The following is a 461373-nucleotide window of genomic DNA, read 5'->3' as shown; positions in this document are numbered from 1 at the left end:
GTAAAAGGTTAAAAACTCGAGGTTATTTTCTTTAAACCCACTAAGCGGCACTTTTACCCAATAACCTAATGCTTGCGGGGCTTCTACCCAGTATATGAGTGGATCGGTTTGGCTAATACGCACCCGCGCAGAGCCATTTAGCTGCTCAGACATACTACGCGATAATACCGAATATTCGCGACTTTGCCCCAAACCACTGCGCATTGCTTCATGCTGAGTCATGACTTCAATACCGGTAATTTCAAAAAACTTATCCGATACTTCATTGGTTACTTCAACACCATCTTCCCAGTCAATAAATACGGTTTTAATTTGCTTAGCCAGCATTAAATTAACTTGCTCAATGGTAGGTTTTACTACGTATAAGCTCACCGTTACGTAAGATACTATTTGATTTATTAACAGCAAAGCCGCCACTAAAAAAACGGTTTGCCCAAATGCACTACGCGGAAATAGTCCCATATAAATTACTTTTCACCATCGGGAACAAATACATACCCTAAGCCCCAAACGGTTTGAATATAACGTGGGCTGGCGGCATCTAACTCAATCATGCGGCGAAGTCGCGACACTTGCACATCAATACTGCGCTCCAGTGCGCTGTAATCTCGCCCGCGCGCTAGGTTCATCAATTTATCACGGCTCAGCGGCTCACGTGGATGCAAGACCAGCGCTTTAAGCACTGCAAATTCGCCACTGGTTAAGGAAATTGTTTTATCGCCTTCGCTCATTTCGCGAGTGGCTAAATTAAGCGAAAATCGCCCAAATTCAATCAAGTTTTCTTCTGCAGCAGGTGCGCCCGGCACTTCTTTGGCACGGCGTCGTAAAATAGCTTTTATTCGCGCTAACAGCTCTCGTGGATTAAATGGTTTTGGAATGTAGTCGTCTGCTCCCAATTCAAGGCCAATAATACGGTCAACCTCATCACCTTTAGCGGTAAGCATAACAATTGGAATGTCGTTTTCTTTTTGGCGTAAACGACGACAAATAGACAAACCATCTTCACCCGGCAGCATTAAATCGAGCACCATTAAATGAAAGTTTTCACGTTCGATAAGCCGATCCATTTGCTCTGAATTACCCGCTGTTCTTACAATAAAGCCTTGCTCTACTAAATAGCGCTCCAGTAAGCTGCGTAAACGCATGTCATCATCTACAACCAATACTTTTGTCGTTTCGTGTCCCATTGTGTTTCTTATTTTTATAATCTATTACCCATTAATATAAATGAAAAAACCTGTAAGCAACAATTTATTAGCCGCTTAGATTGTTACTGAACATTTCAAACTCATTTGTGCGCGTGTTTTATTAATAATACACTCGACAAGTTTGGGTTATTTTAATACCTTGCTCTGTATGAGTATTAAAAAAGAACATGGCGTGAAAACAAACTTAATTACCCGCGAAGGCTACTTACAATTACAACAAGAACATACCCATTTATGGAATGTAAAACGCCCTGAAGTCACCAAAATAGTAAGCTGGGCGGCCAGCCTAGGAGATAGATCTGAAAATGCAGATTATCAATATAATAAACGGCTTCTACGGCAAATAGACCGCCGTGTGCGCTACTTACGTAAGCGCATACCCGACTTAAAAATTATTGATTATTCGCCTGTGCAAGATGGCAAAGTGTTTTTTGGTGCTTGGGTTGAAATTGAAAATGAGCAAGGCGAGACTAAAAAGTTTAAAATTGTCGGTCCCGATGAAATTTACGAGCGTAAAGACTATATTTCGATTGATTCACCAATGGCGCGAGCGTTGTTAAAAAAACAAGTAGATGACGAGTTTGACGTTATCACCCCTCAAGGCAAAAAACAGTGGTACGTAAATAGCATTAGCTATCAAAAAAATAGTTAAGCTGCTTTGATTCAGATCATATTAACTTTTTATTGTGTAACTTAATGCAATGAGCTATAACTGATTTAACTCAAGTTACACAATTTTAATTTGAGACTCGTTAATTAAGGTCGTATTTATGTCAAACATAGTATCGCGCATATTAAGTAATGCCGTATTGTTTGCACTCTTCATGAGTGTAAGTTTGACCTTGCATGCTAGCCCTAAAAACACACAACTAGACTCAAGTATAGTTACTCCCCACTTTATTGCTTGTGACACTCCTGATCAAACAAATCCCGACATAGACTTTGATTCTCATGCCTATGTTATTAGCCTTAGGGTACTGCAACCACTCCCTAAAGCACCCTACTCTTATTACCAGAGTACTATTTTAGACAAACCTTTTAGCTGCGCGCATCAGCGAGGCCCACCTAGCTATTTAATTTAATAACTTACTTTTCAAACTATTAAATTTTATAACTAAATAAGGTGACTAATATGTCTAACTTTAAAGAACTTCGTATTCAAGATATTTCTCATGGCGTTATTGCTAACACGTTTGCTGTTGAACAACCGCTTATTGATTTAACCTCTCCTGCTATTAAAATGATTAATAACTTTACGAATAAAATACCAGTGCGTGCATCATTCGATACAACCATTGAGCAAGCGCTAAAACAACTTAGTGTGCAACCTTCAAACTTTATTTTAGTCACCGACGAGCAGCATAAGCTAATAGGCATTGTTTCGAGTGCAGACTTACAAAGCTCAAAAACAATGATAATAGCCCAGCGTATAGGCTTGCCGCGCAGCGAAGTTAACTTACACCACTTAATGACCCCGTTAACTAATTTACTCGGTGTAAGCATGCAAAGCTTAAGCTACGCATGTATTGGCGATGCACTACAAACAATGGAGCACCGTGGCGCTATGTTTTTATTAGTGACTACTGCTAATAATGAAATATGTGGCTTAATTTCAGCTCGCGAAATTGCCAAAACACTGCAAATACCTGTGCACATAACCCCTATTGCTAACTCATTTAGTGAAGTACTAGAGAGCGTAGATCACCCCCATTAAAGCGCTTTACAACAATTAAAGTTATCGCTTTGATTGTTACATCTTAAAGCAAGCAAAATAGCTTGCTTTAAGACCTTTTTATTACCCTCCCCTGTGATATTATTCAAGCAATTGACCCGCCAGTTAAGTTAATTTAACTGGTCTTATTTTTGTTTTATAAGGTTTTTGCATGAGCGATATCTCTGCACGTTTAGCCAGTGAGTTAAACGCACAACAGCAACAAGTTGTTGCAGCAACAAAGTTACTTGATGAAGGCGCAACGGTTCCTTTTATTGCCCGTTACAGAAAAGAAGTAACCGGCGGACTAGACGACACGCAACTGCGGTTGTTAGAGCAAAGGTTGTCGTATTTACGAGAGCTTGAAGAGCGCCGTAGCTTTATTTTATCAACTATAGAGTCACAAAAAAAACTAACTGCAGCGCTAAGCGCCGATATTAATGCTGCACAAAGTAAAACTGAGCTTGAAGATTTATACCTGCCTTATAAAGCAAAGCGTCGTACCAAAGGGCAAATAGCAATAGAGGCGGGATTAGAGCCGCTTGCCAATGCACTATTTAATGATGCCAACCTAGATCCAGAGCAGCAAGCTGAGCAGTTTGTAAGTGCCGATAAAGGCATAGCTGATACAAAATCAGCCCTTGAAGGTGCTAAGTTTATTTTAATGGAGCGTTTTGCCGAAGACGCCAAGTTACTCGCGAAGTTCAGAAGCTACATTAGTCAAAATGGGGTTATTGAAAGCAGCTTAATTAAAGGCCAAGAACAAGCTGGCGCTAAATATCGTGACTACTTTGAGCATCAAGAGGCTCTTAAAAAAGTACCTTCGCACCGTGCGCTTGCTATGCTTAGAGCCCGTAATGAAGGCATTTTACAGCTTAATATTAATCCTGAACCAAGCTCAGAAAATTCAGCGCAACTTTGTGCTCAAATGATAGCTGATCATTATCGCTTAGATATTAAAAACCAAGCAGCTAGCAGCTGGCTATTAACTGTGGTGCAATGGGCGTGGAAAATTAAACTAGGCTTACACTTAGAAAATGAATTTTTAGCGGCTATGCGCGAAAAAGCCGAAACCGGTGCAATTGATGTATTTGCTAAAAACTTAAAAGACCTACTCATGGCCGCACCAGCTGGCCCGCGTACTACTCTAGGGCTCGATCCTGGTCTACGTACCGGTTGTAAAATTGCGATTGTAGATAGCACTGGCAAACTTTTAACCACACAAACTATTTTCCCACATGCGCCACAAAATCACTGGGAAAAATCTGTACGCACCTTAGAGTTACTTTGTCGTCAACATAAGGTTGAGCTTATTGCGATTGGTAATGGCACCGCGTCTCGCGAGTCTGATAAGTTAATTGCTGAACTAATGAAAGCTAATGCCGAGCTTAAACTTAATAAAATTATGGTTAGCGAAGCGGGTGCATCGGTCTATTCTGCCTCAGAACTTGCTGCTAATGAATTTCCTAATTTAGACGTTTCTCTAAGAGGCGCGGTTTCTATTGCCCGTCGTTTACAAGACCCTCTAGCTGAGCTGGTTAAAATTGAGCCTAAAGCCATAGGTGTAGGTCAATATCAGCACGATGTATCGCAAAGCCAATTAGGGCAAAGCCTGATCTCAGTAGTAGAAGACTGTGTAAACTCTGTAGGCGTAGATTTAAATATGGCCTCGGTGCCATTACTAACCCGCGTTTCTGGTTTAAACAAAACCTTAGCGCAAAATATTGTTAACTACCGCAATGCTAATGGTTCGTTTGCAAAACGCAGTGAGCTTAAAAAAGTAGAGCGTTTAGGGCCAAAAGCGTTTGAACAAGCCGCAGGGTTTTTACGTATTAACAACGGCAGCGATCCGCTAGATAACTCATCTGTTCACCCTGAGGCTTACCCTGTTGTTAAGCGTATTTGTGAGCACAATAGCATTGATGTAAATAGCTTAATGGGTAACAGCGACTTTTTAAATAAGTTAGCCGCTAACGACTACATTGACGATAAATTTGGTTTACCTACCGTTACCGATATTATTAGCGAGCTTGATAAGCCTGGGCGCGATCCTCGCCCTGAGTTTAAAACTGCTGAATTTAAAGCCGGCGTAGAAAAAATAAGCGATCTAAAACCAGGAATGATTTTAGAAGGTGTTGTATCTAACGTTGCTAATTTTGGTGCTTTTGTTGATGTAGGTGTACATCAAGATGGTTTAGTACATATTTCATCAATTACTAATAAGTTTATCTCTGATCCGCGTGAAGTTGTTAAAGCCGGTGACATTGTAAAAGTTAAAGTAGTTGAAGTTGATGCCGCACGTAAACGCATTAGCTTTACCATGCGCCTAGATGACGACATTGATACCACTAATAAGCCAGCAGCTCCTGCTGCGCAAAAGCCACGCGCTAACAACAACTCACAGCCAAGAGCTGCTAAGCCAAAGCGTGATAATGGTAATGCGCTAATGGGCAATGCGTTTGCTGATGCATTTGCTAACGCTAAACTGAAAAAGTAATACTTATATAGCTCCGAATAAATCTAGCTAAAAATAAAAAAACCGCGTTAGCGGTTTTTTTATTTGGGTATTTTGATAAGAGCTTTAAGCTCAGTATTGCTTAAGCTACATAACTAACCTGATCTCCGGATAATAAACCTATCTCAAGCAGCTATTTTCAGCGCTAACTGCGTTGAATTTACTTGCAATAGGCCAGCTATTGACGCGTAAACTCGCCTTATTTTCACTGAAAATCTCTGGCTAGAGAAAATAAAGTTAAATATAATTATAAATTCAATACGTTAGTAAATCTCTTAACCAGAGTTCAGGTTAACTATATTTGCGCTGAAAAACCGCTGTTGCTTTCGGGCGATGTCGCCATTTGATAAAAATTAGCAATGCGCCCAGCGCGTGCTTCAACTTGTGTATCGCGAGTTTGCTCTGCACTTTTTGCTATTTTTTCTTCACTGCTATCATTACTTGAAAGTGAAGCGGCTGCTTTACTTGTTGTTTTTTCGTCTTCATTACTTTTTGGGCTTGCAAGTTCAGCCTGTGCGGTGGCTATTTTTTGCGTGGCATCGGCAGCAATTGCTCTATCTGCACCCGATGGTTGAGCTGGGGCAAGTGCTGCTGCACGTACTGTTTGCATTTTTTCTATGGTTGCTTGTGGATCGCCACTTATAGCCCCCACATCTATTTGCACTTCGCCACCCACAGCGTAATTAGTGCCATCTGGGCCACGCTGATACTCATAACTAGGCGAGCCCGCATGTTGCCCACCCACTGCTGCATGCGCTTGTTCGTGCACACGTACTTCGGTATCACGCGCTTTAAGCTCTTTAATTTGTAGTGCTTGTTGCGCTAACTGCTGCTCTTCTTTGGCTGCTTCTTGTTCTGTTGTTTGGTTTTTTTCTTGCTCGTTTTCTTGCTCAGCATTATCTGAATTGCCTGAACTTTCGTCACGTGCCTCAACAGACTTTTCACCGGCCAGTTTTCCTTTCGCGTCGTAAGTAGCTGGGTCACTGTTACCCGGTAATTTAGCTTTTTCGGCATCACTTTGGGCTTTATTTTCGGTGCTACTAGCCGTACTTGATGCTGGCGGGGGAATAACTTCTCGCAACTGATTATCACGCCGTGCAGTTTCGGTATAAACATTTGCGGTGTTTATATTAATAGACGGGAATGGCGTGACAATATTCATAATATTTAAACGTTTATATCAATTAATGTGCCGAGCACATCATCGGCAGTTTGAATCGATTGCGTATTCGCTTTAGCGTTAAACTCTTCAACTTTTAAGTTTACCAAAGCTTCATCAATACGGGCAGGTTTTGCTACTGGCGCAGTAACCGCTTCTTCTGAGCGAGCAGCCGTAAGTTGGCGCTGCTGTGCTAGTTGCGCATCGTCTTGTTGTTCAATACTGGCACGGTTAATTTCTGCGCTGGCTCTTTCAATTCCTTGGCTAGCTCGGTTAAACCCTTCTAGGCCACTATTAAATGCAGATCCTATTGGCATATTAAATCTCCATTAAAATAAATATTGTTTAATTATCGCTCAACTAATGCGCAAAATAAAGCTTTAACCTGCGCTATTCGTCGCTCTATTTTAAAGCATTGATTTAACGGCAGATATAAATTCATTTTTATGAGAAATAAAAGGAGCATGTGACGCTTTATCTAATACTTCATACTCAAACTCAGTATTAAGTGCTGCCATTTGGGCAATTGCTCTATAAGGAACAAGTGCATCTAAACGACCAAATATAGCGCTTATAGGCACAGGGCAATGAGTAAATAGCGCTCGTAAATCTTCATTTTGTAAAATATCTAAACCCGCAGTCAAAGCCTCATTTTCAGGGGCTTTATATTGATTTAGCAATTGTTTAAGTTGTTTTACGTCATCACGAGCCGATTCGCTGCCCATTGCCTGAATAGCTAAAAATCGTTCTATGGTTTTTTCACCATGATTAACAAGCTGCTCTTTAAATTGCGTTAAAACCTGTGCTTTTATACCCGGCCACGGCGCTTGCTCTGCAAAAAAGGGGCTAGCAGCAACAAGTATCACTTTAGCTACTTTTTCGGGCCAATGTTTAGCAATATATAGTGCAAATAACCCACCTAAAGACCAACCCATTAAAATAGAGTGTGGTTTTAACTGCTCACTTAAAAGTGCTGCAGCGCTGTGTAAGGTATAAGGGTTTGGGCATGTTTTACTACTACCGTAGCCAGGTAAATCAATACTGCGTACGTTGTTATTATGAATAAATGCTAGCTCTGGCTGCACTAATTGCCATACACCTTTGTTCATACCCCAACCATGTAGTAACACTAATTCATTTTGCATATTTGCCAAACCTTAACCAAACTGAAGTTTATAATAACGTTTAACTAGGCGATTGTAATGAGTATATTTACCCAATGAAGCACGCATTTATAAATTGGCTGTTTGAGTCGCATTGCGTACTTTGCCAAGGCCCAGTCCCAGCCGCGCTCGGCTTGTGTGAGTATTGCTTAGAAGATTTACCATTATTTGATTTAAGCGAGCAAAAAAACTTGCTATATCGCCCTGATATTATTGAAATGTTTCCTAACTGCGAATTTGATAAGTTATTTTCCTGTGCGTTTTACCAGCCCCCTTTTGAGCAATGGCTGAAGCAACTTAAGTTTAAGAATCAAATACATTATAAAAATGCATTACAACAAGTTATTACTAAACAATTGAGTACTTTTTTTACTCCTGATTACCCGCTGCCCGATACCTTTATTATATTACCACTGCATAAAAGTCGATTTTTTCAGCGCGGTTTTAATCAAGTAACACAAGTATGGCAACCGTGTTTATCATCTTTTAATTTACTTAGTGATTCGCTGTTACGTAATAAAAAAACGCACGCACAATCTAAGCTAACTAAAGCTAAGCGGGTTAAAAATTTAAAAGACGCATTTATATGTACTGCAGATATGAGTGGTAAAACGGTGGCAATTGTTGATGATATTATGACCACAGGCGCTACACTTAATGCAGCCACCCAGGCTTTAAAACAGGCAGGCGCTAAACAAGTGTGGGCTTTTACCACTTGCTTAACGCCTATTTAAAATTTTAATAGTTAGTCGCCACTTACCCGAAACGTGTGGCCAAAAAACAATGCGTTACTAAGTAACCTACTCGTACCGTACCAATAACCTCTAAACACCGGATCGTCGGTCATACCAATTACTGCTCCACGCCCGTAAGAGTGCGCAATTAAGCCTGCTGCGCCGGCAACTTGAGTAACATTTACAGCATCGGTAAAGCCCGCAAGTAATGGCTGCTCAGTATAGGTAAGCACATTAACAAACGGTGCCTCTGAGGTCTCCAGCAACCAAGTGCTATTTTTAAATACAGGTAGCGTATTACGTGGTAATGAAAAGGTAAGTGGGTGAGTTAAATCTACATGGGTATTAAAAATAGCGCCTGCAATACGCTGACGCCCAGCTAAATGCTCTTTATCAGCATAGTTTAAACCGTCGGTTTTAAACGCACTGGCTACTTCTTTGCGAGACAAGTAGCTGGCTTTTAATAGTTGCTGATCCGCTAAAAATTTAGCACCGCCTTTGTGACCCCAAATAACACCGCCTTTTCTAACCCAACCTTTTATGGCCACTTTATCAGCGTCAGATAAACCACTGTAGTTACCATGAGCCAGCACAATATGGCTGTAATTACTTAGCTCAATTGAGCCCAAACGCTCTAGCTCAACAATGGTTGGAGCAACACCTACAAAACGGTCTAGGTAGTACCACACTTCTCCAGCTTCATATTGGCTTACCCCTTTACCGCCTAACAGCAGCACTTTGGGAGCGCTAAGCACCGCCATTGAGCGTGACCCTAAATCGGCACCTTTACTGGTTAATCCTGACGTTATTGGCTTAATAGCAATGCCAAACTCATTTTGCGCCTGATTAAGCTGTGCTATCCAATCACTATTTGTTTGTAACCCTGCAGGAATAATAATACTCCCCGCTGCAAAATTTACTTCTTCGCTGTTTACTGACTTAGCCGTTAATGAATTTAATGCAACACGGGCTTTTACCCCTTGCTGCAGTAAACTATTGAGCATTTTTGGCGCCAAGGTATCATCCCACGAAAAGCCAAATGCATACCCTTCATTAAGTTGTGCAAAGCGCGGTGTAGCGGCTTGTTGCCATGCGTTATCAGCAACTTTTAATCCCCAACTACTGGTTACTTTAGCAAAGGGTAAATTAAATGCATGCGCTAGTGTCCAGCCAGATACATCGTAAAAAGTGTTATCGGCAAAGTTTTTTTGTTCGCTAAAAATAGCTTTAACTAAACGGTATTGTGGCTGTGCTAAAGGCACAAAATAGCTATTGCTAGAATAAGTTTCACCACCTGCTTTTAGCTCTTTTGTTAAAGGGTAAGCGTTAATTTGGTGCTGTTGCAGTATGCTTAAAAAGTCGTTAACTCGGGTGTTATCGGCTGCACCTGCAACTACATAACCTTGAAAGCTTTCATCGGCTGCTAAATCTATCGCCTGGTTATAAAACTTAGCTTGGTAATCGAGTAAGGCTTGGCGGTTGTCTATCGCGGCTTTAAATGTTGATAAACTAGTAAGCAGCTGGTTTTTAATAGTAAAAGCAAAGCTGAGAGGCCCATTTACGGTCTCTTGAATATGCCCGCGCGAACTGGCTTGTTCAAATAAAATACCTACGCCACCATTTACGTCTCCTAAATTCGGATAATAAGTGCAATTTCTCAGATTAGATGGCCAGCTGTTATAATTCGGCCATTTTCTCGCCAAAGGAAATTGCTTTAATGAAATATAAACAGCTGACACAAGAAGAAAGATACCAGATTTACGCGTTAATAAAAGCAGGAAATAACCAAAAGCAGATAGCTGAAGAACTAACTCGTTCACCGTCATCTATTTCTAGAGAGCTAAAACGCAATAAAGGACTTAAAGGCTATCGGCCTAACCAAGCCAATAACTTTGCTGAACAAAGACGTAAGTCATCTTTCAAAGCAAGTAAGTTAACAGAGGACGTCACTCACTGGATTAATAAATTGTTGCATGACGGACTTTCCCCTGAGCAAGTGGCAGGCCGCTTAGCTTTAGAGAAACAGGTCGTTTTACATCATGAAACAATTTATCAATATATTTACAGAGACAAGGCTCGTGGTGGCAAGCTACATAAGACACTCACTCGTGCATGTAAAAAGTATAAAAAACGCTATGGAAGCTATGATAAACGTGGACAGATAGTTAATCGAGTCAGCATTGATGAACGCCCAAGTATTGTGGATTCAAAGTCTAGGATTGGTGATTGGGAGGGCGATACAGTGATAGGTAAAGGGCGTAAAAATGCGCTTGTCACAATGGTTGAACGTAAAACGTTATATACAGTCGTTCACAGAATTGAAAGCAAGCATGCGAAAATAACAGCCGATGCGCTGATCAAGTGTATGACACCATATAAAGATAGGGTTATTACCGTGACGTTAGATAATGGAAAAGAGTTTGCTCACCATGAGCATGTTGCACAAGCATTAGAAGCTGATGTGTATTTCGCTCATCCCTATTCATCATGGGAGCGGGGCATAAATGAGAATACCAACGGCTTACTTAGACGCTTCTTCCCCAAGGGAACTGACTTTATGGCGCTAAGTGAAGCAGAGATACAGGCGGCAGTTGATAAGCTCAACCATCGGCCAAGAAAAACAAGAGGGTATAAAACCCCTCATGAATTATTTACGGGGCAATCAGAAATACTGGTGGCTGCATAATGATTGCACTTAATACTTGAATTCGAGTCTGGGTAAGTTGAGCCTTTACCGTAATAAAAGTCATCAAAGCTTTCTTCGGTGAAGTATAGCGCATTATTTTCGTCTAATGTTTTAGCATGATAATTTGCAATTGCTTTAGTTAAGCTGACATTTTCATCAGGCGTAATAGGGTGTTTGCGCGATGGAATACCGGGCTGAAAAAAGTAACTGCTGTTTGGCCCCATTTCATGAAAGTCGGTTAAAATATTTGGTTTCCACTGATGAAACTTTGCAATACGCGCACGCGATTCTGGGTGTTGTAGTAATAACCAGTCGCGGTTTAAGTCAAACCAGTAATGATTAGTACGGCTACTTGGCCAGCTTTCCACGTGTTCTCGGGTAACGGGGTCTGACGATAAGTTCATACCACGATTACTATTAGCCCAATTAGCAAAACGAGCTAAACCATCGGGATTAAGTGAAGGGTCGAGTAAAATAACGGTATTATTTAATAACTCATTTATTTCATTACCTTGCGCTGCGGCTAAGTAATACGCCACCAGCAATGCAGAATTACTGCCCGACGACTCATTACCATGTACGCTGTAACCCATCCATACAACACCAGGCTGCTCTGATGATTGCGTGTTGCTAGGCGTTAAACGCGCTAAATGGGCTTGGCGAATTTGCTCTATATTTTTTAATTTATTGGCGGCGGTAATAGTCAGCATCACTAATGGTCGCTGTTCGTGCGTGCGCCCTATTACTTCAAAATTAATTCGATCACTTTTTTGTGCTAGTATTTCCATATAACGCACCAACTGATCGTGCCTTACATGCCACTCACCTACTTGATAACCAAGCACTTGCTCTGGAGTGGGTATACTTGGATCAAACTCAACATCCTCTGCAAAGTAGTAAGACAATGGTTTAGCTTGAGTTGAAAAACTCAGTATTGCCACCATTATCATTAATGTTATTTTTATTATTATACGCATATAATTTACTCATAAAATGTTTGTTGTTCGCACGCTAGCATTGCTTAAAATAGATGCCAACTTTTTACGCTCAACACTAGCCGCAACACGATGAGCGGGGTATGATATGCAGTATCCGAGTAATTTAGTCAAGTATAGACGGTCTTATGATTTCAATTTCCGAAACAGCACAAGCGCATTTTGCTAAACTATTAGCAGATCAAGCACAACAAACCAACATTCGTGTTTTTGTTGTAAACCCTGGTACATCACAAGCGGAATGTGGTGTTTCTTATTGTCCAGAAGACGCTGTAGAAGACAGCGATATTCGCCTAAACTTTAATGGTTTTGACGGCGTTGTAGATGCAGAAAGTGCACCCTTTTTAGAAGACGCTGAAATTGATTTTGTTACCGACAAAATGGGTACTCAGTTAACACTAAAAGCACCTAATGCTAAAGCGCGTAAAATTAGCGGTGATGCATCGTTAAACGAACGCGTACAACACATGCTAGAAACCGAAGTAAATCCACAACTTGCTAACCACGGTGGCCAAGTAAGCTTAGTGGAAATTACCGCTGCAGGTATTGCTGTATTACAGTTTGGCGGTGGTTGTAATGGTTGTTCTATGATCGATGTCACGTTAAAAGAAGGCATTGAAAAAGAGATGATCGAAAAGTTTGAAGAGATCACTGGTGTTGCCGATATTACTGAGCACCAAGCGGGCGATCATTCTTACTATTAATAAGCATTTTTAATGCTAAAGTCGCTTATATATAGCTTAGGGAGCAGCCCTAAGCTTAGCTTAAAGCGTTTTTTTCGCGGCGTAGCACTGTTTGTGCTAGCCGTGATATTTATTTTTTTAGGCTATTACAGTCACTACAGCTTGCAAATTATTGGCGTTGTTATTTTAGTGCCAGCTTTGTTTTTTGCTGCTTGGGGCTACAGCGGTATTTTTGCTAATCGCTTTTCACAAGTACTTAAAAATATTGAGCCTAAAAACCACGACCCCGACCTATGGAAATAAGCCACCAAATTACCTTAATCTAATAGCTGATTATTTGCCTTTAACTTTTGGTATTTCACTATTAATGTTACTCCTCGCATTAGCATAAAGCAGCTCATTGCTAACCATAAAGCATTATTCTCCCACTGATGAAACACTGCAAATACACCAAAAAAACCAACACTTGCTGAGAGCAACATACTATTTCGCATTGCCTTTGCCCGGGTAAGTCCAACAAATACACCATCAAATAAAAAGCAACTCATTGCCAATAATGGCAAGGCTATAATCCAAGGCAAGTACAGCGTAGCCGTGGTGATCACTTCCGGCACATTAGTTAATAGCGTAATAATATAGCGGCCAAATATAGCAAAAAACAAACTGTATGCTAAGGCAAATAGCGCGCCCCAAAACACACTTATTTTTACCCAAAGCTCAATATTTTTACACTTTGTTGACCTTTAGCATGCCCTACTTTTGCCTCACTGGCATAAGCAATGCCGTCGAGTGCAAAGCTTACCAACATTAAAAAGTTAAGTAATACTGCATTTGCTGCTAGCGTGGTTTCGCCAATTCGTGCGCCGTAAAAGGTCATAAAGCTAAAGCAGAGCTGTAAAATAAATGAGCGAATAAAAATATCACGGTTTAAGCTTAGTAGGTTTGCCATTTTTGTAATGCTAAACCAACCTGGTACGCTTAGTTTTATGCCGCGTTTTTTAGCTAATTTAATAACTAACACCACGGCAAAAACTAACGCGGTGTAATCGGCAATAAGTGACGCCCATGCAGCGCCTGCTACCGCCCAATCTAGGTATACAACAAAATATATATCGAGCACTATATTGGTAATATTAGTCACTAATAATAAATAAAACGGCCCACGGCCATAATGCATACCTAGCATCCAGCCTAATAGTACTAAATTACATAAGGCCGCAGGCGCACTAAAAATACGAATACTAAAATACTGATACGCTTGCGTAAGCACGTCGCTATTGGCCGCCGATAAAAATGCAATGGCGTGTTTTATTAAAGGCGATAAGGCGATAAGCAATACGGCAACAAAGCAAGAAAGCACTAAGCTGCGTTTTAATAACGCCGCCAATTGGGTTAAATCGTTTTGCCCATAAGCTTGTGCCACTAACCCTGTGGTGCTCATTCTTAAAAAGCCTGCGAGCCAAAATAATATTGATATAACCGCAGATCCCAGCGCAATACCGGCTAAATAATGAGCGCTCCCTAAGTGGCCAATTACTGCAGTATCAACAATTCCTAACAGTGGGACGGTAATATTTGATAATATCATCGGACCCGCTAACAACAACAAGCTTTTATGGTGTGCTTTATTATGTATAAGAAATTGTTTCATTTAGTATTATTTATCCTTATTAGTATTTCACTGCGCGCTCAAGCAGCCGTTATTTTACAGTATCATCACGTTAGTGAAACCCTTCCGGCGGTAACCAGTGTTAGCGCGAGCACTTTTACTGAGCACTTAAGTTATTTAAAAGAGCATAACTTTAATGTTATTCCTTTAGATGAGCTGATAACTGCGTTGCAGCAAAAACACACTTTACCAGATAAAACCGTCGCTATTACTTTCGATGATGGTTACAACAATAATTACGAGCAAGCAGCGCCAATTTTAGAAAAGTTTGGCTATCCGTACACAATTTTTGTCAATCCTAAGCTAATAGACGAAGGTAAAGGCTATGTAATGGGCTGGGATAAACTCCAAGAGCTAGCAAAAAAAGGCGCACTTATTGCCAATCATAGTGGCCAACACGATTACTTACACCATATGCTTGCAAACGAAAGCGATGCACAATGGCAAGCCCGCATTAAACAAGACATCCTACATTCACAGCAGCGTATAAAAACAGAAATTGGCCATGATTATAAATATTTAGCTTATCCGTATGGCGAGTTTAACAATAAGTTACAAGCCCTAGTAACCGAGCTTGGTTTTATTGGTATAGGTCAGCATTCTGGCGCTGTAAATAAAGATTCTAACTTTAGTCGCTTACCGCGTTTTCCGGCTTCGGGCTTTTATAGTAAATTAGATACGCTAATCACTAAATTGAATTCTCGCGCATTTAATATAACCGCGCTCACTTATGAAGACAGTGTAACGGCGCAAAACCCACCCAAACTCACTATTGAGTTTACTATGGGGGATTTTCATAAAAGTCAGTTTGCTTGTTATGTATCGAGTGTTGGCCAGGCTAATTTAACCTGGATAAATAAAAACACAGTAGAAGTCACCTCACCTAAAGCGCTCAATAAAGGTCGTTCGCGCTTTAATTGTACCGCCCCTGCAATTAACAATGCTGGTAGCTATTTTTGGTTTTCGCAGCCTTGGGTTATTGAATAGTTTTAATTACAGCAGTAAAAAAGGAGCCTAGGGCTCCTTTTTAATTTACTGTTTAAATAACTAGTTTTTATAATAATCAGCTATTTTTTTAAATTCTTGAGTTAACTCTTTGGAATTTATTAACGGCACGCTACCTTGTTTAAATTCAGGTTTAAATATAGCTCTTACCGCCCCATTGCCATCGACCATAGCCACTGAAGCACTATGATCAACTGCATACTCTGACTCGCTACTATCACTTATAGCGTAAATTAAGCCTAACCCTCTCACCATAGGAAAAAGCTGTTTGTGCTCCCCCGAAACCGCTAAAAAATCGGGATTAAAGTAATCAATATAGTCTTTGCGTTTTGCTGGGGTATCTCGTTTGGGATCTACCGATACAAACCAAATTTGCACTGGGTAATCACTACGTAAATTTTTATACACCGCATTTAGTTTAGCCAGTGTTAACGGGCAAATATCGGGGCAGCTGGTGTAACCTAAAAACACTAAATTCCATTGCCCTAAAAATTGCTGCTTAGTAACCAATTCGCCATGTTGATCATCTAAACTAAAGTCGGCTAAAGGTTTAGCATTCTCGTACACTAAAGCATTAACGTCTGGCGGTGCATTATCATCTGAGCACGCCGATAAAAACAGTGTTAAAACAATAGCTAACCCTAGCCATAATTGCTTCATAATAATAGCCATTTATCTATAAATAATATGATAAAGAGTACCATTAAATGAATAATTGAAAAGCGAAATAAATCCATAGCAGTGTCGTCGTTAGCGGCTAGTTTTAATTTAATCGCTTTATAAATAAAGACCGCATTTAATCCAGATGCGCCGATTAAATAAATTAACCCCGACATTCCTATCAAATAAGGAAATATACACACAATTGCCAGTAACGCAGAGTAAGCAACCACACAGGTTTTAGAAAAATCGATACCATGCGTAACCGGTAACATAGGAATTTTAGCCCGTGCGTAATCGCTCTTACGAGCTATAGCTAAGGCCCAAAAGTGCGGAGGGGTCCACGTAAAAATAATCATTACTAATAGCCAAGGTGCAGCTGCCATTTGCCCTGTTTCAGACACCCAACCCAATAAGGGTGGCATAGCGCCAGCAAGGCCACCAATAACAATATTTTGTGGTGTAGCGCGCTTTAAAAAAGAGGTGTATACAAAGGCATAACCCACCAGCGCAAATAAGGTTAATATGGCGGTAAGTGTATTTGCCCATAGCATTAGCATAATAAAACCTGCCACACCTATTATTGCTGCAAAACTCAGTGCATGTGCCTTACTTAAGCGGCCTTTAGCTACTGGGCGATGACGAGTACGCGCCATTTTGCTGTCTATTTCGCTATCAACAACATGGTTAATTACCGCTGCTGCTGCTGAAAGCAATCCTATGCCAAGTAAGCTTATAAACTGTACACCCATGCCTCTGCCTACATCGGGTGCTAGCGCCAAACCAACCCACGCGGTCAGTACCAACATAGCGACTACTTTAAATTTACTAATGGCTAAATAATCTTGTAGTAAATTATAACTACGTGTAATTAGCGGTAGTGTATTTATAGGTTGTATTGCTTTTTTATCTATTGTAAGTGCCATAACAACGCTCCTTTCTATTTGTAATTTTAGGTTCGTGCTTTTAAGTTCGTGCTTTGAGGTAATAGCATAATCTAATTAAAGTTAATAACAGTATGGCAGCCATTAAGTTATGTGCCAGTGCCATACTTAACGGAATATGCCAATGCACCACTGCGAGGCCTAAAGCAATTTGGCAAAATAAGACAACTAACACGCTAACGGCGCAGCTTTTTATTTTTTGCGAGTAGGCACGGCTGTATATTCGCCACATAATTAATGCCAATACTATGCAAGTAATTAATGCCCAAATACGGTGTAATAAATGAATCGACATACGTGCTTGCTGCGACAGGACGCCAAACTCGTAGTTACCATGCTCAAGCGGGAGCTGAAACACACTACTAAGCGAAAATGGCTGGGCATTACTACATAAAGGCAAGCCATTACAATGCGGAGCAGCGTAATTTGCAGCCAACCAACCTCCTAACGCTATTTGTATAATTAGTACGCTAAGCGCCACTAGGCTTAAAGCAAAGTAGCGTCTTGCACCTGCATCCCCCCCCATTATTGGCTTGGCGTTTAATCGTAAATATAATAAAGTGAGCAGCGCTAAAATACTAAAGCCACCAAGTAAGTGACCCATCACTATTAACGGCTGTAAATTCATCGTAACCGTCCACATACCTAATGCAGCCTGAAATATCACTAACAATAACAGTAGTAATGGTAATTTAACTGGCGTTGTTGGCGATTGACGTTTTAAAAAAGCATATACAAATAAGGCTAATATGAGCAAGCCTAGCGTACCGGCAAAGTAGCGATGAATCATTTCTTTCCATGCTTTAGCGGTTTCAAACATCATATCGGGATAACTTTGTGCTGCTTGCGCTATATCGGCTTCATGTTTGGGTACAGTTAAAAAGCCATAACATCCTGGCCAATCTGGGCAACCCAACCCGGCATCACTTAAGCGAGTATAAGCACCCAACGCCACTACTATCAAAGCCAATAAGCCCGTTATTAATACCCAGTTTTTATAATTTTTATACATGGCATCTTCCTACTTAGCTCGAACGAGAATAACTCAGTAATTTTTTTAGATCTTTTAATAGTCCTTTTTGTACTAATCTATTTTCCTGTGGCTGTGTTTTAAATGGATACTCAAGCACTACAAGCCCCATATGGTCGATTAAATACAAACTAGCCGGTTGTAAGTTTGGTTGCGCATCTATACTTTTCCACGGGGAGTTGGCAGCTTTTACTTCGCCTATCACGGCGACATCTACTTTATTCTGGTTTTTGCCTAGCGCTATGTATAAATTATTTAGTGCGGCTAATTGCTCACTACAAGGCGTAGTACATCCATTGGAGTAATTTAGGGCAATAGTCCATTGCTTATGATTGTTTTGCGGCCAATTTTCATATTTAACCTGTTGCTGTAAAAACTCACCATTGTTAGTAATGGCGGTAGGTAACCAATCTAATTTAAGCGCGCTGTACGCTAAAATTAGCGGAATAGCGCAGCAAATGACAAACAGTAAAAGGGGGTTATTTTTCATTATGTGTCCTTTTTTTACTTGCAAAAATAGCCACTAAAACGCACGCCAGAGCAATTAAAAACCATTGCACCGCATAAGCGTGGTGTTTTTGTGGACTCATAACAACCGCGGTATAGTGAGGTATACCTATTGCATCGCCGCTACCTTGGCGATACGCCATAAAATTAACTAATAATTGCTGGCTTTCTTCGCTCAACTTATTTAATTCAATTGTTTGCACTCGCTTTGGTAAATCAATGTTATTGGTTTTACTCTCGAGGCTAAAAGCAGTGAGGTTATTTTCTTTTATTTGAGCAGTAAGCGTAAAAGCGTGTTTAGGTAGGGTTACTTTGGGTAATGCATTGCGCGATAGGGGAGCTTTTATCCAGCCTAAATTAACCAAAATGGCATGTGTTTCGTTATTTGGCTTTAACAGTGCCAGTAAGTCATAACCCACCTGCCCGTTATAAACTTGGTTGTCTAAAAGCCAATATTCATCGTTAATAAAATGCCCTGTTAACTCAACTAACAATCCTGTTTTATTCCAGTTACTAGGTAGTTTAAGCATTTGCTGCCAGCTCATTACACCGTGCGTTTGCAGCGTTGCAATAGAAGCTAACTGCTGTTGTTTGTGTGTCGCACGTTCTAACTGCCAAAAACCTAAACGCACACACACCAAAACTACAATCACTACCATACAAATGGTGATTATTGAGCTAAACTTTTGTTCACGCCATCTAATTAACTGCATAAAGGGTCAACCTAGTGATGATTAAAATTTTTATTGTATTGTTGTTATTATTTATACTTTTTAACTTGTTTCGCGCTTTATTTATTATGGTCTCTGGAAAAACCCAAGGACGACCTATGTCTCACTTTTTAGGTCGTCGCGTATTATTTTCTGTGGTGGTATTAATAGTTGTTATTGCCGCACTAAAACTTGGCTTTATTAGCGGCAATAACGCCCCTTTAATAACTACAGCACATACACAAATATAAATAAGCATAACCAAACTACATCAACAAAATGCCAGTACCAAGCCGCCGCTTGAAAAGCAAAGTGCTTATCTTTAGTAAAGTGTCCTTTTAAAATTCGTAAAAATACTACCAATAAAATAATAGTTCCTAAGGTCACATGCATGCCATGAAAACCCGTAAGTAAAAAGAACGTGCTGCCATAAATACCGGCATCTAATGTTAAGTTTAAATCGTTATACGCATGAATATATTCTTCTACTTGTAGGCCTAAAAAAACTGCACCCAATAAAATAGTCAGTCCTAAAAACACTTTTAACTGGCCGCGTTTATCACTTTCTATTGCCACATGGGCAAAATGCAAAGTAACTGATGAGGTCAATAAAATTAAGGTGTTAATCAGCGGTAGACCTTGCCATCCCATAGCTTGGGTAGTGTCGCCCCCTGGCGTGGTAATTAATGGCCACACAGCTTCAAATGTAGGCCAAAGCACTTCGTTAGTCATGGCATTGTTATCGGCACCACCAAGCCAAGGCACAGAAAGCATACGGGCGTAAAAAAGTGCGCCAAAAAATGCCATAAAAAACATTACTTCAGAAAAAATAAACCAACTCATTCCTTGTCGAAAAGAGCGATCCATTTGCGCCGAATATAAGCCTTTCCCGGCCTCATCAATCACGTTTTTAAACCAGCTAAACAACATATACAGCAGTACTGCTATACCTGCGTACAAAATATAAATGCCACTGCCACCTTCTTTACCGGCACTCATTACGGTTAGAGCTGCACCTACTGCAATAAAAAATAATGCTACTGCGCCAACAATCGGCCATGGGCTTTGATCTGGTACATAATAATGCTCATATTCTTGCTTCATTTTATTTGCTCCTGGTTGTCACTAGTTAGGCTAGTTGTTATTGGCTGCTAGCCGCTCACTAATATCAAATACCGTATAAGATAAAGTTAACTCTTCAATGTCACTTGGTAGTGCGGTATCAACATAAAAAAGTAACGTAAACTCTAGTTCTTCACCTGCTTTTAATGGCTGTTGATCAAAACAAAAACACGCTATTTTATGTAAGTATTTTGCTGCTCTACCGGGTGATACCGAAGGCACTGCCTGCATTACTTTATCTTGGTCACTATTATTTTTGGCGCTAAACATTACCTCACGCATAGCACCGGGCTTTACCGCAACACTGTACTCTTTAGACTTCACAGCAAAGGGTGCACCGCTTTGTGCATGCGTGGTAAAGCTCACACTTATTTCGCGATTTTGTATTACTTGCGTGCTTTGCTTTGCTTGCTCTAATGATGGCTTACCGTTAATGCCGGTAATATCACAAAACACGTCATACAAAGGCACTAACGCAAATGCAAATGCGAACATGGCTAAGCAAATAACAACTAAGCGCTTAAGTAGCGGTGCGTGTATCATTATTTAATTTCCGGTGGTGTTGAAAATGTATGGTACGGAGCAGGTGAATCTACCTCCCACTCCAGTCCTTCTGCGCCTTCCCACACTTTTGCAGGAACCTTGTCGCCGCCGCGTGCGCATTTAATCACTACAGCTACAAACAACAACTGCGATAATCCAAAGGCAAAGCCGCCAATACTAATAATGGCGTTAAAGTCAGCAAACTGTAGCGCATAGTCGGGTATACGGCGTGGCATGCCTGCAAGCCCTACAAAGTGCATAGGAAAAAACAATACATTTACGCTTACCAGCGATAACCAAAAATGCCATTTAGCCAGCGCTATGTTATACATATTGCCAGTCCATTTAGGCAGCCAATAATACGCGCCTGCCATAATAGAAAACACCGCTCCCGTTACCAGTACATAATGAAAATGTGCCACTACAAAGTAGGTATCATGGTACTGAAAATCAGCCGGTGTAATGGCCAGCATCAATCCCGAAAAACCACCTAAGGTAAACAACACAATAAAAGCAATACTAAACAGCATGGGGACTTCAAACGTAATTGAACCGCGCCACATAGTGGCTACCCAATTAAATATTTTTACTCCAGTGGGCACCGATATCAGCATAGTCGCGTACATAAAAAATAGCTCGCCAGCCACCGGCATACCGGTAGTAAACATATGATGCGCCCACACTGTAAAACTCAACAACGCAATTGACGCCGTGGCATATACCATGGAGGAATAACCAAAAAGTTTTTTACGCGAAAAGGTAGGAACTATAGTAGAAATAATGCCAAAAGCCGGCAAAATCATTATGTATACTTCGGGGTGGCCAAAAAACCAAAATATGTGCTGAAACATCACCGGATCACCGCCACCAGCTGCATCAAAAAAGCTGGTTGCAAAGTATTTATCGGTGAGCACCATGGTCACTGCACCTGCGAGTACCGGCATAACCGCAATTAATAAAAATGCCGTTATCAGCCAAGTCCATACAAACATAGGGACCTTCATCCAAGTCATGCCTGGGGCACGCAAGTTAACTATGGTTACAATTACATTAATTGCCCCCATAATGGAGCTAATACCCATAATATGCACAGCAAATACAAACATGGCGGTATTGTCATTACTGTAGGTTGTGGACAGCGGCGCATAAAAAGTCCAACCAAACGCAGGACCGCCACCGGGCATTAATAGCGATGATAATAAAATTAAAAACGCGAATGGTAAAATCCAAAAACTCCAGTTATTCATTCGGGGTAAGGCCATATCAGGCGCGCCAATCATTAATGGCACCATCCAGTTAGCTAAGCCAGTAAAGGCCGGCATAACGGCACCAAATACCATAATCAACCCATGAACCGTGGTCATTTGATTAAAAAAGTGAGGATCGACTAATTGCAATCCTGGCTGAAATAACTCAGCGCGGATCACCATAGCCATAGCACCACCAATAAAAAACATAGTTAGCGAAAAAATTAAGTACAAGCTACCTATATCTTTATGATTTGTGGTATATAACCAACGCTTAAAGCCTTTAGCAGGATGATGAGCGTGGTGAGCTTCATTAATGTCAGGTTGTTCTACTATGCTACTCATTAGTTCGCCTCCCCATCGGCATCAAGTGCTGCCTGTATTTCACTTGGTTGAATTACATCACCGGTATCATTACCCCATGCATTACGCTTATAAGTAATTACCGCTGCTAATTGCTTTATAGAGAGCTGTTTAGCAAAGGCTTGCATGGCTGTGCCGGGGCTTCCGTGAATAACAATATCAATGTGGTCTTTTATATCGCCAAGCACTATCGGGCTGCCTTTAAGTGCAGGAAAAACGCCTGGCAAACCTAACCCTGTGGGCTGATGACATGCAGCACAATTGGCCATATACACTTGCTCACCCAAAGTCATTAATTCTTCTTTAGGGAGTGTTTGGTCAAGTAATGCAGCATCTGCTGCTGCTGCTTTTTGCTTTGCTTGTTTAGCATCTGCTAGCCAAACTTTAAAATCGGCCTCTGACTTAGCCTCTACTACCACTGGCATAAAGCCATGATCTTTACCGCATAGCTCAGCACACTGACCGCGATAAATACCGACTTCGTTTATGTTGGTCCACGTTTCGTTAATAAACCCCGGGTTTGCATCTTTTTTAATAGCAAAATCGGGCACCCACCAAGAATGAATAACATCGTCGGAGGTCATTAAAAAGCGTACTTTTTTATTGATCGGTAATACCAGAGGCTTATCTACCTCAAGTAAATAGTTGGGGTTTTTATCGGCTAGGTTAGCAATTTCATTTTGCGGTGTGGCAAGTATTGAGTAAAACTCAACATCTTCCCCCATATATTTGTAATGCCATTTCCATTGTGAACCAGTTACTTTAATAGTGATATCCGCTTTACTGGCATCTTCCATCGCTATTAATGTTTTAGTTGCGGGGACTGCCATTGCTATTAAAATAACAAATGGAATTGCTGTCCAGAGTATTTCTACTTTGGTACTTTCGTGAAATTGAGCAGCAACTGCTCCTTTAGATTTACGATGATGAATAAGTGCCCAAAACATAACGGCAAATACAATCACGCCTATTACACAGCATATTAAAAATATGGTCATGTGTAGTTGATAAACATTATTACTTATATCGGTTACGCCTTTGCGCATATTATATTGGCTATTTGCCAATGCTAACTGCGGAAAAACAAACAATATAAGCCACAAGGTAGAGCTCAATTTACCCATGTGACAGCTCCTTTAATACTGTTGCGAGTGCAAAACAAAAAGACATAAGCTTTAAATGCCAATTTGTTATTTTTTATTTTTGTATTGCTGCCGGATATATAAATATATTTTCTCAAAACTAAAGCTGTGAGTTATTGTTAGTCCAGCCTATTAACAATTAGTTAATAATTGAACAACTAGCAAGTTTTAGTTTGAAAAACAATCAAATAATATTAGGGGATTAGCGTAAATATGGGATTTATTTAATTTTGTTCTAAGCAGGAAGTGAGCAACAGCAAGGGTTACAAATAAAAAGACAGCGATAACGAGTATTAAATACTTAAATGATAAAAAACATAAACTTAATATAATTTTTTCATTGCAGCGGAATTTTCACAAAAAAAAGCAAAAAAAAGCGCACTAAAAAGTGCGCATTAATTATCTGAGCTATTAAATTATGCCGATATTTTACATAGCTATAACAGCTTAATTGTCACATCCAGTCAGCATTACGAATAACCCCAACAGCTAAGCCTTCAATATTAAAAGATTCCTTTTCAAGATCCACTTCTATCGACGAAAATTCTTTATTTTCAGCATGCAATAATACTTTTTTGCCTGCTTTTTCTAAGCGTTTTACCGTTACATCGTCATCAACGCGGGCAACAATAACTTGGCCATTTTCGGCAACTTGAGTGCGATGAACAGCCAGTAAATCACCATCCATAATACCAATATCTCGCATACTCATACCATTTACACGCAATAAAAAATCGGCAGCGGGTTTAAACATTAACGGGTCAATTTTACAATGGCTCTCAACATGTTGTTGCGCCAAAATAGGTTCGCCGGCAGCTACACGGCCTATTAACGGTAAACCAAGTTGTTCTGGTTCATCTTCTTCAATAAGTTGAATACCACGGCTAGCGCCTGGTTTCATTTTAATAGCGCCTTTTTTAGCCAGCGCTTTTAAATGCTCTTCTGCTGCATTAGCACTTTTAAAGCCTAATGTTTGTGCAATTTCTGCGCGTGTAGGAGGCATACCAGTGTCTTTAATAAACACTTTAATAAGTTCGAGTATTTGCGCTTGGCGGTTAGTTAATGGTCGCATACAACTGGTTTTCCATACAGTACATTTAACTGTGAGTATATACAGTTATCTGAAAATCGCAAATTTAAATTACTCCTCGCCTTTGCTGCCAAAGGTGGCATTGGTCTAAGCTTAAAATTACCAAGTAAATTACAGATAAAATTACGCAGATCACGATAGTGTTAGTTTTACGTTACATTAATTACATAACTACTAAGTTGTTGCTGTTATTAAAAATTAGTTAGCTATCGTTTTTGTAATGGGCCTTAACTTCATCAATGTGAATTAACGGAGAGTGTTATGAATATCACTGTAGCGGTAATAATTAACGGTCCTAAACGTAAAGTATGGGCGGCAATAACTGACATCGAAAACAGTGCCAATATGCTGTCACTTACCGCCGCCGAACCTAGCACCTGTTTAACCATGACTTTTTCTGATAGCTCTGAGTCTATTTGGGTAAAAATGCTCTCTGCAGTGATAGGGTTTTTTCTTAAAAGTTCGATGCGTAAAATGCTAAAAAAAGACCTCGATGAAATTAAGCACTATGTAGAAAGCAAAAAGTAGCACTGTATTACCATGCAGTAGCTGCACTAATTTGGCTATCATATCGCCATGAAAAATCGTATTATCGGTTATCGTTTTCAACCTTTAAAGGAGTAACAATGAGTATTTGGCATCAACCTATTACTTTAGCGTTTTGTAAGCAGTTAGACCAAGGCATAAATGGCCAAGGTACACTGATGAAAACCATGGGGATTGAAATAACTGAAATTGGTGATGATTACTTAGTTGCCACTATGCCAGCAATTCCTGCGCACCATAACCCTATAGGCATGGTGCATGGCGGAGCAAACGTGGTTTTAGCCGAAAGTGTTGCCAGCTACGCGGCTAATTTTGTGGTCGACTTCACTAAATTTTATTGTGTAGGGCAAGAGATCAGTGCCAGCCATTTAAAAGCCTCGCGTAATGGCACCTTAACCGCCACCGCAAAAGCGTTTCATATTGGCAAGCGTAGCTCAGTATGGGAAATAAAAATAACGAATAGTCGCGGCGAGCTTTGCTGCGTATCAAAAATGACCGCAGCTGTTGTAGAGCGCAAAGGCTAAGGCTATTTTTCTAGCGGGTAAATAGTAATTTCCATGCCTGCACCAATTGCCGATATACGTAATAATGTATCGGCGTGCAGCGCTTGGTTAAAACACTTTGGCGAAGTGCCCGATTCAAAACCAATATCAAAGGTACGGCGCGAACAACTCAACCATTGCTTAAGTGCAGCCCGCGAGCATGACTCTACTAACTCACATAAGTGGTTAATTGCTTTATCCGGTGAAGATATTTCGCCTGTTACTTCTATACGCGCTAACTGACGGTATTCGTCTTTATCATAATGTAAAATAGTGGCGATTTTTTTTAGGTCAGCTACAAGCACGCTAATATCTTGCTTTGACTCAAGCTCTAGGTCTACATTTAAAAATTGAATTTCCGACATTGTCTACTGTTTATCCTCTAATTAGTTCGCTGTAAACTTTAACGCAGTTTTACGCTTATACCAAATCAACTCTGCAATATTCACCTTTTTTATCTGAATAGTCGGCTATTTTTACGCATTTATTGACGCTTTACTTACTCTTATTTCACGAATAAAAAATATTTAAGCACCAAAAGCTCACTATTATAAAAGTGCTGAGCTAGATCAATAAAAATAGCTAGCTACTCGCATTTAAAATTTAACCACTATTTTTTATTCTAAATGTTTAAATCGACTTAAGTGCTGCTTTAACATTTGGTTTTCAGCAATCAACTCATCCCGTTCATCCAATAATTGTAAAACCAAAGCAATAGCAGACCAATCTAACGATAAGTCATGCTGAATACGCGCAGCCTTTTTAACTAAGATCACTGTTGATATCGTAAATTGCCATTCTGTAACGCGCTCGCCCTCAATAGGAATAGCAATGCTGTGCTCAACCAATTCATATAATATGGCTTCGCTAATATCACTACTCACACACAATTCTTGGCTAGTGAGTAAATTGCCTTGTGGTGCCTCGATAATTTTCATTATGACTTGCTCCAATTGCTACGGGGGTCAAAATGGGCTTTTTCGGCCAGCTCTTGCCAAAGCTTTTTGCTAACATCATCACTCAATGCTGGATTAACAATTTTAATCACAGCAAATAAGTCACCTTTGGCTTTTTTACTAATTAACCCTTTACCTTTAATGCGTAAACGTTGACCCGATTGACTATTAGCTGGAATAGTTAGTTGGATTTTTCCGGCTAATGTAGGTAAATTTATTTTAGTGCCCAAAGCAGCTTCCCATGGTGCAAGAGGTACCACTATGTTTAGGTTATGCCCCTCAACGTCAAATAATGGATGAGGCACTAAGCGAATTTGCAAATACAAATCGCCATTAGGGCCATTTGCCGAACCTAATCCACCTTGGCCTTTTAAGCGAATGCGTTCACCATTAACCGAGCCTGCAGGAATTTTAACTTTAAGCGATTTTTTAACTTCAGATACACGGCCACTACTGTCTCGCTGCGGCAGCATAAACTCAATTGGTTTAACGGTATCGACTAACGTTTCTTCAAGAAATACCGGGAATTCAATTTCCACATCTTGTCCTTTTTGCGCACGAGCGCCACCAGTTCTGCCCTGCCCGCCATGGTTAAACCCACCTGCGCCGCCAAACATTGAATTTACAAAATCAGAAAACTCCTGTTCGGCTTGGGGATCACCTTGCTGATAGTGGTTTTGTGACGAGCCATAGCTACCGCCATAATTTGCTTGCTGCTGAGCACGGTTTTGTTGATTACGACGTAACACATCGTATTTAGCGCGCTCTTCTTTGTTGTGAATAACTTCGTAAGCTTCACCTATCTCTTTAAACTTTTCCTCGGCTTGAGGTTCTTTACTTACATCTGGATGATATTTTCTAGCTAGCTTTTTATAAGCTACCTTAACCGCTTTATCGTCTGCATCGGGCGATACTCCAAGCACGGCATAATAATCTACAAATTTCATTCGCAATCCAAATCACAAACTTATGAGCTTTCATCATACTCTTTAAGTAACAACTTTTGTTTATTTAAACAACAATTTAAAGTAGATAACCTGAGCTCCGGATAATAAAACTAAATATAACTATGATTCAATACGTTAGTAAATCTCTTAACCAGAGCTAAGGTTAAATACTAAAGAACGGTAAATATGGCTTTAAGTAAACTTTATCTTTTAGCTTCAAGTCATTAAACTAGCCGCTCCTGTAGTTCACGTATGTGATGGATATGACTCGATTTATTTTAGCCTTGTTGGCTTTTTTTGTATGCTTTTCGCTATCGGCTGAAGAATTCACTCGGTTTTCAACCGCTAAAAGACACCTAATTAAAACCCTCCCTAGTAATGCTAAAAGTATTTACTGTGGCTGCGATATAAAAAAACAGGGTAAAAAACTAGTTCCCGACCCCACTAACTGTGGCTATGTGCCACGCAATACACATACCCGCTCAGGTAACGTAAATGCACGCGCTTTACGCATAGAATGGGAGCATATTGTGCCTGCCTGGGAGTTTGGCCACCAATTACAATGCTGGCAAGATGGCGGGCGTAAAAACTGCCGTAAAGTAAGTGCTAAGTTTAGAAAGATGGAAGCCGATATAAACAACTTAGCTCCTGCTATTGGTGAAATTAACGCAGATCGTTCTAATTATCGATTTGGAATGCTTAGTGAAAGCGCCACCCAATACGGTCGCTGTGAAGTTAAAGTTAACTTTAAACAACGAGTAATAGAGCCTCCTTTTTATGCCCGTAAACAAATAGCCGACGCCTATGCCTATATGCAAAAAACTTACGGCTTAAAAATATCAAATAAACAACAGCAGTTATTTAATGCTTGGCAACAACAAGCGTATGCCGCGCAAACCAATACCAAAAAGCTTTAATTTAAAGGTATTAGGAGCCAGTTTAATATTTAACTGCACAAAAAAGCGCGCTATTGGTTGAAGTAATTTCCAATAGCGCGCTTTTTTAATTTAGTTTTATTTTATAAGCATTACAGGTCTTGATGCGGACCAAAAATTTCGTAATGAATGTGTCCGTTATTAACGCCTAATTCTAACAGTTGTTTTTTCACAAAGGCCATAAAATTAGCGGGTCCACACAAGTAAAAGTCGCCGTTGCTCAGTGGCAATTGCGCTTGTACTGCGTGTAAATCCATAAAACCGGTAAAATCAGCTCCTGCATCGCCTTGATTAAACCAAGTCATGGTTTGTAAGCGCGGGTAAACAGTGCTTAGTTCATTTAAATAATTAGCAAATGAGTGCTGCTGAGTATTTTCGCAAGCATGCAAATACATAATATTTTGATTAGAAGTATCGCTTAATAGCGTCTCTAACATTGCTACCATTGGCGTTTGCCCAACACCCGCTGAAATAAGCACAGCAGGGCTGGTGTTATTTCGTAAAAAGAAATCCCCTGCAGGCGGATATAGCTCTACTATTGCGCCTTGCTCTAGTGAGTGTAAATGGTTAGACACCATGCCAGGGTTTGGTAATAACTCTTTTTTAACGCTAATACGGTAGTTTTTACCATTACTTTTTTGCGAAATAGAATACTGGCGGATCTCTTCATATTCACTAGCCTCTGGCTTAACTTTAATACCTAAATATTGACCCGGTTTATGGGCAATTACTGCATCGCCATCAACTGGCGTAAGCGTAAAGCTAGTTACCAGCTCTGACTCTGCCTGCTTATTAGTTATTGCAAACTGACGTGTGCCTGCCCAACCGCCTAAGTTATTTTTGCTGTGCTCGTATAAAGCAGCTTCCTCAGTTATACAAATATCAGCAAGTACGCCATACGCTTCACGCCAAGCATATTCAACATCTGGCGTGAACTGCTCAGGAATAAGCTCTTTCAGCGTGCCAATTAAATGTGCACCAACAATTGGGTAGTGCTCCGGCAAAATATTTAAACTAGTATGTTTATGGTTAATACGTCCAAGTGCCGCTTTTAACACCTCTAAATTATCAATGTTTTGTGCATAAGCAGCCAATGCGTTAAATAATGCAAATTGTTGACGGCCGGTATCTTGGTTGCTCATATTAAAAATATTTTTAAGCTCAGGATTATGACTAAATAAACGCTTGTAAAAATGATCAGTAACAACCGTACCTGCCTCTGCTAATAAAGGAACAGTACTTTTAACAATTTCAATAGTTTTATCAGATAACATCTAGGTTTTCCTACGTGTGAATAATACCCAATTAATAAAATAGGTATAGGTTAACCACGACGCCCATCAACACGACGCTGTGTTAAAATAGGTGTGCAGTGAATTAAAAATAATAAAAAGGCAATTAGCCACAGCCCAGCACTTAGCTGCCAAGCTAGGTGTGGCCCAATAACAAAAGGCAGTAAAGAACGAGTAATCCCAGCCACTAACACTAAAGCAAAAGCAACCGCCATATAATGTGGAATAGTCAAAGAGCGCCCGGTATGCCCATGAGATACGCGTGTCATCATGGCTAAAATCATCATCCCTATGGTACTTATGGTAATGAGGTGTAATGCATCTTTAAATAAAATAACACTGCTGTAAAAACTCACGGCTACCAGCATTAAACCTACACCTAGTGCCAAGTACGAAAAATGCAAAGACCATAACAAAGGAACTTTAAGTACGTTTTTATCCCACCAATAAAAACTACGAATTAAATGCAGCACAGCAACAACAGCAAGTGCCCAGCCTGGGTTTAGCTGATTAAAAAATAACTGACTAAGAAAAAACACCGCAATACTAAAAACGCTCATATACAGTAATACTGAGTCAACGTTAGCTGTACGTACCTGCGCTGTTAAACCAAGGCCTTTACTGGTAAAAAATGGCAATACACGCCCTGCTACTATGCCAATTAATAAGGTCATCAGTAATACTGCTGTATCAACAATGGCGAGCGCAAACTGCATGTTTTGTTCAATCAGCAGGGCCAAGTAAACAATATTTAACGTACACAGCGCCGCTAATAACACTAAAAATTGATAGTTATTTTTGCTTTTAGCGGTTAATAACATATTAGCTAATGCTGCAATAACACCTAGCCACCATGCGAGCTGTAACACTAACACCGCATATAAATTAAATTGTGCAAAAGCAGGCAAAGACACAAAAAATGCGCCTCGCGCCCCAAGCCATAACAGCGTTAATAGCATTAACTTTTTGCCACTAATGCTAGGTACTCCAGTCCAAGTTTGCGCGGCGGTAAGTAAAAAACCCACTGCAACAACACCTGCAAAACCAAATAACATTTCATGGGCATGCCATAATGTAGCGGGGATTGTTAACTGCCAAGTTGCACTACCCGTTAAAATTAATAACCAGTAGCCTATTGAACTAAAAGCCAACAAGCCTGCGGCTAAAAAATAGGGTCTAAATGGCAGCATCCATACTGGCCACTGCGTTATTTGGTAAAAGCGAATATTAGCCGGTACCGGCTGAGATAAATTAATAGGTCGCATTAACGAACTTCCTTCCCCATGCCATGCAGTGCGATACAACGCAGCACATAGCTAATTTTTAAAATAGCAGCAATAACAATAGTGCTAATATGTGCCGAAATTTGCACCGGTATAGAAAAGTAATCGGCAAAAGGGTAGCTAATTAAAATACTGGTTATTAGTAATGCACAACTAGCTGCTAATAATGAGTTTGCCACTAGCAGTAGTTTTTTCAGTAAACAAGCTGTCTCAATTTTGTAGCTTGGATTATGTATAACCAAGGTGTTCATAACGGCCTCAACAACTAATGCACTTAACTACCTATTACACTTATCGTGCCAATAAAATAAACATATATATTTCAATGAACTAACTTATCCACCTTTGCTTTTTATGTCTTTATGACCTACCATAAATCAAACCAAAAAAACATATAAGAGTCATTTTGACATGAACAGCGCAGTTAACTTCACTGCCGTAGCGGTAAAGCTGGCTCAAAGCACATTAGATAAAAACTGTTTTGAGCAATTACTTACTGTCCTTGAAACAGTGATTGCCAGTGATGCCAGCGCACTGCTTGAGCTACAAGGTGAGCAGCTCAAGCCACTTGCAATTAAAGGCTTAATGCCAGATAGCCTAGGGCGGCGTTTTAAGCTTAGTGAGCATCCGCGCTTAGAAGCTATTTGTAATACTCAGCAACCACTGCAATTTGCCCATGACTGTCCATTGCCCGATCCGTACGACGGCTTACTACTAGCAAAAACTGGCGACATTCCGGTACATGCTTGCTTAGGTTTACCCTTATTTTATCAACAACAGTTATTAGGTGTGATTACGTTTGACAGCCTAAATGCCAATGCCTTTAACGCTATTAGTGCGCAAACGCTTAGCACCTTACAAACGCTATGCAGCGCACATTTTAAAACGGCATTACAGCTGGCTCATTACAAATTACATGCACAGCATTCTAGCGCCTTAGTGCAAGAGCTTAACCGCGAAGCACTCACCCGTGATGGCGGCGAAATTATTGGTCAAAGCTCAGCAATACAAGCACTTAAAAATGATATAAAACTTGTCGCCGCCTCTAATTTTAGTGTGTTAATTTTAGGCGAAACCGGCGTAGGCAAAGAGCTGGTTGCACGTAATATTCATTTACACTCGAAACGCAGTGAGCAGCCACTTATTCATTTAAACTGTGCTTCGCTTGCTGAAAATCTCGCCGAAAGTGAGTTTTTTGGCCATGCTAAAGGCGCTTTTACTGGGGCGGATCATGCGCGCCAAGGTAAGTTTCAGCTAGCGCACGGTGGTACTTTATTTTTAGACGAAATAGGCGAGCTACCACTGGTACTACAAAGTAAATTGCTACGGGTATTACAAAGTGGCGAAATACAAACAGTAGGCGAAGACGAAGTGAAATATGTTGATGTGCGGGTTATTGCTGCTACTAATCGTAATTTAAAAAAAGAAGTAGCCGAAGGACGCTTTAGAGCCGATTTATACCATAGATTAAGTGTCTACCCGCTAACGGTAGCGCCGTTACGCCAGCGTGAAAACGATGTGGTTTTATTAGCTGGCTTTTTTGTTGAGCAAACCGCACGAAAATTAGCAATAAAACAACTTAAGTTAAGTGTCGATGCACAATTATTGTTAACCCAATATCAGTGGCCGGGTAACGTACGGGAGCTAGAACATGTAATTAGCCGCGCAGCACTAAAGGCCAAACAAAGCCAATGGCAACAAGCCATTATTACCATAAAGCCCGAGCACTGTGAGCTAAACCTTAGTGCGAGTAATACAACACAGTTATCATTACCTGCTAGTACCACAAACACCACCACTGGCAGTAGCACTAACATAGCAGAGCAAAATTTATCACTTAAGCAAGCAACCGATACCTTTACCCATCATTTAATTAGTCAGCAGCTTGAGCAACATAATTATAACTGGGCAAGTGCAGCACGCACCTTAAAAGTAGACCGTGCAAACTTAGTTCGCTTGGCTAAACGCTTAGGTATTTCAGTCAAAAAGTCGCTATAAAATAGCTATAAAACCGTCAGTTCATCTAAGTTAGGGGCTTTACAGCAAGTAGCCCCCAGCAGAGCAGCAAGCGATTGATAGTGCGGCGAAAAATACAGTAACACTTCACAATGCAGTCCACTTTTTGCGTAATATTTAACGTAAAGTGGTGCGTTGGTAGCCATTGCTAGCTGTTTTATTTTAGCCAGCTCTGCATCTGCAAACATAGCATCTCCTAAGTTTTTATAATGCCACATTAGCTTGCTTTATTGGTTTGAAAATAGGTTTTTAACAATTGGCTAAACGCCTGTACCTTTGCGGTACGATGCACCAAATGATGCGTTACTAGCCATATATCAGTACACCAGATTAATTCATTAGATAAAATGGGTACTAAATTAGCGTATTGAGCCGCAACATTGTGCTGTAACCCACCAATTCCTAAGCCTTTAATTACAGCACGCGTAGCTTCTGAGGTTTCTGACACACGCAGTTTTATTTGCGGCGCTGCAATATGCTGATCTACCCATTCAAAATACGGCACCCGCGCATTAAAGCCCGCCACGCCAGAAATAAAGTTATGTTGCTGTAAATCACTCAGCGATTTAGGCATACCATATTTATTAATATATCGCTGATTAGCATATAAACCCGAGTTAAGCTGAGCCAAATGCTGTGCAATATAGTCGCCTTCATCGGGCCTTGGCCCTGCCCGTACGGCAATGTGCGCCTGACCGTGATCGAGCCGTAAACGCTTTTGCTCTAAAATCATCTCAAGCTGCACTTGTGGATGTAGCGCCTGAAATTGCTCGCACACATCGCCAAGCACATCCATAAAGCCACTAACCGTGGTTAACAGTAAACTGCCACGCAGTGTGCTATCAGCCGCAGCAATATCATTATGTAACTGCTCAAGAGAGCTGTCGATCACTTGTGCGGTACTAAACAGCTTAGCGCCTGTTTCTGTTGCTTTATAGCCACGAGCATGGCGATGAAACAAACGTGTGTTTAAGTTTTTTTCAAGATTATTAATTCGCCTAAGCACTGTACTATGGTGCACATTAAGCGCCTCTGCCGCCGCAGTTAAGGTACCTAAACGTGCAACCTCAAAAGCCACTTTAACATCTTGCCAATCTTCAAACTTAACCGCCATACTGTGCTACCTTAAACTTATGTGCATATACGCACATAAGTGTTGCGTTTATTCGGGTTTTCTTCAAGTCATTTTTTGGTAAAGTAGCCCCATATTATCTACATTAACCTGAACTCTGGTTAAGAGATTTACTAACATATTGAATCATCGTTATATTTAATTTTATTTTCTCTAGCCAGAGGTTTTCAGTGAAAACAAGGCGAATTTACGCGTCAATAGCTGGCCTATTGCAAGTAAATTCAACGCAGTTAGCGCTGAAGACAGCTGCTTGAGATAAGTTTATTATCCGGAGATCAGGTTACATTAGCCCGAACTTTGGTTAAGTGATTTACTAACACATTAGCAGGATAAACCATGACAGCACCAAAAATTATTGCTTTAGCAGGTAGTTTACGTAAAGACAGCTTTAATCAACAACTGATCAATGAAGCAGCACGCTTTGCATTAGAAAGTGGTGCAGAAGTAGAAATAATTAAACTTGCCGATTTAAATATCCCACTTTTTAATCAAGATATTGAAGCGCAAGGTACTCCTGCCGATGTGCAGCTGTTAAAAGAGAAGTTACGTGCTGCAGATGGTATTTTATTAGCCAGCCCTGAATACAATGGCTCTATTACTGCAGCGCTTAAAAATGCAATCGACTGGGCTTCTCGCACAGAGCAAGGTGCAGTACCTGCTTTTCGCAATAAAGTAGTGGCGTTATTTGCAGCATCGCCCGGTGGATTAGGTGGTCTACGTGGCTTAAACCACGTGCGTGATATTTTAAGTGGTGTTGGCTCATTAGTACTTGCCGATCAGCTAGCAGTACCGGCTGTGCATACTGTACTCGATGAAAATGGCCAAATTAATAACCCAAATACAGCAGAAAAAGTGTCTGCATTAGCACAACAATTAGTAACTGTTGCCAGCAAGCTTAGCTAACCTGCTAAAGCTCTATTTTGTCGCCGCAATTTTAGCGGCGATAAAATCTACATGAGTTACATATAACAAGCCTGCCACTTTACGTATTACGTACTCTTCTTGCGGATCAATCTCACCATCGGCATAGGCTAAGCGCCATAATAACTCTATTATTTCAATGCGCTGCGCAGCACTACAATGTTGGTTAATTTGTTTTGAAAACTGAAAATAATCTGTCGCGCTATCCACGCTACTGTTTGCATTATTTAGCAGCTCGTTTACGTCTGCATCGTTTAATGCAAAATAGCGTTTTAAGGTAGTCGTTAAAGTATGTTGTTCATCATCATCTAACTTAGCATCGGCGCGCATTACCTCAATTAATAATGCAGCAACCGCTGTTTTTAAATCATGCTCTTGCATACTTGGCTGTTGCTCATCGAATACAGAAAAAAGTTGTTTTATTTGTTTGAACATCACACTTTCCCTTATTGGGTGTTAAACTTAATATAAATAAATAGCGCTTAATACTGATAGTATTAATGGGTATAAAGTTCGCAAATTAAAGGAATTATTTATGCAAGGATTAAACATTAGCTTAGTTATTGGCAGTGCTTTGCTAGCTTGTTCAAGCGTAGGCACAGCTTTTGCCGAACAAGCAAAAGCAGAAAAACTCTACGACTTTGATAATAAAGTACATTATTACCAAACAAAACTCGACGATGATAACTATAAAATAGAGATCCAGTCAGACGATTACAAACACTTTGCAAATCAGAGTGTATTTTTACTACGCCATGCTAATCGCTTGTGCCTTAATAAAACATTTATGCTTAAAGTGCTGGATGGCGTGCAAGAGTACGAAAGTATGCCTACTAACCCTAGAGCTTACCAACCAGCATTAAGTGTTTTACTACAGTGCGAAGATGAATAATTTTAGTCTGTATATCCCCAAGGGGCTGCTGGCGGAGTGATGGGTTTAGTTAAATCAAAATCCACTTTAAATTCGCGGCCTTGACGAATTAAACGATAAGTAAATACCTCAGGATAAATATACATTTGCCAAGTATTACCTACCGACTGTGCTATCCCTTGTGCAACAAATAATTCTTTTGAATATTGATCGGCAGGAAACGACTGCATTTGTGCAAAGCCAGCATCATTTGTATGCCCGCCATACATAGTTGAGATGTCGTTAGAACCATTTTTATGGCGATGGTCGTGCTTTAAGCTTAAGCCACTGCCCGTTTTAGTAATAATCCAAGTGCGCGATGCATCATCACCCACATGAAATGGCACTTGCAGCTCACTGTCGGTACATTTACGTACATGCATTACTAATTTTTTGCCCGCAAATGAGCTTGGTCCCGCGGCGTTATCAACACTTACCTTGCCTTCATAAGCTTTACCGCAATGTGCAGCAATATTACTAAAAAACGCATCGTGGCTAGCAATAGACACCAAAGGCGCAGGGCTTGCTACAACAGTTGATGAAGCCAATAATAAAGTGGCTGCAGTTAATAATTTCATCACATATTCCTTATAATAGTTTTTAGTACCATAGCCCTTTAACTCACTTAAAGGAAGTAATCACGATGAACCACCAAAGTGCAGGAGTAACCAACAAATGATACTTGCAACTCGCTGATAATTTTAAAATATAAATTGTTGCAAAAAAATATAATAATTAAATACTGCCAACTGTAAAATTAATAACTAGCATGGAGCGCAGAACCAAATGACAAATTATATAGGCTTAATAATAGTCATATTATTATTGATTTTACAAAATCGTTATTACCTTTCCCTATGTAAATACCTAGCTCAGCAACACCCAAATGAATGGCAAAAGCTTACCCAAAACTCTTTAGATGGAACAGCACATGCCAACCTTGCTGAATCATTTAAAAATGGCTTTTTTGCGACCATAGATGACTCGAAAGTAACCCGTTTTCAAACCTTTAAAAGGATAAACTTATTAATAATAGCAGCCATTTCCGCCGCTAGTTTAGCTACTGCATTTTTATTTTGAACAAATTGATAAAACAATTAATGTGTTGCCGCTAAAATAAAAAAGCGCAGCTTATGCTGCGCTAAATACGTCTTTTAATTTATTTTAACAACTTACTGCCAAGAACGCTCTGCAGCAAGTTGCTGCTCAAACGCGTCTATTTGTGGGTTTAGCGTTTCGGTTACGCCAATAAAGTCTAGGCCGCTTAATAGACGCTCTTTTACGTCTTTGCGAATATCAAAACTAATGGGGGCAAATTTAGTGCTAGTCAGTGTTTGATTTTCAAGATCGATATCGATATGAATATCGTCATGTTGCTCACTTAACACAAATAATTGCTCTAGCGTATCGCCAGGCAGTGCAATGGCTAACATCTGATTATTGCCACAGTTATTGAAGAAAATATCGGCAAAGCTTTCAGCCAAAATCACTTCAAAACCATATTGCTTTAGTGCCCATGGCGCGTGTTCGCGTGATGACCCACAACCAAAATTGTCGCGCGTTAGTAATATTTGCGCGCCTTGGTAGCAAGGGCGATTTAAAATAAAATCAGGGTTTGGCTCGTCATTTTCTAAATAGCGCCAATCATAAAATAACGCGGCATCAAAGCCTTCGCGGCTGGTTGAGGTTAAAAACTGCTTTGGAATAATTTGATCCGTGTCCACGTTGTTTTTATCCAATGGGGCCATTAAGCCACTAAAATAAATGCTCATTAGGCTTCTCCTCTAATATCAACAAAGTGACCATGTATAGCTGCCGCAGCGGCCATTGCAGGGCTAACCAAATGGGTGCGCCCGCCACGGCCTTGACGTCCTTCAAAGTTACGATTTGAGGTGGATGCACAGCGTTTACCTGCACCTAAGCGGTCGTCGTTCATTGCTAAACACATTGAACAACCCGGTTCACGCCACTCAAAGCCAGCTGCTTTAAAAATATCTGCTAAGCCTTCGTCTTCGGCTTGTTTTTTAACTAAACCAGAACCCGGTACAATTAACGCTTCAATACCGGCAACTACTTTTTTGCCTTCGACTATTTTTGCTGCTGCACGTAAATCTTCAATACGACTATTGGTGCACGAGCCAATAAACACGGTATCTACTTTTGCACTTGATAACTTTTCGCCCGCTTTTAGGCCCATGTACTTTAATGCACTGCGGATCGCATCAGCTTTAATTAGGTCAGGTTCTTTATCAGGATCAGGAATACACTCGTCTACGCCAATCACTTGCTCTGGGCTAGTGCCCCAAGTAATTTGTGGCTGAATGCTGCTGGCCTCCAGCTCAACAACATGATCAAACTGCGCACCGTCATCTGTTTTTAATGTTTCCCAATACTTAACAGCTGCGTCAAAATCAGCGCCTTTAGGAGCAAATGGGCGACCTTTTAGGTAATCATAAGTGATTTGGTCAGAAGCAATTAAACCTGCTTTGGCACCCATTTCTATACTCATATTACACAACGTCATACGTGCTTCCATCGACAACGCTTCAATTCCTTCACCGCAAAATTCTGCAACGTAGCCCGTGCCACCCGCTGTACCTAACTTACCAATAACCGCCATAATTAAGTCTTTTGCAGTAACGGTGGGACGCAAACGGCCATTTATTTGAATTTTTAACGACTTAGCCTTTTTTTGTTGCAATGTTTGCGTTGCTAATACGTGTTCAACCTCTGAGGTGCCAATACCGTGAGCAAGCGCACCAAATGCACCATGAGTCGACGTATGGCTGTCACCACATACTATGGTAGTGCCAGGTAAAGTTATACCCTGCTCTGGCCCCATAACATGCACTATGCCTTGGTTAATTGAGTTTAAATCGTAAAGCACAATGCCAAACTCTTTACAGTTTGCATCTAGCGCCATTAATTGATTTTTCGACACTTCGCTAGCAGCATCCAATGAGCGACTTTTGGTCGATACATTATGATCCATAGTAGCAAAGGTTTTTTCTGGGCAGCGTACAGTGCGGTTTTTTTCACGCAAACCAGCAAAGGCTTGTGGTGATGTAACTTCGTGTACTAAATGACGGTCAATATAAAGTAAATCGGTTTGCTCGTTGATGCTGGCAATTGTATGTGCTTGCCAAATTTTGTCGTATAACGTTTGGGCCACTTGCTAATCCCCTAATCTGTTTTGAGCCGCAGCCTAACGGAGCTGCGGCATTAAAATGTGTTTTTAGTTAAATGCGCGCAACAATCGCTGCAGCAACATCATTGGTGGTATAGCCAGCGTTTGGAAATATATCTGGCGTACCTACGCCCGCTGCAACGGCTTCAGCTACTGCTTTTTCAATGGTGCGTGCAGCTTCGTCTTGGCCCAATGAGTAACGCAGCATTAGTGCGGCACTTAAAATTTGTGCAATCGGATTTGCCACGCCTTTACCTGCAATATCGGGGGCTGAGCCACCGGCTGGCTCGTATAAACCAAAGCCCGACTGGTTCAAACTAGCCGATGGTAATAACCCCATAGAGCCGGTGATCATCGCGCACTCATCAGACAAAATATCGCCAAATAAGTTATCGCACAGTAATACATCAAACTGGCTTGGTTGTTTTACAAGCTGCATTGCTGCGTTATCTACGTAAATATAATCAAGTTTTACTTCTGGGTAGTCTTTACTTACTTCGGTAACAACTTCGCGCCATAGTACGCTTGATGCTAAAACGTTGGCTTTATCAACCGAAGTAACATGGCTACTACGCAGTTTTGCGGCTTCAAAGGCAAAACGTGCAATACGTTCTATTTCTTTACGTGAGTATCTTTGCGTATCGAATGCTGATTCATTTTCGCCTTCGCCGCTGCGCCCTTTTTCACCAAAATAAATGCCACCGGTTAGCTCACGTACACACAAAATGTCAAAGCCTTGCTCGCTAATATCAGCGCGTAATGGCGATGCGGTGCTTAATGCTGGCAATAATTGCGCTGGGCGTAAATTACAAAACAAGCCAAAGTGTTTACGCAGCGGTAACAGTGATCCACGCTCAGGTTGCTCATCGGGCGGTAAATGTTCCCACTTTGGACCACCAACAGCACCAAATAAAATAGCATCGGCATTTTCACAGGCTGTAACTGTACTTTGTGGTAAGGCTTTTCCATGCTTATCGATGGCTGCCCCACCAATTGCATGGTGTTCGCGGTTTAGAGTAAAACCAAACTTATTGCTCACTGCATCCAGTACTTGCTCTGCTGCTGCCATTATTTCTGGGCCAATACCATCACCCGCTAATACGGCTACACTGTAGTTTGTTTTACTCATCCTGCTTTCCTTTGTTGTTTTAAATCAGACACTTTTTGTGCGCGATAAATTAAATTATAAACACGAACCATAGCGCGTACCGACGCTTCTACCACATCTGCTGCTATGCCCGCACCGTGATAAGGGCGGCCGTTAAATTTAGCAATAATGTTTACCTGCCCAAGTGAACTTGCACCTTGGCCTGTGGCTTCTAAGTTATACTCAATCATTTCTACGCTCATTCCGGTTAAGCGCTCAATAGCAGCAAAAGAGGCTTCAACTGGACCATTCCCCGTTGCTGCTTCTTGTTTAGCTTCGCCATCTATCAACATGCCAATAGTAGAGCTGGCTACCGATTGTGAGTTAGATACCGAGTTAACAAATTCTAATTGGTACTTTTCGTCTTTGTCGTTAATTTGATTAAAGTAAATCATCGCTTCAAGGTCGTAATCGTATACAGTACCTTTTTGATCAGCCAAGGCTATAAAACTTTCGTATAGACTATCCATATCGTAATCAGACTTTTGATAGCCTAATTCTTCTAAGCGATGTTCAATAACATGGCGTCCAGAGCGTGAAGTCATATTTAATTGGTTGCTCGGTACTCCTACACTTTCTGGCGACATGATTTCGTAGGTGTTTTGCGCTTTTAATACGCCGTCTTGATGTATACCTGAGCTGTGTGCAAAGGCGTTCTCGCCCACAATGGCTTTATTAGGCTGTACTGGCATATTACAAATTTTAGCCACTTGGCGAGATGCGCGATAAATTTCTTCACTTTTAATATCGGTATACACGTTTAAGTGGTCTTTGCGCATTTTCATGATCATTGCCACTTCTTCAAGTGAGCAGTTACCCGCACGTTCACCAATGCCGTTAATAGTACACTCAATTTGGCGAGCACCCGCTTGCACAGCAGCAATAGAGTTGGCAACAGCTAAGCCTAAATCGTTATGGCAATGCACACTTAAGCGTGCTTTATCAATATTTGGCACATTGTTCATTAAATGGCGGATCATGCCTGCGTATTCGTCCGGCGTTACAAAGCCAACTGTATCGGGTAAATTAATAGTAGAAGCACCGGCTTTAATTGCCTGCTCTACAATGCGGCATAAATCCCAATGCGGTGTACGTCCGGCGTCCTCACACGAAAACTCCACATCATCGGTATAGTTACGTGCTAATTTAATTGATTTAACTGCCATAGCAGTGGCATCGTCTAAGCTCATGCGTAACTTGTGCTCAAGGTGCAAAGGACTGGTAGCAATAAAAGTATGAATTCGACTTTGCTGCGCGTTACGAAGTGCTTCGCCACATGCTTCAATGTCTTTAGCAACTGAGCGCGCTAGGCCACAAATAATTGGCCCTTTAACCTCGGTAGCAATACGCTGCACGGAGCGAAAATCTGCTGGGCTCGATACCGGAAAACCCACTTCCATTACATCTACATTTAAGCGACTAATGGTGTGCGCTAGCTGAATTTTATCATCTTCGGTAAGGCTTGCTTTAAGCGCCTGCTCACCATCACGTAATGTGGTATCAAAAATCCATACTTTATCTTGGTCTTGCATAACAGCCTCTCATTCCAATGCTATTTATTGTTAACTTATCCTACCGCGAGATAAAAAAAACCCCGCAAGTGCGGGGTTTTTTTATGTTTAGCTCAATGCAAACACACTAATCCCCGCTCACTTGCCATAGCAGTAAGAGGTTCAGTTTTAGTGTAATTAAACGAATAATATGCATCTTGCTTTCTTATTTGTGTCGAGTGAGGCTTATTTTTAACATTACCATGCACAAGGTGCAAGCATAAAAATTCTAATTTTTGTATTTAACATCGCTTTAAACAGAAATAATTATGCACTAAAGTAAGGTTTGGTGAGGTTTTTTAACAATAAAGCACCACAAAGTGCTTAAATTACTAAGCACTGTAAAGCACAGTGCTTAGATTAACTTTTTACTCTGTTTAAATCTCTTTATTTGTTTCTCGCACATAATGCGTTGCACCACGAGTAATGTAGCGCAATTGCCAAATAACACGCTCTACTAACTCATCTCGTTGTAAGCCCTCTAAATCAAGCGCTTCTGCTCCAGCATTAAATACCAGTGTTACCATGGCTTCAGATTGAATATACGCATGGGTGGCATCGCATTTTGTTTCGCTTTCTAGGTAGTGCGCCAACTCTAAAATAAAGTGCTTAACTTCGCGTGCTACCGCCGCTCTAAACGCTTTTGAAGTACCAGATCGTTCGCGCAGTAATAACCTAAATTGATTACTCGAGTTGTCAATAAACTCCATAAAGGTCACCACCGAGGTATTTATTACGCTGCCACCGCTGGCAATGCGTCGGCGCGCTTGGCGCATAAGTTGACGCAGGGTTAAACCCGCTTCATCAACCATGGTTAAACCCAGTTCGTTCATATCTTTAAAATGTCGATAGAAAGAAGTTGGTGCAATACCGGCTTCACGCGCAACTTCGCGTAAACTTAAGTTTGAAAAGCTATGATCGGCACTCAACTGATTGAATGCCGCCTCAATTAACGCTTGTCGTGTTTTTTGTTTCTGTTGCGCTCTAACACCCGACATCAACAGCTCCCTGAATGAATTTATAGCAAATTTTGATTAAAATAGTTTAATTACTCAGTCTAATACTTGACGCCAAGAGTTTGAAATATTATTTTAGCTTACAGTTGTACGCTGAGATAGAGAATTATGAACAAACCACCACTTATTTGGACCAACGTCCTATTTTTTAGCCTTACTTTTTTGGCCGCGATAACGCTTGTGCCTTGGTATGGTATTAACTACGGATTTTCTAGTGCCCACTGGATTGCCTTTGTCGGCTGTATGTTTTATGCAGGCTTATCAATTACTGCCGGTTACCACAGATTGTGGGCACATAAAACCTATAACGCCCATCCGGCGGTTGAGTTTGTGTTTGCCTTAGGCGGTGCATTTGCACTGCAAAACAGTGCACTACATTGGAGCAGCGACCACCGTGTGCATCACGGCCAAGTTGACGACCCAATAAAAGACCCTTATGCCGCAACCAATGGTTTTTGGTATAGCCATATTGGCTGGATGTTACGTGACTATCAAGCTGATAGCTACGGCGATTACAGTAACTGTCGCGATTTACAACGCAATAAAATTGTAATGTGGCAACACAAACATTATTTAAAGTTAGCTCTTTTAATGAATGTAGGCCTACCTCTTACGCTAGGATTACTAGTTGGCGATGTATGGGGCATGTTATTACTTGCCGGTTTACTGCGCTTAGTACTTAGTCAGCACTTTACCTTTTTTATTAATTCGGTAGCCCATATTTGGGGCTCTCGTCCGTACACCGAAAAAAATACCGCCCGCGACAACGGCTTTTTAGCCTTATTTACATATGGCGAGGGGTATCATAACTTTCATCATATTTTTGCCAGTGATTACCGTAACGGCATTAGGTGGTTTCATTATGACCCCACTAAATGGGTTATTCGCTCGTTAGCTGCCCTTGGTTTAGCCAGTAAACTAAAGCGCACACCGGTTGAACGCATTGAAAAAGCTAAGGCCGAAACTTTAATGAGCAAAACACAAGTTCGTCTTGCAAAATTGCCTTTAGCACAAGATAAGCTTACATTATTACAACAAGAATATGATTTACTGCTGAAAAAACTGCAAAATTATTGTTCACTACAAAAACAAGTGTTAGAAGTTAAAAAAAATAACATGGCAAAGCAGTGTGAACGTTCAGCATTAATGGCACAATACCATGAGCTGGAAGCCGCCTGGGAAAACCAAAAGCAGGCATGGCTAGCACTTAATGCGAGGTTATTAAAAGCCTCTTTTAGTTAATATAGGAGTGGCTGTGGCCAAACAACCAGAAAAGAAAAAAACACCCGTGACATACCAATATGATGCAGTAATTATTGGCACGGGTCCTGGCGGTGAAGGTACCGCTATGAACCTTTCAAAAAATAACAAAAAAGTGGCTGTTATTGAACGGCACGAAGCCGTAGGTGGGGGCTGTGTACATTGGGGAACCATTCCCTCTAAAGCCCTACGTCACTCGGTTAGCCGTTATATAGAATATAAAACAAACCCTTTATTTAATACCGGTGATCGACTTGCTCGACTCACTTTTCCTGACATTTTACGCCATGCCAGCTCAGTTATTTCTAAGCAGTCTAATTTACGTAGCAGTTTTTACGACCGTAACCGTATTCAAATGTTTCAAGGCGACGCGCGTTTTATTGATAAACATACAGTTGAAGTAACTCGCCAAGATGGTTCAACTGAGCGTTTAACGGCCAAGACTATTGTTATTGCTACAGGTTCGCGCCCATACCGTCCGCCAGAAGTAGACTTTACCCATTCTCGTATTTACGACAGCGATACTATTTTAGGGTTAACCCACGATCCACATCGCGTACTTATTTATGGTGCGGGTGTAATTGGTTGTGAGTATGCCTCTATTTTTAAAGGCTTAGGTGCCAAAGTTGATTTAGTTAACACTCGCGACCGCCTACTTGCCTTTATGGACACAGAAATATCTGACGCGCTGAGTTATCACTTTTGGAATAGCGGTATTGTAATTCGTCATAACGAAGAGTTTGATCATATTGAAACCCGTGATGACTGTGTAATTATGCATTTAAAATCGGGTAAACGCGTAAAAGCTGACTGTATTTTGTTTGCTAATGGCCGCACCGGTAATACCGACAAGCTTAACCTTGAAGCAATTGGCTTAAAACCTGATAGCCGTGGTCAGTTAAAAGTAAACGAAACCTATCAAACCGAAATTGACAACGTATACGCTGTAGGCGATGTGATTGGTTACCCAAGCCTAGCGAGTGCCGCATTTGACCAAGGCCGTATTGCAGCAGATGCAATTTCCTGTGGCAACTGTGATGAAAAGCTGATTATTGATATTCCAGCGGGTATTTATACTATTCCTGAAATGAGCTCAGTAGGTAAAACCGAGCAGCAACTTACTGCTGCTAAAGTTCCGTATGAAGTAGGTCGTGCGCAATTTAAACACCTTGCGCGTGCGCAAATTGCGGGTACTGAAGTGGGTACTTTAAAAATATTATTTCATACAGAAACCAAAGAAGTACTGGGTGTACATAGCTTTGGTGAGCGCGCCTCAGAAATTGTCCACATTGGCCAAGCCATAATGGAGCAAAAAAATGGCGGCAATAATATTGAATACTTTGTAAATACCACTTTTAACTACCCAACTATGGCTGAAGCCTACCGAGTTGCAGCGTTAAATGGATTAAATCGCTTATTTAAGTAAAGCTTTTAAGCTAGGAATAACCTATGTAATGTGGTTATTTGATAAATAGGCAATAACGACGCATAAGTGCCAAACACGCCTTATTAAAAAGCCCGCTTACTAAAAATAGTAAGCGGGCTTTTTGTTGTTTAGCTGTTTTGTCCTTAAATGTGTTTACACATTTAAGACTTATTTATGAAAAGTAACACACTAAACACTCAGTACTTTATTTGGTATTAATTACTTATGGTATTTAGCACTGAACTCATGCACGGCATTAATAAACACACCCGCATTTTCAGGGTCTACATCTGGTGTAATACCATGGCCAAGGTTAAATACGTGGCCATTACCTGTGCCAAAGTCTTCTAAAATAGTCGCTACTTCTTGACGAATACGCTCTGGCGTACCGTGCAGCATTGACGGGTCCATATTACCTTGTAATGCTACTTTGTCGCCTACACGGCGCTTAGCATCGCTAATATTAATGGTCCAATCAAGGCCGATAGCATCACAACCAGTTGCTGCAATTGCTTCAATCCATTGGCCACCATTTTTAGTAAACAAAGTAACTGGTACTCTACGGCCATCGTATTCACGAATTAAACCATCAACAATTTTGTGCATGTACTGCAATGAAAACTCATTGTAGTCGCGCGGGCTTAATACACCGCCCCATGAGTCAAACACCATTAACGATTGTGCACCGGCTTTAATTTGCGCATTTAAGTAATCGATAACCGAATCAGCTAGTTTATCGAGTAATAAATGTAGCGTTTGCGGCTCTGCAAATGCCATTTTTTTTATTTTGCCAAATACTTTGCTGCTGCCGCCTTCAACCATATAAGTCGCTAACGTCCACGGTGAACCCGAAAAACCAATTAATGGTACTTCGCCTTTTAGTTCACGACGAATAGTACTAACCGCATTCATTACATAACCAAGATCGTCGTTTGGATCTAGCTTAGGAATTTTTTTAACATCGGCAAGCGATGAAATTGGACGCTCGAACTTTGGACCTTCACCCGTTTCAAAGTACAGACCTAAGCCCATAGCATCTGGAATGGTTAAAATATCACTAAATAAAATAGCGGCATCTAACGGGTAGCGGCGTAATGGTTGTAGTGTTACTTCGCAAGCAAGCTCAGCATTTCTACACAGGCTCATAAAATCGCCCGCTTGTGCACGTGTAGCACGGTATTCTGGTAAATAGCGTCCTGCTTGACGCATCATCCATACTGGAGTTACATCAACAGGTTGTTTTGCAAGTGCACGTAAATAACGGTCGTTTTTTAATTCGCTCATAGCGTAAAATAATCCTAATGCTTATAGAAATTGAGCAAGATTGTACCACCATATTCATTACCTCTCTATCGCTAAGCGATTAAATTGACAGCAACAGGAGGTAGATCAAGATGTTTTGAGTTTTTAACTGTTTTTGACTATTAAACAAGCAAACAGTAGCAACATTTAAAACTTTTCATTAATATGTTTGCAACATACTTAAATCCTTGGTATTGTTTATCCCGCGTTAACAAAAACAATAATAAAAATCTTAAAACAATAAAAATAAAAGTTTTAAAATAACAATAACAAAAATCTTCTAATAAAAATAAGAAAGCTTGTTACAACAAGCCATAGAAAAAAATTAAGCCACCGTAACAGGTGGTTTTTTCTTGCCTGCAATAAATTATCAATTCCCTACAAATAAAATAAACTGCTTCTAGATCATCTATTTTACTAGTTGATATACACATCAATTAACTATATCTTGAGGTATAAACAATTTTTACTTTTAACTAAAAAACCAACCCAGCTTAGGAGAACGATTATGCTGACGCGTGTAGAAAATGCTCAACAAAAGTGGGGGGGTAGCCATACTGTAATTGATAAATGGCTAAACGAGCGACAACGCCTCATTGTGCTTTATTGTAAGCTAGCTGGGTTTTCACCTTCTGATAAAAAAGATCATGCCCTGCCTGAACCACAACAAATTGAAACGTTTTGCCAAATTTTAATGGATTACTTATCTGCCGGTCACTTTGAAATATACGATGACATTGCTAAGGCTTGTGAAAGTAAAGGCCCAGAAAGCCAATTGCTAGCAAATGCTATTTACCCAAAAATAACAGATACCACCGACATTGCGCTAGATTTTAACGATAAATACGCTGAAGTTGATAAAGAAGATTTACTAGCAGGCTTTGACAATGACTTATCTGTTCTTGGTGAAGCACTTGAAGCGCGCTTTGCGCTAGAAGATGAGCTTATTGATAACTTATTTGCTAATCATACGGATTAACAAGCGCACCGTTATTTATACGCATTAAAAAAGGGACTTAAAGTCCCTTTTTGTATATGTAGGCTAAATTATTTTTAGCTTATCTCTTATTTACTCTGCTGCTGCAGCATCTGCATCACTTTGAATTTCTAATAATTCCACTTCAAATACAAGTGTTGAATTAGCAGGAATTTTACCTAAATCACGGTCGCCATAAGCTAGCTCAGAAGGAATTGTAAATTTATATTTAGAACCAACAGGCATAAGTTGTAAACCTTCAGTCCAACCAGTAATTACACGGTTAAGAGGGAAAGTTGTTGGCTCGTTACGTGAATATGAGCTATCAAATTCAGTGCCATCTAAAAGTGTGCCTTTATAATGTACTTTAACTACATCAGTTGCAGCTGGTTTTTCGCCATCACCTTGAGTAATCACTTCGTACTGTAAGCCAGACTCAGTAACAATAACGCCTTCTTTTTTAGCGTTATCAGCTAGGTATTTTACACCCGCTTCTTTGCTTTTTTCAGACTCTACTTTTGCTTGTGCTTCTTGCTTAGTACGCACTGATGTATCTAACTCAGTTAATACTTCGCGAATTTTTTCTTCGTCAATTTTTGCATTACCAGCAAGTGCATCTTCAAAACCACGAATTAACAGCGCTTGGTCTAGTTCAATACCAATTTCTTTTTTATCGGCTAAGTCTTTATTTAAAAAGTTACCTACCGATGCGCCAATACCGTATGCTTGTTGCTGCGCTACAGTGTCTAGTTTAACTTCAGCTTGCTCTTTTTTTGCTTCTTGATTACATGCTGTAAGCGCTAAAACTGACGCTGCAATCAATGACAATTTAATCGTCTTTTTCATTTTAAATCTCCGACACACTTTGCAGTTGCCATTTATTGTATTATTACTAGTTAAAGATTAACGACCTACATGATAGGCTGCTTGTTTAATAACTAAAATTTACGTTGTTAGCTAAACTAAAAACATATCCAGTGATTAGACAAACAACCTAGGCCTTCAACGAGACCTAGTCTAACCTCTCAATCACTAAGAGTTAAGAGGAAATGCTTGTAATATGCCGTTATTTCGTACTTTTTTTATCGTGTTTTGCTGTTTATCGGCCATCGCCTGTAGTGATGAAAAACAACAAGCTGTTGCCAGTTATGAGCATGCTGCACAAGGCGCGTTTTCATCGGCGCTATCGCATGATGGTAAATACAGCTTAGTCTCCTCCATTAACCATGGGGTCGCGCTGTGGGATAATCAACAGCAAGCACTTAAATACCAATGGTTTCAGCAACAAGCCCAAGATAGCCTGGTTTATGCCGTTGCGATCGCTTTTGACAACAGTGTGGCTGTTACCGCCGAAAAAACCACCTTTGCGGTATGGGATATTGCCACCGGCGAAAATAAAGGTTACTACAAAATACAAAAATCCAGTATTCGCGATATTGCTATAAGCAATCAAGGCCGTAGCGTACTATACGGGCGCAGCGATGGCGTAGTAGTGTTTATTAACCTTGAAACTGGCCGCCGTATTGAGTTTTTAGGCCACCAAGAAAAAGTAAACACGGTCGATCTTGCCCCTAACGGGCGCTATGCTTTAAGTGGTTCAAACGATTACGTTGCTTACTTTTGGGATACGCGTACAGGGCAAGTGATTCATCGCTTTAACCACCCTACTCGTGTTACTCAAGTTACGCTTGACCCACAAGGTCGCTATGCATTTACGGCCGACAGTATGGCACAAGCAAATGTATGGAAGCTGACTACAGGTGACCTTGTAAGTAAACTGAAGTATATTGCGCGTCAGAAAATTTTTACGGCGGTACGCTTTAACGATCAAGGTGATTTGCTGGCAACTGGGTCGCCTAATAAACGCATTGATTTATGGCAAATATCGAGCGGTGAAAAAATTCAAACTTGGCAAGTGACACCACGTGAAGGCAGTAAGCCTAAATCGGCCGTGGTGCTCGATGTAACATTTACAGATAACGGCAGGTCGTTATTAACCGAAAGCTCCAGCGGTATCGCAGAGCGATTTATTATACGAGAGAATAATGAACACAATTGAACATCGCTTAATGGAACTTGAGGCCAAAGTGGCTTTTCAAGACGAAACAATTGATATTTTAAATGACGAAATAAAAGTTCACCAGCAGCTGTTGGCAAAAATGAAACGCCAAACAGAGCTACTGGCTGAAAAAATTAAAGAATCGCAGTCATCATCATCGATGATGTCAAACGAACCTGAGCCACCGCCGCCGCATTATTAATATGCAGCTATGCAGCAAAGGATTTAATCTCCTGGTTTAAACACGCCTATAACTTGTTCAAACTGGCGTGTTGACGCCTGCACAGCCTGTTCCGGCTGTGCCATTTTATGGCCGCACTCTACACATTCTACTTTTTCTACATCATGCTCTTTGTAAAGCATTAACCTATCCATGGCTTTACATTCAGGACATGTTGCCCCAGCTATAAATCGCTTCTTTTGTTTCACGAGATTTTTCCCACAGTTTGACCTAATGTTATTTTATCGTATTACGTGATGCGTTGATACGGTTGATATGCCCAATACGATCCGTGTTATCATATTGGCAATTCAATTAGGGCACAGTAAAGTAACGCATTTATGATCCAAATCTCAGAAATAGAACTTCTTCGTGGCGGTAAAGCTTTATTAAAAAATGCATCTGCTACGTTATTTCCAGAGCATAAAGTAGGCCTAGTAGGCGCTAATGGTTGTGGTAAATCAACCCTATTTAGCCTCCTCAAAGCAGAGCTACAGCTCGATGGCGGTAACTTTACTATACCTAAAGACTGGTCTATAGCGTCAGTAAAACAAGAAACTCCCGCACTGGAAATAAGCGCAATAGACTATGTACTACAAGGTCATCCGCAGTATTACGCCATGCGTATTGCACTGCGTGAAGCCGAGCAAGCTAACGATGGCGACGCACAAGCTAAAATACATATTCAGCTTGAAAACATTAAAGGCTACAGCATTGAATCAACCGCTGGTGAGCTATTACATGGTTTAGGCTTTGCTAATAACTTAATAGAAAACCCGGTAAGTTCATTTTCGGGTGGCTGGCGTATGCGCTTAAATTTAGCCCAAGCGCTTATTCGCGATGCCGACCTGTTATTACTTGATGAGCCCACTAACCACCTTGATTTAGACGCAGTATATTGGCTTGAACGTTTTTTACGTGCTTATACTGGCACTTTAGTGCTGATATCGCATGACCGTGAGTTTTTAGATGCCGTAGTTGATCAAATTTGGCATATAGATAAACAACTTATCAACGTGTACAAAGGCAACTACTCGCAGTTTGAGCGTCAAAAGGCCGAGCGCATGCTACAGCAGCAAGCCATGTTTGATAAGCAACAAGAGCAAATTGCTCATCTAGAACAGTTTATAACTCGCTTTAAAGCAAAAGCCAGTAAAGCTAAGCAAGCACAAAGCCGCGTGAAAGCACTTGAGCGTATGGAAAAATTAGCTCCAGCACATGCCGACTCACCATTTAACTTTGAGTTTGCCGAGCCAAAAGCATTACCAAACCCACTAATGACAATAGATAAAGCCAAAGCGGGATATGGTGATATCACCATTTTAAATAATATAGAATTAAACTTAGTACCAGGCAGCCGCATTGCTTTACTTGGCCGAAATGGCGCGGGTAAATCAACGCTAATTAAACTGCTTTCGGGTGATTTAGAGCCTCAAGCTGGCGAAGTTATTCAGCACCATGGGCTAAATATTGGTTATTTTGCGCAGCATCAACTTGAATCTCTTGATTTAAAAGCCAATGCAATAACACATATACAACGACTAAACCCAAAGGCTACTGAGCAATCACTGCGTGATTTTTTAGGCGGATTTGCCTTTATTGGTGATAAAGCGCTTGAGCCAGTAGCACCCTTTTCGGGGGGCGAGAAAGCACGTTTAGTACTTGCCATGCTGGTATATCAAAAGCCAAATTTATTACTACTCGATGAGCCAACCAACCACCTTGATTTAGAAATGCGCCATGCACTTGTTATGGCACTGCAAGGCTTTGAGGGCGCTATGGTTACTGTATCGCACGACCGCCATATGCTTAAAAACACCGCCGACGAATACTACTTAGTCGATAACGGTGAAGTAACTCAATTTGGCTACGACTTAGACGAATACTATCAATGGCTACTCAACGCCAACAAAGAAGCGGCAAAAGCCACACAAGCTGACGATGAGCCAAAAGCAAACTCACAAGTAAATCGTAAAGAGCAAAAGCGCCTCGAAGCCGAGTTTAGAAAAGCTGTTCAACCACTTAAAAAGCAAATTGAAAAGCTTGAAAAACAACTTGATAAACACTCAGCAGAACTTAGCGAAGTGGAAGTTGCACTTGGCGATAACGAGCTTTATAACGATGACAACAAAGCGAAATTAAAAGAGTTAATTAGCAAACAAGCGACATTAACACCCAAAGTAAATGACATCGAAGAAGAGCTACTTATGGCCCTTGAAGAGATGGAAGAAAAAGAACAGGCCTTTGCCGATGAACTTGCTTAACAGCAACGATTTTTGGCAATTTGCATGTCATCTTTACAGCACAGGCGACATGCAAACGCGCCTGTTGGCTTATCAAAATCAGCAAGGTAAAAACGTCAATCTGTGCTTACTGCTTTATTACCTAGATTCTCTCAATCTAGTAATTAGCCAAGCCCAGCTAAACAAGCTTGAACAATCAATTAGTGAGTTTGACCAACAGCTATTAAAGCCCCTACGCGCCACCCGCGGCTATTTAAAAACCAATCAAACCGAAATTGCAGATTATGCTGCAATTCGTAAAGAACTGCTCAGTGCCGAGCTTAAGCTTGAAAAACAACAACAGCAATTGTTGATAACCACAATTAATAGCTTTGCGCTAACACCTTGCAGCACGCCACATAACACATCGTTATATTTGTAAAAGTTCTCATGTAGGTCGTGCTTTAGCGGGTTAATTTTAATAACGAAATAATTCATGGCTAAAGCTATTTCCTACGGGTAACCAAATTTTTCATTCCCCCTCATTTACTTCTCATTCCCTTCTCTTTGTGCAAAAAGATCTTAAAGTGATTTATTCACAAAGAAGTCAAGAGACGCTTCGCTTAAGAGTAAAGCAAAGCCGTGATTTAGCTTATCACTTTACTTCAAAAAAATTATCGCCATAAATCGCCATAAATGACGACCTACAGAAATTTATTACCTTGTAACTGCTTTTCTATCATTAACTCAGCGCCGTCGAACTCAGATAAAGTAGACACTGTACTTTATAGAAGAGCCAGTAAACCCCTATCATTACACCCCACTTTAATATCGTATATCATGCTACGTATTGGTCGCCCGATATTGAAATACCTCCTCTAAAGGTAACTTAAAGACGGCGGCAATTTTAAAGGCGACTTCTAATGACGGTGAGTACTTATTTGCCTCAATCGCCATCACAGTCTGACGCGTTACCCCAATAGCATCGGCGAGTTGCTTTTGGGTCATTTCATTGTATAAAAACCGTAATGTCCGAATAGAGTTACTGATTGCATATTCACTCATAGATATCACCCGTTCTACCTTTATATAACTGCGCTATGTAGTTCGTTATTTCAGCAATTAAAAAAGCACCTACCATCACATGCATAGGTAAATAAGGAATGTTGTATTCAATAGCAGGCCCCCAACCATTCGCTTCAATTTGATATTGAAAAATAGCAATACAAATACCCACTTGTAAAATTACCGCTTTATACTTATAACCAATTAAATTTATTTGTTTTTCCCTAACATCAAGTGGCTGTTTTAACTCGTTATCACTAATGAATGCGAGCAATAAATAGCTCAATACCATAAGTACCACAGAGTAAGTTAATACCTGTAGCAGTAACCCTGACAGCCAAGAGACCGAAGCGAGCTGCTCTGTAGTTGCGTTAATTAAGCTGTCTACATAAAAAAACGAAATATATACACTGACCAATAAATCGATACTAAGCGTAAGCTCTCTGAAGCTTATACTTTGTAAAAGCTCTTTCAACTTTTCTGAACGAGTCATATATAATCAACTCCAAGTAAAATATTTTTGACACCAACTAAGTTAAGGCTGTTTTTGAACATGTCAAACTTTTTTTACTTCAATTTTGTTTTACTTTACTTTATCTAACCCCTCCTTACCGGTCATTCCGCCACTTGACTTAACTTTATTGATCCAAATCAACTTCTCAATCACGCTTTTTATAATCAACAAAATAGCTTGATCTGGATCATATCAGCCTCTGCCAACTCGCACTATGATTAACCCATAGACATTAGGAGGCAAGTTATGGACGTATTCTTCAGAGATTTTTTTACCGACCCAGTACTGTTCTTATCGTTTGGTTTTCTGGGGATCGTTATTAGCTTGTGCCTTTTCTTTGTATACTACTTTATTAAGAAAGTACAAGAAGCAGAAATTCCTGACCAAAATTAAGCACGACGCACAAAGCGCCTATCAGTTTACTGATTAGGCGCTTTTTATTTTCCTAGCCGAAAAATTTGCTACACTAGCGCCTCGTTTATTGCAAAGTGTGTAGTACAAACATGATCCATAAGTTCAAACCCGCATGGTGGATGACCAACCGACACGTTCAAACCATAATGCCGCGTTTTTTTCGCCCTTTTCACCATACTCGCTACGAACTTGCGCAACTTGATACACCCGATGGTGACTTTATTGAGCTTGCTTGGTCACTCCCGCATAACGAAACGGCGCCGCTCGCAGTGGTACTTCATGGACTTGAAGGCAACATAAATAGTTTTTATGCCAAAGGCATGATGAAAGCATTAAAAAAGCAAGGGTTTGCAGTGGTGCTAATGCACTTTAGAAACTGCTCAACCGAAGTCAATCGCCTGCCAAGAGCCTACCATAGTGGCGACACTGCCGATTTAGCTTTTTTTATAAACCATTTAAAACAGCAATTTCCAAAGCGCCCGATTGTAGCGGTTGGCTTTTCATTGGGTGGTAATGTGCTGGCTAAATATTTAGGGGAAGAACACATTCACTGCCCGCTTAGTGCAGCTGCTGTGATATCTGCGCCCTATGATTTGTCATCATCCAGTGATGTTATTCGTAAAAGCTTAGGTAAAATTTATCAAAAATATTTGCTCGATCGGATGAAAAAGTCGATGCAACGCAAACTGCCACAAATTAAACAGCAAATACCGATCACCACCGATCAGTTAATGGAAATTGACGATTTATTAGAATTTGATAACCAGCTTACAGCACCGCTACATGGCTTTGAGAATGCACACGATTACTACAAAAAAGCCAGTGCCATGCCGTATTTAAAAGATATTGTGACACCCACACTAATTATTCATGCCAAAGACGACCCTATGCTGTCGATTAAAGCAGTTCCAAGTAGTCAGGATGTAAGTGAGCATGTTACGCTGCGTATCTCAGAGAAGGGCGGCCACGTAGGTTTTATTAGCGGTAACAACCCATTTAAACCCGTGTTTTGGTTAGAGCAAGTGGTGCCTGATTATTTTAAGCAATGTGTATTTAATAACACCGATAAAGAGTGGCTATGATTATTCCTTTTGAACAACTTGATAAAGACACACTGTACAACCTAATTGAAAGCTACGTTTTGCGCGAAGGCACAGATTATGGCGAACAAGAGTTCAGTATTGAAAGCAAAGTGGCGCAAGTAAATCAGCAATTAAAAAGCGGCGAAGCTATGGTGTTTTTCTCTGAACTGCACGAGTCGGTCACCATTATCTCGAAAAATGAATTCAAAGCACTACAAAGTGAAGAGCGACATCAGCAGCAATAACTATAAATTAAAGCTTAATTGTTGCTTTAATTTACTTGCTTGACGACGAGATATTTCAACTTGCGCACCATTACTGAGCTTTGCTAATAGCCCATAGTTAATAGTTTCTTCGAGTTCTATTATCGCGTCTAGTCGTATTATGTCACTGCGGCTTGCTCGTAAAAAGTAATCTGGATTTAAGCGAGCTTCAATTTTAGTTAAAGAGCTATGAATATAGGCCTTCCCGAAAGCAGTATAGATCGCCGCATGATTACCAATACTTTCAAACCTTAAAATATCTGCCAATTTAATAATTTTCATGTTCTCAGAAAATTTAACCATCAATTTAAAGTTATCATCTAAGTAACTAACAGGGCGCTGTGTCAGTTGCCCTTCCAGCTTTTCTAAGGTGCCTTCTAAACGCTCTTTTACAATGGGCTTTAGTAAATAGTCAACGGCATTAAGACTAAAGGCATCTACAGCAAACTCGTTGTAGGCTGTGCAAAATATAATAGGTGTCTCACCTGCAAGCTGCTCTGCAAGCTCAATACCTGTGCCGCCCGGCATTTCAATATCAAGAAAAACAACATCAGGCTTATGCTTTTTTATTAATTCATTGGCATGGCTAATATTTTCAGCCTCATCAATTATATCTATGTGCTTATAAGGCTTTAATAACCGAGCTAACTCATTTCGAGCAAGGAGCTCATCATCAACAATTAATGCTGTTATGGTTGGCTTATTATGCAGCATAGGGCACCTCCAAAGTTGCATTAAACTGACCGCTCTGTTTTTGAATGAGTAATTTACCTCGTTGCGCAAACATTAGTTCAAGTCTTGATTGAATATTCTGTAATCCTAATTTGGTGCCGGACTTAAGTTTCGTTTCATCAAAAGGGTTACTCACTGTAATCGTGACAGTTTCCCCTGTTCTGACTACATTTACTTTTATTTCTCCACCCTCTTCTAAATGAGCAATGCCATGCTTTGTAGCGTTTTCAATTAAAGTTAATAAAGCCATACTCGGTAATACGACTTTTTTTAACGCGTCATCACACTGCATTGAAACTTGTAGCCGTTTACCAAACCTTACTTTTTCAATCGCTAAATAATGTTCACATACCTTCCACTCTTGATCAAAGTTGACGTGGGTTTGTAAGTCTGTGGTGAGGTTATATCTAAATAACTCCGAAAGCTGAGTAACAATATCAGCAGCTTTATCTTGATCTTGGTAAATCATGCCGCGAATTGTATTTAAAGTATTGAATAAAAAATGAGGGTTTATTTGGTTTTTAAGGCTTTCAAGTTGCTGCTCTTTCAGCTGGCTCATAATAAGCTTTTTCTCTCTTCGCGATACAACAGCTAAGTAACAACCACTCCATATTAAACTCATTACTAATGCATTTAAAAAGCTTGAGATTATTCCGGTAAACTGTTTCTCATTCAAATCTACGGCTGTTTCTCCATACATTTGTATGCTCATACTCGACGCGCTCTCAGGTAAAATGAAAGGCGTAAAATAAATCACATTCAGCGTCTGCATTAGCGCTAACAAAATAGACAATGCACTTAGCAAAAAAATATTGAGTCGTGCTATTTTTAACTTACCACATAGCCTGTTACCTAGGGTGTAAAGGATAAAATGTGTCAATAAAACAAATACAGATGCATGCGAGATAGTCCTTAACAGCAAATTAGCATGGTGCTCAATTGACGTATTTAATAACGCAACTCCTAAACCATAATTTATAAGCACAATACTAATAAAAACTAAAAACTGACAAAGCCAATAAGTTCGCATGGGTACACTCCTTTGATAATACACAGTATTGTACCCAAGCTATGTTAGTTTGCTACTCAAAACTTTGATATTAAAGTAAAAAACATTGATTGATTATTACCTACACTTAGGTAACCCGCGCTAAATAAAGCATATTTTGCCTTGGTTGTCTCAAGTGCCAACTTATACCCAGTCTCGTTTTTTAACGCATCACGATGCTCTAGAGCCGCATTCACCACAAAATCCTTATAAAAATTATATTTGCCACCGAGACGCGTAATATTAAATGTTTGAGAACCAACGCGATTATTAACTTCAAGTTGCTGCTTCATTAATGCACTTTCGATATAAAAATGTGTCTTATCTGAATATGCCCAATTAACCCCTAAGGTGATTTCGGTTTGAGTTAAATTAGATTTACTGCCCTCTTCATTTATTTGGTGCTGCAAACGCCCATAAAGATCAACCTTACCATTAAGCTGGTCTTCTGAAAGCTCGCTCAATGAAGCTTGGTAATTAATACCAACACCGTTACCATCAAACACGTCTTTTATTTTTGCTGTTTGAAAGTCAACAGAGAAACCCTCATGGAATTTAAGCACTAAATCGGTTTTATCATCTGTTTCATTGGCGTAACTAATTGATGACAATCCCAGTAATAATACTGCTAAGGTTGATTTTAAAGATAGTTTGTACTGCTTATTGTTGATAGTAAATTGCATAGTGATGCCCCTTAAATTGCAGTACGCCTTAGATGCATACTGAGTCTTTGTTGGCTAGAACTATAACGATTACGCTTGATACCTTAGGGTAATAAGTGATTAATGGCTAAAAAAGAGGATAAACGGATAGTAGGCAGGACGAATCGATTGTTGTTACAATCATTAGCATTATTATAATAAAACAGGTAAGAACATGAAATTACGTCTAGCACTTAGCGCCATCGCACTCACCGTTGCAGGGGCACACGCTACGCAAGTTACTCCCTCGGATAAAGCAATTAAGCTTGCACACGATACCATTTTAATCGATACCCACATTGATGTACCTTACCGTATTCATGATAAATGGGCGGATGTGACTAAAGCTACTGATGGCGGCGATTTTGATTACCCTCGTGCAGTAAAAGGCGGTTTAAACGCGCCATTTATGTCGATTTATATTCCTGCTCATTTAGAGTTTGAAGGCAAAGGCAAAAGCTTTCAATTAGCGAATCAACTTATTGATGGTATGGAAGCAATTGCACAACGTGCACCTGACAAGTTTGCCATTGCCAGCTCAACAAGCGATATCGAAGCACAATTTAAGCAAGGTAAAATGTCGATTGCTATGGGCATGGAAAACGGCTCACCCATTGAAGGCGATTTAAACAACCTACAGCATTTTTTTGACCGTGGTGTGCGTTATATTACCCTAGCTCACTCGCAAAGCAACCATATTTCTGACTCATCATACGATATTCGTCGCAAGTGGAAAGGCCTAAGCCCATTTGGTAAAGAGCTAGTAAAAGAGATGAATAATATCGGCATGCTGATTGATGTATCACATATATCTGATGATGCGTTTTACCAAGTTATGGCGCTGTCGAAAACTCCTGTTATTGCATCACATTCATCACTACGTAAATACACACCAGGTTTTGAGCGTAATATGAATGACGACATGTTATTAGCTCTTAAAAAGAACGGTGGTGTTATTCAAATTAACTTTGGTTCAAGCTTTGTTACTGCTAAAGCAGGTACGTGGGGCAAACAGTTAAAAAGTAATAAAGAAGCGGTAAAAAAAGATGGTACTAAGTTAAGTAAAGATTTTGATGCGATGTACCGCGCTAAAAACCCTTACCCATTTGCAAGCTTAGAGCAAGTGCTTGATCATATTGATCACGTTGTGAAGTTAATTGGTATAGAGCATGTTGGTATTGGCTCTGATTACGACGGCGTAGGTGACTCACTGCCTATCGGCTTAAAGGATGTATCTAGCTACCCTAACCTAGTTCAAGGTTTGATGGACAGGGGCTACAGTGATACCGACATTAAAAAGATTTTAAGCGGCAATACACTACGCGTTTGGAAACAAGCCGAAGCGTATGCGAAAAAGCATTAGGCTCTAGGTACCAGGTATCAGGTATCAGGTATCAGGTATCAGGTTAGAAAAGCATAGCGAACACTAACTTTAATATATAACGCGGCCAATGGCCGCGTTTTTCTATCCTCAACTTGCATAAGTCTAAGCCAACAACGCCACCCTCATACTTTATCCTCGAGGTTCGTAAGCCTCAACCCACGCTACGACGATAAAGTTAACACCGCTCTGCTCTACCTGAAGCCTCGTACCTAATATCTAAAACCTAATACCTGAAACCTGAAACCTGCACTTTATTACAGGCATTAAAAAAGGCCACCTAAGTGACCTTTTTCTAACAATTAACTTAAACGTTAATTATTACGCTACGATGTTTGCAACAACACCAGCGCCTACAGTACGACCACCTTCACGGATAGCGAAACGAAGACCTTCGTCCATCGCGATTGGCGCGATTAGAGTAACTGTCATCTTAACGTTATCACCAGGCATTACCATTTCTACGCCTTCTGGTAACTGTACGTCACCAGTTACGTCAGTTGTACGGAAGTAGAACTGTGGACGGTAACCTTTGAAGAATGGAGTATGACGACCACCTTCATCTTTTGAAAGTACGTATACTTCTGATTCAAAAGTAGTGTGTGGCTTGATTGAACCAGGCTTAGCTAGTACTTGACCACGTTCAACGTCTTCACGCTTAGTACCACGTAAAAGTGCACCAATGTTCTCACCAGCACGACCTTCGTCAAGCAGTTTACGGAACATTTCAACACCAGTACAGATTGACTTAGTTGTATCACGGATACCAACAATTTCAATCTCGTCGTTGATGCGGATAATACCAGCTTCAACACGACCAGTTACAACAGTACCACGGCCTTGAATTGAGAAAACGTCTTCGATAGGCATGATGAATGGCTTATCGATGTCACGCTGTGGCTCTGGAATGTAAGAATCAAGTGCGTTTGCAAGCTCAACAATCTTATCTTCCCACTCTTTCTCGCCTTCAAGCGCTTTAAGTGCTGAACCTTGAATTAGTGGTAAGTCATCACCTGGGAAATCATATTCTGAAAGAAGTTCACGAACTTCCATTTCTACTAGCTCAAGTAGCTCTTCGTCATCAACCATGTCACATTTGTTCATGAACACGACGATGTAAGGAACGCCAACTTGACGAGAAAGTAGGATGTGCTCACGCGTTTGTGGCATAGGGCCATCAGTCGCAGCAACTACTAAGATAGCGCCATCCATTTGAGCAGCACCAGTGATCATGTTTTTAACATAATCGGCGTGACCAGGACAATCTACGTGTGCGTAGTGACGAGTAGGCGTATCGTATTCAACGTGAGACGTTGAAATTGTGATACCGCGCTCGCGCTCTTCTGGAGCGTTGTCGATTGATGCGAAATCTTTAGCAACACCGCCGTATACTTTTGCAAGTACGTTAGTGATTGCTGCAGTTAATGTAGTTTTACCGTGGTCAACGTGGCCAATTGTACCTACGTTAACATGCGGTTTTACGCGTTCAAACTTTGCTTTTGCCATGACGGAACCTATCAGTTTTGTGTATCTATATTACATATGAAAATAATCCACCATAGGTAGATTAAGTTGATTTTTTCAAATTTCAAATAGTTTTTTCTGACAGATAAAGGAAGCGCTTAAGGAGGTTCTTAAAACTGGTGCTGATAGGCAGAGTCGAACTGCCGACCTCACCCTTACCAAGGGTGCGCTCTACCAACTGAGCTATATCAGCATCACCATAAACTGGAGCGGGCAGCGGGAATCGAACCCGCATCATCAGCTTGGAAGGCTGAGGTAATAGCCATTATACGATGCCCGCGTTAGGAACCTGTTCTTAAAATACCTCTAACCGTCAAGAATAAAGTGGTGGAGGGAGCTGGATTCGAACCAGCGAAGGCTGAGCCGTCAGATTTACAGTCTGATCCCTTTGGCCGCTCGGGAACCCCTCCACGATAATTCTTTACTAATGCACTTTCGGTAAAAAGGAAAGTGGTGCCGACTAACCGAGTCGAACGGTTGACCTACTGATTACAAGTCAGTTGCTCTACCAGCTGAGCTAAGTCGGCACTGCTTTAGTACGGGGCGAGATATTAGAGTAAGCTTTATTGGGATGCAACTATAAAATTAAAATAAATGAGAATTTATTGTTTAAATGCTCACAATTCAGGCAAAAACCGGCTTTTTTATAATTTATTGCTGTTTTCATCTAATTCATACCAATAATTTAAGCCTTTAATAACCAGCATGGGATCAAAAATACTCTCTTTGAATTGCTGTTGTAATAACGAACCATAACCACCGGCAAAAATAATTTGCGTATTTTTATCATTTAAATAAGGTTTAGCTTGGTTAATTGCTCCTATGGTGGCAACCAAGGCACCATTTTTTAAACCATTTGGGGTGTTTATTCCCAGTTGATTAGTAAATGGCGTATTTTCATCATCAAAAACGCGCTGGGTATTTTGCGTTAACGAGCGGGTCATTAAATCAAGGCCAGGTAAAATCCAGCCACCTAAATGCTGCCCGTCACAATTGAGTACATCAATTGTGGTAGCCGTACCGGCATCAACAACTATGCAGGCCTTATTTGGATACAAGGTAAAACTTGCAATAAGTGCCAGCCATCTATCTATGCCTAAATTATTAAAATGCTCGTAAGCACAGGTGAGCCCACCTAGCGTTTTAGTTACTTTAGCTTCAAAGCAGCTAATACTATTAAAGGCGGCTTGCGCTAAAATAGCATTAAGTAGCTCACTGCGCCCTACGCAAGCATAAATAACGTGTGTAATTGCATGCCAAGGTAAATTATTTAAATCACATGCTTGAACTTGCTCGTTTTGCCACAGCTTAGCTTTAAGTGAAGTATTGCCTACATCTATGAGTAATTTCATAGTTGCGCCTTTCTGAGCGATATTTCGCCGCCGTAATAGCTTTTTACTTCACCATCTTGGCGAATACGAATTCCGCCTTGTGGGTCTATTCCCTCACATATTCCGCGCCAACTACGATGTCCGGTATTTAGCTCTACACATTCACCAGCAAATGCATTTAAAGCATTCCATTGCTGATGCATGCTCTGTAAGCCACTTTCACTATACTGCTCTAAACGCTGCTCTAAATAATAAGTAAGCGAGGCAACCAACTGATTTTTATTAAGCTGCTGCGTATGTTGACTTAAATCAGTCCATGCTTGATCAATGTGCTGACTAAAGCTCTCTGGCATTTGTAAGTTAATACCTATGCCTATAACTAACTGACAAGGACCTTGCGGTTGCGCGTCGAGCTCAACTAATACGCCAGCGAGCTTTTGTTTATTGAGGTAAATATCGTTAGGCCATTTTAGCTCTACTTCTATGTTGTATAGCGCTTTAATAGCATCATATACAGCTAAGCCAACCACTATAGATACGCCCATAGCGGCTTGTATGCCATCATCTAAACGCCAAAAGTAACTATAATATAAGTTGGCTCCAAATGGCGACTGCCAAACCCGGCCCCGACGCCCACGCCCCAACTGCTGCATTTCGGCCACAATAACAGTACCCGATTCAAGCTCAGTTTTTGCTTGTATGCGGCGCATTAGCTCACTATTAGTGGAGTCTATTATGGGGTGTACTTCTACTTTGGCGGTAGTTGCACCTAACGCTTGATAGTGTTGTTGTATTTGCGCTTGGTTTAACAGCCCGACTTGGCTATTTAAGCTGTAACCTTTACCAGTTACCTTAAAAATATCTAAACCCATTTCTTGTAAGCTTTTAATATGCTTACTAATAGCTGCGCGGCTAATACCCAGTTGCTCGCCTAATACCTGCCCTGAAATAAAACCACCTTGATTGAGGGCATTTAAAATGGCGAGTTTATTTCCATCGGGTGCTTTCATGGCGTTGGCTCCGCTGTAATATGGCATTCACTATTGTTATTAATTAAGCGTACTTCGTGCTCTAATATAATGTTGTAACGAGAAAATACGCTGTGTTGAATATGTTTAATCATCGCAATTAAATCGCTTCCTTGGCTTTGGCCGTAATTTACTAGCACTAGGGCTTGTTGTTTATGTACCTCAATACCTGCAATGCGGTAGCCTTTTAAACCCGCTTGCTCTATTAGCCAACCCGCAGCCACTTTATGGTGCTTTGCACCGTGTTTATAATGCGGTAAATCTGCAAAGGTAGTTAATAAGGTAGCTAAACATTGATTAGTAATAATGGGGTTTTTAAAAAAACTACCTGCATTAGGTAAGGTATAAGGATTGGGCAATTTGCTGTTACGTGTTGCTATTACTTGCTCAAATACCGCTTGTGGCGTAACGGCTGCAAGTTGCTGCAGCGGTCCATAACTCAATACCGGCTGCCACTCTTTAGGCAAGGCTAAATGCACAGTAGTGATCACCGCTTTATTTTTTAACGCGTGTTTAAAAATAGAATCGCGATAGCCAAATTCACATTGCGCATTATTTAAGGTATTAAAGGTTTTGTTTGCTATATCAAAATACTCAACCGACTCTACAAATTTAGCCAATTCAACTCCGTAGGCACCAATATTTTGCACCGGCGCAGCACCCACAGTACCGGGAATAAGCGCTAGGTTTTCAAGCCCGGGAATGTTTTTAGTCAACAGCTCGCTGACTAGTTGATGCCAGTTTTCGCCAGCGGCCACGCTAATTAAGTAATCGTTTGCGCGCTCTTTTATTTGTACACCTTGAGTTGCCATTTTAATAACAGTACCGGTGTAATCATTTAAAAATACCGTATTACTGCCCTCGCCTAATAGGCAAAATGGAGGCTTAAAGCTTTGCGTTTTAAGCTGCTCTAGGTTATTAATTTTAACAAATTGTTGGCATTGGCTGGTTAATGCAAATGTATGTAACGTTTGTAATGAGTGCGCCACAAAGCTCTCTAAATATACCGGTAACTAATCGCGTTAGTTTAACGCATTGTCGCAAATAGCGCATCTGAATGTAAAAATTGCTCAACCCGCCTCGCCAATCATGATATAAAACCAACACTTATTTATTTGTGTTCAGGGTAATTATGAAAATCACACCTCTTTTTTTAAGCCTAGCTATGGCTGGTATGTGCTCACAAGCAATGGCCAATGCTATTGATCAAAACTCGTATGCTAATCTTAATGACGTTATTACTACGCATTTAAACCTTGATTTAGATGTCGACTTTGCCGACAAGCAATTAGAAGGTTTTGTTGAGCACACCCTAGAATGGCAAAATAACAACAGTAAAACTCTAGTGCTCGATACTCGCGATTTAGATATTGATAAAGTAATGTATCAAACGCAAAACGGCACATGGCATAAAGCTAAATTTAGTTTAGCAACACGCGATGATGTTAAAGGCTCAAAATTAACTATTACTTTTAAAAGCCAAGCGCCAAAAGTACGTATTTACTATAATAGCCGCCCTGAAGCGTCTGGCCTACAATGGTTAACACCAGAGCAAACAGCCAGCAAAACACACCCGTTTATGTACAGCCAATCGCAAGCAATTCATGCACGTAGCTGGATCCCAGTACAAGACACGCCAGCAATGCGAGTAACGTACTCAGCGCGCATTCATACCCCTAAAGATATACGTGCGGTAATGAGTGCCGACAATAAAGACGCACTTTATAAAGATGGCGACTATATTTTTGATATGCCACAAGCTATTTCGCCTTACTTAATTGCTATTGGCGCAGGTAATTTAGAATTTAAAGCAATGTCGCATCAAACCGGTATTTTTGCTGAGCCAACTATTTTAGATGCTTCAGTTGCCGAATTTAGCGACACCCAAGCGATGATCGATAAAACTAACGCACTTTACGGCGATTATGCATGGGGTCGTTACGATTTGCTTATGCTACCGCCAAGTTTTCCGTTTGGTGGCATGGAAAACCCACGCCTTTCGTTTATTACCCCAACCGTGGTTGCAGGCGACAAAAGCTTAGTAAATCTAATTGCCCATGAGCTTGCTCATTCTTGGTCTGGTAACTTAGTTACCAATGCAACCTGGGAAGATTTATGGTTAAACGAAGGTTTTACCTCGTACGTTGAAAACCGCATTATGGAAGAAGTATTTGGTCGCGACCGCGCAGTAATGGAACAAGCTCTTGATGCAGCAGGTATTCGCGCGCAAATTAAAACGCTTGATGCACCAGACACGCGCCTTAACTTAAAGCTTAATGGCCGCGATCCTGATGATGCGTTTAGCTCTGTACCTTATACCAAAGGGCAGTTATTCTTAATTTACCTAGAAGAAAAATATGGCCGCGATAAGTTTGACGCCTTTGTAAAAACTTACTTTAACGAATTTGCCTTTAAATCTTTAACCACTGCACAATTTGTTACTTACCTAAAAGCTAACTTAATTGATAAGTACCCTGGTATTGTGAGCATGGATAAAGTAAATGAATGGATTTTTGCGCCAGGCTTACCAAGCGATACACCTAACCCAACATCAGATGCTTTTGATAAAGTAGATACAGCAACAGCTACTTGGTTAAATGGCGATATCACAGCAGCGCAATTGCCTACAGCTAATTGGTCGGTGCATGAATGGTTGCACTTTTTAAATAACTTACCGCGCGATTTAAGCCAAACACATATGAGCGAGCTTGATACTGCGTATAACTTAACGCAATCAACTAACGCTGAGCGTGCATTTGCTTGGTTTATGCTAGCGGTAGGTAATGGCTACCAGCCAATTTATCCGGCGCTTGATAAGCACTTAACCAGTATTGGTCGTCGCAAGCTAATTGTCCCGCTTTATAAGTCACTTATTGATAACGGCAAAAAAGACTGGGCACAAAGCGTGTACTTAAAAGCACGCCCGGGTTATCACCCACTAGCACATGGCACTATAGACGCATTATTTGAATAAATTATTCAAATAATAACGAGCTTAATAAGCGAGTGTTTAAAATACAAAAAGGGCCGACATTCGGCCCTTTTTAATTGCATAAAAAAGCTACTTGGTTACTTTTTCTAAAAAGGCTTGTTGTTGAGCTGGGGTTGCTTGTTGCCACCAAAAGTCGAGCATTGCTGCTGCGCTGGGCATGCCTTTACCATTAATAGGTGCAACGAGTTTACTTACTTCGCCGGCGCTTGTTGCCATTGCCGTTGTATTACTAACTTGCTGTACTGGCACAGTGTTTGTAAGCTGGGCATTAGAAATTACACTTAATGGCGCAGCCAGTGCACTTCCTTTTGCTTTTAAGCTTACTTGTGGCGACTGTGCAAATATTTTAGCCGCAACCGCATTTTTGGCACGATTAAACTCTAAAGTATAATCTTTACCCGCTTCAATAGTTACATTTACCCAAAATGGTTCAGACTCTACCACTTCGTGATCGTCGTAACCTAGGTCATACAAGTCAGTGTATTTAAGCTTTAATTTATAACTACCCGGTGCTAGCTCTATGTCATCAACACGGCTAAATATCGAGCTTTCAATAATACGTTCCCCAACTTGCAGAGGCACAAACTCTTCAGGAAAGTGAATATTTTCTGCCATGCTCGACACACTAAACAATAGCGCTGCGGCACTACCTAATAATATTGATTTACGCATATTTTCTCCTTTATTTGATTTCAGTTTGACACTGCTTGTAAAGTTTGTCATTAGTGGAGCTTACTTTAATCATACTTAATTAGGGGCCATATAATGAGCCAAGAGACTATTTTTACTAAAATAATTAATCGTGAGATCCCAGCTGATATTATTTATGAAGATGAGCATACTCTCGCCTTTAAAGATATAAACCCTCAGGCGCCATTTCACGCGCTTATTATCCCCAAAAAGGCAATTGCTACTATTAACGATGTAACGCCTGAAAACTCGCATTTAGTAGGTAATTTATATGTAGTAGCGGCTAAATTAGCCAAGCAACTAAACTTTGCCGACGATGGCTACCGAGTGGTCATGAATTGCAATGAACATGGTGGCCAAACCGTATATCATATTCATTTACATATGCTTGCAGGTAAAGAGATGGGCTGGCCTCCTTATCAAAACACCAAAAAAGTGGCGCTATAAACAGCTATTTATTTTATACAATTAGTTATAAGCTTTTTAGGTTGTTTTATTTTGTAATCGCAATCAATAAATAATTACTTATTTGCAACATTTTATGTTTAAATAATCATAATATCGTACTTGCTTTTTGCGTTACAACGCGACTTTCTAATACAAAAGGTGTGGAGGTCGTGGTAAACTTAATCATAAGCTTTATAAAAGAGTAAAAATAATATGAGCAGTTCAGCCTTTTTGTTATTAGATGAAGAGCCCATTAACACTATTGGTATTAACGTTTTAGAACCTTTGTTAAAAACGCAAGGTATTAGCGTAACCACAGGCACCAATATTTTAGATGTGCCTGTAGGAACACGACTTTTGTTTATCGAAACATCGAGCAAAGATGCGTGGGGAAAATTAAAAGAGCAACTGGTTAATTTACGGATTAAATGCGATATCGTATTATTTAATTTGGATGAAAACCCAGAGCTTGCTAATCGTGCCTTACTTAGCGGAATTCGTGGTGTATTTTACACCACAGATAACGCCGATGTATTGATGAAAGGTATTCGCTTACTACTTGAAGATCAACTTTGGTATCGCAGAGATATAATGTGTAATGCATTAAATCGTATGTTGCAGTTTAATAAAGATGCACTGCATAAGCTTACCGAAGGCGATATTGAGCCAGTTAAACTTACCAAGCGCGAAAAAGCCATAATTTCATTAATGAGTAATGGCTCAAAAAATAAAGAAATTGCTGAAGAGCTAAGCATTAGCCCACACACAGTTAAAACTCATTTATACAGCGCATTTAGAAAAACAAAATGTCGTAACCGTATTGAGCTACTATCGTGGGCACAGCAGCATATTCCAGACGAAATACGTTAATTTAAACTTTAGTTTAAACACAAAACAGGCACATACGTGTCTGTTTTTGTATCTGGGCAAGCTTAATCAGCAAGCTCAAATTTTAAATAATAAGTCGCTCCCCAGCGAATAAAGTATACGTTTTAATTTCAATACAGCTCAAGGTGTTAAACAATATATTGAGCTATTTTCGGTTAAGTAATTATTGTTATACTTTTAATCTAATAACACGCTATTGGTGCCTCAATGCTCGACTCTTTTACCCTATATTTTGCCAGTATCGCCGTTATGGTTGTAATGACCCTGCTAAATTTTTTAACCTGGCGCACCAATAAACACACTCCAGGCACTCTGCTTTATATTTTTTATCCTGTTTTATTGCTCGGCGTTATTATTGGCTTTACTCTGATCGGGCGAGTCCCTGAACTTGTCGCCATTAGCATTGCCAATATATTGATGTTTGCGGCCTCAATTGTGCATTGCCTTGCTATTAGCCAGTTTTTAGATTATCGCGGTATTGGCTTTAAACTTGTTTGTGCATTTACTGCTTTTAGCAGCGTAATGCTGGGTTATTACAGCTTTTTGTCGCCATCTATTCAAGATAGGCTGTTTATATCTGATATACAGCATATAGCTGAAGCTGCATTTTTACTGTTTATATTTATAAAGTATGCACGTAAGCCCTATCCCAACGGCAGCATTGTTTATATTATAATTTTAACTTTAGTTGCCGTAAGCTTTATTGCCCGCTCGATATTTATGCAAAAAATTGAGCAACATGACACCCTATTAAGCCCTTGGTTTAGCTCGTTACTTTTTTTAAACGGGGTTATAGCACCTATGTTTTATGCCGCTGGCATGGCACTGTTGTGTAATGAGCGCAGAGAGCAGCATCTTAATAAGCTCACTAAAAAAGCCCGTAAAGATCTAGAAATACGTGGGTTGTTTTTATCAACTATCAGCCACGAAATTCGCACCCCTTTAAACGGCATTTTAGGCAGTGCTCAGTTAGTTATGAACCAAACAAGTGATGCTCGCAATAAAGCCTATTGCGAGGCAATTATTAACTCTGCCGAATCCCTTAATTTACTGGTTGATAAAGTACTCGACTACGCCAGCCTTGATCAAAGCGACGAAGCTCTTTACGAAGAAGATATTGAGTTTAAAACTTGGATACAAAATTTATGCTTATTACTAAGCCCTCTGGCAGAGCAAAAGCAACTAAAGTTTGAGCTACTTTGCAATATACCCGATCAAGCCTGTTACTACTGCGATCAGCAAAAACTCAGACAAATTATTATTAACCTTGTGGGTAACGCAATTAAATTTACCGACCAAGGTAGCGTTAAAATTCAAATTGATCTAATCACTGAAAAACAACTTGAACACACTATTAAAATAAGCGTAAAAGACTCAGGCCCCGGCATCGAGAATGACGAAATAGCCTACCTAACCGAACCCTATGTGCAAAGTAGCGCCGGAAAAGAAAAAGGCGGTACAGGCCTTGGTTTAGCAATAACCAGCCGCTTACTCGAAAAACTGCATAGCAAGTTAGAAATAGCCAGTAGCCTAGGGAGTGGCAGCGTGTTTAGCTTTGATATTACGTGTGCGCTGGGCGAACTCAGCCTAGTAGCGCAACGTCATCAAAGTAAAGATTATTTAACCGGTTTAAAGGTGTTGTTAGTAGAGGATTTAGATTTAAATCAAAAAATAGCCGTAGAATTTATGGCCGACGACGAACATAAAATTAAGTTAGCAAAAGACGGTAAAACTGCAATAGAGTTAATGCAAGCGCATCATTTTGATGTAGTGCTGCTCGATATGAACCTACCTGATTTGACCGGCCAACAAGTACTTAAAACATTGGCTAAAATTGAGCATAAAAACCAGCGCACTCCCGTACTAGCCTTTACTGCAAGTTTAAGCCCTAGTGAGGTAAAAGAGTACTTAGCGCTGGGTATAAAAGACATTGTAGGTAAACCTATTAAACACCAAAAATTGCGCCAAGCACTAAGCGATTCACAGTCAACTAAAACGGCTACTGTAGCTGTAGATTTGGTTGATACTTTATATGACGCAAGCGCTAGCGAAACGCTTACCAGCTCTTTTAGTATTGATGAAGTGTCGTCTATTTATAACGAGTTTGTGCTCTCTACCCGCAGTAAACTAAATCGCTGCCAAGCGCTCGTAGAACAACAGCCCGAGCAATGCATTAAATTATTACATCGCCAAGCCAATACCGCACTACAGCTGGGCTTTAACCGTTATGGTTTAGCGCTGAAAAAAATAGAGCGTCGTATGCTTGATAAAAAGCCGCTAAAAAACGCCATCAATGAAGCGCTCGACCTTTGGCAGCAAAGTTTAGAAGAGTATTTAAGGTGTGTACGCAAAGGGCTGCAGTAAAGCGTTGTTAGTTTCTGCCATATTTATCATCAAACCGTTCAATGTCGCTTTCATCTAAAATAGTGCCTGTTTGTACCTCAATTACTATTAACGGCGCATTTTTATTATTAGCCAAACTATGAATTTGCTTAGCGGCAATATAACAAGACTGATCTGCACTGAGTGTTAGTGCTTGCTTATCAATGCATACATCGGCAACCCCAGATACAACTACCCAATGCTCGGCACGATATTGATGGCGCTGCGTAGAGAGCTTAGCGCCGCTGTTTACGGTTATTTTTTTAACCTTAAATCCACTGCTTTCTACCAAGGTACGATAATTTCCCCACGGCCGATAAACAACTTGGTGGTGGGTTAACTTGTCTGTTTGCGTAAGCGCTACTTTTTTGAGTAATAACGGCAGTGCATCAAGCTCATTTTGATTCGCAATAAGTGTGGCATCGTGGGTATGAATAACAGCTAAATTACTTACCCCTAAGGTGGCAATAGTATGATCGGTTTCGCTTATTATTAGATTGTTTTTACTGTTTTGCGCTACATAATTAGCATTTACATTGTTGCCTTGCGGATCTTTTTTTAGCAACTTAGCAAGTGATGAAAAACCACCTACGTCACTCCAGTTTAAGGCAACAGGCATGACAACTACGTTATCACTGCGCTCTAAAATAGCATAATCTATGGAGTCACTCGGGCAAGCTTCGAGCGTTTTTGCACTGGGGCGTGTAAAGCCTAAGTCCTGACTAAAATTGGCGGCGTTAGCCACACAATTGGCAATTTTAGGTGCAAAGCGAGCCAACTCTTGTAAATACGCTGCAGCAGTAAACAAAAACATACCGCTATTCCAACTATAACTTCCATCTAACAGGTAGCTTGTTGCGGTGGTTAAGCTGGGTTTTTCTTTAAATTCAGCTACTTCAAAGCAGTCAGTACCGGTAATGGCGCTTCCTTGTTTTATATACCCGTAACCTGTGTGTGGCTCGGTAGGCGTAATAGAAAAGGTAACTAATTTACCTTGCTCAGCTAATATTGTCGCGCCGTGTAACTGCTCGGTGAGTAAGTTAAAATTATTTATATGATGATCCGCTGGCATAACTAACAGTGGCCCTGTTATGCCATTTTGTAGCGCATAATGCGCAGCTAAAGCAATTGCTGGGGCAGTATTTTTACCTGTGGGTTCTAAAAGTAATGCGCGCGGATTTGCACTAGCAGCTTGCTCAGCGGCAATAAATCGGTGCTGTTCGTTACACACTAAAATAGCTCGATTGAATACCCTACCGGTTACCCGTGTTAGGGTATTTTGTAATAACGACTGCCCAGTAGGTTCAGCATCGAGTAAGGGTAAAAACTGTTTTGGCATTGCTTGGCGCGACAACGGCCATAAACGAGAGCCAATGCCGCCCGCTAAAATAACTGGAGTGATTAAAGAGTTGTTCATAGTGCTGCCGCCAATAAATATCAGCGGCTATTTTAACACTTAATTAGCCGCTGGCTAATTTAACACTTAATTAGCCGCTGGCTAATTTAAGCTGCTTTATACTAAGTTAAAAGCATCCGCATCTAAATGCGCCGGAAATTTAGCCTTAAAGTCATTTAATGGTGCTTTGTGCAAAGTAATGGTTATTAGCGCTTGGCTATTATCTGCAGCTTTTACTAAAGCATCACCTTTAAAGTCATATACCGCTGTGCCACCATTGTGAGCAACACCATTGGCATCATCACCAATGCGATTTACCCCAACCACATAACATACATTTTCCATCGCTCGCGCCATTAATAATGTATCCCAAACATGGCGTCGCACTGCGGGCCAATTAGCAATATTAATCATTACATCGTAATCGTTGTTATTGCGCTGAAATACCGGAAAGCGTAGGTCGTAGCACACTTGTGGTAATAGCTTAAAGCCATTAATAGTAAACACTTTGCGCGCTTGTCCTGCTACTACAAAGTCGCCTTCGTTGCCTAAACAAAACAAATGACGCTTATCGTAAAAGTCTACTTCTCCATTGGGCTGCACCCAATAAAACCGGTTGGCCTTTTTACTGCCTTGCGTAACAAATACTGAGCCTGCAATTACTGCATTATGTTTATGCGCTTGCGCCTTTAACCAGGTAAGTACTTTGCCGTTTTCAGGCTCAGCGCAATCTAAGTTTATTGCAAAGCCTGTGGCAAAGGTTTCGGGCAGTAAAATCAAGTCTGACTGCTGAGTCACTGCATCTAACTGCTTATTAAACATAGCTAAATTAGCGTCTTTATCGAGCCAGTGTAGTGAGCTTTGCAATAATGTAAGTGTTAAAGTTGACATAGCTTTGTGCCGCCCTCTTTTAAGTTTTTAGTGTAACCTGAACTCTGGTTAAGAGATTTACTAACGTATTGAATCATATTTATATTTAACTTTATTTTCTCTAGCCAAAGATTTTCAGTGAAAATAAGGCGAATTTACGCGTTAATAGCTGGCCTATTGCAAGTAAATTCAACGCAGTTAGCGCTGAAAATAGCTGCTTGAGATAGGTTTATTATCCGGAGATCAGGTTAAGTATAAATGACCAACTTAATTGTTATTAGAGTTTGATAAAACATACCTTATGCTGGTAGCTTAGTTATTAACACTCTATATCCTTAATTGTGGTTTTGCACGCAAAGCGGTGCTACCATCACTTAATATAGAAGTTTAGCCGTCTAAATACAATTAACTGATGCTCGTTTGTGAGGAATATATGCAAAACAACAATACCGCTATTTCGCAACTTATTGAAGCTGGGAAGTGGGTTAGCCAAAAAGAGTGGATACCCGCAACCGGTGGGAATTTTTCAGCAAGAACTGAGTCGGGCTTTGTAATAACAGCTAGTGGCCAAGATAAAGGCAAGTTGACCAATGAGCACTTTTTACAGCTAGATCTACAAGGCAAGCCTTTGGCAGGAACAAAAAAACGCTCAGCCGAAACACAACTGCACTTGAGCTTGTATCAGCTAATTCCCGAAGCGCAATGTGTACTGCACACGCATTCTGTTGCGGCTACCGTGCTTTCGCAAATAACAAAAAGTCATAAACTCGATTTAACTGGCTACGAAATGCAAAAAGCTTTAACCGGTTTTACCTCGCATTTAGAAACCCTAAGCATTCCTATTTTTAATAACGACCAAGACATAGACCATTTAAGTTTATTGGTAAGCGACCATCATTTACACACTCCTATTGAACACGGAGTGCTTATACGTGGCCATGGTTTATATGCTGTAGGGCGAAATATTGATGAAGTTCGTCGTCACTTAGAAGTGCTGGAATTTTTATTTAGCTGTGAATTAGAGCGTTTAAAAATTACCGGCATTCAAGCAAATAATAAATAAAATTAAGGCCCATTGTTATATTACGTAACAATGGGCCTTAATTAATGACCTAATAAATATTGAGTGCATAAAAAAGCAGCTTAGTTTAGTGCGCTTAAGCACTCATATATTTAATGCTCACTGTGTTATTTATAATTTTCGTAAATTTTATCTAATGGCTCTGAAAGACCACTTTCTTGAACTATACGCACATGTTCACGTTTTAACTCTCGCGCACTAGATACGCCGCACGAGTGCGCGATTAAGCCCGCTCCATAGTGCACATACTTATTATAGTTTGCCACACGCTGTGCTTTGTCTGCCACATTTAAGCCACGTTGCAGGCGCTTGTCGTGCGTGGTGATCCCTGTAGGGCAAGTGTCTTTATTACATTGCATTGCTTGAATACACCCTAGTGCAAACATATGGCCGCGAGCAGATACAACAAAATCAGCCCCCAGTGCTAATGCCCATGCAACTTTAGAGGGTACGATTAACTTACCTGAGGCAATAACCTTTACTCGCTCTCTGAGCCCATGTTTTTCTAACAAGTTAATTACTAATGGCAAGCTTTCTCGCAGTGGTAAGCCCACTGAATCTAATAATGACTGTGGTGCGGCGCCTGTGCCACCGTCTGCACTATCAATAGTAATAAAGTCGGGCGCTGACTCAACACCGCGATGATTTATTTCAGCGAAAAGAGTTTCTAACCAAGTATACTCACCAATTACCGCTTTAAAGCCGGTTGGTTTACCGGTTGCGTTACGTACGGTTGCCAACATATCAAGAATATCTGACGGCTTTTTAATTTCAAGATGGCCATTAGGGCTAATTGAATCTTGCCCTTCGGGAATACCGCGTATTTTTGCAATTTCAGCGTTAACTTTTCGCCCAGGTAACATACCGCCTTTACCTGGTTTAGCGCCTTGGCTTAGCTTTATTTCAAACATTTTTACTTGTTCGTGAGCTGCTATTTCTTTTAATTTAGCAGGGCTTAAATTGCCATTATCGTCGCGAACACCGTATTTAGCAGTACCAATTTGAAATACAATATCTCCCCCGCCTTCTAAATGATACGGGCTTAAACCGCCTTCACCGGTATTATACCAACAGCCAGCAAGCTTAGCTCCTTTAGATAAAGCACGTACTGCAGGTTTTGACAAAGCACCAAAACTCATACCTGAAATATTAAATATTGAATTAGTGGTGTAAGGTGTTTTACAGTAAGGGCCTAAAGTCACATTACTAGGATCGAGCGCTTCTTCATCTAAAGTAGGAAATGCACAGTTCATAAACATCACTGTACCGGTTACTTCAAGGCTTTGAGTCGAGCCAAACGCAGCAGTATGATCAACATCTTTTGCAGCGCGATATACCCAACTACGTTCAGCACGATTAAACGGCATTTCTTCTCTATCAAGTGCGAAAAAGTACTGGCGGAAAAATTCGCCTTGGCGCTCAAAAAAATATCGAAACCGACCAATTACCGGATAGTTGCGCCTAATTGCATGCTTTGTTTGGGTTATATCTCTAAAATAAAAAATAATAACCGATAAAACTATAAACCCTAATACAACAATAAAAAGGCTCGCAAATACATTAATACTTAGAACTATAAAATTGTTCACTCAAAACCCCTCTGCAGTACTTTTTCGCCAATAAAATAAAATGGCTTTAATAGACAAATGCGCATATCACTTATTATAGATGATATGCGCATTTTATTAATTTATAACCTTAGAGCATATTAACCTTAAAGGTAAACACGCTCTCATATAAGCCATTACGATTGATGCGGATTAATTAAATATCCTGTTTAGCTAGTTCGTTTTTAATATACAAACGAATTTGCTGCTCAAGTACAGATAACGGTACTGAACCATGGCGTAGCACTTGATGATGGAACTCTCGCACATCAAATTTTTGGCCAAGGGCCTGCTCCGCTTCTTTACGTAAGCGCTTAATAGTTAATTCTCCAATTTTATACGATAACGCCTGCGCAGGCCATGAAATATAACGATCTGTTTCAGTTTTAACGTTGTGCAACGACAAAGCAGTGTTATCGCCCATAAAGTTCATCGCGCGTTCACGGCTCCAGCCATACATATGCATTCCCGTATCAACAACTAAACGTGCAGCGCGCCACATTTCATAGGTTAAACGTCCGAAACGGCTATATGGGTCTTGATAAAACCCAGCTTCTATTCCTAAGTACTCAGAATAAAGCCCCCACCCCTCGCCAAATGCTGATAAATAAGCATCACGACGATAACTCGGCAAATTTTCTAGCTCAGCATTAAGTGATATTTGTAAATGGTGCCCTGGTACAGCTTCATGCAGCGTTAACGCCTCTAGCGCGTAAAGAGGTCGCTTATCTAGCGCATAAGTGTTTACCCAGTAATAACCAGCTTGATCGTCGCGGTTCGAACCCGAGTAACGCCCTGTAGTATATTTAGGAGCAATATTGGCGGGAACAGCCACTACGCCATAAGGTTTGCGCGGCAAGGTATGAAATAATCTAGGCAGTTGCGCATCCATTTTTTTAGCAATATAAGCAGCTTCTTTTAGTAACTGCTCTGGAGTAGTTGCGTAGAACTGCGGATCAGTACGTAAAAAGTGGATAAATTCAGCGAACGTGCCTTTAAAACCAACTTCTTTTATTACCTCTTCCATTTCGCTACGAATACGTGCCACTTCTTTTAGGCCCAACTCATGAATTTCTTTTGGGGTCATATCTGTAGTGGTGTAATGCTTGGCGCGATTAGCATAAAAAGCAGCCCCATTAGGCGTTGCCGAAATACCAATACTGTCTCGAGCACCTGCTTGATACTCTTCAGTAAAAAAGGTGAGATAATCTTTATATGCTGCTATTACTTGTTCTTTAATTATTGTTTTAGCTTGGAGTTGCAGCTCATAAAATTCGCTGCTACTTAAGCCTGCAGTATTCGTTAAAAATGGCTGATAAAATTCAGATTGTGTTACATCATCAACAATATAAACACTAATTGAATCTTCATAACCTTTAAGTACAGCTTTAGGCTGCGTTAACCCTATTGCTAAACCTTGTTTCATCCAATAAATATTTTGCTCAAAAAAGCGTGGTACCTGAGCTAATCGCGCTAAATAATTTTTATAATCTTGTAACGTTTTATATTGTGAACTTTTAACCATAAACGACAAGCTTGAATGAAACCCATATTCAGATGTAAGCGGCATATAGTGGGCATTAAATACATACTCATCCACGCTATTTTGCACTTGAGCACGCAAAATACTAAAGTTAATCCGATTTTCATCACTTAACTTATCAATGTTTACCGTATCTAAATCGGCAAGTAGCTGGGTATTTTTTTTATATTCTTGCGCTAAATACTCGGCAGTTAAGTTAGGTAGTAAGTAGCCATCTACCCCCTGAGGATTATTACTGTAGGGGCTAGCATCTTGTCTATTTTGCACAATGTTTTCGGCAACTTGAGTAAATTGCTTATCAGCATTAAGTGAGGTTGTTTGGCATGCACTTAAGGTGCATAAAAAAGTAATTCCCAGTAGCGAGTGGCGTAATGGTCGAGATAAAAGTTGATTCATTATTATATAGCTTCACAATTAAATAGGTTTTGTAAACCTATCGCAGGCTAAATAAATAGCAAGATAAATACGACCAAGCACGCAAAAACTAATACGACTGATATAAGCAGGTTGGTATTTAATAACCAGTAATAAAACATGCTTTTGAATAAAACAAAAAGTAATTGATGATAAAAGCAGCCATTATGTTGCTAAAGTTACAATTTAGATAACTAACTGTCGTTTTTACTTTTAAATAACCGATATAATGATTATGGTACAAGTGCTTGGATGCGAAACGCTTCATTGGATGAGTTTATAAATTAATACGCATATGTATTTAGTTGGTATTTGCAAATGATGTTCCATGACTCTATGGCTGTAGCACAAGATAAAATGACAAAAGTGTGTGTATTTTTAGAGCGCCATGTTTTGCCACCTACACCACTTAATTATCAGGTTGTTTATACTTATATTAGCCAAGTAAACAACGACCTTAATAGCGCCATTGAGCGCGCTATTGCAAGTAACACTCTTATTGACAGTTTATTTACCGAGCAACTCTACTTTGAGCACTTAAATCAAGGCCATGCCACTGAAGTGTCGATGATAGAGAATGTTAATGGGGTAATTAACTCGCTGTCTAAAAGCGCACAACACACTGAAAAACAATTTATTAATTTTGCCGGCCATATTAGCGAGTGTATGCATTCGCTTGATGAAAATAACATTAAAAATAGCCGGATCGCACTTACAAGGCTAGATCAGCAAACAGCAACACTGTTAACGCAACACAAACAGTTTAAACAACAATTAAGTAATGCTAAACAACTCCACGAAAAAACTAAAAAGCAGCTTAACACCCTGCGTAAACAACATATTATTGATAGTCAAACTGGCTTGTATAAACGTCATTATTTAACCAAGCAAGTGCAAATATGGGCAAATCAACATAAACCGGTTTGTGCTATTGCTATTCAAATAGACAATTTAGATCACTTTATTGATAACTTTGGCGATGTAATCGCAGAAGCAATTTTAAGCAAAGTGGCTAAACAAGTACAAAAATATGTGTTTCAAAGCGGCCTAGCGGGGCGTACTGCAAAAGATCAATTTACTGTACTACTTACCGACGTAGATTGTGAAACAACCAATTTAATTGCAGAAAAAGTACGCGCTGGTGTTGCAAAGCTGCGCTTTATCAGCTCGAAAAACGCGCTGGCATTACCTGCAATTAAGCTCTCTTTGGGGATTGCACAGCAACAACAAGCTGACTTTGAGCAATTAACCAAAAGTGCTTCTAATGCGGCATTTAAAGCACGCTCTTTAGGGCAAAATAGCTTTACTGCGGAGCATTAATTAGCTGATAAATCATATTCAAATTGCACCTTCAGGGCACAATCAAGTACACTAGTCTTTATTACCACGATAGAGATTAATGATGAGCGAAACACCACAAAAGACCACGCATTTTGGCTATAAAACGGTAGCCGAAAACGATAAAGCCTCAATGGTTGCAGACGTATTTCATTCAGTTGCGGCAAAATATGACGTAATGAATGACTTAATGTCTTTTGGGGTACATCGTTTATGGAAACGTCAAACAATAGCCAGCTCTGGCGTTCGTAAAGGCCACCATGTTTTAGATTTAGCCGGTGGTACGGGCGATTTAACTGCAAAATTTAGCCAACTAGTCGGAGAAACCGGTCAGGTTATACTCGGTGATATTAACTCGTCTATGTTAAAAGTGGGCCGTGAAAAACTCCATAATTTAGGCTTAGTTGGCAATATTGACTACGTGCAAATGAACGCTGAAGCCTTACCATTCCCAGATAATAGCTTTGATCTGATCACTATTGCATTTGGTTTACGTAATGTAACCGACAAAGACAAAGCATTACGTTCAATGTACCGCATTTTAAAACCAGGCGGGCGCTTACTGGTATTAGAGTTTTCAAAGCCAGAGCATGAAATACTCAGTAAGGCATACGACTTTTATTCATTTAACTTATTACCAACTATGGGTAAGTTAGTGGCAAACGACAGCGAATCGTACAAGTATTTAGCTGAGTCGATTCGTATGCATCCAGATCAAGACACGCTTAAAAGCATGATGTCTGATGCAGGCTTTGAGCAAACCACTTATCAAAACTTAACCGGTGGTATTGTTGCGCTGCATCGCGGCTTTAAATACTAAGGTAAATAATTATGGCGCTTGAGCAAGCAACCGAAAAAAATTCTACTGAGGCTCCCTCAACTGATTTTTTTATGTTACCCAACTTAGTACTTTCGCTCGTGGAGCGAATACTTAATCAAGCACTTAAACTCGATACAAGCCTATCGGGAATGTTGGCAGCAGTTAAACATCAGCGCTTAGTCGTTGATGTTAGGGGCTCTCAGCTAAAGCTGCTGCTAGTGTTTAGCGACAAGCAACTTCATTTATATAGCGCAACCAGTGATACAGACGCAGATTGCATGATTAGCGCCGACCTTAACACCCTGCTTGCGCTAAAAAACCCAGCCATGCTTACCCAGCTAATTCGCCAAGACAAACTTGATTTACAAGGCGATTTAAACATAGCTCAAACCTATAGCAATGCATTTTCAACACTAGATATAGATTGGCCTGAGCAGCTTTCATCGCACCTTGGTGATGCTCCCGCACAGCTATTATATTTACACTTCAAAACGCTCCAGCAACACGGCAATAAAGCAAAAGCGCAGTTAAGCCGCACCCTAACAAGCTTATGCCAAGATGAATTGGCAATTACCATTCATCCGTTAGAGCTTAAACAATTTAAACAACAAAACCGTGAGCTTAAAGGCCAAGTTGCTGCTATAGAACAACGTATTAATGCCTTACTAACCACTTTGACTACCCGCTAAGGATTTTTTGTGTCAACTGCACGACTGTATTACATCACTAAAACACTGCTTAGCTACGGATTAGATGAGTTAGTACCAAAACATAAAATCCCTTGGTTTGCGAAAATAGCCCGAGGTAGTTTATTTTGGCTGCGTAATCAGCATAAAGATAAGCCCGCAGGGCTGCGATTACGTTTAGCCCTACAACAGCTTGGCCCAGTATGGGTTAAGTTTGGCCAAATGCTTTCTACGCGTCGTGACTTACTGCCGCACGAAATTGCATTAGAGCTGGCATTTTTGCAAGATCAGGTTGAACCTTTTCCCGGCGAACTTGCACAAAAAATAATAGAAAAAGCTCTCGAAATTAATGACATAAGCGAGCGTTTTAGTGAGTATTCACAAACACCACTGGCGTCGGCATCAATAGCACAAGTACATACCGCAACGTTAGTTGACACAAATGGTATAGAGCAAGATGTAGTTATTAAAGTAATCCGCCCTAACATTAATCAACAAATTAACGCCGACTTAGCCTTAATGGAAAAGCTCGCTAAGGTGTTAGCAAAAGTACACCACGAGTCAAAACGTCTGCGTCCTGTGGAAGTAGTAAAAGAGTACAAAAAGACTCTACTTGATGAACTTGATTTAATGCGCGAAGGTGCAAACGGCATTCAACTTAAACGTAACTTTGAAGACTCAGATTCGCTTTACATCCCTACCGTTTATAGCGATTACAGCCGCCATAATATATTAGTAATGGAGCGTATTTATGGTATTGCGGTATCAGATACTGATGCTTTATTAGCGCAAAACACCAATATGAAACTACTGGCTGAGCGTGGCGTTGAAGTGTTTTTTACCCAAGTGTTCAGAGACAGCTTTTTTCATGCTGACATGCACCCAGGTAATATTTTTGTTTCTCGTGAGCACCCCGAAAACCCTAAATATATTGGTATAGATTGCGGTATTGTAGGCACCTTAAACAAAGAAGATAAACGCTATTTAGCGGAAAACTTTATAGCCTTTTTTAATCGTGATTATCGCCAAGTTGCGCAGTTGCATGTGGACTCGGGTTGGGTACCGCCCGACACCAGTATTGAAGAGTTTGAATTTGCTATTCGCACTGTCTGCGAACCTATATTTAATAAGCCTTTAGCTGAAATTTCGTTTGGTCATGTATTGGTTAATTTATTTAATACTGCAAGGCGCTTTAATATGCAGGTACAACCACAATTGGTATTACTGCAAAAAACCTTACTGTATGTTGAAGGTTTAGGCCGCCAGCTTTATCCACAATTAGATTTATGGAAAACCGCTAAGCCCTTTTTAGAAGACTGGGTTAAGCAACAAGTTGGTCCGTTATCGGTTATAAAGCAAATGTATGCACAATTACCCTTTTGGGCCGAAAAAATGCCAGAGCTGCCCGATCTAATTTATCAAAGCTTAAAACGCCCACCACAAATTCAAGTACAGGCTCCGAAGGGATCTCATAAACCTTTGGTTTTAGGTTTGTTTAGCAGTGCGGCTATGGTTATTGCTGCATTATTTTATTTACAGCACGATTTAATTGCTGCAAGTATCGCTATAAGTAGCGCTATTATTGGTTTTATAGCAGCATGGCGTAGCACATAAACTAAGTGCTATTTACGTTTTTAGGCGTATAATTAGTATTTAAAATATACACTTTATAATTATGAAAACGGGAGATAAACATGGGATTTGGCGGTATTAGTCTTTGGCAGTTATTGATTGTATTAGCAATTATTGTACTTTTGTTTGGCACTAAAAAATTACGCGGTATTGGTGGTGATTTAGGTGGAGCAGTTAAAGGCTTTAAAAAAGCAATGTCTGACGAAAAAAATACAGATAAAGAAAAGCCAGAGCAGATTCAAAAATCAGAAGAAAGTGCACCGCTTGATTCTGCCCATACTGAAAAAAATAAAGACAATAACAAGGTTTAATTAGCATGGGGATGTGGGAGCTAATTGTTGTTTTAATTGTTGGTTTAGTGGTGCTTGGTCCAGAGCGTTTACCTGTAGCAATTAGAACGGTAAGCCGATGGATAAAAACTGCAAAGTCGCTTGCTAACTCAGTGAAAGCTGAAGTGAGCGAAGAGTTGCGTGTGCACGAATTACACGAAAACCTTAAAAAAGCGGAGCAACAAAACTTAACCGATTTAAGTCCTGAACTACAAAGTTCACTAACTGAACTTCAACAGGCCGCTCAGTCTGTGACCCACAGTTATAAAAAAAATCAAATCGATCCCTCTAATAAGCAAAATATTGATGATACAAAGTGAAATTAATTTCTCACTTTGTGGTCAACTTACTAAATGGTATAAAAAATAATGGCTGAGGAAGTAAAATCGGGGTTTGTCGCGCATTTAATTGAATTACGCGATCGGCTGATTAAATCACTATTAAGCATTTTAGTTATTTTTATTGCAATAGTGTATTTTGCAAACGACATTTATACATTTGTTGCAGCGCCATTAATTTCACATTTGCCAAGCACTGCAACCATGATAGCAACTGATGTCACAGCGCCATTTTTTGCCCCTTTTAAACTAACGTTATTTGTCGCATTATTTGCCTCTATTCCGTGGATATTACACCAGGTTTGGGGTTTTATAGCTCCGGGATTGTATAAGCACGAAAAACGCATGTTAATGCCAATACTCGCCTCAAGCATCTTTTTGTTTTATGGTGGTATTGCCTTTTGCTACTTTGTAGTACTGCCAATTATTTTAGGCTTTTTTACCAGTGCGGGTCCTGCAATGCTCACCTTAGCACCGGATATTAGTAGCTACTTAGGGTTTGTACTAAAACTATTTTTTGCCTTTGGTGTCGCTTTCGAAATTCCAGTAGCCATTATGCTGCTGTGCTGGAGCGGCGCTACAACAACGCAAAGCTTAAAAGAAAAACGTCCCTATATTGTAGTGGGTGTTTTTGTAGTAGCGATGTTTTTAACACCGCCCGATGTATTGTCACAAACTTTATTAGCGCTACCTATGCTTATTTTGTTTGAGCTAGGCCTAATTTTAGCTAAATTTTATACCGCTAAACCACAACAAGAACCTGAGGAATAACATGAACAAAAAACTACTCTCACTATTAGTTTTGTTAAGCGCACCGACTTTTGCAGCCACAGCTATTAACGAGCAAGCACTGCAAGCATGTAGCTTTATTGAAAACGACTTTAACCGCCTGCTTTGTTACGATAATACGGTTGCCGGTAAACCGCTGAGCAAGCCTACTGTAAATAAAACACTCTCACCAACAAATACAGAAGCCACCGCACCTGTTGCTGTAGCGGTAACACAAGCAGAAGAGTTTGGTTTAGAGCATAAAAATATTGCGAAAGAAAATGACAGCTCTATTAGCTCAACTGTATCAGCCATTAAAGAAGCAGCTTATGGTGAGTTAATTATTACTCTAGAAAACGGCCAACAATGGCGCCAAATTGGATCTGACGGCATAACGCTAAAAGAAGATGACAACGTGGTTATTAGTCGTGGTGTATTTAATTCTTTTTTATTAAAAAAAGAAGGTCAAAACCGCTCTATACGCGTTAAACGTACTCAATAATGCCATACAGCTTAATTGATGCTGGGGTTAATTTAACTAACCATCAGTTTGATAAACAGCATCAAGATATTATTGCCCGCGCTAATGCTGCGGGAGTAAAGCATATGCTGATTATAGGCTGCGATGTAGCAGCCAGTGAGCAGTCGCTTGAGCTGGCTATAGAGCATCAGCAATTTTCTACAGCAGGCGTACATCCTCACGATGCTAAATCGGCTACTGATGAGCTTGAGACACAACTCTCTCAACTTGCAAGCCATAAACAAGTTATAGCCATTGGGGAGTGCGGCCTTGATTATAACCGTGATTTTTCGCCTCGCGATGTACAACGAAGCGTGCTTAGGCGCCAGCTTGCCCTAGCTGAACAGCTAAACTTACCTGTATATTTGCATGAACGTGATGCCAGCGAAGACATGCTCAGTATTTTAAAAGAATTTAATGTACGCGGCGTATTACATTGCTTTACAGGTAACGCTCAGGCATTAAAAAGCTACTTAGCGTTAGGGCTTTATATCGGCATTACCGGCTGGGTTTGCGATGAACGCCGTGGAAAAGAACTACAACAATTAATCCCCAGTATCCCTCTTAATAAACTGTTAATAGAAACTGATGCGCCTTTTTTGATTCCGCGCACCGTTAGCCCAAAGCCTAAATCTCGCCGTAATGAACCTGCATTATTAACTTATGTGTGCGAAACAATTGCCCAATTATATAACCTTACTCCTGAGGCAATAGCGCAGCAAACTACTCTAAACTTTTATAATGTTTTTGGTTTAAAAGCTAAGTAATGAAAGTTATTGGGGTGTTATTAAGCTTATTAACTATCCTTTTTGCTGGTTTAGCAGCCGCTAATACGATAGAGATCGATGAGCAGTTTACATCTGAAAAAATTAACTCTGTTTATTATTCTTTTGCGCCTACATCCATAGCAACTGCCCAGCAGAGCGATCTTAAACAGTGGCAAACGTTAACCAACAAACCACTTAATTTAGGGATTGAACAACGCCCTGTTTGGATCCAATTTACAATTAAAAATACGCTCAATACGCGTGTAACGCCAATACTCTCTATCGATAATCCGCTATTAAATGAAGTACAGGTATATCACTTACTCGATAAGCGACGATCCTCCTCAATAAATATTAATGCCCCTCCTTTACTGCCACAACAACAAATAAAAAACGAACCTTTGCTGGTAAAATTAACGCTTCCTGCTCGCAGTAATACCACTGTTATCGTTAAAGTGAGCAATAGCTCAGGGTTACGCGTGCCTTTAACCTTATGGCAGGCAGATGCGCTCTTTACATATAAAAGTAAGCTTAATTTGCTTTACGGATTATTAATTGGCTTTGTTTTTTCTTTAGCGATTAGCTGTCTTATTTTGTATGCTTTTTCGCGTAAGCAATACTTTGCTTACACGGGCGCTATAACATTAATGCTCAGCATCTTATTATATTTTATTTGTGGCTTTAGTTTCATCCACACACGTTCTGCGGGCACAGTACAACTTATGATCCCCATGTTGGTGATGCTGATAACGGTACTTTTCTTACCTCTACAGCAACAGGTATGTCAGCCTAAAACCGTTACATGGTTTAAAGTGCAAAAAATTATAATAGCTATATATGCACTGCTTATTGCGTTTGTTTGGCTTTTTCCCACACTTGTTGTCACCTTATTTTGCTTTATTACCACTCCCATTGTTTTAGGCTACTATGTTGTAACAACCTTACTTTGTATTCGCCAAAACCCATCTGAACCCCAAAAAGCACTTTTGCTAGCTTTATGCAGCTTTTTAGCCGCAATTGTTTATTTTATTATTACTGTTTCAGGGCTTTATATATTTACAAACAGTAGAGTGGCTTTTGTGTTTATTTGCTCTCTTAGCTGCGCTTTCTCCCTTGGATATGCGGTGATGAAACTCTTTATTTTACAGCGCGATGAACAAGTAACTACTCAACAAACCTTAATAGCCAAAAGTGCTGCCCAAGATGCCTTATTACATGAGCGGCTATCTTTACAAGAAAGCGTGCGTCAAGAGCTCGAAACACAAGTAGATGAGCGTACTTTTGAGTTACAAGTAACACTAAGAGAACTAGAAGAAAAAAACCGTGAGCTTGAACAGCTAAACATGGAAGATCCCTTAACTGGTATTAAAAACCGGCGCTTTTTTGATAAAAAATTAGTGATGGAGTTGCGCCGCTCGCGTCGCGAACAAACACCATTAAGTGTTATTATGCTTGATATAGACAAATTTAAGGTAATAAACGATACCTATGGCCACCTAACTGGCGATCAGGTTATTCGTACTGCTGCTGATACTATTAAAAAGCAATTACAGCGCCCGCTTGATGAAGTAGCACGTTACGGCGGCGAAGAATTCGTGGTGTTATTACCCAATACCCAAAATGATGGCGCGATAGCCATTGCTGAAAAAATTCGCCACGCTATTGCTACTAATAATGTGCATGTGGCTGGCACTACTATTTCATTTACAATCAGCGCGGGAGTGTATACTAGCGTTGCTGAAGATATAAATAATCCTGAAATTTTTACCGAACGTGCCGACAAAGCACTGTATTTTGCCAAGCAGCATGGTCGTAACCAAGTGATTAATTTTCCAATCCCACAATCCCAAAGTAGGAGCGTATAAATATGGCCCAATCTGGTCTAGATCTTTTCCCATATACTCGCATGCGCAGAATGCGCCGCGATGATTTTTCACGCCGTCTTATGGCTGAAAACCAGCTTAGCGTTAATGATCTTATTTATCCGGTATTTGTACTCGAAGGTAAAAACCGTCGTGAAGCAATTGAATCAATGCCCGGTATCGAGCGCTTATCAATTGACTTACTGCTTATAGAAGCCAAAGAACTGGTTGAGCTCGGTGTGCCCGCCATTGCTATTTTCCCGGTAACACCGGCCGACAAAAAGTCATTACATGCTGAAGAAGCGTATAGCGATGATGGTTTAGCACAACGTACAGTACGTGCATTAAAAGAAGCATTCCCTGAGTTAGGTGTAATTACTGATGCCGCGCTAGACCCGTTTACCACCCACGGACAAGACGGCATTATTGATGAAAGTGGCTATGTAATTAACGACATCACAACTGACATACTAGTTAAGCAAGCACTGTCGCACGCCCGAGCAGGTGCTGACGTTATTGCCCCTTCTGACATGATGGATGGCAGAATTGCCGCTATTCGCGAGGCACTTGAAGCCGATGGCTACATTCACACTCGCATTATGGCTTACTCAGCTAAATACGCCTCAAGCTATTATGGCCCATTTAGAGACGCGGTAGGCTCTGCCGGTAACTTAAAGGGTGCTGATAAAAAAACCTATCAAATGGATCCAGCTAATTCTGACGAAGCTATTCGCGAGGTCGCGCTTGATTTGCAAGAAGGCGCCGACATGGTAATGGTTAAACCTGGCATGCCATATTTGGATGTTGTACGCCGAGTTAAAGATGAGTTTGGCGTGCCAACCTTCGCTTATCAAGTAAGTGGGGAATACGCTATGCACAAAGCTGCTATTGATAACGGCTGGTTAGCTGAAGAGGCCACTATTATGGAGTCGCTACTGGCATTTAAACGTGCTGGCGCCGACGGTATTCTTACCTATTTTTCTAAGCAAGCTGCACAATACTTAGCTAAAAAGTAAGCTTTACAAGGCGGGCAACAAGCCCGCCTTACTTTATTTTTAATTACAAACTTAAATAGTGCTACATCATTTTTACGCTGCTATAACTCAACAAAAACTGCTACCTACATAACCAGTATTAGCCCTCCTCTTTGCTTTATTTAATTGGGATTAATTTTGTACCAATTAAAACCTAATATATACAAATGTAATTCAGACAAGCTTCAGTAAACTTTGTGTACTATCCGTACTAAATCTACTCACTCTCGTATTTAGCCTGTAAACAACAAAGCATACTTGAGCCTTTTTATACGTTTATTATTAAAAGTACCAATGAAACAAATTAATAAATCGATATTAATCTTAACTGTAAAAATAAGTCATGTTTTTATAAAGGAACGAAAATGAAAGCACCAATTCACCTAATATCAACATGGAAAAAAGCCTCAGTACCATTACTTAGCTTGTTTCTTGTTTTTTCAGCTCAGCAAGCATTTTCCGCTACGCTTGACGTTGCCATCCCGCAAGACAGTTTATTTGATGTGATCAGCGCCCGCGCTCAAAAATTAGCGAGTGAGGAGTATATTGCCCCTAAAAACATCGAGCTAGATGCGCTAAATAATATTGAATATCAAGATTATCGCTCTATTCGTTTTAAACAAGACAAGTCAATGTGGAAAGATGAAGGTCTTTACGAGCTACAGTTGTTTCACCCCGGCTTTTTATATAAAACACCAGTAACAATTAATACAGTTGATAGCGATTCTAAACTTAGCCGTTTGCCGTTTAGTACTGACTTTTATCAGTACGATGATACTGCAGCACCTTTAAAAGATGAAATAGCCAAGAGTATTGCCAATAAACAATTAGGCCATGCTGGATTTAGGCTGCATTACCCAATTAATACCACTGAGTACAAAGATGAAGTAATGGTGTTTCAAGGTGCTTCTTATTTTAGAGTTGTTGGGCCTAATCAAGTGTATGGCCTATCGGCGCGAGGGTTAGCAATTGATACTGCTGAAGCGTCTGGTGAGGAGTTTCCTGTGTTTAAAGAGTTTTGGCTAGTAAAACCACAGCCAGAACAAACCAACATTATCATTTTTGCACTGCTTGATAGCCCATCGGTTGCCGGCGCCTATAAGTTTAGTATTGACCCTACCACCAACACCAGCGTTAAAGTAGATATGCAAATTTTTGCCCGTAAAGACGTGAAAAAATTAGGCGTAGCACCACTAACAAGCATGTTTTATCACGGCGAAAACAGCACTAAATTTTTTGACGATTACCGCCCAGAAGTGCATGACTCAGACGGACTGTTAACCCAATCTCAGGATAACAACTGGATTTGGCGTCCGCTTAATAATCCGTCGCAACTTAGCGTAACCTCTTTTTCATACGAGAACCCTAAGGGATTTGGCTTAGCGCAACGTGATCGTGAATTTAATAATTACTTTGATATTGAAGCGCATTATCACAACCGCCCTAGCCTGTGGATAGAGCCTGAAGGTGACTGGGGAAATGGTCGAGTAGAGCTGGTAGAAATACCGACAGATACAGAAACAAACGACAACATAGTGAGCTACTGGGTACCTGAAAAACCATTTAAAGCAGGCGATTCGTTAAAGCTAAGCTATAAAATGACCACCTTTAATGCTTACTTAACTCAGCATGATAAGGCACGCGCAGTTCGCACTCGCATTGGTAGCGCGGCATTACCGGGTGAAGATAATCCGCCACCTAAAAGCCATCGCCAATTTACGGTTGATTTTGCTGGGCCTGATATAAATAAGCTTTCAGAAAAGTTAAATTTAAATGCCGACATCCAATTAACAACGGGTGAGGTTAGAGATGTAACTGTGCAAAAATTACCTGATTCATTAGGCTGGCGAGTTGCTTTTAAAATAGCTCCACAAAACGGCAAACCTGTAGACATGCGCTTATCGTTAAAGCTGCATGATAAAGAAATTAGCGAGGTATGGAGTTATGTTTGGTATCCAAATGACATCAAGTAAACAAACCACCAAAATATCTATGCCCTTTAAGGCACTTCGTATTTGGTTATTTGCCATTGCCGCAATTGGTATATCTGCGTATGGCATCTCTATTATGTTTGAAATTTTAAACTCAAATGGTATGACACCACTTGAATATGCTTTGCTGGCATTATTTTCAATTACCTTTGCATGGATTGTTACCGCATTTTGTAGTGGTACTATAGGGTTTGTACTGCAGTTACTGCGTATTGATCCGCTTACCCTTAGGCGCATAAAACCTATAAAGCTTGATAGTCAGGCATTTTCTCAGCAAAAAACTGCCATAGTAATGCCTATTTATAACGAAGATACACACCGTGTTATTGCAGGCTTTGAAGTGAGCTTACAGTCATTAAAAGAGACTGGGGAATTAGCCAACTTTGATTTTTATTTACTCAGTGATACACAAGATCCAACAATAGCTAAAAATGAACTAAGTGCTTGGCATGCTTTGTGTGAGCGCCTAGGCGAGACATCAAAGCAGTTGTTTTATCGTCGCCGCGAAGATAATAAACACCGTAAAGTAGGTAATTTAACCGACTTTTGTGAGCGCTGGGGAAGCCAGTACGATCATATGATTGTGCTTGATGCCGACAGCGTTATGACAGGTAAATGCATGCTAGAGCTAACGGCAAGCATGATTAACAACCCGCAAGTAGGACTTATTCAAACCATTCCTATTCCGGTACGCCAAGATACCTTTTTTGGTCGTTTTTTACAGTTTGCTTCGGTACTTTATAGCCCTATGCTGGCAACAGGATCGGCATTTTGGCAAACCGATAAAGCAAACTACTGGGGCCATAATGCCATAATTAGAGTAAGCGCATTTATTGACTGCTGTGGTTTACCCACACTTAAAGGCAATGCTCCTTTTGGTGGTGAAATACTCAGCCATGACTTTGTAGAAGCATCATTACTACACAGTGCAAATTGGGAAGTATTACTACTTGCAGATATTGAAGGCAGCTATGAAGAAGTCCCAAGTAATATTTTAGATTATGCCGTGCGCGACAGACGTTGGGTACAGGGTAATATTCAACACATTGGATTACTCCCGTCACCAAAGTTAAAGCTGATGAGCAAATTTCACTTTTTACTTGGCGCTACCGCTTATATTTCGTCATTAATATGGTTACTTATGCTCGCGTTAAGTACGGTTGATGCCGTAACACGTGCTTTAAATAGCGACGTTTATTTTAACCGCGCTTATCAATTGTTCCCTACTTGGCAAATAGCTAAAACCGATTTAATTGATGCTCTGCTCTATCTTACTATTGTTATTTTATTGCTACCAAAACTAATGGGTATAATCGTAACCTTGGTGCACAGAAAAAACCGCTTCGGTGGTGCTATTAAGCTTACGTTAGGCGCAATTATAGAAACAGTTTTTGCTATTGTCATGGCTCCATTAATGATGGTGTTTCATGCTTATTTTGTTGTTTGTGTGTTTTTAGGCAAAAAAGTTAAGTGGGATGCTCAACCACGAGAAGGCCGTATGGTGCCATGGAGAGAAGCGTTTAGTTATACGTTATTTTCTACTTTGGTCGCTATTGCTTGGGGTAGCACAGCGTATTACTTCACGCCGGTATTTTTTTGGTGGCTATCACCTATATTACTAGGTTTAGTACTAGCTGCACCTATAGTGCGTTATTCAAGCAGTATAAAACTGGGGGTTAAACTCAGAAAGCTAGGTATATTTATCTGCCCTAGTGAAGTAGATAACGATACCATGCTAGAGGCACTTAAAGTGCACCTTAAAGAGATTTCGGTACCCACCGCAGGGCAATACCCTTTAACTATACCCGCATTGCCAAAAGAGCACTTGGTTACCATGCCAATACAAAGCTTTAATAAGTCACGCTCGCCAAAGATGAAAGCGCTAAAAGAAAAGCTAATTAAAAAGCTTAGCTAGCGCCACACTTTAAAATAAACAAGGAGCTACAAATAGCTCCTTTTTTATTGTCGGCAATTAGCTGTTTACACCTTTTTTATTAATTGTATTAAATTAGTAACGTTTATAGGCAAAGGTATACCACTCAACAATAATATCATGGTGTATAGCGCATCATCGTAATACTCCTCCCACTTGCATACGCACAGCTAAGTTAACAACTCACTTAGCTCACTGTAGCCGTTATATTTAACGCCAAATTAACGCATGCTGGGCATTTATGCGCCGTCATTACCTAACCTTAAAAGGAAACGCAATGCTGTAAATTTAACCTCGAAAGATAAGCACACCCTAATATATCAATTTTATTATGGGCAATAAAAAACCCGCAACATGTGCGGGTTTTTTTAAAGAGTTAAGGTGCTAATTACTTAGCAGCTTTTTTCTCTTTTTCTGCAGCGATTACAGCTTCAGCAACGTTATTAGGACATGGTGCGTAATGTGAGAACTCCATAGAGAACTGACCACGACCTGATGTCATTGTACGTAGTGAACCAATGTAACCAAACATTTCTGATAATGGTACGTCTGCTTTAATACGAACGCCTGTTAAACCAGCTTCTTGGTTGCTTAGCATACCACGACGACGGTTAAGGTCACCGATTACGTCACCTACGTTGTCTTCTGGCGTGAACACGTCAACTTTCATGATTGGCTCAAGAAGTTGTGCACCCGCTTTAGGGATAGACTGACGGAAAGCGCCTTTAGCAGCGATTTCGAACGCGATTGCTGATGAATCCACTGCGTGGAAGCCACCGTCAAACAGTTCAACTTCAACGTCAAGTACTGGGAAGCCAGCTAGAACACCTTCGTTCATCATTGACTTAAAGCCTTTCTCAACTGCAGGCCAGAATTCTTTAGGTACGTTACCACCAACAACAGATGATTTAAACGTGAAACCAGAACCCACTTCGCCAGGCTTGATACGGTAATCAATTTTACCAAACTGACCAGAACCACCAGACTGTTTCTTATGCGTGTAGCTATCTTCAACTTCTTTAGTGATAGTTTCACGGTAAGCAACCTGTGGTTGACCAACAATAAGGTCTACGCCGTAAGTACGCTTAAGGATATCTACTTTGATATCTAAGTGCAGCTCACCCATCCCTTTAAGGATAGTTTCGCCAGAATCTTCATCTGTTTCAACTTGGAAAGATGGATCTTCTGCAACCATTTTACCAATTGCAACACCCATTTTCTCATTACCGCCTTTATCTTTAGGCTGTACAGCAATCGAGATTACTGGAGTTGGGAATACCATTGGCTCAAGTGTTACTGGGTGCTTAGGATCACATAATGTGTGACCAGTTTGCACGTTTTTCATGCCTACGATAGCAATGATGTCACCAGCTTGTGCGCTAGTTAATTCGTTACGGTCGTCTGCTTGCATCTCAACCATACGGCCAACACGCTCAGTTTTACCAGTAAACGCGTTAAGGATAGTGTCACCCTTGTTAAGCTTACCTGAGTAAATACGTACGAACGTTAATGCACCAAAACGGTCATCCATTATTTTGAATGCTAACGCTTTAAATGGTAGGTCTGTAGATACGATAGCAAACTCGCCATTTTCGTTACCTTCTTCATCCATAAGAGGTTGAGGGTTAACTTCTGTAGGAGCTGGTAGGTAATCAACTACTGCGTCAAGAATAAGTTGCATACCTTTGTTTCTGTATGCTGAACCACAGTATGTTGGGAAGAAAGCTAGCTCACGAGTACCTTTACGGATACAACGCTTGATATCTGCTTCTGAAGGCATTTCACCTTCCATGTACGCTTCCATTAGGTCATCATCTTGCTCTACAGCAATCTCGATAAGCATTTCATGGTATTCTTCTACTTGGTCAACCATGTCCGCTGGAACATCTTTAATTTCGTAGTTTTCAGGCTGACCTGAGTCATCCCACACGTATGCTTTTTTAGTTAAAACATCAACTACGCCTACAAACTCGTCTTCTCTACCAATTGGTAACGTCATTACCAATGGCGTTGCAGCTAGTACGTCTTTAACTTGCTTAACTACGCGGAAGAAATCAGCACCCATACGGTCTAATTTGTTTACGAAAATACAACGTGCAACGCCTGACTCATTCGCATAACGCCAGTTAGTTTCTGATTGTGGTTCAACACCACCAGAGCCACAGAACACACCGATACCGCCATCTAATACTTTAAGTGAACGGTAAACTTCTACTGTGAAGTCAACGTGTCCAGGAGTATCGATAACGTTAAAACGGTGATCTTTCCAGAAACAGCTTACAGCCGCAGACTGAATAGTAATACCGCGCTCAGCTTCTTGGTCCATGAAATCTGTTACTGTTGTACCGTCGTGGCTATCACCACTTTTGTGGATCATACCAGTAAGCTTTAGGATACGCTCAGTGGTGGTAGTTTTACCCGCATCAACGTGCGCGAAAATACCAATGTTTCTGTACTTCGATAAATCTGCCATTTAGTTTACTCTTAATAAAGTCGAAAAATTATTCGGCCGGAGTATAACATCACTTAAAGCGAACATCACCATAGAAGTCGCTTAAAATGCAGTCAATTTTAGAAAAAAGTTATGCGCGGTTTGAAATCGATATTTTTTGCGCTCTAAGTTACCAAGCAATTTAGCTTCATAGTTCGTTAGCTGCGCGCTATGCGCTTTATTTTATTAACGAATTTTATAGCAACGCTCTGGACGACCAATACTGCCATAGCTTTGATCCGCTTTAACTTGTTCAGCTTCCAGCATATATTCAAGATATCGCCGCGCAGTCGATCGGCTTACACCCACTAAATCACCCATTTGCTGAGCTGTAAATGCTGTTTCTTTATGTTCATTAAATGCAGTTATTATTTTTTTAAGGTAAGCGAGTCGACTCCTTTGGGTAAGCGTGTTGTGGTACTAACACGCTCTTTTGAACCAAATAGGGTATCAACCATAGACTTCGTCACCTCAACAGCAGCCGAAAAACATTGTTGGCGAGCTTCAAAACGTGCCAGAGCTTGATCTAACCTACTTAACATGAGTGGTTTTATAATAAATTGGTAGCTTTTTAAGTTATAAAAAACCCGCAACAATGCGGGCTTAATTAATAAGCTATTATTAAAATGTCATTTCGGGTGTGTTTTTAGGGATAATTAAACGCCCCTGTGTTTTCGCTTGAATTTCTTCTACGCTCACTCCGGGGGCGCGCTCTAATAAATGAAATGCACCATCTTTAATTTCCAGTAAGGCCAAGTCGGTAATTACTTTATTAATACACCCCACACCGGTGAGCGGTAAGCTGCACTCACTGAGTAATTTTGACTCACCATGCTTATTAGCGTGGGTCATGGTACAAATAATGTTTTTTGCACCAGCCACTAAATCCATCGCACCGCCCATACCTTTTATTAACTTATTGGGGATCATCCAGCTAGCAATATTGCCGTTTTGGTCAACCTCAAAGGCACCCAATACGGTTAAGTCAACATGACCGCCGCGGATCATCGCAAAGCTTTCGGCTGAGTTAAAAATTGCTGCGCCAGTGGCGGCAGTAACGGTTTCTTTACCGGCGTTTATCATATCAGCATCGAGCGCATCGGCAGTAGGATACTGCCCCATACCCAGTAGGCCATTTTCTGATTGCAGCATTACTGCAATATTATCGGGGACATAGTTAGCTACTAAGGTAGGAATACCAATGCCTAAATTAACGTAATAGCCATCTTGTAATTCCATCGCGACTCGCTTGGCGATTTGTTCACGTGTTAATGCCATTAGCTTACTCCTTATTGCTTTGCTGCTTGGGTGGTCACTTTTTCGATGCGTTTTTCAAACACCCCTTTTATAACCCGATCGATATAAATACCGGGAGTGTGTATTTGGCTTGGCTCTAACTCCCCAGGCTCTACAATTTCTTCTACTTCGAGTACAGTTATCTTACCTGCGGTGGCGGCCATAGGATTAAAGTTCATCGCGGTATGGCGATAAATACAATTACCAAAGCGATCCGCTTTCCAGGCTTTTACAATGGCAAAGTCACCGGTAATACTGTGTTCTAACAAGTAGTCTCGACCATTAATATTGCGCGTTTCTTTGCCCTCAGCCACTGGCGTGCCTACTCCAGTGGCGGTATAAAAAGCAGGAATACCTGCACCACCAGCGCGCATTTTTTCAGCCAGTGTACCTTGTGGAGTAAGCTCTATATCTAGCTCACCACTAAGTAGTTGCTGCTCAAATAAGGCATTTTCGCCCACATACGAGGCCACCATTTTGCGTATTTGTTTATCCTCTAGTAACACGCCTAAACCAAAACCATCTACGCCACAGTTATTAGACACCACAGTTAAGTTACGAATACCTTGGCGTTTAATTTGGCCAATAAGTCCCTCCGGTATACCGCACAAGCCAAAACCACCGGCAATCACTGTCATGCCATCCTCAAGCCCTGCCATTGCTTCGCTGTAACTGCTTACTACTTTATCGAATCCTGCCATTGTTAGCTCCTATTGTGCGGTCCAGCCGCCATCTATTACTATAGCTTGTGCGGTAATGTTTCGCGCCGCATCAGCCATTAAAAAGGTTACCGTATGGTGTATTTCATCTAAACCAATAAAGGCTTTTTTTGGCATGGGTGCTAGCATAATAGTATCGATAACTTGTTGCTCAGATAAACCATGCTCTTTGGCTTGTGCGGCAATTTGCTGCTCTACTAGCGGAGTTTTCACATACGCGGGGCACACGGTATTAATGGTTATATTGGCATCTCCTGTTTCAAGCGCTATGGTTTTACTAAAGCCAATTAAGCCATGTTTGGCGGCCACATAGGCCGACTTATATTTAGAGGCCACCATGGCATGAATAGAGCCAATATTAATAATTCGGCCAAAATTTTGTTCCCACATTTTAGGCAATACCGCTTGGGTCATCATTGCGGGCCCAACTAGCATTACTTGCTGCAAAAATTGCCATTTATCAGCCGGAAATTCTTCAAGCTTTGCTACGTGCTGAATGCCAGCATTATTTATAAGTACATCAACAGCTTGCGGTAACTGCTTAAAAAAGCGGTAATTGCCTCGCTGTCGGCCACATTTAATGCATAACCTTGGGCTTTTCCGCCATTAGTAACAATATCTTCTGCCGCTTCTTTTGCGTGCGCTGCATTTAGGTCGGTTACTATAATATGATGACCCGCTGCGGCTAATTGCTGTGCTATATATAAGCCAATACCGCTGGCTGCACCGGTTATTAAAATTGTTTTGCTCATGCAGGCCTCCTAGTTGGCTAAAAACTCACTAATTTGCTGCGCTTTAGGCGCAATCGAAAATAGCTTTTGAAATGTCGATTCAAGAAACCACTATTAAGCAGCATGTTTCTGCTATTTTACGCAAACTCAACGTTTATAACCGCACCCAAGCTGGCATTTTATTTAACCAGCTATCGCAAGTCGGTAAGTTAGAAGTAAACTAGCCCACAAACACTACACCGTTAACTTACTTGGTTAGTCGCTTAATCATACGCTTTAATGCCGGTGCTTTTAGCGGTTTATACAATAGCGGATAACCAGCATCAAGCTCTTGCTCACGTATGCTTTCATCATGATTTGCTGTATTTACAATTACCGGCAAGTTAGTAAGCTGCGCCTTATTAAGCACCTCAAGCCCGGTTACACCATCATCGAGCTGATAATCAATAATAAGTAGTTGTGGTAATGCAGCGCTTGCTTTTAATTGCTCAAGCTCAGCTAAATTAGTTGCCGTGGCTATTTCGCAGCCCCAGTTTTGCAGGAGTTGCTTAAGTGCATCAAGCACATTTTTATCGTTATCAAGCAGCCAAATACGCAAGCGACCTAGTTCGGTATCGGGGTTAAGCATTACCCGCTGAGTAGGTTGTACCGCTTTACTTACTGTGCATGCCATCGTGAGCGTAAATTGCGTTCCTTTACCTAGCTCAGAACCCATAACCAAAGGTATTTGCAGTAAGTCGCAAATACGCTTAGTGATCGACAGTCCTAACCCTAGGCCTTCGGCATTGGGCTTTTCGCCCAGCTGCTTAAACTCTTGATAAATACTTTGCTGATCGCTTGCGGCAATCCCCACACCGGTATCTTCAATAACAAACGACACATGGCTGTCATGTTCAAGCAACACTTTTAAGCGTACCTCGCCGCGCTCGGTATAGCGTATGGCATTACTAAGTAAATTACGTAATACCCGCCGCAACAGTGCTTTATCTGTATGTATGCGTACATCGCATTGCTTTACAATAAATTTAAGGCCTTTTTCTGCTGCTAATGCCGAATAATCGTTGCGTAGCGGCTCAATTAAACTACTAACATCAAACTCGCTGGCCTGCACTTTAAATGAGCCAGAATCTAACTTGGTTAATTCTAAAATACTGCTAAGCAGCTCTTCTGCACTGCCTAATGAGTTTTTAATATTGAGTGCTAGCGCTTTTAGCTCAGAGCTTTGTGCTTTTTCGTTCATTAAAGAACAAAACAAGCTGGCGGCATTAAACGGCTGCAATAAATCATGGCTGGCCGCCGCAAAAAAGCGGGTTTTGCTCACAGTAGCTTGTTCGGCTACTTGTTTTGCCTGCGATAACTCTTGGTTAGCTTGCGTTAATGCTGCGGTACGAGTTGCTACTTTTTCCTCTAGGCTTACATTGGCTAGCGTTAGTGCTTTTTGTTGTTTTACAAACTCGGTAATATCGGTATAAGTAGTTACAAAGCCACCACCGGGCAATGGGTTGCCTTGCATTTCGAACACTAGGCCATCGCTGTGCGAACGCTGAAAATTATAAGCACTGCCTTGCTTTAAATACGCTAAGCGCTTATCTATTTCAATGGCAATATTACTGCTATTAAATAACCCTCGCAGCGCATTAAAGCGAATAATATCGGCTACTGGGCGGCCAATATATAAAGCATCGTCTGGGTAAGTAAACATACGTTTATAGCCTTTATTCCACGCCACTAAACGCAATTCACTATCTACCACACTTATACCTTGTTGAATGTTTTCAATTGTAGATTGTAAAAGATCGCGGTTAAATTTAAGTACTTGGCTGGCCTCATCTACAAACTCGGCCACTTGCTCTAATGGTTGGCGTTGCTCATTTTTAGCTACGTCTAAAATAAGCCGTGCCGATGCACCGCCTATTACTGCCGACATTTCACGCTCTACCAATAACTCTAACTCGGCTTTAGCCGGGCTTTTCCATTGGCTTTTATCATCAGGAAAATAATGATTAACTAACGATTGGCTGGCCTCTTTTTCAGCAAAACGCTGCAATAAAGCCCCCAGGTCATGATAACTCAACGGATGCAATGTAGTGTCTAGGCGTGAATCATGGGGTTGTGCAATAAATTTATTACTTTGTAATCGCTCAGCAAGAGTGGCTTGGCTAAAAAAGGGCATTAATAAATACACTAAGCAATTTGCACCTAAAGATAGCAATAACGCTTGGCTAATACTCTCCAAACCAAGCGACAATAAATCGGTAGGTGCCAGCCAAGCTATTTGCCATGGCCCTTCTGTTAGCCAACTACTTTGGCTACCCAGGCCACTGGCCAAGTTTGGTAATAGTAAGGTATAACCCAAAATAACAAAGCCGGTTAAAATACCCAGTTGCGCGCCTCTGCAAGAGGCATGTCGCCACCACAAACCAATTATCATGGTAGGTGCAAACTGCGCCACTAAAGTAAACGACATTAAGCCCACTGTGGCTAAAGTACTGGTTTCTCCAAGTACTCGGTGAGTAAAGTAACTAAGTAGTAAAATGAGTACAATAACAATTTTGCGCGCATGTAATAAGTTGTTTTTATCTAACCCACGGCTACTTGAGGTAAGCTGCGAGCGACGTAAAATAAACTGATTATTGACATCCTCCCCCACCTCGCTTCGCGCCCGACAAGTCGGGAAAGGAGGGGATTCCTGTTTCATAGCGTATCGCTTTAAATTCAAAAGAATCTAAAGTCTTACTTACGCTCCACAGGCTAACACTGTCTGCCCGACAGCTTTAATATTCAGTGCCGCATTTATGTCGCGGTCTAGCTCGCTAGAGCATTGAGGACACGACCATTTGCGGATATGTAACGGCAAGGGATCGACAACGTAACCGCAGCAATTACAGCGTTTAGAGCTTGGATACCACTTATCAATCTTAACTACAGTTCGACCGTACCACTCAGCTTTGTAGGTAAGTTGGCGCACGAACTCGCCCCAGTTGGCATCGCTAATTGCTTTAGCAAGTTTTCGATTCTTGACCATGTTTTTTACGCTCAGACTTTCACAGCTAATCACTTGATTATCGTTTATCAATTGGGAAGTCAGTTTGTGGGTGAAGTCGTGACGACAATCAGCAATCTTTGCTTGAACGCGAGCGACTTTCTTTCTGGCTTTGTGGAAGTTAGAAGAACCTTTCTTCTTCTTCGATAGCACACGTTGAGTCTTAGCTAGTTTACTAGCGTAACGCTTGGTGTGACGGGGATTTCCAGACTTGAAACCGTTGGAGGCAATAACAAGGTCAGTCAAACCTAAATCAATACCGACTGTATTTTTACTAATCGATAGTGGTTTTGGCTCGAAGCGACACAGACAAGATACAAAGTAGCGACCCGCACTGTCTTTGCTAATTGTAATGGTGGTTGGTTCGCTAGGCAGCTCTCGCGACCAACGAACATTTATAGGTTGCTTAGATTTAGCCATGAACAACTGACCATCAGTATATCTGAATGCTGCTTTGGTTAGTTGTGCGCTTTGTTTCGAGCGCTTCTTTTTGAAAGTTGGGTATTTAGCTCGACCCTCAAAGAAGTTCTTAAAAGCAGTTTGTTGGTTTCTGATTGCTTGCTGCAAAGGAACGCTAGAAACATCATTAAGCCAAGGGAACTCAGGGTTTTTCTTGAGTTCAGTTAGATAGCTTGATGCTTTGCTGTAGTTAATCTTGATTTGCTCATTGTAGTAAGCATCAGTACGCCAACGAAGAATAGAGTTGTAAACAAAACGCGTACAGCCAAACGTCTGTTCAAGTAAGGTTACTTGCTCAGGTGTTGGGTAGAACCGTTGTTTAACCGCTATCTCTTTCATGCCTTACAAGATACACAGTGTTTTTGTAAGATTCAAGCTCTATTGTTAGCGCGTTGCGCTAAAACCTTACATCCCCGACCTAAAGGACGGAGTTTTTCGGCTCAAATGATAAAATCATTAGTGATCATTACCGATAATACAATCGACGATACAATCACCATGCTGGTTGCTGCCGAAAACCCACCTAAAAATGCCAAACGTTACCAGGGTATTGTTTGCCGCCATAGGCAATGCTAATACAAAAGAATCGTGGCCAATATCATTGCCATTAAAGTAAACCAAGCCGGCGTAAGCTATAGGTAAAATAAATAAATTAATTAGTAGCAAATAAAGTGGAAATATCCACCGCGCTTTGGCCAGTTCATTGTCGTTATTGTTTTCAATAAAGCTCATATGAAACTGACGCGGCAAACATAACGTAGCTAAAAGCCCTAGTAAGGTGTGCGCAACATATACATAAACAGGGCTTTGCGTAGCGGTAACTTGGGTGGGTAGTTTAAGCTCATAGGCTTTTTCGTATAAGGCGACTGGGTTATCAAATAGTGCAAAGCAAACATATAAACCCACTGTAATAAATGCCAGTAACTTTACCACCGACTCAAACGCAATACTGGCGATAAGCCCTGGGTTATGCTCGCTTGGGCGTAACCGCCTAGCACCAAATAAAATAGCAAATAAAGCTAAAAGCAAGGTGATATAAAAAGTACTGTCGGCCCACACTGCATTACTTTGCGTGGGTGCTCGGTCGGTAAGCAAGTTAATACTTTGCGCCGTAGCACTAAGCTGCAAAGAAATATACGGCACAATTGCAATCACCGAAATAAGCGACACCAAACCCGACAAACTCGATGATTGTCCATACCGAGTGGCTATAAAGTCGGCCATTGAGGTAAGTTTTTGTTGCCGACAAATATGCGCAATGCGGCAATATAGCTGCCAACCAAAAATAAATAATATAATAGTGCCCGCATAAGTAGGGGCGAGCCACCAGCCATTACTTGCAGCCTGTGCGGTAGTGCCAAAAAAAGCCCACGAGGTACAATAAACCCCTAACGACAAACCATAAGTTAAGCCTTTAAAAGGTAAAACCTTACGCTTATCGGCCCACCCTGCAACAGCAAACAATATGCCTAAATACACCACGGCAATTAAGCTAATCGACCAAATAGAAAACATTGTTTTATTCTTTTAATTATTTTTATAATTATTTATCTAGCATATGTGTTTTTGCAGAAAAAAGCAGCACCCACTTTAGTGCTAACAATTCAAAACATGCACGACAAAATAAATAAGAATTATTTGCATTTAGGTGTTGACACAAACCTAAATCTAATTGATAATCACTATCAACAAGAAAGGAGTACATCCTAACTTGTTACGAAATAAACTGATTTGTTTCTCGACCCTGGAACAACGTGTAGCGCACGTTAACTGCTATGGTTACTTGTAAATTCAACACAACGCCCCTTGATGTTGATAACGAGTAACCGCCCTACTATTTTACTTGCTACATTGCTCATATCGGTGACGGTAGATATGAAACTAAAAAAGCCCTTACGGGCTTTTTTTATGTCTGTAATTTAGCTATTAAATTACTTTCAGTTATCTAAATTCAGGTTAATTATTAACGACGATTTTTACGCGCTCGCGCTCGGCGTTGTAACTTTTCGTCTTCTTTGGCTTGCTTTTTAGCCGCCGCAGCCGCACGTAAACCAGCAACCATTATCTCTTCCTCCTCACGCATTTGTGGGGTTTCCATAGTAATGCGGCCAATAATGCCATCGCGTAGTTCGTTAATTAAAATTTCCGACATTTTGTAAGTGTCTATTTGGTTACCACCACGAATACAACCACGCTTTTTACCCGCTAATTCAACAAACTCCCAGTCACTCTCTGGTAGTTCATCTATTTTGTAGCGTGTTTTTAGTAGCTCAGGGTACGCCTTTATTAAATACTCAGCTGTGTAGCTCGCCACTTCTTCATACTCAAGTGCTGTATCGCGTATTGCGCCAGTTGCGCCTAAGCGGTAACCCGAGTTTTCATTTTCAACTTTTGGCCATAGCATACCCGGCGTATCGTAAAGCATAATGCCGTCTTCAAGCTTAATACGTTGCTGCGCTTTAGTTACCGCAGGCTCGTTACCTGTTTTAGCAACTATACGCCCAGCTAACACATTAATTAACGTAGATTTACCCACGTTAGGAATACCCATAATCATGGCTTTAATTTGCTTATCGGCACCCACCTTGTGAGGCACTAACTTTTTACACAGCTCATTAATACGGTGTACTTCAGCCGCTTTATCATTACCAAAAGCAATTGCTTTTACGCCGTTTTCTTGCTCAAAGTAATCTTTCCATATTTGAGTCATTTTTGGATCGGCTAAATCGGCTTTATTCAAAATTTTAATTACCGGTTTACCTTCACGCAGCGTCGCCACCATAGGGTTTTCGCTACTATAAGGAATGCGCGCATCAAGCACCTCAATAATCACATCCATTTGCGGCATTATTTCTTTAATTTCGTTGCGGGCTTTATTCATGTGCCCAGGGAACCACTGTATTCCTGCTCTACTCATTTGATTTTTATGACCTTTAATTTAAGGCCTTAGGCCATGGGTACTAATGTGGGTACTAAAAGTAAAACTATGCTTTTGTACTTTTCGATATTGATGTAAGTTTACTACATTACTTGAAGTTATTGCAGGTGCTTGTGTTATTAGATGTTTAACGATGCCAGCTAACGACATTTATCATTTTAGAATCATATATGTATTAAAAATAATAACTTTACGTATACCAACAAAAGCAAATACATAGCAAAGGAAAGCTTGCATGAAAGAATATGAAACTGACTTAATCGATTTTCCAATCACTACAACCACTTATAAGCGCATTGAAAAGTATGCTGTTGGCTTTGATGATACGCCTGATAAAACAATTGTTCGCCTCTTAGACATCATAGAGAACCTTAACGATACAAACATCAAAACACAAAAACCTAATAAACCAGAACTATCATTTCACCATAATTCAGGGAGTGAGTTTGAAGAAGAGCTTATCAAATCAAAAATGGCAGAGGTAGTTATACATTATCGCGATGGTAGTCATAAGGTAAATATATGGAATGCCTCACACTTCAATGAAAGATCTGATTTGAGAGCGCACTTGTGGTCTGAGTATCTAAGTGATTGGGAGGAGGAGAAAATTATCAAGGCTGAATTAGACACTTATAACTCTGTGATAGAAAAAACCATTGGTATAAGCAATCACATACGCAAGCAGTGAACGTTGCACTGAATGTTCCATATAAACAACTAATTAAGCATGAAACTCATATAGTTCGTCACGATAGCCCAACACCTCATTTGGCTATTAGTTTTAACAATGGCGTGCCGACTTACGCAAATGAATGTGGATTTGAACCTGATGATAGCTGCTACTACCTAACAGAAGAAGATTTAGGCATTAGTTTATAAATTGCGGCATAAGGCCGATGCATTAGCATCGACTTATTAACTTTAAAGAGAAGCAACATGGAATTATACAAACAAGAATTTGGTCAAAACTTTGACCTAGGCTTTGACTTCAAAGATCACCCTTATCTAATAGATAAAAGCTGGCATAACGATCAATGTCCAAGCTTTTATTTCAAAGTAGGTGAACAGTACTACGTGTTATGGGTAGATTATGCTGACGTAGAACAAAGAGAAGAAGATACGCCTAGATATGTAATTGTAGAGGCAATTAATGAGGGAACTAGTGAATTACCGGAGGTTTATGCTGGTGGAGGTAAAATAGTATTTGAGTGTGAGGGTTACACTGATTTGAAACTATTTTTAGCATGCTCACAACAAAGCCACGTAACTCACTGATTAAGTAAAAAAGAACATGACCGTGGCTAGCGGGGTAGTGTGACAATTTCAGACACAAGTTGTTGAACATTTCCTATTCTTTTCTGAGAGTCATATCTGTATTTTCAATACTAACTTCTACCGTTTTATTTAACATATTTATTAATAAGATACTTCTAATATCCCCATCAGGCTCTTTGTAAATGGCTTCAATATTTTTAAAAGATAGATTGTTGACATGAACAACGTCTCCTGATTTGGGTACTAAATTCTCTACTGTACGGTCACGCATTAAACTATTAATTAACTCACTTGGTATTTTTTGATATCTAGATCCATATGTTACGAAACCATTTACTCCACGAGTATTTTTAACCCCTGAAAAATTACCATTCTCATCGTCTAGACAAACAAATAGATAGCCAGGGAATAAAGCCGACTCCTTAGTGGTTTTTCTTCCTCTTTGAAGTCTTTCTGTGGTTAGCTTTGGATAAAAGCACTCTATTTCCTGATTACATATATTAGTAACGGCCCTATCTTCCTGACGTGACTTACAGGTCACTAAGTACCACGTTTTCATATAACCCCTCAAAAAAGTTAAATGGTAACAAATTAGTTATTCAGTATTAAGAGATTTTATTTCAGTTAAGTAATCTTGAACTCCACGTTTCAAGTCTAGTGGTTCTAAAGGATTACAGTAAAGACCCCCAACTAAAGAGTTTAAGCACTTATAGTAAGCTTTCTTTTTACCAGGAAATAAAACAATTGCGCCTACAGATTTCTTTATCGCATGCGTATATGTGTGCATCTTATCAATATCATCTTTCTTCACCTGATACTTGTAGTGCCTATACTTTGCATCAAGATGTAAATAGGATATTTTATCATTTCTATCTTTTAGCTCGATTGTATAATCAGGATCATAACTTTGTGAGTAAGTATCACTTCCACCTTTAAAATTCTTTTTAAAGTAGAGAGTAAGGGAGAAGTCGCAATACACTCCAATTGGGATAGCTATGGATTTATCAATAACCCAACCTGACTTCTCCTTTTTGATTAAATTTTTGATATTCTCGGTTGGAACATCATAATCCTTTAATAACCGAATTAAGCAGTAGTATTCATAAAGATTTTCTAGGGAATTGATATCCAAATAAACCAAATTATGGCTACTTAAAGTCTCAAAAGACTTTCGCATTTTAAGGTATAAATCAAGCAGATATTTAAGATGAAATTGGTTATGCAATTTTAACGATGTGAAGTCAATCTCTCCTGTAAACTTAACATTATCCAAAACTTTATTCCTCAGAAAAACATTAAAATTCAACTTAATCTTTTTATTTTTTGTTTGTTTACTCTCTAAAGCTCGAAGTGTATTTTCTAATAAAAGAATATTATTGTTGTTACCTTCCAACTTTGCAATTTGAATTTTTCGTTTCAGTTCAGCTATTTCAATGCCTTGCCTAATAATTCGCTTTTCTAATAAATTAAAACAAAACGATAAGAAAAACTTGATAAAGCGCATCTCTATAACGTTATGAGTTTGCGATCTCATCACTGTATCAATTTTAGTCGGAATGACCTTACCGTTATGACATATAAATGATCTAGTAGACTTGCCTAAATGTTGAAAGTCAGCGCTAGATAATACACCACCTTTAGTTAAGTCCTTTTCAATGCTTTTATTAAAAAAGCCAAACTTAGGGTTTTCAAATAAAAAACGAAGTACGCAATGAAGCTTTCCATTATTCCATGATTCTAATAAAAGAGAAGTCGCAACATCTTCTAGGAAAGAGCCATGAGTCAACGCAAGCGTTTCTTCTAAACCATTGGATGATATTAGTAACTGCTTCTCAATCTCCGCTATTTCGTCTTTTACTTTATTAAAAAAATCATCACCAAGCTTAGAGCGAACCCTAATATCAATATTCTTTAATCGAAATACTGCAACCTTGTTTGTGCTTGTTATTATTGCAAGATTTGGAGATAACCAATCACCAATCGTTGTAAACTCTTCTGGTTTCAATGCCCCTGTTTCATCAATAACTTTATATTTTCTGTTTTCTTCTATGACGAACTCATTATTGAGGTAACCAATCTCGCTCTTACTTTTGATATCAACTATTCTGAATAACATAGTTAAACATTCGCGAAGTTAACAAAGCCGTTCTGTGTATAATATTTATACATTCTTTGTAATTTATTCAGTGTTTTTGGATAGCTTTGCAGAGACATATCAGCTGTTAGAACATGATCAGAATTATTCAATACTCCTAAAGTAATAGTTGATACAGTATGCAATATACTTAATTCCACCCTTTCATCTGCCCCCATTAATTTAGGTATTAGCTTTTGACAAAATTGAAGATCTAAGGCCTCTTCAGCTAAACTTTCATCGTTACATTCTGCAATATAATTATTAATGAAATGAGTAATTTCAAATATTGACCTGTGCCCCATATTTGTCCTGTACGGAATTAATCCATCATTAATTGCATATATCAACTCGATAAGTTTAGGTTTTTTTTGAGCAAGTGCTTTTGCACTGTTTATAGTTGGTAATGCCGTTATTTTTGAAAAAGTATGACTTAATTTATCAACTTTCAGGGTGCCACCTTGAGCAACTTGAGTATTTAAAATATCTATTGATACATTATTCATCTCAATCGTATTTGCTCTATCCAATACCTTACTACTAAGCGCATGTGTTGATTCGTCCATATTAATTGTGCCGATGATATAAAGGTTTAAAGGAATTTCCATTCTCTTTGGGGCGCCATTAGGTATCTTGTAGATTTCAAGTGAGTGTTGTGCTATTTCTCCACTTTTAGTGTGCTTAAGTAATGAGTGAACAATATCTTCTGATAACTCATTCAAGTCGTAAGTTCTAGTATTAGATAATTTGGCTTGATTTGGTCCTAGATGTTGAAAAAACTTACCGGCTAACCTATCAGGAATCTGGGTGCCTTTAACTTTGCTATTAAACTCTGTTTTGAATGGAGTTTGAAATCCCCTATCTTTTGTTGACGAGTATGTTTTTGAATAAGTTTGTACCCAGCGCTCTACTATGGAGTGCTCTCTCAAAATGGTTCTGTCGAAAGTGTCATTAATTTTTAAGTCACCCTTTTCAACTAAATCAAAAAACGCGGCAATTACCGCTTGACTTAATGTCTTCGGAGTTAGCTCAACTACCTCACTCTCCCAATCTTCTAAGTCATGGTTAATAGTGCGAATCAATCTACGGCTCTCTAAACATGACAAGAAATCAGAAAAATAATGCTCAACAACGGATAAATTCATTTCATCCAATATTAAAAAATATGGGTTATCTTGGTCGCTTTCAGCTTTTACCATGAAGTTATAAAAGTCTGATGGTACAAATTGCCCATTCAGATAGTCGTAAAACCCCATCAAGTCTGATGGCGCAGTCCAGTTGGGTCTAACAGGTACAAAACATAGGTGCTTATCTAGATCCAAACCATTTTTATCACAAATAAAATCCGCATATAACTCTGCTATTTTAGACTTCCCTGTACCTGATGGCCCATAAAGAATGGTAAATGGCTTTGTTTGCAAGCAGCAGTGGAAGTTATATAAGGTATCATCGTCAAAATAGAAGTTTTTCTCTAAACAATATTCTTGAATATTCATAAAATAAATTCGTATATGCGTTAAGTAGTTGCAAATATTATTAAACAAATTCATATATTTATCTAGCCTTCATTAGGCTTCTAAGGTTAGAATGAAATGAGCGGATATATATAAAGAACCAAGTTATGAACGATTCAAATTTTATTAAAACAACTGAGGTGGCTAAGATTCTAGAAAGGTCTGAAGCAACTATTAAGAGATGGGAGTCTGAGGAGAAATTAACCTCATATAGGAATGCCAGCAACCATCGTTTATTTTGTAAAAATGAAGTTTTAGGGTTAAAAAACATTTTGAATACAGAAATTAAAAAAACATCTCATACTATTCCAATCTCACGAGCCATTTCACCAAAGTCACATCCCGCACATTACTTAATGCATAAGTATTGGGGTAGAAAGCCTCATAATGTAGTGTCTGAATATATAGCAGCCCATACCCAAAAAGGTGAACGAGTTTTAGACCCATTCATGGGCAGCGGTGTAACTGTTATTGAAGGTGCAAAACTAGAGAGAGAAGTTATAGGTGTAGATCTAAACCCTATGAGCAAATTCATTGTCGATAACACTGTAAATAAAGTTAATATTCCAAAGTTTCAGCTTGCATTTGAGTCCATCTACGAAAAAGTTTTCGAACAATATCGGCATTTTTATATCACAAAATGCTCAAAGTGCGATGCCGATGTTGAGCTATCTTCCCTTGTATGGAGTGAGGAAGGGCTAGAAACAATAAGGCAAAACTGTCCATGCTGTAAAAAAGTTATTCAAACTGCCACAGCTATAGATATTAAAGTTTATGATGACATAGTAGGAAACTTTGAACTGTTAACTAAAGGTAATGCTTTTCCTACTGATAAAGTTCTTCAGTATGTGAAACGCAGTGGAAATGAAAGAATAGATGAACTTTTTTCAAAGCGTGCTTTAATTATTTTATCCTCTTTTCTTAGAAACATTAATGAAGAAAAAGATGAAGCCGTAAGAAACCTGCTACTTTTTGTGTTTTCCTCAGCACTACCAAATTGCTCTAAAATGCTCCCTGGAGATATCAAAACAGCATCTTACAAATCAGGCTGGGTAATAAGTAAATTTTGGGTTCCCAAAGTCCATACTGAAAGAAACGTATTTGAGTGTATTCAATTAAGATATAAAGCAATTCTTAAAGGTAAAAGTGAAACAACGCAAATTGATTCTAAATTTGTTAAAACATACAACCAAGATTCGAGATTCCTAAGTCAGATAGATGACCAATCAATTGACTATATCTGGACTGATCCACCATATGGTGAAAGTATTGCATATTTAGGCCTAAGTCATTTATGGAACTCATGGCTTGGCTTTGAGCCTGATTACTCTAACGAAATAATTATAGATCCTTTTCGTAAAAAACGAATAGATAGTTTCGAAGAGGGGATGAATGGCGTTTTCAAAGAGCTAAATCGCGTACTAAAAAAAGGTAAGTACTTATCTTTCTCCTTTCACAATAGAGATTTGAAGGTGTGGAAGGCGATTGTTGAACCTCTATTAAGAAATGGCTTTCAATTAGTAAATGTTGTTATGCAACCTCAAGCTGTATCATCAGGCACTCAAGGAATAAATAAAAATAACACTTTAAAAGGTGACTTCATTTATAACTTCATGAAGGTAGATGAACCAGCGAACACTGTCTTTACACATCATCCAAATGCTTATGCCCTCATAAAAGGTATGGCATTTGACTACCTACAGTCGCATAAACAGTGTACAGCAGCTGAATTATATGAGTTTCTTATCCCTCAAATTATCTTAAATCACGCTTTTATTGATGAAAATAAAAAAGTTATTGATATTGAAAACTTATTACAAAAAGAATTTATTTATTTTGAAGAAAATAATAACTACTACTGGAAGAACAAATCAAAACCAAGCAACAAACCTTTGGGCGTATTAGATCTTTTTGCTGGTGCAGGTGGTTTTTCAACAGGCTTTAAAAAGGCCAACTGCACTATTGTAGCAGCTGTAGAATTTGATAATGAAATAGCAAAAACATATAGTAAAAATCATCCTGAAACCATTTTACATAATGTCGATATTAGAAGTTTACCAACTGAAACAATAGTTAACAACTTTCAAGAGAAAGGCATTGAGTGTGACATTATTATTGGAGGCCCCCCTTGTCAGGGCTTTTCAATGTCAGGCAATAGGATTCGTAAAAGTTTCGAGGGTAAGTTCGACGAAAGAAATGAATTGTTTATGGAATTCTTCCGGTTTGTTAAAGCTTTAAACCCCTCTTACTTCATTATTGAGAATGTAGAAGGGATATTAAACTATAACGGTGGAACGGTTAGAGATGAAATATACAATCTTTTCGAAGGAATTGGATATAAGCTTGACTCTAAGGTGCTTCTTGCTGCTGATTACGGCGTTCCTCAACTCAGAAAAAGAGCCTTCTTTTTCGGTACGAGAAAGTCAGTGGATCCTAAGTCACTAATTCCCTCACCTACTCATAGCCCAGGAGACTATACTTCAACTTGGGATGCTATTAGCGATCTACCACCTATAGAGAGTGGAGAAGGGGTTGATTTGTTGGTTAAAAGTAACCACGCAGAATACACAAGCTACCAATTAAAGCTTGGGGCTCAAACTCAAAATATAATCTACAATCATAAAGCATCTTCTCATAGCAAAGAAACTATAGAGAAACTGAAACTAATTAACAGTGGAAAAAAACAATCTGACCTACCAGAGCATATGCACACAAAATCAGTTCACAGTGGCTCTTGGGGCCGTATGGAAAAACATAAACCAGCCTTCACATTAACAACTAGAATAAACACACCATCGGTAGGCAGAATCGTACATCCTGAAAAGAATAGAACCATCACGCCTAGAGAGGCTGCTAGGATTCAATCTTTTCCAGATGATTTTGTTTTTATTGGGGGAATTACAACTATCGGAAAACAAATTGGTAATGCGGTATCACCATTGTTAGCGGAGCAATTAGCAAAACAAATACTAAATATTGAAGAGCAATTAGGTTTAAACTTCTCCTAAGCAGTATAATTCGATGCACTTCATTTGAGTGTATCGAATTAAAATTTCAGAGAAGAAATGAGCTAGTTGTTGATATATACCTTTTAAGAAGTTGCACACTCTTAATTCATCATTTGTTGCAGTAACAACTTTAATCCCTGTAATGTTGCTCAACACTTTCTCTAAGCACGACAACACTTTACCTTTGTTTAATGGAAGATTCATTAGCCTCTCCCCCTAACTTTTTCTTCAATCCACTCATCAACTTCGGCCTCAACCCAAGCCACCGATTTGGCACCTAGAGAAACTTGCTTAGGAAATGTGCCTTTAGTCATAAACTCATAAATTGTTGAACGGCCAAGTGACGTTTTTTGAATAACTTCTTTTAATTTGATTAACCGCATTTTTCTATCTCCGTTATAGGTTCAAGAGATATGTCAGTTATGTAGAAAGTTACTTTTTAAGCTGGTGGCAAAATCAAAAATATTGAAGGCATATATCACTCAAGTGTATTCATTACCCACCTGAGGACTTGATCATGGCTTTAATTAAAACCAAGCAATACGAATCACAATATAAATGTTTAGAAGATAAAATTTTAGAAAGAGCAGCTGAAATAATGCAGCAAAGGTATGCTCGCCTAGGAGCCCTTAACAGCCCGTCTACGGCCATAGACTTTTTAAAGGCAAAACTAGGTGTGTATGAGCGAGAAGTATTCGCTGCGTTGTATTTGGATAGCCAAAATCGGATTATTGATTATCAAGAACTCTTTTTTGGGACGATTAATGCTGCATCGGTTTATCCGAGAGAGGTAGTGAAATCTGTGCTTAATAAAAATGCCACCAGCGTTATCTTTGCTCATAACCACCCTTCAGGCGATCCCACGCCGTCACAAGCAGATAAACTCATTACAAAGAAGCTGGAAAGTGCTTTAGCGCTAATAGACGTGACAGTGCTTGACCACATTATCGTAGGTGAAACATGTGTTTCTTTTGCAGAAAGGCAGCTATTGAGTTTAGACAGTAATAACTAAGAGGAGGGTATATTGCTAAATACTAATACGGTAAAAATCATTATTCATACGATTGCTATATTGAAAATAATTCAGAAAATCTATGAAGATGATATTAAATAAACCAGCGCCCTATCTGGGGCGCTTTTAATAGCAAGTCATTAATACTGTTTAGGTATGTAACTGGTTCCAAAATTCCTATTACCGGTACCATAAACTTTTGTCTTATTTTTTGCTAAGTAGTTTAATCGAGATACAGATGTATCCCTTTGTGATAGATAATTTTTAGAATTGCTTTCAATCCAATTACACGCCTTGTCAGGGAAGTTTACAAGGCTTTTCGCTTCATCCACGGGGATATCGAGTGCACTAGCCCATGCTTGTATAATTAGTGAAGCAAGGCTACCAGAATTACTGTCATAGCTACCTAAAGAGTGGAACCTGTCTTTATTAATAAAAATAGCAATATGATAGTGCTCTTTACCAGCAATCTCTCCAAACTCTCTCGCCCAGACATAGTACAACTCCGTGTCATGAACTCTATGCCCTAAACGTCTACGCTGTATTGCGTCACTGCTAAGCCTTGCTTTTAATGAAGCAAAGAACCTTGATATTAAATTATTCGCTACTGCTTTAGGTGTATCAAGACACTGATAATAATCAGGGAGGTATAAGTCAAATCTTACTACATTCAATCGAGGGTATTGCTCAATGGCATGGTTTAAAACTAATTCGATACGTTGTTGGTATCCTGGGTTATATATTGGTTGTTTGATCATCTTTAGTGCTCTTTGTTTTGTAAGTATACAAAGAGGCACTTATGTATTTTATTACATCATCAATACTTATAAATAACTAAGTTAAATAGGTATATCTTACCTATCCGACATACAACAAAAGAAAGAAACAAAGACCTTTTAACACTTTTTAGAAAAGTAGCCTTTCATACCTTTAAGATAATTTTATCATTCACTCTGGAGTTATGATCCCTATTTTAATAAAACTTCAATAGCATTGTACCCAAATGGTTTGTTTTACTATTGTCACTCCAAAGATTAAAGCCAAGTAGATTTAAAGTAGGTAATGGCTTCTTCTTCTTATAAATCATGTTTGCCTCTGCAACCCCGTATAAAATATAAATATCAGGCTCATCCATCAATTGGAGCGGATTCAAAACTGTTAGATAGATATCTTCGCATTCGAACACTTTAGCTAACATTCGAGCTACTGCGCTCTCTATTGATGTAATAATTCCCCTGAAAATAATATTCAATAATTCAGTTAGCGACGAAGCACCACGTCCTGTTACACCTTTCCCGATCTTCATAAATAAACTTTCAACGAAATCAATACCATCTATACCTACCGACCATTCCTTGTTACCAACAAAGCAGCTAACTATCCTTTTTCCTATTTCTTCATTTATGAAATATCTAATATTCTTATCATCTTTAATAAGTCGAAGTAGTTCAAGAATCTCTCTTGTTTTTTCGTATGTTAATAGCTCTTCAATACCTGAATAGCCAGGCCAATTGAAAAATGACTTACTAATTGCCAAATCAAAATAATTTCGCTGCTCGATATTTAAACTAAATTTATCATTTTCTAACTGTACTTTTGTTATTTTTAGTTTCTGAATAACTAAATTAAGGATCTTATAGAGCTCAAAATTTAGGGACGCATTATAGCGTTTTGTAAATGCATAAAAATTGGAGGGGCACTTATAGTCATTTTTCTGTTTGACATCTAATCGTTTTGGTAAGGTTTTGTGTGAACTAACAATTACAGCTTTATAAGGGGATAAAACTTTATTTAAACTTCCTATTTCAGTAGTTTTTCTATTACTTAACTCCTCAACTGTCGATTGAACTCTACGCTCTGTAGCTTTCAAAAATAAAGAAACATCCTTAATTTTGACTATTCGTACTGAGTAGTCAGCATACTCAAAGTACCGAAAACTTAAAATAATAGCGCGCTGAAAATTATTTAAAGATTCATCGTTTCGTACCTTTACAATATCCTTTAAGAAAGAGTTTAGTACTTTTTCTGAAGGAATACCTAAAAAGCTTCCCACTAGTTTTTCATCTCTAAAATAGATTTTACGAGGGCTGCCTTGACTCTGACTATATTGAGTTTCAATTAGTAATAGCGATTTTTTCTCTAGCAAAGTTAATGCTTTCTTACATGCTTGCGCATCAATTTTAAAGAACTTTGAAATACGATTAATTGATGTATATCTTTCCAAATCAATTTTATTTTCACTAAAGAAATATAAAAAAAATAAAAACTCTTTGTGCCCTAACCCCAATGCAATTCTCATAAAAACACCTAATACACGGCCACAAAAACCACTTTCAATACTAGTAACACATACTAGCAACATATACTAGCAACATATGCTGGTATGCTGGTAAATTATACTGTAAATTAGAGTGATCATGTTTTATTTGGAAGTATGCTTAGTGAAATTTCAAAAATGTTCAAATGGGAAAGGGTGTGATTGGTGTAAAGATAAAACACCCGATAAAGCTAGTTGGTTTTCAAATTATCTTGGAAAGATAAAAGGTACGACATTGTACGGTACTAAACCACTAGTACCTTGCATAAAAACTGCCTATTCATTACCTAACTCATCTGAAAAATTAGCAAAAGCAAATGCTATGCAAGCTTGGCGACAATATAAAAACAGAAAAATAAACGCAACAAAAGTTCAAACTAATTACACTCTTACTAAAGAGACTATTAAAATACTAAGGCAGTCAGCCACTCAAGAAGGTAGACCTCTAAACCTCGAACTTGAGATAATTATAAATACTTACCTTAAAATGAAAGCTGAAGGTAAACTTGATCACGAAATATCACTGATAGTTCTAAATAAGCTTATTCCCCTTCAAAATATTAATTAGACATCGAACTATTTATAAATTCACTCCACCATCCCATAATTGACCTTCGCTGCTCTAAATAATCGGAGCGGTTATACGCCGCTCTTGTTTCATTTTCATCTGCATGGGCTAAACAGGCTTCAACTAACAGGCTATCGTATCCCTTCTCATGAAGTGCTGTAGAGGCTACAGAACGCAGTCCATGGGCCACTAGCTTATCTTTGTAGCCTAAGCTTCGCTTTATAACTGCATTGACCGTGTAGGTGCTTGCATGGCTATCTTCATTACGTTCACTTGGGAAAACATACTCATGATGGCCACTTAAGGGCTTCATTTGCTCAAGTATTGCTAAGGTAGCAGGTGTTAAAGGCACTCTATGAGTCCTTCTGCGCTTCATTTCTTCAGCAGGTATAACCCATACAGCTTCTTCTATATTAATGTCTGCCCACTTAGTGCCTGCGGCTTCCTTTGAGCGAGTCATTGTGTGCAATTGCCACAAGGCTAAAAGCTTGGTTTTGTTCTGGATGGTTTGTGAGCCATTCAGAGCGGTTAAAAAATCAGGAAGCTCTTCAGGCCTTATTGTAGCCATGTGCTCAACCGTATTTTTAGTAAATACTTTTATGATTTTTGCTAGTGGATTGGCATTAATAAAACCATGGTTTACTGAGTAATCCATGACCTGGTTTAAGCTTTGGCAAATACGCTTAATTGTGGAGTGTTTACCGTCAGACTCTAGTGGCCTGAGTATTTCAATTGTGCCTATCGCTGTAATGCTTTCTAACGGTATATCTTTCATCTTAGGGAATATATACATTTCAAGCGCTCGCCACTCTCTAGCTGCGTGATGCGCGGTCACAGTAGGTTGTTTTCGTTCAAACCAAAGCTCTGCGGCAGTTAAAAATGTATTGGCTGCTTTTCGGCTTTCTGCTTTCTTTTTAGCTAACTCATGTTCTTTTGGGTTAATACCTTGCGCTAGTAGCTCCCGATACTCAATTGCTTTAGTGCGGGCGTTAGCAAGTGATAGAGATGGATATATCCCAAGAGGCATTCTGTTGAACTTTGCAGTTATTGGATTTTTGAACTTAAACTGCCAAGACTTAGTTCCCGTAGGTAAAACTCGTAATTGAAGTCCGCCACCATCAGAAAGCGTTTGCTCTTTGTCGGAGCTAGTAATTGATTTTATTTTCTTATCCGTTAAACGAACTACAGGCCTTGCCATAATAAGCTCCACAATACTAATTATGACTAGTATATATAGAACACAGCCTCATGGGTACTAAGGTGGGTATTAAAAATAGTGGAAATAACAAGATGAGGCTGGACTGCTACGGAACAAAAACAAAATAAACCATTGTTTTTATACGGGGTTAAATACAACTCAGGATTATTTCGGAAGTTAATGCATGTGCCCAGGGAACCACTGTATTCCTGCTCTACTCATTTGATTTGCAAACCTTTTATTCTAACCCATAACGCCATGGGGTACTGTGTGGGGTACTAAAGAGTACAATTACACTTTTTGTACTTGGCTAATAGTGTCAGTTTACTACACAAAGAGGATTTAATTCTTCTTAAAATAAACTAGCCGTTGAAATTTTAATCATGCTATCGCGCTTAAGCTTTGATAGAAAAATATCTTATTTACGCTCGGATAAAAAGTATGTGGCAACATTGAGCAAATTTTCTTTATTTTTCAGCCTATAAGGTATACAACTAATAAAATAACCTCATGCCCAATACAAACTAAAAACAAAAAATTCAATCCCATGAATAAAACCCAATCAACCTCTATAAAACATAATTAACAATTATTAATCTTACTCAGTAAATTGATATGGCAGCAGTTAAACACTATTGTAAATTTCTTGCTATTTTCACAGGCAATTCATTTAATTGCGCTATACTGGCGCAAATTTTTTCAAATAAGTAGTTATGGCTCTTAAATCCACCATTATGAAAGTGCAGTTGTCGCTTAGCGATATGGACCGTCACGTTTACCAAGATTTTAATTTAACCTTGGCCCAGCATCCTTCAGAAACCGAACAACGTTTGATGATCCGCTTACTCGCTTTTGCACTCAATAGCTGTGATGGTTTAGAATTTACCAAAGGGTTAAGTTCTGACGATGAGCCCGAGCTGTGGCATAAAAACTACAGTGAAGAAATAGAGCTGTGGATAGAGCTGGGTTTACCTGACGAAAAGCGCCTTAAAAAAGCCTGTAATAAAGCTAAAAAAGTGGTGCTTTACACTTATGGCGAAAACAACCAAGCTATTTGGTGGCAAAAACAGCAGCCTAAATTACGTGATTTTAAAAACCTTAGTATCTTTAGTTTAGATTATGGTGTTACCCAAGCTTTGGCCAATTTGGTTGATCGTAATATAAAGCTTGCTATTACTATTCAAGATGGCGAGATGTGGGTTAATACCGACACGACCAATATTGAAATAAAACCACAGCAGTTAATGTGATAACACCAAGGTGAGGGGCGTATGAAGGTTAAGCAGGTTATTGTTTTACACGGCTTATATATGTCTGGCTTTGTGATGCGCCCGTTGTGCTCTCGCTTAAAAAGTTCTGGCGTAAAAGTGTTAAACCTAACTTACAATACGCTCACTCCTAATCGCGATGCTATTTTTGCGCAAATAGATGAGTTTATAGGCGATCAGCCTTCGGCTTTTGTTTGCCATTCTATGGGCGGGCTTGTTGCTCGTGCGTATCTTGAGGCGAACTCGCCTGCAAGCCAACATGTTGAAAAAGTAATTACTTTAGGCACCCCACATAAAGGCAGCCATATTGCGCAAAAAATGCAGCAAAAAGGGTTTGAATCTTTTTTAAAAAATAGCGTAGAGTTTTTACTTTCTAAAAACGGTAATTGGCCTTTTAAAGCCAAACTTTACAGTATTGCTGGTGATTTACCCATAGGGCTTATGCCGCTTATTGTTAAAGGCAGTTGCTCTGATGGCACTGTATTACTTGATGAAACCAAGCTCAAAGGTATGGCCGAACATAAAGTGTTTCATTTAAGCCATACCAGTATGATTTACTCTCGCCAAGTACTCGATTATATTTTAGAGCGCTTAAACGAAGACGATTAATCTTCTGCCGCTGCTGCAATTTTATAACTAATTAAAAATATAATACCTAATACTAGTGGTATAGGTGCGGCTATATAACCAAAAGTATCAAAGTTAGCAAAGCTGGCACTGGCTAAATGCGCTATTACGCCAATTAAAAACACTACCACGGCGATACCCGTTACGATCAATTCAGCTTTATGTTGTTTAGCTGTTTTTGTGCTCACTTTATTTCTCCTAATGATTGCTACCTCCTTATTATGCGTTATCAAGTCGAATGATTTTTGACCTAAATCAATTAATGCGACAGCGGCGCACTTAACTTGTTTAAAGCTTGTTTTGGATCATGATTTGTAGTGTTGAAAATATATTTTCCCTTCAGGGGTGGTATTTTAATTAATCCGACCCATTACTATTAATGATCTATTTATTATTTTTATAAGTAATGTAAGTACACGATTTATTTAAGCTATTAATCCCATCTATTTAAATTATTTTACTAACGGCTGATGATAGGCAATACTCATTAGCAGTTAACGTTATTAACGGTTATTTAAGGAACAAGCTATGTCACAGGTAAATGCTATTGGTTTAAACAGTGCAAAAAGTGAAGACATTATTAAGTCATTAAACTCGCTACTGAGCAGCTATCAAATTCAGTACATGAACGCACGTGGGTTTCATTGGAATATTAAAGGCCGTAACTTTTTTGAACTACACATTAAGTTTGAAGAAATTTATAACTTATTGCTTTTAAAAGTAGATGAAGTTGCTGAGCGTATTTTAACGCTAGATGGTGCGCCACTGCATGCGTTTTCAGATTACCTAGAAGTAAGTAAAATTAAAGAAGCTAAAGGTATTAGCGACGGTGTAGCTGCAGTAGAGAACTTACTTGCAGGTTACAGTGTGTTGATTAAAATGCAGCGCGAAATTTTAAGCCAAGCAGCCGATGCAAACGACGAAGGTACAGCCGCGCTAATGAGTGATTATATTTCAGAGCAAGAAAAACTTGTTTGGATGTTAAAAGCTTACTTAGATTAATAAAAGTTAAATGCATTAACCGCTGTATTTAAGCAGCTATAAAATAAAAACATCGCCTACTTTACAGTGGCGATGTTTTTATTTGTGCACTTTTTAATTGTTGCCTAATTATTTAGTAAGGCGATAAAAAAGGCCATTTCGAGCGCTCTTTCTTCTAAGCTTTTAAAACGCCCAGATGCGCCTCCGTGTCCGGCATCCATATCGGTTTTAAATACTAAAATATTATTATCGGTTTTTAGCTCGCGCATTTTAGCTACCCACTTCATCGGCTCCCAATATTGTACCTGTGAGTCGTGCAGCCCTGTGGTTATTAGCATATGCGGATACTCTTGCGCGCAAATATTATCGTACGGCGAATAGGCTGCAATTACATCATAAAATTGCGCATCGTTAGGGTTACCCCACTCGTCGTATTCGTTGGTGGTTAGCGGAATACTTTCATCTAACATAGTGGTTAACACATCTAAAAATGGCACATGACAACCAACGCCACAATAAAGCTCAGGTGCTTGGTTTACCACGGCTCCCATTAATAAACCACCCGCACTGCCACCCGATGCAAATACTTTATTTTTATCGCCGTAACCTTGCTCAACCAGCGCTTTAGTAACGTCTATAAAGTCGTTAAAACTGTTTTGTTTATGTTGTTTTTTACCTTGCTCGTACCACTGCCTGCCTAACATTTCTGAGCCGCGCACATGCGCAATAACGTACACAAAGCCGCGATCGAGTAAGCTTAATGATGTACTCGAAAAACTAGGATCAATAGTATAGCCATAAGCACCATAGCCATATTGAAACAACGGATTAGTACCGTCCTTTTTAAAGCTCTCTTTACGGTAAACAACAGATACAGGTACTTTTACGCCATCGCGTGCAGTTATCATTAGGCGTTCTGACTGATAATTATCGGCGTTAAAGTCTCCTAATATTTGCTGTTGTTTTAGTAAGGTTTTTTCGCCTGTAGTTAAATCAACATCGTATAGCGAGCCAGGCGTAGTTAAGCTTGAGTAGTAAATACGGGCACTGCGTGATTCTGGCTCTGGATTCATTGCTATGGCGGCGTAGTAGCAAGGATCTTCAAACGCTAATGTCATGCGTTCACCTTGTTTATTAACAACCACAAAACGGGCTTGCCCTTGCTCGCGCTCACTTAATACTAAAAAGTCGTTAAATAATTCAACACCTTCAAGCAGTACATCATCGCGATGAGCTGTGTGCTGCTGCCACTGGGTTTTGTCGGCAATGGTTTGACTGGTTGCGGTCATTAAGCGAAAGTTTTTTGCTTGCCAATTCGTCACTATGTAAAAAGTATCGCCAAGCTTATCAACGTCAAATTCATGGCCTTCTTCGCGTGGTATTAATGCGTTGAACTCGCCGTTTGGCTGGTCAGCATCAAGTACCCAAGTATCGTTAGTTTCGGTGCTGGCTAAATCAATAATAATAAGGCTTTCGTCGCGACTTTTGCCCAGCCCCATAAAAAAGCTGCTGTCTTGCTCTTCGTACACCATTACATCTTGGCTTTGCTCTGTACCCAGCACGTGCCTAAATACTTGGTAACCTAATAATGTTTTTAGATCTTTTTTAACGTAAAAAACCGTTTTATTGTCGTTAGCCCAAACCACTTGGCCTTCGGTGTTTTCTAACTTATCGGTGAGCATTTCGTCAGTGGTTATATTTTTAAAGTGCACGGTATAAATACGACGCCCTTCAGTATCTTCTGAGTACGCCATTAATTGCTCACACGGGCTCAGTGCTACTTCGCCTAGCTCAAAAAATTCAAATCCGGCCGCTAGCTTATTTACATCTAATAAAATTTGCTTATCGCTAGTACTCATATCACTACTGCGATAATGACGAGAATATTCGTCATCGCCACGCACTTCAGAGTGATACCAGTATTTGCCATCTTTAACCGGTACTGTATTGTCGTCTTTTACAATACGGCCCTTTAGCTCTTCAAAAAGAATGTTTTGCAATGGCTGCATTGGCGCTAATTGCGCTTCACAATAGCTGTTTTCAGCATGTAAATGCGCTAATACATCTTTATTTTGACGTTCGTCATCACGCATCCAATAGTAATTATCGATACGTGTTTTATCGTGTGTGTTAAGGGTATAGGCTTGCTTTTCAGCAATAGGGAAGCTTGGCAGCAAGGCCAAAGAAAAATCAGAAGTAGACACAAATAAACCGATTAAAAAATAACAATATTTGCCAGTTTACCATAAAAATAAAAAAGCCCACTCATTGCTGAGCGGGCTAAACGGTATAAGTACAATTACTAAAATTTCTGCAATTTTTATTGTTGTCTTTATACCTTGGGAAGAGAGCACCTTGGGAGGAGAGTACCTCAAGAAGAATATCTTAAGAAAAATACCTTGAGAAATAATTCCAATTCAAAACTGTATACAAGCTATTTATTTTACTTGCTGCCAAGCCATAGCCCAGCTTTTACCCACACCGGGTTCAAACATGGCACTTTGCTCACCATTAACACGGCAATATTCACTAAATGGCCATGCTTTACACTGATAAATATGCCCTGTTTTGGGCTGCAATACTTTTATGCCCGCATTATAGTTATCGCCACCAGCGGGATAAACGCTATCGTATTCTGCGCTATTTTCTATTACCGACACATTGCGTTTAGCCAAACAATTAAAACTAACATCCGCTTTACAAATACCGCTTGATTCTAGTGCAAATATTTGATTATAACGATAAGCAACTACTAGCCCTGTATCGGTCATGCGCCCTGCGCTAACTAAGGGAACATGCACATTAATATATTCTGCTATTAGGCGCGGCCACGCATTAGGCCCTCCCTGCTCAGATACCGTCACTTCATAACTAAATGATAAATCGACTAGCTCTCCTTGCATGTCATAAAAGGTTACTACCACAGAATCGCCAATAGATAATTGGACATCCTGATTTAAGCAACCTATTGGTGTCCATTTTCCACAGACCAATGACGTATGCATAAACACAGCAACACCTTAAAATCCAAACCTTGCATTGGTAATACACAAATACACAGCCAAGACATTTAGAGCAATAAACAAACAAATGTAAACTAAATATTAGCTCAGTTTATTAATAAGATGAAGATTATAATTCGCAAGCTTGCAACAATCAAACAAAAGAATGTAACCAGAATTTAAATCTAATACTTAAGCTCTATATAAAACAAAAAAGCCAACCTAATTCGGTTGGCTTTTTACTTTGCTGCTTACTAACAATGCTATTTTAAATTGTAGCTTTAGTGGTTTTTTTTACTAAACGGGCGTTTAAATAACGCGCCTATATCCGTTAAAATAATATATAAACACGGTACTAAAATCAGTGTTATTAAAGTAGCAAACATGACAGCAAAGCCCAGGGCTACTGCCATTGGGGTAACAAATTTAGCTTGTAGGCTGGTTTCAAACATAATAGGTAATACCCCTGCAAAGGTAGTAATTGAGGTGAGTAATATAGCTCTAAAACGCGCACAGCCTGCCTCAATAACGGCATCTTTAATACTTACGCCGTTACGGCGCACTTGGTTTACATAATCGGTCATAACTAGGGAGTCGTTTATTACTACCCCTGCGGCGGCTATTAAACCAAAGCCCGACATTAAACTAATATCTAAACCAAACCAATAATGCCCCCAAATAGCCCCCGTTAAGCTAAACGGAATAACCGACATAACAATAAGCGGTTGCGAGTAACTTTTTAATGGCACAGCCAGTAAAATATAAACGAGGATCATGCCACCAATAAAAAACATCATTTGCTCACTTGCTTGCGCTTGTTGTTCCTCTATTGCGCCACCAAGCTCAGATTTAACTGTAGGGAACTCATCTTTAAGCTGCGGTAATAAGTTCTCTTTAACTTGTTTAACTACTTCACCTGGCTCTATTTGTTCTTCGTCGATACTGCCATATACATAAACTGTACGATAGCCTCCTTCACGGCGAATATAACTAATGCCTGGTGTTTCGGTTAGCTCAACTACATCACCGAGTAATACCTCACGCCCTTGTGGTGTGGTGATCACTGCATGTTTAAGTGATGAAAATGCTTCGCGAGTAAGCTTAGGGTAACGAACCATTACACGTACTTCTTCGCCGTTTCTGATCACGCGCTGCGCTTCACCACCATAAAAGCTAGCACCTACTTGGGTGGCAACACTCGAAAGATCTAAACCTAAGTCGTAAGCAACCGGTTTTAAGCTCATTTGCACTTCTTTACTAGCAGGATCAATGGTCGAGCTAATATCAAACAAACCTTTTTGTTGCTGCAGTAATTGAATAAAACGACGCCCTGCATTATTTAGCGTGTCTATGTCTGAGCCATACAATAAATAGCCAAACTCACCATTACCGTTGGCACCGCCGCCGCCAGCATCATCTTGAATAGTTAACGACTTAACGCCAGCTATGGTTGGCATAGCCTCACGCCAACGACGCGATAACTCAAAGGCGTTATACGGACGCAAGTCTTCATCAACTAATGGCGCTAATAACTGTGACTCTGTTCTACCTTGGTTAAATACCAAGATATCGCGGATCATTTTTTTACCAAATTCACGCTCGGTTGCTTCATCAACTTGCAGCACCATAGCTTCAATGTCGCGAATAGCTGCAATGGTTTGTATGTCTGAAACATTGTCATTCATTTCTACGCGTATTTGTGGAAAGTCGTGCGGTACTTTAGGGGTGGGTACAGTACGTACTTTGTTTGAGGTAATTAACCCAACGCTAAGAATAAGCATTGCTATAAATGCAAACATCACCGTCCAGCGCCATTCTACGCAGCGCACAATAAAGCGTTTATACGGGCCATTTACAAAGCCAAAAAAACGGGTATTAAAGCGATCGCGCCAACTGCCTTTTTTAATAGGTGCAAAGTGCGTATGAGCAATATGCGCCGGTAAAATTAGTTTTGATTCAACCAAACTAAATACTAAGCACAGCATTACCACTACCGCTATACCGTAAAAAAACGCGCTTTCTGGGCCGCTCGATAAGGTAAATGGTGCAAACACTGCAATTGTGGTTAATACGCCAAAGGTCGCAGGCGTTGCAACACGATTAGCGCCGCGCACTACGCTTTCAACACCACCACCACTTCTTTCTATTTCGGTGTAGGCGCTCTCTCCTATGACTATGGCGTCGTCCACCACTATTCCCAGCACCATAATAAACGCAAACAACGAAATAATATTAATGCTAATACCAAATACCGGCATCATCATCATTGCACCTAAAAAGCACACTGGCAGCCCTAGCATTACCCACAACGCCAGTTTAAAACGCAAAAATAACGACAACATAATTGCCACTAAAATAGCGCCCTGAAACAAGTTAGCTTTCATCATATCAAGGCGAGCATTTAGATAGTAAGTCATATCCATTAATGGCTCTAACCGTATACTGGGCGGCAGCTGATTATTTTTTTGTTCTATAAATGCTTTAACCGACTCAGCAACCGGGATCATGTTTTGCTCTTGGGTTGCTTTAACCGAAAGGTACACCGCATTTTGCCCATTAAACTTAAAGTAGCGCTCACCTTCAGTAAATTGGTCTTTAATTATGGCAATATCTTGCAATAATACTTTTGCGCCGTACTCGCCAATTTTTACCGGTATTTTTCGAAACTCTTCGCCGCTATAAAATTGATTTTCTACGCGTACCGAAATAACTCCCGAGTCAGTTTTTAGCTGCCCTGCCGAAAAGTTAGCTGAATATCTGCGTACTGCATTCATTACATCGCTTAAGGTTAAGTTATATTGGCGCAGCGTATCGGGTTCAATTTCAATGGCTATTTCATCAAGTGGCACATCGTTAACAACTAGCGATACATTAGAAAGCTGCAATAACTCACTCTCTATTTGGTTTGCAATTGGCTTAAGCTCGCTCAGTGGCAGGTCGGCTACTAAGGTCATGCCTATTACGTCTTGTCTAAACTCTACTTGGCTAATTGTTACCGGCTCCATACCGCCAGGAAACGTGGCTATACCATCTACGCGAAGTTTTACTTTATCGAGCACGTCGGTAAGTTTAACGTCAGTATTTATTTCTAAGCTCGCACGGCCACCATTACGAAACGCACGATACACGCCTTTTTTAATTTCGGTTACATCCTTAAGCGACTCCTCAATTTTTATGAGAATGCTTTCTTCTATTTCTTGTGGCGATGCACCTGGATAGTTAGCTTCAATATTAATGTAGTTAATTTCTACATTAGGAAACATTTGGCGCTGAATAGTAAAGTAACTAATAATCCCCATTACAATGATAAAAAACATCATTAAATTGGCAGCTACCGAATTCTTTGCAAAGTAGGCAATAATACCCGTTTGTTTTTGCTCTATTGGTTCATTCATATTTGCTGCCTTACAACTGCTGAGTATTAGAGTTGCTTGTCTCTGAGCTTTCAGTTGCGCTGTTAGTACTAGTACCAGCCACTTTTACTTCCATGCCCTTTTGCGGATACTCTGGCAAGGTAACAACGAGTTTATCGTCTGCATTTAAACCGCTGTTAATATAAAAAAACTCACCTTCTTCTCTAATAACCGTTACTTTGCGCGGCTCAAGTTGCTGCTGCTCATTTACTATCCATACCGTTTGATTATTCACTAATGCTTGCGGTAAACGGTAAATGTTACTGAGCATAGCGCCTGCAAATCTTACCTGTACGTAGCTGCCAAATTTAATTGCTGGTTGTTTGCTTTTTAAACCGTAAGGGTCGTCAATTCGCACCACTAAACTACTCATGCGGGTAGCACTATCTACAATACCTAAATCGCGGTCTATTACTGCTTCACGAGTAAAGCTATTTAGTCCTTTTTGAATCACTGTTGCAGTAATACCTTTAATTCGCTCTGGTAAAAAAATACTATCAAAGCCGGCAATAGGAATGATCACCTCTGCGGTTTCTATGTTATTAATTTCGGCCACTTGCGAACCCATAGATACAAACTGACCCACACCAATATTACGACTAATAACGAGCGCATCGTATGGCGCAGTTATTTCGCAATTTTCTAAGTCACGTTGCGCACGCTTTAAGGCAGCTTGCGCCGATTTAACCGACGCTTGTGCACTCAAAACTTGTGGTTTACGTAAAAATAAATCTGTACGGGCCTTACCAGGAAAGCGTGTTGCTTCGTCTGCTGCTACTTGCGCTTGTGCTTGTTCTTCAATTAAGCCTGCTTGTGCGCGTGCAAGCTCAGCTTCAGCCATTAAAACGGCTGCTTGGTAATTATCTTTTTCAATAGTAAATAGGGTTTCGCCACGGCCAACTACACCACCGGCAATAAAGTTAGGGTGCCAACTTAATACCTCACCCGACACCTGCGCCGACAATTGGGTATTTTCAAGCGGCTTTACTTCACCGTAACTATTAATAATAACCTGATGATTATTTGCCAAAGCACTTTCCACTTTAACGGTAGGGCGTGTATCTACTGGTTTTTTTTCTGCCGATTCTTCTGCAATAGCGTTAATTCCCATAAAGCTCACTATGCCAATGGCAAGTGCAACAAAAGGAAAAACCCATTTAAGTATTCTTGTTTGCATAACTTAATTACCTCAAAAACTCACTAACAACATAATAACAGAGCTTAACCAAATATTAACGACGCATTTGTAAGTAACTATTTCTAAAATAGCTCTCAATTAATAAAAAGAATAACAAGTAATACTACAGAGAAATTAAAGCTGTAATTTTTAAGTTTATAAATCAATAACTTTAAACAAGAATGAATAGTAGAGGCGCGGTTTGAAGTAATAAGTATATAGTGGCGGCTGCGTCGCCTGTGCTAACTTTCAAAAATTATATTTTTAAATAAAAACGTTTTATTCGCAGCGCAAGAGTAATAGCATGATTTATTTATACACAATTTAGAAAGTATGTAGCGCTTTGCTAAATAAAAATAGTGCCGGTTAAATACCTTACCGCATGCCCTGTGATCGTTACATATGTATCACCAACATCGCATAGTAACTGCCCTCCACGGCTCGAAGCCTGATAAGCACGTAACCTTGTTTTAGTTAATTGCTGCGCCCAATAAGGGGCAAGGCCGGTATGAATAGAGCCTGTTACATAATCTTCATCGCCACCACTGGCGGGCCAAAAGTAGCGAGACACAAAATCGTATTTATCTCCAGGCGCGCTGGCAACCACATCGAGCGGAAATAACGTTTTTAGTAACTGCGAATCGGTTTTAAGCTGAGTTACATCTTGCTCATTATCGTAAATAACAAAATAAGCTTGGCGGTTTTTTAGCACTTTTGTGGGCGCTTTTGATAAACCATTTAGCAGTGCAGAAGGGGTATTTAATACAGCAACCGGGGCTTGTTTTGGAAAGGTCATGGCAAAGCTACCATCGCTATTTTTATTAACGACTAACTCGCCCACGGCAGCAGCATAAAAACGCACTTGCGCTAAATTATGCTGCTCACAAAGCACATAAGCAGCTGCCAGTGTGGCATGGCCACAAAAGTCAATTTCCATCAAAGGTGAGAACCAGCGAATAGCAAAGCTGCCATCGCTTTGCTGGCAAGTGAAAGCGGTTTCAGACACGTTATTTTCTGCGCCAATTTTTAGCATTAAATCGTCGCTTAACCACGTATCTAGGGGGATCACTGCGGCATAATTGCCTTTAAATAATTCATTAGTAAACGCATCTATTTGATGAATAGTTAATTGCATGGTTTAAACTTTATAATTACGAATAGCTTAAACCTGCCACAGTTAAATTAAATTATCACTACTATTTTAAACGTTATACTGTATTAGGGCGCATTTTATAATATTGAATGCAACCAAGCTGCGCAGCGTTGGTGAGTAAAATCATTACAAACGTTAAAATATGCGCAATACTTTGCGTAGCCATAGCAAACTCGGCAAATAAACCACAAATACCCGCCACAAACTGCAAGCTAAAATAACGTGCACTTAAATTACTAATATCACCACTGCGAATAGTTTTATACGTTTGTGGCATTACACGCACCGAGCTCATTACCAAACCAACAAAGGTTAACCATGTTAGTACCTTAGCTGTATCGAGTGCTGGGTTAGCTAATAACGTAAATGGAATAAGCGAAAAAGCCAACATACACAGTAACTGAATACGCTCTTTTCGCTCAGCATTATAACGCGCAAAATAATATAAAATAGAACCACTTAATATGCCTGTTACTACAAATGGCAGCGCCATATAAAAGCGCTCAAAATACAGATTAAAGGCAATAAAGTACGTACTTTGTGCAACACCAAAGGTCATCATCAACAGCGATAAACCCGACACGCTGCGATTTTTACGAATTTTATTTAGCAGTGGTAAAAAACTAAAGACTAAAATAAATGAAGACAATACAGGCAGAAAATGTGCCAAAGCAACCTCGTTCGTTACGTAAGTGTTAATAGGAATTAAAATAGAAACATATAATAAACATATGTTTTTAAAGGGTTTTACCTTATGACGGCATTGTAGTGGCGACTAGATTTTACTCAACTAAATTGAAAATATTTTTTTAGCAGCTGGCAACTTAGCTATACAAAAATCGTTAGCTTAAGTTCACGCTTTTGCTGTTTTTAGCATAACCATCTGCAAAACTTGAATTGCAATTGATAATTGTTATCATACGTAATACTTATCATCTTTTCTTGCTTTATATATGCGAAAAACACTGTTTAAAATTCATAGCTGGGTTGCCCTTATTGCTATCATCCCCCTTATTGTTATTAGCATTACAGGGAGTGTTTTAGTATTTAAAAGCGAAATAGATGGCCTGCTAATGCCAAATAGCCACTTTGTGGTAAAGGCACTCCCTGAACGACTGCCTATTGATAAGTTAATTGCAAAAACAGAACGTACTTACCCTAATTATATAGTAGCTAGTTGGGAAATATTTAACGATGATACTGCTGATCGGGTTTACTTAATAAAGCGCGGTACAGAGCAATGGGCTAAGTTACATTTAAACCAATACACTGGTGATATTTTGTCAGAGCCTGTGGGCACCAGCCATTATTTCACCGATTGGTTTTTAGAGCTGCATTACACTTTTTTACTTAACGACTTTAAAAACTTACCAGGGCAAACAGGCACTGTATTAGGGTTCTTTTTTGCGGTGTTTTTACTCGTATTGGGTATTAGCGGCCTGATTATTTATCGCAAATTTTGGCGACGCTTATTTAGCGTACGCTGGCGTGCAACACTACAAATAGTGCTTAGCGACATTCATAAAATGACCGGCGTGTTAGGCTCACCCATTATTATTATTTTAGCCATTACTGGCGGCTACTTTAACTGGGCTGTGTGGTATCATGAAGTGATAGAACACGCACAAGAAGAGCATTATGTACTAACCAACCCCTTATACAGTCACGACATTTCGTTGCAGCAAATACTCGATGACAGCAAAAAACAAATCTCTACTTTTAACGGTACTTTTTTAGTTTTGCCATTAGAGCCAGACGAAAACATTACCTTATTTGGTGAAGTAAGCACAACCAATCCGCTGGCTAGTGAATACGCCAATACAATTACTTACAGTAAGCTAACTGGCGAGCACATGGCTAACTGGGATATTCGCGAAGTAGGAATTGGCTGGCAAGTAATTGATAGCTTTAGAAAGCTCCACTTTGGCTACTTTGCAGGGCTTGTAAGTAAGGTGCTGTGGGCTGTTATTGGCTTAAGCCCTGTATGGCTTGCAGGTACTGGCTTTTATTTATGGTTTACCCGCCGTGCACGTAAAAAGCAGTCACGACAAAACCGTTTAAATAAACGTCGCGCAGCAAACTCTTAATTACACCCCACAACCAAAAACTCGCTGTATATCAGGCTAAGTTACTGTATCTACAAATGGAGAAATAACTTAGCCAAAGCGCAGTTAACTACAAATTACACATGCTTTTAGTGAAGTTACATCCAGCTACGGGGATCAGATTCAACCTGCATAAGTATAAAATCAATTATAAAGTCAGCATCTTGCTGCTTTATATAGGGCATAAAAGCGTAACCTGAGGCGAGTTGTATATACACACTTTTTAACCCTGAGCGACGCATTAAGTAGGTACTTATACTACGAGCACTTTGTGTTTTATACAGTTCAAACACCCGATAATGTACGCCAATCAAGCCTTTGCGCACCACCATATAATACCGGCCATTATCTTCATGTAAGTAATAGCCATAACGCTGATACGACAAGGTAACTAAACCAGCAAATGCAACAAATACACCTAAACTAAGCCACATATTAAACTCAGCTACTAAGCAAAAAACAAATACTAATATGCTCGGTAAAAGCGCATAAAAAACTAAGTTTTTATATAGTAGTGCGCGCTCTGCGCCTGTAAATGCGAGGTTTTTGCTATTAAACCAAGGATAAATCCATTGGCAAACACTGTTTACTTGTGCCGCGTTTAATACCGGTAAGAGCAAGGTTTGTTTATTATTTTTAGCAGCAACGCCTGCTACCATACCACCACTGCTCGCTTGCAAGCATTCAACGGTAAAGCGTTTTAATAGTCGGGCAACTAAGTTTTGTTTTATAACAATTGATTGCACCTTATCTAAGCTCATAGATAACTGATGGCGCTCTAATAAGCCAGCAATGCGTTTAAACTTTTGTCCTTTAAAATACAGCTCGTAGTTATAAAACCGAATCAACGACATGCCAACCGATAACAACACCGCAATAATAACCAACAAAACAATTAAGGTGATCACCGCAAACATGGCAGCATTGGCCACTATACCTAGCTCTTGCTGGTAAAAGCCCTCCATTTTAGCAATCAGCTTTTGCTCTAAAAAATCGATAACAACATTTATAAATGGCGCAATAGCTGCAAAGGCTAAAATAGCCATATTTGATATTAAACCAAACTTAGCAATTTCTTTATTGCTAATAAATAGACTACTTTGTGCTGTTACTTGGTGATCTACATTGTCAGTTACAGTATCTTGCTGCTGGGCTTTGTAAGCAAAAATTTGTTTACGCATTTGTTGTGCGTGTTCTTTGGTTATTCCCGGCAGTACCACTTCTTGCGCTACGCTACCTGCGGCATCAAAAATACAATTTACTAAGTTAATAGGGGTAAAATAAAACGGCTCAGCAATATTTACGTTTTGTACGCGAGCAAATTTAAGGGTTAAACGCTCTTTTTTAAATACGCCTTTTTTGAGTAAAATTTCGTGTTCTTCAGAAATACAAAAACGAAAGCTTTTATAATATAAAAAAGAGTAAATAAGCAAAGCAACAAGCGCGACGGCTCCGGCAATTTGTCCCCAAAATAGTTTGTTTTCAACTTGAGTTACAAACACAATCGTAATAGGTAGCAAATTAAATATGCCATCTCTTATAACTCGCACCATAAAATGGACAACAAAATACACTAACGCCCAAGGCGATACAGCTTGCCAATGTAAACTACTTGCGCTACCAGCGTTACTCATCTGCAGGGGTTACTTGTGCGATGTTATCGTCGTTGCGGTAGTTTTGTACAAACTGGCGCATATTTTTACAATCGTCGTGAGTTAAGCCGCTAATTTGCAGGTCGGCGCTCATGCCACCAGCGCTGTATAGCTTTAAACTCGCTAAGCCGAGTTTGCGCTCAATTGGCCCGCGGTGCACCTCAATATGCTGTACTCGCGCTAGCGGCAAAATAACTATTTGCTGCCAAATAATTCCCTTTTTAAACGCGATATCGTGGGTGCGCATTGCTACCCCTTGCAGCTTTATGCTCACTACATTATAAAACATTGATAATATGATAATTATTGGCATGCCAATCAACAAATACGTTTGCGCTAGATTAGCAAAAGCAGCATTTAAGTAACACGCCACCACTAAGCCGGTTATTAAAGGAATATAAAACGCCAGCCAATTAAGTTGCACATGCAGCAAAGCGTTAGCCGCCAATGGCTTAAACTCAATATTACTATGTTGTGGTAAGTTGGTTATTTGTTGATTATTAAACACCATATTATTGTTTAAACTCACTATTACTTATATAAATACAAGGCTCAACTCAGCCATTTAATGATGGTAATTAAGGTATGGCTTTGTTTTGGCGCGAGCGTAACGGCATCATTTAATACGTTGGCTGCTTCAAGGCAAAGCATGTTGTTATATTCAGTATTAGCAAAGTTAGATAAACGCTTTGATTTTTCTATCCATGGATTCCACAATACGCAAGAGCTGGAATTTTCTCGGCCCACACTAATTATACCCTCGGGAGTATTAATGGTTTGCACTGGCGCTGCTTGGGTATAAACCATGTCGGTTTCGCGGGCAAAACTAACCACATCACTTTGCATTACTGGAGCTTCGCCAAATTCAGTATATTGCGCACCTTGCAAACCATCAACGCTGGTATTGTTAATATCTGATGTTGGAAAATAAGTATGCAGCGCTTGCGAAAAGCTAAACGGTGTATTGCTTAAATTTGTGGTTGTTAAGCGCACTTGTAACTGCTCGTTTAGTACAAACTCAACTCGTAAGCTTGATTGATGCGGCCAATAATCAAGATTAACTAGTTTCATGGGTAATTTGAGGCTAACAATAACTTCGTATTCGGTTTCATGCACTTCATCGGCCTGCCACAAACTCGTTCGAGCAAAACCATGCGCCGGAAAATCGCTGTTATCGTGTGCTCCAAACCAAGGCCAACAAATTGGGATACCGCCGCGAATACTGGCATTTTCTTGGAATGTTTCTTCTTGAGATACCCATAACAATGGCTGCTTACCTTTTGGGGTAAACTCGGTAATTTGCCCGCCTTGCAAAAATATTTTTGCATCGCAATGGCTGCTATTTATATTAATAAATTCTAAACCGGTATCAGTATGACAAATACTAACGGAAGGTGATAACTTCATATTATTTCCTATAATGCTGGCACGTAGTGTTAAATGTGCACCTAAATAGTCAAGTAAGCTTATAAATCATCTACATAATAAGCGAAATAATTTAAATATCGATCGCTTTATTTTCATTCGGTAATACCTGCAAAGTATTTATAAATAATTACTTTGTACTAATACTTATTTATAAATGTCATCTGCAACAAATTAGCAATACTTATAAATTGATAAAAAAAACTCATTATCTATACTCTAAAGGCTTAAAGGTATACTACAGCCATTAGCGAATAAAACACTACAGACATAGATTAAAAATTAAAAAACACAAATTTTAATTACTGCTCAAACTAATAAAAACCACAAAAAGCAGGCTAAAATGCAATATATCATTTGAATTCAATTTACTTGATGTGTAACATTTCGCGATTATGGCAAACCATTGCGCCCTTTTAACGAGATTAGCTAAATGCAAAAACATAACGAGTTATTGGTTTCTTTACGTAAAGTGATTCGTGCGATCGATTTACACTCTAAGCAACTGAATAAAACTTCAGGCTTAACTGGGCCACAACTGCTTATAATGCAAGAGGTTTCCCATACAGATGGGATAACAGCAAGCCGTATAGCTCAAAATGTAAATTTAAGCCCGGCAACCGTTACTAATATTCTTGATAGGATAGAAGGTAGAGACTTAGTAACTCGGGTACGTAGCCAAATGGATAAGCGTCGAGTGAGTTTATACCTCACCGATAAAGGAAAGGAGTTACTTGATAAAGCACCGCAACCACTACAAGAGCATTTTATTGCTAAGTTTTCGGCACTTGCAGAGTGGGAGCAGAGCCTATTACTGTCGTCAATGCAGCGCATTGCCGCAATGATGGATGCAGATAAACTTGATGCATCGCCTCTGTTAGAAGTGGGTGCGCTTACTCAAGCTCCTAAATAATAAATTTACACAGGATGTGCTTTTACATCTTAAATTTTCAATCAAAATTTGAGCAGCAATTTATGACTAAACTTTCGAAATTAACACTTGCCCTCATGCTAGCTGGTGCGTCGAGCAATGTATTCGCCGCAGATCTAGACACGCTTCAAACTCAGCTTAAGCAACTTAAACAGCAAATGCAGATGCTAGAGCAGCAATTAGCAGCTGAAAAAACCAAACAACAGAAAATTAATGAGCAACACGAACAACAAGTTGCTCAAATAAGTAAAAAAGCGGAACAAACAACTGTGGTTGCTGCCACTAAAGCTGAAGAGAAAGAATCTGCTGGTATAACCGTAGGTGGTGCTATTCGTACTAACTACAGTGTTACCTCGTATAGTGAAGGTAATGAAGACCGCCTTGGTGACTTTGATTTTGATATTTTTCGTTTAAACCTCTCAGGTGAAGTTGGTGGTGTACTTTTAGGCGGTGAAATTCGCTTTTTTGATTACATGACCGTTATAAAGTCGGCGTGGGCTGGTTATCAACTTAATGATGAGTGGCAAGTACAAGCAGGTATTACTAAAGTACCATTTGGTAACGACCCGTATAACTCACATAATTACTTTTTTAGTACTAACTATTATATTGGCCTAGAGGATGATCACGATCTAGGTATTATGTTTAAACGTAAAGTTAGCGATAACTGGCAACTAGACCTTGGCTTTTTCAAAAATGATGAACTTGGTGGTGTTGACGGTTATGTAGAAGATCGTAGCCATCGTTATTCGTACGATATTGTTGGAAGCCGCAGTGCCGGTGAAGGTATTTACGCAGACCCTGCAACAAAAGCAGACCCAACTGCTGACCCTAGCATTATTGGTGGAAGCCCTCTTGGCGAATACAACACCTTTACCGGTCGTTTTGCATACCATTTTGAACACGGCGAAGGCATAACTACTGAAGTAGGTATTTCAGCACTTGCGGGTGGCTTACATGATGGGACCGATCGTGCGGGTGATTACAATGCTTGGGCACTGCACTTAAATAGCCATATTAATAACTGGAATATTCAACTACAACACGGTGAGTATAACTACAATGTTGATAATATAGATCGCATGGCTGTAGGCGCATACGGGTTTTATGATTCAATTGCCGCCGATGCTACTACCAGCACCTTTAACGTAGCATATAGCGTACCAGTACAGTGGGGACCGGTAAGCAACCTACAGTTTTATAACGACTACGGTATTATTTACAATAAATCAGACAACAGCGCAAATACCTGGATGAACGTAACGGGTGTATCGGTTGCCGCCGGTGGACTATTTACTTACATCGATTATGTACATGCGCGTAATCAGCCATTTGTAGGCGGTTCTATCGCGGGTAACGGCGAAACAGAAAGCCGCTTTAATATTAACCTTGGTTATTACTTTTAAGCCAAGCAAGGTTAATTAGCTAGTTAATTAGTTACTTATAAAGGGCAACTTTGTTTGCCCTTTTTGCTGCGCTAATTTTATTTATTCCTTTATGCCCACGTATTAAGTAACTGCAATTGCGCTTAAATTTCGGCATTAATTACTCTATAATCAAACTAACTATAATTTAATAAAACTAACCTAAGTGAATATAAAAACAACCTATATATATTACAAAAAGGTATGGTTTAAAGTACTTGGCTTAATGCTAGTTGTACTTGGAATTATAGGTATAGTACTGCCGGTTATGCCCACCACCATCTTTTTTATTTTAGCTCTGGCCTGCTTTACTCGCTCATCGCCTGCACTTGAGCATTGGCTTTTAAATCATCCACGATACGGCACTACCCTGCACCAGTGGCAAGCACATAAAGTAGTGCCTGTTAAAGCCAAATATTGCGCCGCTTTGGGTATGCTGGTTGGTTTTATATTTTTACTGGCTTCATCTCCTGCTGTTTGGGTTATTTTTTTAGTTGCCATAATTGAAGTGGCTGTAATGATTTATTTAATTTTAAGACCCTCTTCCATACCAAAAAGTTGAATATCCCGCTTTAACAACGTAAATACCCGCTGTTTATAAAAACTTAATGTAAAGTTTAGTAAGTATATTTGTAATGGCTAATACAAATCATTATCATGTGGTAAATATTAATTAGTTTACAGTTATTATGGCGTTTATTAACAAACGAGCTTTATATAGCACCAGCCGGGCTTTACACATTTATATTTCTACAGCGCTATTTTTTTTGCTTATTTTATTTTGTGTTAGCGGCATAGTACTTAACCATGTTGACTGGCTTAAAAATGATAAAAATAATGGCCAAATATCAACTCCAATTCCAAGTGCATTGGCTGCCAAAGCAAATGCGCAGTTAAGTACCTTACCTACACTCTACCCCGAAATAGAAGCTTACTTAGCCAAGCAATATGCGCTCACTAACGTAAAAAGCATTGAATGGGAAAAAAAGGACGCACTGGTAATGCTCGACTACCCATTACCCGCGGGGTTTGCCTACGCCGAGCTCGACTTTATAAGTGGCACACTAAACCTTGATTACCAAACAGGTGGCTTTTTAAGCCTTATTGGCGACTTACATAAAGGCCGCCACAGCGGTGAAGTATGGAGTTGGGTAATTGATATATCTGCCGTACTAATGATTTTATTTGCCATCACCGGCATGATTATTTTGTTTCAAAATAGAAAAAAACGCTTAGCAGGAATATGGATAACCGTACTAGGAGTGGCAACTCCACTGGTTATTTATTTATGTTGGGTTCCACAAATAAAAGGAGTGTCTTAATGGTTAAATTTAAATTATTTATAAGCGCCGCATTACTGCTCGTAGCTGCGTTTTTTCAAACAACGGCGCATGCAAAAACACCACAGCTAGAGGTTGAATTAACGCTTCCTGACTTAGAAGTACAACCGTATCACCGCCCATACGTTGCAGTTTGGCTTGAAACACCAGAGCGCAAACACGTTACAACGCTTGCACTTTGGGTGCAAAAAGCAGAATGGTTTAAAGACTTACGCCAATGGTGGCGTAAAGCCGGTAAAAGCGATGCCAACTTTGACGGCATTAGCGGCGCAACAAAACGCGCAGGTACTTACACCATAAATTGGCAAGGTAATGATTTAGACGGTAACCCAGTAAAACCAGGTAAATACTTACTAAATATTGAAGTTGTACGCGAAGAAGGCGGCAGAGACTACACCCGCGTTGAGCTTGATTTAACTAAATCAGGCAAACTAACAATTGATGGTAAAAACGAGCTTTCTAAAAGCTTCGTCACTGTAAGCACTAAGTAGCTGCTACTTAATCATTTGAATTTAAGGAAATACAATGAAAATTAATTTATTAAAAACGGCATTAATCGGCGCATTGAGCTTATCTGCTTTAGTGTCAACTTCAGCAAGTGCACACGGACGTTGGTTACTACCTTCGCATACATCTTTATCAGGCGATAAAGCGCATTACGTAATGATTGACGCAAGTATTTCAAACGAAATTTTTGCACCAGACAAAGCCTTTAAACCTAAAGAAAAAGGCGCCGAGTACGACGACACATTATTAATGGCACTTGCGCCTAATGGTGAGCCAGTAAGCGACACCATTCGTGCTTATTACTTAAAGCGTAAAAGCTCAGCTGCAGTAAGCTTAACAGAGCAAGGCACTTACCATATTGCAATGACCCAAAAGCCAATGTACATGACCTTCTATAAAAACGAAGAAGGTAAGCGCAAGCGCGTATTTGGTAAAAAAACAGACGCCGAGTTACCTAGCAATGCAAAAGATGTAACTACAACGAAGGTTGTTTCAACAGTAGATACATTTGTAAGCCGAAATGGCACCTCAAAGCCTGCACAGTTAGGTTTAGGCTTAGAGCTTAGCGGTCCAACGCATCCAAACGATTTATTTGTAGGTGAGCAAGCACGTTTTCAATTACTACAAGATGGTAAATCTGCTGGTGAAGGCATTGAAGTAAGTATTTTAAAAGGTGACACTCGTTACCGTAACGAGCGTGGCGAAGTAAAAGTAACTACCGATAAAAATGGTATGTTCACAACTACGTGGAAAGAGCCTGGCTTATACCTAATAGAAACATCTAACGATGTTGAAGTAAACGAAGAAGGCGTAGACGCTGGCCGTTATGCTTTATTCACAACACTTGAAGTTGCGCCTGAATAATTTTATTCACGTAGGTTAGCACCTTATAAAGGCTGAGCACTTGCTTGGCCTTTTTACTTTTTAATAACTTTTATCCACGCTCCCCCTTGAATTCGCAACCATTCGACACAAGATTGCAACTGAAACGATCCAAACGTCTCTATCGTTCGTAAACACTGGCCTTATGTGTTAACAACTTAGAATATCTTAGATAGTTTTTATCTTTGCACTAGGGTAGCCGCTTCTATATGATGCGCTCCTTCTAAAAATCAATAGTCAGCAGCCCTTAAGGGAATCAACATCATGTTAAAGCAATTATCAGCCAAAAAAGTAGCACTTAGTCTGGCCGTTACCTCTGCGCTTAGCGCGTCTTATTCACCAGCGTTTGCTGCTGAGCAAGACACACAAGCTCAAGAAAGTATTGAAGTCATTTCGGTTACTGGTACACGTAGAAGTTTACGTAGTATTGCCGAAAGTACTGTACCTGTAGATATTATTACCAGCGGTGATATGCAAAGTACGGGTCAGCTTGAAATCAGCCAAGTACTTGCAAACCAAGTGCCAAGCTTTAACTACCCAAGCGCAACAATGGGCGATGGTACAGACCATGCTAAACCTGCAGTTTTGCGTGGTTTAGCCCCCGATCACACCCTAGTGCTTATTAATGGTAAGCGTCGTCATTCAGGTGCGCTATTAAACTTAGCTGGCGTAGTTGGCCGTGGCTCTACTGCTGTTGATTTAAACATGATTCCAACTTCAGCAATTAAGCGCGTAGAAGTATTACGCGACGGTGCCGCAGCGCAATACGGCTCAGATGCTATTGCAGGGGTTATTAATATAATTCTTAAAGATGCAGCGCAGGGCGGCAGTGTAAGCGTAACTTACGGACAATATGATACTCAAATGGCCGGAGTACCTCAGCTTGAAAGCGTGTACGCAGATGCAAACGGCAACTTAGCATTTAATACTGGCGACGATCGTAAAATGAGCGATGGCGCAACGCGTACTATTAGTGCTAATTCTGGTTTTTCGTTAGCTGATAACGGTTTTGTAAACGTGTCTATTGAATATCGTGATAACGACTCTACCCAGCGCTCTGGTTTTGACCCTCGCGAGCAATATAGCCGCCTTGATGATGGTAGCCTAGATCCACGCGAGTTTACTATCGACCGTTACAACCACCGCTTTGGTAAAGCAGAGCTTGAAGACTATGCACTGTTTTACAACATGAGTTACGATTTAGATAATGGCTTAAACCTATACTCGTTTGGTAGTTACTCAAAACGCGAAGGTAATTCAGGTGGTTTTTATCGCCGAGCTGTAGATAAAAATAACATTTTAGACGTTTACCCTAATGGCTTTTTGCCGCAAATTGAAACCGACGTAGAAGATTACTCTCTCGCTCTTGGTTTACAAGGTGAAACAGGCGACTGGACATGGGATGTAAGTACCAACTACGGCCGCAACGACTTTGCATTAGGCGTAGTAAATAGCTTAAATACATCTTTAGGTGCCACCAGCCAAACCGAATTTGATAACGGCGCATTGGTTTATGACCAATTTATTGTTAATGGAGATGCCAGCACAGCATTTGATTTAGGTTTACCAGATGACGTATTTTTTACTATAGGTGCTGAATACCGCCACGAAAGCTACAAAATAGAACAAGGCGAAGAAGCTTCTTATATTACCGCGCTTGATAGTAACGGCAACCCAATTGCAGCAGGTGGTGCACAGGTACTATCTGGTTTTGGTCCGCAAAGTGTTACCGACGAAAGCCGCCACAACGTAGCACTTTTTGTTGAATTTGATACCTACCTAACAGAAAAGTGGAATGTGGTTTTAGCCAGCCGTTATGAAGATTACAGCGACTTTGGCGACACATTCACCTCAAAAATAGCAACGCGTTACAGTATTACTGATAACTTATCGTTACGTGGTGCAGCAAGTACCGGCTTTCGCGCGCCATCGCTAGCACAAAGCTCGTATCGTCAAATATCAACCATACTTGAAAACAATCAAGCGTTTGAAGTAGGTTTATTTCCAAGTGACTCTCCAGCAGCACAAGCATTAGGCGCTAAAAAACTAGACGCTGAAGACTCTGTAAACTTAACCGCTGGCTTTGTCTACACTCAAGGTAATTTTAGCCTAACGGTTGATGCATATCGTATTGATATTGATGACCGGATTGTACTCTCTGAAAACCTAGCCGGTGCAGCAGTTGCGCAAATTTTAGCAAACGCTGGTGAGCTAAACACCGAAAGCGTACGCTACTTTACCAATGCAATAGACTCACGTACGCAAGGTGTAGACATAGTTGCAACTTATTTACTGGAACTAGATAACCTAGGCGACGTACGCTTAAACGCAGCGGTTAACTTTAACGACACTAAAGTCACCCATATAGACGACAACCCTGAAGAACTCAATTCGTTAGGTGATGACTATGTTGTATTTGCTCGGCGTGAAGTGGGCCGTTTTGAAGAAGGCACACCAGATAGCAAACTAAACTTATCGGCTGTTTGGAGCTTTAACGAATGGCAAACTACACTGCGTGCCACGCGCTATGGCGAAGTTGCTGATATTTCTACAAGCAGCGACCGAGATGAATACCTAGATGCAAAATGGATAACCGATCTTGAAGTGGCTTATAGCCCTAACGATGAATGGAAATTTGCCGTAGGCGCTAACAACCTGTTTGATCAGTACCCACAAGCAACTGTAGATAACATTGGTTACTCTAACTTTGGTCAAATATTCCCGTACACCCCCTACGTGCCATACAGTTTAGATGGCCGCTTTTTATACGGTAATATTACTTACCGCTTTTAATAAAAGTGCTAGCTAAAAGTTGAAAGTTATAAAGGATGCATTACGCATCCTTTTTTTGCTGCTTAACGATTGATATAAGTAACATTCGCGTTAATCCTGAAAAAAAATCTCATTATGATTAAAGCAGAGCTAGGGTATGTCAGCGTTAATAATACTTTGAAGGCTGTAAAATTTTAAAAAAAACAGCATTTTTAGCCACTTAAATTATTGTATTTTATAAGCGTGTCAGTCATTCTATTTATACGCAAACCACTTGGGTTTAAAAACTCACCTAGGAAAAACACGTGTTAGAAATAGCTTTAATTTACTTAGCGGCAGCAATTGTAGCTGTGCCTATTGCCAAACGAGTAGGACTCGGATCGGTGCTGGGTTATTTAATCGCAGGCATACTTATTGGCCCTTATGCCTTAGCTATGGTTGGCGATCAAACCGATGTAATGCACTTTGCCGAATTTGGCGTAGTAATGATGCTATTTTTAGTTGGTTTAGAGCTGCAACCTTCACGTTTATGGACATTACGCCACTCAATTTTAGGGTTAGGTGGTTTACAAGTAGTGTTTACCGCAGCCGTTATTTTTGCATCTTGTTATTGGCTGTTTGCCATGCATTGGCAAACAGCCCTTGCCATTGGTTTAATGCTGGCGCTTTCCTCTACCGCTATTGTACTGCAAAGCCTAGAAGAAAAAGGCTGACTAAAACAAGAAGCTGGGCAAAATGCTTTTTCTGTACTGCTATTTCAAGATATCGCTATTATTCCTATTTTAGCGTTATTACCCTTACTCGCATTTGCACCACTGAGTGGCAACGCCGAGGTTAGTGATTCAATTATTGCCAACTGGCCGGTTTGGCAACAAGTAGGTGCATCGATTGCTGTTATTGCCGCCATTATTGCTTGCGGTAAATATATATCGGCCCCCATTTTTAGATATATAGCGCAAACACATATACGTGAAATATTTACCATTTTTGCGCTTTTTTTAGTGGTTGCCATTGCATTGGTTATGCAAAGTATTGGCTTATCACCTGCGCTGGGTACCTTTTTAGCTGGCGTAGTACTTGCCGAAAGTGAATTTAGGCACGAGTTAGAGGCCGACATAGAGCCTTTTAAAGGTCTGCTATTAGGGCTGTTTTTTATTACTGTGGGCGCGTCGATTAACTTTGAACTGTTTTTTAATCAATTTAGCACTGTGATTAGCTTAGTTGTTTTATTGATAGTAATTAAAGCCTGTATTTTATTTGCGCTGGCTTTTACCTTTAAAATAAATAAAAAGCAGCAACTATTATTTACACTGGCTTTGGCACAAGGAGGCGAATTTGCTTTTGTATTATTAAGTGTAACTAGTACGCTAAGCATTTTAACGCCCGAACAAACCGCATTAACAACCTTAGTGGTGGCTATTTCTATGTTAATAGCCCCTTTATTATTAATGTTTTACGAGCAACTGCAAAAAAGCGATAGCAGCGTAAAGCCTGAATTTGATAAACCCGAGCATATTAGCAGCGCTAAACATGTCATTATTGCGGGCTACGGTCGCTTTGGCCAAGTAATGGGGCGTTTACTGCATGCCCAGGGTTACGAAATAACAGTACTTGATCATAGCCCTACGCAAATTGAATTATTACGCCGCTTTGGTAAAACGGTATTTTATGGTGATGCTGGGCGTCAGGAGCTACTTGAAGCCGCAGGTGCAAAAACAGCACAAATGCTGGTAGTGGCTATAGATAACCCCGATAAAACATTAGAAATTATTAAGCTTGCGCAAAAAAACTACCCGCAGTTAAAAATTGTTGCACGTGCTATCGACCGTCGTCACGCTTATCAATTACTTAGTTTAAAAGTAGATGCCTTTAATCGTGAAACTGTTGATTCTGCCATCAGCCTTGCAGTTAAAGCGCTCGAGTTATTAGGTAACAATAAACCCGATGCCGAGCGAGCTGGTAAGCTATTTAGAGATCACGACCGCGCCAGTGTATTACAGTTAGCAAAATTATGGGGCGACGATATTAGCTACGGTGTAGCTGTACGCCAGCGTATGGAAGATTTAAAACAAGTGCTACAACAAGACAAACAAGCACAAGAAGATTTAAATACCTGCGACGACAACGACTATATTGCGGGCTTAACAGAGGACGCTGCCAAGCCCAAAAAATCTAATGATAATGCTCACCTTGGATAGCTTGCCCCTGCTGGTTATAAAAGCCAGTGGCGCTATGCTCAATAAAACCAAGGTTAATCATTTTAGCTAAAAAGGGATCGTTTTCGTTGTCGCCTATATCGGCATAGTCGGTAGTTTGAAAGTTATCCCATTTAGCAAACTGAGCAACTATCGCTTGCTCGTTACTACTTACATTATTAAGGCTGAGTAAGGTGCTTACTTGGCTTTTTTTACTGCTGACACTAAATGTTTTAACCAACTTTGACTGTGTAAATAAAGCCAGCTTATACTCAGTTTCAGCTTCGTTTAACACATAGTTTTTTACTTCATCACAACCTGTACCCTGAGTATTTACTAACGTCATTTTTGCTATTAAATGCGCATCCACCAGCTGGTTTTTTGCACTCCAGTTTTGTACTCCACGTACTTCTGACGGTTGGTATTCAATACCCCGCTGCTGAGCATTAAAGTAACGAATTGGCCGTATTTGCTTATTAGTTAAATGCTGCCACAGTTCGGTCGTTATTTCGTTTTGATGCGCTACTTGTTGCTGGTTTCGCCACAGGGTTAGCGCTTGAGTTGTTGGCTCGTTATTTTTATTGTTGGTTACAGTGTAAGTTGCTTTTAATAGCGCTGGGTTAACATTGCATTGCTGGGAAAAAGCGCTGCTACTGAATAATACGGTCATCATTAATAATGCTTTTTTCATTGGGTACTCTTTTTAAATGGCTCTAATTTATGCTTTTAACATAGCTAAAAATAATGGCTGTTTTATGACAAAATATAATATAAAAACAACCCGCACAGAGTACGAGTTGTTTTGCACACACAATTTATAAACTTACTACTGCGCCACTTTGTCGTTTGCTGTTTTAACTAAATCTGCGGCAAAGTCCATTACATGAAATAAAAAGCTTTGCTCATTAGTGCCTGTCACTAAGTGCGCACCAGGGCCTATAGCATATACGCCAACATCTTCACCTGCGTGTGTTTCTGAGCTCATTGGTACCAGCGCTTCTTGATGAAAACCAGGGGTAGTAGTATCAACATTGGTTAAATCAACCCGCCCTGTTACTGGTGCAAAGTTATAACCTACGTCAGCATCTGTTTCGCTACCGAGGTTTCTAAAACCACCACCATTGGTATAACCTAGCGTTGTATATGGCATATCATCGGCCGCTAGGCTTGGCGTTGTTTCGCCTACGCCCACCACTTTACCTAAAATAGGATTACCGCGTTTAGGGTAACCCGCAATGGTAAATACATGGCTGTGATCGGCTGTTACAACAATAAGCGTTTCCTCTGGATTGGTGTTATTCATGGCAACTTGTACTGCTTTTGCCAATTCAATGGTGTCGTTTAAAGCGTTATATGCATTACCCGCATGGTGCGCGTGATCAATACGACCCGACTCAACGGTTAAGAAAAAACCTTTATCGTTTTTGCCCAGTACATTTATGGCTTTTTCGGTCATTTGCGAAAGCGAAGGCTCGCCAGCAATATCATTTGCGCGGTCTGCTTCGTACTGCATGTGGGATTCGTTAAACAGCCCAAATACTTTAGTAGCATCATCGCTAATTGCATCAAAACCGGTTTGATCCATTACATAAGTACCATTTGGATATTGCGTTTTCCATTCACTAATTAAATTACGATTATCAGTACGATCCCCTTCAACTGCACTTACTGCATCGGCTGAATTAAACGCAGCATCTTTTGGTAAAAAATGACGACGCCCGCCACCCATAACAACATCAATGCCATCTACATCAACACCATTAAAGCGCGCTTTTAGGTTGGCTTCAAAGTTAACCAGTTGCGATGCAATATCTTCACAATTAGCTGACTCGCTCGCGGGCATATCAGAAATATCTTCCCAGTTACGATCGGCCGATTTTGCGTACATAGCCGCAGGTGTTGCATGAGTAATGCGGGCAGTTGAAATAATACCGGTCGCTTTACCCGCAATTTCAGCAAGCTCTAGTGAGGTAACTAGCTCATGTCCTTTGCCTGATGCACAATTACCACGCTCAACCGCTTCATCAATACCAATTACACCCACATCGGTTTTAACCCCTGAGGCCATTGCGGTCATAGTGCCGGCCGAATCGGGCGTTTGTGCATCTACGTTATAGGTTTTTACAAAACCTGAATACGGCATAGTTTCAAAGCTTAATTGATGCTCCTCACCCATTTCACCTTCTAACTGCCCGGCTAAAATACGCGCTGCAGTTATTGTCGAAATTCCCATACCATCGCCAACAAATAAAATAACATTTTTAGCCTTGCCTGACTCAGTCACTATGCTCGCATTTGCTGTTTTTGTGGTTGCTAATTTGGTTTGTGCATCGCTAAACCAAGCATTACTAGTAAGCGATGCTAACTGCTCGCTGCTAAGCGACGTAGCTGGTGCATTACATACTAAGTTACTTGATGTAGCCTCACTGCTTTCTAATATTCCATTACCGTTGGTATCTTCGCCTGTTTGTGTTGTTACTCCGCCGTTAACACATTGCTCAGACCCGACAGCAATTACGTTATTGACAGTTAATATACTATTTTGGTTTTTATCGCTGTCACTTGAGCAACCCGTTAGTGCAAGAGTTACTGCTAAAGAAAGTACCGTTAATTTTTTCATGTTAGCCGCCATTATTGCTGAGTTAGTTCAAGAGCTTGATTAATTATATGAAACACTACATTTTGCTCAATTACGCCTTGTGCAAGCTGAGCACCGGGGCCTGTTGCATGCAATGAAATGTCTTCACCTGCGTGTGTTTCCGAGGCCAATGGCACTGTTGTTTCTTGATGAAAACCAGGGGTTGTTGTATCAATCCCTTGTAACTCAACGCGCCCTGCCACAGCAGCACTTGCATAGCTTGCATCGGCATCTGTTTCATCACCTAAGTTTCTAAACCCTAAACCATTGGCGTAACCAACTGTGGTATAGGGCTTGTTATCGGCAGCTAGGCTGGGGGCTGTTTCGCCCACGGCCACAACTTGACCTAAAATAGGGTTGCCGCGTTTGGGATAGCCCGCAATAGTAAATACATGACTGTGATCGGCAGTGACTAAAATGAGGGTTTCTTCTGGATTGGTGTTATCAACCGCAGCTTGTACCGCTTTGGCCAACTCTATTGTGTCGTTAAGTGCATTATAGGCATTGCCCGCATGGTGCGCGTGATCAATACGACCCGATTCAACGGTTAAGAAAAAGCCTTTGTCGTTTTTGCCCAGCACTTCAATTGCTTTAGTAGTCATATCGGTAAGTGAAGGCTCGCCAGCAATATCGTTTGCGCGGTCTGCTTCGTATTGCATGTGGGATTCGTTAAATAAGCCAAATACTTTAGTAGCGTCATCGGCAATATTATCAAAGCCGGTTTGGTCCATAACATACGTTGCAGTAGGGTATTGCGCTTGCCATTCACTAATCAAATTACGATTATCGGTACGATCCCCTTCTATTGCGCTTACTGCGTCTGTTGAATTAGCTGCTACGTTTTTGGGTAAAAAGTGCCGACGTCCGCCGCCCATAACAACATCAAGGCCATCTATATCAGTACCAACAAAACGTGCCTCTAGGTTTTTTTCAAAGTTAATTAGTTGCGAGGCAATATCTTCACAGCCAGCTGCAATTGCATCCTCTGGCATGTCTGAAATATCTTCCCAGTTACGATCGGCCGATTTAGCATACGTTGCTGCAGGCGTTGCATGGGTAATTCGCGCTGTTGAAATAACCCCAGTTGCTAGGCCTTTAATTTCTGCCAGCTCTGTTGCTGTTAGTAACTCGTTGCCCGCAACTGTTGAACACATCCCACGCTCTATATTTTCGTTAACACCAATTACACCAACATCGGTTTTTACACCCGAGATCATCGCGGTCATAGTGCCCGCAGAATCGGGGGTTTGTGCATCTACGTTATAGGTTTTAACTTGTGCAGAATACGGAAATGTCTCAAAGCTTAAATACCCCTCCTCCCCCGATTGGTTATTACGTTGTCCTTGTAAAATACGTGCGGCGGTTAGTGTTGATACCCCCATACCATCACCAACAAATAAAATTACGTTTTTAGCTTTGGTGGCTTTAACACTCTGCGCTTGGGTGGTTTTTGTTGTTAGTTTTGTTTGCGCAGCGCTATACCAACTGCTGTCTTTTTGACTTTGCGGTAGAACATTGGCATGACTAACGGCACTAAACGCACAGGTGAATGCGATTGCCGCAGCGACTTTTTTAATTTTCATCCGTAATTCCCATTATGTAGTGGTTATTTTTAAAAACTGTGAGCTCAAAAACATCAACCGCTGCACTATAGGAAATAGATGTTACTAATAAAGGTAATTTTAATGACAAGAAGGTGACTGCCAAATTTTATATCAATAACACCTACTTTGTATTTCCATCGACTGCTTAACTCTTCTCATAATATATGTAACAGCTCTATAAAAGCACGTCACAATATATTAGTTTATTGATCTCTTGCTTGAGCCTAAGCTTGCTATTGCCTACAATAGCGCATAATTAATTCAACGCAGATCACTATTATGACTGATACAAACAAACCAGAATTACCTAATCAACTGTCTATTAACCCACGTAGCAAATTTTATGTAGAAGAAGTATTTGAACATGAAATCGGTATTACACTTAACGGTAAAGAGCGTTTTGACGTTGAAGAGTACTGCATCAGCGAAGGTTGGATAAAAGTAGCGGCACCTAAAGCGCTAGACCGTCGCGGTCAGCCATTACTTATGAAAGTAAAAGGCACTGTAGAAGCGTTTTACAAGTAATAGCTTACTTGTAAAAAGAAAAGCGACACCTTACTGGGTAGTCGCTTTTTTTGTGCCTTTTAAAAACAGCTTTAACATGTTGAACTTTTTTCATACTCAACCTGATGAAGTTTCATTATGAATTTTCAAAAAGTATGTTTGAATAGCTTTAATTGTTTAGACGTATAGAAGTCCATTATGAGCAAGTTAATAATATTAGATGGCGGCATGGGTCGTGAACTCAAACGCATGGGCGCGCCGTTTTCACAGCCACTGTGGAGTGCGCAAGCTTTAATAGAAGCACCGCAATGTGTAACCCAAGCACACCAAGGTTTTATAGATGCTGGCGCTGAAATAATTACTGTTAACAGCTATGCATGTGTCCCCTTTCACTTGGGTGAAACGCTTTACCAAGCAAAAGGTGCTGCGCTTGCTGAGCAAGCAGCGGTTATTGCAAAAAAGGTGACTCAAAACGCAAAGCAAACGGTACTCGTTGCCGGCTCACTGCCTCCTGCCTTTGGCTCGTATCGTGCTGATTTTTTCCAAAGTGATCGCGCATTTACTATTTTAGATACCCTGTATAAAGCACAAGACGAATATGTAGATATCTGGATTGGTGAAACCATATCAAACATTGAAGAAGCGCGGGTAATGGCAAGCGTACTGAAGAATTCAAACAAGCCATGTTATTACGCATTTACCCTAAGTGATGAAGTAAGCGAACAAGCGACATTGCGCTCTGGTGAATTAGTATCAGACGCTATCCTAGCACTACTCGAATATAAAATAGCGGGCATATTCTTTAACTGCTCTATTCCCGAGGTTATTGAACAAGCGCTGCGCGACACTAATCGCGTGCTAAAACAGCAAAATAAACATGTTGATTTAGGAGCATTTGCGAATGGTTTTACACCAATCGCCAGTGATTATAAAGCCAATGAAGGCTCGCAAGGTTACCGCGATTTATCACCTGCTGAGTATGTAGCATTTGCTAAACAATGGCATAGCCTAGGCGCAACAATTATTGGCGGCTGCTGTGGTATTGGCCCCGAATTTATAGCAGCGCTGGTAAAGTGGAAAAGCGACATTAAAGCGATTTAATATCAATTATTTAACTATAAAAGCATCGAAAATCCATTGCGAGCTTATTGACCGCTTCCCAATACCCAATCAAGCCCTTGTATTGCTGTGGTTGGGAATGCGGTTGCATGCTGTGCCCCTTCAATAACAACACTTTTTAATTTTATATTATCGCTATTGAGCGCATTAATTTTTTTCACAAGTTGCGCTGCGCCTTCAACCATATTTTGCCCTTCACCAAAGGCTGGAGTTTCCTTTGCCCCAACAGATACATAAACCTTTATTGGTATTTGGGGCTTATTCGCTTTTAACGCTAGCAGTGCATTATTATCAAACCAAACCGACGGGCTGCCAATAATATAATTGCTAAATAGCTCAGGCATCGTAAATAAAACAGCGGCGCCAAATAAACCGCCTAACGAGTTACCTATATACGTTCTTTGCGTGTTGCTTGCTCGGTAACTTTTTTCGATAAACGGCAGCACAGTATTTTTTAAAAACAGTGCATGATTTTTAGCGTTACCGGTTTGCTTTTTCCAGCTCAGGGATTGAGTGGGTGTATAATCCCTAACTCGACTACTAGCTCCTCTTGAGCCTTTTTCATAGCCAATCGCCACAATAATAGCCTGTTGCATCTTGCCGCTATTCATTGGAAACCGTGTGGCACCGGCAACGATAGGAAATGCATACGGCGCATCGGTTAAATAAATAACAGGATACGTTTTATTAGGCTGCTCTGAATATGACTTAGGCAATTGAATAAAAGTAGAATAAACACGCTTAGTTGAGGGCTCAGTAAGCTCTACAACACTACTTCTGGGGATTTCGTAAGGGGTATTTGCGCTTAATTTTAAGCATGCAAAGGCACAAAAAATAACAGCCATGTTGGTAGTAAGTTCACTTAATTTCCTTTTAAAATTTGCCTTAAATAGCATTAAAAAGGCAGCGTCTCGTAGAGATAGCTGCCTAATATAAAGTTACTATAAATAGTTACTTAGAACGGCCTCGCCAGCCACTCCACACATCATCTTCTGGGTTGGCTTTATTTTTTTTCTTTTTCTTGCCGGTGCCTTCAGGCTTGGCCATGGGTTTATCGTTTTTAAGCGCATCAGCTGCATCAAGATTCGCTTGGTTTACTGCAAAGCCTGCAACCTCTTCTCGCTCTAAGCGTAGCTTGTTTTTCTTTTCGATAATTTTAAAGTGATGAAAGTCTTCATAATCAATTAACGATAACGCTAAACCGACTTCACCAGCACGGCCACTTCGGCCAATACGGTGCATGTAATCAGCTGGGCTGCGTGGTAGATTAAAGTTAATAACCACTGGCAGCTTTTCAATATCTAAACCACGTGCTGCAATATCAGTTGCTATTAGCACTTCAATTTCGCCTGCTTTAAACTTTTCTATTACGCGGGTGCGTTCACTTTGGCCTTTATCGCCATGAAAAACTTGTGCATTAACACCGCGCTTTTCAAGCTTTTGCGCTAAGTGTTCACAATCTTTTTTAGCATTAACAAAAATCAGTGCTTGGCGCCATTTATGGGTTTTAATTAAATGCGCTAAAACAGTGGTTTTCTCGCCTTTATTAACGCTAAATACACGCTGTACTAAAGTGCTTTCGTCTTTGCTTTGAACTTGTATTTCAACAGGGTCGTTTAATAAATCTTGTGTTAATAGCTTAACTTGCTCTGGGAAAGTTGCTGAAAATAACATAGTTTGTTTTTTAGCAGGCATTAACGCTAATAACTCAGCAAGCTCTTCGGTAAAGCCAAGGCTTAGCATACGGTCGGCTTCATCAAGCACAAGTGTATTTAGTTTATCAAGCTTAATAGCATTGCTTGAGATTAAATCGAGTAAGCGCCCTGGTGTTGCCACTATAATATCAGCGCCACCACGAAGTGCCTGCATTTGTGTATTAACCGATACACCACCAAACACAGCAATCGTTTTAATTGCGCCATTAAAGTTAGCAGAATACGATTTAACGCTATCGGCTACTTGAGTAGCAAGCTCACGAGTAGGTACTAAAATAAGCCCCGTTACAAAGTTACCTTTGCTGGCTGCGCTTTTACTACCTTGTTCAAGGAACATTTTTTGTAGTATTGGCAGCGCAAACGTTGCTGTTTTACCTGAGCCAGTATTTGCCCCAGCAATTAAATCACTGCCCGCAAGCACACTAGGAATAGCCTTAGCTTGAATTGGCGTAGGCTGGGTATATTCCAAATCGGTTAAACGAGCTAATAGCTCTGGAATAAGGCCAAGTTCGTTAAAAGTGCTAGGGCTTGTGGCTGAGGTCATAAAGGTGTGGGCTCATTGCTAAAAATTAGCCTGCAATTTTAGCGTATTTAACGCTTATTAAGTAGGGGTTAGTGATTTAAATCGCATTTAGTTACTGGCAAAAAAAAGACGCTTTCGCGTCTTTTTTATTGTGCGACTATAATAAAGTTTGATAAAAATATAGCCCCTTAAAAGCTATAAATTAGCTAAAGTTTGATAATTATTCCTTCTCAGCCTCTAGCGATCCTATAATAAAGTTTGATATTTTTTAAATGGTTCCTTGTAGCTCTTTGATAAGTTGATTTAACTTTTCTTGTAAACTAGTAACCCATTTTTCTTTATATTCACCCTCATTTAAAGTCTTACCTTTATGTTTTAGTCTCGGGTGATTACAAGCTTGAAATAAATGAGCTCTTTCTCTGATAAATTGATGCTTCCATTGAGCTCCGTTGTCAGAAAAATTCTGAATAATTTCCTTAAAACGAATATTCGCATCATCTTTCAGTCCTAAAATTAAAGTACTTGCTCCCTTTGCCTTTATCAAGCTTGTAGTATCAGCTTCAAGCATTACAACTTCCACCTGCTGCACCACAATAATAGCCCTAAAGAACCTTAATGTTTGCTTATCTTTAGTCTTAAAGATAGCCATACTTCCATTTGTTGGATTTGGAAACACACCACAATTAATTGCTTTAAGCTCGATTCCTTTTTTGCCGCTTAGCTCATTTACCACATCTTTAAAAATTAAAAACTTCTGAGGCGATTCTTCGGCTTCTTCAAAATCATCTTCCTGATTTATTATAGGGTCGAACTCTTGAGCACTTCCTTCGACCTCTGGCGTACCAACGCCAGCTTTTTCAGGAGTAAAATCGCCACTGTCATTAATGACTGCTGAGCGTTCTAAAGCCTTCTTTCCATCAGAAAGAGTTGCACTCTGGATACCTGATATATTAAATGAAAAACTTGTTGAATTAAGACTATGAAGCCGCTTAGAAAAACCCGGAATATCACCTAGATCAAGCTCAGGATCTATGTCTACACTAGGTGCCTTAGTAAGTTTTGCTTTTTCTTTACTCGAAAGTGCTGCTGCATCCTTTTTTTTAGGATGGCTAATTTCAACTTTGGGATACTCCCTATCAATATGTGCATTAACTATAGACTCAATCCTCTGTACGAGTAATTTCCCCGATTTATTATCTTTTATGACTGACAATTCAACCTGCCATTCTTTTAAGAGTGGTGGAGTAAAGTCGAAAGCCATTAAACTTGAGTTTTTTTGAAAGCTTCGGTAAATCGAGAAAAGGCTTTTTCTTGCATTTTTATCTAGTAAAAGCCATGCAAGATGTGTCCTTTGTTGTTTAGTTTTTAAATAACTAACAGGATACGTCGTAGATTCTGGAAAGCTAATTTTTATGGGAGAGGTCACTTTATTAATAAATGCAAGTTGAGACAAGCCGTTTGCCATATAAGCTGCATCTACCAGATGTCTATTATGAAAAAATAATATCCTCGCTAATTCAAATCCCGTTATAGATATAACCCCCATATCTGTTTGATATAGGTATCTATAATGATCTGATGACTTATCTATGCCTTTTCCTTCTAAAATGGTTACTTTAAGCCTTTCAAATTCAGTTTCTTTTGATATTTTTTTATTCTCAAATATTCTTCCCGGAGCCGCCAAACTTGCCATTTCAATAGGCAAAGATGAATACTGTCCATCTTGCCATTGCACACCTATATATACGCGCTTATTTTTAAATAATATATTTGAACTGAAAACACCGACCACTTCTTTAAGTTCAACATTTTCTCGAAGGGATCTGAAAGCAGGAAAATTCCTCGAAATCCATTTCGAGGATGCATTTGACAGGCTCACGACTACGCTGTTTACTAAGTCCGGCAAGACGTTCAATTTCATAAGGTCTGGGTAAAGGCTCATTTTTATTTATACAATTTATTATAATAGCCAGAACTCTACGAATTTGGTACTCATCAATTGACTCTGTATATTTAATAAAAAAGCACTTACTAAGAGGAAGCTTCTCTAAATGACTAGTAACCCCCCATATAACCCCCACTTGAGCAATGAACCAAGTTTGAGTCATTCGAGGTAAGCTTAAATTATCATAGCTTTTATTTCGAACTAGAATCAGCTTCTTAACTAGCTCTTGATCACGCTTTGCCCAATTTACCTTCCCTATATTGTAATAAATGCGCTTAGGTAAATGCTTTTGTAGCCAAGCATTATCATACCGAAAAAGCCATAAATACAATCTAGCTCCTTCCCTAGTCCCCCGAATGCTTTTTAAGCTATCGAACTGGGAATAAATCAGCAACCAATTAGTGCGGTATTCATCAACTTTATCTTCAAGCTTACTGTTCGTATAAACCTTCTTTTTCTGTCTTTCCGGGATTATCAAAGACGCTTCGTTTATCGCACCAAAAATTGATTGAAAAGGAAATAAAGCCATCATACAAACTAAGTGGTGTAGAGCTGTATAATGCCGTCTGTGTTTGCGGAAAAAAGCAAGTAGCCAGCTATTTTCATTATGTATCCCAAGGCCATGTGATGATAAAAATTTAATACCCCAGTAGGATATAACCCTTTCTTTAATCTTAAGGTGATCGGGCCTTGCACCATTTACAAGGCCAATGTCTCTGATCGCTTTTTGGTAAAATATTGCCCATTGTAAAGGTGAAACATAAGGAGTATTTATCTGTAGTAACTGCTGTAAATGAATTGCGAGTTTTGACAGCTTATTGTTTGAATCAACATCTATATGTATTAACTTATCTGAAGTAATAACCTGAGATGCATTACAGAATCCATGCCTACTGCTTGGAAACAGTTTGAAGTGACTATTTTGTAAATAAACAAAATGTTTAGGGCAAACAACTAACCCCGGAAGTTGAAAAGACCTACGCCAGTACGAGTAAGCCAATAGCTTATTATCTTCGGCAACACATTTCGGACAATACCGATAATACATAGGCCAATGAATATTTGAAGCGTTTTTCCCTATAGTCGTCAGAGCCGTTGATTTTTCACTGTATATCAAACTATTTTGTACGGCTTCAATTCTTTGAGGTTCTATAAATGACTGAAAAAAAGGCAGTAGTGAGTGTCGATTGATTACATCAGTCTCGCTAACAGACCATAAATGCCCTACATTCGACAATAAAGGCTGTATATGGCCTTGCAGTAATGCTGAAGGGACAATATTTCTAGTACCAAATAATAGATCTAACGCAGCTTTGTCATTTTTTAATCCTTGTCTTGCTACAAAGCGAGCTAAGATACTTACAAGTAGCTCATCATTGTGCGCTATCGGAAATTGCATGATCATAGTAGCACCTCTGTACGCAAAGAATGACTAGCTATTAGTTTGAAGCGTGAATAAAAAGCTGTGAGAGCTTAACGGCAATTACCTTAACTCGCTTAACCCCAATGCTATCGCCTCTTGCTTAAACCGGCCAAATATATTTACTGTCTGTTCATAAGAAGATATTAAACACTTTTCAGATACATCACTCGCCTGCTCAAAATCTGTTTTTTCAGTATCAATATCTCTAAGTTGAAGCTCATATTTAAAAGGGCTCAAATTAGTATCACCAGATAAAATAGTCACCTCTTCTGCATTAATACCGGTATCAACTTCTGGCTTTATAGTATCAAATTTAACTATATCTGCTTCAAAGGGGACGTCCTGTTTAACACGGTAGGCGTATTCCACCAGTTTAGGCTCTGCGGGCATATATATAATAGCTTCTTGGTTTGTAGAATCTGTTACTCTCAGAATTCGCCCCAAAATCTGCCTAAAGTGCATCTCTGTTTTAATATTAGTTAGGTGGCAACAAACCTGTAGTCGAGGAATATTAGTACCTTCACTTATCATCCCAACTAAAATAATCCACTTACTTGTTGAATGTCTAAACTGTTGAATAATAGTAGTTGAGTCACTTTCTCTGTATGTCACTACAGTACTGTTTTCATTAAACCAAGCTTTCATAAGCACTGCTATTTTGGTAGCGTGACCGACAGATGAAGCAACGATCAATCCTGCGGCATCGGAATTAAAAGCTCTTATATTTTTTAATTTTTTATGAGCAGATGAAATTACATATTTAATGACTTTTTCATTCTCGATGATATGTTGATAAGAAATTGCTGATTGAGTAAGTAAGTCCTTAAAACTATTAAAAGCTTTAGTCTCCTCATTGCGTCAAACCCACTAACCACATGGCCTACAGCCAGGTTTGTGTCATGGAATTTTCGCCAAAGGCCTCTAAAACGGAATTTGTACTCAAGTTTGTACACACTTTCCGAGGTTACGCTTGAACATCATTGAAAAGCAAAGAAACAAGAAAAAGACAAAAAGCCTTTAAATTCAGTACGTAGAGATGTGATTGTGGTGTGCAATGAAAGGTGGTTTTAAGCGTTGAAAGGCTGGGCGGCATCAGGGTGCGAAATGATAGCGAACGCCATTATCTTATTGATTTCATTAAGAAAATCTTGGTTTGCCAAGTATGAATTCTTTTGTCTTTACACGGGGTTGTAAATACTTTGAGAAGAAACGCACACTTAGCTCTTCGTCAGTCAAACCCGTCTTGTTAATCGTGATTGGTCACTATTTTCGCTGATCTTGGCTATATAAACAATCAATGGTTTCGAGATAATCCCCGATTTTATTCTGAGCAGTAGCAAGATTTGTGCGTTTTTGTAACCCCACCTCATGTGAAATCAAAACATCAGACGTATGTTCTCGCTCCTAGGTAGTGCGAAAGTAATCTCACCCTCAAGCTGCAAAGATGATACATCATGGTTTCGTTCTACCCTTTCACAACATAGGAATGGGAGGCTTCATAATGTCAGCTTGAAACAATATTGACTTTTTAGATTTCACAATTCATGAAGACACAAATGAAGCAGCCACCCTAGGATTATTCATCAATAATAGCGCTGCGTTCCTCTGAGAATGTTTCACATTATATCAGCTACAAAATAAAATGTTCCCTTCAAGGTACCTTGAACGCTTTTATCTGGCTACTTGCTGCATCCAGCAACACGCTCGAACAAGCTTGTATATTCATTACAAGCAGTTTATAGATATGCTGTAACATGGTTTGGAGGTTCGCCAATGCTCTACCAATACAGCATTAAGGCTATTTTCGTGTAATTGAGTCTGAATGGCGTGATTAAGAGCATGAGTTCAATGAGGAGTGCTTTCAAACGACTCCTCATGTGTTAATAGAAGGATAAATAGTACCTATCCATATTGCTTATTTTGTCACACTTTTTTACCCCATCGCTACCAAAACCTGACGACTACCAGTGAATGGTTTGCGACCGTGTGAAACCTGCCAGTTGTCCAACAACATCACATCGCCTTTTTTCCAGTCAAAGGTAACTTCATTATCAAGGTATACCTGACGAATATGCTGTATGTGCTCTTCTGGGATCTCTGAACCATCAGCATAATACGTGGCATAAGGATAACCTGCATTTGAAAACGCCTTATCCATTTCTTCGCGCACTTTAGGGCACAGGCTAGAAGGGTGCCAAAAGGCGATATGATTGAACCAGACGTCATGTCCAGATTGAGGATGTTGATGCACAGCGGGCCTGACTTGTTCAGTAACAACATGCTTAGGCGAGAGCACCTTCATTGATACGTCTACGCTCTTACAGTAGTTGGCTATATCTTCTAAGGTAGACTTACCAAAGGCTTTAAAGATGGTGGGACCGAACCCCTCAAGGTAGTTGCGTCTAAGTAGCCAACCGCCTTTTTGCTCAAAAGCCTCAACGACTTTCGGATCAAGAGCTCGCAATACCGCCTGCACATCACAGATCTGAGTCTGACCGCCCGTTTGGGGTGGCTGCAAGCAACTAAATGCCAGTCTGGACGGCGGGCTGGTAACATAAGATAACTCGTTATGCAGCGCGATTTCCTGATCCGATGGAAATTCAGTTGCAGTATATATGCCACCGTCTAAGTGGGTACGAGGAGTCGCTCCTTCAACATATGCGGCCCTTTGGGTAATGGCTACTTCAGTAAAACGGGAAAAATCTTGCTGGTCTTTAATCTGAAAACCACGAAATACAATGGCTCCGTATTGCTTTAACTCCGATTCCACTACACTGCGATTATGCTCATACCAACGATTCAGATCATAAGAAGGTAATCGGGAGTGATATACCAAAGGTAGTTTGGGGGCGTGTTTGAAAAAATAACGATTTACGATTGCATCTATGTTAGCACTAGCATTGTCTTTTTTTTCAGTTTTCCATTTTGCAAACTTCATTAGAGCTCCTTAGTCAACCCTGTTTTGAAAGATTTGAATGAACGTTTGGCTTTTTGTACTTTAGCCTGAGTACCTTGTTGTAAAAGGCATTGAATATCAGACAGGGTCTGATGGGGTGCATCCAGCACGCTAGTTAAAATAAGTTGAAATTGTTCATGACACTTCTCAGGGTTGCCCTGTGTGCTATAGCTGGCAGGAAGACGCCAATGTAATTCGATGCCGTCTATGCCCTTTGGCTTTTGGAAAAGGCGATAGAAAAGCCCAAACTCTTTTGAGGTTTCAGCCTGAGCAATCTCATCAACGGCATAACAACCCATTGTCAAAACTTGTTGGCCTTGCTCTTGGAGCACATGCGCTGTGTGCGCCAACATCCAATCATGAGGCAAGTAGCAAGTGTTATTAAGTTGAGTGATAAAACTCGAACAAACATCCTTTAACTGAGTACTAGATTCTAGATCTAAGTACAGCAACCGAGTCTCATTCGTCGAAAAATAAGGGGAACTACCCGTTTTGAGCAAGCAGGGTTGGTCTGGCCATCTAATTTGCAACAACACTTGTAGGGCTATAAGCATTTTTAACTGTAATGATTTAAAGTCAGGCTGTGCACTTCCCTCACTAATCGCAAGCTTACATGTTGAGTTTTGCAATTTATCACTCACTAAAGCACACAACTGTAGGGTAGCCTGTTGATCTCTGCTATAAGGCTTACTAAGTGTTTCGCTATTTCGCGCCCCCGTCCTCTGCCCACCTGTGATGGTGTTTAAATCAGTTGCTCTAGCCATTGCTTTACGCTTAATCGCAAGCACCCTACGGTGCCATTCATTAAACTGAGTTTCTAAGATGGTCACTCCGTCCCGCTTAGTCATACCGCTTGGTGGTGACTCAATAAATAGGAGTTCATCTGGTGTGAGGTAATCAGGAATAGCGGCTAGTAGTTGGGCTTTTGACTTTATTTCGATGGTCTGCGTATTCGTGTTTTTAGGTAAAATACAAATCTTCTGAGCCAGCTCTATTGGCCCCACAATCAAAGCGTTTTGTGCAATACCTCGACATTTCAAAGCGGCCTCCATAGCTTGTGGATAGCTCAAATGTTGCCAATGATCCTGTGCTTCTCGCCCTTGCTCTAACCCTTGCAATGGCAAGCGCCAAATAGTGTCGTCTGCTTGTTCTATAAAACTTAACAGCATGACTTCTAAATGTTCCGCCATTTGCATCACTGTCGAGCGGTCAAACAAAGCTGTCGAGTAATTACAGTGCATCTGCAAACCTGCAGCCGTTTCTTCTGCCACCCATTCCATGTCGTATTTTACGATACTATTTTGTGTACTAAAAGGAGCAACTTCTAAGCCCTCTAATACCAGCTCACTAGGAGGATTATTTTGTAAAGTGAACATGATTTGAAACAGTGGACTATGGCTCAAGGACTTTTGGTGTCTCAAAGCATCCACTAACCACTCAAAGGGCAACTCCTGATTTGCAAAAGCATTGACAGCATACTCTCTGTTTTTCAGCAACAAATCTCGGGGAGTCATATCTAAATCAATGCGGCTTCTAAACACCAGAGTATTAATAAAGTAGCCTAATAGCGGAGACAACTGACTATTGCTCCGACCCGCTAACGGCGATCCTAAAACAATATCCTGCTGTCCGCTGTAGCGGGCTAGCATAGCCGATAATGCACTGTGGATCACAACAAATAACGTAGTTTTATACTCCGCCGCTAAGGCTTTCAGCGGCTCTAACACCCGGTTATCGACTTGCCAACTATAAGTTTGGCCGTGGTACTGCTGGTGTACAGGTCTAGGCCTGTCTAACGGTAAACTGTGTTGCAGAGGAATATCTGCTAACTGCTCTAGCCAGAAGTTGAGTTGTTCATTTAATTTATCCTGCGTTACTTCATGTCGCTGCCACCACGCAAAATCACTGTACTGAATCTCAAGCTCAGGGAGCGTATCGGGTAGGCCCTGACAAAAAGCATTATAAAAAGAGGTGAATTCATAGCTAAACACCCCCTGGCTCCAACCGTCAGATACGATGTGGTGCATGGTCAAAAAAAGTACATGCTGCTGCTCTGACAAGCGCAACAAGCAGCCTCTTAGCATCAGATCTAAACTGAGGTTAAATGGCTGCTGAAGCTCTACCTGTGCATACTCCTGAATGCGCTTGGATTGTTCCACATCAGGTACTTCAGATAAATCATATTGTGCTAGATGAAAAGGTTGAGCTGGCATGACCTGCTGTATTGGACTGCCGTCCACTTCTTTATACACGGTGCGTAAAATCTCATGTCTTTGCACTATACGATTTAAGGCACTTTCCACTGCCGTAACTTGCAACTCACCAATTAGTTCAAGCGTAACTGGCACATTATATTGGCTGCTACCCGCGTCTAACTGGTCAATAAACCACAACCCCTGTTGTGCATACGACAAGGGCAACTCCATATCTGCTGGTGCTTTTGCAATCAATTTAGTTTGCTGCTTGGCTTTTGCATTCAATTGACACCTCAACAGGTAGTCAATAATAGCCGGCTTGTGGTGTTTGATTTGCAGCTTCAAACTGTCTGGGAATTTTCCCCGCTCAGCCATAAATGCCAGCTGGTTGTTCTTAACATACAACACAATGTTTTGCGCTTCCGCCTCGGCGACGATGCGCCGAGCTTCATGAGTTAAATCCGACATTACAGCACCCCTTCCTCTAGTTCCTCAACATCCTGTAGCAATTCAGCTTTTTTTAAGTTCAGCATGCTATCGGTCTTGGCTTCTTGCAATTTCTCAGCAATTTGCTCAATGGTTGGCTGGGCAAAAAAGTCTCGAATGGAAAACATTTCTTCACTAACGCCAAATGCTTCTCTAATCATACTCACCAGTCGGGTAGCCAACAGAGAGTCTCCGCCAATGGAGAAAAAGTGATCATCAGGTTTAATGTCTTGCACGCCCAAAATATCCTGCCATAACGCAATGAGCGCGCCCTGCATTTGTTCTACAACATTTCCAGAACTGGTAAAGTCGAGATCAACCTTGTCCACAGTAGTCGCTTTAACCATCTCAGTGTTATTGCTACGTACAGTAGAGTTGTTCACCCACTGAGCCAATCTTGGTTGCAAATCAGGTACGGACACTATTACTTGCGGTGTGCCCACAAAATTGAGGGCATAACTGAACGCTCTGGCTCCTTCTCGGGCAGAAATGCTAAAGCGGACTGTATCAGAACTTTCATTTTCCTGTTCATTGAAGTGCCAACCATCCCAATTAACAGCCAACCAATGAACATGACCGGCCTGATGCTGTTGCTGTACAAAGGTATCCAAGAAGGCATTAGCGGCAGCATAAGCAGCAAACCCTAGTCCACCTAATACGCTGGATAATGAAGACATCACCATGCAAAAATCCACAGTCTGCTTTTCTAACAGGTGAGCCAGTACCATAGTCCCCTGTACTTTGGCACTAAACTGAAGCGCCACATCTTCAGGCGTAAGCTCTCCAATTCCTTGCATAGACCCATGCACCTTGCCAGCACAATGAATAACCCCATGCAACTGGCCAAACAACTCATCAATGTCCTGTATGACATGCTGCATTTGAGTCATATTAGCTACATCAGCTTGGCGCACCAATACTTCAGCTCCAGCTTCACGCAGCGATTGTACTGCTGACACTTTTTCTCTCAATGCTCTATTCCTCTTAGCATCATCAAGTAAAGCCTTCCACTCATGCTCAGCAGGGAACTGACTGGTAGTGGTTAAAATCAATCTAGCTCCGGGTGCTTGTTCAGCTATGTGATTTGCTAAAGTCAGGCCGATTTGACCAAGCCCACCGGTGATCAAATAGACACCTTTTTCTCTGACCTTAACGGGATGAAGGTTGACACTTTCATAGGTATTTATTTGGCTATCCCATTGAAGCGATTCTTGACTAAACTGCTTCAGCCAGCGCTGTCCATGACGAAATGCTACAAACGCATCGTTACAATCACTCAACAAATCCGCTTTAAGTTTCTGTGCAAATACATCCGCCGACATATCTGGCAGGTCAAAATCCAGCTTATCAAAGTCAAGCTGACGAACCGTCAACGCCGGGTACTCTTGAGGTACCACTTTACTAAAACCTGATACCAGTGCAGCAAGGGCTGAAGTAGTTTCATCCCCCAATACCACCTCTGCTCCTTGAGTCAGGACACATAACTGAGCAGTGACGCTATTAAATACCTGCACTAGGTTCAATAAGTGATTAATTTGGCCACTACCTACAGAGCAAACTTGCTGTTCTGGTGTAAAGTTCTCGTTATTGACTGTGTTTTGACAAATCAACTCCCGCGACAACTCAAGACTGGAGAGGTCAATAATTCGGTGAACTTCATGGCCATTTTCAGCCAACTGCTGACGCAACTGCAAGTAGTCGTCTTTAATGCCCTTTCGTATCACATGATGACTGAAGCCAGAAACGGTAGCACGGATGCTTTGGTCATGTGTTGCCGTCAGTTCTTGTAGTACAACTGGCAAAATATTCAGCGCTGATAAACTAGGCACGTTAACCATCGCCTCCAGCAACTGGGGGTTTTGAGAAATCATCAACCAGTTTTCAGCTTCGCCTGTCGGCAACGGCTTAGCAGCCAGTAACGGTTTACGTTGCCAAGCTGGGGTATAAAACCAATTATCCAATGACCGTTTCGCCAGTTTAGTTGTAGCTGACTTATCGTCTTTTTTATCTATCCAGTAGCGCTTTCGCTGGAAAGGGTAAGTAGGTAGCGGTACACGATGACATGATTGCCCTTGATGTATTTGTTGCCAATCAAGCTTAATGCCCGAACACCAAAGTTCTCCAATCGCCTGCCACAGAACATGTTCGTCTGGCAACTCCTGTTGAACATGACGCATAGTAGAGACGATGGACATAGCACCTTGCGCTGAGTGCTTGCGAGCTAGAGTACTCAACCCAATACCAGCACCTACTTCAATCAACACATAAGGTTCCGTGGTATCCATCACACTCTGAATGCTTTGGGAAAACTGTACCGTTTGTCTTAAATGATCAATCCAGTATTGTGGGGTAACTAGGTCATCACCTGAAGCAGGTTTCCCTGTCAGGTTGGAATACACCAAGCATTGTGGTGCGGTAAAGTTTACCTCTTCTAGCACAGCTTTAAAGGGGGCCAAAATCGGATCCATTAATGCTGAGTGAAAGGCATGCGAGGTCGCCAGTGAACGATATTCAAGCTCACTGCTGCGCAATATATCCAGCAGCTCATCTGTAGCACATTTAGATACTGAGACAACGCAATGCTCAGGACTATTGATTGCCGCAATTTCAGCGATACCTGATATAAGTGCCGCGACCGTGTCACTCTTAGCTCTGACACTAAACATGTTACCAGGCGCAGTGCTTTGCATCAGCTTAGCTCTTGCCGAAACAACTCGAACCGCATCCTCGATAGAGAACACGCCAGCAATACATGCAGCCACATATTCACCAATACTATGACCCAACACCACTTTCGGCTGAATACCCCAATGCTTTAATAGCATGGCAAGGCTGTATTCCAAACTAAAAATAGCAGGTTGTGCCCAGCATGTGTCATTCAGTTTTTCAAAGTGACTTTGTTTTGCTTCATCACTACCGGAGGCTGGGTATATAACAGAACGAAGATCGGCTTCTAAATGTTCTTCAAACAGGTCACAACAGAGGTTAAACACCTCGGCAAAATAAGGCTCGTTGGTCAATAAGCCTTTAGCCATCTCTAGATACTGAGAGCCTTGCCCTGGAAACATAAATACGGCTTGCGGTTCATCAAGCGCCGCAGCCTTTTGCGATGTGTTGGCTCTTAGCTTTTTAATTGTGACTTCTACGTTCGGTTGCGCCACTAACGAATAACGATATTGATGAGCCGAACGCCCCACCTGTAAGGTGTAGGCAATATCTGCCATCGACACTGTATCGCAGGCAACTTCAAGATGATCTGCCATACGCTGTTTTAGCTCAGCCAAGGCCTCTGGTGTTTTCGCACTAAGTGTCAACAATTGGGTACTACGCTTGAGCGGAGCTGAGAGTTGTCCTTTATCATTATATGATTCTGGAGCTTGCTCCAATACCACGTGAGCATTCGTGCCACCGATACCAAAGGAGCTAACACCTGCTCTACGAGGATATGATGACTCGGGCCAAGCTCTGTGCTCAGTATTCAAATAAAACGGCGTATTTGCAAAATCAATTTTGCTGTTACTTTGACCAACATTAATACAAGAAGGTAACTCCCCGTTTTTCACCACTAATGCTGCTTTGATAAGCCCAGCGACGCCTGCGGCGGTGTCAAGGTGTCCAATGTTGGGTTTAAGAGTGCCCAGTGCACAATGCTGATATCGCCCACTGTTAAATGCTCGGCTCAACGCTTTTATTTCAATAGGATCTCCCAATGGGGTCCCTGTACCGTGCGTTTCCACATAGCCAACACTATCGGCAGGTATTTTTGCCTGAGTTAGCGCATTTTCGATAACCTGACTTTGTCCCTGAATGCTCGGGGCGGTAAAGCCAACCTTTAAGGCCCCATCGTTATTCACCGCACTTCCCTTAATGACACTGTAGATGGTGTCTTTATCTCTGAGGGCATCTTTAAGCCTTTTAAGCACCACCAAACCGGCTCCATTCCCAGCACGAGTGCCACCAGCGTCTTCTGAAAATGCACGACAATGCCCATCAGCTGAGACAATTCCACCTTCTTCGTACCAATAGCCCTGTTTATTGAGCAAGGATACTCCAACGCCGCCCGCCAACATCATGTCAGCTTCTCCCATACGCAGGCTACTGCACGCTTGATGTACCGCGACCAAAGAAGTAGAGCACGCAGTGACAACATTTATACTTGGCCCCGTCAAGTTGAGTTTGTAAGACAGACGAGTAGCGCTGTATGCGGAACTATTTGCATGCATGACCTGCAAGCCCATGTTGCGCATCAATGATTCATTGCTCATTAGGTTTTGCACTAGATAACTGCTCTCAGCAGCCCCCACAAATACGCCCACATGACGCGCCTGGGTATCATCGCCATAACCCGCCTGTTCGAGGGCTTCAACGGCACACTCGAATAACAAGCGCTGCTGTGGATCCATAATCTCCGCTTCTCTGGGTGTCATGGAGAAATAGTCCGCATCAAATTTATCTATTTTATCCAGTAATGTACCTGATTTGACGTAGCGGGGATTATCGATAGTGTCCTTATTCACACCGGAATCCAGCAACTCCTGTTCGCTAAACACTTGCAGGGATTCCTTGCCACTGCGCACGTTATCCCAAAACTCAGAGGGATTATTAGCGTCAGGGAAGCGAAGACCCATGCCAATAATGGCAATATCCTCATCCACTTGCTGCGTATTCCCGCTCGACTTACCAGACTTCTGTTGCTGTATTGTCCCATCACTATCGGATTGTGTGCTTTGTAAGTGTGCCGCTAAGCGCTTAATGGTTGGGAATTCAAACAGTTCTGTAAGTTCCAGCGATAATCCGGTGGTTTTTTCGATACGGCTTTTCAATTGCATACTCAATACTGAGTTGCCACCAATTTCGAAGAAGTTGGCATTGCGGCTAACCCGCTCTAATTGCAATAGTTCACACCAGATATCGCTGAGCTGCTGCTCTAACCCTTGCTGTATTTCCGTATCATTGCCGTGCTCAGGTAAATCGAAAGTATCAGCCGGATTTAAGGTCAGCAGTGCAGCTTTGTCTACCTTGCCATTTTGTGTTAGAGGAAACGCCTCTAAAGCTAAAAATTGTGCAGGTATCATATATTCGGCTAGTTGTGTTCTAAGCCACAGCTGTACTTCACGAACGCTTACCGAGACATCATCAGCGCTAGCTTTGTCATTTTGCGAAGTCAACAGTAAATAAGCTACCAGTCGCTTGTCTGATCCGCTTCCTGCTACCAGCACACAAGCTTGTGCTACTGATTCATGACGTTCCAATGCTGACTCTACTTCGCCCAGTTCAATTCGAAAGCCTCGGATCTTCACCTGTTCATCGGTCCGACCTAAATATTCTAGATTGCCGTCATCTCGATAACGTACCAAGTCACCAGTACGATACAGTCGTTCAGGCTGCACCGTTGCTGCTGGTGACATATTCTGCCCGATGCTTAGTGTGACAAACCTCTCCTTTGTAAGCCCTTCTCGATTAAGGTAGCCTTGGGCGAGACCCTGACCACCAATATACAGCTCTCCTACGCAACCAAAAGGTACTGAGTTGTCGTTATCCAAAAGCCATAACTGGGTATTTTGAATAGGTTTGCCAATGGCTACGGTATCGCGACTGACATCAAGATCTTGCAAAGTACGAACAAAATGGACGCAGCAGCCAACAACAGTTTCGGTTGGACCGTATTCATTAACAAACACAGCTTCAGGAAGCAATGTTTGCTTCCAAGGCAACAAGCAATTGCTAGTTAATTGCTCGCCACCCAAAACAATAGTATGCCGGGTAGATCTAGTTAAGCCGCATTCTCGCAACCAATGTAAATGTGAAGGAGTCAATTTGAACAGCCATGAACGGCCATCGTGAAACAGGTATTGCTCCAGCTGAGAGGCAAGCATTGAGGCATCAGACAAGTCCAAAATGTGCAAAGGTTTACCCGTCAGTAAAGCGCCAAACAATGTGGTTACTGTGGCGTCAAAGCTCAACGTTGAGCTCATTACCGCACCGCAGGTATCCTCTTCAAAATAACGCTCTGTCACGTGCTCTAGGTAGTTGCTCAAACCTTCGTGCAAGACCTTTACACCTTTTGGGTTTCCAGTCGTTCCGGAGGTATAAATCACATAACATATATCCTGTAAACTCAACGTCGTTTTACACGCTGTAACAGGTAAGTCACTAAACAAATGAGTATCATCAATGCACGCTTTTTGAACGGCAATCTCTTCAAACTTGCTAACGCTTGAGGTGTCAGTAAGTATTAATTTAGCTTGGCTATCCTCTACAATATACTGCAAACGCGCTTCAGGTAATGATGTTTCTAGCGGAAGATAAGCGGCACCCGTTTTCATAATAGCCAACAGACCATATACCTGAGCAATCGAAGGCGGCAGGGCTAAAGCCACTATGCAACCTGCTCCAATGCCTTGTTGCATCAACCAGTTGGCCAGCTGATTACTGCGTTGCTCCAGCTGAGCAAAGGTTATCTGTCCATCACTATCTTGCAATGCTATAGCCTGTGAGTGCTGCTTAACAATGGCGCTAAAGGAATCAATAATATGAGTTTTTGGTGTAGTCGTTGCAGGTCCACTGGCAAGACATTTTTGTTTTTGAAAATCGGTATATTCAAGAAAGTTAAGTTGCTTAACCGGCTGTTGAGGTGACGCTAATAATTGGCTTATTAAGCACTCAAAACTTAACGCGAGGCTTTCAATTGTACTGGCCTCAAACAAACTAGTGGCATAGTTCCAATTTAACCATAACCCCCGCTCATCCAGAGTGGACATTAGCTCTAAATCAAATTTACTGCCAACATTACCATCCCACTGACTCTCAAACACCAAGTCTGCCACTTGTTTTTGCGCAGCGTTAAATTGTGGGTTTTTCATAGCCTGATTTTGCAGGCTGAACATGATCTGAAACAGCGGTGTATAGCTTGGGCTGCGAGGTACATTCAAGTGCTCAACCAACATATCAAAGGGCACATCCTGATGGCGAAATGCCGCCTCGGTCATGTCCTTGTGTTGTTGCACTAAGGTCTCAAAGCTGTGTTCGAGATGGACACTAGAGTGTAAAGCGATGGAGTTGACGAAAAAGCCGATCAAATTATCTACATCAGGATGGTTTCGCCCAGCGACTGGTACACCTATCACAATCTCTTTTTCCCGACTCCATTTACTCAACAGCAAGGCAAAAGCACTGTGTAATACGACAAACAGTGTAGTGTCGTGATATCGCGCAAAACTGTCCAGTTGATCTGCAACCTCAAGAGATAGCAATCTAGAGAACTGAGCGCCTTCAAATTGTTGTTTTGCTGGGCGCTTCTTGTCCAAAGGCAAAGCGTGCAGAGTTGGACTAGTCGCATGATGGCCTTGCCAAAATTGCAGATCCTCTTCCAGTTTTTTATGGTTTAGCTCACTACGCTGCCACGCAGAAAAATCCGCATACTGAATATCCACTGCTTGAAGTGGGTTTTCTTCCCCTGCCAGATAAGCTCGGTAGAGCAGCTCAAATTCAGTGGCAAGGATTTCTTCTGACCAACCATCTGATGCAATGTGATGTGTTGTAAGAGTCAGTATGTATTCCTGTGGTGCCAGTGTTAGCAATCTAGGTCGCATCATGCGATCACAACTAAGATCAAATGGAGTCTCAGCTTCAGATTGAAGAAAATCTTTGATTCTTTGCTGCTTTGTCTGGTCATCAAGCTGCGTCAAATCCATAGTGAACAAAGGTTCAGCCTCATCCGCCAGCACTCGCTGATACACCTGCTCTTCATGCGTTAAGTACACAGTACGCAGAATTTCATGGCGGGAGAATATGGTATTAAAGACCTTCTGCAGCACGTGGGTATTGAGGTTACCCTTAATTCGATAAGATATTGGCATGTTGTACTGAGCACTGCCTTTACCAAGCTGATCGATAAACCACAAACGCTGTTGTGAAAAGGACAAAGGCAGTAGCGCAATATCATCAAGCTCACTTTGAAGATGTATGTGCTTAGCTTTACTTCGATCAACCTTGGCAATTCTAGTCACGCCAGAGCCCTCAACGGCCTCCACTAACTGAGCCAATTTTTCAATGCTGTTGTATTCATACAACTGCGACAAAGTCAAAGCTACACCGAAGGACTTGCTGATAGCGCTAATGAGGCGCATAGCTAATAATGAATGCCCCCCCTGACGGAAGAAGCTATCGGTCAGGTTCAGAAATTCAGCCGGTAATAACTGTTGCCACAACGCCAACATTTTACGCTGGGCAGCAGTTTGCGGTTCTGCCAGCTTTGCTGGAATAGTGTCAGTGGATAGCTGCTGTAAAGCTTTGCTGTCTACCTTGCCGTTAGCTGTCAAAGGCAGTTCCGGCAAGAATTTAATGCTTGTAGGTACCATAACTGGAGGCAAGCTTGCTTGCATCCGTGCAAACAGCTCGTCACACGTTGTAGGTTGTTCACCGCTGGGCACCACAAAGGCTCTTAGTTGTTTGTCACTACCACTGCCCGAGACCAAAACTTTCGCCTGCTGCACACCCGAATCTTTTAGTAGCAACGATTCTATTTCGCCTAACTCAATTCTGAACCCTCGGATTTTAACCTGGTCATCCATGCGTCCGACAAATTCCAAGCTACCGTCCGTTAAATAGCGAACCCTATCTCCTGTGCGATAAAAGCGCTGTTCCGTCACATTGGGGATAGTGCTACCAAATTTTTCTTGGGTCAGCTCATCCCTGTTTAAATACCCCTCGGTGACACCATCACCACAAATCAATAACTCTCCCACCGCCCCAACTGGCGCGAGTTTTTCATCGTTAATCACGTAAAGCTGGGTATTAGCAATTGGCTTGCCGATGGGCACAGCCACTTTGTCACTAGGAATATCACTCAGTTGATTAACAGTGTAAATACAGCAGCCCACCGCTGTTTCCGTGGGACCGTATTCGTTAGTGAATATACTGTCTGGTAACAATTCACGTTTCCAAGGCATAAGTGTGGCAACCGTTAACTGCTCTCCTCCTAGGACGATATGGTGTCTGGTAGTGCTACTAAGGCCCGCCTGTGCTAACCAATCTAAATGGGCTGGTGTGAGTTTAAACAACCACTGTCCATCACCTTTAAACAAGTAGTGACAGAGTTGTTGATACAACTCCTCCTGTTCTTGGTTAAGAATAACCAGTTGCTTAGCAGCCAATAAAGGTGTGAAAAAGGTGGTTACCGTTGCATCGAAGCTCAGTGGGGAGCTCATTACAGCCCCTTGAAAGTCATCTTCCATGTAGCTTTCAAGTGCGTGAGATAAGTAATTTATCACGCTGTAGTGGGGAACTTTTACCCCCTTGGGTTGGCCAGTGGAACCTGATGTATAAAGCACATACAATAAATCCTGTGGCGTCACTTTGACCTCAAGGTGAAAGGTATCCTCGGCGTATTCCTCCAGCCAGTCATCTTCCAACATCTCATCAATTAATAACACATCGGTGTTTGGTAGAGGACACTTGGCCAAAACATCAGAAACACAAATAACCTGTTCAATGCCAGCGTCTTTGAGAATAAAATCTAGTCGTTCAGAGGGAGCCTGTGAGTCCAGTGGCACGTACACAGCCCCAGCCTGAGCTATGGCTAAAACGGCAACCGTTAGATGCAATGACGGGTCGATAAGCACACCTACGCGCTGTTGCGGTTCTATACCTTCGTCGATGAGGTAGTTACTGAGTAAATCAATTTTCCGCTGCATCTGGGCGTAAGAGAGTTGCAGCCCCGGTATGCCCTCTTTTGCCACATAGCTTAGCGCAATACGATGCGGGTGCCGCTCGCTCTGCTTGCGGATCAGCTCCATAACAGTAGACTGCTTTGGGTAGTCCTGCGGGTTGCAATTAACGTCCTGTAAAAATGCACGATCAGATTCAGAGATAACGGGCAGAGTACTCGTTAAAGCCTCTGGCGTAGCTATCACAGCTTCCAACAAGCAGTGAAAGCTGCGTGATAATCTCGCAATCGTTTCAAAAGAGAACAGCGCAGTCGCGTAACTCCAGTTTAACAACAGGTTATCAGACTGTACGAAGGCGGTAAGCTCCAGATCATACTTCACCTGATTTTGTGAAGCATCTATATGACTTAATTGTAAACCTGGCAATTGGAAATTTGAAGATTGAGATTTTTCAGCATCACTTACCTGTTGTAACCCAAACACAATTTGAAATACTGGTGCAAAGCTATCTTGTCGTTCGTCCACCAGTTTTGGGATCAACATGTCAAATGGCACCTGCTGGTGCTTAAATGCCTGCAATATCATTTGCTTGTTTTGCTGCAACAAAGACAAAAAGCTGGTTTCATTATCCAACTGAGTGCGCAAAGCAACATTATTGATAAAAAATCCAATCAAGGGTGCTAATTGTTTTTGCGTACGGCCTGCGATAGGTGTTCCCAACACTATGTCGTTTTGGCCACTAAAACGGGATAACAACAAGGCAAAACAAGTTTCCAACAGCATGAACAAAGTCACTTCGTGCTGGTTGGCAAAGTGCTGCAACTTATTCAAAAGTGCTTTAGGGATGTCCTGTACCAACACATGACCTTCGCGATTTGAATATTTACTTCTGGGGTGATCCAACGGTAGTTCGTGTACCATAGGAATACCATCTAGCTGCTTTTCCCAGTAGGCAATTTGCTGTTTTAAATTATCTTCAGTGTTATGTTCTCTTTGCCACAGGGCAAAGTCGGCATAGTCAATTTCCAGTGGTGGTAATGGTTGCTGCACCGGTAAAGACTTTTGCTGTGCTTCCACATACGCTTGGTACAGCACCGCAAACTCGTGGGTAAAGATACCCAGTGACAAAGCGTCCGAGGCGATATGATGCATCACACTTAGCAATATATAAGAGTCTTCACTAAGTTTTAGTAAATGACAGCGAAGACTAAGGTCACAGCTTAAATCAAACGGCTCGTTAGCTAATTTTGAAAGAGTATTTCTGAGTTGTTGTCGTAAGTCACTCTCATTATCTGCGCTTACATCTGCACTTAAATCAATTATCGGAAGTGGTACACTCTCCACCTCCTGAATGCGCATGTAAGCTTGGTCTTCGCTGCTACTGTACACACTGCGAAAAATACTGTGTCGCTTTAGTATATTATCCAACGCAAACTGCACCGCATCGATACACAGCTGACCATCCAATTTAATAGCACCGGAAATATTGTACTGACTGCTATTATCGTTAAACTGTTCAGCTAACCACACTCGCTGCTGTGTCAAAGACAAAGGCACCGGCCCTTCCAAATCGGCTCTACGAGAAATACGCTGATTCATCTTGGCAGGACTGTTATCTCTTGCCCTTAACCATTCCAACAAATGCGGCTTTTGCGCTTTGATTTCTTGCAACAACTCTGGGGTTAAAGCAGCTTTGTTGCCTACAACTCGAATGTTGTCTTGTGCCAGCTCAAACCCAATATTTAAATCAATGCACTGACTAATCAATTTATGCAGAGTTGACATCATATTAACACTTCCTGTTCTTGTCTTTGTTCATCTAACTCAATAGAGGACAATTTTTGACTCAACAACTTGTCATCAATGCATTGTGCGATAGTGCGAATGGTGGCGAGTTCAAACACTTCCATCATATTAAGCTCCACCTGAAAGGCTTCTTGTGCTTCATAGATAAGACGAGACAATTGCAAGGAGTTTCCTCCCAACTCAAAAAAGTTAGCCGCCACGCAGATTTCATCTACCCCTAAGATAGCCTTCCAAATATTCGCTAACTGCTGCTCAGTGTCGGTTTGCGCTGCCTCCATCTGAGTAGGTGCAAAAAAGTGAGCTTCAGGTAGGGCTTTTAAGTCCAACTTGCCATTTGCTGTCAGCGGTAATTCGTGCAATACCACAAAAGCGCTGGGCATCATATAAGCGGGCAATGTTACTGCCAAACGCTCCTGCATGGCCCGGATCAGGAACTGTTCCTCATCAGCTTGACGATGCTCTAGTGTCGGCACAATGTAAGCGACCAGTTTCTTGTCTTGGCGCTCGCCTAGCGCTATGACAACCGCTTTTTCAATTTGCTCAGCACTGCTTAGTTGGGCTTCAATTTCTCCCATTTCGATTCTGAAGCCCAATATTTTCACCTGATTATCACTGCGTCCAAGAAATTCAATGTAGCCCTCACTCAGCAGCCGCCCAAGGTCACCGGTTTTGTATAGACGCTGTTGTAATCTCTCATGCCAAATGAAACTCCCTTGGGTTCTTTGAGAGTCATTAAAATACTCTCGGGCCACACCTTTACCGCCAATATACAAATCGCCCTGACATCCCAGTGGCACAGGCTGTAGTGCCTTGTTAAGAACATAAAAGTACTGGTTCGCCAGCGGCATACCGTAGGGCACGCTGGGAAGGTTGCTACAGTCTTGCGTGATAGGATAATGAATAGACCAAATAGAGCCTTCCGTTGCGCCTCCAAGACTGTATACCTTAGCCTGTTCAAATCGCTGCCAGAGTCTGCTTGGCAACCCAGTCGGGATCCAGTCACCACTCATCATCACGATGCGCAATGGTGCTGTACTAACACGCCCTGCCATCTCAAATTGTAGCGTCAGCAGATCAGCAGAGGCTGGCACGCTATTCCACAAGGTAATGTTGTGCTGTTCTAGTAACTGCATCCACTCATTAGGATCTGAGGCTTTGTGGTCATTGGGGTAAATTACTTCACCACCGGCAGCCAACAAACCAAATAAGTCATACACCGACAAGTCAAAACTCAGGGCAGATACTGCCAATACACTATCTTTCTCAGTGACACTATATTTGCGGTTAATATCCAACAGGGTGTTAACTGCCATACCGTGCTCAATGGCCACACCTTTAGGCTTACCTGTTGAACCTGAAGTAAATATCACATAAGCCAATTGACTTGCCATTCCCTCTGTGGGAACGCGTTCCAAAATGGATGCTAGTTCATCGTTACAAGGCTCAATGCTGTGCACATCAATGCAAGTCAGTTTTTCAGAAAGAAGTAAAGGTGATTCCTGATGGCTTACCAACAATCGACAACCCGCTTGGCTGATAATATTGTCACAGCGCTCTGCTGGCCAGTTTTCCTCCAGCGGTAAATAGGCTGCTCCCGCCATTAAGATACCCAGTGTAGCGATCGCCTGCTCTCTACCCTTTGGCAAACGAACAGCAATCAACTCTTCCTGTTGCAAATCATATTCTTTTAGTCTTTGCGCTAAACCGTAAGCTGCGCGCAATAGAGCCTCGTAACTAACAGTACCGTATTGATCTCGAACTGCAATTGCACTTGGCTGGCGTGTTACCTGTTGAATAAATAAACCATGCATTGAGGTTTCACAGGTCACTGTTTCGGCAAAATCAATGTCAGTATCGTTATAAGCGGCTATCTTTGCCAAATCTGATTCCGATGCGATGGGATAGTCATAAATATTAGCCTGTGGAGTGACAACAATGCCCTCCAGCAGCTTAATAAACGCCTCGCTTAAGCGTTCAATTGAGGCTTGCTGGAATATACTTTTGGCGTAAGTCCAACTAAAGCTCAAACCTGACTCAGACTGATTGACACAAAGATCTAAATCAAATTTTGCCAATGATTGTTTGTAAGGGTACAGACTAAAAACAGTATCTTTGGTTTGTATCAGCTGTTCACTAATGTGCTGTAAGCGGAACATGATCTGAAACAACGGCGTATGGCTTTGGGTACGGGTATACTGGATATTCTCCACTAAATATTCATAAGGAATATCCTGATGATCTAAAGCATTCGCAAAGCTCACTTTATTGGCACTAAGAACATCAATAAAAGTGTGCTCATCACTGAACTGGGTCAAGTTCACTAGGTTGTTTGCAAAATATCCAACATTGTGTTGCAACTGGCTTTGGGTTCTACCCGCCACCGGAGTACCTATAACGATGCGTTGTTCGTTACTCCAGCGAGCCACTAACAAGGCAAAAGCCGTTTGCAGCAATACGAACAGGGATGTTTGATTATTAGTTGCCAGCTTTTCTAACTTTTGAGCTAGGGCTGGATTACAAGCTAACGAATGCACCTCTCCTTCATACTGCTGAGCCACTGGACGAGCGTGATCCGTTGGTAAACTGTGTAGCTGGGGTAAATCCACCAAAGTATCTCGCCAGTACTGCAATGATGCTTGTGCACCGTCGCTTTGCAGATATTCCCGGTGCCAAGAAGCGTAATCGGCATATTGGAAACTTAGCTCTGGCATAGTTACGTTTGCGGCCTGCTTGTCAGTCAGACTTGCGTATAGCCTAGTGACTTCTTGAACAAGAATCTTCAAAGACTCACCGTCAGCTGCAATCATAGGTAAAGTTAATGCCAACAGGTGCTCTTGTTCTGCCACGCATATCAGGTTGGCCCGTAATAAAGGTGCCTTGGCAAGATCAAATGCATAGCGTGCACAGTTATCTATGATAGCTTCGACTGTTGAGCCGTTTAAATCATCAGTAGCAATACCCGTTTGACTTTCTAAACTGGACTGGGATTTTATTAAGTCATGCTCTATTAGAGGTAAACCTGCAACTTCGACAATTTCTTGCTGCACACCATCGGCGCTTTCTACATAACGGGTGCGCAAGATTTCATGACGTGCCAAAATGCTATTTACCGCTTGCTGCAAACAGGCTTTTTGCAATGGCCCATTGATCTTAAGAACTGCCTGTACATTGTTTTGGTTGTCTGTGCCTTGCATGTTGTTCAATAACCACATGCGCTGCTGTGAATGAGACACAGGAAAACGCCCCAGCTTGCGGTCCAACACTACCAATGGTACATGGTTGCCACTTTGAACCTGATGAGTCTGCTGCTGTTGCATAAACTCTATAATTTGCGGCTTGTTACTTCTAAGGTGCTGTAAAAGCTCATCTGTTGGCATGTCATCAAACAACACCTGTAAATTACCCTCTTCGACCGATAAACTTACTGACTGCTGTTCGCACATTGTTAAAATTGCTTGAATATCCATGATACATTCCCTAATAATTTTGTTTTGTTGTTTTGATAGGAAGCAGCTAAATCACCAGCTTATGAGTTTTCTCACCTTCTTCCACAACTAAGAATTCCACTGCCCCATTGGCAGAATTGATGACTCGTTGTTGGGTATCCGCCAGAACAGAGCGAATAAATGCACCGCTGTAATCTCCTCCAATGTCGAACACCCCCCAGATGAGGGAACTCTCAGCCAATCCATAATCAGGGTGGCATGTGGTCACAGGGTCCGGCTCACAGTATTGCTGTACCAACCAGTCGTTATCGTGACAGTGCTCATCAATTGCCTTATGCCACAGTGCTTTGGAGGTGGTCTTGCCGATCAAGACATCCAACCCTTGCATCGACAGTGACTTCTTGATGACAAACTGACTTTGATGGCTTTTCAGCAACTCAGGTAGAGCATGGGACTCGCCCTGCCAAGTCACCACGGGAGTGTTGAGTTTTACTGTCCATGGTATATGCCTCTCGATAAGCTGCAGCTCTTCATCTGTGAGAGAAATCTTATTGTTAGCAGGGTCTTTGGCTTGTTGTGCTGCTAAGTGCAGCAGCGCTAATAAGTGTTTGTTACCTAAAATGTTATGAAACGGGCTGTCAGGGAAAACTAGATTCCCCGCTACATAGCTTTTGGCTAAATTCATAATCTTGTGCTGAGGAATGTCACGCGCCATATCGGAATTTAAAAACACCGCATCCATCACTTGGTCTTTGTAATAAGCCAAGCCATCGGCGCGCACTTCAATATCATTGGTATTGTTGATCCAAATCAGCTTACCCTTTGCCAGGGCTGATGGCTTAATTTGTTCATACAATTCAGTCAGATCCTGCTCCATGCGCTGGTAATTAGGCACAGTAGAAGTGATTAATAACAGGTTACCCACCACACCTGAACGCGGTAAACGCATCATACTTTGGCAGGCTTTTTCAAAAATTTCTCGTACCACATTGCGCGTACGTAAGTTCAGGCTCTGAGTTTCAGGATATCCCTGCCATATCTTCTGTAATGCAGGGATAACCCAGTCCATTTGCCAACCGCCAATATTGGAGCCAGCATTAACCTCTAATAACTTAAATTCATTGTTACTAAACACCATATCATGGCGCAGAAACAAATCTCGAGAATCCACATCTAGCTTTGCCATCATGTGGTATAAAAATGACGAAGTGTTGAGATAGTCGGCGAACCCCTGAGGATCATCTTTAAAATAACTGCGTATAACCTTGTGCATTAGCACTGGCAGCATTTTGTTAAAGCGAGTAAATTCCGCCACTCGAGGCTTAGATAAAATGATTGGCCAACATCCATAGGGATATTGATAATCACTCATAAAATTATCTATGCTGCCTGTCTGTAATGCTTCATTGCGCATCATGTCGTTATTGCGCAGTGACTCTAGTAACTGCTGATATTTTTTCGAGTAAAACGCGTTATGCGCGGATATTGGGCTATTATTCATGACTAAATCCGTATACCTATAAGACAATCTTTTGGGTCTTTTCAGAAGCAACTGAAACAGACTTATAATTCTGATGTGCAATAACTTTTTTAGACAACTCTGCCACCGAGCTGTGAGCCAGAAAATCCTGATAGTTGATAGCAAAGGAGAACTCTGTTTTTAACCAAGCAATGGTTTTGGTAACTAACAAAGAGTGCCCGCCAATATCAAAAAAGACATCTGTCACGCAGAAGGGTTTATTACCTAGCAACGATAACCAGTAGTCGTAGATTTGCTGTTCCACCTGATTCGAAGGCGCGATTAAAGTACGCTCCTGTGTTTCCGATACCACAATTTTTGCCAGTTTGGCTGAATCAACTTTGCCATTTGCGTTAACAGGCAACTCAGCCAGAACACAGTACTCAGCAGGTTGCATATGATCAGGCAGTTTGCGTCGCATCTCTTTGCGCACTTTGTTTAGCAACTCTTGTGAGGACGTTTCTTCTGTGCCCTCCCCAATCAAAACAACATAAGCTACTATCAGTTCATCGCCATTGGTTAAAGTGCGGTTGCTCACAAACGCCTGATTTACATGAATATCGGTTTGTAATTGACGCTCAATATGATCCAGCTCAACACGATAGCCTCGTACTTTAATCTGACGATCCTGACGTCCTTCAACCACGACATTGCCATTTGCAAGATAGCGACCGTAGTCACCCGTGAGATACAACATGTCTCGTTCATTAGAAGCCAACGGGTTTTGCAAAAAGACTTTACGTGTAGCAAAAGTTTCATCTTGATAACCTAGGGTTAGATGCGGACTGCGTATAGCAATCTGTCCAAGCTCACCTACCCCGCAAAGTTGCAAAGCGTCGTTAAGTAGTATCAGCTGAGTGTCTGCAATGCCTTTACCTACAGGAACAGGGTTGTTTGCATCCAATGTGTGCTGCATGTCCTGTGGTGTTAGTTGATAAAAGCCTAAAGCTCGACAAGACTCGGTCGCTCCGTATAAATTAATGATGTTCGCCTGTGGCGCATGCTCGCGAATTTGCATGAGCGTTGATCCGCTAAGTTTTTCGCCCCCCATAAACACATTGCGTAAATGGGGTAGCTGCACATCACTTCCAGTGAAAAAGTAAGTCATCAGGCTGGGGGTCAAATTAATATTAGTAACTTGCTGTTGTTCCAGCCAAGGTAATAGATTCTCGGGCTCGTACTGCTGTGCTGTAGGAATACTTAACGTAGCACCAGCACATAGGCTATGAAACATGTCTCGCTGTAACGGGTCATGTGTCAAACCAGACACCATTGCCCATGTGTCCAGCTCTGTCACCTGAAACTGTTGGCTGTACCAAGGAATATAAGCGGAAAGAGCACTATGGCTACCTTTAATGGCTTTAGGTTTTCCAGTACTACCTGAGGTAAAGCCAATATAAGCAAGATCTTGTTGTTCAACTGATTCGCTGACAACTGTCTGCTTTGCATTTACTGGATGATCGCACAAAGAAATAAGCGTTAATGATTGACACTGAGCGAGCAGTTCACTATCTGCATTTTCTTTTGAACAAGATGCCTCAGAAACAGACAAAATATACCTTGAATCCAACTGAGCAAGTTGCGCGCTAAGCAATTCAGGGGTGTCACAGTGCAACATACAAAAGGCTGCGCCTGTTTTTAATACTGCCAGTGTAGCAATCACCAAATAGTCATTACGTTCTACTAAAATAGGGATCACTTCGCCTTTTTTAACACCTAGCTCTTGTAATACCCGAGCATAATGGTTGGCTGATGATTCAACTTCCGCGTAGCTCCAACGACGGTTATGGTAAACAATTGCAGTTGCACAAGGTTGGCGATTTGCAACGTCAGTAAACAAATGATGTACAGCACCAGACCAGTCTTGGCTCACAGGTTTATTGAGCTGGGGCAGGCTGGAATTTTGGACATTATAAGCTGGGGTTCGCACACTCAGCTCACGACACATCACATCAGGGTTTTGTGCAACCTGCTCCAGAACAAAAACTACCTGCTGCAACAGTTGTTTAATGGTTTCTACTTGATAGACCTGTTGATTAAACAAGCCTCTTAAACTAATGCCATCCTGGGTGCTGGAAACATAGATAGTTAAATCAAAAATAGCATCTACAGTTTGTTCACGAAGCATTTCAGCTGATAATTCTGAGCCTGACAACGCCATATCCGGCAAGCTAAGCATATTCAAAAAGATTTGAAATAGTGGTGTATTACCTGTTTGCTTAGACTTCGCATTCGTCAGTTCAATGATACGTTCCAGCGGAATATCTTGATTGGATTGCACATCAGCAAGATTGCGGATCTGACTTCTAAGCCACTGTTTAAAAGTTTGTAATTCGTCAATTTGACTGCGCACGGGAAAGTTGGCTACAAACGGCCCAACAATGCTATGTAAACCTGCTTGATTGCGACCTGTCAATGGCACACCAATATTGATATCGTCGCTTCCACTTAACCGTTTGAGCACTATCAACAATGCACTATGAATAACATTGAAAAGGCTACCGCCGGACTGCTGAGCCAATTGACTCAGTCGAGTTTGCAGCTGAGGTGTCACAACCTGATTTAAGCTGATGCTGTTTGAGCGTGACTCGTTGAGTTGCTCAACATCGCTAGATGCCCCCCCCTCCCCAACGTTGCGAAGCTGTAATTGGTGCTGGCAATCTTGAAGATAGTTGCTCCAAAAACCTTCCTGTTGAGCTGCCTCCTCGCTATCTAAAAAGCGCTGTTGCCAATGACTAAAGTCCAAGAAGTTGATACTATTTTCCGGAAGTAGATGCTTCGGTGACTGACTATCTACAGCCTGTCTACATAGCTGCATTAACTCATTGAATAAGGTCACCAACGACCAACCATCAGCGATAATATGATGCACTTTAAAATATAGGTAGTGGCAACTATCTGATACCGATACCAGTAACACCTCGCACAAAGAAGGCGCATCTAACCTAATAGCTGTTTGGCAAAACGCATCAACCAAGATCTGTGCCTCGGCATCATCTGCTGCTTCTAGAGTTTCAATTGGTATAGTATGATTCTGACGAACGCTAAGGTACGGATGCTCAGATGTTGAGATGATTTGTCCACGTAATAACTCGTGATGCTCTGACAAGGCCTGTAATGCCCGCTCAAGGCGGCTATGCTCAATACTTCCGGTCAACTTCACGCCACGACACAGCAAGTGTTTGCTTGTGTTTGGTTCCATCTGCTCTGTAAACCAAATGCGAAATTGGGTAGCACTGAGAGGCGCTTGCGTGAGGTTGCTCTGATGCTCAAGCGCATGCGTGCTTGCGATTTTATCTTTAACACTTGCATCAATAAAGGTAGCTAATTTAGCAATGCTAGGGTGATTAAAGACATCTTTAACCTGCAAATAGCATCCATGGCGTTGCGCCGCAGCATTAATCATCTGATTTAATAACAGTGATGTACCACCCAACTCAAAGAAGTTAGCGGTGATACTGATTTCATCCAAAGTCAATAATTCTTGCCATAGGATAGCCAGCTGTTTCTGTGTTTTAGTTTCTGGTAAACGTATCTCTGTGGCTGATAGCGAGTTAGCATCTACATCCTGTTGCGAGCCCTGCAATACCTCCATGGTGTGGGTGAGACACTTTTTCTTCACAAGACGACGCTGCACTTTGCCACTGGAAGTTTTGGGCAACAAACCTGCTCTGACAAACTTGATATCAGAGACATATACCTGAAACTGCTCAAAAATCTGATTGCGGATAGCTGCTCTGGCGTGCTCGAAATCCAGCTTTTTTATGGCTGTACGCTTCACTTCCTGCACCAGTGTCACAGCTCCAAGAGACTCAAATGCCACAGTGCCGCCGTTAATGAGATCTGGGTAGGCTTTGCTACACACTTTTTCTAGATCCTGCGGATAAAAGTTGCGCCCGTTAACGATCAAAATATCTTTCAGTCTACCCGCTATATACAGCTGCCCATCAAGCTTAAAGCCGAGATCTCCTGTACGCATGAAGCCACCGACTTGCTGACCTTTTATTGTGCGGTTAAAGGTCTCTGCCGTTTTAGCCTTATCTCCCCAATAACCGGCAGCAACACTGGGACCTGAGAACCAAATTTCACCAATGTCACCATCAGCTAACTCCTCGTGCGTTTGCGGGTCGACAATGCGTAAATCATGCGAGGATTGCACCTTACCACAAGCCACTAAATTACGGCGATTCTCATGCTCCAGCGTCACAGGTGAAGCTTGGTTGTTTTCTAGTTGTTGCGCGTCAAAACAACGACTCACAGACTCAGTTTCCGGCTTGCCAGAGGCTATATATACGGTAGCTTCTGCCATCCCGTAGGCTGGATAGAAATACCTTCTCTCAAAACCAGTTGGCGCAAATTTTTCACTGAACTTGTCTAAAGTCTCAACATCAATAGGTTCTGCAGCGTTATAGGCAATGCGCCAGCTTGACAAGTCAAGTTGCTCCAAATCGGCATCGCGTACTTTTTCTAAACAATAGTTGTAAGCAAAGTTTGGCGCGCCACAGGTCGTGGCCTTGAAACGGCTTATGGCGTTTAGCCAGTGTGTGGGGTTTTTAATAAAGCGCCCAGGAGACATGAGAATCGAATGAGCGCCCATGTATAGAGGCAACATCATAGCCGTTATCAGGCCAAGATCATGAAACAGTGGAATCCAGTTACAAAAAATGTCTTGTTCGTTTACGGATGTTGCTTCGATGAGCGCATCAAGGTTGGCAATGATGTTGCTATGAGAGATCATCACCCCTTTAGGGTTACCCGTAGAGCCTGAGGTATATTGTAAAAATGCGGTGTCTTGTTGGCTAATTGGTAAAAAGTCCTCATGACTTTTGGGCAACGATTGTTTAGTATCGTCTGCCCATAAGCTGCCCACCGCCAATACTTGGAAGTTGGCTATTTGCTGGCAGCTTTCTTCCACCAATGAATGTAATTTTTCACTCGTGAGAGCCAGTTCACACTGGCAGTCTTGAACAACCTTGATGATACGATCTGCATGATTACTACTACCTGGCGGATACAAAGGCACTGCAACCGCCCCAGCATACAAACAACCAAAGAAGGACACGATATAATTCAGCCCTTGTGGGATCATGATAGCCACTGGTGATTTGTTGGTATTCACAGCCTCTAACTTGAGCGCCAACGAGCAGGCTGCACTGTGCAGCTGTGCATACGTTAAACTGGCTTCTTTACCAGAGTCTTCGATAAAGGTCAGAGCCACATTATTAGGTTGGTTTTTAGCGTGCTCTGATAATATGTTTATGATATTTTTCATTTTTTATTACGCTTATCTGTTTTGGATCTTCGCATCTTCAGTTCAATCCAAAAGATCCAGTGATGACTGTCCCGCGGTCTTGGCAAGTCCACCTGAGGGCGGCATGGTAGTTGACGACATATCGTTGTACTTCACATCTATAATGTTGCCGTTTTCCATCACAATGAGTTTATCGGCGACAGAGAAATATCGATCATCGTGACTGATTACGACGACAGCTTTACCTTTGTTTCTAAGATCAGGCAGGATGTTGTGATAAAATATTTCTTTAAAAATTGGGTCCTGATCCGCGGCCCATTCGTCGAAAATATAAAGAGGCTTGTCTTCTATAAAACTGAGCACCAACGCTAAGCGCTTACGCTGTCCGTCGGATAATGCCGTTGTGGAGAAACCTGTATTAGTAACCGTTATCTTTTCATCCAGTTGCAAATCCTTGAGGTATTCTGTAATGACGGTTTGCTTAGCCTCATCCAACTCCATTAGAATTCGATCAAACAGATAGAAATCCGTGAATATGGCAGAGATTTCATGACGACAGGCGTTTAATGTAGCATCACTTACCCGCGTGTCACCGAAGATGATCTCACCTGAGTTTTTTGCATAATGTAGAGAGATGACTTTGCCTAGGGTTGATTTTCCAGACCCATTCCCCCCAGTGATAAAAGTAATTTCGCTGCGATTTAACTCTAGGTTAATCGGTCCAATGACAAACTCGTGATTGTCACTTTCGTGGCGGTAAAACACATTGTGAAATTGAATGCTTTGCCAAGTTGGGATAGCGCAAGCTGCTTCTTTTGCCCTCTCTTCAGGCAAACTTTCCAGAATGCCATTCACCTTATTCAAAGAAATTCTAGCGAGAGCAATTTGGGGCAAACTGTTGATTACAAAAGCCACAGGGCCTGTGATATATAGCAGAGCCATCACCACACCAATCAACTCAGCTTGCTCAATTGAGTGGTAGTTGACGAAAATAAAGGTCGTAACGCCAATGACGTAGAAACTGATAAGGTCGCCATAATTCACCGCAGCACGAATAATAGTGTTACCTTTTTTATCCGCCTCCAGCACCTGCTCTTCGTTCAATAACAGGTTTTTATCCAAAAAGTTCTGGCGCTTTTCTTTATCCAGCTTTAATTCTTTGACACCCATTAACAAACCCTGGATGCTCTCGTGTAAGTCGTCGACATATTGTCTTGCACGAGAGAAATATCGGTTACCAAAGAACATTGGAATTTGATAAGTCACTACGCCAAACACAATGGCACCAATTACTAACACAAATACGTCAGCATTGAGATAAAGTAAGAAACCCAGCATTCCCATAACTGTCACTAGGTTAATAAGCATATCGGGCAACACTCTTGCTCCGATAACTATTCGGGCGATGTCAGTGGTAATAGTTGCAATGATCTTGGCTTGGCCGACTCGCTCAACCGACGCGACTGGGGCTTTTAAGACTCGATAATAAAGTCTTTTACGCAGTTGTGCTGTAACGTTCGTCGCCAGTCGTACGAGCATAATTTGTGAAGCCGAGCGAGCCAAAAGTATCAAGATGCACACCCCTAAAAACAGGGCGGCAATATGGTACTGGGCCACTTCAAACGAGAGAAATGTACGCGCTTGGGCAGACACTGGGTCAAGGCCACCTTGCTCTGACGTAAGACCCAGCATAACAACTGGAATGAGCAACGAATACAATATTCCCGAAAATGCGCCTAACAGCACAGAGAAAAAGACCACATTAGGTGCGGCCTTAGTAAAGGCATCAAATAGTTTCATTTTTTACCATCCAAATGTGGGTTAGTTTCTGGTAACAGGGTCAACACCGACAAGCCTTGTTCGTTAGATTCAGTGCCTGTTAAATCAAAGTACTCGACACGGTTGAAAGGCTTAATCATGTCATCATAATGCTGACTAAGTACGTTGCCTGACTGACCTGTAGAATTCATGTAGAGGTGACGAGCGGGGCCTGCTCCTAGCTGTATCAGCTGTCTAAATCCAGCTCCAAAGTTTTGTTTATAGCCATCTGATTCTGTAAATTGACCACTGGCAACATTGATTGTATTGGGAGAGCCACCACTGTGAATGCTGCGCTCGAATAGCGAGTCTAAAATATTAACCTCACTAAACGGTGTATGGGTGTAATAGGCATGCTGCACCTTTCCCCACTGCCACTCCTCTATGTCAGATCCCATAAGTCGGGTCAATTCCTTCAAAGACTCTTGCAGGGCCTGCTTAACAATCATGCGGCAATCTTCTAGTTGTTCAGTGTTAATATCGTCACACCAACTTTGATCACGATCTGAGCTGATGAGTGTTAGCAGCTGTTGATAAGACACCCCCTGTACCAAGAACTCTAAATGCTGCTTTTTACTACTCTGATTCCAATAAGCAGACAGTTCGTCCTGATAGATAGTCTGACGAATATGACGTATCCAGTTAATAAACAAGGTAGCTGCGACGCTGTCCTGCGTCATTTCGCCATTCCAATCTCGAACGACGGATAAGGTATCACCTATATCAGCATCGCCATTCAAAAGCTCAGTCAATACTCGCTTTAAAAGCAACGCGCCAAGATTAAGCTGATCAGCTTGTATGGTTCGCATGTCTTCCATGTCCAACTCACCATCTTCAGCGAGTTTATTCATCAACATCTCTTCGATACGGATGGCTCGGTATGGCTGAGCCCAGTCATGGCTCAAGAAATACGGGTAGTCGTCACCAATAATTTTGTTATTTGCAGAAACAATAAGACCAGAGTCAGGGTTAAAACTGGTTGGCATATCCTCAAATGGAATATAACCAAGCCAATGGAAGCCGTCATTGGCTGGGAATGGTAAATTTCCAGTCCCTTTGTTACGCACAGGCACTCGACCTGCCGCGACATAGCCTATATTTTGCTCATCGGCATAGAGCATATTTATGGTGGGAGCCACATACAATTTCAGTGCATCTTTAAATTGCTGCCAGTTATTGGCGTAATTTAGTTGGTAAAAAGCTTCATAAGTGGTGTCTTCATCATCAAGCGCTGTCCAGCGAAGGGATATCGGTTGATCGTGAAAGCTATCCACCACATCGCTGATAATAGGTCCACGATGCGTTTTTCGAATCTTAACTTCGACGGGCTTTAGCGGTTCTCTAAGAAATGCTGGAAAATCAGGTTTTACAAAAATTTGCTCGGTTCTGACATCAAATGGGTGCCATTTTTCTCCATCCCAATATTGCTTAGGGTTTTCAGGATTTACTTGCTCAACAAATAAGTCTTGGGTATCAGCCATCATGTTAGTGCCCCCCCAAGCAATCTTTGTATTTTGACCAAACACGACTATTGGCAAGCCTACTAAGCTCATCCCTTTAGCATTAAGGGCATCACTGGATTGTGTAAGGGTGTACCACAACGATGGGATTTGCAGTCCCAAGTGAGGATCATTGGCCAAAATGGGTACGCCTTGAGTAGTGTATTTCGCAGCCACAACCCATGCATTACTCCCCACATATTCACCACCGATTCCATAATCACTGGACAATGTTTGTCGGATATCTAATAGGCCAGCAATGCTTTCTGGAGGCAAGAGTTCCTCTTTACGCACTGTGACGGGAGAATCTTTGGGGTATTTAGGAAACAATTGTTCTACAGTTTGTTCATCAAACTTCTGTAGTGCAGCAAACCGTCTTAAGTCTGACCACATCCCATTAGACAAGTTAAGTGCAAACATTTTTGCCCACGCTAGGCTGTCGATAGGTGTCCAAGTTGAAGGTTTGATCCCTAACAAGGTGAACTCTGGGGGCAATGTCGGATCGGTAGCGATGAATTCGTTGATGCCTGCTGTATATGCTTGTAACGAGGCTTTTGCTTCCTGTGATAAGTGCGGCCACGCCCGTTCTGCCGCTTCGTATATACCAAGTGTACGGATCCAAATATCCGTATTTAGTTGGCTACGCCCAAAGATCTCACTTAATTTGCCATACACCATCCGGCGCTGTACTTCCAACTGCCAAAGCCTGTCTTGAGCATGTACAAAACCGGTGGCGAAATACACATCATCGGCAACCTCTCCTGTGATATTCGCCACCCCATTTATATCTCGCGCAACCACCACCTTTGAGCTGATATGCTGCACCGACCTGCTCTCTACTTGAGGGGGCAGTGAGCGAGTCGCTGAAAAATATATATAAATCAGCATACCTATAATGGGCATAAGCACCCAAATTAGAAAACGGGACATCAACGGATAACGGCCAAAAATAGTTGTCGCTAAGCTCATGTAATTACTCCTAGGTAAGTCGGGGCAAGGGGTGGTTTACTTGCCTGAAGGGCCACTAGTGCTCTTGTGCGCAGCGTGGAAAATCGCTACAAATCAGTGGCACAGGAAAAGTGAAACTGTCAGAGTCATCAGTCTTAGTTCTGGTGTCGGTGCGAGTTTTTGATGTAAACAGATTGCACGTACTGTTTACACCACAGGTTGTGGGGGTGTTCATTTGTGCACTGGTTGCAGTTGCCGCTACAGCAGTTTGGCTTACCAACATATTTAACGCGCAAGTAGTGGCAACAACAGTCAGCGTTTTAGAAAAGTGATGGTTAATAATCGTAAAGATGTTCATGGCATTCCTCCTGTAAAAATTTAATAAGTCGAATTATCATTCTTGTCTGGGCGCTTTATAAATTAACGCCACCGACCTTATAAATTTTTACCAATTCGGAAAGATGAAGTACTTCACAAATCCCTTGGCATTAGTCCCATTTATCTAAGTTCAATGATTTCGCTCTCTCCAGAGCCAAAAACATCAACTAAACAACCCTCCAGTTTTTCTGAGCAATGAATATTTCGAATGTTACCGTCTAGTTTTACACTCTCATAGCGTATATTTTGAGATATCGAGTATCGATGCACTGTATCTCCGCTGGCCCAAATAATTTGATCTTGTAAAACGTCCCACATAACAGAAGAATAAGATTCAAAATCCTTAATGAGCAGGGACTCTTGTCCTGTAGTTATATCAAACTTCCACAATCCTCTAGTCCTAAACCGAGTGAATAGGTAGCCATCAACCGAATCCATGACAACAAACCCGTTGATACCCAACGGTTCCATCTGTTCAGATACCAAATCCATCTGCTGCAAACTCCAGTTCTCGTCTTTAACCGTGGCAAAGTAAAGATAGTCTTCATTACGACTTAGCCTGATATTATGCACCACCTCCTTTTCAGCTTGACCCAACCAAGTCATTTCCTTGCTCTGCAAAGATAGTTTGAAAATACGGTTATTAGAAATGCCGAAAAAAGCTTGGTGCTTATCTGAATATTGCAGCTTCTGAATTTGCGGAGGCAACTTAGAATCCCAAGCTGTCCTTACTGAATCTTGAACTCTTTCCCAAATTTGCAATTTGCCAGAGCGATTGGACAAAAAGAATAAGCCTGAATTTTGAGCTGTCATTGGATTATAATCCGCGTAAAGCGTTGTAACCACATCCGTTACGGTGACTTTATCTTGATCCAAATTCGATAGCTTTAGGATGTCTGAATTACTAATAAATCCACGGTACGCAAAAACTCTACCTTCTGATACAACGGGATAACTCAGCGGTAGTGTACTTTCACTTATGACCGATTTTTGGTCAGTGTAAACATGATGCTTTACCAGCTGACCATCTTCATTTTTATATATTAATTCGTCATCGTTCATCCAGGTAACATGTTCAATTAAGTAGGGAAACTGAACCAATGAAACCATGTCCCCACTGGAATTATTTTTAATCAGTATATTCGTAGCGCCCCAGTGCAAGTTGCGAACAATTGCCATATGGTTACCATCTGGAGAAATCGAAAAAGCATAATCTCCACGGCCATCAGATGTGGGGGCGCTATAGCTGCGTTCATAAGATGTAGTGAGGTCATGTAAAATGATTTGAAATGGCTCAGAAAGAGCTTCAGATCGAGAAAAATAAATTTTATTGCCATCTACTGAGAATTTGGGTGTTGTCCAAAGCCCAGATAACCCGCATTCAGATACCTTCTTAGCCGATTCGCGCACAAAGCCGTTGTTAAAGTCCATGATCCAGACCTCACACTCTTCCGAGTTGTCTAAAATATAAACTATTCGCCCAGCATCACGAGAAAAGTTTGGTGAACGATGATCAACGCCTACTTCAGAAGGCAACTGATATTGTGTGCCGTGCAGCAAATTGCGCGCAATTATGTGCTTTTGTCTGTTCGCTACGTTTTGGTGGGTGTACACCAACCACTTTCCATCAGAACTGATATCAAACTCCAGTTCTAGGCCTCTTTCAAAAGTAAGGATTTCTGCATTACTATACTTTTTTATTCCAATTTCAGATACATCAGCATTTCCTAGCCTTTCGACGCCAAAATACGAAGCAGAAACCGAAAATATAGTCAAAATAAGCGCATAAAAGTACCATTTTGAAAACACTGAGTCGCCATGACGACCAGCTGGTTTACGGGAGATAGCAACATTGTTAACCTGCTCACTCTGTGGTTTAGAGGATTGAAGATTCGGGTTCAGCAACGAAGAACCTGTATTCTCCTGTGTCTCTGAGGTATTCGACAAGTTTGGAGATGGCGGTTCAAAAGGAAATGACTGATTGAAGTCTTTTTGGGAAGCGATTGTGAAATCGGTATGAGGTGTATTCGCTTTGGGGTCTACATTTTCCTCTACTTGAGAGATTTCACCCACAAACCGATACCCCTTTTTCGGCACAGTTTGAATCAGCCTCACATCATTTCGACCATTGCTGATAGCTTTTCGCAATTCAGAAATCACAGATGTGATTGTACTGGAATCACGATGGACAGTACCCCAAACCTTTAGCAATAGTTCATCATAGGAAACCGTGTGTCCATGAGCCTCAATCAATGTCTCCAAACAAAGGTTTAGCCTTGAAGGTAGAGTAACAACTTTGCCATCACTAAAAGTTAGCTCTTGATTTTTAGGGTTAAACTTCCAGAAAGTTCCAATATAAAATTTCATTGACTGCTTCCTGCACTCCTTTAATAGAACAGACACCTAAATTAGATATCATTAAATTTCACAGTAACTTGAAAAGTATCATTGTCATTGTTTTTACAAAGCAGTCTGAACAAGCACTCTAAAAATTACTAGGGCACTTTTAGACCACAACAAAATGTCAGTTTTGAGTATTTTTAATTTCAAAAATAATACAAATAGATTTTTCATCTGCTTTCTCCTTGCTATGTCAAAATGTATTTATCGGCGCAACAACCTGCCAAAAGTAAAAAAGAAACAAAACCTTGCAACCATTCACTACAACTTAAAACAAAAAAATTACCAAATTGACAATAAAGCAACATCGATTCTACACAAAGATATCATCAATGCCTAGCCTATTTCGGTTACCAATGCATCAAAAATAACAATGAAGGTGTCATAAGAGAAATAAAAAAATTCAGGGATACGAAAAATATGAGAGTTGACGTAAGTTTAGCAATTATCTATTCGATAAGTGCCAATAATGCCATAACTTGGTAATTCGATAAGCTCCAATAATATGCTCATTTTGGACTGAAATTCTGATAATTATTTGTGCTGTTGAATGTTGTTCATAGCAGGAAGCAAAAACAGGAATATTTGCCTAATACTATCACCTTAATATAGGCTGAGATGTGTCTCACTAACGGGGAAGTGGACACACCCCCTGGCTGCTGCTCACGTTAAAATAGAATTAGTCGATCCTGAAAATATCGGTTTTTTCGTCGAAAGCTAGATTGAGACAACAAAAATTCAGATGTAAAAAATTGCCTGTAAGATTTCACCTTTTCAAAAATTCTCACCCACGCTAGTTAAAATACCATTGAGTTTATCGCCCCCCTTTCTAACGGTTAAATCTTAAGTGTCATTCTCTATAATTTTCAAGAAACGGGGCAGCGCGTGGTTTGTACAAAGAATATAGCTTCGATTTGCTGAATTTAACTTGTTTCAACCGCTTTTTGCTTGTCTAAGTTGAATGGTCATCTCAGCTGACAGCTCAGTATTCAACTTACGAAGAATGTCGCGCAATACCCGCGAGATACAATTCCAATTTCTTCAACTCATTGCGCATCCGCTTGTATTGCTTGGTATGGCGGCTGTGCTCCTATACAGCTTTGTTTATTGAGTGCTTTGCTTGCCAGTGATATACTGATTTTACGCTTAAAAGGAGCATTGACCGTTGAGAGATTATCTGTGAACAATTTGGGATTGAAAGCAGGCCACCTAGTCTGGATTTTTTCTATTTATAATATTGGAATTGGCTTTTTTATCGAAGGGTTTGACGCCATATCCCAAAGTATCAGTGAAGTGGCTCTCGAAGCCCCTTTTTTTGCTTGGTCACACAGAACTGCCAACGTGCTTATCGGTCTTTCTATGTGTTTTTTTAGTTTCTCGCTAATCCGACTCCACAAGGGCTGGCTACCTTTTTCCACCGTAGTGATCTCATTGTTAGGTTTAAGTATGATAAGTGCGGGGATCTGGACCCTTGAAACGCCGTTACATCTACTTTATAACCTATCGATTTTTATGATTTTGGTACCGGTATTCTTCGCTGTAGAGTTTAAGTCCCAATTTCAGTCTGAGACCTTTGAAAAAGTCTGCCTGCTTTTTAGCTTTATACATGTGCTTGTTTTTTGGTCTATTTATGCCAATTTTATTCCGTATGAGTACAACGGCCTTATCCAGCGATTATGGGCAGTGCTAACTATGGGTTGGTTTGGGTTAGCAGCAAAAACGTTAACGTCCTCCTTAGCCATAGAAAAGCACTGATGAATACAAGCGGTTACCGCAATAGGACTATTTTGGTAACCGCCCAGCTATTCGGGTAATCAAGTAATTTGCCTGTAACTGATAATGGCAAGTAAAGTGTCGTTGTCCTTTCAACCGCTCGGCATAGCACTTATCCAGTTCCAACTCCAACGTTTGCTCCGTTAGTGATATTGCTCGCACCTGTGATTCCTCAAACCCCATGTATTCACCGACATAAGGGAAAACCGCCTTGAACAAACTCTCTTTTGCTGAAAAAGCTAAAGTAATATACTGCTCTGATGTCATACCGGTTTGCATCAACAACCGTTCTTCCTGAGAGCCAACCACATTGGAACGAATGTCTCTGACCACATATTGTGACATCAATGGCTCTACATCAATACCAATAAAATCATTACAGTGGCTAAAAGATACCGCACAAAGTGTCACATTATCACTGTGAGTGATAGAACCGACGATTTTCTGTGGCCAAATAGGATTTCTGTGACAACCAATGCTCACATGTGTATCGCTGGTACCCAACTCAGTCAAAGCTATTTTGGCACAATAACGACCCGCTAAAAACTCTGCCTGTCGCCTTGCCACCGCCCTCCCAAACTCGATAGGGAATACAATTCCCAGTTCAGAAAACAGGGTAGACTCATACCTTGTTACCTGAAACTCTGTTTGGGCAATCACAATATTTGAGACCAACCGAGTAACACCTACATTCCTAATAAAATCATTATCAGCTTCATGCGTCAGCAACTGCTTATTCATTAAAGGCCTCAAGTAATCTTGAGTGCTGGGGCTTTGTCAGTTTGGTCGGGATCCCATGTTTCAGCCCTACTATGATACTGTGGAGTTTATCAATCACGACATAGCGATTGTGATCAATGAAGAAATGATCACCTTTAACGTAGTGTATCTCGGTTTGATAAGAGGTAAGCTGCTCCCATGCTGCAAGTTGCGATGAGGTAACCTCATCATCAGCGTCCCCCCCAAGTACGGTTATAGGACAGTGAATTTTGATTTCTGGACTCTGATATTTATAGGCAATTCTAAAATCAGCTCTGAGCAGTGGTAGCAAAAACTGAATAAGCTCTAGGTTATCTAATACCTCTTGAGGCGTGCCATTGAGATCTTTTAGCTTTTCTATGAACAAGTTATCCGGCAATGTATGGAAGTCACTATCCAGCGCACAAATATTCGCCGCCCTACTTCCTGAGGCAATGAAGTGTTGAGGGCCGTCAAAACCGCTTGCTTCTAAAGCAATTGCTAATGCAAACGCCATCCGGCTCCCCAAACTATGCCCAATGAAAATATATGGCGTTTCAGTAATGTAGTCAGAACACAGCATAAGATCCTTTATGATCTTGTCCATCTCATCAAGCGCAGGTTCCATGATACGGGTGGCACGACCGGGCGGCTGTACCGCCACTAACTCAACGCCATGAGGCATGTGTTCGGCCCAAGGAATATAAGTGGTAGCATTCCCCCCTGCGTATGGGAAACAAAACACCCGCAATCGAGGTTTGAAGACTGGCTTTGGTATTATAAACCACTTTTCTTTAAGCTTTATTTCATTCATAACTAATCACCTCTTTAATGTTGCCATATCAGCTGGTGACCGGCTAGCGTCTTCCACCACAGGGATAACAATTGCCCCTTTTGCCGCATTAATAACTCCGCTCTCCTGTTCCACAGGGACAGCACGCACAATAGAGCCACCGTAATTATCAGCGAAATCAAAGGCCCCCCAGATAAAATGATGGGCACTAGGCTGCTGCGGATAAACACAGGTGGTGCTATGATCCGGTGAACAGTAGGATTGCAGTAGCCAGTCTCCTTCCGCAATGGCTACCTCTAAATCGTCAGCCCATTGCTGCGCAGTAATGAATTTACCTACACGAACATGATCGCCTTTCAAAGATTCGGCTTTTTTCAACACAAGAATGTCTTTGTTTGCCTTGGCATAGTCAGTCAAAGATTCCCCCAGCGAGGAAACGACTTTTACAGCTCCTTGGTTTTCCTGTATACAGGCGTCCATTTTCACTTTACAGCTCCACGGGATGTGCTTTTGGACTAACGTTTGTTCTTGCGGACTTAACTGCGCCAGCACTTTAGGTTCGTGCAAAAGCGCAAATAACAATTTATTACCTACAAACCGATGGGCCAAGGTATCAGGACAGACGATTTGTTCACTTTGGTGACTTTTGAATAACTGCTCGTAAAGCTCGCTCGGCAGCTCAGGATGGTTTACAAAAGCGATGTCCATTTGTTTGCCACCAAAGTAAATAGCGTCATTCTCATCCACTTGAATATTGTTGGTGGACTCTGTTATGGATAACGTGCCTTTGGGAAGATGTTGCTCCTGCAGCATGTTATAGATGAGGTTCAACTGCGATTCTACTTGAAACTTCGTAGAAAAATCAGGAAAAACTGCCAACAACAAAATATTTGGGTTTCGTTGTCGAGCTTTAGCAATAGGTTGCCCCATGCCCACTAAAGCTTGCATAAATTCTATCATCACCTGACGATAGGACAGCCGCCAGTTTTGGGTTTGTGGAAACTGTTTGAACATACCTTCGATAATCACTTTTAGGCTGTCCAGCTCCCATCCTCCCACATTTGAGCCTGCATTAATTTCGAGCAGTTTAGCTTCTTTTTGCTGATATAAATAATCATAGCGCATCAACAACTGTTCTCGTTTAACCGTGTTGCATGTCAGGTTGTTATAAAAGCTAGCTGGCAATTGAAAATAATCAGCGAAAGCCTGCGCATCACCTTCGAACATCAGCTCTAGAGCACGATAGCACAGCGAGGGTAAGGGGCTGGTTATTTCCCGTAGTTGGTCAATTAGCTGTCCATCAACGATTACCGGCCAAGAACCAAAAGCGCATTGATATTTGTTAACAAAGTCTTTTACCTGTTTCTCTTTACAAATATTAAACTTCTGCATTTGCGGTTTACTCACGAGCAAACTGAGGAGCTTGCCATTTAAGGTCGAGTAAAAGTTATCTGCAGTTTGGTTTTGCTCTGTTTCATGCGCACAAACCCGCGTAGGTTGCTGGTCCATTGTGCAATCGGTTTGAATTTTTGTCATATCAAATCAACTCCTTTATTAATCATACGACAAGGAGCAGGATAGCTCCGATATCGTTTGATGTACGTATAATTCGCGGGTACTAAAACTAGGAAGATTGCGCTTCTTCAATTCCGACATAATGCGCATGGCGTATAATGAGTTCCCTCCTAAATCAAAAAAGTTATCATTAGCAGAGACTTCACACCCAAGTACCTCCCGCCAGATGGCAATCATTTGTTGCAACATCTTATCTGCATTGCTTTGAGAGCGACCATTTGACTCGCTATGAGCAGTGTTTTTTCTATCACTAGCTTCTGATTGAGACATCTGTGCAGCGGTTTGCTCGTGTGCAACTGGCTCGTTTGCTGATGCCGAGTTTATGATTCGCTCAGGAAGGGCTTTTGTATCTAGTTTTCCGTTCGCGGTTAACGGGAACTCACTAACTCTATGCCACTTTGTAGGCAACATATACTCTGGTAGAGTTTGCGCAGCCAGTTGTTTCAGAGGTGTCAGATCTTCACAATGAGTTTGTAAATATGCTTCTAAGCGGGCAGAAGCAGCATCCTGTTTCTCGGGTTGCTGCAATAAAACAGCAGCACCTTGAACATCAGGTAGCCCCAACAATGTGTGGCGGATCTCTCCTAGCTCAATGCGGTAACCTCGCAGTTTTACTTGTTGATCCAGACGCCCAAGGTGCTCTAAAGAACCGTCAGGCATTAAGCGCCCCTTATCACCACTGCGATACAAGCGATTACCAGAACGAAGAGGGTCGTCAACAAATTTTTCTGCGCTAAGCTCTGGCTTGCCGTGGTACCCCAGAGCAACACCAGCACCGCCTACACAAATTTCCCCAGCTAATCCTGGCGGCAAGGGGTTCATCTTTTCATCCATGACATAACAATACCAACTTGGCAGTGCTGTACCAACGGACTTGCTTCCCGCAAGCGCATCCTGACGAGTGACATCATGCCAAGTCACATGAACGGTAGTTTCGGTAATACCAAACATATTCACCAGACGACACTCTAACTCTGAGTAGCGTTGCATCCAAGGTAGTAGAGCCTTAGCATCTAGCGGCTCTCCACCAAAGATAACCAGACGAACGTCACATGCTCGCGAGTGCTGGAACTCTGCTTCTATAAACTGATAAAAAGCCGACGGAGTTTGATTTAGCACTGTCACCTTTTCATCTACCACTAGTTGATAAAAAGCTTCAGCAGAGCGAGATACCCAATAAGGGACTATCACCAGCTTGCCACCAGTTAACAAAGCCCCCCAAATCTCCCACACTGAGAAGTCAAAAGCTGTTGAGTGAAATAATGTCCAAACATCTTGACCACTCAGGGAAAAGTTATCTTTGGTGGCCGCTAATAAACTGATCACATTGCGATGTGGTACCATCACACCTTTAGGTTTACCGCTGGAACCTGAGGTATAAATCATATAGGCCGCCTGCCCAGCATCAGAGCTACTTGATTGAACTGGCGCATTTGATTGTGTAGAGGCTGCAAGTGTAAACGCCTCAAGACTCATGATATTGGTCTCTTCACACGACGGACACTCCCCAATGACCAGTGCCATTGCAGCATCCGCTACCGTGTATTGTAGACGCTCAGCCGGATAGCTGGGATCCATCGGCACATAAACGGCACCTGCATGCATTGTAGCCAACATCAATGCGATTAATTGAGGAGAGCGCATCACACAGATACCTACTTTATCACCCGGTTTAACGCCAGCTTCTTGCAATGCCCGAGTATATTGATTAGCGAGCATCTGCAACTCGCCATAGCTAACTTGTTGGCTTTCCAAGGTGAGCGCAACAGCATCAGAGTTGCATTTTACCTGTACTGAAAAAGCCTGTTCGATACGTAATTCGCGACTTCCCTGAGTATTTTCTGCATCATCGGATACATTGTTCAACAGGGCCATATCTGCACTCAATCGATCTTTATCTATAATGCTCAGTTCAGCGTAACTGAGTGCCCGATGTTCGGTAGCTTGTTTACTTAAACGCTCTTCATTAACAATCTGTAATGCCACATTATTTATACAATCAACTAGGTTCTCTACACCAGTCTGATCGTAATGAGCAGTGTCAAAATTGAATACCAAAGCAACACCGGTTTCTAATGGCTGCGCTTCTATGCTCAACGGTAACGGCGGCGCGAGATAAGGGTAATAATGTTGCTCAGCAAAAACCTCAGATGGTTGCAATAACCACGTTCCCCAAAATACTCCAATGCTAACCGTATCCGTATCCAGCCTATCGCGAGGACAAGATACAGCGCTTTGCCAAGCTTCTAAAAGCCGTTCACCTTCTTGGGTGATGCTGCTTTTGGGTGACGAAATCGCTAATGGTATCAACCTAAGCCTGTCACTTGTTTGCCTAGCACTTTTTGGATCAGTTTGAACAAGCTCAGCCCCCGCTATAACAGGCGAGCTTTCACCATAAAACACTGTCAGTACCCGCGCCACGGCAATCAGCAAAGTAGCCAAATTCTGCGCCCCTGGGATAAAAGCTCGATGCTGTTCATATATACATTGAGCCCCAGTATGGCGTGTATCCTCGACATCAACAGGATCTAGTTTTGCCCAGCTGGCTACCGGAGAGCCATACCCTGGGATTTTTACAGGTGCTAAATCAAGGAAATGGGGAGCGCTTATGCCCGCTTGTTGAGCAGGTTCGCATGCAACTATCTTTTGTGCCAGTTGCTGGAGTTCGCCACAATATACTAGGGGGTTCGCACTAATGATAATGAGATCTGCAATTCCATCAGAAAAGGTAAGAAGCACAACTCTGGTTTCACAGCTTACAAGACGGCTTATAGGCTGTGATAGATGCTTTTTGACATACTCTTCTGCAGCCTCAGTATGACTATAGCTATGACAATGATCAATGTGTACCGTCGTAGCCCTTTGTGACAGTTTGTCTTGTTCACCTTGAACGCTTGCAAAAGGTCTTTTGTAATAATTAAGCATTGCTCGGATAACATCTTGCTCATGAATGCGGCAACGCAGTGCTCGGCATTGGACAAGGGGGTAGCAAGCCTTTTGCGAGCTGGTAACTGGTGAGTTAGAAAATAAGGTATGTTGCATTAAATACTCCCAAACTACCTGATGGAAAACCCAGCATCAACTGTAATGTTGCTGCCGGTTACTCGCACAGATTCATCCGAAGCCAACCACACAGCCGCATTCGCAATATCGATTGGCTCCACAAGCGCATTCATGGGTTGAGACTCAATAAACGAAGATTCGTATTCTGTGCTATCTATTTGTAAAGAGCGGGCGATCTCTGCCAGCATCTCTCCCTCTTCACTCTGAGAATCTCGTACTGAGCCAGGACTAATCGCATTCACCCGTACTTTTGACGGCGCATAATCCAGCGCAGCGGCTTTAGTAAGGCCAATCACACCATGCTTTGATGCCACATAGCCCGCAAAGTATCGGTAACCCACTATGCCCGCGGTGGAGGCAATATTGATGATACTGCCCTGCTGTTGTTCCACCATGAATTTCCCTGCCGCTTTCATCAATCGCCAAGCACCGGTTAAATTGATGTCCAGCATGAGCTGCCAATCTCCTTCACTGGTGTCATGTAAAATCTTGCCTGACGGTGATACAACTCCGGCATTGTTGAGTAAAACATCAATACGCCCAAAGCGCTTAACAGCTTCATAAATAGCTTCATTCACCTGTCGAGCATCTCTAATGTCCACATTCATGGTAGTCACAATCGATCCATGCTGTCTGCATAACTGTGCGGTATGCTGCAATTGACTTTCAGAGCCCAAGTTGTAGGGTACCCCAGGTATGTTCTGTGCTACATCCAACAATACGAGGTTGGCACCATTGGCACTGAATTGTTGGGCACAGGCACGACCTAAACCTCTGGCCGCCCCCGTGACGATAATTGTTTTATTGACAAGTCTCATTTATCTACCCTGACTAGTTTAGTGATAGCTCAATGGCGTTTAATAGATCTGCTGGAGTATCCACAAAAAACATGTGTCCACCAGGCATTTCCCCACAGCGTAAAGACTGCTGTGTAGCCTTCTGCCAGCCTAAGAGCTGTTCACGACTTACCAACTCATCGTCTATGCCTCGCAAGGCGATGATATCCAGCTGGATACCTTGCGAGAAATCAGGCTTATAGCTCTCGTGCATCGCTACATCCGCTCGAAGGGTAGGCAATAGCAGTTCCCGCATAAAAGGATCCGTTAAAGCAGGATGGGTGTACCCTGAAAAAGTCGCAACCTGCTGTAAAAAGGCATCATCGTCCAAACCAGTTGCGCGAGCCTCTCTAGGATTCCACGGATCTGGGGAGCCGCTCACAATTAAGCTTTGCAACGACAAAGGAATCGCTTGTTTAAGTATTTGATGAGCTACTTCAAAGGCTAATACCGCTCCTAAACTGTGACCGAACAACACCGTTGGCAGGCTGTTGTCAACTAATTCGGGGATTTCTTGTGCTATGTCCTTAGCAGCCTGAACGACAGAGGTATAACAAGGTTCACTGAAGCGCTTTTCTCTGCCTAACAGCTGAATCGGCACTAGATTGAAGTACGGGTTCAGACCTGACCAAGGCGCGAAAAAAGACGCCCCGGCACCAGCAAAGGGTAAGCACACTAGATTAACTTTCTGCTGGCTCATAATTTAATCCCTCCTCAATGAATAGTTCGGCATCCTGAAAGCAATTGCACGCAGGGGCAAAATACAGGCGAGTACTGTGGTTAACAGGATTACGATCACCGTAAACAGTGTTGGCAAGATGTACACAGGCAACGAGAAGTCAAAGTACTCTTTGGCAAAAAAGTAGACTGCAGCGGCTAACAGCATGCCTATGAATAACCCCATGACTGTAGCAACACTATTATCCTTCAATACTAACTTTATAATGCTGTTGGGCTTGGCACCAATGGCCATGCGAATGCCTAATTCATTTTGTCTGAGTTTAACGCCATAACTGAGTACACCGAAAATTCCCAGCGCAGCCAGTAATAAAGTCATCACCGCCAACATGATGGTGATCGCTATTACCACATAGTCTTTTAGTAGCAAATTGTCATAGGCGTCTTGCACATTACTGTACGAGTATAATGAGAAGTTGCCGTTTACTTGCTTAACCAGCTGATTGATTTGCGATTTGTTTAACATCTGTCCAGGCTGCATTTTGACAATAAAGTTAAAGCCAGTGGTACGAGTGACATACACTCGGAACGTCGACGAACTACGAGGAATACTGATATCTCTCACCACACCAATCACAGTGTAGGGATCAGGTTTATTTTGCCAATAATAGCGTTTACCCAAAACATCTCCGCCAGGCACTAAATGGTTTGCTAAAGTTTCATTCACGATAATGTTGTTACTGGTATCGCGCACTTCCTCACTGGAGAAGTTGCGACCTTTTATCAAAGGCAATTCCATAATAGAAAAGTACTGATCATCCACCAAGTTGGTATTCGGTGACAATCGACCATCACCGGCCTGATTGAGGGCCAATAGTGATGTCCAATCGCTAGTCATCATCGGGGCAAACAGCGTGTTACTAACATTCTCAACACCGGCTTGCTGTAGCAAAACTTCACGAACACTTTCAATATACTGAATGCGCTCATCTCGGCTAAATTGTTGTGTCCCCGAACCTAAGGTAAAGTGTATTCTGTTTTCGGTAGCAAAACCGGAAGGTTTGCTTATGACTTCGATAGAGTTATTCAGCAAGTTTAAGATGCTGAAGATCAATACCGACGCCAACGCAATTTGGCTGGCTACTAGCAAATTTCTCGTAGTTTTCGAGATCTGCAACCCGGTACCTTTACCACTACTTTGCATGAAACCATTGAGTTTGCGGTAATCCAAGGAGCGACAAACAATAAAGGCAAAACAAATAGCCAACAGCACCGTCAGCACAAGAGCGAAGATCAGGCCTTGCGCTCCTAGCGCTAGTTCATCAATACGAGGGAGCACACCAGCTGTAAAATGCCTTAACAAACTGCTCACTACTGTTTGCACCAGCAAAGCAAACAGGCCTGAGAAACCCACCAATACTAGGTTCTCTGCCAATACTGTACCAAACACTTGTTTTGGTCCGGCTCCTACCGTTGCCTGTATAGCCAACCTGCGCTGATTTTCCGCGGCTCTTGAAAGCAGTAAGTTACCCACGTTAACGCAAGCAATAAACAGTAATGAAATACTTCCAGCGAATAGCATTAATGCAGTGCGATAGCTATCTCCAACAATTAACGTTTTGAACGATTGCACATCAATATTGATACGAGCGTTTTGTAAAAAGCCCACCCCTACAGTTTCTTGCTTGAACCGCTCGTTCAGCACTGTCGACAACTGTGCACTGGCTTGTTCAGCCGTCACATCAGGCTTTAAACGCCCAACAAAACGCAGCGCTCCAGTGGCCGATTGCCAATCTTTTCTAAAAGCTTCATTCCAATCATTAAACTCCCAAGGCACCCAGATATCGGCTACGGAACTGGTATTGAAGATACTCGGTTCCACAAAGTCTTCGGCAGCCACTCCCACAATGCGGTAACTTTTGCCTGATAGTTCTACTGTTTCAGTGAGTATATCGTGACGTTGCCCAAATTCTCTTGTCCACAAACGGTGACTGATAACTGCAACAGGCTCATCCTCAGTACTAAAAGCAGAGCCTATTTCCATAGCCATCCCCACCAAAGAAAACCATTGTGCAGAGCTATGCACCACAAAAACTCTAGGCTGGTCAGTTAAATTTAAAATAGCCGTTTCTGCATAGTTAAGAATGGCGCTGGATTCAAACACCGTTTGCTGCTTTTGCAACAACTCAACACCGGGGTAAGGATAAAAGCCATTTAAGTTGAGCTTATCGCCGTCGTAACGCTGCCCAACGGCAACGTGCAACTGTTCGGAATCAGGGTAAGGCAGTGGTTTAACAAGCAGTAGATAGCTCAAAGCAAACATACTCAACAAGGTACCAATAGCCAGACCAAGAGTGATCACAACAGGCAGGCTTAGTCCTGGGCGGTTGAGCACATTTTGCAGGCCGCACTTTAGTTCATAACGCCAATTCATGCTATCTCCTCGTAATTCTGAGTACCAAAGTTGATTTGTCCGTCAAATAAGGACAATTTGGTTTTTGCCATATCGGCATAGCGAGGATCATGCGTTACCATGCAAATAGTTGTGCCTTGCTGGTTTAAGGTATCTAGCAATTGCATGATCAGCTCACCATTTTTGGAATCCAGATTCCCCGTTGCCTCATCTACCAGTAAAATGGCAGGCTCAGTTACCAATGCTCGGGCAATTGCGATGCGCTGTTGCTGTCCACCAGAAAGTTGATTAGGTTTGTGATTAATGCGATGACCCATTTCCACTTTTTTCAAGCTATCTTCTACTCGAGCGCGAATGGTATCGTCGCTAAGTTGCTCGTCGCTATAACGCAATGGTAGGGCTACGTTTTCAAAGACTGACAGTTCGTCAATAAGATTAAATTGCTGGAAAACGAAGCCTATTTTTTTATTTCTGACTTGAGCGGCGTCAGCCAAAGAAAGTTCCGTCACATCTTGACCATCCAATATATACTCACCACCAGACGGGGCATCCAACAGTCCCATGATGGTCAATAGCGTGGATTTACCACAACCAGATGGACCAGAAATTGATACGTAGTCGCCTTTAGCTATTTCCATGTCCAACTCTTTGAGCGCATAGGTTTCCATTGTCTCGGTTGAGTACATCTTAGTGATATTGCGCATTTTGATGATAGGTTGTCTCATGATTCAAATTTCCTAATTAAATAATTTTGATAGTCTCAGCCGAGCGATAAGCCGAGGTGTCCGACAATACAACTGTAGAATTGCTGGAGATTGGAGATAATAATTGAATGTACTGCCCTGAGGCCGCACCAAACTTCATGGTGTGGCGCTGCGCACTTTGGCCATCCTCTAAAAGCAAGAACACCACTGCCTCAGAATAGGCAGAGACATTTGCTGGGCGCTGCACATAGTAAGTGTTAGGAATATTTTCGGTCACGATTGTGGCGTCGATGCTCAAGTTCGATCTGGCACTACTTGGTAGTTCACCGATAAGCTTGGCTTCCACCGTGACAGTGCCTTCTTCCACAGTAGGATCAATGCGCTTAATTTGCCCCATTATTTTGTCGGCGCGAGTATCTATGATAGCTTCCTGACCTACAGCGATAAATTCTGCTTTGGCCTGAGGCACTTTGATAAGGGCCACTAAATCCTTCGTGCTGCCTAGCAACACTAGCTTGGCCCCTGCGGTAATGCTTTGCCCCAATTCAATATGCAGTTTTTGCAAGACCCCTGACATACCAGCACGCACGGTTAAGTTATCGAACCGACGTTGAATGGTTTGCTGCTTACCTTCGCTTTGCTTGATAAGCTCTTGTTGGATGTTGATGGCTTCTTGATTTACCTGTTTCAACTGCTCAAGGCGGTTTTGGTAAATATCTATTCGCTTATTTAGCTGCTCCGATTTGAGTAAAGTTTCCTGATAATCCAGTTGACTTACAATGCCCTCTGCCAGCAGTTTAGTTTGTGCTCCAAGGCGAGCGTTGGTAGTAGCATATTGAGCGCGGATCTCTTCCAGCCCAGCTTCCTCTTGCAATACCTCACGTTTATGCTGCAAGATCAGTTGACGTAGGGTCGCTTTTCGCAAAGCCAATTCCTGCATCGCTGTGTTTAACTCCTGCTCTAATTCGGGATTGCTCAGGCGTAAAATCACACTGTCGGGTTCTACCAGAGCGCCTGGTTTTAGAACAATTTCTTCAACCGTTGCATTACTTAAACTAGTAAGCAGTTTTTGTTCACCTGAGCGAAGGTGTCCGTATCCTGAGACTTCCACTGAAAATGCACCATAATGCACTTTACCGATGAGTATGGAGTCTTTTTCCAGTTGTATGTCATCCTCATTACTGCTTTGAATCATCAAAGCAGCAAAAACCATAGCTAACACACCCAGCGCCACGTGAAAGTAGCGTGAGTTCAATTTCTTAGCCGGCTTTTTTGGGGTTTTGGCTATATCCATGCTGTTTCTCCATTAATTAGTTCTATTTAAGTCGGCACTGGGTTTAACCATACCTACGAGTATCTTACGGTTCCCAACAAACGGCTCTCTACCATGAGTAAACTTCAGATTATCCAGCAACAGAAGATCGTTCTTTTGCCAATCGAAGCTACGCAAGTTACGTTCATAGGTTTGTCTTATCTGTTGCAAATACTCCAAAGGAATGGGACTGCCATCACCAAAATAAGCATTACGCGGTAATCCTTTTTCCCCATATGACTGTAACAACGCGTCCTGCTCAGCTTGCGCAAAGCTGCTAACATGAAAAAGATGGGCTTGGTTAAACCATATCCGCTCTTGCGTCTGGGGGTGAATTTGTACCGCTGGATTAACTTGGATGGTACGTAAGCGATCACCCGGCAACCAGATGAAACGCAAACTGTGAGCCTGACAATAGGCTTCTACGTCTTGCTTCTCAGTCGTCTGGAAGACTTCTTGCCAAGGCAAGTCAACATCTCCGTAGTTACGCACATACATAACGCCCTTTTCCTCGAAAGCCGATACAATCTCCCTAGGCAACTGTCGATAGATTTCACGGCTATCACAAATGGGAGTACGCCCTCCTTGTTCAGGCTCAATTAGACACAAAAAGCCTAAATAATCAGGCCAGCTATCGGAGTACGCATTTTCATTGTGCTGCTGAATTACTTCATCGCAGCTGTACTCAGTCGCCGTGTATACATTGCCTTTCATACCGGTACGAGGCGTCGAACGGTAACGATATTCCAAAAGTTCAGAGTCAAACAGATTGGTCAATACTTCGCTGAACTTCTTGCTACTGTTAACTTTTAAACCTCGCAGTAACACCGCACCGTGTCGTTGCAACAATTCCAATACCTGCTGGCGATGCTGCAATGCCCAATCTTGTATCTTGATGGCACCTGTATTTATATTAAACACGATAGGGGTATCGTCAGAGCACACACCAGCTGAAGCTTGTGCAACATAGCTCGGCGATGCCGATGAATCCCTATCTAAATCAGTGGTTAACCTTTCCATAGCGTTACCCTATAACCAGATCGTTGCGCTGAATGGGATCTGCCTGCAAAAACATAATGCGGCGCTCCCCTTCGAACGGTCTGCGAGAGTGGGCGGTGATGAGGTTGTCTAACAATACCAAGTCGCCTTTTTGCCAACTAAAGTCGACAGTTTCTTCCAAATACGCCTGACGTAGTAACGTCAGTACATCATCTTCAATGCGGCTACCGTCCCCGTAATAGGTGTTATTCGGCAGACCTTCTTCTCCACAAATGCTCAGCAAAGCTTCACGAACACTTTCTGGCAAAGTGGAGTAATGGAAAAAAGTAATATGGTTAAACCACGACCGCTCTCCTGTTACAGGATGCTTTAATGCTGCTTCTCGTATTTGACGTGTGCGCAAGTGCTCATCAGACATCCACTCCACAGCTATGCCTGCTGCATGGCAATAATCCTCAACGTCCTGTTTACGAGTAGTTTTAAACGCCTCTTGCCAGGTCATTCCTATTCCCGTGCCATAGTTGCGAACGTACATCCATTTCTTTTCTAAAAACCGAGAAACCACATCCGCAGGCAACCTTTGATATATGCGACGACAATCGGCTAGGGGGGTTTGACCCCCTACCGGCGAAGGCTGATCGCAATAAAAAAACAACTTATTAGGAAAACTCTGCATGTAGGAGTTTTCATTGTGTAGGAAGATGTTTTCATCACTGCGATAATCAGTGGAAGTAAAAACATTGCCACTAATCTTGCTTCTAGGAGAGCTTTCTTCCACGTTGTTAAAAGTAACATCACTCAGTTTTCCAGCGGCTTGTTCAAATTCCGCTGCGCTCATGTGTGCAAACCCGCGAAATAGAATGGCACCATGCAAAGGTAGCTTACCGCTCGCTGCCTCTGCGTTCTGCTCCAACCATTGCAACAAGTCGTCACCGCTTGCTGGCGCATTGATGACAAGGGGTAATGGGTATTTTTTCGACGCCTGTTCATTCATTACGACTTACTCCTTGCTGGCAACATCAGCTTGTCTCACTGACAGTTGGAACAGATTACCGAATACAGGAAAGAGCTTAGGTACTTGGCGCAACTCTAAAGCATTCGCAGCAAGTTTGAGTCTATCCTCTGATTGAGGTAACTCACTCTTCCAACTAAGAGTTAATTGATTCACACCTTCGTTTAATAACTCTGCCGCCATAGTGATGGTTTGTGTTTTCCATCGCTTACCAGCTTGAATTTCGGCTATGATTGCGCCGTTACACAACAACTTCACTGGCAGCTCTGAGGCTAACTGAACACCTAGGCGTAAAGTGGCCGTAAGTAATAAATCACGATCATTTCTAGCGACAAAACTAAAATGGTTTTGCAGGTCATAAGCCTGAAAATATGCAGGTGTACCGCCTTCATTGCCTTTACCCGTTTGAGCATTCGATATAGCAGTGCTATGAAAGAATGGGTTTAACAGATCTGTCGCTTGTTCGTTCACCTGCAAATTCGACAAACGGGTTTCTAGTAGTCTCTGGCCAGCTTTGATCCCTCGTTTCTCTAAAGCACTGGTCATCGCATCGAACAACACTTTGTCGAAGCACTTGAACTCCATATTAAATAGGTAACGCTGCAAATTCGGTGAGACTTGTTCCATTAATTGCTCAGAGGCTTTATGCATCCATAACGGTAAATCACTACGAGTTTGCACCTCCATAAACAACTGCATTACCTCTGCAATCGCTTGATCTTTCTCCAGAGCCTGCTCGCAGAAGTACTCAACCAGTTCAGCACTTTGCCCCCAATGAGCATTGTGGATAGCCGCCAGAAAGTGTCCTTCAGACTCGGTTTGCAGGCTAATGTCCGTGGATTTTCCCATTAGCGGCTGCAACTCGAAGGTCTCTCCAGCCCAAAGTTTGATATGATGACTAGCAATAGCTGCCATGGCGACTTTGATGCCTTCACTGCTTAGGTGACAGTAATCTAAAAACAGTTCTCTACCTGGTAACTTATTTTCACAAGCATTGCTGTCAGCATTTAAGTACTGACTAAATACCTCAGGTAAATCAATAACATGCTGTTTATTTAACGATACTTCAGCTTTCAATGTATTACTGCTGACAGATAACATACGAGGTGAGTTACTGCGCATAAAATCCCAACATGCTGCATCACAGGCAGCCTGCAAATGAACACGGCGCTTTTGTGTTTCGCCTTGTTGTTCGTATACTTCAGCCAGCAGATAATGAGTTACTGAACAATTCTCTTCATCCAGCACCAACATCTGATTCGCCAACTCTTGTGCTCTGTCAAATTTAGCCTCATGAATAGCTGCAGTTGCCTGCGCATATAGCTCCTGCCATTGCTGATTTCGGCCAGTAACTAACCAAGGTGCATTGCTAGGTGGATCGCGCCAGTCTTGTAGACAAAACTCAGGAATTACCCAACTAACGGGAATGTCATTCTTGCCGTATAGGTCATCAACTTTGTCTACCAGCGCTTTAATATCGGCCTCTAAACAGGTTTCAATTTGACGACGAAAACCACTAACGCCTTGCTCTCGTAATCCATCAGCAAGGGTAGCCAGCAATGGTGCGTCCTGATTAGCCCCCACGCCCCAGTTATTACCTGCAAAGATGACCAATGCATCAGGGTTTAAGGCGACAGCTGCTTCGGCTAGTTCTGAAATTGTGGTGAGATCAGCGTTGGTTCTGGCCAAATCAACAACTTCCACTTCTTCTTCTCCAAAACGGGACTGCAAAATACTCTGCAATACCTGAGCAGGCGTATACATAGGGTCGTACAAGAATCCACGTGCAGCTGACTCACCCAGATAGACAATGCGTTTTTTCTGAGTTACCGCTTCAATACGTGGGTTTTGAGCCCACATAGGCCAAACATCGGCCATGGCAGGATCTCGCTCATAGGCAGCAGATTCAACGCCTTGCTGTTTATCTTGGTCTGCAAGTTTCCAAATACCTATGTGGTTGTGCTGTTTGCTATTCTTTTTAGGAGCTGTATCACCAGGTTCAAGACCTAATTGTCTGAGCAGGTGCACCAGCTCTTTGCTTTCTTGATGCTGCATCATATTAGCCAGACGATCAGCGCGATTAATGTGTGCTTTAGTGATCTCTTTCATTAGAATTCCTGCCTTATAAAAACGTGTAAACAAGGTGACCCGGCGCAGCATTTTTGCGAGGTGGTACCACCGGGGTATTTTCAACTGCTCGACGCCACATAGAGGGAATATCATCTTGAGCAATCACGAAATCATCCAACACCAAAATATCGATATTGGCGCGAATGAAACAGATAATGCATTCCACGGCACTAGTAACTATGGGTTCACCACGCACGTTGAATGAGGTATTGAGCAAAATAGGACAGTCTGTTAATTCATCGAAACGGTTGATCAATTCCGCAAACCGCGGGTTAATATCGGGATTGACTGTTTGCACACGAGCTGAATTGTCAACGTGCGTAATAGCGGGTAAATCCAGCAACGACGACACTTGACAGGTAGCTAACATGAAAGGAGACGGAGCTGCTAATTCAAAATGTTCAAGGGACTTATCCAGAGCCACTACCGGTGCAAATGGACGGAAATCTTCGCGCTTTTTCACCAAAGCATTGATGCGTGCGCGCATATCCGGTACTCGGGGATCGGCAATAATAGAGCGAGCACCCAGTGCTCTGGGACCAAACTCCTGACGTCCCTGACACCAGCCGACTACTTTGCCCTGCGCCAACTGCTCTGCGGTATAAGCTAATAGGGCAGATTCATCATGGCGAAAATCTAAGTGCTTAACTCCTGATTGTTTAAGTACTTTTTCGATGTCTTGAAGGTTGTTTCCAGGCCCTAGATAAACCTGTTGCATTTCACTGAAGCCATTGCGATGACCCGTAAGCTCCACGTGCGCTAGAGCCGCCGCACCTAGGGCTGTACCGGCATCTCCTGCTGCGGGTTGTACAAATAAGTTTTCGTAAGGACCCTGTGCCAAAATTTTACCATTGGCCACACAGTTAAGTGCCACACCGCCTGCCATACACAAATTCTTGCTTGGCACTTTACTGTATAGGTATTCCACCTTTTTAAGCAGCATCTCTTCGAGCACCACTTGCAAGCTTTTCGCTACATCTTTATGAAACTGGGAAAGCTCAGACTCTCGCTCTCTCGGTGGCTGACTCATCAGTTCCACAAGCGCATCGGAGTACATACTATCTGTTTGTAGAAAGTTAAAATAAGTTTGATTTAAGTGATACTGGCCATTTTCGCCCTCTTCCACTAGATGACGTAGCTTGTCTGCATAGATAGGTTCACCGTATGGTGCCAAACCCATGACCTTGTATTCACCACTGTTGACCTTAAAGCCCAAATAACTGGTAATGGTACTGTAGAATAGACCAATGGAATCAGGGAAAGTGACTTCTTCAAACAATTCCAACTTTTCTTTGTCACCACGACCATATGTAGTGGTTGCCCACTCACCAACACCATCAACAGTCAAGACGGCAGCATCATCAAATCCTGAGTAATAATAGCTACTGGCCGCATGAGATAAGTGATGTTCGAAGTAAACGATTTTCCCATCGAACCCAAGGGTTTCACGCATAATTTCTTCTGGTGTGGGAGCTGTTAGGTTAGCGAATACTTCCTGACGTCGCTTACTATCAGCCCCATCAATGCTACCCATCCACAACTGTCTAGACAGCTTCTTTTCAGGCTGCTCATAATATGCAATACAGTCAACCTGATCGATGCTGATGTCATTCTGCGCTAAGCAATATTTAAGGCTTTGAATTGGAAAGTTTTTGTCGTTTTTGACCCGACTAAATCGCTCTTCTTGCGCCGCTGCAAGTAACTCACCATTTCGCAAAATACAACAAGCGGAATCATGGTAGCCAAACGACAGTCCAATAACTATTAAGTCTTGCTTTTTCATTTTTATATCCTAAGTTCAAACGGCATTGGTACCGTTGGCTAAAATTTATGGGCTTGCTCATCTTGCAAATATTCAGATGACAGGCCTTGCTTTGAAGTCGCTACACTGATAGCCAAGTTATGTAACGTCAGCGCCCTTACCTTTTGCGCCGTATCCAATAGATATGGAGGAAATAGGATGTCATCCTGCCCATCTACAATCGGAGGTGGCACAATGGTACGAAGCTGACTACGGGTCAGTTTTTCCCAATTGCACCAAGGCGGAACATCACCGACTTTTTCCCAATTGACATGGCGCTGGTACAGATCCACATTGAAACCAGCCTGTTGAGGCTGATATTGTCGTGATGCGATGCGGCTTAATAGCAATGCCCGCAACCCTTTTTTGATCCAAGTAGCGTCACCCTTAATGCCAGGCAAGGAAGTTTTACCGATATTTTCGGCCACTATTTCTACCACTTCGTCTATAGATTTAGATTCCAGACTTACCCAGTTCAAACTAGGCAGCGACAGGTTAAAGCGAGAGCGCAAATAGCCTGCCAAGAACTGATATCGACAGCGCTCGTCACTATCAAAACCCACTATATGCTCACCAAACAGCGCAAGACCTGCGACCTCTTTTCCTTGGCTCTCAAGTTGATATGCCGTTTCAAACGCCAAAGGACCACCGGAGCAGTAGCCCATTAAATAATAAGGACCACTGGGCTGCTGAGCTTGAATGATATTACTGTGGTAATAAGCCAACTCGCTGAGACTGCGATAATTAAACTGCCTGTGCAGTACTGGATCTTCCAGTCCAATAAACGCAGCCATATCCGAAAGCTCATTAGCCAGTCCCTTGTAAAAGCTGACACCACCGCCTGCCGTGTGCAGACAGAACACTTTGTGTTCTGACTGACTTTGGTTTAACTGAATAACGGTCTGTGAAGACTCCCCCGAACTACCGTATTTCACAGAGCCTCCTCAAGTGCCTGTGCGATAGCCGCAATGGTCTGATGTTTCCAGATAAGAGCAACATGTAAGTCCAGTCCTTCTGCCTGACAGGTTTCGGCTACTTGTAAAGCCAGCAACGAGTTGCCACCCAAATCAAAGAAGTTACTGTGTACCGACTCCACTGGCTGTGGCAGCACCGCTCCCCAAATAGCCGCCAATGTGTTTTGAATTGTGCTCTGAGGCATGACATTTTCCTCTGCAGCAGGTGAGTCAACGGCTGAGTTCTCAGCTGCTAGTCTCTTCTCTTGCTCGCATACCTCATCAAACAGTGTCACTTCCTCGTCATTTAGGATTGCAATCTGACTCAGCGTTTTCACTTCCATCAGCTGCTCAAGTACTGCTTTTAAATGATTCAGCATCATGCCAACACTACTGTTGGCAAAACGTTCCACGTTATAGCCACAGTTAATTACTAGAGAGTTTTTCAAGGTGACAATAAAGGTCAATCCATAATTGGTTTGCTCGTCGGACTCCAATCCCTCTACTGTTATAGGCAACTGCTCTGCATTGACAGCTTCTTGAGCCTCAATGGGGTAGTTCTCAAACGCCAGCAAGCAGTCAAATAAAGATTGGTGACCTTTTAGCGCAGTTTGCTTATGGATGTCCGTCAGTCCCAAATAACCAAAGTGGTTGCTATCATTAAATTGTGTCTGCAACTGTTGGGCAGCTTCCATCACCGACCATTGCTGATCAGGGTTAATACGCACCGGTACAGTGTTGATAAACATGCCTACCATAGACTCGATATCAGATACCTGTGCCGGACGACCAGAAATAGTGGCCCCAAATACAACATCCTTAGTACCGCTGTAAGCTTGCAATACCAGTCCCAACCCCAGTTGCAGCAAGGTATTAACTGTTGTACTTCGGCTTCTAGCAAACTGCTCAAGTTGTGCCGTAAATGACTCGCCTACATCTAGAGTTTGCTTGCGATAACCCTGCTCTTCGCTGACTTTAATTTTGTCCAACAACAAGGGGGTCGGCTGCTCAAAGCCGTTGAGATAATCACGCCAATAGTTAACACCCTGCTGCTGATCTTGTGAGGTCAACCATTGGATGTACTTTTGATAAGGTACCGTATTCGCGTCGGGAACAGACTGTCCTTGAAGTAGAGCCTGATAAGTGTTCATCACCTCTTTGTACACCAACGGTGTACTCCAACCATCCATGATTGTATGGTGGAAGCTCCAAAGCAGCTGAAAGCGTCGTGGCGCTAATTCAAACACAGCCAGACGCATCAGAGGCGCGTTGGCTAAATCAAAACCTTTCGCTTTGTCCTGACGCTGATAAGTAGTAAAACGCGTATGCTTTTCCTGTACAGCTAGGTCGGACCATACTTCCTGATGCCAGTCTAGTTTGACTTCTTTGCTCACTAACTGATGAAGACTTTCACCACTGCCGACAAAGGCCGTGCGGAAAATATCGTATTTTGCCAGAGCGCTTTCCCAAGACTTGCGGAATAAGTCGGTTTTCAGTTCACCATTAAATACCAAAGTGACCTGAGAAACGTAAGCCGAATATTCCAACGCACTGTGGAATATCATGCCCTTTTGCATCGGAGTAGCTGGGTATAAATTCTCAATAGCATACTGCGTTTGCAGTTTATCAATCTGTGCCTGAGACAATGTCGCTAATGGGAAGTCACTGCAGGTCAGTACAGTCTTGTGGATGCTTTGGCAATGGCTCACAATTTCCCGAAGCGCATCACTTAACAAGTCAGACAAAGCATTGATAGACTTGTGGCTAAACTGCTGAGAACTAAAGTCAATAATAAATTCAAGCTCACCACCAGCCACCATACCCGTGAGACCCAAACAATGGGCTCGCATACGGTTCGGATCAATAGCATCTCCTGTGTGCTCAGGTGCAACAACAAAGGCGCTCTCAGTATTGACTGATTGATCAAACTGACCAAGGTAATTAAAGGAAATATCCGCATGTTTGAGTGGGGTTAACTGGCGCTGCTCTGAGAGTTCGCATAGCACGCCATAACCAATACCATTGTTAGGAATAGCACGGTATTTGTCTTTTATGGCTTTGATAACACCACTGGTGGTTTCATCTTCGCAATGTAACACCAAAGGATAAGCACTAGTAAACCAGCCCATTGTTTGAGAAGTATCAATATCATCAAATATATCTTCTCGACCATGACCTTCAAGCGTTAACATGAAGACACTTTGTTGCTGCCAGTTACGTAACGCTAGGTACACAGCTGAAAGCAACAACTCATTAATTTTAGTGCCATAAGCGTTAGAACATTGCTTTAGCAGCCCTTCAGTAAGTGCCGCATCCAGCCTTAAGCTAGTCCGTTGAGTGGTGGCATGAGTTGCTTTTTCGTCACTGTCGATATCAAAAGGTAATGTAGGTACATTCTGGCTCTGTTGAGACAGCCAATAATCCAATTCTTTATCAAATACCTCTTCACTGGCTGCCTGATACAGAGCGTCACTCCACTGCTGAAAAGACGCAGTTTTTGATGATAATGCAATCGCTTTGTTCTGTTGTAGCTGCCCGTACGCAAATTCTATGTCTTCTAGCAAGATACGCCACGAAACTCCGTCTACTATCAGGTGATGCGCTACCAAGAACAGTCTGCCTTGTCGCTGTGCCCCGCCATCAAGATAAACGAGTTTAAACAGGGGGCCATCGACAATATTCAGGCTGCGCTGATAAAACTGACAGCGAGCAGTAATGTGCTCAGACCACTGAGCTTCATCGTCAGGTAAAGCTTCTATGACGATACTTTGCTGTAACATGCTGTCAGAATACGGGGTGTAACTGGCTTGCCAGTTTTCGCCACTTTTGACAAAGCGCAACCTCAGAACATCGTGTCGTTGATAAACCGCTTCACATAGCTGACGTAGTTTCTCAGCATTAAAACCCTGTGGAGTAGTTAGCAGTAGCCACTGATTGAAGTGGTTAGCCGCATCAGCATCATCATTAAAGAACTGCTTTTGAATAGGTAATAATTGCAATGTACCTGTGGCTTGTTGATCTTGATCCAGCTTCGATTTAGCGCCTGACTGAGCCGTTGCAGTTTTAGCAACTTTTGCCAGTTCAGCAATGGTCTGTTTATCGAATAACTGTCGGGTGGTGATTTCAATTCCGGCCTTTTTCGCTCGGGCTACGGCCTGGATAGACAAGATAGAGTCACCACCTCTGGCAAAAAAGTTATCGTGAATACTCAGGTTATCCACCTTTAAAAGGTTTTGCCAGATATCGCATAAAGTGCTTTCCAGCGGTGTTCTAGGAGCCGTATTGTCATCCTCGTGTGTCACACCGTTGTACTTACTAGTTAGGAGATTTTTATCTATTTTGCCATTTTGGGTTAATGGATATTGATTTAGCAGTACAATGCTTTTAGGTACCATATATTCAGGCAGCTGCTCTTCAAGGTTATCTTGTAATGCAGCACAAAGCGTATTAACTGAACGCCATTTTTCTTCGTTTCTTACGATAGTGGGTGTATGGTCTCGTCCGCAACTGCGAATCGCAAAAATGTTATACAGACCGGTATCTTTGAGTTCCTGTTCTTCGTCAACATACACGTCAAAGCCCTGTTTGCTAAGCATTTCAGAGATAATGCCTAGGGCACCATCTTCATCGTGGATTTCAATCACTACTTGTTTGATCTTAGGCCAGTCTGACTCTTCAATGCCCCGTAGCACATCCAGTTCACTGCGCTCCACATCAATTTTCAACAGGTCTATGTGCGATATACCATAGTTTCTAATTTGCTCAGAAACCGTCGATAGCTCAACCTGTACTTTGCGTTTTTCCAACCGTTCCTGAACAAAGTCTTCCACTTGATGCTCAGCAATCCCCTTCTCTTTATTGGTATTGAGCATATATTGCTTAACTACCTGCAAAGGTGCAGCTTCGTCTTTAGAAATACCCGACAACGCCGTGTTATATGGGTAATAATCAAACTCGGTGAATTTGGGCTGATCAGACAAACCTAAGCAATGGATGTGATTGCGACCATTACCGTAAATCTCAACATTGGCTTCCAGACGGCGATAGGTGTCAGGAATAGGCTCAAAACTGTATACCTCTAGTGTCTCAAAACGGGTTGTAAGCGATGTGCCAAACACACCAATATTGGCACCTACATCAAAAATTACTTGGCCTTCTTCGATTTTAACACCATGGCGTTCATACACATTTGCAACAAAAATCTCGTCATAAATGCTCAAAGTTTCACTCTTGTTCACTCCACAAATAGCCATACCGTTTGGCACCTCAATGAGATCCTCCGGCTTAATACGCTCAGCTTCAAGCATGCTAAGAATTCGGCTCGCAGCTGGGGCAGTTTGCGTGTCAACGAGACAATAAGCCGCTAAATCGTTGCGCTTGCTGCCCTGCTCATCAAGGGGTTGCATGACCATGGCTTCACGTACGCCATCATTATTGGTAAGTGCGTTTTCGATTTCTCCCGGCTCCACGCGGTAGCCGCGGATCTTCAACTGGTCATCAACTCGTTTGATAAACTCTAAATTACCCTCGTTCGTCCAGCGCACTAGATCACCAGTTTGGTAATAGCGCTGGCCATCTTGTAGAGTGATAAATTTTTCATCTGTAAGCGCTGCACGGTTCAAGTAGCCTCTAGCGACACTTGGCCCGCCAATGAAAAGCTCACCCACAACACCAATGGGTTGCTGTTCACCATCTTGATCTAATACTCTAAGTTGAGTCGCACCAAGCGCCCGACCAATATGCGGTTGCGCTTGTGTGATCCTAGTCCAAGTGGCATTAACACAGCATTCTGTAGGCCCATAAACATTGAAAGCTCTTCGCTCAAAGCGTGCCTGCCAAGATACCAACTTATTCCACAGTGATTCAGAGATAGGTTCACCACCAATTACTAGATCTGGTAGTTGGGCCTCCAAACCCAGTTCAAACCAAGCCTCGACCATACTCGCAGTACAATCCAGTAAATCCACCTTGTGTTGCTCTAAAAACGCGGCCATCTCTTGTGCATCTAGCTTGTGGGGTGAGGTATAGATGCTCAAAGTGCCACCATAAGCGATTCGGCTGATAGCTTGTAATGATGCGTCAAATACATAAGATGCTATCCAGCCCCAGTTTTTCGGGCGGCCTAACAAAGACTCCATATTGGCAGCAAGGTGCGCGAGATTGCGGTGCTCTATGCAGACACCTTTGGCTTTACCAGTTGAGCCAGAGGTGTAAATCACATAAGCCAGATCTTCCGGTTTAACCTTCACTTCGGGCGCAGTATCTGCATACCCATTCAAGGCATGAGTATCATCAATTTCGATTCGGATAACACTGCTTTGCTCCACATCATCGAATTTATGCACCAAGCTAGATTGGGTCAACAACAGCTGGCAACCACTGTCTTTTAGTTGATGTTGCAATCTAGAAGTTGGATGTTCTGGAGCCAGCGGTAAGTAAGCTGCACCGGCTTTCCATGTTGCTAAGATAGCTACTAAGCATTCCGTGCTGCGCTCAATGCAAATAGCCACCGGCACGGAGTTCTGTATCCCATGAGCTAACAAAGCGTGGGCTAGCTGATTAGACTTAGCATCCAACTGCGCGTAAGTCAGCTCTTCGCTGTTATCAGCAACTGCAATCTGCTCAGGGTTAGCTGCGGCGAAGCGAGCAAAAAGTTCGGGGACAATATCCGCATAAGTGCCTGAAGGCGCTTTATCTTCCGCCATAAACGACTGCAATTGCTGCTGTTCACTCTCATTAATAAGAGGTAGCGCTGCCAAACTAGGCTGAGTATTATCGAGGATACCTTCTAGCAGAGTTTCATAAGCCCTTGCCAAACGCTCAATGCTTTGAGCAGAGAAAAGCTTAGTAACATAACGCCAATCACACTTAATGCCGTTTGCTGATTCTGTGGCCGTAAGTTGTAAATCAAAGCGAATTACCTTTTCATTGTCTTCCACAGCTTCCAGTTGCAAGCCTGGCAATTCCATGTGTGCCGCTTCGTTGTTTTGGAAAGTGAAAATAATCTGGAATAGGGGACTGTAAGCTAAGTTACGTTCAGGTTTTAGGCGCTCTACAAGCTGGTCAAACTGAATGTCTTGGTTATCCATGCATTGCATTGATAACTCATTGACGGATTTAAGAAACTCGTTGAAGGGCTTGTTGAGCTCCACATTGTGGCGAAACACGAGAGTATTAATAAAACAGCCTATCAGCTCTTCAATTTGCCCATTCGTTCTGCCAGCTAAAGGACCTGCAATCACGATGTCTTGCTCATTACTCCAACGAGCCAATAGTACGGCTAAAGCACAGCGCATCAATACGTACAAAGTGGTGCCTGACTCAATGGCTAAGGCATTCAAACGAGACGCCAGCTCTGGAGACAACACCTGAATATGAGAATCACCTTCAAAACTTTGTTGGGGAGGTCTTGGAAAGTCTAACGGCAAATTATGCAGCTCAGGAAGTGCTTTTAGTTGTTCTTGCCAAAAAGCAAATTGTGCATCAATCTTATCGCCGTCTAGACGCGATCTCTGCCAATTTGCAAAATCAGCATACTGCACATCTAATGGGGGTAAACCACTGTCAGTAGCTTGCAAACGAGCGCGGTAAAGCGCGCCAAAATCACGAGCGAGCAAGCCCATTGACCAGCCATCTGCTGCGATATGATGCAGCGTAAATAACAGGTTAAACTGATCGTCTGCTAGTTTAACCAGTGCCACTCTGAGCATCAGATCTTTGTTCAGATCAAAAGGACTATCAGCTTCGGCTTTAGCCAGCGCTTTAAACTGAGCGTGCTGCTCAACACCATTCGTGTTGCTCAGATCGTGTTGCTTAATTAGCACTGGGCGAGCTGGGTTGATATATTGCACGGGACCCTGCTCTGTTTTGCTGTAGGTCGTACGTAAAATCTCATGACGAACCACCAAATCATTCATGGCCGCCTGAAATGCATCAAGGTCTAAATCCCCTGTGAGTTTAAGGGCCATGGGGATATTATATTGAGTGCTATTTTCCTCCAACTGGTCGATAAACCACATACGCTGCTGGGCAAACGACAATGGCAGTCCTTGAACGCGATCCGCCACCAAGTTAATGGTGTCTTCGCCTGAATTACTAGATACACTTTCCAGCTCTTGCAATAAGCTGATCAACTCATCTTTTGACGCAACGATTTTGGCTCGAAGCTCGCTGGTTAAAGCGCCCTTGTTCGCTCTTACTTTAAGTTTGTTATTACTCAGATATAGGTGGACACCCATGTTGCGGGCTTCCTTCAGTAGATCCACTGACATGCTCAAAATTCCTCTTCAATTAGCTCATCTTCAGCCGATGGGTTGAGTTCAAAATTGGGATTAATCAAATGATGGGCGTCAACAAGTTCAGCCTGTGATTTGACAGTATTGCGGGAAAATAGCGACTTAAGCGTGATGTCCAACCCAAATTCGCGCTTGATTTCTATATACAGTCGGGTAAGCCGTAGTGAATTACCTCCGACAGTGAAAAAGTTGATGTTAGTGCCAAGCACCTCTTTACCCAGCACTTTGCTCCACATAGCCAAAATCCGGTTTTCGGTTTCTGTGGTGGGCGCCTCAAGGTGTTCTGTCTCATCCACGTTATCCAACATCTCTAACAGCACAGACTTGTCTACCTTGCCATTGGCCGTGAGGGGGAATTGAGACAAAACAATAATATGATTCGGCAACATATAGGCTGGTAGTTGCTCTGACACAAACTCGCGAACCATGCTTTCTAAGTCTTCATTGGACCCTTTGTGCATGCCCGTTGCGGTGATAAATGCAGCCAGAATAGGATTATCGCCATTATCGACCACCATGGCTTGTGCCTCAGCCACTAACGGAGAAGCCACAAACGCATGCTGAATTTCTCCTAATTCAATACGAAAACCACGGAGTTTGACCATGTGATCGATTCTGCCCACATACTGTAGATTGCCATCCGGTAAGTACTTAACTAGATCGCCAGTTTTATAGAGCACGTTTTCCCGTTGGAGATCCCAAGGACTGTAAACAAATTGCTCGCGAGTCAACGATTCCTGATTTAAATAGCCTGCCGAAACACCTGCACCACCCAAATAAAGTTCGCCCACAGAGCCTTTTGGTAATAACTGGCCTTCGGAAGAAAGAACCAAAGCCTGAGTATGATCTATAGGCTTACCTATACTGGGAGCATCAAATAGGGGCTGAGTAAAGCACACGCCAGTTGAATAGGTCGTGTCTTCCGATGGGCCGTAAAGGTTATAGACTTTGTGGCAGTGGGGTAAAGCCAACAGCTGATTGACAAGCGGTCCATCTAGCGGTTCCCCAGCAAGATTTACAGTAGATACCGAGTCAGGAATTGCCTGGCTATTCAACAGCAATCTAACTGCCGAGGGCACAGTATTAATAAGGGTGATACCTTTAAGACTGTCATGCTGGGCATCTGCTACTAGCGTTAAGGCGCTTTCCACCACGACACATTGGTAACCAAAACACAGAGGTGCAAACATCTCAAATACGGATAAGTCGAAATTACACGAGGTGGATGCTAAGGTCTTTTTGAGTTCTTGAGCTAAATACGTGCGTTCAGCCCAGCGTAGCATGGCAACAGCGTTGCGGTGACGAATTTTAACACCTTTAGGCTTACCCGTTGAGCCAGACGTATAAATAACGTATGCCAAATTATCAGGGTGAATGGCAGCTCTAGTTATCTGCCACTTCAGTTCTGACGAACTGTGGTCACGGCTAACAGTATCTAACAGCAACTGTTCTACACTACTGAACAGACCGCTTTGAGTGTCTTGATTGAGACGCTCAACTGTATCTGTATTGTTTACTACGACACGAATATCACTGTCTTCTGTGATAGCTTGCAGTCTTGCTTTTGGATAAGTGGGATCCATAGGTACATAGGCAGCACCACATTTTAAAATACCCAAAATAGCAGCCACAATACTCACATCGCGACGACAACATAAACCCACAAGATCACCGGCTTTTACGCCTTTTTGCTCAAGCGCTACTGCGACGTTGTTGGCAAAAGTATTGAGTTCTGCATAACTAAACTCCTGATGCAAATCACTCGCTGCTGGTTTGTTGGGATTCAAAGTAACCTGCTGCTCAAAAAGCTCATGCAAACAAAGGTTATTTTCCGCAGGCTGAGGTGGTGTTAATAGCTCGTCCTGATAGTACTTTGGTAACAACGGCAAGCTAAACACTGAGGCCTCAGGGTTAGACACTAGCTGCTGTAAAAACAACTCAAAACTCTTAGACATCAGTTCGATAGTGTCAGCATGGAAAAGGCTCGTAGCATATCCCCAGTTAAGTACTAGACCATCAGCCAACTGCGCTGCGGTTAGCTCAAGATCAAAACGCACAATATGATTGTGCTCTGCCACACCAAATACTTCCAAGTCAGCCATGCTCAGGCTGGCTTGTTGATCATCTTGTAAAGAGAACAAAATCTGGAACAGAGGGCTATGACTGGTACTTCGAGCTGGCTGCAATTCATCCACAAGCATTTCAAAAGGGACATCCTGATTTGCATAAGCTTGTAGAGCGTAACGCTTGTTTTGCTCTAATAACTGCAAAAAGCTCATTTCCTGATCAAGACGAGTTCTAAATACTAGAGTATTAACAAAAAAGCCGATTAGAGATTCAACATCTGGTGAGTTGCGCCCTGCGATGGGACTACCAACTGCGATATCTTTGACATTGCTCCAACGACACAAAAATAGAGAAAATGCAGCCTGGAGGCACATAAATAAAGTGCTACCTTGGCTATTCGCCAACTGTGTCAAAGATTCCAACAAGGACTGGGAAAGAAGCTGTTTACGGCTCGCACCATTGAACTTCTGGATTTCAGGGCGCACTTTATCAAGTGGCAGGCTGTGTACTGGCGGCAAACCATCCAAAGTACCTTTCCAAAATGCTAGTTGCTCACCAAGATAATTCTCGTTGCAATGTTGACGCTGCCAGTGGGCATAATCAGCATACTGTGCTGACAATGGCGGTAGTGCAGATAAGGCATCTGCATTTTTGTCGGCGGTAAAGCTGTCGTAAAGACTAGCAAACTCTTGGGCCAAGGTGTTCATTGACCAACCATCAGCTGCGATATGATGTAAAGTGAATAGCAACACATGGTGATCTTCTGCCACAGCTATCAAACAAGCTCGCAGTAGCACGTCTTCATGCAGTTTAAACACCCTTCCAGCCTCAGCAGCTACTAATTCAGCTATGAGCTCCAAGCGCTGCGCGATGGGAGCCTCAGTGATGCTCTCTAGGCGCAATGGCACTTTCTTCAAAGGTTGGATGCTCTGATAAGGAGTACCATTTTCTTCATGATAGGTACTGCGTAAAATGGTATGGCGCTCTACCACCGCATTCAATGCTAGTTGTAGCGCCTGAACATCGAGCTGTCCCTTTAGTTCAAAGGCCACAGGCATATTGTATTGTGGAGAGCCCCCTTCCATCATATCAATCAGCCAAAGGCGCTGCTGTTGATGCGATAAGAATACAGGTACTGTCTTGTCAGTCTGCTCAATGCTTTGCTGCACCCTAGAGCCCTGTGAATCTACAAAATCAGCTAACTGCTTTATGTTTCTATGGGCGAAAAGATCCCGCACATTGATGTCAATATTGAACGAACGAGAAATTTTTCCCATTAGCTTCATCGCCATCAATGAATGACCACCGAGTGCAAAAAAGTCTTCATTGATACCAAAGCGGTTTTGCGAGCTCAACACCTCTTGCCAAAGTTGATAAAGACGTATTTCAGTGTCTGATTTTGGAGGCTGATAGTTCGTTTCCCCAGAGTCTCTGGCTTGAGCAATTAAGGCCTTTTGATCCAATTTACCATTTGATAAAGTGGGAAATCTCTCCAAACGAACCACTTTTTGCGGTTGCATATACTCAGGTAGATGTGCCGCTAAGGTAGTCTGAATTTCTCGATTAGAAGCAGATTTTTGATCAAGTACAAACAGATAAATACTTTTGTATTCATTGTCATAAACACTCTGGACCTGCTCGGCCAACGACCGGTTGCGCAGTAGCTCAGTGATCTCGCTCAGTTCAATACGCAGACCATTGAGTTTTATTTGATTATCATTACGAGTTAAAAAGAACAAATTCCCATCGGGAAGCACTCGTACTTGATCACCGCTGCGGTAATAAAGGCCATCTTCTTCGTCATACCATGTGGCGTCACGAGTCATTTGCTCCTGCCCAAGATAACCACTGAAAACCCCAGCGCCACCAATCCATAACTCACCGTCTTCGCCAGGCGTAGCTATACTTCCATCTGCTTTTACCACCCGACAGCGGTTATTGTCGATAGGCATACCAATAGGCACAGCATTGGTATTAAGTGCAGCATCAAAGCGCCAAAAAGTAGAATCAATACAGCATTCTGAAGGACCATAGAGATTGATGACTTCGCAATCAAACTGTTTCAGCGCCGCTTGAGCTGTAGCGTTAGTAAGCTGTTCACCTCCGCAAAACAAATAACTCAGAGTCGGAAATTGCTCCAAGTCAGGCTCATCCAGCAAAACCTCTAGCATAGAGGGCACTATCTGCATGACGTTGATACTATGTTCGATTAACGTATGCTGTAGTGCAACAGCATTTAGAGTCAAAGCCTTTTCAGCGATGATCATATCGCCGCCACACAACATAGGTGCCCAAAACTCCCATACGGACGCATCAAAGCCCGCAGAAGTGCGCTGTAAGAATCGATGAGAGTCTTTAAAATCAAACTCTTGTAACATCCACTGCATGTGATTATTCAAGGCTCTATGGCTAATAGCTACGCCTTTAGGTTTGCCAGTAGACCCCGAAGTAAACAGCAAATAAGCCAAATCTTCCGGTTGACGGGTAATATTGAGGGCGGTTTGAGCCTGTTGTTCTAAGTCAATATCACACCAGCGAACTTGACGACAACCTTCAAGTTCAAGCGCATGCTGACTGAGAATGAGTGCAGGTTTAGCCTCTTCGACTATGTCCTGTACACGCGCTTGGGGCAGCTCTTCGTCAAGGGGTAAATACGCTGCGCCAGCTTTACCACAAGCGAGCAACGCGATAACAAATTCCACAGAACGAAGCATATTAATGGCGATCAGATCGCCTTTTTCTATGCCCTGCTCTATTAACCAATGAGCCAACTGGTTTGCTCGTTTATTTATTTGCGAGAAGCTTTCACTGTGTAAAGGTTCCTTAGCGAGAGCTAACTTAACACTCGTCACTTTCCCCGAGTGACTATCAGCAATACTTTCAAACCAACTGACAACATCATTTGTCGCGTAGTTGGCTTCAGGTCCGTTTAATTGAAAGAACGAAGAGGGAGTGTTCTGCTGTGCATTTGTGATACATCGACTAATTTGGCGTTCAATCTTACTAAAAAGAGTGTGGAGGGCTTGCTCGTTGATATAGCTAGTATCGAAGTTGGCTTGGATAGTCGCTTTTTGTTCGCCTTCAACGAAACAGAAATCAACCTTTGTAGGCTCTGCAGCATAATGAATTTCATCCAGTTGCACATCTGCTGAGTCCTGCCACTCAAGATGAGAGAAAGCAAACGGAAAATATTGGTGCTCCAGTTCATCAGGTTTGATGTAGCACTCTAGGTAGTCTTGAGATAACGCTCTGGCAGCCATTTCAGCGCCAGCATCCACATGGATATCTTGCACTGTCTGATAGTGCATCGGTACACTCCGACTTAATGGCCCCATAGCACTGAACAATGCTTCATCAATCCGGCTGTCCAACAAGCGGGTCATGATGGCAGATTCTGAGCACTGCTGAATAACCTGGCGTAGCACACTTGCAATCACATCAGATAAAACGACCCCCAAATGTTGAGCAAGATCTTTGAGAGGGTGTAGAGATTCACAGAGGTCTAATTCTTTGGTTTTCCATCCAGCCGTGCCAGTATCAAGATAGTTACGTAAATGAAACTTATCTGCTCCAGTGGCATGAAACTGCTCTGTCTGCCAGTATTGACGAGCTTCTTCTAACTCATCATTAATAAGAAAATCACTGAGCCAATAAGCGATATCCGAATACTGTACTTCTTCATCACTGAGCTGCTGTAGTACAGCTTGGCGACCATTTTGCGTAGCTAAGAGCAACATTTGCATCAGTTGCTTTAGAGTAAATAAGTCAGCGTTCATCGTGGGCAGCATAATACTCACCCAATGAGTGTCTCCATCCAGTTCGACCACATCAATCGCCAACCATGACGTTGCTAAATCACGCTCACATCGGCTATCGAAAAGACCTTGTTTAAATGCATCGAGATCCAAGGTTACACCTGAAGTTTGCGGGTGATATTGATACTCAACCGACATGTTCGAGTTTATACACTGCTCTACAATACCTTGAGAATTAGTGTAATAGCCTGTACGGAAAATCTCATAAGTGGCGAGCAGTTCATTAAATAAAGGTTCGATTTCTGCAAATTTCTTAGGTGACGCGACTGCGTTTTTAGAAGAAATCAATACTGAAATAGCCGCGACCTTGAATCGTGACGGTGCAGAACGTTGGTGCTCGTGCCAATTGGCCACCTGTATGGGTGAAGTTAATACCTGGGTGGTGTCACTCATCTATCTCTCCAGCTGCGGTGGGTTGTCATGTAAGATTGATGAAGTTTGCAATACCGCAATTGCGTCCGAGATTTTCACCAATCGTTTGTCGTTTATTTCGATGACGCTACATTGGCTGGATTTTTTTAGAAAAGCAGCCCCTTCACGCCTTGGATAACCCTTGGTTAATCCTTGAATTACTCAGAATATCTGAATACTGCATAAATAAAGGGCTGTAGAGGATGCTCAGGTTTTACAAGAAGGACGCTCAGGACCCTTTAGACTGGTAAAAAACTGGAAATTATAACTATGATTTCACTCTGCCATTTTTGAGTATCTCGACAGGAAGCAAATCTTTTATGGCAAATGAAAACATTGGAGACGGGTCAAATGATGTATGTAACAACAAATATAGTGAATGACATTATGAGGATTAATGGTCAAAAAATACATGTTGAGATTGTTTAAATTTAGCTCAACTGGGTTGAATAATTGTACTGCCAGATCTTAACAATTCGCTCGACCTTGAAAGCTAGAAGTAATACTCGCCTAATTTTCATAAGGAAGTAGCCGTATGAATAAAGAAACGAGAAAACGAAAAGCGTTAAAATACAGTGCGTAGAAAAATGGCTAACTAAAGAAAAAACATAAAAGGCTTTAGACTAACAGAACTTCTGAACCTAAATATATCGATATGATTTTCATAGGGACATAATCGTAACGCCATGAAAATAAGTAAGTTAAGCATAAAAGAGGATGTAACTAATTTTGTGTAAATGCCTATCATAATTTACTCTATCAAGAGTTTAAGGATTAGGCGATGAACATGAATAAAGAAGAACTCGAAGCGTTTGCTAAGGAAGCGGCTAAAAGCATTAAAACACCAGACGATTTAAATCAATTTAGTCAGATGTTAAAAAAGATAACCGTTGAAGCAGCACTTAATGCAGAAATGGATGAGCATTTAGGCTATCAAAAACACAGTAAATCCACGAGTGCTAATAGCCGCAATGGTAAAACAAGCAAGCGTATCAAAACAGAAGATGGTGAATTTGAGCTTGATACGCCCCGCGACCGTGAAGGCTCTTTTGAGCCGCAGCTTGTTAAAAAGCATCAATCTCGATTTACCTCAATGGATGATAAAATATTATGGTTGTATGCCCAAGGAATGAGCACCCGTGATATCGTAAATGCATTTCATGAGTGGTACGGCGCTGATATTTCTCCTACATTGGTGTCACGTGTAACCAGTGCTGTGATGGAGCAGGTTACAGAATGGCAATCTCGACCACTGGATGCTATTTACCCTATTGTTTATTTGGATTGCCTAGTTGTAAAAATACGCCAAGATAAGCGTGTTATCAAAAAGTCTATCTACCTTGCCTTAGGTATTAATATTGACGGCCATAAAGAACTGCTTGGCATGTGGATTTCTGAAAATGAAGACGCTAAGTTTTGGCTAGGTGTACTCACTGAATTAAGTCAACGGGGCGTTGAAGATATCTTAATAGCGTGCGTAGACGGCCTAAAGGGATTTCCTGATGCAATTAATACTGCTTACCCTCAAACACATGTTCAGTTGTGTATAGTGCATATGGTTCGCAACTCATTGAAGTATGTTTCATGGAAAGATTATAAAGCCGTCACGGCTGATTTGAAGCTGATTTACCGCTCGTCGACAGAAGAAGAGGCACTGCTAGAATTGGAGCGGTTTGCAGAAAAATGGGACAATCAATATCCGCAAATAGCGAAGTCATGGCGTGCGAATTGGGATAACTTAAATACGTTATTTAATTACCCTGACGCAATACGAAAAGCTATTTATACAACGAATGCTATTGAATCACTCAACAGCGTTATTCGCCGAGCGATTAAAAAGCGTAAAATATTTCCAAATGATAATTCTGCAAGAAAAATGATTTATTTGGCAATAAAAGAGGCATCGAAAAAATGAACGATGCCAATTCGAGACTGGCGTAATGAAATGAGTCGTTTTATCATTGAGTTTGAGGAACGCCTCAATAAACATATTTAAAATGTAAAAACGGGCAGTTACACAGAATCCGTTACAGGCTCTCTGTATGGTATAAAATCTTCCAAATTACCCCATCAATAATTTAGATTATGCTTTATCATCTTTTTCTTTAATTATCTATAAATAATCTGCGAGGCGGAGTATAGCCCCTTCATTTTTCATAGTTTTATAAGTAGTACCTTTATTACCAATCATCAACCTTAGATCTTTATCAATATATTTAGGTGTAAGCTTTACTACCTTTGATTGTTTTACCTGTGGTTTTGGCTGTTCTTTTTCTTGTAAGTTTTTAATATGTGCAATCAAGTCAAATAAGTTGCTATTGGGCAGCTCCTCTAATGCCTGCTCAGCTACTACAGGGGCAATATCATCACCAATTCCCATTTGCCCTAACATATTTGTAAGTTGCTGTAGCTTAGTTAGATCATCATTGTTGTCTTTACTATCTGTAGAACCCTCTGGCTCAATATATGTCTTATCATGCTGAATTAAGCTAGCCTTAGGTATTTCTAAATCTGCATATTTTTGAATTTCGTCTTCAACTCCACTTTGTAAGGCTCTAATCATTGGGCGAATCATACTAAGCTCTTCATCAAAAATGGTTTCAACTAATTGTTCGTTGATTATTTCACGGCCAATAGTTACAGCTCTTGTTTGACATAAGTAAAAAAGGGTTACCGCAACATGAGCAATTCCTTGTGAGTAATCCCAAAAAATATTTTTAATTTCATCAGTTAATGGCTGAGAAGATTTAAACCATTGCAATGACCAAAGCTGAGTAAAAAACCGATCCCAATCACTTCCTTTACCTGTTTTATCGGCTGTATTAAATCGGTTCCAATTAATGCTGCCAAATTGTGATGCACGTCTCGCTGAACGCATACTTGGCGAAAAAACTTCATAGGCTTTCGGTGTACCAACGAACAAAATTGGCAATTTTATTGTATTTGTAAGTTGCACAAAGAAACGAAGAATTTTTTCAGATACACCTGAATTGGAACGCTCAAGATGCTGAATTTCATCAATAACCAATAACCCTATTGAATGTAGTGCAGCAATCCGTGCAAAGTCCCCGAGTAACACCTCTGCATTTGCTCTTGGCTTTACATATTGCTTTTCATATTGACTATTATTATCTAACGCACTATCAAGTGCCCTAAAAAAATTAATACAAAGGCTTTTTATTGATGCGTCATGAGGGCATTCAACCTTTAACCAAACTAATTGCACGTGTTGATATTCTGAGTGCATTATAACTTGAGGGTAGCCAGATAAAATAGCTTCAACCGCTGTGGACTTACCTGCTCCTGAGCAACCAATTACTGAGCTTACTAGAGCCTCATTACCGGCATTTCGGCTCATACTTTGAAAATCTGCGGTATTGTTAAGGGTTTCTTGATAGCTTTTATCTGCAATATTACGACTCAGATACCCCTGTCTAATCATCGATGAAATTGTTTGTTCAAGTTGTAAATGTGCTTTTGTTGGATATAAAAAGCCATCCATTATTCGAAGCATAGCATGCCTGCGAATATACGCAGGTAAAACAACCTCTTCTGGACGCACTTCTGGTATGCGCCGAATCAATTGCGCAGTGTCCTGTGGTGAATTTATTGGCGGCAACGCATTTATTAGTGGGTGACCTTCGTATTCAGTGATTTCAGCATTTATGTATACGGCATTTTCAAAATAAGGCACTTAAATGCACTCCTTAAAAGTCATCAAGATCAGGATAGTCAAAACCAACATCTTCTTTCGTATTTGAGTTTGAATTAATAGGCGTCACAGTTGCTTTATTGTCAGTATTAGACTGCTTTTGTGAATCACGATTTTTTTGACGCTCTAAGTCCTTCTCTTTAGTACGATTTTCACGAATGCCATGCAACCTTTGAGAAGAATTTGATATATCAGCTTTTTGTTGTCGCTCAGCTGCTACTTTAGTGATTTTTTCTAACTCTGCTTGCACATCAGGAGCTTTATAGTCTGCTTTTTGTTTCGTTGCAGCAATTGTTCCTCTAGATTCATTAAGAATACTTACCGCCTCAGTAAAAGTCATATCAAGGTATCTACGGCTTCGAGATTGTAATGAGCACGTCCAATAATTATCGAATTGATTATCTGGCCTAATATAAATAATATTTGTATCAAGCGGGTTATAGGCCACCTCTACGCTTTTGGGTCTTTTAGCTGATTTATTTTTATGAAACCAACCTACACTAACAGCCTCCGCACAAGTGTAATAAAGGCCTTTAAAGCAAATCCCCATAACAGACACAGTCGCATTATCATGAGGTAGCAAGTTAATCGTTATTAATTTTTGGTCAATTTCGCGTAGCAGTCCTGTTCGATTCTTAATCCCCCACAGCCATAATTTAACTGGTATAGGAGCAAGACTTGTGGGCATATCACTTTCAAAATCATAGTCCTTTAATGGAGTGGTAGTATTACGGTTAATTTCTGAGACTATTACCATTTTAGTAAAATCAAATAATGTTAAATTTGCTGACAGCTCATTACGCTTACCCGCTTTCTTTTTTCCATTGAAGGGTTGAACCTTACCCTCTACATAAGGAAGTATATCTACATGCATTGTATCAAATGACTTTTCCACAATTCCTTTATCATTCCCTCTATATGCCCGAGTATTTGATAAAGTAATCCCAAACCGATTAACTAATATATCTCCATGCTTACCAAGCAATTCTCCCCTATCAGCTGTAATAGTTGCTGGAATGCCTATACTCGGCCAGTCAGCATGAGAAATATCTATACCAAACTGCTTGCAATATTCAACTTTGTCACAAAATGTATTAGCTAAAGCTATTGATGCAGTTGCCCAAGATGGGTTTTCAAGACCCACATATAACCCAACTGTCAGGCGGCTAAACACGTCTTTGACTTTATAGATGATTGGTCGGCCTATAATACGATCAGGATCTTGGTTAGATACTAAGTACACATCTGCTATGGTTGCATCAATTTCATAACGAGCTCCGGGACCAAAGTTATTTGTAACGGCGGTACTTCTTAATGGTGCTATATCTTTTTCATACTCAATGCTTGAACTTTTAGCTTTAATTACCTCAGGTTTACTGTAATTTTTCTCAAAAAAATACCTAAACTGAATATCTGTTGGTAATTCACTTTCGCGTATTGTTGGGTATCTGGATTTTATAAAACCAATTGCTTTTGCCCTAGCCTTTGGTAAGTCAACATCTTCTCTTATCAGATAAAACCCTTCTATCGCCAAATTGAATATCTCTGCAATTTCGTCTGTAATAATCATGCCTTGTCCGGGTGAAACAGAGCGCTTTCTTCCTAGTTTTGATTTCGTATTTCTTCGTGCTTTTCTGGGGGCACCACATTTAGAATAGTCAGGAGTTAAAGCATCGGGTGCCATACCTCTCTGCCAGTAACGCCTTAATTGACGAGTAATATAAAGACGAGGCTCACCTGCCATCTCAATAATCGATCTTATGTGGGTATTCCGTAATTTCTTATCAAATAAATCGACGTAATTTTCTAGTAAAGGTGAAATAGTAGTAAAAGCTCGATCTCTAGCTTTCTCTGTTTTTGAGCTTCGTTCAGGAGTTCTTAAAGTAATAGGGTCAGGCTCTTTAACTAAACCTAATGAGTAAAATTCATTTATATCAACTCGATAAGGCCATGCATTAGCGTCGTTAATATCAATAAGCATTAAGTAATCAATATGCTCAAAAACAACTCGTAGCTGAGTTAGTTGCTCTGAATGCGGATCTTTATAAACTTGATTAAGAAACATCTTCGATATCTCCCCTTACCAAAGCAAGATTTCCAATAAGCCTAAGATCTGAGCATATCCATTGCCTAAAGACCTTATTTAAAGGGGCATCTATAATATTAGCTGCAATCGCTCTACGCATAACTCCAATATGAAAGCCGGGCTCGCATGAATAACTATCATCAAGTAATGAACAAGTTGCTGATAAGCTTTTTTTTGATTCTTCTAGGCGTTCAAATACTTGTTGAATATCTGAAGTAGACAAGTCTTTATAAAGTTCATTAGAGTTTTGATTAGCAGCATGTAGCCACTCTAAGTTTTCTTTAATAGCTGGTGTTATTTCTTGCTCAGTAAATAGTTTCCATTCATATCCTTGCTGTTCCCAGAAGCACTTTTCTATTTGCAATTTCTCAACAGTTCTTTGCTCGTCCAAATCATCCGCATATTTTACCGCAATAGCCACCCCTAACTTATTTTTCATTTCTATAACTAGGTCAGTTGTAACTACTTTTAATTTTCCGGATATTTGTGGGTGCTTGATACCTAACCTCTGACAAATACTCAGTGAATCCACAATAGGAATGGGGTATTGCTCTTTTATATCTATCGTTAAATGGTACCGATCAAAAACAAGGAAAGCAGATAACTCTAAGCGGGAGAGTAAATGGTGGGGGCGTGACGAATGTCGGCCAAAAATTCGAAAACTTTCTCCTCTACTACTAATTTCATGGACTTTAATGAAAGGTTCATACTTACTACCAGCTCCCTTACCTCTGGTTTTAAGACGCTTTTCATCTTTTGGGTCTAATGGTCTTTCTGAATCATGCATGCTTTTCTTCCCCTGCTATTATTTTAAGATAGCAGGGGAAGAAAAAAGTTCAAACTTTATTATAAAACATCAAACTATATTATAAAACATCAAACTATATTATGGTCGCACATTTATCTTATAACACTAACTTCTTGTTATTCAACAGTAACCGATTTAGCCAAATTACGAGGTTGGTCAACGTCTGTGCCTTTAATTACCGCTACGTAGTACGACAGTAGCTGTAATGGTAAGGTGTAAACAATTGGCGCAATAATATCGTCAGTGTGATTTACGTTGATAACACGCATGGTGTTGTCTGATTCAAAGTGAGAATCTTTATCTGCGAATACGTAAATAATACCGCCACGCGCCCGTACTTCTTCTACGTTTGATTTAAGTTTTTCTAGCAGTTCGTTATTAGGTGCTACAACAATAATCGGCATGTCGGCGTCAATTAGTGCTAGTGGACCATGTTTAAGCTCGCCTGCAGCGTAGGCTTCTGCGTGAATGTACGAAATTTCTTTAAGCTTAAGCGCGCCTTCCATTGCGATTGGGTATTGTGAACCACGGCCTAAAAATAGTGAATGCTGCTTGTCGGCAAACTCTTCTGCTAACTCGGCAATGCTATCTGCAAGCTGTAAAGTTTCTTCTAATTTTGCAGGTAGTACTTTAATTGCATTAACAATTGCGCTTTGATCAAGGCCTTTTTCTTGCGCTATAGACGCAGTAAGCATTAACAAACCAACTAATTGCGTAGTAAACGCTTTAGTAGATGCTACGCCAATTTCGGCGCCGGCTTTGGTCATAAAGGCAAGGTCTGATTCGCGTACAAGTGATGAGCCAGGTACGTTACAAATGGTCATTGACGCCATGTAACCTTGTTGCTTTGCTAAACGCAGTGCAGCAAGTGTGTCGGCTGTTTCGCCTGATTGTGAAATAGTTACTAGTAGGCTTTTTTCGTGTACAAACGACTGGCGGTAGCGAAATTCTGAGGCAATTTCTACATTACAGCTTACGCCTGCAAATTGCTCAAGCCAGTAACGTGCAACCATACCCGAATGGTAAGACGTACCACAGGCAATAATTTGTACGTGTTTTACATCTTTAAATATTTGTTGTGCACTGTCGCCAAAAGCGTCAATTGCTACTCGGTCGTTGTTTAAACGCCCTTCAAGGGTATTACGTACAGCAAGTGGCTGCTCGTAAATTTCTTTTAGCATGTAATGGCGGTAATCGCCTTTGCCTGATGCATCTTGAGTGATGTTTGATTCAACCACTTCACGCTCTACAGCGTTGCCATCGGCATCAAAAATTTCTACTGTGTCACGTGTAATACGTGCTACGTCGCCTTCTTCTAAAAATATAAAGCTGCGAGTAACCGGTAGTAGTGCCAATTGATCAGAGGCAATAAAGTTTTCGCCAAGCCCTAAACCTATAACAAGTGGGCTGCCTGAGCGCGCTACAATAATTTCGTTGCTGTTGTCTTTATCAAATACAACTGTACCAAATGCACCTTCAAATTGCTTAACGGCAGCTTGTACTGATGCGAGTAAGGTTTTGTGTTGCTGGCGAAGTTGGTGAATTAAATGCACCATTACTTCGGTGTCGGTGTCTGATAAAAACTCGTAACCGTCGCCTTTAAGTGCGGCGCGCAAGCTTACGTGATTTTCGATGATGCCATTGTGTACTAGTGCTAGCTGGCCGCTTGAAACATGTGGATGTGCATTGGCTTCAGTTACACTACCGTGAGTAGCCCAGCGAGTGTGTGCAATACCTGTATGGCCGCTAACACCTGATTGCTCAAGTGCCGATTCTAGGTTTACTACTTTACCAACTGCTTTTACAGTTTTAAGGGTGTTGCCATCAAGCAGTGCTACGCCTGCTGAATCGTAACCACGGTACTCAAGGCGTTTAAGGCCTTCAACTAAAATTTTATTTACTGGACGTTCTGCAACTGCCCCAACTATTCCACACATAGTGTCTCCATTAATTTTTTAAATATTTGCAATCTAACAGCTTACTTGCTGGTAGCTATTCCATAATCTCTGCACAAATTAGTTTTACACCACATGCCTCAATTGCTTTGCGTTTATCGTCTGCTAAGCCATTGTCGGTTATTAAGGTGGTTACTATTTGCCACGGTAATTCTAAATTTGGGATTTTTCGGCCAATTTTATCTGATTCAACCATCACTATAACTTCACGTGCTGCTTTTGCCATTACTTGGCTTAAGCCAACTAGTTCGTTAAAGGTAGTAGTACCGCGCTTTACGTCTATGCCATCGGCACCAATAAATAGCTGATCAAAGTCGTAAGAGCATAGTACGCTTTCTGCAACTTGCCCCTGAAATGATTCTGAATGCGGATCCCATGTCCCACCGGTCATCAATAATGTTGGCTCGTTTTCGAGCGCTAGCAAGCGATTAGCAACTTTAATAGCATTAGTCATTACAACTAAGCCTTGTTTACTTGCAAGCTCTGGGATCATTGCTGCTGTAGTTCGCCCGCTATCAATAATAATACGGTTATGATCTTTGATCAGTGCGGCTGCCGCTTTGGCTATTGCCACTTTACGTTTTGAATCTATTTCGTCACTAACGATTTCTTTTGGTAATGCAATAGCACCGCCATAACGGCGCAGTAATAAGCCACTCTTTTCAAGCGCAGTTAAATCTTTTCGAATGGTCACTTCTGAGGTTTGAAACTGCTCAGCTAACTTTTCCACGACCACTTCACCAAGCTCATTAACCTGAGCCAATATATTGTGACGTCGTTGCTGGGTGTTTCGTTTAGTCATTAAGTAAACCATTTAAGTTTCGTTTCGAAAGTTACGAGATTTTAAACGAAACTATGAAAATGGCAAGGTGTAGATCAAAAAAAGCGCAATATGCGCTTTTAATTGGTCAGGGAAATTCTATTGAGGACTTAGCAATTCTCCACTCAAAATACATTTAACAATGGCATGCTGTCGGTTTGTACTGTTTGTCTTTCTAATACAATTTGTTAAATGGAAATCAACGGTTCTTTGGCTAATGCTGAGTATTTGACTGATCTCCCAAGATGTTTTTCCAACAGATGCCCAACGAATACATTCTTTTTCACGTCGCGTAATTTTTACAGCCTCAAGACTTGTTGAGCGTCGGTAAGCTTCAAATATTTCAACTAAAAAAATTCGCCAGTAATCCCCTAGCATTTTCACTTTACGAGGTTCAGCGCCTAAATTTGACAATTCCAACACTAGACAAGCAAATTTATTCTTCTGTAAACCCGTAGGAATTATTAATACCGACTCATAGCTGCCAATTAACTCACTTAGCTGAATTGCTCTTGTTTCATTTAAGCAATAATGAAGCAACCCCTTACAGGAATTAATATCATTTAAAAAAGAATCATCAAATTCACCGAAATAATGAGTATCAAACTTAAATAAATCGGAGAGATCAAAAATAATAAATCCTGCTTGAACATAGCTATAATTATTTTTTATATCTTCAAAAAAACCATTAAAGCCATGTATTGAGTTTATAAGCTCAATTCTTGAATGTAGTTCATTCATATTTATCATATGCAGAACTCGATTTAGACTTACTTTTACAGAGTATAGGAAATGCATCACAAGAAGAACTTGGCGAGTCATTACCAATAATTTGAGTGTCAATACCTACATACGAGTCAGCGGGATATATTACACGGCTAGCGCATTTTAATCCCAGACTCTAACAGGGTTGAGCGGTAATCATCGTCTAGCCCTGCCATTTTCTTTTTCCTCGCCATACTTGCTGACTTAGATGCATCTTGTTTAAAAAGCGCCATGGCTATCTTTCGCATTACATTAAACATTAATGGCCCTTGAAGTTTGCGTATTCTCGATTCATCTTCTCTGAAGTTCATATCAAGCATCCAATGCATGCTTTCAACCTGCCAGTGACTGCGTACCGCATTGAGTGCTTGCGCTGCATTTAAGTCTAATGAACTTATATACCAGCGTGTTTCAGTGGTATCCGACCCTGCCGACTTATCATGAACTTCAGCCCTGACCTTAATAATACTCGTTAAGCCAGGCCAACGATAATCCTTGCCTAACCAGCTTTTATCTATAAGTAACTGCTGGCATGTACGTGTTTCAACACGCCCATGTCCTGAGCTTATTTCGGTATGTTCATCACAATTATGCTTAGTTAACCTTTCACGCTCGCACTTGTGCCACCACGCTTCTAGTTCCTTTTGCATGCCTGAATGATTACCTTTAAGTGCAAGAATATAATCTGCTTTTTGTTGGATGATTTGTTTTGCTATTTCTTGTTGGCATCCCATCGCATCTAACGTAATGATACTGTTTTCAATATCGAGCAGGGTGAGTAATTCTGGTATTGCGGTGATTTCATTTGTTTTATTATCAACAGCCGTCTGCCCAAGCACTAACTGGTGTTGGCAACTCCATGCACTGACCGTGTGTAAGGCACTTTTTCTGTCTTTTGTGGTAAATGAACGCCGTGCGGTTTTGCCATCGATAGCGATGATATCTGCACCTGTGGTTTCAATCAGTGATGATATCCAAGATTGAAATGCCCTTTCTATTTCATTTGCTTTTAACCGACACATGACGCGCGCAATCGTGTCATGTTTTGGAATTCCTGCGTTGAACGTGCCGTATTTTTTTAACCAATCAAGTTTTAGGTGCCCAAAGTCTTCAATATCTTCCCATCCTTCTGCACCAGAGAGCACAGCGCTAATAGCAAGGAGAAGAATATCGATAAGTTCATGCTTTTTACAACGTTCAATGCGAGGATCTGTAATTGAATTAAAATGTTTCAGAAAAGTAGTGCTCATATTTATGCGACCAAGTAATTATTATGCCTTGATCTGATCACTACTTGCTCTATAAGTTCAATTTATAATGATCTTGCCGTGGGATATATTACTGTTAAGAAAGTAAAAATAGCTGTATAGATAAATGATGTTTTATATATGTTATTCATCGTGGTGTAGCCCCTAATTTATGTTGTAGTTATATTGTTCACATTAAATTTGAGCTACACGGTAGATTTTATCAATAATGAGATAACTTTTCTATAACTTTACAAAAACAAATTTTAACCTATTGAATATCAATGGAAATAATTTCACTAGTTCTACTACCTAAACTTTCAACGATAATTAAACCATTCACTTTGTCCACATAAAAACTTGGTCTAATCACACTAAAGTCAAACGTTTTTGACTTTAGATTAGAAGTATCCACATCATTTAAGTCTATTTCATAGAAGGTCGTATTTATCAAATTATGATTACTCCATAATACTTTACCGTTTATTACAGCCCAATTCGTGTTTGTCTCAGTGGAAATGCTTACCGGCATTGGAGTCATCGTTTCTTCATTCGCATCAAACCGTGATAACCTCCCCGTATTATCACCTAATACATATCCCCCTTCAAATTGGCGAATAAAGCGGTAACCTTTAAAGATAAGGTTTTTAGTTTTCTCTTCAATAACATACTCAAATACTTGCCATTCACCATTACTTTTTCGCGTATATAGAATGGATTTTTCATTTAATGAAAGAGTAACATCGCCAATCAACTCATCAGCCTTAGAGAGGTATGTCAGGCTATTATCAAACGTATTAAGAATTGTTATGCGGTCTTGAAGCTTTAATAATACATATTGTCCAGACAGAGAGGCGCCGAGCAACTCTAGTGGGTTTTCAGTGCTCATTAGTGTTGCTTTTTTCGTAACCTTGCTTTTTTCATAAAAAATTAAGGAGCTAACACCTCCCTCATTTATAACCGTCCAGATTTTGTTACCTAAAGGTTGATAGGCAATAATGCTACTATCTTGCTCAGGTTGTTTCTTTTGAATCATTTCAACATTTTTAAAATCACTTAATGGCAGCTTTTTCTCTATCAGAGTATTGATAATATCATTATCTCTGATAGCTAATAGTGTATTTGGGGTTACTCGTTCTAATGCGATAAGGCCTTTGTTTTTATCGATAATAATATTTGAATGACCTGTTTTAACATTTATTTTAGCTAGCTTCTTATCATCTAATAAAATGATATGCTCATCATCAAGCCAATGAACATCATAGATAGTTGTATTTTGATCATGGTGAAAAAGAGTTCTGCCAGTCTTTAAATCGTGTACTCGAATAGAATTACGCTTACTACCCAAATAAATTCGCAGTACAACCAACTTACCAGAGTCTGGAGAAATATCCGCACGACTATCATGAAATCCTTTTTGAGGAACAGAAGTAATCTCTTCAAGCAAGCCTTTTTCAGAGTTGAATTTATAGATAAGTAATGCACTTTGCTGATCTTTTTGCCCAGAAAAATAAATTACGTCATTTTCATTTTTGTCGATAAACACATCTGTGATAAAATAAAAATCAGCTACTAACGTACCTATTCCATGCGCTTTATTTGTTAGATCTACCTGCTTTAATAAAGCAATACCACCTAAATTATCGGAAAAGTACAAGCGCTCCCCATCATTAGAGAAAACCAAACCTGTAGGCAGGGTTGTATTATCTACAAGCACCTCTATAGTCTCTGTTTTCTGGTCTTTTAAATAAATATGATAATTCTTTTCATGACTTAATTTACTAGTGAATGCAATGTATCGACCTTCACTGGAGGCTGCAAAGGCTTTTTTGTCTGAGACGACAGTATTTACCACCCTAGCAGTAACTGAAACTTCATCGACATTGTATTTAAATAAAAGATAAGCTAACGAAAGAAAAAGAATCGCTATTGCAATAAGGTAAAAATAGACCTTAGCTTTTTTAACATTCTTGTGCTCTGTTTTTTCTATACTTTTTTGTTTTTCTTCTATAGGGGAAGGAATTGTTGAGACAGGACAAATTAATTTATATCCACGTTTAGAGAGCGATTGAAGATATTTAGGATCCTTATGATTGTCATTCAAAACTATGCGTATTTTACTAATAATACGCCGTACAGCTGCATCTGACACACAACGGTCTTTCCATAAGTTTTCATGCAACTCATCCATTGATATATAACGCTCATGATGCTCAATAAAATACATCAATACAGCAAAAACTTTTGGTTCTAGCACAACAGATTGCTCATTAACTCGAAGAGACATTTCGTCTGTGTCTAAGTAATACTCACCTAATTGAATCAACATACGTCCATTGCAGCTTTTAACGACCAATTGTTTCTACTTAGCCCAATCATAACCTATGCAATTTTTCATTACTACAACCCTTTAACCTATTGATTTAAAACATAGTCACAACTTAGTTACAGTAAAATTATTTATGTATTATTGCCTAATTTATTTGTTGCCGTATTTTCGTTGAAAAAAGGAATAGCTATGAAATTTACATCCAAACTAATCTATCAAGGGTTGATAGGTTTATCTGTCGTTATGCTTATCTCAGGTTGGCAACTAGGTTTTGCCGATAATGCCGAAATTATATCAAAAGACTCTGTCACTATTGCGAAGGTTGAGCGCGGTGATTTTTCAATAAAGGTTGATGGCTATGGTTCATTGCAATCAATCAATAAACGGCTTCTCACAGCAACAAGTAATGCGGTGGTTGACGAAATAAAACTAAAAGCGGGTGCTGTGGTTAAACATGACACAGTGATCATCACTTTAAATAACCCCGAACTAGAAAGTAAACTACGCTTGGCATTAGCAAAACTTAAAAATGCCAAAACCCAAAAACGGCAAACCGTATTACTGCAACAGCGTGAGTTGTTAAATAACGAGTCAACCGTGTCAGAGCTAAAAGCACAATCTGAAATAGCCATGCTGCAAGTTGAAGCAGAACGTATACTGGCTAAATCAGGTATTGTATCGGGGATCAGCGCGAAGAAAAATGAGCTCGAAGCCAAACAGCTATCAAAGCGTATTAACCTTGAAGAATCTAAGCTTGATAAATTAGCACAGATGCAAAAAGAGTCGCTTTCAATTCAAGATGACTTAATAGCCCAAGCGCAAGACGAGTTTGATGTAGCCAAATTAATGGTTGAGCAACTTTCAGTTAAAGCGGGAATGAATGGTGTTATTCAACGCTTGCCTTTAAGTTTAGGGCAAAGTGTCAGTGCAGGCTCTGAACTGGCACTAATAGGGAGCCTCTCCCCTCTAGTTGGTGAAATAAAAGTACCGCAAATTCAAGCTCATTTAATTCAAATAGGTATGACAGCCCAAATTAGCACGTTGAATGACCAGGTGCGCGGCCAAGTAGTGCGTGTAGATCCTGTGATCAGCGAAGGTGCTGTACAAATTGATATTGAGCTCGAGGTTTCTGAATCAGACACCATGAAACCCATGCAACAAGTAGATGCGACTATTTTTGCCGATGTACAAAAAGAGGTGAATTATATAAAACAACCAACAGGTGCAAGCGAAGGCAGTTATGGCTCATTATTTAAACTCACAATGGATAACAAAGCCGTTAAAGTTGAAGTGCAATACGGCAAAGCATCTGGCCAACTCATCCAAGTGTTGTCAGGGCTTGAGCCTGGTGAACAAGTCATTATTTCTACATTAGATATCCCCGCTGAAACAACAACAATAAAAATTGCTGGTTAAGGAAGAATAATATGAATACTGAAATTTTAAGAGTTAATAACCTAAGCAAGTCTTTTTCTAATGGCGAACAAGTCAGTCAAATTTTAAAAGGGATTAGCTTTACCGTGTACGACGGCGAGTTTATTTCTATTTCTGGGCCTTCTGGTTGCGGCAAGTCAACACTCCTTAACATTATGGGGCTGCTCGACACCCCTCAAAGTGGTGAATATTACATTGACGGTTTACTCGTCTCTGATATGGACTCAAACCAACGTGCGAAAGTACGCGGTAATCGTATTGGCTTTGTGTTTCAATCGTTTAACTTAATTGACGAAATGACTGTACTTGAAAATGTCGCTTTACCATTAAAATATCGAGGAGACTCGCTATCTTCACGTCATGCAAGAGCGTTAGATTGCCTAGAAAAAGTAGGTTTGGCTGATAAAGCTGATTTACACCCAAATCAAATTTCTGGTGGTCAACAACAACGCGTATCGATTGCACGCGCGCTAGCTGGTGATTCTGGCATTATGTTGGTCGACGAGCCCACAGGTAATTTGGACTCAAAAAATGGCGATGCAATCATGGCATTAATAAAAGACCTAAATCAGCAAGGCACCACGATTGTATTAGTTACCCATGATCCGCGTTATGCCGACATGGCTACGCGGAATATTCAGTTAAAAGACGGTACTGTAGTTGCCCAAAGCGATGAGCTAGTGTCAAGCACGCCTGCAAATGTAGAACAGGTTGCTCAGCCATGTTAAAAACTGTCTACAATACCTTTAAACGTGCCAAACAATATTATTTTACTACTGTATTTACACTGACATTAACGCTCTCTATGGTGCTGAGCTCATTTAGTTTAGTGGACTTAGTGTTTTTCTCACCGTTGCCTTATCAACAAAGTGATAACTTATACTTACTTGAAGGCACGATTAATTCTAAAGGTTATTCAGGGCCCGCTAGTAACTCAAAAATAATGAGCTACATACAGAGTGAAAATACCGTTTTTACTGATGTTGCTGCTTACCATAAATGGACTGACTACAAGCTACTAGATAAACCAACAAGACCTGCTGTGGACGTAATACTTGCCACACATAATTTATTTGATCTACTCGGCGTACAACCCAAACTTGGTCGGTTATTCAACAAATCAGAAGCACTCGGTACTCAGCAAATGTCGGTCGTATTAGGCTACCGTGCTTGGCAAACCCACTATAATGGTGACCCGAATATTGTTGGTAAAAAAATACAACTCAACCAACGTCGCTTTACCGTTGTAGGTGTTGCACCTGACGATCTCGTATTACCCTCATACAGCAATATAAATGATGCAATATGGCTTCCCATTGATGCTGACGAAGCTTTTAACCCTAAAACATCTAACGGTTTTATGGGCGCGTATAAGAGTGTTGTTAGATTTAAGCCCACAGCCTCAGAGCAAGAGATCACGGAACAATTAGCTGACTTATCACTTAAAGGTGCACAGTTACACGCGCCTAATATTTTAAAAGATTTTACTGTCAATGCGCGTGTTACTGCATTTAATGATGCACTTAGGGGCGACAGCGGGAAGATTGTATTAATGCTATTATTGGGTGTGTGCTTATTAATGCTCATTGCTCTTATCAACCTTTCTAGTATGCAGCTCGCTAAAGCCATTACGCGCATCAAACCCCTTGCAATCAGCTTTGCATTTGGGGCAAGCAAAAAACAACTAATTATTGAAACGTTAAAACACAATATTTTACTTATTAGTATTGCAGTGTTACTTGCTTTAACACTTACTCAAATCGGCTTTATCGTTATTCAAAACCTAGCAGCTGACGCCATTCAACGTTTAGACACGCTTTCTCTTAGCTTTAATACTTTGTTATTTTCAGCTTTTCTGATTATTAGTATTGCCTCACTTTATTCATTTATAGAACTTAGTGTTGTGAAAGAGCAAAACTTAATGAGCAGCCTACAAAGCAGCGGTAAAGGAACGGGTAAGCAAATGAGTTCAGCCACCAGCCATTTACTTGTTGGTCTGCAAATTTTGTTTTCGTTTTTAGTATTAACCACTGCTAGCCACGTAGTTTTAGTAACTCTTTCTGAAGCACTCAGAAATAACGGACTGGATACAGAAGGTAAATATTCATTAACAATAAACTATAGTAATGTCGATAAATCCGGCGAACGTATTAATTTACACAAAGCAGTTAACCAGAGGTTGTTGGCGCTTAATAATGTGAGCAGCTTAGCTGTGTCATCCGAAATGAGGCTGCCAAAAACGGTTAATGTCAATCAAATATATAACGAAGCTGGACAGTATATTGCCCAAGCACGTAATAGCTTAGTAACTGCCAATTACTTTACTGAACTTAACTTAACGATAACGGGGAAAGGCTTTGCCAAAGGGGATGAACAACTAGAAAACCCACCGATCATTATTAACCAACGCCTTGCGGACTTACTTAATAAAAACAGTAATGATGTACTCAATAGTAAGGTGAGTTTTGACAATAAAAAATACTACTCAATCATAGGTATTGTCAGCAACACCTATGTACCGGGCAGCCCTGAAAGTGAAGACTTTGAAGTTTTTACACCTAAAGATTACCCTGGTTGGCAACAATTTACATATTTGATTACTGTTGCAGATGAAAATAATGCAATTGCCCATATTCAACAAGCAGTATTAGAAGTAGATCAACGATTAGACATTAATAACATAGTATCTTTAACAAGTATGTTTGATGAAAAAAGGCAACGTCACTTAAATGCAGCATGGCTGGCTATTGTGTTGGCATCAACATCGCTGCTGATGGTGTGTATTGGCATAAACGGTATTGTTAGCTATTTAGTTAAAGTGCGCAGATATAGCTTAGGCGTAAAACTTTCTATGGGGGCTGACAATTATAGGTTACTAAAAGAAAGCTTATTAGAACTCATGCAACCCATAATAATGAGCTTAGTGTTAGCCTTTTCGTTGGCATTTTTAATTATAGGCTATTGTATGTCATTACCTGGGGTTGACCTGCCTATAGACTGGTGGTTAACAACGGTCATTTGGCTGGGTTTATTAGCGATATCAGTACTTGCCAGCTTTTTTCCGATCAACCAAACGTTACGACAAGATCCAATAAAGGCATTACGAAATGAGTGATAATAAGACTCCGGCACCTCATGCTCATGAATAAAGCTATAAATATACACTCGACTTTAATTTATTCTGCGTAAAGTCGGGTTTCATTGAATCACTGTCAACAACAACAGGTAGTCCCGCTTGGTTAGCAGCCAATTTTGATTTATTATCAATACATACTCATTAACTCCCTAAAACGATGACTCATCTAATGCAATTCAATAGCCTAGAAAAACTACTGTTTGAAGAGCGCAAAACCGCCCATGAGACTTGCCGGTTATTTGCAAAAAGTCCCAGCAAAGGCAACTTAAAACGCATTAAGAGTTTGTTTGCAGTGTGTGGTGAAGGAGTGATCATTGAAGCCGGGTTTCACTGCGATTATGGTAGTACACTTATTATTGGTGATCGTACCTTTATAAATATTAACTGCACCATTTTAGATTCTCCGCTACCTGAGTCGGCCATAAGTATTGGGAACGACTGTTTAATAGGCCCTAATGTACAATTGCTAGCTGTATCTCACGCGCTAGATCCGCAGCAAAGATTAAGTAAAGAAAACTTTAGCCAGCCAATTAGTATAGGTAATAATGTATGGGTTGGTGCAGGCGTAATCATTTTAGCTGGAATAACTATTGGCGATAACGCCGTTATTGGAGCGGGCTCGATAGTAACAAAAAATGTGGCAGCCAACACCGTGGTGGTTGGAAATCCTGCGGTTAAAGTTAAAGATATTTGAAGCAGTAATTCGTTAAAAACAACCTACAAAGCCTACTCTGCAGGTTGTACAATATATAACTAAGCAGTGTGTTTCTAAGGGAGGGGTTTATTGTTTATTTTTTAATGTAAGCGCTAAACCCGCCATAATAAACTCAACTTGGGAAACCTGCGCAGCTAATGCTTGGTGTAACCAGCCAGATTCGTCTACAAATGTACGGCTTAATTCGCCAAGCGGAACTATACCGTGCCCCACTTCGTTACTTACAAAAATAACTTGCCCTGGTAAGCTTTTAAGTTGAGCTAATAACTCAGCTTTTTGCGTTTGCCAGCAATGCTTGTCGCTATGGCATAAACAGTTTGTAAGCCATAGCGTTAAACAATCTACCAATATACAGTTATCAGCTTTACTATGGGCTTTAAGTAGTTTGGCAAGCGCTATGGGCTCTTCAACTAATTGCCAGTTTGCTGGGCGGTCTTTTTGATGGCGCGTAATACGTACTTGCATTTCATCGTCATTAGGCTGTGCAGTGGCCAGATAAATCACCGATTTATTACTCTTCATTGCCAATTGTTCAGCAAAACGACTTTTACCACTGCGGGCACCGCCTAAAATAAGTGCATGGTTGTTGCTCATAATAAGCCCACTAAGGTTAAGTAAATAATCACCTCAGATAACTGCTGCGCCGCGCCTAAACAATCTCCAGTATAACCACCTAGCTGGTGCTTAAACCAGCGTACTAATACACTGCGTAAAATGAGCAACACGGCAATAATAATCACCGCTGTTTGCCATACAATAATATTTAAACAAATTAAACTCAGTAATAAAATTACTGCAGTGAGCGTTAAAATAGCTAAGCTGTTAAACGACAAATACATAGCTATAGGCTTAACTTTTGAGGTGGCATCCTCACTCACGTAATCCATGCTCATAATTAAACTGGTTGCTATTACCCGACTTAAACACTGACCCAGCAATATCGCAGTTATAATGGCTGTGAGCGAAGTACTAAGTAATACCAGACTCTGAAACTTAATCAGTAATATTATAAATAATGCCGCAGCTCCATAAGTACCCAAACGGCTATCTTTCATGATAGTTAATTTTTGCTCTACCTGCCAACCGCCGCCAAAGCCATCCCACACATCAGCCCAGCCATCTTCATGAAACGCGCCAGTTAATAGCAAGCCAAAAGCCATCATTAATAACACACTTAAAGACGGCGGTAACAACAGCTGAAAAACACAGTAACTAAGTGCCAACAACCCACCAAGTAACAAACCTACTAATGCAAAATAGCGACTGGCTTGATTAAGGTGGGTGTTAGTAACATTAAAACGCAAAGCAACCGGAATGCGGGTTAAAAAGCTAATCGCCAATAATACTAACTGCCACTGCGTGACCTTGGTTTGTAATTTATTATTTGGGGTATCTAAAAGTGAACTGTCACTCATATTATACAACCTGCTCAACACCGGCATCTGCAAAGCTTGCCATGTGGTTATAAAAGCCAAGAGCGGCTTGTAGCAAAGGTAAGCTCAATGCTGCGCCAGTGCCTTCACCTAAGCGTAAATCTAATTGTAGCAAGGGTTTAACTTCAAGCTTGCTTAACATTTGTTGATGGCCTTGTTCATTAGAACAATGAGCAAAAATTAAATACTCTTTTACTATAGGGTTAATTTTAATCGCAACCATAGCCGCAGCACTACAAATAAAGCCATCAACAATAACGGCCATACCTTGCTCTGCCGCCGCTAGCATTGCACCGGTAATATGCACAATTTCAAAGCCACCCACTGCAGCAAGCAGCGCTATTGGATCAGCCAAGTGGGCCTTATGCAGTTGTAATGCTTGCTCAACAACATTGATTTTACGCGCAATTAATTCGTCACTCACGCCAGTGCCTCTACCCACACATTGCGTCACAGGTAAATTTAATATTGCTGCCATAATAGCTGCGGCACTCGTGGTATTGCCAATTCCCATCTCCCCCATAGCCAATGTATTACAGCCTTGTTGTTTAAGCTGTAAAACCAGTGACTTAGCATTACTAAACCCTTGCTTTACTTGCGCAGTGCTCATGGCCATGTGTAAGTTAAGCGGGGCGGTTATATTACCAAGTCGGCAATCATGTACCTTGCTAGCAGGGCTTTTTTCTAATATACCGCAATCAACAACCTCAAGTTGCCAGCCAAGTTGCTGACAAAATATATTTATAGCAGCGCCGCCAGCGACAAAGTTAGCGACCATTTGTGCAGTTACTTCACTCGGTGCAATTGATACTCCTTGCGCTGCAATCCCATGATCTCCAGCAAAAACAACTAAAGTAGGGTTACAAATCTCAGCTTTAAATGCAGTAAATTCAACGTCACTCTTTATCGTTTGAGATAGTATTTTTACTAACTGTAATGCAATCAGTTCAAGCTGACCTAGTGCCCCTAGGGGTTTGGTTTTATTATTTATTTTATTGTGAATAAGGTGGTCAAATTGATTATTCAAAGGGGCTATTTTAAACATTGTGTAGCAACTCACGTTTTCAAAAAAGTAAAAAGATAACTGCTAAATCCCACAACTGATATCGTTGTGATAAAAGAGGATCAGGCGTTTTTAAAAAATAATTTTAGGCCAAGCTTGGCCATTTTCATCAAAAAATATATCGATACAAATAACCTTGCCATAACCCACAGTAAATATATTTTGATAATTTAACTGTTTTGGCACCTGACAAATAATAGCGAGTAATTGCTTTATTACTCCTGCATGCGTAATTACAAGTTGTGAGCGAGTACCTTGGCAAATAGTATTAACTAATAATTGCTGCCACCACGTTGTTATGCGCTGATAAAAATGAGCCATGCTTTCACCGTTAGGTGGCGTCACGAGCCAAGGGCTTTGCCAAAAGTCACCAATTGTCGGTGTTTTAGTATGCTGCCACAGTTCATCATAGCTTTGGCCATCCCAATCACCAAAGTTAAACTCTTTAATATCGTCGGTTATATTCAGTGGTATTTTATTAAAATCACAAAATTGCCGAGCAAACTCACTACAGCGCTTTAAAGACGATGAGGTAACTAAATCAATATTTGCTAACCTGCCACAGGCGATATTTAACTGCTCAAACCCTTTTTTACTCAATATAAAATCGGTATGCCCCGCTAAAACATCTTTAGTCGTAAGCTCACCATGTCGCAGTAAATAAACTCGGCTAGAAAATGCTGTCATGCTCATACAAGTCTAAAATAAATGTACTTTGAGTTTATCAGCATAGTATTTTTTTATCTTTGAGTTTTACTTATTAATGACTTGAATTTTACTTTTCTGCAGACGTAAAAAAAACCGATTATTTTCAATCGGGCTATCTCGATTTGGAGTCGGCGCGCTACTTCGTAGCGACAACGCTGTAAAATGTCGTAGTGCCCACAGCGGTAGAAAATCACAGTGCAAATGCACCACATTCATTGGCTAGTGGTGATGTTTTTATGATTTGAGTGTCGGGTGTCGCTACGCTCGCCCAACCTACGCGGGAGATTTGCGTACATTACTCACCCACATTTCACTTTTCTACAGACGTAAAAAAGCCCGACTATTTCTAGTCGGGCTTTCTACAATTTGGAGCCTGGCAATGTCGTGGTGCCCACAGCAGTGGAGAGTCACATAGCAAATGCTACACTATCATCGGTCGTGGTTCGCCTTCGAGCTGTTTCGTTTCACTACTGAGTTCGCATGGGCTTTTGGCTATTTATTAAATTGCAGACGTAAAAAAGCCCGAATCGTTAAATTCGGGCTTTCTACAATTTGGAGCCTGGCAATGTCCTACTTTCACATAGCAAATGCTACACTATCATCGGCGCTGTTTCGTTTCACTACTGAGTTCGGCATGGGGTCAGGTGGGTCCAAAACGCTATGGTTACCAAGCAAATTAGGGCGTTAATTCGTATCACTACAAATTAACTGAATTTGGAAAATATCTGATAATATTTTTTAAGTCTTTACGTAAATATCTACTTTAGCAATATTAACTTCTTGCTTGAACTGTCACATAAAACGCGTTTGGCGTTGTATGGTTAAGCCTCACGGGTAATTAGTACAAGTTAGCTTAATGCCTCACAGCACTTCCACATCTTGCCTATCAACGTTGTAGTCTCCAACGGCCCTTCAGAGAGCTTATAGCTCTAGTGAGAAATCATCTCGAGGCCTGCTTCGCGCTTAGATGCTTTCAGCGCTTATCAGTTCCGAACGTAGCTACCGGGCAATGCCATTGGCATGACAACCCGAACACCAGCGGTTCGTTCACTCCGGTCCTCTCGTACTAGGAGCAACCCCTCTCAATTCTCAAACGCCCACGGCAGATAGGGACCGAACTGTCTCACGACGTTCTAAACCCAGCTCGCGTACCACTTTAAATGGCGAACAGCCATACCCTTGGGACCGACTTCAGCCCCAGGATGTGATGAGCCGACATCGAGGTGCCAAACACCGCCGTCGATATGAACTCTTGGGCGGTATCAGCCTGTTATCCCCGGAGTACCTTTTATCCGTTGAGCGATGGCCCTTCCATTCAGAACCACCGGATCACTATGACCTACTTTCGTACCTGCTCGACGTGTCTGTCTCGCAGTTAAGCTGGCTTCTACCATTACACTAACCGTACGATGTCCGACCGTACTTAGCCAACCTTCGTGCTCCTCCGTTACTCTTTAGGAGGAGACCGCCCCAGTCAAACTACCCACCAGGCACTGTCCGTAACCCCGATTCAGGGGCCAACGTTAGAACATCAAAACTACAAGGGTGGTATTTCAAGGTTGACTCCAACAAAACTAGCGTCTCATCTTCAAAGTCTCCCACCTATCCTACACATGTAGGTTCAATGTTCAGTGCCAAGCTGTAGTAAAGGTTCACGGGGTCTTTCCGTCTAGCCGCGGGTACACAGCATCTTCACTGCGATTTCAATTTCACTGAGTCTCGGGTGGAGACAGCGTGGCCATGGTTACACCATTCGTGCAGGTCGGAACTTACCCGACAAGGAATTTCGCTACCTTAGGACCGTTATAGTTACGGCCGCCGTTTACCGGGGCTTCGATCAAGAGCTTCTCCCTAAGGATAACCCCATCAATTAACCTTCCGGCACCGGGCAGGTGTCACACCGTATACGTCATCTTGCGATTTTGCACAGTGCTGTGTTTTTAATAAACAGTCCCAGCCACCTGGTCACTGCGGCTCCCGTCCGCTTAGAGAGCAAGTCTCATCACAGATAGGAGCGTACCTTCTCCCGAAGTTACGGTACGATTTTGCCTAGTTCCTTCACCCGAGTTCTCTCAAGCGCCTTAGTATTCTCTACCTGACCACCTGTGTCGGTTTGGGGTACGATTCCATATAATCTGAAGCTTAGAGGCTTTTCCTGGAAGTATGGCATCAGCAACTTCATCACCTTAGTGACTCGTCTCGTGTCTCAGGTTTAATGTTCGTCCGGATTTACCTAAACAAACGCCCTACTCACTTTCACATGGACTACCAACGCCATGCTTGCTTAGCCTGCTCCGTCCCCCCATCGCAATTATATCGAGTACAGAAATATTAATCTGTTTCCCATCGACTACGCCTTTCGGCCTCGCCTTAGGGGTCGACTTACCCTACCCTGATTAACATGGGATAGGAACCCTTGGTCTTCCGGCGTGGGAGTTTTTCACTCCCATTATCGTTACTCATGTCAGCATTCGCACTTCTGATACCTCCAGCAACCCTCCCGGGTCACCTTCAACGGCTTACAGAACGCTCCCCTACCACTCATCCTAAGATGAATCCGCAGCTTCGGTGCATAGTTTAGCCCCGTTACATCTTCCGCGCAGACCGACTCGACCAGTGAGCTATTACGCTTTCTTTAAAGGATGGCTGCTTCTAAGCCAACCTCCTGGCTGTCTGGGCCTTTCCACATCGTTTCCCACTTAACTATGACTTTGGGACCTTAGCTGGCGGTCTGGGTTGTTTCCCTCTTCACGACGGACGTTAGCACCCGCCGTGTGTCTCCCGGATATTACTTTACGGTATTCGGAGTTTGCAAAGGGTTGGTAAGTCGGGATGACCCCCTAGCCTTAACAGTGCTCTACCCCCGTAAGTATTCGTCCGAGGCTCTACCTAAATAGATTTCGGGGAGAACCAGCTATCTCCCGGTTTGATTAGCCTTTCACTCCTAACCACAAGTCATCCCCTAACTTTTCAACGTTAGTGGGTTCGGTCCTCCAGTTGATGTTACTCAACCTTCAACCTGCTCATGGCTAGATCACCGGGTTTCGGGTCTATACCTTGCAACTATTCGCCCAGTTAAGACTCGGTTTCCCTACGGCTACCCTAATCGGTTAACCTCGCTACAAAATATAAGTCGCTGACCCATTATACAAAAGGTACGCAGTCACCCAACAAGTGGGCTCCTACTGCTTGTACGTACACGGTTTCAGGTTCTATTTCACTCCCCTCACAGGGGTTCTTTTCGCCTTTCCCTCACGGTACTGGTTCACTATCGGTCAGTTGGGAGTATTTAGCCTTAGATGATGGTCCACCTATATTCAGTCAAAGTTTCACGTGCTCCGACCTACTCGATTTCACTTAAAATGTCTTTTCATGTACGGGACTATCACCCTGTATCGTGGCGCTTTCCAGCAGCCTTCCATTAACACATAATAAGCTTAAGGGCTGTTCCGATTTCGCTCGCCGCTACTTTCGGAATCTCGGTTGATTTCTTTTCCTACGGGTACTTAGATGTTTCAGTTCTCCGCGTTCGCCTCGTTAACCTATGTATTCAGTTAACGATACCTGCAAGCAGGTGGGTTTCCCCATTCGGAAATCCTAGTCTCAAGTGCTTTTTACTAGCTTGACTAGGCTTATCGCAAGTTAATACGTCCTTCATCGCCTCCAACTGCCAAGGCATCCACCGTGTACGCTTAGTCACTTAACCATACAACCCAAACGGGTCTTTGTTGTGTGACAGTTTAACTTCGCCAGAAGTCAATATTGAATACTAAAGTAGATACCAATCAATCAACTCGTAAGAGTTAATTAAATGGCACTGAATGGTACTGCTACCATTCTTTTTTTACTTTTGAAAACTCTTGATAAATAACAATGTTATTCATCAGAATTTTATTATCAGCTTTTCCAAATTTTTAAAGAGCATATTAATTAGTTATCCCGAAGGACAAGCACTAATTAACAATCATCTGTGTGGACACTACGAACAAATAAGTTCTAAATCGTATAAGGAGGTGATCCAGCCCCAGGTTCCCCTAGGGCTACCTTGTTACGACTTCACCCCAGTCATGAATCACTCCGTGGTAAACGTCCTCCCGAGGGTTAGACTATCTACTTCTGGAGCAACCCACTCCCATGGTGTGACGGGCGGTGTGTACAAGGCCCGGGAACGTATTCACCGCGTCATTCTGATACGCGATTACTAGCGATTCCGACTTCATGGAGTCGAGTTGCAGACTCCAATCCGGACTACGACGCACTTTAAGTGATTCGCTTACTCTCGCGAGTTCGCAGCACTCTGTATGCGCCATTGTAGCACGTGTGTAGCCCTACACGTAAGGGCCATGATGACTTGACGTCGTCCCCACCTTCCTCCGGTTTATCACCGGCAGTCTCCTTAGAGTTCTCAGCATTACCTGCTAGCAACTAAGGATAGGGGTTGCGCTCGTTGCGGGACTTAACCCAACATCTCACAACACGAGCTGACGACAGCCATGCAGCACCTGTATCAGAGTTCCCGAAGGCACCAAACCATCTCTGGTAAGTTCTCTGTATGTCAAGTGTAGGTAAGGTTCTTCGCGTTGCATCGAATTAAACCACATGCTCCACCGCTTGTGCGGGCCCCCGTCAATTCATTTGAGTTTTAACCTTGCGGCCGTACTCCCCAGGCGGTCTACTTAATGCGTTAGCTTTGAAAAACAGAACCGAGGCTCCGAGCTTCTAGTAGACATCGTTTACGGCGTGGACTACCGGGGTATCTAATCCCGTTTGCTCCCCACGCTTTCGTACATGAGCGTCAGTGTTGACCCAGGTGGCTGCCTTCGCCATCGGTATTCCTTCAGATCTCTACGCATTTCACCGCTACACCTGAAATTCTACCACCCTCTATCACACTCTAGTTTGCCAGTTCGAAATGCAGTTCCCAGGTTGAGCCCGGGGCTTTCACATCTCGCTTAACAAACCGCCTGCGTACGCTTTACGCCCAGTAATTCCGATTAACGCTCGCACCCTCCGTATTACCGCGGCTGCTGGCACGGAGTTAGCCGGTGCTTCTTCTGTCAGTAACGTCACAGCTAGCAGGTATTAACTACTAACCTTTCCTCCTGACTGAAAGTGCTTTACAACCCGAAGGCCTTCTTCACACACGCGGCATGGCTGCATCAGGCTTGCGCCCATTGTGCAATATTCCCCACTGCTGCCTCCCGTAGGAGTCTGGGCCGTGTCTCAGTCCCAGTGTGGCTGATCATCCTCTCAAACCAGCTAGGGATCGTCGCCTTGGTGAGCCATTACCTCACCAACTAGCTAATCCCACTTGGGCCAATCTAAAGGCGAGAGCCGAAGCCCCCTTTGGTCCGTAGACATTATGCGGTATTAGCAGTCGTTTCCAACTGTTGTCCCCCACCTCAAGGCATGTTCCCAAGCATTACTCACCCGTCCGCCGCTCGTCAGCAAAGTAGCAAGCTACTTTCTGTTACCGCTCGACTTGCATGTGTTAGGCCTGCCGCCAGCGTTCAATCTGAGCCATGATCAAACTCTTCAATTAAAAAGTTTTATGTCTTTCGACAGCTCAATGAATTCTGAATTTATTTTAATATCTTTCGATATTGAATTGACTGTGCCGAAGCAACTTATAAATAAGTTACTTCTGTTGGTCACTCAGTTTTCAATTGAGACTCTAATTTGTTTGCCTTACTTAGCGAACTAAGCTTGGCTGTTAGAACTCAATCTGTACGAGTGCCCACACAGATGATTGCTTTATATTGTTAAAGAACGTTTTGAGTCGCTTTAGCGTCTCAAGGGATGCGTATAATACATCCTTTATTTTTCGAGTCAACACTTTGTTTTAAACTTTCTTTTTGGAAGATTTAAAACCGAAGTTTTATTTAACTCTCTGAGTAGTTGCTGCCTTGCTATGCTTCGGCGTTTCCCTTCTCAGTGGGGTCGCATTATAGGGATAAACGAGTGAGGGTCAACACTTTATTTCCGCTTTATGACAATTAAATGAATATTGTATAAAAGGTATACAAACAAAGGCTTGCAATGAAGTTTAAGCTTAAAAAAGCACCAAATAAATGGCAGTAATAGGGAAGTTATAGTTACGCTAGGTAGAAGGTAGGTTGTTTAGTTTAAATGTTATGTTTAAATAATTAAATGCGGCTTAGTTATAGTACTTTACTGAGTAGCTCTAAATAAATTAAGAGCCGGTACTTTGCACCTTTTAAGGTTTAGCAAAATACTCAGTTAAATATCTGATGTAGAGTAGGGGGCTCATATCGTTCAGACAATAAAAAAGCGAGTTAATAACTCGCTTCTATCTACTTATACTTTTTAACTAAATATAAGTCGTTATTTTTTAACTGGGCGTTTCCAGCCATCTAAATTACGCTGTTTGCCTCGAGCAATAGCTAGTTGCTCATCTGCTACTGTATTCGTAATAACAGAGCCTGCACCAATTGTTGCCATTGCACCAATATTTACGGGTGCAACAAGCGATGAGTTAGAACCAATAAAGGCATTGTTGCCAATAATGGTTTTTGCTTTATTAACGCCGTCATAGTTACAGGTAATAGTACCCGCGCCAATATTAACCTTTTCGCCAATTTCAGCATCACCTAGGTAACTTAAGTGATTAGCTTTAGAGCCTTTACCTAAACGGGTTTTTTTCATTTCGACGAAGTTACCAACATGTGAGTCTTCTTCCATAATTGCACCTGGGCGAAGGCGGGCATAGGGACCAAGCGTACATTTAGCAGCAACTGTTGCATCTTCTATGAGTGTATTAGCTTTTATTATAACGTTATCGCCAATGCTGCAGTTTTTGAGCACACAGTTTGGTCCAATTTCAACGTTATGACCTATAGTCACTTTGCCTTCAAAAATCACGTTTATATCTATTAGTACATCTTCACCGGTGGTGACTGTTCCGCGAACATCTATACGGGCAGGATCGGCAAGTGTTGCCCCATTAAGCATTAATTCTTGTGCTTGCCATGCTTGGTACGCACGTTCAAGGCCAGCTAGTTGTATACGATTATTAGCGCCTTCTACTTCCATTGGGTGATCTGGCTGAGCTGATGTAATTTCGACACCTTCGCTATGCGCCATTGCCACTATGTCGGTTAGGTAATATTCGCCTTGTGCATTATTGTTAGATAAGTTGCCTAACCAGCTTTTTAGCAATCGACCATTAACGGCCATAATACCGGTATTTACTTCGCTAATAAGTAATTGCTCTGGGCTGGCATCTTTTTGCTCAACAATACCCACTAACTTGCCATCAACACGTAGCATACGTCCGTAACCATTTGGATTGGCTAAATTTACGGTTAATACCGCTAAACCATGTTTAGGTGTCGCAGCTAATAAACGTTCAAGCGTTGATTGCTTAGTTAAAGGCACGTCACCGTATAAAATCAGCACTGTATCATCGTCATTAACATGAGAGTTGGCTTGCGCTACTGCATGACCCGTACCTAACTGCTCAGCTTGGAGTACCCAATTTACGTTGTTGTTGGCCAGTTGTTGTTGTAATAGTTCGCCACCATGACCGTAAACTAAGTTAGTAGTAGTTGCACCTAGTGCTTTTGCGTTATCAATAACGTGCTGCACCATAGGTTTGCCAGCCACTTTATGAAGAACTTTAGGTAGCGCTGAGCGCATGCGAGTACCTTTACCCGCTGCAAGAATAACCGTTGTTAGAGACATTAAAACAATTTCCTTTTTTCGTTGTTTTAGCTAAATAAGCGCGTACTGGTGCACAGTAGATTATGTAAATCACATCATGTGCAAATACTCAGTAGCTTAATTACTGACTACTGAATCTTGGCTGAAACACTCAGACACTTCAATGGCGTTATTGTAACGGGGATTAGTGATGGATATAAGTAACAAGGGATAAATAGTGAGCACAAAAAGTAAATTTATAATTTTTATAACATTGCTGATTTATATTACAGGCACAAAAAAGCCCACGTTATGTGGGCTTTTAAAAACCAGATAGGCTTACTTTTTTCGTAATTGCTGAATAATGCGTAGCTGAGCAATTGCTTCAGCTAGTTGCACTGCGGCTTGATTATAATCAAGTTCAGCAGATGCACCTTTCGCCATTTGAGCTTCAGCGTCACGTTTAGCAGCTTCTGCAGCTTGCTCGTCAAGGTCTTCACCACGAACAGCTGTATCAGCAAGAACAGTCACTAGATTAGGTTGTACTTCTAATGTACCGCCAGCAATGTAGATGAACTCTTCTTCACCAAATTGCTTAACTAAACGTACCATACCAGGTTTAAGGGCAGTAAGTAGTGGAGCGTGACCAGCATTAACGCCTAACTCACCTTCACTACCAGTAACTTGAATCGATTCAACACGGCCAGAGAACAAACTCTGCTCTGCGCTTACTACATCAAGATGTACAGTCATAGCTGCCATACTCCCCTCCTAAGTTACATGCTTTTGGCTTTTTCTTGAGCTTCTTCGATAGAGCCAACCATGTAGAACGCTTGCTCTGGCATGTCATCAAATTCACCGTTTAAGATGCCTTTAAAGCCAGAAATTGTATCTTTTAGTGATACGTATTTACCAGACGCGCCTGTAAACACCTCTGCCACGAAGAATGGCTGAGATAGGAAACGTTGGATTTTACGTGCACGAGATACAAGTTGCTTATCTTCGTCAGAAAGCTCGTCCATACCTAGGATTGCAATGATGTCTTTAAGTTCTTTATAACGCTGAAGAACTGTTTGAACGCCACGTGCTGTATCGTAGTGCTCTTGACCAATTACTTGTGGGTCAAGTTGACGTGAAGATGAATCAAGTGGGTCTACCGCTGGGTAGATACCAAGTGACGCGATATCACGCGAAAGTACTACAGTTGCGTCTAAGTGAGCAAAGGTAGTTGCTGGAGATGGATCCGTTAAATCATCCGCAGGTACGTATACCGCTTGGATTGAAGTGATTGAACCCGTCTTAGTAGAAGCAATACGCTCTTGTAACACACCCATTTCTTCAGCAAGTGTAGGCTGGTAGCCTACCGCTGATGGCATACGACCAAGAAGTGCAGATACTTCTGTACCAGCAAGTGTGTAACGGTAGATGTTATCTACAAAGAAAAGTACATCGCGACCTTCGTCACGGAACTTTTCAGCCATAGTAAGACCTGTTAACGCTACGCGTAAACGGTTACCTGGAGGCTCGTTCATCTGACCGTATACAAGCGATACTTTATCAAGTACGTTTGAATCGTTCATCTCATGGTAGAAATCGTTACCTTCACGTGTACGCTCACCAACACCGGCGAATACTGAGTAGCCGCTGTGCTCGATTGCGATGTTACGGATAAGTTCCATCATGTTTACGGTTTTACCAACACCGGCACCACCGAATAAACCAACTTTACCACCTTTAGCGAATGGACATACAAGGTCGATAACCTTGATACCAGTTTCTAAAAGCTCAACTGAACTTGATTGCTCTTCGTAAGTAGGCGCTGCACGGTGAATAGACATACGGTCTTCTTCGCCGATTGGGCCAGCTTCATCGATTGGCTCACCAAGTACGTTCATGATACGACCAAGTGTTGCTTTACCAACTGGAACTTGAATCGACTCACCTGTATTCATTACCGAAGCACCACGACGCAAACCGTCTGTAGTACCCATAGCGATAGTACGTACCACACCGCCACCTAACTGTTGTTGAACTTCTAGAGTCAACCCAGTTAAATCGCCATCTGTTACTCTTAGCGCGTCATATACGGCTGGCACGTTGTTTTGTGGAAATTCAATATCCACAACGGCACCGATAATTTGGACGACCTTACCTAAACTCATGTCTATTCCTCTCGTTAATCTTTGCCTGAAGCATTAAACTGCTGCTGAACCAGAACAAATCTCACTAATTTCTTGTGTGATTGCTGCTTGGCGAGCTTTGTTATAAATAAGCTGTAACTCATCCATAAGGTCGCCGGCATTGTCTGTTGCAGCTTTCATTGCAACCATGCGGGCAGCCTGCTCAGATGCAGCATTTTCAACTACACCTTGGTATACTTGAGACTCAACAAACCGTACTAACAACGCTTCTAAAATAGCGTCTGGGTTTGGCTCATACAAGTAATCCCATGTGTGGGCAGATACTTCTTCTTCAGCTTTTGGCAAAGGGAGTAACTGATCTACTGTTGGCTCTTGCTTCATGGTATTTACAAACTTGTTGTATACCAAGAATAAACGGTCAATTTTACCTTCAGAGAATGCATCAAGCATTACTTTTACAGGACCAATTATATCCTGAATTGAAGGTTTATCTCCTAAGCCTGCTTTTTTAGCAAGGACTTGACCACCAAAGCGTTGGAAGAAACCAGCAGCTTTACTGCCTAAAGTTGCAAACTCTGCGCTTACACCTTTTTCTTTCCATGCTTTAATATCTAGTGCAACTTTTTTAAACTCATTTGAGTTTAAACCGCCACACAGACCACGGTCTGTAGAGATAACAATATAACCAACTCGTTTTACTTCACGCTCTTCTAAAAAAGGGTGGGTAAAATCAAGATTTGCCTGAGCAACACGACCAATCACTGTGCGTAATTTTGCAGCGTATGGACGGCTTGTAGCAACGCGTTCTTGCGCCCTTTTCATTTTAGACGCAGCAACCATTTCCATTGCGCTAGTGATCTTTTGAGTATTTTTAATACTACCGATCTTGCTTTTAATCTCTTTTCCGCTGGCCATGACTCTCTCTCCGAATCAAGGTGTGCTTTAGTTTCCTAAAGCGCACCATTAATAACTATATTACCAAGTTTGCGTAGACTTGAACTTCGTTAGAAGTTCTTTAAGTTGCGCTTCGATCTCGGCGTTGTAGTTACCAGTTTCATTGATTTGAGCCACAAGCTCTGCGTATGTGCTATTTGCATACGAAAGTAAAGCCGCTTCAAAATCCATGATCTTAGCGATCTCGATATCTTGAAGGAAACCTTTTTCAGCAGCAAATAACGACAAAGACATTTCAGCAACAGACATTGGCGCGTACTGTTTCTGCTTCATTAGCTCTGTTACACGCTCACCATGCTCAAGTTGAGCACGAGTTGCATCATCAAGGTCAGACGCGAACTGCGAGAACGCAGCTAATTCACGGTACTGAGCTAGGGCTAGACGAATACCGCCACCTAGTTTCTTAACGATTTTAGTTTGTGCAGCACCACCAACACGCGATACCGAAATACCAGCGTTTACTGCCGGACGGATACCTGAGTTGAATAGGTCAGTTTCTAAGAAGATTTGACCATCGGTGATAGAGATAACGTTAGTCGGTACGAACGCAGAAACGTCGCCGCCTTGAGTTTCAATGATTGGCAATGCCGTCAATGAACCAGTTGTACCTTTCACTTCACCATTAGTGAACTTTTCAACGTATTCAGCGTTTACACGCGAAGCACGTTCTAAAAGACGAGAGTGAAGATAGAATACGTCACCTGGGTATGCTTCACGACCTGGTGGGCGCTTAAGTAGTAATGAAATTTGACGATAAGCAACTGCTTGCTTAGACAAATCATCATATACGATTAAAGCGTTTTCACCGCGGTCACGGAAGTATTCACCCATAGTACAGCCCGCGAACGGTGCTAAGTACTGAAGTGCCGCTGATTCAGAAGCAGATGCAACAACTACGATAGTATTTGCTAATGCACCGTGCTCTTCTAATTTGCGAACTACGTTAGCAATAGTAGATGCTTTTTGACCAATCGCAACGTACACACACTTAACGCCTGTGCCTTTTTGATTGATGATTGCATCGATTGCTAGTGCAGTTTTACCTGTTTGGCGATCACCGATGATAAGTTCACGTTGACCACGACCAACTGGAATCATCGCATCGATAGATTTATAACCAGTTTGTACTGGCTCATCTACAGATTTACGCTCGATTACACCTGGTGCAATTTTTTCTACAGGTTCAAACCCGTCATTATCTAGCGCGCCTTTACCATCGATCGGAGCACCTAGTGTGTTAACAACACGACCAAGTAGACCAGGACCAACAGGCACTTCTAAAATACGACCAGTTGTATATACTTTTACGCCTTCAGTAAGATCCGCGTACGGACCCATTACTACTGCACCAATTGAGTCGCGCTCAAGGTTTAGTGCGATAGCATAACGGTTGCCTGGAAGCTCAATCATCTCACCTTGCATACAGTCAGCTAGACCGTGGATGCGGATGATACCGTCTGTAACAGATACAATAGTACCTTCGTTACGAGCTTCACTTACAACTTCGAACTGCTCAATACGTTGTTTGATCAGATCTGAAATTTCAGTGGAATTAAGTTGCATGCTCTTTTTCCCAATTACGATTGTAGTGTTGTGGCTAAGCGGTTTAATTTACCGCGAATAGAGCCGTCGATTACAGTGTCACCCGCCTTAATAATAAGGCCTCCAACTACTGCTGCGTCTTCACTACAATTCAGCTTAACTTTGCGTGCGAAACGTTTTTCAAGTGCCGCTACCAATGACTCTTGTTGCGCTGCAACAAGAGGGGTTGCCGAAATCACATCAACGTCGATTTCTTTGTCGTATTCTGCTTTAAATTTAGCAAATAACTGTGCAACTGCTGGTAGTGCGATCAAACGTCCATTTTCAGCCATCACCTTAACTAGGTTCTGACCTTGTTCGTTGAGCTGCTCAGCACAAATTTGAATAAATAATTCAGCTTGTGTAGTAGCAGTAGGCATACCCGCTAGAAGCGCAGATGCTTTTTCATCGCTAGCAACGTGGCCAGCAAAAAATAACATCTCGTTCCAACTTTCAATAGTGCCTTTTTCAACGGCAAGTTCAAAAGCCGCTTTAGCGTATGGGCGAGCGATAGTAGTCAATTCAGACATGCTCATACCCTCCTAGTTACAGCTCAGCGACAAGTTTTTCAACGATGTCACTATGTGCAGCTTGATTAATTTCACGCTCTAAAATTCTCTGTGCGCCAACCACTGCCAGAGTTGCTACTTGCTTACGTAGCTCTTCTGTCACACGGTTACGCTCTGATTCAATTTCAGAGTGCCCTTGAGCAATGATTTTTTCACGCTCTTGTTGACCACGAACTGTCTCTTCGTCAACAATTAGCACAGCACGCTTTTTAGCTTGGTCTATGATATCAGCCGCTTGAACTTTGGCATCTTTAAGCTGTTCTGCAGCTTTCTTTTGCGCTAGTTCTAAGTCTTTTTCGGCTCTATCAGAGGCAGCTAAACCATCTTCGATTTTTTTCTGGCGAGCTTCAATTGCACCGTTTAGTGGTGGCCATACGAACTTCATACAAAAAAGTACGAACACCGTAAACGCAATCAATTCACCGATAAGAGTGGCGTTTAAATTCACAACCGCTCCTCCTTAAATAGTAAGCTGTTCAAAAAATAAAATTAAAGTACGAACAACAATACCATAGCGATACCAACACCAATCATTGCTACAGCATCGATTAGACCAGCAAGGATAAACATTTTAACTTGTAGCGAAGGTGCAAGCTCAGGTTGACGCGCACATGCTTCAAGGAATTTACCGCCCATGTTACCAAAACCAACTGCTGTACCGATTGCACCGAAGCCAATTAGTAAAGCTACTGCGATGTACTTAAGACCTAATACTAGTTCCATTTTTTTCTCCAAAGTTTCAATTGTAATTAAAGTTAAATATTAAAGGTAAAGATTATAAATTAGTGATTATCTGAACTTGCCATGCTTAGGTAAACAATGGTCAGCATCATAAATAAGAATGCTTGCAGTGTAATAACTAAGATATGGAATACTGCCCATACAAAGTGCAGTGGTAACTGCATAAAACCAATTGCGCCAATCAAGATGAAAATCAATTCACCTGCATACAAGTTACCAAATAAACGTAGTGCTAACGAAAATGGCTTAGAAACCAATGCGATAAGCTCAAGTAACAAGTTGAAAGGAATCAATAAAATTTGCACAAACACGTTATTAGAGCTAAACGGGTGAAGCGTTAGTTCTTTAATAAAGCCGCCAATGCCTTTGATTTTTATTGCAAAACCAACCATTAAAATAAATACACCCAGCGCAAGTGCAGAGGTCATATTAATATCGGTAGTCGGTACAATTTTCATGTACACGTCGTGTGAGTCCATACCGAATGCTGTTTCACCAACGAAACCTGCAAATGATGGTAAAAAGTCAACCGGGATTAAGTCCATTAAGTTCATTAAGAACACCCAAACGAATATCGTTAGGGCTAATGGCGCAATAAGCTTACTTTTACCGTGGAAGGTATCGCGTACGTTGTCGCCAACGAACTCAACGATAATTTCAATAAAACACTGAAATTTTCCTGGTACACCAAGTGTTGATTTTTTTGCGGCACTACGGAAGATCCATAAAAATATTAGACCTAATCCGATAGACCATGCGAGGGTATCCACATGCCATGTCCAGAATCCACTATCCGCACATGCTTTATTGAAGGCTAAACCGGCATCGGTCGAACACATCTTCGCATTGGTCAAGTGGTGCTGAATATGGCTAGATAGAGTAACTTCTTCTGCAGCCATGTTATATCCCAAAGTTAATGTTTAAAAAAAACGGGTGCAAACAATCCAGTAAACAACACCAACACATAAGCACTAAAAAAAGGCAGTAACACTACCGGGTAAAGCTTTAGTATTAGCGCGAACAATATGATTGTTAGCATAAATTTTAGTCCGTTGCCGCGCTTTAACGAGGCATACGCTTGATTTACTTTACTCGCACCCATATATCTGAATGCGTAGAGGGCAAATACTAAGTGGGGGAGTACTGCTACGGTGCCTCCAGCAAATGCTGATAACCCGGCATTTATTCCCCAACCTAAAAAAATAATTACTGTAGTAACTAACGCTACTACTCCCTGCAGAAGAATTAATTTCAATGCGGCAAGCCTATACGGTCTTGCTAACTTATTCGTCACGTTTAGTTAACCTTAATGGCGTTCTAATTGTCAGGGTATGAAAACTGGCGAAATTATACTTAATCCTGCCAGTTTTGCAACTTGAGTAGCTGTATTGTGGTGTAAAATAACGACAATTGTCTCATTTTAGACATGTTATTTATTAATGCTGGGAATAGTCTTGGTTGATACGATTTAAAATGCCATCTAATTCATCAAGGTTTGTGTAAGAAATAACCAACTTACCTTTGCCTTTTTTGTTATAGTTTATTTCTACTTTGGCACCTATGTTTTCAGCGAGTTGTTGCTCTAACTGTTTAACATCTGGATCTTTTTCTGTTGCTTCTTTAGCGGCTACAGGCTCTAAAATTGAACGTACAAGCTTTTCGGTTTCTCGCACTGTAAGTGCTTTAGCCACAGCTAAACGCGCCGCATCAGATTGCGTATCTCCCTCAAGCGCTAATAAACAACGAGCGTGGCCCATTTCAATATCGCCGTGTTCTAACAATGTTTTTACGTCATTATTTAAATTATTTAAACGCAATAAATTAGTCACTGTAGTACGAGATTTACCAACGGCATCGGCTACTTGTTGATGCGTTAATTCAAACTCATTTAGTAAACGGTTTAAAGCAACCGCTTCTTCCATGGCATTTAAATCTTCACGCTGAATATTTTCTATTAAAGCAATAGCAACCGCAGCTTCATCGGGTACATCTTTAATAATACAAGGTACAGTATCAAGCTTAGCTATTTGTGCTGCACGCCAACGACGTTCACCGGCAATAATTTCATAGCTATTTTGAGCAATAGGGCGCACTACAATTGGCTGAATAATGCCTTGCGCGCGAATTGAACTAGCTAACTCTTCTAATGCTTCTTCCGACATATCTTTACGCGGTTGATATTTACCCGAGTGTAAAAATTCGATCGGTAATTTTTGTAATTCGCTTTGTTGAGATTGCGTTACATTGTGCATAATGTCAGTTGTATTTGACGAATTTTGCTCATTGCTACTTGTTGGTGCAGGTTTTGATGAACTTAACAGCGCATCGAGTCCTCGGCCTAAACCTCTTTTTTTAGCAGACATATTATTTTTTTACCTCAAAGTTAGGCGACAACTGGCGTTGTTTTTTCTTTTCTGCGTAACATTTCACCAGCCAGTGCTAAATATGCTTTAGCACCACTTGATGCCCGGTCATAATACATCGCTGGTGCACCAAAACTTGGTGCCTCGGCTAAGCGAACATTACGCGGGATCACTGTGCGGTAAACTTTATCGCCAAAATGTTGTTTTAATTGTTCTGATACATCATTAGCTAATCGATTACGCGGATCGTACATAGTACGAAGTATGCCTTCAATTTGTAGCTTAGGATTAACTAACTTGGCAAGTTGCGTAATGGTGTCCATTAATGCGGTTAAACCTTCTAACGCATAATATTCACATTGCATAGGGACTAAAATAGAGTCGGCTGCAGCCATGGCATTTACTGTTAACATATTTAAAGAAGGAGGGCAGTCGATAAAAATGAATTCATATTGGTCTTGAATTTTTTCCAGCGCATTACGCAAACGTACTTCGCGGGCAAATAATTCCATTAATTTTACTTCTGCAGCGGTTACATCACCATTTGCAGCAATCATATGATATTCACCAGAGGTTTCTTTAATTATAACCTCTTCAATTGGCTTGTTTTCTATCAGCAAATCGTAAATAGTTGGCACGTCGCCATACTTATCTACGCCACTACCCATAGTGGCATTACCTTGCGGATCGAGATCAATTAACAACACTTTTCGTTTTGTTGCAGCCATAGATGCAGCGAGGTTAACAGCGGTTGTAGTTTTACCTACACCACCTTTTTGATTTGCTAATGCGATGACTTTTGCCACAGTGTCTCTGATCCCTAGTCTTTAGAAAGAATAATTAAATGTCGTTGTGCATCTAAATTAGGTACTTCTAATGCAATTTTTTGCTCAAACTTAACGCCAGTCGATAATGACTCTAGCTCTTCGCTAGGGAACACACCTTTAAGGGCAATAAATTTTCCTGAATGATCAATTAAGTGTCCACACCAGTCAACCATATCTTGCAATGAAGCAAATGCGCGACTGAGTACACCATCTAATTTAACACTTGGCTGATATTCTTCAACTCTTGACTGCACCGGAGTGACGTTATCAAGTCCTAGCTCATGTTTAACATGCATTAAAAAACGTACACGTTTACCTAAACTATCAAGTAACACAAAATGAGTGTTAGGTAATGCAATCGCTAATACAATACCAGGTAAGCCAGGGCCAGTTCCTACATCAATATAATGATGACCGGGTAAATGAGGTGCAACAACTAAGCTGTCCATTATGTGCTTAACCATCATTTCTTCAGGTAAGCGTACTGAGGTTAAATTATAAGCTTTGTTCCACTTAGTTAATAACTCAACGTAACGAACCAGCTGTTGCTGTTGTTTTTCGGTTAGCGCAATATTAGTTTGCGCTAACAATGTAGTTAATTGTTGCTGTAACACTAGGTACCCTCGCCGTTATGCAGATTTGCGTAACAAGCCTTGCTTCTTCAGATACACCAATAATAACGAAATCGCCGCTGGGGTGATACCAGAAATACGCGAAGCTTGACCAATAGTGTCTGGGCGAGCATCAATCAGCTTAGCAACAACCTCATTTGATAAACCCGATACGGTTTTATAATCAAACTCTTTTGGTAAAATTGTTTGCTCATGGCGTAACTGTTTATTGATCTCATCTTGCTGGCGCACAATATAACCTGCGTACTTTGTATGGATCTCAACTTGTTCAAGCGCGGCTTGATTAGTAAATTCAGATCCTAAGCCGTCAATTGCCATTAGATCGTTATAACGAATTTCAGGACGACGTAATAATTCCTCTAAACTAGCTTCACGCGTTAATGGCGTTTTTAGCAATGCATTAACTTGATCTATCATAGTATGATCTTTGTGGATCCAGGTATCTTTAATACGCTGTTTCTCTTTAGCGATCACTTCCATTTTTTCGTTATATGCCTGCCAACGCTCATCATTCACTAAGCCTAATTCGCGGCCTTTTTCAGTTAAACGAATATCGGCATTATCTTCACGCAATAATAAACGGTATTCAGCACGGCTAGTAAACATACGATAAGGTTCTTTCGTTCCCAAAGTAGTTAAGTCGTCAATAAGTACACCCACATAAGCTTCGTCACGACGTGGAGTCCAAGACTCTTTACCCTGAACTTTTAAAGCAGCATTCATACCTGCAATTAAACCTTGAGCACCCGCTTCTTCATAACCGGTAGTACCATTTATTTGGCCCGCAAAAAATAAGCCATCAATAAATTTAGTTTCTAATGAACGTTTTAAATCGCGCGGATCAAAAAAGTCATATTCAATAGCATAACCAGGACGACAAATATGAGCATTTTCAAAGCCAGTAATAGATTGCACAATTTCAATTTGCACATCAAACGGTAAACTGGTCGAAATACCATTTGGGTATAACTCATATGATGTTAAACCTTCTGGCTCAACAAAAATTTGATGTTTGTCTTTATCAGCAAAACGAACAATTTTATCTTCAATAGAAGGGCAGTAGCGCGGGCCTATGCCTTCAATAACACCACCATACATTGGCGAGCGATGTAAGTTTTTACGAATAACATCATGGGTCTTTTCATTAGTAAAGGTGATGTAACACGGTATTTGTTGTGGGTGATCACTTGGTTTACCCATAAATGAAAATACCGGTATAGGCGTATCACCTGCTTGTTCTTGCATTTTACTAAAATCAACAGTACGGGCATCAATACGTGGTGGAGTACCGGTTTTTAAACGATCCACTCTAAAAGGTAATTCACGTAAACGATCAGCCAATGCAATTGAAGGAGGATCGCCTGCACGACCACCTTTAAAGTTTTCTAAACCTATATGTATTTGGCCACCTAAAAAAGTACCTACGGTTAGCACAACACTTGGAGCACTAAAACGTAAACCCATTTGGGTAACCACACCAGTAACACGATCGTTTTCAACAATAAGATCATCACACGATTGTTGAAAAATCTTTAAGTTATCTTGGTTTTGCAATGTTGTTTGAATTGCCGCTTTGTACAAAGCACGATCAGCCTGTGCTCGGGTTGCACGAACGGCTGGGCCTTTTGAAGAATTAAGTGTGCGAAATTGGATCCCGCCTTTGTCAATGGCCTGTGCCATTGCACCACCTAGAGCGTCAATTTCTTTAACTAAGTGACCTTTGCCAATGCCACCAATTGCTGGGTTACATGACATTTGACCAAGGGTATCCATATTGTGAGTTAGCAGCAGGGTATTCATCCCCATACGTGCGGCTGCCAATGCGGCTTCAGTGCCAGCATGTCCACCACCTACTACGATAACGTCAAAATTTTCGTGAAAAATCATTAATGGGATCCTACTTAAATCAAACCAGTAAACTTCAAAAGGGAGCGTATTCTACCTAGAATTTAGCAGAAGATAAATGATTAACAGTGGTCAAGATCTAAGTGTGTGATCTCTAATAATATAAAGGATCTTTTAAAGAGATCTTTTATTACTATTACTACTACTGAAGCACTTTTCTGTTGATAAGGTTTAGATCTTTATTTAAAACATGCGATTAGATCAGATCTAAAGTTGTGAACATGATCGGATCATCCAGCGAATAAGCTCTGATCAAAAAGGTACTTTATGCACAGGGCAATATCAACCGGATCTTATCCAATGGATAAGCATAGCTATAAATGCAGTTTAATCAGTGTTTATCCACAAAAACTATTAAATTATTAGTAAATTGTGGGTAACTTTAATTTGGTTTTTTAGCTTGATCTATTAATTTAAGCCTGTTTTAGCTAGCCAAGAGTCAAGCCAGGCCAGTGCAGTATCCTCTGGTAGCGCTTCATCAAGAATATTAAGCTCTAAGCGTTCGGCTACTCTAAGTGCACCTTTTTGTGCTAATAACTCATCTATATTGCGCCCAGCAAGGTTATAAGTATCGTAACTGGTATCGCCTAAACCAATGACTGAGTATTTTATATTAGATAAATCATCAGCTTGTGTTAAATCGTCAATAAAGCTAATCAGATTTTCAGGGTAATCCCCTGCACCATAAGTGGATGTACATATTAACCAAATAGTATTTTGCTGATCTATATCGTTAAATACAGGCTGTTCATGTAGTTGCGTACTAATACCTTGAGCATTAAGTTGATCAGCTAATTGTTCTGCAACATATTCAGCGGATCCCATTTGGCTGCCAATAATAATATTTACTGCACTCATTAATTTTTGTGATCACATAGCTTTTAATTACCGCTCATAATAACTGAGTTTGTATAACAGTAAAGTTAAGAGTGCTTTTTTGTATAACTATTTTAGCTGTAATTTTAGCCTTGGTTATTTATAACGACTCAAGTTGTTGATTAAATAGGGTTTAACAAATAATCTTTAAATGTAATCTTCTGATCAAGTTGTTGATAACAGTGGGGAAAGCTCTGTTTAAAGCCACTTTTTTATTTATGATTGATCGCTAAGTTATTGATTTAAAGAATATGAAAATGCTTAAATAGAGCTTATTAAGCAATAATATATACCCTGATCATAATGTGGATAGAATGCCTGTTGATAAGTGCTATTTAGATCATAAAATAAATTTAAATGAGATCAAATAAAGCTGATCTTTTTATTAAATGAGTCAATTAACAGTAAATAGTTAGTTTTAATGGCGGATCTAGGATATTTACTTAGTTAAATACGGAAATTTAAGTCTCTATAAAAGGTAATAAAGGCTAATTGTGGATAACTGATCTGAGATTATTTATTTTTTCAGCGCAGATCATCATTAATTTTAGCTAACTTGGCCGACCAAAAATATAATTCACGCTTACTTGGTGTTGTGTTGCTCTACTCAATTTTATAAATATGCGTAATTTAGAGTCAATAAAAGCCTAAAATAGGCTCTTATATTGAATGAATTATAAACATATATTGCAGTTCTTAAGCTTAATTAAGGCTATTTTAATAGGAAGTATTACCATAATAGCCACCGTAAAATTGATCCACTGCAGTTAAAATAGCAGTCTGTTTTGTAAAAAACAGACTGCATTAATGCTATAAATTAGCCGTTTTATAGCTATTAAAGTGGCATTATTTTTAGTTAAAACGACATTACTCTAACAAATAAAGACTGGCCAGCTCTTATCAGGCATTAATATTAGCGCAATAAAGCTGTTTTTAGGGAGGAAATAGGTAGTGAAAGCAGGGGATTTTGACAATAAAAAAGAGCCTCTAGGGCTCTTTAAAATATATTTGGCAACTTATTTACCAATACAAAACGAGCTAAATATTTTTCCAAGTAGGTCATCTGAGGTGAATTCACCGGTAATTTCGTTTAGATATTGCTGGGTTAAACGCAATTCTTCGGCGAGTATTTCGCCCGCTATATGCATTTCTAACTGAGCTTTACCTGTATCTAAGTGGTACGCTGCATGCTCAAGCGCATCAAGGTGGCGACGACGTGCCATAAAGCCGCCTTCTGTTGCACCATCAAAACCAATACAGGCTTTTAAATGCTCGCGAACCAGCTCAATACCATCGGCATTTTTAGCACTTAAACTGATGACCGGGTATTGCTGATTTTGCTCCATACCAACAACATCGCCCGATAAATCGGCTTTATTTCTAATCACTGTAACCCCTAATCCAACGGGTAATTTAGCCATAAATTCTGGCCAAATTTTATGGGGATCAGTATCAATAGTGTCGGTTCCATCAAGCATAAACAGCACTCGGTCGGCTTGGTTTATTTCATCCCATGCGCGCTCAATACCTATTTGTTCTACTAAATCAGGGCTTTCACGCAGACCTGCTGTGTCTATAATATGCAGTGGCATGCCATCTATATGTATATGTTCACGTAGTACGTCACGTGTAGTGCCGGCAATTTCGGTTACAATAGCGGCTTCGCGCCCAGCAAGGGCATTTAATAAGCTTGATTTACCCGCATTAGGGCGACCGGCAATAACAACCCGCATACCTTCGCGCATTATGCTGCCTTGCTTAGCTTGATCGGTTACCGTATTGAGCTGGGCAATAATGGCATCTAAATCGCCAGAAACTTTACCGTCAGATAAAAAATCGATTTCTTCATCGGGAAAATCAATTGCGGCTTCTACGTACATACGCAAGTGAATTACTTTTTCTACAAGTGTTTCTATGTGCTTAGAAAATTCACCTTGAAGAGACTGTAGGGCACTTTTAGCGGCTTGCTCTGAGGTTGCATTAATTAAATCGGCGATGGCTTCTGCTTGTGTTAAATCAAGCTTGTCATTCATAAATGCACGTTCAGAAAACTCCCCAGGCTTTGCTAAACGAACGCCCTCTATTTTACTAATTTCTTTAAGTAACATATCCAGTACTACAGGACCGCCGTGGCCTTGTAGTTCAAGTACATCTTCACCAGTGAATGAGTTAGGGCCGGCAAAGTAAATGGCAATACCTTGATCAAGTTGCTCGCCAGCAAGGCTTTTAAATGGCACATAATCGGCGTAGCGAACTTTAGGTATTTTACCTACTACTTTTTCGGCAACACTTTTAGCAAGGCTGCCTGAAACGCGAATAATACCAACACCACCACGTCCGGGGGCTGTTGCTTGTGCTGCAATTGTGTCTTGATTGATCATGCTATTAATTTGCCAACAATGAGTAACTTTATGGCGGTATTGTAACCTATGGATTTATTTGTAGCGAATAGCTGTGGTGAAAAACAGGTAATAAAAAAGGCGACCGAAGTCGCCTTTATATAAGTAGGAGCTTAATTAGCCTCTTACTTTAATACCTTTCTTTTCCATGCCGCGGTAGATGATGAGCATCTGGACAATAGAAATAAGGTTAGACACTAACCAGTAAAGAACTAAACCAGATGGGAACCATAAGAAGAACACAGAGAAGATAACCGGCATAAAGGTCATCATTTTTTGCTGCATTGGATCGGTAACCGTCATAGGCTGTAATTTTTGCGTAATAAACATACTGGCGCCAAATAAGATTGGTAACACGTAGTATGGGTCTTTCGCAGAAAGGTCAGTTAGCCAAAAAATAAATTCAGCGTGGCGAAGTTCTGTTGATTCTAAGAACACGTAGAACAAGGCTAAGAAAATAGGCATTTGTAGCAAAATAGGGAAACAGCCACCCATAGGGTTCACTTTTTCTTTTTTGTACATTTCCATTGTGGCTTGGCCGAATTTTTGACGGTCGTCACCAAATTTTTCTTTAAGCGCTGCCATTTTAGGCTGAAGGGCACGCATTTTAGCCATTGAAGTATATTGCGCTTTAGTCAGTGGGTACATTAACGACTTAACGATAATAGTAATGGCAATAATAGCCACACCCCAGTTACCTAAAATACTGTGTAACCACTTTAACAATACAAATAAAGGTTGTGAGATAAACCATAACCAACCGTAATCTACGGTTAAATCTAAATCTGGGTGAATAGCTTCAAGTACATCAGACTCTTTAGGGCCCATATAATAAGTCGCAGTAAGTGTTTGCTCACTACCAGCTTGAATATTAACCGCTTCGTCTTTAACACCAATGATGGCAGCATTACTCTTAGTAATTAAACTATAAAGTGTATTTGACTGATCCTGCATTGGAACCCAAGCACTTACAAAGTAATGTTGAATAAACGCAACATAGCCACCAAGTGTAATTTTATTTAGGTTTTTGTCAGCCATATCTGAAAAACTGTACTTTTCGTACGGGTCATCATCAGTACCGTATGCTGCACCTAAATAGTTTTGATCAACCATGCTGCCTTTGTCTTGTACAGTGCGCTTAACTTGTGTGTAAAGCTGTACTTGAAGTGGCGTGCTAGTGGTGTTGTTAATTGTGTATTCTAAAGCAACATCATATTGACCTTTTTTGAATACATAGGTTTTTGTAAAGTTAACACCATTACTATCAGTAAACTGTAGCGGCACTCTAAGCTCATCACCCGTTAAAGTGTATGACTTTTGCTCTACGTGGTAAGTTGGGCGACCTTGTGCAGAAGCATCAGGACCATTTAAGCCAATTAAACCACTTTGTGAAAAGTATTGTTTACCATCAAACTCACCAAGCAGCATATAAGGTGTTTCACTGCCTTTAGTTTCTTCATATTGAAGTAAGTAAGTTTCAACAATATCACCGCCTCGGGTATCAATTTTAACTTTGAAAACATCTGTTGTAATTTCAATTACAGAGCGTTTTGCTAAAGTTGCTGAGGCAGGTAACGCAGAGTCAGATGAAGTTGGTACATAATCTTCTGATTCTGATGATGTTGGGTTTAATGTTTGTGTGGTGGCACTCGGATCGGCTTTTGGCGTGTTGTAATCAGTATTCCATTCTTGAAATAATAAAAACGACACCAGCATCAGGCCAATGAATAAAAACGTGCGTTGCGATTCCATAACAGCTCTTATTTCTCGTGTTGGTGGTTAATATGGGTTAATTTTTCAGGAACGGGGTCGTTCCCACCTGAATGTAAAGGATGGCATTTTAATATGCGTTTAACTGCTAACCAACTGCCTTTTACTGATCCATGCAAATTAATTGCTTGAATAGCGTAACTAGAGCACGTTGGATTAAAACGACAATGCGGACCTAATAGCGGGCTAATCCACTTTTGATAACCGCGGATAAATAAAACTAAACAATACGTTGGCAAAGCAACAAGTGGTTTAAGTAACCTCATGATATATATGCTCCTACGTAAGTTTAGTAAATAGATACCATGTATTTAAAGACTCAATATGAGATTTCAAATGCATGATTAAAAGGTGAGCTAAAGATACCTTAATTAACCCTGTAATTCTATTGCTATTAGGTCTGTTTATTTGATTTAACTGATTTATTAGGGCGCTTTTTAAAAGGTGGTGGTTTGGGCGCACCCGGTTTGCAGCGCTCATTAATTTTACGCCACAACTTGGTCAGTTGTTTGGTTAATTCTTCATTAGACTGCTCATCAATACCACTTTTAACCATAAGCACAATATCTATATTGTCGATGTTGTGTTTATTTAAACGAAAGCATTCGCGAGCTAAACGTTTAATACGGTTACGTTGACATGCCTTTTTAACTCGTTTTTTAGCAACAGTAAGTCCTAACCGAGGTTGATCTTGGTCATTAGGTTTAGCTAAAAGAGTAAAGAAAGGAGTTGCAGCCCGGGCGGGTTCATTAAATATGCGAGAGTAATGCGAGGGAGTTAACAGACGTAACTCCCTGCCAAAGTTAAAGTCTTCCACTTATAAATTAAGCAGAAAGAACTTTACGGCCTTTAGCGCGGCGACGAGCTAATACTTTACGGCCATTTACAGTTGCCATGCGAGCACGGAAACCGTGAGCACGTTTGCGTTTTAAAACGCTTGGTTGAAAAGTTCTTTTCATAACAATCTCTTCCGATCGGTTAAAGTTAAAACATCCTATGCAGGTCGCGATCCTGGCACAGGTGCCATTGCGAGCGCGAGATATTATAGATGAAGTGTATTAAAGTCAATCATAATTACGCACTACCCTTAGAGTATACCAGCTATTTAATGTAGATCATAAAGAGTGATCTATTAGGATCATCATTAATAAGAAGTTTTCCACAGCCCCTGTATAAAAAGTGAATAAAAGCAGGGGAAAACTAAATTAGATCGCAGATTTGTTTCGCGATCCAGAGCTAATTTTGTTATGATCTATGCTCAGGCTTTAAAATTAAACTTGTATTAAATCATTGTGTTAAGTGTTTTATACCGTGATATCAACAATTTTATAAAAATCAGTCTTTTACTTGTGGATAAAGTGTCTTCATAATAGCCGGTCTTGGGTCGCTTATTGGGCCATTTAAACGCATTACAGAGGTGATTTTTAATCATTAATGATGTGCGGGAATAAAAATTATATCTCTGGGAGTTTGACTGTGTATCTGTCGGTTTGGCAAAGTTGTTTATATGTATTGCAAGATGAATTGCCTTCGCAGCAGTTCAGTATGTGGGTGCGACCACTACAAGCAGAAAGTACCGAAGATACCTTGACGATTTATGCACCTAATCGCTTTGTACTAGATTGGGTAAGAGAAAAATACCTAAATAGAATTAATGAATTATTAGTAGAGATTTGTGGTGTTGAAGCTCCAGAGCTACGTTTTGATGTAGGCAGTAAGCCTTTATTAAATGCACAGCCTGTATCTGTTGCTGGAACGCAATCGGCGCCAACTACACAAGCCAAACAACAATCACGACAACCAAAACCTGTTGTAGAGCCAGCGCCAAAATCTGAATATAAATCGAATATAAAAGAAAATTATACCTTTGACAGTTTTGTTGAAGGTAAATCAAACCAGTTAGCAAAAGCAGCAGCAACACAAGTTGCAGATAATCCAGGTGCCGCTTTTAACCCTGTATTTATATACGGTGGTACAGGTTTAGGTAAAACGCATTTATTGCATGCTGTAGGTAATGGTATTTTGGCTAATAAGCCAGATGCAAAAATAGTTTATATGCATTCAGAGCGCTTTGTACAAGATATGGTAAAAGCACTGCAAAATAACGCGATTGAAGAATTTAAGCGTTACTATCGTAGTGTTGATGCGCTAATGATTGATGACATTCAATTTTTTGCTAACAAAGAGCGCTCACAAGAAGAGTTTTTTCATACCTTTAATGCGTTATTAGAAGGCAATCAGCAAATAATTTTAACCTCTGACCGTTATCCAAAAGAGATAGAAGGCGTTGAAGACAGACTTAAATCGCGTTTTGGTTGGGGTTTAACTATTGCAATTGAGCCTCCTGAGCTTGAAACACGCGTTGCTATATTGATGAAAAAAGCGCAGCAGAGTAAAATTAATTTACCGCACGAAGTCGCCTTTTTTATTGCTAAAAAATTACGATCTAATGTACGCGAACTAGAAGGTGCGCTTAATCGTGTTATTGCCAATGCTAACTTTACCGGTCGTCCTATATCTATCGACTTTGTAAAAGAAGCGCTACGCGATTTACTTGCCTTACAAGATAAGCTAGTTACCATAGATAACATACAGCGCACTGTGGCAGAGTATTACAGAATTCGTATTTCTGATCTGCTGTCTAAACGCCGTAGTCGCTCTATAGCAAGGCCTCGACAAGTTGCTATGGCATTATCTAAAGAGTTAACCAATCACAGTTTACCTGAGATTGGAGACGCCTTTGGTGGCCGCGATCATACAACTGTATTGCATGCGTGTCGTAAGGTTAAATCACTACGTGATGAAAGCCACGAAATTAAAGAAGATTACCAAAATTTAATAAGAACATTGTCATCTTAAGGCTGACTTTATTATGCAAATAACAATATCAAGACAACAGTTTTTAAAGCCATTAGTGCAAGTATCGGGCGCTATTGAGCGTAAGCATACATTGCCAATTTTATCTAACGTATTGTTAGCAGTAGAAAACGGGCAACTTTCAATGACAGGTACCGACCTTGAAATTGAACTCGTTGCAAGCGTGTTTGTAGGTGATGATATTGCCGATACTAAGTTAACATTACCGGCTAAAAAATTACTCGATATTTGTAAAAGCCTACCAGATGGTTCAGACCTAACGTTAAGCTTACAAGAGCATCAGTTATTACTAACCAGCGGTAAAAGTCGTTTTTCGTTAACGACCTTAGCCGCCGAAGACTTTCCTAATTTAGAACAGTGGGATGGCGAAGTTGAGTTTCAACTAACGCGTTTAGAGCTGCGAAAATTACTAGAAAGCACGCATTTTTCGATGGCGAATCAAGACGTACGTTACTATTTAAATGGTATGTCGTTTGAAGTAGACAATACTGACATTAAAACAGTGGCCACTGATGGACATCGCTTAGCTATTGCACAAAAGCAATTAAAGCAATCGCTTAATACGCAGCGCCAGCTAATTATACCTCGTAAAGGGGTGCAAGAAATTATGCGCCTTATGGTAGCCGACGAAGAACTAGTCACTATTCAGTTTGGTGCTAATCATATTCGTATTATCGATATAGAGTTTACCTTTACTAGTAAGTTAGTTGATGGACGCTTTCCTGATTACCGCCGTGTGTTACCTCGTGGTGGCGATAAAGTCATTACTGCTAATCGCGAATGGTTACGTAGTGCGTTTCAGCGAGTCTCTATTTTATCTAACGAAAAGTTTAGAGGTGTGCGTTTAAACTTATCCAATGGTTTGTTAAAAATCACTGCTAATAACCCTGAGCAAGAACAAGCTGAGGAAGTAGTAGAGGTTGGTTACGAAGGCGCCGACCTAGAAATAGGCTTTAACGTTTCTTATGTACTTGATGTATTAAACACATTAAAAACAGAAGATGTACTGTTTACATTGGCCGATTCAAACAGCAGCGCACTAATTGAAGGTGCAGGCGATGAAGAAGCAATGTACGTAGTTATGCCTATGCGTTTATAAGACTATAAGTACCCAATGAGCTTAAGTCATTTGAGCCTCAAATATTTTCGTAATATTGAGGCGCTGACGCTAGAACCAGTTAACGGCGTTAATATAATTTATGGTGAAAACGGCAGCGGAAAAACCAGCCTTTTAGAAGCTATTTATTACCTTTCACACGGCAAATCTTTTAGAACATCAAAGCATAAAAGTATTATTGCGCATCAGCAAGAGCAGTTTGTAATTCATGGCCGTAAAGCTATACACGACTTATCTATTCCTATTGGTATTAGTAAAACCCAAGCGGGCGAAACGAATTTAAAAATTCAAGGTAAGGCGAGCCGAAAAATATCAGAACTTGCACAGCTTATGCCGGTACAAATAATTACTCCAGAGAGTTACTCGTTATTTTTTGGTGGGCCTAAAGAACGCAGAAAGTTTTTAGATTTAGGTTTGTTCCACGTGGAACATGAGTTTTTCTTTTTATGGCAATCGTTCAATAAAGTGTTAAAACAACGAAATGCGCTACTAAAAAGTAAGCCAAAGAATTATTTTGACCAAATTAAGTTTTGGGACAAAGAATTTGTTAGACTGGCTGAGCAAATAAATAAATTAAGAATGGCGTATATAAGTAGGTTTAAGCAGCAGTTTTTTGATAAAATGTGTGCAGAATTAACGCTAATACGCGATTTAGAAATAAGCTTTAATGCCGGCTGGAAAGAGAGCGAATCTCTTAGCGATGCATTAGAGTTAAACTTTGAGCGAGATGCTCGCCAAGGTTTTACTAGTAAAGGGCCTCATAAGGCTGATTTTAGTTTTAGTGTCGCTGGCAGTAGCGTTGAGAATATTTTCTCTCGTGGACAATTAAAGCTATTACTTTATGCGTTAAAAGTAACGCAAAATAGTTTAATTGAGTCAGAGACAGATAAGCAATCTATATTGCTAATAGATGATTTACCTTCAGAGTTAAGCGAAGATACAAAAGAGAAAGTGGGGCAACTATTAGCTCACTGCAGTTCTCAAATTTTTATATCTTCAATTTTGTCTGAAAGTATTTCTGCTGTGGTGGAACCCATGCAACGAGAACTGCAAATGTTCCACGTGAAACATGGCAACCTAATAACAAGATAAGTGGGATTAACCATGTCTGAGAATTATGACTCGTCGAGTATAAAAGTACTTAAAGGATTAGACGCAGTAAGAAAGCGTCCTGGAATGTATATAGGGGACACCGATGATGGCACGGGCTTACACCATATGGTGTTTGAGGTCGTCGATAACTCTATAGATGAAGCCTTAGCAGGTCATTGTGATGATATTTTTGTAACGATTCACTTAGATGGTTCGGTATCTGTACGAGATAACGGCCGTGGTATCCCAACTTCAATTCATGAAGAAGAAGGTGTATCTGCAGCCGAAGTAATCATGACGGTACTGCATGCCGGTGGTAAGTTTGATGATAACTCTTATAAAGTTTCAGGTGGCTTACACGGTGTTGGTGTATCGGTTGTTAACGCATTATCAGAAAAGCTTAAATTAACAATTCGCCGTGAAGGTAAACTTCATGAGCAAACATACTCTCATGGTGTACCAGATGCGCCATTAGCCGTAATTGGCGACGCAGACACAACTGGTACAGAGTTACGTTTTTGGCCAAGTGATCAAACATTTACTAACTTAGATTTTCATTACGACATTTTAGCTAAGCGCTTACGCGAGCTTTCATTTTTAAACTCTGGCGTAAGCATTATTTTAAATGATGAGCGTGAAGAGAATAAAAGTGATCACTTTAAATACGAAGGCGGCATCAGAGCGTTTGTAGAGTATTTAAACCGTAATAAAACACCTATACATAAAGGTGTATTCCACTTTACACATACGCGTGAAGAAGATGGTATTGTTGTTGAAGTGTCAATGCAGTGGAATGATGCTTATCAAGAAAACATATACTGTTTTACAAATAACATCCCACAACGTGATGGTGGTACTCACTTAGCCGGTTTTAGATCTGCGCTAACACGTACACTTAACAACTATATGGAAAAAGAAGGCTTTAACAAAAAAGCTAAAACAACCAGTAATGCAACGGGTGATGACGCTCGTGAAGGCTTAACTGCTGTTGTAAGTGTTAAAGTACCAGATCCTAAGTTTTCATCACAAACTAAAGACAAGCTAGTTTCGAGCGAAGTTAAGTCTGCGGTTGAACAAGCAATGGCTGAAAAATTCACTGAGTTTTTATTAGAACACCCAACAGATGCCAAAATTGTTGTAGGTAAGATAATAGATGCGTCACGTGCGCGTGAAGCTGCACGTAAAGCACGTGAAATGACACGTCGTAAAGGTGCAATGGACTTAGCCGGTTTACCTGGTAAGTTAGCCGATTGCCAAGAAAAAGATCCAGCACAATCAGAACTATACATAGTGGAAGGAGACTCTGCTGGCGGATCAGCCAAGCAGGGACGTAACCGTAAAAACCAAGCTATTCTTCCGCTTAAAGGTAAAATATTAAACGTAGAAAAAGCACGTTTTGATAAAATGCTTTCATCACAAGAAGTAGCAACACTCATTACGGCATTAGGTTGTGGTATTGGTCGTGATGAATATAATCCTGAAAAACTGCGCTATCACCGTATCATTATCATGACGGATGCTGACGTGGATGGTTCGCACATTCGTACCTTATTACTTACGTTCTTTTATCGCCAAATGCCTGAAATTGTTGAGCGCGGATATATTTATATTGCACAACCACCACTTTATAAAGTGAAAAAAGGTAAGCAAGAGCGTTATATTAAAGATGATCCAGCACTAGTTGAATACCTAACAACACTTGCTTTAAATAATGCAACTTTGTACACCAGTACAGATGCAAGCGGTATTGAAGGCGAAGCACTAGAAAAAATTGTTCACGATTATCAAAATACCGTTAAGGTAATTGAGCGTCTAAAACGTAAGTTTCCTAATACTGTAATGAACCGTCTTATTTACCAAAGTGAACTGAAAAAAGAAGATCTTTCAGATGAAGCTAAAGTAATAGCATGGACTAAAGAATTAGTTGATGACTTAATTGATCGTGATGAAGATGCTACTATTTTCCAAGCTGCAACAGAGCACGATACTGAGCGCAATTTATACTACCCAGTAGTGAAAATTCGTCAGCACGGTGTAGATAAAGCGCACGTACTTCATTATGATTTTATAGCTTCACGCGATTATCAGCGCATTGCTGTTACTGGTGTAAACATTGCAAATATCATTACTGAAGGCGCTTATATTCAACGCGGTGAGAAAACACAACCTGTTGATAACTTTGTGGATGCTTTAGAGTGGCTAATTGCTGAATCTAAGCGTGGCCTCTATATACAGCGCTATAAAGGGTTGGGCGAAATGAACCCAAGTCAGCTGTGGGAAACTACAATGGATCCCGATGCACGTCGTATGCTACAAGTAACCGTTGAAGATGCAGTAGCTGCTGATCAGTTATTTGCAACGCTAATGGGTGACCAAGTAGAACCTCGTCGCGAGTTTATAGAACAGAACGCGCTACGCGTAGTTAACCTAGACGTATAATTAGTAATACTACTCACAAAAAAGGAGCCAATGGCTCCTTTTTTATTTTTTCAATTGCACAAACTGCTTAAAACCTGCGTGTGCACAAGGTATACTGAGGGTAATTTTCACGCTACTTCTCAGATAGTAAAAAGCCAAATATGCAAAAATATGACGTTAAAACCTTTCAAGGTTTGATCCTGGCTTTACAGGATTATTGGGCGCAGCAAGGCTGCGTTATTATTCAACCACTTGATATGGAAGTGGGCGCTGGGACATTCCACCCGCAAACATTTTTAAAATCGATTGGCCCAGAGCCAATGTCGAGTGCATACGTACAACCGTGTCGACGACCTACCGATGGCCGTTACGGCGAAAACCCAAACCGCTTACAGCATTATTACCAGTTTCAGGTTGTGCTAAAGCCTTCGCCAGATAATATTCAAGAGCTTTATTTAGGCTCTTTAGCGGCCGTAGGCATAGATACCTTAACAGACGAAGTGCGCTTTGTTGAAGACAACTGGGAATCACCTACCTTAGGTGCGTGGGGCCTAGGTTGGGAAATTTGGTTAAACGGCATGGAAGTAACCCAGTTTACCTACTTTCAACAAGTGGGCGGCATTGAGTGCTCACCGGTAACTGGCGAAATCACTTACGGCCTAGAGCGTTTAGCCATGTATATTCAGGGCGTAGACAGTATTTACGACCTAGTTTGGGCTGATGGTCCGCTTGGGCGAGTAACTTACGGCGATGTGTTTCATCAAAATGAAGTAGAACAATCTACTTATAACTTTGAGCACGCCAACGTAGAAGATCTATTTGCTCAGTTTGATAAATGTGAAGCAGAGAGCCAAAAGTTAATTGAAGCAAACTTACCGTTACCGGCTTATGAGCAAGTAATGAAGGCATCGCATGCATTTAACTTATTAGACGCGCGCCACGCAATTTCGGTAACCGAACGCCAACGTTACATACTACGCGTTCGTGCTTTATCAAAAGCGTGTGCACAAAGTTATTATGATAAACGTGAAGCGCTTGGTTTCCCGCTGTGTAAGGATAAGTAGGCATGTCAGCACAAAACTTATTAGTAGAAATTGGCACCGAAGAGTTGCCACCAAAAGCGCTGCGTAAATTAGCAGAAGCATTTGCTGCAAACTTAACTGCAGAACTAGAGACATTAGAATTAGCGCATCAAGGCGTAAGCTGGTATGCATCACCACGTCGTTTAGGCCTTCGCGTAATAGCGCTTGATGCAAAACAACTAGATAAAGAAGTAGAAAAACGCGGCCCAGCAATTAAGGCAGCGTTTGATGCAGACGGCAATCCTACTAAAGCTGCAATGGGTTGGGCACGTGGTTGTGGTATTGAAGTAAAAGATGCGCAAACACTTGAAACCGACAAAGGCGCGTGGTTGCTGCACCTTGCTAAAGTAGCAGGGCAAGAAACTAAAACGCTGATGGTTGACGTTATTAATAAAGCGCTGGCTAAATTACCTATTCCTAAGCCAATGCGTTGGGGCGCGAATAAAACACAATTTATTCGTCCAGTGCATACGGTAACTATTTTATTGGGTGATGAGTTAGTAACAGGTGAAGTGCTGGGTAAGCAGGTAAGTAATCAGCTTCAAGGACATCGCTTTCATCATCCTGAAAAAATTACCATTAACCATGCTGATGATATTTTTGATGTTTTAAAATCAGCCTACGTTATTGCCGATTACGAGCAGCGTAAAGCGCAAATTCGAGCGCAAATAGAAGCTGCAGCAAAAGCAATAAATGCGGTTGTAGCCATGGATGAAGATTTACTTGAAGAAGTAACATCACTGGTAGAATGGCCAGTAACATTAACGGCTACATTTGAAGAAGAGTTTTTGGCAGTACCGGCCGAAGCGCTTATTTACACGATGAAAGACGATCAAAAATACTTTCCGCTTTTAGATCAAAACGGCAAACTTTTAAATAAGTTTTTGTTTGTGTCTAACATAGAAAGTAAAGATCCTAGCGTAGTGATTTCGGGTAACGAAAAAGTAGTGCGTCCTCGATTAGCCGATGCGCAATTCTTTTTTGAAAGCGATAAAAAGAAAACACTAGAAAGCCGTTTAGAATCTCTCGATAGCGTATTGTTCCAAAAACAGTTAGGTACACTTAAAGACAAGTCTGCGCGTATTAGCGAGCTTGCCGGTTATATTGCCCAGCAACTTGGTGCAGATAAAGAGCTAGCACAACGTGCTGGTTTATTGAGTAAAACTGACTTAATGACCGAAATGGTGATGGAATTTACCGACATCCAAGGTGTTATGGGAATGCATTACGCACGTTTTGACGGCGAAGCTGAAGATGTAGCACTAGCGCAGAATGAGCAATATATGCCACGCTTTGCAGGCGACAGCTTACCTACCAACTTAATTAGTTGCGCAGTAGCGATTGCCGATAAGTTTGATACCTTAGTGGGTATTTTTGGCATAGGCCAAGCGCCAAAAGGCGACAAAGACCCGTTTGCTTTACGCCGTGCTGCTATTGGCGCATTGCGCATCATGGTAGAAAAAGAGCTACCGCTTGATATTTTAGACCTAGTTGCTAAATCGCAAACCTTGTTTGGCGATAAGCTAACTAATCTTAATGTATCAACCGATGTGTTTGAGTTTATGCTAGGGCGTTTCCGTGCATGGTATCAAGACGAAGGTATAGAAGTAGATGTAATTCAAGCAGTGCTTGCACGTCGTCCAACTAAACCTGTTGATTTTGATCGCCGTGTTAAAGCCGTAAGTCATTTTCGCACATTAGACGCAGCAGAAGCGCTTGCAGCCGCTAATAAGCGCGTAAGTAATATACTTGCTAAAAATGACATTACCAGCGAAGGTAATGTAGATGAAAGTTTACTAACCGACGACGCTGAAAAAGTACTTGCGGCACAAGTAGCAAAATTTGCTACTGAACTTGCACCACTTTACGCCAGTGGTAATTACCAAGAAGCATTAAGCCAATTGGCTGGTATTCGTCAAAGTGTTGATAGCTTTTTTGATAACGTGATGGTTATGGCCGACGACGAAGCGGTTAAGCAAAATCGTTTGGCGCTTTTAAGCCAGTTAAGCGGATTGTTTTTAGGTATTGCAGACATTTCTGTACTACAAAAATAACATTATTCGATAATGTAAAAAGCCAGCGTTTTGCTGGCTTTTTAGTTTTAATTTTGGTGTATTATTAACCTGCATATATAAAGTAAGGATCTCGAATGAAAAGCCCAATAAAACGTATTTTAACCTTAGCACTTGTTAGTTTTTTAACTGCTTGTTCTACGCAAATAACGCTTGATGATGTATTACCACAACAAAAATTAGATCGTACCGTGTATTTAAGGGGCGACTTTACCTTATGGGATGCAGAGCCACAGTACCAATTTACCCAAGTAGCGCGATCGCTGTATCAAGCAGAAGTTAAATTTTCAACGCCTGGTAAAGTATACGAATTTAAAATTGCCGATGCCGACTTTAGTGAAGGTTACAACTGTGGCTACAGCGATACTCAGCCAGCAGGGCAAAAACTAACACTAGGCCAACCTGCAGTTGCCGACTGTAATACTATTTATAATTACTTTAGCTATACGCCCGCAATAAAAGGCACCTACATAGTAAGTATTGATTACAGTAATTACGACAAGCCACAAGTGACGATAACGAAGAAGTAGATTTTCTGTAGGTTGGGTTGAGTGAAACGAAACCCAACCTACGCCAGTTCAAAGCCCTTTCTTAACTACATATCTATACGGTGCTGCTTCTGCATCTTTAGCCACCAGCGTGTGATCCATAAACGTACAAAAGCTCGGAATGTCGCGAGTTGTTGATGGGTCATCAGCGGTTATTAATAACGTTTCACCATCATTCATTTTACGAATAGCAGCGCGTACCATCATCACTGGCTCTGGGCAGCGAAGGCCTATGGCATCTAATTGGTGATCGGGGTTATTAAAGCTCATAATAAATTTGCCTGTTTAGTTAAAGCGATTGCTGCACATTAGGGTTTTGCATTTTATAAGTTGTAGAGTTTAGCGCAATTTAAAGCGTTATTTAACTATTTTACTCATATCTAAGTTACACACCTTATTTAATTAAAGGACTTAATCAATAGAGCGTGGCAATAACAAATAATACACCCGATCACAGTATTCCAGATTTTTTAATCTAACCATATAAAACAACTAAAAATAAACCAATAAAAAAAGGCGAACTGCATAAAATCAGTTCGCCTTTTTAATCACCAAGATGGTTTTACATGTTTAAACTAATTAGTCTTGAACACGTTCAAATACAGTGGCAATGCCTTGGCCTAAACCAATACACATAGTTGCTAAACCGTATCGTACATTTTTGTCTTCCATTAAGTGAATAAGCGATGTGCTAATACGCGAACCCGAACAGCCTAGTGGGTGTCCAAGTGCGATTGCGCCGCCGTTTAAATTCACTTTTTCGTCAACTACATCCATTAACCCTAAATCTTTCATTACAGGTAATGATTGTGCTGCAAAGGCTTCGTTAAGCTCAACTACGCCTAAGTCATCAATTGTAATACCTGCTTGTGTAAGTGCTTTTTTGCTTGCTGGTACTGGGCCGTAACCCATGATTGATGGATCGCAACCCGCTACTGCCATTGCTTTAATGCGTGCGCGAATTGGTAAGCCAAGTTCTTTTGCTTTTGCTTCGCTCATTACTAACATTGCAGATGCGCCGTCAGAAAGTGCAGAAGAAGTTCCGGCTGTTACCGTACCCGATGCAGGATTAAACACTGGGCGCAGCTTTGATAGGCCTTCTACCGTTGTTTCTGGACGAATTACTTCGTCGTCTTCAACTAAGATAAGAGAACCATCTGCTGCGTGACCTTCCATTGCTAAAATTTCGCGGCGAAAACGTCCCTCAACAGTTGCAGCTTGAGCACGTTGATGTGAGCGGTACGCAAATTCATCTTGCTGTTCACGGCTAATGCCATGCAGTGTTGCTAGGTATTCAGCTGTTAAGCCCATAGAGCCAGCAGCTTGTGCAATGCTTGTTGCTAAACCTGGGTGAAAGTCGTTACCGTGAGTCATAGGTACGTGGCCCATGTGCTCAACACCACCAATTAGGTAAGTGTCACCAGCGCCAGTCATTATTGCGCGTGCTGCGTCATGCAATGCTTGCATTGACGAGCCACATAAACGGTTAACTGTTACTGCTGGTACGCTATGCGGAATACCGGCAAGTAATGCAGCGTTACGTGCAACGTTAAAGCCTTGCTCTAATGTTTGCTGTACACAACCCCAATAAATATCGTCAATTGATGCTGGATCAACTGCTGGGTTGCGATCGAGTAAGCCTTTCATTAAATGTGCGCTTAAGTCTTCGGCACGTTTATTTTTGAATACGCCACCTTTAGAACGACCCATAGGTGTGCGGATACAATCTACAATTACTGGATTATTCATGATATTAACCTTCCACCTTATAGAAAACACGACCTTCTTCGGCCCATTGACGAGTTTGCTCTGATACTTGATAAATCGCACCTAAGTGAGCATATTTGTCGGCAGTTGCCACAAAGTTAGCTAAACCGGTTTGATCTAAGTAACGGAACGCGCCGCCTCTAAATGGAGGGAAACCAACACCGTAAACAAGTGCCATATCAGCTTCTTGTGGTGATGCAACAATGCCTTCTTGTAAACAAAGTAGTACTTCGTTAAGCATTGGGATCATACAACGGTCAATGATTTCTTGTTTATCGAATGCTTTTTCTGCTTCAGTAATTGGCTTAAGCAGCTCAATTGCAGTTTCGTCATGCGATTTTTTAAGACGACCGCGACGATCTGTTTCGTACTTATAAAAACCAGCTTTGTTCTTTTGGCCAAAACGCTTTTCGTTAGCAAAAATAGTCACTGGGTCTTTATCTGCACGCGCCATGCGCTCAGGGAAACCATCGGCCATTACGCCAGTACAATGAAAAGCGGTATCAATACCTACAACATCAAGTAAGTAAGCCGGACCCATAGGCCAGCCAAATACGTTTTCCATTACTTTATCTACTTTTGCAAAGTTAGCACCTTCAACTACTAATTTACTAAAACCTGCAAAGTAAGGGAATAAAACACGGTTTACAAAAAAGCCAGGGCAATCGTTAACAACAATAGGAGACTTGCCTAATTTAAGCGCGTAATCAACTACGGCGTTAATGGTTTTATCAGAGGTTTTTGCACCACGGATAATTTCTACTAACGGCATTTTTGGTACTGGGTTAAAAAAGTGCATACCACAGAAGTTTTCTGGTTTATCTAACGCTTCTGCTAGCAAATCAATACAAATAGTCGAAGTGTTTGAGGTAAGTACCGTGCCCTCTGGCATGGTCTTCTCAAGCTCTGCAAGTACTGCTTGCTTAACTTTAGGGTTCTCTACTACGGCTTCAACAATAATATCGGCACTTTGTAGATCAGAATCATTAAGGGTCGGTTTAATTTTGCTTAGCGTACCAAGCATTTTTTCCATCGACATATGGCCACGTTTAACTTTTTGGCCAAGTAACTTAGAGGCTTCGCCCATACCTAAGTCAAGTGCATCCTGTTGGATGTCTTTCATTATAATAGGTGTACCTTTATAAGCAGACTGGTATGCAATACCGCCGCCCATAATACCAGCACCTAACACTGCAGCTTGTTTAATTTCTACATCGCTTTGCTTAGCAAGTTTACGTGATTTACCTTTAATGTACTGGTCGGCTAGAAATATACCAATTTGCGCGGCAACTTCTGGCGTGCCTGCTAATTTAGCAAAGTTGGCATTTTCGATTGCCATTGCTTCATCACGAGTACAGTTAGCAGCTGCTTTAATGGTTTTTACAGCCATTACAGGTGCAGGATAGTGGCCTTTAGTTTTAGCCATTACCATGCCTTCAGCCATTGCAAAGCTCATGCCTTGCTCAACACGATTTAATTTAAGTGGTTGTAGCTTTACATTGCGTTTTGCTTGCCAATCGAGCTTGCCAGCAATTGCTAATTCAAGTGTTGATACACTTGACTCTGTAAGTTTGTCAGCACTAACTACTGCGTCAAAAGCACCTACTTTAAGGGCATCTGCTGCGCGGTTAGTAGAACCTGAGGTAATCCACATCATGGCGTTATCGGCACCAATAATGCGCGGTAAGCGTACTGTGCCACCAAAACCAGGCATTATGCCAAGGGTTACTTCTGGAAGACCCATTTGTGCAGTTTCGCTTGCTACACGATAATCGGTAGCAAGTACCCACTCACAGCCACCGCCAAGTGCTAAGCCATTTACAGCGCTTAGAGTTGGGAATGGTAAGTCTTCGATAGCGTCAAAAACGTCAGTGGCTTCTTTTATCCAAGTTACTAGTTCTGCTTCAGATCTAGTAAATATAGGTAAAAATTCGAATACGTCGGCACCAATAATAAAGTGTTCTTTATCACTGGTAAAAATCATGCCTTTTATATCAGTATTTGCAGCTAATTGTTTTAATGCTGTTGCGCAATCTGAAAGGGTTTGCTGAGATAGTGTGTTTACAGAACCTGTAGCACAAAACTTAAACTCGGCGATGTTTTCCTTTATGAAGCTAACTTCAAAGGAATCGCTTTTATATAACATTATTATTCTCCCTAGTTGACGAACTAAGACTGGTACGATGAGTTGCGATTTAATCAGTGTGCTTGCTTTGAATTAAAAATGCAACGAAAAATTTAACTTGGTTACAAAACAGTTGGTTAAAATATAGCTTGTTTGGTGCTATGGTGGAACAAAAGTTTTTGCTTATTATTTTAATTTTATTATGAAGGCATTATGAAAAAATATTTATTAAATGCTATGGCAGCGGTTTTTATTTTCCCTCTTCACTGCGTTGAGGCAAACATCGATAACGATGCATTTTTAGACGCTGAAAAAAAAGTTCGCTATGGTGATTACCAAGACTTTAAAATGGCTATAAGTAATCTTGATCATCCATTAAAGCCTTATGTTGAAAAAGTATATTGGCAACGACATCCAGATATAAAACACCAAGCAGAAATAGAGGATTACCTCACTATTTATCAGCATACGCCGCTAGAGTGGCCAGTGCGTAAAGCATGGTTAAGCTATTTAGAAAAGCATAATAAAAAAGCAGCGTATATTCGCAATTACCGTAAAACCTCTGATACTGAACTGACTTGTACATATTTAGATTATCAACTTGATTTAGGTGCGCCAGAAAAAGCGATATTTAACCAAGTAACTGATTTATGGACGGTAGGCAAGTCGCAACCTAAAGCGTGCGATGGGCTTTTTTCGTTATGGCGTAAAAAAGGCTATATGAGTAAAGAGGCTGTTTGGCAGCGGGTGACTATGGCGGCAGAAGGCGGTACTCAAAGCCTATTACCTTATTTAAAAACATTACTACCCAGTAATGAAGGTTACTTAGCTGATTTATACTTAAAAGTACGCCGCGATCCAAGTGCTGCAGCCGGATTATACAGATACAAAAATAAGTCGGTTAAAGAAGGGCAAATTGCTCTTTATGGTGTAAAGCGTTTAATTTGGCGCGATAAAGAGCTTGCTTTAAAAGCATGGGAAAAGCTAGAGCAAATATTTACTTACAGCGATGCAGCTAAAGCAGATGTGTATTATACCTTTGCACTGTCGCTTGCTTCCAGCGGACATAAACAAGCAAGCTTTTGGCTAAACAAAGTGCCAAAAGATCGCCAAGACAGCAAACTAATTCAGTGGCAACTCGGTAATATGCTTAAAACCCAAGACTGGGAGGGTATTGCAGCCTTTTTTACTGGTAAAGATAACTTAAGTCTTGGCCAGCAATACTGGTTAGCGTACAGCTACGCAAAACGTGGTGAGCAACAAAAAGCAGACGCTATTTGGAAAACAGTAGCAGCTAATCGCGATTATTATGGTTTTTTAGCCGCGGCACGATTAGGGTTACCGGTTGATTTAAATAACCAACCTTTAGTTGTTGATCAGGCGCTTGTTAATAAAGTAAAAAATGCCCCGGGCTACAAGCGTGCGAAAGCTTTTTATGGGCTTGAGCGCTTTACCTCGGCACGTCGCGAATGGAATTATCTAACAAACACCTCGAGTGACGAAGAAAAGTTAGCTGCTTCAATACTCTCCACAGAGCTGGGTTGGCATGACAGCACTATTTTTACACTGGCAAAAATAAAAGCGTGGGATAACGTAGAGCAGCGTTTTCCGTTTGCGTTTCAAGATGTATTTGAGCGCTACAGTAAGCGCAGTAAAATAGACGTGGCGTGGAGTATTGCCATTGCGCGCCGTGAAAGCTCATTTGCCCCCGATGCACATTCATCAGCAAATGCGCGAGGGTTAATGCAGTTATTGCCCAGTACTGCCGATTACGTAAATAAAGGCAGTGTGTCGAGCCGCCGCTTATATCAACCACAAACAAATATAAGATTAGGTACGCGCTATTTGCAGTATTTAAAAAAGAAAAACCACGGCAATGAAATATTGGCAACGGCTTCATATAACGCAGGGTATCATCGTATTAAACGCTGGTTACCAGATGAAGCTATTCCTGCAGAGCTATGGATTGAATTGATCCCGTATAGAGAAACCCGCGATTACGTTAAAAACGTATTTGCCTACAGGCAGGTTTATCATACGCGTTTACACCGCGAGGGAAATATACTGGCACCGCTACTCGAAATGAAAATGGGCGGATAATTAATAAAGGTAAGGGGATGCTAATAAGGTTAGATGTTCCCCCTTATTTTGAGCGCTTTGGGTATGGATTATGGGTGTGGTAGACTCAAAGCAAGTTAAATACAACAGATGGGTTTATTATGGATAAATTAGCCGTTTTATACGCCGAACATATTGCAACACTGCAACAACGTACTCGTACAATTTGTGAACGTGAAGGGTTAGAGGGATTAGTTATTCACTCGGGCCAAGCTAAGCGTCAGTTTTTAGATGATATGTATTATCCATTTAAAGTTAATCCACACTTTAAAGCTTGGTTACCAGTACTAGACAATCCACATTGCTGGATTGTGGTAAATGGTAGCGACAAGCCTAAACTTATTTTTTATCGTCCGGTTGATTTTTGGCATAAAGTGCCAGATGAGCCGCGCGATTTTTGGGCTGAGTATTTTGACATTGAATTGTTATTACAGCCCGATCAGGTTGAAAAGCTATTGCCCTACGACAAAGCTAACTACGCTTATGTGGGCGAATACTTAGAAGTAGCACAAGCACTAGGCTTTAGTGTTATGAATCCTGAGCCGGTACTAAATTACTTTCATTACCACCGCGCTTATAAAACCCAATATGAGCTTGAATGTTTACGCAACGCCAACCGTATTGCAGTAGATGGCCACAAAGCTGCCCGCGATACCTTTTTTAATGGTGGCAGTGAGTTTGATATTCAGCAAGCTTACTTAATGGCAACTCGCCAAAGTGAAAACGAAATGCCTTATGGCAACATTGTGGCGCTAAACGAAAACTGCGCCATTTTGCACTACACGCACTTTGAGGCAAAAGCACCGCAGCAACACAACTCATTTTTAATAGATGCAGGCGCTAATTTTAATGGCTATGCGGCAGATATTACCCGTACGTATGACTTTAAAAAACAAGGCGAATTTGCAGAGCTAGTGCAAGCAATGACTGCAGCGCAAATAGAGTTAGGTACGGGGTTAAAACCCGGCATGCTTTATGGTGATTTACATGTTGAGTGTCACAATAGCGTTGCACAAATACTTAGCGACTTTGATATTGTTAAGCTACCGGCTGAGGAAATAGTTGAACGTAAAATTACCTCTACCTTCTTCCCACATGGTTTAGGGCATCACCTAGGTTTACAAGTGCACGACATGGGTGGTTTTATGGCTGATGAAATGGGCGCACAACAAGCAGCTCCAGAGGGACATCCATTTTTGCGTTGTACTCGCATAATTGAAAAAAACCAAGTGTTTACTATTGAGCCTGGGCTATACTTTATCGACTCTTTGCTAGGCGATTTAGCACAAACCGATAATAAACAGTTTATTAATTGGCAAAAGGTAGAGTCGTTTAAGCCTTATGGTGGTATTCGTATTGAAGATAACATCATAGTACACGAAGATAGCCTTGAGAATATAACACGAAATTTAGCGCTAGATTAATCACGCGTTAGACTAGCTGTATTATAAAGAGGGGCCTGTTGGCCCCATTTTTTGGTTTATAACTTGGTTCATCAACGAATGTCAGAATATAAATACCCAGCAGCAGATGTTTTTCATCAAGAAGAGATTAAAAAAAGCACCTTTATTGTGCATATTGCACATACCCCAGATTTAAGTTCAGCTAAAGCGTTTATAAAAAGTATTGAAACTAAGTATGCCGATGCACGGCATAATTGCTGGGCTCACGTAGCGGGTAAACCAGGAGGAAGCCATGTGTATGGGTTTTCAGATGATGGTGAGCCAAATGGCACCGCCGGTAAACCCATGTTAAATGTGCTTATGGGCTCAGGGCTTGGTGAAGTTACCGCTGTGGTTACGCGTTATTTTGGTGGTATAAAGCTAGGTACAGGCGGTTTAGTACGTGCTTATGGAGGCACATTAAATAATGCATTAGCTAACTTATCAACGATAAATAAAGTGCCAAGTATTGAGCTAATTGGTAGTAGTGAATACAGTATGCAAGGCGTTATTGAGCAACTATTAAAAACGAAGTATCAAGTGCTTAACATCGATAAGCAATTTACTGCTAATATTGAATGGGTTATTACTATTGATAGCCGCCAAGCGACGCAAGCAATTAAAGATATTTTTGATTTAAGCCACGGCGCGGTTGAGTTAACCATTAAAGAGTAAGACAATATCTTACTCGTTAAACTTACTAATAATAAAAGCGATACGCTAAATGCAATTTCGTACCATTATAAAAATCCTTGGGCAACTTGTTGCACTGTTTAGTATTACCATGGTACCTCCGGCAATCGTGTCTTTAATTTATAAAGACGGTGGTGGTGTTCCTTTTGTTTTGGCTTTTATTTTTAGTGTCACTATTGGCTTAATGGCTTATTACCCTAACCGCCACGAAGATGGCGATTTAAAAGCGCGGGAAGGGTTTTTAATTGTTGTGTTGTTTTGGTTGGTACTTGGCGCGTTTGCATCCTTACCGCTGATATTTTTACAAGAGCCAAATCTATCATTGGCCGATGCGGTATTTGAAGCGTTTTCGGGGTTAACCACCACCGGAGCAACGGTGCTAACCGGTATAGAGTACCTGCCTAAATCGGTATTATTTTATCGCCAACAATTACAGTGGTTTGGCGGTATGGGGATCATTGTATTGGCGGTTGCTATTTTACCTATGCTAGGGGTCGGTGGTATGCAGCTATATCGCGCCGAAATACCAGGGCCAGTAAAAGACTCTAAAGTGACCCCGCGAATTGCCGACACCGCAAAGCACCTTTGGTATATATATGTGTCAATTACGCTTGCGTGTACCTTGGCATATTGGATTGCAGGTATGGATTGGTTTGACGCAATAAGCCATGCGTTCTCAACGGTCGCCATTGGTGGGTTTTCTACTTATGATGCCTCTATGGGGCATTTTGATAGCCCAGTAATTAACTTTATTTGTGTGTTCTTTTTAATTATTGCAGCCATTAACTTTTCACTGCATTACGCTGCGGTAGCAAGTAGAAATATCAGTGTTTATATTCGCGACCCTGAGTTTAAAGTGTTTTTATGTATTCAGTTAGCGCTGGTGGTTATTTGCTTTACCGTGCTTTCGTCTCATGAAGTGTATGCCAATGGCGATGAAACACTCGACCAAGCGCTATTTCATGCTGTTTCAATTAGCAGTACGGCAGGATTTGCCACCGATAACTTTTCGGCTTGGCCATTATTTTTACCAATACTGCTTATATTTTCGAGCTTTATAGGTGGCTGTGCGGGCTCTACCGGTGGCGGTATGAAAGTGGTGCGCGTATTCTTACTATACTTACAAGGCGTGCGAGAGCTTAATAGGCTAGTGCATCCTCGGGCTATATATTCTATCAAGTTAGGCAGCAAAGCGTTGCCAGACAAAGTAGTAGAAGCTGTATGGGGGTTTTTCTCAGCGTACGCATTGGTGTTTATAATTATTATGCTAGCGCTGATGGGAACCGGTATGGATAACATTACAGCATTTTCTGCTACTGCAGCGTGTTTAAATAACCTTGGCCCGGGCTTAGGAGATGTTGCATCGCACTATGGGTCTATTAGTGATGGTGCTAAATGGTTGCTTACCATTGCTATGGTATTTGGCCGTTTAGAAATATTTACTTTATTAGTGCTGTTTACGCCTACATTTTGGCGCGGATAATTTAATTGTTAGTTTATAAATAGTATTAGGGAAAAGGATATGCCAACAACTAACCTAGAAAAGTTACACCAAATAATGTCTGGTGCCATGGTTGATCTTGAAATTTTAACACCAACAGCCAGCAAGCGTGTAAAAACAGAGTTTATAGGTTTGCTCGAAAATCGATTTATTATTTTAAACTATCCGAGCTCAAAGTGCCTGCCTACAGCAAGCGACTACCTGCACGATGGGGTAATGGTGGTAGTAAGAGCACTAATAGAGGGAAGTGGTGGGCAGGTTATCGCTTTTCGTCAGCAAATAATGTCAGTTGCATCTCATCCCGCACGCTTACTTTTTATTAATTACCCAAAGCAAGTGCAGTTATTCGATTTACGCTCGCAAACTCGTATACCTACCTTATTATCGGCCAAGCTAAAACTTAGTGATGACAGGATACTCGATGGGGTAATTAAAGATATTTCGCTAACGGGTATAAAGTTTGATCTTAAAGACAAAACCCAGGCCGAAAATATTAAAGGGATGCAATGCTCAATCATCCTCGATAGCAGTAATAGGCAAGCTAAAGATTTTAAGGGAGAAGTTTGTAGTGTTAAAGAGCATGCCCAAGGTGCTTACTGCGGAATAAAGCTATTAGCCAGCGAAGAAGAAATGAAAAGCTTTATGGGGGATCACTTTATTGACCCTTCAATACTCGAATCAGAAACCGAGTAACTGTACATTTCGCTATTTTGCAACAAAATAGCGATTTATTAAATTTAATTTTAAATAACGCATACCTGTATTGATAAAAATAAAATAATCCATAAAAAACAATGGTTTATAAAAACAAAAGCTATTGGTTATTTTCATTTCAAAAATTATTCAGCTGTAACCGAGTTGAATACCCCAGCTAAACAGTCTCCTTACAGTGTGTATTTATAATCTGTGGCGTTTTTTGCTTTTTGTAAGGCATTGAATTTGTTAGAACTTATTGTTTGGGCTTAAAGTGTGTTGCAAAAAGGCAACAAAAATAGACAGTCAATTATCACCTTTAAGTGCATGTTACCTTTAACTAATTGAAGATATTGATATTTTAAATATTGGCATCGAAGTTGTAATAGTTAAGCTGTATTGCATTAAACGTGATTTAAAGTGAAGCACTTAATCGCAGTTAACATAAACTTTGAAGGAAGATTGATTATGAAAACATTAAATAAAACGTTAGCACTTATCGCTCTAGCATCGTCATCAGCCGCTTTTGCAGCAAGTGATTTTGATACCCTTGATGTAGATGGTAATGGCGCAATTAGCCAAAGTGAAGCGTCGGTAGATTCCGATTTAATCGCACAATTTGCAGAGTTAGATACAGATGGTAACGGTGAGCTTTCTAAAGCAGAGTTTGCTAACTACTAATTACTTTTTCGGTTATTTTTCACAGCCAGGGATTTCTGAGAAGGACCTCTCATTTTTAGGAGATTATTATGAAAGTATTAAATACATCACTTGCGATTTTAGTTTTAGCGTCTTCAGCAGCAGCCTATGCAGCAGTGGATTTTGCCTCTTTTGATACCAACGGCGATGGTGTTATTTCTCAGCAAGAAGCTGCGGCAAATACACAGTTAGTAAAAATATTTGATCAGCTAGATACTGACGGTAATGGCGAACTTTCTAAAGAAGAGTTTGCCAAAGTACAATAAAGCTTTAGTACCCTATATTAAAAAAGCAGCTTAACTAAGCTGCTTTTTTGTGTTTAAAGTACCAACAATGTACTGCTATAAAAATATAGCGCTCACCTGAAATAGTTTTTCTACAATATTAATGTGCTTTTTATCAATTAAGAACATGATGACATGGTCGCCCGACATAATAATGGTATCGTCGTGGGCAATAAGCACGTCGTCGTTACGTACTACAGCACCAATGGTAGTACCTGCTGGGAGTTTTATATCCCTTACAGTTCGGCCAACTACTTTAGATGTGTTTTCATCACCATGGGCAACAGCTTCAATCGCTTCAGCTGCACCTTTGCGTAGTGAATATACGTTAACAATATCGCCGCGGCGAACATGAGTAAGTAATGCCGAAATAGTGGCTTCTTGTGGTGAAATTGCAATATCAATATCGCCGCCTTGTACTAAGTCAACGTATGCACTGCGTTGAATAAGTACCATGGTTTTTTGTGCGCCCATACGTTTTGCTAGCATGGCCGACATTATATTTACTTCATCATCGTTGGTTACCGCAATAAACACATCAACCTGATCTATATGCTCTTCTGACAATAGCTCTTGGTCTGACGCATCTCCGCAAAAAACAATCGTGTTGTCGAGCATTTCAGAGAGTTGCTCGGCGCGCTCTTTGCTGCGCTCAATTAATTTTACACTGTGATTTTTTTCCAGTGAGCGCGCTAGGCCTGCGCCTATATTACCGCCACCAGCAATCATAATGTTTTTATATGAACGCTCTAACCTTTGGAGTTCGTTCATAACGGCGCGGATGTGTTTAGTGGCTGCTATAAAAAACACTTCATCATCGGCTTCAATAATTGTTGTGCCTAGAGGTTTTATCGCTTTTCCTTGGCGATAAATAGCGGCTACACGAGTTTCCACATTGGGAATATGCTGTTTAAGCGTAGATAGCGCATAACCTACTAATAAACCGCCATAGTAAGCTTTTACAGCAACCAAAGAGAGCATGCCATCGGCAAACTGCAGCACTTGCAATGCGCCTGGGTAGTCTATTAAGCGGCGAATGTACTTAGTTACTAATGCCTCAGGAGCAATATAGTGATCGACCGGCAAGTCATCGTTATGAAACAGCTTTTCACGATACTTTAAATATTGCTCAGAACGAATTCGGGCTATTTTAGTCGGGGTATTAAAAATACTATACGCAACTTGGCAGGCAACCATGTTTACTTCATCTGAACTGGTTACCGCGATAATCATATCGGCGTCTTCCGCACCGGCTCTGCGAAGCACATCTGGGTGAGCGCCGTGACCAGCAACGCCTTGTAGGTCATACTTATCTTGAAGCTCGCGTAAGCGGTTGCCGTCAATATCAACGACCGTTATTTCGTTTTGTTCACCAACTAAATTTTCAGCTAGTGTGCCGCCTACTTGGCCAGCTCCGAGTATGATTATTTTCATTATTTACCAGTGTTATAAGTACCTATTGCTATGAAGTATTAGCTATCTAAAATAAGATAGATAGCTAATTGTTGTGTGCTGTATAGGTTATATTTTTTTAACTAGTTTAGCGTAATAAAAGCCATCGCTTTCACCAGGAAGTAACTGTAAACCAGGTGTGGTGGGCGTGTCTTTATCATGTAGAGGAATATGCTCAACATCATTGTTATTAGCTAAAAACTTAGCAACTTGTTGTTGGTTTTCTTGAGGGAGTACTGAACAAGTAGCGTATACCAAGGTGCCACCTGGCTTTAGAAGCGGCCAAATACTATCGAGTATATCGCCTTGTAATGCTGCTAAATCGGCAATGTCTGATGCACGACGCAACCACTTTATATCGGGGTGGCGGCGAATAACACCGGTAGCCGAGCAAGGTACGTCGAGTAAAATACGATCAAACTGTTTTTCATCCCACCAAGTGTGTGGTTGTGATGCATCACCACATTGTAGGTCGGCACCTAAGCCTATACGAGTTAAGTTTTGCTTAACACGCTCTAGGCGAGTTGCATCGCTATCAAGGGCAAGTACCTCAGCATCGGCCAATTCTAAAATATGACAGGTTTTGCCACCCGGCGCGGCGCAGGCATCTAAAATAGTGTCGTCATCTTTAGGCTCTAAAAAGCGCGCAGCTAACTGTGCAGCAGCATCTTGTACAGAACAAGCACCGGTATCAAACTCGGGTAATGAAAATACATCTCGTGGTTTAGCTAACTTTATCCCATCTATAAAATCAGGGTTAAGTGTATGCTCAATATCGTTAGCTGTTAGCATATCGCTGTATTCTTGCGTGCTGTATTGCGCTTGATTTACACGCAGCCACATAGGCGCTTGCTGTTGGTTTTCTGCAAGCAGATCTTCCCAACTATCAGGATAAGCTTCTTTAACTTGTTTGATAAACCAGTTTGGATGATTGTATAAACACACCGGAATAAGTTTGGCTTTTTCTTCAAGCTCAAGTTGTTGGCGCTGAAAACTACGTAGAATAGCGTTAATAAGTCCTTTTAAACCCAAAGCACGCAATTGTTGTAGTGCATTTACAGTTTCTGAAATTGCCGCATGTGGCGGAACACGCATGTGTTGTAGTTGGTAAATGCCCACATACAATAAAAACTGAAATATTCTACGCTTACCTTTTAACGGCTCCTCAACTAAATGTTGGCAGTAGTTTTCAAGGCTTGGTAAATAGCGTAAAACGCCATAGCAAATTTGCTGTAGCAGGGCTTTATCTTTAGGTGGCAAGCCTTGGCTGGCAAATGGTAGTTCTTGATTAAGCGAAGCGCCTTTATCAACTACGTTATATAAAGTTTCAGCGGCAAGCGCTCGTACGTTTGGAACATTACTCATTATTTTCGCCTAATATTGTGCCAGGAGTAACCCAGTCACTACGACCATTTAAAAAGTCGTTAATTGCCATTGGTTTTTTACCTTGCGGTTGTAATTGCGTAATACATAAAGCATGTTCGCCACAACCTACAATAACGCCATGTTTGTCGCTCGACAGAACGCGCCCGTTATTATCAGGCTGGTTGCTTGATTGCTCTACAACATGTGCTTGATAAATTTTTACTGGCTGCCCTCCCATTTGGGTGAAGCATACCGGCCACGGATTAAACGCGCGAATGTTACGCTCAATTTGCGCCGCGCTCATAGACCAGTCAATATTGGCTTCGTCTTTTGAGAGCTTTTTAGCGTAATTAGCCGCGGCATCATTTTGTGGCTCAGGGGTTATTTTACCATTCGCTAAGTTGTTAATAGTGTCAATAAGTGCACCAGGGCCAAGATCAGCTAATTTAGTATATAAACTGGCACTGGTTTCGGTGGCACTAATAGGGCAGCGGCTTATATGTAACATGTCGCCAGTATCTAGCCCTTCATCCATTTGCATTATGGTGACGCCGGTTTGTTCATCACCTGCCCAAATAGCACGTTGAATCGGGGCAGCACCACGCCAGCGTGGTAAAATAGAACCATGCACATTTAAACAGCCTAATCGCGGCGCATCTAAAATGGCTTTAGGTAAAATTAAGCCATAAGCCACTACAATCATGATGTCGGCATTAAGGCTAGTAAGCTCATTTAAGGCGTCTTCTGTTTTTAGTGATTGTGGCTGAAAAACCGGTAAGTTGTGCTCAAGTGCGAGCTCTTTGACTTCACTGGCTTTTAATTTTTTACCACGACCTGCCGGGCGGTCTGGCTGGCTATACACACCCACTATTTGGTGTTCGCTTTGTATCAGCGCTTGTAAATGACGTGCGGCAAAGTCCGGCGTACCGGCAAATATAATGCGTAATGGTTGAGTCACTGAGTTTTCCTAAGGTGCTTATTACTATTCTGCAAATTTGGCTTCTTTTTCAAGCTTTTTACGAATACGTTGGCGCTTTAATGGCGATAAGTAATCAATGAAAAGCTTACCTTGAAGGTGATCTAGTTCGTGTTGAATACAAATAGCTAGTAGTTCATCTGCATCTAGTACAAATTCTTCGCCTTGCTCGTTAAGCGCGGCAACAGTAACCGTTTCTGCGCGATCAACTTTTGCGTAAGAGTTAGGCACAGAAAGGCAGCCTTCTTCGCTTACGGTTGTACCGTCTTTTTTAATGATTTGTGGATTAATTAATACCAGTGGTTCGTTGCGCTCTTCTGATACGTCAATCACTACAATGCGTTGATGAATATTAACTTGTGTGGCAGCAAGACCAATGCCATTTTCATCATACATAGTTTCTAGCATGTCTTTTATAATCACACGGACTTGGTCGTCAACATGTGCAACTTCTTGTGCTATTGTACGTAAACGTTCATCTGGGAATCTTAAAACTTCTAACGTAGCCATAGTTACCTTTTACACTTATGCTTAATTTAGGGTATTGTATGCTCTTATTTTAGCCATTCGCGTTCCCCTTTAACAGGTTTTGGTCAATAATAATGAAAAAACAATACAAGGAAGCCCAATGAAATCTCCATTAATTGCAATTATCGTTGCATTAGGTGCTGCATTTTCTACTTATGCTGATGTGCTAAAAATAAAAAAAGATGCACCTAAACAGTATGTTGTGAAAAAAGGCGATACACTTTGGGATATTTCTGGGGTTTATTTAAACGAGCCTTGGCTATGGCCTGAGTTGTGGCAATTGAACCCGCAAATTAATAACCCTCACCTTATTTATCCCGGCGATGCCTTAGCATTAATCTACGATGCGCAGGGAAATCCACGTTTAGTGATAAATAAAGCGTACCGAAAGCTGTCTCCTCAGGGGCGAATTACCCCTAAAGGCAAAAATGCAATTACCACCTTGCCACTCGAAATGATCAGACCTTATATAACTTATGAGCAAGCTATAAATAGCGACGATATAAAAGCTAAACCTTATATTTTAGGGGCAAACGAGAACACGAAAACACAAACGTTAGGGCATATTTTATACGTTAAAGGCGATTTAAAGTTACACCAAGCTTATGCAATTTATCATAAAGGTAAGCCATATTTAGACCCAGAAACTGGAAGGGTACTTGCTAATCGTGCTGCTTATGTTGGTATGGCTCGCGCCTTTAGAAAAGGCGATGCCGCTAATGGCGAGCCTGCATCGGTCAGAGTTGAGTCGGTGAAGCGCGAAATAAAACAAGGCGACTTTTTACTTCCAGCAATGGAAGGGCAAATGCTACCAGCGTATTTTAATATGCATCGTCCTACCCAGGCTGTATTGGGTTATGTTATTGCTTCGCCAAGCGATTCTAGAGAATTTAGCACTATGGATGTAGTGGTGCTAAACTTAGGGTCAGAGCAGCAAGTAGAAGTGGGTCATGTACTTGATATTGAACGCCAATCACCAAGCGTTATAGATGGTCCTCGTGGTCCTCGCTACACCGAGGACTCAAGTCGCTTTGAGAAGTTAATTTCAAATGCTAACGAGTTTTTTGGTGCTGAACCCGATGATGGAAGTACGGTTTGGAAAATGCCGAAAGAAAAAGTAGGTGAGTTAATTGTATTTAAGGTGTATGACAACGTAAGTTATGCGCTAATAACTAAAAATCAGCACCCAATTCGCGTTGGAGATATTGCAGTTATTCATTAAGTAGCGAGTCGGTGCTCTAGGAGAGAGCATGGATCAGTCATCTGGCAAGCTAGCCCACTGGCTTGCCTTTTATATATGTAAAGGGTTGGGTATTAAAACCCTTTTAGCACTATCTAAAAACCATTCCCTTGAGTCATTGTTTGGCTTATCTCATCAGCAATTACTGCAATTAGGACTAAGTGCTAATCAAGCTACTAATTTGTTGCACACTAATTGGCAGCAAATTACGCATTATGAACAGTTAATCCTACACAATAATATAACGGTTATTAGTATTTTTGATGCCGCTTACCCCGAAGATTTAAAACAAATAGCCAGTGCGCCTTTATTGCTTTTTTGCAAAGGCGATGTGTCGTTATTAACTAGCCCACAAATAGCCATAGTTGGGAGCCGTAACGCCACTCCCACCGGGCTGGAAATAGCTGCTGAGTTTGCATATCAACTTACCTTAGCTGGAATCACTATTACTTCAGGCATGGCCCGCGGTATAGACGGAGCTGCGCATAAAGGGGCCTTAGCTGGCAGCGGAAAAACCATTGCCGTGCTGGGTACCGGTGTTGATATTTACTACCCTAAGCAGCATAAGCTACTTACAAATCAAGTATTAGAGCAGGGCTTGCTTGTAAGTGAGTTTTTACCTGGTACTGCCGCGAATGCGCATAATTTTCCGCGTCGTAATCGTATTATATCGGGGTTGTCGCTGGGGGTACTTATTGTTGAAGCTGAAATTAAAAGCGGTTCGCTTATTACTGTACGCTATGCGCTGGAGCAAAATAAAGAAGTATTTGCTGTTCCCGGATCGATTAAAAACCCACTTGCCCAAGCGAGTCATTTTTTAATTAAGCAAGGTGCTAAGCTCGTGGAGAATGTAAGTGATATTCTTGATGAGGTGAGCTTTGCTTATCAAAGTGGTTTTTTAACTCCAGAGCAGTCAACCCAAACCAATAAAGACTCCCAGTGTGAGGTGTTAAATAGTATTGGCTTTGAGGTAACCAGTGTTGATGACATTGTTCGCCGTGCTCAGTGGCCAATTGATAAAGTGCAAGCCAGATTGCTGGACTTGGAGCTAGATGATCAAATAGAGCGAGTTTTAGATGGTTACATCAGGTTAAATACTTAAGCTAAATGCGAGGTGGTGATATGTTTGAAGTGCTTATGTATCTTTTTGAAAACTATATTCACAACGACGCTGGGCTCTTCATTGAACCTAACGAATTGACCGATGAATTATTACGAGCTGGTTTTAATCAAGCCGAAATATTTAAAGCACTAGATTGGCTAGAGCAGCTAGCCGAATTACAGCATAGTGACACATCACCATATTTAATCACTGACTCGCCACAAACAATGAGAATATTTACCGACCACGAATGCAAAATGCTGGATGTGCAGTGCCGTAATTTTTTAATGTTTGTTGAACGCATTGGCGTTACTAATGGTATTACCCGTGAAATGGTAATGGACCGCTTAGCAGCGCTAGATAAATCTTTTATAGGGTTAGACGATTTAAAGTGGGTGGTGTTAATGGTGCTATTTAATATACCCGGAGCAGAAGTGGCTTGTGAGCAAATGGAGGATCTTATATTTGACCAGCCCGGGGACTTACTTCACTAATACCTAAATTCAAGATACCTATTAATACCTATTTAATACAAAACATGAGCATACGAGTAAATTAAATTGCTTAAGTACTTTCGAAAAAGTAATTTATATAGCAAGTATATGCCATAATCTTTGCCTTATTATTGCACCGTACTTTTTACGCTATAATTGGCCGCTAATTTAATGTAATGGGTATAGCTATTGTATCTTTAAGTGTTTTGGGTATATTAGGCGAAAATTCACCAACCTTTAGGATCACCATGAGTAAAATCGACCATTCGCTTTTCTCGGCGAATAAGCACGCCCTAGAAAAAGAATATGAGATATGCCCACAATGTGGTTCAGAGTTAGTGATCCGCAATAGTAAATCAGGCCCATTTTTAGGTTGTGCCAGCTACCCCAAGTGCGATTTTATTCGCCCGTTGGCGCATCACGATAGCAGTGAAATAAAAGTGCTAGAAGATTCCGCATGTCCACAATGTAGTAAGCAGCTGGTGGTAAAAAATGGCCGCTACGGTATGTTTATTGGTTGTACAGGGTATCCAGAGTGTCATTACATTGCCAATGAAAACGAGGCAAAGCAAAATGAAGAGCCATTACCTAGTTGCCCTAAATGTAAAAAAGGCCGTTTAGTTTCACGTAGTAATAAATTTGGTAAAATATTTTATTCATGCGATTGCTACCCAAGCTGTAAATATACGCTGAATAATAAACCGGTTGAGCAATCGTGCCCAGAATGTAACTGGCCACTGCTGATTGAGAGAAAAATGGCTAATAGTACTGTGTTACAATGCCCGCAAAAAAGTTGTATGCATAAACTTGCAGCCACTGAATAACGTTTAAAACTCCTGGAGACGATTTTGTCAGATCAATCTACTATAGCTGCTGCTATAACATGTTTAGCGCAAGGCGAAGTGATTTTATACCCTACAGAAGCTGTATATGGCTTAGGTTGCGATCCAGATAATCAACAAGCAGTTGAGCGACTACTGGCTATTAAACAGCGCCCGGTCGAAAAAGGCCTTATTTTAATTGCCGATAACTACGGGCAGTTATTAAAATATGTAGATGATGCCAAAATCCCAATGGATAAACGTGCCGACATTTTTTCAAGTTGGCCAAATGCGATTACTTGGGTTATGCCCGCAGCTAAAAACACCCCAAAGTGGTTAACTGGGCAGTATGACACTATTGCAGTTAGGGTGACTAACCATCCAACCGTAAAGCGCTTATGCCAAGAGTTTGGTAAGCCACTGGTATCAACTAGCGCTAATTTAAGCGGTCAAAATACAGTATTAAGCATTGCCGAGGCTAAAAGCCAGTTTACTGAGCAGGTAGGTTATTATGTTGATGAGCCACTCGGTGGTAATACGCAACCAAGTACAATTAAAGATGCCATGATTGGCAAAGTATTTAGAGGTTAATATGCAAAGTAAATTATTAGAGCAAGTAAAAGCCTACTTTATGGCTTTGCAAGACACTATTAGCCAAGGCCTTGAAGCAGCCGATGGTAAAGCTAAGTTTATAGAAGATAACTGGCAGCGTAGCGAAGGCGGCGGCGGACGTACACGCGTTATCACTAATGGTAATATTATTGAGCAAGGCGGTGTTAACTACTCGCATGTATTTGGTGCCTCTATGCCCGCATCTGCAACCGCACACAGACCCGAACTTGCAGGGCGAAGCTTTCATGCTTGCGGTGTGTCATTGGTTATTCATCCAAAAAATCCACATATACCAACCAGTCATGCCAATGTGCGTTTTTTTATTGCCGAAAAAGAAGGCGAACAACCAATATGGTGGTTTGGTGGTGGCTTTGACTTAACCCCTTTTTATCCTGTACTTGATGATGTAGTACATTGGCATCAAGTAGCACATGACTTATGTGCACCATTTGGCGATGAGTTGTATCCAAAGTACAAAACCTGGTGCGATGAATATTTTTATTTAAAGCATCGCGATGAAACACGCGGTGTAGGTGGGTTATTTTTTGACGACCTAAATGAACTGGGTTTTGAGCAAAGCTTTGCCTTTACGCAAGCAGTAGGTAATGGCTTTTTAGAGGCTTACTTACCTATTATAGAGCGTCGTAAAAAAGATGAATACACAGCGCAGCAACGCGACTTCCAGCTTTATCGTCGTGGCCGCTACGTAGAGTTTAATTTAGTCTGGGATAGAGGCACTCTGTTTGGTTTGCAAACGGGTGGTCGCACCGAATCTATATTAATGTCTATGCCACCGTTAGCGCGTTGGGAGTATAACTACACTCCCAACGTAGAGAGTGCTGAGGCTAAGTTATACGACGAGTTTTTAAAGCCACAAGACTGGTTATCATTACGCTAATTGCCAATTATTTCAACACTAAACAGTAAGATCTAAATTTTTACTGTTTAGTTTGTTAATTTAAAGCTCCTTACTTGTTCATCTAAAGTGCGAGCCAATGTTAATAGCTCTTCACTTACTTTTTGGTTATCGTTAGCGTCTATTAAAGACTGCTCAGCATTATCGCTAATACCGACAACACTTCTATTTATTTCCTCAGCGGCTAAACTTTGTTGTTCAGTTGCTTGTGCTATTTGCACGTTAAGCTGATTTATCTCATTCATCTGCATTGAAATATCTTTTAAAGCAACAGCTACGTTTTTTACTTGTTGCGCTCTTTCATCGGCCTCTTTACACGACTCACCCATTGTTTTTACTGTTTGCGCGGCTTCGGATTGAAGCTTATCAATAGTACGTCGAATTTCATCCGTGGATGCGTGAGTACGGGTGGCTAAAGTGCGCACCTCATCTGCAACTACTGCAAAGCCTCTACCAGCCTCACCGGCTCGAGCAGCTTCAATAGCAGCATTCAATGCAAGTAAATTTGTTTGTTCGGCAATACTGCTGATCACCTCAAGTACTTTACCTACTTCAAGTGTTTGCGCTTGTAGTTGACTGACTTGATTTGCAGCTTGGCGCACATCATGTGCCAACTGATTGATGCTCTGCTCTGTATGTTTGGCTATATGCATACTCTTTTTAGCAAGTTCGTTACTGTTTTCTGATTTTTCAGAAGCAAATAAGGTCGTGTTTTTTACTTCGTTAGATGAGCTTTCTAGTTCGTTAATGGCAGCAGCAACCGAGTCGGTATTTCTTTTTTGCTCTAAAATAGCGCGCTCTGTGGTATCAGCGGAGGTATAAATAGTTTCAGCAGAGTGAATTAACACTTTTGAAGAATGAGAAACTTGAGCAATATTTTCTTTAAACGTCTCTATCATCTGGTTGAAGCTTTTTGCCAGCCATCCGAGTTCGTCTTCGGCATTATCGTCTACACGTAAGCTTAAATCTTTATTCGTTGTTGCCAAGTGCATGGTATGGCCTAGCTTTTTAAGCCGAACAATAAAAAGCTTTCTAAACATTATACCAAGTAACACAAAGGCAATAATAAAAATGGTTGATAATAATAGCGTATTTATTAAAGTATTTTTTGTAACGGCGGTATCAATATCAGCTAAAGAATAGCTAATTTTAACTACACCAAGTACGTCGCCTTCTTGTGCTTGATGACAAGCTAAGCAGTTGGTGCCTTTATAATCGCTGCTTGCAAACATGGGGCGTAAATAGGTCATTATCCGTGTATTACTTTGCTGATGAACTTGTAATAGTTCTTCGCCTTGTAGTGCCAAGCGTTCCTGCTCATTACTGGGGGCTTGGTTTTTATTTCCGGGGCCATATAGTTTAGTCACTATTGGGCTGCGGATAATGTGCGCATCTTTTATATTAGGGTGTTTTTGGAGTTTATCGCTGAGAATTCCTCTATTAGCCATAGTGCCAGTTAGCATCATGGTGTTAACCGAGTCAAAGTAGTTATCAGCTAGAATTTTTATATTGTCTTGTACTGTATCTTGAGCAAGCGAGTGTTGCTGCTTAGCACTACTAAAAATGCTCGCAACCAATACGAGCAAACCAGTTATAGCAAGTAATGCATAAATTTTATGTTGAATGGATTTCACACGCAGGCACTTTTTTTAAACAATGGATGCTTATTATGCGTGTTTAAAAAAAGTGAATTTTGACTTAGCGCAAACAATAGTAATAAAAAGTGGCACTCTTATTTCTTTAATGCTGGTTAATCATATGGCTCGCTAGCTGTCCAAACGATTGCTTAAGGCCTTCTCGTAGTAATGGATTATCTACTTCAAGGTCTAATGTTTTATTCATACAGTACATCCATTGGTCGCGCAAGTCTTGATCAATGGTAAAAGGCATATGGCGTTTACGCAGCATAGGATGGCCATGTTTTGCTACAAATAGGTCTGGGCCGCCTAACCAGCCAGATAAAAATTCAAAAAACACTTGGCGAATTCTATCTAATGGCAGAGGATGCATATCATATAATGGTTTAGCGTATTCATCTGTAGCCATAATATCGTAGAATCTATTTGCAATAGCAAGTGCGCCTGCTTCTCCACCTAGTATTTCATAAGGTGTTTTTTCAGGTGTGGGTGTTTGCTCTATTGTGGCGGGCTTAGATTTTGAAAAAAGTCGTTTAATCATATTATTTATCATCGTTAATAGGCAGTATTACTACTGCAAAGAGGTTGCTTTAAAATGGACAAATATGCGGTTTTTGGAAATCCAATAAAACATTCAAAATCCCCCGCGATACATAAACAATTTGCTATCTCTTTAGGTGAGCAAATCGACTATCGCGCAATCTTAGCACCTATCGATAACTTTGAAAAAACAGTATCGAATTTTTTTGCTCAAGGCGGTAAGGGAGCTAATGTAACTATGCCCTTTAAAGAGCAGGCTTTTGCAATGGCAGATGAGCTCACACCATTAGCTAAAATTGTCGGTGCAGTAAATACCTTAAAAAAGCAAGCAGACGGCACGTTACTAGGCGATAACACCGACGGCATCGGCTTTGTAAGCGATCTGCTGGCTAATAATGTCAGTATTACCGGTAAACGTATTTTAATAATAGGCGCAGGCGGGGCTGCAAGGGGGGTTGTTTTACCCTTGCTGGATCATCAGCCACAGGAAGTTGTTATTGTTAATCGTACCGCCGAAAAAGCACAAAATTTAGCAAAGTTGTTTGCTCAACATGGGAATGTATCGGGTTATGGTTTTAACAATCTACCAGAAAACGATTATGCGCTTATCATAAACTCTACCTCTAGCAGTATGAATGACGAGCTTCCAGCACTTGATCAAAAACATATTACTAACTGTGAAGTAGCGTATGACATGTTTTATTCACTGCAAAATACCATTTTTATGAATTGGGTAGCGCAGTATAATAGTAAGACTAAATTGTTGGATGGCAGCGGCATGCTAGTTGGTCAGGCTGCCCAGGCATATTATGTATGGCGTAATAAAATGCCTGCAATACTACCTGTCGTTAATGCACTAAAACAGGGAGCACTTACATGAACCAAGCAATACAATTTATAGATAGGTTAGAATTTAGAGAGCCAGCGCACCAATTAGTCTTTTTTGCACAAGTAAATGGCATGCTGGTGGAATGTGTTGTTGCGGTAAGTAGTTTAGGTTTGACCGATGAAAGTCATGCAACAAGTTATTTTGAAAAAAATCGTTTTGATTACGAAGAGCGCGCCGAGCAACTTATCGAAGATGAAAGTTACAACTCGGCAGGCCAAATAGAAGTCAGCTTAATTAGCTAAGTGCTTATATAACGTCGTCACTTAAGTACTCATTTTTAAGCAGTACATAGTTATCCGCAGATACTTTTAAAAATGTAAGCTCTTGCTCGGTAAGCGCTCGAGCTTGCTTAACTGGACTGCCTACATATAAGTAACCAGACTCCAAACGCTTATTTGGTGGCACCAATGAACCCCCGCCAATAATCACATTATCTTCAACAATGGCATTGTCCATAATAATTGCGCCCATTCCCACCAATATACGATTACCTAACTGACAACCATGTAACATAACTTTGTGCCCAACCGTTACATCATCACCAATTATAAGCGGATAACCTTCGGGGTTACTTTTGGTTGCTCGCGATAAATGCAGCACGCTACCATCTTGTATATTAGTACGCTCACCAATGCGTATATAGTTTACATCACCACGGGCAGCAACTAACGGCCACACGCTGCTATCATCACCCAAAGTAATATCGCCAACCAATACCGATGATTCATCTATATAAACAGACGCATTAAATGAAGGGATAACACCTTTATAAGAACGGATTGTCATATCTGCACCTTTAACTAACAGTTATATTAAATTATGAGTGTAACAGCAGAGCTTATTTAAGTGCCACAAAAGCAGTAATTGTTTATAAAACTATCAGTTTTAGGCGCTTTAGCTCAGTTACTGAGCGAACGTCGTTTTTTTTTAGTTTTTCAGTAAAAAATGCTTGATCTGTTTTCGGATCTCCCTATAATGCGACCCCACTGAGACGGGAAACGTCAACGCCTAGCGAGACGCGAACTACTCAGAGAGTTAAATAAAACTTCGGTTTTAAATCTTCCAAAAAGAAAGTTTAAAACAAAGTGTTGACTCGAAAAATAAAGGATGTATTATACGCATCCCTTGAGACGCTAAAGCGACTCAAAACGTTCTTTAACAATATAAAGCAATCATCTGTGTGGGCACTCGTACAGATTGAGTTCTAACAGCCAAGCTTAGTTCGCTAAGTAAGGCAAACAAATTAGAGTCTCAATTGAAAACTGAGTGACCAACAGAAGTAACTTATTTATAAGTTGCTTCGGCACAGTCAATTCAATATCGAAAGATATTAAAAAATTCAGAATTCATTGAGCTGTCGAAAGACATAAAACTTTTTAATTGAAGAGTTTGATCATGGCTCAGATTGAACGCTGGCGGCAGGCCTAACACATGCAAGTCGAGCGGTAACAGAAAGTAGCTTGCTACTTTGCTGACGAGCGGCGGACGGGTGAGTAATGCTTGGGAACATGCCTTGAGGTGGGGGACAACAGTTGGAAACGACTGCTAATACCGCATAATGTCTACGGACCAAAGGGGGCTTCGGCTCTCGCCTTTAGATTGGCCCAAGTGGGATTAGCTAGTTGGTGAGGTAATGGCTCACCAAGGCGACGATCCCTAGCTGGTTTGAGAGGATGATCAGCCACACTGGGACTGAGACACGGCCCAGACTCCTACGGGAGGCAGCAGTGGGGAATATTGCACAATGGGCGCAAGCCTGATGCAGCCATGCCGCGTGTGTGAAGAAGGCCTTCGGGTTGTAAAGCACTTTCAGTCAGGAGGAAAGGTTAGTAGTTAATACCTGCTAGCTGTGACGTTACTGACAGAAGAAGCACCGGCTAACTCCGTGCCAGCAGCCGCGGTAATACGGAGGGTGCGAGCGTTAATCGGAATTACTGGGCGTAAAGCGTACGCAGGCGGTTTGTTAAGCGAGATGTGAAAGCCCCGGGCTCAACCTGGGAACTGCATTTCGAACTGGCAAACTAGAGTGTGATAGAGGGTGGTAGAATTTCAGGTGTAGCGGTGAAATGCGTAGAGATCTGAAGGAATACCGATGGCGAAGGCAGCCACCTGGGTCAACACTGACGCTCATGTACGAAAGCGTGGGGAGCAAACGGGATTAGATACCCCGGTAGTCCACGCCGTAAACGATGTCTACTAGAAGCTCGGAGCCTCGGTTCTGTTTTTCAAAGCTAACGCATTAAGTAGACCGCCTGGGGAGTACGGCCGCAAGGTTAAAACTCAAATGAATTGACGGGGGCCCGCACAAGCGGTGGAGCATGTGGTTTAATTCGATGCAACGCGAAGAACCTTACCTACACTTGACATACAGAGAACTTACCAGAGATGGTTTGGTGCCTTCGGGAACTCTGATACAGGTGCTGCATGGCTGTCGTCAGCTCGTGTTGTGAGATGTTGGGTTAAGTCCCGCAACGAGCGCAACCCCTATCCTTAGTTGCTAGCAGGTAATGCTGAGAACTCTAAGGAGACTGCCGGTGATAAACCGGAGGAAGGTGGGGACGACGTCAAGTCATCATGGCCCTTACGTGTAGGGCTACACACGTGCTACAATGGCGCATACAGAGTGCTGCGAACTCGCGAGAGTAAGCGAATCACTTAAAGTGCGTCGTAGTCCGGATTGGAGTCTGCAACTCGACTCCATGAAGTCGGAATCGCTAGTAATCGCGTATCAGAATGACGCGGTGAATACGTTCCCGGGCCTTGTACACACCGCCCGTCACACCATGGGAGTGGGTTGCTCCAGAAGTAGATAGTCTAACCCTCGGGAGGACGTTTACCACGGAGTGATTCATGACTGGGGTGAAGTCGTAACAAGGTAGCCCTAGGGGAACCTGGGGCTGGATCACCTCCTTATACGATTTAGAACTTATTTGTTCGTAGTGTCCACACAGATGATTGTTAATTGTAAAGAGAACAACACTTATTGTTTGGGTCTGTAGCTCAGCTGGTTAGAGCGCACCCCTGATAAGGGTGAGGTCGGTAGTTCAAATCTACTCAGACCCACCACTTTACTCCCATACATCGTTATGGAATATCTCGTTTAGTAAACTAAACGTCGATTTCCCACGCCTTGTCTGGAAGAAAAGTCGGTATACAAACAGTAAGACCAGCATATGTGGGGCTATAGCTCAGCTGGGAGAGCGCCTGCCTTGCACGCAGGAGGTCAGCAGTTCGATCCTGCTTAGCTCCACCACTTTACTTCTTAAAAATAAATATTCTTTATCGGGTCATAAACGACCTGAGAATGAAGTGTGTTTAATTTTGAGAAGTTTTTATTTCTCTTGCTCTTTAAAAATTTGGAAAAGCTGATAATAAAATTCTGATGAATACATTGTTATTTATCAAGAGTTTTCAAAAGTAAAAAAAGAATGGTAGCAGTACCATTCAGTGCCATTTAATTAACTCTTATGAGTTGATTGATTGGTATCTACTTTAGTATTCAATATTGACTTCTGGCGAAGTTAAACTGTCACACAACAAAGACCCGTTTGGGTTGTATGGTTAAGTGACTAAGCGTACACGGTGGATGCCTTGGCAGTTGGAGGCGATGAAGGACGTATTAACTTGCGATAAGCCTAGTCAAGCTAGTAAAAAGCACTTGAGACTAGGATTTCCGAATGGGGAAACCCACCTGCTTGCAGGTATCGTTAACTGAATACATAGGTTAACGAGGCGAACGCGGAGAACTGAAACATCTAAGTACCCGTAGGAAAAGAAATCAACCGAGATTCCGAAAGTAGCGGCGAGCGAAATCGGAACAGCCCTTAAGCTTATTATGTGTTAATGGAAGGCTGCTGGAAAGCGCCACGATACAGGGTGATAGTCCCGTACATGAAAAGACATTTTAAGTGAAATCGAGTAGGTCGGAGCACGTGAAACTTTGACTGAATATAGGTGGACCATCATCTAAGGCTAAATACTCCCAACTGACCGATAGTGAACCAGTACCGTGAGGGAAAGGCGAAAAGAACCCCTGTGAGGGGAGTGAAATAGAACCTGAAACCGTGTACGTACAAGCAGTAGGAGCCCACTTGTTGGGTGACTGCGTACCTTTTGTATAATGGGTCAGCGACTTATATTTTGTAGCGAGGTTAACCGATTAGGGTAGCCGTAGGGAAACCGAGTCTTAACTGGGCGAATAGTTGCAAGGTATAGACCCGAAACCCGGTGATCTAGCCATGAGCAGGTTGAAGGTTGAGTAACATCAACTGGAGGACCGAACCCACTAACGTTGAAAAGTTAGGGGATGACTTGTGGTTAGGAGTGAAAGGCTAATCAAACCGGGAGATAGCTGGTTCTCCCCGAAATCTATTTAGGTAGAGCCTCGGACGAATACTTACGGGGGTAGAGCACTGTTAAGGCTAGGGGGTCATCCCGACTTACCAACCCTTTGCAAACTCCGAATACCGTAAAGTAATATCCGGGAGACACACGGCGGGTGCTAACGTCCGTCGTGAAGAGGGAAACAACCCAGACCGCCAGCTAAGGTCCCAAAGTCATAGTTAAGTGGGAAACGATGTGGAAAGGCCCAGACAGCCAGGAGGTTGGCTTAGAAGCAGCCATCCTTTAAAGAAAGCGTAATAGCTCACTGGTCGAGTCGGTCTGCGCGGAAGATGTAACGGGGCTAAACTATGCACCGAAGCTGCGGATTCATCTTAGGATGAGTGGTAGGGGAGCGTTCTGTAAGCCGTTGAAGGTGACCCGGGAGGGTTGCTGGAGGTATCAGAAGTGCGAATGCTGACATGAGTAACGATAATGGGAGTGAAAAACTCCCACGCCGGAAGACCAAGGGTTCCTATCCCATGTTAATCAGGGTAGGGTAAGTCGACCCCTAAGGCGAGGCCGAAAGGCGTAGTCGATGGGAAACAGATTAATATTTCTGTACTCGATATAATTGCGATGGGGGGACGGAGCAGGCTAAGCAAGCATGGCGTTGGTAGTCCATGTGAAAGTGAGTAGGGCGTTTGTTTAGGTAAATCCGGACGAACATTAAACCTGAGACACGAGACGAGTCACTAAGGTGATGAAGTTGCTGATGCCATACTTCCAGGAAAAGCCTCTAAGCTTCAGATTATATGGAATCGTACCCCAAACCGACACAGGTGGTCAGGTAGAGAATACTAAGGCGCTTGAGAGAACTCGGGTGAAGGAACTAGGCAAAATCGTACCGTAACTTCGGGAGAAGGTACGCTCCTATCTGTGATGAGACTTGCTCTCTAAGCGGACGGGAGCCGCAGTGACCAGGTGGCTGGGACTGTTTATTAAAAACACAGCACTGTGCAAAATCGCAAGATGACGTATACGGTGTGACACCTGCCCGGTGCCGGAAGGTTAATTGATGGGGTTATCCTTAGGGAGAAGCTCTTGATCGAAGCCCCGGTAAACGGCGGCCGTAACTATAACGGTCCTAAGGTAGCGAAATTCCTTGTCGGGTAAGTTCCGACCTGCACGAATGGTGTAACCATGGCCACGCTGTCTCCACCCGAGACTCAGTGAAATTGAAATCGCAGTGAAGATGCTGTGTACCCGCGGCTAGACGGAAAGACCCCGTGAACCTTTACTACAGCTTGGCACTGAACATTGAACCTACATGTGTAGGATAGGTGGGAGACTTTGAAGATGAGACGCTAGTTTTGTTGGAGTCAACCTTGAAATACCACCCTTGTAGTTTTGATGTTCTAACGTTGGCCCCTGAATCGGGGTTACGGACAGTGCCTGGTGGGTAGTTTGACTGGGGCGGTCTCCTCCTAAAGAGTAACGGAGGAGCACGAAGGTTGGCTAAGTACGGTCGGACATCGTACGGTTAGTGTAATGGTAGAAGCCAGCTTAACTGCGAGACAGACACGTCGAGCAGGTACGAAAGTAGGTCATAGTGATCCGGTGGTTCTGAATGGAAGGGCCATCGCTCAACGGATAAAAGGTACTCCGGGGATAACAGGCTGATACCGCCCAAGAGTTCATATCGACGGCGGTGTTTGGCACCTCGATGTCGGCTCATCACATCCTGGGGCTGAAGTCGGTCCCAAGGGTATGGCTGTTCGCCATTTAAAGTGGTACGCGAGCTGGGTTTAGAACGTCGTGAGACAGTTCGGTCCCTATCTGCCGTGGGCGTTTGAGAATTGAGAGGGGTTGCTCCTAGTACGAGAGGACCGGAGTGAACGAACCGCTGGTGTTCGGGTTGTCATGCCAATGGCATTGCCCGGTAGCTACGTTCGGAACTGATAAGCGCTGAAAGCATCTAAGCGCGAAGCAGGCCTCGAGATGATTTCTCACTAGAGCTATAAGCTCTCTGAAGGGCCGTTGGAGACTACAACGTTGATAGGCAAGATGTGGAAGTGCTGTGAGGCATTAAGCTAACTTGTACTAATTACCCGTGAGGCTTAACCATACAACGCCAAACGCGTTTTATGTGACAGTTCAAGCAAGAAGTTAATATTGCTAAAGTAGATATTTACGTAAAGACTTAAAAAATATTATCAGATATTTTCCAAATTCAGTTAATTTGTAGTGATACGAATTAACGCCCTAATTTGCTTGGTAACCATAGCGTTTTGGACCCACCTGACCCCATGCCGAACTCAGTAGTGAAACGAAACAGCGCCGATGATAGTGTAGCATTTGCTATGTGAAAGTAGGACATTGCCAGGCTCCAAATTGTAGAAAGCCCGAATTTAACGATTCGGGCTTTTTTACGCCTGTAGAAAAGTGAAATGTGGGTGAGTAATGTACACAAGTCTCCCGCGTAGGTCGGGCGAGCGTAGCGACACCCGACACTCAAATCATAAAAACATCACCACTAGCCAATGAATGTGTAGCATTTGCTATGTGACTCTCCACTGCTGTGGGCACTACGACATTACCAGGCTCCAAATTGTAGAAAGCCCGACTAGAAATAGTCGGGTTTTTTTACGTCTGCAGAAAAGTGAAATGTGGGTGAAATTGAATAATGTACGCAAATCTCCCACGTAGGTTGGGCGAGCGTAGCGATACCCGACGATAAAGAGCATCAAAAATAGCTCAAGGAGCCTGTAGCCTTTAACAATCGCTGTATTCTCAAGTTAGAAATTCATTTTTAAAATCATTTTGTTGCAACTTCACTGTTGGTTTAATAAGTGACCTGTGTAAAACTACTGAGGTTAATTCAGTAAATCAGGTGACATGAATGTCAAATATTAAAGCTTGGAAACTTCTCAGCCTGTTTTGTTTGTTTGCGGTGCTTATGGGTTGCCAATCTAAAGAAGAGCAACTGCAAAAAACAATTCAAGAATCGATTAAAAAAGCGGAGGTTGAGCTATCACAGCTAGGTACTGCGCTTGATAATGGTAGTTTGCGTAATGCATTATTACTTAAAGAATACGGTGTTCAGCTTAAAAATCAGCAACCAGAACTTTCAAAAGTTGTTGATGTCATTACCCTTGACGCCACTCGTCAAGGTGCACTTTATAGTGGTTTAACACAGCGACTTAAAGATATTAAGGGCACCTACCTTATTCCTCCTTACGAAGATACTTTGCACAGTATTGACTTATTGCGCGAAGCTGCAAAGCCTACGTTATTTTCAGATGCGTTAACCGATCCTATTAATATGCTTGCGGATATGTCTAAAGGTAATTTAGCGCGTATTGGTGCTATTAGTCAGCAAGCTGAAGGCGCTGGAGTTGGTAACCAAATGGTGGGTAATCCTAATTATGGTAACTGGCAATCTAACAGCAATGGTACTAGCTTTTGGCAATGGTACGGTATGTATCGTATTTTAGGGGATGTATTCAATCGTGTTGAATATGGTAGCTGGAGCCGAGGTCGTAAATATAGTTATTACAACGATTACGGCCGCACGCGCTACTCAAGCCCAAAACAAATTAAAGCGCAGAGCACGCTAGAAACACGTACGCGTCAATCATATCAACGCCAAGGTAAGCAGTTTACTAGCCCTTATGCGAGCAAAAAAACGGGGGCGTCAGGCTTAAGCCGAAGTAGCTACACACCACCTAAAAGTCGCAGTAGTTATTCTCGTTCGAGTAGTTATAGCAATAACTCGGGCTCAGTTCGTAACAGCGGTAGTAGAACCTCTCGTGGCGTGAGCCGTGGTAAGTAAAAGAATAAAGTTGGAGTTAGAGTAATATGTATGAATTTAATGGAATAACAATGTGGTCACTACAAGCGCTGGCGATTGATTTTGCAATTATTGTTTTGCTGTTTGTGAGTCTTAAATATATTAAGGGTTGGGTATCTAACCTGCATGCTAATGATGAAATTACTGAGCGTGATAACTTTGCATTTGGTATTAGTTTTGCTGCGGGTTTAGTTGCATTGGCGATTGTGCTTACAGGTGTAAGCAGCGGTGCTTTTGCAGTGTCATTACAGCAAGAAGCTCTGCAAATGTTGGGCTATGGTGCACTGGCTATTTTACTTATTAAGCTTGGGCATTTCTTTCAAGATAAAGTTGCGCTGCGTAAAGTGAGCTTACATAGCGAAATAGTTAAAGGTAACGTGACTGCGGCTGTTATCGACTTTGGCCACGTTGTTAGTGTCGCCATTGTAATTCGCTCGGCATTGTTGTGGGTGGCTACCGACGGTTGGCATGGTTTACCAATTGTGGTTGCTGCTTTTGTTATTGGCAGCCTAGTGCTGTTGTTAGTGAGCCAATATCGCGTACAGCTGTTTAAGCGCACCAATAAAAGTGGTGATTGCTTACAGCAAGCAATTATTGATGGCAACTTAGCCGTGGGTATTCGTTATGCCGGTTTTTTAATTGGCAGCGCATTAGCCATTACCGCAGCAACGGGGATTGCGCCTTATGTAGCCGATAATATTAATGCGAGTTTGTTGTACTGGGCTATAAGTGCAGTAGTGAGTTTACTGGTATTTATTATTTTGCACTTAGTGACAATTAAAATAATTTTATCTGGCTGTGATATTTCAGATGAAGTGAACCGTCAAAAAAATGTGGGTGTAGCCGCTATTTCTGCAGCGTTATCATTTGCGGTAGGTATAACTATGGCAACACTATTAGGCGCATAATCGAGTGTCATCAACTATAAAAAGCCCAAGTAAATTTAGTTTACTTGGGCACGATATTTTACTTATTACCGTTATGGCCGTACTCGCAGGGTGTGGCCTTATTTATGAATACTTACTGTCTCATTATGCGGGGCGGGTACTTGGCTCAGTAGAAAGCGCTATTTATGCGATGATCGGCACTATGATAGTAGCAATGGGCATTGGCGCATTTTTAGCACGTTGGTTTAAAGATGCATTTACCGCCTTTGCTTGGCTAGAAAGTATAATTGCTTTGATTGGTATGGGCTGTATTTTAGCCATTGCCGGCGTTATTGCTGTTAGCTATTCACTGCCGCATATGTTTTCGAGTATTTTTAATTTACCTCCCGACGTAGTACTCAATGGCTATGTATTTCAAAAGCTACAAGAGTGGTCGCGTTTTTTACCCTATGTATTTGGCCTTATACTTGGCTTGTTTATTGGTATGGAAATACCGCTTATTGCGCGTATTCGTCAGCATGTTTATGGCCGTTTTTTAGAAAATAACGCAGGAACAATTTATGGTGCCGACTATATAGGCGCCGGAATTGGCGCGGCTATTTGGGTTAGCATTATGTTGTCTATGCCCATAATGCAAGCAGCCGCGTGGACTGCGCTGTTTAATATAATTGCTGGGCTTGCTTTTTTATGGCGGTATCACACCTATGTACGCTTTGCCAAACTGTTATTAGCGTGTCACCTGTTGTTACTAGTATTATTTGCGTTTATATTGGTATTGGGCAGTAGTTGGATGGATAACTTGAGCAATGTTTTATACAAAGACAAGGTTATTTATTCTCAAGCCACTAAATATCAACATGTGGTACTAACCGAGCGGTTAAGTAAAAATCAGCCGCAGCCAATAACCGATTTATACTTAAATGGGCGCTTACAGTTCTCTAGTGTTGATGAGCAAATATATCATTCAATGTTAGTTTACCCGGCTATGTTGGCGTCAAACCGTCATGAGCGGGTACTGATCATTGGCGGTGGCGATGGGCTGGCACTTAGAGATGTTTTAAAGTGGCCGGTGAGCAAAGTAACCCTGATTGACCTTGATGGGCAATTGCTTAATTTGTTTGGCCATAAAGATGCTGAATTTACTTCGCCTGAAGATATTAGCCAGCGGTTGTTAAGCCTTAATAGCAAATCTATGCATGATCCGCGTGCAGATATTATCGTTGGTGATGCCTTTTTAGAAGTTGAAAAGTTGCTCGATCAGGCAAAGCAATTTGATACTATTTTAATTGATTTACCTGACCCTAATCATCCCGATTTAAATAAAATGTATAGTGACTACTTTTATAATCATGTACGCCAATTACTAGCACCAGATGGCGCAATGGCGGTGCAGTCAACTTCGCCTTATCATGCTAAAAAAGCCTTTTTAAGTATTGCTAAAACGGTTAAAGCGGCTGGATTTGAATATGTAGAGCAGTATCAACAAAACATTCCTTCATTTGGACAGTGGGGCTGGACTATAGCTACCAAAATGGGGCAATCGGCTAGTGGGCGAATCAACGATATAACCGCAATGCCGATACCATCAAGGTGGATCAGTAAAGAATATTTACTGGCTAGTTTTATTTTTCCGAATAATTATTTCGAACATATTAAAGATATTGAAGTCAATAGGTTAGGCTCTGGCCAACTGTACGATTATTACCGTACAGCATGGCAAATAGAAAGCGAGTTGTATAAAAACTAATAAAACATGATTGACATAATATGTCAATCATGAGAATCTTAACTCAGACATAATATGTCAAACGACAAAAGGCAGAGACATGGAATTAAATGAACTTTCAATAAAATTAGCTTCTTTTGAAACAGAAGGCGCTAACTTTGAGTCTTTCTTGATTGCTAATCCAGGTGAGCAAGATGTATTACAAGTCATTGTTGATGAAAATGATGAGCTTCCAATTTTTGTTACGCAAACACAAGAGCAGTTATTATGCATTAGCTACTTGTTTGACGAAGATGAAGTTAAGCCGGAATTACGTAACGAGTTAAACGAAACATTACTACGTTTAAACGTGCCAATTCCATTAAGTGCATTTGCTAAAATCGATAATAAATACGCGATTTTTGGCGCACTGTCGGTAAATTCATCATTAGATGACATTACCCACGAACTAGTGACATTAGCCGATAATGCTATTGATGCACTAGAAGCCGTGACCATGTATTTAAACGATTAGTAGCGATTTAGTGGAGTTAAGATTATGAGTATTTTAAAAAAATTATTTACAGCAGTACGTGGCGGCGCGCGTGAAGCAGGCGAAGCAATTGTAGATAAAAACGGTATCCGTATTTTTGAGCAAGAAATTGCAGATGCACAAAATGCTTTGCACCGTGCTAAAAAAAGCCTAACAGAAGTTATGGCGAAAGAAATGCAAACTAAGCGTAAAATTAGCGCTGTAGATGCATCTATTGCTGAGCATGAAGCTTATGCTGGGCAAGCGCTGGAAAAAGGCAACGAAGCTTTAGCATTAGAAATTGCAGAAAAAATTGGCGAGTTTGAAGCTGAAAAAGCAGAGAACGAACAAGTATTATCTGGTTTTAGCAATCATATTGTAGCGCTTAAACAGCAAGTTAAAGAAGCTGAAAAGTCGATTAAAGAAAACCAACGCCAGCTAACTATGGTTAAAACCACAGAAAGCGTGCAACAAGCTACTATGGCTGTAAACAGCACATTAAACACTAACAGCTCGTCTATGACATCGGCTCGCCAATCACTTGAGCGTATTAAGCAACGCCAGCAAGACCGTCAAGATCAGTTAGGTGCAGCTAAAGAGCTTGAAGCCGATGTAAACGGCGACGATTTAAAAGCGAAAATGGCAGAAGCCGGAATTGGCGACAGCAGTCCAAAAAGTGCTGATATTTTAGCGCGTATTAAAGCCAAGCAAAATAGCTAATAATTACGTTCATATTTAAAAAGGTAACCAGGCTTTAGCTTAGTTACCTTTTTTGCTTAGAAGGCAGCCTTCCTATGTTTAATTTTTTCAAATCTAAAAAAGAGCCAGAGCGTCAGCTTAATCATGCCAGTGAGCTTAAAAAAGGTGACATGTTTACTGTCATTGATTCATTTGCTTATCCAGCGTGGTTAAAAGGGCAAACTCTTCGCGTTATTGATATACAAACTTACCAGTATCAACACAGTAGTGACACTGAGTTTGTGTTGGAAAGTGACAGCGGCCAAGTGGTATTTTTACAAATAGAGCAAGAAGATGGTGAGCAATGGGCTAACTTTTCTATAAAAGTACAACGTGATGAAGTAGAAGATATATTTGGCCTTGATCAGTTTGCGCGTATTTTTGATGAAGAGTCTTTAACGCATATCACAGTGCAAAATATACCAGAGCGTTTTACGCAGTTTTTAGCTAACAGCTATCAGCAAAGCGAATCGCCATTTGTGTGTTATTTTCATAATAAAGACTATCGCAATCAAGCTCTTCCACGTTATGAGCAAGAAGGTGGTGAGCTATGTGAAATGATTTGTTTAGAGTCTGATGATAAAGGCTTTGGTTTAAATATTGAGATTTGGGATGGTGGCGAAACCGAAGTATCGCTTACCTTAACGCGGCCAATTACCGACATTGTTGACTTGTTTCCAGGAGACGCTAAGTGAGTGATGCTAAAGAAAAGTGGTTACGCCAAGAGCAGGCAGTGCGTGCCACGCAAATGGCATTTGATCTAAGTAGCGAAGTACAAAAGTCGATAAAAAAGCAAGCGATTGATCAAGAGCTAACACCTTCAGATATGATCCGCAAAATACTCGGTTTGGATGTAAAGTCTAAAAAAACCCGACAGCGTCTATCGTTTAATTTAAACGACGATGAAATAGCACAGCTTGCAAGCCGTTTTGATGTGCAAAGTGATGATAAGCGCGTAGTAAAGCAACGCGTTGCAGAACTTTTGATTGCTCATACAAAAAAAATTAAGTAGTTTTATGTTATAGACGCTATGCCCTTAAACTAAAACGATAAAATAACGAGTTGCCGTGAATATAATTTTAATTGCTTACTTACTAATTTTTGCATTATTTGGTACTGCGGCAAGCTACTTTGTGCGTTTTATTTATGCGTATTGGGTGCTTAACAAAATGCCAATGCACTATATTATTAAAGCGGGGATTTGTTTAGTAATGGTGGTAATTATTTCAGCGTTAATCCCATATTTAGGATAACGCTGAAATTAAATTGTTTGCAGCATTATTTTATTTCAAAAGGTTGGCATTGCTGATTAATGCACAGTGATTGTACTTCAAGCACTGATGGGCAGTCAGTTAAGCCTTGTGCCTTATTTAGCGTGTTTTCTTGTGCTGTTATTTGCTGTGCAATCTGCTCAGCTTGTTCTTGTTGGGTATTAAGTGTTGAGTACACCGTATACTTACTTGGCCCACCGCACGCACGCGCACCTACTTCAAGCACTTTACATTGAAAGCTAGCTGTACAGCTATTGTTACTAACAATATCGTTAAGTTGACTATTAAGACTCGCTAAACTCGTTCCGTGATCATTGCTTGACGATGTTGTGCTAGCACAGCCGCTCAGTAATAAAATACTAGTAGCAATACTTACAATTGATAGTTTAATTGCTGATGGCAAACAACTCATAACCTTATCCTTAAAATACACTTACTGCTGAGCCTTCAAGTTTAACACATTTATTTTCTACACACTGCGTGCTTGGCGCAGTTAAATGTTGGCAAATACTGACCATTTGATTTTGGGCATTATAGTTACTTTCAAAAGTAGTGATTTTTTTACTTAATGCAGTGACTTGCTCAGTTGTTACTGTTGTCGTTGAATACACTATATAACTACTTGGGCCGCCACATGCTCGGCTACCTACAGCTTCTACTTGGCACTGCGTACTGCTATCACATTGTTTATTAGCAATGAGCGTATTTAATTCATTTTTAGCTGTTTTAATGTCATCAAGAGTAACTGTTTTCATGGCAGTATTTGATAGTTTTTCGGCTGGGGCATGTAATTCTGCTTTGTTACTTTTTTGCAGTTGTTGTAGTTTTTGCTGCGATGGCGTTGTTGCTTCGCTGGCAGTTGTTTTTTCTGTTTCTGCTACGGGGTTATCTAAACAAGCGGTTAAACACAATGGTAAAAATATAGCTAGCAATGGTGTACGCATAACAAATCCTGATAGTGGTGAATTATTCACCACTATCATACACTGTGCATTTGTTACGGCAATAAAAACTCTATTATCAAGCAATTAAAGCCGTTATTAATTACTGTGAATATTTACAGCCCGCCTTGGGTTAACTTGCTGGGGTTAAGTAGCTTTTCGAGCTCGCTGCGCGATAAATCAGTTTCTTGCTCGGCAACATCAATAATTGGGCGAGCTTCTTTATATGCTTGTTTCGCTATTTTGGCTGCTTTTTCATAACCGATCACCGGATTTAGCGCGGTTACTAAAATAGGATTTTTAGCCAGTGCCTTATCAATATTTAGCTGATTTACTGTAAAGCTAGCAATGGCTTTATCTCCCAGTGCTTGGGCGCTATTAGCGAGTAACTCTATACTTTGTAAAATATTATAAGCAATTACCGGCAGCATTACATTTAGCTCAAAATTACCTGCTTGGCCGGCAACGGTAATTGTAGCGTCGTTACCAATTACTTGGGCGCTCACCATAGCTGCCGCTTCGGGGATGACTGGGTTTACTTTGCCGGGCATAATAGATGATCCGGGTTGCAGTGCTTCAAGCTCTATTTCACCTAAACCAGCTAATGGACCAGAGTTCATCCAGCGCAAGTCGTTGGCTATTTTCATTTGCGCTACAGCAAGTACTTTTAATTGCCCTGAAAGCGCGACAATGGCATCTTGCGAACCAATATTGTAAAAAAAGTTACTGCTAGGCGTAAATCTAATACCTACGTTGGCACTGAGATTTTTAGCAAATAGCGGTGCAAATTGTGGATCGGCATTAATACCTGTTCCTACAGCGGTACCACCTTGCGCTAGTTCGCAAACACGCTCTAGGCTATGCCTTATACCAGCCGCGGCATGGTTAATTTGCGTTTGCCAGGCACTTAGAGTTTGCCCAAAAGTAACCGGCATAGCATCCATTAAATGAGTGCGGCCGGTTTTTACTATAGCGCCAACCTCGGCTTTTTTGTGTTCTAAATGCTGTGATAGTTTTTCTAGTGAAGGGAGTAATTCGTACACCACATTTATTGCGCTGCTCAGGGCAATGGCAGTAGGGATCACATCGTTAGAGCTTTGCCCCATGTTTACATCATCATTAGGATGAATGCTTTCATCGCCTAGCCGGCTTGCTAAAGTGGCAATCACTTCATTGGCATTCATATTTGAGCTAGTACCCGAGCCAGTTTGAAATATATCGACCGGGAAATGCTCATAATGGCTACCATCAATAATTTCTTGGCATGCTTGCTCTATTGCTTTAGCTTTAGTTTGGCTTAGGTGCCCAAGCTCAAAGTTGCTCTGCGCTGCCGCTTGTTTAATGTAAGCAAGGGCGGTTATAAACTGCTTAGGCATAGCTAAACCACTGATGGCAAAATTATTCACAGCGCGCTGAGTTTGCGCTTGATATAGTGCATTAGCAGGGACTTGTAACTCGCCCATGCTATCTGATTCTGTTCTAAACTGAGTCATAATATTCTTCCTTAAAAGGATTAAACCAGCGGCTGAGAATGCTCATTACGCACTCGCTTGGTAATTATTTATTGTAAGTAAACCTTGTACTCTATCTGTAGGCTGGTGTGGTAAATTGCAAGGGTTATTTGATAATAGTTATCATTACATTTTGAACTAGGTGTTTCAATGTAAAGTACAGCTATAAAAGTATAGATTAATTAACTGGCTTTAAAGCGTACATTAGCGCACGACAAAATACGCTAAATTTGTTTTACTGTTGCGCATCAGTCTTTAACCTTGAGAGTAAAAATGATCAAGCCATTCTCACAAGCGTGTGAAAATAATAAACAGCCTATTTTAGCGCAGTTAAAACCTGTGTTAGCGAATGCCAAAACGGTGCTCGAAATAGGCTCAGGTACAGGTCAGCACAGCGTGTACTTTGCTCAGCAGTTGCCGCATTTACAATGGTATAGCAGCGACAGAGCGATTAATCATGAAGGTATTAATTTATGGCACCGCGAGGTTAATTTAACCAATTTACATACTCCCCTTGAACTTGACTTAAACAATGCGTGGCCAATAGATAAAGTGGATGCTATTTACACGGCTAATACTTTTCATATTGTAAGCTGGCAACTTGTAGAGCATTTTTTTGCGGGTGTAAAACAGCATTTAAATGACCAAGGCATAGTATGTATTTACGGGCCATTTAAATATAAAGGCGAGTTTACTAGCCAAAGTAATAACGACTTTAATCGCTTTTTAATAGAGCGCGACCCACTTAGCGGTATTAGAGATTTTGCAGCAGTTGAGCTATTAGCAAAGCAAGCAGAGCTAACGTTAATAAGTGATATAGCCATGCCTGCTAATAATCAGTTACTGATTTTTAAACGGCAGTAATGCGCTGCATTGATCTTTATAAATATTAATATGCTGGCGTTCACGTTTTAAGTAATCGCTAATTGCGTTGCTAAAGTCATTATCAACTATATGGTGAGCTGAGTAGGTTAATACAGGGGCAAAACCGCGTGCTATTTTATGCTCACCTTGTGCCCCTGAATGAAAACAGCTGAGGTTATGCTTTATTGCAAACTCAATCCCTTGGTAATAGCATAGTTCAAAGTGCAGAGAATCTACCTCTTCGCTTGCCCCCCAATACCGCCCATACAGTGTATCTGCTCCTATTAGACTAAGGGTTGCGGCAATAATAGCGTCCTCTTTTTTGGCTAGCATAATGACTAGCTTGTCGGCCATTAGCGCATGTAAAAGCTTAAAAAAGGGCATATTTAAATAGCCTAAGTGGCCAGAGCGTTTTAAATAAGTACGTTGATAAAATTCGCAAAATAGCTGCATAATTTCAGGCGTAATTTGCATCCCTTGCAGCCATTCAATAGTAATGTTTTGTTGAGTTATTTTGCTGCGTTCTTTTTTTAGTGATTTACGCTTACGTGAATTAAGCGTATTTAAAAAATCGTCAAAGCATGTTAAGCCTTTATTAAACCACTGAAATTGCACACCCACTCTAAGCATAGCGTGTTGCTCAGTGAGGTGTGTGGCTTGGGCTAAGTTGCAAAAATTAACGTGCCAACCAGACCAGCCTTGCTCTTTGCTGTGCAGGTTTAGTAACTCTGTAATATATTTATACACTAAACTAGGATTGCTGTGCTCTATAGCAATACGGCTACCTTCAATGGGACAAAATGGCACACCGCATAACCATTTAGGGTAGTACTCTAAGCCATGTTTCTCGTATGCTTCTGCCCAGGCCCAATCAAACACATATTCACCGTAAGAGTGGCTTTTTAAATAGCCAGGTGCCAGTGCAATAATATTTTCGCCCTCAAAAATAGCTAAGTGATAAGGCTGCCAACCACTTTGTTGATTAACACACTGACTTTGCTCTAATGCGTATAAAAAAGCATGTTGGGTAAATGGCTCGTCGCCAAACAAACGTTGCCAATGCGCTCGCTCTATTTGATTAATACTACTAAACCATTGATGCGAAAATGTCGCCATTACTACTTACCTTGTGCGTGTTCTACGTTTTTTATAAAGGTGCTTATTTGTTTTTTAAGCTCAGGAAAAAAGGGGTTATAGGTTAATCGTTGTAAGGTGGGATATTGCTTTAAGTTAGCAGCGGTACGTTCTCCAAATTGCGGGCTTTTTGTGGTTTTACAGGTTTTATATAACTTTTCGCCGCCAATAAAACTGCCGCAATTACGATAAGAGGCACTAATACCATAATGCGGATTTTGTGGTGAGTTAACAATGGCAATATGCGATATACCATGGATTTTTAGACATGCTTCGCTGGCACACTGCGGATTTAATACTCTGTAATCTGCTGCAAAATTTGGGGGTAAAATAGTGCTGCTACCATAAAGCACTAGGGTATCGAGTTTTTTATAGCGACTTAAATTAGTATTATGTAGTGCATTTAATAATTTAAGGGTGGCATGGCTATCAATTGTCGCGTCAATATCGCTTATTACGCTAAATACAGGCAATGCCAAAGCAGGGCGCTTACTTAAGTTTTTAATGCTAACCAATGACATTGCATCATATGAGGCTGCTGCAGCATTGAGTGGAAACGACTCATACTTAGCAAAATCAACATCGGCGTCTTTATCTATCCAATTTAAAAATGGGATTAAATCAAGCCACTTGGCTATCCAACCTTGTTTATTATGCGGCTCGGAGCCCGGTGAAAATAACATAAGCGCCGTTATTTTTGATGAAAGCGCTTGCGTGGTTGCATAGTCTATAAGTAGTGCGGCCCCCGTAGAGTAGCCCCCTAAAATAACCTCATCAAAGTCTTGTGTTGTGCGCTCTATAGCGTAACGCACAGCTTGTTGCCATTGCTGTAGGTCTACATCTTGTAACGCACTAGCAGCACTGCCGTGGCCGGGTAACAAAATAGTGCGTACGGTATAACCTTGCTGATAATACACTTGGGCTAAATCGTGATAGGTAAAAGGAGAGTCGGTAAGGCCGTGCACGAGTAATACCGCTTTTTTACTTTGTGAATGTTTTAACTCAAAAGGAGCAATAATGTCGGCAATAGTGGGGTTAGGCTTACGACTGCCTTGAGTAACTAGTTGCTGATACGTTTGAGTAAATACAGGGCATGGCATAGCAGCGCGAGGATTAGCTACACTAATATACTGATACGCATGATTGAGGTAGCTATTAAATGGGGCACGCGCTTGGTAATCAAAATACGCTTGGTGGTGATCCTTTGTATAGCGTAATAGGCCTTGCTGTTTACTCTTTTTAATAAATTCAAAATCGCTTGCCTGCGTAATACAATTTTCAGCGACAGCTAAGTGAGGCAAAAAGCTAAGCATACAAGTTAAAAATATTTTTAAAAACACACTATTATTGTTCATAAACCACTGCATATTGAGCAAGACACTCGGTTAGCTTAATTAGTTCAAGCGGTTTTGCAAGGTGTTGATTAAAACCAACCGCCTGAGCGTGTGCTTTGTCTTCGGGCATAACGTCGGCAGTTAAGGCAACAATTGGCAGTTCCTCAGCCGTTTTAAATTGCCTGATTAGGGCCGTTGCTCTATAGCCATCCATTACTGGCATTTGGCAATCCATAAGCACGAGGTCAAAATGCTGTTTTTTTATAATATTAACTGCAAGCTCACCATTTTCAACAACCTGTGGCACAATTTTTAGTGAGCCAAGCATGGCTTTTATAACCATTTGATTAACCGGGTTATCTTCGGCCACTAAAATTTTTAAAGCGGCTATATTAGTATTATCTGTAGGTTTTATAAGAGGTTCTTGCGCTTTAACCGTCTCTATTTCTAATGTAAATGTAAAAGTAGAGCCTTTATCAAGCTCGCTATGTAGCGCTATATTTGCATTCATTAATACACTAAGCTCTTTGGCTATGGCTAACCCAAGGCCGGTGCCACCAAACTGCCGAGAAGTAGAGTTATCGGCTTGAGTAAATGCACTAAATAACTTTTCATGTTGAGTTGCTTTTATACCTATTCCGGTATCAATAACGGCAATTGTTAGCTGTGCTTTATTGGGCGCAATAAGTTGCGTATCTACATTTAAAGTAACACTGCCAGCGTTAGTAAATTTAATAGCGTTACTGCATAAATTAAGCATTATTTGCTCTAATCGCATTGGATCGCCAACAAACCAAGTGTCTTTAGGGATGTTGCTATTTATTTTCCACACAATTGCTTTGCTTGCAGCACTTTGTTCAAACATAGTATTAATGCGCTGAATAAGTGCGGTTAAATCAAATGGAATACGTTCAAGCACTAGCCGTTTTGATTCAATTTTAGATATATCGAGAATATCGTTTATCAAATTTAATAAGCTTTTAGATGACTCGAATTCAAGTATTAAGTGCAATCATTATGCAGCCACCAGTATTTCTGATTGCCCCGTAAATAATTCATGAGGGGTTTTATACCCTCTTGTTTTTCTTGGCCGATGGTTGAGCTTATCAACTGCCGCCTGTATCTCTGCTTCACTTAGCGCCATAAAGTCAGTTCCCTTGGGGAAGAAGCGTCTAAGTAAGCCGTTGGTATTCTCATTTATGCCCCGCTCCCATGATGAATAGGGATGAGCGAAATACACATCAGCTTCTAATGCTTGTGCAACATGCTCATGGTGAGCAAACTCTTTTCCATTATCTAACGTCACGGTAATAACCCTATCTTTATATGGTGTCATACACTTGATCAGCGCATCGGCTGTTATTTTCGCATGCTTGCTTTCAATTCTGTGAACGACTGTATATAACGTTTTACGTTCAACCATTGTGACAAGCGCATTTTTACGCCCTTTACCTATCACTGTATCGCCCTCCCAATCACCAATCCTAGACTTTGAATCCACAATACTTGGGCGTTCATCAATGCTGACTCGATTAACTATCTGTCCACGTTTATCATAGCTTCCATAGCGTTTTTTATACTTTTTACATGCACGAGTGAGTGTCTTATGTAGCTTGCCACCACGAGCCTTGTCTCTGTAAATATATTGATAAATTGTTTCATGATGTAAAACGACCTGTTTCTCTAAAGCTAAGCGGCCTGCCACTTGCTCAGGGGAAAGTCCGTCATGCAACAATTTATTAATCCAGTGAGTGACGTCCTCTGTTAACTTACTTGCTTTGAAAGATGACTTACGTCTTTGTTCAGCAAAGTTATTGGCTTGGTTAGGCCGATAGCCTTTAAGTCCTTTATTGCGTTTTAGCTCTCTAGAAATAGATGACGGTGAACGAGTTAGTTCTTCAGCTATCTGCTTTTGGTTATTTCCTGCTTTTATTAACGCGTAAATCTGGTATCTTTCTTCTTGTGTCAGCTGTTTATATTTCATTAAAGCAATTTCCTTTGGCGAGAAAATGGCCGAATTATAACAGCTGGCCATCTAATCTGAGAAATTGCACTTATTATCCGAATTTAGGTATATTTATTGTTTGAACAAACTCTTTAAATTTTTACTATAGGTACGACTGACTTTAAGTGTTTTACCACTTTGTAATACAGCCGTGTATTCAGAGTTTCTAAGTGGGTTAAGTTGCTTTATATGGCTTAAATTTACAATCGTTGATTTATGTATTCGCAGGAAATCTTCAGGCAAGGTGTTTTTTTCAAGCTCTTTTAAACGCGCCCGCATTACGTGTGTTTCAGTAGGTGTGTGTACACACATATAATCCCCCGCCGCATCAATCCATAAAATATCTTTAAACGGAATAATTTGAATTGGGTTTTTAGCATCTTGAATAACTAAATTCTCAGCTTCAAACTTATAGTCAGAATTACCCGCCACTTCAAGTGGTTGCGATTCATTGATCACCAGCGATTGGTGCACTTCAATAAGTTCGGTTTTTCTGTTTAGCTTTTCTGTTTTAATAACTCTTTCAATGGCTTCTGCAAGGCGAGCTAACTTAACGGGCTTAAGTAAATAATCCAGCGCCCTCACCTCAAAAGCTTTAACAGCATGTTGATGAAATGCCGTAACAAAGATAACCGCAGGGCAGCTCTCTGGTTGAAAATGTTTAATTAATTCAAAACCTGACTTTGTTGGCATTTCTATATCTAGAAACACTAAATCTACATCATATTCGTTAAGTACTTTAATTGCTTCATCAACACTTTGTGCACTGCCAATCACTTCAATTTCAGCAAAGGCCTCTAAACGAATACGCAACCCTTCAATAGCGCTGTATTCATCGTCAACAAGTAATGTTTTTAATTGAATCATTATTGCAAACCATTAATAGGAAGAGAAATACAAAGCCATGCGCCGCCTGATTTGCCATTGCCTTTCTCAATGCGATGGCTATTTCCATACATTAATTTTAAGCGTTGCTCGCAATTAGCCAAGCCAATGCCCCTTTTCGATTTTTTATTATCGTCAAACCCTTTACCAGTATCTGCAACTTTAATGAGCAATGCGGTTTTTGTTTTTTCAACTTTAATTGTGATCACCATTTTTTGATCTGCTCGCATACCATGTTTTAACGCGTTTTCTACCAATGGTTGAATTAATAAAGAAGGTATTAATAAATCGTTGCATGGTTCATCAACGTTAATATTAACCTCTAACCGGTCAGTAAATCGACATTGCTCTATATCTAAGTAAGTTTTTAAAATGGCAATTTCTTCTTTAATCGCTACTTTTTCAAGCGGATCGGTATACAAACTATGGCGCAGAAGATCACAAAGCTTTTCGAGCATATTCACTGCCTGCACACTTTCTTTTTTTAAGATTAAGGTGCAAATAGCATTAATGCTGTTAAACATAAAGTGCGGATTAAGCTGATATCGAAGCATTTTAAGCTGTGATTCTTTAGCAAGGTGTGTCGCTTCTGCGGCTTTTTGAGTTTGCTCTAAATTGTCGAGATATATTTTTATCCCGTAATAAAAAGCAGTCCACGTTGAGAGCATAGTTAACGATGCAGACGTCCATGTACCAAAGTCAAACCATGTCATTGAAAGCCACCAATTGCCATATAACCACTGCAAAGACGCCCATTTAATTTGTGTCCAAATTAATGTGGCAGTTAACAGCAGCACTAGGTGCAGTGCTATTTTAACTTTAATCCCTTGCCTATTTGAGCAGTTATAAGCCCTTCTTAAAAACAAGGTGATTAAAAAGCCACACGCTACATCAATAACTAAATGCGGAATATGTATCGACCATGGCTCGTCGCTTGGTATTTTTATCATTAGCTCGGTCAGCATTGCATACACAATCCAACCGCAGCTCTGAAACAACCAGAAAAGATGACTTCTGGGATTTTTGGAATTCAAATTAATACGTCCAACTTTAAAGGCAGTTGAATAGCTTACTTATTATCAACTGCCTTTGCCTTATTTATTTTGAGCACGTGATTGATAATGCGTCATTATTAGGTTTTGTAGTCAACGCGATATCTGCAACTGCTAAACTTAAACGCTGAGCTGAAATACGAATTACATCTGACATGGATTGTTCAATCAGTTCGCTATCGGCGCAATTGAGTGCGATTGATAAAGTATGCCAGCGCTTATCTGCCATTGTTTTTTCAAACGATGAAAAATCAATACTTCTTAAACAGTTATCTAAATTACACATTACTTGTAACTGGGCACCTTGCTCTGGAGCTTTATCTAATCGCATCTTTAGTTCAAGGTAACCTGATTTAAATTTGCGTTCGAGTAGCGTAGGTTTTAAGTAACTTAGGCTAAGTGTTGCATCTGAGGATTGAGATTGCCACTTAAACTGCCTTGCATCCTCTTGATACGATAAATTAACCGATTGCATTAACAAACTTTTTTTATCGCCACTGGTGGCCGATGAACCACTAGTTAAAACCTTTGCTGTTGTATCAGCTAACGCCCAAGTGAGATTTTTAGCTAAACTTTTTACAAACAATGGGTGTGCATCGCTTTTAACGATTTTTTTAGGGCTTGTAGTTTCACTCACAACAGGTATGTTTACTGTGTCTTGATAAGTTAGCCCGTAGCCATAGGCAAAGAGCGGGTCGTAATTTGCGTCGCCTAAGTTAAGGCTAAATTGATCGTCGTATTTAGGCCACGAAAAACTCAACTTACCAGTAAAATCAAACTGGCTGTTACCGTTTTTATCTGTTAGTAATACGTCTGCAACTCCCTCACCCTCAGAGCCTGGTAACCATGCAGCAACAAAGGCATCTGATGCATTGAGCTCTTTATTGACCCAAAGCGGGCGACCACTTAAAAATACGGTAACTACCGGAATATTGTCTGCCTTAAGTTTTTTCAGCAGTGCAAGAGCGTGTTTGCTTTCATGCTGAAACTCTAGCATTTCTATATCACCAAACCACTCAGCATAAGGTTCTTCACCAATAACAACAATGGCTACATCTGGCTTGGTTTTATATTCACCAGACTCACTTAAGCTTATTTCACCGCCTGCTTTTAATACTTGCGACTTTAAACCTGCATAAATAGAGGTCGCATTTGGAAAGTCGCTATTAGTATTGTCTGTGCCCTGCCAAGAAACGCTCCAGCCACCGGCTTGCATATTGATTGCATTGGCGCCTTTACCGGCAACTAAGATGCGACTATGCGCTTTAATTGGCAAAACGTTTTCGTTGTTTTTTAATAGAACGAGTGACTTGCGAACCGCTTCTCTTGCCAAAGTACGATGCTCATTAGCGCCTAACCACTGCGGGTGTTGTGATTCAGGTCGCGCTGATGGTTTACCCTTTGTAAACACCCCCCAGCGGATTTTAGCCCTTAAAAAGCGTCTAACCGCATCGTTTATTCTTGATTCGGCTATTACCCCCTCTTTCACTTGCTTAACAGTATTATGATAAAAGGCTTCAAAATGCTCTGGCACCATGATTACATCAACGCCCGCGTTAATTGCTTGCGCACATTGCTCTAAATCGCAGCCTTCTACAAACTTATGCGCATTCCAATCGCTTACAACAAAGCCATCAAAACCTAACTGGTTTTTAAGTACATCCGTTAATAAATGTTTATCGCCATGTACACGTTTACCATTCCAGCTATTGAAGGATGCCATAACGGATTGCACTCCCTCATTAATCGCTGAAAAGTAACCTGGGCTGTGAATATCTCTTAACCCTTTTTCATCAATTAGCGTATTACCGCGGTCAATACCTCGCTCAGTTCCTCCATCTCCCACAAAGTGCTTAGCGGTGGCAATACGGTTACTGCCTTTTAAAAAGTCAGCGCCTATGTCACCTTGAATACCAGTCACCATGTTACCCGCATAGTATTTAACTAAGTCAGGATCTTCTGAATAGCTTTCATAGGTTCTCCCCCAGCGATCATCTCTGACAACCGCTACTGTGGGTGCAAAACTCCACTCAATACCCGTGGCCGACACTTCCTTTGCTGTTGCTTGCCCTATACGTTTTATTAAATCGCCATCGCGCGCTGCGCCTAAGCCAATATTATGCGGAAATAACGTAGCACCATACACATTGCTATGCCCATGCATGGCATCGGTCCCCCACACCGTCGGGATCGCAATACCATCTATGGTCGAATCCATAGAGGCTAGGTACATTTCATCTGCGTATTTTAACCAAGTAGCTTGATCCGCTCGTTTGTTACCATAAGGGGCGGTATTCCCGCCATTTAGATAAGAGCCAAATCCATACTTTTTCATTTGCTCTACACTTAAATAGCCAATTTCTGGCTGTATCATTTGCGCAACTTTTTGCTCTATAGTCATTGTTGCGAGCAGTTTATCAATCTGTTTTTCAACGGCAGGATCACGCTTAAGTTGTGTGTTCACATAAGGCCAATTAACTTGCTGATTGTCTTTACTCAATACATTTTGGCAGTTGAACATGCCAAAAACAGGCAATAAGCAAAGTAATAATTTAGGGTGTTTTATTTTCGACATTTAAAACCTTCGAGATTAAATACTGTTTTATAAATACGGATTGATTAATTTAGTGTGGAATATATTCAATAAAATCATAATATGCCCATGAAGGGGTGCCGTAGTATTGACCCGGAAAGTAATTTCCTTGAGTCGAGTTGTCACCATTCCACTGGTTAATCATTATTTTTGTTTTATCAATTGGCCACGCATAGCTGGGAATTTCATTATTAGCTATTACGCCATCCCCATTGTCTTTGTACATCACTCTAATTGTTTTCTCGTTTCCTTGTGAGTCGAAGAGATACCAACGAATTGATGAACTTGACCAATCAAAGCCAATGGTTAATAAGTTTTCTCTGTAATCAAGCCCGAATTGGCTTAAATCAATATCCTCTTCCCAGCTTTGATATGTGCCTCCTTGGGGCTGGTAGATAACATTGGTATGAACGACATTGCCTAAAGAAGGTAATAGTTCGATATCTATCTCTTGCCACGCACGTCCTGGCGAATCCCACCATGAGGTGTAAGTAAAAATAGAAGACACGGTACCGGCGATATTGCCCGACTTAACACTCCCTTGTACCTTACCAAAACTATAAAAGTGATTACTTTGCAGCTCAGCACACGCACCTTCTGATAAGGAAAGAGTGATGCCGTGTTGACTTGGATTAATCATTCCTGGAGTAAATTCGCAGCCAAAAGGCGAGCCATTATCGCCACTACGTGCACTCCAAATACGAGTGTCAAATCCCCACGAAAAATCGTCTTTAAAATAGTTAGCGTGTGTGCCGGGTGAAATAACTATAAGGCCAGCAACCAAGGTTGAAATTAGCTTCGTTTTCATTATTAAATTCCTTATTTAATCAAGCACCTCCTACAGTACTCTAGACTGTAGGAGGGTAATTTTTTACTCGGTTATTTAGAATGAGAAACCCGCTCTCATGCCGTAGTATCTCGGCATGCCAAAGCTGCCTTTGGGGATCCCTTTGCCAGTATTATTCCAGTATTGAATAGTTTCATCTGAAGCATTATTAACAAACACTTCTGCAAACCAGTTTTGTCCTTGCGGCTCATACTTAATAGAGGCGTTAAATACGGCAAACGCATCGCGGCTATCATCGATATATTTTGTTGCTTCATCTGGCACTTGAAAATCCATGTCATCTAAATGTTTATCAACATTCCATACCGTTGAGTACGACTCATCTTTCCAACTGGCATTTAACCATGCGTGAACAAAACCATACTCTCCTAAGTTGAGTGTATGTGTGTAACTGATATTGGCGGTAAACTCAGGGGTCATTGCTAAATTATTCCCCTTAAGATTGGTAGCTAACAGGGTATTTTCAGGATCTTTTGATTCTTCATAAGAAATATCAAACAGATACTCCGCGTCGTAATCCCATTTAGTATTCCAATCTTCAGTAACTTTTGCATCAGTCCACGTTACGTAACCACTAATTCGACCATTTGGATACGGCTTCCAATCAAACTCAAGCTCAATCCCTTTTATTGTTGAGCCAGGGACATTTTGTGTGTAATAAGCAATGACAGGTTTGTTTTGAAAATCAAGAACAGGCTCGCCATTACCGTCTAAAACGGGAGAGCCATCCTCATCTTCGACTACAGATAAGCGCTCAACATTACCGATAGAGCCCACTGATGCATATTGCATATCGGTGTAGTCAGTATAGAAAAATGCCGCTTTTAAGTTTAATGAGTTATCAAAAAAGCTCGATTTAGCCCCTAATTCCCAAGTAAGTACTTCTTCTGGATTAAACTTGGTTTCAAAACGAGTAACGTCACCGGTTCTGTCGTTTACCACTTCGTAAACATCACCAATACCACCGGCTTTAAAGCCACTGGCAAGATAGGTATAAACCATGGTTTCAGGTGAAATGTCATAATCTAAACCGACACGAAAATCATGGTGTTTCCAGCTTCCCTTATTGTCGTTTTCAAAGTACGACGCATAAATAGAAGGGTCTTCGTAGTAATCAACAGGAAGGTTATTTAAATCAGTTCTATTTAACCAACCTACGGCGCAGCCATCAGCATTAGAACAGCGATAGGTTTTTCCGCCTTTATCTTCTTTTGTTTCATCACTAAATCGATAGCCAAGTGTTAGGTGTAACTTTTCAGTTAAGTTGTATGTACCTTGGCCAAATAATGCGAGGGCATCGGTAGAACGATCGGGTTGATCCCAAAACGCTTTGTCATCCATAGGGTTATCGTAATAACCTAAGGTTTTTGTTCTTTCATGAAAGTAATTTATACCTGCAATCCAGATAAAGTCGCCATATTCATCAGATTGTATTTGCAGCTCAGTTGAAAAAGATTCTGCGCCAGTGCCGTCTAAAAAGTAAGTTGCGCCATCCCAAGGGTCTAAACCTACTTCACTATCTTGTGCTGAAGAGCGTTCCATATCTTCATAGCCCAATAACCAGACAAGTGAATATTCATCGTTTATGTTGTAATTAAGGGTGTTTCTTAAGTACGTGATATCTAAATTAAGCTTACCGGGCACATTTACAACCGCCTGATAAGTATTATCGCTGGGTAAAAAGTTAGTGCAGTCTCCCCCTAGTTCAGCACTTCTGCCACGAATTTTATCGCAGTTAACTAAATCTAGGTTGTTATTGCTATCATTTACATACTTTTGAAAAACGGTGTGGTTTGAAAAATTACCATCTAAAGGCTCCCATAGGGTGCTAACTCTAAATGAATATTCATCTGCATTATTGTAAAAATTGCTTTTATCAGCTGGTGTTAGTGCGCGAACTTTTTGCGCTTCAGGATCTGTGCCAGCGCCATCTATCCACCAGTTTTCTCGTTGGGTAATTGTTTGACCCACGCCTTGATAAGAATCTTCAGAGATTACCGGCGCATTAAGAATATCGTCGCTTAAGCGTCTTGAGTCATATTGGTTAGGATCGTAATACCCTTCTAAATAAGAATCCCGTTTCAAGCCTTTTCCTGAAAACCTAACGGCAAATTCATCATTAATAGGAATATTTAAAACGGCATCAATATTTTTACTATTAAAGTTTCCCGCTTCGATACTAACGTTGCCATATAAGTTGGTAAACTCTGGTTTTGCTGAAATAACATTGATACTACCCACCGTTGAGTTACGACCAAATAGGGTGCCTTGTGGGCCCCTTAGTGCTTCAACTCTGTCTATGTCGTACATCAATGCAAGGGCGCCTTGCATACGTGGTGAGTAAATACCATCAAGGTGAACACCCACAGCCGGATCGCCAAGCTCAGTAATATTGGTAGAGCGTACACCTCGCATAGAAATAACCGGCGCAGCTTGATCTGTTGCAGTTGAAATATCTAAGCCAGGAACTAAGTTAGCAATATCCTTAACGCTATTAACACCGTTTCTTTTCAGCTCGGCTTCAGTTAATGCTGTAATGGCAACAGGTGTTTCCATTAGTCTTGTTTTGCGCTTAGTTGCTGTTACCGAAATGATTTCTAATGAAACTGTTTCTTTTTCTGACGCTTGCTTTTTATCCGTAGAAGCTTCTTGAGCATTCAATGGCATTGAACAAGCCAGCGCAACGGCTATTGATAGTGCTGTTTTATTTATTGTGTGCATGTTCGACCTTTTGATGTATTTAAACGTTAACTTTTATGTAACAACTTCACAGTATCCATAAGGTCTTTTTGAATGCTAGTCAAATACGCCAAAGCGAGTTAGATACAATACAAGCCGAAATTAAACCTTGAACAATAAATAAACTTACTTCTTGATTTAGCATCGACGGTAAAAATTCTCGCATGAAAGTAAAACTTGCGACCGATGTCATGAATACAAAGAGAGTGAATATAATCACTGAACGATGAAAAAAGACATGACATAATTTGATATTGCAGTGGCATAGTTAACCTTTCTAGCTCAGATGTTGTATTACTAGAACTTCCTTGCAACTCTAAGTAACCTGAGATCTGCTTAAGCGATAACTAATGCATTGAACTCTACGTCAGTTAAATTAAGGTGTTGCTTATTTTCTTTTAAGCAATAAGCCACCAATCCAGCCACTAAATTCAACATAAAACCGTTCATACTCCGATGTCTCGAATGTTCAATGAAGTAGAGAGTTAAAACGTAATAAAGGACTTAAAGGCTATCGGCCTAATCAAGCTAATAATTTTGCTGAACAAAAACGCAAGTCATCTTTCAAAGCACGTAAATTAACCGACGACGTTACTGACTGGATTAATCAATTGTTGCATGACGGGCTTTCCCCAGAGCAGGTGGCAGGCCGCTTAGTTTTAGAGAAGCAGGTCGTTTTACATCATGAAACAATTTATCAATATATTTACAGAGACAAGGCTCGTGGTGGCAAGCTACATAAGACACTCACTCGTGCATGTAAAAAGTATAAAAAACGCTATGGAAGCTATGATAAACGTGGACAGATAGTTAATATTCTTAGGTACCAATACTATTTTCTATTATCAAAAAATACATAGTATTGATACTAGACACTATAAAGATAATTTAGAGATCAGGTGTTTACCCACGGGCAATTTTGCATTTTTTAAAAGCCGCTGAAGGCGTTTATCATCGCGTGTCGCAAGTTCAACATGACACAGCTCAGACAAGTATTGCTGCGGGCTCCATTGTTCTTCTATCGCTTTTTTGCCCAGGGTATTCCACTGTTGAAGCATGGTGCTAAGCTTTAATTGTTTCAGCATTAAAGGTAACGAGGCCGTGAAGTTATCCATGTAGGCCTCCCGGTATCATGCTGCTATAAGCGCTCAAGCTGTGTTGCTTTATTGTTATTTTGGGTATGTTTGATGCAATCACTAAAAATTGCGCTTCACATTCTCGGATGGCCGGTAATTGTCGCTGAGTAATTGACGCTGCTACAAATCGTCCTAATTGACGTTCACACCCACTTTGCTTCGCTAAATGGAGCAATTTCACCATGTAATAGCTCGCTTCATCCGCTAAAAGGTGGGCATTAACGTATTCCCAAATAGCTTTGTAATTGTCGCTTGGAAGTAAGTCGTCACGTAGTTGTGAGTAGCGAAATGCCAATGGTTTTTTAACCAGTGCGTCAATAACATGCAAGTAACTAATATTACGTGCACGGCATCCTTTAGAAGCATAGACACGCGCTAACGTTTGAACTAAATCGCTGCCATAGTGCAGCTCTAAACGGTTGTCATATAAACGAACCAGTAATCGGCTACCAATAAGGCGTGACGGGACGCTATAGGTAACACGTTTCAATGAAATAGTACTCGTACGTGACACCGTTAGATAATGCTCGGTGTAATTGACGCTCATCGTCCGTGGTAAAGCATGTAATTGTCGCTGCTCTACTGCGTATTTATCACTTACACGGCGATTACGGCGAGCTACAATGTCGGCAACAAACGATTCATAGACTTCTCTTGTCTGAAAGTCATAACTACCACGGATTTTTAATGCTTGCTCCAGTTGCGATTTAAGATGCCCATGAGGGCTCTCAATAGCCCCATTTTCATGCGCAATACCGCGGTTATTGCGGGTCGCTTTAAAGCCATAATGGGTGACTAATTCATTAAAGCGCTCTGTAAAATCGTTATCATTAGTGTGATTACGATAGGCGGCACTCAGACTGTCTGTACGCACTTCTTTAGGCACACCGCCGGCTGCTTTAAATGCGTTTTGCACGCCATCAGAAAAAGCAGCAAAGCTTTCACCGCCGTAAATCACTTGGGCGTAAGCCCAGCCACTGGCGGGCATACGATAATGAAACAACATATGCTTTAGGGGTTCACTAGCAATGGTAACGGGTGACTTCACATGTGTAAAATCACACATACCTAATAGGCCATACTCGTGTGTTTGCAGGAATACGACCTCTTTACTTGAGCCATACAGTGCCCGCCATTTATGAATTCGACGCTCTAATGTACGCCGTGAGCTAGGGTTAAATTTGTCGGTGTGAAACTCGCAAAGGTGATCAAAAATTCCCACCGGAGTTAACGTTGCATCACCTTGAAGTAGAGGGACAACAATACTGTCCCAGATAGACTCAAGTGGATCTATACGCGTTCGCCATTGGCGTTTATTAGACAATGGCTGCTTATCCAGTTTATCAATGCGCCTTGCTGAACGTTCTGAAATACCTGCTTTCGCAGCCGCGATAACTTGGCTATTACGCTTTCTATGTTTCATATAAATAGTGACCTGCTGATCAGTGATTCGTGTTCCCGGCACAGTGAACTCCTCCGTTCTGCTGTACCGAACCTTATCAGATCAACCGGCCAAGATAATTGTCGCTAGACCGGCCACCGTAATTGTCGTTTAATAAACACCACGGTTGATTCTATATTAGCGATACAGCTTAAGTTCCCTAGTTGATGCTTAACAAACTGCTCATAGCTTTCTAAATCATGCGCAATTATTTTTAGTAAATAGTCGTAACTTCCCGATATTACCGAACACTCTAGCACATGAGTGAGCTTTTCTACGTGTTGCTCAAATTGCCGGGCAGCACTGGCCGAATTTTGATTTAAACGTACAAATGCATACACCAAAACGTTTAGTTTAAGTGCCTTGGGGTTAATAGCAGCGTGGTAGCCGGTAATAATACTAGGGCGTGTTGATCTTTGTGGTATGAAAAACAAACAGCATGAAGATAAGGTATAATTGAATTCGCCAGAAAACTTTACACCGAACCTACATGCCAAGATTAATGTTAACAGACGGGACATGGAATGTCTTATCAAAAGTAATGTACTTAAGTGGTCGAATTTATAATAAGCCCAACCATAGAAAAACGCTCGAAGGCATACTGTATAAGATGCGCACAGGTATTCCATGGCGAGATTTACCTTCTGATTTTGGCCGTTGGAGTGCTATCTACAGACGGTTTAATTTATGGTCCAAAAAAGGGATTTTGAATGAACTGTTTCGCGCATTATCTCGTGATGCGGACATGGATTGGGTCTTCATTGATGGCAGTATTGTCAGGGCTCATCAACATAGTTGCGGTGCAAGAACTGCTGACAATGAATCAATTGTAAAGAGCCGAGGTGGAAATTCTACGAAAATTCATCTTGCAGTCGATAGCGGAGGGTTGCCTGTTTATTATGAATTATCCTGTGGAAATACGCATGATATCGTCCATGCAGAGTCACTCGTAGCTAATTGCCCAACAAGTAATATGGTTGTCGCAGATAAAGGCTACGACAGTGAAAAACTGAGAGCGTTTGTTCGTGATAATAACGCTACACCCGTTATTCCACGTAAGGGCAACAGTTTAGTAGGCAATGAAGATATTGACTGGTGCATGTACAAATATCGGCACTTGGTTGAGAATGCATTTGGCCGTATTAAGCAATATAGAGGGATAGCCACGCGGTATGAAAAGCTTGAACGAAATTATCATTCAATGCTCGCTTTAGCATTTACTATGATGTGGCTACCAATGTGGGCTGATTGATATATGTACTACAAAGATCAACAGCCCCTAGCTTGTTCTAGCTTTTTAATTCGTCTAAGGCAGGGCGTATCTGAGAGGCTAATATGACTGGCAAGATCTGCAACAGACATTCTGGCGTTGGCTTGTAAGGCAATGAGCAATTGCTGATCTTTTTTATCGAGCATATATAGATTCTTATTAATTATTTTTATATTTGTAGTGATTATTGCTAATGATGTTGATAATTACTAATTTTTTAGCGTTTTACCCTCATTAAACTCTGTTAGCATTTAGTGATAACTATAATAACAGGAAACAATAATGAGCACCCATACAGCCATTTTTGATCGATGGATAAGAAGCGCCTTCCCACAGATAAACAGCGAGCTTGAGCAACTTTACTGGCAACAAGATGATAAAGCCAATGTAGAGGGGTTGGGAGAGCCTTTAAAACAGCAATTAAAAGATGAAGGTAACGCATTAATAAGTAATTTATTAGCGGAGGGAAATACCGATGAAGGTTTTGATAGTGCGTTTAATTTACTCGGTAATGTAGGGCTTTTTATGGCGGCGTGTCGTCGTCATGAAATTACCGAGCCAAGCCGTGAGACCACATCGCCATTGGTAGAAGCGTCGGCACTAGCAATGCATATAGGTGCCTCTATTGGAGTAACGCCACGCTTTGCGACTGCCCATTTAACCACGCACAATAAAGCGCTAAATGGCACGTATAAACGTTTTACTAATTTACCCGACGAAAAACTATTTATTGATTACAACACCCAAGGTATTTTGGCATATAAACGCGCCAGCGATGCATTATTAAAAATATTACCATTAGGTATTTCGCACCCCACCTGTGCCGAGCTATTAAAAGTAGCAAAACAAGCGTTAATAGATGTAATTGAATCGAATAATGCACTTTATACCCAGTTAGACACAGAGCGCTTTTTTAATTGTGTGCGCCCTTATTATAAACCGCATCGAGTAGGCAATGAGATATACAGAGGTGCTAATGCGGGAGATTTTGCCGGCATAAACGTTATCGATATGCTACTTGGGCTGTGTAGTGCCAACGAGCCAAGTTATTCACAAATGCTGGTGGATAAGTTTTTATATATGATGCCAGAAGATCAGCAAATATTGCGCGAAGCAATGCGCATGCAAAGCTTTATGGATGACTTTTTACAGGCGCAGCAATATAAAGACAATGACTGGTTTAAATACCACGCAAAGCTATTTATTCAGGTGTGTAAATTACATGGTGACACTGCAATCGGTCATCATAATCAATTGGTTGAAAAATTTATTGCGCAACCGTCAAAGCAAATGCAACAGCAACATATGAGTAAAGTAACAGCCAGTGGTCCACCATTACATGTTTTGCTCGATTCGTTAGAAAAACTCCGTGATAAACGTGCCAGCGCTAAACGCGACGATATAAAAACACGTTACGACGATATAAACTTGCTAAAACAGTGGATTAAATAAGATGAATCAACACGATTTTTGTATGGCCGAAGGCTGTTATTTATTAAGCCACTCAGTAGGGCGTCCACTGAAAAATAGTCAGCAGCATTTAGCGGCTCATTATTTTTCGCCGTGGGAATCGTCAAATAAAGAACCCTGGCAGCAATGGTTACCTGCAGTAGAGCAATTTAATACCGCATTAGGGCAGTTATTTAATGCGCCTAGCGAGCAATTTTGTCCACAAGTTAACTTATCCAGCGGCTTAACCAAATTGTTAATGTCGCATCCGCGATTACAGCAAAAAAATTGCAAAGTATTAATGACGCAAAGCGACTTTCCAAGTATGGGCTTTGCGATGCAAAAAGCTTTGCCAAAATGCGCGCAAATAACATTTATTCCTGAACATGAAAACTTAACCGATATTACCGTTTGGCAGCGTTATTTAACGGATAACATAGATTTAGTTTTTATCAGTCACGTATATTCAAATACAGGGGTACAAGCCCCTTTACACGATATTGTTGCTTTGAGTAAAAAAACGAATAGCTTATCAATCATTGACGTTGCGCAATCTGCAGGGGTGATACCGCTTGATTTAACCGCCTTAAATGCTGACTTTATGATTGGCTCTAGCGTTAAATGGCTATGTGGCGGCCCTGGTGCTGCTTACTTATGGGTTAACCCACAGCAAATAGCTGTTTGTGAGCCTAAAGATGTTGGCTGGTTTTCTCATCAAAATCCCTTTGAGTTTGATATAAATCATTTTATTTATAACAAGGGAGCGCTTAAATTTTGGGGCGGTACTCCCTCAGTTGTACCTTATATTATTGCAGCCAATAGTATTGCCTATTTTGCCGCATTGGGAATTGATAAAGTTAGGTCGCATAATTTAGCAATGCTTGCGCTTATTCAGCAACAGTTGGGTAAATATGTTGTGTCGCCCACGCTGCAGCATCAATGCAGTGGTACTGCTATTTTAAACTTTAACATGCAGCAACAACATGTATTGAATGAGCTTAATAGTGCAGGGATTAGTGTGGATGCCAGAAAGCTTGGTATACGAGTTTCACCGCATATATATAATAGCGCCGACGCAATACATAAGTTTATAGCGGTTATAAAAAAAGCGATTAAGGTTGTTGACTAAGTTGCTCTTTTTGCTGATTTAACGCCTCTATTTGTTGCTGTGCTTGCCCAATTAAAGCATCGTATGACTGTTTAAGAGCTGATGTTTTAGTTGCAATCGCATTGGCAATAGAGGAAGCCCCTAAACGATTGGCTTTATCTTGCGTCATGTAATCAATTTGCTGTTTTTTTTCTGTGTATTGCTGCTGATATTGTTTAATAGCCAGTTGGTAGCGTTTTATATCACGATTAATTTGCTGCGTTTTTAAGTAATCATCAACAGAAGTATCTGTTATTTTACTGCTAGCAGTTGTATCGCTATAGGCTGTGGTTACATTAATATTTTTTAGCGTAATGGCTTGTGCATCTAGAGCACAGGGCAGCTGGCTAAATGTAGGAACACCTTTAATAACGCATTTATAAACAGTAATGTTTTCTGCCAAGCTAAAGGTTGGCGCGGTTAAGCAAATTGATAGCAATATAACCCGGATCATAGTTAAACCTAAATTGGCTTAAAGTTAAGTTAATCATGCCCTAAGTTATAGTTTGGTACAATTTGTTTAGTTTTGTGAACTACCCATCGACGCCACTCCGTGTCGATCAATGGGCTTCTACAGCCTTGACTTAGAGACTAGGCTGCTTCTTTTTTCTCAGTTCCAACAGCAAACTTCGATAGCTCGAAGACTTTCGTTTTAATGGCTGATTTCTGCTGAGATGTGGGGGTAACCCTTGCGACGATCCCAGCCGCAATCAAATCTAATTCACCTGTTTTTGCTATGCTTTTAGCCGCTGACAAGTCTCGGTTTTGGTAAGTTTCACAAGCCGTACATGTGAAATATCTGTCGTTCAATGTCAAAACATGATGTTGGCCGCATTCAGAACAAACCCCAGTGGATTTTTCAAACCTGCCAATCTCGTGATAGAGTTTACCTTCAAGCTCAGTTTTGTATTTTGAAAGCTGAGTAATTAAGCCCATCACATTGTCGGCAACCATGCTGCCATTGAACTTTTGCATCCCTTTTACGTTTAAATCTTCGAACACTAAAATGTCATTTTCATTGGTTATCTGGCGTGAAATTTTGTGTGCAAAGTCGAGCCTTTGCCGTGAGATTTTGCCGTGTAATTTGTTGATGCGTTGTTTGGTTTTTTGCCAGCGATTTGAACCTTTAGTTCGGCGTGCAAGCTGGCGTTGCAATTGATTTAACTTTGTTTTTGACTGCTTTAAAAACTTGGGGTTATCGACCACAAAACCATCTGAGCCAACTACCGTTTGCTTTGAGTTAATGTCAAAACCTGTGATTGTTTTTAAAACTTGTTTAGCTGTTTTGCACTCAACTTCCTGAGTGATGCTGCATCCCCATTTTCCGTGGTGATACTGGATAGTTACAGTCTTGATTTTACTTGCTAGTTTGCGATGCAAGATAATGGGTATCTTGCCTACCTTTGGGATACTGATAGCGCCATTTTCAATGCGGATACAGTGCGAGTTATTGACCGCTCGAAAACTATCGTTGTGACGTTTTTTCTTTTTATATGAGATCTTGTGCTTTGGAAAGCGTTGCAAGCGACCTTTAGTAAAAACATTCTTGAGCGCTAATTCCAGGTCGCGGGCAACTTGTTGAGCTGCCGCAGAATCGAATGCTTTGATCCAGTTAAACTCTTCGAACGTCTTGATATCTTTAAGTAGTGAGGCCATGTCTTTGTAAAACAAAAACGTTTTATCGTGCTCGTATCGACGTATGTTCTCAGACAACAATAAGTTCCAAATGCCACGCGCTGTCGCGCCAAACTCAACGAGTTTAGCTTCTTGCTCTGGCGTAGGATTTAGCCTGTAGTTGTATCTAAGCGTCTTTTTCATATACTGTATAGACTACTGTATGGAAATGAGTTGTCAAGATGGAATATGAAACTAAATCTCACTGTAAATATTTAATAGCGCTACATTTAATACTTGTGGTTAAATATAGAAAACAATTGTTAAAAGGTGATGTAGGTGATTTTGTAAAACAAAAAATCACTGAAATTGCAGAGCGCTCAGAATTTAATATCGAAGAGATCGAGGTGGACAAAGATCATATACACATATTGCTAACGATCTCTCCCAATATCAGTGTTGCGAGTTACGTTAGGAGAATTAAACAATCTACAACGCAAAGTCTATGGTCGAGATTTAAATGGTTTAAAAAGCAATTCTGGGTTAAAAAAACATTTTGGTCTGACGGATATTTTGTTTGCTCTGTTGGAAATGCGGCTGCTGATACAATTCGAAAATACATTCAAGAGCAGGGCTAACTATTCCGATTCATCCCATCGACGCCGCTTCGCGTCGATCAATGGGTTTTCTCGGAAAATTTCGATAAATTATAGGCATAAAAAAACCACAACTAAGTGGTTTAAATTAAGTATGGTGGAGAGGGAGGGATAGACTTGCTTACCTCCATGTCATCAATCGCTGCGCGACGCTTGCAGCGGCCCAAAATGTTCCCGACATTTTGTTGAACCCTGTCGAGGGATCTCACCCTCCCAATTTAGTCTTGGTGTTAAATTATAGGCACAAAAAAACCACAACTAAGTGGTTTAAATTAAGTATGGTGGAGAGGGAGGGATTCGAACCCTCGATAGAGCTACAAACTCTATACTCCCTTAGCAGGGGAGCTCCTTCGGCCACTCGGACACCTCTCCAACGCATAACCGTTTTTTTATTGATGGAAGTAAAAATTAAAGCCACCAATATAAATGTGGTGGAGAGATAGGGATTTGAACCCTAGATAGGCTACAAACCTATGCCGGTTTTCAAGACCGGTGCATTCGACCACTCTGCCATCTCTCCGTGACGCAGAATAATACTTAGGTCATACGCATGTGTAAATAGCAAAAAGACTGTTTGCTTAAAATTTAGGCTAAAATGAGGTTTTTTTTGTAAATAAGGGGAAATAAAGACAATTTTAGTAAAATTAAATAGGTTGCAGCAAGCAGTGGGAGCTAAATAAGAAGCTTTATTTAGTGGTTGGGTGCTTGCTGCACCGTATAAATAGTCATGGTTGTGTGACTATTTATATTGAGCTGTGCTACCAAGAGCGAGTCTTTTACCGAAGCGATTAAGCTTTGCTAACATTTTAGCTTTACGATTTGTTGGTTTAACGGCAATGTGAGTAGCAGCTGTTTCATTTAATGTGTTAATTGGGTTCATTACTTAACTCCGAGTTGTGGTTGGTGAAAACGGGGGCATTCTGCCTCTTAATTGTTTAAAAATAAAGCGATAAAAATTGAGCCCGAAGCATTAGTTATTTTAATCCGAAAGGGTTTTATTAACCTGCCGTTCACTTGGTGAGTTTGGATGTTTTTGCATTTTTATTCACGCCGTTAGTTTTTAAATCCCTTTTGTTATGGGGTCTCTGTGTTTGTTTTTATTTTTAATGCGATAAAAGCAGGCTTTTTTGGTTATTTATTCAGATTAAATTATTTTAATTAAATGATTTTTTATGCTGTTTAATTAGTGTTTATAAAATTAACTTTATGAGCGTTAAAGAAATTCCAGTAAAGTTCTAAAAAAAGTTGGTGTAATGCACTTTATATTTGCATTGCATGGGTGAATTACTTAGCTTTTTAGCAAAATGGTGTTTTTAATAAAGTTAGTATTACTAGGAGTTATAACGAACACTTGGCAGCTGCTTTTATATTAACCAATAAAAAAGCGCCTACTTTACAGTAGGCGCTTTTGCGTTAGTTGCGTTAATAACGCGTCTAACTGGGGACAGGGCCTCTTCTAGCAACCGCTCTGTTTGCTAAAAAGGCATTAATTCGTTTTGTTGGGGTAAGCACTATGGCGTTACCAAGTAGTACTAAGCTAAACCCTGCAAAGGTATTTGCATGCCATTCAAAGCCTTCATAAAAGCTGCTTAGTGTTACCGCAACTAAAGGAAACAGTACGATGACATAGCTGGCTTTTTCGGGGCCAATATTTTTTAACAGTGCAAAGTAACAAGCAAAGGCGATTACAGTGCCAAAAATAGATAAGTACAATAACGACAGCCAATAGCTAGTAGGTGCAGTGAAATTAAATTGCACGTCGCTTATAAATACATATAAGGCTAAGCCAATGGCACTGTATAACATGCCCCAAGCATTACCTTGTAACACACCAATTTGTTTGCGTGAATTACGTACACTTACCATGTTTCCTAATGAAGCCACAAAGGTGCCTCCAAGAGCAAGTAGTAACCCGACGAATGCACTGTTACTCAAGTTGAGTTGCTGTAATTGTGGCCAAAACAAGCAGGTGATACCTAAAATGGCAAGTACAGCACCGGTATAAATTCGTTTTGGAATAGGTTTGCCAAAAAATAATCGGGTATTAACTATATTCATTACTAATAGCATTGAAAAAGCAATCGAGGTCATTGCAGAGCTAAGGTGATTTTGTGCCCAGTAAAGCATTAAGTAATTTAGGCCAAAGTTAAACAGGGCCAATAATACGAAAAAACCATGATCGACTAAATTAAATCGCATTTTAGGTTTTTTGTATGCCACATATAACCACATTAATAATGCCGCGATTGCAAAACGATAAAATAGCGATAGTTCAACAGCAATATCGCCTAGCTGAAACTCTATGGCCAACCAGGTTGAGCCCCAAATTAAAACAGTTGTTATATATAGCGCTGCACTTTTCAATACTGCTCTCCAAAGTCGATTAAGCTGCTATTTTAAAGCTTATCTGTATACTTACCATGTACAGAAAATGGAATATGTAACCTATACAGATTGAGGGTGTAATGATTTTAAAAGCGGTTAGCCATCAAGGTCATGAGTTTTTGTACCAGCAAGTTATTCAACTGATCAGGGATATGAGTGCTCAACAGGCTTTATTGCCCTCAGAAAAGCTGCCGTCATTACGTAAAATGGCTAGCAACCTTAATATAAGTATTCCTACGGTAAAGCAGGCCTATCAAGCGCTAGAAGATCAGGGGGTTATAGAGGCACGCGAAAAGTCAGGCTACTTTTTAAAAGCCGTTAACATGGCAAGCAGCTTACCAAAACGGGTTAAGTTAAGCCGCGAGCCCGTGATTGTAAACAAGCAGGCGCTGATTGAGCAGGTATACACAGCCATTCATCAGGCCCATGTGGTGCCTTTTGGAGTAGCTAACCCGGTTGCTGCGGCACCAACCGATAAAGCCTTAGCCAGAAATATGCGCCGAGTAATGACACTTGCCGGTAGTAGCGCTATTAATTACGGGCCACTGGATGGTTATGCACCGTTAAAAAAGCAGCTTATTCATCGCTATTTAGACTTTGGCATTGGTATTAATATGGATGAAATGGTGATCACTAATGGTGCGCAAGAAGCACTGGCAATTGCACTCAAATGCGTAACTAAGCCCGGTGATGTAGTGGCCATAGAGAGCCCTTGTTATCACGGAATTATAGAGTTAATAGAAAGTTTAGGCCTTAAAGCACTAGAAATACCTTTATGCCCAGATAATGGTATTTGGCTAAACGATTTAGCGCAGGCGCTTAATGAGCACGATATTAAAGCGTGTTTATTTTCTACGGCTATTAGTAATCCGGTTGGTAGTTTTATGCCAGATGAAAATCGAGAACAACTGGTGGAACTAGTTGAAAGCCATAACGTAGTGCTCATTGAAGATGACGTATATGGCGACCTATACTTTACACCCAAACGAGGTACACCGGCTATAGCGTATTCCAAAAAAGGCTTGGTGCTAAGTTGTTCGTCTTTTTCTAAAACGGCTGCCCCTAGTTATCGTGTTGGTTGGCTTATTGCGGGGAAATTTGCAGGGCAAGCTAGGCGTTATAAAAGAGCATTGAGTTGTTCTACCTCACTAATTAATCAATGGACGTTATCAGAATTTGTTTTTAGCGGTGAATACGATCGTAATTTAAAAGTACTTAGGCAGCGTTTACGTACGAATAAAGAGCATATGCGACGTTGCTTACAGCAAGCCATGCCAAAAGGTACACGGATCAGCGATCCACAAGGTGGCTGTGTTATTTGGTTAGACTTAGGCTGCGAGTATGATAGCCAAAAGCTATTTTTATTAGCGCTTGAGGTAGGTATAAGCATTACTCCAGGGTTGATATTTTCAGCTTCAAATAAATACAAAAGCTGTATAAGGCTAAGCTATGGTGTGCAGTGGAGTGAGCAAATAGAGCAAGCAATTGTCACACTAGGTAAACTTACCTTACTAGCAAAAAAGTAGCCTAATTTAAGGGGGATCAACAGCTTGTAACAAGTTTTGCGGCACAATAAAAAACAGCCGTTAAGTTTTAAGCGTAACGGCTGCAAAGGGATGTTAAATAATCACCTAAGTGAAGTTTGCAAACTAGTTTTGTTTAAAGCTAAATAATTGGTAACCTTTAAGTTCAGGTACTTGGACTACTAACTGCTCTTCTTGTTTAGCTATATTGGCAAAATTTTCGCATAAGGCATTGGCACGCTTTTCGAGCGCATCGGCATGCTGCTCTACTTTTTCTTCTATTTGCGTACCCATGTTTTCCATACGTTGCTCAAAGGCTTGCATGTCGCCTCCTGAGCCAAGTAATTCAGAACCTAAAGCAACTAAAATACTCCCCATAGATTGTATTACAGCCGACTCAACAGCGCTCTCTATTTGTTGTTCGAACTGCTGCTCAAAGTTTTCACCAAATTGATTAAAACTTTGCTGGCCCATAACAAAGGTGTCTTGTTGATAAAAAGTATTTTGTACTTCAAGTTTAATGTCGTCCATTAACGATGAGATATTATCGAGGCCATCAATATTAAAAGCATTAGCAACTTCTTGCAGTGCAACACCGGCAATTTTAACGCCTTCTAAGGCTATATCTGCTACTTCGGGTAATTGCGTGCGTAAACTACCTGAATATTGAGTTAGCGCCTTTTGCTGGGAATGATTAAGCGCTACCGATTCACCATTAATGGTTAAATTGCCATTGGTATTAAATTGCATAGTTTGCTTATTGGCGGTAAAAATCTCTAGTTCGTCAGGCTTAATACGTACATCATTTTTAAATTCTACATTGCATTGCTCATTATTAAATGACACTGTTGAATCGTTATCGTTATGCGCCATAACGGCAGGTGCACATATTAAAGTGCTCACTAATAGTAATTTTTTCATATTTATTCTCAGTTTTTTATTGATGATAAATAAGTAATAACAAGTTTAGTGCCAATGTTTTTTTATTATATTAAACAATAAGTTGGTTTTATTTATGTTATTAACCATAGCAAGGTTTATTATAAAAAAACTATTTTTTAGTCAAATTGGCTAAAGCTAGAGCAATAATTAATTTTATTTATCGATACGATAAAAAACTCTCACTTTCCATAAAGCTAATTTAGCGCTATTTATTCACAGTATTGACATGAAGGCTATTTAAGATAGCTACATGGCTTTATTTTGGCGCTAAACTGCATTGCACTTTATGTGTCGAACATTTTAATTTTACCAATTATTGCGATTATAAAATCCTTGGTTGGTCTCAAACACTTTATGGAGTGGGTTGTGGGTAAGACATTTAGTTACGATGCGCTAGATGACGATTTTGTTGAAGACGAGTACGAAATGCTCGGGCGTAATCAGCACGATAAGAACAAGCAAAAGGTTAAGAAAAAGTTGGAAGACTACCTTGAGCAAAAGCGCTTGCGTAAAAACCTAGGCGAAGACGATTTAAGCGATTACACCGATTAAATTGCGCTAGTATAACTAAAGTACCAATGTGAATTAGACTTTAAATGTACGCTTTTATGTATGTTTAAATTTTGATTAGATTGGCAATAAAGAGGCTGTGTGCCTCTTTATTACTTTTAAGCGGCGTTACTTATTGCTTTGTTGCAGTGCTTTTTGAATGGTGAGCTCTAGCTTTTCTGGCTTGGTAAAGGGGGCATAGCGTTTAATTGGTGAGCCGTCTGCTGCGATTAAAAACTTAGTAAAGTTCCACTTTATTTTGCGAGTTAAAAAGCCTGGTTGTGTCGATTTCAAATAACGAAATACCGGATGAGCATGCTCTCCGTTTACCTCTACTTTAGCGGCCATTAAAAAATTAACCCCGTAGTTTATTAAACATCCTTGCTCTATCTGCTGTGCATCTCCCGGTTCTTGCTGATTAAACTGATTACACGGAAATCCTAAAATTACTAAGCCTTGGCTAGCATATTTATTATGCAAAGCCTGTAGTGACTCGTACTGGTAGGTAAAGCCGCACTTGCTTGCCGTGTTTACAATAAGCACGACTTTACCAGCAAACTCGCTAAAATTAATGGTGTTACCTTGTAAACTGGTGGCGCTTAACTGATGAAACTTATGCATTATTTATGCTTTACCTTATATTTTTTGATGCTCAATCTACTCTTTTAAGTACATTGCTTAATATGGTTGTTGTATATATTAAGGTTGTTTTTAATTTAAAATTAAAAACAACCCCATACCCGCAATCGTAGTGTAATAAATATTATGGGTTTTATAAGCCACAATAATAGCGACTATAGCCGCACTTAAATAAGGGTTTTGCCAATGTAAATTAATGCCATCATCGTTTAAAAATACAATAGGTACCCAAATAGCCGTAAGTACCGCTGGTGCACTAAAGCTTAAAAATTGTTGCATTTTAGGCCCAACTTTAAAGGGTAAAGCGCGGTGCAAAAATAAGTAACGGGTAAAAAAGGTAATACAGGCCATTAGTAAAATAGTGGTCATCATAAGTTGCGCTCCTTTTTGGCAGTTATTCTTGCTGTAAAGTATCCTGCGCTCATGGCCAGTAATGCAGAGCTCACCAGCCATAACTCAAATCCGGTACTTTTAAACAATGTAGCGCTAATGCCTGCGACTATAACTGTAACGAGTGAGGCGAGGCTTTTAACACCCGGAATAACTAAAGCTATAAATGTAGCGGCTATAGCAAAGTCGAGGCCCAAATGGGTTAAATCGGGGAGCATAGTACCAGCAACAATGCCTATAAATGTCCATAAATTCCATGCAATATAAAAGCTAAAACCGGCGCTAAGTGCGTAAATTAAACGTATTTTTGTACGATAGGCTTTAGGGTGGTGCGAAAATGCAAACAACTCATCGGTCAATACAAAGCTTACAGGTAGACGCCAGCGCAAAGGTTGATCAATTACTTTATGACGTACCGCTAAGCCATATAAAAAATGCCGAGAGCTAATTATAAAGGTAGTAAACAAAATGGTGAGTAGTGGCGTATTTCCCGCAATTAACTCAATAGCGACAAGCTGCGCAGAGCCCGCAAACACTAATAAAGACATCGCTTGAGTTTCAAGGGCAGTAAAACCATTTTGAATAGCCAGTGAGCCACAGAGTATTCCCCAAGGGATCACCGCCAAACAAAGCGGTAACATGTCAACAAAACCTTTTAAAATTGCACGCGATGGTCTGTTCATTTGCAGAAATATTAGCCAGTAAAATTAATTGCTTAAGTGTGCCATAAAGCATGCTTTAAATAATAGGTTTAATGCAAATCTAAACAAAGTTTGAAATAATGAAACAATAACTTAATTAGCGAGATAACTAATGTTTAAAGTAAAAGTATGGGATGGCTTTGTCAGAAGCTTTCACTGGTTATTAGTGTTTAGTATTGCTGTGCTCTATTTTAGTATTGAAGAAGGTATGATTGAACTGCACTTTATTGCTGGCTTTTTTACCTTAGCACTTATTTTAACGCGATTAATATGGGGGATTATAGGCAGTAAAACAGCTAAGTTAAGCGCGTTAATACACTCCCCGCAAGCGGTAATAACCTCACTTAAAACTAATAAAACTCCGCTTGGGCATTCTGCGCCAGGGAGTTATATGGTGTTGTTGTTTTTTATACTTATTATTACTCAGCTTGTTAGTGGCTTAATGAGTAGTGATGGTATTTTAACTGATGGGCCTTTAGCGCAGTACGTGTCGAGCAGTACAGTTGATTTTGCTAATTGGTTACATAGTTTAAACTTTGATATTTTACTTTATGCGATAGGTTTGCATGTTTTAGCAATTGTAATTTATAAGATTAAAGGCAAGCCTTTAGTGAAAGCGATGATCACCGGAACGAAACAACAGCCAAATGAAAAGCCAGCAATACTTACAAAAGCACCTTGGTTAGCTTGGGTCGTATTTTTAATATTGCTTGTAGTGCTTATGACAACTTGGGGCAGTGAGCCACTTAGTTATTTACTTAACTTGGGTTAAAAATAAAAAGGCGCCTATTTAAATCCGATTATGAATTAAATAGGCGCCTTTATTATTTAAAAACTTAGTCTTTAAATTGCGTGTGGCAATCTTTACAGCCTTTGGCCCATGCGCCAAACGCTTTACCAATAACAGCTTTATCGCCAGACTGTGCAGCTACAGCAAGTTCATCTGCGTATTGCTGAAATGCAGTTGCTTTTTTCATAAAAGTGTCGTTTTCAGCCCAAACAGCGGCAAGTGCAGCAGTATCACCCTTATCAGTACCTTCGTAAAACGCTTCCCATGGCATTTTTGCCAGTGCAGCTGCGTTATTTGCACGTGCTTTAAATTTATCTGCATCAAAAGGAATTTTGCCTTTAAGCATAGCGCCCATGTCACTAATTTGTACTGAGAGCATAGAAAATGCAGCTTGACGATATTCAATAGCGTCGCTTGGCTCTTTAAATGCAGAATTTGCTGATACGCTAAGTGCGCATGTTGATAATAATGCCCCGATAAATACTTGCTTCAATTTCATTAAACTTATCCCTAGTAAAAGTTTCTAATTCTATCTTTGTATCTTAGCTGCCACTTTTATTCAAGTGAAAGCGATAGTTTGGTTTGCTTGAGGCTTAATCGTTAATATCGACGTCGGCGAATATCATGCCACGGCGCATACTGCGAGTGGCTAAAAACACTTCGCAAAGTAGCGACATAAAAGCAAATATAAGCAAAGCCATAGCAGCTACAAAACAGCTACCTATCGTTACGCCTAAGTTAACTGATTGAATATGCGATAAAAATAATAACATAACAACCGCACAAACCAACAATGCACTTAACACACTCAAGCTAAATGCAAGGTGTATACAACGAGAGCGCTTTAGCAGCGCTCTTAGCTCGGTGGTTAGCGACAGATTAAAGTCATCATCAGTGCTTACTTTTAGTCTACGTTCAAGCAAACGAGCTCTATCTGTTATACGCGCTAAACGGTTTGATAAAACCCCTAAAGTGGCAGCAATACCTGTAATTAAAAAGACGGGAGCAACCGCGGTTTGAATCACTTTGGCCATGCTTAAAATATTAATTACTTCGTTATCCATTTACATCTCAAAATAAGTGTTGGTTGTTTACAATCATTCACAAACTTAATTTCTTTCTTTTTCCTTTGCAATCAGTTTGTTGCTAGTGTTTTCTCTGTTTTAATGTGTTGCTTGTAACTTAAATGTAACTAAGGTGTTGCTCACGTATGGGTTTAAGTTTTATATTTAAGCCCATGGTTGAATATAGTAAATACAATAATACATAACCTATCCTAGGGGAAATGATGTCTAAAAATATAATAAAGAAAACAGCAATTGCCACAGCTGTCTCAAGCGCATTTATTGCAACACTTGCAAGTGCAAGTAACTTACCTACGGCTAATATTACTTATCAAAAAGCTGAAGCAGTAAAAGAACAAGTTGCAGATAAAAAAGAACCATCGGCACATATGATTGTATTACGCGCTACAACATCAGTAGACGCCTATGTTGCAGGTACTTACCAGCAATCAAATAATCGTGAAGTTACAGCTAATATAGAGCAACTTCAAGACACTATGACTCTTGAGTTAAATAGCTTAGATTTTGATGCGAAAATAATTGGTAAAACCAAAATATTAGCACCTACGTTAATCGTTCAAGCTTCGGCTGAAGCACTTGCTAAAATTGCTAAAGATTCACGAGTAGCAAAAGTATTACCTATGTTCGATAGCGAACTGCATGTTGCAGCAAGCTCTGACTATATTAACGCAAAACCACTTATTGTAGACGGTATTGCAAGCGGTAAAGGTCAACGTGTTGCGGTATTAGATACGGGTATTGATTACACTCACCAAGCATTTGGTGGAGCAGGTACAGTTGAAGCATATTTAGCAGCGCAAGCAGATCCTACTACAGTGGCTTGGCCTCAAGGTGTTGTTAAAGGTGGTTACGACTTTATTAATGAAGACGCTGATCCGATAGAGAACGATCCTGCTAACTCTCCAGTAACAGGAGATCCAACAAACCACGGTACTTCATCTTCAAACTCAGTAAATGGTATTGCGCCAGACGTTGAACTTTATGTTTACTCTGTATGTGGTGGCGGTTGTCCAAGTGCCGCACAGGCTGCAGCACTAGAAGCCGCAATGGATCCTAATGGCGATGGTGATATTTCTGACCGTGTAGATGTAATGAATATGTCGCTTGGTGGCGAGTTTGGCGACACATATACTGGCGGCGGTACACAATACTTAATTCAGCGTGCTGTTGAATTAGGCGTTAATATGGTCATTTCTGCGGGTAACGATGGTGATAACCCATTCCGTATAGGCGGCCCAAGTACCACACCTAATGCCTTGTCTGTAGGTGCAATGACGCACCCTACAACTGAAATAGGTGTTGCTACAGGCACTATTGCTGGTGTTGAAGGTGATATTCAGCCATCAAGCTTTGGTCCACAAGAAGCTTATACAATAACAGGCGCAGATATTGAGTTAGTTTATCCAGATACCAATCAAGATGGCTGTGTTGCATTTGGGGCCGATGTTGATTTTACCGGTAAAGCTGTATTAATAGACCGTGGTGCTTGTGCATTTACCGACAAAGTATTAAACGCACAAATAAATGGTGCAGAGTTTGTGATGATTGCAAACGATACTGATGATGGTACACCAGCTCCTATGGGTGGTTTTGATGCTGCTGTAACAATTAAAAACGTAGGCATTAATTTTGCTGCAGGTGCGGCTTTAAAAGCACAGTTAGCAGCAGGTGGTCCGGCAACGTTTGATATTAGCATTGACATTAAAACTACATCTGGCGCTGTTGCTACGTTCTCATCTCGTGGTCCTTCAATGGATGGTTTATTAAAACCAGAAATTACCGCACCAGGCACTAGTATTGATGTTGCAGCTGCTGGTACTCAAACTGGTACTAACCCAGTTTCAGGTACATCTTTTTCAGGTCCAATTACTGCTGGTGCTGTTGCGATGATTCGTGAAGCGCATCCAGATCGTAATGCCTTCGAAATTAAAGCCACAATAATGAATGCGGCTAATTTAAATGTAACAAATGAGCCGTTAGCAATTAACCCGGCTTCAGAGTTAGCACCTATTAGTATGATTGGCGCAGGTTTAGTTGATGTAGCTAAAGCGGTTAATTTACCGGTTGCTGCATGGGTAAATAATGCTAAGTTTAATACCAAGCAAGCAGCGCTTTCTTTTGGCTTAGAAAGCATGACAGAAACTGCATCGTTAACTAAAACGGTAACAGTTAAAAACTTCTCAGCTGACGCTAAAACTTATAACTTACGTACAGAAGCGCGTTACCAGAGCGATATAGATACTGCGGCTATTAGTTGGGATTTCCCAGCATCTATTACTGTTCCTGCAGGCCAAACTATTAATTTCGACGTAGTATTAACCGTTGATCCAGCTAAGTTACCAGAGTGGAATCTAAATAACCCATTTAGCCCAGAAGATATTGCAGCAAGAAGTGCAGCATTAACTTCAATAGAGTTTGATGGTGCTTTGGTGTTTGATGATGCCAGCACAGATACTGACCATGATTTACACCTTGTTTACCATGCAATGCCTAAAGCAGCTACTGAGCTAAGCGTTTCATCGCAAATCGTCGATAGTGAAATGGCTCTTGTTGTTACAAATAGTGGCCTAACTGAAATTATGCCACAAGCAGAAAGTATTGTTGCTGTGGGTGTTGAGAAAACATTTGCAGAAGCTGAATTTAATATTCTAGCAACTACTTTCTCAGCGTTTGCTTTAGACGGATGTGATTCAGGCATATTTGTTACTTCATCGATTCAACTACGTGACCCACTAACGCATACCTTCCAAGCGGGTTATAGGTTGGAAGTTGATACCGATAATGACGGTGTGTATGACCACGTCATGCAAAACTATAATGACCGCGGCCGTGATACAGCGTTCCCTGGACGTAGCCTTACAGTAATAGGTGAGACAGATGGCGCAGGTAATGATTCACTCATGTGGCTAACTCCGCTATATCATTCAGCGGGAGAGGACACCATTACCTTCTCGGGTTGTTCTGAACTACTTAATATAGATGGGGCATTACTAGGCGAGCAGATGAACTTTAAAGCATCTGTGGGTTATGCTGCATATCAAAGTGGTGTATTTACAGAAACTGATAGTGTTACAGGTTCAACCGTATTTGGTATGCAACCTCAAGTAGCGTTTACCTCGCTCGAAACAGGTGAAGCAGTTACAACACTTAAACCAGGTGAGAAAGCAGTTGTTACAGCAAGTGGTCCATTTGCGCTAACACAGGCTTCAGGCTTAGATGTTGTTAAAGTAATGACAGCTGCTGATTTAGAGGTTCCAGATGTTTCAGCGCCAGCGCTTGTTGGTGGTGAGTTTACTGTTTCTGAAGATGCAGCAAACGGTACCGTAGTAGGTGCTTTAACAGTTACAGAGTCTGAATTTGATTTAGCTATTTCAGAGTACTTCGTTCAGTCAAATACTCACCAAGGTTTGGGTGTTGATGCCGATGGTCAAGTTGTTGTTACTAACACCGCTTTACTGACAGGTGATTCTTCAGCCCAGATACAAGTAGTGGCAATTGATACACGTGGTAATGTATCAGAGCCTGCAATGGTTACGGTTAGTATTACTAAAGTAGTACCACCACCGGTTGTTGTAACACCAGAGCCAGAGAAAAAATCTTCGGGCTCATTGGCTTGGTTATTACTTACTGCGCCGCTTGCATTTATGCGTCGTCGTAAGCAAAAGTAAGCTTATAACTTAATTGTTACTTAGAGGGAGCTTCGGCTCCCTTTTTATTTAGCTTCACTAAAATAAAGGCTTTATCTTATGAGACATATCCCTTGTGTTCTAGCTATATCATCTTTAGCTATTTTAAGTGGCTGCAATCAGGCGCCCGAAGCAGTCCAAACAAACGTTATAAGTACTACAGCAGAGCAGTTACCTCAAGTTGTTGCACCTATAGCTAAAAAAGTACCGCACGCCATGACTATTCATGGCGATACCCGCATTGATAATTACTATTGGCTGCGTGACGATGAACGCAAAGCAGCCGATGTTATTAGTTACCTTGAGGCTGAAAATAGCTATACAAATACCATGCTCGCTCATACTCAAGCGCAGCAAGCTAAACTTTTTGCCGAGCTTAAAGGGCGTATTCAAAAAGATGACGATTCAGTACCGATAAAAAAAGGTGATTATTATTACTCGTCGCAAACTCGTGGCAATAACGAGTACACTACTTATGTACGTAGCAGTGACTTTTCAGGAACTAACCAACAGGTTATTTTAGATGTAAATGAACTTGCTAAGGCTCATGACTATTATGCTGTAAGTGGTTTAGATGTGAGTCCAAACGGTAACTTAATGGCTTACGGTGAAGATACTCTCAGTAGACGTATTTATACCGTTAAAATTAAAGATTTAAGCACCGGGAGGCTACTCGAAGATACGCTTGAAGGCACAAGTGGTAACCTTGTTTGGGCAAACGATAACAAAACACTGTATTACATTAAAAAAGACTTACAGACTTTGTTAGGCTACCAGGTTTATCGCCATACTTTAGGTACGCCGCAGGCCAATGACGAACTAGTTTACGAAGAAACAGACTCAAGCTATTACACAGGGTTAAGTAAAAGCAAAGACGGTACTGAAATTTATATTTGGCACAGTAGTAGCACTGCATCAGGTATGTCGGTGCTTAGCGCAAATAACGTTAAAGCAATGCCTCAACGCTTAATTAAACGCCAAGCGAATCTTGAGTATAGTATTTCTAAATTAGGTGAGAGTTATTATATTGTCACTAATTTAAATGCGGTTAATTTTCAGCTAATGAAAGTCGCTATTAATAAAGCCCATGATCAAGCAAACTGGCAAACGCTGATCCCAGCACGTGATGATATAAAGCTAGAGGGGATAGAGTTATTTAATGACTATTTGGTTTACCAACAGCGTGAAATGGGGCAATCGCGACAAATAATACGCAATTTAAGCACTAATCAAGAGCAGTTATTATCTTTTAACGACAGTGCCTACACTATTAGTGCTTATGGTAATAACGATATAAACAGCGATAAGTTACGTGTTTACTACACGAGTATGACCACGCCGGGTTCATCTTACGATATAAACCTAAAAACGACGGATAAAACGCTTTTAAAACAACAAGCCGTGCTAGGCAATTTTAATGTTGATAATTACGCATCTGAACGAATATTTATTGACGCCCGCGATGGTGTAAAAGTACCCGTAAGCTTAGTTTATCGTAAAGATAAATTTAAAAAAGATGCGACGAATCCATTGCTACAATATGGTTATGGCTCGTATGGTGCCACTATGGATCCAACTTTTTCAAGCGCGCGTTTAAGTTTGCTTGATCGTGGTTTTGTGTTTGCAATTGCACATGTTCGTGGCTCGCAAATGTTAGGTCGTCCCTGGTATGACGATGGTAAGTTACTTACTAAAAAGAATACGTTTAATGACTTTATAGATGTGACTAAATCATTGGTAGCACAAGGTTATGGCGCTAAAGACAAAATATTTGCCCAAGGCGGTAGCGCTGGTGGCTTATTGATGGGCGCAGTAGCAAACCAAGCTCCTGAACTTTACAAAGGTATGGTTGCTGCAGTACCTTTTGTGGATGTGGTTACAACTATGCTTGATGAAAGTATTCCACTAACAACTAACGAATATGGTGAGTGGGGAAACCCAAATGAAAAAGAATACTATGAGTACATGCTATCTTACTCGCCGTACGATCAAGTGTCTAAGCAAGCGTACCCTAATATGCTAGTAACTACGGGTCTGCACGACTCGCAAGTACAGTATTTTGAGCCAGCAAAGTGGGTTGCTAAGCTGCGTGACTATAAAACAGATGACAATAAGTTACTGTTTAAAATTGATATGGAAGCAGGGCATGGCGGTGCATCAGGGCGCTTTAAGCGCTTAGAAGATACCGCGCTAAACTATACATTTATGCTCGATTTAATGGGTATTAAAGAGTAAGCAAAGTACAACCATTGAGTAATAAGCTAAAGGCATCATTTAAAAGTGATGCCTTAATTTATTACTAAGTTAGCTAAATAAGTTTATAAACTGAGTTATAGTTATGAGATACACACTTACACTCACGCAAAAATAGTAAATATAAGGATCGCGTTATGCATGATGAGCAACAGCTGGAACCCGTCAAAAAAGATGACCGCACATGGGCAATGCTTTGTCATTTAAGTGCCTTGTCTGGATTTATTGTGCCATTAGGCTCTGTAATTGGGCCGTTAATTGTGTGGTTAATAAAAAAAGATGACATGCCGATTGTTGATGTTCATGGCAAAAAAGCACTCAACTTTCAAATCACTATGATGATTGCTTACTTTGTGTGTTTTCTTTTAATGTTTGTTGTTATTGGTGTAATTTTACTGCCAATAGTCGCTATATTTTCGTTTGTAATGGTGGTTATTGCCGCGGTTAAAGCCAATGATGGTAAAGAGTTTGACTACCCGTTGAGTTTAAATTTGATAAAATAGCAATGTCGGTTTGTTAATAGCGCATTTTAAACCCAGCTTTTGCTGGGTTTATTTTTTATTTACTCCCTATTGTTAAGGATACTATGCTTTATCTCACGCTGTTTTTTAGCGCTTTTATATCGGCTACTTTATTGCCCAGCTCGTCAGAGGTGGTAATGGTAGCTATGATGACCCAAGGTAAAGTAAATTTATTGTTGTTATGGCTAGCTGCCACTTTGGGCAATGTATTAGGGAGCTGCGTTAATTACTGGTTGGGTACTCAAGTACTGCGCTTTAAAGATAAAAGCTGGTTTCCAGTGTCAGATCAGGGGCTTGAAAAAGCACAAAAGCAGTTTAATAAATACGGTGTGTATAGTTTATTATTTGCCTGGCTACCTATAGTTGGCGATCCGCTTACCGTAATAGGGGGAATATTTAAAGTGCGTTTTAGTACGTTTTTATTGTTGGTAACACTAGGTAAGGGGGCACGCTACTTAGCCGTTATCGCCCTTACCTTAGGTGTCGAAAAACTTATTTAAGCTTTCCTATTTATTCTAAATCAATTGCTCCACACGTATTATTTCGCCCAATCTAACGTCAAAGACACAGAATCGGCAAAGCGTAATGCATGCGGTTTATCTACGCGAGCCTTAGCATAATGAACACTTGGGTGTGAATGACAAACAGCAAGAATTTCAGCAACCAGTTTTTCGAGTAATAAAAAGTCGCCTTGTTCTACTAAAGTGATTACTTCTTTGGTAATTACTTTGTAGTTTAGTGCTTGATCTACTTCATCGGTTTTACAGGCGTCGTGTGCAGGGTAATGAATTTCTAAGTTAATCACTACATCCTGCTTTTTCTCGCGCTCTTCTTGGTTAAAGCCAATAAAAGTACGCAGTCGTAAATTGGTTACGTTAATAATTGCATTAGCCATAAGTTAGCCTTTTATTAGCTGCAAAAACTCATTACGTGTTTTTGGATCGGCTCTAAAGTTACCCAGCATTACAGAGGTACGCATACTTGAGTTTTGCTTTTCTACGCCGCGCATCATCATACACATATGTTTGGCTTCAACAATTACGCCAACCCCGGTTGCACCCGTTACTTCTTCAACGGCTTTAGCAATTTGATGAGTTAGTTGCTCTTGAATTTGAAAACGACGGGCAAACATGTCAACAATACGGGCAAACTTAGACAGTCCCAATACTTTACCATTGGGAATATAAGCAATATGACAACGGCCAGTAAAAGGTAACAAGTGATGCTCACACATAGAATAAAGCTCTATGTCTTGTACTAATACCATGTCGTCTGCATCAGAGGTAAATACGGCGTTATTAGTAATTTCTTCTAATGTTTGACGATACCCTTGAGTTAAGTATTCCATTGCTTTAGCAGCACGTTTTGGCGTGTCGAGTAAGCCTTCTCTGTTAGGATCTTCCCCTACAGCGGTAATAATATTTTCATAGCTTTGTTTTAGTTCGTTATGCATAAATTTCTCAGTTAATTTAGTTTGGTTTACTTTAAATGCCGACCACCATCTACAGGTATAGCGCGGCCTGTGATGTAGTGGCTATGTAATAGTAAATCAATACTATTGATTATTTCTTGGCATCCTGGCTCGATACCCATTAATGACTTTTTCAGCGTTTTAGCACGATATTGTTCATCATCATGCTCATTAAAAATAATTAACGATGGTGCAACCGAATTTACTTTAATATTAGGTGCGTACTTGGCACTGAACGACTTGGTTAAGTTATCAAGCGCTGCTTTACTTGCGGCATAAGCGACATGTTTTGGGCTACCTGTTTCTACTACGTAATCGGTAAGATGAATAATATCTGCGGGAGTATTCATCTCTGTTTGATAATTTAGTAATAACTCTGCACACAGTAAATTAATTAAATAAGGTGTTTTTGCATGAATTCGCATCATATTGTCAAACAGTTGCGCAAAGTTGGCGTTATTAGCTTCGCAGTCCCAACTTGAAGCATTATGCAAAATAGCGCGTAGTGAGCTGGTATGCTCTTTAAGTACTTTAATAAAAGTGCTAATACCATCATCAGTACTAAAGTCTGCATAAATGCATACAGCACCCTGCTGCTCCAGTAAATCAACCGCAGCGTGACGAGTACGATAAGTAATAATTATCGGCTGCCCTTGTGCAATAAAATGTTTAGCTAAAGCAAGGCCAATGCGTTGCCCAGCACCTGTAATTAAAATCGGTGGTGTCATATATACTACAAAACTCTCTTTTGGCAGGGGATCAGCATTAATACCAATTTAATTAAAATCTTACGTAATACTTTAAGCGGTCGATCAGTCAAACTACTTAGGTATCGTACGATAATTACTGTATTAAAGCTCATCGTATATAGTTGGCACTGGTTGACGCTTATGTTGCGTACGCTGATAAATAGCGCTAAGTGTTTGCTCAACCTGTTGCGTAACCGGTTTACCTTCTAAAAAGTCATCAATTTGCTCATAACTTAAACCTAACGCTTCTTCGTCGGTAAGTCCTGGGCGATCACTTTCTAAATCTGCGGTAGGTGCTTTATTAACTAATACAGACGAAGCACCTAATGTACTCCCTAAAGCGCGCACTTGGCGTTTTGATAAGCCAAAAAGCGGTGCTAAGTCACAAGCGCCATCACCAAACTTAGTATAAAAGCCGGTAATATTCTCGGCACTGTGATCGGTTCCGACCACTAAACCTTGGCAAAATGCAGCAATTTCGTATTGTGCAATCATGCGTTGACGGGCTTTAACATTACCCTTAATAAAATCAATTTTTTCTTGCTCAGGAAGTGATTTACCGTTACCAACAATAGCCGCCATTGTTTGTTCGTGTAGCGCATCAGTTGCGGGCTTAATATTGACGGTCATGCGGCTGCTAGGTTGAATAAAATCAACCGCTAGTTGCGCTTCATTTTCGTCGGCTTGCACACCGTAAGGTAAGCGTACAGCAACAAATTTATAATCAGTAATGCTTTGCTCTTGGTTAAGCTCATCAACAGCAAGTTGGCATAAACGACCGCACACTGAAGAGTCGACTCCGCCACTAATACCTAATACCAAAGACGTTGCATGGGCTGCTATTAAGCGGGCTTTAATAAAGTTAACACGACGGCTAATTTCAGCATTTACATCAATAACTGGCTGCACTTTCATTGCAGCCATAATCTCGGCGCGCATGGCCAACTCCTTAGGGTTAAATAATTATTTCGCTCAGCAGAGCGCTTGTATTATGTGATTTAGGGCTAACAAATTAAAGCCCTAAGTGAGCTTTAATTTTTTGTAACTCGGCTTTTAACTCGTCTACTTCGGCGAGTAACTCATTGAGTTCTTCATTTTTTAACTCATCAGTCGTTTGCTCTGCAGGGTGTGTTATTTCACTTATTGGCTGATCGCCAAGCAAATGCATATAACGACAGTCACGTTTACCAGGCTCGCGTGCAAGTTTGGTTACTATGTCATTTTCAATTAGTTTATTAAGTGCAAGCTCAACGTCATCTACACTATTAAAATTTGCTAATCGTGCGCATCGCGTTTTTAATTCTCCGGGAGTTTGCGCACCACGTAACAGTAACAAGCAAATAATTGCGCGCTGCTGCGTACTAAATTTTAAGCTACTAAACTCGGTGTTACAAAAACGGTGGTCGTATTTATTTACTCGTCCAGAAAGCCCTTCATCAATGGTAACCAGTCGGGCATTTATTAATTCATCGAGTGCAATTTGCACTTCGCTGTCGGTTAAGTTTAAAACCGGTGCACGATTTGATTTTTGATTACACGCATTAGTTAGCGCATTTAACGACAAAGGGTAGTGTTCGGGAGTTGTACTTTGCTTTTCTAGTAAACAGCCAATAATACGCTGTTGATTTGCTGATAATTGCATAACTTATCTCAACTAATAAACTATATGATTAGCTTACACTTTTATTGAGTGCCAAGCCATTGCTGAAGTTTGGGGTGCAGTGCACTAAAATCGAGTGGCTTACTTAAGTAATCATTCATACCTGCTGCTAAGCACTTTTCTTTATCTCCCTGCATTGCATTGGCAGTTAAAGCAACAATGGCTATGTTTTGATAATGCTTACCCGCGTCACCATTTCTAATCGCTTTAGTTGCTTGGTAGCCGTCCATTTCAGGCATTTGGCAGTCCATTAAAATTAACTGGTAAGTATTAGCGGGTTGCTCATTTAGTTGCTTTATCGCCTCACGTCCATTCTCAGCAATATCAAATGAAATACCGGCTTGTTTTAATAAAGCCCCAGCAACAACTTGGTTAATTTTATTGTCTTCTACTAATAAAACTTGTGGCTCATTTGTATTAACTAATGGCGTTTCAGTGAGTTTATTTTGTAGTTGTGCCTGTTGTTGCTGTTGTTCTATGTATTTATCATTAGCAAGAGAGTCAAATAAGTCTGAGGGCGTTAATGGCTTAAAAATCATTGAGTCTACTTTTAAACTTAGCGTAGAGTCATCTTTGGAATAGCTCATAGGTGCCATTATTATTAGCTTACAACTGTGCTTAGCTAGGTAATTTTTAACCTCAGTAATTTGCGATTGCGGCGCTTGTTCAAAAAAATAATAGTCGATTAAAATAGCATCGAGGGTTGTAGTTGCCTGATCTTTAAAATACGCACTTACAGCAGTGTAGTCGGTTAAGGTATTGGCATTTGCTTGCCATATTATCAGCTGCTTTTTAGCTATGGTTGAGTTTAATAAGCAACTATCAATAATTAAAATATGTTTGTTTTTAATTAAATGGCTAGGTAGGTCTTGCTGCTTACTTAATTTAGGTTTTATTTTTATTAAAAACGAAAAAGTACTGCCTTCGTTTAGCATACTGGTTACGCTTACTTCACCTCCCATCAGCTCACATAACTGTTTTACAATAGCGAGCCCTAAGCCTGTGCCGCCATATTGGCGTGTTGTAGAGGTGTCTGCTTGGGTAAATGAGTCAAATAATGTGGAGTGTTTTTCTGGTTTTATGCCAATACCGGTATCAATAATGGAACAAACTAAAGATGTACCATCGGTTGTTTCATCAATTTTTGCGGTGACTACTATTTTTCCGTCAAATGTAAACTTAACCGCGTTACTAATTAAGTTACTTAATATTTGTCGTAACCGATTAGGGTCGCTAACTATTTCGCTGACGGTGATGAGGGTTGCATCTAAAATTAAGATGGTATTATTTTGCTCCGCTTTAAGCGCAAATGATTCAACAACCTCACCTAACAAACGTGGTAAATTAAATTGAATCTTTTCAATATCTAATTTACCAGCCTCTATTTTAGAAAAATCTAAAATATCGTTAATAATATTCAGTAATGATTGCGCCGACGACTGAGCAAGCTCTATGTGGTGCATTTGTTGTTGATCTAATTGGGTGTTTTTAACAATATTAAGCATCCCCAACACCCCATTCATTGGGGTGCGAATTTCATGACTCATGCTCGCTAAAAACTCACTTTTTGCAGCTACAGCTTGCTCTGCGGTTTCTTTGGCGGTTACTAGTTGTTGCTCTGTTTCTATGCGTTGTTGGCTAGAGTAAAGGCTGCCAACAAGTGCTGCTACAGCAATTAAAAAGCTTTCTTCGTTGTGCGCCCAAGCGCGGGTTGTATTGCATTGCTCGGCGCAAACCATACCTATGATCCCACTTCCGGCAGGAATAACTGCACACAACATGGCATTTATTTTTAGTGGCTTTAGGTAGTGCTCTTTAATTGGCATTAAAATAGGGCATTGCTGTGCATCTGCTGCACTAAATATGGCTTTGCGCTCTATGGCTTCAAAAAAATCAGGAATATCTTTTTGTAACCATGGTTCATTGTTGTTATTTGTTGTGGTGTTTATATTATGAAAGGCAATAGGCTTGAGCTGGGTTTTATTGTCGCTAAATAGCCAAATGCTGGCTTGATCGATGTTGAGCGCCTGACAAATTGCTTGAGTAATCACATCTTTAGATTGGCTTAATTGCCCGTTTAAAATTTGATCGTTAACTGTTAAAGACGCTAAGGCTTCGTTAAATAGCGATATTTTATTATTTTCTAATTCTATTTTTTTACGGGTATCAATATTTTGTAATGAGCCAAATATTCTTATACAGCGTTCATTTTTATGCTCAGCTTCACCGTGCACCAATACCCAAATAATATTGCCTTTAGCATCAATAACTTCAAGTTCAGCTTCGTAGCTCTCACCAAATTTAATTGCTCGTTCAATTAATTTAGCTGCTTTTTCTCGGCTTTTTCCGGGCTTAAAGTAGCCAAGATCTTTTGGCCATTGAGGTTGTTCGTCAGGGGCGTATTTAAATATTTTTTTGGTCATATCAGACCAATACGCTTGTTTATTTTCTAAATTAAACGACCAAGCGCCTACGAGTGCCAGATCACTCATAACTTCCAGCATTTTCTCATTTTGCTGTTGCCGATTAAGCATTTTTAAAAAGAACAAAAATGACCAAATAATCAGTCCGCATATAATTATGCTTGCTAAGCGTAGTGGCCAAATAGTCGCGCTAGGCGGGGCCCAGCCCTTTTTAGGTACAACATAAAGCTCCCAGCTTCCGCCTTGAAAGTTAAGCGTAAACTCTAGTGGGTCTTGTTGCTTTATACTTTTATCGCCATAAAAAAAATCGCCTTTTTTACCTAAGCCATGGCGTCCTTGAATAGCAACATTGTACTGCTCTTGAAGCTCGTAAATACCAGCGTTTTGATATATTTTTTCAAGATCTAATACCACAGAAAGCAGCCCCCAAAAGGATTTATCTGTTTTATAAACAGGAACGCGAGCAACCAATGCAGAACCCCCTTGTATTAAAGTTAGCGGGCCAGCCATTACAATTTTATTTGTGTCTCTGGCTCTAATTGCATCGATACGTTGAGTTTCATTATCTAAAAAATTAAGGCCTAAGGCTTGTTCATTACCGGCAAGCGGGTAAATCATTTTAATTATCATGTCGGGCGCACCGCCAATATTTCGTAGCTCGTTTGAGGTCTCAAATAAGGGGGCAGCAATTTGCGTAAAGCGTGCTTGCTGTAAATTTGGTTCTGCGGCAACAGCAACACCTAAACCACGAATTAGCTGAATATTAGACACTAAAATAGCTTCAAGTTGTGCTCGGTAAGTGCTTACTTCAGAGAGTATTTGTAATCGGTGTGCATCTTTTGCTCGGTTATAGTTAATCCGATCAAGTACAACACTTACTAATACAATAAGAGTAAGTGATAGCCAGAAGGTCAGCTTAAAATTATGAACTTTATTATTTTTACTATTATTCATTGGCGACATTAGCTACATTTTGCTTTTATATTAGACAGTATCCACTATAGCTAATTTATTGTACAAATAAAAATGGCGCATCAGATTATGCGCCATTTTATTTTTATAATTAATAGTTTAACTAAATTACGAGTCGCTAACCTCGCGTGCCCAATGCTGCTGTTTAGCTACATGGAGCTTGCGATAACCATCGAGTAATGCAGCATGCTTTGTAAAGCCAGTAAGCGATAAGCCTGGGAAGGTTAAACCGTTAAATAATTTACGGCCTTCGGCTATTTCAATTGCGAGCGTTACATTGGCAGTACCAAACATTAAGCCTAATGCATCTTGATAGTCTGCATATTCGCGTTCGTCATCGTATTTTATTTCTAAAATAGCTTTTAAACAGCGAAAGTGACGCATTGCATCTTCGTTTACTTGCCCGGTATGTAATATCCAGTCAACCCAATCAATGGCTTCTTCGTTACCTGCGGCTAGGCAAAGGTGTGCTTTTAGTTCACCAATACGCAGTGTATCCCAAGATGTATCAGGGTCGGTTACTAAACCAATAAACTCGGCAGCGCGAATGATATCGCTATGGCCCGCTTCCTCTAGTGAGTCATAAATTTCCATCCATTGCTCAACGTCGTACTGATCAAGTGATAAAAATGTTTCGCGGAACTTAGCGCCTTCGTTGTTGTTACGCCAAATTAGTTCATCAACTGGGTAAATGTCTGACATACCAGGGACTAAAATACGACATGCATATACGTTTAAGTGAGTGTAATCCATGATGTAAATATCATGCCCCATGCTATGGATTAAGTCGGTACAAAAGTTATATTCTTGCTCAGTTGTGCCGCTAAAGTCCCAATGCACAAAGTCAAAGTCGGCTTTTGCGCGGAAAAAATCATGAGAAATTAAGCCGCTAGAATCAATAAAGTGCAGTTCAGTGTTTTCTGGAGAGGCAACTTCATCATTATCAAAAGTAGCAGGTTGAAACACATCAAGTTGATCTAAACGACGACCTTGTAATAGTTCTGTTACGGTACGCTCAAGTGCCACTTCAAATGATGGGTGAGCACCAAAAGAAGCAAATACAGAGCCATCAGCTGGGTGAATAAGGGTAACGCTCATTACTGGGTATTTACCGCCTAGAGAGGCATCGGCAATACGTAAATGAAAACCATGGCTGCGTAACTCTTCACACGCTTCATGAATTTTAGGGTACAGCTTAACTACTTCTTCAGGCACGATAGGCAGACACAAGCCCTCAGTAATAATGCGGCTTTTTATAGCGCGTTCAAATACTTCGGATAAGCCTTGTACGCGTGCTTCAAATTTAGTATTGCCGGCACTCATACCGTTAGATACAAAAATATTACCAATAACGTTAACCGGAATATACACATCTTGGTTATCGCTTTGGCGGGTGTATGGCACAGTACAAATACCACGCTTAACATTACCAGAGTTAAAATCGAAAAGGTGCGATGCATTAAGTTCGCGCTCTGGGTCAAAGTAGTCCCATAAGCTTTCATCCATAATGCCCTCAGGCACTTCATCGTTTGTTACTGTAAACCACTTTTCGGTTGGGTAATGGGTAAACTCTGCATGGGCAAATTCTTCACCTAAATAAAAGTCAGCAAAAAAGTAGTTACAGCTTAAGCGTTCAAAGTATTCGCCTAATGCCGAAGCTAACGATGCTTTGTCGTTTGCGCCTTTACCATTGGTAAACATTACGCCACAGTCTTGGTCACGAATATGTACCGAATAACAGTTAGCTACAGGGTTAAGCCATAACGCTTCCTCAATATTAATATTAAGGGCTTTTAGCTTATTTTGCATAGTAGAGATCGACGATTCTAAATCGCGGTCTTTACCTTTTATAAATGTTTTATCAGTCATACTCATCTCAACTAGGGCTGCACAATATGTGGATTAGCTATTATCGTGGATTTTGAGGTTTATTTCATCCTTTGCGCCGCAGAATATGACTTTTTAATAGAAGGATAGTAAATATATGTTAATAATACTTTATTAGAATTTTTAAAGGATAGCTGGATGTTTAAAGTAATCAAGCGCTTGCTGCTGTTAGTAGTGGTTTTAGGGCTGGCCGGTACTGCGGTTGTTTATGGTGTACTTAGTTTGAGTTTACCAGCGCTTGACGGCAAAGGTCATAGCGAAGCGATTAATGAGCCGGTCATTATTTCGCGCGACGTACTTGGTCAAGCTGTTATCAAAGCACAAAGCCACAACGATGCTGCTTATGGTTTGGGGTATGCGCATGGGCAAGACCGATTTTTTCAAATGGACTTACTCAGACGTAATGCCGCTGGTGAGTTGAGCGAAATTTTTGGTAAGGCGGCGCTAGCACTAGATAAAAAAATGCGTTTTCATCAATTGCGTAAACGCAGCCAAGTTATTTTAAAAAATCTTCCTGAGTCGGATAAGCAATTACTTAAAAGCTACGCTCAAGGGGTTAACGAAGGGTTAGCGCAAATAGGTTACTCAAGCTTTGAATATTTGCTCACTGGTGCACAGCAAAGGTCATGGCAAAGCGAAGACAGCCTATTAATAATTTTTAGTATGTATCTTGATTTACAAAGTGCCACCTTTGAGCGTGACCAAGCATTAATTCAAATTGAGCAGCAATACGGCAAACATATGCTCAAATTTTTAACGCAACCTAGTCAATACCAAGCTGCGCTTGATGGCAGCCAACTAGCACCTTACAGCGCAGGCATACCTAAACTACCAATACCCAAGCAACAAACGCAGCAATCATCCACTGTGCAATCATCAACACCAGCAATGTATGCATTTAATTCTTTTGCAGCAAGCCAAGAGCGCGGCAGTAATAACTGGGCAGTTACCGGCGCATTAACTACAACCGGATCTGCTATGCTCTCCGATGACATGCACTTAGCAATGGCAGTGCCTGTTATTTGGTACAAAGCGCAACTAAATTATGTACATAACAATGTAAAAACCCAAGTTACGGGCGTATCGTTACCGGGGGCGCCAGCTATTGTAGTAGGCACTAATAATCATATCGCATGGGGGTTTACCAATGGTTATATTGATACCGCGGATTGGGTTGCGCTTACAAGTAACGATAAAACGTGGCAAGTAGATGAGCAAATTGCATTACCGAATAATGAAGCCGAAACTTACACACTTACCCTAAGCGAATATGGTCCGGTTAAATATATTAACGGGCAAGCTTATGCACTGAGCTGGGCGGCGCATCAAAGTTATGCGGTTAACATGCAATTATTACAGCTCGAACAGGCAACTGAAGTTGATGATGCCCTAGCTATAGCCAGCGATGTAGGTATTCCGGTACAAAATTTAATTGTAGTTGATAGCCAAGGCAGTGCCGCATGGAAGTTAATGGGGGGAATTCCTGGGCGTAAAACACCCAGCGAGCTTAGTGTGAAAAGTACTGATTACTCGCCGCTTTGGTTGCAAAATGAAGCGCAGCGCCCCGTGGTTAAAAACCCAGTAAGTGGACGAATATGGACTGCAAACTCACGGGTGGTAAGTGCTCAGGATAACGAGCGCTTTGGTAACGGCGGCTATTCACTTGGCGCGCGTGCAACACAAGTGCGCGACCGCTTGTTTGAAAAACAAAAATTTGTTGAAGATGATTTTTATCAATTACAGCTTGATAACCAAGCACGATTTTTAATTCCTTGGCACGCTTTATTGCTCAAGCAACTCAAAGCCGATGAAGGTAATAACGCCGCGTATATTAGCGCTGTTGAAAACTGGCAGCAGTGCGCGTGTGCAAGCTCAGTAGGTTATACCTTGGTAAAGCATTATCGCGATGAAGTGATTAATATTACCTTTAGTACGTTGCAGCAAAGCTTAAGTGAGAAAAATGGCACGTTGAGCTACGTAAGGCGTGACTTAGAACCGGCAGTTTGGCAGCTTATTAACGCGCAACCAAGCAGTTGGCTCAATCCACAATTTTCAACTTGGGAGCAGCAGCTGCAGGGGGCATTTAGTCAAACTATTGCTAAACTCAGTACGCAATACGGTAATAACATTCAAGGCTGGCAGTGGGGCAAAGTAAACGAGCTGGTTATAGAGCATCCGTTTGCTAAACAAGTACCAATACTTGCCCGCTTTTTAAATATGCCAAAAACGCCAGGGTTTGGTGATAGTTACATGCCAGCAGTGCAGGGGCGTAGCTTTGGTGCTTCACAGCGCTTTATTGTACAGCCAGGACATTTAGAAAACGCCATTTTAACCGTACCTGGCGGGCAGTCTGGGCACCCATTATCAAACTTTTATCGTGCCGGTTTTAGTCAATATATTAATGCAGAAAACACGCCATTATTACCACAAGCGCTAGTACATCAAATAATAATATCGCCAAAAGGCAAGTAGCTGTTTAGTGAACTAAGCTAGAGCTTGTTTATCTTTCGAGATTAAATTTACAGCCGTATGTTTGGTTTTTAGGTAAGGCAGGGTCTATGTCGTGTAATTATTCTTCATAAATAGACGATAATTAATTATAAATATAAGTGAGCACTAAAATGAAAAAATTACTTCCCGTATTAATCACTGGCTTGTTGTTAAGTAGTGCGGCTTATGCCGATGAAAGTGTAGTTAAAACGCAAAAACTGAGCGAGCATATTTATATGTTACTTGGTCAAGGAGGCAATATTGCTGTAAGTGTCGGCGACGATGGTATTTATATTATTGATGATCAATTTGCCAAGCTTTCAAGCGATATTAAAAAAACGATTAGCGATTTACAGCCCGGCAGTACTGAGTTTGTAATTAACACCCATCATCATGGCGACCACACCGGAGGCAACGAAAATTTTGCTAAAGCAGGTGCCCACGTTATTGCTCACGATAATGTGCATAAGCGCTTAGTAGCGGAGCATGGTGAAGGGTCAGATTTTTTACCGCGGATTAGTTTTAGCCACGATTTAAAGCTGCACTTTAACAACGAGCATGCTCATGTAATGCATTATCAGCATGCACATACTGACGGTGACGCAGTCATATTTTTTAACAAGGCTAACATTGTACACATGGGCGACATTTTCTTTAACTTTGGCAGCTTACCGTTTGTAGACGTAGACAGTGGTGGCAGTGTTGATGGTATTTTAGCGGCTGTAGATGACGTAGTGAAACAAATTGACGATAATACAAAAGTGATCCCAGGACATGGTCCGCTAAGCGATCGTTCAGGGCTGGTGGTGTATCGTAAGCTGGTGCAAAAAGCCAAAGATGTTATGCTTAAAGCAATGCAAAACAAGGCGAGCTTAGAGCAAGTACTTAACGCCGACCCATTGGCAGAGCTTGGCCTTGAATACGCTAGCTGGTTACCTAAAGAGCGTGTAACTACACTTTTTTATCGTAGTTTAAAACAATAAAAATGAATTAAGTAATAGCACATCAACTATTTTATTAAGCTGGGCGTATGTTCGGCTTTTTTATTCCCCATTCCTCAAGGAGTTGTGTATGACGGTAGAAAAAACCCATCTCGAAATTTGTAATTTAACTAAAGAGCAATACCCACAAATTAAAACCTTGATGGATCAAGCATACCCAGATTTAGGTGGTGCATGGCCTAGCCATACAATTTTTAGATTAATAGACCAGTTTCCAGAAGGGCAAATAGGCATTGTGGATGATGGTGTGCTGGTAGGCTTAGCATTAAGCGTGCAAGTAGACTATGCCCGCTTTTCTAACCCCCATACATATGAAGACATAGCCGATGGTCATGACCGCGTATTTAGTGATACCGCTGGCGATGCACTGTATGGCTTAGATGTTGCGATTAGCGAAACGCACAGAGGTATGCGCCTTGGGCGTAGGCTGTACGATGCCCGAAAAGAATTGTGCCGCCAATACAACTTACGCGCTATTTTAGCGGGTGGTCGTATTCCGCGTTATTACAATCATAGTAATGAAATGACCCCAATGGAATATATAGCTAAAGTAGATCAAAAAGAGCTGTACGATCCTATCTTAAGTTTTCAGCTAGCAAACGATTTTCAAGTTAAACGCTTACTTAAAAAGTATTTACCCGAAGATCAAGAATCAGTAGGTTATGCCACATTACTGGAGTGGAATAACATATTGTACGAACCAACCGACACCGTTATTAATATCGTAAAGTCGATTGTGCGTGTAGGTGCGGTGCAGTGGCAAATGCGTAAGGTGGAGTCGGTAGAGGAAATGCTCAAGCAGGTCGAGTATTTTGTTGATACGGTTTCTGATTATCAAAGTGACTTTATTTTATTCCCTGAGTTTTTTAATGCCCCGCTAATGGGGTTAACTGAGCAAGTTAATCAAACCGAAGCGATCCGCAATTTAGCCGAGTACACAGAAACCTTTAAAAATGCTATGTCGCGTATGGCAATTGAATACAATGCCAATATTATTACCGGCTCAATGCCAGTAGCCGACGGGGATAAAATTTATAACGTCAGTTATTTATGTCACCGCAGCGGTAAAATAGATGAGCAACGTAAAATTCATATTACCCCGCATGAGCAAAATGACTGGGTTATTCAAGGCGGCGACAAAATAGCGGTATTTGAAACTGATGCAGGGCGTGTTGGTATTCAAATTTGTTACGATGTTGAGTTTCCAGAACTATCTAGAATTATGGCCAAAGAAGGCTTAGAAATTTTATTTGTACCTTTTTGGACTGATACTAAAAATAGCTATTTACGGGTACGTCATTGTGCTCAAGCACGCGCTATTGAAAACGAATGTTATGTGGTTATAGCAGGCTCTGTTGGTAACTTACCAGAAGTAGAAAGCCTAGATGTACAGTTTGCACAATCGGCAGTACTTACACCGTCTGACTTTTCATTCCCACATGATGCAACACTCAATGAGGCAACCACTAATACCGAAATGTTGTTATTTAGTGACCTTGATATGGATAAATTAAAAATTCTTCACAGCGAAGGGACAGTACGTAACTTAAAAGATCGACGTGAAGATTTATACGACATAATGCTAAAAAAAGTGAGTGACGATAAAAAGGTTAGTGCGGATAAGCAAAAAAGTAGCTTTTAATCACTACAAAATAGGTAGCTTATTAAAGTGTGAGCTGGTTAATTATCATTAATCTTGTTTATTGCTGTTAATGAATAAATTAGCTCGCTAAAATACCGCAAATTTTTAATAGAGTGAGTGCTTTAAGTGGCTTGGATGTATTTAATAATTGCGGGCTTGCTTGAAATTGGCTGGCCAATAGGCTTAAAAATTTCGCAACAAAGTGACAGCCGCTGGTTAGGTATTGGCATTGCGGTTGCATTTATGGTGGTTAGTGGTTTTATGTTGTGGCTAGCCCAACGTGATATTCCTATGGGTACATCTTACGCGGTATGGACAGGCATTGGCGCTGCTGGCACATTTATTGTGGGCATTTTGTTTTATGGTGATGCCGCCACTTTTGGCCGTATTGCCGGTGTATTAATGATTATTTGCGGTGTGATCACACTTAAAATAAGTCATTAAAAAGTAAACTCAACGCGGTTTAATCAAAAAAGCGCAGGCTTTTAATCCTGCGTTTTTTTTGCCAGTAATTAATTGGGCAGCATGACTAAAATAGCGGCAACAGCAATAAGTAATAACCCGGCGCTGTCTTGTTTTTTAAGCGGTTGTTTTAGCCACAGTACGGCAATGAGTATGGTAAAAAACACCTCTATTTGGCCAAGCGTTTTTACATAGGCAACATGCTGCAAGCTCATGGCGCTAAACCAACCAATAGAGCCCACACAGCTAAAAATACTAATCGCGACAGTTGTGCCCTTATATTGCCAAAGTTTACTGAGGGTGTGTGGCTCTTTTAATAATAAATAACCCAGCAATATTAGAGTTTGTAAGCTAATAACAAAAAGCAGTACCCAAGCAGCAGAGTGAGGAAATAATAGCCCTGAATTTAAACTGCCCTCACGTACCCATAATGAAGTAAGCGCAAAGCAAGTACCGCACGCAAGCCCTAATAAAGCTGTTTTGGCATCGAAGCGTTTAATGCTGGTTATACCGCTCATTAGCAGTACGGCAATAGCCCCTAAAAATACCCCCAACCAACCCAATAAGGTTAACGCCGAGCCAAAAAATAATACTCCTAAAATAGCGGCAACCAAAGCCTCACTTTTTGCAAGCCCAGCGCCCACAGCGTAATTATTCATTTTAAATAATTTAACCATTAAGCCAGTAGCAAGAATTTGCATAATACCTGCGCCAATAATAAAGCCCCAAAAAGCATTATTAAAACTAGGCATAGCGGTATCTTGGCATTGATATAAACCATACAAATACACAGCAGCAATAGGGCCTGCAACAATAAAACGCGATAGAGTAACGCCAGCTACGCTCACATTACTACTTAACTTACTTTGTAGTGCATTGCGCCACGCCTGCATAAAAGCGGCTAAAAAAGTGAAAAATACCCAAGTCATAATAACAATACAAAAATAATAGAGGGCGATAAGTTAACAAGGTATACAAAGTAAAGCGATAGTGCTTTAGGCTCAGCTGCGACAATATGCCGCAGTTTAACTGCCGTAAAATTAGTTTATAGTTGGCTTGATGTTACTGTTTAGCCGTCAGGCGCTTATCTGGCGGCTTTTTTATAGTGGGTGTGTTATTTTAAATAATTAACAATAATAAAGAACCGTACTATGACTATTTTAATCGCTTGTGCTTTATTGGCCGTTGTAATGCCTTATTTAGCAAGAATACCCGCAGTAATCGAACTTAATAAATTGGGCGGCTACGACAACAAGCATCCGCGCCAACAACAAACTCAATTAACCGGTTTAGGAGCGCGCGCTTTAGCTGCACACCAAAACTGTTTTGAGTCGTTAGCAGTATTTGCCGTTGCACTTGCGGTGGTATTAGGCACTAATAATGTTAATGCGGTAACCGAAACCTTGGCGATGAGCCACATTGTAGCGCGTGTTTTATTTTGTGCTTTTTACTACCTTAACCTAGATATTATGCGCTCAATTATGTGGTTTGTTGGTATAAGTACAGCTATTGCAATGATTGCAGTGAGCTTTTAAATTTATTTTAAAACCCCAAAGCGTTTTAAAAGGCGCTTACTTTATAATATCGCTTTTATTAATTGCAATATATTGCCCTTGGGCAAGGTTTAGCGTTTGCAGGGTTAGCTCGCTAATTTGCTCGCGATACAAGTCAATTACCTTGTAACCACAATAGTGTGCCATTTTTCTAATTTGCCTATTAAGCCCTTGCTTTAAAATAATACTAAATTGTTTGTCTGCTATTTTTTCAACGCTACAGGGCAAGGTTATTTGCTTATCTACCGGTACACCTGCGGCCATTTTTGTACAAAACTCGGCATCAATGCTTTTATTAACGCTAACTAAGTAACGTTTTGGCTGGTGGAAGTCGGGATGAATTAGTTGGTTACACAACTCACCATCGTTGGTTAATATAAGCAAGCCACGGGAGTCTTTATCAAGACGGCCAATAGGGTAAACCCGCGTAATAGTAGGCAGGTGGTGATAAAGGCTAGCAGGGTCATTCTGATCAAGCTTGCAGTCAATACCTACAGGCTTATGATAAGCAAAATAAATTAACTCAGCAGTGCCTTTAATAATTTGCCCGTTAACTGTTATTTGGTCTTGCTCATCAACATGGTCAATATGATTAGCCGGGCGGTTATTTACTATCACTGCACCTTCGTCAATTAAGCGTGAGGCTTGTTTACGCGAGCAAACACCAGCATGGGCAATGTATTTAGCGAGTCGAATTTTGGTGCTCATAAATGGTTGCTGTTAGTCATTGGCAAAAGTGTGCAGCAGATTATAGCAAAGCTGCCAAGTAAACATTACTGAAGGTGGGTAAATAGCTATAAATTTAGTGTTAGGCGCTACAGAATATGCATTTTTATAAGCAGCTGTTGGTTTAATAATTTTTAATTTTATAAATATTAGAGGCGTTAATGTATCAATTATATGCAAATAATGACGATTGCTTAAATCAGGCGCTTCGTCAAAAAATAGTGGCGTTTAATAGCGCGCATTTTGATGCTGAGCGTATGCCTATTGGTTATCAGTTTTTAGACGCACAAGAGGAATTGGTCGCTGGGATTAGTGGCTGTGTATTTGGCAATTGGTTGCAGATAAATTGGCTTTGGTGCAGCGAGTTAGTACGTGGCAATGGCTTGGCGACTAAGTTATTAGTCGCACTTGAAGCGGCTGCAGTTGAGCTTGGGGCAACGAGGGGGCAGCTCGATACGCTTGATTTTCAAGCCAAGCCTTTTTATGAAAAGCACGGTTACCAAGTTAAGTATCAACTTAATAATTATCCGCGCACGGGTACTCGCTATTTTATGGAAAAATCGCTTATTTAACCCTTGCAGGGTGATTAAATAGCGTTAAGTGGCTCGCCAGTAAAGGTTACGCCTAAAAACGGGGTCACTTCAGGAGCAAGCATAAAGGTGCGAATATTCATATGATCGCTACCTTTGGGGTTGTTAAGCACATCTTGATGATAAAACTGACCAAAGCAATCGAGCGTATTTTGTTTACTAAGTTGGTTTAGTTTTGCAAAAGCGAAAATTTTGCAAGAACCATTGTTCTCGCTCGCAGCACTAAGTAAACCATGATTATTAAATGCGCAAGGTGTGAAGCGGTAATGTGTATCGATAATTGCCATAGTGTCGGTAAATTCGATGCTTTTTGGCTCATTTGCCAATTTTTCTAGGTAGTCACTTAGAGTCACTTTCTGTCCTTAGGATTATTTTTATACTTAACTCTAACCTATCTGTTTACTGATTTATATTAAACTAGTACACGTGCACTTAAATTAAGTGTGATAAGGCATTAATGTTAGTTATTTCAATATCGGCAAGGCCTTTGTAAGTATAGTTGGCAGCTTGGTTATTTAACCATACAGATTGGCAGCCGGCATTATTAGCGCCTTGCACGTCGCTATCTAGGCTGTCACCAATGTGTAAAATAGCTTTGTGTGGCACCTGTAAATGTGTAGCTGCTTGATCAAACAAGTTATTGTGCGGTTTAGCTTTACCGTGTAAACCCGCTTGCAGTACCAAGTTAAATTTATTATTTAAATTAAACTGGCTCACATCGGCATTGCCGTTGGTTATGGCTATAAGGGTAAAGCGAGTAGCGAGCTTATCGAGCAAGTTAAGTACGTCATCGGTCACGGTTATATTACTGCGAGCTTGAGCAAATATCTTGTACGCAGCACTTGCAAAGTGTTTTGCGTCGTCGGCATTAAAGCCTTGCTTAGCAAGAAGTAAGCCCAGTGTTTGCAAACGCCACTGCGTTACATCTTCAATTAATTTTGGCTGCTGTTGCAGTGCACAATCACGACAATGCAGCCATTGCTGCAAGCCCTGATGTTGATAACCCGGCAGGGTATTTAAATAATCAGTTTGCGCTTGTACGGCGGCTTTTATAATTGGGCGATTGTCGTAAAGGGTATCGTCTAGGTCGAAGCTTAATACCGACACAGGTGCAATGGCACGATTAAAGCGGATCATATTATGGTTTCCTAATCAGTTCGCTTTTTTGCCCTTGGGTGCGTGTTGTCGTACACCTTGGCTAAATGCTGAAAATCTAAATGAGTATACACTTGAGTGGCCGACAAACTACTGTGCCCGAGCAGTTCTTGTACCGCGCGTAAATCGCCAGATGACTCTAAAATATGCGAAGCAAACGAGTGGCGCAATTTGTGCGGATGCACTTGCGAGCTAATGCCTTGCTTGATGCCCCATTCTTGCATTCTTAAACGTACTTGGCGTACCGAAATGCGATTTTTTTTGCTACTTAAAAATACCGCCACTTCGTCAGGGGTTGCAAATTGAGGGCGTATTATGAGCCATTTTTTTAGCGCGTTTAGCGCTTTACTGCCTACCGGAATTAAGCGTTCTTTATTGCCTTTACCGCGTACTAATATTTCACCATTTGCGGCGCTTATATCTTGTAGGTTAGCACCAACTAATTCGCTAATACGTAAACCTGATGAGTACATAAGCTCCATCATGGCTTTGTCTCTAATGGCCAGAGGTTCGTCGTCGGGTATTTCGAGCAAGCGTGCCATTTGATCTACATCGAGATTTTTAGGCAAAGGCTTAGCAAACTTAGGCCCTTTTATGCCTACCGCCGGGTTATGATAATGCGCTTGTTTAGCAATATTTTTAGCTTTTAAGAATTTATATAAACTGCGAATACAACTGAGCTTTAAACTAATAGTGCGGCCACTTAATTGTTTTGAGCGCAGTGCCATGCTGTAACGGCGAATATGCTCACCCTGTACACTAAACCAGTCGTCGCAGAGCTTACTAAAGTAAAGCGCTGCAAAGCCAAGTTGGCTGACATATTGGTTAACAGTGTGCGCTGAGTATTGCCTTTCAAACTTTAAATAGTCGCTAAATAAAGTAATAGGAGTGCGCCAGTTATCGCTTAAGTCGCTGATATTTGGCGCAGGGTTGTCACTCATGCAAGTTCCAGCAACCATGACTGCAGAGCGACTACAAAGTCTAGTACAAAAAGGGTGTCTTGTGCGGGCTCAAAGTGGTTGGCGTTGTTGCTGGCAAAAGCCAAAATAGCAATTGGCTTGTTAATATCACCAATTAAATAAATAGCCGTTGATTGCGCCGTATCGCTAAATAACAAATCTCGTTCTTGCTGATTAATACGCCCTAAATAGTGCCCTGAATTACTCAGGCGATGCTCAACAAGTTGAGCATATTTAGTGTCGTACTTTACTAACCGACAGTCGCTAATAGCTGGATTGCTACAAATAATATCTTGTAAGTTACTGGCAAGCGCATCGAAGTCGTTATTACTGCAAAGCTGTTGATGGCATAGGCTAAATAAGCGATACACTTGCTCATTTTGTGCAGCGTATTTGTTCATGCTGGCAATTTGATTTTTTAACAACGTATTGTGCTCGCGCAATTGGCGCTGCTGAATATGCACCAAAGATGTTGCACCTTGAGCTTGTTGTTGCAGCTCAAGCTGAGCAAGTAGCTCAGGGTGCTGAATTAAAAAATCAGGGTGGTGTTGTAAATAATCTACCACTTGCTGCGCGTTTAGCTCACTCATAGTGCTACTTGTCCATCAAACACATGCTCTGCTGGGCCGGTCATACGTACTGGGTGACCTTCACCGTTCCAGCGAATTTGTAAACTGCCACCGGGTAAGTCTACTTGTACTGTGCTGATTAATTTATTTTGAATAAACCCAATAACCATTGCTGCACAAGCGCCTGTACCACATGCTAATGTTTCGTTTACACCGCGCTCCCACACTCGTAATTTAATATGCTCTTTGGAAATAACTTGCATAAAACCAATATTAGCTCGCTGCGGAAAACGCTCATGGTTTTCAAGTAACGGACCCAAAATATCAACTTTTGCGGTAGTAATATCGTCAACTTCTAATACACAATGTGGGTTACCCATAGAAACCGCGCCACTAAAAACAGTATGCTCTTCGGTACGAATAATATAGGTCAGTTCGCGCTTGGTTGCTTTGAGTGGGATTTTACTTGGCTCAAAATTAGGATGGCCCATATTTACAGTTACTTGGCCGTCTTTTTCTATGTATAGGGTTAAATTACCCGACTTAGTAGACACAGTAATTTTGTGTTTATTGGTAAGGCCTTTCATACGTACAAAGCGGGCAAAGCAACGTGCGCCATTGCCGCATTGCTCTACTTCGGTGCCATCGGCATTAAAAATACGGTAATGAAAATCGAGATCAGGGGAATATGGTGCTTCAACCATTAGCAGTTGGTCAAAGCCAATGCCAAAATGGCGATCGGCCAGTTTTATTATTTGATCTCGCGACAAAAAAACGTTTTGTGTAATATTATCAATCACAACAAAGTCGTTGCCTAAGCCGTGCATTTTGGAAAAATTAACTAACATAGCGCTCTAATTCGGTTTTGCTCTGCGCTAATCATGCCACAGAGCAGGGACTTACAAAAACGTTTAAGGTAAAATTTTCTCACCTTGATACAGGCTCTCTATGGTTTCGCGTTCGCGAATAAGATGGTGTTGACTGCCATCTACCATTATTTCTGCAACACGCGGACGAGAGTTATAATTTGAACTCATAGTAAAGCCATAAGCACCGGCACTTCTTTGTACCAGTAAGTCGCCTTGTTTAAGTGCTAACTCGCGGTCTTTACCTAAAAAGTCACCAGTTTCGCAAACAGGGCCAACAATATCAAAGTTATGAGTAGGGGTTTCGTCGTCGCGTACCGATACCGGAATGATTTTTTGCCATGCTTGATAAAGCGCTGGGCGCAGCATGTCGTTCATGCCTGCATCAACAATAGCAAAGTACTTATCTTGGTTTTGTTTAATAAATTCAACTTGAGTAACTAAAACTCCTGCGTTAGCAGCAATGGCGCGACCGGGTTCAAATATAAGCTCAAGGTGGCGATAATTAACTAGGCGCTCAGTAACTTGCGCTGCATATTCGCTAGGGTGCGGAGGTTGCTCGTCATTATAAGTTACCCCTAAACCACCGCCTATATCTAAATGGGTAAGCTCGATGTTACACGCTTTTAATTCATCTATTAGCGTTAGTAGCTTATCAAGTGCTTCAAGAAAAGGTCTGGTTTCGGTGAGTTGCGAGCCAATATGGCAATCAACGCCAATAATGTTTAATCCAGGCAGTGAAGCGGCATGCTGATACACGCTCACAGCTGTTTGAATATCTATACCAAACTTGTTTTCTTTTAAGCCGGTAGAAATATACGGATGCGTTTTTGCATCTATATCGGGGTTAACGCGAATAGAAATAGGCGCTGCTAAATTTAGCTCACAGGCCACTTCTGAAATACGTTCTAGCTCCGAGACCGACTCAACATTAAAGCATTTAATTCCGAGCTTTAATGCATAGGCTATTTCGTCTGCTGTTTTAGCCACACCCGAAAACACCACTTTGGAGGCGTCGCCACCGGCTTTAATTACTCGCGCCAGTTCACCCTTAGATACAATGTCGAAGCCCGACCCTAAACGCGCTAATATATTGAGTACCGCAATATTAGAGTTGGCTTTAACGGCGTAGCACACCAGGGATTTATGGTTTTTAGTAGCATTAGCAAAGGCTAAATAATGGCGCTCAAAGGTGGCTCGCGAATAAACGTAGCATGGCGTACCATATTGCTGAGCAATACTTGCAATGCTTACGTCTTCAGCAAATAATTGATTGTTTTTATAATTAAAAAAATCCATTTATTGCTCCTGCTTTTTAGGTGTATTAGTTTGCTCAGTTTGAGTTTCTGGATTAGCTACGTCTTGAGGTTTATTTTGTTCTGCTTTTTGCTCTGGCAAATAGAGCGGACCGCTTTGACCACAGCCAGCTAATGCGCTTAGCAGTACAGTGCTTATTACTAGTTGCTTAAATTGTGAAGTATGTATCGCTTTCATTAGATTAATAGTGTTGCTGGCTTTATAATCGCAGAGTAACAGAATATCTAAAAAATGCAGCTATTCGCGGATGATTTTATTCCTGTTACACTAGCTGTACAAAAACGCACCCACTATTAGGCGGCTCGCCTGCAAAGGAAATTAACCATGACTGATCATGAATATCACCAATTAGCCGAAGCACTTATGTTCACAATTGAAGAACAAGTTGATGATTGTGAAGCAGATTTAGATTATGAGTCGGCACAAGGTATTTTAGAACTAATTTTTCCTGACAACAGTAAAATTGTGATTAACAAGCAAGCACCTTTACACCAAGTATGGGTTGCGACTAAATTTAACGGACATCATTTTGAATTACGTGGTGATAAGTGGATAGATAATCGCTCTGGCGCAGAGTTTTGGCAGTTTATTAACGAGGCATCAACTCGCCAAGCTGGCCAAGACGTTAAATGGCAATCATCGTTATGAGTTTAGAGTTTGTAGAATATCCGGCTCAAGGTGAGCATAAAGCAACCGTTATTTGGTTGCACGGTTTAGGTGATTCGGGGGAAGGTTTTGCACCCGTAGCACCACAGTTACAATTACCAAATGAACTAGGGCTGCGATTTATTTTTCCGCACGCGCCTGTACAACCGGTCACCATAAATGGTGGCATGGAAATGCGTTCTTGGTATGATATTAAATCAATAGAATTAGATAAACGTGCCGATGAGCAAGGTGTAAGAGATTCTGCCGCTAAAGTAGAGCAACTTATTAACCAAGAAATAGCCAATGGTATTGCTGCTGATAAAATTATTTTAGCGGGTTTTTCCCAAGGTGGCGTTGTAGCTTTGCATTTAGCCCCACGTTTTGAGCAAAAGCTGGCGGGTGTAATGGCGCTTTCAACCTATATGTGTGTACCAGAAAAGCTGGCAGATGAAGCACTACACACAGATTTAAATATTTTTATGGCGCATGGCAGTCAAGATAATGTAGTACCGCCTAGTGCAGGTAAAAGTGCGTTCGAAGTTTTAACAGCACTTAGCATGGATGTAAGCTGGCAAGAGTACCCTATGGCTCACCAGGTTTGCGCAGAAGAACTGCAAGCTATTCGCCATTGGTTAATTGCTCGCTTAAGCTAATAATGGAGCCGCTGAGGTTAAAATGAGTCAAAAAATAGTTATTAAAGCAAATGTTAAACGCGAACCACAAGAAAGTGTAACTACACTAACCTACGAGTGGAATTGGCGTCGTATTGTGAGTATTTCTATGCTGCTACTCATGACCTCTGCTGCCGTTATATATGGCTTAACCAGTGCCGTTAGTGCCGAGCAGGATGAACACCCCAATGAGCCAGAGGATAGAGTGTTGGCGCAAAGTAACGATATAAGCCAGCGTGCTGTTACTTCATTACAAACAACGCAAGTAGAGCTAAATACCTCGGCAACAGTTGCGTCACAAAACAGTGAAAGTGAGTTGTTAGTTGCGCCTATTAATTTAGTTGCAGAGCAAAAAGTAGCAGAGCCTGATAAAGTAGCAGCGGCAGAGTTACCCGTAATCCCGCAAGCTGAGATTAAAAACAACTCACCAGAGCCGGTTAATATTGAGCAAGTACCCACTACCGATTTATTAGTTGATACTGATGTTGCCGCTATTAGTGATACTGCACTCTCTAGCACGCAGGGCTTTGCCCCTTTAGCGCAGCTAGCGAGTGTGGCACTTGGCGCGCAAATAGATACCGATAAAATAAGCCGAGCAGTGCTTACACGTAAAGTAAGCAAGCGAGAGCCGGTAAATGTATTTGCTGCAGATATTCGTTTAAGTCAATTTGACGAGACGTTATCGTTTTTTAGTGAGCTAAAAAACTTACAAGGCCAACAGGTAAAGCATGTATGGTTTTTTGAGGATGATATTGTGGCTGAAATTGAGTTAGATATAACATCCTCTCGTTATCGTACGTATTCGACCAAGAATATAATGGGCTCGCAAATAGGCCAATGGCGGGTTGATGTAATTGATGAGCAAGGCCAATTAATTGCTCAAAAAGAATTTAGAATATTAGCTGATTGAGCCAGCTAAATTGCAATTATTAAGTGAGTATTTTTTATGACCCAAACAACAAATATAGTGCGTATTGCTACTCGTAAAAGTGCATTGGCACTTTGGCAAGCTGAATTTGTAAAGGCGCAATTAGAGCATTATCACCCAGGTATTTTAGTAGAATTAGTGCCTATGTCGACCCAAGGCGATATTATTTTAGATACCCCTTTAGCTAAAATTGGTGGTAAAGGTTTATTTGTTAAAGAGCTTGAACAAGCCATGCTAGAAGGGTTGGCCGATATGGCCGTGCACTCGATGAAAGATATGCCTGTAGAGTTTCCAGAAGGGTTAACACTACACACTATTTGTGAGCGCGAAGATCCACGTGATGCTTTTGTATCAAATAACTTTGCCAATATTGACGAGCTGCCACAAGGTGCAATTGTGGGCACTTCAAGCTTACGTCGTCAGTGTCAAATACGCGCATCACGTCCAGATCTAAAAATTCATGACCTTCGCGGTAACGTAAATACACGCTTAGCAAAATTAGATTCAGGCCAATACGACGCAATTATTTTAGCAGCAGCAGGCTTGATCCGTTTAGAAATGAAAGACCGCATTCGTGCTTATATTGAGCCAGAAGTGTCATTGCCTGCCAATGGACAAGGTGCTGTAGGTATTGAGTGTCGTACTGATGACGAAGCAATAAAAGCATTACTTGCTCCACTTGAGCACAGCGAAACACGTATTCGGGTAAATGCCGAGCGCGCTATGAACCGCCATTTAGAAGGTGGGTGTCAGGTGCCAATTGGTGCTTATGCGCTAGTTAACGGCGATCAAGTGCACTTACGTGGTTTAGTAGGCGCAATAGATGGTAGCGAAATTTTACGTGATGAAGTTAGCGGCCACGTTAATGACGCAGAAAAACTAGGGGTTGAGCTGGCTAAAATGTTATTGGCTCAAGGTGCAGACAGAATATTAGCTGAAGTATATAGAGACGCGTAATGTTAAATATCTTGATAACTCGTCCCCAAGGAAAAGGCGCAGCCCTTGCACAACAACTTGAGCAAGCGGGTTATCAAGCGTCTTTATTTCCCGTATTAAAAATAGAGTATTTAACCCCCGATAGTATTGAGCTCAGCCCATTAACTAATGCCGATAAAATTATTTTTGTGTCGCAAGATGCGGTTTTGGCGCTGAGTGAATTAAAGCCAGATATTAATATAAAAGCGCAATTTTATGGGGTTGGCCAACAAACAGCCGACACTATTTATGAGGTGTTTGGCGTGCGAGCGGCTGTTCCTAAACAGCACGACTCAGAGGGGTTATTAGCGCTTAAATCGCTTGCCGATGTTGATAGCTGTAATATTGTATTGGTTAAAGGAATAGGGGGGCGTCCTGATATAGCTAAAACACTAAAGCAGCGTGGTGCCTTTTTAAATAACTGCGTAGTGTATCAGCGTACTCCCATAGACCCTGAGCCTAACAACTGGATAGACCACTGGCAAAGCCAGAATGTACACGGTATAGTCATAACAAGTAATGCGGCGGTTGATGCTATTTTTAAAAACCTTGCTGCACCCCAAAGACAATGGTTACAACAGTGCCGATTTTATGTAGCTAGTGAGCGTATAGGCGCTTATTTACAGCAGCATCAGGTAAGTTCGGCTAATATACATATTGCAGCAGGAGCTAGCGATAACGCTATGTTTACCTGCATTAATCAGCAAGGTAGCAAAATGAGCGAACAGTCAGTACCGTCAACGGTAGATAAAGCAGCGCAAAAAACGACTAATGCAACAGCCAACAATGGCAAAGCTACGGCTAAAAGCGATACGCTTAAAGCAACTGATAAGGCTGGCAACACTAAGCAACGAGTAAGTAAAGTTGGGAGCTTAGCTCTTATTATTTCATTAATTGTTGCCTCTGGAGTTGGCTTTGAGTTTTATCAAAAGCTCAACGCGAGCAAGACGCAAAGCTTAGTTGTTAATCAGTTAAATGAGCAAAATAAATTACTACAACAAGAGCTACAAGCACTTAAGTTAGCTCAAGCTAATTTGCAACAGACACTATTAACGTCTGAGCAAAAAGTAACAGCTGCAATGCGCGAAAGTACTACAAAAAACCAGCAAGAACTAAAGGCTGCCTTGCAACAAGCGCAGCAGCAAGGCTCGTCTTTAAATCCACAAGAAGTTACCAGCTTGCAGCGCATGGCTGAGTTTAAGTTGTGGGCCGAAAACGACTATCAAGGAACTAGCGCTGTATTAAAACGTTTAGATGCTTTACTTAGCGATCACCCCGGTACAATTACAGTGCGCCAAGCCATTACACAAGACATACAAACCTTAGATGCCATAAAACCAATTGCCGTTGAAGCTATTTATTTACAGCTTAGTAGTGTGCTGAAAAATATTGATGAATTGGTATTTAATGCGGTGAACCTGCCTGAAGAAGTAGCAAAAATTGATGACAAGGTATTAAGTGAAGATCTTAGCGATTGGCAGCAAAACTTAAAAAATAGTTGGGATCAATTTTTAGATGGTTTTATTACTATTCGTCATCGTGAAGGCGTTGCTATAGAGCCATTATTAAGTGAACAACAGCGACACCTGGTAAATCAAAGAGTTAAGCTTTATATAACGCAAGCGCAAGATGCATTATTGAGCAAGCACGCCAGTGTTTACTTTGCAGCACTAAGCGAAGCAAAACGTTTAGTGGCTGAATACTTTAAACAAGATGATGATGTTACAAAAATGGTTTTAAAGTCGCTGTCTAATCTAGAAAAAGAGCAGCTAAACTTTAACCCTAAAGTAAACTTACAAAGCACGCAGCAAGTTAAGGAGTGGGCAAAATGATAGGGTTGATCATTTTAATTATTGCACTTGTTGTGGTGTTAGCAGCAGCCCCTTTTTTATTGGACGAAAAAGGCTATGTACTAATTTCGTTTAACAACACCACAATTGAAGGCACAATTGTTTCGTTTGCCGTGCTAACAATCGCAGTATTAGTCGTTAGTTATTTAACCTATAAACTCGTGCGTTATTTATTCTCTATTTATCGCAATACTAAGCATAGTTTTTTTGCTCGTAGCCAGGGGCGCAAGCAAGCTGCAATTGAGCAGGCGCTATGGAGTGTAATTAATGACGACTATGCACAAATAGAGCAGGCGCTATCTAGCAAGGTACCTGATCAGTATCAAGATATACGTTTAGCACTGCTTGCTAAGGCGGCACTAGCTAATAATCAAACCGACAAAGCCCTTGAGTACTTATTTGATATAAACCCAGAGCAGCAACTAAAAGTAGCAAAACTATGGCTAGCTAGTGGTAATAGTAGCGCTATAGAGTCGCAACTACGGGTTATTGCAGAATCGAAAAAAGCGACAGCACTTGAGCTAAAAATTTACACCGAAGTGCTAGTGCAGCAACAACATTTCAGTGCTTTAGAAGCATTTTTACCGCGTCTTTTACGCAAAAAAGTACTAACAAATGAGCAGTGGCATCGCGTTTTTAATGCCTATTTTGCCTCATTTCCTGTTGATGAAGTAACAGCTAAATATAAGCAGTTACCTAAAAAGCTACATAGCTACGCCTACAGCGCTTATTTAACGCAAATGGCTGCTGCAGGGCAGTTAAGCGTAATTGAAAATGACTTAATAAAAATGGTTAAGCATGAAGAACAACATGCACAATTAGCTAACATATTAAGTAAAGCAACAACGGCAAATGCCCGTAAATTACAAACGAGTATTCAAGATCGACTTAAAAAAGATGAGCAAAATAACTCATTACTGCTCGCTTTGGCTTGTCTTGCTAATGCGCAAGGTGATTACGACCTAGCGGCAAGGGTGTTTGATAAAGCACTAAATAATGAAAATAAAAAACAATATATGCAGCAAGCAAAGTTAAGTTATGAAAAAAGTGCACAACTAGATAAAGCATTGGTACTTTATAAATAATGAGTTACATTTAATAAACACCATTTAATATTGCAAGGAGCAAAAGGCGATGAAAGGTTTGTTTAAATTGTCTTTTAGCTTAGCTTGCGCTTACTTTATTACAGGCTATTTTAGTAATTTATTGCTTGCTATAGATGGTTTCGCTGTGGCTTCTTGGCCCCCTGCGGGCATAGCTGTAGCAAGCTTTTTGTTATGGGGCCGTAAGTCTTTTTTAGGTATTTTTGTTGGTGCATTACTTACTAGCTTAATTCACCTTGATAATGTTGTTGATATATTAAACTGGCAAGTTTTTTTCCAAGCCGCTGCAATTGCTATCGCTGTTGTTTTTCAAGCATGGCTTGGCGCGCAAATAATAATTAAAGTTATTAAAGCCCCCCTCGATTTATCGTCACTAAAACATAGTGTACAAAGCTTAATTATAGCCGGCCCTGTATGTTGTATTATTGGTGCTAGTGTCGGCACCAGCTTACTTGTTTTTAATAATATAATTGCTCAACATGCCGCGCTAGATAGTTTTATTGCGTGGTGGATTGGCGACAGTATTGGGGTGCTCATTTTTACGCCATTGATGCTGGCTGCATTTAATTACTCAGTGATGCGATACCGGCTACAAGTTATCCTGCCTTCTTTACTTATTTACATTCTTATTAGTGTTAGCTTTTATGGTGCTGCCAGTGTTAAAAAAGAAAAAAACATTCAAAAACAAGAGATAAAAACATTAGCTGTACAAGACTCAATTACTCATAAATTAGATGAAATCTCTGCACACTTGGCTTTACTGGCTACTTTTTTTTCGAGCAGTGAAGATGTGAGCTTTAAAGAGTTTCGGCAATTTACGGCAAAACAGTTAAGCTACAGCGAAGAAATATTGGCGTTTGAATGGGTACCGTATGTTCCTAAAAGTGCGCTGTTAGAATATCAACAAATGACGCAACTAGCCGATGTTGAACATTTTTTTGTAAAAGAAAAATCACCAACCAACCAATGGCAGGCCGTTGCTGAGCGAGATGTATATTATCCAATTAGGTACGCATACCCATTAAAAGGCAATGAAGATGCTATTGGCTTTGATTTAGCATCAAACGACTTTATGCAAGAGGCATTAAATCAGTCAAAAACGCTTAACGAAATGGTCATTAGCCAACCGGTTAAGTTGGTGCAAAACCAGGCTGAGTTAGGGGTGTTATTTTTGCATCCTGTATTTGGAAGTATAGAGACTGAAGATGACTTTAAAGGTTTTGCCGTTGCGGTAGTGAGCTTAAAAAAACTATCGCAGTCGTTGCTTTTTGATCATGAAAACTTAGTTACAGCAAGCTTTTTAGATATTAACAATACCAATAATACTCACGCTATTTATATTGCCAACAACGAGTCAATGGACTTGTTAAAGTCCTACCAGCTACTCATTGGTAACCGTATGTGGCAGGTTGAGTTGCACGAGCCCTTAGTTACAACCTCCTGGTTAATATATTGGTTGGCACAAATAGTGGGGATGCTGTTTGTTTGGTTACTGGTAGCATTTTTAATTTCTGTTACAGGCACAAATGTTCAAATACGCGAGCAAGTTGCTAGGCAAACGCGCACATTACGCCAAGAAAAGCAAAAAGCTGATGAAGCGAGTCAAATAAAAAGCCAGTTTTTAGCGAATATGAGCCACGAAGTGCGCACGCCAATTAATGGTATTAAAGGCTTACACTACTTAGCGTTACAACAAAATGATTGGCAACAAGCCCGTACTTACATAGAGCAAGCTGATGGTGCGTTAGGGGTGTTACTTAGAGTATTAAATGACTTACTCGATTTTTCTAAAATGGAGGCAGGTAAACTTGATTTAATGCAAGAACCCGTAGATATAGGGCGCTTGGCTGAAGAGATAATTAACTTAATACAATTTGAAGTAAATGTTAAGTCGTTAGAAATAAAGCTAGATTATGATAAAAATACAAACTTGATGATTAACACCGATGCTATTCGTTTAAAGCAAGTGCTACTAAATTTACTCAATAATGCGGTTAAATTTACTGCTCAAGGGAGTATTACACTGAAAATTTGGCAATCGAAAACCATGACCTATTTAAGTGTAAGCGATACAGGTATTGGTATTAGTAAAGAGGCACAAAAGAAATTATTTAGGCCTTTTGCTCAAGCAGATAACTCTACGTCACGCCAATATGGCGGTACAGGGTTGGGCCTCAGTATTTGTAAAAAGCTAGTTGAGCTTATGGGTGGCGCTATAGATTTAAAAAGCACTGCAGGGCAAGGTTCAACATTTACCTTTAGTTTACCGCTTAACTCCCCTTTACCTAAAGTAGAGAAAAGTGAGCAAAGCTTTAGTGACGTGGAAATAGAAAACGTATCATTTGCGAACAGCGCAGTACTTTTAGTTGAGGATAACTCGTTAAACCAACATGTAGCCACTGCCATTTTAAAAACCAAAGGGTGTGTTGCTGATATTGCTAATGATGGCTTTGCCGCAATTGAAATGTTAACTGAAAAAAGTTACGACATTGTCCTTATGGACATTCAAATGCCCAAAATGGACGGCTTACAAGCAACCAAGGTAATACGTAATGAGCTAGGCTTATTAGATTTGCCTATTATAGGTTTATCGGCTAATGCCCATGATGACGATGTTAAAAAAGCGCTTGCCTGTGGAATGAATAGCTATATAACGAAACCAATAGATGCGAATATTTTGTTTAAAGCTCTTTGGCATTATTTAGCGGCGATAGAAAAATAAAATCATCTGCTTTTTTGCATAAAAAGCAGACATATGGCCTCAAAAGTATATTTTAAATAAACTAGACTTGAATTATTACTATAGCTGCGTATTATGCGCGCAATTTTAACCTAACTGAGTTGCTACTATGATCAATAGAAAACTACCTTTGCTAGATATTCATCGCCATTTAGATGGTAATGTACGAGCGCAAACCATATTAGAACTTGGTCGTCAGTTTAATATAACTTTGCCTGCTGATAACGTTGCAGCACTTATCCCTCATGTACAAGTCATTGATCCTGAGCCAAACCTGATGGCATTTTTACAAAAATTAGATTGGGGTGTAACTGTATTAGGTGACTACGATGCTTGTAGACGTATAGCGATTGAAAATATTGAAGATGCACAAGCCCAAGGGCTTGATTATGTTGAGCTGCGCTTTAGCCCTTACTATATGGCACAAAGCCAAGGTTTACACCCTCAAGGTGTGGTTGAGGCGGTAATAGATGGCATTAAGTCGGCAACCAAAGGCGCTAATGTAAAAGCTAATTTAATTGGTATTTTATCACGCACTTATGGCGTAAAAGTTTGCCAACAAGAGCTTGATGCCTTACTCGCTTTTAAAGACGATTTAGTGGCTGTAGATTTAGCCGGTGATGAAATTGGTTTTCCGGGTGAGTTATTTGTAGAGCATTTTAAGCAAGTACACGACGCATACTTAGCAGCAACAATTCATGCCGGTGAAGCACTAGGTGCACCAAGTATTTGGCAAGCAATTAACGAGCTAGGTGCGAGCCGTATAGGCCATGGCGTTAAAGCAATTGAAGATATTGAATTAATGAACTATCTGCGCGATAAGCGTATTGGTATTGAGTCGTGCTTAACTAGTAATATACAAACCAGTACCGTAAATGATTTAGCTCAGCATCCGCTAAAACAGTTTTTAGATCATGGTATTTTGGCTTGTATTAATACCGATGATCCAGCGGTTGAAGGTATTGAAATTGAACACGAATACTTAGTGGCAGCGCCACAAGCTGGTTTATCACAAGCCGATATAGAAAAAGCGCAAGCTAATGCGCTTGAAATAGCCTACTTAAGTTACAGCGATAAAAAAGCACTGCTAACAATGGCAAGTACGCGCTAATTTAATATTATTAGTATAAAAAATGCCGCTATTAATAGCGGCATTTTTGTATCTAAGTAACCAGAGTTCAGGTGAAGTATTTATAAATTAGTGTTTTTAGTGTGTTTGACAAGCTAGGTAGTTATCGTAAAGGGCTTTGAGAATATCGGCTCTGCTGATCATTCCTATTACTTTTTCGCCGTCAACCACAGGGTAATTTTTCGGTTTACCGGGTCTCATTTGCTCAGCAAGTTCAATAATGTTGGTGTCGCCATTTACAGTCACGACTTCTGTTTGCATTAGTTGCGATACTTTCACCACCCCATCACAAAAATAACTGCTTTGCATGAGTGGTTTAAGCAGCTCTTGCTCAGAGATAAAGCCAACTAAAAATTTATTGCTATCGAATACTGGGGCACCAAGTAATTTAAATTTTTGCAGCTCTGCAATGGCAGTGGTCATTTCGGTATCTGGGGTAATGTTTGGCAACTTGTGTTGCATAAAGTCTTTTACTTTTGTATTTAGCATATGGGTCTCTCCCGCTGAATGTTCTATACAAAGTATGGTTTATAGATCGACTTTTAGGAAATTGTTTATGTTGATGATGTTGATAGATTTTAACTATTAATTATTTATTGTTATAAAAACAATTAAGGCACCTATTTAGATGCCTTAATATTTGAAATGAGAGCGTTAAGTGCAATTATTTAATAAATGCAAACGCATCTGCGTACATGTTTTCGCGAATAGCACCATGAGCAATAAAATCGTCACGAACTATGCCTATCATGTCAAAACGTCCAGCCATGTAAATATCGTAAGGCGCTAGCGATACTATATCTTGCATTACGGCTTTGTGTACATAACCGGTATGTCCTTGCCAATCAGGCGATGGGTTTTCTACTACCGGAATAAACTGAAAGTTTTTGTGGCTATCGGCCCACACTTGCATTTCGCGGTGTGCATAAAGTGCCGATTCTTCTCTTACGCCCCAGTATAATAATACCGGGCGGTCGCAGCTAATTTCAGCTAGGTGATCAGCCATTGATTTTGCATATGAAAACCCAGTACCGCCAGCAAGTAAAATAATTGGACGTTCACACTGTAAACGAAGTTGCGATATACCTAAGCCTGCTTCTATCTCTATTAGCTGCTTTTCGTTAAGTGCATTGCGTAAATGTTCAAGCGACTGCATTGCATATGTATCGGTTCCCGAAGCGCCAATATGTAACTCTATTTGATCGCATTGTGAAGGGCGGCTGGCAATCGAAAATGCACGCTTGTCATTTTCGCTCAATACAAGATGCATGTATTGGCCTGCTTCAAACGAAACCGGTTGTTGTGGTTTTAAAATTACTTTATGAACAAATTCTGTAAGTGGGCTGATAGCAACAACTTCAGCTTTTAATGTTTGCATTTTTTACCTTTTAGCAGCGCTTTTCATAGCAGATACGCAATAGAATGTGTTGATTCTAGCATATCTGCAGGGTTGTTTTATAGCCTATTGGTCTAGGATATTAGAGAATGTTGAGGCTCTGCCAAATGTCGTCTACGCGATCTTTGGTGGCTTTATCCATCTCAATCGGCTCGCCCCATTCACGGTTTGTTTCGCCAGGCCATTTGTTCGTTGCATCCATACCCATTTTAGAGCCAAGGCCAGAAACCGGTGACGCAAAATCTAAATAATCAATTGGTGTATTTTCTATTAAAGTGGTGTCGCGGGCGGGATCCATACGCGTAGTAATAGCCCAAATAACATCTTCCCAATCTCGGGCGTTAATATCGTCATCGCACACAATAACAAACTTGGTATACATAAATTGACGTAAGTAAGACCACACTCCCATCATTACGCGTTTTGCATGGCCAGGATATTGTTTTTTCATGGTAACAATAGCCATGCGGTACGAGCAGCCTTCTGGTGGCAAGTAAAAATCAACAATTTCAGGGAATTGTTTTTGTAAAATAGGTACAAATACTTCGTTTAATGCCACCCCTAAAATAGCAGGCTCATCAGGCGGGCGGCCGGTAAAGGTACTGTGGTAAATAGGGTTTTTACGGTGGGTCATATGGGTTACTGTCATCACCGGAAAGTCATCAACTTCGTTATAATAACCAGTGTGATCGCCATACGGACCTTCAGGTGCCATTTCACCTGGCATTATGTAGCCTTCAAGTACTATTTCGGCGCTTGCGGGTACTTGTAAATCGTTTGATATTGATTTAACTACTTCAGTTTTACTGCCGCGCAGTAAGCCTGCAAAAGCGTACTCGCTTAATGTGTCGGGTACAGGGGTTACTGCACCTAATATAGTTGCCGGATCGGCGCCCAATGCCACAGATACCGGGTACGGTTGGCCTGGATTTTCTTTACACCACTCTTGAAAATCAAGCGCGCCGCCACGGTGAGACAACCAGCGCATAATAATTTTATTTTTGCCTAACAGTTGTTGGCGGTATATTCCTAAATTTTGGCGCTTTTTATAAGGCCCTTTAGTAACGGTAAGGCCCCAAGTAATTAACGGTGCAGCATCACCTGGCCAGCAATGTTGAATAGGCAGCTTAGTTAAATCGACCTCATCACCTTGTAAAATAACTTCTTGGCAGGGGGCTTTTTTTACTTCTTTTGCTGGCATATTAAGCACTTGTTTATAAACAGGTATTTGCCCTAGCGCTTCTTTAATGCCTTTTGGTGGCTCTGGTTCTTTTAAAAAAGCCAAAAGCTTGCCAACTTCACGTAATTCGCTTACATCTTCTTGGCCCATACCCATGGCAACACGCTTGGGTGTGCCAAATAAGTTAGCCAATACCGGAATATCGTAACCTTTAGGGTTTTCAAATAATAACGCAGGGCCTTTAGCACGTAATGTACGGTCGGCTATTTCGGTCATTTCAAGATACGGGTCGATTTCTTGAGTGATGCGTTTAAGCTCACCTCTTTTTTCAAGTAAATCGATAAAATCACGAAGATCTTTGTATTTCATTGTGGGCCGCTATTAAGCAATAAAGTTAAAAGTATTATACCCAAGTAACGTAAAATTGCATGCTCAGTTACTTAGCTATTAGCACTTGGAAAAATGCAGTTACTTTGTATCACTAAACTTGTTTTATCACGGTTTAATTTTATTAGTTTTATTGTACTACCTACTGTTGTAGGCAGTGGTATTTTGTCCCTTCAATAATAAGCATGGCTTCGCTATCTTTACTCCAAAACAACACATTTTTATTTATGTATTTATTACCTGAGGCGCTTTTTTCTCGGCTAAGCTGATAAGTATTATTATTAAGTGTTAGTGCTGCTGTTTGATCATTGATAACGCTAAGCGTGGCTTCTTTTTGATTACATAGATAACGAGTGTTAATTGTGGGCTCATTACAAGCAGATAAGCCTAATACAGTTAATGCGATTATCAGCAGCGCTTTCATTTATATCTCCAGTGCAAACAGCAAGTAATTATCGATATTTGCGTATTAATTTTAATCAGCATAGCAAAGCAAAATTAACCGTTGGTGAAAATGCGGCTTTAAGTTATGTTAATAATATTATTTTTAAGCTAGGTATTTATATGGCAGGTACTAATCTTTTAACCTTATTAGACGACATTACTGTGCTACTAGATGACATTGCAACTATGAGTAAAGTTGCTACAAAAAAAACAGCGGGTGTATTAGGTGATGACTTAGCGCTTAATGCTCAACAAGTTACCGGTGTAGCTGCAGAGCGTGAGCTACCTGTGGTGTGGGCGGTAGCAAAAGGATCGTTTTTAAATAAAGCAATATTAGTACCTGCGGCGTTATTAATAAGTGTATGGTTACCTTGGTTAATTACGCCTTTATTAATGTTAGGTGGATTATTTTTATGTTTTGAGGGCGCAGAAAAAGTATTTGCCAAGTTTTTGCCTCATGATGATAAAAGCGAAAGTGAGGGCGACAAATTAGACCTAGTAGAATACGAGAAGCAAAAAGTTAAAGGTGCGATTAGAACCGACTTTATACTTTCTGCTGAGATCATAGTAATTACGCTTGGCACAGTTGCAGCTGCTACATTAATAAATCAGGCATTGGTATTGTGTGTTATTGCCATAATTATGACTATTGGCGTTTATGGCTTAGTTGCAGGAATTGTGAAGCTTGATGATGCAGGTCTATATTTACTTAATCAATCTAAGCTATCGGCTAATAAATTTAAAGAAATACTAGGCAAAGGGTTGTTAGCGGCAGCACCACGGCTTATGCAGTTTTTAGCATTTGCGGGTACAGTTGCAATGTTTTTAGTGGGCGGCGGCATTTTAGTGCATGGCATTAAAGCTTTGCATCATATTCAAATAGCGGTAACCAATTATGGGCAAACAATTGTAGGTACTACAGGTGAAGTGCTGGCACCACTTATATTTGATGGCTTATTAGGTGTTATAGCAGGCTTAGTTGTTGTGCTTGTACATTTAGCTTATTTAAAAATATTCAAAAAATAGCGCTAATTCACACCTTACAATTATTGCCTGTTTAACAACCGTATAGTTAAATAAGCCCATACAGTTAAATGTGTATGGGCTGTATTAATTAAAAGCTAAATTGTGCTGCTAAGCGTACGCTCGCGCCTTCACCTATGGTTACATTATTTAAACCACCGCCTGCTAGGTAGTTTGTATCAAATAAGTTTTCAATATTTAGGCGTAAGTTAACGTCGGTATTGTTTAAGTTTATTTTATACGTTGCACCCACATCTACGCGGGTGTAGGCATCTTTAGTAACGGTATTGGCATTGTCGGCAAAGCGTTCGCCTTCGTAAAATGCACCTGCGTTTAATGCAATTACGTCGTTTAATTCGTAACGAGTCCAAAGTGATGCAGACCATTTAGGGGCATCGGTAGGGCGCTTACCTTGCAATGTTGCGTCGCGCTCGTAGTTGGCATCTAAGTACATAGTTGATGCCATTACAAATAAGCGGTCAGTAGCGGCACCTTGTGCGCTTAGCTCAAAACCTTTATGGCGTTGTTCGCCTACTTGGGTTGTTTTAGTTGTGAATGAACCAATCGCCGGGCTTAGTTGTTCAGTAACAAGCGTGTTATTTTTACTTATGTCGAAAATGGCACCTGTAAGCATTAAGCGGTCATCAAATAACTGCCATTTAATACCAATTTCTTTTTGCTCAGATGTAACAGCGTCAAGTTTCATGCCGTCATTTATATCCAGAGGCTCATCAAGAGTATCGCTACCTTGTGGCTCAAAGCCTTCTGAGTAGCTAGCATAAATAGTTGCAGATGCATTGGGATGATACAGCACAGCAAATTTGGGCACGAATGATTCGTTATCTGCACCTTCTTTGTTTTGTTTATCGTAGCGACCACCAATTGACACTTGCCACTCTGGCGAAAAGCTAATTAAGTCTTGAGCATATACACCGTAATAGTCATATTCACTTTCGCTTGTTCTATTTGGCGTTTTATAGCTGATATCTGGACGACCTGGCTCGCTATCGCCTAGAGTGAAGGGAAATGAAGTACTGTCAGCTCTTAACTGAGCATAATAATAATCAAGCGAATTTGCGCCAATTAAAAATTGATGCTGAATACCAAAGGTTTCAAATTCACCAATAAAGTCAACAAAGGCGGTTTTAAACTGCCAATCATCAAAACGATCGTAAGGTTCTGAGGTGTAGCTGTCGCCTTCAACAAATCCACTTGGCATACTTGGCGCAGACTCAAAACGTTGACGCTCAAATGTTTGCTCGTTGTAACCAAGTTTTACTTGCCAGTTTTCGGTTAAAAACACTTCTAGGTCAACACCTAGGTTTTCTACCGTTATATCTGTAAACGCCCAAGACATATCGCGAATTGTTTTATCGTCGCCAATTACATTGGCATTACTATCAATCCAGGCACCCGTATCTAAACCGGCTTCGTCATCTGTGCGGTCGTAATGTACGCGTACTAAGGCGTTATCGCTAATATCGTAATCAACAATTAATGCACCTAAAAAGCGATCGCGTTCACGGTTTTCACCATTTTGGTATTCACGCCAATAATCAACATCTTGCTTTACTAAAATACCGCGAGCACGTAAATCTTCCGACTCAGTAAGTGCACCGCCCGCATCCAGCATGAAGCGAGTTGAACCATGTTGATCAACATCGGCACTGGCTTTAAATAATGTTTGTGACGTGGGTTTTTTAGTGACCATATTAACCAAGCCACCAGGACCCGATTGGCCATATAAAATACTTGATGGGCCTTTAATAACTTCAACTTGTTGTAATATTTCGATAGGTTGTTGGTAGTGCGACCAGTGCTGATGGCCGTCACGCAAGTAACCTGTAGATGAACTCAGTTCAAACCCACGTAAATTAAATACTTCACGGTTACGTTGCTTTGAACCTGGCGTTAAGCTGGCATCGTTAGTAAGTACTTCACCTAACGTAGTTGCGAGTTGTTCATTTACTATGGTGTCGGTAATAACGGTAACCGACTGTGCGGTATCAAGTAACGAAGCTGACGTTCTCATTGCGCCATTAGCATTGTCTACTTTATAGTCATTAAAATAACTTCCTTTTACTTCTATATGTTCTATATCTGTTGCGTTTGCATAAACACTCGCAGTAGTACTTGCTAGCAGTGCGATAAAAAGTGGGCTTAGTTTCATTAGTTGTTTCCGGGTTGATAGTATTAACGCTGAGTTAACCTTAATGAAAACCAGTATCATTTGCAATGCCTTTTAGTGTGTTTTTTTATAATGCTTAATGGTTGCCAATTAGGAATTCTGCTATTATTAGCAGCATATTGAGTGGGGCTTTCCCCCATGTTATTTTTTTGTATTGGGATTTACTGTGACCACAACTGCTTTTTCATCTTTGGCTTTACCTTCTGGGTTAGTTGATAACTTATCAACACTCGGCTACACCCACATGACACCTGTTCAGGCGCAAAGTTTACCGCCAGTACTGGCTGGAAAAGACATTATTGCTCAAGCAAAAACGGGGTCAGGTAAAACTGCGGCGTTTAGCTTAGGCGTATTGGCTAAATTAAACGTAAAACGTTTTCGCATTCAATCTTTAGTATTGTGCCCAACACGTGAGTTGGCAGAGCAAGTAGCTGTAGAAATGCGCAAATTAGCGCGTGGCATCCATAATATTAAAATACTTACTTTATGTGGTGGTGTATCAATTGGTCCACAAATTGGCTCACTTGAACATGGCGCACATATTATTGTTGGTACACCGGGGCGAGTTGACGATCATATTCGTAAAGGTACTTTGCGTTTAGATGATGTAGAAACGCTCGTATTAGATGAAGCCGACCAAATGCTAGATATGGGTTTTCAAGATACCTTAGATGCAATTATTGAGCGTATTCCTACTAACCGCCAAACATTACTATTTAGCGCTACGTTTCCACGTGCAATAGAAGCTGTTGCAAAGCGTGTGCTTAGCAATCCAGTAATGGTTAAGGTAGAAGAAGAGCAAGCTAAAAGCACTATTAAGCAATACTTCTATAAAATGGATAACAATAAACAACGTTACCCAACACTTAAATTATTGCTGCTTAAATTTACCCCGCAAAGCTGTGTCGTGTTTTGTAATACTAAAGTAGAAACACAGCAATTGTGTGATGATTTAGTTGATGAAGGCTTTAGTGCGGTATCTTTACATGGTGATTTAGAGCAGCGTGATCGTGAGCGTACGTTAATTCATTTTTCTAATAAAAGTGCATCAATACTAGTGGCAACCGATGTGGCCGCGCGTGGTTTAGACATTGACGATATGGATATGGTGATTAACTATCACTTAGCTCACGACACACAAACACATGTGCATCGTATTGGTCGTACCGGTCGAGCGGGTAAAAAGGGTATTGCATGCTCTATTTATGGTGAGGCAGAAGCATTTAAAATTGCACAAATTGGTGACCATTATGAGCGCGATGTGATCCCAGAGCCAATGCCATCGTTTAGCTTATTAGAAAAACCACCATACAAACCAGAAATGGTAACCTTAATGCTTGATTCTGGTAAAAAGCAAAAAGTACGCGCAGGTGATATTTTAGGTGCACTTACCGGTAAAGACGGTATTGCGGGGCGTCAAGTTGGTAAAATAAACGTACTCGACAACGTTGCGTTTGTTGCCGTAGAGCGTAATTCTTCAAAACCGGCACTGCGTAAATTAACCGAAGGTAATATTAAAGGCCGTAAAATACGCGCTCGTCGCCTTACGTGCTAATAGTGTACTGAATAACTAATTCAATAATTACTAATCTATTGAGCAGCTTGCCCTAAGCTGCTCATATTCACCCTTTAACTGTTTAAATTTTTCTGCATTACCAACTGCTTTATCTGGGTGACACTGTAACGCCAGTTGCCGCCAACGCTTTTGTACTTCTTTTAGCGTGCTTTGCTGAGATAGTTGCCACTTTATTAATAGCTGTTTATGAGTGTCTAGATCTATTATTTGTGCAGATTTACTGTGTTTGGTAAAACGCTGCCAAAACTGGGTTAAAAGAGTATCGATTTCGGCGCTAGAGGTTTCAAAGTTTTGCCAATCAAGGTAGTAGTCTCGTAGCGGATCGGTATTTTTTATGAGGGTGTTACTGGCTGTGGTAATAAGTTGTATTTGTAAACCACTAATAAGGAGTTGCTGCTTAGGCATAATTTGCTGCTGTAGCTGATAAAGCGCGTTCATAATTAAAAAGTTACGTTTGAATAAATCACGATCAGGGGCAACATCAAGCGTGTTAATCATTTTACGTTGTTGTAATTCTGCCGCTAAAGTATGTACCATCCATACTTTCTTTTGCAAAAGTAACTCAAAAATCTCATCTATCAGTGGGTTAAGCATTGTTTACAGTCTAGTTATTAGTGTATCTTGGGTAAATTATCATAGTGGCTACAAAAGTTTCAAGGATGTAATTATGCAGGGTTGGTTACAACGCTTCTTTTTTGTTGGCTTTATGGCTGTATGCAGCATTTTTTCTACATTTAGTTTTTCTGTTACACCAGCCGACTTATTTGAACAATTTAAGTCTGCTGAAAGTTGGTCAGATAAACAAAGCTTTGCCTCTACACTGTTAACTAAAAAAAACTTACCACACCAACAGCGCATTGCTATATATAGCGACTTAGCTGAACTTGCCTTTAATGCCAACGACCTTCCTCATGCCTTAGAGTATTATAAGTTATTAGAGAGTAGCATCACCTTTAATGAGTTGCCCGATCTGTATTTTAGAGCAATAAAAATGCAAGGTGTGGTGTTGTATTATCAAGGGTTTGTACAACAAGCTGTGGTTGATTATAGCCGGGCTTTAGGGTTAGCCATACGTTTAAAAGGCTCATTAAAACAAGCCAATTTATTAAGTAATATAGGCTTGGCTTATTTTGATATGTATAACATGGAATTAGCACTGGATTATTATCAGCAAGCAAAACTGATCTACGAAAAAGAGGGCAGTGCGCAAGACAAAGCCGATATTTTGCACAATATTGCCGGGATATATATTCGCCTTTCTCGTTACGAATCAGCACTTGAAATGTATCGTGAGGTATTAAAGGTATTTCAACAACTTGGTGATGAAGATGGTGTAGCTCAAGTCTATGGCAATATGGGAGTTGCCTATACTGAGTCAAAGCAATACCAGTTGGCACTGCATTATAATCAGCTGGCACTGCGTTACTATCAGAGCATAAATAATGCATTCCAACTCTCTACTAAGCACGCTAATTTAGCGAGTATTAATCTGCACTTAAATAAATTTGATGTGGCCTTGTATCATGCAAAGGCGGCGCAGCAATTTGCACTTGATGCGGGGAATAAATCGTTATTAGCGGCGGCACTGCATGTGCTTGCCACTGCGCAGTTTGCTCAGGGCGATATTGAAAATGCAAAAACAACGTCAGAGCACTCAATTGCATTAGCAAAAGAATATAAAAATGGCATGCGCATTAAAGACGGCTTAGGTATTGAGGCTTTGATTTACTCAAGCTTAGGCGACTTTAAACAAGCGCTGCAATTGCATCAGCAGTATGTTGACTATCAACGTAGTATAAATACAGAAGAGGCTTCAAAGGCAGTTAGTATTTTTCAAACTCAATTTGAAGCAGATAAACTAAACCAAGAAATTAATCAGCTTAAGCAAGAACGTAGCTTACAAGAATTAAAAATTGCAAAACGTTCACAGTTAACTATTTTGCTTAGCATTGTGGCAATTCTTATTTTAATTACAGTTATTGCAATTTATCGTCGCAGAATAGAAAGTAATGCAAAATTACAACTAACAGAGCAAGTAGAGCAACGCACGTTAGAATTACAAAGTGTGGCGCAAGAGCTGCGCGAAGCAAACGATGTTAAAAGTCAGTTTTTAGCAAATATAAGCCATGAAATTCGCACCCCACTCACCGCTATTTTAAGCCAAACCGACGACTTAATTAATGGTTTGTATGATCCTGAGCAGTTACAAGATGAGCTCAAAGTTATTCAGCGTCAAAGCGATCATTTAAAAAGTTTAATTAATGATGTGCTCGATTTAAGTAAAATAGAAGCAAATCGATTGGAGCTGTCTATTTCTTGTTTTGATATTGTACAAGTGCTGAATGACATACATGGGATGTTTAGCGTACAAGCAAAAGCCAAAAACTTATCCTTGGTATTTGACAACCAACTCGGTAATGAACTGTATACCAGGCTTGATTTAACCCGAGTAAAGCAAATATTAATAAACCTGTGTGCTAATGCAATTAAGTTTACTCACAGTGGCCAAGTTACGATTGTGGCCAATAATACCGAGCAAGGGCTAGTGCTTACGGTAAAAGATACCGGAATAGGTATGAATACAGCGCAGCTAAAGCTTATTTTTGAATGTTTTAGCCAAGCAGATAATAGTATTAGCCGTCGTTTTGGTGGTACTGGTTTGGGACTTAGTTTGTCACAACAACTAGCTGCCATGATGGGGGGATATATTAGTGTGCAAAGCGAATTTAAAAAAGGCAGTCAATTCTCATTTTTTGTGCCGTGCGTACCAGTAGATAAAAGCGAATGTGCAGTTACAGCTAAAGACAATATAAATGGTGGCTATAAAGCGCTAAGCGCTAAAGTGTTACTTGCTGAGGATCATGACGATAATCGCAGATTAATAAGCCGTTATTTACGCGCCATGGGGCTTGACGTTATTGCAGTTGAAAATGGCGAGCAAGCTGTAGAGCAATGTTTAAAAGAGTATCCTGATTTTGTGCTGTTGGACATTCAAATGCCTATTATGGATGGCATTACTGCTTTTGAGTTGCTCAGGCAGTGCGGTTATGAGCAGCCAATATTTGCCTTAACGGCCAATGCAATGAGCCATGAGATCGAGCAGTATTTAGCACTTGGTTTTACTGATTACTTAGCTAAACCAATTGATAAAGAGAAGTTTTATAGCACTATAGCTGAGCATCTCGCATCAATAAAAAATGAGCAAAACAGCACAAACGTAAATATAGATATAAGTGACTTAGTGACTAGTTTCAAACAAAGCTTATCAATAGAAAGTGAGCTAATTAGCCAGCACTTTAATAGTGGCGATTTTGTAGCGTTACAAAAAGATAGCCATCGTATTTTAGGGGCAGCACAAATGTTTAAGTTGTGCGATATTGCAGACGCTGCAAAAGCATTAGATGATGCGTGTAAAAGCCCAGAAGAAGTACAAAAAATTGCAGTATTAGTTGATAAACTACAAGCCTTATTTTTGCACTACAAAGAGCATGGTTAAAGCGGTACAGCGCTACTTTTTTGCAGGCAAATAAAAACGCCTAATAATTGATATTCAATTGTTAGGCGTTTTTTTATAAGCTTTAAAACTTATATGGAATTACTGGCGTTTCATCGAATCAAAAAACTCATCGTTGGTTTTGCTCATCGATAATTTATCAATTAAAAATTCCATTGCGTCAATTTCTGACATGTCATGAACAATTTTACGCAAAATCCACAGCTTTTGTAGCTCATCTGGTTTTGTGAGTAACTCTTCACGACGAGTGCCTGAACGGTTAAAGTCGATAGCTGGGAATACACGTCGTTCCGCAATTTTACGGTTAAGATGTAGTTCCATGTTACCAGTACCTTTAAACTCTTCGTAGATAACTTCATCCATTTTAGAGCCGGTATCAATAAGCGCAGTAGCAATAATTGTTAAGCTGCCGCCTTCTTCAACATTACGTGCAGCACCAAAAAAACGTTTCGGTTTATGGAGTGCGTTTGCATCAACACCACCGGTAAGTACTTTACCAGATGATGGAATAACGGTGTTGTAAGCACGGGCTAAACGTGTGATTGAGTCAAGTAAGATAACAACATCTTTTTTATGCTCTACTAAACGTTTTGCTTTTTCGATAACCATTTCGGCTACTTGTACGTGGCGAGAAGCAGGTTCATCAAATGTTGATGCAATTACTTCGCCTTTTACAAGACGCTGCATTTCGGTTACTTCTTCCGGACGCTCATCAATTAGTAATACCATTAATGTTGCATCTGGGTGATTGTGAGTAATCGATTGCGCAATATTTTGTAGTAGCATGGTTTTACCCGCTTTTGGCGGTGCTACTAATAAACCACGTTGACCACGACCAATAGGAGAGGCTAAATCAAGTACTCGGGCTGTAATATCTTCTTTACTACCGTTACCGCGTTCCATACGAAAACGTTCGTTTGCATGCAGTGGTGTTAGGTTTTCAAAAAGAATTTTAGTGCGAGAGTTTTCAGGTTTATCAAAGTTAACTTCATTTACTTTAAGTAAAGCAAAGTAACGCTCACCGTCTTTAGGTGGACGAATAAGGCCTGAGATTGAATCGCCAGTACGCATACTAAAACGGCGAATCTGGCTAGGTGAAACATAAATGTCATCTGGGCCAGCTAAGTAAGAGGCTTCTGATGATCTTAAAAAGCCAAAACCATCTTGCAAAATTTCTAATACACCGCCACCGAAGATATTCTCTCCGCCTTTGGCATGTGATTTTAAAATAGCAAAAATGATATCTTGCTTTCTTAAGCGGGCTACGTTTTCGAGCCCCATGGACTCAGCTAAGTCTACAAGCTCTTTTATAGATTTGTCTTTTAGTTCGCGTAAATGCATATTGGTGGGTTCTTTATTACAGTTGTCATACTCAAAATCGCTTTGTTTGATCGTTGAGTGAGGTTTGTTGAATATAACTAAGGATTAGTTGGCTTTATAAACTAGCAGCTCATTGACACAGCGTCCAGTGTTTATACAAAAAAATAATAAAAAAAGGGCATTAAGCCCTTTTTTTATTGTTTAAATTTAAAGATTGTTTTCTAAAAACTCGATTAATTGAGTTTTTGAAAGTGCGCCAACTTTAGTTGCAGCAACTTGGCCATCTTTAAAAAGAAGTAATGTAGGGATACCACGAATACCAAATTTAGGCGGTGTACCCGCATTTTGATCGATATTAAGTTTAGCTATGGTAACGCGACCATCAAATTCCTCAGCAACTTCACTAAGGATAGGGGCGATCATTTTACAAGGTCCGCACCACTCAGCCCAAAAGTCTACTAGTACAGGCTTGTCTGATTGTAATACGTCAGCTTCAAAGCTATCGTCAGTAATTTGGATTATTTTCTCGCTCATTGCGCTCTCCGGTTTAGTTAGGCGAAATATTTAGTGCGTATTTAAACACTCTTGTTTCTTATTGCAAGTTTAAACGTTATGCTTAAACGCTATGACTAAGACACATTTGACCGATAAAAAGTTTTCAGACTTTGCTATTGCACCGGAAGTGGTTGCCGGTTTAACCGAAAGTGGGTTTGAATATTGCACACCCATTCAAGCTAAATGCCTACCTTTTATTTGTGAGGGTCGCGATATCGCAGGCCAAGCACAAACAGGTACAGGCAAAACGTTGGCGTTTTTAACTGCCACGTGCCATCGGTTATTACAATCTAGCAAAGCCCCTAGTAAACATCCAAGAGCCCTGATCATGGCCCCTACAAGGGAGCTGGCGATTCAGATACACAAAGATGCAAAAATTTTAGCGCCGCACTGTAATCTTAACTTAGGTTTAGTATATGGTGGCGAAGATTACGAAAAACAACGTGCACAACTAGAAAAAGGCGTTGATATTTTAATTGGTACTACAGGTCGTTTAATTGATCTGTATAAGCAAGGCTGTTACACCCTTAATGAAATTGAGGTAGTCGTGCTTGACGAAGCAGATCGTATGTTTGATTTGGGCTTTATCAAAGATATTCGTTATATGTTCCACCGTATGCCAGATACATCAAAGCGTTTAAATTTATTATTCTCTGCAACGCTATCGTATCGTGTACAAGAACTTGCGTTTGAACATATGACCAATCCTGAGCACGTACAAATTGAACCAGACGTAAAAACCGGTAAACGCATTCAAGAAGAGCTATTTCATCCTTCACAAGAAGATAAAATTAAGCTGCTGCTGACGTTAATTGAAGAAGAGTGGCCTGAAAAAGCCATTATCTTTGCTAACACTAAGCATAGTTGTGAAACCGTATATGCCTGGTTAAAAGCCGATGGACATCGGGTTGGCATGCTTACCGGTGACGTAAATCAGAAAAAACGTCAATCAATTTTAGCTGAGTTTAGTAAAGGCGACTTAGACTTTTTAGTGGCAACAGATGTTGCAGCACGTGGTCTACATATTCCTGAAGTAAGCCATGTATTTAATTTTGATTTACCAGATGATTGCGAAGATTACGTACACCGTATTGGCCGTACAGCCCGCGCTGGCGCGTCTGGTCACGCTATTAGTTTTGCATGCGAACAATATGCTTATAACTTGCATGAAATTGAAGAGTATATAGATCACAGTATTCCTTTATCACATTACGATAAAACAGCATTACTGGATGATTTAACTAAACCTACTATTCATAGAAAGCGTAACTTTTCTACAGGCCCACGTAATCGCAGTAACAACAGCGGACGTCGCCCAAATAATAGTTATCAAAAAGGACGGTCATAAACGACCGTTAGTTTAACTGTAATAGTAATTAGAGGTTTTTGAACGGTGGGGCAACTTAAACCGCAAAAAAATGTATATGCAGTTATTGATTTAGGTTCAAATAGCTTTCATATGCTTATTGCTAAATCAATAGCTGGCGGCCTGCAAACCATAGGTCGTGTTAAACGCAAAGTAAGGTTAGCTGCAGGGCTTGATATAGACAATGTATTAAGCTCAGAAGCAATGCATAGAGGATGGGAGTGCCTAGCGTTATTTGCTGAGCGCTTACAAGACATCCCTAAACAAAATATCACTATAGTTGCCACCGCCACATTACGTTTAGCTAGTAATGCTGATGTATTTAAAGCGCAAGCAGAAAAAATCCTCGGTCATAAAGTTAATGTCATTAGCGGCGAACTAGAAGCGCGCACTATATATAAAGGCGTTGCTCATACCTCATCTTGTACCGGTAGTCAGCTTGTTATCGATATTGGTGGTGCTAGCACTGAAGTGATTATTGGTAAGAACTTTGATGCATTACTTTACAAAAGCCTGAACATCGGGTGTGTTACCTACCTAGAGCGCTATTTTAAAGATTGCAAATTAAGCAATGCAAACTTTAACACCGCAATAAAAGCCGCACGTACTGTCATTGATGAAATTGCATCAGAGTATAAAGTTAAAGGCTGGCAAATAGCCTCAGGTGCTTCGGGTACAGTACAAGCAATTCAAGAAATCATGATAGCGCAAAACCTAGATGAGCTATTAACCCTTGAAAAACTCTACACTATCAAAAAGCAATCAATCGCTTATAAAACGATTGCCGCATTAGACCTACCAGGGCTAAGTGAAGATCGCCGTTTAGTATTTGTATCAGGGCTTGCCATTTTAATTGCATTATTTGAATCGCTCGAGATCGAAAAAATGGGATTAGCAGGTGGAGCACTGCGTGAGGGTGTTTTATACAGCATGCTACCAGAGCTGCATAATAGCGATATTCGTAAACGTACAATCGATGGCTTTATCGATCGTTACCATGTTGATCAAAAGCAAGCTAGCCGCGTCGCCAGTCTCGTATTAAACTTAGCATCAGAAGTAAATGAAAGCTGGCCAATAAAAGCACTTAATGGGTTGCCTTTATTAACGGCAGTTGCACAGCTTCATGAAATTGGTTTATTGATAGAGTATAAGCAGTATCACAAACACAGTGCTTATATTTTAAAAAATACTGAAATGCCAGGTTTTTCGCAGTCAGAGCATAAAGTCATTGTTGCGGTAGCTAAAGGGCATCGCTCTGATCTTCAAAAAGGCTATTTTGATTCTCTTGGTGCAAATAGTGTACTTGCGCAGTATTTAGTAAGACTAATACGTATAGCTGTCATTTTATGTATGCGTCGCCAAGATGATGTACTCCCTGAGTTTGCGATAACTGTTAAAGACGATGTCTTAAATCTGCAGTTTGAAAATGACTGGTTGAAAAACCATCCATTAATGGCAAGCGAGCTGCAACAAGAATCTAAGCAGCAAGCGAAACTTGGCTGGAAGCTCATAGTAAATTAACTAAACAGGCCCATAAGGGCCTTTTTAGTGTTTAAAATAACCACTTGGTTTAAATATCAAGCGAACAGCGTTTTATTTTAAGTTTTCTTTAAAAAACGCTTGCGTAAAACTGGCTGCGTCCTATAATGCGACCCCACTGAGACGGCAGACAGCAACGCTTAGCGAGGCAAGAGTCAATCAGTGAGTCGAGTAAAACTTAAATTTAGATTTTTATAAAGTTTACATTTAAGTGTTGACAAAAAAATAGGAAAGCGTAATATGCGCAGCCCTAGCGAGATAAGGTTTTACTTTATTGTCGCAACGTTCTTTAACAATATAAAGCAATCATCTGTGTGGGCACTCGTACAGATTGAGTTCTAACAGCCAATCTACTTACTCTTTATGGGTAATTAGCGAGGCAAACAAATTAGAGTCTCAATTGAAACTGAGTGACCATATGTTATTAAAAGATTCAGCCTTGAGCTGTTTTGATTTCACTTTTTTTAAAAGTGAAAATAATAACGCACAGTCAATTCGTTTTTGGCAACAAAAACAAAAAATTCAGAATTCATTGAGCTGTCGAAAGACATAAAACTTTTTAATTGAAGAGTTTGATCATGGCTCAGATTGAACGCTGGCGGCAGGCCTAACACATGCAAGTCGAGCGGTAACAGAAAGTAGCTTGCTACTTTGCTGACGAGCGGCGGACGGGTGAGTAATGCTTGGGAACATGCCTTGAGGTGGGGGACAACAGTTGGAAACGACTGCTAATACCGCATAATGTCTACGGACCAAAGGGGGCTTCGGCTCTCGCCTTTAGATTGGCCCAAGTGGGATTAGCTAGTTGGTGAGGTAATGGCTCACCAAGGCGACGATCCCTAGCTGGTTTGAGAGGATGATCAGCCACACTGGGACTGAGACACGGCCCAGACTCCTACGGGAGGCAGCAGTGGGGAATATTGCACAATGGGCGCAAGCCTGATGCAGCCATGCCGCGTGTGTGAAGAAGGCCTTCGGGTTGTAAAGCACTTTCAGTCAGGAGGAAAGGTTAGTAGTTAATACCTGCTAGCTGTGACGTTACTGACAGAAGAAGCACCGGCTAACTCCGTGCCAGCAGCCGCGGTAATACGGAGGGTGCGAGCGTTAATCGGAATTACTGGGCGTAAAGCGTACGCAGGCGGTTTGTTAAGCGAGATGTGAAAGCCCCGGGCTCAACCTGGGAACTGCATTTCGAACTGGCAAACTAGAGTGTGATAGAGGGTGGTAGAATTTCAGGTGTAGCGGTGAAATGCGTAGAGATCTGAAGGAATACCGATGGCGAAGGCAGCCACCTGGGTCAACACTGACGCTCATGTACGAAAGCGTGGGGAGCAAACGGGATTAGATACCCCGGTAGTCCACGCCGTAAACGATGTCTACTAGAAGCTCGGAGCCTCGGTTCTGTTTTTCAAAGCTAACGCATTAAGTAGACCGCCTGGGGAGTACGGCCGCAAGGTTAAAACTCAAATGAATTGACGGGGGCCCGCACAAGCGGTGGAGCATGTGGTTTAATTCGATGCAACGCGAAGAACCTTACCTACACTTGACATACAGAGAACTTACCAGAGATGGTTTGGTGCCTTCGGGAACTCTGATACAGGTGCTGCATGGCTGTCGTCAGCTCGTGTTGTGAGATGTTGGGTTAAGTCCCGCAACGAGCGCAACCCCTATCCTTAGTTGCTAGCAGGTAATGCTGAGAACTCTAAGGAGACTGCCGGTGATAAACCGGAGGAAGGTGGGGACGACGTCAAGTCATCATGGCCCTTACGTGTAGGGCTACACACGTGCTACAATGGCGCATACAGAGTGCTGCGAACTCGCGAGAGTAAGCGAATCACTTAAAGTGCGTCGTAGTCCGGATTGGAGTCTGCAACTCGACTCCATGAAGTCGGAATCGCTAGTAATCGCGTATCAGAATGACGCGGTGAATACGTTCCCGGGCCTTGTACACACCGCCCGTCACACCATGGGAGTGGGTTGCTCCAGAAGTAGATAGTCTAACCCTCGGGAGGACGTTTACCACGGAGTGATTCATGACTGGGGTGAAGTCGTAACAAGGTAGCCCTAGGGGAACCTGGGGCTGGATCACCTCCTTATACGATTTAGAACTTATTTGTTCGTAGTGTCCACACAGATGATTGTTAATTAGTGCTTGTCCTTCGGGATAACTAATTAATATGCTCTTTAAAAATTTGGAAAAGCTGATAATAAAATTCTGATGAATAACATTGTTATTTATCAAGAGTTTTCAAAAGTAAAAAAAGAATGGTAGCAGTACCATTCAGTGCCATTTAATTAACTCTTACGAGTTGATTGATTGGTATCTACTTTAGTATTCAATATTGACTTCTGGCGAAGTTAAACTGTCACACAACAAAGACCCGTTTGGGTTGTATGGTTAAGTGACTAAGCGTACACGGTGGATGCCTTGGCAGTTGGAGGCGATGAAGGACGTATTAACTTGCGATAAGCCTAGTCAAGCTAGTAAAAAGCACTTGAGACTAGGATTTCCGAATGGGGAAACCCACCTGCTTGCAGGTATCGTTAACTGAATACATAGGTTAACGAGGCGAACGCGGAGAACTGAAACATCTAAGTACCCGTAGGAAAAGAAATCAACCGAGATTCCGAAAGTAGCGGCGAGCGAAATCGGAACAGCCCTTAAGCTTATTATGTGTTAATGGAAGGCTGCTGGAAAGCGCCACGATACAGGGTGATAGTCCCGTACATGAAAAGACATTTTAAGTGAAATCGAGTAGGTCGGAGCACGTGAAACTTTGACTGAATATAGGTGGACCATCATCTAAGGCTAAATACTCCCAACTGACCGATAGTGAACCAGTACCGTGAGGGAAAGGCGAAAAGAACCCCTGTGAGGGGAGTGAAATAGAACCTGAAACCGTGTACGTACAAGCAGTAGGAGCCCACTTGTTGGGTGACTGCGTACCTTTTGTATAATGGGTCAGCGACTTATATTTTGTAGCGAGGTTAACCGATTAGGGTAGCCGTAGGGAAACCGAGTCTTAACTGGGCGAATAGTTGCAAGGTATAGACCCGAAACCCGGTGATCTAGCCATGAGCAGGTTGAAGGTTGAGTAACATCAACTGGAGGACCGAACCCACTAACGTTGAAAAGTTAGGGGATGACTTGTGGTTAGGAGTGAAAGGCTAATCAAACCGGGAGATAGCTGGTTCTCCCCGAAATCTATTTAGGTAGAGCCTCGGACGAATACTTACGGGGGTAGAGCACTGTTAAGGCTAGGGGGTCATCCCGACTTACCAACCCTTTGCAAACTCCGAATACCGTAAAGTAATATCCGGGAGACACACGGCGGGTGCTAACGTCCGTCGTGAAGAGGGAAACAACCCAGACCGCCAGCTAAGGTCCCAAAGTCATAGTTAAGTGGGAAACGATGTGGAAAGGCCCAGACAGCCAGGAGGTTGGCTTAGAAGCAGCCATCCTTTAAAGAAAGCGTAATAGCTCACTGGTCGAGTCGGTCTGCGCGGAAGATGTAACGGGGCTAAACTATGCACCGAAGCTGCGGATTCATCTTAGGATGAGTGGTAGGGGAGCGTTCTGTAAGCCGTTGAAGGTGACCCGGGAGGGTTGCTGGAGGTATCAGAAGTGCGAATGCTGACATGAGTAACGATAATGGGAGTGAAAAACTCCCACGCCGGAAGACCAAGGGTTCCTATCCCATGTTAATCAGGGTAGGGTAAGTCGACCCCTAAGGCGAGGCCGAAAGGCGTAGTCGATGGGAAACAGATTAATATTTCTGTACTCGATATAATTGCGATGGGGGGACGGAGCAGGCTAAGCAAGCATGGCGTTGGTAGTCCATGTGAAAGTGAGTAGGGCGTTTGTTTAGGTAAATCCGGACGAACATTAAACCTGAGACACGAGACGAGTCACCAAGGTGATGAAGTTGCTGATGCCATACTTCCAGGAAAAGCCTCTAAGCTTCAGATTATATGGAATCGTACCCCAAACCGACACAGGTGGTCAGGTAGAGAATACTAAGGCGCTTGAGAGAACTCGGGTGAAGGAACTAGGCAAAATCGTACCGTAACTTCGGGAGAAGGTACGCTCCTATCTGTGATGAGACTTGCTCTCTAAGCGGACGGGAGCCGCAGTGACCAGGTGGCTGGGACTGTTTATTAAAAACACAGCACTGTGCAAAATCGCAAGATGACGTATACGGTGTGACACCTGCCCGGTGCCGGAAGGTTAATTGATGGGGTTATCCTTAGGGAGAAGCTCTTGATCGAAGCCCCGGTAAACGGCGGCCGTAACTATAACGGTCCTAAGGTAGCGAAATTCCTTGTCGGGTAAGTTCCGACCTGCACGAATGGTGTAACCATGGCCACGCTGTCTCCACCCGAGACTCAGTGAAATTGAAATCGCAGTGAAGATGCTGTGTACCCGCGGCTAGACGGAAAGACCCCGTGAACCTTTACTACAGCTTGGCACTGAACATTGAACCTACATGTGTAGGATAGGTGGGAGACTTTGAAGATGAGACGCTAGTTTTGTTGGAGTCAACCTTGAAATACCACCCTTGTAGTTTTGATGTTCTAACGTTGGCCCCTGAATCGGGGTTACGGACAGTGCCTGGTGGGTAGTTTGACTGGGGCGGTCTCCTCCTAAAGAGTAACGGAGGAGCACGAAGGTTGGCTAAGTACGGTCGGACATCGTACGGTTAGTGTAATGGTAGAAGCCAGCTTAACTGCGAGACAGACACGTCGAGCAGGTACGAAAGTAGGTCATAGTGATCCGGTGGTTCTGAATGGAAGGGCCATCGCTCAACGGATAAAAGGTACTCCGGGGATAACAGGCTGATACCGCCCAAGAGTTCATATCGACGGCGGTGTTTGGCACCTCGATGTCGGCTCATCACATCCTGGGGCTGAAGTCGGTCCCAAGGGTATGGCTGTTCGCCATTTAAAGTGGTACGCGAGCTGGGTTTAGAACGTCGTGAGACAGTTCGGTCCCTATCTGCCGTGGGCGTTTGAGAATTGAGAGGGGTTGCTCCTAGTACGAGAGGACCGGAGTGAACGAACCGCTGGTGTTCGGGTTGTCATGCCAATGGCATTGCCCGGTAGCTACGTTCGGAACTGATAAGCGCTGAAAGCATCTAAGCGCGAAGCAGGCCTCGAGATGATTTCTCACTAGAGCTATAAGCTCTCTGAAGGGCCGTTGGAGACTACAACGTTGATAGGCAAGATGTGGAAGTGCTGTGAGGCATTAAGCTAACTTGTACTAATTACCCGTGAGGCTTAACCATACAACGCCAAACGCGTTTTATGTGACAGTTCAAGCAAGAAGTTAATATTGCTAAAGTAGATATTTACGCAAAGACTTAAAAAATATTATCAGATATTTTCCAAATTCAGTTAATTTGTAGTGATACGAATTAACGCCCTAATTTGCTTGGTAACCATAGCGTTTTGGACCCACCTGACCCCATGCCGAACTCAGTAGTGAAACGAAACAGCGCCGATGATAGTGTAGCATTTGCTATGTGAAAGTAGGACATTGCCAGGCTCCAAATTGTAGAAAGCCCGACTAGAAATAGTCGGGCTTTTTTACGTCTGTAGAAAAGTGAAATGTGGGTGAATAATGTACACAAGTCTCCCGCGTAGGTCGGGCGAGCAACGCGATACCCGATACTCAAATCATAAAAATATCACCACTAGCCAATGAATGTGGTGCATTTGCACTGTGATTTTCTACCGCTGTGGGCACTACGACATTTTACAGCGTTGTCGCTACGAAGTAGCGCGCCGACCCCAAATCGAGATAGCCCGATTGAAAATAATCGGGCTTTTTTACGTCTGCAGAAAAGTGTAATTTAAGCTGGAAAGTACTAGGGGTAGTCTCAATATTGTGAAAGAGCGCAGTTTTAAGCTAGTGCGTAGTTGGATTTATTACCAAGCCATCTACTTATAAGTGCATCTACTTGTTTTGGGTGCTGTATTAGCATTTGCTGCGCTATTGGCCTGACTTGATTTAAAGTGTGTTTGTCGCGGGTTAGATCGGCAATTTTAAATTCAGCTAAACCGGTTTGTTTAGTGCCGAGCACTTCACCAGGGCCGCGGATCTCTAAGTCTCGCTCAGCTATAACAAAACCATCGTTACTATCTCTTAACACGCCCAGACGCTTTTGTGCTGTATGTGAGAGAGGTGCATGGTATAAAAGTACACAATGCGAAGCGGTAGCTCCACGCCCTACTCGACCACGTAGTTGGTGTAATTGTGCTAAACCTAAACGCTCAGGGTTTTCTATAATAATCAAACTGGCATTAGGTACATCCACCCCTACTTCAATGACTGTGGTTGCGACTAAAACATGAATATTACCAGCTTTAAACTCACTCATAATGGCTTGTTTTTCTGCAGCTTTCATCCGTCCATGTATAAGGCTTACGCTTAGCTCTGGTAAGGCTTCTTTTAATTGCTGCGCGCTATCTTCGGCGGCTTGGCATTGCAGCACTTCTGATTCATCAATGAGCGTACATACCCAATAAACTTGCCTGCCTTGCTCATGGCAGGCTAATTTAACGCGCTTGATAATATCGCCTCGACGAGTGTCTGGTAATGCCACTGTTGTTATGGGTGTTCGACCCGGTGGTAATTCATCTATTACAGAGGTCTCTAAATCGGCGTAAGCGGTCATTGCAAGTGTGCGAGGTATAGGTGTTGCTGTCATGACTAGTTGATGTGGGTAACAGTCGCCAAAGCGGCCTTTTTCACGCAGTGATAATCGTTGATGAACACCAAAGCGATGTTGTTCATCGATAATAATAAGCACGAGATTATGAAATTTCACCTCGTCTTGAAATAACGCATGGGTGCCGACGATCATTTGCGCCTCACCGGAGGCTATTTTTTCAAGTGTAGCTACACGTTCTCTACCTTTAGTTTTACCTCCAAGCCAGGCAACTGTAATACCTAATTGGTTAAACCAGTTATTAAAGTTAATCCCATGCTGCTCGGAGAGAATTTCGGTAGGAGCCATTAAAGCTACCTGAAAACCTTGTGCTATAGCAGTCAATGCACTTAATGCTGCTACTAATGTTTTACCTGAGCCAACATCGCCTTGTACTAAACGCATCATAGGGTAAGGCTGTTGTAAATCACCTTTAATTTCGGCGACTACACGACTTTGTGCATTGGTTGGATCAAAAGGGAGTTGCGCTAAAAATTGGCTTTCTAATGCGTTGTTAGAATTTAAGCTGACAGCTTTAACTTGTTGCCCTTGTTGGCGTATTTTTAACAAGCTGAGATTTTGCGCTAGTAGCTCTTCAAAAACGAGCCGCTGCTGAGCTGGATGAGTACCTTGTTCAAGTGCAATTACGTCTATGTCGTTAGGCGGGCGATGTAATAATAGTAAGGCATCACTTAGCCCTAAATTAGAAGGTTGCCATTGCGCTGGAAGCAACTCCTCTACTGAATATTTTTGCAATAGATTAATAGCTTGATCGCTAAGTGCTCTAATTGATAATTGCTTTAAACCTTCAGTGGTTGAGTAAACCGGAGTAAGCGTTGTAGCCGTAGGCTGCTCATTGGGTGTGTCGCTTATGCTATATTCCGGATGACTCATTTCAAAGCCTACACGGCCACGGCGAACTTCACCAAAACAACGTATTATTTTTCCTGCACTGAGGGCGTTTTTTTGTGCTGCGGTAAAATTAAAAAATCGTAGTGTAAGTCTGCCGGTGCCATCGTTTATTTGGCAAACTAGCATGCGCCTTTTACCAAAGGTGATCTGGCTTGTTTCAATTGTTGCTTCCACGCTTACATGGCTGTGTAATGAAAGCTCGTTTATAGTATAAAGCCGGGTGCGGTCTTCATAGCGAAGAGGTAAATGAAACAGCATGTCTTGTACTGTAGAAATACCTAGCTTTAGCAATCGCTCGGCCATTTTAGGGCCAACGCCTTTGAGTTCTGTTATTGGGTATTGGCTTAAGCTAGGTTTAGACAAGGTGGGCTCAAATCTTATTATTTGTAAGTGAGTTAAGTGTACTTATAGTGCGACGTGGCATCAAGCATGTTTTAAAGCTTGCCAAAACTGTTCATCAGCTACTATTTCACCGTGCTCATCGAGTACCGGGTAGGGAAGCTTTTTTAGCTTACATTGCCGAGCAATAATAGGGTGACACCCTTCAAAATAAATGGGATGTTTAATTTCATCACTCAACATATTGCGATTATAAAGCCCTGCAAGTTCGCGCTGACGTTGAGCTTCAAAGAGTATTAATGCAGCTGCAACGGATACATTTAGTGATTGAACCATCCCTTGCATGGGTATAATAATGTTTTGATCAGCGTGTTTTAAAGCTTGCTCTGAGATCCCTGTTTTTTCTTGGCCGACAATAATGGCGGTTGGCTTAGTATAGTCTATTTCTCTAAAATCAACGGCATCGGTTGATAAGTGAGTCGCGAGTATTTGTATATCGGGATTACGAGCACGCATGGCTGTTGCCGCATCGTCAATATTTTTATGTAAATGTGTTTCCAGCCAGTTTTTACTACCACCAGAGGTATTATTAGTAAGCCACTTTTGGTTTTCTGGCCATACGGCATGCACATGATGACAACCTACTGCGTCTGCACTTCTTACGATAGCGGAAAGGTTATGGTGTTTATGTACGTCCTCTAAACACACTGTTAGGTCAGTTTGTCGGCGCGAAAGTACGTCTGCGATTCTTTGATAGCGAGTTTGCTGCATGATTATCCTTTTTTCAGTAATTATACGAGATTTTTAGTGTTAAGGCATTACTGTGCGGCTAATTGGGTTTTGTAGCGATATAAGAGTTTCCGTTGATTGAATAGCTTCAATTGCTTGTATTTTATTTATCAGTACATCTTGCAGATGATCGATTGATCGAGTCATTACTTTGATAAAAATACTGTAGTTACCAGTGGTGTAATAAGCTTCAACAACTTCCTCTAGTGCTTCTAGTTTAATTAAGGTTTGCGGATAGTCGCGTGCACTATTTAAATTAATCCCAATAAAACAGCACACGTCATAGCCCAACTGCTTGGTGCTGATAGTTAACTGAGTTCCTGTGATGATCCCCGCTTGCTTCATTTTTTCAATACGAACATGAATTGTGCCGGCACTCACATTAAAACGTTTTGCTAATTCTGCGTAGGGTGTGCGTGCATTGGCCATTAATGCATGCAGAATCTGTTTATCGAGATTATCGATTTGATAATTTTCCATTACCTTTACACTCTTTGATTGTTGAATCTTAATGTTTTATAGCATTTAATTGATGCTTTTAATATATTAAAGCTATTTTTATTGTGGGTTATTGAGTTAAATAATTAAATTGTTACGATAACCATATTGAAGCGTTATTTAAGACGCAATGAGTTACGAAAGTACAATAACTGGGAATGAGGCCAATTATTATGAGTTCACTTTATGTGCAGCAGCAGCAGCAAATAAGTCAAGTTAAGCATTTTTTTTCACAGCAACTAGAGCAGCAATTAGGATTAATAGAAGTACAAGCTCCTATACTTGCTCGAGTGGGCGATGGCACTCAAGACAACTTAAGTGGCCATGAAAATGCGGTAGCTGTAAATATAAAAGCTATTCCAGATAGCCGTTACGAAGTAGTGCACTCACTTGCAAAGTGGAAACGTAAAACATTAGGAGATCATAGCTTTTCTCATGGTGAAGGCATTTATACACAAATGAAGGCGTTACGCCCAGATGAAGACTCGTTGAGTCCTATTCACTCAGTATATGTTGATCAATGGGATTGGGAAAAGGTGATCTGCCAAGATAGCGAGCGCACACTAACTACACTTAAACAAACAGTTGAAGCAATCTATACCGGTATTAAAAAAACGGAACAATTTGTTAGCGATAAATTTGGTATTACGCCATTTTTGCCAAGCAGTATTACATTTGTACATAGCGAAGAGCTGCGAGAAATGTACCCAGATTTTAGTGCTAAGCAACGAGAAAAAGCGATTGCACAAGAGTACGGGGCGGTATTTTTAATTGGCATTGGTGGTAAATTGAGTGATGGTAAAATTCATGATGCAAGAGCACCAGACTACGATGACTGGTCAACGCCAACCTGTGACAAATACGCAGGATTAAATGGTGATATTTTAGTGTGGAACCCATTATTAAAAGACGCATTTGAGCTATCTTCAATGGGGATCCGAGTTAGTCCAGATGTGTTGCAAAAACAATTAAGTATGACGAGTGACGAAGACCGTTTAGAGTTTGATTGGCATAAGGCATTAATACAAAATAAATTCCCGCAAACAATTGGTGGTGGTATTGGTCAATCTCGTCTTGTTATGTTGTTATTACAAAAACCACATATTGGCCAAGTACAAGTGAGTGCATGGCCGCAGCACACTCATGCTGCATTTGATGGCTTGTTATAAATAATAAGGCCAACTAGTATAACTGCTTGGGCAATTTAACAAATTTAAATAGCCCCTTAGTTAAGTAGGTTGACTTAATGAGTGCTTTTAAAGCACTCATTTTTAATGTGTTTTAAATTCCACCTCAATTTTATTATTTTGCAGCTTTACACTACACGGAGGATAAGTTCGCGTAGTTTTGAGTACTTTATCAAAAATATGTATCACTACCCCTGAATGTAAAATGTTGTTGACTGCTAAGTTGGCATTATTTAATAAATCATGTAAATTATTTTCTAGTATGGATAGGCGTTTTTCTAACTGCTCGGCTTGTTGGCAGTAATGCTGCTGAGTAGCGCCAATTTTCCCAATAAGCATATTCTTTTTTTCTATGTCCTTAAGCAGATCGGCTTTTTCTAATGCTACTTGTAAGGTATCAAGTTGTTTATCGGCATTTGCTAAGTCTTGAAAGCAATTATCGGTATCAGCAGTGATTTCGGCCCCCGATGCAGCTAAGTTAATGACCATTTTTGCCCCCGACTCATTGCCTATTTCCCCAGCAATAAGGGTTGTTGCATTTAGCACTTCTCCGCCAAACAGCCTACCCTTGGGGAGCTCTGCTTGACCAACTTGTAGTAGATTAACAGCCTTTATTGAGCAGTGACTTGCTTGGCGTTCAATAATTATGTTAGTTGCTTCAAGGTAGCTATATTGTGCATGTGAAATATAGATGTCACCTTTACAGTTGAGTGTGCAAGAGAGTGATTTATCTTCAGGTTTATAATGGCCAATACTACCTTGTTTTACGGTAATGTTACCATCAGCTGTTAATTGTGCAGATTCAACAGTACCAAAAATAGTAATATCGCCTTTAGCCTTTACTCGCATACCTGGCTCTATGTTGCCACTAACAATAACGCTACCATCAAAATTAATATGACCACTTTTTACTGTAACTTCTGATATGGTAAAAATATCATCAACACGCATGCCATTATTTATTTCAACGGGTACGCCAGCAATAGTAGAGACAAGCTCAAGTGGATTAGATTTAGAGATTTTAGTCCCAGCACCAGAAATTAAAGAGATTATTTTACCTGGTTTGGCTGGAAGTAAGTCGCCAAGTACATTAAACCCTTCTTTACCTGGCGTGGCTGGTTGCTGGCGAATAAGTCTTTCGCCAGGATGTACACTGGCTAATTTACCAAAGTCGCGCATATCAACACTGCCATCATCTTTTAGTTTTGGCGCTTTTAGGCGATCTTTAAGTGTTTTTACTAAAGTATTAAATTTAGTATCTTGGCCATCAATAGGTAATCTGCCTTTAGCTAAAATACCTTTAGTTGAGCTTCCTGCAGGCATTTCAAATTGTTTTTGTAGGAGTTGCTCTAAAAAAGCTTGTTTATAACCTCTTGCTACCCGCGCTTTTACCAGCTGTATTTTTGCATCATCTAAACTAAGAACATTACCGCCTTGAGCCAAGGTTAATTCGCCAATAGCGAGCATTTTGTCATCACTAATAGTCACGCTTAATGTTGCATCGTGCTTAGTTGCTACTACCAAAATAGGCTCAGGGTTTTTACTTTTAAAAAAGTTATTAATAGAGTCATAATCTATTTTACAATCACAAAAATTCGACTCTTCCAGTGCTTTAATAATAAAAGCGGCTGAAGGGGGTGAGTGCTTACCGATATCAAGTAATACATTTCCGTTATGAGCAAGCTTAAACACGGGTTAATCCTTTTTATTATCAAAGCTAAGTTTGTTAATAGAGTGCTAGAAATTTACTTTTGAGTCAAGAATTGAGGGTAATAATGCGCAGGAAGTAGCAGAATAAGAGCTACAGCTTTGGCTATAGCTCTTAGAGTAAGTTAGTTAGTGGAAGGTAACTCCATAATTCCATCAATTTCAACTTGTACATTTTTAGGTAAAGCTCTTACACCAATAGCTGCACGGGCAGGGTATGGTTTTTTAAAGTATTGGCTCATTACTTCGTTAACTATTGCAAAGTTAGATAAGTCGGTAAGGTAAATATTCACTTTTACTAAGTCTTGAATTTGACCACCTGCTTCTTCACATACCGCAGCAATATTTTTAAATACTTGGTGTGTTTGCTGCGCAAAGTCTTCTGATATGACTTCCATCGTCTCAGGTACTAAGGGTATTTGACCAGATAAATAAACAGCAGTGCCTACTTTAACTGCTTGGCTATAAGTGCCAATTGCAGCAGGTGCTTTGTCGGTAGAGATAAATGCTTTATTCATGTGTTTCCTATTTTACTTTTTACGATAGACTTTTTGCACATCAGGCATCACACGAATGCGACGCATAATATTAGCAACATGGATACGGTTTTTAACGGTAATCCCTAAATCTATCACGTATAAATTACTTTCTTTTTCATCGGTGGCAATTTCTACAATATTAGCTTGTGTTGTCGCAACCACATTAGTTAACTTAGCGAGTGCACCTTGGTGGTTAATAATTTCAACACGTAAAGCCGCAATATATTCTTTTTCAGGGTTGTCATCCCATTTAACCACTAAGTATTTAGAGCGATCATTTTCCCACCCACGAATGTTTTTACATTCTTGGCGATGAACTGTTAGTCCTTTACCTTGGCTGATGTGTGCAGTAATAGCATCACCAGGAACAGGGCGGCAGCATTTAGAATAGTTAACTAGCATGCCTTCAGTACCAATAATGGTTGCTTTGGCGTGCTTGGCAATATTGGCTACATCACCATCCTCGTTTTGCAATAAACGTTTTGCAATTAGCATACTCATTAAATTGCCAGAACCAATCTCAACTAATAACGCTTGTACTGTAGTGAGCTCATGCTCTTTAAGTACTCTGTCGATATTTTCTTGGGCAATACTGTCGAGCTTACTTTCACCCAATGCAGAATCGAGTAAACGTCGGCCTAAAAGGAGTGCTTCTTCGTGATGCTGGCTTTTAAGGTAATTACGAACCCCTAAGCGCGCTTTACCTGTAACAATAAAGTTTAGCCAAGTTGCATTAGGGTGAGCGCCAGAGCTGGTAATTATTTCTATCGTTTGCCCTGTATCAATTGGTTTACTCAACGGGTAAGGTTTGCGATTAACACGTGCGCCAACACAAGTGTGGCCCACGTCAGTATGCACCGCATAAGCAAAATCAACCGCTGTTGCGCCCATAGGTAGCTCAATAATACGACCATCAGGTGTAAATACGTAAATTTCTTCAGGGAATAATTCAGTTTTTACATTTTCAACAAACTCAAACGACGAGCCAGCGCTTTGCTGTAACTCTAACAGGCTTTGCATCCATTGGCGTGCACGTTGCTGTGCAGTACTTCCAGCGCCACCATCATTTGCTTTTTTATACATCCAATGTGCAGCGACCCCTTTATCTGCCATATGATCCATGTCATGGGTACGGATCTGAATTTCAACCGGAATCCCATGCGGACCCACTAAAGAGGTATGTAAAGACTGGTAGCCATTGGTTTTTGGCACGGCAATATAATCTTTAAAGCGTGTTTCAATTGGTTTATATAAGTTATGTGCTACGCCTAAAACGCGATAACAGGTATCCATAGATTCAACCGCTATTCTAAACGCATAAATATCCATTACTTCATTAAATAACAGCTCTTTATTAAGCATTTTTTTATAAATACTATAAATATGCTTTTCGCGGCCAGACACAGTTGCTTTTATTCCTGATTGCTCAAGGCGCATTTCTATTTCGTTTTGAATGTTAGAAATAACTTCCTTGCGATTACCTCGTGCTTTAGCAACTTCAGATTTAAGTGCACGATGACGCATCGGATATAAAGCCTGAAAACCTAAATCTTCTAGCTCATTTTTAATATCATGAATACCTAAACGATTGGCAATTGGCGCATAAATTTCTAATGTTTCGCGGGCAATACGGCGACGCTTATCAGGGCGAAGTGAGCCTAATGTGCGCATATTGTGCGTACGGTCGGCAAGCTTGATTAAAATAACCCGAATATCTTGGGTCATTGCCATAATCATTTTGCGGTAATTCTCAGCTTGGAATTCTTTTTTATCTTTAAAGCTAAGTTTATCGAGCTTACTTACCCCTTCAACTAACTCAGCAACAGTATCACCAAAAATTTCAGCTAAGTCTTGCTGGCTAAAATTCGTATCTTCAATAACATCATGCATCAACGCAGCCATAAGTGTTTCATGGTCAAGATGCATACTTGCAAGAATTTGACTTACTTCAACAGGGTGAGTAATGTAGGGCTCGCCACTTGAACGAGTTTGTCCTTCATGGGCCTCTCGGGCTACCACATAGGCTTTTTGCACCAGCTCAACGTCGGCGGCTGGCAAGTATTCTGAGATTTTCTTTTTAAGACCTTCAAAAAGATACATTCACACTCCAATGTTCTTGTGAAGCAAATAGGAAACGGTAAGTTAAGAATATACGATGAAAAGACAGGATTGCCAACGGCTAGTGAAGAAATACTGCGCCGCTGGCTAAAATCAGACCGGGAGGTTGATTATTGGTTGCCACCAACAATAGCAGCAACAGCAGCTAATTCAGCTGCTTCTTGATGTTGTTGCTCTTCACGATCAATAACGTCCATTGATGAGCTATCTACCAAACCTAATTCAATTTCACGTAAAGCAATTACCGTAGGCTTATCGTTTTCAGGGTCTACTAGTGGTCTTTTACCACCAACAGCAATTTGACGGGCACGACGGGCCGCAACTAAAATTAAGTCAAAACGATTACCAATTGCATCTACTGCATCTTCAACTGTTACGCGGGCCATCTCAGCACTCCAAAATAATTTAAAAGCAAAGGCGTAGTTTACTGCAAGCAGCCTGTTTCGCCAATAGCCAGTGGTTAATTTTTATCTGTTTTACTTGCTTAATAGCAATATAAGCAAAGCTTACATTATTTAAGTAAGCTATTTAGTAAACTTTGATGACGAACGCTTTGCATTTTTAATGTTAAACGCTGCGCCATAACAATTGTTTCTATGTCGGTTAGTGCAGTATCAAAGTCATCATTAACAATTACAAAGTCGTATTCGTTGTAATGTGACGTTTCTGATTGCGCTTGTGCCATACGCCCAGCAATAATTTCTTGCGAGTCTTGGCCACGGTTATTCAAGCGTTGCTCTAGTTCTGCTTTTGAAGGCGGTAAAATAAAAATAGTTTGTACACTAGGCATAATTTTACGCACTTGCTGCGCGCCCTGCCAATCAATATCTAAAAACACGTCAATACCAGCATCTAGTTGCGACTCAATAGCTTGTTTTGATGTGCCATAGTAGTTATCAAACACTTGCGCCCATTCAAAAAAGTCCTCTTTAGCTATAAGTACTTTAAATTCATCGGTTGATACAAAATGGTAATGTACACCATTTTCTTCACCAGGTCGTTTAGCGCGAGTCGTGTGTGATACAGATACCTTCATATCCGCATGCTTTTTCAATAACGCATTTATTAAGCTTGATTTACCCGCTCCCGATGGTGCCGATAAAATAAATAAGTTTCCGCGAGTTTGAGCCATGTTTTTCTCTATCTAAAATAAATAGGCTTGAGTTATAAATAACTCAAGCCTTTAATAACACTATTGCACTTTAATTAACTCTTAGTGCTCAATTTTAAGGCTTGAACATTAAAGCATTACTCAATATTTTGGATCTGCTCACGCATTTGCTCAATCAGCACTTTTAGCTCTACAGCGGCAGTAGTAATGTCACTATTGATAGACTTAGATGCTAATGTGTTTGCTTCGCGGTTAAACTCTTGCATCATAAAGTCTAAACGACGACCACATGCCCCGCCTTTTGTAAGAATTTTTTTGGTTTCTTTAACATGCGACTTTAAGCGATCTAATTCTTCAGCCACATCTTGTTTTTGGGCTAAATAAATAAGCTCTTGTTCAAGGCGTGATTCGTCAATATTAGCCGTTAAATCTTCGAGTTTTTGCGCTAACTTTTCGCGCTGCCATTTGGCAATTTCAGGCATGTGCGTTTCTACAATAGCTACTTGCTCTAAAATAGCTTCAAGGCGAGTAGCTATCATCTCTTGTAGGTTTTCACCTTCATCACCACGTGCAGATTTAAAATCTTCTACTACTTGGTCAAAGCCTGCAATAAGAGCAGTATTTACACTATCCATATCAAGCTCTTGTGCTTCCATAACACCAGGCCAGCGTAGTATATCAACTGGGTTAATGTCACCATCACTGTGTTGTTGTACCCACTTAGCACTATTTATTAGCTGCTCTGCAAGTGCTTCATTAATTGACAGCTCGCCAACATGCGCAGGGTTTGCTACAAACTTTAAGAAAACTTCAACTTTACCGCGTTGTAAATGTTTACGTAAGCGCTCACGAATTACTGGCTCCATGCCACGAAATTGCTCTGGGGCACGAATAAATGTTTCAAGGTAGCGCTGGTTCACTGAACGAACTTCCCAAGTGCCGGTGCCCCAATCGCCTTTTATTTCGCGACGCGCGTAAGCAGTCATACTGTGGATCATGGATAGTTTCCTAAAATTAATAAATACAATATTACAATGATTATACCGTAACACTGCTTAAGCTCTAGGGAAAATTTAATAGACTGAATATTTTACAATCAGCATGGCATCTACACCGACATGCACTTATAATGTCGCAAATTCTGAATTAAGGGGATCGTCAATGCGTCCAAGCGAAAGAACAGCTAACCAAATTAGACCTGTTACATTTACACGTAATTATACTTTGCATGCAGAAGGCTCAGTACTTGTTGAGTTTGGTAATACTAAGGTGCTTTGTACTGCCACAGTTGAATCGGGTGTACCTCGTTTTATGAAAGGCCAAGGTAAAGGTTGGATCAATGCAGAATACGGTATGTTACCGCGTGCAACGCACACACGTAATGCCCGTGAAGCGGCGCGTGGAAAACAAGGCGGTCGTACTATGGAAATTCAACGCTTAATTGCGCGTGCACTTCGTGCTGCTGTTGATTTAAAAGCGCTTGGCGAAAACACTATTACTATTGATTGCGATGTTATTCAAGCTGATGGCGGAACACGTACCGCATCTATTAGTGGTGCCTGTGTTGCATTAGTTGACGCACTTACGCATATGCGTGCTAAAGGGATGATCAATTCAAACCCACTTAAATACATGATTGCAGCAATTTCGGTAGGCATCTATAAAGGCCAAGCCATTAGTGATCTAGAGTACATAGAAGATTCAGCAGCAGAAACCGATATGAACGTCATTCTGACCGAAACCGGCAAAATTATCGAAATTCAAGGAACTGCCGAAGGTGAACCGTTTTCGTTCGACGAACTCGATGAGTTACTTACATTAGCTAAGCACTCTATTCGTGAAATTATCGACGTACAAAAGCAAGCATTAGCATAACGCAAAGGATCACTGTATATGAAAGATTATCAAATAGAGTTTATTGAGTTCGCTTTAGAAAAGCAGGTATTAAAGTTTGGTGAATTTACTTTAAAGTCAGGCCGCACTAGCCCGTACTTTTTTAATGCTGGTTTATTTAATACAGGACGAGATTTAGCGCGTTTAGGCCGTTTTTATGCTGCAGCATTAGAAGATGCCGCCATTGAGTACGATGTATTATTTGGCCCTGCTTATAAAGGTATTCCTATTGCAACGACAACCGCAGTTGCTCTAGCAGATCATTACAATAAAGATGTACCTTATTGTTTTAATCGTAAAGAGAAAAAAGCACACGGTGAGGGTGGCACATTAGTAGGCTCTGAACTTAAAGGTAAAATCATGCTAGTGGATGATGTGATCACCGCCGGCACTGCTATTCGTGAGTCGATGGAAATTATCGCAGAGAATGGCGCAGATCTAAGTGGTGTATTGATCGCCCTTGATCGCCAAGAAAAAGGTAAAGCCGAGTTATCAGCTATTCAAGAAGTTGAACGAGACTTTAATACCAAAGTCATCTCTATTGTAAAACTAGCAGATCTAATTAGTTACCTTGAAAGCCAAGGGACTATGGATCAGCATTTAGCCTCAGTTAAAGCTTACCGCGACCAATACGGTGTAGCGTAAATAAAAGCCTCGCAATGCGGGGCTTTATTTTGACCTTCATTTATAGAGTTTATTAATGAAAGATGTATTAAAACCAAATGGCCTCGGTCTCAAGCGTGTTTTTAAAGCAAGCTATTGTTCGTACCTTGGCTTTAAAGCCGCGTTTAAAGAAGAAGTCGCATTTAGACAAGAGCTACTCCTATGCATTATTTTGTTACCACTATCATTTTGGTTAGCTTCGTCATTACTTCATTGGGCACTACTTGTTAGTACGCTACTGATTATGCTTATAGTCGAATTATTAAACTCCGCAATTGAAGCCCTAACCGATCGGGTAAGCACAGAGCGGCATGTATTATCAGGTAGAGCCAAAGATATGGGATCTGCTGCAGTAACACTTGCATTGTCGATCGTCGTGATCATCTGGGGCATTAGCCTTTATATAAAGATCGTTTAACCCTACTTTTAAATATGAGAAGGTATAAAAATATCTTTAGTTGTTAATAGCTTGCTAGTTATGTTGTATTTTTAACGTGTTTAGCTCAAATACTCAGCGAACAGCAGTTTATTTCAAGTTTTCTTTAAAAAACAGTTGATCTGTTTTCGGATCTCCCTATAATGCGACCCCACTGAGAAGGGATATGGCGACGCGCAGCGGACGATGCATAGCAAGGCAGCAACTACTCAGAGAGTTAAATAAAACTTCGGTTTTAAATCTTCCAAAAAGAAAGTTTAAAACAAAGTGTTGACTCGAAAAATAAAGGATGTATTATACGCATCCCTTGAGACGCTAAAGCGACTCAAAACGTTCTTTAACAATATAAAGCAATCATCTGTGTGGGCACTCGTACAGATTGAGTTCTAACAGCCAAGCTTAGTTCGCTAAGTAAGGCAAACAAATTAGAGTCTCAATTGAAAACTGAGTGACCAACAGAAGTAACTTATTTATAAGTTGCTTCGGCACAGTCAATTCAATATCGAAAGATATTAAAAAATTCAGAATTCATTGAGCTGTCGAAAGACATAAAACTTTTTAATTGAAGAGTTTGATCATGGCTCAGATTGAACGCTGGCGGCAGGCCTAACACATGCAAGTCGAGCGGTAACAGAAAGTAGCTTGCTACTTTGCTGACGAGCGGCGGACGGGTGAGTAATGCTTGGGAACATGCCTTGAGGTGGGGGACAACAGTTGGAAACGACTGCTAATACCGCATAATGTCTACGGACCAAAGGGGGCTTCGGCTCTCGCCTTTAGATTGGCCCAAGTGGGATTAGCTAGTTGGTGAGGTAATGGCTCACCAAGGCGACGATCCCTAGCTGGTTTGAGAGGATGATCAGCCACACTGGGACTGAGACACGGCCCAGACTCCTACGGGAGGCAGCAGTGGGGAATATTGCACAATGGGCGCAAGCCTGATGCAGCCATGCCGCGTGTGTGAAGAAGGCCTTCGGGTTGTAAAGCACTTTCAGTCAGGAGGAAAGGTTAGTAGTTAATACCTGCTAGCTGTGACGTTACTGACAGAAGAAGCACCGGCTAACTCCGTGCCAGCAGCCGCGGTAATACGGAGGGTGCGAGCGTTAATCGGAATTACTGGGCGTAAAGCGTACGCAGGCGGTTTGTTAAGCGAGATGTGAAAGCCCCGGGCTCAACCTGGGAACTGCATTTCGAACTGGCAAACTAGAGTGTGATAGAGGGTGGTAGAATTTCAGGTGTAGCGGTGAAATGCGTAGAGATCTGAAGGAATACCGATGGCGAAGGCAGCCACCTGGGTCAACACTGACGCTCATGTACGAAAGCGTGGGGAGCAAACGGGATTAGATACCCCGGTAGTCCACGCCGTAAACGATGTCTACTAGAAGCTCGGAGCCTCGGTTCTGTTTTTCAAAGCTAACGCATTAAGTAGACCGCCTGGGGAGTACGGCCGCAAGGTTAAAACTCAAATGAATTGACGGGGGCCCGCACAAGCGGTGGAGCATGTGGTTTAATTCGATGCAACGCGAAGAACCTTACCTACACTTGACATACAGAGAACTTACCAGAGATGGTTTGGTGCCTTCGGGAACTCTGATACAGGTGCTGCATGGCTGTCGTCAGCTCGTGTTGTGAGATGTTGGGTTAAGTCCCGCAACGAGCGCAACCCCTATCCTTAGTTGCTAGCAGGTAATGCTGAGAACTCTAAGGAGACTGCCGGTGATAAACCGGAGGAAGGTGGGGACGACGTCAAGTCATCATGGCCCTTACGTGTAGGGCTACACACGTGCTACAATGGCGCATACAGAGTGCTGCGAACTCGCGAGAGTAAGCGAATCACTTAAAGTGCGTCGTAGTCCGGATTGGAGTCTGCAACTCGACTCCATGAAGTCGGAATCGCTAGTAATCGCGTATCAGAATGACGCGGTGAATACGTTCCCGGGCCTTGTACACACCGCCCGTCACACCATGGGAGTGGGTTGCTCCAGAAGTAGATAGTCTAACCCTCGGGAGGACGTTTACCACGGAGTGATTCATGACTGGGGTGAAGTCGTAACAAGGTAGCCCTAGGGGAACCTGGGGCTGGATCACCTCCTTATACGATTTAGAACTTATTTGTTCGTAGTGTCCACACAGATGATTGTTAATTAGTGCTTGTCCTTCGGGATAACTAATTAATATGCTCTTTAAAAATTTGGAAAAGCTGATAATAAAATTCTGATGAATAACATTGTTATTTATCAAGAGTTTTCAAAAGTAAAAAAAGAATGGTAGCAGTACCATTCAGTGCCATTTAATTAACTCTTACGAGTTGATTGATTGGTATCTACTTTAGTATTCAATATTGACTTCTGGCGAAGTTAAACTGTCACACAACAAAGACCCGTTTGGGTTGTATGGTTAAGTGACTAAGCGTACACGGTGGATGCCTTGGCAGTTGGAGGCGATGAAGGACGTATTAACTTGCGATAAGCCTAGTCAAGCTAGTAAAAAGCACTTGAGACTAGGATTTCCGAATGGGGAAACCCACCTGCTTGCAGGTATCGTTAACTGAATACATAGGTTAACGAGGCGAACGCGGAGAACTGAAACATCTAAGTACCCGTAGGAAAAGAAATCAACCGAGATTCCGAAAGTAGCGGCGAGCGAAATCGGAACAGCCCTTAAGCTTATTATGTGTTAATGGAAGGCTGCTGGAAAGCGCCACGATACAGGGTGATAGTCCCGTACATGAAAAGACATTTTAAGTGAAATCGAGTAGGTCGGAGCACGTGAAACTTTGACTGAATATAGGTGGACCATCATCTAAGGCTAAATACTCCCAACTGACCGATAGTGAACCAGTACCGTGAGGGAAAGGCGAAAAGAACCCCTGTGAGGGGAGTGAAATAGAACCTGAAACCGTGTACGTACAAGCAGTAGGAGCCCACTTGTTGGGTGACTGCGTACCTTTTGTATAATGGGTCAGCGACTTATATTTTGTAGCGAGGTTAACCGATTAGGGTAGCCGTAGGGAAACCGAGTCTTAACTGGGCGAATAGTTGCAAGGTATAGACCCGAAACCCGGTGATCTAGCCATGAGCAGGTTGAAGGTTGAGTAACATCAACTGGAGGACCGAACCCACTAACGTTGAAAAGTTAGGGGATGACTTGTGGTTAGGAGTGAAAGGCTAATCAAACCGGGAGATAGCTGGTTCTCCCCGAAATCTATTTAGGTAGAGCCTCGGACGAATACTTACGGGGGTAGAGCACTGTTAAGGCTAGGGGGTCATCCCGACTTACCAACCCTTTGCAAACTCCGAATACCGTAAAGTAATATCCGGGAGACACACGGCGGGTGCTAACGTCCGTCGTGAAGAGGGAAACAACCCAGACCGCCAGCTAAGGTCCCAAAGTCATAGTTAAGTGGGAAACGATGTGGAAAGGCCCAGACAGCCAGGAGGTTGGCTTAGAAGCAGCCATCCTTTAAAGAAAGCGTAATAGCTCACTGGTCGAGTCGGTCTGCGCGGAAGATGTAACGGGGCTAAACTATGCACCGAAGCTGCGGATTCATCTTAGGATGAGTGGTAGGGGAGCGTTCTGTAAGCCGTTGAAGGTGACCCGGGAGGGTTGCTGGAGGTATCAGAAGTGCGAATGCTGACATGAGTAACGATAATGGGAGTGAAAAACTCCCACGCCGGAAGACCAAGGGTTCCTATCCCATGTTAATCAGGGTAGGGTAAGTCGACCCCTAAGGCGAGGCCGAAAGGCGTAGTCGATGGGAAACAGATTAATATTTCTGTACTCGATATAATTGCGATGGGGGGACGGAGCAGGCTAAGCAAGCATGGCGTTGGTAGTCCATGTGAAAGTGAGTAGGGCGTTTGTTTAGGTAAATCCGGACGAACATTAAACCTGAGACACGAGACGAGTCACCACGGTGATGAAGTTGCTGATGCCATACTTCCAGGAAAAGCCTCTAAGCTTCAGATTATATGGAATCGTACCCCAAACCGACACAGGTGGTCAGGTAGAGAATACTAAGGCGCTTGAGAGAACTCGGGTGAAGGAACTAGGCAAAATCGTACCGTAACTTCGGGAGAAGGTACGCTCCTATCTGTGATGAGACTTGCTCTCTAAGCGGACGGGAGCCGCAGTGACCAGGTGGCTGGGACTGTTTATTAAAAACACAGCACTGTGCAAAATCGCAAGATGACGTATACGGTGTGACACCTGCCCGGTGCCGGAAGGTTAATTGATGGGGTTATCCTTAGGGAGAAGCTCTTGATCGAAGCCCCGGTAAACGGCGGCCGTAACTATAACGGTCCTAAGGTAGCGAAATTCCTTGTCGGGTAAGTTCCGACCTGCACGAATGGTGTAACCATGGCCACGCTGTCTCCACCCGAGACTCAGTGAAATTGAAATCGCAGTGAAGATGCTGTGTACCCGCGGCTAGACGGAAAGACCCCGTGAACCTTTACTACAGCTTGGCACTGAACATTGAACCTACATGTGTAGGATAGGTGGGAGACTTTGAAGATGAGACGCTAGTTTTGTTGGAGTCAACCTTGAAATACCACCCTTGTAGTTTTGATGTTCTAACGTTGGCCCCTGAATCGGGGTTACGGACAGTGCCTGGTGGGTAGTTTGACTGGGGCGGTCTCCTCCTAAAGAGTAACGGAGGAGCACGAAGGTTGGCTAAGTACGGTCGGACATCGTACGGTTAGTGTAATGGTAGAAGCCAGCTTAACTGCGAGACAGACACGTCGAGCAGGTACGAAAGTAGGTCATAGTGATCCGGTGGTTCTGAATGGAAGGGCCATCGCTCAACGGATAAAAGGTACTCCGGGGATAACAGGCTGATACCGCCCAAGAGTTCATATCGACGGCGGTGTTTGGCACCTCGATGTCGGCTCATCACATCCTGGGGCTGAAGTCGGTCCCAAGGGTATGGCTGTTCGCCATTTAAAGTGGTACGCGAGCTGGGTTTAGAACGTCGTGAGACAGTTCGGTCCCTATCTGCCGTGGGCGTTTGAGAATTGAGAGGGGTTGCTCCTAGTACGAGAGGACCGGAGTGAACGAACCGCTGGTGTTCGGGTTGTCATGCCAATGGCATTGCCCGGTAGCTACGTTCGGAACTGATAAGCGCTGAAAGCATCTAAGCGCGAAGCAGGCCTCGAGATGATTTCTCACTAGAGCTATAAGCTCTCTGAAGGGCCGTTGGAGACTACAACGTTGATAGGCAAGATGTGGAAGTGCTGTGAGGCATTAAGCTAACTTGTACTAATTACCCGTGAGGCTTAACCATACAACGCCAAACGCGTTTTATGTGACAGTTCAAGCAAGAAGTTAATATTGCTAAAGTAGATATTTACGCAAAGACTTAAAAAATATTATCAGATATTTTCCAAATTCAGTTAATTTGTAGTGATACGAATTAACGCCCTAATTTGCTTGGTAACCATAGCGTTTTGGACCCACCTGACCCCATGCCGAACTCAGTAGTGAAACGAAACAGCGCCGATGATAGTGTAGCATTTGCTATGTGAAAGTAGGACATTGCCAGGCTCCAAATTGTAGAAAGCCCGACTAGAAATAGTCGGGCTTTTTTACGTCTGTAGAAAAGTGAAATGTGGGTGAATAATGTACACAAGTCTCCCGCGTAGGTCGGGCGAGCAACGCGATACCCGATACTCAAATCATAAAAATATCACCACTAGCCAATGAATGTGGTGCATTTGCACTGTGATTTTCTACCGCTGTGGGCACTACGACATTACCAGGATCCAAATTATAGAAAGCTCGACTAGAAATAGTCGGGCTTTTTTACGTCTGCAGAAAAGTGAAAGGCTAAAAGCTAAAAGCCAAAAGCCTTATGAAGAAAGTTGCTTAGCGAGTATGTTAGTTGTGTTTTTAAACTGTTGTTCTAATTGTTTTTTGCCGCTGAGATTTAAATTTTTAATAAGTTGCTCATCGGTATGATGTTGTAAAACTGTTTGAATTAAAAGTTGCTGTTGATTACTTGTTAACTTAGTCATTGCAGCAGGGCTTTGGCTAATTAAACGCCAGAGAGTGGGTGAAATAGTAAAGCGGTTACTGCTGAGTTGCTGTGTAAATAACCTTAACGTATCAGAAGCTATTACCTCATCATTAAATGAGCGCAGTAATGTGCTAACCAGTTGCCATTCTAGTGATTTAAAGTGACTTAATAGGCCATAAAACAGCTCGTATTGAAACTGCTTAATCAGTGACTGCAAACTTTGCTGTGGTGCATTAAGAGATTTAACAACGAGTGTTGCGTGCTCAGCAGTGCTTTTGTCGCGCTGGTAACCTAATTTAACAGCATTAAAGCCTAGGTTTTGCCAAAAGTTTAGCAATTGTGCAGTGGCACCAAAACTAGCACCAAACCAAGTACATTGTTCTTTTACTTGTGACTCGCTATAGCCCAGTAATGCTTTTCCTAGGCCACAATTATGTGAGCTTGGATCAATTGCAATGCGCACAACTCGCGCACTTAAATAAGTTAAAAAACCACTGTTAAAGCTCAGTTGTGCAAGTGTTTGCGCCATTAAATGCCCTTGTGGGCGGCGCTCACCACTTATAACTTGCTCGGTAAGTTCAGGGCTTAAACCGCCTTCTATAGCGATTAAGCATACACCCACTAATAGCTTGTCTATTTTGCTTATAAATATGCGTTGCGATGGCGCATCTAACAACTGGCGTAAATCATTCACACTACTTTGATAATGAGCAAGTGCAAGTAAAGCAACGACTTGGCACAATAGTGCTTCATCAGTTACGAGTTGTTGCTGAGTTACTTCACTATGCTTAGGAATCTGCGATTTATTGCTATTAGTCTCTTGATACTGTGCATCAAGTGCTAATAAACTACGAATATGCTGCTCAAGTGGATCTTGCTTAGCAAAGCGCAATGGCTCATCAAGAGTAATTACTTTAGAAGCTTTGTAGTGGTTTTTAATATATTGACTAAAGCGAATTGTATAGCCTCTACCATTGCCTTCATAACCTACTAAGGTGCTTGCAAATACAATACGAGGATAATGCGCTAACATGCTTAATAACATAGGCACTGGGATAGCAGCAGCTTCATCTACTAAGAGTACGTCACACTCGGGAAGCTCATTTAACAGAGCGTCTGGCGCAATATATTGCATGTTAGCAAGCTGTTTTTGTAATGGATCGTAATTAACATTTAGCTGTGCAGCTAAGTGTTTAAAGCTGCTGTGTGTTGCTCTAAATTGAGTGGCGCAAATAATTACATTTTTATCAGCTAATTTTGCGGCTGCTAGGCCTAATGCGGCTGACTTTCCTCGGCCTCTATCTGCATTGATCAGTAGCGGTCTATTGGCGCGTCCATGAGCTAATTTTACTATTTGTGCTACGCAGTTTTTCTGCGGTTCAAAATCAATATTACTGTGCAGGACATAGTTATAATTATTATTGATGCAGCCAAATTCTTCACTGTAATGCAAGGCCGGTAAGCTTTTAATAATAGAGCTGAAACGCTGATTGAATAAACTATATTGATTGCTGTGGCCATGAGACTGGACACTTTTTAATGCGGGATCTTGCCAGTTATTTAGGTTACCCAGCTCAGGAAGTAATACAAACAATACTCCGCCAGCTCTAACTGTACCAGCAATTGCGGCCAACTTATCGGGGTATAAGCCACTAAAGCCATCGTAAATGGCGTGGGTAAATTCTTGTCCTAATATTTGGTGAATGTGTGCAGGCCATTGAGCATTTTTAAGTGCACAATGTTTAGATAGAGTAAGTGTATTAGTATTTTGTACTAGTGAGTTTGTCAGCTCATAGCACCAATTATCATTGCCAGTAACAAGCACTAGCTGGCGGTGATGCGCGCCAGCTAATTGTTGCTCTAGTTGTATGAGCTGCTTTTTATATAGCTTGTAGTCTTGCATATGCCGTTACTAACCACTTACTACCTAAATCATCAAAGTTGACTTGTACGCGAGATTGCGCACCCGCACCTTCGTAATTAAGTACTGTACCAATACCAAATTTAGCATGCAGTACACGTTGCCCCAAGTTAAAGCCGCTATCTTCAAATGCAGCGTGACTAACTGATGCGCTAAAACGCCCTGCAGCGGGTGGTCGAGATACTTGGGTTTTAATACGAATTTCTTCAACACAGTCCTCGGGAATTTCCCGTAAAAAGCGCGATGGTGTATGGTATTTTTCTTGTCCGTATAAACGACGGCTTTCGGCATGGCTAATATATAGTTTATCCATAGCGCGGGTCATACCTACATAACAAAGGCGGCGTTCTTCTTCTAAACGGCCAGACTCTTCATTACTTTGTTGAGAAGGGAACATACCTTCCTCTACGCCAACCATAAACACTAACGGAAATTCTAAACCTTTAGCTGAGTGCAATGTCATCATTTGTACGGCGTCTTCGTGCTCTTCTGCTTGTCCTTCACCAGATTCAAGCGAGGTATGCGCTAAAAAGCCTTGTAGAGGAGAGCTATATTCTTCTTCCTCAGGCAATTCGTACTGATCGCAAGCGCTAATAAGTTCTTCTAAGTTTTCTACTCGGGCACGGCCTTTTTCACCTTTTTCGGCTTGGTACATTGCCATTAACCCAGAAGTTTGAATAACGTACTTAGCTTGCTCATGTAGCGTTAGATCGCTAATTTTATCTTCAATATGCTCTACTAGTTCGACAAACTTACTCACTGCACCAGAAGCGCGGCCAGATAAATGTTGTTGCTCTACAATTGCTTTTGCTGCATACCAAAGTGGTAACGATTCGGCGCGTGCACAGTCGCGTATATGGCTTAGCGTTTTATCGCCAATACCACGAGCTGGAGTATTAATTACTCGTTCAAATGCAGCATCGTCTTGACGGTTACCTATTATGCGTAAGTACGACAGGGCGTCTTTAATTTCTTGGCGTTCGAAGAATCGCATGCCGCCATAAATACGATACTTTAGGCCTTCTTGTAGCATGGCTTCTTCGAGTACACGTGATTGCGCATTACTTCTATATAAAATAGCCGCATCTTGCAGCGCATTGCCGGCATTTAACCAACTACGCAGTTTACTACTTACAAAACGCGCTTCGTCTAGCTCGTTAAATGCGGCGTAAATAGAAATAGGTTCGCCTTCGTTACCGTCGGTCCATAAGCTTTTACCCATACGCTCTGAGTTATTTTGGATCAGGGCATTTGAGGCTTTTAATATAGTGGCGGTAGAGCGATAGTTTTGCTCAAGACGAATGGTCTCTGCGCTAAAGTCAGTTAAAAAACGTTTAATGTTTTCTATTTTTGCACCGCGCCAACCATAGATACTCTGATCGTCATCGCCAACAATCATAATACTATTGGAGTCGCCAGCAAGTAGTTTTAACCATGCGTATTGTATGGTGTTGGTGTCTTGAAACTCGTCTACTAACATGTGTGCAAAGCGCTGTTGATAATGGTGCAGTAGTGTAGGGTTATTTTTGAGTACTTCGTAGCTGCGCAGTAGTATTTCGGCAAAATCGACTAAGCCTGCTCTGTCGCATGCTTCTTGATACGCCGCGTACACGCGCAGCATCATTTGCTCGTTAATATCGTAGGCTTGAATATCTTTAGGGCGAAGTGCTTCATCTTTTTTAGCGCTTATGTACCAACCAAACTGTTTAGCGGGCCATTTTTTATCATCAATATTCATCGATTTTAATAAACGTTTGATCATACGTAGCTGATCGTCTGAGTCTAAAATTTGAAATGCTTCGGGTAATTTTGCTTCACGGTGGTGCGCGCGTAAAATACGGTGCGACAAACCATGGAAAGTACCAATCCACATACCACCAACCGGCGCTTTTAGCGTCTCTTCAACGCGAGTACGCATCTCTTTAGCTGCTTTATTAGTAAAGGTAACCGCAAAAATACTATACGCTGAGGCTTGCTCAACTTGCATTAGCCAAGCAATACGATGAACCAACACTCGTGTTTTACCAGACCCAGCACCTGCTAATACCAGCATGTTTTGTAGTGGGGCTGCAACGGCATCGCGTTGTTTGTCGTTTAAGCCATCGAGTAATTGTGAAACGTCCATCGTTACGCCTTTTTAATCAATAATGCGGGCAGTATAGCAGGTGTTTTTGTTAGGCTAAATAAAATACTGTTTTTATACACAGCTATTCATAAAATTATGTTCTAAACTAGTAGCTTGATAGCGAATCAAAAACGGAAAAGGTTAAAAAGATATAATAAAAATTGCTAATTTGACCTCAATTTAGTAAAAATCACCACAGCGTTAAACTGATAAAAATACAACTATATGATTTGTAACATTTATTAAATTGGCATAGAGTGTGTAAGTAATTCTATAGCTAAAATATAAAAATTAAATAAACTACAGAGGTTAGTATGTCAGGACAAGGTTCAGGCGGTAACGTAATCGCAGCATTATGTAATATATTTTTCCCGGGGTTGGGGCAGCTAGTGCAAGGGCGTATTCTTGCCGCGCTTATATTCGCTATATTATTTTTTGGTGGTGCGGCATTATGGTTTTTAATTGTGCCAGGAATAATTGCCGCTATTGTATATGTTTGGGCAATTATTGATGCAGCACGTTATAGATCGTGACGTAATTAATATTAAAGCTTTATAAAATAGCGCCTTTTGGCGCTATTTTGCTTTTTAGCGTCTGCAGCTATTTACGTATATAATTGCGCAACTAACGATTTAAAAGTGATACGTATGGAATATCAATTTATTCGCGATCCAATTAGCGGATTACGCATTAAAATAAGTAGCGAGCATGCCATAATTGGCCGCTGGTTAAACGAAGAAATAGGCAAAGATAAAATAGCTATGGTGCAAGCGCTTATTGCATCGGTGAGTTCAAGCTTTGAGCCTTTAACGCTAAAGGGCCAAGAAATAGATTTAATTTTAACGAAAGACGAAGCTCTATTTGAAGCCCATGCTCTGCACCAAGACAGTGAAGATCTTATGGCTTATCAAGACGACGATTTAATGCTTGAAGAAAATGGCCTAAGCAGTGGTTGTGGTTTTGAAGATTTTATAGACCTAATAAACTCATGGCATGAGTTTACGACTTCAAGATAAACATAGTTAGCACACTAATGAAAATATACAGCAATGCACAACAAGCATTTTATCTGTATTATTACACTAATGAAAATTTAGCTAATCAAAAACGACAGGAATTGATATGTCTGCCAATTTAAACAAACTAGTAGTGATGCTAGAAATGCAAAATGCCATGAATACCAAAGTACATGACCAATGGTTTAGCCAAGGGTTTGATTGGTACAGAGCCATTTGGGTTGAGTGTGCAGAAATGCTCGATCATTACGGTTGGAAATGGTGGAAAAAACAAACGCCTGATACCGAACAAGTTATTTTAGAGTTAGTGGATATTTTTCATTTTGGCTTGTCACTCAGAATTGACGGTATCACCAGCTACGAAAAAATAGCTAAACAGCTTGAGCTAGAATTAAGCACTGCCCATCAAGCCGATGACTTTAAGCAAACACTGGAAGTATTGGCGGCATCTGCTGTCGCAGATAAAACTTTTAATGCGGCTGCTTTTGCAGGTTGTATGGCACAAATAGGTATGAATATTGACGATTTATACCGAGGTTATGTAGGTAAAAATACCTTAAACTTCTTCCGCCAAGATCATGGCTATAAAGATGGCAGTTACATTAAAGTGTGGGATGGCCAAGAAGATAACGAGCATTTAGTAGAAGTTGTTAAAAGCCTTAATACCGAACATGCAGATTTTGCAAAATTAGTGTACGAAGGCTTAGAGGCACGATATCCAACAAAATAGTTTGCGCTAAAATAATTAAATTAGCTTGCGATAGTCGGTAACATTTAAGTAATCGGCTATATCGTTATGTGGTTGTTGGCTGTCTGGGTTAGCAACCGCAAGCAAGTGTTCAATACCGTATTGGCGTGCTGCGTTGAGCACAGGAACACTATCATCAACAAAAAGCGTACGGCTTTTATTAAATCCTAAGTCACTTTGCACCTGTTGCCATAAGCTTTGCTGCTCTTTACTTACCCCATATTCATGAGTCGATACGACTCCATCTAAGTAGTTATCAATTGCAGTTTGCTCAAATTTAAGCATTACACACTCAGGGTGGGCGTTAGTAAGTAAAATTAACTCTTTACCTGCTTTTTTAAGTTCAGTTAAAAAGTACGGCACATCGTCGCGCACTTTTATTAAGTGCTTAGACTGTCGCTTTAGTTCCATAATAGGCAGGTTTAACTGTTGCTCCCAATAATCTGAGCAGTACCATTGTATTTTTCCGCTAACGGCTTGGTAGCGTTTTGAAATATCAGCTTGCGCTGCTTCAAAGCTAATATTTTTTGCTAATGCGTGCTGTTGTGGAATAACGTTAAGCCAAAAATGGCTATCGTAATGTAAATCGAGTAATGTTCCATCCATATCGAGTAAAACTGTATCGATTTTTGACCAATTTAGCATGGGCTTTTCCCTGTGAAAAGTTTATGATTAAGCACAACTGCCATGATAGCAAATTAACGCCAATGACACAGAAAAAGCACCCTATACCACCGCAAATCCTCAGTAATAAAGTTGTAGCTAAAAGTCGCTTATTTACCGTGGAATCTTTAGAACTTAAATTCTCTAATAACGAAGAACGTCAATATGAGCGAATTCGTGGCGGCGGGCGAGGTGCAGTAATGATTGTGCCGTTAACTAAAGATAACGAATTACTACTAGTGCGAGAATATTGCGCTGGTACTAACGACTATCAACTGGGTTTTCCTAAAGGGTTAATTGACCCAGGTGAAACACCAGAGCAAGCCGCTAACCGTGAACTTAAAGAAGAAGTTGGTTTTGGTGCAGATTACCTAAAACGATTAAAAGCGGTATCTATAGCGCCAAGTCATTTTAATACCACCATGCACATTATGGTCGCTAAACAATTGTATTCACAAACATTGCCCGGTGATGAGCCAGAGCCACTGGTCGTTGTTAAGTGGCCATTAACCGATTGGCGGTCATTATTAACACAAGACGATTTTACCGAAGCACGCAGTGTAGCTGCTTTATTATTATTAGATCAGTATTTAGCATCAGGAGTCATTGATGAATAAATTACTAGAGCCTTGTATATTATTGGCTGAGCGTGCTGGTGATGCCATTATGGCTATTTATAAAAATGGTGATATTGGCAAAGAGCAAAAGCTAGACAACACACCAGTTACTAAAGCTGATCTTGCTGCTAACGACGTACTTGTGGCTGGTTTAGAGGCATTAGCACCCAATATTCCTATTATGTCAGAAGAAACACCGATCCCAGCATTAGCCGATAGGCAGCATTGGCAACGTTATTGGTTACTTGATCCTATGGATGGTACCGGAGAATTTATTTTAGAAAGTGGCGACTTTGCGGTAAATATAGCACTCATTGAGAATAACCAACCTGTGCTGGGAGTTATTCATTGGCCAACAAAAGGGGTAACCTATTTTGCGAGCGCCGATAATGGGGCATTTAAGCGTAAAAATGGTAGCGATAAGCAAATATTTGTAGCCTCACCCGATAACTTAACGGTTGCAGTGAGCCGCCGCCAAAAAATTGAAGCAGTGAGCCAGTACCTTAACGCCCAATTTACTACCGTTGCTTTAGGGTCATGCTCTTTAAAGGCATGTATTGTAGCAGAAGGAAAGGCTGACTGTTTTTTAAGAATAGGCCCCACTGGTGAGTGGGATACGGGCGCATCACAAATTATAGTTGAGCAAGCTGGCGGCAGTATTACCGATGCAGAGTTTAACCCACTAACTTATAATCAGCGTGAAAGCACTGAAAATCCAGACTTCATTGTAATGGGGCACCCTGATTGGGAGTGGCAAAAAATGATTAACCCACATTAATGGGAATGCTTATAACACCACTTGCTTGCTTTTTGTTCACTTAAACAATAATAATAACTAAAGCCTTGCATTATATGTTTATTCCTATATAGTAGCGCTCTCTTCAAGGCAGGCTCGTAAATATTACGGATTTGTTTTAAAGAAATTACAGGCGCGGGATGGAGCAGTCTGGTAGCTCGTCGGGCTCATAACCCGAAGGTCGTCGGTTCAAATCCGGCTCCCGCAACCAATTTCCTTTAGAGGATTGAGGTTACTGTAAATGTTAGTTAAGGAAAAGCTTGTCGGTCTCAGCTCTTCATTAGCCAGCAAAGGTAGTCGTTTTAAATTCGGCTCCCGCAACCAATTTCCTTTAGAGGATTGAGGTTACTGTAAACTCTAGCTTAAGAGATAAAATAAAGTAGTCGATAGACTTAAAATATACAGGCGCGGGATGGAGCAGTCTGGTAGCTCGTCGGGCTCATAACCCGAAGGTCGTCGGTTCAAATCCGGCTCCCGCAACCAATTTCTAATTGGAAGCTAAGTTGTAATGTAAGCAACTTTAAATAAGTATACAATTTCAGGCGCGGGATGGAGCAGTCTGGTAGCTCGTCGGGCTCATAACCCGAAGGTCGTCGGTTCAAATCCGGCTCCCGCAACCACTGAAATAAATAAGAATAAACAGACACTCTTAAAGAGTGTTTTTTTATGTCTGAAATTTAGTGAGTGACTCATAACCCGAAGGTCGTCGTCACTGCGTGATGCGTTCGCTCTTCATAAACCCTGGCTCCCGCAACCACTGAAATAAATAAGAATAAACAGACACTCTTAAAGAGTGTTTTTTTATGTCTGAAATTTAGTGAGTGACTCATAACCCGAAGGTCGTCGTCACTGCGTGATGCGTTCGCTCTTCATAAACCCTGGCTCCCGCAACCACTGAAATAAATAAGAATAAACAGACACTCTTAAAGAGTGTTTTTTTATGTCTAAAATTTAGTGAGTGACTCATAACCCGAAGGTCGTCGTCACTGCGTGATGCGTTCGCTCTTCATAAACCCTGGCTCCCGCAACCACTGAAATAAATAAGAATAAACAGACACTCTTAAAGAGTGTTTTTTTATGTCTAAAGTTTGGCGAATGACTTACAACCCAAAAGCCGTCGCTTTACTGTTTACCACGTTCAATTGGCTAATCAGGAAGGAGTAATAAACGGCTATAAAGGTTAATTTAACTCATAGGGTTTATAGACTAGTTTTGAATATAAAAGGAACTTAGCAGCTTAATTAGTGCTAAAAGTAGTTATTTTTTCAAACTTAGCGTAGCTTATGTAGCAGTAACGTAAATATTTTAGCAAGAGTAGGCATGACAGAACTTTACCACTGGTTTGATCTAATAGGTGTTGCAGTATTTGCCATATCGGGCACCTTGGTAGCGTATGAAAAGAAGATGGATGGCTTTGGTGTTGTTGTACTTGCTACCGTAACCGCTATCGGCGGAGGAACTGTTCGCGATGTGATATTAAATGTTCCGGTATTTTGGCTGCACGACCAAAGTTATTTTGCTGCAATTTTAGCTGCAATACTACTAACAACGCGACTAATAAATAAGCAAAGAACCATACCCCACTATAACTTACAAATTGCCGATGCGTTTGGTTTAGCTTTTTTTGCCGTGATGGGCACACAAAAAGCATTGCTTGCCGGTATGCCAGATATGACAGCAGTGATTATGGGGGTTATTACTGGATGTTTTGGTGGCCTAATTCGTGATGTACTTGCCCGAGAGATCCCCATGCTGTTAAAGGGCGAGCTTTATGCAACCACCTGTATAGCAGGGGGAATAGTGTACACCTTGTGTATTAACTTTTCGCTTATCGTTGAAGTTGCGATGATTTTGAGTATGTTGATGACTCTATTACTGCGTTTTGCAGCCATAAAATGGGGTATTGTATTACACGTTTTTAAATATCCCGACTAAACTAAAGCTAAAGGGTATTTATTAGGATAGGGAATGTCGTTAGCTCGCATATATTCTCGTGCTCAGGTGGGCATAAATGCCCCCGAAGTGATTGTAGAGGTGCATTTAGGTAATGGTTTGCCTGCTTTTCATATTGTCGGTTTGCCCGAGGCTTCGGTTAAAGAATCTAAAGACAGAGTGCGTAGCGCACTTGAAAATTCTAAGTTTGGTTTTCCCGATCAACGTATTACTGTTAATTTAGCCCCTGCCGATTTACCAAAAGACGGTGGCCGATTCGATCTTGCTATTGCTGTAGGTATTTTAGTCGCCTCAGGGCAAATAGTGTGCTCTGACATTCATAAATATGAATTTTATGGGGAGCTGGCACTTAACGGTGAGATACGTGGCGTAAATGCTATTTTGCCCTCGGTGCTTGCTGCTAAAGAGCAGGACCGTTGCTGTTTTTTACCACTGGCAAATGATAGCTTAGCCAGTTTAGTTAACGGGGTTAAACGCAAAGCCGTAAGCTCTATTGCAGAAGTGTGGGGTGATTTACTTAATCAGCAACCACTGCCGTTAAATATACAATACCCAGATTGCACGCAAGCTCCTGATTTTTTGCTTGATTTAAGTGATGTGAAAGGCCAGCCTGGGGCAAAGCGAGTACTCGAAATTGCCGCTGCAGGAGGCCATAACTTACTATTTTTAGGACCCCCTGGTACGGGTAAGTCAATGCTGGCTCAACGTATGGCAACCATTATGCCAACCATGTCAGATGATGAAGCAATTGCTACTGCGGCGCTTTATTCTATTATTGGCCAGTCGATTGATTTAACTAATTGGCGACAACGGCCATTTCGCAATCCTCACCATACCTGCTCTGCCGTTGCATTAGTCGGTGGCTCGTGTTGAATATACAAATAATTGTCTAAAGTTACAAATAGATGTCATCTTACTAAAAAAGCGTTATTATCCAGTTATCATTATAAGATGTGGAATTGGAATTTTTGTCATACTTTAATGCTAGTCATTTAGAAAGAGAAGAGTGGTTTTGCTCTCCAGATTTATCTCCATTTTTTGAAAGAAATACTGTTAGTGGTTTTCTTAAAAAAAATCACGAATATGTTGCCACTTGGTATGACTATAAACTCGTTACTGAAAAGACAAACACCTTAGTCGCTGTAAAGTTTATCGAATTGACTAAACCCACTTATATCGGTAAAAACGGTGACGAATATCAAAGTTGTGTGGTAGTTAAAGTTCCTATTAATTACTTACATAAAATACCATTCGGTAGTATCTGGCTTAACGGCATATCAAATCAACGTTTTAAGTTGCAGACCTATACAGTTACTATTAATGAAGATAGAAATAACCTGTCCATTAAATCAATTGCTTGGGCTAGGTTTAATAATGAAACACCCTCATTTGAATTTCAGAAGTACATCCACTCGAGTGATATTAATAAATTTGAATGGGATAAAAATCAGTTATTGACGATAGAAAATGACGGCGTTAAATATGCAATACATCCACTGCAATTTTTCATTACTCATTATGGCTACTCTATAGAAATTAATCGTATTCTTTCAGTTTATAATTGGCAAAAAGTAGAAGAAAAACTAAAGCTTAATGACAACCCTAACGTTGATTGTGAGTTGCCGGTGGTGTTGCCGCGCAATCTATCACATAAAGATGCTACTTTTCTATATCATCTGAGATATGATAATTATACAAAAAACAAAATAAAAAAATTAAACTTTCAGATATTGAATTCTAAAGGTAATGATGGGACATATAAAATTCCTTGTTGGCATACTCAAGCCATTACACTTTCTTTTTATGGAATATCTTTAGGTCGTAGTGTGCTTTGTATGCAAATTACGGGTATGACCGTACCTCAGGGAGAGGATATCAACTTATGTTTAGCGCCCAAAGCTGTAACTAAAAAAGTTAAGTTATCCGAGTCTGATGGTAGTGATATTGTTAAATACCGCACTATTAAACAAGAGCGTGAACATGAAATGGAACAAGTGGATACAGCCCTGAATCCTATAAACAACCTTGTTACTACCAGTGTTATAGAGCAATTAAAGTTAATAGGCCAAGAACGGAAAATTAATAAAATTCAAGATATAAATACCCATGAAAACCTTCTGAACACAAAACTAATTTCTTACGAAGAACCTACAAACTTTGGTGTTGGTGAAAAATATGGTGCATTAGGCGGTACAGGTATGGCTAATTGTTTCTACGACGTTATATATAGCGATGTAGGTGATGATGAAAAAACTCGTTTGGATATTGTATGGGAGCATGCAATACGGCTACGGACAGAGTTGGGAGCCAAAGTTTGTTGGTATACACCTAAATGTGGATTTAAAGAGAATGATGATTTTAGACTGATCTCGTTAAGTAAAATATGTAGCCAGTTGGATACTAATTATCCACCGAATGCATTGATTATCAGAGTTGATATCCAAGAGCAGGCTTTTTGTATATTTAGTTTTCCAGAAAGTAAAAAAGGGTCGGGATTTAGTAGCGTAGTGTATAAGGTTGATGATATTTCTATATTTTTCAATGATGATATATGTGATGGTAGTTGTGACACTTTACTTAAGATACTAGTTGAGATTGTATCGTTGAACTCTATTGGTTCTGACTATGTAAATTCTAAAAATGGAAATATGGCTAAGTTTATCCATAGACCAGGAGTAAATAATAATTGGGTTATAAATGGAATTGGTAACTTAAGTACGACTACTTAATATTCAAAAACCTTAGTAAAATGTAATTGTTTAACATTCAAAAAAAAGGAAAATAGTGACTATAACGCGTAAAGATCATACATCATATCAATTATTATATGTACATCCCCATACTCAAAGGCCTGGTTGTGATGGAACCTTCTATTGTCTAGCGAAAATAAGAGACACTTCATCAGTAGATAAAGCTGTTTCAGAAAAATATCGAGTGTCTATAAACCTTAGTCTTTTTGAATCCTCAAAAGAAGAATGCTGGTATGAAGGTAGAGTGATTGAAAATCCGAGTTTTGATATCACGATGAGCCGTTATGGTGACAACAAGTACTATATAAATACAAAGCATTTTTATGTTGATACACCTTGGGCAAAAGATAGAGGTTTGGGAAAATATATGATGATAAAAATTCTCAACCAACTCAAAAGTAAAGTTGATCATAACTTTGTTGGAGAGCTTTTTTTTAGCTTGGCTGCTAGTCAGGGGAAGGATCATAAAGAGAGGACTTTACGTAATCATTTTTACAAAAATATCGGTTGCACACTAAAGGGGCACAAAGACAATCCAGATGCATGGAATATGATAGAACATGCTCATGCCTTAATTAATTTTGATTTATTGCCTAAATCATGGAATGAAGAAAAGGTTGAAGAAATCTCATTAGAAAAAGGGTTTCAACATCTTTTTTCTGAGCGAAATAGATTATTGCAGACTATTGATAAACAGAATTCATCGTTGGATTATCATAAAGGGAATACTATTATTCTAAATAAATGGAAATCTCGCATAGAAGTGTTTTTGATAAGAGCTACTCAGCTTGCTTTTGTATTTATTATAGCAACAAGTGCCATTGATTGGCTTAAGGGGAATTCGTAAAAGTCTACCTTAACGAATTTCGACCTTTAGCTCTATTTTTAAAAGGTTTAGTTACCCTAACCAACGACTATGTAAAGCCAATTTTGATTAGTGTACTTATTTGCTTGTACGATTATTAAAACTGCCAATCTATTTTAGAGCTCTAATGAAGCTTAATCCCTACCTCCACCTAGCTCTTTTAATACTTATAGTGATTTATACACGGACTTTAAGTAAGCACTCATAGTCATCTATGATGTCATCCCGAAACGACTTAAAATCAGTCACAATTGAAATACGCCTGCCTTGTTGTGTCATAATTTTTTCAAGTGTAATAAGAAATGAGTTAATTAACGGTCCTGACAAATCTTTACTCAAATCTACTTTCTTGTCATTATTTTGCACCTCAATAGCTATTTTTAAAACTTCCTTTAATGGCTTATCATTACTAGCATAAATAAACTGTTCCTGTTCTGTTTTATTCACCCATTTCTCAAAAAATTTATCCAATAGAAATAAATCCCATGTCATATTAGTCAAGTGCTTTTTATTTTCCTCCGCTGTTAGTTTTGGAGAATATTTCATTAATTTCGGGATGCTTTGCATACCGAATAGTTTTATTGCAAAGCAAGTTGCGACTAATGAAAATAAGAACTCTTCATGGCACCAACACCAGAAAGACTCAAGCTTACTCTCGTTGGATAAACTATTTTCACAAAAGTACAACTCTGTTATTTTGAGGACAAACACATATAATGTATCCCATTTTTTAAGCTTTTGATACTTGGTTAGTTGGGCTTTAAGCTGTAATCGCTCTAGCTCTTCTGGATAAGGTAGTTCGATATTATTTGTGTGTCCAAGAGAAAATAGAGCTAACAAGTCAATATCTGCATTATCAATCTGACGGAAGAGTATTAAGTCATCAATTAGTTCGTCAGGACACTGATTTTTATAGTTCAGTTTTTCGTAAATAGCTATCGTAGGGTCAAATTTTACATTTGTAAGCTTCGCAAAAACCACCAGAGCTATTGCACTTCTATGTAAGTTGTTATTTTTTGATTTTTTAAATGCATTCAACACGTATTGATATATATTTAGATCCAAATGGATTGTGTACTCGGTGTGTTGTTTTTTGAAATTGTGCAAAAAACCAGCTGGATTATAGATTTCCTCCTTTTTATTCAAAGGAAATGAATGAATAAACCAATCCTGTTTACTAAGCAGTTCGATTATCTGTTTTGTATATGACGGAAATTGATAAATCATGGACTCCACTCTAGCTATTTTTTCTTTTTGAAGGGTAACTAAAAATACGTGAATTTAGCCCACTTCTACTGATGTCGCACATATATCAATATAATAAATTACAAAGATTATTGTCTCAGTAAAATTATTAGGAAAAAGTATACACCCAACCTTAGTAAACGAACATAGAACTCTTAAGGGGATTGTTACTGAACCAAGCTGTTTGATAAAGATAACTCTTTTTCTCGATCTATTAGGGTATTAATCATTTTCATAGCCCCCTTACTTAAAACATATCTACTATGACTTACCCGAAAAGCAAAGCCTCTCTTTTTGATAAACTCAAGAGCATCTATTGGAGTTTTTAGCTTCAAAGCTTTAAATATTGCACCTGTTGTTTCATCCTTACACAATGCAGCAACATCATTTCCTGTAATTCCTTGTACAGGCTCTTCTAACAAGGCAAGCGGTTGCCCACGCTGTGTCATAAATCGACTTATTAATGTTAATATCGCAATTATTTTTAAAGATGTTTCATCGAATACCGCATCTTCACTTTCACTTTCAGCTATTGATTTAAGAGAAAAAAATTCTCCACTTTCGTCATGAATGAGCTCATAACCTAAATGCCGGTAAAGGCAATTGTAGTGGTTCTCATGCTTGCGAATTTCAAGATAAAGAGTTGATTCTAAAAGTTTGGCTTGTGATGTTATGTATTCTTTTCTATTAATGACGCTACCAGTATAAAAAGCACGATAAATTTTTTGGGATAGAAGTTCATCAGCGTCTAAAAATGTATTACGTTCAATATTCATATAACTATCCTTTATTAATTACTTAACAAAACTAGATGACGTACCCTATATTGTACCTCGTATGTATCATCCACTAACTTTTGATATTGATTTTTCAACTCTAACTGGTATTTGGTTGAGTTAATAACTCTAGATTGTATTTCAAATAAGTCCGCTAATTTAAAATCTGGCCATTTCTGATTTAGTTCTTTATATGCTAATGCTAAAAAGTCTGTATTTAAGGGCCAGTCAAAATTATCAACCCATCTAGCCAAGCGTTGAGAGTACTGTAATTTTTGAGCTGCTTCCTTACTGATACTCTCGGAGAGCAGTACTTTCTCACTATTGTCGGGGGCATAGTTCTGGACTCGCGCAGCTAGCTCATTGAAGGCAACATTCAAAAATGATGGAGATTTTTCCGTACGAAAGGGTGCTATTCTATATAGAGTTGGGCACTGAATTGACATGCCTAAAGGCTTTAGGTCAGATATATCAATAAATTTGTTCCGCAGATCACTCCCAAGGGTTTTTTCATAGGCCCCTAAGAGAACTGAATATGCATGGTCGATTGCACTGTGCTCATGTAATGATTGTTCTGTTTTTTGGAGGTAGATACTTACTTGGTTAGCGACTTGTTTAATTGGTGAAAACAGGTCTAGATATTGTACTTCATAACTCAACATCAAGTATGCGCGGCTTGTATCATTTACTGTATTGAAAAAAGAACGGAAATATTCCAAAGTAAGAAAAATTCCATCACCTTCTTCATAACGAGTATGCTTATCAAGGAACAACTTTAACGGGTCTATTTCTCGCTGATATAATTTAGCTGCCATGCTGAAAGATTCTCGCTTCACATCCAGTTGAGAAAAGCCTTGAGGATCTGCTGTAGCTGCTTTTTCAAATTCAATACCGACATTTTGAAGTTTTGCAATATTTGCTCGAATCTTTCCTAGTAAATCGCTTACACGATATACCAAATCGTCAACCCACTCTAGGTAATCATCTGTTCCAAGTATAGTACTTAACTTACCACGTTGAACCTGTCGCATCAAAGACCATAGTGGTGTCATGGCTGCATTTAATGACACTTTTGTTAAGGGACGGTACAAGCTTACTCGGCATAATCGGAATACTTCAAATACGCTTGTGTTGAATAATAACTTGGTAACTCCATCAACGTTACGACGATCATTAATTATTCGAGCTTGTAGTAGATTGTCTATATTAAACAATAAGCTCACTTCATTTGCTTGTTCATTAGGTAGTTGTTCCTTTAATGCTATTACGAATGAATAAAATACTGTTTCAGGGATTGCCCCAGCATGATTTATGTCGGCAAATTCTATAGCTTTGAACATCACCTCTCGGTAGCGCAGCAATCGCTGAAGAGTTTCTAGTGTGCTAAATTGTTTATTCGTGATTTTACTCGCCACTATGCCTCCAAAAAGTGAAGTTGAGTTTCATGCTTACGAATAAACTCTGGCTCGGGTGAAAAGCATGTTTTAACACGTTTTAAATCATAAGGTTCAGCTGTACTCATCTCATCCATGAATAGGTATTGCCCAAATGCATCTATCAGATCCGCGCTTTTTCCATGAGTGGTTGCACCGATAAGTATGTGACCCTTTTCGTTGAGAATTTTTATGAGTGGTGGAATTTGTTCGGTACTGATTGTGCCAACTTCATCTAAGATCAATGGAAATGAAATAGTGCAGATATCATCGCATAACTTTTGAATGAATATTTCAGCAAAGTGCATATTAATCAGAATTTGTGTTGAAGTTGATTGTGCTTTTTCATCCCAAATTTCACCAGGTTTTTTGATCGTGTAGCTTACTCGCTTGATAATGTTTTCCATACGCAATTTGCCATCAATGCTATTCACTGCATCAGAATGTAAAAACTCCTGTAGTCTGGCATACCAGTTTGTAGGCAAAGTTGCAGCTGAATTCAAATCATCAAATTCTCGCCAACCTAAGACTAAGTCATCAAAGGAGCCATTAAGTACAACTTTAAGTTTGACAGCCTCTAAGTCATTTATCTTTGCTTTGGCTAGTTCTTCATTAATGCTCTGAACTGCTTGCTCTATTTTTATTTTTGTTTTGTCCAAACGCTCCAAACGATTACGCAAGTAGCTATTGTGCAATGCAGTATCTTTTTCAAGTTGGCTTTGAGATTGGTCAAGAGTTTGGAATTTTATGGCTAAAGCATCGAAACTCTTGCTAATTGACGAGTTTGAGCGATTGTTTTCCATGATCCCATATTCATCTTTTAATATTCCTTTTACACAAAACTGTAATAGCTGATTATAAACAGCTTCTCTTGCTTCTTTGCTTCGCTCTAGTTTTTGAGCAAAGGTTTGAAGCTCTCCGATAAATGGAATTTGACTTTTTTCTGGAGATTCATTGGGCTTAAGTGACTTTGTAAGATTTTTTACTCGTGGAAAACGCAAACAATCATTCACTATACTTTCATTTAGTAATGCAATGTCTTTACAGAACTTGTTCGCGGCTTCTCGCTCAGATTCTGCATTATCATATCCTTGACGTGAATTATGGAGGACTTTAAGTTTTTTTTCTTTTTCAATTTTTTGGATATCTTTAATCTTGTGTAACTTTTCTAATTCCTCTTGGACTTCATTTCTTCGTTGAAATGAAAATTCAAAGTTATTAAGTATACTCAAGTCCTCTTTAGTTAGAGCAATTTCTTTCTGAGCCCTTGATACCTCTGATGCATTATGTAAGGTAGGGTTATCATTGAAGCGTAAGAGTTCCTTTTCCTCATTGATATAGTCTTTAAGTTGACCATCACAGTCAATAATTTGTTCACTGATTGAAAGTTCAGCATTATAAGCATTAATGTCAATATTTTCGTCAAAAAACTGAAGATTGACTGTATTCATAGTAAATAGCTGAAGAAACTTGGAAATCGAATACTTCTCATCTTCATGGAGTAAACGTCGTGGGTTTGCATTAACTAATAATGGATTAATTGCATACAGCTTCCTAACTTCGCTTTCGGTCAATTGCGCTTTGATAGCTAAAGCTTGGTTATCTTCTCGTTCTTTTAGCTTTTTAAGAGTGTCAGTTTTCTGTTTGATAAGTATTTTAAGTTTATCTAACCTAACCTTTCGTGCATTTGCATCTGCATACTGATTTAACTTTTCTTCTCTGTCTTGGAGGTGCTCTTCTAAAGCTCCTATGACTTCAGGTGTTGAAAGCCCTACATATGGTTGACATATAAGCTTGCATTTTTCTAAAGTTGACTCGCGTTGTTTTAGCTCTTTTTCATACTTATAGATATCATGGCAAGTCATTCTAAGTTCATTTTCGCTCTCCTTTAACAGCTTATCAGCTTCTTCATAGGCTGATTTTAGAGGAGTAACTTTCTGACAGAAAAAATGATGTCTTTGTTCATAGTGTTGCCTTAATGCGTCAACATTTACCATTAGCTGAGCGTAATCAAGTTCGTGTGTTTGTTGTGCTTTTTGAGTTTCAAATTCGTTGTTTAACTCTTCGAAAGCAGAAATATTGACTTTTAGCTGGTCTAATTCAGCGCGCTCGTTCTTCAACCGTTCATGATCATAAATAAGCTGTTTTACATCTATTTCCAGAGGCAGGGAGCCTTGTTCTTGAGAGTCAATAACTGTCGCCGTCATCAATTGTAATGACTTGCTATCTTGGTTAAAAAGCAGTTTCACGAGCGCTCTAAGTGATTCAATTGAATTTTTTGATAAATCATGTAGAGGATAAATTACAAATGGGCAATCATTAGGATGCAAAACATCTACTTGATATAGTTGTTTTTTGAGTTCATCTATATTTCTGATGAGTGTCGTAGCTTTGTTGATTTCTTTTAACGCACTTAGCAGGTTGTCTCCAGGCAACAAGTCAGGTCTTCCGCCACTAACTCCTTTTGACTTGTCCCAAAACAAGTGCAAAATATCCTCAAATGGAGACGCTATAAAAAATCGGTTGAGTTTGTAGTTGTTACCAGCAGAAATTATCTGGCAATGACGTCTTGTACCGCCTCCAATAAGCTTGTGCTCTACTTCTAAGATCAACTTACTATGAGTCGATTGAAAGTAATAGTTTTTCACTTCATCTTTAGTATAGTATTCTTGTTCTGTTGAGCTTTCAGGAGTTTTAAAGGCAAACTTTTTATCGCAATCATTTAAATTAAGCTCAGGAAGTAAGAAGAAGCGTACTGCATTTACTATGCTAGTTTTACCCCAGTTGCCCGTCGCTAATAAGACGAGGTTATTATCCAATGGCACCTCGACATAAGCAAATGAAGCAGAGTCAATAGCGATTATTCGTTTTAAGTTTACAGAGAACCTATTATTCATATTCTTCTCCTAAAAAGATTTCTTGTTCAATAAAACCTAACCCTTTAGAAAACAAAGAAGACAGTTCGGTAAATTTCCAATGCTCCGCTTTATCTAGCGCATTTATAAACTTTTTTTGCTTGTCAGGCTTTTGACAATACTCGTAGTAACAAGCTAGATCAGAAGGCATCGTGAATATGATTTTGTTGCCGAGTTTTTTATATAATGTTTCAAAAATTTCTAACCCTGCAAGATCATAGTCTGGGCAGTAATATATTCTTTCAAATAGTGATAAAAAGCGCTGTGTTTGTTTATGAGTAATAGCGTTACCTGAAGAAAAGATAATGAGTGCTTCGTGACTTATATCTTCAAGCTCCATAGCTACCAGAAAATCTTCACAAAATGTAAAGCAGTCACTGTTCTCAATAAGAATAATAGGGGTTAAATAGTCAAAACTAGACATCTCTTCAGGAGCTTTTTCAGGTGAACATTTGATGCCGATATGAACCTGAGCTGTTGCTCCAAATTTTGCGATTAGGTATGTCGAATTTGTGCTATGGCGATGAGAGTTACCTTGTTTAGCAGCGTGTATTCGTGAGCGGCTAGGTGTGTGTTTTTCATACAGCTGCTCGAAAAGTTCTAAACTTGAAATGTGTATAAAATATCGTTCAGCTCTTACAAATTCAGCAACACCCAGAGAATCAAAGTTTATATTCTCATTTTTAAGCAGCGTTATAAAACGCGCTGCGTTTATTGTTCTTCCTGACTTTATAGCTTTTAAATATGGATATAAACTCATCTTATACCTCAGGGAAATAATATTCTTTGATGTCGTCGCTATTGAGAACGACCAAGGGAAAAGTTTTACCAGAAACTTCTGCTGGGTACTTAGCTATCCTGTAATATTGAAGTGTATAATCAACCAAAGCCGCTCGAGTACGTATTCTAAATGGCTTATCATGACCAAAGTCATTAAGTACTAGAGTTTGCTCTTCTTGAGTTAATTCAGGATGAGGGCCTATTTTAATCTCTGCAAAAGTAAACCAGTTATTGTCTTGCTGGAAGTTGATGTTGGACTTTCCTTTAAGCTCCAGCTTCATGATTCTACCTAAGTTAAAGTCAGAAAAACGTTTCCTTATATGACAATAAGCCCGACAATGCCAACGCAAACCATCATTAGCTATCGCGAATGGCGTAACTAGACGGCTTTTACCTTTGGGTTCAGAACGACTTCGATAATCAATTAATACTTCTTTTTTCATCCGTATTGCTTTGAAAAGCAGCCTAGTAATTTCTGGTTTTGGGCACTGTATAGCCGCTAGTGTTTTGGAGAAAGATGATGGGCCGTACGTTTCTGTTACGTATTTATTTGGATTACTTGATATGAAATCTATAAAATCGGACCATGCCAGCTGGGTATATCTTGGAATAAATTTAGCGGTCGGAATGAAGAGCTTTTCTGGATCTTTACCATCTATTAGACGTCAACTAACTTGTCCGGTCGGCGTCAATTAACTTGGCCGGTATTTGAGTTTAGTTTCATTGCTTGTTTTTTACGGTAACTTTCACCTTGTATTTGATAGATATTACTATGGTGAACAAGTCTGTCTATAGCGGCAACTGTCATCATGTTGTCACCGAATATGTTATCCCATTCACTGAAGGCTTGATTGGATGTGATCAACAAACTACCTCGTTCATATCGATGAGCAATCAATTCAAACAATACCTGACTCTCACTATCAGTCTTTTTCACGTAGCCGATATCGTCCAAAATCAATAGCTCATATTTATCAAGTTTTCTTAGGGCATCATTTAAACCCAGCGTTTCTTTCGCGCGTTGAAGTTCTTGAACAATAGCCGTACTAGTACTGAATTTAACGCGCACTGCTTTTTCAAGTAATGAGTAGCCAATAGCGCAAGCTAAGTGAGTTTTCCCTAAACCACTAGCGCCAAACAATAAGATATTATGGCCCTGTCTAAGCCAATCAATCTGACTAACTTTTTGTTTGATTTGCAGTGACGTAACTCCTTCTACTTCGTCAAAGTTATATTGATGAAGCTGCTTACCTACGGGTAATTTACTTTCTTTAAGTAACCGTTTTAATCGACTTTCATGACGATGATTAGCTTCAAGCTCACATAGCTCGGCAAGGAATAACTCTGGCTCCCACTCCTGTGAAACAGCCTTTTGGGCAAGAGCCTCCCATTCTTTGGCTATCGCACTTAAGCGCAGCTCTTTGAGTAATATTGGTAAGCTTTGAACATTAGCCATGTAACCCTCCAAGTAAACTATCGTAATCACTTATTTTGTGTTGATGACTGACAATATTTGGTATGACGACCGTGCTAGGACCAAACAATTTACGGCACATATCAATGGTTATACGCTTACCTTGCTCGTGGTTTTTCAAGACATAACGACCAAGAGCCTGCTCGCAATTATAATTATGAGCGAGTAACAATAGCTCAACCATATAACGACAGTCTTTATCGCTGACATGCTCAGATGTTAACTGCTGCCACAATAAACTGAAATCACCTTCTGGGATCAAGTCTTCTCGTAACTGCGAGTATTTAAACGCATTAGGCTTTTTCGCCAGTGAGTGGATCACATGTTTATAATCTACTGCGCGTGATCTTAGATGTCCTTGAGCATAGACTCTGGTTAGGAATAACGTCTTTTCATGACCAAGAAATAAATCCAGCCGGGTATCATAAATGTGTACCAGTAATCGATAACCAATCAGTCTGGAAGGTACGGTATACGTCACGCGTTTAACACTGATGGTACTGCTTGATGTGACTTTAACGTATTGCTCGCAGAAGTCGTTGGTGCGACGTTTAGGCAAATCATTTAAATGTTTTCGTTCTTCATCAAATCGAGTTTTGCATTGGCGATTAATTTTGGCGACAATTACATCAAGAAACGATTGGTACTCGGTAATTGTCGCGAAATCTCGACTGCCACGTAATCGTAACTGCTGATCTACTTTTCGTTTTAAATGACTATGCGCTACTTCAATCGCCCCATTTTCGTGAGCCACACCTTTATTGTTACGCGTCGCAACGACGCTATAGTGAGCACATAGCTTTTGATAACGTTCAGTTAACGTTTCCTGTTCATAGTGGTTATTAAATGCAGCACTTAAGCTATCGGTTCGGTGTGTTTGTGGTACACCACCACTACGCCAAAATGCATTTTGTAAACCAGTAGAAAGTGATTCGAAGCTTTCACCACAAAAGACAAGTTGAACATATGTCCAGCCACTAAACACTAATTTGTAATGAAAGAGCTTATGAGAGAATACTTGGCCTGCAATGGATATTTCAAGTTTGTTCATCCAAGTATAATCAGATATTCCCATAAATCCGGGCATGTACTTTTGACGAAAGATAACTTCTTGCTCTGGCCCTTCAGTTGCTAACCACTTTTTGACTCGACGCTGTAACGTACGTAAATGGTTGTGACCAAACTTACCTGGCATGAGGGTATCGAGCTGATCTAATAACGTTATAGGTTGAAGCTTAGGATCTGCTTTGAGTAATGGCACTAGATGTTCTTCAAACGCACCATCAAATGGGTCTTTGCGTGTTCGATAGATTCTGGGGGTATTTTCTGTTGAATGTTGACCTGAGTCGATGCGCCGAGCCGTACGCTCTGACATACCAGACTGAGCTGCGGCTGTTGTTTGTTTATGATCCTTACGATAAGACATATATAAATTAACCTGTTGCTTGGTTATGGGTTTTCCAGACATATCTTTCTCTGTTGAATTTGATATATCTGAAGTGTACCAAAACCGGTCAACCTAATTGTCGCGACTCGGCCAAGCTAATTGTCGCCTAATAACCATCAAAAATTAAACTCTCAGGGTGAGTTTGCCGATATAAAAGAATTGCTTTTGACATCACATTTAAATGCATACCGAAAAAATGAGATAAACGCGTAGCATTTGTACCACCTTCCCAGTAAAGCATGTATTCAAGTGCTTTAAACCTTTCAATTTGCTGATTAGAAAATTCTTTCATATTTACTTACTCTTCACACATAATTTGTATGTATATTATTTGTATATACAATTTTTGTGCATACGATATTGTGTTTATTTTTTGAGCTTGTAAAGTTGTTTTTATAATTATTTACAACGGCATTCGTAACTATATGTATTGCTTTAGTTTTAATGAACTTAAAAAATTAAGCTATCAGAGTATTTATAAACAGATATCGATTATTAAAAGAAATGGTAATCGATTTATTTGAATTAAAATGCATTCAGATTGAATTCATTAATCAGCTTACAACAGCCCTTTAGTTAAGCGTTAATGTACAGCTTTGAGCTAAAATAAGTGTGGTAAACTCAGAGAGATATCTTTAGTCAAAAACTAAAGATAATAAAAGAAGTCCATTAAAATAAAAGTATAAGGTTGTAATTTTTCAAGAAATGTAATTTAACCTAAATTGTTACTACCTAAGACTCAAGACACAAATATTTAAATCATAATTCATCAATCTGAGATAGACAGCAGACGAAGTTGGATAAAGCCCGTATAATTAGTGCATGGTCGACGCTATAGATCACAGAGATATTATGGGGGCAGTACACTCTACAAAGGATTATAGGTAAGCAGAGAAAGTATTTGACATAGGGACTGGAAAGTCTATAATTATGCCTAACAACACCCGCGACTTTCGCTTGGCTATGCCTTGTCGACGTCTGCGGGTTTTTCCGTTTTAGGGATAAAGTAAATGGCTAAGAAGCCTAACAAAAAAGTCTATGATAAGCCATATAAGCAGCCAAGAGCCTTAGTGCAGCATCTTAAAAATAAAGGCTTGAACTTTACTACGCCAGAAAATGAAGCTCAAGCTGAAGATGTTCTCTCTAAAGTTAATTACTACCGATTCAAGTCTTACTTGTTGCCATATCTTGATTTAGACTCGGATCGTTTCAAACCGGGTTCAGAGTTCGCATATGGATTGGCACTATATGACTTTGACAGTGAGTTACGCACCCTTTGTAATAAGTTCCTTTTGAAGCTGGAAGTAAAACTGCGTAGCCAGTTAGATCAGATGCTGACAGCCCATACCAAAAATCCATTTTGGTATCTTTCAAACGATTATTTCTCCCGTTCTGTTGATTATGTTCGAAGTAAAATTGAGAAAGACATGAAGCGAAGTCACGATGAATTTGCTATGCACTATCGATCAAAATACAGAAGCAACACTTCGTATTATCAAGATCTACCACCATTTTGGATTGCTGCGGAGCTAACCACTTTTGGGATGCTTACAGACTTATGCATGAATTTGAACAAAGAAAAAATTGGTCCTCAGAGAGACAATCCACTCGATAAGCTAGCAGTTCAATTTGGCGCTACCAACTGGAAGGAGCTTCGATCATGGTTGCCATTGGTGAAAGAGATCAGAAACTGTTGCTCGCACAGTAGTCGTACATGGAATCGGAACTATAGACTACCGAGTGGGTTTGTAGACCATGAAAATAAAGTTATACCTCCTCGCTTGACTATGCCCCCTACAATGAAAAATAAGATTTATTTGGGACTTTTGGTTATTTACTTAATGACTAAACACAATCTAATAAATGGGAGTTGTTTTAAACAAGATTTTCAACAGCTACTGATTAAATTCAACCATATCCCAGATCTCCTTCACAGGATGGGAATACCATCTGAATGGGAGCAGGAGCCTGTTTGGCAATAGTTTTAGTGAACTGAATTATGAAATTTATAATCTTCACATTATCCAAACGATAGAGCTATCATTTTATAGTTATTATCATTCTCACTCTTAAGAAATAACTTACTTCATTACTTACTACTACAACATAAAACTGCAACAATAGAGTTATTTTGTCTTTGGATCTTTTTTATCTGTACCTTTCGTCCATACTCCCATTCATCTACAGGATCACTTTCACTCCAGTCTCGGATTATATTTTCATATGAGGGTGAACAATAAACTCTCTCACCTTAGAGTGATCGCTTCATTTTATTAATGCCTCAAATTATTTAAGGTTGAATTTTTAACCAAGCACCCCATTGATACTAAGTGTAACTTGGATTGCACACTCAATAATTATTATATTGTAAGGAAATTTAATGGCTATATATATAAAACCTAGTGAAGAGGTTGGTAGAGATGGAGGCTCATTTCAAGAGTGCACTATGGATACCGTTAATCATAGAATTGTTCAAGAGCATGGTAGATACTGTACTATAAGAGACAATGAAAAGGCTCCCCCAACGAGTAAACCTCAGAGGCACTGGGTCCAAATATTTAGAACACCTGATAATACAGAGTAATTAAAACACCAAATTTAATATTGAAGGTTAAAGAAAGTTATAAAATATTACGAACTTTAAACTTCAATATTTAATTTAAACTTTAAAGATAAATGCTTATTTATCATTATATCGCCACACTTTTAATTGAACGTTATCTTTATTAATTATCGTTTCATATTATATTAGACGCGAATACACATCCGTAGGTAAGAAGTACATTTTCGCGTTTTCATGGTAGTAATATGCACCCTCTAATTCTAGAATGTTCTCCTTCCTTGGATATCTGATAAGCACGTTATGCAAGGAGTAAAGTACAGCATAAATCAACTCTATTTTTTCACTTTCGGTTAAGGTTTTTTGCTGATACAAAGCTATTAATATCTGGTCACAATGCTTTCTTAATATTTTACTTTTTATAGTTTGAATATGTTTACGATCTATCTCAATCTCGCAATAGTACGCTTCATTTAGATGACAAATAAAGCCAGATATTGCGGCTGTTTGCCCTATCTTTAAAGCAAGGTAATTATTGAGTTGCGTTTGGGTTGGTAAAACGATTTTAGTTTGGGAGCTCATTAAATCAATCGCGGGTTGTAAGGCTAACCGAATGGATTTGATGGATGTCTTTCCATCATTGTACTTACGTTTTAAATGTTTGTAATAACTATCAATACATGGAATAGGGTTTTGTAATTTATTAAACAAGGCTTGAATTTTATCTGTTTCAGCTATTTCTGCTTTTAATTTTTCATCAATAACTAATAGGTTGTTATCAATTAGCCAGCGTAATACTGTCAAGTGATGGCGTAATCCATTAGGCCTAAAATATGTGAGTAATACACTATAGTCAGGGATTTTTCTCCAGTTATCGTCACATGTTATGAAAAAAGATACATGTGAATTAGATTTATGAAGAGCTAAACTCACTCCAAACTTATCTATGCACCAAAAAATAAACTTTTTATAAGCAGTTATTATCTCTTTATTGTGGAATAAACGGGTATTTATGCGAATTAGCTTAAATAAGAGCGTACGTTTTGTACATGTAGAGCAAATTTTACCATAGCCTGATGGCATTTCATTTTTGCATCTGGAGCAAGCTGAGAGTAATACGTTATTGCACTTTATACATAGCTGTTTTCTTTTGTTGTCAATCTTGCGATAACGTTTACAGTTTTTGCAGGTTGCAAAGCTATATTTCCTATAGCAAGATAAGCAGAGAAGTTGATTATGGTTTGCCAACGGGGATCTGCTAACATTACGAGAAAGTTTGCCACATTCAGCACACTCTTTCCTTTCACGAAAGTATAAATAACAAGTTTTACAAATAGCGCCGTAATTAGTTATTTTCCCTATACTGAATAGTCCTGCTTGTCTTCCACAGCGGGCACAATCGGTTAATCTTTCGCAATTCAAACAGAGTTGACCGTTCAAGTGAATTCGTTGTATTTTCTTACAAATTTTGCATTTTTTTTGAGGGAACCACTGAGGGTAACAGTTGCTACAGTAAGCTTCGGCTCTATAATTACGAATAATTTTCAATTGTTTCTCACACACAGAGCAAGTATTTAATTGAGGTTTATGCATCTTGGTGCTTATTTTTATTGCTCATCTATATGTAATTTCCGCTTTATTCGTTCCCACTTTCTACTAAGATAAGCAATTGATTCAGTGCTGACTTTTCTTGTTTTCTTAGGTGAAGCTACTTTAGAATTTAAAGCATGTTCAAAAATAAGCTGTAATTCTTTAGGGTAAGGTTCAAATGATAATGCTTTTTGCGTAATGTTACTTTGCTCTATGGCCGTAACTACTTCTGATTTGGTTAAGTTAATGATAGAAAACGCATTTATAAGTAAGCTTTCTCGTTCAGTAAGAGGTAACAGCTCAAAAGTAAGCCCTGTTTTTGGTGAGCATAATTCTTCATGCTTGATATTTAGCTTTTCTATAAATAAAGCTATTGCGTGAGTGGACTTAATAATTGCGGCACGTCTCAGTAAGTTTATAAAATAACGTAATACGGAAAAGTAAGTTTTTTTATTTACCGAGTGACCCAAACATGAGCCAATATCTTTTTTAAATGTAATGTTAAGCTTTTTGAGAGCTGTTATTTGGCTCTGATTTAATGATGTAGATTGTTGAGTAACTAAGCTCTCACCACATTTATGGCAATTATTAAGATGTCGATTATCTGCTGAAAGCAAATGTGGTTGGTATAATGTTTTACAATCATTACATTTGTTTTTAAGTAAAACATTATGTTTTAAGCACCCAAAATTCCATGCTAAACGCCATTGGTTGCGTAAGTATGATTTTT

360 protein-coding genes, 11 tRNA genes, 12 rRNA genes and 14 pseudogenes (2 of these 397 only partly in view) are annotated in these 461373 nt (G+C 40.9%); 161 read left to right on the top strand and 236 right to left on the bottom strand.

From position 1 onward, the window contains the following. On the bottom strand, positions 1-462 hold the beginning of the coding sequence (gene envZ, locus CIK86_RS14565) for a two-component system sensor histidine kinase EnvZ (RefSeq protein ID WP_086998926.1). 840 nt of this gene lie to the left of the window's left edge; only the first 462 of its 1302 coding nucleotides appear in the window; its start codon is at positions 460-462; the stop codon falls past the left edge of the window. A gap of 5 nt (positions 463-467) precedes the next feature. Further along, the gene (gene ompR, locus CIK86_RS14560; RefSeq protein ID WP_011329478.1) at positions 468-1187 is read right to left on the bottom strand and encodes a two-component system response regulator OmpR; all 720 of its coding nucleotides are present in this window, start codon (positions 1185-1187) and stop codon (positions 468-470) included. A gap of 193 nt (positions 1188-1380) precedes the next feature. Here ompR and greB point away from each other — a divergent pair, with 193 nt between their 5' ends. The 4 genes from greB (at position 1381) to CIK86_RS14540 (ending at position 5416) form a co-directional block, all read left to right on the top strand. Further along, positions 1381-1860, top strand: a complete 480-nt coding sequence (greB, locus tag CIK86_RS14555; RefSeq protein WP_086998969.1) for a transcription elongation factor GreB — start codon at positions 1381-1383, stop codon at positions 1858-1860. Positions 1861-1978: 118 nt separating this feature from the next. Next, the gene (locus CIK86_RS14550; RefSeq protein ID WP_011329480.1) at positions 1979-2290 is read left to right on the top strand and encodes a hypothetical protein; all 312 of its coding nucleotides are present in this window, start codon (positions 1979-1981) and stop codon (positions 2288-2290) included. A 50-nt stretch (positions 2291-2340) separates the two neighbouring features. Further along, positions 2341-2922, top strand: coding sequence for a CBS domain-containing protein (locus CIK86_RS14545; RefSeq protein ID WP_086998923.1), 582 nt, complete (start codon positions 2341-2343; stop codon positions 2920-2922). A 169-nt stretch (positions 2923-3091) separates the two neighbouring features. After that, the gene (locus CIK86_RS14540) at positions 3092-5416 is read left to right on the top strand and encodes a Tex family protein (RefSeq protein WP_086998920.1); all 2325 of its coding nucleotides are present in this window, start codon (positions 3092-3094) and stop codon (positions 5414-5416) included. Positions 5417-5729: 313 nt separating this feature from the next. On the opposite strand, the gene CIK86_RS14535 is transcribed toward CIK86_RS14540, so the two are convergent. The 3 genes from CIK86_RS14535 to bioH form a co-directional block, all read right to left on the bottom strand. Then, entirely contained in the window at positions 5730-6596 is an 867-nt protein-coding gene (locus tag CIK86_RS14535; protein WP_086998917.1) for a putative metalloprotease CJM1_0395 family protein, read from the bottom strand. 5 nt (positions 6597-6601) lie between these two features. Further along, positions 6602-6910 (bottom strand): hypothetical protein, encoded by a 309-nt coding sequence (locus tag CIK86_RS14530; RefSeq protein WP_011329484.1) that lies wholly within the window; start codon positions 6908-6910, stop codon positions 6602-6604. Between the two features lie 90 nt (positions 6911-7000). Next, positions 7001-7738 carry a pimeloyl-ACP methyl ester esterase BioH gene (gene bioH / locus CIK86_RS14525; RefSeq protein WP_011329485.1) on the bottom strand — a complete coding sequence of 246 codons (738 nt, stop codon included), beginning with the start codon at positions 7736-7738 and terminating at the stop codon, positions 7001-7003. 74 nt (positions 7739-7812) lie between these two features. Between bioH and CIK86_RS14520 the strand changes: the two genes are divergently transcribed. After that, on the top strand, positions 7813-8490 hold the full coding sequence (locus CIK86_RS14520; RefSeq protein ID WP_086998914.1) for a ComF family protein: 678 nt from the start codon (positions 7813-7815) through the stop codon (positions 8488-8490). A gap of 11 nt (positions 8491-8501) precedes the next feature. On the opposite strand, the pseudogene CIK86_RS14515 reads toward CIK86_RS14520, so the two are convergent. Next, positions 8502-10118 (bottom strand): annotated as a pseudogene (locus CIK86_RS14515) (peptidase M14); the annotation flags it as partial. Between the two features lie 89 nt (positions 10119-10207). Here CIK86_RS14515 and CIK86_RS14510 point away from each other — a divergent pair. Next, positions 10208-11176 carry an IS30 family transposase gene (locus CIK86_RS14510; protein WP_096317079.1) on the top strand — a complete coding sequence of 323 codons (969 nt, stop codon included), beginning with the start codon at positions 10208-10210 and terminating at the stop codon, positions 11174-11176. Between the two features lie 26 nt (positions 11177-11202). On the opposite strand, the pseudogene CIK86_RS14505 reads toward CIK86_RS14510, so the two are convergent. Further along, positions 11203-12120 (bottom strand): annotated as a pseudogene (locus tag CIK86_RS14505) (M14 family zinc carboxypeptidase); the annotation flags it as partial. A 179-nt stretch (positions 12121-12299) separates the two neighbouring features. Here CIK86_RS14505 and nfuA point away from each other — a divergent pair. Both nfuA and CIK86_RS14495 read left to right on the top strand, forming a co-directional pair. Further along, positions 12300-12875: a Fe-S biogenesis protein NfuA gene (nfuA, locus tag CIK86_RS14500; RefSeq protein WP_011329488.1), complete on the top strand. Its 576-nt coding sequence runs from the start codon at positions 12300-12302 to the stop codon at positions 12873-12875. A gap of 12 nt (positions 12876-12887) precedes the next feature. Beyond that, positions 12888-13157 (top strand): hypothetical protein, encoded by a 270-nt coding sequence (locus CIK86_RS14495; RefSeq protein ID WP_086997101.1) that lies wholly within the window; start codon positions 12888-12890, stop codon positions 13155-13157. Between the two features lie 14 nt (positions 13158-13171). Here the strand turns inward: CIK86_RS14495 and CIK86_RS14490 are convergent. Continuing rightward, a pseudogene (locus CIK86_RS14490) lies at positions 13172-14442 on the bottom strand (MATE family efflux transporter). A gap of 42 nt (positions 14443-14484) precedes the next feature. On the opposite strand from CIK86_RS14490, the gene CIK86_RS14485 reads away from it, so the two are divergent. Then, positions 14485-15510: a polysaccharide deacetylase family protein gene (locus CIK86_RS14485; RefSeq protein ID WP_011329491.1), complete on the top strand. Its 1026-nt coding sequence runs from the start codon at positions 14485-14487 to the stop codon at positions 15508-15510. A gap of 60 nt (positions 15511-15570) precedes the next feature. Here the strand turns inward: CIK86_RS14485 and CIK86_RS14480 are convergent, their stop codons facing one another. From CIK86_RS14480 to CIK86_RS14460, 5 genes are read right to left on the bottom strand one after another with little or no spacing between them, the layout of a single operon-like run. Continuing rightward, positions 15571-16188 carry an SCO family protein gene (locus tag CIK86_RS14480; protein WP_086997191.1) on the bottom strand — a complete coding sequence of 206 codons (618 nt, stop codon included), beginning with the start codon at positions 16186-16188 and terminating at the stop codon, positions 15571-15573. Further along, positions 16185-17114: a heme o synthase gene (cyoE, locus tag CIK86_RS14475; RefSeq protein ID WP_086997104.1), complete on the bottom strand. Its 930-nt coding sequence runs from the start codon at positions 17112-17114 to the stop codon at positions 16185-16187. Before cyoE ends, CIK86_RS14480 begins: the two co-directional genes overlap by 4 nt. 40 nt (positions 17115-17154) lie before the next feature. After that, positions 17155-18144 (bottom strand): COX15/CtaA family protein, encoded by a 990-nt coding sequence (locus CIK86_RS14470; protein ID WP_086997108.1) that lies wholly within the window; start codon positions 18142-18144, stop codon positions 17155-17157. A 13-nt stretch (positions 18145-18157) separates the two neighbouring features. Next, positions 18158-18652: a transmembrane cytochrome oxidase associated protein gene (locus tag CIK86_RS14465; RefSeq protein WP_086997112.1), complete on the bottom strand. Its 495-nt coding sequence runs from the start codon at positions 18650-18652 to the stop codon at positions 18158-18160. After that, complete coding sequence (locus tag CIK86_RS14460; RefSeq protein WP_086997115.1) at positions 18642-19382, bottom strand: SURF1 family protein; 741 nt, start codon at positions 19380-19382, stop codon at positions 18642-18644. Before CIK86_RS14460 ends, CIK86_RS14465 begins: the two co-directional genes overlap by 11 nt. 17 nt (positions 19383-19399) lie before the next feature. Between CIK86_RS14460 and CIK86_RS14455 the strand changes: the two genes are divergently transcribed. Next, positions 19400-19630, top strand: a complete 231-nt coding sequence (locus CIK86_RS14455) for a DUF2909 family protein (protein ID WP_050754475.1) — start codon at positions 19400-19402, stop codon at positions 19628-19630. Here the strand turns inward: CIK86_RS14455 and CIK86_RS14450 are convergent. From CIK86_RS14450 to lexA, 5 genes are all read right to left on the bottom strand, one after another. Further along, on the bottom strand, positions 19608-20483 hold the full coding sequence (locus tag CIK86_RS14450) for a cytochrome c oxidase subunit 3 (RefSeq protein ID WP_086997118.1): 876 nt from the start codon (positions 20481-20483) through the stop codon (positions 19608-19610). The two genes, CIK86_RS14455 and CIK86_RS14450, sit on opposite strands and share 23 nt — an antisense overlap. A 30-nt stretch (positions 20484-20513) precedes the next feature. After that, a complete protein-coding gene (locus CIK86_RS14445) occupies positions 20514-21044 on the bottom strand; it encodes a cytochrome c oxidase assembly protein (protein ID WP_086997121.1) in 531 nt (176 codons plus the stop codon). Next, positions 21044-22636 carry a cytochrome c oxidase subunit I gene (ctaD, locus tag CIK86_RS14440; RefSeq protein ID WP_011329499.1) on the bottom strand — a complete coding sequence of 531 codons (1593 nt, stop codon included), beginning with the start codon at positions 22634-22636 and terminating at the stop codon, positions 21044-21046. Before ctaD ends, CIK86_RS14445 begins: the two co-directional genes overlap by 1 nt. Further along, entirely contained in the window at positions 22636-23778 is a 1143-nt protein-coding gene (coxB, locus tag CIK86_RS14435; protein WP_086997123.1) for a cytochrome c oxidase subunit II, read from the bottom strand. Before coxB ends, ctaD begins: the two co-directional genes overlap by 1 nt. A 472-nt stretch (positions 23779-24250) precedes the next feature. Continuing rightward, positions 24251-24868, bottom strand: a complete 618-nt coding sequence (gene lexA / locus CIK86_RS14430; protein ID WP_086997127.1) for a transcriptional repressor LexA — start codon at positions 24866-24868, stop codon at positions 24251-24253. Between the two features lie 279 nt (positions 24869-25147). On the opposite strand from lexA, the gene CIK86_RS14425 reads away from it, so the two are divergent. Both CIK86_RS14425 and CIK86_RS14420 read left to right on the top strand, forming a co-directional pair. Then, positions 25148-25414 carry a hypothetical protein gene (locus CIK86_RS14425; protein ID WP_086997130.1) on the top strand — a complete coding sequence of 89 codons (267 nt, stop codon included), beginning with the start codon at positions 25148-25150 and terminating at the stop codon, positions 25412-25414. Between the two features lie 98 nt (positions 25415-25512). After that, the gene (locus CIK86_RS14420; protein WP_011329503.1) at positions 25513-25956 is read left to right on the top strand and encodes a hotdog fold thioesterase; all 444 of its coding nucleotides are present in this window, start codon (positions 25513-25515) and stop codon (positions 25954-25956) included. Positions 25957-25958: 2 nt separating this feature from the next. On the opposite strand, the gene CIK86_RS14415 is transcribed toward CIK86_RS14420, so the two are convergent. The 3 genes from CIK86_RS14415 to CIK86_RS14405 all read right to left on the bottom strand — a co-directional run bounded on the left by CIK86_RS14415 (position 25959) and on the right by CIK86_RS14405 (position 27877). Further along, positions 25959-26339: a hypothetical protein gene (locus tag CIK86_RS14415; RefSeq protein ID WP_011329504.1), complete on the bottom strand. Its 381-nt coding sequence runs from the start codon at positions 26337-26339 to the stop codon at positions 25959-25961. A gap of 252 nt (positions 26340-26591) precedes the next feature. Beyond that, entirely contained in the window at positions 26592-26912 is a 321-nt protein-coding gene (locus CIK86_RS14410; RefSeq protein ID WP_086997133.1) for a chaperone modulator CbpM, read from the bottom strand. Beyond that, complete coding sequence (locus CIK86_RS14405) at positions 26912-27877, bottom strand: DnaJ C-terminal domain-containing protein (protein ID WP_086997136.1); 966 nt, start codon at positions 27875-27877, stop codon at positions 26912-26914. The genes CIK86_RS14410 and CIK86_RS14405 overlap by 1 nt, the downstream gene beginning before the upstream one ends. Before the next feature lie 257 nt (positions 27878-28134). On the opposite strand from CIK86_RS14405, the gene CIK86_RS14400 reads away from it, so the two are divergent. Then, entirely contained in the window at positions 28135-28794 is a 660-nt protein-coding gene (locus tag CIK86_RS14400) for an endonuclease (protein ID WP_086997141.1), read from the top strand. A 110-nt stretch (positions 28795-28904) separates the two neighbouring features. Here the strand turns inward: CIK86_RS14400 and hmpA are convergent, their stop codons facing one another. The 3 genes from hmpA to CIK86_RS14385 are packed head-to-tail and all read right to left on the bottom strand — an operon-like array spanning position 28905 to position 31638. Next, the gene (hmpA, locus tag CIK86_RS14395; RefSeq protein WP_086997145.1) at positions 28905-30086 is read right to left on the bottom strand and encodes an NO-inducible flavohemoprotein; all 1182 of its coding nucleotides are present in this window, start codon (positions 30084-30086) and stop codon (positions 28905-28907) included. 50 nt (positions 30087-30136) lie between these two features. Further along, entirely contained in the window at positions 30137-31369 is a 1233-nt protein-coding gene (locus tag CIK86_RS14390; RefSeq protein WP_086997149.1) for an NnrS family protein, read from the bottom strand. Further along, positions 31369-31638: a hypothetical protein gene (locus CIK86_RS14385; RefSeq protein WP_011329510.1), complete on the bottom strand. Its 270-nt coding sequence runs from the start codon at positions 31636-31638 to the stop codon at positions 31369-31371. The genes CIK86_RS14390 and CIK86_RS14385 overlap by 1 nt, the downstream gene beginning before the upstream one ends. Before the next feature lie 160 nt (positions 31639-31798). Here CIK86_RS14385 and norR point away from each other — a divergent pair, with 160 nt between their 5' ends. Continuing rightward, entirely contained in the window at positions 31799-33385 is a 1587-nt protein-coding gene (gene norR, locus CIK86_RS14380; protein ID WP_086997152.1) for a nitric oxide reductase transcriptional regulator NorR, read from the top strand. 5 nt (positions 33386-33390) lie between these two features. Here the strand turns inward: norR and CIK86_RS14375 are convergent, their stop codons facing one another. Then, complete coding sequence (locus CIK86_RS14375; RefSeq protein WP_076922631.1) at positions 33391-33621, bottom strand: hypothetical protein; 231 nt, start codon at positions 33619-33621, stop codon at positions 33391-33393. After that, positions 33621-34517 (bottom strand): LysR family transcriptional regulator, encoded by an 897-nt coding sequence (locus CIK86_RS14370; protein WP_011329513.1) that lies wholly within the window; start codon positions 34515-34517, stop codon positions 33621-33623. The genes CIK86_RS14375 and CIK86_RS14370 overlap by 1 nt, the downstream gene beginning before the upstream one ends. A gap of 354 nt (positions 34518-34871) precedes the next feature. Between CIK86_RS14370 and CIK86_RS14365 the strand changes: the two genes are divergently transcribed. Beyond that, positions 34872-35438, top strand: coding sequence for an NAD(P)H-dependent oxidoreductase (locus CIK86_RS14365; protein ID WP_011329514.1), 567 nt, complete (start codon positions 34872-34874; stop codon positions 35436-35438). 12 nt (positions 35439-35450) lie between these two features. On the opposite strand, the gene CIK86_RS14360 is transcribed toward CIK86_RS14365, so the two are convergent. Then, a complete protein-coding gene (locus tag CIK86_RS14360; RefSeq protein WP_011329515.1) occupies positions 35451-35891 on the bottom strand; it encodes a TerB family tellurite resistance protein in 441 nt (146 codons plus the stop codon). A gap of 100 nt (positions 35892-35991) precedes the next feature. Here CIK86_RS14360 and CIK86_RS14355 point away from each other — a divergent pair, with 100 nt between their 5' ends. After that, positions 35992-36348 (top strand): hypothetical protein, encoded by a 357-nt coding sequence (locus CIK86_RS14355; RefSeq protein WP_086997155.1) that lies wholly within the window; start codon positions 35992-35994, stop codon positions 36346-36348. Between the two features lie 2 nt (positions 36349-36350). On the opposite strand, the gene CIK86_RS14350 is transcribed toward CIK86_RS14355, so the two are convergent. After that, on the bottom strand, positions 36351-36944 hold the full coding sequence (locus CIK86_RS14350) for a hypothetical protein (RefSeq protein WP_011329517.1): 594 nt from the start codon (positions 36942-36944) through the stop codon (positions 36351-36353). A gap of 208 nt (positions 36945-37152) precedes the next feature. On the opposite strand from CIK86_RS14350, the gene CIK86_RS14345 reads away from it, so the two are divergent. Next, positions 37153-37446 carry a hypothetical protein gene (locus CIK86_RS14345; protein ID WP_011329518.1) on the top strand — a complete coding sequence of 98 codons (294 nt, stop codon included), beginning with the start codon at positions 37153-37155 and terminating at the stop codon, positions 37444-37446. Between the two features lie 92 nt (positions 37447-37538). Here the strand turns inward: CIK86_RS14345 and leuD are convergent, their stop codons facing one another. From leuD to fabR, 5 genes are all read right to left on the bottom strand, one after another. Next, a complete protein-coding gene (gene leuD, locus CIK86_RS14340) occupies positions 37539-38138 on the bottom strand; it encodes a 3-isopropylmalate dehydratase small subunit (RefSeq protein WP_086997158.1) in 600 nt (199 codons plus the stop codon). Then, positions 38138-39538 (bottom strand): 3-isopropylmalate dehydratase large subunit, encoded by a 1401-nt coding sequence (gene leuC, locus CIK86_RS14335; RefSeq protein ID WP_011329520.1) that lies wholly within the window; start codon positions 39536-39538, stop codon positions 38138-38140. Before leuC ends, leuD begins: the two co-directional genes overlap by 1 nt. Before the next feature lie 67 nt (positions 39539-39605). Beyond that, positions 39606-40682 carry a 3-isopropylmalate dehydrogenase gene (gene leuB / locus CIK86_RS14330; protein WP_011329521.1) on the bottom strand — a complete coding sequence of 359 codons (1077 nt, stop codon included), beginning with the start codon at positions 40680-40682 and terminating at the stop codon, positions 39606-39608. Further along, positions 40679-42232, bottom strand: coding sequence for a 2-isopropylmalate synthase (leuA, locus tag CIK86_RS14325; RefSeq protein WP_011329522.1), 1554 nt, complete (start codon positions 42230-42232; stop codon positions 40679-40681). The genes leuB and leuA overlap by 4 nt, the downstream gene beginning before the upstream one ends. Before the next feature lie 395 nt (positions 42233-42627). Next, positions 42628-43248: an HTH-type transcriptional repressor FabR gene (gene fabR / locus CIK86_RS14320; RefSeq protein WP_011329523.1), complete on the bottom strand. Its 621-nt coding sequence runs from the start codon at positions 43246-43248 to the stop codon at positions 42628-42630. Between the two features lie 126 nt (positions 43249-43374). On the opposite strand from fabR, the gene CIK86_RS14315 reads away from it, so the two are divergent. Both CIK86_RS14315 and sthA read left to right on the top strand, forming a co-directional pair. Further along, on the top strand, positions 43375-44508 hold the full coding sequence (locus CIK86_RS14315) for a fatty acid desaturase (protein ID WP_011329524.1): 1134 nt from the start codon (positions 43375-43377) through the stop codon (positions 44506-44508). Between the two features lie 13 nt (positions 44509-44521). Next, entirely contained in the window at positions 44522-45952 is a 1431-nt protein-coding gene (sthA, locus tag CIK86_RS14310; protein WP_176359690.1) for a Si-specific NAD(P)(+) transhydrogenase, read from the top strand. Between the two features lie 219 nt (positions 45953-46171). Here sthA and hemE read toward each other — a convergent pair whose 3' ends face one another. Next, positions 46172-47236: a uroporphyrinogen decarboxylase gene (gene hemE, locus CIK86_RS14305; RefSeq protein WP_058374381.1), complete on the bottom strand. Its 1065-nt coding sequence runs from the start codon at positions 47234-47236 to the stop codon at positions 46172-46174. Between the two features lie 526 nt (positions 47237-47762). Here hemE and rsd point away from each other — a divergent pair. Continuing rightward, the gene (gene rsd / locus CIK86_RS14300) at positions 47763-48233 is read left to right on the top strand and encodes a sigma D regulator (protein ID WP_086997161.1); all 471 of its coding nucleotides are present in this window, start codon (positions 47763-47765) and stop codon (positions 48231-48233) included. A gap of 90 nt (positions 48234-48323) precedes the next feature. Here rsd and fkpA read toward each other — a convergent pair whose 3' ends face one another. Continuing rightward, positions 48324-49076: an FKBP-type peptidyl-prolyl cis-trans isomerase gene (fkpA, locus tag CIK86_RS14295; protein ID WP_086997164.1), complete on the bottom strand. Its 753-nt coding sequence runs from the start codon at positions 49074-49076 to the stop codon at positions 48324-48326. A 214-nt stretch (positions 49077-49290) separates the two neighbouring features. Here fkpA and CIK86_RS14290 point away from each other — a divergent pair, with 214 nt between their 5' ends. Together CIK86_RS14290 and CIK86_RS14285 are read left to right on the top strand one after the other, a co-directional pair. Further along, positions 49291-50289 (top strand): hypothetical protein, encoded by a 999-nt coding sequence (locus CIK86_RS14290; RefSeq protein WP_011329529.1) that lies wholly within the window; start codon positions 49291-49293, stop codon positions 50287-50289. Further along, the gene (locus tag CIK86_RS14285; protein WP_011329530.1) at positions 50276-50491 is read left to right on the top strand and encodes a SlyX family protein; all 216 of its coding nucleotides are present in this window, start codon (positions 50276-50278) and stop codon (positions 50489-50491) included. Before CIK86_RS14290 ends, CIK86_RS14285 begins: the two co-directional genes overlap by 14 nt. Before the next feature lie 23 nt (positions 50492-50514). On the opposite strand, the gene CIK86_RS14280 is transcribed toward CIK86_RS14285, so the two are convergent. Beyond that, complete coding sequence (locus tag CIK86_RS14280; RefSeq protein WP_041454614.1) at positions 50515-50718, bottom strand: YheV family putative zinc ribbon protein; 204 nt, start codon at positions 50716-50718, stop codon at positions 50515-50517. Positions 50719-50850: 132 nt separating this feature from the next. Here CIK86_RS14280 and CIK86_RS14275 point away from each other — a divergent pair, with 132 nt between their 5' ends. Next, positions 50851-52773, top strand: a complete 1923-nt coding sequence (locus CIK86_RS14275) for an ATP-binding cassette domain-containing protein (RefSeq protein WP_086997167.1) — start codon at positions 50851-50853, stop codon at positions 52771-52773. After that, on the top strand, positions 52760-53173 hold the full coding sequence (locus CIK86_RS14270) for a TIGR02444 family protein (protein ID WP_086997170.1): 414 nt from the start codon (positions 52760-52762) through the stop codon (positions 53171-53173). The genes CIK86_RS14275 and CIK86_RS14270 overlap by 14 nt, the downstream gene beginning before the upstream one ends. A gap of 401 nt (positions 53174-53574) precedes the next feature. Here CIK86_RS14270 and CIK86_RS14265 read toward each other — a convergent pair whose 3' ends face one another. Both CIK86_RS14265 and CIK86_RS14260 read right to left on the bottom strand, forming a co-directional pair. Beyond that, entirely contained in the window at positions 53575-53796 is a 222-nt protein-coding gene (locus CIK86_RS14265) for a helix-turn-helix transcriptional regulator (RefSeq protein WP_064667688.1), read from the bottom strand. Then, entirely contained in the window at positions 53789-54289 is a 501-nt protein-coding gene (locus CIK86_RS14260; protein WP_086997173.1) for a hypothetical protein, read from the bottom strand. The genes CIK86_RS14265 and CIK86_RS14260 overlap by 8 nt, the downstream gene beginning before the upstream one ends. Before the next feature lie 524 nt (positions 54290-54813). Between CIK86_RS14260 and CIK86_RS14255 the strand changes: the two genes are divergently transcribed. Together CIK86_RS14255 and CIK86_RS14250 are read left to right on the top strand one after the other, a co-directional pair. Continuing rightward, complete coding sequence (locus CIK86_RS14255; protein ID WP_086997176.1) at positions 54814-55806, top strand: hydrolase; 993 nt, start codon at positions 54814-54816, stop codon at positions 55804-55806. Further along, the gene (locus CIK86_RS14250; protein WP_086997179.1) at positions 55803-56051 is read left to right on the top strand and encodes a YheU family protein; all 249 of its coding nucleotides are present in this window, start codon (positions 55803-55805) and stop codon (positions 56049-56051) included. Before CIK86_RS14255 ends, CIK86_RS14250 begins: the two co-directional genes overlap by 4 nt. On the opposite strand, the gene CIK86_RS14245 is transcribed toward CIK86_RS14250, so the two are convergent. From CIK86_RS14245 to CIK86_RS14235, 3 genes are all read right to left on the bottom strand, one after another. Beyond that, positions 56052-56783 (bottom strand): LytTR family DNA-binding domain-containing protein, encoded by a 732-nt coding sequence (locus CIK86_RS14245; protein WP_028834815.1) that lies wholly within the window; start codon positions 56781-56783, stop codon positions 56052-56054. Then, positions 56773-57513 (bottom strand): histidine kinase, encoded by a 741-nt coding sequence (locus tag CIK86_RS14240; protein ID WP_176359691.1) that lies wholly within the window; start codon positions 57511-57513, stop codon positions 56773-56775. Before CIK86_RS14240 ends, CIK86_RS14245 begins: the two co-directional genes overlap by 11 nt. A gap of 374 nt (positions 57514-57887) precedes the next feature. After that, complete coding sequence (locus CIK86_RS14235) at positions 57888-58532, bottom strand: hypothetical protein (protein ID WP_086997185.1); 645 nt, start codon at positions 58530-58532, stop codon at positions 57888-57890. A gap of 193 nt (positions 58533-58725) precedes the next feature. Between CIK86_RS14235 and CIK86_RS14230 the strand changes: the two genes are divergently transcribed. Further along, the gene (locus CIK86_RS14230; protein WP_086997188.1) at positions 58726-59913 is read left to right on the top strand and encodes a dipeptidase; all 1188 of its coding nucleotides are present in this window, start codon (positions 58726-58728) and stop codon (positions 59911-59913) included. 339 nt (positions 59914-60252) lie between these two features. Here CIK86_RS14230 and tuf read toward each other — a convergent pair whose 3' ends face one another. The 8 genes from tuf to murB all read right to left on the bottom strand — a co-directional run bounded on the left by tuf (position 60253) and on the right by murB (position 64803). After that, positions 60253-61437 carry an elongation factor Tu gene (tuf, locus tag CIK86_RS14225; protein WP_096317100.1) on the bottom strand — a complete coding sequence of 395 codons (1185 nt, stop codon included), beginning with the start codon at positions 61435-61437 and terminating at the stop codon, positions 60253-60255. Between the two features lie 135 nt (positions 61438-61572). Next, positions 61573-61648 (bottom strand) — tRNA-Thr (locus CIK86_RS14220). Between the two features lie 12 nt (positions 61649-61660). Beyond that, positions 61661-61735: transfer RNA gene (locus CIK86_RS14215), tRNA-Gly, on the bottom strand. 45 nt (positions 61736-61780) lie between these two features. After that, a tRNA-Tyr gene (locus CIK86_RS14210) sits at positions 61781-61865 on the bottom strand. A gap of 41 nt (positions 61866-61906) precedes the next feature. Beyond that, positions 61907-61982 (bottom strand) — tRNA-Thr (locus CIK86_RS14205). Between the two features lie 117 nt (positions 61983-62099). Then, complete coding sequence (locus tag CIK86_RS14200; RefSeq protein WP_011329539.1) at positions 62100-62807, bottom strand: pantothenate kinase; 708 nt, start codon at positions 62805-62807, stop codon at positions 62100-62102. Next, on the bottom strand, positions 62804-63796 hold the full coding sequence (birA, locus tag CIK86_RS14195) for a bifunctional biotin--[acetyl-CoA-carboxylase] ligase/biotin operon repressor BirA (protein WP_011329540.1): 993 nt from the start codon (positions 63794-63796) through the stop codon (positions 62804-62806). Before birA ends, CIK86_RS14200 begins: the two co-directional genes overlap by 4 nt. Continuing rightward, the gene (gene murB, locus CIK86_RS14190; protein WP_086994442.1) at positions 63793-64803 is read right to left on the bottom strand and encodes a UDP-N-acetylmuramate dehydrogenase; all 1011 of its coding nucleotides are present in this window, start codon (positions 64801-64803) and stop codon (positions 63793-63795) included. Before murB ends, birA begins: the two co-directional genes overlap by 4 nt. Positions 64804-64946: 143 nt before the next feature. On the opposite strand from murB, the gene CIK86_RS14185 reads away from it, so the two are divergent. Continuing rightward, the gene (locus tag CIK86_RS14185; RefSeq protein WP_086994439.1) at positions 64947-66788 is read left to right on the top strand and encodes a M1 family metallopeptidase; all 1842 of its coding nucleotides are present in this window, start codon (positions 64947-64949) and stop codon (positions 66786-66788) included. A gap of 87 nt (positions 66789-66875) precedes the next feature. On the opposite strand, the gene CIK86_RS14180 is transcribed toward CIK86_RS14185, so the two are convergent. Continuing rightward, entirely contained in the window at positions 66876-67478 is a 603-nt protein-coding gene (locus CIK86_RS14180) for a DUF2057 family protein (protein ID WP_086994436.1), read from the bottom strand. A gap of 93 nt (positions 67479-67571) precedes the next feature. Here CIK86_RS14180 and CIK86_RS14175 point away from each other — a divergent pair, with 93 nt between their 5' ends. From CIK86_RS14175 to CIK86_RS14165, 3 genes are all read left to right on the top strand, one after another. After that, entirely contained in the window at positions 67572-67943 is a 372-nt protein-coding gene (locus tag CIK86_RS14175; protein WP_011329544.1) for a histidine triad nucleotide-binding protein, read from the top strand. Positions 67944-68156: 213 nt separating this feature from the next. Next, entirely contained in the window at positions 68157-68813 is a 657-nt protein-coding gene (locus CIK86_RS14170; RefSeq protein ID WP_086994433.1) for a response regulator transcription factor, read from the top strand. 225 nt (positions 68814-69038) lie between these two features. After that, entirely contained in the window at positions 69039-71195 is a 2157-nt protein-coding gene (locus tag CIK86_RS14165; protein WP_086994430.1) for an ATP-binding protein, read from the top strand. 7 nt (positions 71196-71202) lie between these two features. Here CIK86_RS14165 and CIK86_RS14160 read toward each other — a convergent pair whose 3' ends face one another. Next, positions 71203-72630: a mannose-1-phosphate guanylyltransferase/mannose-6-phosphate isomerase gene (locus CIK86_RS14160; RefSeq protein WP_086994427.1), complete on the bottom strand. Its 1428-nt coding sequence runs from the start codon at positions 72628-72630 to the stop codon at positions 71203-71205. Between the two features lie 96 nt (positions 72631-72726). Next, positions 72727-73500, bottom strand: a complete 774-nt coding sequence (locus CIK86_RS14155) for an amidohydrolase (protein WP_086994424.1) — start codon at positions 73498-73500, stop codon at positions 72727-72729. 412 nt (positions 73501-73912) lie between these two features. Between CIK86_RS14155 and CIK86_RS14150 the strand changes: the two genes are divergently transcribed. Continuing rightward, positions 73913-74542, top strand: coding sequence for a methylthioribulose 1-phosphate dehydratase (locus CIK86_RS14150; RefSeq protein WP_086994421.1), 630 nt, complete (start codon positions 73913-73915; stop codon positions 74540-74542). A 125-nt stretch (positions 74543-74667) separates the two neighbouring features. On the opposite strand, the gene CIK86_RS14145 is transcribed toward CIK86_RS14150, so the two are convergent. Further along, a complete protein-coding gene (locus tag CIK86_RS14145) occupies positions 74668-76149 on the bottom strand; it encodes an FMN-binding glutamate synthase family protein (protein WP_086994418.1) in 1482 nt (493 codons plus the stop codon). A gap of 175 nt (positions 76150-76324) precedes the next feature. Continuing rightward, positions 76325-78106 (bottom strand): DUF885 domain-containing protein, encoded by a 1782-nt coding sequence (locus tag CIK86_RS14140; RefSeq protein ID WP_086994415.1) that lies wholly within the window; start codon positions 78104-78106, stop codon positions 76325-76327. A 354-nt stretch (positions 78107-78460) separates the two neighbouring features. Between CIK86_RS14140 and CIK86_RS14135 the strand changes: the two genes are divergently transcribed. The 13 genes from CIK86_RS14135 (at position 78461) to mdoH (ending at position 92124) form a co-directional block, all read left to right on the top strand. Beyond that, positions 78461-79444, top strand: a complete 984-nt coding sequence (locus CIK86_RS14135) for a GGDEF domain-containing protein (RefSeq protein ID WP_041454617.1) — start codon at positions 78461-78463, stop codon at positions 79442-79444. 82 nt (positions 79445-79526) lie between these two features. After that, on the top strand, positions 79527-80282 hold the full coding sequence (ubiE, locus tag CIK86_RS14130; protein WP_011329553.1) for a bifunctional demethylmenaquinone methyltransferase/2-methoxy-6-polyprenyl-1,4-benzoquinol methylase UbiE: 756 nt from the start codon (positions 79527-79529) through the stop codon (positions 80280-80282). Between the two features lie 11 nt (positions 80283-80293). Next, positions 80294-80971 carry an SCP2 sterol-binding domain-containing protein gene (locus tag CIK86_RS14125; protein ID WP_086994412.1) on the top strand — a complete coding sequence of 226 codons (678 nt, stop codon included), beginning with the start codon at positions 80294-80296 and terminating at the stop codon, positions 80969-80971. 9 nt (positions 80972-80980) lie between these two features. Next, positions 80981-82582 (top strand): ubiquinone biosynthesis regulatory protein kinase UbiB, encoded by a 1602-nt coding sequence (gene ubiB, locus CIK86_RS14120; RefSeq protein WP_086994409.1) that lies wholly within the window; start codon positions 80981-80983, stop codon positions 82580-82582. A gap of 80 nt (positions 82583-82662) precedes the next feature. Continuing rightward, positions 82663-82911, top strand: a complete 249-nt coding sequence (tatA, locus tag CIK86_RS14115; RefSeq protein ID WP_008467382.1) for a Sec-independent protein translocase subunit TatA — start codon at positions 82663-82665, stop codon at positions 82909-82911. A gap of 5 nt (positions 82912-82916) precedes the next feature. Next, entirely contained in the window at positions 82917-83249 is a 333-nt protein-coding gene (tatB, locus tag CIK86_RS14110) for a Sec-independent protein translocase protein TatB (RefSeq protein ID WP_008467380.1), read from the top strand. A gap of 48 nt (positions 83250-83297) precedes the next feature. Beyond that, the gene (gene tatC, locus CIK86_RS14105) at positions 83298-84038 is read left to right on the top strand and encodes a twin-arginine translocase subunit TatC (protein WP_086994406.1); all 741 of its coding nucleotides are present in this window, start codon (positions 83298-83300) and stop codon (positions 84036-84038) included. 1 nt (position 84039) lies between these two features. Continuing rightward, positions 84040-84537: a hypothetical protein gene (locus CIK86_RS14100; protein WP_011329557.1), complete on the top strand. Its 498-nt coding sequence runs from the start codon at positions 84040-84042 to the stop codon at positions 84535-84537. After that, the gene (locus CIK86_RS14095) at positions 84537-85322 is read left to right on the top strand and encodes a TatD family hydrolase (RefSeq protein WP_086994401.1); all 786 of its coding nucleotides are present in this window, start codon (positions 84537-84539) and stop codon (positions 85320-85322) included. Before CIK86_RS14100 ends, CIK86_RS14095 begins: the two co-directional genes overlap by 1 nt. Next, positions 85322-87187 (top strand): diguanylate cyclase, encoded by a 1866-nt coding sequence (locus CIK86_RS14090; RefSeq protein ID WP_086994398.1) that lies wholly within the window; start codon positions 85322-85324, stop codon positions 87185-87187. Before CIK86_RS14095 ends, CIK86_RS14090 begins: the two co-directional genes overlap by 1 nt. Positions 87188-87189: 2 nt before the next feature. Beyond that, entirely contained in the window at positions 87190-88200 is a 1011-nt protein-coding gene (hemB, locus tag CIK86_RS14085) for a porphobilinogen synthase (RefSeq protein ID WP_086994395.1), read from the top strand. A gap of 383 nt (positions 88201-88583) precedes the next feature. After that, positions 88584-90191 (top strand): glucan biosynthesis protein G, encoded by a 1608-nt coding sequence (locus CIK86_RS14080; RefSeq protein WP_011329562.1) that lies wholly within the window; start codon positions 88584-88586, stop codon positions 90189-90191. Next, complete coding sequence (gene mdoH / locus CIK86_RS14075) at positions 90163-92124, top strand: glucans biosynthesis glucosyltransferase MdoH (protein WP_086994392.1); 1962 nt, start codon at positions 90163-90165, stop codon at positions 92122-92124. The genes CIK86_RS14080 and mdoH overlap by 29 nt, the downstream gene beginning before the upstream one ends. 406 nt (positions 92125-92530) lie before the next feature. Here mdoH and fusA read toward each other — a convergent pair whose 3' ends face one another. The 6 genes and pseudogenes from fusA to CIK86_RS14045 form a co-directional block, all read right to left on the bottom strand. Then, entirely contained in the window at positions 92531-94615 is a 2085-nt protein-coding gene (fusA, locus tag CIK86_RS14070) for an elongation factor G (RefSeq protein ID WP_086994389.1), read from the bottom strand. Positions 94616-94819: 204 nt separating this feature from the next. Continuing rightward, positions 94820-94954 carry a CitB family transcriptional regulator gene (locus CIK86_RS14065; protein WP_086994446.1) on the bottom strand — a complete coding sequence of 45 codons (135 nt, stop codon included), beginning with the start codon at positions 94952-94954 and terminating at the stop codon, positions 94820-94822. A 47-nt stretch (positions 94955-95001) separates the two neighbouring features. Beyond that, positions 95002-95175 carry a hypothetical protein gene (locus tag CIK86_RS14060; RefSeq protein ID WP_140391173.1) on the bottom strand — a complete coding sequence of 58 codons (174 nt, stop codon included), beginning with the start codon at positions 95173-95175 and terminating at the stop codon, positions 95002-95004. Positions 95176-95254: 79 nt separating this feature from the next. Further along, entirely contained in the window at positions 95255-95911 is a 657-nt protein-coding gene (locus CIK86_RS14055) for a 3-oxoacid CoA-transferase subunit B (RefSeq protein ID WP_024594936.1), read from the bottom strand. Between the two features lie 11 nt (positions 95912-95922). Continuing rightward, positions 95923-96630 (bottom strand): CoA transferase subunit A, encoded by a 708-nt coding sequence (locus CIK86_RS14050; RefSeq protein ID WP_086994382.1) that lies wholly within the window; start codon positions 96628-96630, stop codon positions 95923-95925. A gap of 9 nt (positions 96631-96639) precedes the next feature. After that, a pseudogene (locus tag CIK86_RS14045) lies at positions 96640-97400 on the bottom strand (3-hydroxybutyrate dehydrogenase). Between the two features lie 56 nt (positions 97401-97456). On the opposite strand from CIK86_RS14045, the pseudogene CIK86_RS14040 reads away from it, so the two are divergent. Further along, positions 97457-97603: pseudogene (locus CIK86_RS14040) on the top strand (LuxR C-terminal-related transcriptional regulator); the annotation flags it as partial. 23 nt (positions 97604-97626) lie between these two features. Here CIK86_RS14040 and CIK86_RS14035 read toward each other — a convergent pair. From CIK86_RS14035 to ylqF, 4 genes and pseudogenes are all read right to left on the bottom strand, one after another. Further along, positions 97627-100011, bottom strand: a pseudogene (locus CIK86_RS14035) (PAS-domain containing protein); the annotation flags it as partial. 105 nt (positions 100012-100116) lie between these two features. After that, the gene (locus CIK86_RS14030) at positions 100117-101220 is read right to left on the bottom strand and encodes an RNA-guided endonuclease TnpB family protein (protein WP_096317104.1); all 1104 of its coding nucleotides are present in this window, start codon (positions 101218-101220) and stop codon (positions 100117-100119) included. A gap of 107 nt (positions 101221-101327) precedes the next feature. Then, a pseudogene (locus CIK86_RS14025) lies at positions 101328-102396 on the bottom strand (hybrid sensor histidine kinase/response regulator); the annotation flags it as partial. Between the two features lie 448 nt (positions 102397-102844). Further along, complete coding sequence (gene ylqF / locus CIK86_RS14020; protein ID WP_011329575.1) at positions 102845-103798, bottom strand: ribosome biogenesis GTPase YlqF; 954 nt, start codon at positions 103796-103798, stop codon at positions 102845-102847. A 256-nt stretch (positions 103799-104054) separates the two neighbouring features. Between ylqF and CIK86_RS14015 the strand changes: the two genes are divergently transcribed. From CIK86_RS14015 to CIK86_RS14005, 3 genes are read left to right on the top strand one after another with little or no spacing between them, the layout of a single operon-like run. Next, complete coding sequence (locus CIK86_RS14015) at positions 104055-104507, top strand: hypothetical protein (protein WP_086993127.1); 453 nt, start codon at positions 104055-104057, stop codon at positions 104505-104507. After that, positions 104504-104698, top strand: a complete 195-nt coding sequence (locus CIK86_RS14010) for a hypothetical protein (RefSeq protein WP_086993128.1) — start codon at positions 104504-104506, stop codon at positions 104696-104698. Before CIK86_RS14015 ends, CIK86_RS14010 begins: the two co-directional genes overlap by 4 nt. A gap of 57 nt (positions 104699-104755) precedes the next feature. Continuing rightward, on the top strand, positions 104756-105094 hold the full coding sequence (locus tag CIK86_RS14005; protein WP_086993129.1) for a hypothetical protein: 339 nt from the start codon (positions 104756-104758) through the stop codon (positions 105092-105094). Between the two features lie 73 nt (positions 105095-105167). Here CIK86_RS14005 and rfaH read toward each other — a convergent pair whose 3' ends face one another. The 3 genes from rfaH to CIK86_RS13990 are packed head-to-tail and all read right to left on the bottom strand — an operon-like array spanning position 105168 to position 108724. Next, complete coding sequence (gene rfaH / locus CIK86_RS14000; RefSeq protein WP_086993130.1) at positions 105168-105653, bottom strand: transcription/translation regulatory transformer protein RfaH; 486 nt, start codon at positions 105651-105653, stop codon at positions 105168-105170. A gap of 36 nt (positions 105654-105689) precedes the next feature. After that, positions 105690-107210 carry a nuclease domain-containing protein gene (locus tag CIK86_RS13995; RefSeq protein ID WP_086993131.1) on the bottom strand — a complete coding sequence of 507 codons (1521 nt, stop codon included), beginning with the start codon at positions 107208-107210 and terminating at the stop codon, positions 105690-105692. 2 nt (positions 107211-107212) lie between these two features. Further along, positions 107213-108724 (bottom strand): AAA family ATPase, encoded by a 1512-nt coding sequence (locus CIK86_RS13990; RefSeq protein WP_086993132.1) that lies wholly within the window; start codon positions 108722-108724, stop codon positions 107213-107215. A 125-nt stretch (positions 108725-108849) separates the two neighbouring features. Between CIK86_RS13990 and dcm the strand changes: the two genes are divergently transcribed. Then, entirely contained in the window at positions 108850-111750 is a 2901-nt protein-coding gene (gene dcm / locus CIK86_RS13985) for a DNA (cytosine-5-)-methyltransferase (protein ID WP_086993133.1), read from the top strand. Positions 111751-111953: 203 nt separating this feature from the next. On the opposite strand, the gene CIK86_RS13975 is transcribed toward dcm, so the two are convergent. Continuing rightward, positions 111954-112133, bottom strand: coding sequence for an AlpA family transcriptional regulator (locus tag CIK86_RS13975; protein WP_086993135.1), 180 nt, complete (start codon positions 112131-112133; stop codon positions 111954-111956). Positions 112134-112267: 134 nt separating this feature from the next. On the opposite strand from CIK86_RS13975, the gene radC reads away from it, so the two are divergent. Further along, positions 112268-112762, top strand: coding sequence for a DNA repair protein RadC (gene radC / locus CIK86_RS13970; RefSeq protein ID WP_086993136.1), 495 nt, complete (start codon positions 112268-112270; stop codon positions 112760-112762). Positions 112763-112902: 140 nt separating this feature from the next. Here the strand turns inward: radC and CIK86_RS13965 are convergent, their stop codons facing one another. After that, on the bottom strand, positions 112903-113520 hold the full coding sequence (locus tag CIK86_RS13965; RefSeq protein ID WP_086993137.1) for an inovirus Gp2 family protein: 618 nt from the start codon (positions 113518-113520) through the stop codon (positions 112903-112905). A gap of 215 nt (positions 113521-113735) precedes the next feature. Further along, a complete protein-coding gene (locus CIK86_RS13960; RefSeq protein ID WP_086993138.1) occupies positions 113736-115061 on the bottom strand; it encodes a hypothetical protein in 1326 nt (441 codons plus the stop codon). A gap of 142 nt (positions 115062-115203) precedes the next feature. Between CIK86_RS13960 and CIK86_RS13955 the strand changes: the two genes are divergently transcribed. After that, positions 115204-115647 carry a hypothetical protein gene (locus tag CIK86_RS13955; RefSeq protein WP_096317102.1) on the top strand — a complete coding sequence of 148 codons (444 nt, stop codon included), beginning with the start codon at positions 115204-115206 and terminating at the stop codon, positions 115645-115647. Here the strand turns inward: CIK86_RS13955 and CIK86_RS13950 are convergent. Further along, positions 115640-116845, bottom strand: coding sequence for a tyrosine-type recombinase/integrase (locus CIK86_RS13950; protein WP_086993162.1), 1206 nt, complete (start codon positions 116843-116845; stop codon positions 115640-115642). The two genes, CIK86_RS13955 and CIK86_RS13950, sit on opposite strands and share 8 nt — an antisense overlap. Before the next feature lie 713 nt (positions 116846-117558). Here CIK86_RS13950 and CIK86_RS13945 point away from each other — a divergent pair. After that, the gene (locus CIK86_RS13945; protein ID WP_058374423.1) at positions 117559-118095 is read left to right on the top strand and encodes a YaeQ family protein; all 537 of its coding nucleotides are present in this window, start codon (positions 117559-117561) and stop codon (positions 118093-118095) included. 21 nt (positions 118096-118116) lie between these two features. Beyond that, a complete protein-coding gene (locus tag CIK86_RS13940) occupies positions 118117-118722 on the top strand; it encodes an alpha/beta hydrolase (protein WP_086993140.1) in 606 nt (201 codons plus the stop codon). On the opposite strand, the gene CIK86_RS13935 is transcribed toward CIK86_RS13940, so the two are convergent. Further along, the gene (locus CIK86_RS13935) at positions 118719-118928 is read right to left on the bottom strand and encodes a hypothetical protein (RefSeq protein ID WP_011329578.1); all 210 of its coding nucleotides are present in this window, start codon (positions 118926-118928) and stop codon (positions 118719-118721) included. The genes CIK86_RS13940 and CIK86_RS13935 overlap by 4 nt on opposite strands. 340 nt (positions 118929-119268) lie before the next feature. Here CIK86_RS13935 and CIK86_RS13930 point away from each other — a divergent pair, with 340 nt between their 5' ends. Continuing rightward, complete coding sequence (locus CIK86_RS13930) at positions 119269-119742, top strand: Dps family protein (RefSeq protein WP_011329579.1); 474 nt, start codon at positions 119269-119271, stop codon at positions 119740-119742. Positions 119743-119846: 104 nt separating this feature from the next. Here the strand turns inward: CIK86_RS13930 and CIK86_RS13925 are convergent, their stop codons facing one another. The 6 genes from CIK86_RS13925 to CIK86_RS13900 form a co-directional block, all read right to left on the bottom strand. Beyond that, the gene (locus CIK86_RS13925) at positions 119847-121925 is read right to left on the bottom strand and encodes a S9 family peptidase (RefSeq protein ID WP_086993141.1); all 2079 of its coding nucleotides are present in this window, start codon (positions 121923-121925) and stop codon (positions 119847-119849) included. A gap of 234 nt (positions 121926-122159) precedes the next feature. Further along, positions 122160-122726 carry a chitin-binding protein gene (locus tag CIK86_RS13920; protein WP_086993163.1) on the bottom strand — a complete coding sequence of 189 codons (567 nt, stop codon included), beginning with the start codon at positions 122724-122726 and terminating at the stop codon, positions 122160-122162. Between the two features lie 278 nt (positions 122727-123004). Next, positions 123005-126118 carry an efflux RND transporter permease subunit gene (locus CIK86_RS13915; RefSeq protein ID WP_086993142.1) on the bottom strand — a complete coding sequence of 1038 codons (3114 nt, stop codon included), beginning with the start codon at positions 126116-126118 and terminating at the stop codon, positions 123005-123007. A 10-nt stretch (positions 126119-126128) separates the two neighbouring features. Beyond that, entirely contained in the window at positions 126129-127313 is a 1185-nt protein-coding gene (locus CIK86_RS13910) for an efflux RND transporter periplasmic adaptor subunit (RefSeq protein WP_011329583.1), read from the bottom strand. Positions 127314-127659: 346 nt separating this feature from the next. Further along, positions 127660-128448: a PhzF family phenazine biosynthesis protein gene (locus CIK86_RS13905; RefSeq protein WP_086993143.1), complete on the bottom strand. Its 789-nt coding sequence runs from the start codon at positions 128446-128448 to the stop codon at positions 127660-127662. 73 nt (positions 128449-128521) lie between these two features. Then, positions 128522-129136: a PQ-loop domain-containing transporter gene (locus CIK86_RS13900; RefSeq protein WP_086993144.1), complete on the bottom strand. Its 615-nt coding sequence runs from the start codon at positions 129134-129136 to the stop codon at positions 128522-128524. 283 nt (positions 129137-129419) lie between these two features. On the opposite strand from CIK86_RS13900, the gene CIK86_RS13895 reads away from it, so the two are divergent. Continuing rightward, entirely contained in the window at positions 129420-130553 is a 1134-nt protein-coding gene (locus tag CIK86_RS13895) for a PepSY-associated TM helix domain-containing protein (protein WP_086993145.1), read from the top strand. A 116-nt stretch (positions 130554-130669) separates the two neighbouring features. On the opposite strand, the gene CIK86_RS13890 is transcribed toward CIK86_RS13895, so the two are convergent. The 3 genes from CIK86_RS13890 to CIK86_RS13880 are packed head-to-tail and all read right to left on the bottom strand — an operon-like array spanning position 130670 to position 133630. After that, positions 130670-132205, bottom strand: a complete 1536-nt coding sequence (locus tag CIK86_RS13890; RefSeq protein WP_086993146.1) for a PH domain-containing protein — start codon at positions 132203-132205, stop codon at positions 130670-130672. After that, positions 132198-132731: a PH domain-containing protein gene (locus CIK86_RS13885; RefSeq protein WP_086993164.1), complete on the bottom strand. Its 534-nt coding sequence runs from the start codon at positions 132729-132731 to the stop codon at positions 132198-132200. Before CIK86_RS13885 ends, CIK86_RS13890 begins: the two co-directional genes overlap by 8 nt. A gap of 44 nt (positions 132732-132775) precedes the next feature. After that, the gene (locus CIK86_RS13880) at positions 132776-133630 is read right to left on the bottom strand and encodes a D-hexose-6-phosphate mutarotase (RefSeq protein WP_011329591.1); all 855 of its coding nucleotides are present in this window, start codon (positions 133628-133630) and stop codon (positions 132776-132778) included. 451 nt (positions 133631-134081) lie between these two features. Between CIK86_RS13880 and CIK86_RS13875 the strand changes: the two genes are divergently transcribed. The 8 genes and pseudogenes from CIK86_RS13875 to CIK86_RS13840 all read left to right on the top strand — a co-directional run bounded on the left by CIK86_RS13875 (position 134082) and on the right by CIK86_RS13840 (position 143702). Then, positions 134082-134561, top strand: a complete 480-nt coding sequence (locus tag CIK86_RS13875; protein WP_011329592.1) for a MarR family transcriptional regulator — start codon at positions 134082-134084, stop codon at positions 134559-134561. 62 nt (positions 134562-134623) lie between these two features. Beyond that, positions 134624-135985 (top strand): porin, encoded by a 1362-nt coding sequence (locus CIK86_RS13870; protein ID WP_086993147.1) that lies wholly within the window; start codon positions 134624-134626, stop codon positions 135983-135985. Between the two features lie 184 nt (positions 135986-136169). Continuing rightward, entirely contained in the window at positions 136170-136565 is a 396-nt protein-coding gene (locus tag CIK86_RS13865; RefSeq protein ID WP_041454623.1) for a YbaN family protein, read from the top strand. 127 nt (positions 136566-136692) lie between these two features. Next, positions 136693-137325 (top strand): PepSY-associated TM helix domain-containing protein, encoded by a 633-nt coding sequence (locus CIK86_RS13860; protein ID WP_086993148.1) that lies wholly within the window; start codon positions 136693-136695, stop codon positions 137323-137325. After that, positions 137325-137834, top strand: coding sequence for a DUF2271 domain-containing protein (locus CIK86_RS13855; protein ID WP_086993149.1), 510 nt, complete (start codon positions 137325-137327; stop codon positions 137832-137834). Before CIK86_RS13860 ends, CIK86_RS13855 begins: the two co-directional genes overlap by 1 nt. Positions 137835-137868: 34 nt before the next feature. Continuing rightward, positions 137869-138714 (top strand): DUF4198 domain-containing protein, encoded by an 846-nt coding sequence (locus CIK86_RS13850; RefSeq protein ID WP_086993150.1) that lies wholly within the window; start codon positions 137869-137871, stop codon positions 138712-138714. Positions 138715-138993: 279 nt separating this feature from the next. Beyond that, on the top strand, positions 138994-141525 hold the full coding sequence (locus CIK86_RS13845; protein WP_086993151.1) for a TonB-dependent receptor: 2532 nt from the start codon (positions 138994-138996) through the stop codon (positions 141523-141525). Positions 141526-141809: 284 nt separating this feature from the next. Further along, positions 141810-143702 (top strand): annotated as a pseudogene (locus CIK86_RS13840) (monovalent cation:proton antiporter-2 (CPA2) family protein). Here CIK86_RS13840 and CIK86_RS13835 read toward each other — a convergent pair. The 3 genes from CIK86_RS13835 to CIK86_RS13825 all read right to left on the bottom strand — a co-directional run bounded on the left by CIK86_RS13835 (position 143677) and on the right by CIK86_RS13825 (position 147920). Beyond that, the gene (locus tag CIK86_RS13835) at positions 143677-144390 is read right to left on the bottom strand and encodes a hypothetical protein (protein ID WP_086993152.1); all 714 of its coding nucleotides are present in this window, start codon (positions 144388-144390) and stop codon (positions 143677-143679) included. The pseudogene CIK86_RS13840 and the gene CIK86_RS13835 overlap by 26 nt on opposite strands. A 135-nt stretch (positions 144391-144525) precedes the next feature. Then, the gene (locus tag CIK86_RS13830) at positions 144526-146319 is read right to left on the bottom strand and encodes an alkaline phosphatase (RefSeq protein WP_086993165.1); all 1794 of its coding nucleotides are present in this window, start codon (positions 146317-146319) and stop codon (positions 144526-144528) included. An 11-nt stretch (positions 146320-146330) separates the two neighbouring features. Continuing rightward, positions 146331-147920: an alkaline phosphatase gene (locus CIK86_RS13825; RefSeq protein ID WP_086993153.1), complete on the bottom strand. Its 1590-nt coding sequence runs from the start codon at positions 147918-147920 to the stop codon at positions 146331-146333. A 300-nt stretch (positions 147921-148220) separates the two neighbouring features. Between CIK86_RS13825 and CIK86_RS13820 the strand changes: the two genes are divergently transcribed. Continuing rightward, entirely contained in the window at positions 148221-148466 is a 246-nt protein-coding gene (locus CIK86_RS13820) for a DUF3297 family protein (RefSeq protein ID WP_008112798.1), read from the top strand. Between the two features lie 177 nt (positions 148467-148643). Further along, positions 148644-149546 (top strand): homocysteine S-methyltransferase family protein, encoded by a 903-nt coding sequence (locus CIK86_RS13815; RefSeq protein ID WP_010392193.1) that lies wholly within the window; start codon positions 148644-148646, stop codon positions 149544-149546. Between the two features lie 44 nt (positions 149547-149590). On the opposite strand, the gene CIK86_RS13810 is transcribed toward CIK86_RS13815, so the two are convergent. The 15 genes from CIK86_RS13810 to CIK86_RS13740 form a co-directional block, all read right to left on the bottom strand. After that, a complete protein-coding gene (locus CIK86_RS13810; RefSeq protein ID WP_086993166.1) occupies positions 149591-150409 on the bottom strand; it encodes an alpha/beta hydrolase-fold protein in 819 nt (272 codons plus the stop codon). Between the two features lie 106 nt (positions 150410-150515). After that, positions 150516-151823, bottom strand: a complete 1308-nt coding sequence (locus tag CIK86_RS13805; RefSeq protein ID WP_086993154.1) for a DEAD/DEAH box helicase — start codon at positions 151821-151823, stop codon at positions 150516-150518. Positions 151824-152070: 247 nt separating this feature from the next. Then, complete coding sequence (locus tag CIK86_RS13800; RefSeq protein WP_144443715.1) at positions 152071-153681, bottom strand: hypothetical protein; 1611 nt, start codon at positions 153679-153681, stop codon at positions 152071-152073. Then, complete coding sequence (locus CIK86_RS13795) at positions 153605-155152, bottom strand: TnsD family Tn7-like transposition protein (protein WP_024602286.1); 1548 nt, start codon at positions 155150-155152, stop codon at positions 153605-153607. The genes CIK86_RS13800 and CIK86_RS13795 overlap by 77 nt, the downstream gene beginning before the upstream one ends. 78 nt (positions 155153-155230) lie before the next feature. Next, positions 155231-155815, bottom strand: coding sequence for a hypothetical protein (locus tag CIK86_RS13790; protein WP_051385869.1), 585 nt, complete (start codon positions 155813-155815; stop codon positions 155231-155233). Positions 155816-157103: 1288 nt separating this feature from the next. Continuing rightward, positions 157104-158108 carry a TauD/TfdA family dioxygenase gene (locus CIK86_RS13785; RefSeq protein ID WP_024602288.1) on the bottom strand — a complete coding sequence of 335 codons (1005 nt, stop codon included), beginning with the start codon at positions 158106-158108 and terminating at the stop codon, positions 157104-157106. Beyond that, the gene (locus tag CIK86_RS13780) at positions 158108-160789 is read right to left on the bottom strand and encodes a condensation domain-containing protein (protein ID WP_024602289.1); all 2682 of its coding nucleotides are present in this window, start codon (positions 160787-160789) and stop codon (positions 158108-158110) included. The genes CIK86_RS13785 and CIK86_RS13780 overlap by 1 nt, the downstream gene beginning before the upstream one ends. Further along, positions 160789-172263 carry a hybrid non-ribosomal peptide synthetase/type I polyketide synthase gene (locus CIK86_RS13775; RefSeq protein WP_024602290.1) on the bottom strand — a complete coding sequence of 3825 codons (11475 nt, stop codon included), beginning with the start codon at positions 172261-172263 and terminating at the stop codon, positions 160789-160791. The genes CIK86_RS13780 and CIK86_RS13775 overlap by 1 nt, the downstream gene beginning before the upstream one ends. Continuing rightward, on the bottom strand, positions 172260-175748 hold the full coding sequence (locus tag CIK86_RS13770; RefSeq protein WP_024602291.1) for a non-ribosomal peptide synthetase: 3489 nt from the start codon (positions 175746-175748) through the stop codon (positions 172260-172262). Before CIK86_RS13770 ends, CIK86_RS13775 begins: the two co-directional genes overlap by 4 nt. Before the next feature lie 46 nt (positions 175749-175794). Further along, positions 175795-177228 carry a hypothetical protein gene (locus CIK86_RS13765; protein ID WP_024602292.1) on the bottom strand — a complete coding sequence of 478 codons (1434 nt, stop codon included), beginning with the start codon at positions 177226-177228 and terminating at the stop codon, positions 175795-175797. Positions 177229-177244: 16 nt separating this feature from the next. Beyond that, positions 177245-182518, bottom strand: a complete 5274-nt coding sequence (locus CIK86_RS13760; protein ID WP_024602293.1) for an AMP-binding protein — start codon at positions 182516-182518, stop codon at positions 177245-177247. A gap of 42 nt (positions 182519-182560) precedes the next feature. Continuing rightward, positions 182561-184297: a cyclic peptide export ABC transporter gene (locus CIK86_RS13755; RefSeq protein WP_024602294.1), complete on the bottom strand. Its 1737-nt coding sequence runs from the start codon at positions 184295-184297 to the stop codon at positions 182561-182563. Further along, a complete protein-coding gene (locus CIK86_RS13750) occupies positions 184294-186783 on the bottom strand; it encodes a penicillin acylase family protein (protein ID WP_024602295.1) in 2490 nt (829 codons plus the stop codon). The genes CIK86_RS13755 and CIK86_RS13750 overlap by 4 nt, the downstream gene beginning before the upstream one ends. A 55-nt stretch (positions 186784-186838) precedes the next feature. Then, positions 186839-187120, bottom strand: a complete 282-nt coding sequence (locus tag CIK86_RS13745) for a hypothetical protein (RefSeq protein WP_024602296.1) — start codon at positions 187118-187120, stop codon at positions 186839-186841. 140 nt (positions 187121-187260) lie between these two features. Further along, positions 187261-189507 carry a winged helix-turn-helix domain-containing protein gene (locus CIK86_RS13740; protein WP_024602297.1) on the bottom strand — a complete coding sequence of 749 codons (2247 nt, stop codon included), beginning with the start codon at positions 189505-189507 and terminating at the stop codon, positions 187261-187263. A 1140-nt stretch (positions 189508-190647) separates the two neighbouring features. Here CIK86_RS13740 and CIK86_RS13735 point away from each other — a divergent pair. After that, complete coding sequence (locus CIK86_RS13735) at positions 190648-191295, top strand: DUF998 domain-containing protein (RefSeq protein WP_253944064.1); 648 nt, start codon at positions 190648-190650, stop codon at positions 191293-191295. A 27-nt stretch (positions 191296-191322) separates the two neighbouring features. Here CIK86_RS13735 and CIK86_RS13730 read toward each other — a convergent pair whose 3' ends face one another. Genes CIK86_RS13730 through CIK86_RS13655 form a run of 16 tightly spaced genes read right to left on the bottom strand, consistent with a single transcriptional unit; the run spans position 191323 to position 223890 of the window. Then, positions 191323-192054, bottom strand: coding sequence for a 4'-phosphopantetheinyl transferase superfamily protein (locus tag CIK86_RS13730; RefSeq protein ID WP_024602299.1), 732 nt, complete (start codon positions 192052-192054; stop codon positions 191323-191325). Further along, the gene (locus CIK86_RS13725) at positions 192047-192865 is read right to left on the bottom strand and encodes a thioesterase domain-containing protein (RefSeq protein WP_029750392.1); all 819 of its coding nucleotides are present in this window, start codon (positions 192863-192865) and stop codon (positions 192047-192049) included. Before CIK86_RS13725 ends, CIK86_RS13730 begins: the two co-directional genes overlap by 8 nt. A gap of 6 nt (positions 192866-192871) precedes the next feature. Further along, positions 192872-194380, bottom strand: a complete 1509-nt coding sequence (locus tag CIK86_RS13720) for a hypothetical protein (RefSeq protein WP_024602301.1) — start codon at positions 194378-194380, stop codon at positions 192872-192874. A gap of 18 nt (positions 194381-194398) precedes the next feature. Beyond that, a complete protein-coding gene (locus tag CIK86_RS13715) occupies positions 194399-197461 on the bottom strand; it encodes an amino acid adenylation domain-containing protein (protein WP_024602302.1) in 3063 nt (1020 codons plus the stop codon). Positions 197462-197475: 14 nt separating this feature from the next. Continuing rightward, the gene (locus CIK86_RS13710) at positions 197476-198300 is read right to left on the bottom strand and encodes an SDR family oxidoreductase (RefSeq protein WP_024602303.1); all 825 of its coding nucleotides are present in this window, start codon (positions 198298-198300) and stop codon (positions 197476-197478) included. Positions 198301-198313: 13 nt separating this feature from the next. Further along, positions 198314-199018 (bottom strand): alpha/beta fold hydrolase, encoded by a 705-nt coding sequence (locus CIK86_RS13705; protein WP_024602304.1) that lies wholly within the window; start codon positions 199016-199018, stop codon positions 198314-198316. Positions 199019-199021: 3 nt separating this feature from the next. After that, entirely contained in the window at positions 199022-201430 is a 2409-nt protein-coding gene (locus tag CIK86_RS13700) for an ABC transporter permease (RefSeq protein ID WP_086993156.1), read from the bottom strand. Further along, on the bottom strand, positions 201427-202134 hold the full coding sequence (locus CIK86_RS13695) for an ABC transporter ATP-binding protein (protein ID WP_024602306.1): 708 nt from the start codon (positions 202132-202134) through the stop codon (positions 201427-201429). Before CIK86_RS13695 ends, CIK86_RS13700 begins: the two co-directional genes overlap by 4 nt. Positions 202135-202150: 16 nt before the next feature. Then, positions 202151-203407, bottom strand: coding sequence for an HlyD family efflux transporter periplasmic adaptor subunit (locus CIK86_RS13690; protein WP_024602307.1), 1257 nt, complete (start codon positions 203405-203407; stop codon positions 202151-202153). 12 nt (positions 203408-203419) lie between these two features. Further along, complete coding sequence (locus CIK86_RS13685; protein ID WP_024602308.1) at positions 203420-204445, bottom strand: TauD/TfdA family dioxygenase; 1026 nt, start codon at positions 204443-204445, stop codon at positions 203420-203422. Positions 204446-204449: 4 nt separating this feature from the next. Then, entirely contained in the window at positions 204450-205418 is a 969-nt protein-coding gene (locus CIK86_RS13680; RefSeq protein WP_051385871.1) for a TauD/TfdA family dioxygenase, read from the bottom strand. Positions 205419-205424: 6 nt separating this feature from the next. Continuing rightward, a complete protein-coding gene (locus CIK86_RS13675) occupies positions 205425-207545 on the bottom strand; it encodes a hypothetical protein (protein ID WP_051385872.1) in 2121 nt (706 codons plus the stop codon). 13 nt (positions 207546-207558) lie between these two features. Continuing rightward, on the bottom strand, positions 207559-209349 hold the full coding sequence (locus CIK86_RS13670) for a carbamoyltransferase N-terminal domain-containing protein (RefSeq protein ID WP_024602309.1): 1791 nt from the start codon (positions 209347-209349) through the stop codon (positions 207559-207561). A 38-nt stretch (positions 209350-209387) separates the two neighbouring features. Then, positions 209388-210302, bottom strand: a complete 915-nt coding sequence (locus CIK86_RS13665; protein ID WP_024602310.1) for a thioesterase domain-containing protein — start codon at positions 210300-210302, stop codon at positions 209388-209390. Next, positions 210299-217591, bottom strand: coding sequence for a non-ribosomal peptide synthetase (locus CIK86_RS13660; protein WP_086993157.1), 7293 nt, complete (start codon positions 217589-217591; stop codon positions 210299-210301). The genes CIK86_RS13665 and CIK86_RS13660 overlap by 4 nt, the downstream gene beginning before the upstream one ends. Before the next feature lie 2 nt (positions 217592-217593). Beyond that, positions 217594-223890, bottom strand: coding sequence for a non-ribosomal peptide synthetase (locus CIK86_RS13655; RefSeq protein ID WP_086993158.1), 6297 nt, complete (start codon positions 223888-223890; stop codon positions 217594-217596). A gap of 805 nt (positions 223891-224695) precedes the next feature. Between CIK86_RS13655 and CIK86_RS13650 the strand changes: the two are divergent. Beyond that, a pseudogene (locus CIK86_RS13650) lies at positions 224696-225904 on the top strand (IS256 family transposase). Positions 225905-226021: 117 nt separating this feature from the next. On the opposite strand, the gene CIK86_RS13645 reads toward CIK86_RS13650, so the two are convergent. The 8 genes from CIK86_RS13645 to CIK86_RS13610 form a co-directional block, all read right to left on the bottom strand. Then, entirely contained in the window at positions 226022-227602 is a 1581-nt protein-coding gene (locus tag CIK86_RS13645) for an ATP-binding protein (protein WP_024602313.1), read from the bottom strand. Between the two features lie 13 nt (positions 227603-227615). Continuing rightward, entirely contained in the window at positions 227616-229685 is a 2070-nt protein-coding gene (locus CIK86_RS13640) for a Mu transposase C-terminal domain-containing protein (RefSeq protein WP_086993159.1), read from the bottom strand. Beyond that, positions 229675-230493, bottom strand: coding sequence for a heteromeric transposase endonuclease subunit TnsA (locus CIK86_RS13635; protein WP_024602314.1), 819 nt, complete (start codon positions 230491-230493; stop codon positions 229675-229677). The genes CIK86_RS13640 and CIK86_RS13635 overlap by 11 nt, the downstream gene beginning before the upstream one ends. A gap of 137 nt (positions 230494-230630) precedes the next feature. Beyond that, positions 230631-232451: a glutamine--fructose-6-phosphate transaminase (isomerizing) gene (gene glmS / locus CIK86_RS13630; protein ID WP_011329617.1), complete on the bottom strand. Its 1821-nt coding sequence runs from the start codon at positions 232449-232451 to the stop codon at positions 230631-230633. 55 nt (positions 232452-232506) lie between these two features. Then, positions 232507-233271: a DeoR family transcriptional regulator gene (locus CIK86_RS13625; protein ID WP_086993160.1), complete on the bottom strand. Its 765-nt coding sequence runs from the start codon at positions 233269-233271 to the stop codon at positions 232507-232509. Positions 233272-233388: 117 nt separating this feature from the next. Then, entirely contained in the window at positions 233389-234030 is a 642-nt protein-coding gene (locus tag CIK86_RS13620; protein ID WP_217896462.1) for a helix-turn-helix transcriptional regulator, read from the bottom strand. Between the two features lie 137 nt (positions 234031-234167). Further along, complete coding sequence (locus CIK86_RS13615; RefSeq protein WP_008466968.1) at positions 234168-235304, bottom strand: ISAs1 family transposase; 1137 nt, start codon at positions 235302-235304, stop codon at positions 234168-234170. A gap of 268 nt (positions 235305-235572) precedes the next feature. Beyond that, the gene (locus CIK86_RS13610) at positions 235573-237630 is read right to left on the bottom strand and encodes a winged helix-turn-helix domain-containing protein (RefSeq protein WP_086996757.1); all 2058 of its coding nucleotides are present in this window, start codon (positions 237628-237630) and stop codon (positions 235573-235575) included. A 189-nt stretch (positions 237631-237819) separates the two neighbouring features. Here CIK86_RS13610 and CIK86_RS13605 point away from each other — a divergent pair, with 189 nt between their 5' ends. The 4 genes from CIK86_RS13605 (at position 237820) to CIK86_RS13590 (ending at position 242894) form a co-directional block, all read left to right on the top strand. Further along, positions 237820-239046 carry an HlyD family efflux transporter periplasmic adaptor subunit gene (locus tag CIK86_RS13605; protein WP_086996754.1) on the top strand — a complete coding sequence of 409 codons (1227 nt, stop codon included), beginning with the start codon at positions 237820-237822 and terminating at the stop codon, positions 239044-239046. 11 nt (positions 239047-239057) lie between these two features. Further along, on the top strand, positions 239058-239792 hold the full coding sequence (locus tag CIK86_RS13600) for an ABC transporter ATP-binding protein (RefSeq protein WP_086996751.1): 735 nt from the start codon (positions 239058-239060) through the stop codon (positions 239790-239792). Beyond that, positions 239786-242179: an ABC transporter permease gene (locus tag CIK86_RS13595; protein WP_086996748.1), complete on the top strand. Its 2394-nt coding sequence runs from the start codon at positions 239786-239788 to the stop codon at positions 242177-242179. Before CIK86_RS13600 ends, CIK86_RS13595 begins: the two co-directional genes overlap by 7 nt. Positions 242180-242369: 190 nt before the next feature. Beyond that, positions 242370-242894 carry a sugar O-acetyltransferase gene (locus CIK86_RS13590; protein ID WP_254910745.1) on the top strand — a complete coding sequence of 175 codons (525 nt, stop codon included), beginning with the start codon at positions 242370-242372 and terminating at the stop codon, positions 242892-242894. Positions 242895-242981: 87 nt separating this feature from the next. Here CIK86_RS13590 and cobU read toward each other — a convergent pair whose 3' ends face one another. The 27 genes from cobU to rpmH all read right to left on the bottom strand — a co-directional run bounded on the left by cobU (position 242982) and on the right by rpmH (position 271498). After that, positions 242982-243509 (bottom strand): bifunctional adenosylcobinamide kinase/adenosylcobinamide-phosphate guanylyltransferase, encoded by a 528-nt coding sequence (cobU, locus tag CIK86_RS13585; protein ID WP_011329620.1) that lies wholly within the window; start codon positions 243507-243509, stop codon positions 242982-242984. Continuing rightward, entirely contained in the window at positions 243506-244330 is an 825-nt protein-coding gene (locus CIK86_RS13580; protein ID WP_086996742.1) for an adenosylcobinamide-GDP ribazoletransferase, read from the bottom strand. Before CIK86_RS13580 ends, cobU begins: the two co-directional genes overlap by 4 nt. Before the next feature lies 1 nt (position 244331). Continuing rightward, complete coding sequence (cobT, locus tag CIK86_RS13575) at positions 244332-245393, bottom strand: nicotinate-nucleotide--dimethylbenzimidazole phosphoribosyltransferase (RefSeq protein WP_011329622.1); 1062 nt, start codon at positions 245391-245393, stop codon at positions 244332-244334. Between the two features lie 90 nt (positions 245394-245483). Continuing rightward, a complete protein-coding gene (locus CIK86_RS13570) occupies positions 245484-246104 on the bottom strand; it encodes a histidine phosphatase family protein (RefSeq protein WP_225741021.1) in 621 nt (206 codons plus the stop codon). 572 nt (positions 246105-246676) lie between these two features. Beyond that, positions 246677-246791 (bottom strand): 5S ribosomal RNA (gene rrf / locus CIK86_RS13565). 145 nt (positions 246792-246936) lie between these two features. Beyond that, positions 246937-249825 (bottom strand): 23S ribosomal RNA (locus CIK86_RS13560). A 300-nt stretch (positions 249826-250125) separates the two neighbouring features. After that, positions 250126-251661, bottom strand: a 16S ribosomal RNA gene (locus CIK86_RS13555). An 803-nt stretch (positions 251662-252464) separates the two neighbouring features. After that, entirely contained in the window at positions 252465-253823 is a 1359-nt protein-coding gene (gene glmU / locus CIK86_RS13550; RefSeq protein WP_086996480.1) for a bifunctional UDP-N-acetylglucosamine diphosphorylase/glucosamine-1-phosphate N-acetyltransferase GlmU, read from the bottom strand. Positions 253824-254120: 297 nt separating this feature from the next. Further along, entirely contained in the window at positions 254121-254543 is a 423-nt protein-coding gene (locus tag CIK86_RS13545; protein ID WP_011329625.1) for a F0F1 ATP synthase subunit epsilon, read from the bottom strand. A gap of 14 nt (positions 254544-254557) precedes the next feature. Beyond that, positions 254558-255943 carry a F0F1 ATP synthase subunit beta gene (gene atpD, locus CIK86_RS13540; RefSeq protein ID WP_011329626.1) on the bottom strand — a complete coding sequence of 462 codons (1386 nt, stop codon included), beginning with the start codon at positions 255941-255943 and terminating at the stop codon, positions 254558-254560. A 33-nt stretch (positions 255944-255976) separates the two neighbouring features. Beyond that, positions 255977-256837: a F0F1 ATP synthase subunit gamma gene (gene atpG / locus CIK86_RS13535; protein WP_011329627.1), complete on the bottom strand. Its 861-nt coding sequence runs from the start codon at positions 256835-256837 to the stop codon at positions 255977-255979. Between the two features lie 60 nt (positions 256838-256897). After that, on the bottom strand, positions 256898-258439 hold the full coding sequence (gene atpA / locus CIK86_RS13530; protein ID WP_011329628.1) for a F0F1 ATP synthase subunit alpha: 1542 nt from the start codon (positions 258437-258439) through the stop codon (positions 256898-256900). Positions 258440-258453: 14 nt separating this feature from the next. Continuing rightward, entirely contained in the window at positions 258454-258987 is a 534-nt protein-coding gene (gene atpH, locus CIK86_RS13525) for a F0F1 ATP synthase subunit delta (RefSeq protein ID WP_058374458.1), read from the bottom strand. 16 nt (positions 258988-259003) lie between these two features. After that, a complete protein-coding gene (atpF, locus tag CIK86_RS13520; RefSeq protein WP_011329630.1) occupies positions 259004-259474 on the bottom strand; it encodes a F0F1 ATP synthase subunit B in 471 nt (156 codons plus the stop codon). A 41-nt stretch (positions 259475-259515) separates the two neighbouring features. Continuing rightward, positions 259516-259749 (bottom strand): F0F1 ATP synthase subunit C, encoded by a 234-nt coding sequence (gene atpE, locus CIK86_RS13515; RefSeq protein WP_011329631.1) that lies wholly within the window; start codon positions 259747-259749, stop codon positions 259516-259518. A gap of 59 nt (positions 259750-259808) precedes the next feature. Further along, on the bottom strand, positions 259809-260666 hold the full coding sequence (gene atpB / locus CIK86_RS13510) for a F0F1 ATP synthase subunit A (protein ID WP_011329632.1): 858 nt from the start codon (positions 260664-260666) through the stop codon (positions 259809-259811). A 14-nt stretch (positions 260667-260680) separates the two neighbouring features. After that, positions 260681-261061, bottom strand: a complete 381-nt coding sequence (locus tag CIK86_RS13505; RefSeq protein WP_086996475.1) for an ATP synthase subunit I — start codon at positions 261059-261061, stop codon at positions 260681-260683. Between the two features lie 142 nt (positions 261062-261203). Further along, the gene (locus CIK86_RS13500) at positions 261204-262130 is read right to left on the bottom strand and encodes a ParB/RepB/Spo0J family partition protein (RefSeq protein WP_086996472.1); all 927 of its coding nucleotides are present in this window, start codon (positions 262128-262130) and stop codon (positions 261204-261206) included. A 20-nt stretch (positions 262131-262150) separates the two neighbouring features. Further along, entirely contained in the window at positions 262151-262936 is a 786-nt protein-coding gene (locus tag CIK86_RS13495; RefSeq protein WP_011329635.1) for a ParA family protein, read from the bottom strand. A gap of 14 nt (positions 262937-262950) precedes the next feature. Beyond that, a complete protein-coding gene (rsmG, locus tag CIK86_RS13490) occupies positions 262951-263571 on the bottom strand; it encodes a 16S rRNA (guanine(527)-N(7))-methyltransferase RsmG (protein ID WP_086996469.1) in 621 nt (206 codons plus the stop codon). A 15-nt stretch (positions 263572-263586) separates the two neighbouring features. Beyond that, positions 263587-265476: a tRNA uridine-5-carboxymethylaminomethyl(34) synthesis enzyme MnmG gene (gene mnmG, locus CIK86_RS13485; RefSeq protein WP_011329637.1), complete on the bottom strand. Its 1890-nt coding sequence runs from the start codon at positions 265474-265476 to the stop codon at positions 263587-263589. Positions 265477-265902: 426 nt separating this feature from the next. Next, on the bottom strand, positions 265903-266352 hold the full coding sequence (gene mioC, locus CIK86_RS13480) for an FMN-binding protein MioC (protein ID WP_011329638.1): 450 nt from the start codon (positions 266350-266352) through the stop codon (positions 265903-265905). Positions 266353-267386: 1034 nt separating this feature from the next. After that, the gene (mnmE, locus tag CIK86_RS13475) at positions 267387-268751 is read right to left on the bottom strand and encodes a tRNA uridine-5-carboxymethylaminomethyl(34) synthesis GTPase MnmE (protein ID WP_086996465.1); all 1365 of its coding nucleotides are present in this window, start codon (positions 268749-268751) and stop codon (positions 267387-267389) included. 135 nt (positions 268752-268886) lie between these two features. After that, entirely contained in the window at positions 268887-270521 is a 1635-nt protein-coding gene (gene yidC / locus CIK86_RS13470) for a membrane protein insertase YidC (protein ID WP_011329640.1), read from the bottom strand. An 8-nt stretch (positions 270522-270529) separates the two neighbouring features. Beyond that, positions 270530-270805 (bottom strand): membrane protein insertion efficiency factor YidD, encoded by a 276-nt coding sequence (yidD, locus tag CIK86_RS13465; RefSeq protein WP_011329641.1) that lies wholly within the window; start codon positions 270803-270805, stop codon positions 270530-270532. Between the two features lie 128 nt (positions 270806-270933). Next, positions 270934-271356, bottom strand: coding sequence for a ribonuclease P protein component (gene rnpA / locus CIK86_RS13460; RefSeq protein ID WP_011329643.1), 423 nt, complete (start codon positions 271354-271356; stop codon positions 270934-270936). Between the two features lie 7 nt (positions 271357-271363). Continuing rightward, the gene (gene rpmH, locus CIK86_RS13455; protein WP_004335215.1) at positions 271364-271498 is read right to left on the bottom strand and encodes a 50S ribosomal protein L34; all 135 of its coding nucleotides are present in this window, start codon (positions 271496-271498) and stop codon (positions 271364-271366) included. 517 nt (positions 271499-272015) lie between these two features. On the opposite strand from rpmH, the gene dnaA reads away from it, so the two are divergent. The 7 genes from dnaA to CIK86_RS13420 all read left to right on the top strand — a co-directional run bounded on the left by dnaA (position 272016) and on the right by CIK86_RS13420 (position 281727). Then, positions 272016-273398 (top strand): chromosomal replication initiator protein DnaA, encoded by a 1383-nt coding sequence (gene dnaA, locus CIK86_RS13450; RefSeq protein ID WP_041454303.1) that lies wholly within the window; start codon positions 272016-272018, stop codon positions 273396-273398. 13 nt (positions 273399-273411) lie between these two features. Further along, the gene (gene dnaN, locus CIK86_RS13445; protein ID WP_011326734.1) at positions 273412-274515 is read left to right on the top strand and encodes a DNA polymerase III subunit beta; all 1104 of its coding nucleotides are present in this window, start codon (positions 273412-273414) and stop codon (positions 274513-274515) included. Between the two features lie 15 nt (positions 274516-274530). Continuing rightward, complete coding sequence (recF, locus tag CIK86_RS13440) at positions 274531-275625, top strand: DNA replication/repair protein RecF (protein WP_011326735.1); 1095 nt, start codon at positions 274531-274533, stop codon at positions 275623-275625. A gap of 12 nt (positions 275626-275637) precedes the next feature. Next, positions 275638-278064, top strand: coding sequence for a DNA topoisomerase (ATP-hydrolyzing) subunit B (gyrB, locus tag CIK86_RS13435; protein ID WP_011326736.1), 2427 nt, complete (start codon positions 275638-275640; stop codon positions 278062-278064). A gap of 140 nt (positions 278065-278204) precedes the next feature. Next, positions 278205-279107, top strand: a complete 903-nt coding sequence (gene glyQ, locus CIK86_RS13430) for a glycine--tRNA ligase subunit alpha (protein ID WP_011326737.1) — start codon at positions 278205-278207, stop codon at positions 279105-279107. Positions 279108-279109: 2 nt separating this feature from the next. Continuing rightward, on the top strand, positions 279110-281179 hold the full coding sequence (gene glyS / locus CIK86_RS13425; RefSeq protein ID WP_086996462.1) for a glycine--tRNA ligase subunit beta: 2070 nt from the start codon (positions 279110-279112) through the stop codon (positions 281177-281179). A gap of 95 nt (positions 281180-281274) precedes the next feature. Further along, positions 281275-281727 (top strand): hypothetical protein, encoded by a 453-nt coding sequence (locus tag CIK86_RS13420; protein WP_011326739.1) that lies wholly within the window; start codon positions 281275-281277, stop codon positions 281725-281727. A 48-nt stretch (positions 281728-281775) separates the two neighbouring features. Here CIK86_RS13420 and tusA read toward each other — a convergent pair whose 3' ends face one another. From tusA to fadB, 3 genes are all read right to left on the bottom strand, one after another. Beyond that, on the bottom strand, positions 281776-282015 hold the full coding sequence (gene tusA / locus CIK86_RS13415) for a sulfurtransferase TusA (protein ID WP_086996459.1): 240 nt from the start codon (positions 282013-282015) through the stop codon (positions 281776-281778). 309 nt (positions 282016-282324) lie between these two features. Beyond that, entirely contained in the window at positions 282325-283494 is a 1170-nt protein-coding gene (gene fadA / locus CIK86_RS13410; protein ID WP_086996456.1) for an acetyl-CoA C-acyltransferase FadA, read from the bottom strand. A 4-nt stretch (positions 283495-283498) separates the two neighbouring features. Then, positions 283499-285658: a fatty acid oxidation complex subunit alpha FadB gene (fadB, locus tag CIK86_RS13405; protein WP_086996453.1), complete on the bottom strand. Its 2160-nt coding sequence runs from the start codon at positions 285656-285658 to the stop codon at positions 283499-283501. A 192-nt stretch (positions 285659-285850) separates the two neighbouring features. Between fadB and CIK86_RS13400 the strand changes: the two genes are divergently transcribed. From CIK86_RS13400 to CIK86_RS13370, 7 genes are all read left to right on the top strand, one after another. Then, positions 285851-287737, top strand: a complete 1887-nt coding sequence (locus CIK86_RS13400; protein ID WP_086996450.1) for a transglycosylase SLT domain-containing protein — start codon at positions 285851-285853, stop codon at positions 287735-287737. A 119-nt stretch (positions 287738-287856) separates the two neighbouring features. After that, entirely contained in the window at positions 287857-289179 is a 1323-nt protein-coding gene (gene pepQ / locus CIK86_RS13395) for a Xaa-Pro dipeptidase (RefSeq protein ID WP_086996447.1), read from the top strand. Positions 289180-289257: 78 nt separating this feature from the next. Further along, complete coding sequence (locus CIK86_RS13390; RefSeq protein ID WP_041454304.1) at positions 289258-289872, top strand: YigZ family protein; 615 nt, start codon at positions 289258-289260, stop codon at positions 289870-289872. A 49-nt stretch (positions 289873-289921) separates the two neighbouring features. Next, positions 289922-291373, top strand: a complete 1452-nt coding sequence (locus CIK86_RS13385; protein ID WP_086996444.1) for a TrkH family potassium uptake protein — start codon at positions 289922-289924, stop codon at positions 291371-291373. A 39-nt stretch (positions 291374-291412) separates the two neighbouring features. Beyond that, a complete protein-coding gene (locus tag CIK86_RS13380) occupies positions 291413-292084 on the top strand; it encodes a flagellar brake protein (protein WP_086996441.1) in 672 nt (223 codons plus the stop codon). A gap of 468 nt (positions 292085-292552) precedes the next feature. Continuing rightward, positions 292553-292765 carry a calmodulin gene (locus tag CIK86_RS13375; RefSeq protein WP_086996438.1) on the top strand — a complete coding sequence of 71 codons (213 nt, stop codon included), beginning with the start codon at positions 292553-292555 and terminating at the stop codon, positions 292763-292765. 68 nt (positions 292766-292833) lie between these two features. Then, positions 292834-293049 carry an EF-hand domain-containing protein gene (locus tag CIK86_RS13370; protein WP_086996434.1) on the top strand — a complete coding sequence of 72 codons (216 nt, stop codon included), beginning with the start codon at positions 292834-292836 and terminating at the stop codon, positions 293047-293049. 75 nt (positions 293050-293124) lie between these two features. Here CIK86_RS13370 and trkA read toward each other — a convergent pair whose 3' ends face one another. The 4 genes from trkA to def form a co-directional block, all read right to left on the bottom strand. Beyond that, complete coding sequence (gene trkA, locus CIK86_RS13365) at positions 293125-294501, bottom strand: Trk system potassium transporter TrkA (protein WP_011326752.1); 1377 nt, start codon at positions 294499-294501, stop codon at positions 293125-293127. Between the two features lie 87 nt (positions 294502-294588). Continuing rightward, the gene (gene rsmB / locus CIK86_RS13360) at positions 294589-295884 is read right to left on the bottom strand and encodes a 16S rRNA (cytosine(967)-C(5))-methyltransferase RsmB (RefSeq protein ID WP_011326753.1); all 1296 of its coding nucleotides are present in this window, start codon (positions 295882-295884) and stop codon (positions 294589-294591) included. Then, positions 295877-296842: a methionyl-tRNA formyltransferase gene (gene fmt, locus CIK86_RS13355; RefSeq protein ID WP_086996430.1), complete on the bottom strand. Its 966-nt coding sequence runs from the start codon at positions 296840-296842 to the stop codon at positions 295877-295879. The genes rsmB and fmt overlap by 8 nt, the downstream gene beginning before the upstream one ends. Positions 296843-296866: 24 nt before the next feature. Next, entirely contained in the window at positions 296867-297370 is a 504-nt protein-coding gene (def, locus tag CIK86_RS13350; protein WP_011326755.1) for a peptide deformylase, read from the bottom strand. Positions 297371-297488: 118 nt separating this feature from the next. On the opposite strand from def, the gene CIK86_RS13345 reads away from it, so the two are divergent. The 6 genes from CIK86_RS13345 (at position 297489) to hemF (ending at position 302555) form a co-directional block, all read left to right on the top strand. Then, positions 297489-298610, top strand: a complete 1122-nt coding sequence (locus CIK86_RS13345; RefSeq protein ID WP_011326756.1) for a LysM domain-containing protein — start codon at positions 297489-297491, stop codon at positions 298608-298610. Between the two features lie 28 nt (positions 298611-298638). Continuing rightward, the gene (gene dprA / locus CIK86_RS13340; RefSeq protein WP_086996427.1) at positions 298639-299730 is read left to right on the top strand and encodes a DNA-processing protein DprA; all 1092 of its coding nucleotides are present in this window, start codon (positions 298639-298641) and stop codon (positions 299728-299730) included. Positions 299731-299750: 20 nt separating this feature from the next. Next, the gene (locus CIK86_RS13335; RefSeq protein WP_011326758.1) at positions 299751-300224 is read left to right on the top strand and encodes a DUF494 family protein; all 474 of its coding nucleotides are present in this window, start codon (positions 299751-299753) and stop codon (positions 300222-300224) included. Between the two features lie 248 nt (positions 300225-300472). Then, positions 300473-301048 carry a topoisomerase DNA-binding C4 zinc finger domain-containing protein gene (locus tag CIK86_RS13330; RefSeq protein WP_011326759.1) on the top strand — a complete coding sequence of 192 codons (576 nt, stop codon included), beginning with the start codon at positions 300473-300475 and terminating at the stop codon, positions 301046-301048. 24 nt (positions 301049-301072) lie between these two features. Further along, a complete protein-coding gene (locus CIK86_RS13325; RefSeq protein ID WP_086996424.1) occupies positions 301073-301636 on the top strand; it encodes an L-threonylcarbamoyladenylate synthase in 564 nt (187 codons plus the stop codon). 1 nt (position 301637) lies between these two features. Then, entirely contained in the window at positions 301638-302555 is a 918-nt protein-coding gene (gene hemF / locus CIK86_RS13320; protein WP_086996421.1) for an oxygen-dependent coproporphyrinogen oxidase, read from the top strand. Between the two features lie 47 nt (positions 302556-302602). On the opposite strand, the gene CIK86_RS13315 is transcribed toward hemF, so the two are convergent. Continuing rightward, positions 302603-304207 (bottom strand): HAMP domain-containing methyl-accepting chemotaxis protein, encoded by a 1605-nt coding sequence (locus tag CIK86_RS13315; RefSeq protein WP_086996418.1) that lies wholly within the window; start codon positions 304205-304207, stop codon positions 302603-302605. Between the two features lie 106 nt (positions 304208-304313). Continuing rightward, positions 304314-304751 (bottom strand): group II truncated hemoglobin, encoded by a 438-nt coding sequence (locus CIK86_RS13310; RefSeq protein ID WP_011326762.1) that lies wholly within the window; start codon positions 304749-304751, stop codon positions 304314-304316. A gap of 54 nt (positions 304752-304805) precedes the next feature. Here CIK86_RS13310 and aroE point away from each other — a divergent pair, with 54 nt between their 5' ends. Next, positions 304806-305630 (top strand): shikimate dehydrogenase, encoded by an 825-nt coding sequence (gene aroE, locus CIK86_RS13305; RefSeq protein WP_011326763.1) that lies wholly within the window; start codon positions 304806-304808, stop codon positions 305628-305630. Then, complete coding sequence (locus tag CIK86_RS13300; protein WP_086996415.1) at positions 305627-305881, top strand: DUF1488 domain-containing protein; 255 nt, start codon at positions 305627-305629, stop codon at positions 305879-305881. Before aroE ends, CIK86_RS13300 begins: the two co-directional genes overlap by 4 nt. Positions 305882-305885: 4 nt before the next feature. Here the strand turns inward: CIK86_RS13300 and CIK86_RS13295 are convergent, their stop codons facing one another. Next, entirely contained in the window at positions 305886-306425 is a 540-nt protein-coding gene (locus CIK86_RS13295; protein WP_011326765.1) for a gamma carbonic anhydrase family protein, read from the bottom strand. A 591-nt stretch (positions 306426-307016) separates the two neighbouring features. Between CIK86_RS13295 and CIK86_RS13290 the strand changes: the two genes are divergently transcribed. From CIK86_RS13290 to CIK86_RS13230, 13 genes are all read left to right on the top strand, one after another. Continuing rightward, positions 307017-308552 (top strand): 16S ribosomal RNA (locus CIK86_RS13290). A 76-nt stretch (positions 308553-308628) separates the two neighbouring features. After that, positions 308629-308705 (top strand) — tRNA-Ile (locus tag CIK86_RS13285). A 111-nt stretch (positions 308706-308816) separates the two neighbouring features. Then, positions 308817-308892, top strand: a tRNA-Ala gene (locus CIK86_RS13280). A 306-nt stretch (positions 308893-309198) separates the two neighbouring features. After that, positions 309199-312087: ribosomal RNA gene (locus CIK86_RS13275) — 23S ribosomal RNA — on the top strand. Between the two features lie 145 nt (positions 312088-312232). Then, positions 312233-312347 (top strand): 5S ribosomal RNA (rrf, locus tag CIK86_RS13270). Between the two features lie 514 nt (positions 312348-312861). Next, positions 312862-313794 (top strand): hypothetical protein, encoded by a 933-nt coding sequence (locus tag CIK86_RS13265; protein ID WP_011326766.1) that lies wholly within the window; start codon positions 312862-312864, stop codon positions 313792-313794. 26 nt (positions 313795-313820) lie between these two features. After that, complete coding sequence (locus tag CIK86_RS13260) at positions 313821-314720, top strand: DUF350 domain-containing protein (protein ID WP_011326767.1); 900 nt, start codon at positions 313821-313823, stop codon at positions 314718-314720. Positions 314721-314724: 4 nt separating this feature from the next. Continuing rightward, a complete protein-coding gene (locus CIK86_RS13255) occupies positions 314725-316446 on the top strand; it encodes a polyamine aminopropyltransferase (RefSeq protein ID WP_086997533.1) in 1722 nt (573 codons plus the stop codon). A gap of 79 nt (positions 316447-316525) precedes the next feature. Beyond that, a complete protein-coding gene (locus tag CIK86_RS13250) occupies positions 316526-316939 on the top strand; it encodes a YjfI family protein (RefSeq protein ID WP_011326769.1) in 414 nt (137 codons plus the stop codon). A gap of 24 nt (positions 316940-316963) precedes the next feature. Continuing rightward, positions 316964-317656, top strand: coding sequence for a PspA/IM30 family protein (locus CIK86_RS13245; RefSeq protein ID WP_011326770.1), 693 nt, complete (start codon positions 316964-316966; stop codon positions 317654-317656). Between the two features lie 74 nt (positions 317657-317730). Then, complete coding sequence (locus CIK86_RS13240) at positions 317731-318369, top strand: DUF4178 domain-containing protein (RefSeq protein WP_011326771.1); 639 nt, start codon at positions 317731-317733, stop codon at positions 318367-318369. Next, entirely contained in the window at positions 318366-318686 is a 321-nt protein-coding gene (locus tag CIK86_RS13235) for a hypothetical protein (protein ID WP_041454305.1), read from the top strand. The genes CIK86_RS13240 and CIK86_RS13235 overlap by 4 nt, the downstream gene beginning before the upstream one ends. A 55-nt stretch (positions 318687-318741) precedes the next feature. Continuing rightward, the gene (locus CIK86_RS13230; RefSeq protein ID WP_011326773.1) at positions 318742-318927 is read left to right on the top strand and encodes a hypothetical protein; all 186 of its coding nucleotides are present in this window, start codon (positions 318742-318744) and stop codon (positions 318925-318927) included. Between the two features lie 25 nt (positions 318928-318952). Here CIK86_RS13230 and CIK86_RS13225 read toward each other — a convergent pair whose 3' ends face one another. The 3 genes from CIK86_RS13225 to CIK86_RS13215 form a co-directional block, all read right to left on the bottom strand. Beyond that, a complete protein-coding gene (locus CIK86_RS13225; RefSeq protein ID WP_011326774.1) occupies positions 318953-319357 on the bottom strand; it encodes a hypothetical protein in 405 nt (134 codons plus the stop codon). A gap of 10 nt (positions 319358-319367) precedes the next feature. Beyond that, positions 319368-319889, bottom strand: a complete 522-nt coding sequence (locus tag CIK86_RS13220) for a hypothetical protein (RefSeq protein WP_176359695.1) — start codon at positions 319887-319889, stop codon at positions 319368-319370. A gap of 113 nt (positions 319890-320002) precedes the next feature. After that, positions 320003-321379, bottom strand: coding sequence for a class II fumarate hydratase (locus CIK86_RS13215; RefSeq protein WP_086997525.1), 1377 nt, complete (start codon positions 321377-321379; stop codon positions 320003-320005). A gap of 291 nt (positions 321380-321670) precedes the next feature. Between CIK86_RS13215 and CIK86_RS13210 the strand changes: the two genes are divergently transcribed. Beyond that, on the top strand, positions 321671-322261 hold the full coding sequence (locus CIK86_RS13210) for a DUF938 domain-containing protein (RefSeq protein WP_086997522.1): 591 nt from the start codon (positions 321671-321673) through the stop codon (positions 322259-322261). Here the strand turns inward: CIK86_RS13210 and CIK86_RS13205 are convergent. The 13 genes and pseudogenes from CIK86_RS13205 to CIK86_RS13145 all read right to left on the bottom strand — a co-directional run. Continuing rightward, positions 322238-323377 carry a GNAT family N-acetyltransferase gene (locus CIK86_RS13205; protein WP_086997519.1) on the bottom strand — a complete coding sequence of 380 codons (1140 nt, stop codon included), beginning with the start codon at positions 323375-323377 and terminating at the stop codon, positions 322238-322240. The genes CIK86_RS13210 and CIK86_RS13205 overlap by 24 nt on opposite strands. A gap of 2 nt (positions 323378-323379) precedes the next feature. Then, positions 323380-324750, bottom strand: a complete 1371-nt coding sequence (locus CIK86_RS13200) for an alpha/beta fold hydrolase (protein WP_086997516.1) — start codon at positions 324748-324750, stop codon at positions 323380-323382. Continuing rightward, positions 324740-325717: pseudogene (locus CIK86_RS13195) on the bottom strand (ATP-binding protein); the annotation flags it as partial. The gene CIK86_RS13200 and the pseudogene CIK86_RS13195, both read right to left, overlap by 11 nt. Positions 325718-325744: 27 nt before the next feature. Beyond that, positions 325745-326713 (bottom strand): IS30 family transposase, encoded by a 969-nt coding sequence (locus tag CIK86_RS13190; RefSeq protein WP_096317079.1) that lies wholly within the window; start codon positions 326711-326713, stop codon positions 325745-325747. Between the two features lie 93 nt (positions 326714-326806). Continuing rightward, positions 326807-327601 carry a LytTR family DNA-binding domain-containing protein gene (locus tag CIK86_RS13185; protein WP_086993641.1) on the bottom strand — a complete coding sequence of 265 codons (795 nt, stop codon included), beginning with the start codon at positions 327599-327601 and terminating at the stop codon, positions 326807-326809. Further along, positions 327601-328584, bottom strand: coding sequence for a histidine kinase (locus tag CIK86_RS13180; protein ID WP_086993644.1), 984 nt, complete (start codon positions 328582-328584; stop codon positions 327601-327603). Before CIK86_RS13180 ends, CIK86_RS13185 begins: the two co-directional genes overlap by 1 nt. A 133-nt stretch (positions 328585-328717) precedes the next feature. Beyond that, a complete protein-coding gene (locus CIK86_RS13175) occupies positions 328718-331246 on the bottom strand; it encodes a glycoside hydrolase family 3 protein (protein ID WP_086993638.1) in 2529 nt (842 codons plus the stop codon). A gap of 49 nt (positions 331247-331295) precedes the next feature. After that, positions 331296-332072 (bottom strand): family 16 glycosylhydrolase, encoded by a 777-nt coding sequence (locus CIK86_RS13170; RefSeq protein WP_086993636.1) that lies wholly within the window; start codon positions 332070-332072, stop codon positions 331296-331298. A 75-nt stretch (positions 332073-332147) separates the two neighbouring features. Then, entirely contained in the window at positions 332148-334832 is a 2685-nt protein-coding gene (locus CIK86_RS13165; protein ID WP_086993633.1) for a TonB-dependent receptor, read from the bottom strand. A 354-nt stretch (positions 334833-335186) separates the two neighbouring features. Next, positions 335187-335324: pseudogene (locus CIK86_RS19400) on the bottom strand (IS982 family transposase); the annotation flags it as partial. A 401-nt stretch (positions 335325-335725) separates the two neighbouring features. After that, entirely contained in the window at positions 335726-335965 is a 240-nt protein-coding gene (locus tag CIK86_RS13155) for an ATP-binding protein (RefSeq protein ID WP_254910707.1), read from the bottom strand. Then, complete coding sequence (istA, locus tag CIK86_RS13150; protein ID WP_086993630.1) at positions 335958-337451, bottom strand: IS21 family transposase; 1494 nt, start codon at positions 337449-337451, stop codon at positions 335958-335960. Before istA (CIK86_RS13150) ends, CIK86_RS13155 begins: the two co-directional genes overlap by 8 nt. Positions 337452-337513: 62 nt before the next feature. Continuing rightward, a pseudogene (locus tag CIK86_RS13145) lies at positions 337514-337825 on the bottom strand (Lrp/AsnC family transcriptional regulator); the annotation flags it as partial. Positions 337826-337917: 92 nt separating this feature from the next. Here CIK86_RS13145 and CIK86_RS13140 point away from each other — a divergent pair. Then, positions 337918-338679, top strand: coding sequence for an IS5 family transposase (locus tag CIK86_RS13140; protein WP_096317088.1), 762 nt, complete (start codon positions 337918-337920; stop codon positions 338677-338679). 32 nt (positions 338680-338711) lie between these two features. Here the strand turns inward: CIK86_RS13140 and CIK86_RS13135 are convergent. Then, positions 338712-338843, bottom strand: a pseudogene (locus CIK86_RS13135) (AsnC family protein); the annotation flags it as partial. A 136-nt stretch (positions 338844-338979) separates the two neighbouring features. Here CIK86_RS13135 and CIK86_RS13130 point away from each other — a divergent pair. After that, complete coding sequence (locus tag CIK86_RS13130) at positions 338980-340149, top strand: monodechloroaminopyrrolnitrin synthase PrnB family protein (RefSeq protein ID WP_086998987.1); 1170 nt, start codon at positions 338980-338982, stop codon at positions 340147-340149. Position 340150: 1 nt separating this feature from the next. Beyond that, positions 340151-341275, top strand: coding sequence for an aminotransferase class V-fold PLP-dependent enzyme (locus tag CIK86_RS13125; RefSeq protein ID WP_086998990.1), 1125 nt, complete (start codon positions 340151-340153; stop codon positions 341273-341275). On the opposite strand, the gene CIK86_RS13120 is transcribed toward CIK86_RS13125, so the two are convergent. Both CIK86_RS13120 and CIK86_RS13115 read right to left on the bottom strand, forming a co-directional pair. Next, positions 341259-341747, bottom strand: coding sequence for a hypothetical protein (locus tag CIK86_RS13120; protein WP_011326784.1), 489 nt, complete (start codon positions 341745-341747; stop codon positions 341259-341261). The genes CIK86_RS13125 and CIK86_RS13120 overlap by 17 nt on opposite strands. A gap of 137 nt (positions 341748-341884) precedes the next feature. Further along, positions 341885-343111 carry an RNA-guided endonuclease TnpB family protein gene (locus tag CIK86_RS13115; protein WP_096317101.1) on the bottom strand — a complete coding sequence of 409 codons (1227 nt, stop codon included), beginning with the start codon at positions 343109-343111 and terminating at the stop codon, positions 341885-341887. A 38-nt stretch (positions 343112-343149) separates the two neighbouring features. On the opposite strand from CIK86_RS13115, the gene tnpA reads away from it, so the two are divergent. Continuing rightward, entirely contained in the window at positions 343150-343545 is a 396-nt protein-coding gene (gene tnpA / locus CIK86_RS13110; RefSeq protein WP_011327281.1) for an IS200/IS605 family transposase, read from the top strand. A 297-nt stretch (positions 343546-343842) separates the two neighbouring features. Here tnpA and CIK86_RS13105 read toward each other — a convergent pair. The 4 genes from CIK86_RS13105 to CIK86_RS13095 all read right to left on the bottom strand — a co-directional run bounded on the left by CIK86_RS13105 (position 343843) and on the right by CIK86_RS13095 (position 345927). Next, positions 343843-343935: transfer RNA gene (locus CIK86_RS13105), tRNA-Ser, on the bottom strand. A 57-nt stretch (positions 343936-343992) separates the two neighbouring features. After that, positions 343993-344083, bottom strand: a tRNA-Ser gene (locus tag CIK86_RS13100). Positions 344084-344302: 219 nt separating this feature from the next. After that, a complete protein-coding gene (locus tag CIK86_RS19255; protein WP_167376929.1) occupies positions 344303-344443 on the bottom strand; it encodes a hypothetical protein in 141 nt (46 codons plus the stop codon). A gap of 554 nt (positions 344444-344997) precedes the next feature. Then, positions 344998-345927, bottom strand: a complete 930-nt coding sequence (locus CIK86_RS13095; protein ID WP_086997080.1) for an EamA family transporter — start codon at positions 345925-345927, stop codon at positions 344998-345000. Positions 345928-346031: 104 nt separating this feature from the next. On the opposite strand from CIK86_RS13095, the gene CIK86_RS13090 reads away from it, so the two are divergent. After that, positions 346032-347474 (top strand): PLP-dependent aminotransferase family protein, encoded by a 1443-nt coding sequence (locus tag CIK86_RS13090; RefSeq protein WP_086997097.1) that lies wholly within the window; start codon positions 346032-346034, stop codon positions 347472-347474. A gap of 123 nt (positions 347475-347597) precedes the next feature. Here CIK86_RS13090 and CIK86_RS13085 read toward each other — a convergent pair whose 3' ends face one another. Next, on the bottom strand, positions 347598-348392 hold the full coding sequence (locus tag CIK86_RS13085) for a YggN family protein (RefSeq protein WP_086997077.1): 795 nt from the start codon (positions 348390-348392) through the stop codon (positions 347598-347600). A 387-nt stretch (positions 348393-348779) separates the two neighbouring features. Between CIK86_RS13085 and CIK86_RS13080 the strand changes: the two genes are divergently transcribed. Further along, the gene (locus CIK86_RS13080; RefSeq protein WP_007579801.1) at positions 348780-348965 is read left to right on the top strand and encodes a hypothetical protein; all 186 of its coding nucleotides are present in this window, start codon (positions 348780-348782) and stop codon (positions 348963-348965) included. Between the two features lie 126 nt (positions 348966-349091). On the opposite strand, the gene CIK86_RS13075 is transcribed toward CIK86_RS13080, so the two are convergent. From CIK86_RS13075 to CIK86_RS13065, 3 genes are all read right to left on the bottom strand, one after another. Next, a complete protein-coding gene (locus CIK86_RS13075) occupies positions 349092-349583 on the bottom strand; it encodes a glutathione peroxidase (protein WP_011326789.1) in 492 nt (163 codons plus the stop codon). 90 nt (positions 349584-349673) lie between these two features. Continuing rightward, positions 349674-349973, bottom strand: a complete 300-nt coding sequence (locus CIK86_RS13070) for an AzlD domain-containing protein (protein ID WP_058372265.1) — start codon at positions 349971-349973, stop codon at positions 349674-349676. Continuing rightward, positions 349970-350674: an AzlC family ABC transporter permease gene (locus CIK86_RS13065; RefSeq protein ID WP_041454307.1), complete on the bottom strand. Its 705-nt coding sequence runs from the start codon at positions 350672-350674 to the stop codon at positions 349970-349972. Before CIK86_RS13065 ends, CIK86_RS13070 begins: the two co-directional genes overlap by 4 nt. Positions 350675-350804: 130 nt before the next feature. On the opposite strand from CIK86_RS13065, the gene CIK86_RS13060 reads away from it, so the two are divergent. Further along, on the top strand, positions 350805-351464 hold the full coding sequence (locus CIK86_RS13060; protein ID WP_086997074.1) for a cytochrome b/b6 domain-containing protein: 660 nt from the start codon (positions 350805-350807) through the stop codon (positions 351462-351464). Between the two features lie 64 nt (positions 351465-351528). On the opposite strand, the gene CIK86_RS13055 is transcribed toward CIK86_RS13060, so the two are convergent. Next, positions 351529-351981: a cytochrome c gene (locus CIK86_RS13055; RefSeq protein WP_011326793.1), complete on the bottom strand. Its 453-nt coding sequence runs from the start codon at positions 351979-351981 to the stop codon at positions 351529-351531. Positions 351982-352075: 94 nt separating this feature from the next. Next, positions 352076-352546: a DUF2721 domain-containing protein gene (locus tag CIK86_RS13050; RefSeq protein WP_011326794.1), complete on the bottom strand. Its 471-nt coding sequence runs from the start codon at positions 352544-352546 to the stop codon at positions 352076-352078. A 224-nt stretch (positions 352547-352770) separates the two neighbouring features. Here CIK86_RS13050 and CIK86_RS13045 point away from each other — a divergent pair, with 224 nt between their 5' ends. The 4 genes from CIK86_RS13045 (at position 352771) to CIK86_RS13030 (ending at position 359527) form a co-directional block, all read left to right on the top strand. Then, complete coding sequence (locus CIK86_RS13045; RefSeq protein WP_086997070.1) at positions 352771-356235, top strand: S8 family serine peptidase; 3465 nt, start codon at positions 352771-352773, stop codon at positions 356233-356235. Between the two features lie 78 nt (positions 356236-356313). Continuing rightward, positions 356314-358488 (top strand): S9 family peptidase, encoded by a 2175-nt coding sequence (locus CIK86_RS13040; RefSeq protein ID WP_086997067.1) that lies wholly within the window; start codon positions 356314-356316, stop codon positions 358486-358488. 155 nt (positions 358489-358643) lie between these two features. Next, the gene (locus CIK86_RS13035) at positions 358644-359009 is read left to right on the top strand and encodes a DUF4870 domain-containing protein (protein WP_086997064.1); all 366 of its coding nucleotides are present in this window, start codon (positions 358644-358646) and stop codon (positions 359007-359009) included. Between the two features lie 83 nt (positions 359010-359092). Next, positions 359093-359527: a YqaA family protein gene (locus CIK86_RS13030; protein ID WP_086997061.1), complete on the top strand. Its 435-nt coding sequence runs from the start codon at positions 359093-359095 to the stop codon at positions 359525-359527. A gap of 38 nt (positions 359528-359565) precedes the next feature. Here CIK86_RS13030 and folX read toward each other — a convergent pair whose 3' ends face one another. The 7 genes from folX to ycaO form a co-directional block, all read right to left on the bottom strand. Beyond that, entirely contained in the window at positions 359566-359922 is a 357-nt protein-coding gene (gene folX, locus CIK86_RS13025) for a dihydroneopterin triphosphate 2'-epimerase (RefSeq protein WP_011326799.1), read from the bottom strand. A gap of 3 nt (positions 359923-359925) precedes the next feature. Next, positions 359926-360480, bottom strand: a complete 555-nt coding sequence (gene folE, locus CIK86_RS13020) for a GTP cyclohydrolase I FolE (RefSeq protein ID WP_058372272.1) — start codon at positions 360478-360480, stop codon at positions 359926-359928. Between the two features lie 26 nt (positions 360481-360506). Next, positions 360507-361226 (bottom strand): dihydromonapterin reductase, encoded by a 720-nt coding sequence (gene folM, locus CIK86_RS13015; protein WP_086997058.1) that lies wholly within the window; start codon positions 361224-361226, stop codon positions 360507-360509. Positions 361227-361349: 123 nt separating this feature from the next. Continuing rightward, the gene (gene nadE / locus CIK86_RS13010) at positions 361350-362186 is read right to left on the bottom strand and encodes an ammonia-dependent NAD(+) synthetase (protein ID WP_086997055.1); all 837 of its coding nucleotides are present in this window, start codon (positions 362184-362186) and stop codon (positions 361350-361352) included. A 73-nt stretch (positions 362187-362259) separates the two neighbouring features. Further along, positions 362260-362889: a YceH family protein gene (locus CIK86_RS13005; RefSeq protein WP_086997052.1), complete on the bottom strand. Its 630-nt coding sequence runs from the start codon at positions 362887-362889 to the stop codon at positions 362260-362262. Between the two features lie 41 nt (positions 362890-362930). Further along, positions 362931-366293, bottom strand: a complete 3363-nt coding sequence (locus tag CIK86_RS13000; protein ID WP_086997049.1) for an ATP-binding protein — start codon at positions 366291-366293, stop codon at positions 362931-362933. Between the two features lie 117 nt (positions 366294-366410). Then, positions 366411-368171 carry a 30S ribosomal protein S12 methylthiotransferase accessory factor YcaO gene (gene ycaO, locus CIK86_RS12995; protein WP_086997093.1) on the bottom strand — a complete coding sequence of 587 codons (1761 nt, stop codon included), beginning with the start codon at positions 368169-368171 and terminating at the stop codon, positions 366411-366413. 156 nt (positions 368172-368327) lie between these two features. Here ycaO and CIK86_RS12990 point away from each other — a divergent pair, with 156 nt between their 5' ends. The 4 genes from CIK86_RS12990 (at position 368328) to CIK86_RS12975 (ending at position 373766) form a co-directional block, all read left to right on the top strand. After that, positions 368328-370661 carry a penicillin acylase family protein gene (locus CIK86_RS12990; RefSeq protein WP_086997046.1) on the top strand — a complete coding sequence of 778 codons (2334 nt, stop codon included), beginning with the start codon at positions 368328-368330 and terminating at the stop codon, positions 370659-370661. A 149-nt stretch (positions 370662-370810) separates the two neighbouring features. Then, positions 370811-371662, top strand: coding sequence for an MBL fold metallo-hydrolase (locus CIK86_RS12985; RefSeq protein ID WP_086997043.1), 852 nt, complete (start codon positions 370811-370813; stop codon positions 371660-371662). An 88-nt stretch (positions 371663-371750) separates the two neighbouring features. Then, positions 371751-373322 carry a bifunctional GNAT family N-acetyltransferase/carbon-nitrogen hydrolase family protein gene (locus CIK86_RS12980; protein ID WP_011326808.1) on the top strand — a complete coding sequence of 524 codons (1572 nt, stop codon included), beginning with the start codon at positions 371751-371753 and terminating at the stop codon, positions 373320-373322. 126 nt (positions 373323-373448) lie between these two features. Continuing rightward, on the top strand, positions 373449-373766 hold the full coding sequence (locus tag CIK86_RS12975; protein WP_041454308.1) for a multidrug efflux SMR transporter: 318 nt from the start codon (positions 373449-373451) through the stop codon (positions 373764-373766). A gap of 68 nt (positions 373767-373834) precedes the next feature. Here CIK86_RS12975 and CIK86_RS12970 read toward each other — a convergent pair whose 3' ends face one another. Further along, entirely contained in the window at positions 373835-374713 is an 879-nt protein-coding gene (locus CIK86_RS12970; protein WP_140391196.1) for a DMT family transporter, read from the bottom strand. Positions 374714-374935: 222 nt separating this feature from the next. Between CIK86_RS12970 and CIK86_RS12965 the strand changes: the two genes are divergently transcribed. After that, positions 374936-375319 (top strand): MAPEG family protein, encoded by a 384-nt coding sequence (locus CIK86_RS12965; RefSeq protein ID WP_086997040.1) that lies wholly within the window; start codon positions 374936-374938, stop codon positions 375317-375319. A 36-nt stretch (positions 375320-375355) separates the two neighbouring features. Here CIK86_RS12965 and CIK86_RS12960 read toward each other — a convergent pair whose 3' ends face one another. Then, positions 375356-376045, bottom strand: a complete 690-nt coding sequence (locus tag CIK86_RS12960; protein WP_011326812.1) for a pseudouridine synthase — start codon at positions 376043-376045, stop codon at positions 375356-375358. Between the two features lie 179 nt (positions 376046-376224). Between CIK86_RS12960 and CIK86_RS12950 the strand changes: the two genes are divergently transcribed. Continuing rightward, complete coding sequence (locus tag CIK86_RS12950) at positions 376225-376635, top strand: GNAT family N-acetyltransferase (RefSeq protein WP_086997037.1); 411 nt, start codon at positions 376225-376227, stop codon at positions 376633-376635. A 14-nt stretch (positions 376636-376649) separates the two neighbouring features. On the opposite strand, the gene CIK86_RS12945 is transcribed toward CIK86_RS12950, so the two are convergent. The 7 genes from CIK86_RS12945 to CIK86_RS12915 form a co-directional block, all read right to left on the bottom strand. Further along, a complete protein-coding gene (locus CIK86_RS12945; protein ID WP_086997034.1) occupies positions 376650-377006 on the bottom strand; it encodes a HopJ type III effector protein in 357 nt (118 codons plus the stop codon). Between the two features lie 79 nt (positions 377007-377085). Next, positions 377086-377790 (bottom strand): HAD-IA family hydrolase, encoded by a 705-nt coding sequence (locus CIK86_RS12940; RefSeq protein WP_086997031.1) that lies wholly within the window; start codon positions 377788-377790, stop codon positions 377086-377088. Between the two features lie 11 nt (positions 377791-377801). Then, entirely contained in the window at positions 377802-378749 is a 948-nt protein-coding gene (locus tag CIK86_RS12935) for a tyrosine recombinase XerC (protein WP_086997027.1), read from the bottom strand. Further along, positions 378746-379357: a DUF484 family protein gene (locus CIK86_RS12930; protein WP_086997024.1), complete on the bottom strand. Its 612-nt coding sequence runs from the start codon at positions 379355-379357 to the stop codon at positions 378746-378748. Before CIK86_RS12930 ends, CIK86_RS12935 begins: the two co-directional genes overlap by 4 nt. Then, entirely contained in the window at positions 379354-380184 is an 831-nt protein-coding gene (dapF, locus tag CIK86_RS12925) for a diaminopimelate epimerase (RefSeq protein ID WP_086997021.1), read from the bottom strand. The genes CIK86_RS12930 and dapF overlap by 4 nt, the downstream gene beginning before the upstream one ends. 63 nt (positions 380185-380247) lie before the next feature. Then, the gene (lysA, locus tag CIK86_RS12920; protein WP_011326820.1) at positions 380248-381501 is read right to left on the bottom strand and encodes a diaminopimelate decarboxylase; all 1254 of its coding nucleotides are present in this window, start codon (positions 381499-381501) and stop codon (positions 380248-380250) included. Further along, a complete protein-coding gene (locus CIK86_RS12915) occupies positions 381502-381696 on the bottom strand; it encodes a lipoprotein (protein ID WP_086997017.1) in 195 nt (64 codons plus the stop codon). 147 nt (positions 381697-381843) lie between these two features. Between CIK86_RS12915 and cyaY the strand changes: the two genes are divergently transcribed. From cyaY to add, 8 genes are all read left to right on the top strand, one after another. Beyond that, positions 381844-382167 (top strand): iron donor protein CyaY, encoded by a 324-nt coding sequence (cyaY, locus tag CIK86_RS12910; protein WP_011326822.1) that lies wholly within the window; start codon positions 381844-381846, stop codon positions 382165-382167. After that, positions 382164-382820 (top strand): alpha/beta fold hydrolase, encoded by a 657-nt coding sequence (locus CIK86_RS12905; protein WP_041454309.1) that lies wholly within the window; start codon positions 382164-382166, stop codon positions 382818-382820. Before cyaY ends, CIK86_RS12905 begins: the two co-directional genes overlap by 4 nt. 22 nt (positions 382821-382842) lie before the next feature. Further along, a complete protein-coding gene (locus CIK86_RS12900; RefSeq protein ID WP_086997014.1) occupies positions 382843-383748 on the top strand; it encodes a DUF2914 domain-containing protein in 906 nt (301 codons plus the stop codon). A 36-nt stretch (positions 383749-383784) separates the two neighbouring features. Continuing rightward, entirely contained in the window at positions 383785-384723 is a 939-nt protein-coding gene (gene hemC, locus CIK86_RS12895) for a hydroxymethylbilane synthase (protein WP_011326825.1), read from the top strand. After that, entirely contained in the window at positions 384723-386573 is a 1851-nt protein-coding gene (locus CIK86_RS12890) for a uroporphyrinogen-III C-methyltransferase (protein WP_086997011.1), read from the top strand. Before hemC ends, CIK86_RS12890 begins: the two co-directional genes overlap by 1 nt. Next, a complete protein-coding gene (locus CIK86_RS12885; RefSeq protein WP_011326827.1) occupies positions 386570-387676 on the top strand; it encodes a heme biosynthesis HemY N-terminal domain-containing protein in 1107 nt (368 codons plus the stop codon). Before CIK86_RS12890 ends, CIK86_RS12885 begins: the two co-directional genes overlap by 4 nt. A 49-nt stretch (positions 387677-387725) precedes the next feature. Beyond that, complete coding sequence (locus tag CIK86_RS12880) at positions 387726-390416, top strand: CHASE domain-containing protein (protein WP_086997008.1); 2691 nt, start codon at positions 387726-387728, stop codon at positions 390414-390416. Positions 390417-390543: 127 nt separating this feature from the next. Continuing rightward, the gene (add, locus tag CIK86_RS12875) at positions 390544-391545 is read left to right on the top strand and encodes an adenosine deaminase (protein WP_011326829.1); all 1002 of its coding nucleotides are present in this window, start codon (positions 390544-390546) and stop codon (positions 391543-391545) included. Positions 391546-391641: 96 nt separating this feature from the next. Here add and CIK86_RS12870 read toward each other — a convergent pair whose 3' ends face one another. From CIK86_RS12870 to CIK86_RS12855, 4 genes are all read right to left on the bottom strand, one after another. Then, the gene (locus tag CIK86_RS12870) at positions 391642-392052 is read right to left on the bottom strand and encodes a CBS domain-containing protein (protein WP_011326830.1); all 411 of its coding nucleotides are present in this window, start codon (positions 392050-392052) and stop codon (positions 391642-391644) included. Positions 392053-392227: 175 nt separating this feature from the next. Next, positions 392228-392941, bottom strand: coding sequence for an NAD(P)H-flavin reductase (fre, locus tag CIK86_RS12865; RefSeq protein ID WP_011326831.1), 714 nt, complete (start codon positions 392939-392941; stop codon positions 392228-392230). Positions 392942-393041: 100 nt separating this feature from the next. Beyond that, positions 393042-394508 carry a 4-hydroxy-3-polyprenylbenzoate decarboxylase gene (gene ubiD, locus CIK86_RS12860; RefSeq protein WP_011326832.1) on the bottom strand — a complete coding sequence of 489 codons (1467 nt, stop codon included), beginning with the start codon at positions 394506-394508 and terminating at the stop codon, positions 393042-393044. Between the two features lie 160 nt (positions 394509-394668). After that, complete coding sequence (locus CIK86_RS12855) at positions 394669-394950, bottom strand: MliC family protein (protein ID WP_086997005.1); 282 nt, start codon at positions 394948-394950, stop codon at positions 394669-394671. 140 nt (positions 394951-395090) lie between these two features. Here CIK86_RS12855 and CIK86_RS12850 point away from each other — a divergent pair, with 140 nt between their 5' ends. Next, positions 395091-395996 (top strand): DUF808 domain-containing protein, encoded by a 906-nt coding sequence (locus tag CIK86_RS12850; RefSeq protein ID WP_086997087.1) that lies wholly within the window; start codon positions 395091-395093, stop codon positions 395994-395996. Between the two features lie 88 nt (positions 395997-396084). On the opposite strand, the gene CIK86_RS12845 is transcribed toward CIK86_RS12850, so the two are convergent. Then, on the bottom strand, positions 396085-398163 hold the full coding sequence (locus CIK86_RS12845; RefSeq protein WP_086997084.1) for a TonB-dependent receptor: 2079 nt from the start codon (positions 398161-398163) through the stop codon (positions 396085-396087). Between the two features lie 184 nt (positions 398164-398347). Between CIK86_RS12845 and dbpA the strand changes: the two genes are divergently transcribed. Further along, on the top strand, positions 398348-399736 hold the full coding sequence (dbpA, locus tag CIK86_RS12840; RefSeq protein WP_011326836.1) for an ATP-dependent RNA helicase DbpA: 1389 nt from the start codon (positions 398348-398350) through the stop codon (positions 399734-399736). Between the two features lie 30 nt (positions 399737-399766). Here the strand turns inward: dbpA and CIK86_RS12835 are convergent, their stop codons facing one another. Next, positions 399767-400351, bottom strand: coding sequence for a DNA-J related domain-containing protein (locus CIK86_RS12835; protein WP_086997002.1), 585 nt, complete (start codon positions 400349-400351; stop codon positions 399767-399769). Positions 400352-400424: 73 nt separating this feature from the next. On the opposite strand from CIK86_RS12835, the gene CIK86_RS12830 reads away from it, so the two are divergent. After that, positions 400425-403253, top strand: coding sequence for a tetratricopeptide repeat protein (locus tag CIK86_RS12830; protein ID WP_086996999.1), 2829 nt, complete (start codon positions 400425-400427; stop codon positions 403251-403253). Positions 403254-403352: 99 nt separating this feature from the next. Here CIK86_RS12830 and rho read toward each other — a convergent pair whose 3' ends face one another. Both rho and trxA read right to left on the bottom strand, forming a co-directional pair. Next, on the bottom strand, positions 403353-404612 hold the full coding sequence (gene rho, locus CIK86_RS12825) for a transcription termination factor Rho (RefSeq protein ID WP_011326839.1): 1260 nt from the start codon (positions 404610-404612) through the stop codon (positions 403353-403355). Between the two features lie 186 nt (positions 404613-404798). Beyond that, a complete protein-coding gene (gene trxA, locus CIK86_RS12820) occupies positions 404799-405125 on the bottom strand; it encodes a thioredoxin TrxA (RefSeq protein ID WP_011326840.1) in 327 nt (108 codons plus the stop codon). Positions 405126-405216: 91 nt separating this feature from the next. Here trxA and rhlB point away from each other — a divergent pair, with 91 nt between their 5' ends. The 5 genes from rhlB to rrf (CIK86_RS12795) all read left to right on the top strand — a co-directional run bounded on the left by rhlB (position 405217) and on the right by rrf (CIK86_RS12795) (position 413596). Then, positions 405217-406494, top strand: a complete 1278-nt coding sequence (gene rhlB / locus CIK86_RS12815) for an ATP-dependent RNA helicase RhlB (RefSeq protein WP_041454311.1) — start codon at positions 405217-405219, stop codon at positions 406492-406494. A 45-nt stretch (positions 406495-406539) separates the two neighbouring features. After that, positions 406540-408033, top strand: a complete 1494-nt coding sequence (gene gppA / locus CIK86_RS12810; RefSeq protein ID WP_011326842.1) for a guanosine-5'-triphosphate,3'-diphosphate diphosphatase — start codon at positions 406540-406542, stop codon at positions 408031-408033. Positions 408034-408611: 578 nt separating this feature from the next. Then, positions 408612-410147, top strand: a 16S ribosomal RNA gene (locus CIK86_RS12805). Between the two features lie 300 nt (positions 410148-410447). Next, positions 410448-413336: ribosomal RNA gene (locus tag CIK86_RS12800) — 23S ribosomal RNA — on the top strand. A gap of 145 nt (positions 413337-413481) precedes the next feature. Beyond that, a 5S ribosomal RNA gene (rrf, locus tag CIK86_RS12795) occupies positions 413482-413596 on the top strand. A gap of 358 nt (positions 413597-413954) precedes the next feature. Here rrf (CIK86_RS12795) and recG read toward each other — a convergent pair. The 3 genes from recG to asnC are packed head-to-tail and all read right to left on the bottom strand — an operon-like array spanning position 413955 to position 417281. Beyond that, positions 413955-416036: an ATP-dependent DNA helicase RecG gene (gene recG, locus CIK86_RS12790; protein WP_086996255.1), complete on the bottom strand. Its 2082-nt coding sequence runs from the start codon at positions 416034-416036 to the stop codon at positions 413955-413957. Positions 416037-416096: 60 nt separating this feature from the next. After that, complete coding sequence (gene trmH, locus CIK86_RS12785; protein WP_086996258.1) at positions 416097-416783, bottom strand: tRNA (guanosine(18)-2'-O)-methyltransferase TrmH; 687 nt, start codon at positions 416781-416783, stop codon at positions 416097-416099. Between the two features lie 39 nt (positions 416784-416822). Further along, entirely contained in the window at positions 416823-417281 is a 459-nt protein-coding gene (gene asnC, locus CIK86_RS12780) for a transcriptional regulator AsnC (protein ID WP_011329434.1), read from the bottom strand. A 191-nt stretch (positions 417282-417472) separates the two neighbouring features. On the opposite strand from asnC, the gene asnA reads away from it, so the two are divergent. Then, positions 417473-418468: an aspartate--ammonia ligase gene (gene asnA, locus CIK86_RS12775; RefSeq protein ID WP_086996261.1), complete on the top strand. Its 996-nt coding sequence runs from the start codon at positions 417473-417475 to the stop codon at positions 418466-418468. A gap of 102 nt (positions 418469-418570) precedes the next feature. Here asnA and CIK86_RS12770 read toward each other — a convergent pair whose 3' ends face one another. The 6 genes from CIK86_RS12770 to CIK86_RS12745 all read right to left on the bottom strand — a co-directional run bounded on the left by CIK86_RS12770 (position 418571) and on the right by CIK86_RS12745 (position 424959). After that, a complete protein-coding gene (locus CIK86_RS12770) occupies positions 418571-420178 on the bottom strand; it encodes a FapA family protein (RefSeq protein WP_086996264.1) in 1608 nt (535 codons plus the stop codon). Between the two features lie 140 nt (positions 420179-420318). Further along, positions 420319-420711, bottom strand: coding sequence for a RidA family protein (locus CIK86_RS12765; RefSeq protein WP_011329431.1), 393 nt, complete (start codon positions 420709-420711; stop codon positions 420319-420321). Between the two features lie 12 nt (positions 420712-420723). Continuing rightward, positions 420724-422832 (bottom strand): bifunctional GTP diphosphokinase/guanosine-3',5'-bis pyrophosphate 3'-pyrophosphohydrolase, encoded by a 2109-nt coding sequence (spoT, locus tag CIK86_RS12760; RefSeq protein WP_086996267.1) that lies wholly within the window; start codon positions 422830-422832, stop codon positions 420724-420726. 128 nt (positions 422833-422960) lie between these two features. Further along, positions 422961-423236: a DNA-directed RNA polymerase subunit omega gene (gene rpoZ, locus CIK86_RS12755; protein WP_011329429.1), complete on the bottom strand. Its 276-nt coding sequence runs from the start codon at positions 423234-423236 to the stop codon at positions 422961-422963. 125 nt (positions 423237-423361) lie between these two features. Continuing rightward, positions 423362-423982, bottom strand: a complete 621-nt coding sequence (gene gmk / locus CIK86_RS12750; protein ID WP_086996270.1) for a guanylate kinase — start codon at positions 423980-423982, stop codon at positions 423362-423364. A gap of 116 nt (positions 423983-424098) precedes the next feature. Further along, positions 424099-424959 (bottom strand): YicC/YloC family endoribonuclease, encoded by an 861-nt coding sequence (locus tag CIK86_RS12745; protein WP_011329427.1) that lies wholly within the window; start codon positions 424957-424959, stop codon positions 424099-424101. A 163-nt stretch (positions 424960-425122) separates the two neighbouring features. Between CIK86_RS12745 and rph the strand changes: the two genes are divergently transcribed. The 6 genes from rph to rrf (CIK86_RS12715) all read left to right on the top strand — a co-directional run bounded on the left by rph (position 425123) and on the right by rrf (CIK86_RS12715) (position 432497). Beyond that, positions 425123-425836 (top strand): ribonuclease PH, encoded by a 714-nt coding sequence (gene rph / locus CIK86_RS12740; RefSeq protein ID WP_011329426.1) that lies wholly within the window; start codon positions 425123-425125, stop codon positions 425834-425836. 18 nt (positions 425837-425854) lie between these two features. Further along, positions 425855-426499 (top strand): orotate phosphoribosyltransferase, encoded by a 645-nt coding sequence (gene pyrE, locus CIK86_RS12735; protein WP_011329425.1) that lies wholly within the window; start codon positions 425855-425857, stop codon positions 426497-426499. Positions 426500-426554: 55 nt separating this feature from the next. After that, positions 426555-426935 (top strand): diacylglycerol kinase, encoded by a 381-nt coding sequence (locus CIK86_RS12730; protein ID WP_011329424.1) that lies wholly within the window; start codon positions 426555-426557, stop codon positions 426933-426935. A gap of 577 nt (positions 426936-427512) precedes the next feature. Next, positions 427513-429048 (top strand): 16S ribosomal RNA (locus CIK86_RS12725). Positions 429049-429348: 300 nt separating this feature from the next. Next, positions 429349-432237: ribosomal RNA gene (locus tag CIK86_RS12720) — 23S ribosomal RNA — on the top strand. 145 nt (positions 432238-432382) lie between these two features. After that, positions 432383-432497: ribosomal RNA gene (rrf, locus tag CIK86_RS12715) — 5S ribosomal RNA — on the top strand. 305 nt (positions 432498-432802) lie between these two features. Here the strand turns inward: rrf (CIK86_RS12715) and CIK86_RS12710 are convergent. Together CIK86_RS12710 and uvrD are read right to left on the bottom strand one after the other, a co-directional pair. Then, entirely contained in the window at positions 432803-434872 is a 2070-nt protein-coding gene (locus CIK86_RS12710; protein WP_086994350.1) for a GNAT family N-acetyltransferase, read from the bottom strand. After that, positions 434850-437015, bottom strand: coding sequence for a DNA helicase II (gene uvrD / locus CIK86_RS12705; RefSeq protein ID WP_086994347.1), 2166 nt, complete (start codon positions 437013-437015; stop codon positions 434850-434852). Before uvrD ends, CIK86_RS12710 begins: the two co-directional genes overlap by 23 nt. A 314-nt stretch (positions 437016-437329) precedes the next feature. Here uvrD and CIK86_RS12700 point away from each other — a divergent pair, with 314 nt between their 5' ends. The 3 genes from CIK86_RS12700 (at position 437330) to CIK86_RS12690 (ending at position 438761) form a co-directional block, all read left to right on the top strand. Next, positions 437330-437548 carry a hypothetical protein gene (locus CIK86_RS12700; protein ID WP_011326845.1) on the top strand — a complete coding sequence of 73 codons (219 nt, stop codon included), beginning with the start codon at positions 437330-437332 and terminating at the stop codon, positions 437546-437548. Between the two features lie 114 nt (positions 437549-437662). Further along, positions 437663-438031: a YacL family protein gene (locus CIK86_RS12695; RefSeq protein ID WP_011326846.1), complete on the top strand. Its 369-nt coding sequence runs from the start codon at positions 437663-437665 to the stop codon at positions 438029-438031. Positions 438032-438137: 106 nt separating this feature from the next. Further along, entirely contained in the window at positions 438138-438761 is a 624-nt protein-coding gene (locus CIK86_RS12690) for a dUTP diphosphatase (protein WP_086994344.1), read from the top strand. 15 nt (positions 438762-438776) lie between these two features. On the opposite strand, the gene yrfG is transcribed toward CIK86_RS12690, so the two are convergent. Then, the gene (gene yrfG / locus CIK86_RS12685; protein WP_011326848.1) at positions 438777-439424 is read right to left on the bottom strand and encodes a GMP/IMP nucleotidase; all 648 of its coding nucleotides are present in this window, start codon (positions 439422-439424) and stop codon (positions 438777-438779) included. Between the two features lie 62 nt (positions 439425-439486). On the opposite strand from yrfG, the gene nudE reads away from it, so the two are divergent. The 9 genes and pseudogenes from nudE to CIK86_RS12640 all read left to right on the top strand — a co-directional run bounded on the left by nudE (position 439487) and on the right by CIK86_RS12640 (position 446405). Then, a complete protein-coding gene (gene nudE / locus CIK86_RS12680) occupies positions 439487-440059 on the top strand; it encodes an ADP compounds hydrolase NudE (RefSeq protein WP_011326849.1) in 573 nt (190 codons plus the stop codon). After that, on the top strand, positions 440052-440837 hold the full coding sequence (gene cysQ, locus CIK86_RS12675; RefSeq protein ID WP_011326850.1) for a 3'(2'),5'-bisphosphate nucleotidase CysQ: 786 nt from the start codon (positions 440052-440054) through the stop codon (positions 440835-440837). Before nudE ends, cysQ begins: the two co-directional genes overlap by 8 nt. Positions 440838-440989: 152 nt before the next feature. Further along, positions 440990-441066, top strand: a tRNA-Met gene (locus CIK86_RS12670). Positions 441067-441261: 195 nt separating this feature from the next. Then, positions 441262-441338 (top strand) — tRNA-Met (locus CIK86_RS12665). Positions 441339-441398: 60 nt separating this feature from the next. After that, positions 441399-441475: transfer RNA gene (locus tag CIK86_RS12660), tRNA-Met, on the top strand. Positions 441476-442175: 700 nt separating this feature from the next. Continuing rightward, a complete protein-coding gene (locus tag CIK86_RS12655; protein WP_011326851.1) occupies positions 442176-442790 on the top strand; it encodes a trimeric intracellular cation channel family protein in 615 nt (204 codons plus the stop codon). A gap of 33 nt (positions 442791-442823) precedes the next feature. Next, positions 442824-443675 (top strand): annotated as a pseudogene (locus tag CIK86_RS12650) (magnesium chelatase domain-containing protein); the annotation flags it as partial. 92 nt (positions 443676-443767) lie between these two features. Next, a complete protein-coding gene (locus tag CIK86_RS12645; RefSeq protein ID WP_217896475.1) occupies positions 443768-445537 on the top strand; it encodes a hypothetical protein in 1770 nt (589 codons plus the stop codon). Between the two features lie 55 nt (positions 445538-445592). Beyond that, positions 445593-446405 carry a hypothetical protein gene (locus CIK86_RS12640; RefSeq protein ID WP_086994790.1) on the top strand — a complete coding sequence of 271 codons (813 nt, stop codon included), beginning with the start codon at positions 445593-445595 and terminating at the stop codon, positions 446403-446405. A 195-nt stretch (positions 446406-446600) separates the two neighbouring features. On the opposite strand, the gene CIK86_RS12635 is transcribed toward CIK86_RS12640, so the two are convergent. The 9 genes from CIK86_RS12635 to CIK86_RS12595 all read right to left on the bottom strand — a co-directional run bounded on the left by CIK86_RS12635 (position 446601) and on the right by CIK86_RS12595 (position 456785). Further along, positions 446601-447650 (bottom strand): hypothetical protein, encoded by a 1050-nt coding sequence (locus tag CIK86_RS12635; RefSeq protein WP_086994787.1) that lies wholly within the window; start codon positions 447648-447650, stop codon positions 446601-446603. Positions 447651-447835: 185 nt separating this feature from the next. Beyond that, complete coding sequence (locus CIK86_RS12630) at positions 447836-448444, bottom strand: hypothetical protein (protein WP_086994784.1); 609 nt, start codon at positions 448442-448444, stop codon at positions 447836-447838. Between the two features lie 14 nt (positions 448445-448458). Then, on the bottom strand, positions 448459-449859 hold the full coding sequence (locus tag CIK86_RS12625) for a hypothetical protein (protein WP_086994781.1): 1401 nt from the start codon (positions 449857-449859) through the stop codon (positions 448459-448461). Further along, complete coding sequence (locus CIK86_RS12620; RefSeq protein WP_086994778.1) at positions 449859-452774, bottom strand: hypothetical protein; 2916 nt, start codon at positions 452772-452774, stop codon at positions 449859-449861. The genes CIK86_RS12625 and CIK86_RS12620 overlap by 1 nt, the downstream gene beginning before the upstream one ends. Then, positions 452767-453552: a Wadjet anti-phage system protein JetD domain-containing protein gene (locus CIK86_RS12615; protein WP_086994775.1), complete on the bottom strand. Its 786-nt coding sequence runs from the start codon at positions 453550-453552 to the stop codon at positions 452767-452769. The genes CIK86_RS12620 and CIK86_RS12615 overlap by 8 nt, the downstream gene beginning before the upstream one ends. Before the next feature lies 1 nt (position 453553). After that, entirely contained in the window at positions 453554-454036 is a 483-nt protein-coding gene (locus CIK86_RS12610) for a WYL domain-containing protein (protein ID WP_254910721.1), read from the bottom strand. Positions 454037-454260: 224 nt separating this feature from the next. After that, the gene (istB, locus tag CIK86_RS12605) at positions 454261-455028 is read right to left on the bottom strand and encodes an IS21-like element helper ATPase IstB (RefSeq protein WP_086996779.1); all 768 of its coding nucleotides are present in this window, start codon (positions 455026-455028) and stop codon (positions 454261-454263) included. Further along, complete coding sequence (istA, locus tag CIK86_RS12600; protein ID WP_086996774.1) at positions 455021-456514, bottom strand: IS21 family transposase; 1494 nt, start codon at positions 456512-456514, stop codon at positions 455021-455023. Before istA (CIK86_RS12600) ends, istB begins: the two co-directional genes overlap by 8 nt. An 85-nt stretch (positions 456515-456599) precedes the next feature. Continuing rightward, positions 456600-456785 carry a hypothetical protein gene (locus tag CIK86_RS12595; RefSeq protein ID WP_086993678.1) on the bottom strand — a complete coding sequence of 62 codons (186 nt, stop codon included), beginning with the start codon at positions 456783-456785 and terminating at the stop codon, positions 456600-456602. 718 nt (positions 456786-457503) lie between these two features. Here CIK86_RS12595 and CIK86_RS12590 point away from each other — a divergent pair. Further along, positions 457504-458475, top strand: a complete 972-nt coding sequence (locus CIK86_RS12590) for an Abi family protein (RefSeq protein ID WP_086993680.1) — start codon at positions 457504-457506, stop codon at positions 458473-458475. Between the two features lie 761 nt (positions 458476-459236). Here the strand turns inward: CIK86_RS12590 and CIK86_RS19305 are convergent. Beyond that, entirely contained in the window at positions 459237-460136 is a 900-nt protein-coding gene (locus CIK86_RS19305) for a hypothetical protein (protein ID WP_217896469.1), read from the bottom strand. A gap of 524 nt (positions 460137-460660) precedes the next feature. Continuing rightward, a protein-coding gene (locus tag CIK86_RS12575; RefSeq protein ID WP_086993689.1) for a TniQ family protein crosses the window boundary here: on the bottom strand, positions 460661-461373 show its 3' portion. 409 nt of this gene lie beyond the right edge of the window; 713 of the gene's 1122 nt are visible here — the last part of the coding sequence; the start codon falls outside the window, past its right edge; its stop codon occupies positions 460661-460663.

Origin of the sequence: Pseudoalteromonas sp. JB197 (assembly GCF_002332205.1) — a bacterium.
Classification (GTDB): domain Bacteria; phylum Pseudomonadota; class Gammaproteobacteria; order Enterobacterales; family Alteromonadaceae; genus Pseudoalteromonas; species Pseudoalteromonas nigrifaciens.
The sequence above is the reverse complement of the archived record's forward strand: the minus strand, read 5'-3'. Positions and strand labels throughout refer to the sequence as shown.

Coding starts and splice junctions, on each gene's coding strand:
- ompR (WP_011329478.1), bottom strand. CDS start 1,187: ATGGGACACGAAACGACAAAAGTATTGGTTGTAGATGATGACATGCGT.
- CIK86_RS14550 (WP_011329480.1), top strand. CDS start 1,979: ATGTCAAACATAGTATCGCGCATATTAAGTAATGCCGTATTGTTTGCA.
- CIK86_RS14545 (WP_086998923.1), top strand. CDS start 2,341: ATGTCTAACTTTAAAGAACTTCGTATTCAAGATATTTCTCATGGCGTT.
- CIK86_RS14540 (WP_086998920.1), top strand. CDS start 3,092: ATGAGCGATATCTCTGCACGTTTAGCCAGTGAGTTAAACGCACAACAG.
- CIK86_RS14535 (WP_086998917.1), bottom strand. CDS start 6,596: ATGAATATTGTCACGCCATTCCCGTCTATTAATATAAACACCGCAAAT.
- CIK86_RS14530 (WP_011329484.1), bottom strand. CDS start 6,910: ATGCCAATAGGATCTGCATTTAATAGTGGCCTAGAAGGGTTTAACCGA.
- bioH (WP_011329485.1), bottom strand. CDS start 7,738: ATGCAAAATGAATTAGTGTTACTACATGGTTGGGGTATGAACAAAGGT.
- CIK86_RS14520 (WP_086998914.1), top strand. CDS start 7,813: ATGAAGCACGCATTTATAAATTGGCTGTTTGAGTCGCATTGCGTACTT.
- CIK86_RS14510 (WP_096317079.1), top strand. CDS start 10,208: ATGAAATATAAACAGCTGACACAAGAAGAAAGATACCAGATTTACGCG.
- nfuA (WP_011329488.1), top strand. CDS start 12,300: ATGATTTCAATTTCCGAAACAGCACAAGCGCATTTTGCTAAACTATTA.
- CIK86_RS14495 (WP_086997101.1), top strand. CDS start 12,888: ATGCTAAAGTCGCTTATATATAGCTTAGGGAGCAGCCCTAAGCTTAGC.
- CIK86_RS14485 (WP_011329491.1), top strand. CDS start 14,485: ATGTATAAGAAATTGTTTCATTTAGTATTATTTATCCTTATTAGTATT.
- CIK86_RS14480 (WP_086997191.1), bottom strand. CDS start 16,188: ATGAAGCAATTATGGCTAGGGTTAGCTATTGTTTTAACACTGTTTTTA.
- cyoE (WP_086997104.1), bottom strand. CDS start 17,114: ATGGCACTTACAATAGATAAAAAAGCAATACAACCTATAAATACACTA.
- CIK86_RS14470 (WP_086997108.1), bottom strand. CDS start 18,144: ATGTATAAAAATTATAAAAACTGGGTATTAATAACGGGCTTATTGGCT.
- CIK86_RS14465 (WP_086997112.1), bottom strand. CDS start 18,652: ATGAAAAATAACCCCCTTTTACTGTTTGTCATTTGCTGCGCTATTCCG.
- CIK86_RS14460 (WP_086997115.1), bottom strand. CDS start 19,382: ATGCAGTTAATTAGATGGCGTGAACAAAAGTTTAGCTCAATAATCACC.
- CIK86_RS14455 (WP_050754475.1), top strand. CDS start 19,400: ATGATTAAAATTTTTATTGTATTGTTGTTATTATTTATACTTTTTAAC.
- CIK86_RS14450 (WP_086997118.1), bottom strand. CDS start 20,483: ATGAAGCAAGAATATGAGCATTATTATGTACCAGATCAAAGCCCATGG.
- CIK86_RS14445 (WP_086997121.1), bottom strand. CDS start 21,044: ATGATACACGCACCGCTACTTAAGCGCTTAGTTGTTATTTGCTTAGCC.
- ctaD (WP_011329499.1), bottom strand. CDS start 22,636: ATGAGTAGCATAGTAGAACAACCTGACATTAATGAAGCTCACCACGCT.
- coxB (WP_086997123.1), bottom strand. CDS start 23,778: ATGGGTAAATTGAGCTCTACCTTGTGGCTTATATTGTTTGTTTTTCCG.
- lexA (WP_086997127.1), bottom strand. CDS start 24,868: ATGCGACCATTAACTAACCGCCAAGCGCAAATACTCGAACTTATTAAA.
- CIK86_RS14425 (WP_086997130.1), top strand. CDS start 25,148: ATGAATATCACTGTAGCGGTAATAATTAACGGTCCTAAACGTAAAGTA.
- CIK86_RS14420 (WP_011329503.1), top strand. CDS start 25,513: ATGAGTATTTGGCATCAACCTATTACTTTAGCGTTTTGTAAGCAGTTA.
- CIK86_RS14415 (WP_011329504.1), bottom strand. CDS start 26,339: ATGTCGGAAATTCAATTTTTAAATGTAGACCTAGAGCTTGAGTCAAAG.
- CIK86_RS14410 (WP_086997133.1), bottom strand. CDS start 26,912: ATGAAAATTATCGAGGCACCACAAGGCAATTTACTCACTAGCCAAGAA.
- CIK86_RS14405 (WP_086997136.1), bottom strand. CDS start 27,877: ATGAAATTTGTAGATTATTATGCCGTGCTTGGAGTATCGCCCGATGCA.
- CIK86_RS14400 (WP_086997141.1), top strand. CDS start 28,135: ATGGATATGACTCGATTTATTTTAGCCTTGTTGGCTTTTTTTGTATGC.
- hmpA (WP_086997145.1), bottom strand. CDS start 30,086: ATGTTATCTGATAAAACTATTGAAATTGTTAAAAGTACTGTTCCTTTA.
- CIK86_RS14390 (WP_086997149.1), bottom strand. CDS start 31,369: ATGCGACCTATTAATTTATCTCAGCCGGTACCGGCTAATATTCGCTTT.
- CIK86_RS14385 (WP_011329510.1), bottom strand. CDS start 31,638: ATGAACACCTTGGTTATACATAATCCAAGCTACAAAATTGAGACAGCT.
- norR (WP_086997152.1), top strand. CDS start 31,799: ATGAACAGCGCAGTTAACTTCACTGCCGTAGCGGTAAAGCTGGCTCAA.
- CIK86_RS14375 (WP_076922631.1), bottom strand. CDS start 33,621: ATGTGGCATTATAAAAACTTAGGAGATGCTATGTTTGCAGATGCAGAG.
- CIK86_RS14370 (WP_011329513.1), bottom strand. CDS start 34,517: ATGGCGGTTAAGTTTGAAGATTGGCAAGATGTTAAAGTGGCTTTTGAG.
- CIK86_RS14365 (WP_011329514.1), top strand. CDS start 34,872: ATGACAGCACCAAAAATTATTGCTTTAGCAGGTAGTTTACGTAAAGAC.
- CIK86_RS14360 (WP_011329515.1), bottom strand. CDS start 35,891: ATGTTCAAACAAATAAAACAACTTTTTTCTGTATTCGATGAGCAACAG.
- CIK86_RS14355 (WP_086997155.1), top strand. CDS start 35,992: ATGCAAGGATTAAACATTAGCTTAGTTATTGGCAGTGCTTTGCTAGCT.
- CIK86_RS14350 (WP_011329517.1), bottom strand. CDS start 36,944: ATGAAATTATTAACTGCAGCCACTTTATTATTGGCTTCATCAACTGTT.
- CIK86_RS14345 (WP_011329518.1), top strand. CDS start 37,153: ATGACAAATTATATAGGCTTAATAATAGTCATATTATTATTGATTTTA.
- leuD (WP_086997158.1), bottom strand. CDS start 38,138: ATGAGCATTTATTTTAGTGGCTTAATGGCCCCATTGGATAAAAACAAC.
- leuB (WP_011329521.1), bottom strand. CDS start 40,682: ATGAGTAAAACAAACTACAGTGTAGCCGTATTAGCGGGTGATGGTATT.
- leuA (WP_011329522.1), bottom strand. CDS start 42,232: ATGCAAGACCAAGATAAAGTATGGATTTTTGATACCACATTACGTGAT.
- fabR (WP_011329523.1), bottom strand. CDS start 43,248: ATGTCGGGTGTTAGAGCGCAACAGAAACAAAAAACACGACAAGCGTTA.
- CIK86_RS14315 (WP_011329524.1), top strand. CDS start 43,375: ATGAACAAACCACCACTTATTTGGACCAACGTCCTATTTTTTAGCCTT.
- hemE (WP_058374381.1), bottom strand. CDS start 47,236: ATGAGCGAATTAAAAAACGACCGTTATTTACGTGCACTTGCAAAACAA.
- rsd (WP_086997161.1), top strand. CDS start 47,763: ATGCTGACGCGTGTAGAAAATGCTCAACAAAAGTGGGGGGGTAGCCAT.
- fkpA (WP_086997164.1), bottom strand. CDS start 49,076: ATGAAAAAGACGATTAAATTGTCATTGATTGCAGCGTCAGTTTTAGCG.
- CIK86_RS14290 (WP_011329529.1), top strand. CDS start 49,291: ATGCCGTTATTTCGTACTTTTTTTATCGTGTTTTGCTGTTTATCGGCC.
- CIK86_RS14285 (WP_011329530.1), top strand. CDS start 50,276: ATGAACACAATTGAACATCGCTTAATGGAACTTGAGGCCAAAGTGGCT.
- CIK86_RS14275 (WP_086997167.1), top strand. CDS start 50,851: ATGATCCAAATCTCAGAAATAGAACTTCTTCGTGGCGGTAAAGCTTTA.
- CIK86_RS14270 (WP_086997170.1), top strand. CDS start 52,760: ATGAACTTGCTTAACAGCAACGATTTTTGGCAATTTGCATGTCATCTT.
- CIK86_RS14265 (WP_064667688.1), bottom strand. CDS start 53,796: ATGAGTGAATATGCAATCAGTAACTCTATTCGGACATTACGGTTTTTA.
- CIK86_RS14260 (WP_086997173.1), bottom strand. CDS start 54,289: ATGACTCGTTCAGAAAAGTTGAAAGAGCTTTTACAAAGTATAAGCTTC.
- CIK86_RS14255 (WP_086997176.1), top strand. CDS start 54,814: ATGATCCATAAGTTCAAACCCGCATGGTGGATGACCAACCGACACGTT.
- CIK86_RS14250 (WP_086997179.1), top strand. CDS start 55,803: ATGATTATTCCTTTTGAACAACTTGATAAAGACACACTGTACAACCTA.
- CIK86_RS14245 (WP_028834815.1), bottom strand. CDS start 56,783: ATGCTGCATAATAAGCCAACCATAACAGCATTAATTGTTGATGATGAG.
- CIK86_RS14240 (WP_176359691.1), bottom strand. CDS start 57,513: ATGAGCATACAAATGTATGGAGAAACAGCCGTAGATTTGAATGAGAAA.
- CIK86_RS14235 (WP_086997185.1), bottom strand. CDS start 58,532: ATGCAATTTACTATCAACAATAAGCAGTACAAACTATCTTTAAAATCA.
- CIK86_RS14230 (WP_086997188.1), top strand. CDS start 58,726: ATGAAATTACGTCTAGCACTTAGCGCCATCGCACTCACCGTTGCAGGG.
- tuf (WP_096317100.1), bottom strand. CDS start 61,437: ATGGCAAAAGCAAAGTTTGAACGCGTAAAACCGCATGTTAACGTAGGT.
- CIK86_RS14200 (WP_011329539.1), bottom strand. CDS start 62,807: ATGAAATTACTCATAGATGTAGGCAATACTTCACTTAAAGCTAAGCTG.
- birA (WP_011329540.1), bottom strand. CDS start 63,796: ATGAAAGCACCCGATGGAAATAAACTCGCCATTTTAAATGCCCTCAAT.
- CIK86_RS14185 (WP_086994439.1), top strand. CDS start 64,947: ATGAAAATCACACCTCTTTTTTTAAGCCTAGCTATGGCTGGTATGTGC.
- CIK86_RS14180 (WP_086994436.1), bottom strand. CDS start 67,478: ATGCGTAAATCAATATTATTAGGTAGTGCCGCAGCGCTATTGTTTAGT.
- CIK86_RS14175 (WP_011329544.1), top strand. CDS start 67,572: ATGAGCCAAGAGACTATTTTTACTAAAATAATTAATCGTGAGATCCCA.
- CIK86_RS14170 (WP_086994433.1), top strand. CDS start 68,157: ATGAGCAGTTCAGCCTTTTTGTTATTAGATGAAGAGCCCATTAACACT.
- CIK86_RS14165 (WP_086994430.1), top strand. CDS start 69,039: ATGCTCGACTCTTTTACCCTATATTTTGCCAGTATCGCCGTTATGGTT.
- CIK86_RS14160 (WP_086994427.1), bottom strand. CDS start 72,630: ATGAACAACTCTTTAATCACTCCAGTTATTTTAGCGGGCGGCATTGGC.
- CIK86_RS14155 (WP_086994424.1), bottom strand. CDS start 73,500: ATGTCAACTTTAACACTTACATTATTGCAAAGCTCACTACACTGGCTC.
- CIK86_RS14150 (WP_086994421.1), top strand. CDS start 73,913: ATGCAAAACAACAATACCGCTATTTCGCAACTTATTGAAGCTGGGAAG.
- CIK86_RS14140 (WP_086994415.1), bottom strand. CDS start 78,106: ATGAATCAACTTTTATCTCGACCATTACGCCACTCGCTACTGGGAATT.
- CIK86_RS14135 (WP_041454617.1), top strand. CDS start 78,461: ATGGCTGTAGCACAAGATAAAATGACAAAAGTGTGTGTATTTTTAGAG.
- ubiE (WP_011329553.1), top strand. CDS start 79,527: ATGAGCGAAACACCACAAAAGACCACGCATTTTGGCTATAAAACGGTA.
- CIK86_RS14125 (WP_086994412.1), top strand. CDS start 80,294: ATGGCGCTTGAGCAAGCAACCGAAAAAAATTCTACTGAGGCTCCCTCA.
- tatA (WP_008467382.1), top strand. CDS start 82,663: ATGGGATTTGGCGGTATTAGTCTTTGGCAGTTATTGATTGTATTAGCA.
- tatB (WP_008467380.1), top strand. CDS start 82,917: ATGGGGATGTGGGAGCTAATTGTTGTTTTAATTGTTGGTTTAGTGGTG.
- tatC (WP_086994406.1), top strand. CDS start 83,298: ATGGCTGAGGAAGTAAAATCGGGGTTTGTCGCGCATTTAATTGAATTA.
- CIK86_RS14100 (WP_011329557.1), top strand. CDS start 84,040: ATGAACAAAAAACTACTCTCACTATTAGTTTTGTTAAGCGCACCGACT.
- CIK86_RS14095 (WP_086994401.1), top strand. CDS start 84,537: ATGCCATACAGCTTAATTGATGCTGGGGTTAATTTAACTAACCATCAG.
- CIK86_RS14090 (WP_086994398.1), top strand. CDS start 85,322: ATGAAAGTTATTGGGGTGTTATTAAGCTTATTAACTATCCTTTTTGCT.
- hemB (WP_086994395.1), top strand. CDS start 87,190: ATGGCCCAATCTGGTCTAGATCTTTTCCCATATACTCGCATGCGCAGA.
- CIK86_RS14080 (WP_011329562.1), top strand. CDS start 88,584: ATGAAAGCACCAATTCACCTAATATCAACATGGAAAAAAGCCTCAGTA.
- mdoH (WP_086994392.1), top strand. CDS start 90,163: ATGTTTGGTATCCAAATGACATCAAGTAAACAAACCACCAAAATATCT.
- fusA (WP_086994389.1), bottom strand. CDS start 94,615: ATGGCAGATTTATCGAAGTACAGAAACATTGGTATTTTCGCGCACGTT.
- CIK86_RS14065 (WP_086994446.1), bottom strand. CDS start 94,954: ATGGGTGATTTAGTGGGTGTAAGCCGATCGACTGCGCGGCGATATCTT.
- CIK86_RS14060 (WP_140391173.1), bottom strand. CDS start 95,175: ATGTTAAGTAGGTTAGATCAAGCTCTGGCACGTTTTGAAGCTCGCCAA.
- CIK86_RS14055 (WP_024594936.1), bottom strand. CDS start 95,911: ATGGCATTAACACGTGAACAAATCGCCAAGCGAGTCGCGATGGAATTA.
- CIK86_RS14050 (WP_086994382.1), bottom strand. CDS start 96,630: ATGGCAGGATTCGATAAAGTAGTAAGCAGTTACAGCGAAGCAATGGCA.
- CIK86_RS14030 (WP_096317104.1), bottom strand. CDS start 101,220: ATGAAAGAGATAGCGGTTAAACAACGGTTCTACCCAACACCTGAGCAA.
- ylqF (WP_011329575.1), bottom strand. CDS start 103,798: ATGAGTAGAGCAGGAATACAGTGGTTCCCTGGGCACATGAATAAAGCC.
- CIK86_RS14015 (WP_086993127.1), top strand. CDS start 104,055: ATGAAAGAATATGAAACTGACTTAATCGATTTTCCAATCACTACAACC.
- CIK86_RS14005 (WP_086993129.1), top strand. CDS start 104,756: ATGGAATTATACAAACAAGAATTTGGTCAAAACTTTGACCTAGGCTTT.
- rfaH (WP_086993130.1), bottom strand. CDS start 105,653: ATGAAAACGTGGTACTTAGTGACCTGTAAGTCACGTCAGGAAGATAGG.
- CIK86_RS13995 (WP_086993131.1), bottom strand. CDS start 107,210: ATGTTATTCAGAATAGTTGATATCAAAAGTAAGAGCGAGATTGGTTAC.
- CIK86_RS13990 (WP_086993132.1), bottom strand. CDS start 108,724: ATGAATATTCAAGAATATTGTTTAGAGAAAAACTTCTATTTTGACGAT.
- dcm (WP_086993133.1), top strand. CDS start 108,850: ATGAACGATTCAAATTTTATTAAAACAACTGAGGTGGCTAAGATTCTA.
- CIK86_RS13975 (WP_086993135.1), bottom strand. CDS start 112,133: ATGCGGTTAATCAAATTAAAAGAAGTTATTCAAAAAACGTCACTTGGC.
- radC (WP_086993136.1), top strand. CDS start 112,268: ATGGCTTTAATTAAAACCAAGCAATACGAATCACAATATAAATGTTTA.
- CIK86_RS13965 (WP_086993137.1), bottom strand. CDS start 113,520: ATGATCAAACAACCAATATATAACCCAGGATACCAACAACGTATCGAA.
- CIK86_RS13960 (WP_086993138.1), bottom strand. CDS start 115,061: ATGAGAATTGCATTGGGGTTAGGGCACAAAGAGTTTTTATTTTTTTTA.
- CIK86_RS13950 (WP_086993162.1), bottom strand. CDS start 116,845: ATGGCAAGGCCTGTAGTTCGTTTAACGGATAAGAAAATAAAATCAATT.
- CIK86_RS13945 (WP_058374423.1), top strand. CDS start 117,559: ATGGCTCTTAAATCCACCATTATGAAAGTGCAGTTGTCGCTTAGCGAT.
- CIK86_RS13940 (WP_086993140.1), top strand. CDS start 118,117: ATGAAGGTTAAGCAGGTTATTGTTTTACACGGCTTATATATGTCTGGC.
- CIK86_RS13930 (WP_011329579.1), top strand. CDS start 119,269: ATGTCACAGGTAAATGCTATTGGTTTAAACAGTGCAAAAAGTGAAGAC.
- CIK86_RS13920 (WP_086993163.1), bottom strand. CDS start 122,726: ATGCATACGTCATTGGTCTGTGGAAAATGGACACCAATAGGTTGCTTA.
- CIK86_RS13915 (WP_086993142.1), bottom strand. CDS start 126,118: ATGAATGAACCAATAGAGCAAAAACAAACGGGTATTATTGCCTACTTT.
- CIK86_RS13910 (WP_011329583.1), bottom strand. CDS start 127,313: ATGCAAACAAGAATACTTAAATGGGTTTTTCCTTTTGTTGCACTTGCC.
- CIK86_RS13905 (WP_086993143.1), bottom strand. CDS start 128,448: ATGCAATTAACTATTCATCAAATAGATGCGTTTACTAATGAATTATTT.
- CIK86_RS13895 (WP_086993145.1), top strand. CDS start 129,420: ATGCGAAAAACACTGTTTAAAATTCATAGCTGGGTTGCCCTTATTGCT.
- CIK86_RS13890 (WP_086993146.1), bottom strand. CDS start 132,205: ATGAGTAACGCTGGTAGCGCAAGTAGTTTACATTGGCAAGCTGTATCG.
- CIK86_RS13880 (WP_011329591.1), bottom strand. CDS start 133,630: ATGAAGTTATCACCTTCCGTTAGTATTTGTCATACTGATACCGGTTTA.
- CIK86_RS13875 (WP_011329592.1), top strand. CDS start 134,082: ATGCAAAAACATAACGAGTTATTGGTTTCTTTACGTAAAGTGATTCGT.
- CIK86_RS13870 (WP_086993147.1), top strand. CDS start 134,624: ATGACTAAACTTTCGAAATTAACACTTGCCCTCATGCTAGCTGGTGCG.
- CIK86_RS13860 (WP_086993148.1), top strand. CDS start 136,693: ATGGCGTTTATTAACAAACGAGCTTTATATAGCACCAGCCGGGCTTTA.
- CIK86_RS13855 (WP_086993149.1), top strand. CDS start 137,325: ATGGTTAAATTTAAATTATTTATAAGCGCCGCATTACTGCTCGTAGCT.
- CIK86_RS13850 (WP_086993150.1), top strand. CDS start 137,869: ATGAAAATTAATTTATTAAAAACGGCATTAATCGGCGCATTGAGCTTA.
- CIK86_RS13835 (WP_086993152.1), bottom strand. CDS start 144,390: ATGAAAAAAGCATTATTAATGATGACCGTATTATTCAGTAGCAGCGCT.
- CIK86_RS13830 (WP_086993165.1), bottom strand. CDS start 146,319: ATGAAAAAATTAACGGTACTTTCTTTAGCAGTAACTCTTGCACTAACG.
- CIK86_RS13825 (WP_086993153.1), bottom strand. CDS start 147,920: ATGAAAATTAAAAAAGTCGCTGCGGCAATCGCATTCACCTGTGCGTTT.
- CIK86_RS13820 (WP_008112798.1), top strand. CDS start 148,221: ATGACTGATACAAACAAACCAGAATTACCTAATCAACTGTCTATTAAC.
- CIK86_RS13815 (WP_010392193.1), top strand. CDS start 148,644: ATGAGCAAGTTAATAATATTAGATGGCGGCATGGGTCGTGAACTCAAA.
- CIK86_RS13810 (WP_086993166.1), bottom strand. CDS start 150,409: ATGGCTGTTATTTTTTGTGCCTTTGCATGCTTAAAATTAAGCGCAAAT.
- CIK86_RS13805 (WP_086993154.1), bottom strand. CDS start 151,823: ATGACCTCAGCCACAAGCCCTAGCACTTTTAACGAACTTGGCCTTATT.
- CIK86_RS13795 (WP_024602286.1), bottom strand. CDS start 155,152: ATGATCATGCAATTTCCGATAGCGCACAATGATGAGCTACTTGTAAGT.
- CIK86_RS13790 (WP_051385869.1), bottom strand. CDS start 155,815: ATGAAAGCTTGGTTTAATGAAAACAGTACTGTAGTGACATACAGAGAA.
- CIK86_RS13785 (WP_024602288.1), bottom strand. CDS start 158,108: ATGAAGTTTGCAAAATGGAAAACTGAAAAAAAAGACAATGCTAGTGCT.
- CIK86_RS13780 (WP_024602289.1), bottom strand. CDS start 160,789: ATGTCGGATTTAACTCATGAAGCTCGGCGCATCGTCGCCGAGGCGGAA.
- CIK86_RS13775 (WP_024602290.1), bottom strand. CDS start 172,263: ATGATGTCAACTCTGCATAAATTGATTAGTCAGTGCATTGATTTAAAT.
- CIK86_RS13770 (WP_024602291.1), bottom strand. CDS start 175,748: ATGGATATTCAAGCAATTTTAACAATGTGCGAACAGCAGTCAGTAAGT.
- CIK86_RS13765 (WP_024602292.1), bottom strand. CDS start 177,228: ATGAATAATAGCCCAATATCCGCGCATAACGCGTTTTACTCGAAAAAA.
- CIK86_RS13760 (WP_024602293.1), bottom strand. CDS start 182,518: ATGAAAAATATCATAAACATATTATCAGAGCACGCTAAAAACCAACCT.
- CIK86_RS13755 (WP_024602294.1), bottom strand. CDS start 184,297: ATGAAACTATTTGATGCCTTTACTAAGGCCGCACCTAATGTGGTCTTT.
- CIK86_RS13750 (WP_024602295.1), bottom strand. CDS start 186,783: ATGAGCTTAGCGACAACTATTTTTGGCCGTTATCCGTTGATGTCCCGT.
- CIK86_RS13745 (WP_024602296.1), bottom strand. CDS start 187,120: ATGAACATCTTTACGATTATTAACCATCACTTTTCTAAAACGCTGACT.
- CIK86_RS13740 (WP_024602297.1), bottom strand. CDS start 189,507: ATGAAATTTTATATTGGAACTTTCTGGAAGTTTAACCCTAAAAATCAA.
- CIK86_RS13730 (WP_024602299.1), bottom strand. CDS start 192,054: ATGAATAAGCAGTTGCTGACGCATGAAGCTGATAATGATTTTATTAGG.
- CIK86_RS13725 (WP_029750392.1), bottom strand. CDS start 192,865: ATGAATGAAATAAAGCTTAAAGAAAAGTGGTTTATAATACCAAAGCCA.
- CIK86_RS13720 (WP_024602301.1), bottom strand. CDS start 194,380: ATGACAAAAATTCAAACCGATTGCACAATGGACCAGCAACCTACGCGG.
- CIK86_RS13715 (WP_024602302.1), bottom strand. CDS start 197,461: ATGCAACATACCTTATTTTCTAACTCACCAGTTACCAGCTCGCAAAAG.
- CIK86_RS13710 (WP_024602303.1), bottom strand. CDS start 198,300: ATGAGACTTGTCAATAAAACAATTATCGTCACGGGGGCGGCCAGAGGT.
- CIK86_RS13705 (WP_024602304.1), bottom strand. CDS start 199,018: ATGAGCCAGCAGAAAGTTAATCTAGTGTGCTTACCCTTTGCTGGTGCC.
- CIK86_RS13700 (WP_086993156.1), bottom strand. CDS start 201,430: ATGAATTGGCGTTATGAACTAAAGTGCGGCCTGCAAAATGTGCTCAAC.
- CIK86_RS13695 (WP_024602306.1), bottom strand. CDS start 202,134: ATGAGACAACCTATCATCAAAATGCGCAATATCACTAAGATGTACTCA.
- CIK86_RS13690 (WP_024602307.1), bottom strand. CDS start 203,407: ATGGATATAGCCAAAACCCCAAAAAAGCCGGCTAAGAAATTGAACTCA.
- CIK86_RS13685 (WP_024602308.1), bottom strand. CDS start 204,445: ATGGAAAGGTTAACCACTGATTTAGATAGGGATTCATCGGCATCGCCG.
- CIK86_RS13680 (WP_051385871.1), bottom strand. CDS start 205,418: ATGAATGAACAGGCGTCGAAAAAATACCCATTACCCCTTGTCATCAAT.
- CIK86_RS13675 (WP_051385872.1), bottom strand. CDS start 207,545: ATGAAAGAGATCACTAAAGCACACATTAATCGCGCTGATCGTCTGGCT.
- CIK86_RS13670 (WP_024602309.1), bottom strand. CDS start 209,349: ATGAAAAAGCAAGACTTAATAGTTATTGGACTGTCGTTTGGCTACCAT.
- CIK86_RS13660 (WP_086993157.1), bottom strand. CDS start 217,591: ATGTCAGTGGATCTACTGAAGGAAGCCCGCAACATGGGTGTCCACCTA.
- CIK86_RS13655 (WP_086993158.1), bottom strand. CDS start 223,890: ATGAGTGACACCACCCAGGTATTAACTTCACCCATACAGGTGGCCAAT.
- CIK86_RS13640 (WP_086993159.1), bottom strand. CDS start 229,685: ATGTTTCTTAATCAAGTTTATAAAGATCCGCATTCAGAGCAACTAACT.
- CIK86_RS13635 (WP_024602314.1), bottom strand. CDS start 230,493: ATGCATGATTCAGAAAGACCATTAGACCCAAAAGATGAAAAGCGTCTT.
- glmS (WP_011329617.1), bottom strand. CDS start 232,451: ATGTGTGGAATAGTTGGGGCAGTTGCAGAACGTCCAGTAAATAAAATT.
- CIK86_RS13625 (WP_086993160.1), bottom strand. CDS start 233,271: ATGACTAAACGAAACACCCAGCAACGACGTCACAATATATTGGCTCAG.
- CIK86_RS13620 (WP_217896462.1), bottom strand. CDS start 234,030: ATGAATGAACTACATTCAAGAATTGAGCTTATAAACTCAATACATGGC.
- CIK86_RS13615 (WP_008466968.1), bottom strand. CDS start 235,304: ATGAGCACTACTTTTCTGAAACATTTTAATTCAATTACAGATCCTCGC.
- CIK86_RS13610 (WP_086996757.1), bottom strand. CDS start 237,630: ATGTTGATTCAATTAGGTGAGTATTACTTAGACACAGACGAAATGTCT.
- CIK86_RS13605 (WP_086996754.1), top strand. CDS start 237,820: ATGAAATTTACATCCAAACTAATCTATCAAGGGTTGATAGGTTTATCT.
- CIK86_RS13600 (WP_086996751.1), top strand. CDS start 239,058: ATGAATACTGAAATTTTAAGAGTTAATAACCTAAGCAAGTCTTTTTCT.
- CIK86_RS13595 (WP_086996748.1), top strand. CDS start 239,786: ATGTTAAAAACTGTCTACAATACCTTTAAACGTGCCAAACAATATTAT.
- CIK86_RS13590 (WP_254910745.1), top strand. CDS start 242,370: ATGCAATTCAATAGCCTAGAAAAACTACTGTTTGAAGAGCGCAAAACC.
- cobU (WP_011329620.1), bottom strand. CDS start 243,509: ATGAGCAACAACCATGCACTTATTTTAGGCGGTGCCCGCAGTGGTAAA.
- CIK86_RS13580 (WP_086996742.1), bottom strand. CDS start 244,330: ATGAGTGACAGTTCACTTTTAGATACCCCAAATAATAAATTACAAACC.
- cobT (WP_011329622.1), bottom strand. CDS start 245,393: ATGTTTAAAATAGCCCCTTTGAATAATCAATTTGACCACCTTATTCAC.
- CIK86_RS13570 (WP_225741021.1), bottom strand. CDS start 246,104: ATGAGCATGACAGCATTTTCTAGCCGAGTTTATTTACTGCGACATGGT.
- glmU (WP_086996480.1), bottom strand. CDS start 253,823: ATGTCTCTAACAACGGTTATTCTTGCAGCGGGTAAAGGTACTCGCATG.
- CIK86_RS13545 (WP_011329625.1), bottom strand. CDS start 254,543: ATGGCAGCTATGACTGTACATCTTGATGTAGTAAGCGCAGAGCAGAGT.
- atpD (WP_011329626.1), bottom strand. CDS start 255,943: ATGAGTTTAGGTAAGGTCGTCCAAATTATCGGTGCCGTTGTGGATATT.
- atpG (WP_011329627.1), bottom strand. CDS start 256,837: ATGGCCAGCGGAAAAGAGATTAAAAGCAAGATCGGTAGTATTAAAAAT.
- atpA (WP_011329628.1), bottom strand. CDS start 258,439: ATGCAACTTAATTCCACTGAAATTTCAGATCTGATCAAACAACGTATT.
- atpH (WP_058374458.1), bottom strand. CDS start 258,987: ATGTCTGAATTGACTACTATCGCTCGCCCATACGCTAAAGCGGCTTTT.
- atpE (WP_011329631.1), bottom strand. CDS start 259,749: ATGGAACTAGTATTAGGTCTTAAGTACATCGCAGTAGCTTTACTAATT.
- atpB (WP_011329632.1), bottom strand. CDS start 260,666: ATGGCTGCAGAAGAAGTTACTCTATCTAGCCATATTCAGCACCACTTG.
- CIK86_RS13500 (WP_086996472.1), bottom strand. CDS start 262,130: ATGTCTGCTAAAAAAAGAGGTTTAGGCCGAGGACTCGATGCGCTGTTA.
- mnmG (WP_011329637.1), bottom strand. CDS start 265,476: ATGATTTTTCACGAAAATTTTGACGTTATCGTAGTAGGTGGTGGACAT.
- mioC (WP_011329638.1), bottom strand. CDS start 266,352: ATGAGTGCAGTAAATATTATTATTGGCAGCCAAATGGGATCCGCTGAA.
- mnmE (WP_086996465.1), bottom strand. CDS start 268,751: ATGATCAATCAAGACACAATTGCAGCACAAGCAACAGCCCCCGGACGT.
- yidC (WP_011329640.1), bottom strand. CDS start 270,521: ATGGAATCGCAACGCACGTTTTTATTCATTGGCCTGATGCTGGTGTCG.
- yidD (WP_011329641.1), bottom strand. CDS start 270,805: ATGAGGTTACTTAAACCACTTGTTGCTTTGCCAACGTATTGTTTAGTT.
- rpmH (WP_004335215.1), bottom strand. CDS start 271,498: ATGAAAAGAACTTTTCAACCAAGCGTTTTAAAACGCAAACGTGCTCAC.
- dnaN (WP_011326734.1), top strand. CDS start 273,412: ATGCAAATAACAATATCAAGACAACAGTTTTTAAAGCCATTAGTGCAA.
- recF (WP_011326735.1), top strand. CDS start 274,531: ATGAGCTTAAGTCATTTGAGCCTCAAATATTTTCGTAATATTGAGGCG.
- gyrB (WP_011326736.1), top strand. CDS start 275,638: ATGTCTGAGAATTATGACTCGTCGAGTATAAAAGTACTTAAAGGATTA.
- glyQ (WP_011326737.1), top strand. CDS start 278,205: ATGCAAAAATATGACGTTAAAACCTTTCAAGGTTTGATCCTGGCTTTA.
- glyS (WP_086996462.1), top strand. CDS start 279,110: ATGTCAGCACAAAACTTATTAGTAGAAATTGGCACCGAAGAGTTGCCA.
- CIK86_RS13420 (WP_011326739.1), top strand. CDS start 281,275: ATGAAAAGCCCAATAAAACGTATTTTAACCTTAGCACTTGTTAGTTTT.
- tusA (WP_086996459.1), bottom strand. CDS start 282,015: ATGAGCTTTAATAACCCCGATCACCAATTAGATGCCATAGGCCTTCGC.
- fadA (WP_086996456.1), bottom strand. CDS start 283,494: ATGAATAATCCAGTAATTGTAGATTGTATCCGCACACCTATGGGTCGT.
- fadB (WP_086996453.1), bottom strand. CDS start 285,658: ATGTTATATAAAAGCGATTCCTTTGAAGTTAGCTTCATAAAGGAAAAC.
- CIK86_RS13400 (WP_086996450.1), top strand. CDS start 285,851: ATGAAAAAATATTTATTAAATGCTATGGCAGCGGTTTTTATTTTCCCT.
- pepQ (WP_086996447.1), top strand. CDS start 287,857: ATGGATAAATTAGCCGTTTTATACGCCGAACATATTGCAACACTGCAA.
- CIK86_RS13390 (WP_041454304.1), top strand. CDS start 289,258: ATGTCAGAATATAAATACCCAGCAGCAGATGTTTTTCATCAAGAAGAG.
- CIK86_RS13385 (WP_086996444.1), top strand. CDS start 289,922: ATGCAATTTCGTACCATTATAAAAATCCTTGGGCAACTTGTTGCACTG.
- CIK86_RS13380 (WP_086996441.1), top strand. CDS start 291,413: ATGCCAACAACTAACCTAGAAAAGTTACACCAAATAATGTCTGGTGCC.
- CIK86_RS13375 (WP_086996438.1), top strand. CDS start 292,553: ATGAAAACATTAAATAAAACGTTAGCACTTATCGCTCTAGCATCGTCA.
- CIK86_RS13370 (WP_086996434.1), top strand. CDS start 292,834: ATGAAAGTATTAAATACATCACTTGCGATTTTAGTTTTAGCGTCTTCA.
- trkA (WP_011326752.1), bottom strand. CDS start 294,501: ATGAAAATAATCATACTCGGAGCTGGCCAAGTAGGCGGCACACTAGCT.
- rsmB (WP_011326753.1), bottom strand. CDS start 295,884: ATGAGTAATGTTCCAAACGTACGAGCGCTTGCCGCTGAAACTTTATAT.
- def (WP_011326755.1), bottom strand. CDS start 297,370: ATGGCTACGTTAGAAGTTTTAAGATTCCCAGATGAACGTTTACGTACA.
- CIK86_RS13345 (WP_011326756.1), top strand. CDS start 297,489: ATGAAATCTCCATTAATTGCAATTATCGTTGCATTAGGTGCTGCATTT.
- dprA (WP_086996427.1), top strand. CDS start 298,639: ATGGATCAGTCATCTGGCAAGCTAGCCCACTGGCTTGCCTTTTATATA.
- CIK86_RS13335 (WP_011326758.1), top strand. CDS start 299,751: ATGTTTGAAGTGCTTATGTATCTTTTTGAAAACTATATTCACAACGAC.
- CIK86_RS13330 (WP_011326759.1), top strand. CDS start 300,473: ATGAGTAAAATCGACCATTCGCTTTTCTCGGCGAATAAGCACGCCCTA.
- hemF (WP_086996421.1), top strand. CDS start 301,638: ATGCAAAGTAAATTATTAGAGCAAGTAAAAGCCTACTTTATGGCTTTG.
- CIK86_RS13310 (WP_011326762.1), bottom strand. CDS start 304,751: ATGATTAAACGACTTTTTTCAAAATCTAAGCCCGCCACAATAGAGCAA.
- aroE (WP_011326763.1), top strand. CDS start 304,806: ATGGACAAATATGCGGTTTTTGGAAATCCAATAAAACATTCAAAATCC.
- CIK86_RS13300 (WP_086996415.1), top strand. CDS start 305,627: ATGAACCAAGCAATACAATTTATAGATAGGTTAGAATTTAGAGAGCCA.
- CIK86_RS13295 (WP_011326765.1), bottom strand. CDS start 306,425: ATGACAATCCGTTCTTATAAAGGTGTTATCCCTTCATTTAATGCGTCT.
- CIK86_RS13265 (WP_011326766.1), top strand. CDS start 312,862: ATGTCAAATATTAAAGCTTGGAAACTTCTCAGCCTGTTTTGTTTGTTT.
- CIK86_RS13260 (WP_011326767.1), top strand. CDS start 313,821: ATGTATGAATTTAATGGAATAACAATGTGGTCACTACAAGCGCTGGCG.
- CIK86_RS13250 (WP_011326769.1), top strand. CDS start 316,526: ATGGAATTAAATGAACTTTCAATAAAATTAGCTTCTTTTGAAACAGAA.
- CIK86_RS13245 (WP_011326770.1), top strand. CDS start 316,964: ATGAGTATTTTAAAAAAATTATTTACAGCAGTACGTGGCGGCGCGCGT.
- CIK86_RS13240 (WP_011326771.1), top strand. CDS start 317,731: ATGTTTAATTTTTTCAAATCTAAAAAAGAGCCAGAGCGTCAGCTTAAT.
- CIK86_RS13225 (WP_011326774.1), bottom strand. CDS start 319,357: ATGAGTTGTTTGCCATCAGCAATTAAACTATCAATTGTAAGTATTGCT.
- CIK86_RS13220 (WP_176359695.1), bottom strand. CDS start 319,889: ATGCGTACACCATTGCTAGCTATATTTTTACCATTGTGTTTAACCGCT.
- CIK86_RS13215 (WP_086997525.1), bottom strand. CDS start 321,379: ATGACTCAGTTTAGAACAGAATCAGATAGCATGGGCGAGTTACAAGTC.
- CIK86_RS13210 (WP_086997522.1), top strand. CDS start 321,671: ATGATCAAGCCATTCTCACAAGCGTGTGAAAATAATAAACAGCCTATT.
- CIK86_RS13205 (WP_086997519.1), bottom strand. CDS start 323,377: ATGGCGACATTTTCGCATCAATGGTTTAGTAGTATTAATCAAATAGAG.
- CIK86_RS13200 (WP_086997516.1), bottom strand. CDS start 324,750: ATGAACAATAATAGTGTGTTTTTAAAAATATTTTTAACTTGTATGCTT.
- CIK86_RS13190 (WP_096317079.1), bottom strand. CDS start 326,713: ATGAAATATAAACAGCTGACACAAGAAGAAAGATACCAGATTTACGCG.
- CIK86_RS13185 (WP_086993641.1), bottom strand. CDS start 327,601: ATGATTCAATTAAAAACATTACTTGTTGACGATGAATACAGCGCTATT.
- CIK86_RS13180 (WP_086993644.1), bottom strand. CDS start 328,584: ATGCTGACCGAGCTAATGATAAAAATACCAAGCGACGAGCCATGGTCG.
- CIK86_RS13175 (WP_086993638.1), bottom strand. CDS start 331,246: ATGTCGAAAATAAAACACCCTAAATTATTACTTTGCTTATTGCCTGTT.
- CIK86_RS13170 (WP_086993636.1), bottom strand. CDS start 332,072: ATGAAAACGAAGCTAATTTCAACCTTGGTTGCTGGCCTTATAGTTATT.
- CIK86_RS13165 (WP_086993633.1), bottom strand. CDS start 334,832: ATGCACACAATAAATAAAACAGCACTATCAATAGCCGTTGCGCTGGCT.
- CIK86_RS13155 (WP_254910707.1), bottom strand. CDS start 335,965: ATGGATAACTTCACGGCCTCGTTACCTTTAATGCTGAAACAATTAAAG.
- CIK86_RS13140 (WP_096317088.1), top strand. CDS start 337,918: ATGCCAAGATTAATGTTAACAGACGGGACATGGAATGTCTTATCAAAA.
- CIK86_RS13130 (WP_086998987.1), top strand. CDS start 338,980: ATGAGCACCCATACAGCCATTTTTGATCGATGGATAAGAAGCGCCTTC.
- CIK86_RS13125 (WP_086998990.1), top strand. CDS start 340,151: ATGAATCAACACGATTTTTGTATGGCCGAAGGCTGTTATTTATTAAGC.
- CIK86_RS13120 (WP_011326784.1), bottom strand. CDS start 341,747: ATGATCCGGGTTATATTGCTATCAATTTGCTTAACCGCGCCAACCTTT.
- CIK86_RS13115 (WP_096317101.1), bottom strand. CDS start 343,111: ATGAAAAAGACGCTTAGATACAACTACAGGCTAAATCCTACGCCAGAG.
- tnpA (WP_011327281.1), top strand. CDS start 343,150: ATGGAATATGAAACTAAATCTCACTGTAAATATTTAATAGCGCTACAT.
- CIK86_RS19255 (WP_167376929.1), bottom strand. CDS start 344,443: ATGAACCCAATTAACACATTAAATGAAACAGCTGCTACTCACATTGCC.
- CIK86_RS13085 (WP_086997077.1), bottom strand. CDS start 348,392: ATGAAAAAATTACTATTAGTGAGCACTTTAATATGTGCACCTGCCGTT.
- CIK86_RS13075 (WP_011326789.1), bottom strand. CDS start 349,583: ATGCATAAGTTTCATCAGTTAAGCGCCACCAGTTTACAAGGTAACACC.
- CIK86_RS13070 (WP_058372265.1), bottom strand. CDS start 349,973: ATGATGACCACTATTTTACTAATGGCCTGTATTACCTTTTTTACCCGT.
- CIK86_RS13065 (WP_041454307.1), bottom strand. CDS start 350,674: ATGAACAGACCATCGCGTGCAATTTTAAAAGGTTTTGTTGACATGTTA.
- CIK86_RS13060 (WP_086997074.1), top strand. CDS start 350,805: ATGTTTAAAGTAAAAGTATGGGATGGCTTTGTCAGAAGCTTTCACTGG.
- CIK86_RS13055 (WP_011326793.1), bottom strand. CDS start 351,981: ATGAAATTGAAGCAAGTATTTATCGGGGCATTATTATCAACATGCGCA.
- CIK86_RS13050 (WP_011326794.1), bottom strand. CDS start 352,546: ATGGATAACGAAGTAATTAATATTTTAAGCATGGCCAAAGTGATTCAA.
- CIK86_RS13045 (WP_086997070.1), top strand. CDS start 352,771: ATGTCTAAAAATATAATAAAGAAAACAGCAATTGCCACAGCTGTCTCA.
- CIK86_RS13040 (WP_086997067.1), top strand. CDS start 356,314: ATGAGACATATCCCTTGTGTTCTAGCTATATCATCTTTAGCTATTTTA.
- CIK86_RS13035 (WP_086997064.1), top strand. CDS start 358,644: ATGCATGATGAGCAACAGCTGGAACCCGTCAAAAAAGATGACCGCACA.
- CIK86_RS13030 (WP_086997061.1), top strand. CDS start 359,093: ATGCTTTATCTCACGCTGTTTTTTAGCGCTTTTATATCGGCTACTTTA.
- folX (WP_011326799.1), bottom strand. CDS start 359,922: ATGGCTAATGCAATTATTAACGTAACCAATTTACGACTGCGTACTTTT.
- folE (WP_058372272.1), bottom strand. CDS start 360,480: ATGCATAACGAACTAAAACAAAGCTATGAAAATATTATTACCGCTGTA.
- folM (WP_086997058.1), bottom strand. CDS start 361,226: ATGACACCACCGATTTTAATTACAGGTGCTGGGCAACGCATTGGCCTT.
- nadE (WP_086997055.1), bottom strand. CDS start 362,186: ATGCGCGCCGAGATTATGGCTGCAATGAAAGTGCAGCCAGTTATTGAT.
- CIK86_RS13005 (WP_086997052.1), bottom strand. CDS start 362,889: ATGCAATTATCAGCAAATCAACAGCGTATTATTGGCTGTTTACTAGAA.
- CIK86_RS13000 (WP_086997049.1), bottom strand. CDS start 366,293: ATGTCGCCAATGAATAATAGTAAAAATAATAAAGTTCATAATTTTAAG.
- ycaO (WP_086997093.1), bottom strand. CDS start 368,171: ATGACTGATAAAACATTTATAAAAGGTAAAGACCGCGATTTAGAATCG.
- CIK86_RS12990 (WP_086997046.1), top strand. CDS start 368,328: ATGTTTAAAGTAATCAAGCGCTTGCTGCTGTTAGTAGTGGTTTTAGGG.
- CIK86_RS12985 (WP_086997043.1), top strand. CDS start 370,811: ATGAAAAAATTACTTCCCGTATTAATCACTGGCTTGTTGTTAAGTAGT.
- CIK86_RS12980 (WP_011326808.1), top strand. CDS start 371,751: ATGACGGTAGAAAAAACCCATCTCGAAATTTGTAATTTAACTAAAGAG.
- CIK86_RS12970 (WP_140391196.1), bottom strand. CDS start 374,713: ATGACTTGGGTATTTTTCACTTTTTTAGCCGCTTTTATGCAGGCGTGG.
- CIK86_RS12965 (WP_086997040.1), top strand. CDS start 374,936: ATGACTATTTTAATCGCTTGTGCTTTATTGGCCGTTGTAATGCCTTAT.
- CIK86_RS12960 (WP_011326812.1), bottom strand. CDS start 376,045: ATGAGCACCAAAATTCGACTCGCTAAATACATTGCCCATGCTGGTGTT.
- CIK86_RS12950 (WP_086997037.1), top strand. CDS start 376,225: ATGTATCAATTATATGCAAATAATGACGATTGCTTAAATCAGGCGCTT.
- CIK86_RS12940 (WP_086997031.1), bottom strand. CDS start 377,790: ATGATCCGCTTTAATCGTGCCATTGCACCTGTGTCGGTATTAAGCTTC.
- CIK86_RS12935 (WP_086997027.1), bottom strand. CDS start 378,749: ATGAGTGACAACCCTGCGCCAAATATCAGCGACTTAAGCGATAACTGG.
- CIK86_RS12930 (WP_086997024.1), bottom strand. CDS start 379,357: ATGAGTGAGCTAAACGCGCAGCAAGTGGTAGATTATTTACAACACCAC.
- dapF (WP_086997021.1), bottom strand. CDS start 380,184: ATGTTAGTTAATTTTTCCAAAATGCACGGCTTAGGCAACGACTTTGTT.
- lysA (WP_011326820.1), bottom strand. CDS start 381,501: ATGGATTTTTTTAATTATAAAAACAATCAATTATTTGCTGAAGACGTA.
- CIK86_RS12915 (WP_086997017.1), bottom strand. CDS start 381,696: ATGAAAGCGATACATACTTCACAATTTAAGCAACTAGTAATAAGCACT.
- cyaY (WP_011326822.1), top strand. CDS start 381,844: ATGACTGATCATGAATATCACCAATTAGCCGAAGCACTTATGTTCACA.
- CIK86_RS12905 (WP_041454309.1), top strand. CDS start 382,164: ATGAGTTTAGAGTTTGTAGAATATCCGGCTCAAGGTGAGCATAAAGCA.
- CIK86_RS12900 (WP_086997014.1), top strand. CDS start 382,843: ATGAGTCAAAAAATAGTTATTAAAGCAAATGTTAAACGCGAACCACAA.
- hemC (WP_011326825.1), top strand. CDS start 383,785: ATGACCCAAACAACAAATATAGTGCGTATTGCTACTCGTAAAAGTGCA.
- CIK86_RS12890 (WP_086997011.1), top strand. CDS start 384,723: ATGTTAAATATCTTGATAACTCGTCCCCAAGGAAAAGGCGCAGCCCTT.
- CIK86_RS12885 (WP_011326827.1), top strand. CDS start 386,570: ATGATAGGGTTGATCATTTTAATTATTGCACTTGTTGTGGTGTTAGCA.
- CIK86_RS12880 (WP_086997008.1), top strand. CDS start 387,726: ATGAAAGGTTTGTTTAAATTGTCTTTTAGCTTAGCTTGCGCTTACTTT.
- add (WP_011326829.1), top strand. CDS start 390,544: ATGATCAATAGAAAACTACCTTTGCTAGATATTCATCGCCATTTAGAT.
- CIK86_RS12870 (WP_011326830.1), bottom strand. CDS start 392,052: ATGCTAAATACAAAAGTAAAAGACTTTATGCAACACAAGTTGCCAAAC.
- fre (WP_011326831.1), bottom strand. CDS start 392,941: ATGCAAACATTAAAAGCTGAAGTTGTTGCTATCAGCCCACTTACAGAA.
- ubiD (WP_011326832.1), bottom strand. CDS start 394,508: ATGAAATACAAAGATCTTCGTGATTTTATCGATTTACTTGAAAAAAGA.
- CIK86_RS12855 (WP_086997005.1), bottom strand. CDS start 394,950: ATGAAAGCGCTGCTGATAATCGCATTAACTGTATTAGGCTTATCTGCT.
- CIK86_RS12850 (WP_086997087.1), top strand. CDS start 395,091: ATGGCAGGTACTAATCTTTTAACCTTATTAGACGACATTACTGTGCTA.
- CIK86_RS12845 (WP_086997084.1), bottom strand. CDS start 398,163: ATGAAACTAAGCCCACTTTTTATCGCACTGCTAGCAAGTACTACTGCG.
- CIK86_RS12835 (WP_086997002.1), bottom strand. CDS start 400,351: ATGCTTAACCCACTGATAGATGAGATTTTTGAGTTACTTTTGCAAAAG.
- CIK86_RS12830 (WP_086996999.1), top strand. CDS start 400,425: ATGCAGGGTTGGTTACAACGCTTCTTTTTTGTTGGCTTTATGGCTGTA.
- rho (WP_011326839.1), bottom strand. CDS start 404,612: ATGCATTTACGCGAACTAAAAGACAAATCTATAAAAGAGCTTGTAGAC.
- trxA (WP_011326840.1), bottom strand. CDS start 405,125: ATGAGCGAGAAAATAATCCAAATTACTGACGATAGCTTTGAAGCTGAC.
- rhlB (WP_041454311.1), top strand. CDS start 405,217: ATGACTAAGACACATTTGACCGATAAAAAGTTTTCAGACTTTGCTATT.
- trmH (WP_086996258.1), bottom strand. CDS start 416,783: ATGCAGCAAACTCGCTATCAAAGAATCGCAGACGTACTTTCGCGCCGA.
- asnC (WP_011329434.1), bottom strand. CDS start 417,281: ATGGAAAATTATCAAATCGATAATCTCGATAAACAGATTCTGCATGCA.
- asnA (WP_086996261.1), top strand. CDS start 417,473: ATGAGTTCACTTTATGTGCAGCAGCAGCAGCAAATAAGTCAAGTTAAG.
- CIK86_RS12765 (WP_011329431.1), bottom strand. CDS start 420,711: ATGAATAAAGCATTTATCTCTACCGACAAAGCACCTGCTGCAATTGGC.
- spoT (WP_086996267.1), bottom strand. CDS start 422,832: ATGTATCTTTTTGAAGGTCTTAAAAAGAAAATCTCAGAATACTTGCCA.
- rpoZ (WP_011329429.1), bottom strand. CDS start 423,236: ATGGCCCGCGTAACAGTTGAAGATGCAGTAGATGCAATTGGTAATCGT.
- gmk (WP_086996270.1), bottom strand. CDS start 423,982: ATGGCTCAAACTCGCGGAAACTTATTTATTTTATCGGCACCATCGGGA.
- CIK86_RS12745 (WP_011329427.1), bottom strand. CDS start 424,959: ATGATCCACAGTATGACTGCTTACGCGCGTCGCGAAATAAAAGGCGAT.
- rph (WP_011329426.1), top strand. CDS start 425,123: ATGCGTCCAAGCGAAAGAACAGCTAACCAAATTAGACCTGTTACATTT.
- pyrE (WP_011329425.1), top strand. CDS start 425,855: ATGAAAGATTATCAAATAGAGTTTATTGAGTTCGCTTTAGAAAAGCAG.
- CIK86_RS12730 (WP_011329424.1), top strand. CDS start 426,555: ATGAAAGATGTATTAAAACCAAATGGCCTCGGTCTCAAGCGTGTTTTT.
- CIK86_RS12710 (WP_086994350.1), bottom strand. CDS start 434,872: ATGCAAGACTACAAGCTATATAAAAAGCAGCTCATACAACTAGAGCAA.
- uvrD (WP_086994347.1), bottom strand. CDS start 437,015: ATGGACGTTTCACAATTACTCGATGGCTTAAACGACAAACAACGCGAT.
- CIK86_RS12700 (WP_011326845.1), top strand. CDS start 437,330: ATGTCAGGACAAGGTTCAGGCGGTAACGTAATCGCAGCATTATGTAAT.
- CIK86_RS12695 (WP_011326846.1), top strand. CDS start 437,663: ATGGAATATCAATTTATTCGCGATCCAATTAGCGGATTACGCATTAAA.
- CIK86_RS12690 (WP_086994344.1), top strand. CDS start 438,138: ATGTCTGCCAATTTAAACAAACTAGTAGTGATGCTAGAAATGCAAAAT.
- yrfG (WP_011326848.1), bottom strand. CDS start 439,424: ATGCTAAATTGGTCAAAAATCGATACAGTTTTACTCGATATGGATGGA.
- nudE (WP_011326849.1), top strand. CDS start 439,487: ATGACACAGAAAAAGCACCCTATACCACCGCAAATCCTCAGTAATAAA.
- cysQ (WP_011326850.1), top strand. CDS start 440,052: ATGAATAAATTACTAGAGCCTTGTATATTATTGGCTGAGCGTGCTGGT.
- CIK86_RS12655 (WP_011326851.1), top strand. CDS start 442,176: ATGACAGAACTTTACCACTGGTTTGATCTAATAGGTGTTGCAGTATTT.
- CIK86_RS12635 (WP_086994787.1), bottom strand. CDS start 447,650: ATGATTTATCAATTTCCGTCATATACAAAACAGATAATCGAACTGCTT.
- CIK86_RS12630 (WP_086994784.1), bottom strand. CDS start 448,444: ATGAATATTGAACGTAATACATTTTTAGACGCTGATGAACTTCTATCC.
- CIK86_RS12620 (WP_086994778.1), bottom strand. CDS start 452,774: ATGAATAATAGGTTCTCTGTAAACTTAAAACGAATAATCGCTATTGAC.
- CIK86_RS12615 (WP_086994775.1), bottom strand. CDS start 453,552: ATGAGTTTATATCCATATTTAAAAGCTATAAAGTCAGGAAGAACAATA.
- istB (WP_086996779.1), bottom strand. CDS start 455,028: ATGGCTAATGTTCAAAGCTTACCAATATTACTCAAAGAGCTGCGCTTA.
- istA (WP_086996774.1), bottom strand. CDS start 456,514: ATGTCTGGAAAACCCATAACCAAGCAACAGGTTAATTTATATATGTCT.
- CIK86_RS12595 (WP_086993678.1), bottom strand. CDS start 456,785: ATGAAAGAATTTTCTAATCAGCAAATTGAAAGGTTTAAAGCACTTGAA.
- CIK86_RS12590 (WP_086993680.1), top strand. CDS start 457,504: ATGGCTAAGAAGCCTAACAAAAAAGTCTATGATAAGCCATATAAGCAG.
- CIK86_RS19305 (WP_217896469.1), bottom strand. CDS start 460,136: ATGCCATCAGGCTATGGTAAAATTTGCTCTACATGTACAAAACGTACG.